Here is a 461,373-nt window from a genome sequence, read left to right on the forward strand (position 1 = left end):
CCGCGCTGCGCAGCACTTTCGCTCATGGCCCGTCCGATCCCTTCGGCCAGGTCTCCGTGTTTGTCGGAAGCAATCTCAATGACAAACCCGTCGTCTTCCCGCTTTTTCATCTATTCGGCGTGGCTGATCTGGCGAAAGTACTCCCGACGAAGCGCGGGCGGCAGCATCGGCAGCCATACCTCGCGGGCCAGCTCTCCATGCTCAAGCGCATAAACATAGATGGAGCCGGTCAGGGTTTTGACCTGATCGGAGCCATAAGTCAGGAGGATTTCTGCCTGGGAAAAGCATTGACGGAGGGCCTCCGGATCGGCTGAGGCCATGGCCTCCAGGGTAATATCCCGGAGGTGATGAAGAGAAGAAACAGGGCGGAAACCTTCGTGGGAAGCATTTCCGGAACAAGCAGTCGGAAACATACCAGGGTAATTTGTTGGTATCCGAAGGTTCTCCAAACCCGGGCCAGCGTGCCTGTATTTCGCAACTCCCTGTCGATCAAGGATATTCTTTTCAGGAAAAGAAAAAGATCCTTCCATTCTGAAAAACAGGTTTTCAAAACGGAAGGATTCATACTACTCTTTACGGGTACTGCGGCGGATGGTCCGCTCGATTTCGTCCCACTCCTCGTCCGGTACTGCCTCCAGGTTGCTGAACTGACCGGCGCCTTTCAGCCATTCTCCTCCGTCGATCGTAATATCCTGACCTGTAATGTAAGCGGAATAGTCCGACATGAGGTAGGCAGCCAGGTTGGCCAGCTCCTGGTGTTCGCCGACACGGCCAGCCGGTACCCGGGTTTCGGGCGACAGCAGTTTGGCTACCTGTTCGGGAAAGAGCCGGTCCCACGCGCCTTTCGTCGGAAATGGCCCCGGAGCAATGTTATTCAGCCGGATTTTATGCCGGGCCCATTCCACCGCCAGCGAGCGCGTCAGGATCCGGACGCCGGCTTTCGATACCGCTGAGGGCACCGTGTAACCCGTTCCGGTAAAGGCGTAACTGGTGATGATGCTGACGACCGTCCCCGGTTGCCCTTTTTCGATCCAGTACTTGCCGAGCGCCAGGGTAAAATTGACAGAGCCCTGCAGCACGATACCGATTACGGCCTCGAATGCCTTGTGGCTCAGCCGCTCGGTCGGGCTGATGAAGTTGCCGGCAGCGTTGTTAACGAGGCCGTCTACCTGTCCGAAACGTTCAAGGGCTTTGGCCAGGACGTTTTCGATTTCTTCGTATTTCCGGACATCGCATGGAACGGCGAGTACGGCCCCGCCTGTCTCCGCCGATAGCTCCGCTGCCGTGGCATCGATGACTTCCTGTCGGCGAGAACAGATGACAATGTTCGCCCCGAGGCGGAGAAATTCCCGGGACATGGATTTCCCGAGGCCGGTACCGCCGCCGGTCACGATGATGGTTTTGCCGTTCAGTGCCCCGTCACGGAGCATGGGTTCCTGGTAGATCATAGGGCTCCGTATTTTTCAGGAAGGTGAATTTCGGCAATCATGCAGCGCGCCGATCCGCCGCCGTTTCCTTCGATCATATGCAAATCGGTGTGGAGGATCTGGCAGTAATCGTCGAGCGTATCGACCTGCCGGGGCGTCAGGCTGTCGTAGGCCTGGGTTGACATGACCAGCAGCTGCTCGCCTCTTCCGTTGCGCAGTTGCAGCATGTTTCCGGCGAAGTGGCGGAGTTGCTCATGGGTAATTTCAACGATCTGGCGTCCGGACGTTTCCAGGGAACTGCGGACGATGAACCGCTCGTCGGGATCGGCTATCGCATCAAGGCAAACCACTGCAAAGAGGTCGCCGATGCACAGGAGTACGTTGGTATGGTAGATCGGCCGGCCCATTTCATCCGTCGCATGAAATTTCACCACTTCGTAGTTCATCTGAAGGGCGAAAGCGTCGAGCACGTCCTCGTTGGTGCGGGGCGAGAGGCACGCATAGGCGATTTTGTACTTGCGGTCGAGCACCATCGAGCCGGTTCCTTCCAGAAATTTTCCTTCTGTTTCGAAGGCGGAGAGGTCTATCCGGCGGTTGATGTAGAATTTTTGCTCGATGAGATTAAGGATATCCTCCCGGCGTTCGAGGCGGCGGTTTTCTGCCTGCATCGGGTAGGTAATCACCGTCCCGTTGAAGTGAAAGCTCACCCAGTTGTTCGGAAAGATGGAATCGGGGGTGTGCGGTTCGGGGGTATCTTCCACGACCAGCACGTCTACGCCGACGGCCTGGAGGAGGCGAACCATTTCGTCGAACTCGTCGAGGGCTTCGTCCTGTGCGTGTTCTTTCGTTTTATCGGCCATCTCCACGTCCTGAAAGGCATTGGAGGAAGCCGTCTGTTCATTGAATCCGAACCTCACCGGCCGGATCATGAGTACATGGGAGGTTGATTGGCTTCTCATAGGTATGTGTGCGAGGTCTTAGTTGTGATGAGAAAAACTGTTTTCAGTTTTCAGTTTTCAGTTTTCAGTTTTCAGTTTTCAGTTTTTTTCGCCATTAATAAACTGGTTTCCAAACAATTACTACACTTTTCACATTACTCTCCCAATCCCCAACCGAAAACAGAAAACTGTAAACCGAAAACTCTACTCCCGATGCAGCGGCATCGACATACAATGCGATCCGCCGCGGGCGCGGGACAGTTCGGCGCTGGGGAGCATGATAAAGGTATCGGTCAGGGTTTCGGGATCGGAAGTACCGGTTTCGAATTCGTTCAGGAGATCCGCCGCGCGTACCGTCCGGAAGCCTGCCTGCCGGAAGGCTTCGAGCGTTTTGTCGTTGCGGTCGTATCCGATGACGACTCCCTCCTTCAGGGCGAGCAGGTTGCAGGAGTCGGTCCACTGCTCCCGGGCGCCGTAGGGAAATTCGTTGTTGCCGGAATAGATAAACCGGACCTTGTCCCGGCGGCAGCCGAGGTCTTCGACGCTGATCTGGATGAGCAATTCCTCCAGGCTTTCGATTTCCTTCGGACGGTTTTCTCCCTTGAAAAACTGAACGATCTTGACTTCTTCGTCGGCCCGGGGCGGAATAAGCCCGCTCATGGTGGCATCGATCTGGTCGTCGGTATGGCGGCCGTTCCGGGCAAGCGAACCGAGCACCACCCAGACATCCTTCTTCACCTGGGTAAAAATGGTATCGAGGTGCATGTAGTCCCGCTTGAAGGGTATTTTGACGACGGTGATTTTGTCGACTACTTCCCGGTCAAACAGAATTTTGATGGTCTGTTGGGCGGCGAACACCGTTGTACGCTCCGAAACGCCGACCAGCAAGTGGTTCGGAGCTACCATCATGACGTCTCCGCCTTCGAGGGTCGTTTTGTTATAGTCTTTTTCGTTGTCCGGGAGGAGGAAATACAGCTCGTTGTCGGGCAGCTCGATGATTTTTCCCCGGATATCGGCAAAGACAGGGTGGTTGTAAAAAATATACTGGGCGAGAAGCGCTTCCCGGGTACGGGCCTGTTTGGCCGGCTTATTCAGTAGCAGGTGATTGTTGATCGTGATACCAATATCCCGCGTGAAAATGAAGTTCGGAACCGGCGCAAAGAGCATCTCCCCAGCCGGCGTAGTACCGGAGATGAGGGTCTTGGCAAGGTCTACCGGCGCGAGATCGCTCAGTTCGGACTGGGTAGTATACCATTCGTGTTCGACGGCGCAGATGGCAGCCACCAGCTTCGTCCGGACCAGCTCCTCTTCCAGAATATCCGCCAGCAGTTTCTGGAATTCAATAACCCGGGTGGAGTTGAAGTACAGCGGGTGGTCGGGCTTGTAAAACGAACGGGAGGTATCCGCGTCGATGGCAGCGATCTTTCCCCGGATCTTTTCCGGATCGAGGAAATACAGGAGGATCTTGACGTAATAATCGTACTCGTCCTTTCGCATGGTATCCAGGTGGACGATGTCTTCGAAGAGCCAATCCTGTGCTTTGGAGGGGACTACTTTCCCCAGACCGGAGTCCGGGCTGTGAATCAGAAGGCGTTTCAGGGTTCCAACTTCACTCGCTACAAAAATAGATTTCATACGGCACTAGTTTGCTGCAAGATAGGCGGATTCCCTTCAGCCGAAAAAATGAAAATCTCCTTAAAACAGCTAAAACCGGGCCTATTGTAGCTATTCGCAGAAAAATTTCCAATGGGGTACGAATGCCCTTCCCCGGGACGAACCAATCCCCTGAAAAGCAAGTTATCCACTCAAGAAAGGCATTGTTTGGCCTTTTCGCCCTACCTTTGCAGTTTGAAACACTTACTTTGACCAAGCAGCTATGCTTAAAATAGAAAACCTTCAGGCATCCATTGGTGAGAAGCAGATACTGAAAGGCATTAATCTGGAAGTGAAACCCGGTGAAGTTCACGCCATTATGGGTCCTAACGGCTCCGGCAAGAGTACGTTGGCATCGGTGCTGGCGGGTCGGCAAGACTACGAGATCACCGGCGGGAGCGTGGAGTTCGACGGGAAGGATCTCCTGGAAATGGCGCCGGAAGAGCGTGCAGCCGAAGGTATTTTCCTGGCATTTCAGTATCCGGTGGAAATTCCGGGGGTTTCGACGACCAACTTTTTAAAGACCGCCCTTAACGAAATCCGCAAATACCAGGGGCAGGAGCCGCTCGACGCGGTGAGCTTCCTGAAGCGGATGAAAGAGAAGATGAAACTGGTAAATATCGACCAGTCGCTGCTTTCGCGCTCCCTCAACGAAGGATTTTCCGGCGGTGAAAAGAAGCGGAACGAAGTCTTCCAGATGGCCATGCTGGAACCGAAACTCGGGATCCTGGATGAGACCGATTCCGGGCTCGACATCGATGCGCTCCGGATCGTGGCGGAAGGCGTGAATACCCTTCGCGACGGCCAGCGTTCGTTCATCGTCGTTACCCACTACCAGCGTCTGCTTGATTACATCGTACCTGATTTTGTGCACGTCCTCTACAAGGGCCGTATCGTCAAGTCCGGCACGAAAGAACTGGCACTCGAACTGGAAGAAAAAGGATACGACTGGATCAAGGCGGAAGTAGACGAACTCGTCTAGTTCCGACAGTATCCACGGCCAACAAGTGAACGAATGACTACTCCGATTGATTTTAAAGCCCAGCTGATTGCTGAGTTCCAGCTGAACGAAACCCGCCTTAACGGGGAGAGCCGCAGCCCGCTTCACCAGCGCCGGCGCCTGGCACTCACGCGGTTCGAGCAACTGGGATTTCCGACTATAAAGAACGAGGAATGGAAGTATTCGAACGTCAAAAACCTGATCAGTCAGCCGTTTAGCCTGACTCCTCCGGCGAGTGTGACGGCCGAAGACCTTTCTTCGCTTCAGATTCCGAACCTGACCGGGAATATTCTCTATTTCATCAACGGTCAGTTTCAGCCCCAGCTTTCGACGATTGTCTCTCCCGAGAGCGACGTCGTGATTCTGCCCTTCGCCGAAGCCGCGAAGCGGTTTCCGGAGGTCGTGGAAACGCATTTCGGCGCTTATGCTGACGATGAAAAGGATGCCTTCACTGCGCTCAATACGGCCTTTGCCCAGCACGGGGTGTTTATCTCCGTTCCGAAGGGCAAGGTCGTGGAAGAGCCGGTTGTCCTCCGGTTTATCGCCGACGCGCGCACCGAAAATGTAGCCGTACAGCCCCGCAACCTGATTCTCCTGGGCGAACGCGCCGAAATCAAGGTGGCGGAATCGTTCCGTACCCTCGGCGAGTTTACCTCCTTCACTAATATTGTGACGGAAGCTTCGCTCGGCGAAAATTCCCACCTCGAATACTACAAGGTGCAGGACGAAACCGAAAAAGCCTTCCACATCGGCACAACGCAGATTCACCATTCGCAATCGAGTCAGAGCTACGGTACGACCGTCACGATCAACGGAGGGTTTGTCCGCAACAACCTGAACCTGGTGATGGGCGGCGAGAACGTAGAGGCGCACCTCTACGGCCTATACCTGCCCAACGGACGGCAGCACATTGATAACCATACACTGGTGGACCACGCCCAACCCAACTCGTATTCAAACGAATTGTATAAGGGTATTCTGTTCGACCAGTCGACAGGCGTATTCAACGGCAAGATTTTTGTCCGGGAAGATGCCCAGAAAACCAACGCGTACCAGAGTTGCAAGAATGTACTGGCCTCCGGTGACGCGACCATGAATACGAAACCGCAGCTGGAAATCTATGCCGACGATGTAAAGTGCTCGCACGGTACAACGACCGGTCAGATGGACGAAGAAGCCCTCTTCTACCTCCAGTCCCGCGGGATTCCCAAAGACAAGGCACGGGCCCTGCTCATGCTGGCTTTCGCCGAAGACGTGGTTGAAAAAATCAAAATTCCGGCCATTCAGGAATACCTGGAATCGGCCATTACCCGGAAAGTAGGCGAAATCTGAGCCTGACTCCTTTCCCGGGACGAAGACCGAAACCCCACGTTTCGGTCTTTTTTATACACGAAAGATCCGGCCTTTGCGAAACTCTTTTGGCCGTTTCTGAATTTACCAGACTGACATAACCTCGGTTTTATGACGACAACTTCCGTGATTCCCTTCGATATCGAGCGCGTCCGGGCCGACTTCCCCATTCTGGATCAGGAGGTCAACGGGCGGAAACTGGTGTATTTCGACAACGCCGCCACCACGCAAAAACCTGTGTCGGTGATTGAAGCTATTCTGTCGTACTACCGGGGCTACAATGCCAACATCCACCGCGGGATTCATACCCTGGCGGAAAAGGCCACGGCCGATTTCGAAGCTTCCCGGAAAGCCGTCAAGGAATTTCTCAACGCCTCTTCCACCGAAGAAATCATCTTTACGTCCGGTACCACGATGGGCATCAACCTCGTGGCGCAGACCTACGGCCGCGCGTTTCTGGAAGCCGGCGATGAAATCATCATTTCCGGTCTTGAACACCACTCCAACATCGTGCCCTGGCAGATGATCGCCGGCGAAAAAGGGCTGGTTATCAAGGTCATTCCCGTCCTCGAAAACGGAGAACTTGACCTGGAAACGTATGAATCGCTGCTGTCGGAACGGACGAAGCTGGTCGCGTTTAACCACGCATCCAACTCGCTCGGAACCGTCAATCCGGTGAAATACATGATCGACAAGGCACATGAGGTCGGTGCGGTCGTGCTCGTAGACGGCGCACAGGCTTCCAGCCACATCGACATTGATGTACAGGCGCTTGATGTAGATTTCTACGCTTTCTCTGCGCATAAGCTCTACGGTCCGACGGGTATCGGAGCGTTATATGGCAAAAAAGCCCTGCTCGAAGCCATGCCTCCTTACATGGGTGGTGGTGAGATGATCCGGGAAGTAACGTTCGAGAAGACGACGTACAACGACCTTCCGTACAAATTCGAAGCCGGTACACCCAACATCGCGGATGTGGTAGCGCTGAAAGCTGCGCTGGACTACATCGCCAAGTGGGGCAAAAACAACATCGCTGCCTACGAAAATCACCTGTTGCAGTATGCTACAGATCAACTGACGCAGATCGATGGTCTCCGGGTCATCGGCCAGGCGAAAGAAAAAATCTCCGTGCTGTCGTTTGTACTCGACGGTATCCACCACCAGGACATCGGTATTATCCTCGATCAGCAGGGTATTGCCGTCCGGACGGGGCACCACTGCACCCAGCCGGTGATGGACCGTTTCGGGATTCTCGGCACGTCGCGCGCGTCGTTTGCCCTCTACAATACGACCGAAGAAATCGATAAATTAGTAGCCGGATTACACCGGGTAAAAAAACTCATGGCTTAGGCCGGGATTTTGCAGCTATGACCATCAACGAAGCCCAGAACGAAATCATCGAGGAGTTCGATCTTTTCGACGATTGGGAAGGGAAATACGAGTACATCATCGACCTCGGCAAGAAACTCGCTCCCCTGCCGGAAGCATACCGTGACGAGGATCACATCATCAAAGGCTGCCAGAGCCGCGTCTGGCTGCATGCCGAACTGAAAGACGGGAAAGTCGTGTTTCAGGCGGATTCCGACGCCATCATCGTCAAAGGTCTTATTTCGATGCTGGTACAGGTTTTGTCGGGACACCGGCCGGAGGAAATCGTGAATGCCGACCTGTACTTCATGGAAAAAGTAGGTCTGCAGCAACACCTGGCCCAGACCCGCGCCAACGGACTGGCCTCGATGGTCAAGCAGATGAAGGCATACGGACTGGCATTCAGTTCATTGGTCAAACAATAAAACGGACCGGACGGTCCTCTACTTCCCATGTCGGAGTCGGAACTGCGGGAAAAGGTTGTAAATGCGCTCAAGTCGGTATATGACCCGGAAATTCCGGTCGATATCTACGAGCTCGGGCTGATTTACGACATCAAGATTTTCCCGGTCAATAACGTGTATATTCTCATGACGCTGACGTCGCCCGCCTGCCCTTCCGCCGGAACCATTCCCGGAGAAGCCGAGCAGAAAGTGCGGGAAATCGAAGGCGTCGCCGATGTATCGGTTGAACTCACGTTCGACCCTCCCTACAGCCAGGACATGATGTCGGATGTAGCGAAGCTCGAATTAGGTTTTATGTAAGTAATCAAACTAACAACAAAGATATGTCCATGTACCCTGCCGAACTGGTGCTCCCGATGCGCCTCGACATCACTGACGGTGGTTTCCAGGAACTCCATACGCCGGAAGAAGTAGACAAGACGATGGAGATCGCCAAGGAAGGCACTACTCTCCTGTTTATCAACTCAGTATGCGGTTGCTCTGCCCGCACGGCCCGTCCGGGCGTCAAGTGGGCGGTACAGCATTCACAGTACAAGCCGGATCACCTCGTCACGGTTTTCGCCGGCGTAGACATGGAAGCTACAGCACGTGCGCGGGAATACACCCTGCCCTACCCCCCGAGTTCTCCGGCAGTAGCGCTCTTCAAAGACGGCGAACTGGTTCACTTCGTAGAACGTCACCATATTGAAGGTCGCCCGGCAGAAATCATCGCCCAGCACCTGGAAATGGTGTTTGACGAGTTCTGCGCTCCGGCTGAAGCGTAAGTATCCTCACGGCGGAAAGCGGCGCCGGTTTATCCGTACCGTATTTCATGCCGATCAACCCAGGCCCTCCCGAGTTCATCCCGGGAGGGCTTGCTTTTTGCAGGTATTTCTTATCTTCGCCGAATCCTTTTGACAAGGATCGCTTGTGACTGCATGGAAAAAATTCGCCACTTTTTCAATACCCTCTGGAAATACATCTGTTTTCCCTTCGTCTGGGTTTTTACCAAAGTCTGGAACCTGGTGCGGAAGCTGCTGGTCCGCCTGCTGGGAGACAAATACCTTTCCGCGGAAGCCAAAACAGCGGCTTTCTGGCATGACCGCATCCGGAACCCTTACTATTCCTTCAAAGAGAAACATCCCTGGCCCGGACGCATTGTCAGTGTTGTCGGAAAGATCGGACTGGCCGGGCTGATCTACTTTTTCATTCTCGAAACCAACTTCCTTTACCTCACCGGGGAAATGCCCAGCACCGAAGAGCTGGCCAACCCGGATCTGGCAGTAGCATCGGAGATTTATACGGCCGACGGCAAGCCGCTCGGCCGCTTCTTTACCGAAAACCGGACGCCCGTCCGTACGTTCGGCGAGCTGCCCAAACCGCTGGTTGACGCGCTTGTCGCGACGGAAGATTCCCGTTTTTACGACCACAACGGTATCGACTGGACGGCGATGGGCCGGGTATTTTTCGGTGTTATCACCGGAAGCCAACGGGGTGGTGGATCGACCATTACCCAGCAGGTAGCCAAAAATCTATTTAAGATCCGAAAGAAACAGGGTATTATCCGGAAGGGTATTCTGGGCTCGATTCCCTATTTCGGCTTCTTTGTTATCAAATCGAAGGAATGGCTCACGGCCATGAAACTGGAGCGGCAGTACTCAAAAGACGATATTCTGCTGATGTATTTCAACACGGTAGATTTTGGTTCTAATACCTATGGTATCCGCACCGCTTCCCGTGTGTATTTCGGCAAACAGCCGCAGGAACTGAATATCCAGGAGGGCGCCGTTCTGGTCGGTCTTCAGAAAGCGACAACCAGCTACAACCCGTTCCTCAATCCGGTCCGCTCGAAAGAACGCCGGAATGTTGTACTCGGGCAAATGGCGAAGTACGGCTACCTGAAGCCGAAAGAGGCGGATTCGCTCTCGCAGACGGACCTGGGCGTCCGGACAGACCGGGAAAAGGCCCTGCAGGAAGAAGAAGCCGTCGGCTACGAAGGGTATTTCAAGAAATACATTGCTGAAGTCGTGAACAAATGGGCAGAAGCGAACGACGAGCGCGTCGATTTGTATACCGACGGGTTGAAGATTTACACGACGATCGATTCGCGCCTGCAGACGGAAGCCGTTGGCGCTGTAGTTGAAACCATGCGCAAAACCCAGCGGGATTTCGGCAACCACTGGGGTAACCGCAACCCCTGGATCTACGAAAACGGGCAGGAAATACCGAATTTCGTTGATTCGGCAGCGAAACGCACCGAAGCGTACAAGGCATTGGCCAAGCGCTTTCCGAATCAGCCTGATTCCATCCAATATCACCTGAAGAAAATCAAGCGTACCTCCGGTTTCTTTACCTGGAACGACAAGGCCCGCAAGGAAGGCGATCCGCAGTTTGTCCAGAAAGAGCAGACGATGACGTCGTACGACTCCCTTTCGTACTACAAGAAACTGCTTCAGGCAGGTATGTTCTCCATGGATCCTAATACCGGCTATATCAAAGCCTGGGTGGGTGGTCTGGATTATTCTTTCTTCAAGTATGACCACGTCCGGCAGGCCAAACGCCAGCCCGGGTCTACGTTCAAACCGATTATGTATTGTGCGGCGATCGATGGTCCGCGTGACCTCAGCCCCTGCTATCAGGTTCGGGATCAGGCATTTACCAAACAATACGAAGAAGGAGGCGAGGTAAAGACATGGTCTCCTCAAAACGCCGAAGGCTACTTCACCGGCCGGAATATGACCCTGCGGGAAGCGATGGCCCGGTCTATCAACTCGGTAGCGGCGCAGGTTACGGACCTCGTCACGCCGGATACGGTTGTGTACTATGCCCATAAACTCGGCATCAAGAGCCGCGTGCAGGCTGTACCTTCTGTGGGATTGGGTTCGGAAGACGTTTCGCTGTATGAAATGGTGCAGGCCTATGCAACCTTCATCAATGGCGGGTTCAAAATGGAACCGCAGCTCGTAGTCCGGATTGAAGACCGTGACGGTGAAGTCATCGCCGATTTCACGGAAGATGCTGTGAAAAACCGTACGCAGGTGATCCGCCCGGAGTCGGCCTTCCTGCTCCGGAATATGCTCCAGGCGGGGGTTACAGGCGGCGGTACTTCGTCGCGCCTGCTGTGGGACTTCAACCCGAAGGGTGTCACCCGGCAGACGCTGTATGATTCTTTTGGTGGAAAAACCGGAACAACCTCCAACTACTCCGACGGCTGGTTTATGGGCGTCACCCGTGATCTGGTTACAGGCGTATGGGTCGGAGGCGATGACCGCAGTATTCACTTCAAGGGAAAACGCGGAGAAGGCGCCCAGACCGCCCTGCCGATATACAAGGACTTCATGCTCCGTATCCTCAACAAGGGATACTATACCCTCCAGCCTTTCCCGAGCGAGAAAGAGCTGAACCTGGTGATTTCGAAAGAGTACAAATCGTGTAGCCAGATCTGGTATGAACCGATCGAAAGCGACACGACCAACTACTTCGAAGGCGATTCGCTGGAAGACCTGTTTGCGCCGCCGATCATTGATCCTGCCGCGCCAGTCGACAGCAACGTAATCAACAATTGAGTTTCATGCCCGATCAACATAGCATTGCCGCCTGGTTTCAGGGGCTTCAGGATTCCATTTGCCAGGCACTGGAACAGGCCGACGGCTCGGCCACTTTCCGGGAAGATACCTGGGAACGTCCGGGCGGCGGGGGCGGGCGCTCCCGCGTGATCGCCAACGGCGCCGTACTGGAAAAAGGAGGCGTCGGTTTTTCAGCGGTTCACGGGGAGATTCATCCTCAGATGCGGGCTTCGCTGGGCGTGGAAGAGGGTACGTCCTTTTTTGCGACCGGTGTGTCTATTGTCCAGCACCCTGTCAGCCCGAAAGTTCCGATTATTCACATGAACGTGCGGTACTTCGAGCTTTCGAACGGTACCTGCTGGTTTGGCGGCGGCATAGACCTGACGCCGCATTATGTTGTTGACGAAGACGCACGCTGGTTTCATCAGCAGTTGAAAGAGGTATGCGACCGCTTTTCACCTGACTATTACCCCCGTTTCAAGAACTGGGCCGACGACTATTTCTTCTCGCCCCACCGGAACGAGACGCGCGGCGTAGGAGGTATCTTTTATGATCATCAGAAGCCTTCGGATGAAGCAGCTGCCGAACACCTCTGGGCGTTTACACAAGCCGTAGGCAGCTCTTTTGCCCCGATTTATACCGAGTTAATTGCCCGGCACAAGGACGAGCCGTATACGGAACAGGAGCGCGACTGGCAGCTTCTCCGCCGCGGCCGGTACGTAGAATTTAACCTGGTACACGACCGGGGTACGAAATTCGGCCTCGAAACCAATGGCCGGACGGAATCCATCCTCATGAGCCTTCCGCCCCTTGCCCGCTGGGAGTATGATCATCACCCGGCAGAAGGAAGTCCGGAGGAGCTGACACTTTCGAAACTTCATAAAGGCATTGCCTGGATCTAGGTATGTGGACCTGCCCGGTTTGTCAGCAGTCATTTGTCAGGGCTAATCAGACGCATTCGTGCAATGACCGCACGGTTGCCGACTTTCTCGCCGGAAAGTCGGCCCATACGCTGGCGCTTTACCACCACTTTCTGGAAGAATACGGGAAGATCGGAGACTTTGTCCTGCACCCGGCGAAGTCACGCATTTCACTCGCGCGGCAGGTGCGTTTTTGTTCGATTAACCAGCTGGGACGGGATTTTCTCCACGTCGTATTTACGTTCAAAGAACCTTATTACGACAACCTGTGCTTCATCAAAATAGGGCAGTTTCCGGGCAGCCAGCTGTTTAATCATCACTGTCGCCTCTATCGGCTGGAAGACCTTAACGAAGAGGTACTTTTCTACATGCGCAAAGCATATGAAGAGGCGGTACGCTAGTTTTGTTTCGACACATCTGCCGGTAGTTCATACAACAGCCAGTTTTTGTGGCGGATGTCTGTCGAATGTTGCTTCACGAGTTCGATGAATTTTTTGATACCCAGCGGTTCGTTGCCGTTTGGGTGAATCAGTACTACGCTTCCCTGCTTCGGCGCCTCCCCTTTCGCCAGCCAGGCATCGCTTCCCAACGGCAGCAGTCCGAGATCCAGTATACGGTCAAATACGGCTTTGTCCGAAATCAGTCCCGGGAAACGGAAAAAGATAGAGGGGAGTAAGCCCTTCTGCAACATCGCCTGTTCGTTGAGCAATACTTCCTGATTCAGATCAGTGCCCTTTTCGAGCAAAAAGTTGGCCGTCAGCGGCAATTTGGGATCGTACCGGTGATGGAAGGAGTGGTTGACCCAGGTAATCTCCAATAATCCTTTGGTTTGCAGGTTTTTCAGCCAGGCAAGGTCGTCGGCATGGGCCTGCATCCAGAGGCCGGTGATGGTAATCGTCACCGGTATGGGCCGTTCTTCCGGCCCGAAGGCGGCGATGAGTTCTTCAAAGAGCGAACGGGTGAGCGGTTTATGAGAAGGGCATAGATCCATCGTCAGGTGGAAGCCGCGCTCGGTCGTGTCGGCCCGTTCAATACCGGCGTCCTGCAGGGAGCCGTCCCGCTGGTATTCCTTCCGGAGTGCCTTTCCATATGGCGTCTGGGCGAGCCATGTTTCTTTTTCTCCCGGGGAGATGGCTCTCGCTTCGGTCAGAATGGATGTTTCCAGCGTCTGCACGTCAACGCCCCAATACAGACTCGTCGAACCTTCATTCCAGCTCCTGAGAATGAGCCGGTTACCGGATCGTCCGGAGAAAACGCGGTAATCCGTCAGTTGAGCGAATGAAGTAAGCGGAAGCAGTAAAAGCAGCAGAAGTCGTAACATGGGTCTTTGAAATGACCTCAAAGATACCCTTCTCAGGGCGAATTTGCCTTCTGTGTATTCTGTGAAGTCTGTGAGAATAAAAGAAATCTCTCACAGACTTCACAGAATACACAGACTTTTGCTCGCGAATCAGGCCTTCACGGCATGATCAGCCGGCAGGTTTTCTCCCTTTTCCCATAGCCGGCGGCTGGTCCAGTCGGCTGTGGGCGCCGACCAGAATACGTCCGTCGCTGCCAGTCCCAGCGGCAGGAAGGCTGTTGCCGTCAGGTACAAACTTCCGGTAGAGATATAACTTTCTCCCAGATCCGGCTGGTGTCCGGCCAGGCCGATGAGCAGCCAGCCGTTGGAATCGTAGTTCTTTTTGTCTTCGAGCGTCCGGCGCATGACAGCCGTCAGCGCGCCGCGTACCTGCGCAGGCTGAATATCGGCGGGTAGTTGTTTCAGGAAAGCCGTGTTCGCCAGGTGGTGAAAAGCGCCGGCGCGGTAGCAGATCGAGCGGCCAATAGGCGGATACGCACCATCCGGGCCGATGAGGCGCTCCTGAACGGCCGCATACCGGGGCGCGATTTTCTCCATGCGCGTCCGGAGGAAGTCATAGCTTCTGTCAGGAATCGCGCGAAGCATATCGACGATAAACGGCTGAATAACAAAGCTGTTGTAATAGTCCCAGTGAAACTCCGGGCCGTCGCCGAAAACGCCGTCGCCCTTGTACCACTGCTCATGCTGGCGAAGGGCATAGTCAACGCGCATCTTGTCGTATTCTTCCCCCACAGACGCAAAAAAAGCTTCGATCATTCCGCTGAATAACAGCCAGTTATTGAATCCGGGGCGGATGGTTCGGGTTTTGCGGAAAGCGGTCAATAACTCCTGCCGAACGTTGGCGTCAAGCGCTTTGTACAGCCTCGGGCAGCGGATCAGGCCCTGAGCGAGGAAGGCCGCGTCGACCAGCGGCTGACCGCCGTTATCGTAGTTGAGGTAGTCTTTGGCGTTGGGATTGACGGCATTGCCGAGGCCTTTGACCGCCAGTTGGAAATACCGCTGGCGAAGCGCTTTTTCATCACCGGAATCCAGTTGCAGCCACGGGCCAATACCGGCCAGCAGCCGGCCAACGGCTTCGAGGTGGGAATACTTGCGGCGGTCGGCCTCCTGTCCGGGTTTGGACTCCACCGGCATCCGGGCCTTCAGCTGATCGTCGGCGAGGGCCGTCAGTACCGGTTCAGCAATTTTGGAGAGCAGGGAAACCCAGTATTCCCGGTCATTCGCGCGGGGCTGGGCGAGCGCTTCAACAGGCCCGAGGCCGGCAAGCAACCCTACCCCACCCATTCCGCGAAGAAAGAAGCGACGTAGCATAGAAGTGTATTTTGGGAAGAAGACGATAGCCGGGGGGAGATACCCGCACTTGGATGGACCCGGATTTTTGCGGACCTTCCTGAAAACAACCGCTTCGCCATGAACACCGCCGCCTGGACCATCTTCACCAAACGCATACCCGTCAAAGCCGATATTCCCACGCTTTATCACGCCTGGACTACCCGCGAGGGGCTCGAGCGCTGGTTTTTGCGGGAAGCAGTATTTACCGCGCCGGACGGCCTCATCCGCCCGCATGCTGACTTTGCACAAGCGGGAGACGCCTACCTCTGGCGCTGGCACGGCTATGCCGATGATGTATTTGAAGCACGGGAAGTAACCGAAGCGAATGGTACAGACTTGTTTTCGTTCCGGTTCAGCGGCAACTGCCTCGTTACGGTACAACTGACGCCATACGATCAGCATACCCTCGTCGAAATTACACAACGGGAGATTCCTGAAGACAACAATCCCTCGACCAACCTGTATGTCGGCTGTGGAGAAGGCTGGACGTTTTACCTGGCCAACCTGAAGTCGATCTACGAAGGCGGTATTGACCTGAGAAACAGGGATATGCGACTGCAGGGGGTAGTGGTGAGTTCGTGAGGGGAGAATAATTGGCTGAGTAGCTGAGAGAGCGAGTATCTCTCTTCCACCGGCAAACAGCCAAACCATTTGAATACCAATGACTGTCTCGTAGCGGTGCAATGACGCAGGCCTTCCCCGGTGGTTGAGCCCCCGTCGAAACCGCCGGCAGCCGCCTTTTTCAACCCCACCGCTCCCGCCACGCTGGTTTCGACGTAGCTCAACCACCGGCTACGACGGTAAATGGCCAAACAATTCGAATAGCAAAGACGGTATTGTAGCGACGCATTGGCGTAGGCCTCCCCCCGGTGGTTAAGCCCCGTCGAAACCGCCGGCAGCCGCCTTTTTTCATCCCCACTGCCCCCACTACGCTGGCTTCGAAAGAGCCCGACTACGGCACCGCCAATCCCTCAGTCTCGAATACCAAATGCCAGACTATCGAGTGAACGGCTCTTAGGTCTTTTTGACTTTGAATTAAGTTCGACATTTCATCTATCTTTCTTATGTCCAGCGGTTATATGTATATCCTTGAATGCTCGGATGGGAGCTATTACGTGGGAAGTACCTGTCACCTGGAGAGGCGTTTAGCCCAGCATCAGAATGGAGAAGGGGCTAATTACACCAAAAGCCGTTTACCTGTTAAGCTGGTCTATTTTGAGGAGTTTCCTGATGTCGCGCAGGCTTTTTACCGGGAGAAACAGGTACAGGGATGGGGACGCAAAAAGCGGGAAGCATTAATTTGGGGAAGGCAAGATCAACTACCTGATCTTGCAAAAAAGTATTCATTGCGGGTGGAATCAACTCCACAAGACCAGACTCCCGGGACATAAAATTTTGCAAAGGCTGGTACTTCTCCCGCTGGTTAAGTCCCTCCAAAACCTTCGGCAGTTCTCTTTTTTCATCCTCACCACTCCCGCCACGCTGGTTTCGACGTAGCTCAACCACCGGCTATGACAGTAAACGGCCAAGCAATTCGAATAGTAATGGCTGTATTATAGCGGCGCATAAGCGTAGGTCTCCCCTGGTGGTTGAGCCCCGTCGAAACCGCCGGCAGCCGTCTTTTTTATCCCTACCTCTTCTCATACTTCCAATGCATCGACTTACCCTCTTCCAACTGCGCCAGGGCTTTTTCCTGTCGGCGGAGGCGGGTAGGTTCGGATTTGGCATCGGCGAACCAGTCGAGGTACTCTTTTTTGTGCGAGTAGCTCATTTTCTGGAAGTTATCGAAGGCATTTTCGCCGGTTTGGAGCAGATCAAGAAAATCGTCGGGAATGACAAGGGGTTTCTGTTCGGTGACGGGCTTTTCCCGCGTGAACTTTACCCCGCTGTCAATCAGCTCCATCGCATGGCGGATGTACCGGATCAGTACGTCGTCTGCCGGAAGATCCGCCAGCGTCCGGACCTTGCCGAGGCTACCCATCGCGGTATTTCCGCCGACGGGCGTCAGGATTTTCTCCGGGTCGTTCATATGTGCTCCCAGCCAGAACCCAAAGCCCAGGTGTTGCTTGAAGGCCGCCACCTGGCAGAGTATTTTGCCCTTGTAATCAAAACTCGGTACGCCCCATTTGATGGCTTCGGCTACGTCCGGGCAGGCTTCGTGCACGAGCTCGCGGAGATGCCCGAGAATGGGAACGGCATACGGCGCCGCTTTGTCAATGTAAACATCCACGCGGGGATCTGTCTTACCCATGGTGTTTTCGTTTGAGGATGAGCGCAGCGACCAACGAAACAACTACTCCCAGCGGAAATATTTCCATCAACGTAATACCGACCAGTCCATACCACGTATCATACCAGGAAAACATCATTTTCATCTGGTCTTTCATCGCCTGAATGTCTTCGGCACTCTTGCCGGTTTTCTGCATTTTCTCTACCGTCAGCTGTACATACTGCTGCGGAAAATCAGGATAGACATTTTTGTAAATGATGATCCAGGTGATCACATACAGCGCCGAAGCGATTGCGGAAATACCCAGTCCGATCAACAATCCCTCTTTGAATGTCACGCCGCCCCGTTCTCTTCTATAGCGTAAAATCGCGACAAAAATCATCGAGAAAGCCAACAGCATCGATGAATAGCCTATGACTTCCCCCCACTCCATGTGAAGTGTCGGATTGTTTTTCGCAAAAATCATCGAAACACTCATGAATGCCGAAACGATGACGCCGGCGAGGAGGCCAAAGGTGAGGATGTGTTTTTTCATCGCATGGGGTTAAGGGCATGGGGCATGGGAAGTTACGAAGGCCTATAAAAAACGCAAGGGGCGCAGGGCCGAAAAATCGACCCCGTGCCCCATGCCCTCTGCCCCCTGCCCTCTCACCACGAAAACTTCCACCCCGCCTTTCCCTTTGCGGAAGGGCGGGTCTGTTCCAGGATGATGCGGCGGATCGGTTTGTTGTTCCAGCCATAGTGAAAGGCCTGGTCATCCTGGGTATCCAGCGGTACCAGCTCCTCGCGAACCGACCAGTTCTTATGGTCATAGTGAAGATGTACCGGCTCATGGCCCTCGCCGCGGAAGGTGATTTTGCCGGGCAGAAGGTGTTCTATTTCGTCGACCGTCAGGAAAACCTGCTGCAGTGATCCGGGTTTGTCTTTCAGCTCATAGGCGTCGTCGACAAGGACCGCTTCGGCTTTCCGGTCGAGCGTCACGACACGGTTCCAGGTAACCAGACCGGCGCTATCCGCAAACGCCTTCGCGATGTTCATGGAGAGCGACGAGGCCAGCGGCGTTCGTTTATAGCTGACGTTCTGGGCTTCATATTTCCGGCCTTCTTTCTGTCCGAAACCATTGACAATGGGCAGGTTATGAAATTGTGAACGCGTAAACCACAGCTGATAGCGCCGCTTGGAAAAGGTATTAGCGGTGTACGTTCCCCGGCCGGCGTCGATGATAACAGGCCGGCCGTTTGCGTACAGGATAAAGTCACCGACATCGTTATGATTATGGCTTTCATCGTTATGCCCGCCGTGCGTAGCCAGGTAAAGACCTTTGGCCGACCGGGCCGTCATGACCTGCACATCCGGAAACCAGGCATCTTCCACCTCCCGGAACGGAGGCAGCGTCGATTCTTTCACGGGCTTGACGGTCAGCAGGTTCCATAATTGTCGCTGCCGCATAAACGAGTTGATCGCCCGCGGAATGCCGAATTGTCCAAACGCCCATGCACCAAAACGCGTCAGGGTATCATCCTTGACCTTTTGTCCATAGCGGAACAGCAGCAGGCCGTCCGGTTTCATCACTGGATCAGCATCGGCAAAATCCACAAAATACGGACCGGCGATATGCATTTTATAGACATATGACGCCATGTTTTTCACCAGCGGCTCGCTGAAGATATCCACTTTGCCGTTCGTGGCCGATTGCAGGGTTTCCAGCGCATCGAAGGCGCAGCCTCCCGCCGCAAACCAGTACATCGGTCCTTCATCGGTACCGCCATCATCCCCTAATCCGTTGAGATACAGGTCGAGGCCATTCATCGCGGCGTAGGCCATCTGGGCGCGGCGTTCTTCGTCTTTCTCCAGCAATAATCCCGCAGTCAGCCAGTTCGACATGATCCAGGGATTCCAGTTATTGACCTTGCTCTTCTTGCTGAGGTATCCGTAGCGATTGGGTACCTGAATGGGTTTGAAAATGCGCTGATCGGTCTCCACATAGATCCGCCGCCGGACCAGCGGCGATATCTTTTCGAGCTGCGGGCCGACGAGGTAATCCGTCAGCGCCAGTACCGCCGCCGTTTCCGCTGCAAAAAGGTCTACCGTTCGTTCTTCCACGTCAGGGAGACCGCTGCCCGCTTTCTGCGTACCGATATGCGCCGGAACGCCCCAGTAACTCTCTTCGCAGATCGACCAGATCCCATCGAGGATGTAGTCCAGAAAGCGGCCCTTGCCTTCGATGGCTTCGGCTATCGCGATATCAAGCAGGTCATGCCGCTTGTTGAAGGATACTTCCTCGTACCGGCTGCGGTTGGCTACCCGGACGTACTCAAGGGTCAGCGAGGCCGGCAGTGATGGAAACCCGCGGCGCGCGGCAGTCTCCGCCCGCAGGATCAGCGCACTTTTGAGGCTGTCGGTCAGGGCCGCCTGCCAGGCTTCGGGAGACGAGGGGAAGGGCTTCCACTGATCTCGCGGAATCAGGCTGCTGCGAAAGTCCGGCCAGGAATACCGTGTACCGAGCAGATTGCGGGACTTTACCTGCGCCGTGAGCGACACCGGCAGCAGCAGGAGGAGAAAAAGGTACTTCTTCATCATGCGTTTTATTTTTCCGGGAAAGTCAGTGAACTCCTGCCCAGGTCCCTGGACGTGGCCAGGGCGATTGTCCGTTCGCCCTTTTTGTTCACCGCACAATAGAAATGATAGACAATTCCCTTCTCGACCACTACACAGGGCTTGTGCGCATACTGATCATCATAGGATTCGGAGGGAGAAATCAGGTCGGGACCGGTCCAGTCCGTCCAGTGAACGAGGTCGTAGGAACAGGCAAAACGCTCAAACGCCCCGGGTTTCCAGAAGGCGCCGAAGTAAAACATCACATAGACGTCGCCTATTTTCGCCAGCCAGGCATCTCCCGAAATTCCGGTCTGATGATCGATGACAGGCGCCTGCCCGAAACGCTGCCAGTGGCGCATATCTTCGGACACCGCCATGGCAATTCGTTCTACATCGCCTTTTCCTTCTGTTGACGTCTTTCCTTTTGCGTTGTAATACATGACGAAACGGTAACCCGTTTTCCTGGCAGGATCTTCGACAACTGTGCTTTTGTAGATCGTGACGTTGTCGTACCAGCGGGCATCCTTGTCAGTCGGCAGCAACACCGGGCGTAGCTCACGGGTCCATTCTGCCGGTTCAATCAGTTTTTGGGAAGAAGCGATTCCGATACCGAGCATTCCTGCCTCATATCCCTGCGAAGCTCCGCCGAGGTACGATAACCAATACCTCCCGTCATACCGGCCGGCTTGGTAGCTGCCGCCCCAGCGCCAGTCCAGCAAGGCGAGGTACCCTGCTTTCTGATTGGCGTCCCAGGTATTCCGGGTATTGGAGAGAATACGTCCGAGGGTCTCCCAGGAAAGTAAATCGGCGCTTTCGGCCAGCCAGGTTTCATACCCTTTTCCGTCGAAAACGATGTAGGTCATGTACCATTTTCCGTCTTTCCGGAAGACGCTCGGGCTGTCGACCATTTTGCCGGCATCCGGCGGGACGACGACGCGGCCGTATTTGAACGGAGTACGGATCGTTCGGTAAATCCGCTGAAGGGTGCTGTCAGCAACAGTTGTCTGGGCAACGGCAGGCGTAGCAATGGCCAGCAGCGCGCAGCAAATCCATTTAAACATTTGGTTCAGAGGTCTGTCTTTCAACTGAATAACGGCATTTTCCAAAGATAGTACCCTTTTCATAACCGGATTATTTCGGGATGTCATTTCAAGAAACCCTCCGGCCGGAGACTTGTGTAAACGGTTTGGTATTCCCCGTTGTCCCGGCGAGTTTCCGGTATCCAACCTATCCTGAAACATGACGGAAGATTTTTTGTATTACGTCTGGAAATTCCAGCGGTATGACCGCACGGCACTCCGGACCGAAACCGGCGATTCCCTCGAAATTCTTCACCCCGGCCTGCGGCACGACCATGCCGGTCCCGATTTTCACGACGCCCGGCTGCGCATTGGCGGTATTGAATGGGCCGGCACGGTGGAAATTCACGTACGCGCCTCTGATTGGCAACGGCATCGCCATGACGCCGACGTCGCCTATAGCAATGTCATCCTGCACGTCGTCTGGGAGCTTGACCAGCCCGCGTACCGAAAAGACGGCACTCCCGTACCGGCGCTCATACTGGAACCCAGAACCGATACTACCTGGCTGGCTCGCTACCGGGAGTGGACCGAACAGGCCGACGAGCTGCCTTGCGGGAAGCAGTTCCGGCTGGCGACGGTGCTGACAATCAGAGGCATGCTCGACCGACTCCTCATCGAACGACTGGAACACAAAGCAGAAAAAGTAACCGGTATCCTGGCCAAAACGCAGAACGACTGGGAGGAAACGACCTGGCAGCTACTCGCCGGAGCCCTCGGGGCCCCCGTCAATCAGGAACCGATGGAGTGGCTGGCGAGGCTTCTGCCTGCCGGCCTCCTCCGGAAACTCACACCCCGGCAGGCAGAAGCGCTGCTCTTCGCTGCCTCGGGACTCTGTCCCGAAGAATTCACGGATATATATGCCGAAGAATTACGGGTAGAAGGCGCCTTTCTGCTGAAGAAATACGGTCTTTCGCCGTTACCCGCATCGGTCTGGAAGTTCATGCGGCTGCGCCCTCCGGCGTTTCCGACGAGGCGTATTGCTGAACTGGCGGCATTACTCGCCGTCAACAACCGCCTTTTTATACCCGGCGAAGACCTTTGTTTTTCGTTTGCGCTGCCGGACTACTGGACGAGCCACTACCGGTTCGGCAAGGCGGCGAAGAAGCCGGTGCCGTCTCCGGGTATCGGGCTCCCGCTTACGCTCATCATCAACGCCCTGACCCCGGCATGGACGGCCTATGCCCGGTATCGCGGGGATGAATCCCTGCTGGAGTCGGCTATCTCCCGCCTCGAGGCCCTGCCACCGGAAAATAACCGAATTACCCGTCTCTGGGAGACCTATGGACTTACCTGCGCAAACGCCGCCGATTCACAAGCGGCGCTGCACTGGTACCGGTTTTACTGTCAACAGAAAAGATGCCTGAGCTGCGGCGTAGGCGCGAATCTTCTCGGGCGGGCATATCAATGAAATCCGGATTTGGGAAGGGTCTCAAACAGCGTTTTGACTTCGGCCAGCCGGTTTTCGCCGTTCATCGCGAAGTACCAGAATACTTCCAGGTCTCCTTTGTGCATGGCCTGGTTCATGTCTCCGCTCTGGGTTTTGTGAGAAGCCTTGACCCAGTCGGCGACAATCATATAACTATGCTTATTTCCCTCTCCGAACGTATGCGAGCGGTCATATTCAAATACAGGTCCGGTAACCCGTGTTTCCGGATAGCCCTCCAATCCCGAAAAACGGAAGGTATAGCCCCTGTTTTCGGCTTGCCCGCCAAGCACAATCGGTTTTCGTGCGCCTTTATACCGTTGTGCGGCCCGAAGGGCACTCAGACTCGCGGCTTTATGGTGTGCGTGCTGGCCTTCGTGGGGAACCATGCAAAAAATGTAGTCATACTGGCCGCGGGCGAGGATTTCGTCAAGGCGGCGGTCGATTACAGCCGTATCCCAGCGTTTACCTGAGAGATATGGCTTTTCGTCCCGGTTATAGAAATCATCCAGTTGATCAAAGAAGAAGAAATTACTGATACCGAGAATTTCACCGGAAGCCATCATTTCTTTCTTACGTAAAAGCGGAAGTTTTTTGCGTCCGGTAGCTGAGTCCAGGAGATTCTGTCCGAAATAACTCGAAGCTACCATACCGTTGTAGCCACCGGAGGCGTCGGTCAGCAGCGCGAGATCAGCCGAGCCCTTCATCTCATGGGTAATTTTGAAGACGGTGACCGGAAACATGGTTTCATCATCCGGATGCGCAGTCACGATCAGTACTTTGGGCCCTTGCGCCCACGCCCAGCAGGGCAGCAGAAAGAGGAGAAGTAGACGTTTCATGGTGAATAGAAGCAGTGTATCAGGAAAATAAAGTAAAGACGCGGCATATCAGGTGCGAGGTCGCAGGCTGACAGGAATAACGAGCTTCAGCCCGGACCAGGTATCATCTACGGCGCAGACTTTCACGTCCACCAGACCGATCGCCAGCGCGGTATCGCGGATGAGGTTTTCAGAAATATCCGTCAGCACGCCCGAAGCCTTCTTCGGCCAGGAGACCCAGATCATACCGTTGGGGTGGATTTGTGCCTTCAGCTCCGGGAGCAGTTGCTCCAGTTCAGCCGCCCTGTCCGTAAAAAAATGAATGAAATCAACCGGGCCTGAATCAGGCCGGGAAGTACCTTCCGGAAAGTCCGCAAACAGGTCGAAATAATGCGCCGGAACGCCGATCAGGCGTAGGGTATTTCCGTGTTTGATACCCAGTTTCCGGGCAAGCGGGGTACTCGAATAACCGGCTGTTTTCATGCGTGCAAGGGGACAGGAAGTACGGCAATGTTACCTGAAATTCCGCGGAAAGAAAAAGACACAACTCGTTGATACCGAATCGACTATTGCCGCAAAATGCCCTTCCAGGGGGTATTTGAACGCACTTGGGGTAATGATTCATACAGGAAAGGGTAATATTCCCTCAAATTGCCTGTTTTCAAGCCCTGTGCATGCCGGTCTCCAACTTTTTAGCGGGCAGACTTGCGGATTGGAATTTTCTGGCTACTTTAGAGTGTTCCTTAAATGTAACATTATCGTGAAAAGTCCCTCGTTGCCGACTCTTCTGCCGAATCCACCCGTCTCGGGTTGAGAGAGGCTCTTTTCGCGAAGCCATTCTACTTCGTTCGCCCTATGATGGAACAACATGAATTCGACGATCATCTCCCCGAGGCTACCCGTGATTCTGTGCTGCGATTTGAAAAAATGCTGGAGAATCGGGAGAATTCGTTCTTCGATCTGGAAACATATGAACAAATCGTCGAACATTACCTGGAGGAGGGAAAACTAGAAGAAGCACTCAAAGCCTGCGAATACGGTTTAAGTCAGTATCCTTATTCCCTGGAACTGATGCTGAACCAGTCCCAGATTCTGGGCAATTTTCAGCGGTACGAAGAAGCGCTCGAATTGCTGGAAAAGGCATCCCTGTTCAATCCCCATGACCTGGATATTTTCTATCTCCGGAGCACGATTTTCGGGCTCATGGGCGATTATGAGCATGCAATTGAAATGCTCAAGGAAGTACTCGACTATGCGGAAGAAAAGGACGAGGTACATTACCACATCGGTATGGCTTACCAGCAATGGGGCAAGTTTGAAGAAGCGATTTTTCATTATCAGCAAGCCATCCAGTGCGACCTGAGTAATGAAAACGCGCTTTATGAGCTCGCCAACTGCCTCGATCAGCTCGGAAAGCTCGAGGAAAGCCTGCCGTATTACCTGGCGTTTACCGACCGGGATCCGTCGTCCTACAATGCCTGGTACAACCTCGGAATCGCCTATTCCAAACTCGAGCGGTTTGAGGAAGCGGCCGAGGCATATGAATATGCGACCTACCTGAAGAAAAACTTCGCGTCAGCATACTATAACCTGGGCAATACCTACATGAACCTCGATCGGTTCGAGGACGCGCAGGACGCCTACGAAAAGACGCTGAAAAACGAGGAGCCAACGCCGGAAACGCTCTGCTGCCTGGCTGCTGCCTTCGAAAAACAGATGAAGTACGAGGAGGCGATCAAGTACTACAAGGACGCGATCGCACTTGATCCGCTGTGGGACGAAGGCTGGTACGGCGTAGGCGTTTGCCTGTATGAATCAAACAAGTGGTTCCAGGCCCTGCACTTTCTCCGGAAAGCCCTGAATCTCAATAAGAAAAATCCGGACTACTGGCTGGCCGTGGCCGAAACCGAGCAGCGTATCGGTAATTCGGTTTCGTCGGAAGAGGCCTTCCGGGAAGGGGTAGAAGTCGCACCGGAAGATGTCGAAATCTGGGTTAAATGGTCCCTCCTCTATTACGAACAGGGAGAATTTGACCGGGCGTCGGATATCATCATGCAGGCGCTCGACGAATGCCCGGACGAGCCCGAGTTATACTATCACCTGACGGTATACCTGATTCATCTCGGCAAATTCAAGGAAGCCTTCCTGTACCTGGAAACCGCGCTGACGCTGAACTACGACATGCACCTGATGCTCTTCGATTATTTTACGAACCTGGAGACACAGAAAGCCCTCTATAAAATCATCGAGCAGTACAAGAAATAGGCAGATGCCGCAAACGGAAATCCGGGGTCACAAGCCCCGGATTTTTTTTGCCTCTTCCAGAACGGAAAGGAGCTGTGCCGTGGTGATTGACGTTCCGCAGCGGAAATGCCCTTCCGGGCACGCTTTCTTTCCGTGGATGCCGCAGGGCCGGCATTGCAGGTCCTCGGTCGTTTCAACAATTCGGGAAAAAGAAGCCTTCGGGCCGAAACCGAACGCCGGAACTGTTGAACAGAAAATGGCGCAGGTAGGCGCGTCAACCGACGAGCAGAGGTGCATGGGTGCTGAATCGTTGACATAATTCAGAACAGCGCCTTCCATCAGCTTCGCCGACTCAAGCAGGCTCAGTTTTCCGGCGACATTATGCGTTCTGCCGTCATTTTGCCGGATTCGCTCGCACAGTTCCGCGTCTCCGGGGCCACCCAGCAGGTACACGTCCAGTTCTGCCGGAAGCTGCTTCAGGAGTTCCGCCCAGGTATGCTCGGGAAGTTGCTTCGTAAACCAGACCGATGAAGGCGCCATGCAGACATAGGGTCGGGCTGGCTGAAAAGATAATTCCGGCGGGTACAAACGCGGCGGATATACTGTAGCATCTGTAAATGCAGCCACCAGATCAGTATTCCGTTCGATTTCATGGGGGCCGTCGAACCGGTGTATAACCTTCCTGTCAAACAGAAAACTAAGGGGATTTTTATCAAAACCGATGGTCGTTTCGGCACCGGAAAATGCCGTTAGAAACCCGGTCGTTGCATAGCGCTGCAGGTTGATGACGTAGGTATAGCGCGTCGCCCGGATCTTCCCCAGTAACTTCCGTAAGCTGGCATATTTGCCCTCTTTCTTGTCCCAGACAAGGGTTTCATGGAGAAAAGGGTGATTCCGGAGCAGGCCTTCGTTGCCGCGTCGTACCAGAAAATCAATCTGTGCCTCCGGAAAATGGACATGCAGTTTTTCAAGCAGGGAAGTCGCCAGAATCGCATCTCCGATAAAGGCGGTCTGAATGACCAGGATCTTCATGGGGCAAAGGTCGCAAAGAAAACCTTCCCGCCCAAGCGGCCTCAAGCGGGCAAACGACCCGGAATTCCCGCCGTTAACCGAAACGTTTTACCAATATTTGCCGTTGTTCCGTAAATTTGAGTTATTATCGGAAAATCCGTATTGTCCGTCCGACAGACCCCTTCGGCCGGTCTTCATGCACCGGACCGGACACTGAACTTTTCAATGGAAGATTACACCTTACACACGTTGCCGAATGGCATCCGGGTTGTACATAAGCAGCTTACCCACACGCAGATTGCTCACGTCGGAATTATGCTGGACATTGGTTCGCGGGATGAGCTGCCCCATCAGCAGGGACTTGCGCATTTCTGGGAACACATGGCTTTCAAAGGCACCGAAAAACGCAGCAACCTTCAGATTATCAATAAACTGGAGAACGTCGGTGGAGAGCTGAATGCCTATACCACGAAAGAGAAAATCTGTTTCCACGCCTCTGTCCTGAGCGAGCATTTCGAAAAGGCGATGGACCTGGTATCGGATATTACCTTTCATTCCGTTTTTCCGGAAAAACAGATTGAACGGGAGCGGAACGTTATTCTTGAAGAAATCGCCATGTATTACGACTCGCCGGAGGACGCCATTCAGGACGACTTCGACGAACTTGTTTTTGCCGGCCATCAGCTCGGCGCGAATATCCTCGGTACGCCGGAAAGCCTCCGGAATTACCGGAAAGAGCATTTTCTGGAATTTATCGGGCAGAATTTCGACACAGAGAAAATTGTCGTTTCCTCTGTCAGCAAGCTGCCGTTCAACAAAGTACTTGCCATCGCCGAGAAGTACCTGAAAGATATTCCGCGGGCATCGACGCAGCGGGTACGAACCCTGCCGAACGGCTATGCACCGATGGAGCAGGTTGTACGCCGACCGGTGACGCAGGCACAGGTAGCCTGGGGGCGGCGGGCATACGGCCTGTCGGAAGCGAAACGGTTGCCGTTTTTTGTGCTGACGAACCTGCTGGGCGGCCCGGGAATGAATTCCCGCCTGAACCTTTCCGTTCGGGAAAAGTACGGCCTGGTATATGGTATCGATGCGCAGTATACACCTTTTACAGACAGCGGATTTTTCGGCATTTTCTTCGGAACCGAACAGAAACAGCTCGGCAAAACCTTCTCGCTCATCCGGAAGGAGCTGAAAACGCTTCGTGACAAATCACTGACAACCAACCAGTTGCACATCACCAAACAACAACTGAAAGGCCAGCTGGCGATGTCTGAGGAAGGCAACATGAGCTATATGCTGATGATGGCGAAAAGCCTGCTGGATACGAACCGGATCGATTCCCTCGATTACCTGTTCCGGCAGATTGACGCGGTCACTTCTTCGCAACTGATTGAACTCGCCAACGAAATGTTTACCGAAGACCAGTTTTGCCAGCTTACCTTTTTGCCGGAAAACTGAGTACCTGCCGTCCTACTACCTCATGGATTTTTTACCCGAAGAAATAGAAATCTACTCGGAAGCACATACCAGCCCGGAAAATCCGTTATTACAGCGGCTGAACCGGGAGACGCACGTCCGGATCCTGCATCCCCGCATGTTGTCGGGGCATTTTCTGGGGCGCGTGCTGTCGATGATTTCCTGGATGGTGCGGCCGCTGCGCGTGCTTGAAATCGGGACCTATACCGGCTATTCGGCGCTTTGCCTGGCTGAAGGGCTGGCCGAAGGCGGTAAGGTTATTACGATTGATATCAACGAAGAACTCGAAGAATTTACCCGCCCTTTTCTGGAAGAAGCCGGAGGCCGGATCGACTACCGGATCGGAAATGCCAGGGAGATTATTCCGACCCTGACAGAGACATTCGACCTGGTGTTTATCGATGCCGACAAACCCAGCTACGACACCTATTATGACCTGGTGATGGAAAAACTCCGGCCCGGCGGATGGATTCTGGCTGACAACGTTCTATGGAGCGGGAAAGTGGCCGGATTGAACGGGAAAGTCGACCGGGACACGCGCCTGCTGATGGATTTTAACGACCGGATTCAGGCAGACGAGCGGGTAGAGAATGTTTTATTACCTATTCGCGACGGATTAATGGTGGTGCGAAAAAAATAATTGCCAATTTTACCTTTTCTGAATCCAGTTTTGGTTCAGAGCCTTTGGGTTAACCGAAGGTATCGTTAACCATTTCAACCATGATTAGAAGTTTCCTAACCCTGGCGTTCTGCTTTATTGTTAACGCGTATGCGTCTGCCCAGTTGTTTCAGGTTCCGGCCCGGGTGACGTTTGGGAATGTGGTGGTCAACATGAATACCGGGGCTCAGGACCTGGTTCAGACCGATGTCAACGCCCTTCTTTCCAACCGGAATACCCTCAACAGCCGGCTCGACAGAGCGGTGTTGTACTTCCCCATCGTCGAGAACATCCTGGCAGAAGAGAATGTCCCTGCGGATTTCAAGTACCTCGTCATGCAGGAGAGCGGCCTCGCTCCCGACGCCGTTTCCACTTCCAATGCCGTAGGTTTCTGGCAATTCAAGAAGGAAACCGCGCAGGAATTTGGCCTTCGGGTAGACGACGAAATCGATGAGCGCAAGAATATCCACGCCTCAACCCGCGCCGCAGCCCGCTACCTCAAAAAGAACAACGCGGTGACGCAAAACTGGGTTTCCACCCTCTACTCCTACTACCTCGGCCTGGGCGGTATTCGCAGCCTGGTTCCGACCGAATGGAGTACGGCGAAAGACATCAGCGTCACTGAAAAAACCGACCGGTACATCCTTCGCTGCCTGGCACACAAGCTGGTATACGAAAGCGAGCTGAAAGGCTACCGTACGGGTCAGACGCCTTTCTACGAATACAAAGCTGCCGGCGGCAAGACCTTTACCCAGGTAGCCGATCAGCTGGGTGTTGATGAAGTAGAGCTTCGTCGCTACAACCGCTGGGTAGGCGGTTCGAAAGTACCTCAGGATAAGGAGTATACCATGCTGGTGGTGGTGAGCAACAATCCTAACTCACCCGTGATTGCGTCAGCTGCGAATGGCCGGCCGACCGTCGTGCAGCCTACTGCTGCGAAGCCCGCTCCGTCGCGTCCGAAAGATCCTGAATTTCCGGTGTTGAAGCGCATTACGCCGACCGGCAAGAACCAGTCCAACGGTCCGATTTTCTACGAAATCAACGGCAAGAAGGGGATTCTTGCGCAGGAAGGCGACACGTATCAGACCATCGCCGACCGCGCCGATATCAAGTATTCCCGCTTCCTCTCCCGCAACGACATGTCTGAATCGGACGCCATCGTTGCCGGCAAAGTATACTACCTCCAGAAGAAGGCCCGCAAAGGAAATGTGCCTACGCACACGCTGCAGCATGGTGAATCGATCTGGGATGTCTCCCAGATGTACGGTATCCGGTTGCCTTTCCTGCTTCGCCTGAACCGTATTGCTTCTGCGTCGGAACCGCTGCAACCCGGACGGGTACTGAACCTGCAGAAACGTATTTCCTGCGACGTTGCGCCGGAAGTAGTGCCCCTGCCTGATCCGGAACCGGAAAAACCGGCTACGGAAGAGAAACCGGTTACCGATGTCGTAACGACGCAGCCGGCAACTACGACCGAGCCTGCCGCACCCGGCGATGTCAAGATAACGCCTTCCAATACGACTGCGCCGCAGAAAAGCTCAGGCCGTGTGGTACTCGTAGACGAAAACGGCAAGGTCGTTTCGGGTAATACGACACAACCGGCGACGCAGCCCGCTACCCGGCCGGCTGATAATCAGGCTGTCAATCGCCCGGCGGTGACGCCTCCGGCACGTACCGAACCGAGCCCGGCAGTAACCTATCCGGCGCGCCCCGCAGTTGAAAAGCCGAAGCCGGCGCCTGTGGAAGAAGTAGCTCCTTCGGGCGACGCGAATTCCTTCCATACCGTACAAGGCGGCGAAACGTTCTATTCCATTGCACGCAAATACCAGATGACGCCGGGTGAACTGCGGCGGCTGAACGGTTTCACCGATTATCCCAACGTGCGCATCGGTCAGCGTCTCCGCGTGATTGGCGGCATTTCTCCGGATGAAGTACCGATGACGGCCAAACAACCAACGGTAGCTCCGAAGCCGAATGTTACGGCGCCGGCTGAAACCAGCGGAGCATCCCAGTACACAGTAGGTCCCGGCGATACGTTCTACTCGATTGCCCGCAAGCATGGCATTTCGCCGGAAGAACTCCGCGATATCAATGGCCTGACAGACTTCCCCCGGGTGAAAGTAGGTGACAAGCTGATGGTGAAAGCCGGAGCAAAAGCGACGGAAACAAGCCGCCTGCCGTCGAACCGTGCTACGGGCGGCGTTACGACGCACATCATTCAGTCCGGTGAGACCCTCCACAGTATTTCCCGGAAATACGACGTGAAGGTCAAGGACATCATGGAGTGGAACAATATCTCCAGCGCCAACGCGATCCAGGCCGGTCAGAAGCTGAAGATCCGGAAGCCCTAGATTTAGGCTGATAGAAAAGTTACCTTTGCAGCGGAGCACAATGCTCCGCTGCTTTCTTTTTCAGGAATATGATACTTATCGACAATACCGTCATCTCGGATGATATCGCGGATCAATACTTCGTCTGCGATCTGATCAAGTGCAAGGGTGCATGTTGCGTGGAGGGGGACCTGGGCGCCCCGCTGACGGAAGATGAACTTCCGCTGCTCGAGGAAGTGTACGAACAGGTAAAACCCTATCTCTCCGAAATCGGAATCAAAACCATTGAAGAGCAGGGGAAATACGTGGAAGACTGGGAGGGAGATTACTCGACGCCTGTCATCGAAGGCCGGGAATGCGCTTATGCGATTTACGACAACAAGGGTATTCTGAAGTGCGGTATCGAGCAGGCCTACCTCGATGGCAAGATTTCCTGGAAAAAACCCCTCTCCTGCCACCTGTATCCGATCCGGGTCACGAAGTACGAGCAATACGACGCCCTCAATTACGACCGCTGGCATATCTGCTCGCCGGCCTGTGACCACGGCGCAGCCCTCAAAGTACCGCTCTACAAGTTTTTGAAAGAGCCGCTCATCCGCGCGTACGGAGAAAGCTGGTACGAGGAGCTTTGCCGGGAAATTGACGAAAACAATGGATAAAATTTCGTTTGAAGATGTGTATGCCGTCGTGCGTCTGATTCCAAAGGGACGCGTGACCAACTACGGCGCAATTGCCAAATACCTGTCTCTTAAAGGCGGCGCGCGCCTGGTTGGCTGGGCGATGGGGGCGCTCCCCGCCGGTTCGGACGTACCTGCTCACCGGGTGGTCAACAGCACCGGGGTACTGACAGCCAAAAATCAGTTTGGTGGCACCCGCATGCAGAACCTGCTGGAAGCCGAAGGCATCGAAGTCAAAAACGATAAAATCGTCGGATTCAGGAAGGTGTTTTGGAATCCGGAGGAGGAGCTGATGTGAGTTTTCAGTTTGCGGTTTTCAGTCGGGTACCATACCTATACCACAAGCCCTGGAGATATGTTCCAGCTTTTCGAACAAAAACTGAAAACCGCAAACTGAAAACACCAAACCGCTTTCTATACCGCAAAACTTTCCCCACACCCGCACGTCCGCGAGGCATTGGGATTGAAGAAGGTAAAGCCTTTGCCGTTGAGGCCGCCGGAATATTGCAGTTCGGTACCGGCGAGGTAGAGGATGGATTTCTTGTCGACCATGACCTTGACGCCTTTGTCTTCAAAGATCATGTCTCCTGCCTGCGGTTCGGAGGCGAAATTCAGATCGTACATCAAACCCGAGCAGCCGCCGCCTTTGACGGCGACGCGTACGCTGAAGTCTTCCGTCAGGCCATCCTGACGACGGAGTTCGATGATTTTATCTGCTGCTTCCTGTGATACGGTTACCATAGTTTATCGGGAAAAAGAAGGCCTTTCCTTCGGTTTTTCGTTTCTATTCTCAAAATTAACAGCGAATTGGGAACACTCCAACACCGGAATAGGTTTCCGGGAGACGCAATTTCGGGTTCCTCTATACGCTTATGCTCCGCATCGAACACATCGGTATCGCCGTCAAAGATCTTACCTCTTCGGAAGAGCTCTTCAGCAAGCTACTGAATGTCAACCCTTACAAGCAGGAAACGGTGGCATCCGAAGGGGTGACGACTTCTTTTTTCCAACAGGGAGAAAGCAAAATCGAGCTGCTGGAAGCCACGAACCCGGATAGCCCCATCGCCCGGTTTATCGCCAGCCGCGGCGAAGGTATTCACCACATTGCCTTTGAAACGGCCGACATCATCGCCGAAATGCAGCGGCTGAAAGACGAAGGCTTCATTCCGTTGCAGGAGCAGCCCCGCCGCGGCGCCGACCACAAATGGGTCGCGTTTTTCCATCCGAAAAGCACCAACGGCGTGCTGATCGAACTTTGCCAGACCATTCCTGAATAACCGATCTACGACATGCATTATTACGAGAGTATCATCGAAACCATCGGCAATACGCCGCTGGTCAAACTCAATAAAGTCACGAAGGGCATCCCCGGAACCATTCTGGCGAAGGTCGAGTACTTCAACCCCGGCAACTCGGTGAAAGACCGGATTGCCATTCGGATGATCGAAGACGCGGAAGCCGCCGGGATCCTCAAACCGGGCGGTACGATCATCGAAGGTACCTCCGGAAATACCGGGATGGGACTGGCCCTGGCCGCGGTCGCGAAGGGATACAAGTGCATTTTCACGATGGCTGACAAGCAATCCCAGGAGAAAATTGATATTCTGCGGGCTGTCGGAGCAGAGGTAGTGGTATGCCCGACGAACGTCGAACCCGATGATCCGAGAAGTTATTATTCGGTCGCCAAAAAGCTGAATCAGGATATTCCGAATTCGTTTTATCCGAATCAATATGATAACCTGTCGAATACCCAGGCACATTACGATACCACCGGTCCGGAAATCTGGACGCAGACCGGCGGGGAGATTACCCACTTTGCAGCCGGCGTGGGTACCGGCGGGACTATCTGCGGAACGGCCCGGTTTCTGAAAGAAAAGAATAGCGGCGTCGTCTCCGTCGGTATTGATACCTATGGTTCTGTCTTCAAGAAGTATAAAGAAACAGGCGAGTTTGATTCCAACGAAATCTACCCGTACCTGACGGAAGGTATCGGCGAAGACATTCTGCCGAAAAACGTGGATTTCTCCGTGATCGATCATTTCATTAAGGTGACGGATAAGGATGCGGCGATCATGGCGCGGCGACTGGCGCGTGAAGAAGGCCTGTTTGTAGGCTGGAGCTGCGGATCAGCGGTCTTCGGCGCGCTGGAGTATGCCCGGCAGCATTTGAAGGAAGACGACGTCATGGTTATCCTCCTCCCCGACCACGGCACGCGCTACCTCGCCAAGATTTACAACGACAACTGGATGAAAGACCACGGCTTCCTCGAAACGCGGTCGTTCGCCACGGCCCGGGACCTCATCCGGCTTCGTTACGGCAAGAGTCCACTCGTGACGCTTCAGGAGCAGGCCAAGGTCAACGAAGCGATCCGGCTGCTCAACCGGGACGGTATCAGCCAGATTCCGGTCGTGGATGAGACGGGGCATTTCACCGGTAGCATTACCGAATCGACAATTCTGTCGCTGCTGATTGAATCCCCTGAAATCCGGGATGTACCGGTGAAAGAAATTATGGAGAGGCCGTTCCGGTTTGTCGGAATCGGCGATACACTCGATACGCTCGCCTCGCTGATTGACCGGGAGAACAAGGCGCTCCTCGTCCGAGACGAAACCAACGCGGTACACATCATCACCCAGGCCGACTTACTTCTGGCCATGACAAATTAGGAAAAGGGAGGCTCCGGCCTCCCTTTTTCGTAAATGGTACCTGTAAAACGAATGCTGCCGGACATATTTGACTAATCAGAAAAGACCCGCAAAACGAACCGCTCCCGGAAGTGGCTGCCCCCATCGAAACCACTCTTCGAACTAGTTCCGGGCGCCCTCAACTGAAAACAAAAAACCGAAAACTGAAAACCCTCACCATCTATGAAACTTCTTCTACCTCTTTTCCTTTCTCCGCTCGCGGCGCTCGCCCAGCAGACCTTTGATCTTCTTCCCGGACGGCCCGTTTCGTACAACGGCCTTGATTACGGCTTCGAAATCCGCAACGAGCGAAAAAAGGAAGTCAAGGACGAGCAGTACGGCCGGTTTGAGATCACGGTGTTCGTCACGAATAAAAGCGGCTGCTCGCGCGTGCTGTTTCCGCGGCAGACGGCCTTTGGCGAGGAAATGCAGAATCAGCTCGCCACGTTCGATTGTCTAAACGCTACCGGCAAACGCCTGACGTCGAAAGGAACGACCCTGCTGGCGCAGTCGTTCTCTGTACCGTTTCGCCAGCAAATCAAGAACGCGGAAGGGAAGACCGTGACACAGGTAACCCAGGTTCCGGCGGGCCATCTCTTCCGGAACGGAGAAACCGTTGCAGAAAATCTCATCGTGATAGTGCCTGAGGGTGAGGCGCCCAGGCTCAAAGTACGGGTGCGGGACCTCCCCGATTTATAAAAATTTCGCCTCAGGGGTTGACAAACGGCCTCCAGACCATTACTTTTGCATTCACAATTGCAAAGAGGGTTGGCGGAGTGGTCGATCGCGGCAGTCTTGAAAACTGTTGACTGTAACAGGTCCGGGGGTTCGAATCCCTCACCCTCTGCGAAAAAGTTATCTTCGAAAGGAGATAACTTTTTTTGTTTTATAGTCTTTCTGAGAATTTAGTACGTTCTTTCCTGAGGCATTTCGGCCACATTTTAATTCCTTTTTTTTCGTTCGTTTTTTGATAAAATTCAGTTCACCCACATTGATGAAATCATTCTCGTTGGCCCTCGTCACCGTTGTATTGTCCTTTCTGTCGCTGTCAGCCCAATCTTTTAAAACGCAGGTTTTACTCTATGGCAATTCCGGTGATGTTTATTATAAAAACCCCGGCACTCCGGCAATTGCTGTAATCAAAGACAGCAGTGCACGTCATTTACGGGTGAAGAAGTTTACAAATCTTCAGGGCGGTAAGTTAAAACGATCTGTTTTCACTTGGGCGATTGATTACAACGACAGAATGTATTTCAATCTGGGTTATTCGACAGACCTTAATAACTGGATGGTATTTGTTCCATTTGATATTCAGGGTAAATATGCTGTCATTTTTATCGACGATAATTCGCCGGCTATCGTCAGACGCGGCGGATCCAATTATGCGATGGGTCTTGCGGGAGTACTGGCAAATGAATCAACCAAATGGGGCAAAGCCTGGATAGATCGGGAGGGTAAGAAAAGACGATTCCTGTTTATAGATACGGATGACATACAAGACTCTTTGACAGGGAATACAGCCAGTCACGGCAATTACCTGACCCGAAATCAGTTGAAAGAATTATGTGCCAAAAATGGCATTGAATTACCTGAAATGAAGATAAAAGACCTGCCGTTCGAAGAGGTAGTAGAACTTATCCATACGATGAATCGGAAAGCGCAGAAAGACTATCCTGTTAATTAAGAGGGCGTATTCGAAAAGGCCGTTCTTATTTGTAGAATCGTCTTGACCTCGATAGTTCTGGTTTAGGCATCAGGTAATATTATCACCGAATCACCTCTATCACATCCTTCTCAAACTTCCCCGTAGAATACGCCTGATACTCTACCCGCCAGCCAGCATAAGTATCCGAAAAAGCTTCGATATTGGACGTTTGTAAATAGACCCGAACCTGTTGTCCTATTTCTTCAATCCGGAAGAACCAGTTGCAACGTACGGTCGACGGGCCTTTCTCTTTTTTCAAATCCTTTCTGCGGGCAATCACAAAGAACGCATCCGGGTTCAGGAGTTTTCCGGACATGTCTTCCATCGTATACGAATACGTGAAATAGGCCCAGTCGGAAACAATCATACCGGACTGGTACTCCGATGCGCTGATTGCTACGCCTTTCTCCTTCAGGGTCTCCCGGATAATCCGGAATACGTCCTCCTTTGATTTAGATGAAGCGACTAAATACTTATGTGTGGAATAATCGCCTTTTAGCGGATGTACCCGGGAACAGGAAAACAACGACAGGCCAAGAAAAGCAAGGAATAAATACAAACGCATTACGGATGAAGGGAGAAATACCTGTTTACGAGCTGACAACAACTCAGCTATAAACAGGTTGCATTTAAGTCGAACGTTCTTCAATTTTCGGACAATATAAATTAAAAAATGGTAATTATTAAACACTATTACCTTTGTAATTTCTCAAAACTATTTACCCTTATTGGTACGTTTGTCCGGCATTCGTAGCTTCCCTCATTGATTTGACAGCTTCCGCTTTTTCCTGATTTCTATTCCCTGAAGCGATCGTCCAATTTCCTTACCCAACCTCAAAATCCATTCCCTCCCCCAACTTCCCCTCCTCTGTTTCTCGTAGGTACAATGCCCGGCAGGCTGCACGCAGGCAAGGCGGGTGTTCACTATTCCTCCTCAAAACAGATGAAAAAGATTGTGTTGTTCGGTGCGCTGCTGATCGCCGCCGGACTCTCCTCCTGCTCCAAGGATGATGCCGGTGGCTCGTCAACCGCCACGGGCAAAGCCAGTGTTTCTTTTCACCTGACGGACGCGCCCGGCGCCTATGACGCCGTCAACGTCGACATCCGGCAGGTGGTCGTCATCACTGACCAGGGTGAAACGACCCTGACCCCCGTCAAAGCAGGCGTTTACAACCTGCTGGAATTCAGCAACGGACTCGATGTACTTCTATGTCAGTACGACCTGCCCGCCGGGCATATTTCGCAGATGAGGCTGGTGCTGGGTAGTAACAATTCGGTCGTTGTCGACGGAAAGTCCTATCCCCTCAACACGCCGTCTGCCCAGCAAAGCGGTTTGAAGTTCAATTTTCATCAGGAACTCAAAGCCGACGCCTCCTATCATGTGTGGATTGATTTTGACGCCGGTAAGTCTGTCGTCAAAACCGGAAAGGATTCCTATAACCTCAAACCGACCGTCCGCGCCTATACGGAGCTAACCAACGGCAAAATCAAGGGCGTGGTATTGCCCCTGCTGGCACAGCCGATCGTATTTGCGATCAAGGGCTCGGATACCCTGTCGGCCATACCGGCGTCGGACGGGCATTTTGTATTTTCCGGACTGGCCGAGGGCAACTATTCCTTATGGTACAACGTCGCCGCCGGTTCGGGTTTCAGTGCGACGGTCAAAACGAATGTCGCCGTGTCCTTCGGTACCATCACGGACGTAGGAACGGTTACGCTGCTGCCTTGAATAGTTGCTTCGGGAATGCCCGCCGGTATTCCCGAAGCAATTCTTCCTTCTGCATCTAATTATTTTATAGGATGTACCCGACAGAAAGTACGCGCCGGGAAAACTACCATTTGGTAAATTATTACACAGATAAACAGCATTAACTATACTATTTCAGGGAGTTTGCTTCGTTTTTGTTATACCTTTGTTGTCCTTTCAGCAAATTCAACCGACCTGCTTTGCATAAAGTAGTGTTCTGCTCTTCAAAAACTATAGATTTTAGCTCTATCGGTTTAAACATTTTTACTTATAGACTAGTTATTACACTCGATTACCCGCCTTTTTAGAACATCCGCCGATTACTGTTCACCCTACGGAAACGTCCGGTCTGTTTAGCCGTTCGTTTCAGCGTTGTATAATGGATATGGAGACAACACATTCTCACGTCGGTCAAAACATCAAGCGAATTGCCAAAGTAAAAGGTATTTCCGTGGCGACGATTTCGGAACAGCTCAACATGACGCGCGGCGGCGTGTACGATATCTTCAAGCGTACCCGCATCACCGACGACGTGTTGCTGCACCGGCTGGCGCAAATCCTCGAAGTCACGGTCGACGACCTCCTGCGACATGGACCCATGCCGGCATCCGGCCATGAGGAAATCATGCTCCGCTTTGAACGGGCTTTCCGCGAATGGAAAAACGAAAACGAATTTCTCAAAGAGCAGATCAAGGAAAAAGACCTGGTGATCAAGACGCTCCTGGGAAAGTTTAAGGGCGCATCCTGAGGGACGTGCCCCGCTTATCCACTCCCGGCGGGTACCCGCGATTATTTTACCGCATCTTACGGAAATAGCGTCTGAACGACACCAGCTTTTTCCACTGTAATGGATGTCCAGCTTCCGGCTAAATTACCCGGAACGCTTTGCTGCCGGCTTACCTCCTCTCGCATAATTCCCTGCGACCGGCAGGCCGTTACTCCGCTTCTCTTTTCAACTACCTGTATGGTCCGCGGGACGCCTGCCTGAGCGGAGATGATTTGACCTTTTGGTTAGTCTTCCGTCCAAATTTTTCACGGATTAAAAAAAATCCCCGCTCCCGGCGACATTCTTTGCTAATTAGCTATATGTTTGCTAAGGTGATTATATCGGCGTAGTTTCTATGAATAACCCTAATTGTCCCCGGTGCGATTCCTCCCACGTGACCAAATCGGGCATCATCAAAGACCGCCAGCGGTACCATTGCAAAGACTGTCAGTACCATTTTACGGTAGACAAACTCGGAAAAGGCATCAGTACCTACTATGTCATCAAGGCACTTCAGCTTTACATTGAGGGTGTAAGTTACCGGGAAATCGAGCGCCTGCTCGGCGTCAGTCACGTATCGGTGATGAACTGGGTGAAGAAGTATCAGATCAAGTTACCGAAAAACTCCGAGTACCATCCTACCTATAAAATACTGAACCACAAAGAATTAGCTGATTATTTCGCCAATCGGGACAACCTGAAAAGCGCCGGTGTGATCGTCACCGAACTCGGTGACAAGTTCATGCTCATCAAGTGGGAACGGTTCAAAGACTAAGCTGCCGCCTGCCCATTCTACTACCTACCTATTCTTACTTAGCAAAACTATCCCGATTCCCTCCGGAATATAGCTGGCTGTTTTCGGTTGCTCTTATTTCCCTATAAATTACCGGTATAATCCAACACGCGGCCCCGATTACGGGCCGGCTGTCTTTTCCGTAAGAGCCCCTTATTCCACTTTTTCTCTAAACCTATGTCACACGTAACGGCCAGGCAGTCCGCCACTGACCGCTCCCGGGTGTTGTTTGGCGTGATCTCCGCGTCCTCCGTCGGCACCCTGATTGAATGGTATGACTTCTACATTTTCGGTAGTTTGTCTGCTATTATTTCCACTCAGTTTTTCCCGAAAGACAATCCCACGGCGGCGCTGTTGTCGGCGCTGGCGGTGTTTGCCGCGGGATTTATTGTCCGACCGTTCGGCGCACTGGTATTTGGTCGCCTCGGAGACATCGTCGGACGCAAATACACGTTTCTCGTAACCCTGGTCCTGATGGGCGGTTCTACCTTCCTCATCGGCCTGATTCCCGGGTACGAAACCTGGGGAATGGTTTCGCCGCTTCTTGTTCTTCTTCTTCGCCTGATCCAGGGCCTCGCGCTGGGCGGCGAGTACGGCGGAGCGGCGACATACGTGGCGGAATATGCGCCGGAAGGCCGTCGCGGGTACTTCACGAGCTGGATTCAAACCACCGCCACGCTCGGTCTTTTTGTTTCGCTTGCAGTAATCGTTGCGACCCGTAAAGTCGTGGGTACCAGTGATTTTGAGGCCTGGGGCTGGCGTATTCCTTTTCTCGCTTCCATTCTGCTCGTCGGCGTGTCGATTTTCATCCGGCTGCGGATGGAGGAATCGCCCCTGTTTTCGAAGCTGAAGTCCGAAGGAAAAGTCTCTAAAAATCCCCTGGCAGAGTCGTTCGGGAAGCGGGAAAACCTCAAAATGGTATTACTGGCGTTGCTGGGAGCAACGGCCGGACAGGGCGTCGTCTGGTATACCGGGCAGTTTTATGCGCTTTCCTTTATTCAGAAGGTAGGTCGCGTGGATTTTGAACAGTCCAGCGAAATCGTCGCCATTGCATTGGCTTTCGGAACAGGCTTCTTCATTTTCTTCGGCTGGCTGTCCGATAAAATCGGCCGGAAATCCATTATGCTCGCCGGGATGTTGCTGGGTGTGCTGACGTACCGGCCGATCTATACCCAGTTGTACCAGTTGTCGGATACTTCGCTGAAAACAGAGGAAACGTCGCTGCGGGAAATCCGGACACAGGAAGTACCCGGAAAGCCTTCCGTTCATACGACTGTCCATTACTATACCGACGGAACCCAGCTGCTGGAAACCCAAACCGGTACCGGCGAAAGCAAAAAGACCCTACTGCACGGTACCAAAGGGTATTGGCTGACGGTTTTTCTGATCTGGATTCAGGTATTGTATGTGACGATGGTATATGGACCAATTGCGGCGTTTCTGGTTGAATTGTTTCCGACCCGTATCCGGTATACCTCCATGTCGCTCCCCTATCACATTGGAAACGGTGTTTTCGGGGGATTGACGCCTTTCCTGGCCGTCGCCCTTGTCGAAAAAGCCACGCAGGCCGGTTCGGAAAAAGCATACCTTTCCGGACTCTGGTATCCGATTCTTGTGGCCGCCGTCAGTTTTGTCATCGGCCTGGTGTACCTCTCATCCAAACCCAAACCGCAGGAATAACATGAATGCAATCAAGAAAGCGCTCGGCATTGTCTGGATTCTGCTTGGCCTCTACATCGGATACGACCGGCTCGCAGACAGCCTTTCCAAAATAGCAAGCGACAAACCCGACGACCGTATTTTCGGCTGGGTAGTCCTCCTCGTCCTCACGCCTATCGTCGTTGGCGGTCTTGTCCTGTTCGGGTGGTATTCGTTGAGGGGGGAGTATGGGGAGGAGTGAGCGGTTTTCGGTTTTCGGTTTTCGGTTTTCGGTTTTCGGTTTTCGGTTAGGCAGTTTTTATTTCGGAATAGGGTTCCCGTCAGGCCTTTTTTTGCGGTCGTTTTTTCCGGGTAATGGCACTTCCGCCTTGTTCCTGTCTTAATTTTAGGATCATGATTCTTTAAAGAGACCGAGCCTACAACCGAAAACGAAAAACCGAAAACAGAAAACTCCACCGATGAACGAACGCCTCCGGGCCCAATACCTCCTGATTGTCAGCGTGCTGTTCGGGTTGATTCTGAATTTTCCGCTGCTGTCGCTCTTTAACCAGCCGGTGATCTGGCTGGGTATTCCGTTGTTGTACTGGTACCTGTTTGTGGTCTGGCTGGCGCTGGTCGGGCTGATGTACTGGTACTGGACCCGCAGAAACCATGAATAGCGGCTGGGTCGTGACGGTCTCGGTCATGTACCTGGGACTACTCTTTGGAATCGCATACTGGGCCGAGCGCAGCAAATCGGCGCTTCGGTGGGTTTCCAATCCGCTGGTGTATGCTCTTTCGATGGGGGTATACTGCTCGGCATGGGCCTATTATGGTTCAGTTGGACGGGCCATTACAAACGGCGTCGAGTTTCTGTCAACCTACCTCGGCCCAACTATTACGGCACCGCTCTGGTGGATCGTTCTCCGTAAAATCATCCGAATTTGTAAAGTACAGCGTATTGCAACGTTGTCAGATTTTGTCGCGTCCAGGTATGGCAAATCGGCTAATCTGGGGGCATTGGTGGCATTTTTCTGCCTCGTCGGCATTGTTCCTTATATCTCCCTTCAGTTAAAAGCCATCTCGACAAGCTTCGCCGTGCTCGCGCAGCTTCCGCGGCAGGAAGAACTCACCGGCAATCTTACCCTTTACCTGGCAATCGGGCTGGGGATCTTCGTCATTCTCTTCGGTACCCGGAAAATTGAGGCAACCGAGCAGCACGAGGGAATGGTCACGGCCATCGCGGCGGAGTCGCTGGTCAAAATGCTGGCCTTTTTGTTTGTCGGGATTTATGTGACATTCGGGGTATTCAACGGCTTCGGAGATATTTTCACGCAGGCGGCCACAAAACCGGCGCTGCGGAATCTCTTCGTCATCGACTCCGTCGGAGGGTATGGCTCCTGGTTTTGGCACCTGCTGCTTTCGGGCCTGAGCTTCCTGCTGCTGCCCCGGCAGTTTCAGGTCGCGGTGGTCGAGAATACCGACGAGCGCCATCTCAACCGGGCTATCTGGCAATTCCCGCTTTACATGCTGGTTATCAATGCGTTTGTCCTCCCGATTGCCTTCGGCGGGGCGTTGCTTTTTCAGCATCAGCAGGTCAATGCAGATAATTTCGTGCTCGCCATTCCCTTGTATTTTGAGCAGGAGTGGCTGGCATTGATTACGTACCTGGGCGGCTTTTCGGCGGCAACGGGCATGGTCATCGTCGAAACCATCGCGCTCAGTACCATGCTGAGTAACAGCGTATTGATGCCTTATGTACTGACGCGCCCTTCCCTGCGGCAGCGTATCGGCCCGAAACTCGGTCGCTTCCTTACACGTGCGCGGCGCATCAGTATTCTGCTCCTGTTACTGGCGGCGTACCTCTACTACTCCAAACTGGCCGGCAAGTACCCGCTGGTATCAATCGGTCAGGTGTCGTTCACCGCTGTTGCGCAGTTGGCTCCGGCGGTTCTCGGCGGTATTTTCTGGAAACAGGGAAACCGGTATGGGGCGACGGTCGGCCTGATTCTGGGCTTTGGCGTCTGGTTTTACACACTGGTATTGCCGATGCTCGCCGAAGCCGGGTTCTTCCCGCATTCGATCAATACCGACGGACCGTTCGGCTGGACACTCTTCCGCCCGCTTTCCCTTTTTGGTCTCCAGGGTTTCGACCGGATCTCGCATGCGTTGTTCTGGAGTTTGCTGGTGAACGTGCTGGCATATATTCTGTTGTCGATCCGTCTGCCGCAAACGTCCCTCGAACACAATCAGGCTATTCTTTTCGTCGATATTTTCAAGTATTCCGAAGTTATCGAAAGCTCGACGATCTGGCGGGGTACAGCTTACATTCCGGACTTGCAAAGTCTTTTGAATCAATTCTTTGAAAAAGAACGCGTTACCCAGATGCTGGAACGTTTCGCGGATGAAAACGAAATTGATCTGAAATGGCAGCGGGCGTCTCCCCAATTGGTGAATTACGCGGAAAACCTGCTGGCGGGTGTGGTCGGATCGGCATCGGCCCGTCTGATGGTGGCGTCCGTCACGCACGAGGAAAAAATTGCCGTGGAAGAAGTCGTTGAAATTCTCAAGGAGTCCCAGGAACTCATGCTGACCAACCGGCAGTTACGCCAGCATCAGGCGGAGCTGGAGCTGGCCACCAACCGGCTTCGGGAAGCGAATGAGCAAATGGTACGGACGGACCGGCTGAAGGACGACTTTTTATCGACCGTCACGCACGAACTCCGCACGCCGATCACGTCGATCAAGGCGCTGAGCGAGATTTTGCAGGACAACCCGGATCTCGACGGAGAGATGCGGGAACAGTTTTTGTCAACCATCATCCGGGAATCCGACCGGCTGACCCGTTTGATCAGTCAGGTGCTGGATCTGGAGAAGTATGAATCGGGTAAACACCTGCTTCATAAAGAGCCGGTCAACCTGTCGGAAGTAGTCCTGGAGGCCGTTGGTACCGTAATTCATCTGGCAGAAGAGAAAGACGTCCGGCTGGAAACGAAGGTCGAGAAAAACCTCCTGCTGGCGGCCGACCGCGACAAGCTCATGCAGGTAATGATCAACCTGCTGTCGAACGCCATCAAATACACCGAGTCGGGCAAGGGTCTGATCCGGGTAGAGGCACGGCGGGCAGACGGAAAGCTTGAAATACGCGTGGCAGATAATGGCCCGGGTATCGGGGAAGCGTTCCAGAAACTGATTTTTGATAAGTTCTATCAGGCCGAAAACCAGACTATCCGTAAGCCGAAAGGCAGCGGTCTGGGACTCGCGATTACGAAAAAAATCATAGAATTGCATTCAGGAAGCATCGGCGTCCAGAGCGAACCCGGTCAGGGAGCCCGCTTTACCGTGACACTGCCGGTGTAGCCTGTTTTCCTTCGGACCATGAAAGCATCACAAAAAATATTGATCGTTGACGATGAGCCGGGCATTGTGATGTCCCTTGAATTTCTCATGAAAAAGGAAGGGTATCAGGTGTACATCGCCCGGGACGGCGCCGAAGCCCTCGACATTATTCGTCAGGAGCACCCGGATCTCGTGGTGCTGGACGTGATGATGCCGAGTGTCGACGGCTACGAAGTCTGCCGGCAGGTCAAGGAAGACGAAACCCTCCGCCGTACCAAAGTCATCTTTCTGAGCGCCAAGAGCAAGGACACTGATATTGAAAAAGGGCTGTCACTCGGGGCCGACCTCTACCTGACCAAACCCTTTTCAACCCGTAACCTCATGGCCAAAGTTCAGGAGCTTACTGCCTGAGCTGCCGGGTTTATTTTAGCCAAAACTTTATCGGATTTATCCTGACAGTGCTATACATTTTTAGCGACAAAATCGCTGAATGGTGCGTAGCCATTGCCCGAATGCTTGTACTTTAGCTGCACCGTTCGGGTATTTTTCTTAGTCCCTCTAAAACGATTACGAGCAATGAGTAACATTCCCTTTCAGATTCAAAATTTCGAGCAGTATCAGCAGTACTATTCTCAATCCGTTGAAGATCCGGAAGGGTTCTGGGCTGATATTGCGTCGAATTTTTACTGGAGAAAGCCATGGAAAAAGACCCTTCAGTGGAACTTCACCGAGCCTGACGTCAAGTGGTTTGTCGGCGGGAAACTTAATATTACGGAAAACGCGCTCGATCGCCATCTGGCCGAGCGGGGCGACCAGACCGCCATCATCTGGGAACCCAATGATCCGAACGACGACGCCGTTCACATCACCTACCGCCAGTTGCACCAGCGCGTCTGCCGCTTCGCCAACGTACTCAAGAAGTATGGCGTCGTCAAGGGCGACCGCGTGTGTATCTACCTGCCGATGGTGCCGGAACTCGCGGTTGCGGTTCTGGCCTGCGCCCGGATCGGCGCGGTTCACTCCGTTGTTTTCGGGGGATTTTCGGCTCAGTCCATCGCTGACCGGATCAACGACGCACAGTGTAAAGTAGTCGTCACGTCCGACGGCGCCTACCGCGGAGCAAAGGAAATCCCGATGAAGGCCGTTGTCGACGACGCCCTCGTTATCTGCCCTTCTGTTGAAACGGTACTGGTTATGTCGCGTACGCGGACGCCGGTTTCGATGATCAAAGGCCGCGACCGCTGGCTCGAGCAGGAAGAAAAATACGTAACGGCTGAATGCCCGGCAGAAGAAATGGACGCCGAGGATATGCTGTTTATTCTGTATACGTCCGGTTCGACGGGCAAGCCCAAGGGCGTTGTCCATACCGTCGGCGGCTACATGGTGTATGCCTCCTATACCTTTGCCAATGTCTTCCAGTACCAGCCCGGCGAGATTCATTTCTGCACCGCCGATATCGGCTGGATTACAGGACACTCCTATATTGTTTACGGCCCGCTGTGCTGCGGCGCTACTTCTGTCATCTTTGAAGGCGTCCCGACGTATCCGGATGCCGGACGTCTCTGGGATATTACCGATCGTCACCGTATAAATATCCTGTATACCGCGCCGACGGCGATCCGCTCCCTCATGGGCTTCGGTCTGCAGTATGTGGAAGGAAAGGATCTTTCTTCACTGACAAAGCTCGGCTCCGTCGGCGAACCGATCAACGAAGAAGCCTGGCACTGGTTCAAAACCAATATCGGCAAGGACAAATGCCCCCTCGTCGATACCTGGTGGCAGACCGAAAACGGCGGTATCATGATCAGCCCGCTGGCCGGTATCACGCCGGAAAAACCGTCGTACGCGACGCTGCCGCTTCCGGGCGTGCAGCCGGTGCTGGTCGATGAAAACGGAAACGAAATCGAAGGCAACGGCGTCTCCGGAAACCTTTGCATCAAGTTCCCATGGCCGGGTATTCTCCGGACCACTTACGGCGACCACGAGCGCTGCCGCCAGACGTATTTCAGCACGTATCCGGGCAAGTATTTCACGGGCGACGGCTGTCTGCGCGACGAAGAAGGTTACTACCGCATCACGGGCCGCGTCGACGACGTCCTCAACGTCTCCGGCCACCGCATCGGTACTGCCGAAGTTGAAAATGCGATCAACATGCACCTCGGGGTCGTGGAAAGCGCCGTTGTCGGCTATCCCCACGACATCAAAGGACAGGGCATTTACGCCTATATCATCACGGAAGAGCCGCTGAACGATGCCGACCTGACCCGGAAGGACATCCTGGCGACGGTTTCCCGCATCATCGGTCCCATCGCCAAACCGGACAAGATCCAGTTTGTGGCGGGCCTGCCTAAAACCCGCTCAGGCAAAATCATGCGGCGTATCCTGCGGAAAATCGCCGAAGGGGATACCTCCAACCTGGGCGATACCTCTACCCTGCTCGATCCGGGCGTGGTGGATGAAATCAAGGCCGGAGCGCTGTAAGCGACTGACTATCTGACTAAAAAGACGCCCCGAAAGGCGTCTTTTTAGTTTTCAAGCGATACGGTACCCGCCTGCCGGGCCGGTATCGAGGTCATCTGCCGGGGATCTTTGCGGTAAGGTACTTTCACTGCCGACGAGACCGTTACCTGGCAATGCCCGAATTCTTCCGAGACGATTCCTTCCATTTGGAAAACGCCGCTGCCGGTCAGCGGATAGGCTTTGGCTACATCCGGAAAATGAACCGTGTCGAAAAATTCTCCGCTGTAATCCAGCCAGTATCCAAACCCCATTCGATCTCCGTTGCGAGTTGTGGTAGATTTTACGTGAACGAGGTAGCCAAGCAACGTAACCGGCTTTCCGATAAACTTGTCGAGATCCGTCGCCAGTACCAGCGGATACCGGAACTCAGACAGCTCGCCGATCAGCGAAAACGGCGGACAAAGCGGAAACCCAAGCAATTCCAGCTCGTCGTATGCATCTTCAAGGGGATCGTGGCTGAAAACGGGAAGTACCGGCAGGTCGTCTTCCATCCCGAAAAGCGGCTCAATGGCCGACGGTCGGTCGTTCCAACGCCAGTGCGCTTCCCAAAGCAGGCTTTTCTTGGATTGTCCGAAAGAACGGAAAGCGCCGATCCGGATCAGCAGCAGTAGCTGTTCCAGACCGATTGGCACCCGTCGGCAGAAATCATCGAAACTACGGAAAGGACCTTCTTTCTGCTGGCGGGTGATGGATGCAATCGTCTTTTTTTCAAGGGATTGCAGGTGAATCCACCCCAGCCAGATTGTCGTGCCCGAGATAGACGTCAGTTCACCGCTCCGGTTGATATCCGGCGCCTCGATCGCAGCGCCCCAGCGCCGGGCTTCGTGAACGTAAAATTCCGTCGAATAAAATCCTCCGAAATTGTTGATTACTCCCACCATAAACTCGAGCGGATAATAGGCCTTAAGATACAGGCTTTGGTAGCTCTCCACGGCATAGCTGGCGGAGTGTGCCTTGCTGAAACTGTACCCGCTGAAGCTCTCGATCTGCCGCCATACCTCCTGCCAGACAGCGTCCGGATAGCCCCGTTCCCGGCAATTATGGGCGAATACTTCTTCGATTCTCCGGAATTCCTTTCTGGATCGGTACTTCCCGCTCATACCCCGGCGAAGAATGTCCGCTTCGGCGAGGGTAAGCCCGGCGAAGTAATGCGCCACCTTGATGACGTCTTCCTGGTATACCATGATGCCATAGGTTTCCGCCATCAGCTGCTCCATGACCGGATGCGCATAGGTATAGCTGCCGGGCCGGTGATGCCGGAGGATATACTCCCGCATCATCCCACTGCTCGCCACGCCGGGACGGATAATACTACTTGCAGCGACAAGCGTAGGATAATTATCACAATTCAGCTTCCAGATGAGCTGCCGCATCGCCGGGGATTCGACATAAAAGCAGCCCATCGTTTCGTGACTGCGCAGCTGATCGCGGACTTTTTCGTCCACCAGAAAATCTTTGACCCGGTGGATATCAATTTCAATCTGCCGGTTTTCCCGGACGATCTCCACGGTATCCTTGATGTGGCCCAGCCCGCGCTGGCTCAGGATATCAAACTTGGCGAAACCCATGTCTTCCGCCGTATACATATCAAAATGGCAGATCGGGAAGCCTTTCGGCATGGTTTTCAGGCCGGTACAGGCGAACAACGGCTGATCGGAGATAAGGATACCTCCGGCATGGATCGACAATTGCCGGGGCTTGCCGTCCATCCGTTGCCCGATACGCAGAATGGTCGCGGTATAGCTGTCGGACGGCGGAGGTACATCCCAGCCATAACTCCGTTTTCGCACCAGGTCAACGAGTGCGTCAATTTCGCTTCGCGGTAGTCCGTACACTTTCCCCAATTCCCGGTACTGGCTCCGGTTCTGGAAGGTTACATAGGTGGCAAGCAGGCAAACGTGCTCGGGTCCGTGCCGGTGGAAGATGTATTCGATGATCTCATCCCGGTCGTCCCACGAAAAATCAATGTCAAAATCCGGAGGGCTGGTCCGTTCGGGATTGATAAACCGTTCGAAATACAAATCCAGCGCAATCGGGTCCACATCGGTAATTCCGATGCAGTAGGCAACTACTGAATTAGCTCCCGAACCACGCCCGATGTGGAAATATCCTTTGCTTTTGGCAAATCGGATGATGTCCTCCGTAATCAGAAAATAACTACAGAAACCCATTTCGCTGATTACTGTCAATTCTTTCCGAACCCGGCTACGGGCTTCTTCGTCGGCAGCGTCGTAGCGCCGCATAAAACCCTCCCAGGCAAGGGCAGCCAGGCGTGCTTCGTCGTCTGCCGCCGACGCGCCGAACACCTGCTTGTTCCGAACGGTACGCAGCGGCACATCGAACCGGCATTCTGCCAGCAGGCGGATCGTATTTTCCAGAATACCAGGCAGATTCGCGTATTTGGCTGCGAGCCGGTCGGGCGGAACCATCCAGTCGGTCGGGCTCGCCTGCGCCTCTTCCGGCAGCCGGGAAAGCAGGCAGTTTTTGTCAATGGCCCGGAGATGGCGGTGCAGTTCATAATCGTCCTGCGTCTGAAAACTTACTGACTGCAGGACGACCAGCCTGTCAGGCGAAACCCGCTGCCGGTAGTTCCAGAACCGGTTGATTTCCGACGGGCGGATGCCGATGTATTCGTGGGATTGAAGGACAGGGTTCCCGTCGAGATACCGCATGGGGTAAATCACTGCTACCTCCGAGAAATCGGGCGCGGAAACCGGAAACGGCGTACCGGCATGGTCGTGTTCAGTCAGGAAACGGGTTATTTCCGCGAAACCGGCCGGTGTTTTCGCCAGGCAGACATAGCAAAACTCGTCTCCGTTCCGGAAATCGACGCCGGCGACGGGCCGGATGACCCGTTTTTTTTCTTCACAGAGCCGTACCAGCTCAAAGACGGCGGACGTCGTATTGACATCCGTCACCACCAGCGTATCCAGCCCCAGCGCCTCCGCCCGGGCATAGAGGGCTGAAACCGGCAGGGTGCCGTACAGCAGCGAAAATTCGGTATGGTTGTTCAGGAAATACATAACCAGTTGCCGGTTTTGCGGGTCTGCGCGGCGACGGCAAGCGTCAGCGGCCGGCGTTCGTTCCGTTCCTCCGAAAACAGGCTGAAACCCAGCGCTTCCGGGTCCCAGCCGACGACATACTCGCGGTCATCAAGCAGAACGGTATCATACTCAAACAGCGGCTCGCCCGAGGCGTCGTTCGCACCTACCTGCCAGAGTACTTCCACGTCGGAGGAAGACTGGTATTTCCGGACTTCGCCGGTATGCATCTGAACGAGTACGAGGGTTTCGTCGAGCCAGAATGACTCGAACTCCCCTGTCGTACCCACCGCCGTAACGGTATGAAAATCAGCTCCGTCGAATACCTTGATCTGTGGGAGCGACTGTGCCAGGGTAGTCATGACCGAATCTGATCAAAGGAATAGGCCCGGCCTACCATGCGCTCGCCGTGCTTCAGGCGGATGCGGTCCATGGCATGGTAGAGCGGAACGACTTTGGACGATGCATCAAACAAGCCCAGCTGCTCCAGCCCGCGGACCAGTTTGCTGAACCGGATACCGACGAGGCGGATCAGCAGGCGGCGGTCATACAAACGGTCAAACAGATCAAGGACGTGACCAATCAGCTCCTGATCCGAGGTCGTCGGGGTAATCTGCAGCTGGCGGGTATGGGTATCGAAGTTGGAATACCGGATTTTGACGGTCACACAGCCGGTAGACGAATGTTCCTTCCGGAGGTCATACGCCAGGCCTTCCACCATGCGGGCAAGCAGCCGGCGGATCATGACGACGTCTGTCGTGTCTTTGTCGAAAGTAGTTTCCTTCGAATGCGACCGCTGCTCCCAGTGCTGGAGTACCGGCGTCGGATCGATCCCGTTGGCCCGTTCCCACAGCAGGATACCCGCTTTACCAAAGGTCTTTTCCAGGAGTTTTTTGGGCATATGCGCCAGCATCCCGACAGTCAGGATACCCATATTCCGCAATTTCTGGGCGGTTACCTCTCCCACCATCGGAATACGGGACACCGGCAGCGGGTTGAGAAAGGGTTGGACATCGTCGGTGCGGAGGTACAACTGTCCGTTAGGTTTGGCCTCTTCCGTCGCCATTTTGGAGACGACTTTCGCCGGCGAAATACCCATTGAGATCGCCAGCCGGGTTTCTTTCATCACCGACCGGCGGAGTTCGGACGCAAACTGCACCGCGCCGATAAACCGGTCCATCCCCGAAAGATCCAGGTAAAATTCATCAATAGACGTTTTCTCGACAATGGGCGCGCGGTCTTCCAGCATATCCGTCACCTCTTTGGACGCCCTGACATACGATTCAAAATCGCCCTTCAGCACGAGGGCTTCCGGACAGAGCTTCTTTGCCAGCTTCATCGGCATGGCCGAATGCACCCCAAACTTCCGCGTTTCATAGGAGCAGGCCGCAACCACCCCCCGATCGGACGCGCCGCCGATGAGGATAGGCTTGCCGTTCAGCTCCGGGAAATCCCGCCGCAACACGCTCACGAAGAACGTGTCCAGGTCCAAGTGAGCGATGATATTTTCCATGATTTTTATTCAATTTGTCCCGAATCCTTGCTAATTACGAGTTAAATATCCTGATTTTTTATTCAATATGCACTTATATTGATCATTCTTTTTTTACAGTGGCTGTATTTCTTGTCCAACGCGCTGATCCGCTTAGTTTTGTCTTCCGATCCTTTTCTCCTCCCGATGGAACAAACGGAAGCTACTATCCGGCGCCTCTACCCGCTTTCAGAGCAAGCCTTTGACCGCCTGGTTTCGGTGATGAAACCGGTGCGCTTTCCGAAGGGTGGCATGCTGTTTCAGGCGGGAAAAGTGGAGCGGGAGATTTATTTTCTGGAAGAGGGCATTGCCCGGGCCTATCAAAGCTGTGAAAAACAGGACATTACCTTCTGGTTTGGCACAGAGGGGGCTGTGATTCTTCCATTTGAGAGCTACCTGCGGGGGCATCCGGCTTACGAAACCGTAGAGGTACTGGAGCCGTCTCTCACCTACGCAGTGCGCATCGATGCACTGGAAAGACTCTTTGAAACAGACCTGGAGCTGGCCAACTGGGGCCGCAAGCTGGCCGAAAACGAACTGGTAAGCGCGGAGAAACGGTACCTGTCAGGGCAGTTCCGGACGGCGTCGGAACGGTACCTGGACCTGATCGAACAGCATCCTGAACTTCTGCAACGCGTGCCGCTGGGCTATATCGCGTCCTACCTGGGGGTTACTCAGGTGACGCTGAGCCGGATACGGGCGGGGATCCGGTAAGAATGGTCTGCTATTCCCGATACACCCGGTCCAGGATGAGTTTCTTTCCCAAAGAAGGTATTTCAACATAGCAATCTGCGGGAACAACACCCCTGCTGATCCATTGGGTGATGAGATTGAGTTTCTTATGATGCTTTTTTGCATAATCCGCAAGCGTAATCCATTCGCGAAGGTCCATCACTTTGCCCTCCGCTACGAGTATATCGCGTCCCTGCCGGATCAAAGCGTCTGAATCTGCCAGGAGTTTTTTCAGGTCTGTTTTTGCATCGATCATCGTCTTCTCTTTTTGATTAGCTGTCGTTTTCAAGCGCATGGAGCAGGGCGAGTAATGCGCTCAACCGATCCAGAAGCTGATCTGTTTCTTCATCCGTTAATTCCATCTCCTGCGCGTCGCGAAGGGCTTGCCTCACCATCGCAATTTGAAGACGGAGGGCGGCAATGTAGTCTCGGTGCTTCATAAACATCTCGTCATCAGACTACCGTACCGAATGTACGTAATGTAACGTTACATTACAATCTATTTTATTCCGGCAGGAAATCTGCATATAATCTTCGGGTACTCGTTTCCGATTCGGCAGCCAAACTAGCAGGCCTATTTTTCATTTGGAGAAATACCAACACAATGAGTTAACGGTTACCAGATTTGCCCGCTGTTGTCAATAACCTTCGTTTTTATCATTTGTAAAATACTCCCCGCTTCCTTCTCCGGACCTTTGTACCACATCACCAACACGCCCCGGAAGCGGGCGGATTTGCCATGAACTGGATCGTATTGATCATCGCCGGCCTGTTTGAGGTCGGGTTTACTTCCTGCCTCGGGAAAGCCCGGGAAACCACCGGTACTACCTCCGCACTCTGGATGGGCGGATTCTTTTTTTGCCTGACAGTCAGCATGTTTCTCCTCATGAAAGCGACGCAAACGCTGCCCCTGGGTACAGCCTATGCCGTCTGGACGGGTATCGGGGCGGTCGGAACGGTACTCGCCGGTATCTTCTTCTTTCAGGAACCTGTCGGCCTCTGGCGGATGGTCTTTCTCTTCACGCTGATCGGCTCCATCGTAGGCCTGAAACTCGTATCTCACTGATAGCCAACTTCCTGCTTTCAGCGGCTGCTTCCCGAGGGAGGCAGCCGCTTTTGTTTGGACCGTCTGTCCCTCCCCGCCGTCCGCCCAACCCGCCCAAATTCACCACACATCTGACAAAACCGCCTCTGCTCCTTTTCCTGCTTACAGGTATGCCTCCCGCCTCTACTTTTGATGCGTTTTTAATACGACGGGCTTTCCATCACCTTACATGAATCAACACCCTTACCATCTGAAACACGCCATGAAAAAATTTCTACTGATCTGCGTTGGTCTTTTATCGGTACAACTGGCTTCTGCCCAGTTTCCGATATCGACAGCGCCCCAGCGAAAGGCCATCCCCGGCACGGCGGATGACAACACGCCGAAAGGAAATTCCAAAATCACCGGCTTCGTGGTTGACTCTGCCATGACCAAGGCCGTTGAGTTCGCGAGCGTAGCGCTGGTCAGCAAAACCACCAACAAACCCGTAGACGGGGCTGTGGCCGACGACAAAGGCAAGTTTACCCTCAACAAAGTACTCGCCGGCGATTACAAGCTGCTCTTCACCTTTATCGGATACGAAAACAAAACGGTCGACGGTATCAAGGTTGAAAAGGGCAAAGACATCGACCTGGGTGTCGTCAAACTTTCGTCCAAAGCCAAAACGCTGGAAGAAGTAACCGTCACCGGCCAGAAAGACCTCATCGAAGAAAAAGTAGACCGCCTCGTCTACAACGCCGAAAAGGATATTACGGCCAAGGGCGGCGATGCCTCCGACGTACTCCGGAAGGTGCCGATGCTGTCGGTCGATCTCCAGGGTAACGTATCCCTCCGCGGAAGCAGCAATATCCGTGTATTGATCAACAATAAACCCAGTACGATCGTCGCCGGAAGCGTTGCCGATGCGCTCAAGCAGATCCCGGCAGACATGATCAAGAGCGTCGAGGTCATTACCTCTCCTTCAGCTAAGTATGACGCCGAAGGTTCAGGCGGGATCATCAACATCATTACCAAGAAGAATACCCTACAGGGTTTGAGCCTGAATGTAGACGCCGGCGTGGGCAACCGCGGCTCCAACCTTTCGCTCAACGGCAGCTACCGCAAGGGTAAGATGGGCTTCTCGCTGGGCGGTTTTGGCCGGGCGAACTACAACCTGAAGGTGGATGTCTTCAATGACCAGACCAATTTCGGCCCGAATGGCAACACCAGCCGTACCATCCAGAACGGTACCGGTAAAAACAGCGGGCAGTTCGGGAACTACAACCTGGGGTTTGACTATGATATGGCTAAAAACCAGTCGCTTACCGCCGGCGTACGCTACGGTGTCCGGAATATGCTGAATACGCAGGACTATGATATTCAGTCGTTTGTCAACGGCAATAAGACCGGTACGCTGTTCCGGGATATCGATACGAAAAACCTGTCGGGAACGGTAGACGTCAACGTCGACTACCTCCATACCTACAAAAAACCCCAGCAGGAATGGAGTATCTCGACCATGTACAGCCGGAACGACCTGACCAACAACTACGACGCCAACGACAAAAGCGCCGTGGATGCCATCCTGAACCGTCAGAAAAACATCAACCACAGCAACAACCAGGAAGCGACGCTGCAGACGGACTACCAGACGCCGATTCGGAAAAACCAGCTTATTGAGTTCGGCGCGAAAGGGATCATGCGGAAAGTATCCAGCAATTACGACTACCTCTACGCCAACGCCGGCGATCCGCTCACGCAGGATCCGAAGCAACCTTCCGGCGCGTTGGACTATGACCAGAACGTAGTCGGCGGGTATACCTCCTATACCTATACGACCAAATCCCGGTATACCCTGAAAGCCGGCGCCAGGTACGAGCATACCTCCATCAGCGCAAGTACCCGTGAGGGCGGCGAGATCCATATTCCGAATTACGGTAACCTGGTACCGAGTGTCAACCTGTCGAAAAGTATCAAGGGTACTATGCTGAAACTCGGGTATAACCGCCGCATCCAGCGTCCGGGTATCCAGCAGCTGAACCCGAACATCAACGCGGCTAACCCGCAGAATATCAGCATCGGTAATCCGCTGCTGCGCCCCGAACTGACCGACAACATCGAACTCGGCGCCAGCCGTACCATCAAGAAGTTCTTCCTGAATGCGACGTTCTTCGGCCGGAAAACCGACAACATGATTACGCAGGTGGTTCAATCGTCCGATACCCTCGCCGGCGGTCTGATTACGACCTACCAGAACATCGGCAGCGAGCACGCGCTGGGGAGCAACATCTTTGGAAACCTGGCCGTTTCGTCCAAGATCAACATCGGGATTTTCTCCAACTTCCTGTATTCGCAGCTGAAGGGCAAGGCGCCGATCGGTGGCGGTATTTCGCAGGATGTCAGCAACTCCGGCCTCAACGTCAGCGGCGGGTTCTTTACGCAGTTCACCTTCAAAAACGGCTGGGGTGCGCAGGGCTTTGCCTTCTTGCAGGGTTCGCAGGTACAGCTCCAGGGCCGTCGGGGCGGCTTCGGATTCTATTCGGCCGGCGTCAAGAAGGACTTCAAGAACAAGAAAGGCAGCATCGGTCTGGCCGGAGAGAACTTCCTGACGAAGAACTTCCATATGCATACCCAGAATTCGTCTCCGCAGTTTACACAGGTCAGCGATATCTATATCTTCATGCGGGGTGTACGTCTGACGTTCACCTACAAGATTGGAAAAATGACGATGGATGCGCCCCGGAAGAAGGGCAAGTCCGTCAATAACGACGACGTCAAAACCGGCGGCGACGGCATGAACCAGCAGCAGGGCGGCGGTACACCGAGCACGGGTACAGCACGGCCCCGGTAATTTCTATCCAATCCATGAAAAAGCGGCTGTCTCGAGGGTTCGAGACAGCCGCTTTCTTTTTTTTGTCTGTGTCTTCTGTGAAGTCTGTGAGAAAAATATTCGCATCAACCCGAAAATCATTTTCTCACAGACTTCACAGAAGACACAGACATTGGGGATTTGTCAGGCAGGTGTTACCGCCTTCAACTTCGCCAGGCCGGTTTTGGCCACCGCCAGCGCGTCCTGCGCCCAATAGGTTTTATTGAATACTTCGAGAGAAAGGACGATGGGATGATCTGCCTTCCGGATGGTTCGGAGGATGTCTTTGATCGGCGCGACGCCATCGCCCGGATACACCCGGTCGCCGTCTCCGATTTTATCCACCGGAATGGTACCCGGATAATCGTTGACATGAAAAATCTCAATGCCGGCGGTACCCGCCAGCGGCAGCGTCGCATTTCCGGAACCGCCTTTGTACAGGTGGTAGACATCCAGCAGGATCCGGGCCTGCGGCAGGCCGCTTTGCGCTGCTACGAAGAGCACCTCTCCCAGTTTGCTCAGATTTTTGGAGAAACCCCATAGTTCGAGCTGCGGGATTACGCCCGTCTGGATACCCAGTTCGAGGATGTGGTGGTAGCGGTCGGCGACTTCGTAGAGGTCCAGCCGTTCGCCGGTAGTCGCGCCGGCCGGAGGCGTGGCGATGCGCCGGCAGCCCGCGCCGTGGAGCAGTTCCATTTCCTGTTTCAGCTGTTCGACGCCCTTCGCGCGGGCGGCGGCATCCGGGACAATCCACGGCGCAAACCCGATGGCATTCTCGAGGGTAATGCCCAGGTCGCCGGCCAAACGGCGGGCGTCAGCCACTGAGTTTCCGCTTTTTACGTATTCCTGGAGGGTATCGACCCAGATTTCAACCGACCGGAAACCGGCCTTCGACGCCGTTTCGAGCTCCTTGCGGAAACCGAGCTTATGCCCGCGGAGGGTACTCATGTTGAGGCAATAGGTAAACGATCCGGAAGGAAGGGCGAGGGCCGGGATAGGCAATACGGCAGCTCCGGCGACTACCAACAGGTTTTTTAAGGCTTCCCTGCGTGTTGACATGGTGATCAGGTTTGGAGGTTTCCGTCCGGCCAGGGACGGCGAAAGGGCTTCATTTTCAAGCCATAAAGAAAATACAAAGCGGTCTGACGACCGCCGTTTGTAAATTTTTCTGTTTTTTTTTCGATATACGCAGACGGAATGGAAAAACTCTGCAGAATACTTTTACCTTTGTCACTTCCTGATGTACAGGAGTTTTTGTTTTATCTGTTCTTTTTTTTCACAATGCAAACAGGCACTGTAAAATTTTTCAACGAAACGAAAGGTTTTGGCTTTATTCTGGATGACGCTTCCGGGCAAGATATTTTCGTGCACGCGACGGGTCTGAGTTCAGCCACCATTCGGCAGGACGACCGTGTCTCGTTCGAGACCATCGAAGGTAAGCGTGGCTTGAACGCCGTTAACGTGAAGAAGATCTAATCTTCGCGTGCTGATAAAAGCACCCCGCTCTGTAGCAGACGCGGGGTGTTTTTGTTTTTGTAAGCGCCGTTATCTGTGGATACTTCTCCTCAGCGGGCTTCCGGAAACGTTCGTTCTTTCCTGCCGCCGGGCTACAGCCCCGCCGGAAGCACAAGTACACGGCTTAATGCCCGTAGCTGTCGGCATTTTTCGAAGGAAAGGCGTACTTTTACGAACAGAATTGTTTTCGAATGGTGTTCAGAAAAGTCTTTCTTTCGTTTTTTCTGCTCGTTGGAATCCTCCCTGCTTTCGCACAGGAACGCTACCTGACGGGAGTTGCCCAAAACGACTCCACGCATGCGCCTATCAACATGGCGACCGTGCGGAACCTTCGTACCCAGGACGTCACCCGCACCAATAAAACCGGAACTTTTCTGCTGCTCGCCAAACCCGGCGACAGAATCCGTATCAACTGCAACGGCTGCGAAGAAACAACAGCCCTGGTCGACTCTTCCGGCCGGGACCTGATCGTCAACATCAAACAGTTTACGTTCCTGACCGAAGGTACCACGCTCAACGAGGTGGAAGTAACCGGCAAATCCGAAGCCGAAATCAAAAACCAGATCGAAGCGGTATTGAAAGAACCGACGGCCAAGAAAAATATGTCGACCGGCCAGGTACTAGACATGGCGCAGTCCCCTATTTCCCTTCTCTACGAACTCTTCAGCAAACGCGCCAAAGGACTGCGGAAACTCGCAGTGTTTCAACAGGAAGACCGGAAACACAAACTCGCCGAAACCCGGTATAACGAGCAGTTTGTCCACCAGATTACCAAACTGGAAGGCCTGGAGCTGGAGCAGTTTATGCGCTTCTGCCCGATACCCGATGATTTCATCCTCCGATCTTCGGAGTATGATCTGATGCAAAAAGTCAAAGACTGTTACAAAAAATTTAAGGCTCGCCAGGGCAAATGAAATCGTTCTTCCCCTTTCTGATCTGTTTCTGCTTTTCCTTCTCCGTATTTGCTCAGGAAGACCCCAAGTTGGGTAGCTGGACCATTCTGACGGTTCAGAAAGTTGCCAACGCCAAGGGTTGGGGCGGATTCATGGAGCTGCAATCCCGCCAGAATCAGGTACTTAACAAGTTTTTTTACTATGAATTGAAAGGCGGCGTTCACTACGAACTGGGCAAAAACGTGACGGCGACCGTCGCCGGTGGCCGCTACCACACCTACAACCTGAACGACCTTAGCGACCTGCAGGTCGGCGAATGGCGGATCTGGGAGCAGCTGGTACTCAACCAGTTCCTCGACCGTATCAAATTTGAGCACCGGTATCGTATCGAACAGCGCTGGCTCAACGGCGACTACCGGAACCGCTTCCGCTACCGGCTCAATATGCTCATTCCCCTTAATACCCGGCAGTTCAAGCCCGGTACCTGGTTTATTTCTGCCTACGATGAGATTTTTCTCAATAACCAGACGCCGCACTTCGAACGGAATCGCTTCTACGTCGGCGCAGGGTATCAGATCAACAACAACTGGACGGTACAGGCCGGCGCCATCCGGCAATACAATTACCTCGGAACCGGCGCGTGGAATGCCAAGAATAACATCGTATTATCTGCCTTTTTCAAAATTCCGGGAAGTGTTGACCGCATCGTGATTCCGTCCAACGCCGATTGACGTTACCTTTGCGGGATGCGGTACATGATCGAACTGGCCTACAACGGCTCAGGATACAACGGCTGGCAACGGCAGCCGAACGCCGTTTCGGTGCAGGAAGAGTTGGAAAAAGGCCTCTCGCTTTTGTTACGGGAACCAATAAATCTCATCGGGTCCGGGCGGACCGACACCGGCGTTCATGCAGCCCAGCAATTTGCGCATTTTGACCGGGAAGCGCCGATTGAAGATATCCCCTTTCTCCTTTTCAAGCTCAACCACGTCCTGTCGCAGGGCATCGCCGTCTACCGGATTTTTCCGGTAGCAGATACGGTACACGCCCGTTTTACGGCAACCTCCCGCAAGTATGAATACCACATTGCCCGGAGAAAAACGCCTTTTCGTCCGGCTATGGTCTATCCGCTGGATATGCCGCTGGATATCGAAGCGATGAACGAAGCAGGGAAGATCCTTCTGCAGCACGAGGATTTCCAGAGTTTCAGCCTCGTCAAAACCCAGGTCAAAACGTTTCGCTGCCGGATTACGGAAGCACGGTGGGTAGAAGAAGGTACGGAGCTGGTGTTTCACGTCCGGGCAGACCGCTTCCTGCGGGGCATGGTCCGCGCGCTGGTAGGTACGTTGCTCGAAGTGGGCAGAAACCGGCTTTCTCTTGCCGAATTGGAAGAAATTATCCTTGCCAAAGACCGGCGGAAAGCCGGCAGAGCCGTACCGCCCGACGGCCTGTTTCTGATGGAAGTAACGTATCCCGAGAACGCTTTTTCACCACCCGTATGCGCGTCGTGATTGTCTTGCTGGCGGCCGGCCGCTCAGCCCGTATGGGCTTTCCCAAGCAATTGTGGAAATGGGAAGGGTGCACACTCATCCGCCGGATGGCGGAGACGGCACTGGCTGTCCGGTCGTCCGGCATCTCGGCAGAAACCGTCGTCATCACCGGAGCCGGTACGGAGGAAACGGGCGCGGAAGTCCGTGACCTCGCCGTCCGTATTCAGTATAACCCCGACTGGGAAGAAGGAATGGCTTCGTCTCTTCGCACGGCCACCGAAGTCGCCGGTGATGCCGACGCGCTGCTGGTACTCCTGACCGATCAGCCGGCTGTTTCGACGGGGCTGCTGGAAACATTGCTCGATACCTGGAAGCAACAGCCCGCTCAGCCCGTAGTATCTGATTATGGCGATGCCTGGGGGCCTCCGCTGGTTCTGCCCCTCTCCTTCCGAGACGACCTGCTGGCGCTGCGCGGCGATACCGGCGCCAAGGCTTTTCTCAAGGAGCATCCGGAACAACTGATACGGATTCCGTTCCCGCAGGGAAAATTGGACCTCGATACACCGGAAGACCTCATACGGCTTGGAAAAAGAGGCTTTGGTTTGTAATTTCGCTCGTACCTAGAAATAAGTCGCCTCAATAGGCCTATAGCATTCCGGGCGTTACCCGGCTATCCACCTGAATACCTGCTTTATTTCCTATCCTATCCCGTCGTTAGCTTATACCTGTGCTCTATCCAGGGGATTATTTCTACGTCATACGAACGATAAACATTCACTACTACCAAAATGACTAATGTACGATCGTCGCTTACCCGTGTTGGGGTATTTTACGACGGAAATTATTTCTTACACGTAAGCAACTACTACAACTATTTCCACGCCCGTAAAAGCCGGATCAGTGTTTCCGGATTGCATACGTTTATCAAGCATCTTATCGCGGAAGAGCAGAGCATCGATACCCGCTCCTGCCAGATCGTTGACGCCCACTATTTCCGCGGACGGCTCAATGCCATCGAAGCGAGCCAGCGTGGCAATATGTTGTTTTACGACCGGGTATTTGACGACCTGCTGATGGCCGAAGGCGTCACGACGCACTACCTGCCCGTCCGGACTTCGTTCAACAACAAGTACGAAAAAGGCATTGACGTATGGCTGGCACTGGAAGCGTATGAAATGGCGCTTCACAAAAAGTTCGACGTGCTTGTACTGATTGCTTCCGACGGTGATTTTGTTCCCCTCGTCCGGAAGCTCAATACCCTCGGCACGAAGGTGATGGTACTGAGCTGGGACTTTGAGTATACGACGGAAGACGGGCAGAAAATGGTCACGCGGACTTCGCAGGACCTGCTCGAGGAAGCCTCGTATTACGCTGATATGCAGAACATTATCGAAGACCGCTCCCGTCGGAATGACCCGCTGATCAACGGACTGTTCGTGATTCCTCCGGCTCCTCCGGCTGCTGCGCCGCGGGTGGAACGTGCCGCGCCGACCGGCCCCGCCACCGCGCCTCACGTCGAAAATACCGGTGAGCCCATCGCCAGCACTATCTATTCGCTCAAGAACGGATACGGATTCATCAAGTATCCGCCCAATAACCTCTTTTTCCACTATACCAGCCTCGTGGATACCGATTTCAACGAACTGCAGGAAGGAGATGAAGTGGAATTTGTGCTGTCACTCAACGACCGCGGTGATTATATCGCCAAAAATGTCCGGTTGCTCTGGGAAGAAGACGGCGAAGCGCCCCGCACGCCTGTTCCCGCTCTCGAAACAGATACCAATCAGGAATACAAGTTCTGATAAACGAAGAAAGGCGCCGGAAGGCGCCTTTCTTCGTTCAGGACCAATCTGATCAGATAATCTTGCGGATCAGGTCCTCCAGGGTCACGCCTTCTGCTTCTGCCTTGAAGTTCCGGACAATCCGGTGGCGCAGAATCGGCAGGGCGACAGCCTGTACATCTTCAATATCCGGGGAAAACTTCCCGTGAAAGAGCGCATTACATTTCGCAGCGAGAATCAGGTTTTGCGAAGCGCGCGGGCCTGCCCCCCACTCCAGAAACTCATTGGCTTCCTTCGCGGCCAGTTCCGAACCGGGACGCGTCTTGTGCACGAGGCGGACGGCATATTCCACCACATTATCCGCAATCGGTACCCGCCGCACCAGGTGCTGGAAGTACTGAATTTCTTCGCCGGATACCTGCTTCTGAACTTCGTAACGAATATCGGAAGTAGTGGCCTTCACAATTGTCAGCTCGTCGGCGAAGCGGGGATAGTCCAGCTGAATCATGAACATAAACCGGTCCAGCTGCGCTTCCGGCAGCGGGTAGGTACCTTCCTGTTCGATCGGGTTTTGGGTAGCCAGAACGAAGAACGGGCGGCTCAGGGAGTACTTCTGGCCGGCGATCGTCACCGCGTACTCCTGCATGGCTTCGAGCAGCGCCGATTGCGTCTTGGGCGGCGTCCGGTTGATTTCGTCTGCCAGGATAATATTGGCAAAAACGGGGCCTTTGATGAAACGGAAGTTACGGTCATTATCGAGCGTCTCCGAGCCCGTGATATCCGACGGCATCAGGTCAGGCGTAAACTGGATCCGGTTGAAGCTCAGGTCCAGCGCCCCGGCCATGGTTTGAATGAGAAGGGTCTTTGCGAGGCCCGGCACACCTACCAGAAGACAGTGCCCCTGGCAGAAAATGGCCGTCAGCAGGAGGCGGACTACCTCGTCCTGCCCGATCACAACCTTGGTAATTTCACTATGCAGTTTCTTATACGCTTCGTTCAGCGCTTCCACGCCTTCAACATCGGAAGAATAGACCATACGTACGAATAAAACAGGTTAGAAAAAAAGGGACTTCTTTCGAAGTCCCCGTCAAGATACTCATTGTTGTTCATACGCCGAGATGACATCGGCACATTCCGTTTTTAAATTCGGGTCCCGGACCTGAATAAAGACCTCCGACTTCGTCTTTTTAAACCACTTGTCGACCGCCGTATTCTTTTTCCGGTTGAGTGCCATCCGCTGGAGCTTCAGGTAGTCGTCGGTAAGGTTGGCAAAGTGAGGAGGGAATTTTGCTTTGTAGTAGAGAATCCGGACGCCGGTCTTGCCGTCGTTGGTCCGGTACGGCATCACTTGTGAAAACGTTCCGACCTTCATCGAATCAAGGGTGAAGTACAGACCGGGCTCCATGCTTTCATCCATGGCGAGATGAACCGAGCGGGACTCCGGATCCTGAATCCAGCCGCCTACGTCAGCTGTTGCTTTGTCTTCTGAATATTCTTTCGCCATTTTTTCGAAGCGGGCGCTGTCTGCCACCAGTTTCGAGCGAAGGCTGTCGAGGAAATGCGTCGGCTCGGTCAGGTCGAGACGGTTGTATTCCGGGCGAAGCAGGATGTGGCGGGCAGAGTAAATCTCACCCTTCATGTCTTCCAGCTTGATGAGGTGAAGGCCGTGCTCGCTTTCTACAGGCTCGGAGATTTCTCCGGGTTTGAGGCGATAGACCGCACCTTCGAATTCCGGAACCATCGTCCCGCGTTTGACATTGACGTACAAACCGCCGTTCTGGGCACTACCGATATCTTCCGAATACGTACTGGCGAGTTTGCCGAAATCCTCTCCGGCGAGCACGCGCTTTTTGAAATCGCCAAGGCGTTCGCGCAGCTTGTCTTTCTCGTCCCGCGTTACTTTGGCGAGGCGCACGATGTGTCCGACCTGCACTTCCGACGGGAAATACGGAAGGCTGTCTTTCGGAAACGAGTTAAAAAACCGGCGTACTTCGGAAGGCGTAATTTTGACTTCGCTGGTGATTTTCCGCTGCATTTCGCCGACGAGCAGGTTATTCTTGACGTCGGTACGAAGTTCGGCCTTCAGCTGTTCGATGCTCTTGGAAAACTGCTCGACGATGTTCTTTTCCGATCCGTACATCTGGATCATCTGGTCCATCCGTCCCTCCAGTTCGGAATCGACGTTCCGGTCTTCCACCGTCACCGAGTCAATCTCCGCCTTGGCAAGCATTACCTTATTGATAATCAAGCTATTGAGACACTGGCATTTGCTCGGAGCATTCTTCGGGTTGTCAGCCTGATACTGCAGGTACATTTGCTCCAGGTCAGAGCGAAGGATATAATGGTTGTCCACTTTTGCGACGACCCCGTCGATGATCTGCGGTTTTACCTGGGCATTGACCAGGAAAGGCAGGCACATCATCCACAACACCAGGAATCTTTTCATTTTTGATTTATTAAAACAACGCCAATTCGTCCGTTAAAGGGGGAAAGCGGTCCTATCTGCCATGCCGGAAGGCCTGATTACGGCGGACCAAACCATAAAATTACTTCAGTTTTTTCAATTCTTCTTCATTGACTGAGACCTTGAACCGGTTTTTCAGGTCGGTTACCCAGTTTTTCTCGAGGTACAGCTGGTATTCGTTGATGACCTGTCCGCGGGCTTCTGCCAGGGTTTTAACCCGTGCGGGGTCTACTTTCTGAATGTCCAGCAGGACGGTACGGCCGCCTTTTTCGAGGGTCTGTTTACCTACCTTCCAGGCGGCGGCGTCGATGTATTTGTTTTCCCCCTTCTGGAAGTATCCTTCCTGCAGGACGAGGGTATTGGGCTTCGCGCTGTTGAACTGGCGGACAACGTCCTGGCGGGCATTGGTCGACAGCATGAACGTTACCCGGCGGTTTTTGTCCTTGTCCGTCGGTGAAGCCGGCTTGAACTTGCTTTCATCAATTTCAATGATACGCACCGGCGAAATATTACCCTTTTTCACCAGATGACTTACGACACTTTTCAATCGGCCCGCCGAGCAGCTATCCGCTTCGGAGGCATCGGCATGTCCGCTGATTTCGACCTGATAATCCGCATTTTTACTGAGGATCACGATGAGGTCAAACAGCTTTTCCCGCTGGGCATCCGTCAGGCGCGTTTGGCCTTTCGGGAACGTCAGGTCGGCAAACTTCCGGTTGAGTACGTAGGGCTTTTTCGCCAGAATACGCTGAGCCTGATCGAGTACGGGGCGGCTTGCGGCGTCCAGTACTGTGGCAAAAACGCGGGGAGGCAACTGATATTGCAGTTTGTTCCGTTCGTAAAACTGGCGCTGGCCGGTGGTATCCTGAATCGATTTGGCCTGTACATTTTCTTCCAGCATCTGAAACAGCAGGATACCGTCGTGATACTCCTGAATCAGGCTCCGGAAATCTTCGTTCTTTTCCTCCAGATGCGCTTCCTCGTATTCCAGGTTACGTTCATCGGCATAAGCCGCATAGAGGTTCTGCATCAGTGCCTTCGGCGAGGCGCCGGCTTGCGGGCGCTGATTTTTCACGACATACCGGAAGAAATCTTCCACGCGGTAAACTTGATCCTTAATGCGGAACAGCAGTTGCCCGTTCAGGTTCGGATCGGGTACCGGCTGCCATTTTCCCTCAGCCAGTTGAGGTGTCGCCTTTTCCAGCGCCGCGCTCAGGGCAGTGGTATTTTCCTCGAATCCGTTTTCTTTCTTGATACGGCGCAGTACAGCCGATTTGCTGACATTGGAGCGGTCGTCAGACTGCACTTTGGTACGAAGATAACCCGCCATTTCCTCGTAATCCGGCGTCGGAATACGCTTGACCAGTTTCAGGATATGCCAGCCGTACTGGGTCTGAAACGGAGCGGAATAGGCGTTTTCTTTTTTCAGCGCGAACGCCGCTTCTTCAAAAGCCGGGAGCATTTTTCCGGTTCCGAAAGGCTGCATCACGCCGCCGGCGTTCCGGGTACTGCCGTCTTCCGAAAACTGCTTCACGACCTGATCGAAGGAAACGCCCCGCTGCAATTCGCCGTAGGCTTCTTCTATTTTGGTCTTGGCCGTCATTTTATCCGCCTCGGAGCTGTTGGGATCCACGCGAACAAACAAATGCGCAACCTGAATATTGCCCTGGCTGGTACGGCGATCGTTCACCCGGATGAGGTGATAGCCGAAGCGGGTACGCACCGGCAGGGAGATTTCCCCTTTCTTCGTTTTATAGGCAGTTGTTTCGAAGGGATAGACCATCTGAAGGGCTGTAAACCAGCCCAGTTGCCCGCCGTTTTGCGCAGCGTACGGGTCTTTCGAAAACTCTTTGGCGAGATCTTCGAACTTCTCCCCTTTAAGAAGACGGTCCCGGAGTCCCATTGCCTGGTTGTATACCCGAAGCGTATCGTCCGGAGAAGCGTTGGGAGCTACTTCGAGAAGGATATGCGACGCGTTGATTTCTTCTTTCAACCGGTCGTATGCCTCTTTGACGAGAGCTTCGGTCACCTGTTTGTCGGTCATGAACGACTGAGCCGAAACCTTGCGGTAGCCGGCCAGCTCTTCCCGGAAGGCGGCAGTCGTATCGATCCCCTGGCTTTCGCCGGCCAGTACTTTCAGTTTGTAGTTGATAAACAGCGGCAGGTAATCCCGCACGCCGGCCGATTCGTTGAGGCTGTCGGCACCTACCGGGTTTTTCCGGAAATGGTATAAAAACTCGCCTGCCGTTACTTTTTTAGGCCCAATGGTCATCAGCACAGGATCATCAGGTTTCTGGGCAAAGGCACTTGAAGCAATAAAAAATGAAAACGCAGCCCACCGAAGCGACTTATACATATCTGAATAGTTGGGATTCATCCGAGCTTAACCGATTTGCGAGCGGATTTATTGCTCAAAGATAGGGATTATGCATTTTTTCGAAAGCGGCTTTCCGGCGCTTACTCGACGGAGATACGGAATTTTACGTCATACCGGTAGCGATTGAACCGGGCCGACTTCTGGAAACGAACCGGTATGTTGACCGTTCCGCGCACCAGCTCCGAATCCCGGCGGTCGAGGTTCCAGGTACCAAGCACGTCATCCGGATCCAGTTTGTCCGAATGATCCAGCGCAATACCTGCCGCTTGCAGAGACATAACCAGGTAGCCGAGGGGGTTTGTCACTTCAGTCGCTTCGAGCAGGGCGGCCGCACTTCCCGCCATTCCGGTATATTTCCGGATCTGACCGACAAGCCGCTGCGCTTTGCTGTAGTCTTCTATCTCCATGAGTACGGCCGTTGCCACGATTTTCGACTCCGGCGGTACGACTACCTTCACCGGCTGAAAATCGGCAAAGCGGTCTCCCTTCCGCGTCTTCTGCACGCCCCAGGCCGCATGCGCGGTTGAAACCAGCTGGTTTTTACTGTTGAGTACGCTGACAGACCAGGCCATCATCAGCTCGTCGTACCGGGTCAGGCTTTCCTGGATGGAAACGGCATTCAGTTCGGTGGGCGCCAGAACCAGCACGCGGTCTCGGGGAGGCGCGACTTTGGCCGTCTTACAACCCGGGAGAAGGCCTGCCAGCAGAACACAGAACAACAGCTTTCTCATACTATTTCTTCGATCACGGAAGTACCTGCCTCGCCGCCCGTCCACTGCCAGCTTTCGTGGAGACGGATCAGGCCCGACGGCAGTCGTTCCGGTACAGACACACAACTACCGGAACGGATTTCTCCGCCGGTATTGACGTGTTGATAGTGCATCGTAATAACCCCTTCCGGCGAAACCCGGCCGATGATGTTTCCTTTCCGGATAGCGCCGCCGGCATACTCCGCCCACAGCAGATCCCCTTCCTGGAAGTACTGAAAGATGGTTTCTCCGCTTACTTCACCGGAATCGGAGTTGACGACGGCCCGAAACCGTCGTCTATGGTAGTCAAAGGCACTCATACGAGCGGCTCCTGTTGGCTGAGGCAGTGGAAGCTTCCCTGACCCCAGATAATTTCGTCTGCGAGCAGGGGGATAACCTTCCGTCCGGGGAAGGCCTGCTCCAGAATACCGATAGCGCGGTCGTCGTTCGGATTATTGAACACCGGAACAATTACCCCGGCGTTACAGATGAGGAAGTTGGCGTAGCTGCCCGGTGTACGGAAGTCATTGATATACACCGGCTTTGGCATCGGCAACTCAATGATATTGAGCTGTTTGCCGTTCAGCAACCGCATTTCTTTCAGCATCTGCAGGTTGGTCTGAAGGATGGTGTGGTTTTCGTCGGACGGGTCTTCTTCGACACAGGCGACGACGGTATCTTCGTTGACAAACCGGGTGGTATCGTCGATATGGCCATCGGTATCGTCTCCCACAATTCCGCCTTCTACCCAGAGTACCTGGTCCATTCCATAGAAATCACACAGGTACCGCTCGATCTGCGCCTGGTTGAGGTGCGGGTTGCGATTGGGATTCAGCAGGCAGGACTTCGACGTCAGCACGGTACCGGCGCCGTTGAATTCCACTGATCCGCCTTCCATGACGATACCCGGAGATACGTGCGGCAGGTTGAGGTATTGTGCGATGGCAACGGGCAGGAAATCATCGTCGCCGTACGGCGGATACTTCCCTCCCCAGGCATTGTATTCCCAGTTGACGATCATCCGCTCGCCGGTAGCGGGGTTGATCAGAAAAGCCGGGCCGTGGTCGCGGCACCAGGCGTCGTTGGTCGGGTTGATGACGATGCGAATACGATCGAGGTCCACTCCCGCTTCTGACAACCATTGCAATACCCTGGCTTTCAGCCGAATATCATTCACATTGAGGCAAACAAGCTCTCCTTCGGAAATCGCTTTGATAAACTGAAGGTACTGCGGGCGCATGCGGTCGAGCTTGTCATCCTGCCAGGAATGATCGTTATGGGGAAAGGTCAGCCAGGTCGCGCGGTGCGGGTGCCATTCAGGCGGAAAGAAAAAACCTTGTTCTTTGGGAGTCATGGTACGTCAATATCGGAATGCGGCGCGGGCGGCTTCGCCGCCCGCGCCGCAAAGATAGCACCCTCCGCCGGGAACTTCCGGTTGGCCCGCACCGGATTTTCCGTCCTTCTTTCGCTAACTTACCTCCCACTTTCCTCTATCCTCATGAAACGATACCTCCTCCTTCTGTCGGTGTGCTGCTGCTGTTGCACAGCCCTGGCACAGGCGCCGTGGCAGGCAGCGAACCGGTTTATCACCGCGCTGGATGCTTCGCAACGCGCCAAAGCAAGTTTTTCGTTTGACGACGCCGAGCGCTACAACTGGTTTTTCGTGCCGATCGACCGGAAAGGGCTTCCGCTCAAGGAACTGACGGCGGCGCAGCACCAGGCTGCGCTGGACCTTCTCCGGGCGTCGCTCAGCGAGGAGGGTTCACAGAAAGCCCTGGCTATTATTCAACTGGAAATCCTGTTGAAAGAACTGGAAAACCGAGGGCCGGACGATCATTACCGCGATCCGGGGAAGTACTATTTCAGTTTTTTCGGAACACCTGCCGCTGCCGGCGCCTGGGCCTGGCGAATCGAAGGGCACCATCTTTCTCTCCATTTCTCGTCGGTCAACGGGAAGGTCGTTTCCGGCACTCCTACCTTTTTCGGGTCCAATCCGGCACGGATTCCAAAGGGAGCCGATGAAGGAAAGATGATTCTCCAAGCAGAAGCTGAACTCGGCTTTCAGTTATTGGAATCGCTTACACCTGAACAGCAGAAAAAGGCAATTGTCTCCGATCGGGCGCCGCATGACATCCTGACCGGCAATTCCCGGAAAGCCTTGTTGCAAAAAGAAGAAGGTATTCTGTTTGCCGAACTGACGAAAGCGCAACAGCAGCTGTACCTCCGGCTTCTCGGGCAATATGTCCGGAATTACCCGCTGGGTTTTTCCCGGGAATTCATGGAGAAAATTGAAAAAGCCGGGCTCGATCACCTGCGGTTTGCCTGGGCCGGCGGCCGTAAATGGGGCGAAGGGCATTACTACCGCCTTCAAAACGCAGCGGTGCTGGTTGAATATGACTGCACGCAGAACAACGCCAACCATATTCATACCGTCGTCCGTGATCTCAGCAATGATTTCGGAGAAGATGTATTGCAAAAACACTACCGGCAGGAGCACCCGGGCCATTGATGCCTTATTTTTGCAGCATGCGTGACTCTGCTTTTCTGCAACAGCTTTTTGCCGGTGAACAGGTATTCCTGATTCCTGAACCTGATGACGTTTCTCCGGAAATTCCTGTACCGGCGGCTGCCGCTCCGGTAGTTGCTGCTGAACAGCCGGTAGAAGAGCCGGTTGCGGAGGCTCCTGTTGCCGCTCCTGTACCCGATCCGATTCCGGCGACGCCTGTCGCTGAGCCCCTGCCTGCGGCCTTCAGGCATCAGGTACTGATTCTGGTGGATAATCCGTCGGCGGAAGACCTGACCCTCCTCGAAAACATCCTCAAGGCTGTCAATCTTTCGCTGGATTCGGTGGAGTTGCTCGACCTGGCCAAGGTGGCAGGCCTGCGCTACAAGGAGTTGCTCAACGACCAGTATCTGCATCACCTGTTGTCGTTCGGCGTGCCGCTGAAGAAGGTCGGTCTTCAGATCTTTCTCATGCCGTATCAGGCCCGGCAGGTGGAAGGGGTTCAGTTTTTGCTCGTCGATCCGCTGCAGGATATCCAGGCTGATAAAGACAAGAAAAAAGCCCTCTGGAGGGTACTGAAGCAGTTGTTTACGATCTGATACGATTCTGACTATCAGGCGTTTTTTGTTATTTTTTCAATTTTCCACCTGTCTTGTACCGACGAAACCGCCCGTTTTTACGTTAGTATCGGGTGTCAGGACATTTATCGCCGCCTTTCCGTTGAAACACTTTATTCAGGCCTCCCGTCGCACGGCCTATTCACGAGCTTTCACCCGAATACAGCTTCCATCCTTCGAAACATTTCTACTTCACTAATCAGGCATTCATACCGTTTCCGGCCGGAAACAGCCAATGCCGCTTTGTCTTATTTACCAATACGAATCGGATGGAAAAAAACGAGCAACAGGACCCGGACTACCACCACGGCTATTCCAGCGGAATGGACCGGGCAAATCCCGAAATATACGAAGGTTACTTATCGAGCGTGGTTAGTTACGACCGCCTTCGTCACCTCATCACCGACTACCGGGAAGAGTTGAAGGAGGCCGACCAGGATTTCCGGCAAACGCGTGAAGAGCAGCTCCAGACGTATGGCGCCCTTCAGCAGCATGTCGGAAAACTGGACGCTATTCAGAAAGAAGTCGGCCGGCAGGACAGGCAGGTACAGGAGACCGAAGCCGAAATAGAAGAACTGGAAGACCGCTACCGCAAAGCTGCTCCCAAATACTCCCTTTTTGCCGGGTTGCTGTACTTCGTGGCGGGGCTTTCGTTTGTGGCCGGTGACCTGATTATTTCCCACGAAATCGTCGCCTATGCCCTCAATATCCGGAATACCACCGAAGCCTGGTTTTTTGCGGTAGGTCTGGCGATGGTATCGATTCTGCTGAAGCCGGTTTACGACCGGCTGATTGAAGGTCCGTATCTGCAGAATCAGGAGTCGAGCCGGAAACTATATGCCGTTTTCAAACTAACCCTGGCTGTTTTCTCGATACTGACGCTCTTTATTCTGGGCTGGTTCCGGTACGAAGCCTACCGGACTGACAAGCTCAAGCAAGCCATTACCCAGAACGTCAAAAACCTTCAGCTCCAGCAGTCCGACCCCAACTCCTCGGCTGCTATCCAGCAGGTAGAGAAGCAGCTCCAGCAGGTAGACGTCCTGAATCAGGGGCTGGTGACGAGCCCGTTTGCCCTCGCGTCGTTTGTACTGAGCGGCGTGCTGTTTGCCGTTGCCGGCGCCGTTTGTCTCGGGATTTCGTTCCCGGTACTACAAGGCTTCTGGTTCCGGTGGCTGCAGGCTGGTCCACGGCTGAAACGGCTGAAAAAGCTGCGTGCCGGTCAGTTGCAGGCCCTTTCTGAAACGGAGCAGGGCATGACCGAGCATCAGATCCGCAAGGAAACGCTTGAAAACAAACTCGAAACGCTGACGCCCCTCGCCGATCTCGACCAGCGGCGGAAAGACCTCCGGGAAATCATCCGCAAACTGGAAGAAGAATGCAAGGTGGCGGAAATCAACCGGCGTATCGCGGCTTTCAACGACGGTTTCTCCAAAGGCGAGCACGCCCGCAGCCAGATGGACGAAGACGAGTGGAAGCAGTCGCGGAACGGCATCAAAACCAACGGACATCATACCGAGCCGAAAGTCAACGGAGAGTCCCATTAATCAAAAAAGCCCGTCGGATTTCGACGGGCTTTTTGGTTGCTAGTTATTGCTGACCGTGTGGCTACCTTTCTCATAAGGAGTACCAAACCGGTAGTTGGCTGCTTTGTAAAGTTCTTCTTCCGGCAGGGATTTGAAGTACTCGTACGTGCGCCGGAGACCTTCTTCCCGGGCGATCTGCGGCTCCCATTTGAGAATCTCGCGGGCACGGGTGATATCCGGACGGCGCTGCTTCGGATCGTCCTGCGGCAGGGGCTTGAAGATCAGTTGCTGGGTAGTTCCCGTGAGCTTGATGATCTCTTCCCCGAACTGCTTGATGGTGATTTCAACGGGGTTACCGATGTTGACCGGCTCGGCATAGTCGCTCTTCAACAGGCGGTAAATACCTTCCACCAGGTCGTCTACATAGCAGAACGAGCGGGTTTGGGAACCGTCGCCGAATACCGTCAGGTCTTCTCCGCGAATCGCCTGACCGATAAATGCCGGCAGTACGCGGCCGTCGTTCAACCGCATCCGGGGACCATAGGTATTGAAGATCCGGACGATGCGGGTCTCGACGCCGTGGTAGCGGTGGTAGGCCATGGTAATGGCTTCCTGGAAACGCTTCGCTTCGTCATATACGCCGCGGGGACCGATCGGGTTGACGTGGCCCCAGTAGTCTTCCGTCTGCGGGTGAACCAGGGGATCGCCGTATACTTCCGACGTCGACGCTACCAGAATCCGGGCGCCTTTGGCTTTCGCCAGCCCCAGGCAGTTGTGCGTACCGAGGGACCCTACTTTCAGCGTCTGAATCGGGATTTTGAGGTAATCAATCGGGCTGGCCGGACTGGCAAAATGAAGGATATAGTCGAGGTCACCGGAAATATCGATGTACTTGGAGACATCGTGGTGGATGAATTCGAACGTCGGCAGGGAACGCAGGTGCTCGATATTCTTCAGGTCACCCGTGATCAGGTTATCCATCCCGATGACGTAGCAGCCCTCCTTGATAAACCGGTCACACAAATGGGATCCCAGAAAACCGGCCGCACCGGTGATTAAGACTCGTTTCATACAGAAAGTAGAAGATAAAGAATCAGCGGGGAAGTGCTCCCCGCTGACGTCTGTTAGTTTATTTTCTCACGACCGACAGAGATATAGGTATATCCCCGTTCGCGCATATCGTCGAGTTCGTAGACGTTCCGTCCGTCAAAGATCACTTTATTTTTCAGACGGGTTTCGATTTTTTCGAATTCCGGAGTACGGAATTGCGGCCATTCCGTCATGATCATCAGGGCGTCGGCGTCGACCAGGGCCGAGTAGGCATCCTTGGTGAATGTCACCTTCGGTCCGATATCGGAAAGGTTGGCCACGTTTTCCATCGCTTCCGGATCATAGGCTTTGACAGAAGCGCCACGGGCCAGCAGCTCACGGATGTTGTACAACGCGGGCGCTTCGCGGATATCATCGGTGTAAGGCTTGAAGGCCAGCCCCCATACCGCGATGGTTTTGCCTTTGAGGTCGCCCCCGAAATAACTTTCCACGTGCGGAATCAGCTTGGTCTTCTGGTCTTCGTTGACCGTCATCACCGACTTGAGAATGGCGAAGTCGTATGCGTAATCTTCTGACGTCTTGTGCAATGCCTGAACGTCTTTCGGGAAGCAGGAGCCACCGTACCCGATCCCTGCAAAGAGGAACCGCTTGCCGATCCGGCTGTCGGTCCCGATCCCGCGGCGGATATCGTCTACATTCGCGCCAACCCGCTCGCACAGGTTCGCGATTTCATTCATAAAGGTAATTTTCACGGCCAGGAACGCGTTGGCGGCATATTTGGTCATTTCTGCCGAACGTTCATCCATGAAAATAATGGGGTTCCCCTGACGGACCAGCGGCGCATAAAGCTTATTCATCATTGCGCGGGCCTTGTCGGAGCTCGTTCCGATGACGACGCGGTCCGGCTTCATGAAATCTTCCACCGCGACGCCCTCCCGGAGAAATTCCGGGTTGGAAATGACGTCGAAATCGACAGTTGCATTGGCTGCGATGGCTTCCCGGACTTTCTCAGCGGTTCCGACAGGTACCGTTGATTTGTCGATGACGACCGCATAATGCTTCAGCAGCGGTCCGAGGTCTTTGGCGACGCCGAGGATGTATTTCAGGTCGGCTGAACCGTCTTCGCCCGGAGGCGTCGGCAGGGCCAGGAAGATGACTTCGGCGCCTTCGATTCCTTCTGCCAGGGAGGTCGTGAATTGCAGGCGTCCTTCCGCGGAGTTACGCAGAAACAGCTCTTCCAGACCCGGTTCATAAATGGGAATAATCCCGCTTTTCATTTTCTCGACCTTGCGCGCGTCGATATCGATACAAGTGACCTGGTTGCCCGTTTCTGCAAAACAGGTCCCCGTTACCAGACCTACATAGCCCGTTCCTACTACGGCTAATTTCATATGTATGACAGTTCGTTGAACAGATTAAATCAACTGGGTGGATTTTGCACTTTCTAAATAAGTGGCACAAAAATAGAGTATTTCGGTAAATGCCGCCTTCCGGAGCCTGATTTTGACTAAACGGCCGCCAAAGAGCAGTTTGAGGTGGTTTTTGCGCCGTAATCACCGATACGTTCTGCCGGACGAAGCCTATTCCGACGGTAAACAGGTAGCGGGGCGTCTGCTTCGTCTTTCTCAAAAATTGAACTATTCCTTTTTCAGATAGTCTTATAATTTGTTTTATAGAGAAAAATACCCTCCTTTACGAAAACCGGTCGGTAAAACCGGCAGGTTCTCATTCATCAACAGCTGAAGAAATGCTTTTATCAACCGACACACAGGCCAACTGTGACCTGATTGCTGCCTCCGTCCGGGATTTCGCCGTTCGGAACATACAGCCACACGTACGGGAGTGGGACGACGCGCAGTTTTTCCCGAAAGACCTTTTTCATCGTCTCGGCGAACTGGGTGTGATGGGCGTGCTGGTACCGGAGCAATACGGCGGCGCCGGCTTCGGCTATGCCGAGTATGTGACGGCCATCGTCGAATTGTCGCGCGTGGACCCGTCTATCGGCTTATCCATGGCGGCGCATAACTCCCTCTGCACCAACCATATTCTGTTGTTCGGAAACGAATGGCAGAAGAATACGTTTCTCCCGAAACTCGCTTCCGGGGAATGGCTCGGCGCCTGGGGCCTGACTGAACCCAATACAGGATCAGACGCCGGTAACATGCGGACCGTCGCCATTCGGGACGGAGACCATTGGGTACTAAACGGCGCCAAGAACTTTATTACGCATGGAAAAAGCGGCGACGTCGCCGTTGTCATTGCGCGTACGGGTACGGCGGGCGACCGCCACCACTCCACTGCTTTTGTCGTCGAGCGGGATACGCCCGGCTTTTCCGGCGGACGCAAGGAAGACAAACTCGGCATGCGGGCGTCTGAAACGGCGGAAATGCTTTTTCAGGACTGCCGTATTCCGGATACGCATCGGCTCGGAGAAGTGGGCGAAGGCTTCGTTCAGTCGCTCAAGGTACTCGACGGCGGCCGCATTTCGATCGCAGCCCTCAGCCTCGGTACCGCGATCGGCGCATACGAGCATGCTCTCGCGTATGCCCAGCAGCGGGAGCAATTCGGAAAGAAGATCGCTGATTTTCAGGCTATAGGCTTCAAACTGGCAGATATGGCAACGGAAATCGAAGCAGCGCGCCTCCTTACCTTTCACGCCGCGGCGCTGAAAGATCAGAACCTTCCTGTCACCAAAGCATCGGCAATGGCGAAGCTATATGCATCGGAGGTGTCGGTGCGCGTTGCCAACGAAGCCGTGCAGATTTTCGGGGGATATGGTTTTACGAAAGACTACCCCGTTGAGAAATACTACCGCGACTGCAAGCTCTGCACCATCGGAGAAGGTACCAGCGAAATTCAGAAACTGGTGATTTCGAGGCAGATATTGAAATAGGCTGTAAGCAGTAGGCTGTAGGCTGTAGGCTGTAAGCTGTAAGCTATAGGCTTTAGAATATCGTCCCGATTTGTGTCGTGTACAGCCTATTGCCAGGAGCCTATAGCATACTGCCTACAGCTTATAGCCTCTTGCTTACTGCTTAAAGCCCTTTTCCCCGTATCTTTCCCCCCAAAAACCAAACGACCCGTGACCAACGAAGCGATCGTAGAATTGCTGGAGCTGACAGCCAAGCTGCTGGAGCTCCACGGAGAAAATGACTTCAAAATCCGCGGCTATTCGACGGCGGTTTTTAACCTCGATAAATCGACCGCCGACCTCTCCTCCCTTACCCTGGCGGAGCTGTCTTTGCAGCCGGGAGTGGGCAAGAGTATTGCCTCGAAAATAGACGAAATCCGGACGACAGGTACTTCGAAAGAACTCACCGAACTGCTTTCCAAAACACCGGAAGGTATTCTGGAGATGTTCCGGATTAAAGGCATCGGTCCGAAAAAGATCCGGGTTATCTGGCAGGAACTGGGTATCACGGATACCCGGGAGCTCATGCTGGCCTGCGAAAACGGCGAAATCGCCAAGCTCAAAGGTTTCGGCGAAAAAACGCAGGAGACCATTCGGACTAACCTGCTCTTCCTTCAGACCAACTCCTCCAAACTGCGTATGGACAAGGCCCAGGCGCTGGCGGAAGTGTTGTATGATACGCTCGAAAAGCAGTTTCAGGTGGAAATTACGGGAGATGTACGCCGAAAAATGGAGGTTGTTGACGAGATACAGCTTGTCGTCGGCGCCGAAGACCCCCTGGCTGTGCAGCGCTACCTCAATGCGCAGGACTTTCTTCAACAGGATGAAAAAGCCTCTACGCCGTTTACCTGGCGCGGGCGGTTTACCGATAAGCATATTCCGGTGGAAGTGACGGTCACACAACCGGCACTTTTTGCCAATCAGGTATTGATTCGCTCGGCATCGGAAGCTCACCTCAATCACGTCGTCGAGAATACGACATTGCTGCGTGTGGCGTCAAAAGAGCCGTTCGACAGCGAAGAGGCCATTTACGCGAAGCTGGGCCTGCCCTACCTTTCTCCTGAATTGCGGGAAGGCGGGGATGAGTTTGAACCGGAATCGCCGCGGCGGCGGCCCGACCTGATTACCTGGGAAGCCCTCCGCGGGACGGTCCATAACCACTCCACCTGGTCCGACGGCCAGCATACGCTCGAGCAAATGGCCCGGGCTGCCGCTGCCCTCGGACTGGAATACCTGGGTATCGCGGACCATTCCAAGACGGCTTTCTATGCACGCGGGCTTTCCGAAGAACAGATCCTCGACCAGCATAAGGAAATTGATCAGCTCAACCAGAAATTTGTAGCAGAAGGACTTAACTTCCGTATTTTCAGAGGAATAGAATCAGATATTTTGAGCGATGGATCGCTGGATTACCCGGACGATGTACTGGCCTCTTTCGAGTTTATCGTTGCCTCCGTACACTCCAACCTGACGATGACGGAAGAAAAAGCGATGCAGCGGCTGATCCGGGCTGTCGAAAATCCGTATACGACGATTCTCGGTCACCCGACCGGGCGCCTGCTCCTCTCGCGCCCCGGCTATCCGGTCAACCATACCTACCTGATCGACGCATGTGCAGCCAATGGCGTTGTGCTGGAGTTGAATGCCAGTCCATACCGGCTCGATGTCGACTGGCGCTGGATTCCCTATGCGCTCGAAAAAGGCGTTCTGATTTCCATCAATCCGGACGCCCACGAAATGGACGGATACCTCGATATGCACTACGGCGTAGCCGTGGCCCGCAAAGGCGGCCTGACCGTTCCGATGACGTTCAATGCCCTCGGCGCCGCTGATATGGACGCCTACCTCCGCCGCCGCAGAGGGCTTTGATTCAAAAAACTTCCTGCCTGCCCGCTCCGAAAAGGGGTGGGCAGGCATTTATTTTGCACCGCGAACGATCCGGATCCGATCCGGGTTGCTCCTGTACGGACCGGCAGAAAGCCGGTCATACTTCACTCCGAAAATGACCCGTAAAGTAAACGTCGGGCTGGTACAGATGTCGTGTTCGGCAGATGTACAGGCCAATTTCCGGAAAGCGGAAGCCGGCATCCGAGAGGCGGCTGCCAAAGGCGCGCAGATCGTCTGCCTGCAGGAACTCTTCACGTCCCTGTATTTCTGTGATGTCGAAGATCCGGCGAATTTTAACCTGGCGGAACCGATCCCGGGGCCGTCGACCGACCGCCTACAGACGCTTGCCGCCGAGCTGGGCGTCGTCATCGTCGCTTCCCTCTTTGAGAAGCGTGCTGCCGGTCTGTACCATAATACCACCGCCATCCTCGATGCCGACGGCTCGTATCTTGGCAAATACCGGAAAATGCATATTCCGGATGATCCGGGGTATTACGAAAAATACTATTTCACACCCGGGGACCTGGGTTACAAGGTTTTTGAAACAAAATACGCCAAAATCGGCGTGCTGATCTGCTGGGATCAGTGGTACCCGGAAGCATCGCGGATTACGGCGCTGATGGGCGCGGAAATCCTGTTTTACCCGACTGCGATCGGCTGGGATGTCAATGAGCCCGACGCGACGGTCAATCAGGAACAATACGATGCCTGGCAGACCATTCAGCGCAGCCATGCCGTAGCCAACGGCGTATACGTGGTTTCGGTGAACCGGGTAGGCCGCGAAGCCGACCAGCAGTTCTGGGGCGGGAGCTTCGTGGCGAAACCTCACGGAAGTCTGCTGTACCTGGCGCCTCATAACGAGGAAGTTGTTCATGTTCAGGAACTTGACATGGCGGTGTCCGACCATATCCGTACGACCTGGCCCTACTTCCGCGACCGGCGCATCGATTCTTATCAGCCGATTACCCGGCGGTTTATAGACGAATAACGAAGGCGGTTCAAACCGCCTTTTCTTTTTTCCTGTGAAGAATACCTTTATCCTGAACGGCCTGCTCTTTGCGGCACTGTGGGCCTCCGCTTCTTCTGCCGCCAAATTCGGGCTGCTTTCGGTTGAGCCGATGGTTTTGTTTGACATCCGCTTTTTCGGGGCCGGTACCCTCCTGCTCCTGTATGCCCTGCTGGTGGAACGGCAACGCCTGCCCCGGGACGGGGAGTGGAAGCAACTCCTGGTTTTCGGCCTGCTGAATACGACAATCTACCTCGGTTTTTTTGTTTTCGCGATGAAGCAGGTAGCCGCGGGAATAGGCAGTCTGGCGACGGCCACCAATCCCCTGCTGATCACGGTTATTTCCGCTTTCTGGACGCGAAAGAAAGTGGAAAAGGGCGAATGGCTCGCCATTGCGCTGGGTATGACCGGCGTGGCTATCGCAACTTATCCCCTGCTGCAAAACAGCTTTGCCACGCCGCAGGGACTGCTATTGCTCTTCCTGAGTATGGTTTCATATTCGGCGGCGACGATCTACTATTCCGAGATCGACTGGAAACTATCCCGCAGCAGTATCAACGGTTGGCAAAACGTGATAGCGGGTTTGATGAGTATTCCGCTGATCTGGCTCTTTCACAAGGAAGATAACCATTTTGACGCCCGCTTCTGGGGCGCGGAAATCTGGTTGATGATACCGGTGTCGGTTCTCGCCATCCAGGTATGGCTCAAGCTGTTGAAGACGGATGCTGTGCGGGCATCGCTTTTCCTGTTTTTATGCCCGGTTTTCGGATTTGCGTATGCGACGTTTTTGCTGGATGAACCGTTTACGTGGTATACCGTCGCCGGTACAGCCTTTGTATTGACGGGTTTGTGGATCGGGCAGCGGGTGAGGCGGGGGTAATCGGTAATCGGTTTTCAGTTTTCGGTTTATTGTTTTCAGTTGGAAGAGAGAGGGGTTTGTGATTTGGGGAGGTTTGTGATTTGCAGTAGGCGCAGCCTACTAATTAAAAAAGTGCGTAGCGGATGCTACGCACGGCGGGAGAGGGTTCAGGTAATACTATTTCGATAATAGAGACATAGGGGCTTGCCTGGTTGACAGGCTCAGTTTCTGTTGAGTTTAAGTGTTCAACTGTCCTTAGCGCTAAACCAGTCGTATTGGCCGCCGTGCGTAGCATCCGCTACGCACTTTTTTAATTAGTAGGCTGCGCCTACTGCAAATCACAAACCTCCCCAAATCACAAACCCCTCTCTCTTCCAACTGAAAACAATAAACCGAAAACTGAAAACCGATTACCGATTACCCCCGCTTCACCCGCTTCATCACCGTCGCAAACAATCCGTTGACTTCGGGTGAAATACGGAAATAAATCAGCAGCGTTGCGAAAACAAGCGTTACGACTGACCCGCGGAGGGCAATACCGAGTAAGTGCGTCCAGGTATCGTGCCCGAGGTCGGGAACGAGGAAAGAAGCGGCATAGGCGGCGAGGCCGACGCCTGCGGCCCGGAGTGTTTCGCCGCTGAAGGGAACAATGCGGAACTTCCACCAGACAAACGCCCCGCGGGCGATGCTGTAGGAGGTTATCGTGATCGCCGTCGCCATGGCCGCACCGGTAAACCCGAACGCCGGAATCAGCACGTGATTCAACGCGATATTGGCGACGCCAAGCAGCAGAACCAGCGCTGTCGACACTTTATAATACCGGGAATATCCCATGATTTCGCTTGACATTCCCCCCGACATATCCAGCAGGCTGGTGAGCGAAAACAGCAGGACAACCGTCGTACCTTCCCGGAAAACGTCACCCTTCGGCATCAGACCAAACAGGTCGCCGAGGCTCGTCCAGATTCCCACAAAAAGAAAAAGACCCGCCAGCAACTGGTGCAGCGCCACTTTGCGGTGCATGTTCTGGGTCGAAGCGTAGTCTTCCTGCATCAGGGACTGCGCTACCAGCGGTATGGCAATCTGTGTCAGGGATTTACGTGGTATCTCGATCATGGAGGCGATCAGGTAGGCAATGAAGAAAATCCCGGCTTCGCGCTGCCCCTGGTAGTGCCCGATCATGGATTGGTCCAGGTACTTGCACAACGAAGTACCGACAGCGCCAAGCGCCGCAACTCCGCCGAAGCGGATCATGTCTTTCAGGACCGGACGGACAAGATCCCACGAAATCGAAGCGAGATACAGCTTCCCCATCCCTGCCAGGTATACCAGCAACCCAAGACTGATGAGACCGTAGGACAGTACGTACAACGTCACAAACGTCTCAAAATCAATCCAGTGCAGGCCATAGGCGATGATAACGCCCATGTTGGCGAGTTTTACGACGACCTCCCGCAGTACGGCCGGAACGGCAATACGCTGGAGATTCCGGCAATAGGATTCCAGCACGCCCTGCAACAGGTTGAAGCCTGTCAGCCAGACAAGCAGAAAGTAGTTATCGACCAGTTCCGGCGACTTTTCCTGGTAATAGGCCGTAAACCAGGCCTTTCCCCCGAAATACACCGCCATATACAGCAGAAAATAAAAGCCTGTATAGAGCAGCAAAAACGTCAGAAAACCGTGGTGACGGGCCTCGTCGTCGCGAAAGCGGCTGAAATACCGGTCGGCGATGGACGGTCCCCCGAAATTGAAAATTGAATAAAACAGCAGCCCCATCATGAAGAGGGAGCGGGTAAGTCCCAGCTCGGCCTCTGTCAGGATTTTGGTAGCTACCCAGAGTTGATTGACGGAGCCGATGGCTACTCCGAAATACGTAACGAAGCTGGCCTTCAGGCTCTGGCGAATGACGATTCCCAAGGATACAAGAGTCTTAAACTTCCCACTCAAACGTAATCGCCTGCTCAATATCCGGATGGAGGCTGAGCGCTACCGGGCAGGTATGGGCGGCATGTTCGAGTTTTTTCTTTTCCTCGTCGGACAAGGGCTTGCCGGTCTTCATCGTCAGGGCTACTTCCACCCGGTTGATTTTACGGGGACTGGCCGCCATACCCTTCGTAATGTCGATGGTCGTACCGACCAGGTCAATTCCGTCCCGGCGCGCCACGATTCCCATGATCGTCATCATACACGACCCCAGGGCAGTAGCAACCAGATCGGTCGGGGAAAAGGCCTCTCCCCTGCCGTGGTTATCGACCGGCGCATCGGTAAGAATACGGGTACCGGATTGAAGATGAGTCGCTTCGGTGCGGAGCTCGCCGAGGTAGGAAATCTGTGCGGTTGCCATAGGCAGGTAACGGGGATAAGAGTACAGGCAGCAAAGGTACGCTGATTCCGGCTTGAACGGACGACACAGACGTCGCGATTCCTGAAATCCGGCCGGAAGCAGCGGAGTGAATCCCGGTGGAAACCGCAACTTTTTCTCCGCATTCGCGGTTAGCCGATTACCTTTGCGGTATTAACCTTGCGTTGGGAATCGTACGAAAACGATACTGGGATGATAGAACTACCCGTTGTGGCACCCTCCGGTGCGGCACCCTCCGGCGCGAATATGCCCGGATCTTCTACCCGTAAGCCTGATTGGCTGCGGGTTAAACTGCCGACAGGACCGGAATACCGGAATGTCCGGCAGATTGTCGACGAATACAAACTTCATACGATTTGTCAATCGGGTAACTGCCCGAACATGGGAGAATGCTGGGGCGCCGGAACGGCCACCTTCATGATCCTCGGAAATGTCTGTACACGTTCCTGCACGTTCTGCGCGGTGGCGACGGGCCGTCCGAACGAATACGATGCCGACGAACCCCGCCGGGTAGCCGAAGCGATTAAACTGATGGGCGTCAAGCACGCCGTTATTACTTCTGTCAACCGCGACGAACTGAAAGACCGCGGCGCTGAAATCTGGCATCAGACCGTGAAGCTGACGAAGGAGCTGAGCCCGTCTACCACCATCGAAACCCTGATTCCCGATACCAAGGGAAACTGGGCAGCCCTGGAAACGATGATCTCCGCCGGCCAGGAAGTAGTTTCACATAACATGGAAACGGTAGAGCGGCTGTACCGCCCGGTGCGTCCGCAGGCGAAGTATGCCCGCAGCCTGGAGCAGATCCGCCGGACGAAGGACTTCGGCAAGCGAACCAAAACCGGTATCATGCTCGGTCTCGGCGAAACGAAAGACGAAGTTTTTCTGGCGATGGACGACCTCGTAGAAAACGGGCTGGATATTCTGACGCTGGGCCAGTACCTTCAGCCGACGAAGATGCACCACGAAGTCATCGAGTGGATTCACCCCGATACCTTCGCGATGTACCGTGAAGAAGGAGAAAAGAGAGGAATCAAGTATGTGGAGGCGGGACCGCTGGTTCGATCCAGTTACCATGCCGAACGCCACGTGAACGTATAGCGTACCGAACCCCGCCCGAACGGCGGGGTCCTTTTTTAAACAAAAGACTTGTTTCAGGGGTTAAAACGATGCTGATTGCCTGTTAGTCATCAACCCGGAACACCGTTGCATTTCGATATCGTCATTACCGGCGGCGGCATGGCCGGGCTGAGTCTGGCGTGGCACCTGAGCCGCAGCCCGCTGCGTGATAAAAAAATCCTCCTCATCGACCGGGAGCCCAAAGACCGGAACGACCGCACCTGGGGTTTCTGGGAAGCGGGAGATGGTCCCTTCGAGTCTGTTCTCAGCCGGCAGTGGTCGTCCGTCTGGTTTCATGGTTCCGGCGGATTTTCCGCAAAGCTGGGACTCGGCCCCTATCGGTATAAACTTCTCCGGGGTATTGATTTCTACCGGTTTGTCCGGGCTGAACTCGCTGCCTGCCCTTCGGTGGAATACTGCTGTTCTCCGATTCTCTCCATTACATCTTCTGCTTCCGTTGCTACTGTTACGACGGAAAAGGGAGTATTTACGGCCGACTGGTGCTTTGATAGTACCCACCTTCTTCAAGCCGTTCGCGGCGGAGATATTTCGTCCCATTCGCAGAATCTTCTCCAGCATTTCAAGGGATGGGTAATCCGGACAAAAGAACCTGCTTTTGACACCGAAACGCCCGTCATGATGGACTTTCGTATTCCCCAGCAGGGAGAATGCCGGTTTGTTTACGTATTGCCTTACTCGGCCACGGAGGCGCTTATTGAGTTTACCCTGTTTACGGAGGCACTACTCGAAGAAAGCGCTTACCGGCAGGGACTGATGGACTACATCCGGAATTTTACCGGCATCCGGGAATTTGAGATCGTGGAAGAAGAGTTCGGCATTATCCCCATGACAGATGAGAAGACGTATGAGCAGCCTTCGCCCCGCGTTATCCGGATCGGCACAGCGGGCGGCTATACGCGGGCGAGCACCGGGTATACCTTCACCCGGACGCAGAAGCGCCTGCAGCAATTGGTAGCAAACCTGAGCCGAAATTGGGAGAAATCGCCCGTGGAAAAGCTCCCCGCTCCCATCCCGCTCCGTTTCCGGTTTTACGATCAGGTATTTTTAAATGTCTTTTTACAGAAAAGATATGCAGCGGCTCCGGTATTTACCGACCTCTACCGAAAAAACCCCGCCGAAAGAATCTTTCGTTTTCTGGACGAAGAAACCGGCTTTCCGGAGGACCTTCGGGTACTTTACTCCGTAGCCATTTGGCCGTTTACCGTTGCCGCCGGTGCGGTCCTCTTCCGAAACATCTCGGAAAAGTTCAAGCGATGACCTGCCGGATTTGGTGAATTTGGGGGGAATGTACAATTTTGCAGGAGTATCCAGAGGCTCCGGTAAGGGCACCAACCGAGTTTAGAACGCTACGGTGGTTTGACGATACGGGCTTTTCACCTGACAATCAGGATATTGAAAAGTCAAAACACGTTCGAAACCTTCCCACTTGCCCGGATTGCGAGAAATCGTTTATTCGTAATTCCCAACATCAATTTTTAAGGAAAATGCCTTATTTGTTCACTTCAGAATCTGTATCCGAAGGACATCCCGACAAAGTTGCCGATCAGATCTCAGACGCCCTTATCGATAATTTCCTGGCTTTCGATCCCCAGTCGAAAGTAGCGTGTGAAACCCTCGTCACAACCGGGCAGGTAATCCTGGCCGGGGAAGTCAAATCAAGCACCTATCTTGACGTTCAGAGCATTGCCCGCGAGGTTATCCGGAAAATCGGATATACCAAGTCGGAATATATGTTTGAAGCGCATTCCTGCGGTGTTCTTTCCGCTATTCACGAACAATCCGCCGATATCAACCAGGGTGTTGACCGGTCGAGCCCCGAAGAACAGGGCGCCGGCGACCAGGGTATGATGTTCGGGTATGCAACGAAGGAGACGGAAAATTACATGCCGCTCGCCCTCGACCTGGCACACAAAATCCTGAAAGAGCTGAGCGAAATCCGGAACTACGAAGCGGAACTCCTGCCCTACCTCCGTCCGGATGCGAAGTCGCAGGTAACCATCGAATACAGCGACGACAACGTTCCCCAGCGCATTGATACCATTGTCGTTTCCACACAGCACGATGATTTTGCTGCGGATGAAATCATGCTGGCGAAGATTCGTGAGGACATCGTCAACATTGTCATTCCCCGCGTCAAGGCCAAAGTGAAGCCTGAGCTTCAAAAGCTGTTTGACGGAACGATCACGTACCACATCAACCCGACCGGCAAATTTGTCATCGGTGGCCCGCACGGCGATACCGGTCTGACCGGACGCAAGATTATCGTCGATACCTACGGCGGCAAGGGCGCGCACGGCGGTGGTGCTTTCTCCGGAAAAGATCCCTCGAAAGTAGACCGCTCAGCTGCCTATGCCACGCGTCACATTGCCAAGAACCTGGTCGCTGCCGGCGTGGCAGACGAGATCCTGGTTCAGGTTTCCTACGCAATCGGCGTGGCAGAGCCCTGCGGCTTGTACGTCAATACGTACGGCACGTCGAAAGTTGGCCTGACGGATGGCGAAATCGCGCAGAAAGTAGGTCAGATCTTCGATATGCGCCCGTACTTCATCGAGCAACGCCTCAAGCTTCGTAACCCGATCTATTCGGAAACCGCTGCCTACGGACACATGGGCCGTGAGCACCAGGTGGTAACGAAGACGTTCCGCTCTCCGGACGGCGCCGTGGTCGAGAAGGAAGTAGAACTGTTCACCTGGGAGAAACTTGACTACGCAGACCGCGTGAAAGCGGCCTTTGGTCTCTGATCCTGACTTTCCCTGAAAAGGCTGCTCTGTTTGACAGAGCAGCTTTTTTGTTTCCGGCGATAAAATCTACGGGAGGGCCTTCTATCTTTAGCGGCATTGTTCAACCCGGATCAGATGGAAGAAGAGTCCCTTCGCCGCCTTCAGGACGAAGTAGAGCGGCTATCCCGCCAATTGACGGACGCCCAGCAGCAGCTGCAGGATGTTCGGCGGCAACTACATGCATTAGCCGGCCGGCCTTCCGGTGTACCAATACCACCTCCCGCGCCCGCGCCAAAGCCGGCGCCAATACCTCCGAGACCCATCGCCAAAGCCCCAACCGAAGCCTACATCGGTGGGAACTTGCTCAGCAAAGTTGGCATCGCCGCACTGGTCATTGGAATGGCCATTTTCGTCAAGTATGCGTTTGACAACGATCTGATAGGACCATGGGGCCGCTTGCTGATGGGCTGGGGAATAGGCTGTGGTCTGGTAGCCCTGGCACTCTTCCTGAAACCCCGCTACCTGACCTATAGCGCTGTACTGCTGAGCGGAGGCGTGGCTACGGTGTATTTTACGACATACGCTTCGTTTTATTTCTATCATTTCGTCCCGTCGCCGGTTGCATTTGCTGTCATGGTCGCGACGACCCTTGTCACTGTCTGGCTGGCTACCTTGTATGATGTGGAGTGGATTGGCCTTTTCGGGCTTGTCGGCGCCTATGCCGTACCTTTTCTGGTCGGCGGAAACGGCGCACCGTGGGGACTTTTCACCTACATGACGATTTTGAATACCGGCGTTCTGGTACTTTCATACCGAAAAGACTGGCGGAAAATGAACCTGTTTGCCTTTCTGGTGACGTGGACCATTTTCGTAGCCTTTGTGCTGGATAGCAGTCGGCCGGGGTACTTTTGGACCAGCCTGGTCTTTGGAAGCATCTTCTTTCTGATGCTGTATGCCGCCCTGCTCATTCACGACACAGCCGCAAACTCCCGGCAGGCCGTTCTGATCATTCTCAATGCGCTGGTATTTCTTGTCGCCGGGCGGATTGTCCTGAAAGAAAATCCGGATTGGATACTCTTTCTCGCCGCCAATGCGGGGATACATGCAGGCGTGGCCTGGTGGCTGCGAGTACGGAATCGTTCGTTGTCGCTCACGGCCTGGTCCCTTTGCATTGTCTCCGGAATTGTTCTGGAAGAGGCCGCTGTAGGCCCCTCATTCCTGCTCCTGACCGGCATGGCAGGAGCCTGGGCATTCTACCTGACCGGATTGCAGCGAAGCATGCTTTTTCTGGTACGCTGGGGTATCGTACTGGCAGTTCTTTCGGTGCTGGTACTGTTCCGTGATTTATCCCTGCAGGCGGTTGATCATCAGGTAACAGCCTATATGAATTCTGTTTTTGTCAAACGCTTCGTGGCACTGACGTTGCTGGGCGGTATGGTATGGGCAGGCTTTTATCGTTTTCACGACCGGCGTTCTGCTTCCTGGCTCGGCGCATTGCTGTTTCTGGCCGCCTATCCCGCCGGATGGATGGAATGCTACCTGCATGGTCTGGCCGGCTCTTCATCCTTTACCCTCTTCACAGGCACGTATCTCGGCATTTCACTGCTGTTGATTGCACGGGACGCAGGGCCGGTCTGGCGGGCGATCGGCCTGGTACTGAGCGTTGTACTCTGGCTGTATCTACTGGCTGATCAGCCGTTTAGCCATCTCCGAACCCTCCGACTGGCACATCCGGATACATCCGGTGCGCTCCGGTATGCGTTGTATGCGGCCGTTGCGCTGGCCACGGCCGGGTGTTTTCTGGTGATGCGAAAAGCCTCTTCACAGCGCGTCCGGCAGGCCGCCGTCTACCTTCCGCTGGCGGCTGCCTGGTACCTGGGCAGCGAAGAGCTCGTCTCGCTTTTTGTCGGGACAGACAAAACCGCTGCCGCCGATCACTACCAACAGGCGTATCACGCCGGATGGAGCGTATTGTGGGGTGTTTATTCGTTTGTGCTGGTGGGTATAGGCTTCGGACGGCAATGGAAGCCTTTCCGGCTGGCGGGAATCACTCTGTTTGGCATCGTGGTGGCCAAACTGCTGCTGTATGACCTGAGCGGGCTGTCTTCCGGCGGCAAGATTGTGGTCTTCCTGAGCGTGGGGGTATTGTTGCTGCTGGCGTCGTTTCTCTATCAGAAATTTCGCCTGCCAGAGGAGAAAAAGGAAGCAAATGACTGAGGCGCGGGCTTCGCCCGCGCCTCAGTTCCCTACCGGATAGGCCGGAACAGCCGGCTCCACCGAACCGTATGCCAGCTATCTCCTGGAACCGGGTCGAGTGACATCCACACAAACACCGCTTTTCCGACGACGTGGTCTTCCGGAACAAACCCCCAATACCGGGAGTCGTCGGAATTATGCCGGTTGTCCCCCATCATGAAATAATAATCCTGCGTAAAGGTGTAGGAAACGAGGTCTTTTCCATTGATTTTAAGCCGATTACCGGACACCTCGACGTCTTTCTGATGTTCGTACCGACGGATAACCGGACCGTAAACCGCCATTGTCCGCGCATTGACGGGAATAGTCATTCCTTTTTTGGGTACCAGCAGCGGGCCGAAGTTATCGCGGTTCCAGGCATATGCCGGAGTGCCGTAGATGCCCGGTTCCGCGCGACCGGGTTCTTCCGTCATCGGTTCGAGACGCTGTACCCAATCCTGGCTTTTCAGGTCGTCCGCCACTTCCCGCGTGGTCAAAATCTGATAGCCGATTTTGTGAACGGCTCCGGTCGAATCCTGCTCTTCCACCGGCTGCCAGTTGATAAACGGGCCTTCCTTGGAAGCAAAGTCATTCACAATACCGTATTTCCGGAAAAAGCGATCATCCAGTTCTTCCGTCGTACGCAGCAAATAACTGGTCTGCGCGCCGGCTGGAGGCGCCATCTCCTTTCCGTTTACGAAAACATGTTCGCGGCGAATCTCAACTACATCCCCCGGCGTGCCGATGCACCGTTTGATGAGGTACGTCCGGAGATCCATCGGGTAATCCGGTTCGCCGGGTTTCGGAGGAGGAAAGTTAAAGACGACAACATCTCCGGAACGAACATGCGTAAAGCCCGGCAGCCGGTAAGTCGGCAACTGGATCAGATCGGTGTAGGATGGAATATTCGTACCCCAGATTTTCTGGTGCGTCAGCGGAACCTGCAGGGGCGTCTGTGGTGTGCGGATTCCGTAATGTAGTTTGCTCACAAATAAAAAATCCCCCACCATAAGCGAATGCTCCATAGAGGGGGTCGGAATGGCAAATGCTTCCAGGGTCAGGAAACGAATGAGCGTCGCGGCTACAACCGCAAAAGCGAGGGAGTGAAACCACTCGCGAACGGGAGAGCGGCGGGTCTTTTTTCGACTGAACATAGGCTTGATCGCTTGGAATGATGCGTCCAAACTAGCCGGTAACCCGCCTGACTCCGAGGGCTTTTACACAGACGGCATCTTACTCATGTCCATGTGCAGGACGTTCCAGCGATGCCCGTCCGGATCTACAAAACCGCCTCCGTACATCCATCCCTGATCGGAAGGCTTTCCATAGACGGTGCCTCCGGCGGCTTCCGCTTTGCGGAGGACTTCATCCACTTCTTCCCGGCTGGAGGCGTCGAACGATATCAGTATTTCATTGCCTTTTGTTGTGTCCGCTACGGCATTGCCGCAGAATCCGGCAAAGGCCGCTTCTTCGAACAGCATCAGTACGATTCCCTTGTTACCGAGGAGAAGGCTGGCGGAATCGGGCCGGTCGCCGTAATGCGCATTAAACGTGAATCCAAGCGCGGAGAAAAACGCTTTCGCCCGCGCGACGTCTTTCACAGGGAGATTAATCCAGAAGTCAGTAGCAGCCATTGTATCAGAAAGAGAGAAGGTTCGGAACGAATATACAGCATATCTGCAATCCGTCTTTGCTCTCTTCAGGAAAGGGACGGGCGAATAGATCCTTCCTGCTGTCACCCAAATGCGCCGGAAAATCGACTCACCGTATTTAGCCTTTCTCCTCTGCTGTTTTTGGAGGCAGAATATAGATAAGATTCCCTACCTAAAATGACAAGATTTCCCCCCCTGGCGTCCGGATGCGTTTCCGATATTCGCTCTGTTTCGACCATTGCCCCCCGCTTTTGTGCAGTTACTCGAATGGCCGCGGCCTACATACCAAAAAATAAGTAGGTTTCCCATGCATTGTGATCCGCAAAGCTCACATGATTAACACAATTCGATTGTTCACTCTTAATTCTATCTCTTCATGCGATTTCTTTACCTCGCACTCGGCTGTCTCGCGCTGCCGCTGGTGGCATCTGCCCAATCCAAAATCAAAGATGGTACTGTTTCCGGCAGCGGGTCGCTGCCCAACAGTGCGGCAATCCTGGAATTAGAGAGCTCGAATAAAGGGCTTCTCTACCCGCGCGTCGCGCTGTCTTCCAACACAACGACCTGGTCTCTGACCGGCAGCCCGATCGCCGGCATGGCCGTTTACAATACCAATTCAGCGCTTTCAAGCGTCAATACGGCCTATCCTGCACTGGCGGGCGGTATTGGTATCTATTACTGGGACGGTACCGGCTGGGTGGGAACAAAACCTTCCGCCGGCGGCGACTTCTGGAGCCTTACCGGTAATGCCGGAACGGACCCGCTTGTCAATTTCCTCGGAACAACCGACACCAAACCCCTTCGTTTCAAAGCTGGCAACGTGTATTCCGGTTACATCGGTCTTTCTTCTTACCCCGGTGGCGGCAGCCAGGATCTGAACACGGCATTCGGCTATGGAGCAGGCGGCGACGTTGTCAACCGCATGACGACAACCGGCGCTTTCCGGAAAATGACCGCTGTCGGACATATGGCACTTGGCGGCGCAACGCTGGCTGCCGGAGCCAATCTGACAGAAAATACGGCCATCGGGTTTGAAGCCGGTAAGGCTCTTGCCGGAACGAGCCATCGGAACACGCTGGTCGGCTCGATTGCGGGCGGCGGAATAAGTCAGGGTACGTTGAATACCCTCGTCGGCCAGGCCGCGATGGCCAGTGCTACCGGAGGAGACGGAAACGTATTCGTCGGTCAGGGTACCGGCTCGGTTTCCACGGGACCATTCAGCAACAACACCTACATCGGTACCCAGGCAGGGCTAAACAGCGGCGGAAGCGGGAATATCCACATCGGGTACAATGCCGGTTATAATAACGCCGCCAGCAACCGGCTGATGATTGACAATTCCCAGACGAATACCCCGCTGATTGACGGCGATATGGCCAATCGCGTTCTGACTGTCAATAATTCCCTGGTAATACGCGGCTCGTTCACATCACCCATCAAGAGTGTTACGGCCGATTATACCCTGACGGAAACCGACTATACGGTCGTGTGTCGTCAAACGTCTGCGATCACCATCAGTTTGCCGGACCCCGCCACATGCGCCGGCCGGATGTACTATATCATTAATAACGGAACCGTTTCAGTCAACACCAACTATTCCTTTGAAGTAGCAACCGGTGTTACCCAGAACTTCATCCCGAGAGCATTGCAGGGAATCAGCAGTCCGAATCCCAATTTCGGACAGAAGTACCTGCTGCAAAGCGACGGGACACAATGGGTGCTGATTTCTTTGGGGTAGGAAGATCGGCGACCTCAAATCTGCTTTCCATTTGAGGCGATAATCCGTGTTTTTATGTGTGAAGGACGTTAAATCAACACAAATGATAACAGCTATAATTGGCATGCATCTCAGGCGGGATGTTCTGATGCTACTGTTTTTCCTGACGCCGGTAGTTGCGCTGGCCCAGGCGCCAGGCAGCACGACCGTCTATGGCGGACCGCTTCAGACGGTTTCGCTGTCGGCAGGATCTACCCTTGCCGACGCCGCCGAAACCCTGTACATCGGCCCGGGAACCTACGTTATCGACGGAACCTGGGAAATCTACAGTAAAAACGTCGTCATCGACCCGGCAGCAGTCATAACCGGCTCCGGAACGATTCATTTTTTCAATCCGTCCGCTGCGGGCGGAGCCGCCAGCCAGACGCTGGTGGACGGTAACACCGCCGCACCGATTGATGTAAACCTGGTACTCGATAATCCGGATGGCCTGCAATTGAAGGAAATACCTGTTTCACCGGACCTGACAGCCGCCGGATTCAGTGACAATCCGGCTGCGTCGACGCTGCAGGTGGGGAAAGACCTGCTCCTGGCAACGGACGGCGCGAATGTGTTTCTGGGAACCGGTACTGCCGGCGACCTGGCGTTTGACGCAGACGCGACGATCTCCGGTTACGGCGTCAACCGGATGGTAGTGACCAATAATTCCACGCTGAGCCACATGACGAAGGAAAACCTGGCTTCGGCGTTTGTTTTCCCGGTGGGCATTGCGGCCGGAGATTACACGCCGGCAACGGTAGCGCCGGCGTCTGCCACGACTATCCACGTAAGCGTACAGGACTATTCGGCCTCGCCTCCGGTTATTCCGGCTCCGGCCAAAGGCATGGCGCGGACGTGGCAAGTATTCGGCGATGCATCTGTTCCCGCCACGCTTACACTTCAGCACAATGTGGCGACGAATGGCAGCAGCTATACCGATGCCTCGGCTTTTGTGACGCAATACAACGGGAGCGGGTGGAGCAGCCCGGGCACAGTCGACTACGTCAGTCCGGGTATTCATACGCACACCGGATACTCGTTGCCATCGTCGGCGGACAATACCGCCTTTTTCTCGAAAACGAGCGACGCGGTCACGCCCCTGCCCGTGACGCTTGTAGCCTTCTCTGCGACGCCGGAAGGTCCTTCGGTAAAACTGGCCTGGCGTACCTCCCAGGAGTCCAACAGCGATTACTACGCCGTTCAGCATAGTCTGGATGCCCGTACCTGGCATACGCTCGGAACGATTCCGGCGGCCGGAGAAAGTCAGGGCTTCAGGCAGTATGGCTTCACGGATGGCGCACCGGCTAACGGTGTCAATTATTACCGGTTGCTGATGGTGGACAAAGACAGGACCGCCAAGTATTCTGACGTTCGTTCTGTCGAAATCCAGGTAGTCTCCGGCCTGAAGGTCTATCCGAATCCGGTGGTTGATCGGCTGTCTGTTACCTCCCCCAATTGGTCTGACGTACGGTCTGTCCGGGTGGTTTCGTTGCAGGGACAAGTGGTGTATGAGGACGGGCCTGTCACAGAAATTGGCGTCCGCCACCTTGCACCGGGCGTTTATGTCCTGCAGCTCGCGAGATCGGGCGGAGGAGTAGAGCAGAAAAAGTTTGTTATTGTACGATAGAGGAATCGGGCCGGCAAATGCCGGCCCGATTGGTTTTATGGAAATAGTAGTGTGTATTTGTCGGATTTTCGGGAAATCTGTTCTTCGTCGGTGAAATTACCTCCCAGAGAACGACCGATATCAGGCCTCTCTCCTCTTTTTCCCTCACCTCACAAACAAACAATAATTACACCGATGCCTTACCTGCCTGTAAGATACACCCAGGTAGTTTCCCGGAGAAGGATCATTCCAGTCCAGCCGGACGATATACATCCCTTTCCGGGGCGGGAAAAAGACCGCTTCTCCGTTTTTATCTGTTTCGAGCGCTTTCTCCCAGTTGTCGGGATTAAAAATCCGAAGGCGGGTGCCAGGTTCAACAGGCCGACTGTCGAGGTATGGCCGGATAACCCATAGGCGGTCACGGGACGCCAGCTCCAGATCGAGCCGCTGCTGCGCGCCGGAAATACCCATCCCTTTTCCAACCCGATAGCCGGTACACAGGTATTCGACCGGGCGGACATTGATGCCGCCCGTTGCCGACCGGTCCACGACCGGAAGCTCTTCGTTTATTCCCAGTATCCGGTAAAATCCATTTTTTTCAGGAGTAAACCAGCCTTCCAGGCATGCCCGCTCCGGCTTGAGCGGCAGCTCTTTCCGCTGCCCGCTGCCGTCGACGATCGTCACCCTGAACCCACGGAGATACAACGGGTCCGTTTCCCGCTTCCGAACGCCATACTCGTCGATTTCACCGTAACAGACCCGAACCCGGACGGGCTCATGCCGTTTTCCGGAACCCTGAATGTCGAACCAATAACCGTGTGCCAACCCCTTGAAAGGCGCCAGCAACAGGCACAATAGGCCTATACTTCTAAGAAGCTTCATGGAAAGAAACGCCGGTACCCGGCGGCAGTAATCTCCGCAAAACTAAACCATCCGGACCGAATGCCGCTTCTTTCCGCAGGCCTTACTCGCACCTGGAGTACGTCAGGTTGAAAACATTCCCCGTATTCCCGGAATGCACAAAACTGTTCAGACGCCCGGTGGCGTCAAAATCATAGGTATATTGCTGGGTAAAGGTGAAGGTCTTCCCATCTGCGGTCCACATTCGTACCCACTTATTGAGGAGGTGTTTCGACGTCAGCGGAACCCCGTAAAAGATCACCGACAGCATCACAAACTGCGCCTGCTGGCTTCCGGGCAGGCCATTCAGCCGGTGCAGCACGTAATCCAGTTTGAAGTTATTTATCTCTGTCTTTCCCTTCGCGTCCGTCACCTTTCCGGCAATATCAGTCGGGTCTCCGTTGGCGTCATAGGTATACTGATAACGGAGCGTAGTACCGTCGTCAGTGGTCAGCGTCGCATTCGTCAGCTGTCCCAGCGGATTGAAGGCGAACAGCGCTCCATCCAGTATAACACTCTGAATGACCGCATCTTTGTACACTGTTGAAATATCGCCGGATGGGTCGCTGAGCTTTCCCGCCGCGTCATAGGAATAGGCATGCGTCTGCGTCAGGCCGTCTTCCGTCGTCGTCAATCCGGTGATACGTAACTGCTCGTCCACATCGCAAATCAGGTCAAAATCCGTTTTCGTTGTCTTAATCTCTGTTGTCCGGCACAGGGAGCCGGTCACCGGCGGGTCGCTGTTCTTTTTGCAACCCGGAAGCAGCCCGATCAGCAGGAGTACTGCCGCACCTACGATACGTTTCGGAGCCATGAAATTTTACCGGTTTTTCGAACAAAACTTCATGAAAGTTACTCATTACCAGCACAATACAACTACCGTTCACGAACTGCCGGGCAACAAAAAAAGAGGCTCCTTCCGGAGCCTCCCTGTTATATGAGCGGATCGGCCTATGCGATCTCTTCCTCTTCTTCGACGATGACAGTAGCCTGCTTCGGGGCGGTTTTATCTTTTGCTTTTTCTTTGACGCGCTTCACCTGAGTCTTGGCTACATCGAGCGCCAGGTCGGTCGCTTCCTCGAACGTGGTTCCGCTTTCTTTGACGAAAATGGAACCGCCCGGGATATACAGTTTGATTTCGACGATTTTATTATGCACTTTACTCGACTCTCCTTTGTCCAGCTTCAGGTATACTTCTCCGCTGGTGATCCGATCATAGAACTGATCAAGCTTGTTGAGTTTGGCTTGCACAAAATCGAGCAGCTTGCTATCTGCATCGAAACGAACTGATTGCACTTGCAGTTTCATACGCACACTCATTTAAGGGTTCAACTTTCTCCTTTTCCTTCCAGTACCCACCCGGTCCGAAGCCTGTTCCACACACGGTTGAAACCCCTTCGTCCCGGGTCCGGCGACTGTTAGGAGAGGTGAACCTAGGCAGCCTTCGCCAAAAAGTCAAGGATAATGATCAATAAAATCGGGGCTTTCGGACAAACGGTTACCCACTTCCCGTTCTGGTCAGAAATCCGCCTGAAAGGAAAAAGAAAAGACCGGTTTCGTTGGGGAAACCGGTCTTTTTTTCTCTTATTGCGAGTTTTAAAAATATCAGCATACTGTCCTGATTATCAGACAGTAACCTTTTCTTAACTGCCAAATCCAATACGTTTCCGGCCGGCAGACTGCTGCTCCCGCAGCTCAGCCAGCTCCCGCTCAAACCCACCTGACAGGATCGGGAACCGCAGCCATGTTCTCGGATCCAGGTTGTGATCGTCAACGTGAAAACTCGGCGCGTACCGTTCCCGCTTCCACTGATTCCGGCTCCAGAGACGGAAAAAACGCTCGGTCCACGACAGCAGTTTTTCCCGGGAATACACCGACTCAAAATCCACTTCCAGTTTCCGGAGAACTTCCTTCGGCGGTTGCTTGTCCCGGAAGCCGTACGCCTCGATGGCGTTGAGTACTTCGTAGGGCATGAGGTCGTCTTCGTCGGTTTGCTTGCGGTCCGGCGGCCGTAGCTCGGCCGTTGGCTGCAGGTTGTTCATCGCGTGTAGTCCCTTGATCGTCAGGCCGCCTCCCAGGCCGGTTTCTTCCAGCCAACGGAGCCAGTGGCGCAGAAAGGTCTTGTCAATTCCGGCCAGCGGGGAGATACTGCCGGAGGTATCGCCGTCCATCGTTGCATACCCCACCGCCGCTTCCGACCGGTTGGAGGTCGCCAGTAACAGGCAGTTGTACACGTTCGTCAGCAGCCACGCGCCCGGGGCCCGTACCCGCGCCTGAATATTCTGCAGCGCGATGTCATCGGTATCCCAGCCGAGCTTCCGGCCGAGACCGTCTTCGATGAGCGACTTATACGTTTCCACCAAACCATTGATGTTGACATCGTGGAAATCGGCGTTGAGATCTTCCGCCAGGGACGTAGCCGAGTACTTGGTTTCGGCAGACGAATTTTCCGTTCCCTGCCAGATGCAGTGCAGCAGATGCCCGACGATTCCGCGGGCGTCTTTGGCCCCCTGAATCGCCGGAATATGGCTTAATTTCTGTTTAAATCCGTCGAGCCCGATGCTCTGAATACCCAGGTCTACCATGAGATAGACGAGCGCGGCGCAGGCCGACGAATCAGCCCCGCCCGACAGCGAAACCACAAAGCCCTGCGCCCGGCTTTTCCGCAGGTAGTCAAACAGCGCCAGGGATACTGCCCGGGCAAATTCTTCTTCTTTCAGGAACCCGTTTGCTTCCCAGGATTCCAGTTGATATACATGACGCTCCGGCGCCATATCCGGCCATTGGAAAGGCACGGGTACTTCGAGGGCTTCTGCCGCTTTCGGAAATGCCGCGCGGTTCTGTGCCTGCTCGACGCGACCCTTTTCAAGGTCTACCGTCGCTGTCAGTAAATAATGATCGGTGTAGCTGAATCGCGTGCCTGATACGAGCATTTCACCAGACTGCGCAATCATCGCGTCTCCGTCATAAATCGCCCGGCCGGCTTCGTTACCGAGGAGGTTGGTATAGACGTAGACACACCCGAACGCGCGACTACCGTCCTGCACAAAACGCTCCCGCGTGTGGCTTTTGTGGAAGCTGAAGTGACTGGCCGAGGGATTCAGGATAATATCCACGCCACGGGCATACAGGTCGCGACCGGGGCGGTTGGCAATCCAGGCATCCTCGCAGATTTCGAACCCGATCCGAACGCCGGCAACGTCGAAGACGAGGTCTCCGGCGGGATAATCCACACCGTTGATCCGCAACGTGGTCCGCTCTCCCGGCGCCCAGGCATGAAACCACCGGGTTTCGTAGTGAATGCCGTTGTTGGCCAGGTTTTTCTTCAGGACAAAACCCCGAATCTGCTTGTTGACGATGAAGCAGGAGGCGTTGTAGACTTTGTTATGGAGGACGACCGGCAATCCGACCGACACAGCCATGTCCGTCGTCAGGTGACGGACTTCTTCCAGTTGCGCGAGGGCCGTTTCCGCCACATACGGGGCAAAAAACATGTCCTCACAGCCATATCCCGACAGGCTCAGTTCCGGCAGGCAAAGAAGAGATACCCGTTTCTGCCGGGCTTCTTCGATGGCTTCGGTAATGGCCTGGAGGTTTCCTTTCCAGTCGAGGGGCGTGGTATTGACGACCCCCGCCGCGAGTTTGATCAGCTTCATAAATCCTTCGTTCGAAACATCGGTTGTTTTTCAACACACCGAAGACCCGACAAATTCCGTCAGTCGGGCGAATATACAGGATTTAGGCTGTCACGGAAGGATGGCGGCGAGTTTGGGCAGCTCGTCGGAGCCGATGTAGTCGAGGCCGATCTCCCGGAGTGTCCGGTAGCCGAGGTCCGTATTGGGCGTTCCCCAGACGCGGGTCTTTTGCCCGCGGGCATGCGCTTCCCGCACAAAATCAACGAGTTTCTGACGGATTTCCGGCGAGAGGGCCTCTTTTCCCGGCCAGTACTTCCCGAATTCCGTAAAACTGGCGCTCACCAAGGGTACGCGTTTCCGGGCTTCTGCGGGATAGGTAGTCGTAATGCGTCCGTCAAACGAAATAATCGGATCATACTTGCCGAAATCAGCCGGAGCGGGCATAGCGCCGCTGACAACTACGTGTACGTGTCTCAGCTCTTTGGCGTGTTCCAGAAGTTGTTTTTCGAGTATGGGCAGGGCAGCGGCGTCCTTCAGGTCTATCATCAGCTGAAGCTCCTTCTTTTTCGGATAGGGAAAGCCCTTGTTGTCGGCAATGTGCCTGAGAAGCGGCGTGAGGTAAAGGCTACGGAAGGTGCGCTCAGGGCGGATATCCTTGCGGTCATGCGCCACCATCAGCTCCCCTTCCTGCAGATACACATCGGCCTCAATTGATCCGAAACCGAGGTCCCAGGCAGCCTCAAACGGGCGAGCCTGCTCGTAGTCATTATGGGAATGCGCCTGCGGGCGATAGACAAATCCGGATTGGGCCAACAAGTGTCCCGAAACAAACAGGCAGGCAACAGCCAGACGAAGGAATTTCATAGAAGCGAGAGATTGCAGGCTGCAAAGAACGGGAATCCGGCGGGATGCTGCGCGGATAGGCAGCTTTAAGAAATCATGAAGTTCGCGCAGGCGCTATTCTGCCGCCGGTTCAACCCGCGGCAGAATACCACCCTGTTTTGCCGCGCTATTTCACCCGGACATACGTCTCCGTAATAATCCGGTCGATACCCAGTTCCTTGATCTGCTCCTTGCCCGTCTGTATCAGCGTATCATTCTGAATACGAACGGTAAACGTAAACGACTTGCCCTCCCACGGCCGGTAACTGCAGTAGTCGAGGTGTTCGGTGTACTGATCGCCCTCGAGCGTGTATGACCCGCCGCCTGCGGTAAAGGCCGCCGAGGTGGAGTCCTTACCGCCCTTTAAGTCGTGATCGAGGAAGGAAAAATGCGTGTCATTCAGCATTTTAAGCATTTTCTTACCCTCGTGGGTGTCGAGGGTTTCTTTGCCGTTTTCATTGGTTTTGGCGGAAACCAGTTGCCAGGTACCCTGGAGGCCGGAGTGCGACTGGCAGGCTGTCAGAAAAAGTCCTGACAGGAACAGAAGTGCAGTTTTGTTCATTGTGTGAATAAAGTAGCCGCTGAGCGGAGTCCTAAAAATAGTTAACAGGATACCATAATTTCCATTCGCCGTCTACATTTCCCCTGTTCGTCTGAAAACCTTTTTCCAATCCCATGAAACACCTTGTCCTGGCAATGGCTTCGAGCCTGTTCCTCTCCTCCTGTGTCTCCTACTCCCAGTACTTTCAGGTTTGCCGCACGTCGTTCGATCCGGAAATGAAACGTACCGGCGATGCCATCACATTCGAAGACGCCCACTGCATCGTTACCTATAATTTGTGGGACAAGGGCGGTAACATCGGTTTTGAATTTTACAATAAGACCGACCAGACCATTTTCCTGCGGATGGATGAGTCCTTCCTGATTGTAAACGGTATTGCCTATGATTACTTTCAAGGAAGGACGTTCGAGCATTCGTCCAACCGAGGCATTGCTCAGGGAGGACTGACTACTTCGTCGACTCCCACGGCCACCGGTTCTTCCGGAACCGCCTCGGGCTCGGCCAATCTTCGTACGTTCGGGCATTCGGTATCGTACCTGGAAGACCGCCTGATCGCCATTCCGTCCCGAACCGCCAAAATCATCTCGGAGTATCATGTGACCGATGCAGCGCTGCGGAACTGCGACCTGCCGGTGTACCCCGACCGGCGCGCGCCCGTAACGCTGCTTTTCACCCGGAAAAACAGCCCGCTCGTTTTTTCCAACCGCCTCTCCTATCATACGCCTGCGGCGCTGCCGGTGCAGATCGAGAATACGTTTTTTGTATCCGAAATCACCAATTTGGGTGAAGCGCAGGCGATGGAGTATGCACCCGCCGACGATTGCACGGAAAACCGTTCCTATACCCGGAAAATCGTGAAAGGTGCCGCGCCGGATAAGTTCTTCATTCCGTACCGGCCGGAAACCGGGTTGCCCTGATTGGTTGAAAAAACAGCGCCGGAGTGATAACTTCCGATCGGGCTCTGTTTTTCCTTTATACTTTGCATTGATTGGACGAAAGCCGGCATACTTAGGCTGATCCGGCGCCAACACTACCCAGCCAATTCACTGATAATCAATCCTATTTAAAATTTACTACAAAAAATAGACCGATCGGTTTGTTTTTTCAAAACCGATCGGTCTATTTTGTCTCACCATGACAAAAGCAGAACGCACCCGGCAGTTTATCATTGAGCAGTCCGCCCCGATCTTCAACAGGAAGGGAATGGCCGGGACGGCGGTCAGTGACCTGATGGAAGCGACGAAACTGGCCAAGGGCGGTATCTACGGAAACTTTGAGAGCAAGGAAGAGATCGGCGCCGAAGCGTTCTCCTACCTGAGCAAAGGCCTGTATGCCCGCCTTGAGAGCCTGGCTTCGCAAGACCGGCCCGCCCCTGCGCGGATGGCGGCCCTGGTCGGTTTTTACCGGACCGGGTCGACACCCGGCGGTTGCCCGCTCCTGAATTTCGGGATGGAAGCCGACGACACCAACCCCCTGATCCGTCAGCGGGTGGCCCGGCAGATCGAGGCAACCCAGGAACTATTCCGGCGCGTGCTTGAAGAGGGAAAACAGCGGGGAGAGTTCAGCGAATCGCTTGACCCTCAGTCTTTCTCCGTGAAAATGTTTGCCCTCATCGAAGGCGGTATCATGCTGGGATGTGTCCAGCAGGATGTCAGCCGGCTCCATCTGGTATTGGACTTACTGGAAGCGGAATTGCAGACGTACGTGGCTTCATAATTTTTTTACCCAAAAACAGACCGTTCGGTCTATTTTCTAAACTCGTCAAAGTCATGTCTACAGTAGCATTTATTACCGGAGGAAACCGCGGAATCGGGCTTGAAACCGCCCGTCAACTGGGAAAAGAAGGTGTTATCCCCGTCATTGGCTCGCGGGACGCAGAAGCGGGGCGGCAGGCTGTGGCCGAATTACAGGCCGAAGGTATTCCGGCGGATTTCATCGTCTTCGAAGCGTCGAGTACGGCCGACCGGGACGCGGCCTATGCCTATTTCAGTGACAAATACGGCCGCCTGGACGTCCTCGTCAACAACGCAGGGCTTGGCCTGGAAGGACAACCCGCAGAGTCTATCGGCCGGGCGGACGCCACCAGCGGCGTATCGGAAGAAACGCTCCGTCAGACCTTTGAAGCAAACTTTTTTGGCGTCGTCCTGTTGACTCAGAAACTGCTTCCCCTCCTGAAAAAATCACAAGCGGGCCGTATTGTCAACGTGTCGAGCGTGCTCGGGTCGCTGACACTCCACAGCGATCCGGAAGCGTCGATCTACCCGATCAAAATGTTTGCCTATGATACTTCCAAAACCGCGCTGAACGCCTTTACCGTGCACCTCGCCCACGAGCTGAAGGATACCACGATCAAGGTCAACTCCGCACACCCCGGCTGGGTTCAGACCCGCCTTGGAGGCAGCGTAGCTCCGCTGACGGAAGCCGACGGTGCGAAAACAAGCGTACAATTAGCGACGGTCGGCGCAGACGGCCCTACGGGTCAGTTGCACCACCTCGGCCAGGTACTTCCCTGGTAGCAAAAAAGGCAGGAAAATTTCCTGCCTTTTTTGTTTTTGAAGAGATGGATCAGGGCCGGAAGGTAATTTTCCGGTCGCCCGCCACTTTCACGATCGCCTCCTTATTCATCAGCTCGGGCCTGGCTTCTCCGCTGGCGAAGAGCTCGGCCTGGTCTTTGTAATGCTCACTGGAGACCACGCCCGACTGGCCCGTCGGCAAGCATCCCGTGCCGTTGAGCGGATCGGCAAAATCGACGATTCGCCGGAGCGCCGGCCCGTAAGTTACTTTGTACAGGCCTGTTGAGTCGATGTGAAAATCCAGGTTATTAATGGTTTCCCGTCCGCCCGGCACCGGGTACGGCCCGACGTTGAACAGGCGTCCGAGCAGGTCAGAAGCCACGGAAATGGGGTGTTTGTGTTCCAGCGTATGGACTTTTTCCCAGTTCCAGACTTTCCGGTCGGTTCCGAGCTGGGCTTCCAGATCTGCTACTGCTGCTTTGAAAGCCTCATTCAGAATCTGTTTGCGGGTTTCCTTCGCGGGGGTATGCACATTGTCCCACCACGGCGAGGCGTCGTTCCGGAGGAAAGAAGCCATATTCCGCTTGAAGCTGGTGGTATTGAGGAAGTTGGTTTCTCCCAGCTCATCCTGTATGGCCAGGCGGTAAATATGCCAGATCCATTTGTAGAAAAGAGTCGGTTCGGTACTGGCCAGCTCGTGTACACCCGACCACCGCGCGAGGAGCTCGGCGTCGGCGGAGGGTCGGTCAACCAGCGGAAGTATATCCTTCAGTATCAGGGGATACTCCGGATTCGTCACGTCGTTGATGACCTTGCGTACCTCCTGCGGCGTCCAGTCCTTTTTATCGGTAAAGATCAGTTGCTCGATCCGCCGGGCGCGGTCGCCGGGCACGTAGTACCCCGGCACCAGGCCGTTCCCCATATCAGCCGGCTGGTTATTGGCGGAATACAGCACGCCGCGCGGCGGGTTGAGTATCTGCGGGTTTTGGGAGAAATCATACCAGCCGACGGGGTCGTCATTTCCCGTCGATCCGTCGAGCATGACATAGGGCCGGACACCCGCCGGGCGTTTCGGCAAGCGGGCTACGGCCCACCACGCGATGTTTCCTTTGGTATCGCCCCACATGATATTCAGGCCGGGCGCGTGGATCTTCGCGGCCTGGGCAGCGGCTTCGGTCGCATCGGATGAATGCGCCAGTCCGTAAAAGGCTTCTGCCAGCCGGCTCGGAAATTTGTAATAGGTCCACCAAAGGGCGATGGGCTGCTGCCGGTGGTCTTTCAGCCCGTCGAAGACGTCATGAATCAGGATACCGTGGCGTGACTCCCGTACATCGAGCGCCACATCGCTTGAATCCTTGATATGGATGGTTTCCTTCCGGACCGAGAGGTTTTCCCAGTGATCTTTGAACCATACCTGCCCGGGGTTTTCGGGATTGGCTTTTTCCCGGTAAAAATCTACGTCGTCGTTTTCAAACATCGTCAGCCCCCAGCCTCCCTTGTCACTGTGACCGAGCGCGCCAAAGGGCGTACCAGCCAGAAAACTGCCGTAAAAATTGAATCCCGGAGCATTCAGGTGGGCTTCGTACCAGACGGATGGCTGTGCAAAACCAATGTGGGTATCATTCGAAAGAATCGGCTTGCCGGAGCGTGTTTTCTTTCCGGAAATCACCCAGCCGTTGGATCCGTGGTAGGGAGGATACGGCAGGTCCAGGGCCTGAAACCGGCCTGCTACCTGTGCCAATACGCCCGCTGCGCCTACTACCGCCGGGTCAGGCGTATGTTGGGTGGGAATCATGGGTTCGTCAACCGGCCAGTCGCCCGCCATGTCTTTCAGATACGCAGGCCCCCATTTTTCGGCGATGGTCGTAAACACCGCTTCCGACCGGAAGGCTTCCGCAAAACCATAGCCCATGTACCCCTGGATGATTTCGACGTCTTCAACGGTAAAAGGTGTTTTGGGAATCTTGGCCAGTTCAAAATCAAGCGGAGTTTCTCCGGTCGAGATATAGGCGTTGATACCTTTGACATACGCCTCCATCGCCTTCACAAACGGCGCCTGCGGTTGTTTGCGGTAAACCGAATCGATGGTTTGCCGGGCGTAGTGGCGGAAACTCAGGGTGCGGAAGAACCGGTCTGTAGGCAGCGCCTTCGCCCCGAATACTTCCGAAAGCCGTCCGTCTGCCAGGCGCCGCAACATTTCCATCTGAAACAGGCGGTCCTGCGCATGCACGTATCCGAAGGCATAAAAGAGATCTTCCTCGTTTTCGGCATATATATGCGGAACGCCGTAGTCGTCGTAATAGGCCTCTACCGGAGCTTTCAGGCCGGGAAGGGATAGCTCGTTCGACAGGTTCGGCGTCTTATTCCGGAAGAGAAAGAGCCAACCCGCGGCCACGGCAACGACAACCACTATCAGGAGGGTGAAGAGAATACGCTTAAGCCATTTCATGGGGGTGTGTTTTTAGCAGGATGCGCGGCCAATCTACAGATTCCCCCGTAAAAGAAAAACCCCCGGCGCGACCGCCGGGGGTTTCCTGTTACAATTGCTTTTTCACCTCGAAGGTCAGTCGCCGGCTGCCCGGCGCACCTGACTCCGATAATCCCTGAATGTCAACCTCGTAGGTCCCTTCCAGGTCGCCGGTGTAGAAGTTCAGCTGCTGCCGTCCGCCCGCCTCGGGTACCCAGTGCAGGAGATGGCGGAAGTCGGCGAGGCGGTTGTCCCGCTGCTCTTTCGCGTCGTACCGGGGCGCGTAAAATTCGCGGCGGTTTTGCACGCCTTCGTAGGAAGTCACCAGGCCCTCGGGCTGAAACCCGGCCACGTCTCCTTTATAGCTACGGAAGCTGACGATGCCGTCGAAGGTTAACGGGCCGAGGAAATACCGCGTATTCACCACGTCCAGTCTCCTGATTTTCAGAGGATCAATGGCGAGTAGCCTGTTAATATCCTGCACCGGTACGCCGTCGAGCAGTACCAGCGGCGGGCGGGTAAATTCATACTGCCCGCGGAAGACCATCAGGAAGGAAAACCGCCCTCGGTGGCGGCGCACATCCACTTCCGGGACATATTCCCGCATGACTTCCTCCAGAAGCGGAAACCGTGTATAATCATCCAGAAAATACGTTTTATCGGCGATGCCGTAAAAGGCCACGGTATCGGTCCGCTGGACAGGCGCATAGGGCTGGAAAAACGCGTTGAACGTCTGCATAGACAGGCTCCGCTCCAGCAGGGGGTCGGCCAGATTCTTGTCAAATACCATCGGAGGTACCTTGTCGTCGCTCCGCGCTTCCGCAAAGGGAGACTGAAGCTCAATCCGTTTCAGGGTATCTCCTGTTGCCGCTACGATTTCATTCGGCCCGGCGAAGTGCTTCATCGGGAAAAATACCTTCCCGTTTTTGTCACTCAGCGCCGTATACAGCCATACGTGCCGGCCCGGGGCAGCCAGAAAAGCGGGCTCGTCGGCGGCAGGGCGGCCGTCGGCCGTCAGTACTTTTCCAGTCACGACATGCTCGTCAATTTCGGGCAGGTAAGTAGGTTCAAACGGCTTGTCGTCCCACCGGAACCGGCTCCAGCCGTGCGTGAGCATGACCAGATCAGCGGCCGACTCCGGCGCGTCCAGGTAGTATGAAGACGCCTCTACGGTACCTTTCAGATCCGACCGCATCCAGAGATAACTGGCAATATCTTCACTTTCAGGCTGCTGCAGGGAATCCAGGCGATAGACCGCGACCGACAGGCTCGCCGAATCAGCGGCCAGGTCGAGCAGTACTTTGTCGCGGGTATTGTATACCTGTTTGTTGCTTTTGGCGTCGATAGTCAGGCGACGGCGCGGCTTGCGGAATATCAGGCGCTCGCAAACCGGCCGCTGCGCCGCATCAAAAAAGGTCAGGTGCGAAATACCCTCGCCCAATGCCGCGGCAGGAATCGATACCGCCGCTTTTCCGCCGGGAAACGACACCGGCTGCGCGTACCCAACCTTCCGGCGGGTATGGACGAGGAGATAGCCGTTGCGGTCGGCCGTCGACGTAATTTCTACCTGCGCGCTTCCGTTCTCTCCCGGTTGCAGCCGCAGCGCATATCCGTAGGTCTGCGTGGCCGGAAGGGGATATTCTCCGCGGCCGGCTATCACTGCCCGGTAGGTATCCCCGGCGACGGGCGTCAGGTCAAAGCTGCCGAGACCGAAGCGCTCGGTCCGGAAGCTGGCAACGGTTTCGTTGCGCTGGTTGACAACCGAGCCGGAAAGGTCCACGCCCTTGCCCCGCTCGTCAATACCCCGGAACGCCACCCGGCCCGGCAAACCGGCCACCAGGTTCCCTCCTTCCGGGAAGAAGGTCAGTTCCAGCTCCTTCTCCGGTGCGGTGGCCGGTACTTTGGTGAAGGTATTGGCGACCGTCACCGTCTTCGAAAAGAAAAACTCCGCTCCGAAATTCTTCATCCACTGGGTATAGGCCCGGAGGGTATAGTTTCCGGAAGCCAGGGCCGATGGGAGCAGCAGCATGCCATTGCCCCGGCCGTTGTGAAGGGCGATTTTGGCCTGCAGCACGGGAGTCTGCCCTTTGTCGAGCAGCTCAACATATGCTACCTTACTAATATCCAGTGGCTTATGATTCGTTCCGTCGACATAATACAGGCGAAACCAGATACTTTCTCCGACAACGTAAAACGTCCGGTCGGTATGGAGGTACATCTTTTCCGTCAGCGGCGCCTGCTGTTCCAGGCGCTGCCGCGGGTCCTGAGCCCGCAGCACAAACGGGGCGAGCAGTCCGATCAGGAATAAAAGGGGCTGTTTCATCGTCAGGGTGCGGTTAAAACCAGGAAGGTTTGGTCAGGGTCCCTCCCATCCGCCGGCAATCGGCGCAGACGGGAGGCACTATCAGATACCGGCTTGGCGGCGGCTCGTCAATCGTGCCGATAATCATCCCGGCGTCGTCAATCAGCGAACGTATGTCCATAAACTCGAGTGTATCCGGGGGCGACGGGCAGGACGGGAACGAACCCGGGTACCAGCTTTTGAAGTCAGCCGGCGTTACAGTGATCCGTTTCTTCTTTTCCGAAACCGCTGAGAAATACCCGAATACCAGTTCGTCTTTGTTATTGACGCTGTGGAAATTACCGGTGAGAACTGACGGCTGCGGGTCAAAAATCCCACCGGTCGTTTCAGTCGTTTTCGCCAGCTGGTCCCAGTACTCGTATGCATCCTGAGTCAGGGCATACTGGCGGACGAGCAGGCTGTACTTGACCAGCAGTTTGTTGCTGGCGTTGAGAATCGTCACGACGGGATAGTTCCGGATGACGTCGTCGGTGAGTTTCGCTGAGGTAGCGATCATGATGTTACCGGGAAGATCGGTCCGCCAGCAGGTCGTCAGGTTTTCAGCCCGGGGCTCAATCTTCCCGTTCTTCACGAGAATGTACGACCCGTACGCGCTCCGGAATTCATACGTTTCCTCTACTTTCCAGCGATAAAAACGGGTATTTCCGGTAGCGTCGTGCGTATTGACGACGAAGTTCATCTTCCCCTCCGACTGGTACATTCTCCAGGAAACGCTGTCGATATCCGGCGTCTGTTTGACCGGCACATATTCAGACGCATACCCCTTTCCACCGACATTGACAGTGAGCATGAAGTTTTCCGTCACCGGAAAACTCCTCGGCGCCAGGAAGTAATTGCCGCTGCCTTTGTCGGTGAAGGTATAGGTCGTGCCTTTGTCGCCCACGACGCGGACTACCGCGCCGGTTACGACCGTCGGCACGGTTTTATCCGACAGCCCCTGCGTACGGGACAGCGAGATATACGACGTATCTCCGCCGGTATTCAGAAACCCGTTGATGACGAGGTACTTCCCGTCCTTATTCGCATCCGACGGATTGAACGGGTCAATGCAGCCGGCCACGACGAGCGTCAGTATCAAAAATAGGACCCCGTATTTCATCAGAATTTAAAGTTGTAAGTGAGACTCGGGATAGGCTGTCCGAAGATCGACAGCTTGTATCCTTTGATACTGCCGTTTTCGGTGACGAAGAAGACCGAGTACGGGTTCTTCCGCCCGAGGAGGTTATAGACCGATATCGTCCAGGAGCTGTGCGCCAGCTTTCGTACCCGGTGATTGCCTTCAATATTCAGCCCGAAATCCATGCGGATATAATCGGGTATGCGTGCCTGGTTGCGTTCGGCATAGTACGTCCGGACAACACCATCCATATAGTACTTTCCGACCGGAGGCGTATAGGGTCTGCCCGTACTGTAGTTGAAATTCAGCGACAAACTGAACCGCCGGTTCACCCGGTAGTTGCCGATGAGGGAAAAATCATGCGGCTTGTCGTAGTTGGCCGGATAGTAGTTGCCGTTGTTCGGCGCGTCCGGCGACGACGGATCGTCTGCCTTCAGCAGCGTCCGGGCGTAGGTGTAGCTGGCCCAGCCGTTGAGTTTACCCGTCAGTTTCTTGAGCAGGATTTCGACGCCGTAGGCTTTACCCGTGGTCGAGATCACCGCCGTTTCGATCTGCTTGTTCAGGATGAGGGAATCTCCGCTTTTGTAATCGAGCACATGGCGGAGTTTTTTGTAGTATCCTTCGACAGACAACTCCACCGAACCCGACCGCAGCGTCTTGTACAAGCCGAGCGAAAACTGCTGGCCCTGCTGGGGTTTCAGGTAGGAATCGCTGAGTTTCCAGATATCCGTCGGCGAAATGGCCGCCGTATTCGACAGCATTTGCAGGTACTGCCGGGTTGTATTGAAACCGGCTTTGACGGAAAACGACGCCGAGGCCATGTACCGCAGCGACACCCGGTACTCCGGCCCGAGGTAGTTTTGAATAATCGCCCCGCTGCCATAGGTATCAAATTGCCGGATATACTTCTTTTCAATCGGCAGGCCTTCGGCATAGCGGGCTACGCTCCGCGGGCCGAGGTACTGGAAGAACGACACGCGAACACCGCCCGTCAGCGCCAGCTGCGGGTTGACGTCATACCGCTCCGAGAAATACACCGCACTTTCCACGCCCTGCTCCGGTTCAACAATCTCCGGTTTTACGAGCGACGCGCTTCCGCGCGGCCGAAACGTACCCGACTGGATTTTGTAGAGAGACGACGACAATCCCATGTCAAACGTATGCCGGTTGGTGGGAATGTAGCTCAGGTCGGCCTTGGCCTGGTACTGCCGGATCCGGAAGGCCAGGTCAAAGGCATTCTCCGGCATCTGTTCTCCCTGAATATCATAGCGGTAGCTGCTGTAGGAACCGGTAAACGTCCCGAAGAGCCTCGGGTTGAAAATACGCTTCCACTTCAGTGAGCCGAGTTCCGACTGGTACCGGTAAACGGTATCCGAGTTGAACTTGAACTGATCGGAGCTTTTGTACGCGCTGAGTGTCAGGCTGTTCCGCTGGTTGATTTCGTGGTTGATCTGAACGTTGACGTCGTAAAAGGACGCCCGGCTTTTGTTGTACCGCACGTCTGTCACCTGCTTGAGGAGCCAGTTGGAGTACGACGAGCGCCCGCTCACCATCACCGAGGTACGTTCCTTGATGATGGGTCCTTCGAGGGTCAGACGACCCGTCAGCAGACCGATCCCGCCCGAGCCCGAAAACTTCCGCTTGTTGCCTTCGCGGGTATTGATTTCGAGGACAGAGGACAGCCGCCCGCCCAGCCGCGCCGGCATATCGCTTTTATACAGTTCAATATCTTTGAGAATGTCCGGGTTAAACGCCGAAAAGAACCCGAACAGGTGAGATGGATTAAATACCGTCGCATCGTTAAACAGAATCAGGTTCTGGTCGGTCGATCCGCCCCGTACGTTCAGGCCGGTGCTGCTCTCCCCCGTGGTTTTAACGCCGGGAAGCGTCATCACAACCCGCAGGGCGTCGGTTTCCCCGAAGGCCGTCGGTACCTGTTTCATCGTTTTGAGCGTCACGCGGGAAACGCCCATCTGGTTGCTTTTCACGCTGGCGTCGAGGTCCGATTTCACGAGGATTTCTTTCAGGGCGACGACGTTCTCGATCAGGTCGATATTCAGTTTTCCGCTGGAATACAGCACAATCTGCCGGTGGGATTCCCGCATGCCGACGCTCCTGACCTTCAGCATGTGTTTGCCGCGCGGCAGGGTAAGCGTGTAGTAGCCGAGGGCGTCGGTCGACACGCCGATGGAAGGCTTCTCCAGAAAGACGGAGGCGCCGATAACCGGCTCACCCGTGACGATATTCCGGACGTATCCGTTGACCGTCGCCGTCCCTTCCCGGATCCGGAATGTTTTGATTCCGACATCATAGACCTTGTTTTCGGCGTTCGACAACAGCCGGGCGGCCATTTCCTGGTCCTGAAAAACATATCCGACAGAAGTATCCGCTTCCGCGGCCGGGTCGAAGATGCCTGTCGGCAGGCGCGTCACGATGGCGCGCTCGCGGGTGACAAATACCCGGTGCCGGGCGTCAATGGCATACCGCAGGTCGGTACCCCGGAAAAGGTCCCGCAGAAACGCTGCCAGCGGCTGGTCTTTTACTTCCCCGGAAATAAATACGCTGTCGGTATCGGCTTTGCGGTAGTAGAAATAGTAGTCGGACTGCGCCTCGATCTGCTTCACCCATTCCGAAAACTTCAGGTTCACAGCCGATCCGCTTACCGAACGGCCGTCGAACCGGTACTGCGCCGACGCCGGCCGGCAGCAGAAACACAGCAGGAAAAGAATCGGTATAAGTGCTTTCATCTAGATCTGGTCGTAGTGGGCGATAAGTTGGGTGAGGGCCTCTTCCCAGTTGTCCCGGAAAGGCAGCTTGCGCAGGTATTTCCGCAACTCCCGCTTTTTTTCCGGGAATGCCGCCCAGATCGCTTTCCGGTTTTTGACGGAGAGGTATTTGCCGTCCTTCCGGACGAAGTAGGAGTCTTTTTCAGTGTAGATGATGTTGACCCGCTGTTCGGAAAGGTCTTCCCGGCGTTCTTTCATCCGTTTGCAGTACAGCGGCGTTTTTCCTTCGTACAATACCTCGTAAAATCCGGGCCGGATGTCTTTTTCCAGCCGGACAAAACGGTGGGTACCGATGCGGAACGAACTGACGCCGATGCCGGGGAGAATCAGCCGCTGATAGCCGCTGGAATACCGGACAACGACCAGGTCCCGGTAAATGTCGTATACAAGGGGAACGTCGTTGTAAAGCCCGCCGTCGAAGGTCAGGGAAGCCGGCTGCCAGTCCATCGACTCAAAAAACTGGTGGCCGGTCGGACGGAATTCCATGACGGTGTATTCCCGCCCGTTGTAAAAAGCTGCTGAAGCGGCCGTCGCCTTTCGGTAGAGGTCTACGACGGGGCCTGCGGCAGGCGGTCCTGCGGCAGGATCGCCTGCCGCAGGCGGTCCCGGGTCCTGGGCGAACGCCTGTCCGGCCAGCAGGAGTATTCCCGCTGCCTGTAAGAGGTATCGTGGAGTCGGCATAGAGGTACAGTGATACGATCGGGTGTTCGGGTTTTCGACAACCAAGGTAGAACTTTATACTGCTATTTTGCCAATGCCAAAAAGGAATGCGATTGAAACAGCCTTTTCTGCGACGTTTTTTCGGATGATCCGACGGGTTACAGACACTATTCTATTCCGGAAGGTTGGAGACCGGCATGGCCGTTTTTTTGCCGCTTCTTTCCTGTTCTTCCTTCTTTTTTGTCACTCGTCGAAAAAATCGGATTTTCTGCCGGACCAGCTTCATTTTTGGGAAAGGAGTACCTGCCGGAGACCGTACTTTTCCGCGATTCTGTATCTTTCGGGTAAACATTTATTCCTGCTGCAATTCCATGCACCTGAACGTCACGCCGCCTGAAGGCCAACCGGTTTACGAAGGAGAGATCGCCTCTTACTGGTTTGAAGACGGCATACTTGTCTCTCTTTCAAAAAGTATCCGGCGGACGGTTCCGCTGATTGCCGGTAACGTCGCGTTTGTAAAAGAACTGACCGGAGGCAAACCCGTTCCCCTGCTGATTTACCTGAGCAAATCACCGGTACCGGACAAGGAAACCCGGGCGTTTTCAACCACCCAGCTTCCTGTTATTTACTCGGCGATGGCCATGGTTTCACCGCCGGGATTATCCCGGTTTATCATGAACCTGCTGTTCCGTTTTCAATCACCACCCATTCCGATGAAATCGTTCCCTGATGTGGACGAGGCGAAGGCATGGCTGCAACAGTTTAAATAGACTTTTCAACGACTTCAACCAATCTATTCCATGAATCTCCTCATCTCCCTCCTCGTCGGCGCGATAGCCGGATGGCTCGCCGACAAATTGTTTTCCCGCTTTTCCTTTTCCCTGATCGTGCAGTTGCTGCTCGGTATTGTGGGCGGCTGGGTGGGCGGCTGGCTCCTGGGCGACGACCTCGAAGTCGTCCTCGGCCTCCCTTCCATTCTCTCCCGCATCCTGACGGCTTTCCTCGGCGCGATCCTGATCCTGTTTATCGCCGGGCTGATCAAGGGAAAGGCGAAGTAGTACTTTTCGCAAAAGCAGAAAGAGGCGCTCCGGTTCGGAGCGCCTCTTTCTGCTTTGCGTTTTTCGGGGTTAGTCTCCATCGTAGGCGCGCTGGAGGGCCGCCATGTCAATTTTGTCCATTTGCAGCATAGCCTGCATCACCCGGCCGGAGCGGGATGGATCGGCATCGTATAACAGCTTGCCGAGCAGCGTCGGGATGATCTGCCAGGAAATACCGAAGGGATCGACCAGCCAGCCGCAGCGGTCTTTCCGGCCGCCGGCCGACAGCTTTTCCCAGAGTTCATCTACCTCCTCCTGGGTTTCGCAATTCACAAAGAAGGAAATGGCAGGCGTAAACCGGAACTGCGGCCCGGCGTTGAGGGCCATGAACTCCTGCCCTTCGATTTCAAAGGTTCCGGTCATGACCTGCCCGGCTTTTCCGGGAACATCGTCTCCGTACCGGTGTACGCTTTTGATATGCGCATTTTTGAAGACGGACAGGTAGAAGTTCATGGCTTCTTCGGCTTTGTCGTCGAACCAGAGAAAAGGCGTGATTTTTTGCATGGTTGTGTTTGCTTTGTTTGGATGAAGCAAACTTACCGGGAATGTTCTCACGCATAAATCCCTGATTCCGACAATAAAAGGGGTGATTTGCGCCTAGGCCTCTTCCTGCATTTCGGCGAGGTAACTCCAGAACCGCTGCGGGAGATTTTTCACCGCCAGGGAGCCTTGAAACGACCTATTTCCGAGATACGTCTGCCAGATCGCCGTGAAGGCTTCGGTACGCGCTCCGCCTTCTCCGGCCGGTTCCAGCCGAAACAGCTTCACTGACTTTTTATCGTAATACAGCCCGTAATTTCGGCGGATGTCGTAAATGATCCATGTATGATGTGCGTACCGGCCCGAGAAATGCCGGGCCAGCAGGGGCAGGACGTTGAACCGGGGATTGACTGTCGCATACAGTACCCCGTCTCCGCTTTGCTGAAAACGGACGTGCGCCTCGGTCTGGTGCATTTCGCGTTCGATGCGCGACGCAATCTGCCGCACATACAGGACGTCGTCGTGACTGTAGTTTTTCTCTGCACCGGGAACTTCACTGAATACGTACAGCGCATAGCCAAACAGGTGTACCGGGCTTTCGGATAATTCCGACAAAAACGTACAGCAAAAAGCTCTCCAGCCGGCGGCCGACAGGCGCTGCCGCAAACCCGACGCCACCCGTTGCGCTTTTTCGGCGTCCCGGCGGACCACGTGCACTTTTCCCGGAGCGCTTGTTCCGGTCTGAATCCGGATAGGCCCCGGATTCCGGGCATACCAGTCAAAAATCAGGGTCAGAAACCCTTCCAGACTTCCGTCAAACAGGTACGTTTCCATGGGTGACAACAGGAGAGGCGAAGCGCGGGGAGATTCTCCGGCAATTCTTCATTTGTCTAAGTATCTTAATCAATCCGATACAAATATCTACGATTTTTGATCAATAATTAGAACAAATGGCTGTAAAAATTATTCTACAGGTATATTTTGTCTCCGTTTTTCACTCATTCTTTCGCCCGACCGTTCCGCTGTTTTCGACCCATACAAACCGGTTGCGCATCCGCCGAAATACGAAATCTCCTCTGTATCAAGACCTGCCTCACGAAAGCGGCCTGTTACCTGCGATACCGACCCGAACCGCGACGTATACCGCCAGAGCATGCGGTACTCCGTCGGATTGCCGAGAAACAGCCAGCCGAGTACCGGGATTACCTTCCCCAGGTAAAATCCATAGAAAAACCGAAGCGCGGCATTATCGGGCCGGGATACCTCGATAAACGCAAACCGCCCCCCCGGCTTCAGAATCCGGCGTACTTCTCCCGCCAGCCGGTCCAGCTGTTCGGGACTGAAAGTTTTCAGGCCGAATGCGCAGGTCACGACATCGTAATAGCCGGACGGAAGACTACTCTCCAGCACATCCTCGTTCCGGAGCAGTATCTGCCCGCCAAACCGCCGGAGGTTTTTCTCCTCTGCCTTTTTGAGCATTTCATCCGAAAAATCAAGCGCGGTAAAACGGGCCTCCGGAAACCGGCGGCGAACGCCCTCCCAGGTCTCGCCCATCCCGGTCAGCAGGTCGATTACCTCCAGCGGGCCGCCCGTGGCAGGTATATGCCGGAGAAACTGCCGCCTCCAGCGCAGCGAAAAGCCGAAAGAGGTAATGTAGTTCATGCGTTCATAGGAACCGGACATCCGGTCGAAGAGCTCCCGGACGAACGCGGGCTGGTACATAGCATCCATAAAGGTCTGTCGGATTGGATCAGAAGCCTGCAAAATAGCATCGATCAGCCGGAAACAGTAATCCCCGGCCGTTTTGGCCGGGGATTACAAATCTGAGAATTACTGGACTACCGTAACTGCTTCACTACCACATTCTTAAACACCGCCTTCCCTCCTTTTCCGAAAAGCGATACCGGCTCTCCGGGTTTTTCGGGGAAGATGTGCTCCGTCAGGACCGCTTCTCCGCCGTTGAGGTAGATTTCCAGGAGAGAAGCATCCCGGACGACCCGCACCGATACCGGTCCTTTGCCTACCGGCGCGGCATCTGCGCTCGGGAAGGCTTTGTGAAACGACACGTTTCCGGAATGCCGGCGATCAAGCTCCACGCTGCCGCTCTTCACCCGGAGGATTGTTTCCTGCTCCCCGTTTTTGTCGAGTACCAGGCCGGCTTCTCCACCGGCAGGGTCTACCGTGAAGGAGATATCGAGCCTGTCGCCCGTAGCCTTCGGCAGCGCCTTTGTCTCATCCTTAAGGGAAACTGACGCCAGCTTCTCCACCGTTTCCTGCCGCACGCCCGTCAAAACCGGCTCCTGCACCAGCACCAAACCACCCGGGGTACGTTTGAGCGATACTTCGCGGGCGAGGGTCATGCTGCCGCGGAACGGGCTCGTCGGGACTTTCCCGGCGTACTCCCAGTTGAGTGCCCAACCCAGAATCAGGGGTTTCGGACGCGATTTGGGGCGGTGGTTGAATTCAATAGCTGCGTAAAAGTCCTTGCCCCAGTCGAGTACGTTGCCAAACGCCGGCGATCCGGGGTTCGGGTTATCCTTATCGGCCCGGAAGGTTTTTCCGTCAAACTCACCGACAAAATACTGCATTCCGACATACCCCGGCGTCCGGTGCCCGGACGATACCAGCAGTACCCATTTCTCTTTTCCCTTTTCGTTTGTGACAGGCGCCTTAAACAGCGCCGGGCACTCCCAGATCTTGGTTATGTCTCCCTGCGGCCCGAACTCGCCGGTTTTGTTCCATTTTTTCAGGTCGGGAGATTCATAAAAGTAAATCTGATGCTTGTCCGGCTTGGCGACGGCCATGACCCACTTCTTTTCCGGCTCGTACCACGAAACGTTCGGGTCCCGGAAGGTCGGGGTATTGAGCGTCAGGACGGGGTTACCGGAGTACTGCTGCCAGGTACGCCCCTTGTCGGCGCTGAAGGCCAGGTTCTGCTGCTGGAGGAGTTCTTCGCCCTTGGCGTGGATATGGCCGGTGTAGATGGCTACCAGGCAATCTTTTGTACCAGACGGGCACAGGCCGCTTTTATTCCCGGCATCGACGACGGCGCTGCCGGAAAATATCATCGTTTCGCTCTTTCCGTCGGGGTTCGGAAACTCGGGTAATGCCAGCGGCAGGTGCTCCCAGTGCGTCAGGTCTTTGCTGACGGCGTGCCCCCAGCTCATGTGTCCCCAGGTATCACCTAAGGGATTGTACTGGTAAAAGATGTGGTACTCGCCATCGAGATAGACCAGCCCGTTCGGGTCGTTGGTCCAGTTTTTCTCCGGAGCGAAGTGAAAAGACGGGCGGTACTTTTCCGCCGTCTGCGCCATCCCGGCCTGCGTAAGCAGGAGAAGGGCAGCAGCGAGGGGGAGTTTTTTCATGGGTTTGAGAGGGGTTTCTGGATGGAAGCGTTTTCAGTCTTCAGTCTTCAGTCTTCAGTTTTCGGTTTTCAGTTTTCGGTTTTCAGTTTACAGTCCGGCTAACTGAAAACTGTAAACCGAAAACCGAAAACTGCTTTTCAATATCCCGGATTCTGCTGATACAACCCCTTCGTAAACGTGATTTCGCGTTGGGGGATCGGGAGGTACTCATCGCGGCCGGCGGTGAAGCGTGCGCCGTTCAGGAATCCGTGCCGGGTTTTCTCCTTGTCAAGGTAGGCGTTGAGTGTTTCGGCTGCAATACCCCAGCGGACGAGGTCAAAAAACCGCGGTCCTTCCGTTGCGAACTCCAGCCGGCGCTCCCATTGCAGCGCCTTACGGGCATATGCCTGGGTCCAGCCGGTTGAGGTATAGGATTTGATGAGGTATTTCGACGGGTCCGTACCGTCGGCCTTTTTGGTCCGGCCGGTGCTGCCTGCCGCCCGCTCCCGCAGCTTGTTGATCAGCGGAAGCGCCAGGTCCTGCTGACCAAGCTCAATGTACGCCTCTGCCTGCCAGAGCAGTACGTCGGCATACCGGATGACGTCGATGTTTTTGGCCGTTCCCATAAACGGTCCCTGCTTTTTGTAGGCCGAGCTGGTAGCCAGCTGCTGGGATTTCATCGTCTGAAAGTATCCGTATACCCCCGGATCACGTACCCAGGCATTGCTGAAGGGCAGTGCCGCGTTGTACTTGTACGGATGGCCGTCGATTCCGATGGTATGGTCTACCCGGGGATCTACCGTCGCCGTTTTGAAGTCAATTTCTCCATTGTTAAAAGTATCGAACTTCGGCAGGCCGTTTGCATCCGTTCCGAACGCGTTCGCCAGGTTTTGCGACGGCTGGTGGAATCCGCAGCAACCGTACTGTGGCGCGCCGTGGGGGTAGTTCAGGCCGTCTTCGGTATTGACGCGGCCGAGCGTCGTACCGTCGTTGATCGAAAACTGGATGGCAAAAACGGACTCTTTTCCATTATCAAATTCCGGCAGGAAGTTCTGCGCAAAATCCGGGTGCAGGTCGTACTTGCCGGAGCTGATGACCTGTTGAGTCAGCGTCACGACTTCCTGAAGGCGGGTTTTGTTGATATTCACGACTTTATGCTTGTCGTCCTGCTCGTACGCTTGAAACAGGCGGGTTTTGGCGAGGTATGCCGCCGCTGAGAGCTTATTGGCCCGGCCAACCTGCGTCTGCGAAGCGGGCAGGTTATCCACCGCAAACTGAAAATCATCGCCGATTTTGTTCCAGAGCTGGTCGTTGCCGAGCTGCCGGTTGGACGTTGCCAGGATCTGGTCGTTCGTCAGCGTCTCATCTACATACGGAATCGCCCCGAAGAGCATTTTCAGCATGAAATGGGCATGCCCGCGCAGAAAGCGAAGCTCAGCCTGGCGGATTTTCTTATTGGGGAAGGCCGTCTCGGTCAGGTTGTTGATCGAGCGCAGGCCTACATTCGCCCGGGAAATAGCCTTGTAATAGTTTTCCCAGGTGTAGGGATGGTAAAACCCGCCACCCTGCTGCGGCTGCGTGAGGTTATACTGCTCGTAAAAGTTAATATCCTGCAAATCAGCAACGCCGCCGCCGCCCTTGTAGGCGTCGTCCGAGCGCACACTCCCGTACACCCACATGCTGGCGATGGGGCCGATCATGTCGCCGTTGCCGATACCGGCATAGGCGGCGGTGACGAGGGCTTCGGCGTTGGCGGCGGAAGTAACGTTGTCGGACGACAGCGTACCCTTCGGTTCATAGTCAAGAAAATTGCTGCACGAGGTCACGGTCAGGACGGCGGCCAGCGGAAGTAGCGTATGGAATATCTTTTTCATCGGTTCAGAATGAGACGTTTAAGCCAAAAGTGTAGGTACGCGGCACGGGGATGTCGTTGACATTGATCCGCTCGGGATCAGGCCCCTGGAACTTCCGCGCCTTCACCCAGAAGAGGTTTTCGGCCATGAGGTACAGGCGGAGGCTACCCAGCCCGAAGCGCTCGTTGAACACCTTCGGCACATTGAAGCCAAGCTGTACATTCCGGAGTTTGAAGTACGACGTGTTGACGTTGAAGTAGTCGGAAGTACGGGTTTCGTCGTTTCCGTCCGACAGCGTCAGGGCAGGTACTGCCGAGGTCGGGTTCTGCGCTGTCCAGGCCTTGAATACGCCCGGCCCGACGTTGTCTCTTCCCCGGATAAAATCATTGTAGAACGTGTAGGGATCAAAGCCCGTGCGGCCGGCAATACCCGATCCGAATACCGACAGATCAAAGTTTTTATAGCCGATGTCGATGCGGGCGCTGTACTCCAGGCCCGGGAGCGTTGTCCCGAAAAATTCCTGATCGAGGGAGTTGATGACGCCGTCGCCATTGAGGTCCCGGTACCGGATACGTCCCGGCGCTGCGCCTACCTGTTTGGCGTGGCCGTCTACTTCAGACTGATTCTGGAAGATGCCGTCTGTCCGGTACCCGAAGAGATCGAGTTGGGAATGGCCGATGATCGTCGTCACAGCATTACCCGCGAAGGCCGAACGTACTTCTTCCGGCAGTACCGTAATCTTGTCGCGGAAGCGGGCGAAGTTGGCAAAGAGGCTGTAGGTAAAGTCACCAACCGGCTTTCCATGATACCCGAGGGAAAGCTCAAAGCCTTTGTTCGTCTTCGTCGCACCGTTGACAAAACGCAGCTGCCCTTCACCCACCGCCGATGCTACCGGCGGCTTGATGAGGATATCCCGGGTCTGGCGGGTGAAGTAATCGAATGATCCATAGAGACTTCCGTTGAGGAAGGCGAAATCTACCCCGACGTTGAGTTCGTCTGTCGTTTCCCATTTCAACGCCGTATTGGAGCCCTGGGTCTGGACAAAGCCGGAGGGCAGCGTCCCGCTTTTCGAACCGTTCAGGTCATAGGCCGTACCTACGTTCCAGTATTGATCGAAGAAGGGATTATGCCCGTTGGTCACCTGCGACGCCAGCGTACCATACCGGGCTTCGAACAGACCGAAGCGGGCGAGGTCGCCAATATCCTGGTTACCAATCCGGCCGACACCGGCGCGTACTTTCAGGCTGCTGATAGCTTTTACGTTCGAAAGGAACGCTTCCTTATCCAGTCTCCAGCCGACCGACGCCGCCGGGAAAAAGCCGTACCGGTTCTGGTCCCCGAAGCGGGAAGACCCATCCCGGCGGAGTGTCAGCGCGGCCAGGTACCGGTCCGAGAAGGCATAGTCGACGCGGGCAAACTGGGAGAGCAGGCGGGAGCCAGTCGACGTACCCATGCTGCTCGCATTCCCCGACGCCGCGCTCAGCACGAAGTAGTCTTCCGACTGTACGGCAAAGTTTTCGCGGTACGAAACAACGTCGTCGAGGTTATCGCGGATGGCTTCCATCCCGGCCAGAAACTTGAACTGATGCTGGTTCAGGTTGAGGGCATACCGCAGGGTATTCGTCCACGTGAGGCTGAGGAACTTGTTGGTGGTCAGCGTCATGTTGTTGAGCGAACGCGCAATGAATCCTTCGGTAAACGACTGTTCGATGTTTTTGAAGGAATACCCGGCATTATCCATCCCGACAGACGTCCGGAGGACGAGGTCTTTCACCGGTTCAATCTCCGCATATACATTGCCGAACAGGAAGGTACGCTTCGTTTTGTCCCAGCGGTTGATGTACTGCATGTGAAGCGGGTTGTTCCGGTCGGAATACCCGGAGCCGAGCGGCCCGGCAAACTCCCCGGTTTTGGTGTAGACGGGGATCGTCGGGGCGAGGGTAATGGCCAGGCCGGGCGTCGGCGCGCCGCCGAGGTCGGTTGCGGCAGGCGTTTCCTTCGACGACGTCGCCTGGAGGTTCATACCGAACTTGAAACGACCGTCCCATTTGCTCAATTGCCCGTTTACGCGGCCGGTCATCCGCTCGTAGCCCGTATACTTCAGCATTCCCGAATTCCGGAGATAGCTGACGTTCACGGCAATAGAGGCATTTTTCGTGCCGCTGGAGATCGTCAGGTCGTTGTTGGTGACAATACCCCGCTGGTAAAGTTCCTTCTGCCAGTCAGTATCGCCGACGGGTACATTGGGATCTCCGCCGACGTACGGCTTCACCGTTACCTTGTTCAGGACCGGGTTGTTGTAGTCTTTGTTCCAGTCGAAATCATAAATCTCACCGTATCCCGAAGCCGGGTCTACCTTGTCGTTGACAGAGGCCTGCCACAGCGCCCGGCCGCGGTCGGCTGCGTTCAGCATCTTAAAGCGTTCCGGTTTTTCGGTTTGTGCGGAGATACTGGAGTTCAGCTGGACGGTTACTTTTCCGTCGGTGTTCCCGCCGTTTTTGGTGGTGACGATGATGACGCCGTTGGAAGCCCGCGCCCCGTAGATCGACGCCGAAGAGGCATCCTTCAATACCTGTACCGACTGTATGGTACTGGCATTCAGGCTCTGGAATACCTGGCTGCGCTTCGTCGGCACGCCGTCGATGACATACAGCGGGTCGTTATTCCCCAGGGTATTCGCCCCGCGAATGAGGATACGGCTGCTTTCTCCGGAGGCACTACCGGTTTTTTCGATGTATAACCCCGGCACCCGCCCCTGTAAAGCCTGCATGGGGTTACCGGAGGTCGTGTTTTTGATGGAGGCGACTTCTACCACGGCTACGGCTCCGGTCAGGTCTTCTTTCCGGGAAGTGGTATACCCGAGGACGACTACCTCCGCCAGCTGGCTACCGGCGACGAGGGCGATGGAGACGTTCGTTAACCCCGCAACGGCTACTTCCTGCGTCGTATACCCGATGTAGGAGACTTTGAGCGACTTTGCATTATCGGCAACACGGAGGGAGAATTTCCCCTGCGGGTCGGTGACAGTACCGGTGGTGGTACCGGTGACGACGATGCTGGCGCCGACGAGGGGTTCGTTCGTTTTCGAATCGAACACCGATCCGGTCAGCACCCGCTGGGCCACCGCCACCTGGACGGTCGTCCACAGGATAATCAGCGTAAATAGATACTTGTTCATAGGCGTTTACAGAAAGATTAGCGATAAAAGAGAGAATGGAGGGGCAAAGCAGTTCCTCCCGCACAGCAGGTGCGGTTAGTCAATCCGGTCAGGGAATGGGTTATCCGGCGGTCACAGTCATCAGTTTTCGGATGTCGGCGTCGGTGTATGAAGGCGTAGCTCCGCGCTGCGTCGCAACATAGGCGCCTGTCGCGCAGGCAATATCCAGCGCTTCTTTCGGGTCACGGTCGAGGTGGTACAGCAACGCCGCCAGGAAGGAATCTCCGGCGCCGATGGTATCCTGTACATCAACCGTCAGGCCGGGGCTTTCCCAAAACTGCCCGTTGTGCCAGAGGCAGGCGCCGTTTTCACCCCGGGTGACGCAGACGGTCCGTACACCGAAGCGGTCAGCCAGGTGGCGCATCGCGGTTTCCTCGTCGCCGGGATACTCATACCAGGAAGTCACCTCCGCCAGTTCATGGTGGTTCATCTTGACGATATCCGCGTGCTGAAGGAGGTATTCGACTATGCTCCGGGTATAATGCGGAGGCCGCAGGTTGATGTCGAATACCTTCCGGCGGGCATTATTCAGGAGGGCGTAAAGGGTTTCCCGGCTTTTCGGGCTGCGGGCGCCGAGGCTGCCGAAAAGGAAAAAATCGGCGGCGGCGACACGTTGGCTGAGGTCTTCGTCCCAGTGAATGTAATCCCAGGCCACCGGCTGGACGATCTGGTAGGTAACCTCGTTGCGGTCGCTTACGTTGGCTTTCACGACACCGGTCAGGTGTGTTTTGCCCCGCCGGATGGTTTCGTCCGGAATACCTTTTTCCCGGAGAAAATCCAGCAGCTCGATGCCCAGTTCGTCTTCCCCCACCCTGCTGATCAGCACGGCGTCGAATCCGCTCTGCCGGGCATGAAAGGCGACATTGAAGGGCGCTCCTCCGGCCTGGCGGCCCGAAGGAAGAATGTCCCAGAGAATTTCTCCAAAACAAACCATCGTCGGTTGTGAACTCATTTTCTAGTGAATGACAAGCGTTTTTTCAATCTGTTCGAGACTCGTCCCTTTGGTTTCGGGCATGACTTTCCAGACAAACAGCAGCTGGAGAAACATCATGACCGCGAAAAAGAGGAAGGTGTGGCCCCCGCCCAGTTTTTCGGCGAAATAAGGAAAGGTGAAAGCAATGACGGTGGCCATCAGCCAGTGGGTGAAGCTGCCGAGCGCCTGGCCTTTGGCACGGACGCTGTTCGGGAATATCTCCGAAATAAATACCCAGATAACCGCTCCCTGGGAGAAGGCGAAAAAGGCGATGTAGACAAAGAGGAAGACCGGTACGCCGTCGAACTGCTGGGTATAAAACGCCCGGGACACCAGGCCCAGCGTGGCAATGACGCCGAACGAGCCGATGAGCATGAGTGTCCGGCGGCCAAACCGGTCGATGACGTTCATCGCCAGCAGCGTAAACCCGAAGTTGACCAGGCCGATGCCGGCCGTCGACAGCAGCGAAGAGCTCTTACCCAGCCCGGCCATCTCGAAAATACGCGGGGCATAATAAATGATCGCGTTGATACCGGAAACCTGGTTGAAGAAGGCAAAAACGATCGCGAGAAAGACCGGAAAGCGGTTTTCTTTCGCCCACAGGTTTCCGGAAGAAACAGCGGACTGCAGGCGGGCGGATTGAATGGCGAGAATATCCTGATCCACGGTATCCGGGCTCACGACTGCCAGTACCGCCCGCGCGCCGGCTACGTCGCCGCGGTTGGTAATCAGCCAGCGGGGACTCTCCGGTACGCGGAAAAGCAGCAGGAAAAACAGCAGGGACGGCACCGCCTGTACGCCCAGCATCCAGCGCCAGGCGTTGTCTCCCAGGTTTTCAAAGAGGTAATTCGAGAGATAGGCGATCAGAATACCGAAGACTACGTTGAACTGGAAGAGGGCGACCATCTTTCCACGCGAACGTGCCGGAGAAATTTCAGAGATATACAGCGGCGCAGTAACCGACGAAGCCCCTACTCCCAGGCCTCCCAGAAAACGGAAAATGAGAAATGGAACCCAGGAAGGCGATACGGCAGCTCCGATCGATGACACGAGGTACAGCGCGGCGATGCCGAAGAGCGTATTCCGGCGGCCGAAGCGGTCTGACGGTATCCCACCCGTCAGCGCGCCGAGTACTGTACCGATCAGCGCGATGGAGACCGTCAGGCCGTGTTCGAATACATCGAGGTGCCAGAGCTGCTGGATGGCCCGTTCTGCGCCGGAAATAACCGCGGTATCAAACCCGAACAGAAACCCGCCGAGTGCAATGACAACAGACCAGAGGAAGACTTTTTTCATACAGGAATTTTTGACCAAAATTGGCCGTCTTCCTCCCGCTGATAGTTAAAGGAAATCTCAAAATAGTTAAACTTTGATGCATGCCGCCGCCGACCCGCCAAATCCCTCAGAAACAAGGTTTTTGTATTTTTTGAAGATACTTTTGACCTTTCGGTTCTTTCAGTTTTGTTACACGGTTTTCAGTTTTGTTACGTCTTCAGCGCTGCGCGTGCAAATTTTTAAACTCTGAGGGTGAAATGTTGTACTTCGCCTTGAAGGCCGTAGAGAAATACGTGGGCGACGAGAATCCTACCCGATAGGCTACCTCCGCGATGGTCACCGGTTCCGAAACCAGCAGATGCCGCGCCCGCGTCAGGCGGATGTTCTGGATAAAGTCTGTCACGCCGCAATCAAGGAGGGCTTTGACCTTGCGGTACAGCTGCACGCGGGAGAGCCCCATTTCCCGCGCGAGCTCGTCGACGCTCATGTCGGAGCGCTGCAGGTTTTTCTCTACGAGTTCAGTCAGGTCCTGGATGAATTTCCGGTCGGTTCGCTGGGTCACCGGCACGGACGTATCGATCGACAGTTCCCGCCGGAAATGTTCACGAACAAGCTCCCTGTTCTTCAGAAGCGTTTGCAGGCTTTCGAGCAGGAACGTCGGGTCAAAGGGTTTGGTCAGGTATAGATCGGCTCCTGTCCGAACCCCTTCGATCTGCTGGTCCGACGCCGAGCGGGCCGTCAGCAGTACCAGGGGAATGTGGGACGTGCGCCAGTCCTGTTTCAGGGCTTCGGCGATTTCCAGGCCGCTTCTGCCGGGGAGCATCACGTCCGATACAATCAGATCGGGTAATGTATCAATGGCCAGAGACAGGCCGCTTTCGCCGTCGGCTGCCTCGACTACCTGAAAACGGGCGCCGAGTTTCCGCGCCAGGAAAGAACGGAGTTCGTCGTTGTCCTCGATGAGGAGTACCGTCGCCGAACCTTCTGCCGATACCGGTAACGCCTCCTCCGGCTGCCGTTCTTCGTCCGTCCATTCCGCGACGGAAGCTGCCGGAAGCGCTTCGGCTTGATCGGGCAACAGCGCCGGCTTTCCGGCCGGCATGCTGATTTCAAACGTACTGCCTTTGCCCGGCGTACTGCGCACCGAAATAGACCCGTGGTGCAATTGAACCAGCTCCCTGGCAAGCGCCAGGCCAATGCCTGAACTCATCGGAGACGGGGTCTTTCCCTGGTAAAACCATTCAAAAATATGCCGCTGCTCCTCCTCTGAAATACCGGGGCCGGTATCTTCCACGCGCAGGCGGACGGAGTCTCCGGCGGGTTGTAGCACAACTGTAATCGTTCCCTGATCAGGCGTATACTTAAAGGCATTGGCAAGGAGGTTGAAAACGGCCTTGTCGAGCAGGTTGGCGTCGAACCACACCGGAATCCGGGCCTCCGACGGGAGAAACCGCAATTGAATACCCCGCTGCCGGGCGGTCTTTTCAAATGCCGGAATAATCTTGCGGATAAAGTCGACCAGGTCTTGCTCTGCAATGCGGACCGGCATTTTCCCGACTTCAATCTTCCGGAAATCCATCAGCTGGTTGATGAGCTTGAGAAGAAGGCGGGCATTTCGCCGGACCACCTCGAGGTCTTTCCGATGAGACGGCGCCAGGTCCGGCGCAGCGAGCAATTCATCCACCGGACCGAGAATCAGCGTCAGCGGCGTCCGGAGTTCGTGTGAGAAGTTCGTAAAAAAGCGAAGTTTGACTTCGGTAGATTCCCTTGCCTGATCGGCCATTTCGGCGATGCGGTTGCGTTGGGCGGAGATCTCCGCGTTCTGTTTTTCCAGGGTCCGGGAGAAACGGCGATTCTGACGGAGTGATCTATACGCAATCAACGCAAAAGCCAGCGCCGCCAGCAGAGACGCCCCGACAATGTACAGTACCGTTTGCTGGCTGGTGTACAGCCGGGTTTGCTCCTGGATTCGCTCCTGCTGCCGGTGGATGTCGTGTTGCTGGCTGACGATCTTCTCCGACTGCTGCTTCAGAATATGGACGTTGGTCGAATCAATGACGAGGGTGCCAAGTATGTTTTCCTTTTCATAAGGCTCTTTCCGGAGAATCTTCAGGGCGGTGCGAATGGCCTCTTCTCCGCCTGTGGGGTACAGCAGGGTACCTGCAAAGACGCCATCCTGCACAAACTGGATCCCGCCGCTGGCGCCCGAAAGCCCGTCGACCCCGACTATCTTCACCCGGTGCTCCAGTCCCAGTTCTTTGCAAACCAGGTACGCACCGAGCGCCATGCGGTCGTTGTGCGCAAAAATCAGGTCCGTTTCCGGGTGGGCTTTCAGGACGGCGGGCAGGCGGGGCATGACGTATTTGCGCTCCCAGTCGCCGTTGACCGTCGCCACCACCCGAATCCCCGGATAGGCTTTCAGTGCCGATACAAATGCCGAGTGCCGCTCGCTTGCCGCCGATGCCGAAGGCGTACCCGTGATTTCGAGTACATTTCCCTGTTTATGGAGCAACTCGCCAACATACTGCCCGGCCGTCCGGCCGATCTGGAGGTTATCGCCGCCGACATATGACGTATAGAGCTTGGAGTTGGTCCGCCTGTCGACAATAATAACCGGTATTCCCCTGTTGAAAACTTCTTCGACGAGCGGAGTGATGGGTTCGGCTTCGTTGGGGGATATGATGAGGAGGTCGATGCCTTCGTCCATCAACTCCCGTATCTGGCGGATCTGAAGCTGGCTGTCGTCGTGGGCGTCTTTCAGAATCAGGCGGACGCCGGGATGAAAGCTCAGTTCTTTTTCCATGCTTTCCTGCATGGCTTTCCGCCATTCGTCTCCGTTGGTACACTGGGCAAAGCCGATGGTATACTGCTTTTCATTCGGGCCGGGGGTACATCCCGCGAAAATTCCGATGAAAAAGGAAAGGAGGGCGACGTATTTCAACGAGGTATTGTCTAAGTGTTCTGTAAAAGTAGCGCTTCTTTTTTATTCCCCTCCGGGGGAAGAAGCAGCTTCATCCGCTCGGAAATACACACGCTGCCCGGCCGGTATTTCGCAAGCGGTTTTACGGCAGATTGAGGGCGGTTCGCTGTCGGATTCTTCCGGCTCCCCTTTCTTTTTTTGTCCGGCACCTCACTGACAGGATACGTTTGCATCGTCGGAACGCTGTCCGGCACAGGAAAAGTGAACAGCGCCGTCAACCTTCAACCTGCTATCATATCCCTCATTTTGTATCAGTCGCCATGTATCGTCTTCTTTTCTTCATCTGTCTTTCCGTCACTGCGGGAAACGCCCTCGCTCAGGGTGTCCCTCAGAGCCTCCCCTATCAGGGTATTGCCCGCAATGCTGCCGGGCAGCCGCTCGCCAATACGTCTATTACTGTCCGCCTGAGTATTCGCGATGCCCTTTCCGGCGGGAATACGCTGTACACCGAAACCAAAAGTGTCGCAACCAGCGGCTCCGGCCTGTATTCTCTGGTGATCCACGACGGCAGCGGCGCCTTTTCCGGTGACTGGAATTCCATCAACTGGGCAGCGGGCGCCCGGTTTCTGAAAACGGAAATAGACCCGGCCAATGGTTCGTCCTTTCTGGATTTCGGGACGGTTCAGTTGCAGAGCGTGCCGTATGCGCTGACGGCGGGGAAGGCTGTGGATCAGAAGCTATCAGAGCTGAAGGACGTCAGTACATCCGCTCTTCTCCCGGGAGACCGCCTCGAGTGGAGCGGATCCGGTTGGAAAAACGCAGCGAAAAGTCAGACATATTCCTTCGCCGGACCGATACCCTCCCTTTCCGGGAACAATTCGGTCTATGTATTTGCCGGCCCGGCGGCAACGCTCGCTGTCACTTCTTCCGACCAGGTAATAAAAGGCGGTGCAGTAGCTCCGCTCGGGTTTCAGACCGGGGCAAGTCCGGCTACGGTCCGGATCGGCATGGGTTACCAGCGAATCGATATTTCCGGGCAGCCCATCGTGAATTTCGTGGGAAGCAATTATGCCACCCACCGGCTGATTGCCGAACGACGTACCTACTCCGCGTTCGGATCGGTGACTGGTCTGGCACCGGGCACCTACAAAGTTGGTATGGTAGTACTGAACGGAGCCCCAGCCGTTGTCAGTGACAATGATTATGTCAACGGCTGGGTCACAGTAGAATAATCTTTCCACCACATCATTATGCAACGCTTCCTGTTTGGGTTTCTCCTGATCAGTCAGGGGCTCTTCGCCCAGGTACCTCAGCGAATTCCGTATCAGGGTATTGCCCGCAATGCTGCCGGGCAGCCCCTCGCCAATACAACGATTGCGATCCGCCTTCACGTCCGCGACGCCATTTCCGGTGGAAATACCCTCTATACAGAAACGAAAAGCGTCGGGACAACCGCGTCCGGTCTCTACTCCCTGGTTATTCATGACGGTACGGGAATGGTCACGGGCGACTGGAACGCCATCAACTGGGCAACCGGCGCCCGCTTTCTCAAAACCGAAATCGACCCGGCCAATGGCAATTCCTTCCTTGATTTCGGGACTGTTGAACTGCAAAGCGTACCCTACGCGTTCGTCGCCGATCAGGTCGTGAATCAGCGACTTGGCGGCCTGAAAGATGTCTCGGCTCCCGCTCCCGCTGTCGGTGATATCCTGCAATGGAACGGTACTGCCTGGACAAATGCGGCGAAAACGGCTTCCGGCGTCACCGCCGCGGGGTTCAGCGGTCACATACAGTCGATAGCCGGAAACAATTCGGTGTATGTATTTGCCGGACCCGCGGCTACGGTAACTGTTTCCGGCCCTAATCAGGTATTGGTCGGATCGGCAGAAGCGGTACTTGGTTTTCAGGCAGGTGCGTCTCCAGGCGCGGTGCGAATCGGAATCTGCTATCAGCGGATTGATATTCCCAACCAACCGGTAACCAATTTCGTCGGCCCTGATTACACGACGCATCGTGTTGTCAGTGAACGCCGGACCTACCCGGCCTCCGGCCACGTAACCGGCCTTCCCGCCGGGATGTATAAAATCGGGGTCGGTGTTCTCAATTCGACAAGCGCGATACTGGCTGATGTCGATTTTGTAAACGGCTATGTTCTCGTCCTTTAATCCATCCAACCCATGTTTCGGTATTTTCTGTTTTTCTTCGTGATCAGCAGCCGGATTTTTGCCCAGCAGGGGCCGGTCTCCGCCGCAGCGGGCACCCAGGCCGGCGGGTATCTGATCGAGTTTTCAGTGGGCGACGTCTTCGCGTCGACGGTGCAGAACGGGTCTTTCTCGAACACCGGCGGTATTCTTCAGCCTGAGGCTGTATCGGGTCCGTTGCCCGTCCGGTTACTATCGTTTTCCGTTTCGGCAGAAGGCTCCTCGGCTGTCCTTCTGCGCTGGCATACCGCCGAAGAAATCAATACGTCACATTTTGATGTCGAGCAGAGCGTGACCGGTCGTGCCTGGCGCGTTGCAGGCCGTGTCTATCCGACCGGCGGCCCGGCAAGGGGCGCTTCTTACGCATTCACGGATTTCGATCCGGCCGACGGTGTCAGTTATTACCGTCTGCGCATAGCCGACAATGACAATACCGCATCGTATAGCTCTATCCGTAGCATTGTAACCGACCGCCCCTCCGCGTGGGTGATGTATCCCAATCCGGCCGCGCACTATGTCCGCTTCGGTAAGCTGGCGGCGGTCCGGGCGATTTCGGTCCGGGATATGCAGGGACAGCTTCGTTACCGGTCGGCTCAGACAGGTGAAGTGGACGTTCATACCTGGCCCGCCGGACTTTATGCAGTGATCGTCGAGCACACCAACGGCTCGGTGGAAACCCGGAAACTGATGGTTGTCCGCTGACAGACATTTTACCATCTTTGTTTTTTCCCCATCCGCATGGTCAAACGGTTGTTGCTGCTTCTGACAGGAATACTGGGTCTGATACATTCGATTCAGGCGCGCATTCCCGAACCCCAGTTCAAACACCTGACACAGAAGCAGGGCCTCCCCGACATGAACATCCGGAGTTTTGCTCAGGACCAGTACGGATTTGTGTGGATCGGGACGTACAATGGACTTTGCCGGTTCGACGGCCGGAAAATTCGTTCCTATTTTCACAACCGGAACGATCCCTTTTCGCTGCCCGGCAACTACATCACCTCTCTTCATGCCGGTAACTCCGGGCGGCTGTGGATTGGCTGCGAGGAAACGCTGTGTCTTTTCGAGGAAAGGACGCAGCGTTTTCTCTCCTTCCGGCTCCCGGGCGGCGGGAAAATTTACGGCATTACCGAAGGCCCGGAAGGGATTCTCTGGCTGGCAACCGGCGGCGGGCTGGTTTCATTCCACCTCCGCGAACGCCGGTTTACCGTTCAGCCGCCGGTCGCCCAAAACCCGCTTGCCCGTCCGGTTGTCCAGATGGCGGCTGCCCCCGAAGGAACGCTGTACCTGGTCACACCCGACGGAATTGTGCTGTACAACATCATCACCCGCCGTATCAGGCTGTTCCGCCGGGAGTACCTTGCCGGAAACGATGACGACGAGGTACTGGCAATTGCACCCGACCGCGAAGGTAACCTCTGGTACGCTGCCGGAGACCAGGCATCCTTCATCGGAAAACTGGACCCGGTATCCGGAAAAATCCTTGAAAAACTGCCGCTGTACCGCTTTTTTGACACCCGTACAGACCATATCCGAAGCCTGCTCACCGACCGGCGGGGCCGTCTCTGGATCGCCGCCAACGTCGGAGGCCTGCTTTTCTATGATCCTCCCCGGCAGGAATACCGGCAGTTTACGCATGACCCTCTTGTGGAAGGCAGCCTGAGCGGAGCCGGTTCGGCCAGGCTCTTCGCCGACCATAACGACGGCATCTGGGTAGGTGCAGAACTATCCGGCGTCAGCTGGTGCTACCCCGACGAGCAGCCGTTTACCTTGTTTCAGGCCACGCAGGACCCCCGCACCAGCTTACCCTGGTTCTGGGGCCGGGCGGCGCTGGAAGACGAAAAGGGAAACCTATGGCTGGGTACCGGCAACGGACTCTCCGTCTGGAACGAAAAAAAAGGCTTTCTGCATCATTATGTAAAAGGGAATACCCCGCCCGGCTGGACCGATGTATTTTCGATCCGGTCACTTGCCAGGGGGTCTGACGGGGCGGTCTGGGTAGGACTGAGCGACCGCATCCACCGGTTTTCAGGAGGAAAGTGGCGTATTTACACCGAGAAGGATTCCCTGCGCGGTGCCTTCTGCTGGGCCCTTCTCACTACCCGGAAGGGAGATTTCTACGCCGGAACCAGGGAAGGCCTCCAGGTATACAACCCGCAGACGAACCGGTTCGACTCGTTTGACAAGGACCCGCTTTTCGGGCCATTTGCCCGAAAAAATGCCCGCGCCTTGTTCGAAAGCCGCGACGGGGGGCTGTGGATTGGATTCCGGGGCTTCGGCCTGGTCTATTGGCACCGGGAGCGGAAAATTCTCAGGCATTACCTCAAAGAGCTGCCCCATCCCCTCGTGACATCTCTGGCGGAAGACCGGAACGGGATTCTCTGGATCGCGACTATAGACGGGCTGGCGCGCTTCGACGGCGCTGCTTTCCGGCACTACAACCGGGAAGAGGGCTTTCCGTCCAATCAGTTTGCCGGATTATTGTTTGACAGGGATAACCGGCTGTGGACAGGTACCAGCGCCGGTCTTTGCTGCCTCGATACCGACCGGAAAACCGTTCATACCTTCACAACCGAAGACGGGCTGGCATCTGATACTTTCAATGATCAGTCGGCCTGTACCCTGCGCGACGGCCGGTTTTGTTATCCTTCCACCCGGGGCTTTGTGCTCTTTGACCCCGCGGAAGTGCTGGCGACCGAGCGGACGGCGGCCGTCAGAAGCTACCTGACGGGTTTTCAGGTATCCGGCCGGAATCATCCGCTGCCGGTCAATCCGGAGGCGGTACGGGAAATCACGCTGCGGCCGGATGAACATTTTTTTACATTCGAATGGGCCGCCTGCCAGTTCCGTCATCCCGACCAGAACCGGTACCTCTGCCAGTTGGCGGGGTTTGACGACCGGTGGATACAGGTGGAGCATCCCGCGGCAACGTATACAAACGTTCCGGGTGGAGACTATGTCTTTCGTTTCCGAACCTCTACCATCCCCGGAAAATGGAACGGACCCATCTCCGAAATTCAGGTTCATATTCAGATCGTATATTACCGTACGTGGTGGTTTCTGACCCTGTCGGCGTTGCTGCTGACAGGGCTGGGTTACCTGCTCTACCGGTACCGGATCCGTCAGGCATTGCATATTTCAGAACTTCAGACGCAGTCTGCCCGTCTCGAAAAAAATAACGCCCTCGTACGCTATCAAAACCTCGTCAACCAGCTCAACCCGCACTTTCTCTTCAACAGTCTGGCGGTGCTGGACAGCCTGATTTTCAAAGATCAAAAGCTCGCTTCCAGGAATCTGCGCCAGCTGACAAAGGTGTATCGTTACCTGATCGAAAACGACGGCGTGGAAGTTATCGACCTGGAAAAGGAAGTCCGGTTTACCCGGGATTTCATCGGGTTGCTTGCAACACGGTATGGCGACGGATTGCAGATTTCGGTAACCATTCCAGACGCGGCACTGCACCGGAAGATTGTCCCGGTGACATTGCAGAATCTCCTCGAAAACGCCATCAAACACAACACCACCGATCCGGAAAGTCCGCTGGTCATCCGGGTATTTGTTTCCGGAGACGACCTGGTGGTGCAAAACAACCTGCAGCGCCGCCCCCAGGTCAGTACCTCTAACGGAAAAGGTCTGGCAGACATGCAGGCGCTCTACCGGCACCTTTCCGGGCGGGAACTGCGGGTTGTTGAAGCGGGCGGTGTATTCTCCGTCCATATCCCTTTCATCGTATGAATGCCCTGATTGTCGAAGACGAAATACTGATTGCCGAGCAGATGCAGCGCATGTTGTACGACGTGGCGCCGCATGTTCGGGTGCTGGGCGTAGTTTCCAGTTTGAAGGCGCTCCAGCGCTGGCTTGTTCAGCATCCGGAACCGGACTTGATTTTCATGGACATACAGCTTTCAGACGGCCTGAGTTTCGCCATTTTCGAGCAGTTCCGACTCCGCTGTCCGGTCATTTTCACGACGGCGTATGACGAGTATGCGATCCGGGCGTTTCGCGCCAACGGCATCGACTATCTTCTCAAGCCGGTGGAGGAAGAAGACCTGATCCGTTCCCTGGAAAAGTTACGGCGGTTTTCGGGTTCATATGAGGGGCTGGTGCGCCAGATCCGGCAGGAGCCTGCTTTCCGGGAAAAATTCATTGTGCATCACCGGCAGTCAGCCGTACCTGTGAGTGTGCAGGATATTGCTGTATTTGAGCTCGATCAGCTCATTTATCTCCATAAGCGGGACGGGCAGCGGTATGTGATGGACCACCGTTCGCTGGAAGAGATCGAAGCCGAACTGAATCCGGTACAGTTTTTCCGGGCCAACCGCCGGCAGATTGTGAGCCTCGACGCCATCGAACGCTTCCGGACAGACCCTTCGGGCAGAGTTCTGCTGACTGTTGCACCGGTAGGGACAATCGAAATAAGCAAGGAAAAAGCCCCCGTTTTCCGAAAATGGATAAACCGATAGAGATCACTATTCAACCTATTATCTTTTTGCTACTTTTATTTATCAACTTTCTGTTTTAAAACCTATTATTCCTAAAAAATATTAAATACAGTTCCTCTTTTTTTTCTCCGCTACTTTTCTACCTTTGGGCAGTACGGCACAAAATTGAAGCAGGATAAGTGCCGGACCTCTATATACTGCTTCGTAAACCCATCCAAAACTATCGGACCAACCTTTACCTCATTCCGCCAATGAATGACGTTGTACTTGCCGAGATTCGTCTCGTCGCCTTTAACTATGCCCCCAGAGGCTGGGCGCTGTGTAACGGGCAGATCCTTTCAATTGCGCAAAATCAAGCCCTTTTTTCCCTTCTCGGGACGACATTCGGTGGCAACGGCGTAACCAACTTTGCCTTGCCGGATCTGCGGGGTCGCGGCCCTATGCACTGGGGTAATGGCCCGGGACTGTCTCCGGTCAATCTCGGACAGGTAGGCGGCACCACTTCAACCACGCTGCTCACCACGCAGATACCCTCCCATGTGCACATGGCGACAATCCATAATACGACCGGCGAGGTTATGGGTTCTGCCTTCGACGGGGATTCAACCAATCCGGACGGGAACTACTTCGCCATTGCCGCCAATACCCCCGACAAGATGTACGGTGCGGCGGCCAATGGAAAGATGAGTTTCAACGGAGAATTCCAGGCCGATGCCCAGGTAACCCTCAGTGGTGGAGGCTCCCAGCCCCACTCCAATATGATGCCATACCTCGGCATGACGTTTATCATTGCTCTTCAAGGAATTTACCCAAGCCGAAACTGATATGTATGGATACGTAGGCGAAATCAAGATGTTCGCCGGCAACTTCGCACCCCAGAATACCGCCCTGTGTAACGGACAAGTACTCCCCATCTCGCAGAACACCGCGCTGTTCTCGATCCTTGGGACATTCTACGGTGGAAACGGGGTAAGTACATTCCAGCTACCCAACCTCATGGGCCGTGTACCAATGGCGCAGGGCACCGGGCCCGGGCTTACCCCGCGGACCATCGGAGAGTCTGCGGGTTCGGAGACGGTCACGCTCCTATTGACCGAAATTCCGGCACATACGCACAACGGCACGGTGGTTTTCAGCAATCCGCAGCTCCGCTGTTACAACGGCGCCCCGACCAGCAAAACCGCCGAAGGAAATCTCCCCGCCAACTCCGCAAAAGGCGAGTTGTACAACGGCGCAGCGACATCCTCGATGGTAACCACCATCAACGTCAATCAGGGCTTTACGTCCGGTCCATCCGGTGGCGGTCAGCCGCATAACAACATGCAGCCGTATCTCGCGATCACGTTTGTCATCTGTATGCAAGGTGTTTTCCCCCCAAGAGGCTAATCAATCATGGATAATTACTTAGGAGAAATCAAGCTGTTTGCCGGGAATTTCCCCCCGCTGGGTTGGGCGTTTTGCAATGGAGCGCTCCTGTCGATTGCCGAGTACGATGCATTGTATAATCTCATCGGCACCACCTATGGCGGCGACGGAATCCAGACCTTCGGGCTACCCAACCTGCAGGGTCGTATTCCGATCGGCTGGGGAAGCGGGCCGGGTTTGCCGACCGTGGTGATCGGAGAATCGGCCGGAACGGAAGAAATTACGCTGACGACCAACCAAATGCCGAATCACACGCATGTCGCTCAGGTTCAGGCGAAAGGTTCCCTCGGAGTCGGAACGACTGCCACCTCCAATGCACCCGAAGGCTTCGCGCCAGCAGACGACTCCGGCAGCAACATGTATGCCAATGCCGCCCCCAACGGCGCCATGGGACCCGACGCGGTGGCGAGCACTTCGCCGACGGTCAGCGTCATGCCTGTCGGAGGATCGCAGCCGCATGACAACATGCAGCCCTATCTGGTCATCAGCTACATCATTGCGCTGTACGGCATTTATCCGTCGCCAAGCTAAATGAGGGTAGCGTTACTGAGCTCCTCGGCCGCCGGGATTCCGGTGTTGCAGTGGCTGGCCGGTCAGCAGGTACTCTCGGGACTCGGAGTGCTTGATCTTCCGGATAATGAAGACATTGTTTTTCCGGCCCGGGCCATCGGTATACCGGTCCGGCAGTTGACCGGCGCAGCTTTCGATGCCTCGCTCGAAGCCTGGATAAAAGAAGTACAGCCGGATATTGTGCTGGTCATCGGCTGCCCGTACCGGATCCCGGAACGCCTGCTCGACCAGCCCGTTCACGGATTCTATAACGTTCATTTCGGCGCGCTGCCGGTATATGGCGGCAGTACGCCGTTGTTCTGGCAGATTCGTCATCAGGAAAAAACGGGCGAGCTGACGATACACCGGATGAATGCACGGCTCGATAAAGGTCCGGTCGCCGTACGGTTGCCGCTGGCCATTGAGCCGGCTGACACCTACGGTCTGCTCATGTCTAGGTATGCCCTGCAAAGTGTGGAAGGCGTATACCGGTTACTGATCGGCCTGCAGCAAGGCACGCTGACGCTCGAACCACAGGCAGAGACAGCCGTTCGGTTTCATCCGCGACCGGCAGGCAGGGAGGTTTTCATCGATTGGGCCGGTATGAACGCCCGGCAGATTGAAGCCCTCGTACGCGCCTGCAATCCCTGGAACCGGGGCGCCATTGCCCGCCTGAAAGGCTGGTCGATCAAAATTGTCGAAGCCGCCGCCACCGTAGAACTTCCCGGAATACCTCCCGGAACACTTCGGTTTGAATCGGAAAATACCGTTTACGTATCCTGCGCAGAGCAGACCGCGCTTCGGATAGATATCGTTTACGCCCGGGAAGGGTATTTTTCCGGCCCGGCGATCGCCCGGTTCGGCATACGCTCCGGCGATCGATTCGACGCCCTTTAATCTACACAACCTGTTTATGAAACATTCCGCCCTCCTTTTTCTTCTCTTATTCTCCCTCACGGTCGATGCCCAGGTATCGTTCGTCAAGGACCTCGCCGCGGGCGCTTCCGGGAGTACAATCTCCCCCGGAATTGCCCAGATAGATGGCATTTTGTACTTCTCCGCAGACGACGGCAGCACCGGCAAGGAACTCTGGCGGAGCGACGGCTCCCGCGCAGGCACCTATGTGGTGAAAGACATCAACGCGGCCGGCGGTTCGGGTGCAGACAACCTGATCGTCGCCAATGGTAAACTGTATTTCACGGCTGACGATGGAACCGGCAAAGCCTTCTGGGTATCAGACGGTACCAACGCCGGGACTACCAAAATAGCCGGCGGTATTACGGTCGTATCCGGATCCGGCAGGGTGGCGTTGGTCGGCACCACCATTTTCTTCGCCGGCGTTGGCGGAGGAGATACCGAACTATATAAACTCGACACCGGATCGAATACGGTCTCCCTGGTAAAAAACATCAATTCCGGTGGAAACTCCGGCCCGACATCGCTTTACAACTTCAACGGAACACTCGTATTCGGCGCTACGGACGGCATCTCCGGCGTTGAACTATGGAAAAGCGACGGTACCGCGGGAAATACGGTACAGATCAAGGATATCCGCAGTGGTACCTCCGGCAGTACGCCGCTGAACTTTATCGCATACAACGGCAAAGTTTATTTCACGGCGACGGACGGCTCAACAGGCTTCGAGCTATGGGTCAGCGACCTTACCAGCGGCGGAACCACCCAGGTGAAAGACATTCGCCCCGGTAGCACCAGCAGTACTCCCCAGCGGTTTATCGTTTATAACAACCTCCTCTATTTCGCCGCCAACGATGGCGGCGGCAATAAACTCTGGCAGACAGACGGTACCGGCGGCAACACGGTCAAGGTAGCGACGTCTCCGGACGATCCTAAGAATTTTGTCGTCTTCAATAGCCAGCTGTTCTTTCAGGGCAGCAGCACCGGAGACGCCGAATTCTGGAAGCTGAACGCCGGTGCCTGCTCGCTCGTGAAAGACCTTGACGGAGCGTCTTCCAGTACGCCTTCCAACCTGATGGTGGCGGGTAATTTTCTTTATTTCAATGCCACCATCGGCACCACTGACACGAAGCTGTACCGCTCGGACGGCACCACCGCCGGAACCGTTGTGGTCGAGGAACTAAGCGCCGGCGATGACGCGACGGTACTCCTCGGGGTCGTCAACAACTCTCTTTACCTCGTCGGCGACAATGGTTCCACCGGCACCGAACTATACGCCGTGCTGGCCCCTGCCCTCCCGCCGAACGGTACGCTGGCGCTGAACGATGGCAATTCGGCCGTTGGCAACGGTACCGAGAGCGGCTGGAGCTTTTACATGTACAAGAGCAATATCGTTTTTTCGGTGAAATGGGGAGCGAGTACATCAGCAAAAAATATTGCCAATATCAGCCTGGTACAAGGCTCCATGACGTCCAAAACCAATGCGACGGCCAACGCCACCTACGCCATGGGCAGGTACTGGAACGTGGACGTAGGCGGTACGGCCCTGACGGAAAACGCCGGTCTGCGGTTTTACTATGATCCCGCTGAAAAAACGGCCGCAGTGAATGCCGCCCAGTCATTCGCGACGACCAACAGCGTTCCCTTCGCGCCTTTCAAGTGGTTCAAAACCATCGGTGCGGCCTATGACCCGGCGACGGACGTCACGGCTGGCGGCGTCAACGGACCTATCACGGAACTGGCCGGTACGGAGTCATCCATCAGTGGTTCCCTATCCGTAGTGGAATTCAGCGGAATACCAAGCTTCTCCGGCGGCTCCGGGGCAGCCGGCGCCGGTGTAGCTTCTCCCCTGCCGGTTGAACTGCTGTTTTTCAAAGCCGAACTCGCCACCAATAACCAGGTACGCCTGAGCTGGGCGACTGCCCGGGAATGGAATTCCTCTCACTACATCGTTGAGCGCAGCCGGGATCTGCAGACCTATGCGAAAATCGGTATGCTCGACGCCAAAGGACTCACTTCAACGCGTCAGGATTACTACCTCATCGACCAAAACCCACCGCTCGGAACCAGCTACTACCGCCTTCGCCAGGTGGATCGCGACGGCAAAGAGCAACTCTACAAGCCGGTATCGATTGTACTGACGGAATCCGGACTGCCGCTGGCGGTATACCCGAACCCGTCGAAAGGGCAATTCAGTATCCGGGTAGATGACGCCGACATCAGCCGGGTGACGATCCAGAATACCTCCGGACAAACCTGGGCGGTACCCTTCCGAAAAGCCGGTGCGCAAGTACTTGAAAGCAAGGAAAAACTACCGCCGGGAACCTACCTCATCGAGGTCAAAAACGGAATAACCTCGGTCGTACACAAGCTGCTGGTTCAGGAATAAACAAAGAAGCGCCGGGAGTCCGGCGCTTCTTTGTTATTAAGCTATTTTCCCGGAATACGCCGTTATTTTCTCCTTAAGCTCAGTATTTCGGCCTCCAGAACCGTCTTTGTATTAAAATTCGGAAGAATGCCGGCTTCACCTCCGGAATCAGAAACCTTCTTTGCAAATTTGCGTATCGAATTCTGTTTTCATCTCTAAACCCCGTTTTTACCATGAGAGTATCGCTCTGGCAACGCCTGGTTGTTCTGTTCGTTGCGTTGCTGCCGGCTCTGGCTTGGGGGCAGGTTCCCGAAAACCCGCTCAAGGGCCAAAAAGTACTGGTCTTTTCCAAGACGGCGGCTTTCCGCCACAGCTCCATTCCCCAGGGTATCCGTTGCGTGGAAGCGCTGGGCCGGAAGTATGGCTTCTCGGTCGACGCCACCGAAAACTCCGACCGTTTTACCGACGCCAACCTCCGCCAATACAAGGTGGTTGTCTTTCTGAGTACCACCGGCGACGTCCTCAACGACAGCCAGCAGGCCGCCTTTGAGCGCTATATCCAGGCCGGCGGCGGCTATGTGGGTATCCATGCCGCAGCCGATACCGAGTACGACTGGCCGTGGTACGGCAAGTTTGTCGGTGGCTGGTTCCTCAGCCACCCGGGCAACCCGAACGTCCGGACCGGCAACATGACGGTTCGCGATAAAAACCACCCCGCTACCCAGGATCTCCCTGCGACATTCCAGCGGACGGATGAATTTTACGACTACAAGCACTTCAACCCCGATGTAAAGGTGTTGATCACGGTGGACGAAAACTCCTACGGCGGCGCCAAAATGAACGCCGGGGATAACCACCCCATGGCCTGGTACCATGAGTACGACGGCGGGCGGGTTTTCTACACCGCTTATGGCCATACCGATGAGACATTCATGGAGCCCCTCTTCCTGCAACACCTCTGGGGAGGCCTCCGCTGGGCAGCCGACGGCCCGGCGCTGGACTACAAAAAGGCCCATACCAAAGCCGCTCCGGAAGAAAACCGTTTCTCCCGCACAACGCTCGACGAAAAGCTTTATGAGCCGACCGAACTGGCCGTGCGTGACGGAAAGGTATTCTACATCCACCGCCGCGGGGAAATCAAGTACTACAATCCGAAAAATACCCAGAAGGTGAAATCACTGGGTAATGTCGACGTCTTCAATACGTTCGAATACGGCCTCATGGGGCTGAACCTGGACCCTCAGTTTGAGAAAAACAACTGGATGTACCTGTTCTACTCGCCGTCCGTCGGGAAGTATGGCGCCGATACGGCCAATCGCCTGGTGCGGGTGAAATTCGATCCCTCGAAAGAAGAAATCGACTGGAAATCAGAGCAGGTACTTCTTCGTGTGCCGGTAAAACGCGACGGCTGCTGCCACACCGGCGGCTCGATTGAATGGGACAAGGCCGGTAACCTTTACCTGTCTACCGGAGACGACACCAACCCGTTCGCGTCTGACGGATACTCGCCGTCTGACGGTCGCCCCGACCGCCGGGGCTGGGATGCCCGCGCGACATCCTCCAACACCAACGACCTGAGAGGTAAAATCCTGCGTATCAAGCCCAACGAAGACGGAACCCCGGGGTACAGCATTCCCGCCGGAAACCTCTTCAAGCCGGGTACCGACAAGGCACGCCCTGAAATTTACGTCATGGGCAACCGGAATCCGTACCGGATTTCGGTAGACAAACACACCGGCTTCCTGTACTGGGGCGAAGTAGGCCCGGACGCCGGCGAAAACCGGGAAGGTCGCGGTCCGCGCGGGCACGACGAAGTCAACCAGGCCCGCCAGGCCGGATATTTCGGCTGGCCGCTGTTTGTGGCCGACAACCGCGCCTACAACCAGTATGATTTCGAGAAAAAGGAATCAGGTCCGAAATGGGATGCCGCCAAACCGATCAACGACTCGCCGCACAATACCGGTATGCGCGAGCTGCCTCCGGCACAAAAAGCCTTTATTTATTATCCCTATGCGGATTCTCCGGAATTCGGAGCGATTGTCGGCAAGGGCGGTCGCAATGCCATGGCCGGCCCGGTTTTCTATGCGGAAGACTATGATTCTCAGTCGAAAGTAGGCTTCCCGGACTTTTACCAGGGCAAGTTCTTCGCGTACGACTGGATCCGGGATTACATCAACATCGTGACGATGAAGCCGAACGGTGACCTCCAGAGCATGGAGCGGTTCCTGCCGAGCTGGAAGTTCTCTCACCCGATCGACATGCAGTTTGACCGTGACGGATCACTCTACGTCCTCGAATACGGTCCCAACTGGTTTGCTCAGAACGACGAAGCCCGCCTGACGCGGATTACTTACAACGCCGGTAACCGTCCTCCGGTAGCCGTTGCCTCAGCCGACAAAACGGCCGGAGCCGGCCCCCTCAAGGTAGTTCTGTCTGCCAAAGGGTCGCTCGACCACGACGGAGACGCCCTGAAATACGAGTGGACGGTAGCCGGGAAGAAATTCCCGACGGCAACTGCTGCTTATACCTTCACCAAACCGGGCATCTACAAGCCGGTACTGAAAGTTACCGACGCCGCCGGCAATACCTCAACCGCAACGGTTGAAATCAAGGTCGGAAACGGTGTTCCGCAGGTAGACCTGGCGATCAAGGGCAACAAGACGTTCTATTTCGACGGACAGCCCGTATCGTACGAAGTCAAGGTAAACGACAAGGAAGACGGCTCGCTGGCGACGAAAAAGATCGCCGAAGAAGACGTCATGGTTAACATCAATTTCCTCGAAGGATTTGACAAGACCATCATCGCGCAGGGGCACCAGCTGAATACCAGCTTCTCGAACGGCAAGCGCCTCATCGAGCTGAGCGATTGCAAAGCCTGCCATGCGATCGACAAGAAATCCATCGGTCCTGCTTACCGCGACGTTGCGAAGAAGTATAAAGGCAAAAACGTAGAATCTACGCTGGTGGACAAGGTCATCAAAGGCGGCGGCGGTGTCTGGGGAGAACAGGCGATGAGCGCCCACCCGACCCTCTCGAAATCCGATGCCGGTGAAATGGTCCGCTTCATCCTGAGCCTCGGCGATGAGAAGAAGATGAGCCAGCCGGTTAAGGGCGACTACGTTACGAAAGACAACGGCAAGAACGGCACCTACATTTTTGCCGCCAGCTACACCGACAAAGGAAACGGAACGACCGGCCCCCAGACCACTCAGAAAGTCGTAACGCTCCGCAGCCCGAAGGTACCCGCGCTGAGCAATGACGGTGCGAAGTTTGTATCGTCCATTAAGTCAAACGAGCTGAAGAAAGACGTTGCTATCGCTACGGCCAACGGCAGCTACGTGTCCTTCAAAGGCCTCGATCTGACAGGTATTTCGGCGATCAGCTTCTCGGCCTGGTCGAAAGAAGGCAGAACGACAGGCGGTACGATCGAAGTACGGCTGGGTTCTCCGGCCGGCAAGGTCATCGGTCAGGTAGCCGTACCGGCGACCAGCACCGACAAGGTTACTACCAGCCTGGCTCCGGCCGGTCCGGGTTTGCAGGACGTGTACTTCGTCTTCACCAATCCGGCGCTGAAGGACGGACAGGCGCTCTTCACCCTCGATACCATCGAATTTGAGAAGGGAAGCAAATAATCTCCTGTGCTTCAGTACTGAAAGCCCGCCGGTTTGGCGGGCTTTTTGCATTCTCTCCGGTTAGGTCCGGCATGCATCCCGTTGATTTTCCGGCGGCAGTTATTCAAAGGTTCAGCGTATTTCCGCGGTGTGGTGTACTTTTGTTGCCCCGGTTAACTGACCTTCAATGACTTACTCGGAAATACTGCAGAAACTGCTGGACAAAGACGCCATTCCTCCGGAAACGGCGGATGCGCTCCGGAACTACGAAAAAGCGAAACCTTTTTCAGTACACTGGGAGCTGCGTTTTCTTCTCTACCTCGGGGTAACGCTGCTCAGCGGCGGCCTGGGGGTATTGATTTACCAGCACTACGATGTCATTGGGCCCGGAGTCGTTGCCGGGTTAATTGCGCTGCTGATGGCGGGCTGCTTTGCCTGGGTCTGGTGGAAACGCCTTCCCTATGCCAACACCCTGACGGAGCATGCCTCTCCCCTGCCCGATTTTCTGCTGCTGCTGGGCTGTTTGTTGTTTCTGACACTCGGCGGATACCTGCAATACACCTATAACCTGTTCGGTACCCGGTTTGGGCTGATGGCGATTATTCCGGCGTTGGTATTCTTTCCGCTGGCGTACCGTTTTGACCATCGCGGGGTACTTTCCATGGCGCTGACCGCGCTGGCTTCCTGGGTAGGCGTAGCCGCAACACCGCTGACGGTACTGACCCAAAACGACTTTTCCCAGCCCTATTTTCTGATCCGGGCGCTGGGATATGCGGGGGTCGTCATCGCCGGCGCCTGGTGGCTCGACCGGCAGGGCATCAAAAAGCACTTCACCTTTACCTATTTCCTCCTGGCCGGAAACCTGGCCTTTGTGGCGGCGCTGGCCGGCTGGTTCGGGCATTCTGCGCCGGTGGTGTACCTGCTGATACTGATCGGACTGTGCTACCTGTCTTTCCGCTACGCCCGTCAGGCGCATTCCTTCGCCTTTCTGCTGATGGCGCTGGTATATGGGTATATCGCGCTGTCGTACCTGTTTTTTACCGTTTTTCCGGAAGACGTGCTGATCGGTTTCGGTATGCTCTATTTCATGGCGACGTGCGGCTTCATTGTCCTTTTCCTTTTCCGGTATAAAGCCTGGCTGGGCATTAAACAACATGAAAAAAGCGTATAACGAAGCCTGGATTGAAGCCCTCGCCATCCGGAAAAAAGCCCGTGGCTGGGTGCGCGCCGGCCTGCTTACTCCTGCACAGGAGGCCCATATCCGCGAACTGTTTCCCGAGTCGTTTTACCGGGCAAATGTCTGGGTACGCATCGCCTTGTTTTTGTTTACCCTGCTGCTTAATGGCTGCAGTACGACCTTCGTCAGCATGTTTTTCATGCCGGCGCTGGAAAACACACTGTGGGGAGCCGGTTTGCTCGGTATGGCTTACGGAACCGGATTTTTCTTTTTGCTGAATCTGCTCATCCGGGAGCGACGTTTGTACCATTCCGGTATCGACGACGCGTTGCTGTATTCGGCCGTCTCAGCTTTTTGTGGAGGGTTATTCGTAACCTTTTCTTCCGTTTTCCGGGAAGAGTTTGTTGCCTATGCGGCCATCGCATTGCCAGTACTCGTCTGGGCAGCTGTCCGCTATGCCAGCACGGTGGTAACCCTGGCGACGTTGCTGGATGTATATGCCATTGCGGGGTTACTGGCATTCCGTTTTCCGGCCGGTAAATTGTTACTGCCGTTTATCGGATTATTTCTTTCTGCCGGAATCCTTTTGGCTTCGCGAAGTATGCGGAGAAAGAGCGGTATTTACTGGACATCCTGCCTCGATGTATCGGAATCCCTGGCGCTTGCATTCGGGTACCTGAGCATCAATTATTTCGTTGTCCGTGAAGGAAATGCGCTGATTCAGGGAACGGAAGGACCGGTTCCGTTTGGTATCCTTTTCTGGATACTGACGGGGATCATACCTCTTGCCTGTATTTTTTCCGGTATCCGTAGCCGGAACCGTATTCTGCTCGTCGCGGGGCTATTGACGCTACTGCTTTCGGTGTATACTTTTCAGTTTTATTATCAGCCGGTTTCGTATCCGCTTTTCTCGGTCATCGGAGGATTGATTCTGCTATCCGGCGCGATTGCCTGCATTCGTTTTCTGCGTTCCCGACAGACCGGATTTACATTTGAAAAAGACGGTTCAGGCGAGGGAGGTATCCGCCTCGAAGCGTTGGTTGTCGCAGAGCAGGCAAGTATCCCTTCCACGCAGACGGATACATTCGGAGGCGGCACATTCGGAGGCGGGGGTGCGGGAGATCAGTATTAGTCGTTCACACTGTCTGTCAGCTTATTAACAAGCCAAAAACCGGCAGTTCACATACTTTTCTTTTGTTAATATTCCGGGTTGATACTACTTTTATACCTGCTGCATTACCCGCATCTGTTGTGAATCTTCTTCCGGTCGTCAAACCCCGCCCGACGCCCTTGCAGGCGTTGTGTTTTTCAAACTCGTTCTGATGGAGGTGAAGCTTGCAGATCCCGTCCGCCACGGCGGATAATGGCGCGCTTATTTTCCTTTCAATAGTTAACCTCCACAGCGCATGAAAAACCTGCTTACATTGATTTTACTGTCTGTTTCTGCTTCCGTATCGGCTCAGGTAGGAATCGGAACAACAACGCCCGACGCCAGCGCTCAACTGGAAATAATATCCACCGGAAAAGGCGTTTTGATTCCGCGGATGACCGAAGCCGAACGTCCGGCCAATCCTGCTACCGGGCTGCTTATTTTTCAGACCGACGGCGATACCGGCTTTTACTATTACACCGGAAGTGACTGGGATAAGCTTGTTCCAAAAAACGAAACGAAGAAGACAACCATAGCGTCAAATGCGGCGGGTTCACTAACGTCCAGTCTGAATCAGCCCTATTATCCTTCTTATTCCAGCGTTGATGCAACGGCTGATTTTTCGGTCAGCGGTTCCTCCATCACGACGGAAAAAGACGGCGTTTATGTCATCGCATATTCCTTTACGGCCGCATCCTGGTCTTCTCCCCGCGCAGTTACGGCAACGCTCACCATTGACGGCGCGCCTGTCGCCAGTACTGCCTCTTCCAATGTGCTGAGTAACAGCCAGACCAAATACTTTTCCGGTTCACTTACGGCCGCTTTATCTACCGGTAATGTCCTTTCCCTGCAGATCGGTACATTGCTGCCCATTTCCGGCGTGGGTCTCAGCAATATCAAAGTCTCGCTGATCCGGCTGGATTGAATCCGGTTTGTTTTCCGGAATTCTGCTAATCCAACTGACTGTCAGCGTTCCGGATGTTAAAGTTTAGGCCATTTTCTTTTGTTAATCCGTTCGGAGGTGTAGTTTTACGATTACCTCTATAAACCGCACCTTTCTATGAAAATTAGTTCCGTCGCCGATTGTCTTCCCGCGCCTCCGGGAGCTTCTGTTTTTGCTTATGGTTTCGGATTTTTCTGTTCGTGAAAGCGGCGGTTTTTGGGTTTGTTTCCCCCTTTCAACTTTAAAATCCGCACTTGATGAAGCAACTTTTTACTGTACTATTTCTGAGTATAACCGCTCCGGTTTTCGCCCAGGTGGGCGTTGGAACAACAACGCCTCATCCCAGTGCGCAACTGGAAGTACAATCCACCGAAAAAGGGTTTCTGATTCCCCGGATGGCCCAGGCACAACGTCCCGCCGATGCTGCCGAAGGACTCATGATTTACCAGACAGACGGTGATAAGGGATTTTATTATTTCAACGGAACCACCTGGGACAAACTGGTGCCGAAATCGGAAGCACCCACAACCACGGTCTCGGATCTTCCGTCTGCTTACGTGACGCTTCTTCCCGGTTTGCCTTTCGCAGTGTCAACAGGCGTGTTGACTCCGATGGGAGTGGACCTGATGACATCTAGTCCATCTGAGGCCATTGTCGTAAGAGGAGGTAATTACCTTATTTTCTACACATTCAATTATCCATCTATTCCGGTTGCCGCATCAGTCACTGCGCAGATTGCGGTCAATGATACGCCGGCTTCGGAAGTCGTCAAAAACGTCACTCCATTCGGCACGACTTCGTTTAGCGGCTCCCTGGTTGCTTCGCTGGTTCCGGGCGACCGGGTAAAGCTGCAACTCGTTACGGCGTTATTCGTGCCGTCGGGCCTCATAACCAATATCAAGATCTCGTACATCCGCCTTAATTAAGCCTTCTGTTCAATGAAAAAGCTACACGTATCTGCACTTCTGCTCCTGCTTGGTCCGATCGCCACCGAAGCTCAGGTTACCATCGGCAGCGGAGGAATGTTCATTTCCTCCGGAACCACGCTCAGCCTCGATCAGCTTTCCCTGACGCCGAGCTCGGATTACACCCTGGCCAATACCACGCTCACCACCAGCCCGACAGCTATTACCGGCCTGCCGAGCTCCAGCATCAACCGGGTATACTCCTTCTCGCCCGCTATTTCCGGATTTGCCGGAACGGTAGGATTCAATTTCCTCGACAGCGAACTCAACGGAAACACCAAGCCCGATCTGGCGATTGCCTATCAAAGTGCTGATGCAGGGCCCTATACCGTGACGTCGCCGGCGAATGTCTCCGGTAATTTTGTCAGCCAGCTGTTTGCCTCGCCGACAGCCTTCCGGCAAATCACTGCGACCAATGTTACGTCGGCACTGCCGGTTTCCCTGATGGCGTTCAACGTCAAAGCAGAGGGCGGGAAAGCCCGTATCGAATGGGTAACAGCCTCCGAGAAAAACAACGATTTCTTCCGCATCGAACGCTCGGCAGATGCCGCGAACTTCGCGCTTCTCGCTCAGGTAAAAGGAAAAGGAACGACCAATATCCGGCAGAATTACTACACCTATGACGACAGCCCGGAAAAAGGCGTGACGTATTATCGCCTGTCGCAGTTCGACTTCGACGGCGCCAAAAAAGACTACGGTGTCAAAGCCATTGTCTTCTCCGAAGGCTCACTGAAAGTCGTCGCGTTCCCGAACCCGTCGGCCAAAGAAGTCTTCCTGCTCCTGCCTGACACCCGTGCCGTATCGGTCCGGATGGTGGACATGACCGGTAAGGATATTTATTCCGAAAAACTTCCTGCCGGGCAGCTTAAACACCAACTGAACGTACCGGCGGGACTTCCCTCCGGGTCCTACCTGATCAAGGTGCAGGGCGAAAATATCTCTCAGAGCATTCGCATCGCGCTGATGCCCTAACCGTCGTCCTCTTCATGAAAAAAGTCGCCGCCATAACGATTTTCAGTATTCTTTCTACAACAGCATTCGCCCAGGTTGGCATCGGGACTACCACTCCCGATGCCAGTGCGCAGCTCGAAATCAAAGCGACTGACAAGGGAATGCTCGTACCCCGTATTCTCCAGGCCAACCGCCCTGCCGCTCCGGCAACGGGCCTGCTGATTTACCAGACGGACGGAACGCCGGGGTTCTATTTTAACGCCGGAACACCCGGCGCACCTAACTGGACATACCTCGGAGCGACGGGGCCACAGGGAGCAACAGGACCACAAGGAGCAACAGGAGCAACAGGACCCGTTGGTCCTGTCGGTCCAATCGGTCCCGCTGGTCCTCAAGGCCCGGCAGGACCGGCAGGTACGGGATCGCTTCAGGTACTGGCTACTCATGGCAATACACAGACGCTGGCCGCCTCGGCTTCGACAACGGTTGTCTGGCTTACACCCTCTGTGGAAGTGAATAATCAGTTTAATGAAAGTACTGGAACCTTCACCGCCGCCGCAGCAGGCACATACCTGATCAACGCGACTGTTACGACTACAGGTGGAAATACAGGTGTCCTGGGTATCTTCAAAGGATCTGGCCTGGTTGTTACCGGAGGAACGGCAGGTTCCACCTCCAACCTCGACGCCGCCTATCCGTTGCGAAGCGCCGCAGTTACCGGTGTCGTCGTATTGAATGCAGGTGAATCTGTGACCATCCGCGCCGCTCAAAACGCGGGCGCCGCGACTACGGATGGCAAAGGCAGTCAACTCTCCATTATCAAGCTATAGACGTATACCCAATCCGACTCCTTCATTAAGAAGCCATTAAATCAGTCCGAATTTGTTAACAATGCGTTAACTTCGGACTGATTTTTCATTTTGAGGCCTTTACTGGAAGATGAGTATCTGGAGTACGATCAGGACGTCCCTGACGAAGGACAACCTGTATTGGCGGACAGCGAAGCGACTGTTTTGGATTATGTTGCTTTTTTCGCTCTTCCGTCTCTTGTTTTATGCGTTTAACGCTTCGCTATACCCCGACCTGACGCTTGCCACTTACCTGCGCCTGGCTCTGGGCGGATTGAAATTTGACACGACGGCAGTCCTGTACACCAACCTGTTGTACCTGTTTCTGATACTCGTCCCGTTTCAATTCCGGTATAATCCTGGTTATCAGAAAGCGCTCCGCATTCTTTTTTTCGTCACCAACGCTGTCGCGCTGGCGTTTGTCTGTATCGACATCGGGTATTTCCCCTTTGTGAAGCACCGGGCGACTGCGACCATTTTCGGGGAATTCTCGAATGAAATGGGCCGGGCGACGGACTTCTTCAAGGTCTTTTTCCTTGATTTCTGGTACCTGGTGCTACTGTGGGCAGCGGGCGTACTGTTCATTGTATGGTCGTATGGAAAGCCCGTCTCCAAACCTCGTAAGCTTCTGCCCAACGGGTATTATCACGTGGGCGGCCTGCTGGTGATGGCCTTTTGTGCCGCGTTTATTGTAGCCGGTTTGCGGGGTGGATTCGGCGAAAGCGTTCGCCCGATTACCCTGCAAAATGCCGGAGACTATACCAACAAGCCCATGGAGCTGGCGCTGGTATTGAATACGCCGTTCTCCATCTACAAAACGTTCGAAACACGGCAGCTGGAGGTAGAGCATTACTTCGACAATGCCGACCTCGAAAAACGCTACTCCCCGGTGCATTACCCTGCTCCGGCAGAACCGTTTCAGCCGCTCAACGTCGTGACGCTGGTAGTCGAAAGCATGGGGCAGGAATTTATCGGCGCGCTCAACAAAGACCTCGACGGCGGAAAGTACAAAGGCTATACGCCCTTCCTCGATTCCCTTGTGAGTGTGAGCCGGACGGCGAAATGGACGTTTGCCAACGGCGACCGCTCGATTGCCGGCCTTCCGTCGGTGGTAGCCAGTATTCCGCTGGTACAGGATCCGTTTGTGACGTCGCTCTACTCCGGCAATACCGTTCATTCGCTTGCCTGGCACCTGCGCCGGAAAGGATACCACACGGCGTTTTTCCACGGCGCGCCCAACGGATCAATGGGTTTCTGGGCCTTCCTGAACCTGGCCGGCTATCAGGAATACTATGGCAAGGACGAGTTCAACAACAACGCCGAGTACGATGGTATCTGGGGTATCTGGGACGAACCCTTCCTCCAGTACATGGCCAATAAGATCGGTACCTTCAAGGAGCCATTCCTCGCCACGGTCTTTACCCTGACCTCCCATCACCCTTTTCAGGTTCCGGCGAAGTACGAAGGGAAATTTCCGGAAGGGCCGCGGCCGATCTACAAATGTATCGGATATACCGATCACGCCCTGCGGGAATTTTTCCGGAATGCCTCGCAACAGCCCTGGTACAAGAATACCCTGTTTGTGCTGACAGCCGATCATACCAACGGCGCCCATCACCCGGAGTACAAGACTGATCTGGGCTTTTTCCGCGTGCCTATCCTCTTCTACCGGCCCGGTTCAGACCTGCGGGGGTATGATACCGATCGGATTATTCAGCAGATTGACGTCATGCCGACTGTCCTCAACTACCTGCATTACGACGAGCCCTACTTTGCCTTCGGGAAAGATGCGTTTGCTACTGACGGGAAAAACTGGGCGTTTCAGTACGTCGGGCAATCTTATCAATACGTGCAGGACGACTATGTATTGCGGTATGAACCCGGCAAACCGGCCATGCTCTTCAATTACCGGAAAGATATTCTGCTGAAAAACAACCTCGGCGGACAGCATCTGCCCGCCGAGAAGGAAATGACCGATCAGTTGAAAGCCTTTGTCCAGCAATATGCTGAGCGGATGGTCCGGAATGAGTTGACCGTCCCGGTGCCGCAAACGGCTCAGACCTTGACAACTACGCCGCGACGGTAAAGCACATACACCACGCCGAACCAGAACAGCAGGTACAGCAGCGCCCAACTAAGCGACGCTGCGCGCGGATCGGCAAAAAGCGGCGCCAGCTGGTGCTTGTACAGAAACGATTGCAGGCTGATTTCCTTCGAGGGATCGGCCGGATCACCGACCTTAATCGCTGTCAGCACGCGGGGTACGATTCCCGAAAAGAAAAATACGATCATGGGATTGACGCCGAACATGACAAACGGCTTCGTCCAGGCCTTCCAGCCTTTTACGTCGATAAGGTAGTACAGAACCGCCAGGCTGACAACTCCCCATCCGGCGGCATACAGCACGTATGAGCTGGTCCAAAGCGATTTATTGATCGGGAAAACCTGTCCCCACAGCCAGCCGGCGATGATACCTCCTGCCCCCGCGAGGAGCAGGTTTACAGCCTTTGCCTGCGCCGGTACCGGCCGCTGAAGCAGCCAGCCGGTCAGCAGGCCCGCAATGCCGGTTGCAATAGCCGGGAGGGTACTCAGGATACCTTCCGGGTCCCAGGTTTTGGCCGAAGCCCATAAGTGCCCCGGCAGCAGCAGGTTATCGACCCAGCCCGCGAGGTTCGTGCCTTTTTCGAGATTGGCCGGTCCGAATCCGGGAACCGGCACCAGCGTCATCAAACCCCAGTACAGCAGAAGCAGGCCTGCGGCAATAATCGCCTGGGTACGTGGCGTCGTATTAAGATACAGAAAGGAAATCACCGCATAGACTACCGCGATACGCTGCAAAACGCCCGGAATCCGGACAGTGGAGTAGTCTTCAAATCCGCCGAAAGCCAGCACGATCATCCCCAGAAAAATCCCGGAAACCACATACAGCTGCTTCTTCCGATCGTATTCCGTAAAGAGCGCAGCCGAGACAACAGCCGTAATCAGCAGTCGTACGCCGAGCAGCGGCAGGCCTTCCAGCGATCCGATATGGATTTTGGAGAAGAAGAATAAAAACCAGCCGAGGGTGAAAATCCGGAGGGTACGGATGAGGATTTTCTGACGGACTTCCGGTGTGTTTTTCCGGGTCGGCATTGCCAGCACGGCGGAGATTCCTACGATCAGCAGAAATGTCGGAAACACGAGGTCGGTGGGCGTACAACCATGCCACTCGGCATGCAGAAAAGGCGGAAAGACATTTCCCCAGTCACCCGGATTGTTGACGACAGTCATGAGCATGATGGTCAGGCCGCGCAGGACATCCAGGGAAATGAGACGGTTCTTCATGTGTTCAGAGGGATCGGCGTTGAGTTTCCTGCAAAAATGGGAAAGGTTTTGGTTTCTTTTGACAGGAATATCGGATTAATCCGGCATTTTCCGGCGATTACCTGCAAAAATTCGCTGCTTTTGTTTCTCACAGAAAGCGCAGAAATCACAGAATTTAAGTGGTTGAACGGGATATATGCGTTCCCGACGCCTGCCCGTTCTGTGATTTCTGTGTTTTCTGTGAGCTCAAAAACGAACGAAACCGCACATTCTCCTTACCTTTTGGAGTCAACGCGTTCCTACCATTCACTTCACTGCATGAAAAAAGAGTTACTCTCCGGTCTTTTACTGCTGGCGGGAGCTGCTCAGGCTCAGAACCTGACAGGCTTCACCCCCGCCCGGCAGGCTTCCCAGCTGAAACTTGAAACGGAATTCCGGAAGGCCCAGTCGCCCGCCGTGTACCGCAAACACCTCGAAGCGCTGACCAGCGCGCCGCACGTTGCCGGGTCTCCGGAAAACGAACGTGTCCGGGACTACATCGCCGAAACCATGCGGAAAGCCGGCTGGCAGGTCGACATCTACCCGCATGACATTTACCTGCCGAAAGGGCCGGGGGATGTTGCGGTTGAAATCGTCCAGCCCTTACGCCAGCCGCTCAATATCCGGGAGTATATTTTTCCGGAAGACAAGTACTCGCTCGATAAGCGGCTCATGCCCGGCTGGAATGCCTATTCCGGCTCCGGAGACATAACCGCCGAAGTCGTTTACGCAAACTATGGCCGGAAGGAAGATTTCGAGAAGCTGAAACAGCTCGGTATCTCAGTACAGGGCAAAATCGTGCTGGCGCGGTACGGCGGAAATTTCCGCGGATACAAGGCCCAGCATGCACAGGCCGCCGGCGCAGCAGGGGTAATCATCTACACCGACCCTGCCGACAACGGCTATACCAAGGGCTTTACCTTTCCGGAAGGACCGCAGCCGAGCGAAAGCGTTATCCAGCGGGGATCGCTCCTGACAGTCAACTATACCGGCGATCCGCTGACGCCGTTTGAACCAGCGCTGCCGGTAGACGGAAAAGTGAAGGTTAAACGGCTGGACCCGAAAGACGTTGCGCTGCATAAAATTCCCGTTACCGCGCTTCCCTATGGCTCCGCCGTGGATATTCTGAAGCAGATGACGGGCAAACAGGCAGTGCCGGCCGGCTGGCAGGGCGGTCTTCCGTTTGCCTACCGGCTCGATGGCGGACAAGGCCTGAAAGTACGGTTGAAAGTACAGCAGGAAATGGCCATCACGCGTATTTACGAAGTAGTCGGCACGCTTGCGGGTAGTGAATTTCCGGATGAATGGATCATCGCCGGCTGCCACTACGACGCCTGGGCCTACGGCTCTACCGACCCAAACAGCGGCACAGCGATGCTTCTCGGTTTGACAGAATCGCTGGGCAAACTGGCGAAAAACGGTCAGCGGCCCCGCCGTACCATCAAGGTTGCGCACTGGGACGCGGAGGAATTCGGCGTCATCGGCTCGGCAGAATGGGCTGAGCAATTCCGCGATGAACTGACCCAGAAAGCTGTCGCCTACATGAATTTCGACGCGGCGGTTTCCGGCCGGGCCTTTGGGGCAAGCGCCTCGCCGTCGCTCAAAAAACTGATTATTGAATCAACCCAGGCGGTCGACTACCCCGATTCCAACCGGACGCTGTACCAGCAATGGATGGGCCAGACCACACCCCGGCAGTCGAGCACAGTGGGAGTAGCTTCGTCAGCGCCGGCGGTAGCCGCCCAGGAGCCTTCGATCGGTAATCTCGGTGGCGGATCTGACCACATCGGCCCGTACATGCACGTGGGCGTACCGTCGCTGAGCGCGGGCGTCGGCGGACCGACCTTGTACCACTCTACCTACGACGACCTCTTCTTCTACCACAAATTTGTGGACTCCACGTACAAAATGGGTCCGATGGTCGAGCAGCTCGTCGGAACGATGTCGTTGCGTCTGGCCAATGCCGACCTGCTCCCGTATGATCTCAGCCGGTACGCACACGACCTCGCCGTTCACATCAAGGCGGCAGAAAAAGCAATCAAAGCCTATGCCCCCTCCTATTCGGCGGAAGGCCTGCTCACAGCGGTTGCCGACCTGAAGAAAAGTGCCGAAGCAGCGGAAGCGGCACGGCAGTCTTTCCTCGCTAACGGTCAGGGCGCCAAAGCCGCCGAGCTGAACAAGATCATGCTGCAACTGGAGCAATCGTTCATCGATAAAAAGGGAATGGCCTTCGGTTCGTGGTACCGGTCGCTATACGCCTCGTCTGATCCATACAGCGGCTATGCGTCGTGGATGCTGCCGGGGCTGCTGTATGAAGCTTCGATCCGGTCGACGGCCAACCTGCCCGACCTCGAAAAGCGGTATCTCGCGGCCATCCGCTCCCTTTCCGGCAAGCTCGATCTCTTTGTGAAAAATATACAGGGCAGCGGCGCCGGCGCAGTTGGCGGAAGCCGGTAATACCCCTGTTTTCCCTGAAAAGACACGGATTCCTGCCTGGAATTCGTGTCTTTTCTGCTTTCAAACGTATTGACACACCGGTCCTTTTTATACGTAACGACTTTTTCCGGTGAAAAGCGCCTGTGATGTCCCTGAAAAAGCGTAGTTTGGCATACAACCTATCCCGTCCATCTGTATGTTCCGCCTCCTCCCTGTTGTCCTCGTCCTACTCCTGTCCGGCACCCTTTTCGCGCAGGAAACCCGCCGCCCTGTTTCCGTCTCGGTTGGGTATGGCCTGATTACCGCACCGCAAATCATTGAGAGCGTCACCGACATTCTCGGCACCGCGCTCACCGGCGGGAATGTCCGGTACGAGGATGGTACCTTTTCCGGCGCCATCGTCGCCAATATCAAAATCCCGACCCGCAGCCGGGTGACATTCGGGGCAGACGTTGCCTATGAATCCTTCAAAAAAGATGTTTACAGTACTTCCTCCGGCGCGAAACTCGGCACCAGCGAAGGACGGTACGTCAGTGTGATACCCCGGGCGGATTTCTACTGGCTCGACAAGCGGGCTGCCCGGCTTTATTCCGGCGTGGCCGTCGGCGCGTCGTTTGCTTCGCAGAAATATGAGTCCGACAAAGCCAATTCACTGCTCCTTGCTTTCAACCTCGTACCTATCGGGGTCGAACTCGGCACGACACTTTCGGTTTTCGGAGAAGCGGCCTTCGGCTATAACGGCCTGATCCATGCAGGTCTCCGGCTACGGTTGTAGCATATCGTCGGAAAACCATCCCGATTGTCATTCTTTTTTTACATATCCTCAACGTTTCGGGTTCTCACCGCGTACTGTCTGAAAAAACCAGACGAAGAGACGCCGTGAGAACCTTTTTTTCACTCCTGATCGTAGCAGGCCTGTGGTGGTCCGTGTCTTCCTGCAAAAAAGACAGCGAGGTCACGCCGCCGCAAACCAACCAGAACCCCACCATCAATCAGTGGATCTACGAGCAGATGTCCTCCTATTACCTTTGGGAGGATAAAATGCCCAAGCAGGCTGCGACCAATACCTCCCTCAATCCGGAAGATTACTTTTCTTCCCTGCTCTACACGTACAGTGCCACGACCAATCCCCAGGGCGATCGCTTTTCCTTTCTTTCGGATGACGCCACCGCGCTCGAAGGCGAGCTCAACGGCGAGTCTGTCACGACAGGTATGCAATTCCGGCTTTTCTACCGTGATAACGGCAATACTTCCATCGCCGGCCAGGTACTGTATGTCCTGAAGGGCTCTCCCGCCGATCTGGCCGGTTTCAAGCGGGGCGATCTCTTCACACGCGTCAATGGGCAGGCGTTGACGGCGTCTAACTATTCATCCCTGCTTTTCGGAACCGCGACGGCGTTTACGTTCACCCTGGGTACTGTCACCGGTAATTCCATTGACGATTCGTCGGTTACCCGGTCTGTCACGGCGAAGTCCTTTCAGGAAGATCCCGTTTTCCTCGATTCAGTCTACACAGTGAATAGCAAAAAAATCGGCTACCTGGTTTATAACCAATTCATTTCCAGCCCAAACAGCAACAATACTTCAGGCGAGTATGACAACCACCTACGGACTATTTTCGGGAAATTCAAGTCGGCCGGAGTCAGCCAGCTCATCCTGGACCTGCGGTACAACCCGGGGGGCTCCGGCACGACGGCCATCAACCTCGCCAGCCTGATCGTCAAGTATACCGGCACCAAGCAGGTTTTCTATAAGGAAGAGTACAACAGCGCATTAAATCAGTATATCCAGTCGCGCTACGGTACTGACTCCTTTAACTCCTACTTCGCTCAGGAGGGAAACAATATCGGCAATCAGCTGAGCAAGGTCACCATTCTGACATCGGGCTGGACCGCCTCTGCCAGCGAGCTGATTATCAATGGATTGAAGCCTTATATGACCGTCAACCTGATCGGGGAAACCACCTATGGCAAGAACGTGGGGTCCACTACCCTGACCGACGATACCGGCAAGATCAAGTATGCGCTCCAGCCCATTATTGTGAAGGTGTACAACAGTGTCGGACAGTCGGACTACACCGCCGGCTTCCTGCCGAATATCGTTGTTTCAGAGCCCCTGATGCTTCAGGCATTGGGCAGTACGGCCGAGCCTATGCTGAAAACGGCCCTGCTGGGCGCGGTTATGGGCGGGCGGGCAGAAGCGGGCCCCTCTACGGTCGGTTCATCACTCGAGCGGAAAGGCATATTCGGCAAACTGATCATGACAGAGAAAAATACGCTGCTGAAGACCTTTTCGAAAGAAAAAACAGCGAAAAATATAAACTAACTAACGAGTTTTTGTACTGTTCGATGTTTTTGCAAAATCAGGTAGTCTGAAAATCCGGCAACCTCGTATATCTCGGCGTACCCAGGAACACGAATCAGTTTCACCTAAGTTATACTCGCGTGCTTTGTTTATCCGCCAGAACAAAGAGAGCGGCTTCCTAAGAAGCCGCTCTCTGTCGTTTATAAGCTGGTAATCAGTTCAGTACTACTACTTCCGGGGTAGCCGTGTCGGCCGGTTTCCCTTTGTCATCCGGGAAGACAAACTTGATCGGATTCGCTACCTGCTCGGGCAACAACGCCAGCTCGAGTACTTCTTCCACGCGGCTGACATAATGGAACGTCAGGTCGCTGATATAGGCCGGCGTGATCTCTTCTACGTCCTTGCGGTTTTTGTAACAGAGGATTACTTCCCTGATGCCGGCGCGCTTCGCCGCGAGGATTTTTTCCTTGATACCTCCAACCGGCAATACTTTCCCGCGGAGCGTCACCTCGCCCGTCATTGCCAGTTTGGATTTGACCTTGCGCTGGGTAAAGGCAGAGGCCATCGACGTGACCATCGTGATCCCGGCAGACGGTCCGTCTTTCGGTACCGCGCCGGCCGGCACGTGAACGTGCAGGTTGTAGTATTCAAAAAGCCGGTGGTCGATTCCGAGTTCGTCCGCATGTGCCTTCAGGTAGCTCAGCGCCGTGATCGCCGATTCCTTCATGACTTCGCCCAACTGGCCCGACAGCGTCAGGGTACCCCGGCCGCGGTTCATGCTGGATTCGACGAAGAGGATTTCCCCGCCTACGCTCGTCCACGCCAGACCGGTAACTACGCCGGCTGAATCGTTATTATCGTATTCGTCTTTATCAAAATACTCGGCGCCAAGCAACTTCACTACGTCATCCGGGCGCAGGTTCTTCGGATACTCCTCTTCCAGGGCAATGGCCTTGGTAATTTTCCGGACCAGCGTTCCGATCTTCTGTTCGAGGGAACGGACGCCCGACTCCCGGGTATAGCCTTCGATTACTTTCTGAATCGCAGCGTCACTGAAAGTCAGCATTTTGGCATCCAGACCATGTTCCTGCTTCTGCTTCGGAATGAGGTATTTTTTCGCGATCTGGACCTTCTCTTCCATCGTGTACCCGGTCAGCTCGATGATCTCCATGCGGTCGCGCAGGGCCGGCTGAATCGGTTCAAGGGAGTTGGCCGTCGCGATGAACAGTACCTTCGAGAGATCGAATTCGACTTCGAGGTAGTTGTCCTGAAAGCTGCTGTTTTGCTCCGGATCGAGTACTTCGAGCAAGGCGGACGACGGATCTCCCCTGAAATCGCTGGAAACCTTGTCGATCTCATCCAGGATAAACACCGGATTGGACGACTTGGCCTTGCGGATATTCTGGATAATCTTCCCGGGCATCGCGCCGATATAGGTTTTCCGGTGCCCGCGGATCTCGGACTCGTCGTGCACACCGCCCAGCGCCATCCGGACATACTTCCGGCCGAGCGCCTTGGCAATCGACTTGCCCAGCGACGTCTTTCCGACGCCCGGAGGGCCGTACAGGCAAAGAATCGGCGCTTTCAGGTTACCCTTCATCTTCAATACCGCGAGGTATTCGATGATGCGCTCCTTGATTTTTTCGAGACCGAAGTGATCCTGGTCCAGAATCTTCTGCGCTTTCTTGAGGTCAAAAAAGTCTTTCGTGTATTCGTTCCAGGGCAGGTCTACCATCAGTTCCAGGTAGTTCATGCCGATGGGATATTCCGGAGACATCGGGTTGGTCCGCCGGAGCTTCGAAATTTCCTTCTGAAACTGCTCGTTGACGTCCTTGTTCCACTTTTTCTGCGCGGCACGGGCCTGCAGGGCGTCGATTTCCTGCTCGGGCGAGTCAATACCCAGTTCTTCCTGCAATACCTTGATCTGCTGGCGGATGTAGTAATCGCGCTGCTGCTGATCGATTTCGCTGCTGGCTTTCGACTGAATCTCCCGCTTCATTTCGAGCAACTGAATATCCTTCATCATCAGTTCGAGGAGCTTCGTTGCCTGCTCTTCCGACTGGAAGGTTTCGAGCAGGGCCTGCTTTTCGGGCTGATCGGCGTTGGTATTGGCCGAAAGAAAGTGAATCAGGAAATTGTTTGACTCGATGTTGTCGAGCGCAATCTGCGCTTCCCGCGGAATCTCGGGATTGAGGTTGAGCGTTTTGTGTGCGGCGTCCCGGAGCGACTGAATAAGGGCCTTTGCCTCGCGGTTCGGTTTCACCGGGAAATTATCGTCGACATACGACACACGCGCCTGAAAATGAGGATCTTCCTTCAGGAATTCGTGAATCTGAAAACGCTTCTTACCCTGTACGATGATGGTGACATTTCCGTCCGGAAGGACAATCATCTTCAGGATATGGGCGAGCGTTCCGACGCGGTACAGGTCTTCGGCGGTAGGCTCCTCCTTTTGCGGATTGGCCATCGCTACTACGCCTACTACCTTGTTTTTGGATTTATACTGCTTTTTGACCAGGCGAATCGACTTCTGACGTCCGACCGTCACCGGAATGACCATTCCCGGAAACAGAACAATGTTCCGGATCGGAAGAATGGGCAGCTCGTCGGTGTAGGCGGCCGGGTCGTCGTTGTCGTCGAAGTCCCCCGGTGACAACGGGATCATCTCCATGTTGTCAAAGTCGGACATTTCCACCAGACGCAGGTCGCTAAGCAAGGGATTCTTCTTCTTCTTATTCATATAGACAAACCTGTCATGTTGGCAGGCAAAACAATCGATCGTGAAACGAAGCTATTCAAAACATCGGGGCTGGTATAGGGTGAAAGGACCGTGCCACCCTCGTTTCGTAGCAAAAGATAGACAAGATTCCGGACATCCGGCCGGGAATTGGCGGCCGTAAGATAAAAAAAGCTGCCGGGGGCGCCGGCAGCTTTTTTGGTTTTAAAACCGGTTTTATTCCACGTAGTCGAGGTCCTTACCAAATGTTTCCTCTACACTCCAGTTCGACAAAAACGCGAGGGCCAGGCAGACCAGCCCTACCGTCAGCGCCGAGCCGATCAATCCCAGCGAAGGAATAAACGACTTGAAAACCAGGCTGATAGGGATAACGGCTCCCCGTACAAAATTCGGAATAGTGGTTGTAACCGTCGCCCGGAGGTTGGTCCCGAACTGTTCCGACGACATCGTCACGAACATGGCCCAGTAACCGGCAAAAAAACCAAGGGCGAAACACAGCCAGTAAAATTCGAGCGCCGATAATCCACTGGACGTCAGGTAGAAAATGACCAGCGCCGTTGAAATCGTCAGGTACAGGTAAATCGCTTTTTTCCGGCTTTGTACCCACTGACTGAAAAGCCCTACTGCAATATCGCCGAGGGAAAGCCCGGCATAGAGATAGGCGATGGTAAGATTGGGTCGTACACCCGTGACACCCAGGGCTTTTACCAGTTCCGGCGCCGAAAGTACCAGCACCGATATCACGTACCAGATCGGAATACCAATCAGGATACAGGCCAGGTATTTGCGGAAACGATCGCCCCGCGTAAACAGACTCAGGAAATCTCCTTTCGAAACCGACGCCTTTTCGGTGCGCTCGAACATGGTCGACTCATACGTCCCGATCCGCAGCGTCAGCAAAGCGAGGCCAAGACCTCCGCCGATGAAATACAGTACCCGCCAATTCGGAATCCACTCCGGCAGCAAAGCGGCAAACACCGCTCCGGACGCGCCAAAACCGGCTACGATCAGGGTTCCGTACCCGCGTTTTTCTTTCGGCAGCGTTTCGTTGACGAGGGTGATCCCCGCGCCAAGCTCGCCTGCCAGCCCTATTCCGGCAATAAACCGGAGTGCCGCGTAAGTAGTCAGGTCGTTGATGAATCCGTTGATTCCGTTGGCCAGGGAATAGAGCAGAATAGACCCGAAAAGCACGGATTTGCGGCCTTTTTTATCTCCCAGGATTCCCCAGACGATTCCTCCGATGAGCATCCCCGCCATCTGCCAGTTAAACAGGTTCGTGCCCGTCGCCAGTAACTGGTCTTCGGGTACGCCCAGCTCCCGGAGACTGGGATTTCGGATGACGCCGAAGAGGATGAGATCGTATACGTCGACGAAGTAGCCGAGCGCTGCTACCATCACCAGCATATTGGCAGACTGGGGAGCCTGCAGGGAAACCGATTTTGACATAATTTATAAGGGGGATGTTCAAAAAACGGCCCAAATTACGTCGGTAGCTTCTCAGATGCAATCCAAAGGAGATTTCTCTTTTCGCCAAAAACAGAATCCGTTCTTTGGCAATCACCCCATATTACGCCGGGAAATATCGAAGTATCCCGCCACATTCAGAACGATGAAATAGCCGATGGCGATCCATTCATGCCGGGCAGGAATCGGCGCTTTGGCGTCTTTGACCGATAAGAGCGTATAGGAATACGGAAACCAGTCGATATATGCCCAGTTGGCCTGCAATGCCAGCCCGGACAGCACCATTCCGACCAGTGCCATGCCGATCGGCAGAATGATGTTACGCAGCCGGCTGGCCAGCCAGAAGTGTATCCCGGAAAGGCCGAGCGTAGCCAGGTAGGTTTTGCCGATCATTTTCCAGAAGAGCAGGAGATCAGGCGTGGTTCTGCCGAAACCATAGCGCTCGTCTACCAGAGACAATATCCACCCGTTTGTCAGAACCAGCACCCCGAAAAGTGCGAAGTGAAACAGGATAAGCGCCTGTACGCCAATCAGTTTCCCCGTCCATACCGACCATTTGGGAAACGGCTGCGTGAATACGTACTTCCAGGTATTGGACCGGTGCTCGGTATTGACCACCAGGCTATTGATGAGTACGACGTAGAACGGCAGGAACAGGACGATTTCAATTCCCCACGCTCTGCCGAAGAAGATATCCCAGGCCGTATTTTTCAGTCCGGGCGGGATGAAATTCTGCGTGTTTTTCCAGAGATACGCGATCAGCATCAGGGTCGGAACGAAGGCCGCTCCCGCTACGGACAGCCAGAACGCCGCGGTTTTTCTGTTTTTCAGAAATTCAATCCGGACAGACTGGGGCAGATAGGCAAGTTGCATAATACGTAGGGTTTGACGGAGATGAAACTAGTTCGCCACCCCGTCAAACCCCACTAAAACTACATGAGCAGTCGCTCAGCCGGATGAATACCCCCGCTACCAGAAAAATGTCATCGTCACCCTTCCGAAAAACGGGCTGCCTGCGGTAAAGTGAATTTCGTCGACCGGCGCGGTTTCATTCTTCAGCCTGCTTTCGGTGGCAAACTGCGTTTCTTTCCACCGTGTATTGAACAGGTTATTGACGCTCAGCCCGATAACGTAGCGGGGCCGGGTATAGTTAACCTGCATATCTGTCACAAAGTACCCTTTCGCGACGATGCTATTGTCCTCGTTTGCCGGCCGGTCTCCCATGTACCGGTACCGGACCGACCCGTTTAAACCCTTTCCGGCATAATACGTCAGGCCGCCCGCGCTCGTCAGCAACGGCGCCAGGGGCAGGTATGGCGCGGCTTCTTCGCCCACCGCCCGCGGCCGGGCCCAGTTGACGTCCAGATCCGCATATAGTTGCCGGCCCAGCTGATACCGGGCTGTCAGATCAAGCCCGAGGCGGCGGGATTTAACCGAAGGCTCCACTACCCCTTCGTCTCCGACATACACAAACTCCTGCGCCATCCCCAGGTACCAGAAGGCAGTTTGTACCAGCAGCTTTGGCGCCGGTTTCCAGATAACGCCCAGGTCCGAACCATAGGCGGGCGGTAGTACCTGTCGTCCGTTTTGAGGTACCACCACCCGGGTATCGTTGGAATGAAAGCCTTTTCCGGTGTTGAGGTACACCTGAACGCGGTCACTCGCGGTGTAGTACAGGCTGAGTTTCGGGGAAACGATGCCCGCCGTAACCGATTGATACGGACCGGTTTGCAGGCGGTCCCGGTAGCCATTCCGAAAAAAATCGAACCGCAGGCCGGCGTTCAGCCGCCAGCGCTCCCCGAGTTGGAGCTGCTCGTCGACATAGGCGCCGGCATTCAGCTCGTTGATATCGCCGTACTGTTTCCGTTCCAGCGTTTCTACCCGGTCTTTGGTATGGGATAACTCCGAACCGCCGGTCAGGTCCTGACGGTATTGCACGCCGATCGTTGTTTCGCTGCGGTGCCCGCCCGGGTACGCCACCAGGGTATAGCTGCCGTTGTACCCGAAGAGATCGCGGGCTTCTTTCTGGCGGATCTGGTCGCCGTTGACCGGGTCGTTGAGGAAAAACGTAAAGTTCGAATACAACTCAAACAGGTACCGGGAGTAGAAAAACTGGTTTCGCAGCAGACCGCCGCGGGCTGTCTGGGTGAGCAACTGGGCATTTACATTGGTCCGGGAGGTTTCACCTCCTTCCCGGTCGTCGATCGCACCAAAAAACGAGATCAGTCCTTCGGCAACCGCCCGGTCGGGAATCTGGCCGGAGTGGTTCCATTTCGAATAAAAGTGAGAACCGGTGAGAGACAACGTCGTTTTCGGGGAAAGCTGCCCGTTGTATTTCACCAGCCCGTTGAACCGCTTGAAATGCTGGGGTGAGTCGAAGTAGCTGTCAGAATAATTGAATTCGGAGGCGGCATAAAGTGACTGGCCTTTTTCCTTCATCGTCTCTCCCAGGAGGTTCACGGCAGCAAACGCCCGCCAGGTATTAAACTGGCCGACTTCAACCTTGCCGATGTTGCGTTCGAGGCGCTCCTTCGTCCGGAAATCGACCCAACCCGCGGTCGTAAAATTGCCTTTGTCAGCGAAATACGGCCCTTTTTTGAAGTGAACGTTTTCGATGAGTTCGGGAATGACAAAGTGTAGATCGGCGTAGCCCTGCCCGTGCGCGTGGGAGACCATGTTGACAGGCATGCCGTCGACCGTCAGCCGGATATCCGTGCCGTGATCCAGGTCAAAACCGCGCAGAAAAATCTGCTCGGCCTTTCCTCCGCCGGCGTGCTGACCGATAAACAGGCCCGGGACCATGCGGAGTACTTCCTGTGAATTATTGACAGGCCGCAGGCCAATGTCGATCGCGTTGATCAGCTGCTGGTCGTGCGCATTGGCCGAAAAAACCTTCACTTCTTCCAGTGTTACGACGCCGGGACGCAGGTAAACCGAGAGCGAGGTCGTTTCTCCGTCAACAATGGTAATTTTCTCCGTCGACGTCTGGTAGCCGACAAAGGAAACCGTGACTTCATACGCCCCGGGATCGAGACGCCTGAATTTGAAGGCTCCGGCTTCGTTGGTACTTATGCCCGGGACAACCGCAGGCAGCGTCACAACCGCTCCTGCCAGCGGCTTGCGGGTCTGGGCATCGTAAACCACTCCCTGAAGCGTACCCTGATGGGCCAGCGCAGGGAGTACCATCCACCCGACAAGCAGAAATGTAAACAGGTATTTCATGCACCAAAATTCGGCTTTCCGAAGCGCACGGTGTTTACCCAAAACGGGACAATAAAAGCTGGGAATCCGGTATTTCATCCGCCGAAAATAGACAGGGTATCACTCCTGAAGTACAGGAATGTGACCAATCGGGCTATTTTGAGGGTCAACTTACCGGGTCATTTCGAGGAACATTTCTTCCAGATCGGAGTGATGAACGCGCAGTTCGTATACGTCCAGACCGGCTTCCACCAGCCGGCGGTTGATGCTCGCTACCTCTTCCCGGTTCTGGAACGGTACCGTCAGCGCTTCGCCGTCGCGGTATTTCAGTCCGTAAATAGCGTGGAGAACACCGGCAGCCGCCTGGTTGTCGCTTGTCTGGAAATGAAGATGGCGGGTACCGGCCTGCGCTTCCTGCAATTCGGCCAGGCTGCCCTGAAAACGAAGACTCCCCAGGTGGATAATGCCGACATGGGTACACATCCGCTCTACTTCGCTCAACAAGTGGCTGGAAACGAAGATCGTCGTTCCCCACTCCCGGCTCAGCTGGCGGACCAGCTCCCGCATTTCGATGATACCCGTCGGGTCGAGGCCATTGGTCGGCTCATCGAGAATGACGAGCTCAGGGCGGTGCAGCAGTGCCATGGCAAGACCCAGCCGCTGCTTCATACCCAGGGAATATTCTTTGGCGTTTTTGCCTGCGGCGTGGGTGAGACCGACCATCTCCAGTACTTCCGGAATCCGGGAGGCCGGGGTACGGGTATACCGCCGCGCGATTTCGAGGTTCTGCCGGCCCGACAAATGCAGGTACAGGGAAGGTTGCTCGATCAGCGCGCCCGTCCGCTGAAAAATCGACGTCCGATTGGTGGAAAGGTCTTCTCCAAACAATTCAACCGAACCATCCGTAGGCTGTAACAGTCCGAGAATCAAACGGATGGACGTGGTTTTCCCGGCGCCGTTCGGCCCGAGGAAGCCATAGATCGTACCCGGCTCCACCGAGAGGTTCAGTTGGCGGACAACGGGCTGGTCTTTCCGGAAAGAAAATGTCAGGTCTCGGGTCTGCAGGATCGGCATGGCTGTTACGGTTTGGATGTTCCGAAATAAGGACAAACCGCAACAGCCCCGTTTTCATTTGGGGTGAAAGGTCGAAAAAGCCGGTCTGGTGGCTACACCCGCGACATGATGAAGGAACGCTGCGCGTCGAGTTTCAGGAAAATAAACAAGAGGATCGTAAACGACCACAAGCCGGACCCCCCGTAACTGAAGAACGGCAGGGGAATTCCGATGACGGGCATCAGCCCGATCGTCATTCCGATATTCACCAGAAAGTGAAAGAAAAAGACGGATACGACACCATACCCATAGATCCGGGCGAAGCGGGTCCGCTGCCGTTCCGCCAGAAAAACCAGCCGCAGGATCAGCGACAGCAGTAGCCCAATCACCACAAGGCTCCCGAAGAAACCATGCTCCTCTCCCACCGTACAGAAGATGAAGTCTGTACTCTGTTCCGGAACGAAGTCAAATTTTGTCTGGGTACCCTGTAGAAAACCCTTTCCGAAGATCCCGCCGGAACCGATGGCAATTTTGGATTGAATGACGTTCCAGCCTGCGCCGCGCTTGTGGCTGTTGGGATCAATCAGTACCTCAATCCGTGAGCGCTGGTGCGGTTCGAGGACGTCATTGATGAAAAAATCCGCAGCCAGTACCATTCCGACACACCCGGCATACACCAGCCCGACGGCCACGAATGTTCGTCGCGTTCGCTGATACCGGGGCAGGAAAAAGATGACGATACCGGCAACGACGGCCAGGCCAATCGCAATTTTCAGGGTATCAACGGTCTGGGAAAGAATCAGCAGGGTCGCCGCGACGATGACGATCGACGGGAAAATACCCGGCAGCCCTTCCCGGTACAGCATCAGCATCAGGCCCACGAGTACCAGCGCCTGCCCCGTCTCGGACGACACCCGGATCAGTACCATCGGAATGAGGATGAAGATCGCGACATTGAGCTGGTCTTTGAAGCGGGCCATATTGGTGCCGGGCGTGCTGAGGTACTTCGCGATGGCCAGGATAGTCGCCATCTTCGCCACCTCCGCCGGCTGGAAGCCCACCGGGCCGATCTTGAACCAGGAATGGGACCCTTTGATATCCGCCCCCAGAAAGAGGACCGCCACCAGCAGAAATATCACAAAGCCGTATATAAAAAACCCGAAGGTTTCCCAAAAACGGTAGTCGATCACCAGAATGGCAATGATAAGCAGGACCGAAAGCCCCATCCAAACCAGCTGTTTACCGGAATTGGTGTCGAAATTAAAGATACTGATGGGCTGCTCCGGGTTGTAGACGGCCGCATAGATATTGAGCCAGCCGATCACCACACAGGCGATGTACAGGCTCACCGTCAGCCAGTCGATACGGTTCAGAATACTGTTATTGCGGGATGCCAATGTCTCGGAAGTTTCAGGGTTTCGTATGGGAAACGAGCGGGCCGGTTACCTTTTTCGCGGCAACGAGCGGCTTCTGCTGTTTCGTCGTATCCGGCTTCGGTTTGCTGTTCGGCGCGTTGGGCAGGCGAAGCAGGTACTTGGCCTTCATTTCCGCTTCCGCAGCCTTATTGGTGGTATACCCTTTCAGGTACCGCTCCGCAACCAGCATCGAGATCGGTGCAGCGGTAACGCCACCCCAGCGACCGTAGTCGACCACCGTCGCAATCGCAATCTTCGGATTATTCCGCGGCGCGAAGCAGATGAAAACGGAGTTATCATCCTGCCCTTTTTTGTTCTGGGACGTCCCGGTCTTTCCGCAGGCTTCGATATCCCGGACGACGTACCGCGCCGGTACCGTCACCGGGCTGTTGATGGCGTCGTACATCGCCGAAATCAGCGTTTCAAAGTGGCGCTGCTCAATATCGACGGAATGTTTCACCTTGAATTCCGGCAGCGGTTCCCCTTTCGGACTTCCGATGGCCCGGACAATGTGCGGCGGAATATACCACCCGCGGTTGGCGATGATCGCCGCGACGTTGGCCAGTTTGAGTGGCGTGACGAGCAGCTCACCCTCTCCGATACCAACCGAATAGATATTGGAAAACTTCCAGGAATACTCGCCTTTATTTCGCTTGTTGTAGTATTCTACATCAGGCAACAGTCCTTTCTTTTCGTAGGGAAGATCCACGCCGAGCTTCTGGCCGATGCCAAATTTGGCTACACGTTCGCTCCATTTCTGAAGACCTACCTTAGACGCCTTAAAGGGATCGCGCTCGTCGTTGTGGTAGATGATTCTCCGGAATACGTGGTAAAAATACGGGTTGCAGGAACGCTGGATGGCGGTATGAAGATCGCTCGAGCTACGTCCGCAGTGGCAGTTCATCCGGATGCCGGAGTGACCGAGTACGGTACCCGGGGTAATCGCTCCTTCTTCCAGGCCGACTACGGTTTCGACGGTCTTGAACGTCGACCCCGGCCGGTACAACCCCTGCAACGCTCTGTTCAACAACAGGTTATACGGATTGAGCGCCAGGCGGGCATAGTTTTTCGAATAGTTTCTTCCGGCCAGAAGCTTGGGATCGTAGGAAGGGGACGATACCATCGCCAGAATTTCTCCTGTAGCCGGATCAATCGCCACCATACTCCCCGATTTGTTGACAAAAAGGCTGTCGGCATACTGCTGAAGGTCCAGGTCGATCGAGGTATACAGGTTCTTGCCCGCTACCGGGGAAACGTCCATTTCGCCGCCTTTCCACGGGCCTTTTACCACGCCGTGCACATCCTTCATGATGTACTTGACACCGCGTCTTCCCCGTAAGATATCTTCGTAAAACCGTTCCAGCCCGCTTTTTCCGATGTAGTCGCCCTGCCGGTAGTAATCCTCCCCGGCCTCCTCCTGCTCTTCCAGCTGCTTGGGACTGACCTCTGCGACGTACCCCAGGGTATTCGCCATCGCAGTCGTGTTATACGTCCGGAAAGCGTTGGTTTCGAAGGTAAAGCCGGGATAATCAACCATGGCATCCTGCACGCGGGCGAAGTCCTCGACGGACAACTGCCGCATAAACAGCGACGGCTTGAACTTGGAATACGTCCGGGCGATGGTAAACATGCTGTCAAACTGAAACTTCGACAGCCCCAGCAGGTTACACAGGCGAAGCGTGTCCTGAATTTTGACCTTTTTCGGCGTGACGTAAATATCGTAAGTAGGCGTATTGTAGACGATGAGCTGACCCTTCCGGTCGTAGATCTGACCGCGATACGGAATCTGGACAACCTGTTCGATCGCGTTGTCGACAGCCGCCTCCGAGTATCCCTCGTCAATAACCTGTAGGTAGAACAACTTAGCGAGGTAGATAATGGCCACCAGCACCACTACTCCCTGTATGATTCGCTTTTTAACTTCTTGCATATTTCCCCGACAATCCCTCTAAATCAGACCATTTTCCACACAAAATTTGACCTTTTTTGAGGATTTGACAAGCCCGATCCCCAATCTTCATAAAATTTTATTTGGCACCGCCGGCGAGGCTTTCGGTAAGGGTAACGGACAGCCGGGCAAGTATATTTTACGCGACGAAACCACCCAAGCAAACCGCCCGGCGCCCCCCGAAAGAAGCTTCGGGAGGCGCCGGGCGGCAGTTAGTCTGGTATCCTGTCAGAGCGGGATATTCCCGTGCTTGCGCCGGGGACGGGTATCTACTTTGTTTTCCAGCATCGCAAACCCGCGGATGAGTTTTTCACGGGTTTCTTCCGGAAGGATGACTTCGTCGATATACCCGCGAAACGCCGCCCGGTAAGGATTGGCGAATTTTTCGGTGTAATCGGCGACTTTCTCTGCCAGCGCTGCTTCAGGGTCTTCTGCCGCGGCAATTTCGCGCTTGAAGATGATTTCGGATGCTCCCTTCGCACCCATGACGGCGATTTCGGCAGACGGCCAGGCATAGTTCATGTCCGCGCCGATGTGCTTGGAATTCATCACGTCATAAGCACCGCCGTACGCCTTCCGGGTAATGACGGTGATACGCGGCACGGTCGCCTCGCAAAACGCATACAGCAGTTTCGCGCCGTTTTTGATGATACCGTTCCATTCCTGGTCCGTTCCCGGCAGAAAACCCGGCACATCTTCAAACACAAGCAATGGAATATTGAAGCAATCACAGAAGCGGACAAACCGGGCCGCTTTTTCACTGGCTTTGATATCGAGAACACCTGCCAGTACCGCCGGCTGGTTCGCCACAATACCGATGCTGCGGCCTGCGAGCCGGGCAAACCCAACGACAATATTCTCTCCGAAATTCTTATGTACTTCGAAGAACGTTCCTTCGTCGGCGACGGCTTCGATCACTTCCTTGATATCATACGGCTGGTTTGCGTTTTCGGGAATGAGGGTATTGAGGGCCGGACGTTTTTCGTTTCCGGCTTCATAGGGTACGCGGGGAGCTTCCTCTTCACAATTTTGCGGGACGTAGCTCAGCAGTTGCTTCAGGTACTGAATGGCTACTACCTCGTTTTCGCAGGAAAAATGCGCTACGCCGGATTTATGGCTGTGGGTACTCGCCCCGCCGAGCTCCTCGAAAGTTACTTCTTCGTTGGTGACGGTTTTGACGACATTCGGACCGGTTACAAACATATAACTGGTATTCTCCACCATCAGGATAAAATCCGTAATCGCCGGAGAATAAACCGCGCCGCCCGCGCAGGGGCCCATCACCGCTGAAAACTGTGGAACAACGCCGGATGCCAGCGTATTCCGGTAAAAGATATCGGCATACCCTGCCAGCGAAACCACCCCTTCCTGAATACGCGCTCCGCCGGAATCGTTCAGGCCGATCAGCGGCGCACCGTTTTTCAGGGCCAGGTCCATCAGCCGGCATATTTTCTCGGCGTGCGTTTCGCTGAGTGCGCCACCGAAGACGGTAAAATCCTGCGCGAAAACATAGACCAGCCGTCCGGCAACGGTCCCGTAACCTGTCACAACGCCATCTCCGAGGTAGTGTTCGCGGTCGAGACCGAAGTCGCGGCTCCGGTGCATGACAAATTTTCCGATCTCTTCGAAACTGCCTTCGTCCATCAGCAACCCGATTCGTTCGCGGGCCGTCAGTTTGCCTTTCTGATGTTGATTTTCAATGCGTTTCGCACCTCCACCCTGTTCGGCTTCAGCATTCTTCCGGGCCAGCTCGGCAAACTTTTCTGCAATCGTACTCACGGATGGTATTCGGATTTGAGGATTTGAGGAGTTGAGAACACTTTTTTCTATCCGCAAAGTACATAATAGACCAGTTAAGTTGGGTGTCAGAGGAAAATTAGTGTTTTCTTGTGACCCTATTGACCGAAAACAGGATGGCAAAGAACCTGGAAGCCTTAACGCCCCGCCAGATCGTGGCGGAGCTGGACAAATACATCATCGGCCAGCAGGAAGCGAAGAAAAATGTGGCGATATCCCTGCGTAACCGCTGGCGGCGCATGAACGCCCCGGCAGAAATGCAACGGGAAATCATGCCCAACAATATCCTCCTGATCGGCCCTACCGGTTGCGGAAAAACCGAAATCGCCCGACGCCTGGCCCAACTGGCCGACGCGCCCTTTACCAAAGTCGAAGCTTCCAAGTTTACCGAAGTAGGTTACGTAGGCCGGGATGTGGAGAGCATGGTTCGCGACCTCGTCGAACAGGCCGTACACATGGTACGCGCCGCCAAAAAGGAATCTGTGAAGGAGCGCGCCGCGCAGGCCGTGGAAGATGCTATCCTGGACGCCCTGATTCCGGCTGTGCGCCAGCCGACCGGGTTCCAACCTTCTCAGGAACCCAACGAATCCACGTCCGACGCGGAGCTGAACGAGCGTACGCGGGAGCGCTTCCGGGAAAAAATCCGGAACGGAGAGATCGACGCGCGCAAAATCGAAATCGACGTCCAGCAAAGCGCCGCTCCCAACATCGGCGTGATGGGCGGACCCATCGACGACAGCTCCATGATGAACATTCAGGAAATGCTGTCTGGCATGATGCCCAAACAACGCAAAAAGCGTAAAGTCACCATCGGCGAAGCCAAACGCATCCTGCTGGAAGAAGAGGCGTCGAAGCTCATCGACATGGACGAGGTCAAGGAAGAAGCGATCCGGAAGGCAGAAAACCTCGGCATGATCTTTATTGACGAAATCGACAAGGTAGCGGCCAAAAGCGGCGGCTCCGGGCCGGACGTCTCCCGGGAAGGCGTGCAGCGGGACTTGCTTCCGATTGTGGAAGGATCTACTGTCAACACCAAGTACGGCGTCATCCAGACCGATCATATTCTGTTCATCGCAGCAGGCGCTTTTCACGTCGCCAAACCCAGCGATCTCATTCCGGAATTGCAGGGACGTTTTCCGATCCGTGTTGAGCTGCAGCCCCTTACCCGGGCAGATTTTGTCCGGATCCTGCGTGAGCCGAAAAACGCCCTGACCCGGCAGTACGAAGCAATGCTGGCAGCAGAAGGTGTCGAATTATCTTTCAATGACGAGGCGCTCGAAGCCCTGGCCGACGTCGCTTTCCGCCTCAATACTGAAGTGGAAAACATCGGCGCACGTCGTCTGCAAACCGTTGTCAGTCAGCTGTTGAATGACGTCTTGTTTGACATTCCCGACGCCATCGGACCGAATGCCCACGTCGTGGTGACGAAAGAACTCGTCGAGAACCGGTTGGCAGGTCTCGTTCAAAACCGCGACCTTAGCCAGTATATTCTGTAACCTGCATGATTGTTTTCGGTGTTATCCTCATTCTCGTCGGCGCGATCGCTTTCCTGGTCGGATGGACGATTCTCCAAAAGCGCAGAAAATGGCTCCGTACCACAGGTCGGGCAGCCGGCCTGGTCGGCGAAGGCCAGCTCCGCTACGAAGTCGGAGAGAAAACCTATGCCCTGAAAATCACCCGGACAAACCTCGAAGGCCGCCGGATTCCGGTGCGCTACGCCCTGGCGAATCCCGGTCAGGCCCGTCCTGACTCGCCGACGGCCGTCTGGCTGACGCCGGTATTCTTCCTTCTGCTCGGCAGCGGGTTGATGCTGGTTGGCGTCGGGTTGATCAACGGCTGATTTTTGCCGAGATAAAAAAACCTCCGGAAGCGATTTCCGGAGGTTTTTTTATAGTTGGCAGATGCCTAGCCTTTCCGGCGGAAGAGTCCTCTGAACAAGCCGCCGCGTTCTTCCGGGTAGCATTTCAGGTTCGATTCCGGCGCTTTCCGGAAGATGGGTATCATCGCCCCGAAATAAAACTCCATTCCTTTCGGGTTGCCGATATTGAACGTTGGCAACACATTGTCCGAGCCGATGTAAAAGATACCGGCCCGGGCGCCGATGCCCAGCGTGGGCCGGGTATAATTGTCAGCCAGTGAAACCGGTACCGTCACGTCGAGCCATTTGGATTCATAGCGCAGGGAAGCGGCCACGACTGACGGCATCGTAAACGCCGGCTGGCTGTTTGACGCGAAGCTATGGATCAGCGTGGCGTTGGCATACCAATTGTCCTGCAGGTGGTAGTCGATACTCGCCTGGAAACTCTTCGGCATGGAGACGCGGAAGACGTTGACGCGATCAGCTTCGGAGGCGCCGAGGGTTTCGTTGAGCGCCAGTACGAAACTATCACTTCCCTGGAGGTTGCCGAAGTTGTTCTCGTCGATCAGGCGGTTTTGCCGGGTCAGGCGGTAGGCATTCTGGTAGGTCGGATTTTTATAGGTCATCCTGCCTATATCCAGCAGGGAAACGCTGATTCGATAGAGGTATTTGTTGCGGCTGGCGTCGCGCCGGACCGCGCCTCTCTCCCGGTAGGAATATTTACGGACATCCGGCCGGTATTCATACACCAAACCGATATCGGCGCCCCAGCCTGAACCGGGAGCGGCATTGCCGAGCAGCCAGGCCGGCGTAGGCCGGAAGTCCTGAAAACCGCCGTCTCCCGTGATCCCGTATTGCGCCGAAACGTTTTTCAGCAGGACGTTTCCCCGGGTAGGGTCGTCGGGGTCCGGAACATAGCTATAATCGATGCCGGTACCGTGCAGGTGGCCCTGATGGAGGCCGACGTATCGTTTGACCGTCACCCCCGCTTTCCAGAATTCTTCCTCATTATCAAGCAGTACGCGCGCATATGTCGCCGAAAACTCCGCGACGCCGTTCGTGTTGGCGTGGAGCTGCGTGCCGAAATCTTCCGGCATAATGCGGGTATCATTGGTGGTACCGTTTCGGAGAAGGCGGGCGACAGACTCCGTGGTACGGGTAACGGCCGCGCCTACCCGCAGGCGGGAGTTGACCGAGATCGCGTTTTTATCGTTGAGTGTAACCAGTACGCCGGGGCCGATAATCTGCCCGCCGGCGCGGGCGTGCTTGGCGTGCCCGTTGAGTTTTTCGCGGAGGTATTCCTGGTCGTTGAAGACAATGCCTTTCCGGGGGCCGCGGTATTCCGATGACACGGAGTTGGTCATCATGCTGAACATGGAATACGGCGCTTCCCAGACGAGGTAGTTGTTATAGAGATAGGATTCAAAACCGGCCAGGTGGACCTGCACCTTCATGCGGGAGTCGGCAGCCAGCGCCGGGTTCAGGTAAACGCCGTGAACGCCGGCATAGTTACTGCTGCTCTGCCCCATCAGGTACTGCGCTTCCGCAGGACAGGCCAATCCCTCCAGAAAAATAGAAATACAGACAAAAGCTCTCTTCATGCACAGGTCCCTGCGGATACTATGGATACAATAGACAAAGGTGAAATGTCGCGGAAAGCGGGTTGCAATTTACGGTATTTCCGGCAGGAACTGTACGCCGGAGCCTCAATAGCCAACCTTAAGAAAGTACACAGAGATGTACGTAATTACTCAGAAAACGGAGGTGATTCTTATTAAATTACTATGAAGTCTTCGATTTTTCAAGTTCAGGAAGAGAATAGAGCGAAAGAAGATGTAAATTTGCAGCCGGTTACTTATTCTCCTATTGAAAATTTTCGAAATCCCATTTGAAACAAAATAATTTAAACACTGGCTTGACCACACATATGAAGCGTATCGCAATTTTTACCTCCGGAGGGGATGCTCCTGGCATGAATGCCTGCATCCGGGCCGTAGTACGGGGAGCCATGTATCACAAGGTGGAAGTGTTCGGCATCCGGCGGGGGTATAGCGGCATGATCGAAGGCGACATTCATCCGATGACATCCCGCGATGTCTCCAACATCATACAGCGCGGAGGAACCATTCTCAAATCCGCACGTTCCCGCCGATTCACGACACCCGAAGGCCGCCAGCAGGCCTATGAAAACCTGAAGGCACTCGGTATTGAAGGATTGGTCGCCATCGGCGGTAACGGTACCTTCACCGGCGCGGATATCTTCTTCAACGAATTCAAGATTCCGACTGTCGGCGCACCCGGCACCATCGATAACGACCTTTACGGTACCGATTTTACGATCGGATATGACACGGCTGTCAACACCGCGCTCGACGCCATTGACAAAATCCGTGATACGGCTGACTCGCACGACCGGATCTTCTTTATCGAAGTAATGGGCCGCGATTCGGGTTATATCGCTATTCAGTCAGGTATCGGCGGCGGCGCTGAGTTTGTCGTCGTACCCGAAAACGCTTCCGAACCGGTTTCTGCCGTGATCAAAACCCTCAAGCAGGGCTTCGTGAAGAAGAAATCCTCTTCGATCGTTGTCGTGGCGGAAGGCGAAAAAGAAGGTCGCGCAACGGAAATCGCCGAAAAGATCAAGAAGACAATCGATGTGGAAGTGGATATCCGGGTAACCACCCTCGGCCACGTGCAGCGCGGTGGCGCTCCGACGGCTCAGGACCGCATCCTGGCCAGCCGCCTCGGCCTCGGCGCACTCGAAGGGCTGCTCCGCGGACAGAAGAACGTCATGGTCGGTATCATCAACAACCGCCTGACGTACACGCCGTTTATCGAATGTATTACCAAGGATAAGCCCATTTCGGACGACCTGCTCCGGATGGTGCACATCCTTTCCTGATTTCGTGCCGGGTTATTCTCCACCGGAAGGTGTCTTGTCACCGTCCGGTGGAATGCTGTTGCCCGGCTACACGTATCCTGCCAGGCGGTATACCAGGTATCCCAGGATTTCACGGGCTATGATATAGGATTCGTGAAATGTCTGTTCGTGAGGCATGAGAACCTGATCGACAGTCAGCTCGGGATCGGTTGAGAAGAAATCTGCCGGATACGGCCGCACCTCTATTCCCTCTTTCCGGAAACAACCGACGGCACGGCGCATGTGAAATGCCGAAGTCACCAGCAGAACCTTCCGATACGGTGTACGGGTCAGTACCTGTTTGGTAAAGAGCGCATTTTCATGGGTATTGCGGGACCGGCCCTCCAGCAGAATGTCTTCCGGCGGCACACCTGAAATCCGCAGTAAATCCGCCAGTGCACGCCCTTCATACAGCGAATCCGCCTGGGTACTGACGAGCCCTGAGCCACCCGAAATCAGGATTTTCCGGACTTTCCCTTCTTTGTAGAGCAAGAGGGGTTGCAGAATCCGATCGACAGTTTTGCTGTAATACGTCTTGTCTCCCCGCTTTTCGACGGTCCCGCCGGTTAGTACTACTGCGACGTCAAATACTTCTCCCTGTCTCAATACCACCGGTTGATATTCCCATACACGCGCCAGCTCGTTCACCAGAAACGGATTGCTGCAGGCGAACAACCAGACAGCCGTAAAAACGACCGCACGCTGCTTTCGCCGCGGCGACCTGGTCCATAAGGCATATATCAGGCCGTAGAACGCGATTGTCACCGGCATCAACAGGTAGAAAAACAGCTTCGAGAGAACAAAAAACATAGCGTACGGGCGTTTAAAAAGGAACCGGCCCCGGTGGCGAAGTTGCTCAACAATTTTCAATGTAACCACTACCTTTGGCGGCATAACCCGATTTACCCTATGCGTTTCTTACTTTTTGCCATTCTTCTGACTGTTTCCGGATCGGCTTTTGCCCAGACCGGCTACCGGATCGCCGCTCAGGTCCGCGGCCTGCGCGACAGTACCTGCTACCTCGCCTACTACACCGGCCTTGGAAAAGGACAGTTTTTCGTGCAGGACACCGCCAAAGCCGATGCACAGGGTACTATTATTTTCGAAGGAAAAAAGAAGCTCGACGAAGGGCTTTACGTCATTTCTATCGCTCAATGGAGATTGTTTGACGTGGTTGTAGATGCCGATCAGCACTTTGAACTGGTGACAGACGTGGAAAGTGTGCGGGACGGTAATCCGCCCCGTCGAATGAAAGTCACCGGCTCGAAGGAAAACGAACTGTTTTACAGCTTTAATCAGCAAATGCAAAACCGGTTCGACCAGGCCAAAGCCCTCAGCGAAGAGCAGAAAGCGCATCCCGATCCGGCAAAAGCGGAAAAACTGAAAGCACTGCAAAAGGAAATGGGCGAATTCCGCAAGCAGTTTATCAAAACCAATACCGGCTCCCTCACCGCGAAGTTTTTCCAGGCTGCCGCCGAGCCCGAAATCCCGCCCGCCCCGCTCCTGCCCAATGGCCGGCCGGATTCGACCTTTTCGTTCCGGTATTACAAGCAGCATTACCTCGACGGGCTTGACCTGACGGACGATCGGCTGCTCCGCACTCCCTTTATCCAGCAAAAACTGGACTATTACTTCGAAAACCTTGTCTATCAGGTTCCGGATTCTCTTACGAAGGAAGCGGACCGCTGGATGGCCAAAGCAAAAGGACGCGACATGCGGCGCTTCATCGCCTACCGCATCACCAGTACCTATGAACAATCGAAGCTGGTCGGCGTGGAAGGTATGTTTGTACACATGGGCGAGAAGTACTACCTCGGCGAGCCGGCATTGTGGGATACCAGTACCGTTTCCAATTTCCGCCAGCGTATCGCTGTCATGAAGCCGCTGCTCGTCGGAAAGGTCATTCCGAACATGTACCAGACCGATACAACCGGCAAAGAGCTGACGCTGCATGACCTTCCCGCGACTTATACCGTCCTGCTTATTTATTCAGACGATTGCGGGCACTGCCGCGACGCCATGCCGCACATCAAAACATTTTACCAGAAATACAAAAGCCGGGGCGTCCGTATCTTCGCCACCGACCTGCGCCGCTCGAAAGAAGACTGGCTCAAATTTATCCGGGAGTTTGGTATTCAGGAATTTACGAACGGAATAGATATTCACAAGGACGCTAACGGCAAGACGGTTTACTACACCGATTACCTGAAGACGTTTGATGCGCAGTCTACCCCGACGATTTACATTCTCGACAAAGACAAGAAGATCGTCGCCCGCAAAATACCTGCCGAAGAACTGGACCGGTATTTCGCCTTCCTTCTGGAGCAACAGGCGAAGAAAGGAAAGTCGTGAAAAGCCTGTAACGCAAAAGCGGCTGCCCCGGTAAGAGGCAGCCGCTTTTGCGTTACAGGCTTTTCAGGTATGCGATACTTTGCGGTACCTGTTTCTGGATATTGGGACTTTCGTCTTCGATGTAGTAATGCTTCACGCCGGCTTTGCGGGCGGCTTTCAGGATCGTCGGGAGGTCAAGCTGCCCGGTACCAAGCGCGACGTCGTTTTCCACCGGCGTACCACCCGAGAGGTTTCCCGTGACTCCTTTCCGGAGATCTTTGAGGTGCATGAGCTGGAAACGCTTTCCGTACTTGTTGAGCAGTTTGGCGGGATCATGTCCGGGGAAGAACGTCCAGAGAATATCCATCTCAAAACTGACGTCTTCGGGACGGGTTTTCTGAACGAGGTAGTCGAACAGGGTACCGTCTCCATGTGGTTCAAACTCATACCCGTGGTTGTGGTAGCAAAACGTAAGGCCGTACTGTTCACGGAGAATCTTCCCGACACGGTTAAAGTCTTCGACTGTTTTATCGGCCATTGCAAGCGTAAACGGGCCGCTGTGGGGAATCCACGCTACCCGGACAAACTGTGCTCCCAGTTCTTTGGCGATACCGGCGATTTCAGCGGTCTTTTCCATCAGATCGGCGTAGTTGGTGCCGTAAGAAGAGCATTTCATACCGCGGGCATCCAGCGCAGCACGGATATCAGTCGCCTTCCGGCCAAACAGGTTGGAAAACTCCATGTCGGTAATACCGAACGCCTTGATGGTATCCAGGGTAGCGGCCACGTCTTTCTGAAAGCTGTGGCGATACGTATACGAAACCATACCCGGCTTTTCGGGAAACAGAGGCTTTTTGCTTTGTGCGGAGACGGGCGAACCGATTCCGGCAACGAGAAGCGATGCGGCGAGTAGATGTCGAATCATGAGCAAGGAGGTAATTACCAATGGGACGACAACCGGCGGCGCTTTCCCTCAACCGGCTAGCGCATTTTCGTGCGTTTGACGAGGTAAGCCGAGAGTACCTGATCCAGGCCCCGGGCGATATCCGCTTCGATGAAGTCGATTTTGTACTGGTTGCATTTCATCCGCAATTCGTAGTAAAACTTCCGGATGGCCTGCTGGTACTGTTCCTTCACCTGTCCCGGCTGCACACGGAGTTTTTCGCCCGTTTCGAGATCGATAAACTCGTAGGGACGGTCTTCGAAAGCAAACTCCTCTTCCGTTCTGCGATCCGTCACGTGGAAAAGCAGTACTTCATGCCGGTTGTGCTTGAGATGCTGCAGGGCGGAAAACAGCCGGTCGGCCTGCTCGATATCATCAAACATATCTGAAAAAATGATCACCAGCGAGCGCCGGTGAATCTGCTCGGCGATCTGGTGAATGACGTCCGCTACAGCCGTTTTCCGGTTCGGTACCGGGTGATCGAGCAGGTGCTGAAGTTGCAGGAAGATTTTATGAATATGAGACGGCGTCGACCGGATCGGCGTCTGTACTTCGATATCTTCCGAAAAGGTCGTCAGCGCCACGGCATCGCGCTGCCGCTGGAGCAAGTGTGCGAGCGCGGCGGCGGCGAGGATACTGAAGACGATCTTGCCACGGGTCTTTTCGGGGTAGTACATCGAAGACGAGGTATCGACGAGGAGGTGGCAGCGCAGGTTGGTTTCTTCCTCGTACCGTTTGGTATACAGGCGGTCGGTTTTGGCAAAAACCTTCCAATCGACGTGCCGGGTACTCTCACCGGTATTATACAAGCGGTGTTCGGCAAATTCCACCGAAAATCCGTGAAAAGGCGATTTATGCAAACCGGTGATGAAACCTTCGACAAGCTGCCGGGCCAGAAATTCGATGTTGCCGTATTCACGGACTTTATCCAGTTCGAGGAGCATAGGTGTTGGCTTTCGGCGGTCGGTTGTTAGCTATCGGCTTTAGGCTGTAAGCGATAGGCTTTAGGCAGACCACGGCCGACCGGCGTTTCCTGAGGATAAAACAAATGATTTTTTCGTAGAAAAGAAGGCTGATCACCGGTGGGTTTACGCGGGAGACTGAAAGTCGTCTGCTTTACGTCGCAGCGTATGCGCTCCCAAAAAAGAATTGGAAGAAAAAAAGAAGATGGAGGATGATGGCAAAATGTGTCAGCGCATTGACTACCAGACGCTTTTCTCTCCCCAATCCTAAAGCCTATCGCTTACAGCCTAAAGCCGATAGCTGACAACCGCCCGCCGCCCGCCAACAAAAAACCGCAACCTGTCGAAAGCTAGCAGGAACTGAACCAGTTATTCCTGCACCACTGTTCACAGATTGCGGTGATAAAAACACTGCTGCTGAAACATGTAAATGGTACACGATGTGTACCTCCCTCAAACTTAATCTACTCGTTGTGCTGCCATGTCCGCCCGTGCGGTAATCGTGGAGGCTTCCTCGAGGAGATATTCATCGGGCCGGACTAGTACTATTCCATTCAGGCCGATAACCCGAATCTGTACTTTGGCGACACCAGCCAGGGTCATCCCCAATTTTTTAGCGGCGTCAAAGGAAAGATCAACGTCTCTGTTCTTTCCGAATGGCCCACGGTCAATCACTCTGACGATGGTTTTACGGCCATTTTTGAGATTCGTCACTTCCAGCATGGAACCGAACGGAAGCGTCTTATGCGCGCAGGTACCGTTCTTGAGTCGTTCGCCGCTGGCCGTGATTTTGCCAAAGTATTTCTTTCCGTAGAAAGTTGCATGACCGAGGTACGACTTTCCGAGGGGTTTCTTCACCTGCGGGTACTTGTCGTAATACACTTTGTAGTGTGCCTGGCCAATGCATGGGAAAATACTCAGGCTCAGTAGCGAAATGGCTACCGCTCTACGTGTCCATACATTCATAGGCAGTTCGTTTTGCGGTTCAAAGAACAATAACGATATGCTTCAGCAGCGGTAGGAGCACTCGGCAAAAATGCCTGGAACTGAGTAGAGTTCGGCTACAAACGTAAGACATGATTTCTAAACCGCCAAGCGCTCCGCGGTTTCGTCCTATTCTTCCGTACTTATGTACTACGACATGAGCGCTTTTTTTGCCCGTGGTTACTTTTTTTAACCTAGCTTTCAGGCATATTAAATTCGGATAAACGTCCGTTTTGCAGTCGATTTTGTGGCTTTTGTTCCCCAATCACCTGCAAAATAAGTGCCATATTTTTCCCGATTGTTTTGCGACGAAACGCTTTCTTTCTATTTTTACGAGCGACTCAAACCATAAACTTCCAACATTGTGGCTGAAAAAGAACGAGAAGAGCTCTACTCGAAACGTGTAAAGGCTGGGAAGCGGACCTATTTCTTCGACGTGAAATCCACCCGTGCCAACGATTACTACATTACCATCACTGAAAGTCGTCGGTATCCTCAGGGAGATGGGTTTGCGTACGAAAAACACAAGATGTTCCTCTACAAGGAAGATTTTGACAAGTTCGTGGATGCACTGAAAAATGCCGTTGACCACGTGAAGACGGAACTGATGCCCGAATTTGATTTCTCTCAATTCGCAGCCCGTGAGGAAGAAGACGAATACCGCAGTGATCTGAAATGGGAATAATCTACCTCTCCTTTTGACTGAATGATCTGACACTTACACGGAATAGTGGAGAAAGCCTTTGCAGCGCGAAGGCTTTTTTGTTTGTACCTTTGTGGCCTCGTTCGGGAAGCTGCTGCCGGCAGCGCCCGGCTATCCTCCAAATTTGATTGTTCCTTTATGAGTTTGCAATGCGGAATCGTAGGCCTGCCCAATGTCGGAAAGTCTACGCTGTTCAGTGCCATATCGAGTGCCAAGGCCGAAGCGGCCAACTATCCTTTCTGCACCATCGAGCCGAACGTCGGCGTCGTCGAAGTACCCGATGATCGTCTCCGCGTACTCGAACGCCTGGTGAATCCCCAGCGCATTATCCCGACCATCATCGAGTTTGTCGACATCGCCGGCCTCGTCAAAGGCGCCAGCCAGGGCGCCGGTCTCGGTAACAAATTCCTTGCCAACATCCGGGAAGTAGACGCCGTGATCCACGTCGTACGCTGCTTCGAGGACGACAACATCGTCCACGTCGAAGGCCGTGTCAATCCCGTCTCTGATAAAGAAATCATCGACTACGAGCTTCAGCTGAAGGACCTCGAATCAGTCGACAAAAAACTCCAGCGGATCGAAAAGGCGGCCCGCACCAGCGGCGATGCCAAAGCCAAGGCCGAAGTGGAAGTACTCCACCGGTACAAGAAAGTACTCGAACAGGGTAAATCAGCCCGGACGGTCGACGTCAGCGACGAAGAGCGTCTCGCTGTGGCTGACCTTCACCTGCTTACGATCAAGCCGGTTGTCTACGTCGCGAATGTCGACGAAACCAGCCTGGCTGCCGGCACCAACGAGTATGTCGAACAGCTCCGTGCCGCCGCCGCTGAGGAAGGCGCCGAAGTAATCGTCATCTGCGCAGCTATTGAAGCGCAGATCGCCGAAATCGAAGACCTCGACGAGCGCGCCATGTTCCTCGAAGAATACGGCCTCACAGAGTCCGGTCTCAGCAAGCTCATCCGCGCTTCCTACGGACTTCTCAACCTGATTACCTATTTCACGGCCGGGGAGAAGGAAGTACGTGCCTGGACCATCCGCCGGGGCTGGAAAGCGCCGCAGGCAGCAGGTGTGATTCACTCCGATTTCGAACGGGGTTTCATCCGTGCCGAAGTCATCAAGCTGGCCGATTACGACCAGTACAAGACCGAAGCGGCGATCAAGGACGCCGGTAAAATGGCTGTGGAAGGAAAAGAATACATCGTGCAGGACGGAGACATCATGCACTTCCGTTTCAACGTCTGATTGTTTCGGACCATAAAAAAAGCCCCGGCCATCACCGGGGCTTTTTTTATGCCTAATTGTGTAGTACCTGGTAACCGACGAGCTGGTCAGCCCGGCTTCCGGGCGACCGGTGGTATACAAAAATTTCATATGTATTCCGGGTCAGGGAGTAGCTTCCTTCTATTTCGGCGTCGTTGGAGATTTTTCCGGCAGCGTCCGGAACGGTATAGGTGTAATTGTAAACGCCCTGTTTGACCAGAATGGTCGCCTGGTACCCTTCCGCAGCAGCGTCATAGTGCATCTGATTCGCTCCCGTCCGTTCGAAGAAGTTAAAAGCACCGAGTACATACGGCGTCCGCTTGTCATCCCGCTCCGGCATTTTTAGGGTGAAGGTGACGGGGAAATAGTCCGGATCACCAAAATCATCCCGCGTGGAAATAGCGAACTGCCCGTCGAGATCCTCCGTCTGCATATAGGTTTTTCCGGCCTGGGGATCGTCCGGATACAATGTCACGGCATTGAAACCGGGCTGCGACTCCAGCCGGGCTACCCCTACCCCTTTTGCGAGCCGGCTCCGGATATCGAAAATCCGGAACTCGGCGCCGCCCGGGAACATGTTTTCGTTGTTGAAAAAACGGTACTCAACGGTCCGGTCAAATTCGCTCAGCATGTAGGGTTTCAATCCGGCTACCTGGCGGTCCCACCGGAAGTTCTGCCGAAGGACCACATACAGGTCCTGCCGGGGATTGAGCACCGGATAGCTTCCATATTTCAGGCTGAAATCGACCTGCTGATGGGTATTCCGCCGGGAAACGTCCTGTGCGAAACTGACGCGCCCGCCAGCCGAAATCTGCGGATCATATACCATAAACCGCCGCGAGAAGACTACGTCCGTTTCCCGCCGCCCTTTGTATACAACCAGCAGGTAATTACCGCTGAGCTTCACGCGGGGCAGTTCCAGGGAATAATGCGAATAGCCGACTTTCGTACCCTGCGCGATGCGGACGTCGTAAATAGGAAACTCGTTAAAGTCCGGGAGGAATTCGACGTCGTTGAGAGCCGACTTCTGCCAGTCGGCATTGCAATGAATAATCTTCGCCTTAAACGAGGGCTGTTCGCGCCCGAGCCAGTCGAACTCCGTCCGCAGCGTACCGCCGCCTGCCAGGTTGAGTATAGGCGGCTGAAGCGTACCGTTTGCATTGGCGCCACCGGTTGTCGGATACAGCAGCGGGCTTTTCAGCGCTTCGTCGTATATAAAATCCTCGAAGATCAGGCCTGCTGGCTTCCGGTTCTCGATCGCCTGGGCAATCAGGTGATTGACGAGAAAGATCAGGCCGACGGCCATCAGAAGGGAGGTGAAAAATTTCATTGCTTGGTCCTTGTTCGGGGTAAATATACAAAAGGCACCGGGTCGCGGCAGGCGCGCCCGGTGCCTTTCCCAAAACGGGATTTGCGGTTAGTTGTTTTCCAGGGATTCCAGTTCCAGCATTTTCTCTTCCCAGGAGTCGTTGACGCGGCTCAGCTCCTGCCGGACGGCGTCGTAGCTTTTCTGGTGATCGGCAAAAGAGACCTGATTTCCGTAAACGGCCGGGTCTGCCAGCTTTTCTTCTGCGGCTTTTTTCTTCGCCTCGAGTTCTTCGACCTTCGCTTCGAGTTCGCCTACTTCCTGCTGGAGTTTTTTCAGCTTTTGCTGGCGTTGCTTCTTTTCGGCGTCTGACTCGTTCACAACAGGCTTCGGCGCGGCCGCTTTCGGAGCAGCCACCGGCGCCGGTTCGACACCGGCTTTGCGCGCGGCTTCGCGGTCCTGCTGCCAGATGACATACTCGTCGTATGTTCCGGGATATTCCTTGATCTGTTCGTCTTCGATATACCAGATCTTATTCGCTACTTCCGAGACAAAGTACCGGTCGTGCGACACGATGACATAGGTTCCTTCATACTGCTGAAGCGCCTGGATGAGGATGTTCACCGAAACCATGTCAAGGTGGTTGGTGGGCTCATCCAGCAGCAGAAAGTTCGCCTCGGAAAGGAGCATCTTGGCCAGGGCCACGCGGGATTTTTCCCCTCCGGAGAGTACCTTGATTTTCTTGAAAACGTCATCGTTGGAAAACAGGAAGCACCCGAGGATACTCCGCAGCTGGGCTTCCGTTTTATTCGATCCCATCTGACGGAGTTCGTCGAGAATGGTATTTTCGACGTCAAGCGCTTCCAGCTGGTGCTGGGCATAAAAAGCGAAGGCAACGTTGTGGCCGGTTGTCCGCTTTCCTTCAACCGGCTCTGTTCCGGCGATGATGCGGAGCATAGTCGATTTCCCCTTTCCGTTGGCGCCGATGAGCGCGACTTTATCGCCGCGACCGACGTAGGCATCGGTATGCGTCAGAATCCGTTTGTCTCCGTAAGCCTTGGAGGTATCTTCCAGTTGGAAAATATGCTTCCCGGGCTGGGTAGCGAGGGTAAATTTGAAGTTGACGCGGGCGGTTTCATCAATGACCTCGTCGACAAAATCCATCTTCTCCAGTGCCTTGACCCGACTTTGCACCTGGCGCGACTTGCTGGCCTTGGCCTTGAACCGCTCGATAAAGCGCTCGGTCTGCCGGATTTTAGCCTGCTGGTTCTCGTAGGCCCCGCGCTGGATTTCGTTGCGAAGGGCTTTTTCCTCGATGAAGAAGGAATAGTTGCCGGGGTAGTAATTGAGCTTGCCGCCGGTTACTTCAACAATGGCGTTGACGCAGTTGTCGAGGAAGTACCGGTCGTGCGAGACAATTATGACCGCGCCTTCGTAGTTGCGGACATAGCTTTCCACCCACTCGATACTCGGAAGGTCAAGGTGGTTGGTAGGCTCATCAAGCAGCAGCAGGCTGGGGCGCTGAAGCAGGAGTTTGGCGAGCATGACGCGCATACGCCATCCTCCGGAGAACAGCTTGAGGGGCGTTTGCAGGTCGGCAGTTTTAAACCCGAGCCCTTCAAGGATCTCTTCTGCTTTGGACTGAACGGTATAGCCGTCGAGCGCTTCGAACTCTTCCTGGTACTTGGCCAGCTGGTCGATGAGCTCGTCGCGGTAGTTGGTCTCCATTTCGTGGAGTACCTCGTCGATCTTCTTTTGCAGGACCATTTCCCGCTCGAACGCCTGGAGGGCGACGGTCAGAATTGACTCCTCTGACTCATAGCTGAGCAGGTCCTGGTTGAGGAACCCGATGGTGCAATCGCCGGACTTGGAAATACTGCCTTCGTCGGGCGTATACTCGCCGACAATCAGCCGGAGCAGGGTCGATTTCCCGGTACCGTTCGCGCCGATGAGGCCGATCCGGTCCTTGGGTTTGATATGGAGGGAGGCCTCGTCGTAGAGGGCGCGGCTCCCGAAATAGAAACTCAGGTTCGAAATGGAAAGCATACAAATGGAGGGGATGGCGAACGGGCCTTTTCCCAATGAAAGGCGAAATTACGACAGATCGGGGATAAGTCACAGTTGAGGTGCATATCCGGGCGGCTGATCCGTAAAAACTTCCGGACAGGTTGCAAAAATCCGTACGTATGCTTAAAATCGTTCCTATAACCCACTTTCGACAAATACCTACCCCTCTTTTTTTGTCAGGCAGGTATCTGAGGAAGCGCGCTTTCCAACAGGAAAAACTACAATCAAACCTCCTTTTCAGAACAAAATTCCACTGAAAGTATTATTTTCAGAACGTCCTTCTGGCATTCCACTAATTCCCCAAAGTCATTTTTAAATTATTTTGATAACCTAATTCATTGATTGCGTCCGCAATTTCTAACTATGTTTGTGTTAACCGTGAATCCTTAATCATAACCAAATGCGAAAACTATTACATCTCAGCTTCCTTCTGGCAGCTCTGTTCACCGGGTTTTCTGTTTACGCCCAGGACAGATTTGTGACAGGAAAAGTCACTTCATCGGATGACGGCACGCCGCTGATCGGCGTGAGCGTGCAAGTCAAAGGAACCAGCGCCGGGGTCAACACCGATGCCAATGGCAATTACCGCATTGCCGTTCCCAACAATGCCACCCTTGTCTATTCCTTCGTGGGAATGCAGAAACAGGAGGTGGTCGTGGGTGTTCAGACGGTTATCAACGTCGAGCTTTCTTCGGACGCGAAGGAACTCTCGGAAGTAGTGGTTACCGGATACGGCCAGCAGATCAAGCGGGACGTCACCGGTAATATCGCCAAAATCAAATCGTCGGAAATCTCGAATGTTCCGGTTACCAGCATCGAATCGGCTCTCCAGGGCCGGGCGGCCGGCGTCCAGATCAACGCCGGCAGCGGGAAACTCGGCCAGGCCATCCAGGTACGGGTGCGGGGCGCGTCTTCCCTGAGTGCGAGCAGCCAGCCGCTGTACGTGGTAGACGGCGTACCGGTTACGTCGGCTGATCAGTCGAGCTTCGGCGGAGCGACCAACCCGATGGCCGACATCAACTTCAACGACGTAGAGTCGGTCGAAATCCTGAAAGACGCTTCTGCTGCAGCCATTTACGGTTCACGGGCAGCAAACGGCGTCGTTCTGATCACGACCAAACGCGGTACGGCGGGTAAGACCAACGTTTCCTTTAACTACCAGGTAGGCGTCAGCAATCCGAGCCGGAAGGTACCCTTCCTCAACGGAAAGCAGTATGTGGATTTTTACCGGATGGCTGCGGCTAACCGCGACCGTCGTCTCGGCGACGATCCGAGCGATCCGAACTCCTACTCTGCCTACATGGAATCGTTCTTCGAAATCTATTCGCTCGGAACGTTCAACAAAGGCGTTAACGACGCGCTCAACAACGGCACGGATTTCACAAAACTCCTCCAGTCTTCGAACAACATTACGGTTCAGACCGACTGGCAGGATCAGATTTTCAACAAGAATGCCGGTTCACAGCAGGCGGACCTGACGTTCTCCGGCGGAAATGAAAAAACTTCGTTCTTTATTTCCGGTCAGTACCTCGGCCAGACCGGTACGATCATCGGCAATAGTTTCGAGCGTTTCTCGGGACGGATCAACCTGGATCACAAAGTATCCAATGTCCTTTCCATTGGGGCGAGCATGAACCTCGCGCGGACATTCAACAAGCGCCTGTCGGGAGATAACTCGTTCTCCAACCCGCTCCAGGCTTCTGCATTGACGCCGCTGACACCGGCAATTGACCCCGAAACCGGCCTGCCTGTCGGTACCCTTCCAGGCAACGGCGGTCTGCCGCTGTATTACAACCCGGTGATCAACAAGGCCAACGCCCGTCAGAGCCAGGCTGTTGTCCGGAACCTGACCAACGTGTACGCGCAAATCAACATCCTGCCGTACCTGCGTTTCCGTTCCGAACTCGGGATCGACCTCCTTTCACAGCAGGAAGAGCGGTACTTCAACTCGAAGACGTACCGGGTAACCGGCCTGACGAAGGGCAGCGGCGACAACCTGTTCACCGGCGTAGCCAACTACAGCACGAACAACTACTTCAATTTTGACAAGACGTTCGCCGGCCTGCACGCTCTGGGCGCGACGCTCGGGATGTCGTATCAGAATTCCCAGACACGCGCCAACTCGGTATCCGGGATCAACTTCCCGTCAGATGCCTACCGGATGATGGCCAACGCCGGTACGATTTCAGCGGGTAGCTCGGAAGAAACCAATTTCCGGTTCCTCTCCTACTTCCTGCGTGCGAACTACAAGTTCAATGATCGTTACCTGTTGTCTGTGAGCGGACGGATCGATGGTTCTTCCCGTTTCGGTAAGGACTCGAAATACGGTTTCTTCCCGGCGGCTTCTGCCGGCTGGGTACTTTCCGAAGAAAGCTTCCTGAAAAACAGTACCTTCCTGAGCTTCCTGAAACTGCGCGGCAGCTACGGCCTGACAGGTAACGCCGAAATCGGAAACTTCCCTGCGCTCGGCCTGTATACATCTGCCAATTACGCCGGAAACGGCGGGCAGGCGCCGTCGCAGCTTGCCAACCCGAACCTGAAGTGGGAAACAACGGCACAGACAGATATCGGAATCGACTTCGGTTTCTTTAACAACCGCATCAACGGGGAAGTCGATTATTACATCAAGAAGACGTCTGACCTTCTCCTGAATGTCAACGTACCGGCAACATCCGGCTTCCTGACCCAGACGCGCAACGTCGGTAACCTGGAAAACAAGGGCTTTGAACTGGTCATCAACTCCCAGAACATCGTCGGCGCGTTCCAGTGGACTACTAGCCTCAACCTGGCAACCAACCAGAACAAGGTAACGAACATCCAGGGACAGATCATTGAAACCGGTATTCAGAGCATGAGCCGCGCAGTGGAAGGCCAGCCGATTGCCACCTTCTTCGGGCGGGAATATGCCGGGGTGGATCCTGCCACGGGAGATGCCCTGTTCTACAAAAACACGACTAACGCGGATGGCACAATCGACCGTTCGACGACGAACGTGTATTCCCAGGCTCAACGGGTTGTTCTTGGCAAGGGTATTCCGACGCTGACGGGAGGTATCACCAACACGTTCTCCTACAAAGGCATCGACCTGAGTATCTTCTTCAACGGTGTTTCCGGAAACAAGATCAACTTCTACGGTGTGGGTCAGTACTCTTCCGCAAACGGTATCTATGAAGATAACCAGACGGCTGATCAGCTGAAAGCCTGGACGTCGACCAATACCAAAACGAACGTACCGGAAGCCCGTTTGTATGCTTCGAATGGCAACCAGGCATCCAGCCGCTACCTGCAGGATGGTTCTTACCTCCGCCTGAGAACGGTAACGCTCGGGTATAACCTGCCGAAGGCCCTCGTCAGCCGCTGGAAGCTCAGCGGCGTCCGGATCTATGTTACCGGACAAAACCTGGCGACATTCACCAATTACAAGGGATGGGATCCGGAAGTCAACTCCGATGACTTCACGTCGAGCGTAGCGCAGGGGTATGACTTCTATACGCCTCCGCAACCGAAAACGCTGCTGGCCGGTATCAACCTGAAGTTCTGATCCCTTTCCATTTAACTGAAAGACATTCTCTTATGAAACAATATTTCATTCGCCAAGTCGCTGTTTCCCTCGTCGCCGGAGTGACCCTCTGGGGGTGCGGAAACCAGCTCAATGTGGATCCGGTGCAGTCTGTACCGGAAGACAAGGCCCTTCAGACTGCCAGCGACGTGAAAGGCGCGCTGGTAGGCTGCTACGACGGCTTTGGCAGCAACAACTTCGCCAGCGGCGCGATTCAGTACACACCGGACCTGCTCGCTGACGACGGCGAAATCCGGTTCAACGGTACCTTCGCAACCCTGCTGCAGTACTACCAGAAGGCGATGCTTGCCAACAATACGCAGGTTCGGGATACCTGGACTTCGGCCTACAGCACGATCAACCGCGTCAATAACGTACTGGAAAACCTGTCGAAACTGGATACGGATGCCGAACGCGCCGCTGCCGAGGGAGAGGCTCTCTTCCTGCGCGGGACGATCTACTTCAATCTGGTTCGCCTGTTTGCCCGGACGTGGGGAGACGGGGACAATACCGTTAACCCGGGTGTGCCGCTGGTATTGAAGTCGACCAAAGCGCCGATTACGTCGGAGTATTCGATTCCCAGAAACACCGTTGCCCAGGTGTATACGCAGGTTATCGCTGATTTGACGAAAGCGGAAACCGATCTGAAAAATGGTAAGCTGACGACCGACGGTGTCACGGCAGAAGGAGCCGCAGCGATTCTCTCCCGGGTATACCTGGCGCAGGGCGAATACGCGAAAGCCCGCGATGCTGCCGATCGCGTGATTCAGTCAGGTCGTTATGCTCTGGAAATCGAATTCGGAAATGTGTTCAACGATTACGTCAACCGCAAGGGCGTACCGAGCCGCGAAGCCATCTTCTCTTCCCTCATTACGATCCAGGACGGAACGAATGATCTCCTGACGTACTATGGCGCCAGTGATTACGGCGGTCGCGGCGATATCCGCGTTCAATCCAAGCACCTGGCTCAGTACGAGCAGGGAGACATCCGCGGTGACTTCTTCTACCAGGGAAGCAATGGTCAGGTTTACACCCAGAAATACATCGACCAGTTCTCGAACGTGACGCAGGTCCGTCTGGCTGAAATGTACCTGACCCGTGCAGAGGGCAACCTCCTGGCCGGTACGCAGGTAGGCGATACGCCGCTGAACGATGTCAACCTGATCCGGGAACGTGCCGGGCTGGCGCCGCTGAAAACGGCCGACCGGACCGCCATCCTCAAGGAGCGGAAACTGGAACTGATGTTTGAAGGCGAGCTTCTCCACGATCTTCGCCGGACCAAGCGGAATATCAGCAGTTCGGTTGCCTACAACGCCCCGAACTTGATCCTGCCGATTCCGCAACGGGAGATTGACGTAAACAAATTACTGGTGCAAAATCAAGGCTATTAGTACCAGTAATTAATAAAATCGGTACAGCCGATTAATAAAAAAGGAAAGGTCCCGGATTGAATTTCCGGGACCTTTCCTTTTTATTTGTCCTGCTTTTAAGGGTCTTCGGATCCTCCCACCACCGTTCCGGATCTATGCAGTATTGGTTGACCTTACGGGCCAACCTGTATTTTTTGTTTCCACAGTCAGCGAAAACCGCTGCTGTATCATGACCCGGCTGTCTGTCTTCCCATGGAGGGAATTCGTCACTTTCAACGCGGATAGTTTCCCATACGTACGTGAAAATATTAGGCATTTCTGCATTTTATCATGACTCGGCTGCCGCTCTTATCGATTCCGGTGAGATCGTTGCCGCTGCCCAGGAAGAACGCTTCACCCGCAAAAAACATGATCCCGGATTTCCGGCCAACGCCGTCAAATTCTGCCTGGAATATGGCGGAATCGGGATCAATGACCTGGACGCTATCGTTTTCTACGATAAACCCCTGCTGAAGTTTGAGCGCCTTCTTGATACTTACTACGCCTTCGCTCCGAAGGGTATCCGGTCGTTCATTACGGCCATGCCCGTCTGGATCAAGGAGAAAATGTTCCTCAAGCGCCTGATCAACGAAGAGCTGGTCAAGCTGGGCTACGACAAGAAGAAAGCGGTGAAGATGCTCTTCCCCGAACACCACCTGTCACACGCCGCCAGCGCCTACTACCCGTCGCGGTTTGACAAAGCCGCCATTCTGACGGTCGACGGCGTAGGCGAATGGGCCACTGCTTCGATATGCCTGGGAGAAGGAAAGGATATCAGTATTCTCAAAGAACTTCGCTTCCCCCACTCGCTTGGTCTCCTGTATTCTGCCTTTACGTATTTCCTCGGCTTCCGGGTAAACTCCGGCGAATACAAGCTGATGGGACTGGCGCCGTATGGAAACCCGGACTCCCCGGACATCAAACGGTACGAGGAAATCATCCTGAAAGAACTTGTCGACCTCAAGGAAGACGGCTCCGTATGGCTCAATCAGGAGTATTTTGATTACGCCACCGGCCTGAAGATGGTGAATGAAGCCAAATGGGAGGCTCTGTTCGGGTTCAAAACCCGCAGGCCGGAAGATCCGCTGGAAGCTGTTCACTGCAACCTCGGGCTCGCGATTCAGCAGGTGACGGAGGAAGCCGTCATCCGCATGGCCCGCGAGGCAAAAAAACTGACCGGCGCAGACTACCTCTGCATGGCCGGGGGTGTCGCGCTCAACTGTGTAGCCAACGGAAAACTGCAAAAAGCAGGTATTTTCAAAGATATCTTCATCCAGCCCGCTGCCGGTGACGCCGGCGGGGCACTCGGCGCGGCTCTGGCTGCCTACCATATTTTTGCGGGCAAGGAACGCAAGGCCACGACACTCGCCGACTCGATGAAAGGCTCTTACCTCGGCCCCACATTTTCCGATCTGGAAGTGGAACTGATGGCGAAGAAATACAAAGGCGTTTACACGCATTTCGATGACCTGAAGAGCCTGTGCGATGAATCAGCGCGCCTGCTGGCGGAAGGGAACGTCGTCGGATGGGTACAGGGACGCATGGAATTCGGCCCCCGCGCCCTCGGCGGCCGCAGTATTCTCGGCGATCCACGGAACGCTGAAATGCAGAAGAAACTGAACCTGAAGATCAAATACCGGGAATCATTCCGTCCGTTTGCCCCCTCGGTACTGGCGGAAAACTGCGCGGATTACTTCGATTACGACGGTATCTCCCCCTACATGCTGCTGGTACATCCGGTAGCAGAGAGTCGCCGGATGCCGGTACCTGCCAACTACAACGACCTGGATCTCCGGGAAAAGCTGTATTTCCAGCGGTCTGACCTGCCTTCCATTACGCACATTGACTACTCGGCCCGGATTCAGACGGTTCACAAGGAAACAAACCCCCGGTATTGGGAGTTAATCCATTCGTTCCGGAATCTGACCGGGTACGGCGTCATCGTCAATACCAGTTTCAACGTACGGGGTGAGCCGATTGTCTGTACCCCGAACGACGCCTACCGCTGCTTTATGCGGACGGAAATGGACTACCTCGTGGTCGGTAATTTCCTGTTCGACAAAAAGAAACAGCCCGAATGGATGGAAAAAGATAACTGGAAGGAAGAATTCGTACTCGACTGAGGCGGCAAACCCACACAGCAATGATGTCAAAACTGGTGACGAGCCTCGTCCGTTTTATTTTACTGGGAGTTGTATTCGTGTTTCTGTTCTATCCGGAACGGTTTCACGTGTCGTTCTCCTACCCCGGCGCGCCGCAGGCCGACAACCTGGCGATCCGGATAACCAAGACGTTTTTCTGGCTGCTGGTCAGCCTCGAGATTCTCCGGGTTTTCTATTACGGCGTCGTCAAGTCGAAGGCGAAGGGCCTGCTGGCCAATGTCGTGACGCTGGCGATTCCCCTCGTTCTGGTGCTTATTCTGCTGGAAATCGTTTTCATGTACGTGCCGCAAAGCCATGAGGGGGTTCTTTCCAAAGCTTCCCAGATCTGGTGGTACAAGTACTGGAAACCCATTAATCAATTGGGATACCGGGATAAAGAAATTTCGTCTGATACAACGAAAAAGACGGTTTTAGTCATCGGCGACTCGTTCTCAGCCGGTCATGGGCTGAAATCAGTCGATGAACGTTTTTCCGACCGGCTTGAAAAGCAACTTGGCCCCGGGTATATCGTTTACAACCTCGGCGTTTCAGGTTCGGATACCCGTGACGAAGCGAAGCGCCTCCGGGCGTTTCCGGTAAAACCCGATGTCATTGTCCTTCAGTACTTTCCGAATGACATTGAACGGGTAGGCCGGGAGAAAAACGTACCGCTCGTCGGCGCTGAGCCCTATGCCGACCTCCACGGCCCGCTGACGACCCTCGTGAAGCATTTTTACCTGCCGAATTTTATATACTGGCAGTTGCCGCATACGTCGTTCAATACTTTTGAGGATTTCGTAAAGAAGTCCTATACCACGCCGGATGTCCTGAATGCGCACCTGAATGACCTTTCAGACATCGTCGCCTACCGTGACAGTACCGGTGCACGTATGTATACCGTCTTTATTCCTTTCCTCTTTCACCTGGAGAAAAGCAACGGGTATACGAAGCCCGTGGCCGACTGGCTTCAGCAGAAAGGCGTTCACGTCGTAGACGTCACGGAAGGAATCCGGTCAATCCCCGACAAAGAGCGGGTAGTGGGCAAAAATGACGGCCACGCCAGTGCCAGCGTCAACGCCGCCATCGCCGACCGTCTGGCTCAGGAAATGAAAAAAACGAACCATTAATCTTGCAACAACATGGATTTTCTTACAGACTTGTTCGCCTTTATGAAAGAACGGAAGAAATGGTGGCTTGCCCCCGTTATCATCGTTCTCCTCCTCATTGGTATTCTCATTGTCATTGGCGGCGGCTCAGCTGTAGCGCCTTTCATCTACACGCTGTTCTAGTCGCATGGCTGCTGAAGAAAAAGTAAAAGCCCAGTTGGTGATTGTCACAGGGCTACTGGTAATGTATTTCGTGTTCAAGTCGGTTTACCTGCTGTATGCGGCGACGGCCGTCGGCCTGATCAGTCTGGCGATTCCGTTCCTCGGCGATCTCCTCGTCAAGGGATGGTTCAAGCTGGCAGAAGTACTCGGGATGATCAACGGACGCATTCTGCTCTCCCTGATCTTCTTTGTGGTGTTGTTTCCGATTGCCCTCCTGTACCGGATGGGCAAGAAGAATCCGCTCGCCTTGAAGCGGGAGCCCGGCGAGTCGGCCTTTGCCACACGAAACCACCTGTATACGGCTAAAGACCTTGAAAACGTCTGGTAACTGATTCAGGTAAAAAGACAAAACACCTCCGGAAGCAACGTTCTTTCCGGAGGTGTTTTGTCTTTTATCTGTTTGCGTTGCGTCTGCGGTATGTTCCTGCTTATACTAAGGGCACATCCAGACGGAATTTCTCCTGATATAGTTGCCAGCTTTGAGGGTAATAACACCCTTTGCCAAGTGGAAATGAGTGCCGCCCCGGGGAATTTGTGCAAAGTTTATCAGATACTCCGGATCCTGAGCGGCATAGATTACCATTGTATTTTGCGTATTGAATGGGTTAATCCATCCGGACATAAACACGTACCCGTCGCCTGAGTATTTCTTTCCGACTACCAGTTCTGTCTGCTTGACAACCACCGGAAGCTGCGTAATTACTTGTTGCAGCAACCTGTTTCCCTGGAGGGTACCGATAACAAATAAGTGATATCGTGACAAATCCATACCTGTTGCAACTGTATCTGTAACGAAGGCGGCAGAAGGGAAAAAATGCTTCTGATGTTCTTTTACTTTTTGAATCAGACTGCTATGTGCGGGAGCATTTTCCTCTTTTGAAGAAACGATAAACAGTACATTCTTTTTTCCATAGATATCCCCTAGAGACGGCAGATTCGCAACGTCAGGTCGCCGCATATTATCCCTTTTTTGTTGAAGAAACGCTATCTGTTCAGGTGTGATTTGCTGGAATGAACGGACAATAACGGGCATAAATGACCGGAGCGTCGGGTATTCCATTCGTTTGGATTCGTATTCCCTGAGGGCGCTTAACAGAGGTGGCAGGTAGATCCAGTCATTGCCCAGCAAATTTCTTTCATAGGTTAGTTCCGCATAATTTTCTCCGCTCCTTTCGGCCGCCAGTCTGCACATTACTGCATTAACAAGGTATTCCCAAAGAATGACTTTCCATTCGTGGTAGGCCTGTGAGGCCATTTGAGACCTGACCGGATTCCATAGCTGAATGCAGCGATTGAACGCAGTCATGTTTTCTTCAATCAGCTGATTGGCAAACGCGTGTCCGAATTCGTGCCAGATTAGTCCGTCGAGTTCAGCCAGGCTAAATGTCGGCAGATTGGCATAGCTGCCTGTAGGCGCAATGATCGCATACAGCTCCCTTCCTTCTGCTGTCTCCAAGCGAGGGCCGAAATTTCCAAATCCCAGAAAATTCAAGATTACATTGAACTTCAGTGTTTTGCTATTCTTTTCGCCGTAGTAGCGGAGTAATCGCTGCTTCTCATCACCTTCCCTATTAAACAGCAAATCAGAAAGTGAGCGGTCGTAAAAGTCTGCGTTTTCGTTGAAAAAATGGGAGAAACCTGTTTCCAGCGAAAATTTTCTCACTAAAAGACGGAGAGAGTCCATTAGCGGCTCCTTTTCATAAGGATTGGACATATCCCGGCGCCAATTCAAATCCGGGGTTACGGAGAGCATATACCATACAGGCGCATCAATCGAGGTAAATAGTTTGCCCTGTGGCCCATACTTCCTGATGAACTGAATTACCGGATGGTGGTTGTATTTCCCAAACCTGTTTACGATCTCCAGTTTATAGTTAAGATCGACGTGATTGATTTCCGGATTCCCGGCAACGAGCATAATCACATTCCAAAGCTCAATCCGCGGATCTATACTATAGTTTATACCATTTTTTTCTTTGCAGAATACTTTCAATCCTGGCGTATTTGATTTTGATTCACTCGAAAAAAAGAGAATCAAAAGAAAGGCAGGAAGCCAACATTGGCGTAGTAATTGTTTGTTCATTGCGGTAAAGGTTGACCTGAAACAAGAGATTAGACCCTGCTTATTTGCACGGCTCAAGTCAAATTTATCGCTGTCGTTTAATTTCTGACGGTCCTGTGACGAACGTACCGGTTTATGGGTTATATGTCTGGATTTTTTATTTCAAAGTCGATTCCGTACAACCGGAAAGAGCTCCGAAACTGAATCGCTACTTCTTATTTACCTCGCCGCCAATACCAGCTCCATCATCTTCTCCAGTTCCCCCGCCTGTTTTCGGGTATGTTCGTACCCGATGCGGAAGATTTCCCGGGATTTCTTCAGGTCAAATACATTGTAGTTTTCCAGCTCAGGCGGTTCCAGGAAGCAGTTAAAACGGGCGATCTTGCTGCGGCTGGCTCTGGCTGTTGCCAGGTACAGACTTCGCATCAGGACCGACTTCATGGATGTCGCCGGGGCATCGGAAGCGCCGACCGGATTGCAGTGGCAACCAATGAGTACATCGCATTGCAGGGCTTCCAGGGGCTCGTATGGCATGTGATTGACAACTCCCCCGTCGATCAGCTGACGTCCGTCGTGCCACACAGGCTCAAAGATACCGGGCAGGCAGCATGACGCCAGAATCGGGCGGGTCAGCGGGCCGGAAGCGAAGAATACCTCGTCTCCCGTCCGAATGTCCGTCGCATTGACGGTCAGCGGCAACGCCAGGTCTTCAAACGTCTGCGGCAGGTGCTGCTGCAGGAGATCGTCGACCCTGTCGAGCTTGAGAAAACCCAACCGGCTGAATGCCAGCTTGAGGTAGCTCTTGTAATTACTTTGTTCGATCCGGTCATAGGCATCCTCGGGATCTACTTTGGCCGCAATAAAGGCCCCGACAATCGCTCCGGCGCTGACGCCTGATACCGCGTCGGCATAGATACCCATCTCGTTCAGCGCTTTCATCACCCCCAGGTGGGCAAACCCGCGCACGGCACCGCCGGAAAAAACTATTCCTGTTTTCATTGTATACTGACTGGTTATGGTACTCCCTGTATCGGAATACAACGGCAAAACGTCAGGTCAGGTTGGGAAAAAAGTCAAAAAGCCCCGCCGGAGCAGGGCTTTCAGTCCGTTTTGGCGGAAAATCAGTACTCCAGAGTCGCCGGGAGAGACTTGGCCTGTTCAATGATATCGGATACAAGCTCCTGCGAAATCGGACGGGTAGTCAATTGCAGAGCGGTATTCACTTCCGCGAGCTTCGCGAAGAGATTCTCAGCATTTCTTCTGGCAAGTTCCTTCACGGTGTCTACGCCTGCGTTTTCGAGGAGGTCCGAATACACCCCGGCAATACCGTGGAGGCGGGAAAGATCCGCGCGATTGGCAATTTCCAGTACCAGATCCAGTTCGATACCCAGATCCGATGCGAGCGACTTCCGGTCGGCCGGAGTCTTCGATGCTTCCAGGTAATCCAGGTTGTTGGAGATGCCTTTGGCTTTCAATTTTTCGGCAATTTCATCCGAAACACCTTTAAGTTCTTTGACTGAAACAGTGCTTGCCATAACGACAGTGAGGTTTTAATGATAAAACAGTGGGTAGATTTTCCCCGGCCGAAATCTACATATTTTCGGGAAACCGGCGGCAGGAATCAAAAAAATCTATTTCCGTGATGCGGGCTTCCCCAGCGGCAAAGTCAGGCCGGCATACAGGTCCATGCCCTTCGGCGCGATCCGGCTCCCGGAGCCGAACAGGCCGATCAGGTTATCCGTCCCCGCAAACGCCGGCCCTAGCCGAACGGCTACGCCGGGAGACAGCGTCTGAAAAATCCAGTGGACCGGCAATGCAATCTCCAGGCCTTTTCCAAACTCCCACCGGGGCGTGACGGTCAGCATCGTCGGCTGACGCATGGAGATGGCGTTCGCCGCCCTCAGGTCCCGGATGTACGTCGCGCCAAGGTAAAACATATCCCCCATCCGGATGTCTGCCTGAAGATTCAGGGCAGTCGGCAGGCCGCTCGTGAAGCGCGTTTTCGCTTCAGAGGGTTGCAGTTCCATTTTCGCTTCAATAAACCGGACCAGTTCATCGCTTCCGGTGATTCCGTCAAACTCCTCCTGCCGGATGGTCCGGTTTTCCCGCTGAACGTTGTACCCGCGGATCTGTTCCTTGTCCTCGTACCGGACCGCTCCGAGATCCAGGACAGACGCCGACAACCGCAGGGTATAATCGCCGTCTTCTTCGGGCTGGTATTCATACGAAATACCCAGATCCGCTCCCCAGCCCGATCCCGGCATCTTGCTGCCGAGGAATTTCCGGAGATTCAGCCCGCCACGGGTTGCTTCCTGATCGGTATAGCCGAAATCCAGGTCCATTTTGTCCAGCACAAACAAGCCGCGACCGGGGCGGTCGGGATCTTCGACGACACGGTAGCTGAGTCCTCTGTTCCGGATATGCGCTGAATAAAACCCGACAAGCTTCTTGATTGTAAAACCCGCCTTCCAGACGTGAGGCCCCTGCCGGCTCAGGGTACCGGCGTAGGTCAGCGCGATTTCTCCGTAGGCATTACCGTTTACCGTAAACGCATTGTCGACGTTGGTTACGTTCCACAACGCCGCCAGGTCAAACCCCTGCCGGATCAGTGAAAGGAGGTTCTCGGACAGGCCAAAACCCTGTACAGCGGCCCGCATCCGAGTCGTGATAGCCAGGCTGTTTCCCTGCCCCAGGTCAAACAGCGCTCCCGGACCGCGTACTTCCGCCCAGCCGGTAATGTTTTTGGATTTTCCGTTGAGGTTTTCGCGGAAGTATTCCGGCTCAAAGGCAGGACCACCGTCGGAATTGAGGTATTTATCCGGTACTCCCCCGAAAACGAGGCGGCTGAGCCGGTATGGACCGGCCCAATCGGCATAATTATTATAGATGTTGGCATTTCCGGCAAGCAGGTTCAGCTGCACCCTGTACGGGGAGCCGGCAATCAGCGCCGGGTTGGAATAGACCTGGTGGATACCTGCATACCGGCTGGCGGCGAGTCCGGCAAAATTCTGGGCGTCAGTACACGCCGGCCAGAAGCTGCCGAGTAAAAGGGCCAGACGAAAGTGTTTCATGTTCGGGAAGGTTTGCCCGAAGAAAACTCGATTTCAACGGAAATAGTATAACCGGTTACTCAATGGCGCAAAAAAAGGACTCTCACCGGCGTGAAAGTCCTTTGATACTATTGCCTTACGACGGCTTACTTCGCAGGTTTCGTGAAGAGCTTGTCGTCAACGGGGCCGTTTACAACCACTTTATTGATGGTGATGACCATGCTGCCTCCGCCCATCGGAGCGGATGTTTCCATGGTATGGGCAAACTGGATGCCGTCAACCGGCTTGTAGTCCGAGAACGCCATTTCCTGGGAAGTTTCCTGGCCATTCATGTTGACGTTGGCAACCTGCTTCGACAACAGGTAGGTATCCGCGTCGATGAAGTAATCGATAGCGTTTCCTTCTGTGGTGATTTTCAGGTGATAGACATCTTTCTTGTCCAGTTTTTCCTTTCCGACGAGCGCTACGGTGCTGCCTTTTTCCTTGTAGTTAAACAGGGGGCCGGCAGGGTCCATCTGGCGCTTGGAAGACTTGATCTGGTCAGCCGGCAGGTCTTCAGGCTCGCCGGTACCGCCCATCATCGCGGGGCGGATCATCCAGCCTTTGTCACCGTCTACTGCCGTGATCATGTCGTTCCCCATGACGGAGATTTCCATGCGCATACCGCGACCGGAGACAATGATTTGTTTCATCGGAATATCCATGCCCTGCATGCTCATCGAGTTTTCTACAACCAGGGTCTTAATATTCTTAAGCTTGTCGGCTCCGCCGCGGGCAGCAATATGCTTGTCAATGATTTCGTCGACAGTCTGAGCCTGAGCGCTGAGAGTCACGACCAAGGCTACCGAGGAAGCCCAAAAACGAAGTGTGTTCATGGTTAAGATTAGTTTGTAAAAGGCTTTTCGCTGGTTAAAAGTAGTGTTCTCTAATCAGAAAACCGGTTTTTTTAGACCAAAGGCCGGTGAAAGGGTTAAGTGGAAAAACAACAGGATCGGGCGAAAGAGCTCCCTTTCAGCGTCGTCCTGCTGCTAAATACGCACTAATTTTTGACAAAAGCGGCGCAGCGGAGCGGCTAATCTGTTGCCATTCAGACCGGGTACCTGCCCGGCGAAACCGCTCCTCCAGGTCTGTCAGCTGCCGGTGATAGGTTTCCAGCGTAGCGGACTTTTTCCCCGCGTTCCGGAGCATACTTTGCTCCTTCTCCACGTCTTCCCGCAACATCCGGACTTTCCCTGTCCAGTCTTCGCGCTCGAGGTTCGCCTGCGCGGCCTCGTCGCGATGTGCTTTCGGATTCGGTTTCAGAATCCGGAGCGAATCCGGAATCGCCGGCGGCATACGGTAGACCCGTGTCGTATCAGGCAGGCTATCCCGGTAGACGACCCTCCGGCGAATGGTAAGGCTGTCGCCCGGAACCGCTTCCCGGACAACTACCTTCGTTTTCAGTTTGAGTTTAACCGTATCGGGTACGGTTTCGCGCACTTGCCCGGATGCTGTGGCAGCAATCAGCAGACAGAGTATCAGCAGAGGTTTCATCAGCGCATGAGTGACGCAAATACTTCATCGAGTTTCGACGCGGTCCGGACGGTGATACCAAACTGGCTCGTATCCAGACCTTTTCCGTTGTACCGGGAAATCCAGATTTCCCTGAAACCCAGTTTCTCGGCTTCTGCTATCCGGTTTTCGATCCGGTTGACGGCGCGGATTTCCCCTCCCAACCCCACTTCCGCCGCAAAACAGACTGAATCCGGCACGGGAATATCCTCGTAGGAAGAGACGATTGAGGCGCAGACCGCCAGGTCAATCGCCGGGTCTTCCACTTTCAACCCTCCCGCGATGTTCAGAAATACGTCCTGCGCACCGAGCCGGAAGCCTCCCCGCTTTTCGAGTACGGCCAGCAGCATATTGAGGCGCTTGGCGTCGAACCCCGTACTGCTCCGCTGAGGGGTACCATACGTTGCAATCGATACAAGTGACTGTATTTCAATCAAAAGCGGCCTGTTCCCCTCCAGCGTCGCGCCGATGGTAATACCGCTCAGGGATTCATCCCGCTGCGAAATCAGAATTTCGGACGGGTTGCTCACCTGGCGCAGACCGGTACCATTCATTTCGTAAATACCGAGTTCGGAGGTACTGCCGAAGCGGTTTTTTGTCGTCCGCAGAATCCGGTACGTCATATGCCGATCGCCTTCGAACTGCAGGACGGTATCCACCATATGCTCCAAAACTTTCGGGCCAGCGAGACTGCCGTCCTTCGTAATATGCCCGATCATGAAGACCGGCGTACCGGACTCCTTCGCGAATTTCATCAGTTCTGCCGTACATTCGCGTACCTGGGACACGCTCCCGGCGCCGGATTCGATATGGCCGGATTGAAGGGTCTGAATGGAATCGATGACCAGCATATCCGGTTCAAACAGTTCAATCTGTTTGAAAATTGTTTGCGTAGATGTTTCGGTGAGAATGAAACAATCCGAAGAGGTATCACCCAGTCGTTCTGCACGCATTTTGATCTGCTGGTCCGACTCCTCGCCAGACACATACAGGACCCGCGTACCCGGTAAACTCAGGGCGATCTGAAGCATCAGGGTCGATTTACCGATCCCCGGCTCCCCGCCGATCAGCACGAGAGAACCCGGAACGATACCTCCTCCCAATACCCGGTTGAGTTCGGCATCGGGGGTCAGCAGGCGGGGCTGGTCTTGGTACTTGATTTCGGAAATCGCGCGCGGCCGCGGGGATGTCGCCGGACCGGCGGGTTTCCACCGGCCGCGTTCCGGTTCGCTTTTCTGCACTACCTCCTCGACGAAGGTATTCCACTCTCCGCAGCTCGGGCAACGGCCCAGCCATTTGGGAGCCTGGTACCCGCAGTTCTGACAGAAGTAGGACGTTTTGAGTTTTGCCATGAAGAATGAGATGTTCCGTTTCCGGAAACCGGCTTAAAGCTACGGCAAAGGCGGGAAGTAGAAAAGGCGGGCGGCTTTCGGCGGTCAGCTATTGGCTTTAAGCTGTAGGCAATAGGCTTTAGGCAGCTGGTAATCGCTTTCGGTTATTGCTTGCCGGTTCGAGATGCCGAATACTATTATCGTTTATTTATTACGAGCTCTTTTCTTCCTACATATAACGAAAGCTCAGGTCCAACAGCCGATAGCCTAAAGCCTACTGCCTACAGCTTAAAGCCAATAGCTGACCGCCGAAAGCTGACAGCCAACAAAATAATCCTTCCCCGGTACAGCGTTTTAGATCCGACTTCAACATTTTATCTTTTCGACCATGAAAAAGTGCCTTGTCCTGATGGGCATCCTGTGGGCCACCGCCATTTCAACGTATGCACAGCGTAATGTTCCGTTCTTCCAGCTCGGAATCAAAGGCGGAACAAACCTTTCCCAACTGAAAACGGGAGACTTTCTGGCCAACGGCCAGTACAACGGCCAGACGCTCCGGGAAAACCTGGAGCAAAGCTGGGCGACGCGGGCCGGTTTTGTCGGAGGCATCTACATGCGGTTCGGTCGCCGGATTTTCATTCAGCCCGAAGTACTCTACTCCGGCAAAGGCGGCTCCTACACGGTTCAGGTACTGGATGACCAGGGCAACCCGGTCGGAAGTCCGCAACAGGTAAAGGTCAAAACCGAAAACATCGACGTACCGGTGCTACTGGGCCTCCGGCTCGGACCGCTCCGGCTCAATGCCGGGCCGGTCGCTTCGTTTGTCATCAATACCAATGAGAGCATCAAGGAAGCGATTACGAAATACACCAACGAAGACTGGCACGATACCTTCAACCAGGCCACCTGGGGGTACCAGCTGGGCGGCGGAGTAGATATCGGAAAGTTCAATATCGACGTACGCTACGAAAACAGCGTGTCAAACCTCCGCTTTGTACAAATCGATACGCCAAACGGGGAAAATCCCTTCCGGCAGAAGACCAAGAACTGGCAGGTGACACTCGGTATGCGCCTGTTTTAAGAACGCTCTTTCCCGAACAACAAGAAACGCCCGGCCAGCAGCCGGGCGTTTTCCTACATTCACCTAACCACTAAGAGAATCTCAAACTAAAAAGTAATGGCATTGCGGTAGCTCTGAAACTTCCGCATCACAAGATCAAACTCCTGCTTGCGGCGGCGCGCTACCCCGACGATTTTCCCGTTCTTCATCCACACACTGTCTTCTCCCTTGACATCGTAGCGAACGACGTGCTGAAGATTGATCAGGTAAGACTTATGTACCCGGAAAAAGGTATGTTTCTCACCCAGCAGCTTTTCGTAATCACGGAGTGTTTTGGACACCATGATCCGACGGCCATTGGTACAATAAAAAAGCGTGTAATTTCCGTCACCCTCGATCATTACAATCTCTTCAAAAGGGAGGAAATGCATTTGACGGTCAAATACCGGAAGTGTCCCGGCGGGAATGTTCCACCTGCCGGTGGTTGCAACGAAAGAAGGCGACGGACTTAACATAGTATTGAAGGTTGAAGATGTTACGATATCTTGTTTGGACAATACAAAGGTGCGTGTTGAGGAGGCTATGCTGCTAGCGCCTTTTTCCCTCATTTCGACGATTACGTATTTTTACGTATTAGTCGGGGAAATGCCGGGGAGCGGTAACAGCTGGCCGGAAGCTGTAGGCTGTAAGCTATAGGCTGTAAGCTGTAGGCTGTAGGCAGTTGGACGGTCAGCCCCGCTTAAAGCCTACAGCTTACAGCTTAAAGCCTACAAAAACCCTCACCGCTGCCCGCCGTTTGCCTCAATCCCCTATTTTTGCAACATGATAGAGCAAGTACAGGATATTCGCCGGCGTATCGGGGAGTATACCATCGAGACGAAGGAGCAGCTGGAAGACTTCCGGCTGAACTATATAGGCAAAAAGGGCGTCGTCGCCGGGTTGTTCGACTTACTGAAAACCGTTCCGGCCGAAGACCGCCGGGCCATGGGTCAGGAGCTCAACGGTCTCAAGGATCTCGCTCAGCAAAAGTTTCAGGAAGCCCAGGAAAAGCTAGAAGCGGCCGGTGGTTCCCGGATCGAGCCGGAGACAGACCTCACCCTGCCGGTAATACCGAACGAAACCGGCTCCCTGCACCCGTTGTCGCTGGTTCGCCAGCGGATCATCGAGATTTTCGAACGCCTTGGATTTAATATTTCAGACGGCCCGGAAATCGAGGAAGACTGGTACAACTTCACGGCCCTCAACTTCCCGGAAAACCACCCGGCCCGGGAAATGCAGGATACTTTCTTCATCGAAAAACACGGCCCCGGCAAGGATATTCTCCTCCGGACGCATACCTCCGGCGTGCAGGTCCGCCTGATGGAATCCCAGAAGCCGCCCCTGCGCAGCATCATGCCGGGCCGCGTATACCGCAATGAGGCGATCTCGGCCCGCGCGCACTGTTTCTTTCATCAGATTGAAGGTCTGTATGTCGACGAAAACGTCAGCTTCAAAGACCTGAAAGACACGCTCTACCAGTTTGCAAAGGAGCTCTTCGGACCGGAAGTACAGGTGCGGTTCCGCCCCTCCTACTTCCCCTTCACCGAGCCCAGCGCCGAAATGGATATTTCCTGTGAAATGCACCGGGAAGGCGGCTGCCGGATCTGCGGCGGCAGCCAGAACCAGTGCAAGGGTACCGGCTGGGTGGAAATCCTGGGATCGGGCATGGTGGATCCGAACGTTCTCGAAAACTGCGGCATCGATTCCAAAAAATACACCGGCTTCGCCTTCGGAATGGGTATTGAGCGGATTGCCAACCTGAAATACCGGGTGCGTGATCTCCGCCTCTATTCGGAAAATGACGTGCGATTCCTGCGCCAGTTTGAGGGAGCGTGATTGCTTCCTTCGTTATTAAATGGGCTGTCTTTTGAAGAAGACAGCCCGTTTTATTTATTTTCTGTGTAGTCTGTGTAGTCTGTGTGTATTTTTTTTTCTCACAGACGCCACAGACTACACAGAAAAGATCAATCCCCCTCTTCCAGTTCGAAGATCGCCTCCACCGGCTTTTCAAAATACCGGGCGATTTTCAGCGCGAGAACTGCTGAAGGCACGTATTTATTCGCTTCCATTGCGTTGATGGTCTGTCGGGAGACCTGCACGGCCTCCGCGAGCGTCGCCTGGGTAATGTCCCGGATCGCGCGCTCGACTCGGATGGTATTCTTCATAAGGCTTCTTTTCGCTCCCAGCGCGGTTGTACGTACAAAATCCAGTTAAACCGGATGATAAAGAAAAGCAGCGGCGTGAACATGTTGTACACCAGGACGGAGAGATAACTTCCTCCATAGACCAGAACAGTCGCCAGCACCACATACAAAACATTGATCAGAACACCCCACTGAAGCGACTCCAGGCGGATTTGTGAGATCCGCTCATCTTCTACCTTTTCCTTCGAAAAAGCGATCAATACCAGCCCCGCACTCAGGAAGGTGACGATCAATTCAGGCAGTATGTTGTGGGTAAACGGGCCGCCCCGCCCTTCCTGCAAAAAATCAGCCCCGATAAACCAACCCGGCAGATTAACGTTGAGCCAGGGTAAATACTGAGCAAAATCGTCGATAAACATCGTGCAAAAACCCAATGCAAGAGCCGGTATCGTTAAGATCCAGCCCCATTTCTTGCAGCTATTCGGAAAAAGAAAACGGGATTTCATGGTTTGTTTTTGTTTGGAGGTTCCGGTATGATCCGCTGGCCAGGCGTCCATTCCGCAAGTATAACGGACTAAAAGTAAAGTATATTTTACATTATGACAAATAAATAAGACATATCTAGCTTTAAGCTATATGCAGTAGGCTTTAGGCATCGGGCTGCCGAGTCGTACGGGGAGGCAAAGCAGAAAACGACCGTTGAAGCCAACGGTCGCAGGGATCAGGTGTATTGCTTGAATCGGAAGACAAACGTACTTCCTGTTCGGAGCTTACTACCGGCGGCTGCCGGCTATACCATGGAGAAAAAGCAGAAAAGTATAACGAAACTGACTTGATTACTGCGATAGGATGTCCGCTGCCTATAGCTTACAGCCCACCGCTTAAAGCTCATAGCCACGCCCTACCGTCCCGGCAAAAAATCCAACACCCCGATCACCCGGCGGACACCGGTGAAGCGTCGCTGGTAGTAGGCCTCGGCGTGAAGCCAGTCGAACCGGACGCCGCCGTTGTGAGCAGAATGTATGAACCGGATTTTGCCGTCTTTTACTTCGGAGACAATGCCGACATGGCCGATGCGGCTGGCACGGGAATTACTTCCCTTGAAGAAGATGAGATCTCCCGGACGGGCGTCCCGGGTATCCACTGCGTGGCCCAATACCCCCATGGAGGCGCTGGAATGCGGGAGCAGCATGCCGAACTTCTGAAAACAGAACCGGACAAAACCGCTGCAATCGAAGCCTCCACGCGAGGTTCCGCCGGAGCGGTACCGGATATGAAGGTGTTTTTCGGCGAAATCCAATACGTCTCCCGAAACGGATTCGAGTGTCGTCGCGCGAACTGTGTCAACTGCGGCCCGTTGGGCAAAAGATACATTCAGGAAACAGAAGAAAACCCCTGTTAGAAGAACTTTTCTCAGCATAAAAATCGGTTAGTTGGCACCCGGAGGTCCCTAAAAGTAGACACCGATACCCGGAAATAAAAATGCCCGCTTGTTGCAAAAGCGGGCATTCAGGGGGTGATTCCGACGAAACTACTCGAGTATTACTTGACTATTGTCTTTGCAGAAGAACAGATTCTCAGCCGGTTACAGAATCAGTTCACGCCGGGTATCTTTTTTTATTTTTTTGGCGAAACAGACACTAAGATCATCGCCTTCGTACCTGCCGTAATTCGGAATCCGGTCGTATCCGACCTTTTCATACAGCGCGATCGCTTCCGGCTGGCGGACGCCTGTTTCCAGGACTACCCAATCGTATCCGGCGGCTTCGGCAGCGGATTCCAGGCCGACCATAATCTCCCGGGAAACTCCCCGTCGCCGGTATTGCTCCGGCACAAACATCCGCTTGATTTCGGCTACGCCTTCTCTGAACGGACGCAGGGCACCACAACCGACCGCTTCTCCGTCTGCCTTGCGGGCAATTACAAAAGCGGCGCCGGGCTGATCGGCTTCGGTGGGATCATAAGGCGTCGCGCCGAATTCGGGGTAGCGGCGGTTGAGCTCAGCAACCGCTCCGGCAAGGAGCCGGGCCGCGTCGTCCGAGTGGGACGACTCCGGCCGGGCAGTAATTCCTTCCATTTCCTACAGCTTTTCGAATACACGCTCCGCCGATACTGCATAGCCGATTTTGGCTTTCAGGTCAGCGATGGCGACGCGCTCCTGTTCGGTGGAGTCGCGGTGACGGATCGTCACGGTATTGTCTTCCAGTGTCTGGTAATCCACAGCGATGCAGTACGGCGTACCGATCAGATCCTGACGGGTATAGCGCTTTCCGATCGCGTCTTTTTCTTCGTAGAAGACGTTGAAGTCGAATTTGAGGCTGTTGTAGATCTCCCGTGCTTTTTCCGGCAGACCGTCCTTCTTCGTCAGCGGAAGAATCGCCGCCTTGATCGGAGCGACGGCCGGGTGCAGCTTCAGGTAAGTACGGGTCTTGCCGTCTTCGGCCGTTTCTTCGGTGTATGCGTTGCAGAATACCGCCAGGAAAAGGCGATCTGCACCGACAGACGTTTCAACGACATACGGAATGTAATTGCCATAGGGCTTGCCGTTTTCGTCGAGGTCGTTATCGAAATACTGTTGTTTCTTTTTGGACAGCTCCTGGTGCGCTTTGAGGTCAAAGTCGGTCCGGGAGTGGATACCTTCAATTTCACGGAATCCGAACGGAAACTGAAACTCGATATCTACCGCGGCGTTGGCATAGTGAGCCAGCTTGTCGTGTGGTTTCAGGCGCAGTTTTTCAGCCGGAATACCCACGGCCTGGTGGAAACGGAGACGGGCGTTCTTCCAGGTCTCGTACCATTCCATTTCGGTGCCGGGGCGGCAGAAAAATTGCATTTCCATCTGTTCGAACTCCCGCATGCGGAAGGTAAACTGGCGGGCAACGATTTCGTTCCGGAAGGCCTTCCCGATCTGGGCAATACCGAAGGGAATTCTCATCCGGCCGGTCTTCTGAACATTGAGGAAGTTGACAAAAATACCTTGTGCCGTTTCGGGACGAAGGTAGATCAGGCTGGCGTCGTCCGAAACGGCTCCGACCTGCGTCGAAAACATGAGGTTAAACTGGCGTACTTCCGTCCAGTTGTCAGTTCCGGAAACCGGGCATACGATGCCTTCTTCGATGATGAGTTCGCGTACGCCGGTGAGGTCGCCGGCGTCGAGCAGGCGGCCCATCTGGTGGAGCAGCGCCGCGCCGCGCTCCGGGTGGCCGTTTGCCGAGTATTCTTCTGCCTTGGCTTCCAGCAACTGGTCGGCACGGTAGCGTTTTTTCGAATCCTTGTTGTCGATCATCGGATCGTTGAAGGAATCAACGTGACCGGAAGCCTTCCAGGTAAGCGGGTGCATGAAGATGGCGGCATCGATACCTACAACGTTGTCGTTGAGCATCGTCATGGCCTTCCACCACAGCGTTTTGAGGTTATTTTTCAGTTCAACGCCGTACTGACCATAGTCGTACACGGCCTGAAGTCCGTCGTAAATTTCAGAAGAGGGGAAAACGAAGCCGTACTCCTTGGCGTGGGCGATGATGTCCTTGAGCGAGCCAGCAACTTCTTTTTGTTCGGCCATATGTAGAAAATTCGAAATTCCGGATTTAATAAAAACGCAATCGGGGGGCAAAGATAGCGTAATGCCGTAAAAAGCCGAGGAAACCCGTGTCGCAAACCGTTTTAAAGTACCGATCTTCTGTAAATTTATCCGGCAATGCCTAAGGGTATCTACCTTTGCAACCCTGTCTTATCCGGGTATCCGTTCTGTCCTGTTTTATCCGGATAATTTTCCATTTTTGCGGCCATGCCTCCGTTGTCACCCCCGATACCCGATCACGTTCTCTGGGACCGCTTCCGGAACGGGGACCGTATGGCATTCGAGGAAATCGTCAGCGGGCATTACAAAAGCCTGTTTCGCTTTGGCAGCCGCTATACGCGGGACAAGGCCCTGCTCGAAGACTGCCTCCACGATCTTTTCGTGTATTTATGGGAAAAGCGGCGGACCGTCAACAGCACGGATTCCATCCGCCGGTACCTGCTCACGGCGTTCCGGAATAAAATTCTCCTCGAACTCGACCGCATCCGGAAACGCGGGTGGACCGACGAAGAGGCCGTCACCGGAACCGCATTCGAAGAAGATACCAGCCATTTTGCGCACGACGACGATGCTTCCCCTAAACTCGAACTGCTGATCGGACGGCTGCCCGCCCGCCAGCAGGAAGCTATTTACCTCCGCTACTACGAAGGCATGGACGTCAGTCAGATTGCCGGTATCATGGATATCAGTACCCAGTCCGTCTCCAATCACCTGCACAAGGCGCTTCTTACGCTGCGTCAGTATGCGCGGCAATTCAGCCTCTGGATATCGCTGGCGGCACTTCCCCTCTTTTCCTTCCTGGCCTGACAGCCATTTTTCCGGATTTTTTTTTCAACGGCGAAGGGTAGATTTCCCTTTCCGGCTAATTATTCCTGTAGAACCCCAACTATAGGCTTTTTCAATGAAAACTTTTGATCTTTTCGAGGACTATCTTCGGGACGATTCGTTTCGTCGCTGGGCAACCGATCAGGGTACCTATGAAGATATCCGCTTCTGGGAAGCCTATGTGGCGGAGCATCCGGCGGGTGAATGGCAAAAAGCCCGGGAAATCCTGCTGACGCTTGAAGCGCAAACCCTTTCACCGACGGATCAGGAAGTAGATCAGGGGGTTTCCCGCATTCTCGAAGATACGCGTCCGGCGCTCCGGAAATGGTACCGCCGCCCGGCAGGTATCGCTGCGGCGGTGGCTGTTATGCTTTTGGGCGCTTTCTGGTTTTTCCGGACAGAAACAGCGGTACCTGCTCTCACGGCCGTCGCGCCGACAGACATTGTGGTACGGGCCGGAAGTACCCGCCAACTAGTTCTGCTTCCGGACGGCAGTTCGGTCGACCTCCAGCCGCAAAGCAGCCTGACCTATGCCGCGACCTTCTCTACCGATTCACTCCGGAAGGTATCGTTAACGGGTGAAGCGTTTTTTGAAGTCGCCAAGAACCCGCAGAAGCCGTTTTTCGTCTATACCGCCAGTCTGGTTACCAAAGTAGTGGGAACCAGCTTTACGGTCCGCTCGCGTCAGGGTGATGCGCGGGTGATGGTCAAAACGGGTAAGGTATCCGTCTTCCGACCCAGAGAAGCCTCAGCACAGGAAAAGAATACGCAACTGACGGGACTCGTCCTCCTGCCCGACCAGCAGGTTATCCTCCGGAATAATGAATTGACGCGGTCACTCTCGGTGCCGGTTTCCCTCAAAAATCCGGTTCATCAGCAGCATTTCGAATTCAGCAACGCCCCGGTGAGCGACGTATTTGCGACGCTGGAAAAGGCCTATGGCGTGAAAATCCAGTATGATCCGGTGCGGATGAAAAACTGCTACCTCACGGCTTCGCTGGACGATGAGCCGCTGACAGAGAAACTAAACCTGATCTGCCAGACGCTGGACGCCAGTTTCGTCCAGCAAACGACGACCCGGATTGCGGTCGATAGTAAAGGCTGTGATTGATTATCCTAACTGCTAACTCCTGCTCTTGTCCTCTATGAAGAAACCAACGTGACCACTTGCGCGGCCGTAACGGCCGCAAAAAAAGAGCCGGCGATGTTCCCGCATCACCGACTCTGAAGTATTCCCCCTTTGCGATCGTCGAAAAGCAAATCCAAACCGGATGAAGGGGAATTTTTTGCCGTCTAGAAACCGACAAAATCTCTCAAATCTATGAGAAAAGGACTACAGTTCCATTCTGTTTTGCTAAGAATCATGCGATTCAGCGCCTACCAAATTCTACTGATACTCGCCTTTACTACCCTGACGTACGCGTACGACGTATCCGGGCAGGAACTGCTCGATCGCCGGATCAGTGTGCAGTTGTCGGGCGTGACGCCCGAACAGGCGCTGCTGCAGGTTTCCCGCGCGACGGGCATTCCGTTTATGTACAATCCCCGGATTTTCCGGAAAGACATGCTGCCTTCGCTGGAATTCCGGGAAGAGCGGCTTTCCGATGTCCTTGACGCCATCCTGAAACAGGAGGCCGTCCGGTATGAAGTAGCCGGTAAACGGGTGATTCTCAAGCGCAGTCCCGAAAAGATCCCGCAGCCTGTTTCGATTCCTATTCCCCTTCGGGCAGAGAAGCCGGCCCGGCTGATTTCCGGCGATGTCCTGGACGACAAGGGCGCAGGCATACCCGGCGCGACGGTCCGGCTGAAAGACAACGCCGCCGTTGGTACGACCACGAATGCCGAGGGGCATTTCACCCTTACCGTTCCGGATGGGCCGGGAACCTTGCTGGTCTCCTCGGTCGGGTACCAGCCGAAGGAAGTACCGATCGGCAGCCAAACCGTACTCCGGATTACGCTGGATTCGGATACGAAAGCACTGACGGAGGTAGTCGTAGTCGGGTACGGACAACAATCCCGCCGGGAAGTAACCGGCTCTGTCGCGAAAATTCCCATGGCACAGACCGAGAACCTTCCGAATACCAATATCTCCCAGGCACTGCGCGGACGCGTTGCCGGGGTGCAGTTCACCGATTCCGGCCGGCCGGGACAGGGCGGCTCCATCATGGTACGGGGCCGGCGGTCGATCACCGCCAATAACGACCCGCTGATCGTACTCGACGGTATCTTTTTCAACGGCAGTCTGGCGGATATCAACCCCAACGACATCGAGTCGATGGAAATCCTCAAAGACGCCTCAGCAGCAGCCATTTACGGCTCCCGCGCAGCTAACGGGGTTATTCTCATCACCTCAAAGCGGGGAAAAAGCGACAAACCGACCATCCGTGTCAACAGCTTTTATGGCTTCTCGAACTGGAGCAACCGCGTCAAACTGCTGACGCCGGAACGCTACATCCAGAAGACGCTCGATTACCGGGCGCAGAACGGGCAGGACGCCGATCCTTCCCAGATCAACATGTACCTGCAAAACACGGAAGTGGAAAATTACAAAGCAGGGCGGACGATTGATCCCTGGGACGTTGTCTCACAAAAAGCCGGTATGCAGTCGTATGACCTGAGCATCGCCGGTCAGTCCGGACGGACGAACTACCTGGTATCCGGGGCCTTTGTCGACGAGCAGGGCCTCATCTACATGGACAAAGCCAAGCGGATTACCCTGCGCAGCAACCTCGAAAACAAGGTTGCCGACTGGCTGACCGTAGGGCTCAACGCCACTTTTGCCCAGCGGGATCTCTCCGGCGTGGACGTGGCGATGAACTGGGCTTCTCAGCTCAGCCCGTTTGCGAAGATGTGGTATGACGATGCGCAAACGGACCCGGTGCGCTTCCCGCAGGACGTGCAACTGGTTCCGAACCCGCTGTTCAATTCCCTTCGCCGGTCCAATTCGGAAGTATACAACAACCTCTTCAGCAATTTTTACGCGAAAGTAGACCTGCCCTTTCTCAAAGGCCTGAGCTATCGGGTCAACTACTCGCCGAACTACCGCTGGAATCACAACTACCTGTTTGAGCCTGCCTACCAGCGCAACGGGGATAATATCCTTTCCAATGCCAGCAAGTACAATACCGAAGTATTTGACTGGGTACTCGAAAACATCGCGACGTATCAGAAACAACTGAATGAAAATCATTCGTTTGACGTGACGCTGCTGTACGGCCGCAACCATAGCCAGTCGGAATCGACGACGGCGACGGCCTCCAACTTCTTCAACGGCGCCAACGGCTGGAATAACCTCGGCCTGGCGCAGGTACAGCAGACTACGTCGGGCGCTTCGATGGTCGACGGGGTATCTTCCATGCTCCGCCTCAACTACCGCTTCCGGGACCGTTACCTGCTGACACTCACCGCGCGGCGGGACGGCAGCTCGGTATTCGGGGCGAATAATAAATATGCAACGTTTCCGTCGGCGGCATTGGCCTGGATCGCGTCGGACGAGCCTTTCCTGAAAACCATCAGTGCGATTGACATGCTGAAAGTACGGCTGTCGTACGGATCGGTCGGCAACCAGGCGATTTCCCCGTACCAATCCCTAAGCCGCTCAGGTACAGCACAGTATGTTTTCGGAGACGGCAGTCCTACCTATACCGGCACCTACCCTTCGGGCATGGCCAATACGGATCTGAAATGGGAGACGACTACTTCGGCGAATGCTGCGATCGACTTCGACCTGTTTAAAGGGCGTATCGGCGGTACAATCGAGTACTATTCCATGAATACCAAAAACCTGCTGCTCAACCGGAGTATCCCGACGCCGAACGGCTTTTCGACGGTCATTACCAACCTCGGGGCGACGAGCAACCGGGGTATGGAATTCACCCTCAATACCCTCAATATCAAGCAGGGACCCTGGGAATGGAGCAGTAACCTGGTGTTTTCGGTCAACAAAAATAAGATCGTCCATATCTACCGCCGCGATACCAATGGAGACGGTCGGGAAGACGATGACCTGGGCAACCGCTGGTTTATCGGCCAACCGATCCGGGTGGCCTATGACTACAAAATCGACGGCGTATACCAGGAGGGCGACCAGCTTCCGACGGGGTACAAACCCGGCTTCTACCGGCTGAAAGACATCAACGGAGACGGTAAAATCACCACCGACGACCGGGCAGTACTCGGGCAGACCGACGATCCGCAATACCGCTGGGGCTTTACCAATACCCTGAAATACAAGCAGTTTACGCTATCAGTCTTTGTCAACTCCCTCTCCGGCTGGATCGCGAATTACAGCCAGATGATCCCGAGTAACAACTTTCCGGGAAGCGCCGCCAACTTCCCCGACAACGGTTGGTGGACGGCGGAAAACAAGTCCAATAAAATGTCTTCGCTGGTGTATACCAATCCATATGGCCACGGGTATTACGTGAGCCGGAATTTTGTGCGGATCCAGGACATCGCGCTGTCGTATGAATTTCCGCAGAAGCTTGTCAAGTCATGGAAAATGAGCAACCTGCGGGCGTTTGTCAGCGGGAAAAACCTGCTCACGTTTACGGATTGGCCGGGTTTTGATCCGGAAAGCGGCTCAACAGCCAGCGGATTTCCCATGCCACGCTCCTTCACCGGCGGCCTCAACATCAGCTTTTGATCTTCACGACCATGAAAAACTTCCGATATCTCCTGTTTTTTCTGCTTCTGACGTCCTGCAAAGACAGCGTACTGGACGAAAAACCGCTCGCGTTTCTTAACCCGGATGTAGTGCTGGTAGACAAGGCCGGGTTTGAAACCGCCATTACGGGCCTGCATTCGGCCGCCCGGGACGAGCTGTTTGGTACCGATACCGAGAACCTCCACGCGATGAACATCGGCACGGATGCCTATCAGTCGGGTGCGGTTTCGACCTTGCTGCGGGATTATAACATTTCATTGACGCCGACTTTGTTTTCGGTCGATTACTGGTGGGAATGGGCGTACCTGAAGATGATTCCCCGCGCCAATATCGTCATCGAATATGCCGACAAGCCGGCCGCCAAATGGGCCAGTGATGCGGAAAAGAATGCCATTGTCGCCGAAGCGCGTTTCTTCCGGGCCTATACCTATAACATCTTAGTGAATCTGTACGGAGACGTGCCGCTGGTCGACAAAGTTCAGACGACACCGAAGACCGACTACACCCGCGCGCCGCGGAAGGATCTGCTCGACTTTGCGCGCCAGGACCTGGAATTCGCTTCGCAATGGCTGCCGAAGACACCCGCCGCTCCCGGCCGGATTACCAAAGCCGCCGCTGATCACGTACTTACAGAGATATACCTGGCGCTGGGCGATAATGACAAGGCTATTCAGTCGGCCACGGCGGTCATCGGCGATGGCATTCACAAACTGATGACCGAACGGTTTGGCAGCAAGACGGGGCTACCGGGCGACGTATTTTCCGATCTCTTCCGGGACAAAAACCAGAACCTGGCTGCCAATACCGAAACCATCTGGGCCATTCAGTTTGAATACCAGACGCCAGGGGGCGTCGCCTATTCCAACGCCACCAACCCGACGGCCTTCGGCGGCAACAGCAGCATGCGCGCCTGGGGTGCCGCCTACCACAACATCAAGGACCCCGACGGAAAATCGGGGATGGTGGTGTGCGACAGCCTCGGACGACCGGTTGGCTGGGTAATGGGCACACCTTACGCCTCTTACGACGTATGGAAGGAAGATTGGAACGACATGCGGAATTCACAATACAACATGCGCCGTAATTTTTACTACAATAACCCTACTTCGGCTTATTTTCTGAAGAAGGTAGATCCCGTCGCGGCGAAGATCGATACCCTCAATTCGGGCTGGTACTATCCCTATACCCGCAAACTGGAAGGCGATCCGCTGGCAGGGAATACCGCCGGGCGGACCTTCGTCGATTTCTACAAAATCCGGCTGGCCGAAACATACCTGCTCCGAGCCGAAGCCTATATCCGGAAAGGAGATGCGCAGAAAGCCGCAGACGACCTGAACGTACTCCGTGCCCGCGCCAGGGCCAAACCGGTGACGGCGGCTAAAGCGACGCTCGATTATATCCTCGACGAACGCGTCCGCGAACTGATCATGGAAGAACCCCGGCGGCGGACGCTCGTCCGGTTCGGATACCTGGCGGGGAGCAATGTGCTGGTCGACCGGGTGAAGAAATACAACCCCAAAACCGGTACCGCCATCGACGCGAAACACGAGCTGTTCCCTATTCCCCAGAAATTCATCGACGCCAACCTGGACGTCAAGATTTCCCAGAATCCGGGGTATTGATCCAGTAAACAGATGGCGCGGGCCGAAGGCCCGCGCCATCTGTCCCAACCGCTTTTTCCAACTTCTCATGCGCCGTCTTTTACTGCTGTTACTCCTTCCGCTCGGAGCCTTCTCACAGGATTCACTCCGGATTTTGTCGCCAAACGGCAAACTGCAATTCCGCTTTTCCCTGCTTCCGGGTGGCATCCCGTCGTACGACATTACGGAAAACGGCCAGGCCGTCATTCTTCCGTCCAGGCTGGGCCTGGCAGATAATACCAACCTGCCCTCCGGCCGGTCCTGGGACAAGAACCTGCAGGTAATCCGCACCGCCCGCCGCGAAGTCAGTACGACCTGGAAACCCGTCTGGGGTGAACGTTCCGAAATACCCGATCGCTACCGGGAACTGACCGTAACACTGCGCCATGCCGACCGGGACCGCGGTACGTTTCAGGTCGTTGCCCGGGCGTATGACGAGGGCGTCGCATTCCGGTATTTCTTCCCGGAAGAAGGCCGTACGCAGATACTCGACCTCGGCGCGGAGCTGACGGAATTCCACTTGCCGGAAGGTACCGAAGGCTACTGGACGGAGCGTGCCCAGACGTCCTACCGGAAGCGTCCCCTCGAAAACTGGGAGCGGGATGCGGAAATGCCGCTGACCCTCCGGCTGCCGGACAATCGCTGGGCCTGCATCGCCCAGGCCGAGCAGACCAACTACCCCCGCGCCCGCCTGAAAACCGTCGGAAAAAACCGGCTGACGACGCAGCTGTTCGGCGAAGTCACCGAGACCTCTCCCTGGGCGCTGCCCTGGCGGGTAGTGCTCACCGGCGAAAAACCGGGCGACATACTCGAACATAACTACCTGATCCTGAACCTCAACCCTCCGAACGAACTGAAAGAAACCGCCTGGATACAACCGGGAAAAGTCATGCGGGAGGTGACGCTGTCGACCAGCGGCGCGAAGAAACTTGTCGACTTCGCCGTCGAACAAAACATTGAATACATTCACTTTGATGCGGGCTGGTACGGACATGAATACGATGCGGCATCTGACGCCACGAAGGTAAACGTAGACCCGCGCCGGAACCCGAAAAACGACCTGGACCTGCCCGCAGTAATCGCCTACGCGAAAGCAAAGGGAAAGAAAGTTATTCTCTACGTGAATCACCGTGCCTTGGAGCGGCAGCTCGATGACATCCTCCCGCTCTACCACCAATGGGGCGTTGCCGGTATCAAATTCGGATTCGTGCATACCGGTTCGCACCACTGGACCCGCTGGCTGCACGACGCCATCCGGAAAGCCGCCCGGTACAACATGGTACTGGATATTCACGATGAATTCCGCCCCTCCGGTTTTTCCCGTACCTATCCGAACCTGCTCACACAGGAAGGTATCCGGGGTAACGAGGAGTTTCCGGATGCGACCCATAATACCGTCCTGCCCTTCACGCGGTTTATAGCCGGCGCGGCGGATTATACCTTCTGTTTCAACGAAAAACGACTAAAAAACACGAAGGCGCACCAGCTGGCTATCTCCGTAATCTACTTCAGTCCACTGCAATACCTCTACTGGTACGGGAAGCCGGAGGATTATCCCAATCGGAAAGAAGTCGAATTCTGGAAAGACCTGCCGACGGTCTGGGACGATACCCGCGTGCTGGCAGGTACGCCCGAAGAGTTTGTGACCGTGGCCCGGCGGAAAGGCGCAAACTGGTGGATCGGCCTGATTACCAATACCTCCGCCCGCAAGCAAATCATCGGTTTCGGTTTTCTTCCGAAAGGAAAAACATACCGCGCCGTGATTCACGAAGACGACGGAAACGGCAGTATCCGCCAGCGTACCGAAACCGTGACGGCGTCCGGCTCGCTGACTTTTGACCTGGCTCCGTCCGGAGGAGTAGCCCTGCGCCTGGAGGCCCGGTAGTTTATTTTTTCAGGGAATCGAGTAATTCGAGTTCGTTTTTGATTTTGGCGGGACCGTGACGAACGTCCTTCCCGATGTCCAGTACTTCTTCTTTTCCGGTTTGAAACGCCGGCCAGACGGGCAGCCCCTTTCCATTGGGGTTGCCCGTTTTCACGAAATTGACCCAATAAGCGGACATCATTTCTTCCATTTGCCGGTCTTTCGGCGTCCAGGGGCGGTTCCAGCGGTTCAGGTTATGAAAGGCGTAGGGTACTTCAGACGTATGAAAAGCGCCGAGTTCTTCCTGCTCCGGCGAGCCTGCCGGAACGTGTCCGAACGAGTACACATATACCGGCTGACTACCCGTTTTGACCTGAAGCTTCGCCCAGGTATAGTCCTGAGACGCAAACAGCGTATCCCGGAAGATTCTTGCCTGACTCTGTTTCGCTTCCGGATCCGTATTTCCCGGAAATACCGCCAGAAACGCCGGAGCTTTCGCGCCGTAGCGGGTACGGGCGTATGCCTGATACTCGTCTGCTGTTTTGACTTTGGACAGCCACGCCAGGCTGCCGTCGCCTTCCGTCCAGCCGGTGAGCAGGGTGACGTCGTTCTGACGGCCCTGTGAAAAGATAGCGGGCAGATCGGCCGGAAGTACCTCTCCGTCAATCACGGGGCGCGGCCGGCCGCGGTATTTCTTCAGCAGCTGGTCTGCCGGGAGTTGCCGCAACGCTTTTACCGACGATACGCCAAGCGAGGCAACATACGCCTGCCCTTCTTTCTCGGCATTGGCCAGCAGGTACTCCGGCGCCGGGCGGAACAGGGACCCGCTCTCGCCGATTGCCTGCCGGAAAAGACCTTTCGCCAGCGGAGAAGCCATGAGGGTACTGACACTGAACGATCCGGCCGACTGTCCGGCAATGGTTACCCGAGCCGGGTCGCCGCCGAAAGCAGCGATATTGCGCTGTACCCATTGCAGTGCAGCGAGCTGGTCGAGCATGCCGTAATTACCCGAGGAGCCTTCCTCCGCCGTCAGTTCGGGATGGGCCAGAAAACCGAATACGCCAACGCGGTAGTTGATCGTGACGACGACAATACCCCGCTTGGCCAGTTCCGTTCCGTCATAAATCGGCACCGATCCTGAACCGCTCGTAAACCCGCCGCCGTATATCCAGACGAGGACCGGCTTTCGTGACCGGACGTCGCTGGTCCAGACATTGAGATACAGGCAATCTTCGCCTATGGGGTCGGGTGGAATCAGAAATTCCATCGTATAGGCCGAAAACGGCACGGGAGCGGATTGCATCGGGCTTGCGGAAAAGCGGTCTGCCTTCCGGACGCCGTCCCACAGCTGGACGGGTTGAGGTGGCCGCCAGCGCCGGTCGCCCGTAGGCGGCGCAGCAAACGGAATACCTTTGAAAACCACAGGAGCGGCGCCGGTACCGGAGACCAGCCCTCCTTCGGTTCGGACCACCGTCTGCGCCTGAGCGAAAGAAGTCAGGAGCAACAGAGCCAGGATGCGTTTCATGGGTTCAGCCGATTAAGTGGAGGAAAGATACGCCTTTTTCCGGACAGCCTCGTTTTTGTGTTTTTGGCAATCAAATCCTATTTTCTTTATTAGAATTTCATTAGAACAGGCAAAATCACAACCATTTCCCCAAAAATTGAGTTACTTTTTTACAAACAAATCATCCGGCAACCAATCTCCCCGGAAAACCGATTGCTTTATGGAGTTATACTACACCTTTTCTGTTCTCATTGTGCTGTCGGCGGTGTTCGCGTACCTGAACCTCCGCTTTCTGAAACTTCCGGCAACGATCGGTATAATGGTCATCGCCATGGTCGCATCGGTCTTCCTCGTCGCCGCAGGTAAATACAATCCGGGCTTATTTGAGCACGCCGTCGGGTTTCTCGGCCGGGTCAACCTGGAAGAAATCCTGATGGGAGCCATGCTCAACTTCCTGCTTTTTGCCGGGGCGATTCATATTCACATGGACGACCTCAAAGAGCAAAAACGTTTTGTCATTGTGTTCTCGACGGTGAGTGTGCTGCTGTCGACCTTCGCCGTCGGCGCCATGCTCTATTATGCCCTTCAGTGGCTTGGAATGGACATTCCGCTGATCCAGTGTCTCGTCTTCGGAGCGCTGATTTCACCGACCGACCCGATTGCGGTACTGGGTATCCTGAAGGCGGCGGGCGTACCGAAGTCGCTCGAAACCAAGATCGCCGGCGAGTCGCTTTTCAACGACGGCGTCGCGGTAGTCGTCTTCGTCACCCTCCTCGAAATGGCCCGCCAGAGTACCACGCATATTTCACTCAGTGCCGTATCGGTTCTTCTGGCGAAAGAAGCGCTGGGCGGTCTGGCCGTCGGGCTGCTGCTTGGTTTCGCAGGTTCCAGAGCGATGAAGGTCATCGACGACTACAAAGTTGCTGTCCTGATTACCCTTGCCATCGTCATGGGCGGGTACCTCCTCTCCCAGGCCATGCATATTTCCGGCCCGCTCACAATGGTTGCGGCGGGTCTGGTGGTCGGCAACTACGGAAAAGCCCGTGCGATGTCGGAAGTGACCCAGGACTACCTTGAGAAATTCTGGGAGCTGATTGATGAAATCATGAATGCCTGTCTCTTCCTGCTGATCGGATTCGAACTGCTGCTGATTCCGGATCTGGGACGGTACTGGCAGATCGGTCTGCTGGCAATTGCCATCGTGCTGCTCGCCAGGTACTTGTCGATAAAGGGTCCGGCGGTATTGATTCCGTTCCGGGAAAAACTGGACCGTAAGTCCATCGTTATCCTGGTATGGGGCGGCCTGCGCGGTGGAGTATCGGTAGCGCTGGCGCTGTCGATCGACGAGGCGCTGAACAAGAATCTCTTTCTGGCCATCACCTACTTCGTCGTTGTATTCTCTCTTATTGTGCAGGGATTGACGGTAGGCCGCCTCACCCGCGCCGAACCTGCCATCCCATAAATGAGGGATTGCCTCCCTCCCGGCACCTGCTCAACTTTACTCCCCCGGACCACCTCCGGGGGATTTTTTTGTTCAACCTTCTTCTGCGAAACAATGAAACTTCAGCTTACGCTCGATGTATTCAGCGGACGACCAAACCCGACGCTGACGCTGGAAGGCCGCGAAGCCGCCGATTTTCTCCGGCGGGCCGAACCGACCGGAAAGCTTTCTGCCCGAAAAGAAGAACTCCCCTTCCGGCTCGGGTACCGCGGCATTATCGTCGAACAACTCGACGAGCCCGCTGCCGGTTTCCCGGCACTTTTTACCCTGACGCCGGAGCGGATATACAGCGAGGAACTAACGGCCGAAGCATCCGATAAGGGAGCTGAGTCGTTTCTGCTCGACCGGCTCTCCGGCTTCCGGAATACGCGGGGGCTGGGGCGTGGTTTCCGGGATTTTTTGCGGGATGATATGGCAGCCAGACGAAAGGAATTCGAAACCATCGGTCACCGCGTCTTTGATCCGCCGATCCTCGAAATACTGCAACCCTGCAGCTGCGCGCCGCTTTATGAGCCCGCCTGGTGGAACGTACCCACTATTCAGCCCCGCAATAATTGCTACAACTATGCCACCAACTACCGCTCCGACAGCTATGCTCAGCCCGGGCGCGCCGCCGGAGCGATGTATACCAACTATACCAGCTGCGTCGTTCCGGCGGGGCAGCGTAGTGTGCGGGACGGCGCGATAGCCGATTGCCTCATCGATACCCCCAATGCCAATAACGTCTGCCCGAAAGATGGTCACCTGGTGGCGCTCGTTATCGCTCCCGGGCCTGCATTCAAGGATTTTCACTGGTACCGGAAGGGCAAAAACGGACGATGGTCACACAAGCCGGGCGGCGGCGCCGTCACTCACCTCGACAATTCGGGCGCCGTCATTACCGATCCCCGAACGGCCAACCGGGGGTACTACACGCAATTTTGTACCTTCATGAAGGTCATGCACGGACATATCAAAATCAACTGATTTGAAAAAAGGAAAGGTTACCCTGCTGGTCTTCTCCGGCCGGCCCGATCCGGTCTGGATACTAGGACGTCTGACGGAAAAGGCCCTCGAACACTACTGGCAAACCCTTGATGCGGCGCCGGGTATGCCCGAACCCGCTCCGGACGGCCTGGGATACCGGGGTTTTCTGGTGGAAACCGGCGACGATACCTGGTTTGTTTTCCGCGGAATGGTATCCCGCCATACCGCCGGCGGAAAGACCGTCCGGGCGGACCATACCCGGGAAGTAGAGCGTACCCTCCTGTTGTCAGCCCCTGCCGAGTGGCAGGAGCTGACACGGGAGCTGCTCCGAACCGAACTGGGAGAATAAAAACGAAGGCCGGAGTAACCGGCCTTCGACTCAGAATGTAGCTTCTTTCAGTTCTTCGAGGAAGGGCTGCTGCCGGAGGCGCTTGCCCGTCGCCGCGAAAATCGCGTTGGCAACACTCCCGCCCGTGGGTGGTAGTGCCGGTTCTCCCAGGCCCGTTGGATCGATGCCGTTATCGACGAAATGGACCTCTACTTCCGGAATTTCATTCATCCGGATGAGGCGGTAAGTATTGAAGTTCTTTTGCTCCGGCGCTCCGTCCCGGAAGGTCAGGTTGCCGAACATCGCGTGGCCAAAGCCGTCTACCACGCTGCCGATGACCTGCTGGCGGGCGCCGCTTTGATTGACCACTACCCCGCAATCCACCGCAGCAACTACCTTTTTCAGCGAAGGGCCTTCCTTGGTAGCGACCACTTCCGCAACCTGCGCCACGTAGGAATTGTGGGAAAAATACACGCTGAAACCCTGCCCTTTTTTCTTACCCCAACCCGATTTTTCGGCGGCCAGCTGGATAACGGCCTTCATCCGGTCGATGTCATATTTGATCGCGCCAACCGGTTTGGCTTTGGCTTTTTCCAGCAAATCGAGCCGGAAACGCACCGGGTCCTTTCCTGCCGCAGCCGCTACTTCATCGAGAAAAGCCTGCTCGGCAAAAGCGAGAAAATTCGTAATCGGCGCGCGCCACGGCCCGGTCGTAATCGGGGATTTCTGGTCGACGCTGTCGATCAGCAGGTTATCTACCGCACCGGAAGGAAAGTTATCCTCGCGGGTAGAGTTTCCGACATTGAATCCGGCGCCGCGCAGGCGATAGCCGACGAGGTTATTGCCGGCATCAAGCGCGGCTTCAAAACGGTAGCGAACCGCCGGACGGTAGCTGCCGCCGGTCATATCGTCTTCGCGCGTCCAGATTACTTTGACGGGCGCCTTGATGAGGCTCGATAGCTCGGCGGCTTCCAGCACGTAGTCGGCTTTCAGCCGTCGTCCAAAACCTCCGCCCATGCGGGTCAGGGTTACGGTAACCTTTTCCGGCGGGATTCCGAGAAGTTTGGCGGTCTCGTTCCGGGCCAGCTCTGGTGTCTGCGTCGAACCGACCAGCTCCACGCCATCCGGGCGGACGTGCGCAAAGAAGTTCATCGGCTCCAGCGGATTATGCGGAAGGAATGGGCACTGGTACTCGGCCCGGACGACCTTCGCCGCAGTCCGGAACGCCGCGTCGGGGTCGCCGTCCTTGCGGCGGACTGTCGCCTCCGGGCTGTCAAGCAGCGTTTTCAGGATCCGGTTGTGATCGGCTGTACTTTCCAGCGGCGCTTCCTTTTCGTATTCAATTTTGACGGCTTCCCGGGCCTTTTTGACCTGCCAGGTAGATTTTCCGACGATGGCGACGTTGTTTTTAAACGTCACTACGTCGACAATACCGGGCATCGCCTTCGCCGCCGCCGCATCTACCGATTTGATTTTCAACCCAAAAGCCGCCGGTCGCTGTATCATCGCGAACAGCATTCCTTCCCGGTAAAAATCAATCCCGAAAAGCGGTTTTCCAGTCAGAATAGCCGGATTATCAATGTTTTTGACCTGTTGCCGGATAAGGCGAAAATCTTTCCGGTCTTTCAACGGTACTTCTGCCGGAACCGGCAGGCGGGCCGCTTCGTCCGCCAATTCTCCGTAGCTCAGCTTCTTTGAATTGTGCCGGACAAAACCGTTTTCGGTCGTGCATTCCGACGCCGGAACCTGCCAGCGTTTGGCAGCGGCATCGATCAGCATACGCCGGGCCGTCGCGCCGGCCTTCCGCAGCCGCTGCCAGGAGTGACGGATCGACCCGCTGCCTCCTGCTACCTGGCGTTCAAAATTTTTCGTATCGAGTGCGGCCTGGATCACGCGGACCTGCTTCCAATCTACGTCCAGCTCCTCCGCCACGATCATCGGAAAGGAGGTTTTGATCCCCTGCCCCACTTCGGGATTGGGTGACAAAATCGACACCACGCCGTCTGCCGCGATGGACAGGTATGCGTTGAAGGCGCCCGGCGCCCCCGCAAGCGCTTCGGCTTCGGACCAGGAAAAGCCCAGCATGAGGCCTCCGCCCGCGGAAGCCATTACTTTCAGAAAAGTACGTCTGTTGGCAGTCATGTCGGTTACTTTTTCGGTCGTGAAGCAGCCAGGTGAATAGCCTCCCGTATGCGGTGGTAAGTACCACAGCGGCAGAGGTTTCCGGACATAGCGGTTTCGATTTCGGCGTCGGTAGGCTTCGGATTTTTCCGGAGAAAAGCAGCGGCCGTCATGATCTGGCCTGCCTGGCAGTAGCCGCACTGCGGCACGTCGGCTTCGTCCCAGGCTTTCTGGACGGGATGATCTCCCTGTACAGAAAGTCCCTCGATAGTCGTAATCCGGGCGTTCGTTACAGCCGATACCGGCAGGACGCAGGAGCGGGTTGCTTCCCCGTTGACGTGTACCGTACAGGCTCCGCACATGGCCATCCCGCATCCGAATTTGGTCCCGGTCAGCCCGAGATGGTCGCGTAGCACCCAGAGGAGGGGCGTATCCGGATCGGCTTCGGTCTGGTACGTCCGCTCGTTGATTTTCAGCTTGATAAGAGACATCGTCTTGTTGCTTTCGCGGCTGCCGGGAGGCGGGCCGCAGAGAGGTTGCAGCGTTGTTTCAGTCAAGTTAGCCGATCGGCCTATCCCCTCCAAACAAACCGAGATCACCACCGGGGATTCGTCGACATCACGAAACGAAGTCTTCCCGCATGGGTGAAAATACGTCTACCAGTATCCCTTCTTCCAGGCATACGGCGCCGTGAACGGCCGAGGGCGGAATGAAATACACATCTCCTTCCCGCAATACCTGCTTTTCTTCTCCGACGGTTATCTCAAATGCACCTTTGGCCACATAGCTGATCTGCCGGTGTACATGGTGGTGCAGGGCGCCGATACCTCCGGCATCAAAGGCAACTACAACCAGCATTACGTGGTCATCGTAGCTGAGAATTTTGCGGCGCAGCCCTCCGCCCAGCTCCTCCCAGGGAACTTCTTCAGAATGGGTAAACAATCGTTCGCGTGCGTTCATGAGCTATTATGGCAGGTTATCGGGTATCTGATCGACGGCATTCCGTTCCTGCCTCCCTGCAAAAAAGCGAAACAAACGCCGGTCCGGATAGCAGACCGGCGTTTTCCTTATACCACCCGGCGTTCGTTTTCGGCAATCGGTGCGTCGTTGATGCTGGCGTAGCGTCTGGCCATCTGCCCGATTTCGTTGAATTCCCATAGTTCGTTGCCATAGCTCCGGTACCATTGTCCTCCCGCATCGTGCCATTCGTATTCGAAACGGACGGCGATGCGGTTGCCGTCAAAACTCCAGAGCTCTTTTTTGAGGCGATAGTCCAGCTCCTTTTCCCACTTGCGGGTCAGGAAAGCCTGTACTTCCTCCCTCCCGTTGACAAACTCCGTCCGGTTGCGCCATTCGGTATCCGGCGTGTACGCCAGACTGACCCGTTTCGGATCCCGGCTATTCCAGGCTTCTTCGGCAAGTTTGACTTTCAGTAATGCCGTCTCCTGTGTGAAAGGAGGAAACGGAGGCCGTTGTTCAGCCAGTACAGCGTCCCACATGGTGTCGCCACACTCTTCGTTCACAAACGGAACATCTTCCGGATAGTCGCTCATGGTTGTTTTGTTTGAATTTAATTTTACCGAACGATCGGTAAATATGTACGTTAAAAAAATTTACTACTGCTTCAACAGTGACCGGATGTCTTCCAGCGTCTGTTCAAATAATTCAGGCTGATGAAAGATCTGCGACAGTATCAGTACACCCTGGATGCGGACGACTGCGTCTTTGCCGAGCTGCTCCGCAACTTTTTGCTCCAGGCCTGCGTCAACGGCGAGCCGGGCGAATCCGTCCATCCATTCCCGGAACTGCGCAGCAATCGCCTCTTCAAACAGCGGAGCCGCAGTACCATGCGAAAGCGCGCGGTAGACGCAGGCAACGGTGCCGCCGTGATAGAGGTCCCGGATATTTCCAAAGACGGTATCCAGCTTTGTTTCAAGGGGTTGCGAAGTCTGAACGACCTCCGTCAGATACGTTTTCGTCCACACAGCCAGGTGGTCCAGTACTGCCTGGGCCATTGCCTGCTTGCCTTCCGGAAACCGGTGGTAAAGACTCGCTTTCTTCAATCCCGTCGCCGCCGCCAGCTCCGTCATACTCGCTCCATCGTACCCCAACGTGCGGAATACAGTGAGAAGACGATCGATGAGGATGTCGGGGTGGATTTTGGGGTTTGCCATTGGAGGTTTAGGGTTTAGGGTTTAGGGTTTAGGGTTTAGGGTTTAGGGTTTAGGGTTTAGGGAAAGACTCATATTGTCCGATCAACCCTAAACTTCAAACCCTAAACTCTAAACTTATTTTCCGAACGATCGGTAAACAACCAAAAGTTCCCTATTCCATCACTTTTTTAACGCCGGAAGTATCGGTATCGAGCAGGCGGACGTCGGTCTGGCCGGATTTTCGGAGCAACAAGCCGGTGCCGGGGCGGCATCCGATGCGTTCGAGTACGATCTTCCGGCTGTCACGGACAAACAGCACCGGTCCTTTTTCCGTGAATAAGTCTACGTCTTTCAGGATGAGACCGGTCGCATCGGTACACAACAGCCCTTTCCGGCTTTCGATAACGGATTGGGCGATCTGAATGTCTTCGACGTGCATTTCGGGCAGCCCGCGTACGAGAATCCCCGTCTCAGCGCCTTTGCAATGAACATTCTGCACCCGGAAATGCCGGAAACGGGGTGTCCCCTCGTCCACCGGACGGGCCTCTGACGGCGGAAGGTCCTCACTCTTTCCGGACGCCGGTACAGGGTCTTTGGCCTGGTAATACATATCGAACAGAATGGCTTCTCCCGGAATATTCGTCATTTGAACGCCGCTGACGTACACATCCTCGACTACTCCTCCCCGGCCTCTTGCTGTTTTGAACCGCAGGCCTACATCCGTACCAAGAAAAGTACAGTTCGAAACAAACAGGTTACGGGCTCCGCCGGACATCTCGCTGCCAACGACAAATCCGCCGTGGCCGTGAAAAACGGTACATCCGTTGACAAGGACGTCTTCCGTCGGAATACCGCGTCTGCGGCCTTCGGCGTCACGGCCGGATTTGATACAGATGGCATCGTCGCCGACGTCAAATGTACTGTTTTCGATCAGTGCATGCCGGCAGGATTCCAGGTCGACTCCGTCTCCGTTTTGCGCATACCAGGGATTCCTGACCGTGACATGCCGAAGCGTAATATCCTCACACAGAAGCGGGTGCAAGCACCAGGCGGGCGAGTTTTGTACCGTAATCCCTTCGAGCAATACGTCACGGCATTGCACCAGACTTACCATATTCGGGCGGAGAAAATCCCGGATAGCGGCTGATTTCGTCTGATCATAACCGGTTGCGAGACTGACCGCTCCTTTGATCCGCGAGCCCTGGAGGGATTGTTCGGAAGGATACCAGGTATCGCCGTCGGTCACACCACCAGAGGCTACCAATTTCGCCCAGGCCGACGCAGTTAGTTTCTCCTTTTTGACCGGGCGCCATACTTCGCCGCCGCCGTCGAGCGTACCGCCTCCCGTAATAGCAATACCTACAGCGTTCCGGGCGCTCAGCGGCGCCTGGCAGCGGATGGCATCGAGACCTTCCCAGGAAGTTACGACAAGCGGGTAATCCTCCCGGTTCTGGCTGAAACGCAGCAGCGCTCCCGTTTTTACATGGAGATTGACGCCGCTTTTCAAGGTCAGCGGGCCCGTCAGCCAGAGACCTTCGGGAATCAGTACGGTACCGCCTCCCGCTGCCGAGCAGGCGTCTATACTTTTCTGTATTGCGCTGGTATTCAGGAACTGGCCATCGGGTTTTGCCCCATAGGCTGTGATGCGAAAGGTATCTTTCCGGAAAACGGGTTGGTACACCACCGGTAACTCGTCGGCTGCTTTGCCGTCGAACGCAGTTTTCCGGACGAATGCGGCAAGAGGTAGTTGCTGTCTCCGCCAGTCAGCCACCACGAGTCCGGCTATTTTTCGCGCTCCATAGGCGGAAAAGTGAGTATCGTCAGCAATGCCTTTCGGGCGCGAAGCATACGTACCAGGCTGAAAAGCCAGGTACAACCGCCGGGATTTTTCGGGACCGGCCTGCCGAACCATGTCGCGGCTGAGCGCTTCCAGGTCAATCAGGGGGACGCCTGTTTCTCCGGCAACCTCTTTCACGACTGTCGGGTAATCGCCGTGCGTATCGGACCAGGCGCCTCCGGCGTCAAACCGCCTTCTTACTACCGGCGTCAGGAGTACCGGTTTCGCGCCTTTCGCCTGCGTTTCCCGTATAAAGCGGAGCAGATTCCGGCGGTAGTCGGTCTGCGGCGCGGCATACCTGGTGGAGTCCTCTTTCTTCTCATCGTTATGACCGAACTGGATCAGGACCCAGTCGCCCGCTTTGAGTTCGCCAAGCACCGTCGTCCAGCGGCCTTCACGCAGAAAGCTTTTGGTACTGCGACCGTTAACTGCGTGGTTGCGGACGGCGACGCCATCTGAAAGCAAGCCGGGTAATGCCTGTCCCCAGCCCCGTTCCGGGTCCGATGCATCGGGTTTGTCGGCCATGGTGGAATCACCGATGAGAAAGATCGTTGGACGGACGTCCGCAGAACGGAAGGCACAAAGGGTAAGGGCGAGTAAGAACAGTTTTTTCATGCAATCAGGCTTCGTCGGAAGAAAGACGAAATCCGGATGACCTGTCCCTCGATCGTGTCAAACCGGCGCTATCATCCTGCCTGCAACAACAAAAAGCATCGATGTCACCAACACCGATGCTTTTAATAGACTAGTTTGAAGCTAAGCCGCCAACTCTGCTTCAAAGCTTATCTCTTTTCATTTCACCTAAAGAGACAGTTAAAATTACAAAAAATCATACAATAAATAGTTATCGTACTACATGCCGAAAAGTAACCCGTTTTCTGCCACCTCCTGATGTTCTGAGGGTTGCAAAAAACGGGCTATATTTTTTCTGACAAAAATCGTGTCAATTGCCGTAGAATAAATTCCACAACTTGTAGAATTCTTCTCTACGCCCAATAAAAATAAGCTAATTGTAATTATATTTTATCCCTCAATAATGGAATTCTATCCCATTTAGCGGACAGCTACGCAACACCAAAAATCCGCGCCATACCCGACCATAGCCGTTACCACAACCGTTTCAACCCCGGAAACTGGTCGAAACCGGGATCAGGAGAGATCACTGTGCAGGAGGCAGCCAGGGCCTGAGCCGCCAGCCAGTGACAGACCGGGCGAACAGGCTGCTTACTGTCAGGCAGTTGCCGGTATTTTTCCAATGAAGCGGCATCCATCGGGAGCAGCTGCAGGTGAAAATGGCTCATGACAGCCTGCATGAATTCACCAATGCTGCACCGGATCGCGAAGTCGCCCTTCTTCATTTTTTCCGCCAGCTCCAGCCACGAGCATTCACTGACAAAACAGATAATACCGGGTTCGTTGATGGCAACGACGGCAGTTTGCGACAAGCGGTATGCATCACGGATGAGGTAATCGAGCGTAGGCGTATCCAGCAGAATACGGGAAGGCCAGCGTTTCGGTACCTTCGAAAACCGCTCGACAGGCGGCAATCCCTGCCACAGGCCGGGGACTACCTTTTCAATCAGCTCTTTGGGAAGCTTTTTACGGGAAGACTTGGCTTCGGGCCGACGGGGCACTACCTGCCCCGCTGCCGTGTGGACAATTTCTGGCATCATGGAATAGCGGGTATCTGCAACCGGCACGCCCGGTCAAACCTGACCGACCTGTCTGTACCCGGCTTTTTCCACTGCTGCCTCCGGCGTTTGTGTCAAAAACCCGGATACAATGTCCGGATTATTGACACAAACATACACGGAAAATCCGATATTAACTAAAAAAGAAAGACAAATGATTCAAAAAATTAGACATCAGGACGGAAAATCCGCTTCGAAGTACCCTGCAAACTTCCATAACTCCTTGATGTCCTCCCGGCGGACCGGATACGGCGCAAACCGCTCGTTGAGTGACTTCAGCACCAGCACATCTTTCTCGACGAGGTAATTGAAGACTTTCTTCAGCACTACCCCTTCATCGAGCGTGACCACCAGGCAGATCGTTCCGTTCTTGACACCTTCCCAGTTCTCGATGTATTCGCCGAAAACCACGGCGCCCTCTTTCAGCGGGGGCATGGACTCGCCTTCATAGGGAAAAGCCCGGTACTTCCGGTCGCGGGCCAGAAACGGCAGGTTAAACGCCGGCAACTGCCCGATATATTCCAGATCGCCAAAGCCCTCGGCGTAACCACCCATGGCTTTGACGGGTACAAACTCGACATTGTCACGGTTACGTACGTCGACCGTCGTCGCCAAAACCCGCAATTCCGGCACTTTCGGTAACTGAACCGGTTCGCGGCTCAAATCTTTCCGAAGCAGCTCATCCACTGTCACCTGAAAGAAATCCGCTACTTTGACCAGATCCCCGTATTTCGGCTCGGCACGCGCCGACTCGTATGCAGCCCAGGTCGACTTCTTCAATCCCAGCTCATCCGCCAGCCGCTGCTGGGAAATTCTTCCCTCCAGACGACCCCTCAGGTACACGAGGTTACGTGAAAAAAAACCGTTATGATTGCTCTCTTCCGTGGTGTTTTTATCCATAATTTTTAATCAATGCTGGACCTTCTTGAACAAAGATAACGGAATTTCCTTTCCCCGAGCAAGAAATACAGTCAAAATATCCGGAAGCCATCCTGTGCCGTCACGGCTTGCCGCTAATACGCCGCCAGGACCGCCGAAAGGCAATAATTAACGGTTTGTTAACGCGCCGCTTCGCGCGCATTCTTACTTTTGCGTCATCAAAAGTTTATAAATACTAAACATTCTGGTTTCGTATTCCGCTATGAGTGAAAAAACATACGATTTTGTTGTGATCGGCGGGGGAATTCTCGGCACCTTTCATGCCTATCATGCCGCCCGGCTGGGCCTGTCTGTCCTGTTGCTGGAAAAAGATTACCGTCCCGTTCAGGCAACGGTCCGGAATTTCGGGCAGGTAGTACCGTCCGGAATGGCTGGCAAATGGTTTGACTACGGCCTGCGCAGCCTTCATTTTTACAAGGAAATGCAGGCGTCATTCGACTTATCAGCCCGCGCGAACGGTTCCGTCTATATTGCGTCAGACGAAGACGAAGCCCGGCTCCTGCATGAAGTAAAGGCATCGTTTGATGCCCGCGGGTATGCTTCTGAGCAGCTCACGAAAGGCGAAACCCTTCGCCGCTACCCGTCTGTACGGCCGGAATATGCCCGGGAAGCACTCTTTTTCCCGGACGAAATCTCCGTTGAACCCCATCTTCTTATCAACCGTATCCACGCCTATCTCCGCGAGCGCTATCCCAACCTGACACAGCGGTTTGGCACGGCGGCGGTTGGCTGCGAACCTGCCGGCGCCGGCGCGCAGGTAACGCTTGCGGGTGGCGAGCGGATTTCTGCCGGGAAGGTGTTGGTTTGCGGCGGAGGGGAATTCGGCCTGCTGTTTCCGGAAGTCTTCCGGACCAGCGGTATCATCGTCAGCAAACTGCAGATGATGCGCATCGCGGCGCCTGCCGGATTATCCCTCCCCGGCAATATCCTCACCGGTCTGACCATCCGTCGGTATGAATCGTTCGAAACCTGCCCATCCTACCCGTCTCTTCAAACGCCGGAACACCTCCGTGAACTGAAAGATCAGGGTATTCATATTCTGTTCAAGCAGGCGACGGACGGCTCCATTATCCTCGGCGACTCCCATTCCTACGCCGGTATCGGCGAAGTGGAAAACCTTGGTTTTCAGTCGGATGCCTATATCAATGAGTTAATGTTCCGGGAAGCGGAACGCATCGTCGGGTTCCCGGTCCGTAACCTGATCGAATGCTGGTCGGGCTACTACCCCCAGCACGCCGACGGCATCTTCGAATACGACGTCGACAGCCATATCCACATCCGTACCGCCATCGGCGGCAAAGGCATGACTGCCAGCGGCGGGTATGCGGAAGAGGTGGTGAGGGGGTGGTTTGGGGGAGAGAGTTTAGGGTTTAGGGTTTAGGGTTTAGGGTTTAGGGTTTAGGGTTTAGAGTTTGAAGTTTAGAGTTTTGTTGGAGAGCGACTCTCAGTCAGTCTCCTTTCCCATCCAAACCCTAAATCCCAAACTCTAAACTTCAAACTCTAAACAATCAACTACCTCAACGTCAACCCCACCCCTCCCGATACCCACCTGCCGGGCTGCTGGACAAAGCCATGCTCGTAGTAGGTCTGGTTGAGGAGGTTGGTGCAGTCGAGAAAGAGGCGGTAGGCCGGTCGTGACCAGGATACGCGGGCGTCGACCAGGTGGATTGTCGCATAGGGCTGCGGAGGCGTCGTGGCATCCCACTGGTAGTCGCCCTCCCGCTTTTTCAGCGTATACCAGGTATCCAGGCTCAGGCTTTTGGCAAGGCGGAACGTCAGCCCTACGCTGGCCTTGTGCCGCAGGTAGTTGAGGGTGTAGAACGACTGAAAATTCGTCTGTTTTTTGTCGGCCCAGATATACGCATAGTTAGCCGATACCCGCTGCAGCCAATGGGCATCACGGCCGGTCAGCGTCGCTACGTTCAGTACATAAGATACTTCTGCCCCCAAGGTATTCAGGTCCCGGATGTTTTCCATGCGGGGTACTGTAAATTCCGGGCGCTTGATTTTGTCGATGGCTACGCTTGTTTGCCGGTAGAAGACGGAGACAGTCGCCTGCACCGCGCCGGTAAACCGCTTCGCGCCCAGTTCATAGCTCCAGGCTTTCTCGGGTTTGATATTCGGATCGGCAACGACCGTCGAGGAGTTCAGGTACATCTCCGTAAACGTCGGGTACCGTACCGAACGGTTGACGCTTCCATACACGGCCAGTTTTTCACTCACCGAATACGATACATCCAGCCCGGGGTACCATTCGTTGCCGAACTGGGAGTTCATGTTGAAAAGCGTTCCGACGGCCAGCGTCACCCGGTCCCACTTTTTCAGCTGTTCCAGGTACCAGTTGACATTGTCGCGGTCTTTTCCGAAGGTGTAAAAATTACCGAAGAAACCCGGCACTTCCTTTTTGCGGGAAAGGCTGTCGCCCAGGCGGTTACTGATGATACTCTCCCGTCTCCACTCGGCTCCGAAGGAGGTTACGCCGAGGTTGCTCGTCCATTTGTTCCGCCATTCAATGTCCCAGACGTTGGTCTGGTGAAAGTTGATGGCAGATGGTTTTGTTTCCCGGTAATTATCAAAATCATACATATCATAATGCCGCCGCCAGGAGCCGGTGAGGCTCGACACAAAGGCACCTGAAAACTGCTGATCTACCCGTGCTACAACGTAATTCTGCCGTACCTGTTCATACTGATTGTAGTATTTCGGGTGATAAAAATTGGACGCTCCGAACTGGTTGTCCATCCAGCCGCCCTGCAGGTCGATCGTGGTCCGGTGCAGGTTCAGTGTGGTATGCCCGTAGAGGTTGTGGCGGTCAAAGGCAGTGTTTTTTGCATAGCCGTCGCTGTGGATTTTCTCAACGGCCAGTAATGTCGACTGGTTTTTGGTAGCTACACTCGCCGCCGCGCCCAGCTGATAGAGTCCGTACTGCCCGCCGGCAGCGTTGACTTTCACCTGCGTAGGCTGGTTTTTCTTCGTGATGATGTTGATCACGCCCGAAAAAGCACTTGGCCCGAACACGCGCGACGCGCCGCCCTGCAGTACTTCGATCCGCTCGATCAGATCCAGCGGAAACGGCAGATTGAGGGTATGGTGGCCGGTTTGGGGATCGTTCATTTTGACGCCGTCGACGAGAATCAGCGTCTGGTCAAAATTGCCGCCGCGGATGCTGATATCCGCCTGAACGCCAAGCGGTGCACGGGAGCGTACATCCACGTTGAGCGCATACTGAAGGATCCCGTCGAGGGTTTTGACCGGCGCTTTTTCAATGTCTTTTGACGTGATGACGGTGACATTCCGGCCGGTTTTGCGGATATCCGTCGGTTGCAGACTGGCAGTGACGGTCACTTCCGACAGCGTGCGGGTACTGTCCTGGGCCTGACTGATAACCGGAAGAAGAAATATAACGCTAATAAATATACGTTTCATGTATTGATGGGAATCGGATAGCCGGGTATCCGCTTTGGGGCGCGGAAACCGGCGTCATCCATGAAAAAAAGGGAATAGCTTTCCGGGGAACGACAGGGCGCCGTTCCGGAAAAAACAGTTGAAAAGACTCAGAAAGCAGGCTCTTCTTCTCCCGCAAACAAATGAACAATAGCCTGGTAATCCAGTTTTCCGCTGTCCATACGGGGAAGATCCCGGCATTCCAGTATCCGCCGCGGCTGCTTGGCCTGCGGCAGGGAATGCAGGAGGTGGTCCTTCAGCTGACGGTGGTACCCGGAAGAGCGTTCTCCGGGATAGGTACAGCTGAAAGCCAGACAAATATCATGCGACAGGTCGTCGCGCAGCAAGCCTACCGCAGCAACATCCCGGATAAAGGACAGTTCCCGCGCGCAGGACTCGATTTCTTCGGCAAAAACATTCAGCCCCCGGCGGTTAAACATCCGTCCGCCGCGTCCGAGCAGAATCAGGCGGCCGTCTTCGATCAACCCCAGGTCAAAAACCGTATTGACACCCCGATAATCCGGTGATACATAAGGACTTTCAACAAGAATCTGTTGATCTGACAGCGTAATGGTTACGCCCGGAAACGCTTTGCCAACGGTATATCCGTATTGCAGGATATCGTCGTTTTGCTGGTAGCTCACGTGCCCGAGTTCGGCGGCGCCGTAGTATTCGGTCAGCAAAGCATTCGGGCAGGTCTCCCGAAGCTGCCGCGCTGTAACGATGTCGAGCTTCTCACCGGCGCTGACGAGGGAGCGCATCTGCTCCAGGGTACCCGTCTTTCCTGACCACAGCCGGTAGTGCGACGGCACCATGAACACCGACGTAATCCGCTCCTCGCGCATGCGGAGTGTCCATCCGGCGGCAGATTTCAGCGAGGCCATGACGACGGTTCCTCCCAGCCACAGCACGTGCAGGGCAGCGTTGAGGTTTGCCGAATAGCTCAGCGCATCGAGGATGAACAGGCGGTCATCTGTATCGAGGCCGAAAATATCCGACTGATGCGGAAACGCCGACACCCAGCTCTGGTAGTCTTTCCAGATGACCTTAGGCGTACCTTCCGTTCCGGAGCTGAGCACACCGAGAAAGCGGTCTGACAGCAGACCCGTTTTCCATTCCGGCTCAGTATCAGATGGTTGCAGTACTGTTTCGTCGGTCAGGGAAAAGGCGCTGAACAGGCCGGTCAGCGCGGAGCAATCCGTAGCTGACAATTGCCGGGAGCCGAATAGCGTCGCTTTTCCAGCCGCCATCAATGCCAGCAGGTCGAGCAGGGCTTCCTGCGGGTCCTTGCGGATAAGCAGTACGTTGGTCTCCCGGATACCGGCTGATATAGCTGCCGCGCGTCGCCGCACCTCTTCCACCAGCGCGCCATACGACAGCCGGCTGTCGCCATAGACGACAGCTTCTTTCTCAGGGTATTTCCCTGCCGTATGGAGGATTTTCTGCAGAATCACGGTTTCAGTTGTTCGATCAACAGAGCGGCGCCAAGTCCGCCGGCTACTCCCGCTGCCACGAGTCCCAGGCGACTGCCGGTATGCTTCAGGGCGAGCGTCAGATGGAGGGTATTGAGAAGGCCGGAAGCCCCGAACGGGTGCCCGTAGGCCAAATTGCCCCCAAATATATTCACTTTTTCGGGCGAAATGCCCCAATGCTTCAAAAACGCGAGGGGTTTGACAGCAAACGATTCGTTGATTTCGAACAGGTCTATGGTCGAAACGGAAATACCCGTCTGGCGGAGAAGCTTTTCCGTTGCCCAGATCACGCCCAGCGGCGCGAGGCCCGGAGGACCGCCTGCTACGGCCGAAGCGACAATCCGGAACGACGGCTGTATGCCGGTCTGCTCGCAGAAGGCTTCGTTGCCCAGCCAGTATACCCCGGCGCCGTCGTGCAGGTGTGCCGTATTGGTATGATCGATGAGGGACGACGTCTGAGTAGCAGCCAGTTGTTCAAGGGAGAGTCCGGGCCGGACGGCCTGGTCTGCCGTCTTTCCGTTAACAGGATGAATAATTGTTTCGATTATTTCCCGGCTGCTACCAGCCCGCTCGTGGCTGCGTATGGTCCAGGCCATCATATCGGCCTTGGACACCCCGAATTGTCCGGCGGCGCGGGCTGCAGCTTCTGTCAGTTCGTCGGGCCCGGCGGAAGAGGGTACGAACGACGCTTTGGTAAAGTACGTCGCCTCGTCCACAAACCGAAAGTCCCTTGGGTGGTACTGCCGTTTCGGCGCAAGGCTATTGCTTTCCATGCCGCCGGCGAGGACGGCTGTCGACAATCCGCTCTTCAGCTGGGCTTCTGCCGCGATCAGGGTACGCAGGCCGGCGCCGCATTGCATATCCAGTGTGGTACCAGGCAGTTCTTCCGGAAATCCGGCTTCCAGCAGGGCATAGCGGGCCATGTTGCCGCCGGTACCGAGGGCAACGCCGGCGAGTACCTCGTCGACCGGCCAGTCGGGATGCCTGTGCCGAAGTTCCCGTAACAGGGCTGCGAAGAGGTGTTCGGGAATAATGTCCCGGTAGTAGCCGTTGGCTTTTCCGACGGGTGTACGGAGTCCTTCCAGAAGATAAGCGTTGGGCATTGGCAAAAGGATCAGTCGGCAAAGGACGATCTTTTTTTCTTCGCCCGCCAGTATTTCACATCATCCACGATCCTGTCCAGGAATATCGCCGTGCCGATACTCCAGAAAAACCCGTCGTAATCAGTCCGGGGAGTATTGCGAAAAATGGTCTTCCTGTAGCCCACAAGGCCGTTGAGGCCAAACCACCGCAGCGGCCGGATACCAAACAGCGGCGGAACCTTATAGCTCGCTGATAGGCCCGCACCGACCGGTATAAAGCCGCGCTTGCTGGTGCGGACGTTCTCGCCCGATGCTTCGTCGAATACTTCCAATGTAGAGCGTCCGTACCCCGCTTCGGTGACAATACTCATTTCCCAGGTTTCCCGCCGGATCAGAAAAGGTTCGTAGTAGACCGTCCCGAACCAGAGGTGATCTTCGAGGCGGTGGATGGGATTGCCGGAGTGATCGACCCGGTTTCCGTCGTACCGGTGGGTCAGAAAGTAGCCGCCGATGCCTAGTTTGTATTTGTCGTTGATGAGCAGTCCGCCGCGGTAGCCCCAGATATTCACCGAATTTCCCTTGATAAACGAAAAGCGCTGGTCAAAATCGGTCGTTGGCTTCAGGCGGGTCTTTCGGGTACCGGTCGAGTCCGTCTCGAAAAAACCGCTGGCGTGCAGGGAGACCAACATACCGAAACCGATCAGAAAAGCCTTTCGCATGGGGAAAATTCATCATTTGGGGGTTGGACACGTCACGAAAGTATTCGCTTAATTTCAAACCAAAACCCGTGCCATTATCCTCGCATTTTTCCCGGAGCCGGGTAGTTCCGGCACTATGACGCCCCGGCGAGTACGCAGAGGTCTTACCGCCCTGAACTCAGCAAGGTATTACGGGCTTCTTCCACGAGGGGAAAGAGAAGATTCATTTTCTGCGTGGCTTCGTCGACCAGCGGTTCGAGAGACCCAATGTCCATGCCGTCGCGGTTGGCCATTTCCTGCAGGCGGATAAACAGGGGTACGATGTGATCGGCGCCGATCATCTGAGCGGGCGATTTGAGGGCGTGGGCGATTTTCCCGACTTCCGGAACATCCAGCTGCTCGATCGCCTTTCGGAATTTCTGCAACTGCCGCGGCGATTCTTCCAGGTATACCGACAGCAGATCCGCCATGGCTTCCTCGTCTCCGCCTGTCACCTCGTGGAGGTAATCCAGTTTGAGTGCCGGAACTTCTTCGGCTGGCTGACTGGCGGTACTGACCACAATTCCCGGCGTGGTTATCTGCAGTTGCCGGCGAACGATCCGATACAAATCCGCCATCTGAAACGGCTTCGAAACAAAGTCGTTCATCCCTACTTTCAGGCAGTGTTCGCGCTCGCCGACCAGCGCGTGCGCCGTCATAGCTACGATGGGGATATTCAGCTTGAGGGTATTCCGGATTTCCCGCGTGGTTTCGTACCCGTCCATCACCGGCATCTGAATATCCATCAAAATCAGGTCGTACCGGTTTTCAGCGAGTTTTTCGAGCGCTTTTACTCCGTTTTCAGCGATGTCGGAAGAATAGCCCATGCGACCGAGGACGGCCGTCGCGAGCTTCTGGTTCATCGGATTGTCTTCAACAACGAGTACCGAAATCGACTGGTGGCCGTCGAACGACGAAATCAGCGGCAGCAATTCTTCCGTTTTATCCAGCTCAGATACTTCATACGGAATATCCACCACAAACCGGGAACCGGCTCCGGGGGTACTTTCCACCGAAATCCTTCCGCCCAGCATTTCCACAAGTGAGTGAACAATGTTGAGCCCCAGTCCGGAACCGCCGTACTGACGGGTCGTGAAAGTACTCTCCTGGCGGAACCGCTCGAAAATATGCGGGAGTACTTCGGAAGGAATACCGATGCCGGTATCCTTCACTTCCAGGCGCACCCACATGTGCTTGCCGGCCTGCTGGATCTGGTGGATGGAAATATCTATCCTTCCCTTTTCCGTAAACTTGACGGCGTTGGAGGCGAGGTTGAGCAGGATCTGGGTAAGACGCGTCGGGTCACCCAGTACTACTTCCGGCAACCCCGGATCGAGTTGTACGTTCAGTATCAGTTGCTTGTCGAGTACCGACGGCTGCAGCATAATCCGGATCGACTGTACCAGGGAGTTGATACTGAATGGAATATGCTCAAACTGAAGCATCCCGGCCTCTATTTTGGAGATATCGAGGATGTCGTTGACGATCGTCAGCAGGTTCCGGCTGGCGGTATTGACGGCTTTGAGGTACTCTGCCTGCTCGGGGTTCAGCGGGGAGGTTTCGAGTAATGTCGTAAAACCGATGATGGAGTTGAGCGGTGTCCGGATTTCGTGGCTCATGTTCGCCAGGAAGTTCTCTTTCATGCGCGCTACTTTCTCAGCCATTTCCTTCGCTTCCTGCAGGCGGGTATGCGATTGCAGGCGATCAGTGATGTCTACGCTGACCAGTACGACGTGCAGGAGCTTGCCATCCGGATCGAAAATAGGGTGAGCGGAATTGAGAAACAGGCTTCGCTTGCCATTGAGGCGAACCTCCATATCGTCGACCTGGGAAGATATCCCCTGCAAAGCCTTCGCATACGGACGGTCTTCCACCGGATACAGCTCGCCGGTCGGAAAGCGGTACACCGGAAACGCCTTTATCTGTTCGGAGTAGGTAGTCGGCGTATTGTCGAGCAGTGTCCGGACGCCCTGATTGGTGTAAAAGACATTGCCCTGGGCGTCATATACTGTAATGGCAGCCGGTACGGCGTCGAGTACCTCCTTCAACCTGAACTCGTTCTCTTTCAGCTCTTTATACAGCCGCTTCCGGGTACGGAGCAGGCGCAGCAGAAGGCTTACGGCAATGAGGACAACGACAATTGCGACGAGCGTTCCGAGGATAATACTCAGGACGGCTTCGTTGGCGGATGTTTCACTTTCCTCCACCCGCTGGGTCAGCAGGGTTTCTTCGCTGTCCTGAATCTCTAATAAAAGAGTACGGAGGGCGTATGTTTTGTCGAGATAAACGCGCCCGGAGTCCAGGCGGGGCGTCCCTCCGGCGATTTCATTGCGGACGAACAGTTCCTTTCCCAGCGCCAGCTTTTCTTCCAGCAAGTCGTGAAAACGGAAAAACCGCTGACGCTGCAACGGACTTTTGACGAAGTCTTTCAGGTCGGCCGACTGAGCGCGGAGCTCCTTGGCATTGCGGTTGAAATCTGCGAGAAAATAGGGATTCTGGCTCAGGAGGTGCCCGCGAAGGTCGTTGTCAATATGCGTGAGCCGCGTATCGATCTGTTCTGTTTTCTCGAGAATAACCCGCGTATGGTTGATCCAGTTGTTGGTCGTAACGAGCCGGCGTATGGTCGTGTAGCCGTTCAGGCCGGTCAGGATTTCAACAAAAATCCCACCGATCAGCAGCACCAGAATCCATACTTTCGTTCGCATGTCCGTTCGGGTTGAGAGGTTATAAGCCCACAAGGGCGAGAAGGGACGGCAACTGAACCGGCTTCAGCAGGGTACCGGTGATGACCCCGGAATCCCGTACAAAAGGGGGCACATCGTCTCCTGACATCAGGTAAATCGGCACCGCCGGATCAAAGGCACGGATTTGCTGCGCGGCTTCGAAACCATCGAGGTCAGGCATCTGGTAATCCATCAGAATAAACCGGAAAGAATGCTCCCGGGCAAACGCCACGGCATCCTGCCCGCCGTCGGCCGTTTCTACTTCGGCCTGAGCGCGGGTGAGCAGTTTTTTGAGGATCTGAAGGTTCAGCCGGTTGTCGTCGACAAGCAGCACACGAAATTCATTCAGATCAGGGACATGGTCAGGTGAGGACATGCTCATGTGGCGGCATAAACGCTAGTCCGCAATATACGAACAACTACCCGGTTACGCCAACGACCTGATCGGGCGCATACGCCGGGGTTCTTGCGAATTGATAGTCAAGTAACAGAAAAATCGCGGGCTTTGCCAACCTTTTTCCCGCGGGCGATTCCGCTTCATGCGGGGCTGCTTATCAAATAACTATACCAGACCGGCCCGGTGCTCAGCAGGAAGGCGACCGGCAGGCTGTCTTCCCGAAAAGGCTGTTTCCTTTTCTATCAATTGTCAATAAAAAAAGCCTTCGGCAGGGCGTTGCCGAAGGCTTTCAAAGGGAACGGTTACGATCCGTTTTACCACATCACCCAGGTATCCTTGCTGCCGCCACCCTGGGAGGAGTTTACGACGAGCGATCCCTTCCGGAGGGCTACGCGGGTGAGTCCGCCGGGAATCACATTGATGCCGTCGCCGTAGAGGATATACGGGCGCAGGTCAACGTGCCGGCCTTCAATGGCTCCGTCCATCAGGCAGGGCACGCGGGACAGGCTGATGGTCGGCTGCGCGATGTAATTCCGGGGATTTTCGCGGATTTTCCGCCGGAAGAGTTCATGATCGGCTTTGGTTGCTTTCGGACCGATGAGCATGCCGTATCCGCCGGCTTCGTTGGCTTCCTTGACGACGAGGTTTTCGATATTATCGAGTACATATTTCCGGTCCTCTTCTTCCCGGCAGATGTACGTCCGGACGTTGGGAATGATCGGCTCTTCGTCGAGGTAATACTTGATGATCCGGGGAACATAGGCATAGATAACCTTGTCGTCGGCTACCCCCGTACCTGGCGCGTTGGCCAGGGCTACGCGCCCTTTTTTGTATACATCAAAAATACCGGGGATACCGATAAGGGAGTCCGGATTAAACGCCTGTGGGTCGAGGAAGGTATCGTCGATCCGGCGGTAGATCACGTCGACAATCTGGAAGCCTTTGGTCGTCCGCATTTTGACGTACCCGTCGTGCACCACCAGGTCCCGGGTATCCACCAGCTCCACCCCCATCTGCTGGGCGAGGTAGGAATGTTCGAAATAGGCCGAGTTGTAGATACCCGGCGTGAGTACGCAGACGGTCGGGTCGGGCCGGCCGGCGATAAACTGCAGCATTTCGAGCAGGCGGCTGGGGTAATCAGACACCGGCCGGATATCGGTACGGGCAAATACTTCCGGGAAAGTCTGCTTGAGTAACTCCCTGTTTTCCAGCATATATGACACGCCGGAGGGACAGCGCAGGTTGTCTTCCAGTACCATGTACTGCCCGTCGTCGCCCTTGATCAGGTCTGTTCCGGTAATATGGCACCAGATCCCTTTCGGCGGCTTCAGGCCGATGCAGGGCTTGAGAAAACATTTCGAGGATTCGATCAGGTCGCGGGGGACGACGCCGTCGTTGAGAATATGCTGGTCGTTGTAAACGTCGTCAATAAACATATTGATCGCCGTAATCCGCTGGATCAATCCCTTTTCCAGCTTGCTCCAGTCGGCGCTCGGGATGATTCTCGGGATAATATCTACCGGCATGATCCGCTCGGTACCTTCGTTTTCGGAGTACACGTTGAAGGTAATGCCCATGGCCATCAACGCCCGTTCGGCAGCCTGGTGCCGGCGGGTCATCTCTTCGTACGAAAGCTGCTCGCTCCGCTGCTTGAACGCCTCGTAGCCGAGACGCACGTTTCCGTTGGCATCGAACATCTCGTCGTAAAATCCCTCCGTCTGGTAATTGGAATAAGAAAACTGCATAAAGGCTACCGGATAAATTTCTCAGGAAAACAGACCATATCCACTATAAAAACAAGATGGATTCGGGAAAATAACAAACACTATTAGGCAATACAAGAAAATACCCGAATAATATTCCGACACCTATTCTCCAAAGACAGGCCGTCTAATGGCCTTTTTCAAACTGAAGGGCCGCGGAATTGACGCTGTAGCGCGGTTTGCCGGGTACGTCGGTATACAAGTGCCCGAGGTGCGCGCCGCAACGGCTGCAGACCAGTTCGGTCCGGTTCATGCCATAGCTGGTATCCTTGATTTCTTCGATGTTCCGGCCGCTTACCGGGCGACTGAAACTCGGCCAGCCGGTACCCGAATCGAACTTGGCATCGGAATGAAACAGCTCGTTGCCGCAGCATACGCAACGGTACATGCCTTTTTCCTTGTTGTTGAGGTACTTACCGGCAAACGCCCGCTCGGTTCCTTTCTGCCGCGTGACGTAGTATTGCTCTGGGGTGAGTATCCGCTTCCATTCGGCATCCGTCTTCTCAACGGGATAGCGCTTTCCGCCGTCCTGAGCGAAAACCGCCATCGCCGGGAGCGACAGAAGCAAGGTGCCTGACAGACACCGGAGAAGATCACGTCGTTTCATGTTCAATCGTTGGAAACGGAATGTACGGAAAAAGGCCGTTTCCCGTACCTGCTTTTACTTTTTTTAACGGGCCATACGCGCCAGCATTCCTTCCTTCATTGCCCAGGTGGATACCCGTATTTTCGACAAGCCGTATTTGCGTAACAGAAAGGCAATCAGACAGGTACCTACTACAATCATACCGGCGCGGTAGCTTTTCATACCGGGTATCTGCAGGCGCTCGTCGAACGTGGAGGTCAGTACCTGTTCATACGACTGCGCAAAGGAGTCGGCGCTCAGGTCGAACGATACCTGTGCAGGGTCGGGCAGGTTTCCGTGGGTCCGGGCGTACTCCATGTCGACGAGGGTTTCAAAGGAACCGGCGCAGCCGATCAGCTCAACGGGCTCATACTGGTGCACGGCGTTTGTCAGCGGAACAAGCTGCTGTTCGAGGTATTCGTTGAGCTTGCCGACGGAATCCGGGAGAATGGGATCGGTCCGGTGAAAACGGTCCATGAGCCGCTGCCCGCCGATTTCGAAGCTCTGCTTCCAGAACAGTTTTTCGCGGTTGGCGAGGATGAATTCGACGCTGCCGCCACCGATATCGACAATGAGGGAGGTCTTGTCTGTCAGCGGCAGACCCGCCCGTACGCCTTCAAAAATCAGACCGGCTTCTTCTTCTCCGGGAACGATGACCACGGGAATTTTCGTCTCGTTTTCGATCCGGCGGCAGAACTCTTCCCGGTTGGCGGCATTCCGGACAGCGCTGGTGCCCAGTGCCAGGATATCATCGGGGCCGATCTGGTACTGATCGGTAATTTCCCGGAACGAACGGAGAACGGCAATGGCCCGTTCGATGCCTTCCGGCGAAATGATTCCCCGGGAGATACCGCCCTCTCCGATCCGGGCCGGCTGGCTCGAATCGTGGAGAATGGCAAAGGCCTGTCCGCCGGTTTCGGCAATGAGCAATTGGAAAGTATTTGTTCCGAGGTCGATAATGGCGATACGCTTCATGCAGTTCCTGATCGCCGGGCCTGAAGCACCGGCATTTGAAAGTCAGCGGGTTAGAAAATCCCTTCCCGCGCGAGGAGAATTATCCGTCAAAGTTGGAAACAAAAGTCTTGAAATTCCGAACCCATTCCCTATATTTGCATTCCTGTTTTGGAGTTGTACTTATCAAACTGCCGAATAACTATCATGATTATCGTTCAGGTTAAAGAAAACGAAAGCATTGACAAGGCCCTCAAACGTTTCAAGAAGAAATTCGAAAAAACGGGTGTTATGCGTGAGCTTCGTTCACGTATGGCGTTCCAGAAGCCTTCAGTGACTCGTCGTACCCAGGTCATCAAGGCGGCTTACCGCCAGAAGATGCAGGAAAGCGCACAACAGTAGTCTAACTGTCTCGATAGCTTTGACAGCCATCCTTTTGTCGGGGATGGCTTTTTCTGCTTATGGCTGTAGACTATTAGCAATAGGCTTTAGGCAGTGCGCTGCAGGCCTGCTGTTCTCCGTAATAGGCTTTTCTTCATCTAGAAGCTTATGGCTGCAGGCGTTAAGCAATAGGCTGTAAGCAGTGCGTTACAGGCCTGCTATTCTGCGGGGAGAGTTTTTTCATTATTCAAAAGCCTGTTGCTCCAACTCACCTCAAACCACGAATAAACCCACCGCTCCGCAGGATCACGCGCATCTGCTCTCCAGGCCCCAAAGCTTAAAGCCTATCGCCTACAGCTTACAGCCTAAAAATACAGATACTAGGCTGTAAGCAGTGCGCTACAGGCCTGCTATTCTGCGGGGAGACTTTCATTATTCAAAAGCCTGTTGCTCCAACTCACCTCAAACCACGAATAAACCCACCGCTCCGCAGGATCACGCGCATCTGCTCTCCAGGCCCCAAAGCTTAAAGCCTATCGCCTACAGCTTACAGCCTAAAAATACAGATACTAGGCTGTAAGCAGTGCGCTACAGGCCTGCTATTCTGCGGGGAGACTTTCATTATTCAAAAGCCTGTTGCTACAACTCACCTCAAACCACGAATAAACCCACCGCTCCGCAGGATCACGCGCATCTGCTCTCCAGGCCCCAAAGCTTAAAGCCTAAAGCCTATCGCCTACAGCCTAAAAATACAGATACAACGTCACCCCGCACACCAAAAACCCCAGCACGAAACCCGCCAGAATCTGCCCGGGAGTATGCGCGTTGAGGCGGAGGCGGGCGCTCATGAGCAGGCCGGCGAGGAGAATCACCACCAGCAGGGGTTCCAGGAGCGTTGTGACGCCGAGGCGGACCGTCAGGGCCAGCAGACCGCCGACAATCCCGCCCATCCCGGTGGCATGCGCCGAAATCTGCCAGTAGAGGCTGACAAACGCGACACAGGAGATGGAAAACGTGACGCTGGCCATCACCACCGTGAGCTGCGGCAGCAGGCTGAGGTACCGGAACGATGCAAACGAGAAGACCGTATACAGCAATACCACCACGAGGTACGGAATCCGGCGATCAGCCAGGTTTTCCATCGTGAGGCTGCGGATCAGGCGGAATTTATGCAGGATAAAAAGCAGGTACGCCGGAATCAGAAACGTAAAAAAGAACACGAGCAGCAGCAATCCGCCTTTAAAGCTCAGTTTCAGTCCGAAAAAATCGATCGATTGCTGTGCGTTGAACACCTCGAGATTCGAAATGGCGACGGGAGCGGCGAAAAAAATGATTCCGAAAAACAACGTAGGAACCAATAACGGATGCAGCAGGTACGACAGCAGTCGGGCGATACTCGTGTTCAACGCAGTCAGGGCTTTGGTAGTGACGAACGCAAAGGTAGGGTTTAATCCGGTTGACGGAAGACCTCCCCGGCAGACTTTGTTCGACCCCTTCCGAACGATAAACTTCCCCTGCTAACTCGCCGATTTATTTTCAGGAGTACGCCGAAGCTCCTAATTTTGCAACCCAGTTCATCAGTCCGGACGGCCGGGAGGCCGTTCTTCACCGAAGTTCACATGAAATACCAAATCAAAGACTACCTCCGTCACCACGGATTTGTGGGACAAACCATTACGGTTCAGGCCTGGGTGCGAACCAAACGTGAGAGCAAAAGCGTCAGCTTCATTGCCCTTAATGATGGCTCTACCCTGAATAATCTCCAGGCCGTGGTGGATGCAGGTGTCGTTGCCGAGGATATTCTCAAGCTGGTGACGACCGGTTCCTGCATTGCCGCTACCGGCGAGCTCATCGAATCACAGGGGACCGGCCAGTCGGTCGAACTCAAAGTGACGGCCCTGGAAGTATACGGCACCGCTGATCCCGATGCCTACCCCCTGCAACCCAAGCGGCACTCCCTCGAATTCCTCCGGGAAATTGCCCACCTGCGCCCGCGGACGAACACCTTCTCGGCGATCTTCCGGGTACGGCATACGCTTGGCTACGCCGTTCACAAGTACTTCAACGACAACGGGTTCTTTTACTGGAACTCCCCCATCATCACGGGGTCTGACGCCGAAGGCGCCGGAGAAATGTTCCGCGTGACGACGCTCGACCCGAAAAACCCGCCGCTGAAGGAAGACGGTTCGGTCGACTACAAAGAAGACTTTTTCGCCCGTGAAACCAACCTGACCGTTTCCGGCCAGCTGGAAGGCGAGCTCGCAGCGCTCGCCCTGGGCAAGATTTATACGTTCGGACCGACGTTCCGGGCCGAAAACTCCAACACAACCCGGCACCTGGCCGAGTTCTGGATGATCGAGCCGGAAATGGCGTTCTTCGACCTGATCGATAACATGGATCTCGCCGAAGACTTTGTCAAGTATGTCATCCGGTATGCGGTCGAAAATTGCGGCGACGACCTGGCCTTCCTCGAAAAACGCCTTCTCGAAGAAGAAAAGAACAAGCCGCAGAACGAACGCAGCCCGATGCCGCTGCTGGAGAAACTCCAGTTTGTACTCGACAACGACTTCGAACGCGTCACCTATACCCAGGCCATTGAAGTCCTCCTCCAGTCGAAACCGCACAAGGAAAAGAAATTCCAGTATCCGGTGGAATGGGGTATCGACCTGCAGAGCGAACACGAGCGCTACCTCGTTGAGAAGCATTTCAAAAAGCCGGTGATCCTCACCCACTACCCCCGGGCGATCAAGGCGTTCTACATGAAGGAAGAAACCGAGCAGGTCAACGAGAAAGGCCCGACCGTCCGTGCGATGGACGTGCTTTTCCCCGGTATCGGCGAAATCATCGGCGGCAGCCAGCGGGAAGACAACCTCGACAAACTCGTTGCCCGGATGAAGGAAGTAGGTATCGAACCTGAAAGCATGGACTGGTTCCTCGATACCCGCCGCTTCGGATCGGCTCCGCACTCCGGCTTCGGTCTCGGCTTCGAGCGCCTTATCCTGTTCGTAACCGGCATGGGCAACATCCGCGACGTGATTCCTTTCCCGCGTTTTCCTAAATCTGCGGAGTTTTAGAGCAGAGGGCGTGGGGCAAAGGGCATGGGGTGAAACTCCGTGCCCTTTGCTTTTTTTGCAGGGGGCAAGGGGCAGAGGGCATGGGGTGGCTACCCTCTGCCCCATGCCCTATGCCTTCTGCCCCACCACCCCGAACTTCCTCCCGCCCCACTGCGTAACGCCGGAGAAGAGCTTGTCTTCCCAGGTATGGTACAGGAGTTCGAAGGGCTGGTTATTCGTGGGTGAGAACGGAATGGACAAAGACAGCACATGCTGCTGGGCCTGATTCACCAGGCCGGATACGGATAACGTCCGCCCGTCGGACGCCCGGTAAGTACCCGTCACAAACAGCAATCCGAACACACCGGACGAGATATTCGAAAGGGTGAGTACGCCCTGCCAGCCGTCGTGGTTCATGTGCCATTGCCCCAGCCATTCGCTGCGGCTGAAGGTATTCGAAGGCTGGTGCGGGAACGTATCCCGGTTGAGGACAACACCAAACGGTATATTATTCCAGAACGTCTTTCCGGCACCCAGCCTCGGCGCCCAGGAGAAATTGTAGGTATCGAAGCGCTGGCCGACAAACAGGGTCCCCGGCACAACTCTTCCCTCGTGGTCGGCTACATAGCAGACCATACCCTGCCCGTTATCAACGAAGTACCCGTTTACGTCAAACTTCTTGCCGTCGCGGTAATAGTTGCCGAGTTTGGTCGGCGCATTCGGATCTGTGTTATGGAAGGAGGTAAACCGCCGGATGGTGAGACTTCCCCGCCAGCCGTCGTGGTCCATTTTCCAGTTTCCGATCCATTTGGATTTCAGGTCGGGAGCAGCCTGAATATCATCCACATCCGTGATGTAAAAACCGGTAAACCACTGGCCGGATACCCGGGTAATGTAATCGTACGTCAATTGCAGGTACTGATTACCACCCCATGAGTTTTTGACGAGAAACGTCTGATTATCCCGGTCAAAGCCAATGATCAATACCACGTGCCCACCTCCTCCCGCACCTGCCGGATCGAATTCATAGACATTGCGTGTGGCATTATACTTCCATTTGTAAACGTCTATGTCGATCACTACTTCGTGGTTATTGAGCAGGACGTTTTCGATGTTCTGCGCGGTAACCGTCGGCAGCACACCCCACGATTTTACCCGGTAGCGGCACTGGTGACGGGCTTCCTGGGGAATATTGCGGAAGTCGAATTCGAATGTATCCAGTTGTTCCTGCGTGGATTCCCAGTCGAGATTACCTGCCGCCGGAAGCTGCGTTTTCAGGGCGTCCAGGTCGGGCTGATCGAGGTAGGGAGCGAAGCGCTCTTCGCAGACCGGCAGCCGGGTCATCGTTTCGACGATCCCCGCATTCCCCTGCGCGCCCCAATAGGAGCTGTTGTTCTCGTGCCGGACCGCGCTGGTGACGTAATCCGGGTAAAGCTCCACGCACTTCGCCATGTGAAACAGGTACTGTTCCGACAGATCGAGCGAGACGCCGTACTTCCGCTTATAGGCCGCCTCCAGGGCGGCAATACCGGCAAACGCCCAGCAGCTGCCCCGGCCACGCTGGTCCCGGATCGGTGTCTGGTACGCTTCGAGCGAGTATCGTGTCCGGGGAAAAACCGGAAACGGAATCGGCTTTGCGAACTTTCCCACCCGCTTTTTGAGCAGTTTCAGATCTTTTTCCAGCTGCAAAACGGGCGAGATGACGAACTCCCGTCCTTCGGGAGAAAACGCCTTTCGGGGCGAGGTGAGGAATTCTGGTTTGACAGGCATGGCTGGTTCTTTTTGAAACAAAGGAATGGCGCCTGCCCACGCCGGTAAATCCCCATTTTTGGGGACATCTCTTCCAATTTTATACCTGTTCTAAAGAATATAGCCCCGGTAGATTAGTTTTGCAGCGTACTAATCGGTTTTCGTTTTGCTTCCATCGCTGCTCATCTGCCTTGCCCTGACCCTCGCCAGCGTTGTCGTGGGTGTTTATGCCGAGCGAAAACTGTCCGGCTTTATACAGGACCGGATGGGCCCCACCGAAGTAGGTCCGTACGGATTGCTGCAGTTGGGCGCCGACCTCATCAAACTGCTGCAGAAGGAAGACATTATTCCGTATCTGGCTGATCGTAAGCTCTTTCTGATCGCGCCGGGCCTGATTTTTACAGCAGTTTTTCTGGGCTATGCAGTGATACCGCTCGGTCCGGACTGGATTGGGTCGGCCACGTCATTGGGCGTTTTCTGGCTGATGGCCATTGTCTCCCTCGACGTCATTGGTATTCTGATGGCCGGATGGGCCTCCAACAACAAGTACTCCCTGCTGGGCGCAATGCGCTCGGTGGCACAGATTGTCAGCTATGAAGTGCCCCTGGGGCTGGTTGTGCTCTGCGTCGCGATGCTGAATCAAAGTCTTGACCTTCAGGAGATCAGCTTCGGGCAGGGTATCTACACGCCGCATCCGGTGTATTTCTTCGGGATCAAGAGCTGGGGCCTGGACGTCACCGCGGCGGGCGGTTTCCTGAGCTGGAATATCTTCCGGATGCCGCTGTTTTTTGTTGCTTTTATTATTTATTTCATCGCTTCCCTGGCGGAGTGTAACCGCGCGCCGTTTGACCTTCCCGAGGCCGAATCCGAGCTCGTCGGCGGTTTCCATACCGAATACTCCGGCTTCCGCTGGGCGCTGGTATTCCTGAGCGAGTATGCAATGATGCTGCTGGTGAGTATGCTGGGCGTGGTACTCTTTCTCGGAAGCTGGAATACGCCGCTGCCCAATATCGGGCCGGTACGGCTGGCCGACTGGACCTCCGGCGCGCCCGGAACCATCCTCGGTGGTATCACCGGCCTGGCATGGCTGCTCATCAAATCGGCGGTACTGGTCTTTGTACAGATGTGGGTACGCTGGACATACCCCCGCCTCCGCGTCGATCAGCTCATGTACCTGGGCTGGAAAGTACTGACACCGGCGGCACTGCTCCTGGTCTTTCTGACGGGAATCTGGCGGTTGTGGATGGTATAGGGCGATAAATACCTGCGATTGGGATAGCTGTTACCGTCTGCTAATTTTTTCCCGGCGAACCTTCCGAGGTTCTTCTGTTTGCGTATCTTAACCAAAAATTCCATCCCGATTTTCATGAAACGTTCGCTTTCTCTCGTGCTGATGCTGGGTCTCTATGCGTGTGGTTCGGGAATTGCCTGTGGCTGCTTCGAACCCGGGCTGGAAACCGGAAGGTACCTCTTCCGCAATTTTCTGACTGATCCGGTAAGTCAGGTATACTCCTCGCGGATTACTGTTCTTTCAGGCAATAAGTTTGTTGCCGAAGGTGCCGGTAAAAAAGCGAGCGGCGACCTGCTCAACGCCGGCGGCTCTGTCGCTTTTCTCAATCCGGCTTACTCAGGGACGGAACCCGATTCGGCCGGTCAGCAGTTCAATACACGGTACTTCAGGCAACTGACCGCCGTCAAACAGTACAACGTCCGCGGCGATACCCTCATCCTCTTCGAAACTGCTCTGCCCGGACCGGGAATGGTCTTTATCAAAGAATAGCCATTTGCGCCACCTATACATTGATCAGCGGAATTGATTTTTCTGATCCGGGAGTGCCGTCTACCTTTGTACCGCCTGAAGGGCATTGTTTTTCTGCCCGGAAACATTTCCGACATTTAGGAGTTTGTGCAGTATACCCGAAAGGGCACCCGCACACATTTAAAGCTATGCAAGCCAATCAGAGCCGTAAAACCGGCGTTTTACTGGTCAATCTCGGTACGCCTGACAGTCCGGAAGTACCCGATGTCCGGAAATACCTCCGCGAGTTCCTCATGGACGAGCGGGTCATCGATATTCCTTTTCCCAATCGCTGGGCACTCGTCAACCTGATCATCGCGCCGTTTCGTGCGCCCAAGTCCGCCAAAGTTTACAAGGAGCTATGGGAAGAACGCGGATCACCCCTGAAGTTTTACGGGGAAGACATTGAAAAGATGTTGCAGGCGCATTTGGGCGACCGCTATTTCGTAAAACTGGCCATGCGGTACCAGAATCCCGGTATTCCGGAAGGGCTGGCGGCTTTTCAAAAGGCGGGGCTTTCGAAAATTGTCGTCGTACCCTTCTTCCCGCAGTACGCGTCGGCAACAACCGGCTCCGTTTACCAGAAAGTCATGGACGTGGTTTCCGGCTGGCAGACTATCCCCGAAATCACGTTTACCAATACCTTTTTTGACCACCCGAAGTTTGTCGAGCATTTTGCTACCGCCGCCCGTAAATACATCGCCGAGCGCCCGTACGACTACTTCCTTTTCAGCTACCACGGCGTGCCGGAACGGCAAATCCGCAAGGGTGACGTATCCGGGCATACGTGCCAGTTCGGTGCCTGCTGCGAAACGCTCCGCGCCGATAACCGGCTGTGCTACCGGGCACAGTGTTTTGAAACGACCCGCCTGCTTGCCCGCGAGCTGGGCCTGAAGGAAGGCACCTACAGCACTGCTTTCCAGAGCCGGCTCGGAAAAGATCCCTGGATTCAACCCTATACCGAAGACATGGTCAAAAAGCTGGCGGCGGAGGGGAAGAAAAACGTACTTGCTTTCAGCCCGGCTTTCGTCGCCGACTGCCTCGAAACGACCATCGAAGTAGGCGAGGAATATAAAGAGGTTTTTGAAGCCAACGGCGGCAGTCACTGGCAGTTGGTGGAAAGCCTCAACAACAGCCCGCTTTACGTTGAACTGCTCGCCGACCTCATTCACCAGCGGGAATCCTGAGCAGATGGAACGACCTGTATACCTCGACTACAACGCTACTACGCCCGTAGACCCGCGCGTACTGGAAGCGATGTTACCCTGGTTTACAGATCAGTTCGGCAACGCGGCCAGCAGCCACCACCTATTCGGGTGGGAAGCGGCCGCCGCGGTCGAAGAAGCCCGGCGGCAGGTTGCGCACCGGATCGGCGCGCATGAAAAGGAGCTGCTTTTCACGAGTGGCGCAACGGAGTCCAATAACCTGGCTATCAAAGGGTTATTCGAATCTTCTCCCGATAAAAAACACCTGATTACCGTTCGCACCGAGCACAAGGCCTTGCTCGACGTAGCCGCCTGGCTCGAAACACGCGGCGTTTCTGTCACCTACCTCGAAACAGATACGGAAGGCCGCATCACAGCCGATCAGGTCGCCGGCGCCCTGCGACCGGATACCCTGGCGGTTTCTGTGATGTGGGCCAATAACGAAACCGGCGTACTTCAGCCGGTCGGCGAAATCGGGGCACTATGCCGGAAGGCCGGGGTCTGGTTTCACACCGATGCCACCCAGGCGGTCGGGAAAGTGCCCGTCTATGTCCCGGCAGCGCACATTGACCTGCTGAGCTTTTCCGCACACAAACTATACGGCCCGAAAGGTATCGGAGCGCTTTATGTCCGGAAAGGTACGCCGCTCGCCCTTCAGATGCATGGCGGCGGACACGAGCGCGGGCGCCGTTCCGGAACGCTCAACGTCCCGGGTATTGTCGGCTTTGGTAAAGCCTGCGAGCTGGCCGATCCGGACCTCTCAGCGCTGGCTCTGCTGCGCGACGAGCTCGAACGGGGAATCCTCTCCGCCGTACCGGGTACTCGTGTAAATGGCTCAGTGAAGTACCGGCTGGCCAATGTGAGTAACCTTTCTTTTCCGGATGTCGACGGAGAAGAGCTTCTCCTGCAACTTTCCCGCATTGCCGTTTCAAATGGGTCGGCGTGTACTTCGGCCTCCGTTCTGCCCTCACACGTACTCAAGGCCATGGGTATCAGCGACGAACGCGCGCATGCATCCATTCGTTTCAGCCTCGGGCGGTTTACCACGCCGGAAGATATCCGCTTTACCCTCCGGTATGTGGCCGGTATCGTGGCTGATCTGCGGCGCAGCTCCTGACCGCGAAAAGCCCTCCCGGACGCTGTTATCTCGGAAAATCTCCGTAAATCCGCATCGGAATCTACCGCGCCGTACCGGCGCATTCTTCCCCCATGGAATACTTTGAACTGTTCGACGAACGGAACCTGCCGCGGTGGCAGCAAAAACCGCGGCCGGAGGTTCACCGTGACGGCGACTGGCACCGCAGCTCGTGCGTATGGGTCCTGAACGAAAAGCGTGAGCTGCTCGTCAACCACCGGCATCCGGATAAGGACGTTTTCGCAGACCTCTGGGATGTCAGTATTGCCGGGCATCTCAGCCCGGGTGAGAACTTCCGGGAATCGGCGCTCCGGGAGGTGCAGGAAGAGCTCGGCTACCGGCCGCTGTCGTCGGAGCTGGTTTTTATCGACGTCTGGCGAATGGATGGGTTTGACATACAGACCCGCTTGTATGACCGGGAATTTGCCGGCGTATTCTGCTGGAAAACAGATCTGCCTCTTTCGGCGTTTATCCCGCAGGAAGACGAGATTTCTGAGCTGCGGTACCTGCCGCTGGAGCAGGTAAGAAAAGAACTGCAGCACCCGGGAACAGGTCTCGCCTATATTCCGATGGAAACCGTTTTTCTCGACATATTGGAACGCATAGCCGCGATGGAATGAAAACCGATGAAACTGTTTCGGTCATACGCCTCGGGGAGGGCCGTCGCCGGGAAGAGGACGACTACCTCGCGCCCGAAGAGCCCCTCGAAATAATACTGGTCTGGCCAACGTCCGGCGGATGGGAACAGGTACCCTTGACCCTGACCATGCGCACGCCCGGAGACGACGCCGACCTGGTACGCGGACTGTTACTGACCGAAGGGCTTGTGCGTTCGTCGGACGACATCCGGCATATCCGTGTCAATCCCTATGTCAATCAGGCACATGCGGAGCTGGCCGGTCCTGTGACGGTACCACACCGGCACTTCTTCACCAGCGCGGCCTGCGGCGTATGCGGGAAAACCGGCGCCGACGCCCTGCTCACCCGCGTACCCGGGCCGCTTCCCCCGCCGGTCCCCGTACTCGACACCGAAATACTCTTCTCTTTGCCGGAAAAACTCCGGAGTGCACAACCGGCCTTTGATCGTACCGGCGGGCTGCATGCCGCCGCTCTGTTTGACCTCGACGGGCAACTACTTGCCGTTCGGGAAGACGTCGGCCGGCATAATGCCGTTGATAAAGTACTCGGCGCCTGTGCGGACCGGTTTCCGATGCATGAGACTGTATTACTCCTCAGCGGGCGCGTCGGTTTCGAACTGGTTCAGAAAGCCGCGATGGCCGGTATTCCGGTCGTAGCGGCAGTCAGCGCACCATCCAGCCTGGCCGTCGAAACGGCGTCAGCCTGCGGCATTACCCTTGTCGGATTTTTGCGTGGCCGCCACGCCAATGTATACTCTTTTCCTGAGCGAATACGATGAATGCTACCCTTGCCCAACCGCCGGCTACGCATACGGGCCTGCGACTGACCGTTCCGGAAACAGCTGCCGTCGGATTTCCGGCCCTGTTTTCCGCTCTTTCCCAGATGAATCACTACATGCACTGGGCCGACGCGGTCAAAGCCTCGCTGAAAATGAACCAGAAAGGCGGGTTCGACTGCTCCGGATGCGCCTGGCCGGACCCGGACGGGCACCGCTCTTCTCTCGGAGAATATTGCGAAAACGGCATCAAGGCGCTCGCGGAAGAAGCTACCTACCTGCGTGTGACGCCGGCTTTTTTCAAAGAGCATGCGGTGGAAACGCTGGGTACCTGGAGCGATTTCGAACTCGGAAAAGCCGGGCGGTTGACAGACCCTATGGTACTCCGGCCGGGTAGTACGCATTATGAACCGATACGCTGGGAAGAAGCCTATGCCCTCATTGCCGGTGAACTCAACGCGCTCGATTCACCGGACGAAGCGGCTTTTTATACGTCCGGCCGGACAGGCAATGAAGCGGCATTTCTGTATCAGTTGTTTGTGCGGGAATTCGGAACGAATAACCTGCCTGACTGCTCCAACCTATGCCACGAGTCCACGAGTGTGGCGCTCGCCGAAACCCTGGGCATCGGCAAGGGATCGGTGACGCTCCATGATCTGTATGATGCGGAAGTCATCCTCGTCATCGGTCAAAACCCCGGCACCAATCATCCCCGCATGCTTTCGGCGCTGGAAAAGTGCCGGGAGAACGGAGGTAAAATTGTCAGTATCAATCCGTTGCCGGAAACCGGCCTGATCCGCTTCGTCAATCCCCAGCGGCCTTTCAAACTGCTCATGGGCGGTACCGAGCTGGAAACGCTGTTTCTGCAGGTGCGGATCAACGGAGACGCTCCCCTGCTCAAGGCGGTGATGCTTCTTCTCCTGGAAGCGGAAGAACGGAACCCCGGCGCGGTCTTCGACCTGGATTTTATCCGGGATCAGACAACAGGTATAGAAGCCTTTCTGGCTGATTTGAGAAAGCAGGATTTTGCGGCGCTTGTCCACGATTCCGGCGTTCCGGAGGCGAAAATCCGGGAACTTGCAAACCTGCTGATTCCGGCTCAGCGCATCATCATCTGCTGGGCGATGGGCGTGACACAGCACCGCAATTCCGTCGATATCATCCGGGATATTGTCAACCTTCTGCTGCTCAAGGGTTCGATCGGAAAGCCGGGGGCAGGCACCTGCCCGGTTCGCGGCCATTCCAACGTGCAGGGCGACCGCACGATGGGTATCTGGGAGCGTCCGCCGGTTGCTTTTCTGGATAGCCTGAAGGCAGTTTTCGGTTTCGAGCCGCCGCGTGATCACGGCTATACGGTCACCGAAGCCATTCAGGCTATGCACGAAGGGAAAGTCAAAACACTGATTGGATTAGGAGGTAATTTCCTGTCCGCCAGCCCGGATACCGAATTTACCGCCGAGGCGCTCCGGCGTTGCCGGCTCACGGTCCATATTTCCACCAAACTCAACCGCAGTCACCTCATACATGGGCATACGGCACTGATCCTGCCGGCGTTGGCGCGGTCAGACCGCGACTTTCACGGAGGCGAAGAGCAGTTTGTCAGTACCGAAAATTCGACCGGCGTGGTACAAAGCTCGAAAGGTGTACTGGCGCCGCCGTCGGCACAGTTGCGAAGCGAAGTATCAATTGTAACCGGCATTGCGCGGGAAGTACTCAAGGGACGGACAGTTGTGGACTGGGATCAGCTCGCTGCCCACAACGATCATGTCCGGGAGAAAATAGAAGCGACGATTCCCGGTTTTGACCGGTACAACGAACGGGTACGCCAGCCTGGCGGCTTCTACCTTCCCAACGGCGCCCGGAATGCTGAATTCCGTACAAAAACCGGCAAAGCCCTCTTTACCATTGGTCGATACGAGCCTATCCGGACACAGCCCGGCGAGCTCCTGATGATGACCATCCGGAGTCATGATCAGTACAACACAACGATTTACGGGCTGGACGACCGCTACCGGGGCATTCACCACGAACGCCGGGTTGTCCTGATGAACGCTGAGGATATCGCCGAACAGGAACTGACCGCTGGTCAGCCCGTCACCCTTTTCAGCGACTACGAAGGTGAAAGACGGGAGGCGAAGTCGTTTCTCGTTGTCAGCTATCCTATTCCGAAAGGATGTTGCGCAACGTACTACCCGGAGACGAATGTGCTGATTCCGGTGTGGCACCGGTCGGAAGACAGCAAATGCCCCGCATCAAAATCCGTACTCGTCCGCGTTGAAAAAGAGCGATAACCGCAGGCTCTTTTTTACCTCATTCCGGCACATTTTTTCAAACAAGAGGCAAAACTGTCCAAAAATTTCTACATTTAACCCTATTCCGTTCACTAGACAGTAGCTGCCTGATGCATACCCCACCTACCTTTCCGGTTGCGCCGGACGAAGCCGCTATGCCTCCGGTCCTGGGACTGACAGGCAGAACGTTTCTCCGGAGTCCACAGCCCTGCGCTTTGCTCTGGGGTACGGAAGGGTGGTTTATTCCTAATGCCGCCTTTGCCCGGCTGTTTGCGCTGTCTCCCGGAGAGACGTATCGCCGGGAAGTTACCCTCCCTCTTTCCTGGAACCTCGTACTTGATTCATCTTCGTCCGGTAACGCAACCGTCGCGACGGAAGAAGGTTTGTGCAGTATTACCGTGACTGTTGTTTTCGGAGAAGACGACCGGGAAGAAGGCCGGCTCCTTCAGCTTGGGCCTCCTGTACAACGGGATGAACAGGAACGGGAATTGAACAGGCTTACCCGCGAGCTGGATGAACTGCTCGCTACCCGGAACCGGGAATGGGCTGAACTCAACGACACCTGCCAGCGAATGCGGCATTACCAGGAACAATTTGCTGCCCTGGCCTCACACGATCTCCACGAGCCCCTGCGCAAGATCAAGTCCTTCAGCGAAGTACTCCGGAAACAATATATTCCGGCCTCGGATATGTATGCGCAAAATGTAGTCTCGCGCCTGCGGGGAGCCGTTCAGCGGATGCAGCAGTTGCTGGATGATCTCAGCACCTTCTCCGAGCTGGCCTTTCGGCCGGAATCGCTCCGGCGGCTGGCGCTGACCGACTTCGTCCGGGAAATTGTTCAGTCAGATACCTTCCGTGAGTATGACATCGCCGTTGAACCCCTGCCGGAAATCGACGCCGATCCGGCACAAATGAGCCAGTTATTCGGGCAACTGCTCCGGAATGCGGTCAAGTTTACCCGGCCCGGAGAGGCACCCCGGGTCCGGATATCGGGAAAAGTATGGGAGGAAAAACGGCAGGTGCCGGAACAGCCCGCCCGGTGGGTGGCGCTTCAGGTGGAAGACGAAGGCATTGGTTTCGGGGAAGAAGACCGCGAACGGATCTTTCAGTTATTTCAGCGGCTTCACGGGCGCGAGCAATATCCGGGATCGGGAATCGGGCTTGCCGTTTGCCGGCGCATTGCCGACCTGCACGGCGGAAGCATTGAAGCGCGCGGTATTCCGGAAAAAGGATCGGTTTTTACGGTATACCTGCCATCGGTCAGTTAGTGACGCCGGAGGCGACCGGCGTCAAATCTTCCAGCTCCTCTTCCGTAAACAACCGCGAGCGGATCAGAAATCGTACTCCCAGCGGAATTTCTGCTGAAAAACTCGCCCCGCGCCCGGGTACTACGTCGAGTGTCAGCTGGGTATGTTTCCAGTATTCAAACTGAAAGTCGCTCATCCAGAACCGGCAACCGTGTACCGTACCAAGCAGCACGTCGTGGCTGCCGATGCGGAAATCACTGACCGGGAAACACATGGGCGACGAGCCGTCGCAGCACCCTCCGCTCTGGTGAAAGAGTAATTCACCGTGCTCGGCCCTGAGCCTGTCAATGATGGCTTTCGCCTCGTCTGTCACTAATACGCGTTGTACCATCGTGTTACGATAAGAAAGCGGGACGGCGAAACGCCGCCCCGCTGTTGTGCACCTTACTCAAACTTACTCACTGTAAATCAGCCTAAAAGAAACCTAACTTTTTCTTGTCGTACGAGATCAGCATGTTCTTGTTCTGCCGGTAGTGCGCCAGCATCATCTTGTGCGTCTCGCGGCCGAATCCGGACTTCTTGTACCCGCCGAACGGCGCATGCGCCGGGTAGGCATGGTAGCAGTTGACCCACACGCGACCGGCCTGAATAGCCCGGGGTACGGTATAGAGCTCGTGCGCGTCGCGCGTCCAGACACCGGCGCCGAGGCCATAGAGTGTATCGTTGGCAATGGCGATGGCTTCTTCCGTTGTTTTGAACGTCGTCACCGACAATACCGGTCCGAAGATTTCTTCCTGGAAGATCCGCATTTTGTTATGCCCCTTCAGGATCGTCGGCTGGATGTAATAGCCGTTTTCAAGGCCGCTGTTCTGGTGGAAAGCCGCGCCGCCGCAGAGTACCTGCGCGCCTTCCTGCTTCCCGATATCGATGTAGGAAAGAATCTTTTCGTACTGATCGCGAGAGGCCTGGGCTCCCATCATCGTCTCCATGCTGAGCGGGTCGCCGAGCTTGATGGCGCGGGTACGGGCGAGTACTTTGTCGATGAATTTTTCGTAGATCGACTCGTGCACGAGCAACCGCGACGGACACGTACAGATTTCACCCTGATTGAGAGCAAAAAGCACAGCGCCTTCGATCGTCTTGTCAAGGAAATCGTCGTCTTCGTCCATCACACTCGGGAAGATGATATTGGGAGACTTTCCGCCCAGTTCCATCGTCGCCGGAATGAGGTTTTCGGCGGTATACTGGAGGATGAGGCGACCGGTCGTGGTTTCTCCGGTGAAGGCTACCTTAGCCACCCGGTTCGATGAGGCGAGCGGTTTGCCGGCTTCCAGTCCGAAGCCGTTGACGACGTTGAGTACCCCATCCGGAAGCAGGTCTCCGACCAGTTCCATCAATACGAGGATACTGGCAGGCGTCTGTTCGGCGGGTTTTACCACTACGGTACAGCCTGCCGCAAGCGCCGGCGCGATTTTCCAGGCGGCCATCAGCAGGGGGAAGTTCCAGGGAATGATCTGCCCTACTACGCCGATCGGCTCGTGGATATTGAGCGATACGGTGTTTTCATCCAGCTCTGCTACTGAACTTTCTTCCGCCCGAATGACACCGGCATAGTAGCGGAAGTGGTCGATTACGAGCGGAATATCCGCAAACGTCGTTTCCCGAAGTGCCTTCCCGTTTTCGATGGTCTCCACCCGGGCGAGGTAATCGAGGTTCTGCTCGATCCGGTCGGCAATTTTCAGCAGTACGTTGCTCCGGGCGGCAGCGGCGGTTTTCGACCAGGCAGGAAAAGCGGCGTGCGCGGCGTCCAGGGCGAGGTCGACGTCAGCGGCGGTCGACCGCGCCACCTGGCAAAACGGCTTTCCGTCTATCGGAGAGATATTTTCGAAGTATTGTCCGTTGACAGGGGCGACCCACTTGCCTCCGATGTAGTTGTCGTAGCGTTCTTTAAAAGAGGGGCGTTTCTCCTTGGCGGGAGCTGCAAGCGTTGCTTCCATAATCATCAATCGTTTACGAGGTTTACGGAAGCAAAGTTCGAGACCGGATGGCCTCGCTATTAGAATGATCCTATCAAAGAATGGATCGATCCTATCATTCGCCGAGCATATGTACCGCGGCGGTATGCCGGTATTGCAGCGGCGTTGCCTGGGTCTGACGCTTGAAGAGCTTGAGAAAGTGATTGAGGTTATTGAACCCGCAGGCTACGCTGATATCGCCGACACTCCGCGTAGTGGTTTTCAGTAACTTCTGAGCCAGCAGAATACGCTGCTGGTTGATGTATTCCACCGGAGACATCCCCAGCTGGGCTTTGAACTGCCGGTAAAAATTCGGCTCGCTCATGCAGGCCTTGTCGGCCAGCTGCCGGATGTTGAAGTTGAGATGGAGATTCTGCTGTATATACTGAGCGATAAAAGCCAGCCGGTTCGAAGACGCGTATCGCACCGCATTATCCAGCAGCAACTGCCGGGCCTGGGTCTGTACCATCCGTACCGTCAATTCCTTGATAATCAGATCAGCAAAGAAATCTTTCGCAGGATTATTCTCCGTAAAAACAGCGACAAGCCGGTTGAGCAGGCCGTTGACGGCCGACGAATTATTGAAATAAAAACTATGGTCGGAAAGCTTCCAGCCCGTCGGCGAATCGATCAGCGGAACAGCGTCGTTGAGTTCTCCCGTCATCTGAACGATCTTCTCCTGCGACATGGCAAGGGCCAGGCACTGGGTAGGGCTCTCTTCCGTCGCATCCGGAAAATCAATGCGCATGGTCTGGTCTCCCGGTACCAGAACTGATTCGCCCGGGAGGTAGTTAAACGCCGGCGTCTCGTCGAGGTGCATGACCTTCCGGCCGCGGATCATGCTGGTCAGGACCGGATTATGGAACGTCAGCTCTACCGATTCGGCATGGGAATGCGTTTCGTAAATATTCAGCTCCGCGGTTTCGATGGTGTAGGCCGTTCTGTTCTCGACCACCTGCTCCAGCTTGCGGTTCTTGAGATGATTCCGGATATCGAGCGAGCCATTCATAGTCATTCCGATCAGGGCTAATACAGTACGATACTAACAAAAAGTTACAATTTTTTATTGGACGGGACTAAGAATAAAACAAATTGTTAGAGGAATGTCTCCGTTTTCAGCGACAGACTTGTTCTTTTCATCGAACTCCGTTTCATCCCCGGCGGAAACGAGGCATTTTTGAGTTTCTGTTCGCTGTTCCCTCGAAACCATCATGAAACCCCTTGTTGCCGCCCTTGTATTCCTTCCTGTTCTGACCTATGGCCAGGCGGACAGCCTCCGGACCCGAAACCTGGACCCGGTCGAAGTCAATGCTACCCGCCTGCATACCGCCGAAAACCGAAGCGCCTTTGCCGTGTCGGTGCTCGGTCAGCACCGCCTTCAGGTCGGGCAGCCTCAGCTTTCGCTGTATGACGCCATGGGCGCTGTACCGGGCGTATTCGCCCAAAATCCGGATAATTTTGCGCAGGACCTCCGTATTTCCATCCGGGGTTTCGGCGCGCGGTCCTCTTTCGGAATACGCGGGCTGAAAATCCTGCTCGATGGCATTCCGGAATCCACGCCCGACGGGCAGGCGAAAGTCAATAACTTCGACGTCGGCAGTCTCGGGCAGCTCGAAGTCATCCGTGGCGCCGCGTCCGCTCTGTACGGAAATGCCTCGGGCGGTATTCTCTCTTTTACGACTGAAACACCCGCCGGGCCGTTTGCCGAAGCGCAGTTCGTCGCCGGCAGCTATGGTTTCCGGCGGTACCAGGTGAAGGCCGGGCAGCGTTGGAAACGCTCCTCCCTCCTCCTCAATGCCGCACACAATGAGCAAAGCGGCTACCGGGATAATGCCTCGGTGAGCAACTGGCTCGTGAACCTTAAATACCAGTATGACCTCAGTGCTACCGGAAAACTGACGTTTCTCTACAACCTGTCCAACGGTTCGGCGAATGATCCGGGCGGACTTACCCTCCAGCAGGTCGGCGAAAACCGCCGTATGGCCCGGCCCCAGAATGTTCAGTTTCAGGCTTTTTCAGGCGCGACCCAGCACCGTACGGCGCTGTTATATGATCAGTCCGCCGGAAAAAAACACCAGTTTCAGGCCCGCATTTTCTGGATGCGACGGGATTTCGACAACCGGCTTGCCTTCCAGGCGGGCGGGACGGTCGGGTTTATCCGCCATTTCACCGGCGGCGGCCTCAGTTACCAGTACACCGATCAGTTGGGCGCCGTCAGCTACCGCCTGAAAACCGGCGTCGACATCGAAAACCAGCAGGACGACCGCACCCGGTACGACAACCTCCAGGGCAAACAAGGTAGTCTGTCCCTCTCTCAGCTGGAAACCTTCCGGACTATCGGCACCTACCTGCTGCAGGAAGTAGGATTGACAAAAAACCTGCTGGCGACCGTCGGTACACGCTTTGACATCATCCGGATTACTGCCGACGACCGTTTTCTGTCCGACGGAGATCAATCCGGCAAACGCTCCTACAACCGCTTCAGCCCGACGCTCGGCCTCAACTGGGAGTTCCGCCCCCGCCGCAGCCTGTATGCTAATTTTTCGACCAATTTTGAAACCCCGGCCCTCACCGAGCTGGGGAATAATCCGTCCAACCTTGGTGGCTTCAACCCGGAGCTTGGCCCCATGCGCGCGCGCAGCGTGGAAGTGGGTACGCGGGGTACCTTTCACCGGGTAAAACTGGACGTAGCGTTGTTTCACGTCCGGGTAGAAGGCGAAATTGTGCCGTATCAACTGGTCGATTTTCCCGGAAGAACCTTTTACCGGAACGCGGGCAACTCCCGCCGGAACGGGGTTGAAATAGGCGTGACCACCGAAGTCACCCGCGGCCTTTCCCTTTTCCTCAATTATACCTATTCCGACTTCAAGTACCTGGCATACAGTACTATAGAAGGCTCGTTTGACGGTAAACGTCTCCCGGGCATTCCCCGTCATTTTGTCTATGGTGAAGCACGGTACTTCCTCCCCGGTGGCTTTTACGGGATCATACAGGCCAGGTATACCGGTGATTTTTATGCAAACGACGCCAATACCGTTCCGACGAACGCGTATACGGCCGTCAACCTGCGGACAGGCTACCAGCTCAAGCTGAAGGGCTTTACGCTCGAACCTTTTGCCGGTATCAACAACCTGACCGATGCTGCCTACTTCGCCAACGTCCAGATCAATGCGGCAGGCGGGCGGTATTTTGAACCTGCCGCCGGACGCACGTATTTTGGCGGCCTGAAACTGCGTTTGTAACGGCATGAAAGAAATCCGAACCATTCTGGAGCGCTACGCCCAACTCGATTTTACGCAGACAAAAGCGGCGCTGGCAACGGTTGTGCGGGTCGAGGGAAGTTCCTACCGGCGGGTAGGCGCGCGGATGCTCGTCACCGAAGACGGGCAATGGGTGGGCGGCATTTCCGGCGGATGCCTCGAAGGCGACGCCCTCAAACGGGCCCGGCTGGCCATGGCCAGCGGTGTCCCGGCATTGGTGACGTATGATACCACCGACGACGACCCCTATCAGATCGGCGTCGGGCTGGGCTGTAACGGGATTATCGACGTATTACTTGCCCCGCTGTCTCCGGACGATGCACAAAACGCTGTCCGTCAGTTGGAAATGCTACCCGGCCGGCGCGAAAGTACGGTCGTTCTGACCGTTGTCCGGGGAGGAGCGTTGACGGGTCGGGTATTTTTATTTTCGGACGAAGCATCCTTCCGGGAGACCTTTCCACGCGCGGATTTGTCGGATACCCTCGTCGAGCATATTCATCAGCACCTGCAAAGCGGTCGTTCCGGAATCGCCGAAGCGGGTGATCTCTCCGTTTTGCTGGAAGTAGTCCCCCCGCCTATTCACCTGTTTATCCACGGCGGAAATTACGATATCTTCCCGCTGGTACGGCTGGCCAGGGAAATCGGCTGGCTGACCACTGTATTCTGCAATACCCTCAAAATCAATCAGGTAATCTTTGATTGGGCGGATGAAGTTGTTGCGAAAGATACCATCAGGCCGGTCGACGCACATACCGCCGTCCTGCTCATGGCGCATGATTTTGAGACGGACTTCCGGAATTTCGACCGGTACCGTCGCGAGGCGCTGCCCTACATCGGGCTGCTGGGACCGCGGAAACGGTTTGAGAAAATCATCAGCCGGTTGGCGGAAAACGGGGAGAAAATAGCCGACGAAAGCCATATCTACAGCCCAGTCGGCCTCGACACCGGCGCTTCTACCCCCGAAGAAATAGCGGTGGCCATTCTCGCCGAAATCCGCTCCGTCTTCTCCGGGCGGGGAGGCGGGTTACTGCGGAAACGCGTCGGACCGATTTACGGGGAAGATTACGCCGCTGCCACTCGGGAATAGCAAACTGACGCCGCCTCTTCGCATAACTACTGCTTAGGTTTCCGCGCCTCTTCTCCTCAGAGCGGGCAGACACGCTGTTTCCTTTCCGGATGGTCTGTGTCGAAAGCCCGGTAAATCTGGCTTCATTATCGCGGCCAATTATTATCCGTTATCTTTGTAACTTTTCCCCTACCCACGTATTTATTGTTGAATGATTTCAGATCAGAATGGAGCCTAAGAAATACGCGTACATTGATAGTTTGAGAGGTATTGCGATTTTGCTCGTGGTGTTGGTACATACCGGACAGCATGGTGCCCAGTTGCAGTTTATTCCCGGCCGGATCGCCGAGTTTATCCAGAATGGGAAGTACGGCGTGCAGCTTTTTTTCCTGGTCAGTGCCTACACGCTGATGTTATCGGAGAAAAGCAGGCGCGGGGAGGCGGACCACCTGACGAAGTTCCTCGTGCGCCGGATTTTCCGGGTAGCGCCGATGTATTACCTGGCGGTGTTGTACTACACGATCTGGCGGGTAAACGGGTTTCACTTCAGCAGTTTTGACTGGCATCGTTTTCCGACAGCGCTGACGCTCTCCAATCTGTTTTTTGTGCACGGATTCCAGCCTGAATGGATCAATTCCCTGGTTCCGGGGGGCTGGTCTATTGCGGTCGAAATGACATTTTACTGCCTTCTGCCCCTGCTCATTCCCCGGATAAAAAACCTGGATCAGAGCATTATCCTGCTGCTGATTTCACTGCTGATCATGTCGGTAGCGAAGCATTTTGCCCCACCCCGCTTTCCTTTGTTCAGCTACTATTATTTCCCGAATCAATTTCCGGTATTCTGCCTCGGAATTGTGGCCTATTTCGTTACCACGACGAAGGAATCTATCCACGCTCCGGCATTGTTTTGCCTGGCTGCACTGGCATTTACATTCAACTATACGTTTATCCCCCAGCACCTGATTCACAGTATCGCCTTCTTCCTGCTGCTACTGGCGGTGAGAAAGTATCCTGTCGGACTTCTGGTTAATCCTGCTCTGACGTACCTTGGAAAGATAAGCTTCAGCATTTACCTGCTGCATTTTATTGTTCTCCAATGGATGGGGACGTTTGGTTTCATGGATTTTCTCCCGGTGACCGGTACCTCATCCGCCCTGCTTAATTTTGCATTGAGGTATGCGGTAGTGCTGGGTATATCGGTCGTTATCGCTTCTCTGACCTACCGGTTTGTAGAAGCCCGATTCCAGCAAACAGGCAGGAACATTCTCCGGAAAATGAACGAAAAAGCACTGGCTTAGGCCAAAGCAAAAGGGCCTCCGGAGCATTCCGGAGGCCCTTTTGCTTCAGCGGAAAAAACTCAGTATCCCAATGCCGGCGCCAGCCACTTTTCCGCTTCTTCGATTGTCATGCCTTTCCGGCGGGCGTAGTCTTCCACCTGGTCCTTCTGGATTTTTCCGACTGTGAAATACCGGCTGTCCGGGTGGCTGAAGTACCAGCCGCTCACGGAGCTTGCCGGGTACATGGCATAGCTTTCGGTCAGCTCAATCCCGATTTGCTCGGCGTGCAGCAGGTCAAACAGCTTTCGCTTTTCCGTGTGCTCGGGGCAGGCCGGGTAGCCGGGTGCCGGGCGGATGCCCTGGTATTTTTCTTCGATAAGCGACTGATTATCCAGCGATTCGCCCGCGGCATAGCCCCAGAATTCCCTCCGGACACGCTCGTGCATGAGTTCTGCAAACGCTTCCGCGAGGCGGTCGGCGATGGCTTTCACCATGATGCTGCCGTAATCGTCGAGGTCTCTGTCGTATTTCTCCAGCAGCTGCTCGACGCCGATACCGGCCGTCACCGCGAACCCTCCGATGTAATCAGGGTGTGCCGACTCCAGCGGGGCAATAAAATCAGCCAGGGAATAATTCGGCAGGTTCGCCGCTTTCAGGCTTTGCTGGCGGAGCTGGTTGAGTACGGTGAGCGTCGGCGCAGTCAGGACGTCTTCTTCTTTTGTCTGCCGGCTGATGCGGTATTCCACATGGGTATGCGACCCGTGTCGTTCGCAGGCAACTTCCTTCGAAACTTCCTCAAACGGATGCAGGATAATATCGTCTTCGTGGCTGTTTGCCGGCCAGAATCCGATAACTGCTCTCGCTTTGAGGGACTTATCGTGAATAATCTCCAGCAGGAGGTTATTAGCATCTTCGTACAATTTCCGGGCTTCGCTGCCGACTACCTTGTCTTCCAGGATCATCGGGTACTTGCCATGCAGCTGCCAGGTCTGGAAGAACGGCGTCCAGTCGATGTACCGGGCGATTTCAGCCAGCGGATAGTCGTCAAACACCCGGGTACCGAGGAATGTCGGTTTGGGTGCGCGGAAGTCTGTCCAGTCGATCCTGACTTTGTTTTCCCGGGCGGTCTGAATGCTGACGAAGTTTTTGTCAGACTTGCGTTTGGCGTGATCGTCCCGCAGTTTGGCGTACTCGCGCTTGATTTCCGTAAGCACATCGGCCTGCGACTGCTCGCTTTGCGTCAGGCGGCCGGCAACGGGTACCGAGCGCGACGCGTCGAGTACGTGAATAACCGGTCCCGAATACTGGGGATCAATCTTGACAGCGGTGTGAATACGGGAGGTCGTCGCGCCGCCGATCAGCAGCGGAATCCGGAAGCCCTGCCGCTCCATTTCCTTCGCTACGCCAACCATCTCATCGAGGCTCGGCGTAATCAGACCGGAAAGGCCGATGATATCGACATTGTGCGCACGGGCTTCTTCGAGGATTCTCTCCGTCGGCACCATTACGCCCAGGTCGATGATTTCGTAGTTGTTACAGCCGAGTACGACGCCGACGATGTTCTTGCCGATGTCGTGTACGTCGCCTTTCACCGTCGCCATCAGAATTCTCCCGGCAGATGATCCGGCGGATTTTTCGGCTTCGATGAAGGGTTGCAGGTAAGCTACGGCCTTTTTCATGACCCGCGCTGATTTCACAACCTGGGGAAGGAACATCTTGCCTTCGCCAAACAGATCGCCGACAATGCTCATGCCGTCCATCAGCGGGCCTTCAATGACTTCGATAGGTCTGGCAAACTGCTGTCGGCATTCCTCGACGTCTTCGTCGATAAAATCGGCTATACCTTTCACCAGCGAATGTGCCAGGCGCTGATTGACAGGGAGCAGCCGCCACGAATTATCCGGGCCGCTGTCGGTCTTGCCTTTGGATTTGACAGTTTCGGCGAAGGTCACCAGGCGCTCGGTAGCGTCCGGGCGGCGGTTCAGCAGCACGTCTTCCACCAGTTCGAGGAAATCCTTCGGGATATCGTCGTAAATGGTAATCTGGCCGGCGTTGACAATACCCATGTCCATTCCCGCACGGATGGCGTGGTAGAGGAAAGCCGAGTGTATGGCTTCCCGAACCGGCTCATTCCCCCGGAAACTGAACGACACGTTGGATACCCCGCCTGATACCTTGGCATGCGGCAGGTTTTCCTTGATCCAGCGGGTGGCGTTGATGAAATCGACCGCGTAGTTATTGTGCTCCTCAATACCCGTTGCGACGGTGAGGATATTCGGGTCAAAAATGATGTCTTCTGCCGGGAAACCTACTTCGTCGACCAGAATCCGGTAAGCCCGGCTGCAGATTTCGATGCGGCGTTCGTAGTTGTCGGCCTGTCCGTTCTCGTCAAACGCCATGACTACCGCCGCCGCGCCATACCGCTTGACGGTCCGGGCGTATTCCTTGAACTTCTCTTCTCCTTCCTTAAGCGAAATGGAGTTGACAATTGCCTTTCCCTGTACGCACTTCAGGCCGGCCTCGATCACTTCCCACTTCGAGGAGTCGATCATGATGGGCACCCGGGCGATATCCGGCTCAGAAGCCAGCAGGTTGAGGAAGAGCGTCATCATCGCCACGCCGTCGATCATCCCTTCGTCCATGTTGACGTCGATGACCTGCGCGCCGGTTTCTACTTGCTCACGGGCGATGCTGAGGGCCTCCTCGAATTTGCTTTCCCGGATCAGGCGGGCGAATTTCTTCGATCCGGTGACGTTGCACCGCTCGCCGATATTGAGGAAGAGGACTTTTTCTTTCGTGACTTCAATCGGCTCCAGCCCGGAAAGCTTCAACACCGGTTCTTCTTCAGGGAGAACGCGCGGCGCACGCTGCCCTGCCAGTTCGGCAATCCGCCGGATGTGTGCGGGCGTTGTTCCGCAGCAGCCGCCGATGATATTGATGAGGCCGTCTTTCAGGAAGCCGTCGATCGTCGCGCCCATTTGCTCGGGCGTTTCGTCGTACTCGCCCATTTCGTTGGGCAGGCCGGCATTTGGGTGCGCGGAGGTGAAAAACGGCGCCTTGTTGGCGAGCGTCTGCACATACGGGCGCATCAGATCCGCGCCGAGGGCACAGTTAATCCCTACCGACAGCAGCGGCAGGTGCGAAACCGACGTCAGGAACGCTTCCGTCGTCTGGCCGGAAAGCGTCCGGCCCGAAGCATCGGTAATCGTTCCCGACACCATGATCGGGATTTCGAATTTCGTCGCTGCCGGAATATGCGCCGGCCAGGGATTTTTGCCTTCGGTGACATCCTGCAGGTAGCGGTCAATCGCAAACAGGGCTGCCTTGGCGTTGAGGGTATCGAAAATGGTTTCGACCAGCAGAATGTCGCTGCCGCCTTCTACCAGTGCTTTCGCCTGCTCATAATAAGCATCGACCAGCTGATCGAACGTAATCGCCCGGTAACCGGGGTTATTGACGTCAGGGGAAAGGCTGGCTGTCCGGTTTGTCGGTCCCATCGACCCGGCTACATAGCGGGGCCGGTCGGGGTTCTGCCGGGTAAACTCATCTGTCACCTCCCGCGCGATACGGGCCGATTCATAATTGAGTTCATACACGAGCTCCTCCATACCGTAATCGGCCATGGCGATCCAGGTTCCTGAAAACGAGTTCGTTTCGAGGATATCGGCGCCGGCGTCGAGGTACTCGGCATGGATGGCTTTGATGATGTCCGGGCGGGTCAGGACCAGCAGGTCGTTGTTGCCCTTGAGCGGATGGGGCCAGTCGGCAAAGCGGGCGCCCCGGTAGTCTTCTTCTTCCAGCTTGTAGCGCTGGATCATGGTACCCATCGCGCCGTCGAGGACGAGGATACGGTGGGGAAGAAGGGTTCGGATGTCAGGTTTTTGAATCGTAGTCGTCGTCATGTTTACGCGAAACGATGCCGGATTGGAGTCGGCGTTGTGTCCTTGGATAAAGGGGAAATAAACATACAGGCAAAAAGGTTCGACCTTGGTAGCTGAACATACAAAGGTAGTAGTTTTTCCGGGAGGGATTGCGTCCGTCTGCTACCCAATCAGGTTGAGGGTACTTTCCAGCCCCATCCCGCGTGATCCTTTGATGAGGATATGCGTGTGCTCCATCGGGTGATCCTGCAGCCAGACATGCAGGCCGAACTTGTCCGGGAAGTAGTAGGCCCGCGGCAGGTACTTCAGCGCATTTTGCATCAGCGGACCGGCCAGGAGCACGTAATCGAAGTGCAGCGTGGAGATCAGGCGACCCATTTCGGCATGCTCTTCGGGACCTTCCTCTCCCAGTTCGAACATATCGCCGAGAATGACCATTTTCTTACCGGCCTCGAGGGCATCGAAATTCCGGAGGGCTGCGCCCATCGAGCTGGGATTGGCATTATAGGCATCCAGCCATACCGTATTGGTTCCTTTCTGAAGAATCTGGGAACGGTTATTTTCGGCTACGTACCCCGCAAGGGCAGCATGAATAGCTTCCCCGGAAACGCCAAAATAGGTACCCAGCGTCATCGCCGCCCGCATATTGATGAAGTTATAGTCGCCCATGAGGTGCGTCGTCACTTCCTTTCCATCTGCTTCATACCGGATATTCGGATTGGTAGCCAGCAGGCGGGCGTCGCTGCGGTAGGGATGTACCTTCCCGGTATCGGCTCCCCGTTCGGCAAGCATGTCCGACAGGGTTTCGTCTTCCGCATGCACAAAAATCTCCCCGCCGGTACGAACGAGGAAATCGTACAATTCCCCCTCTCCTTTCCGGACGCCTTCCAGTCCGCCGAAACCTTCCAGGTGCGATTTTCCGATATTGGTAATCAGACCGTGGCTCGGCTCGCAGATGTCGACCAGCTCCTGAATATCTCCCTGCCGGTTGGCGCCCAGTTCGATGACGGCCAGTTCGGTATCTTCCCGGACCGACAGTACTGTCAGCGGTACCCCGATGTAATTATTGTAGTTTCCCTGTGTCGCGAATACCTTGTATTTCTGAGACAATACGCGGTAAACCAGCTCTTTGGTCGTAGTTTTTCCGTTCGATCCGCCAATACCAATGACAGGTATCGAAAGCGTGCGACGGTGATACAGCGCAAGTTCCTGCAAGGCGTGCAGTACGTTTTCCACCAGGAGGCAGCGTTCGTCAACCACATACGCCGGATCGTCCATCACGACAAACGACGCACCCGCTTCCAGGGCCTTTGCCGCGAAGGTATTGGCATCGAAGCTGGCGCCTTTCAAGGCAAAAAACAGTGCGCCCGGCTCAATTTTACGCGTATCGATTGAGACACTGCGGCAAGTCAGGTATTTTTGGTGGAGTTCGGAGACGGAAATCATACGGGGAAAATATCAAACGCCCGATTCAAACTACCGGGTCGTTTTCTGACGTTGTGAATCTGATCCGACAAAGATGCGATGAAAAAACTTTATCTGCTGGGATGGATGGCGCTCTTGTGCGGGAAGCTCTCCGCGCAGTCCTTCTCCTTCCGCTTCGATACCACCGCCCGGGTCAGCGTCAACGGACGTGTGCTGACCAATGCCTGGGCCGGCGGGCTCAATGCGCCGCAATTTTCCAGAATGCACCTCAATGCCGACGCCATCGAAGACCTCGTCGTTTTTGACCGCACCGCCGCAAAACTCTACACCTTCGTTGCCACCCCGTCGGGTACTTCCTACAAATGGACATACTCGCCTGAATACCAGACGTATTTTCCGCTTATCGACAGCTGGATGCTGCTCCGGGACTACGACGGAGACGGTCGCAAAGACCTTTTTGCCCGGACGCCGGCCGGTGTGCGGGTATTTCACAACGAAACCGTTGCGGGCGGACCGCCGATCTGGGTGAAAGTAGCCGACCCTCTCTATACCCAGGGCTTTTCGGGCCAGGTGAATATGCAGGTGCCGTCGACCGACATACCGGGCATTGCCGATCTGGATGGCGACGGCGACCTCGATTTTGTCATTTTCGATTCTTCCGGAAACTTCGCCGAATACCACCAGAATCAAAGCGTTGAGACATCGGGAAAAGCCGGTCTTGTTTTCAAGAAAATCGGCTACTGCTGGGGAAATTTCATCAAGGAATTTTACGGAGATGCCTGTTTCAACATCGACTGCGACTCGGGCGAGAGCAACTGCCCCGCCCGTACCTCCTCGGTTCCCGGCGGGCGGCCGCTGCACGCTGGTAATACCCTGCTGCTCTGGGACCTAAATGGCGACGGCCTCCAGGATGTACTCTTCAGCTACATCGAAGCTTCCAACGTAGCCCTGATGTACAATGAAGGAACGAAGCAGAAAGCCCGCTTCACCAAAGCCGACTACCTGTTCCCAGCCATCCAACCCGTTGACATTCACCTATTTCCGGCGATATTCAGTGAAGACGTGACGTTCGACGGCAAACCGGATTTTCTCGCCGCACCCAATGTCTATTCCAACGATGCCCTCAAAACCAATGACTTCCGGGCAACCGCCTGGCTGTATGAAAACACCGGCACGACGGCCAAACCCGAGCTGACTTTCCGGAAAACCAACTTTTTGCAGGACGAGATGGTCGATCTCGGGGAAAACACCACTACCGCGCTGGCTGATATCGACGGAGACGGCGACATGGACCTCCTCGCCGGTTACGCAGGCATCCGGAATGCGACCGACTACCGCGCGGGAATTGCCCTCTTCCGTAATACCGGCAACGCCGCTGCCGCCCGTTTTGAGCGGGATACGCTGGATTTTATGGGTTTGACAGCCGCTATCCTCACGAAAGAAAAACAGCTCATCACCGACGTCCGGGTATTTGTCGCCGATGTGTCGGGAGACGGCGTACCCGACGTAGGCTTCGCTGCCGAAACTCCGGCAGGAACCATCCTCCGATACCTGCCCAACAAAGGGGTCAAAGGCGGGCCTTTTCAATTGGTTACGGGTGAACTGACGTCGCTGCCCCTGCCGGCAGGCTTCCGGTACGGCGATATTCCGCTGTATATTGACCTCGACAGGGACGGCAAAATTGACCTGCTTCGCGGCACGTATTATGGAGGCGTCCAGTACTACCGGAATACCGGCTCCAATGCGCAGCCGGTGTACCAACTGATGACCGACAGCTTCGGCGGCCTGGCTGATAACTTCCAGAACCGGGGGTTTTCGCTGCTGGCGACAGACCTCAACGGCGACGAACGTGCCGACCTCGTCGCTGCCTATTCTGACGGATCGCTGAAGATTTTCGACGACTTTCAATCGCAGCCGTCGACGGGCTTCGTCTCCGATACGGCGATCGTTGCACGGCCGGCGGGCAGTATTTCCGACTGGCAGATCAGTACGGTTCCGGGCTTCAGCGCGGGTGACCTCGACGGCGACGGCCTCCCCGAACTCATTACCGGCACGGGTACCGGGGGCTTCCACCTCCTTAAAAACTACTCGAAAAAGCGGGATCCGGAACCGGGAAATGAAGACTTCAGCGTCGGCCCGAATCCGACACGCGGGCTCGTGACAGTCCGTACCAAATCTGCTGCTGAAATCGCGCTCTACTCCCTGACCGGGCAACTGCTGGGTAGCGCCAGGAGCGTCAGTAATACCGAGTATGAGCTGAATCTGAGCGCCCTGCCGGCGGGCGTTTACCTGGTCCGGACACAAAGTGCATCCCTGGGTATCCGGGTCCGGAAGATCGTCCGTTACTGAAAGGAAAAACCCGAACGGTAAGGCAGAACCTGAGAAATACCTCTATTTTTACCGCCTGAAATCTGCATCTGCATGTTAAACTATATTGTCTGGGACGTAAATCCCGAGATTTTTCACATCGGAAGTTTCTCGGTCCGCTGGTATGGATTACTCTTCGCGCTTGGCTTTCTGATCGGGCAGCGGATCATGGTCCATGTCTTCAAATCAGAGGGGTTGAAGGAAGATTGGGTAGATAGCCTGACGCTGTATATGGTGGTGGCGACGGTCGTTGGCGCGCGCGTCGGACACTATGTTTTTTACGAGTATCCCCTCTTCATTGCCGATCCCTGGCGCTGGTTCAAGGAAATGCTGCTGCCGCCCTATGCCGGGCTCGCCAGTCACGGTGCTGCCATCGGTATTTTCACGGGTCTGTATCTTTTTGCCCGTTCCAAACGCATTCGCTTTTTCTGGATCGCCGACCGCGTGGCGATTACCATCGCGCTGGGTGGGTGCTTCATCCGCCTCGGCAATCTGATGAACTCCGAAATCGTTGGAAAAGCTACGGATGTTCCCTGGGCGTTTCTTTTCGCGAACAATACAGAGTTTTCGCAGGTACCCCGCCACCCGGCGCAGCTATATGAAGCGCTGTCCTGCCTGGTGCTGGCGCTCCTGCTGTTCTTTATCTGGAAGAAATACAAAACTGCACTTCCGCAGGGTATTCTGACCGGCTTTTTTATGGTGTACGTCTTTACGCTGCGGTTTTTCTACGAATTTCTCAAAGAAAACCAGGTAACCTTCGAAGACCAGATGCCGTACAACCTCGGTCAGCTCCTGAGCATACCAGCGGTGATTTTCGGTCTCATCGGAATCTGGTGGGCGCTGAACCGGAAGGAAACGCGGATTTTTACGGGAAACAATTCCCATCCGAAAGAGCATTCTCTCTAAGATACTCCCAATCACAAAAAAGCCGCTTCACGTACGTGAAGCGGCTTTTTTTATTTCCCCTCTGCCCCATGCCCTCCGCCCCATGCAAAAAAAAGACAGCCAGAAGGGCTGCCTTTTTCTCCATTTTCTGTTGTACTTGACTTACTTAATAATTCTCCAGTTGAAAGGATATTTGTAGTATTCTCCGTTGTTTGCTTTGATACCGGCTATGATATTGAAAATTACCTGTACCGCCCAGAATACCGGAGCCAGCAACCCGCCGATACCGCAGGTCACTACGGCTACGGCGATGATGACGATATTCAGCAGGATAGTAAAATTGAGCGCCTCCTTCCCGTGGTAATCTACAAAAGCTGATTTGTCCTTGTTGATGAGCCATACGACGAGGGGTCCGACAAATCCGAAGATGATCCCACTCAGGTGGGCAAGCATCCCCCACATGCGGGCGTCGGAATCACTGAGTTGTTGTTCGGGGGGAATTGGTGGAATGTTCTGATTTTCCATGAGTTAAGGTTTGGTATGAACGACGGTTGACGGGGCAATTCTATGGATTTTCCCCCGCAAGGCCAAATCCCCGTTCTTATTTTGCCGATTAATTCACAAACGGCGTTTTTGGCCGATTATCCGGTGTTTTCAGTGTTTGATTTCGCCGGAATCCTTACGAAGAAACAGAATCCTTTTATCCGTTTGACAACATGGAAACTTCGTTCATGGAACAGGCCGTGCGCCTGTCATTCGAAGGACAGCGGGCAGGTCTCGGCGGACCTTTCGGCGCAGTAGTGGTGAAAGACGGGCGTATTGTCGGCCGGGGGCATAATCAGGTAACCTCTACCAACGATCCGACCGCCCACGCCGAGGTAGTCGCCATCCGGGATGCCTGTCGTAACCTCGGCACATTTCAACTGACCGGGTGTGAGATTTATACCTCCTGTGAGCCCTGCCCGATGTGCCTCGGCGCTATCTTCTGGGCGCGCCCGGACGCTGTCTACTATGCTTGTACCCACGCCGATGCGAGCGATGCGGGGTTCGACGACTCCTTTATCTACGAACAGGTAGCCGTGTCCCCCGAAAAAAGAACGCTGAAAATGGTTCACCTGCCCTGGCCGGAAGCCAGAGAGGCCTTTGAAGAGTGGAAGCGCTCAGGCGGAAAAACCGACTACTGACCGCTATTCGAAGTTATTCCGCCCCAGCTTCTGCCGCGCCATGAGCAGTGCGCCCATTGGCACGGCGTCTTCCCGCAGTTGCGCCAGCGCGACCCTCGGCAGTGGTTGAAACGCTTTCATGACGTAGGCGGCGAGCCGGGTTTCTACTTCCTGGCGCAGGGTTTCTCCGCAGAGCGAAAGGCCGCCACCGAGAACCAGAATCTCCGGATGGAACAGGTGTACCACGTGTGACAGCCCAAACGCAATGTTCTCAGCCGTATCGGTCAGAATGGTCGTGGCAATCGGGTCTTTTTCCGCGACCGCCGGAACCAGAAACCGGGCTTCCTTGTCGCCGGTAACCAACCCCGCCAGCGCACAGTCGGGATGCTGGGCAATGGTTTCGCGGATGCGGGCGTCGACTGCCCAACCGGATGCGACGGACTCGAGCGTCGTTCCCGAACGATCCATCAGCAAATGACCAACCTCCGACTCCCCCGGCCGGGCGCCGTGGTAAATCGCACCCTCCTGAATCAGGCCGCCGCCAACTCCGCTGCCAAGCGTGATGTAAAAGACCGTTTCGAAGTTTTTACCGGAGCCGATCAGGGCTTCACCCAGGGCTGCGACATTGGCGTCGTTTTCGACGCTGACGGGACAGCGTGCGAGGTCTTCCAGCCAGTCCGCCAGATCAAACCCACCCCAGCCGTCCACCTGATGCGACTGAATGATTTGTCCGCGCTCCCAGTCAACAGGCCCGCCAAACCCTACCCCTACCGCCGAAAATCGGTAGGCGTTCTGCAATTCGCGGATACTGGCTTCCACGCGGCTTCGGATTGCTTCTCCCGAGCGGTCAGGGGTAACATCCATGCGGATTTCTTCCAGTACCTGATTGGTTTCGTCGCCGACAAAAAGCTGGAGTTTGGTACCTCCTATTTCTATTCCCAGAAAATACTTCATAGATAAAGACAGACAGTCAAATGTTACCGGCTGCAACGGGCCGACAATACTTCTTCATAATCCTCGTACCCGGGAAAATACACCCCGTTGAGGGCAATGATCCTGTTGAGGGGTATCCTCACACCGAGCGCCGTTTCGACAAACTCACCTTCTTCTGACTTCGCGATGCGCTTTAGCGGAGACGGAGAGGATTTATATTCCCGGTATTCATTGAAATAGTCAAGGATGACTTTCTGCCCGATCGACTGCCGGAGCAGATCGACATAGCCTTGTGCGAGTGTTTCAAACGTTTCCATGATGAAAATCGATTACAGTCTGCAGAAAGCAGTAAAAAAGGGTGCTACCCTATTTCAGGGTCTGATAGGGCTGATAATCAAAGGGTACCGCATCTGCCAGTTTGTCGTTTGCGAAGCTGCCGGATACCAGTACGTCCAGTGCGGGAAAAAACTGCCCGTTCGGCTGAATGCGTACCGCCTGACCGAGCATCTCCAGAATACTGGTTTGCGGCTTCCGGACCACATTCTGACGCGAGTACATCACCGTTTCGAGTTCTTTCCGGTACAATACCTGGATCGCGCCGCTGAAACGGGTCACGCTTTCAGCCGGCGTAGATAAGCGGGTATGCAGGAGGTCTGCTTCGTTCAACCGGTCCTCCGAAACAAAATAGCGCGCATACTTCGGGAACTCCGCCTTCGACCATTTTTTCGAATCCATAATCATAGCGTTAAGCGGAGAATCGCCGGGGTCCGCCATGCGGTGTACCTCGTAGCCTTCGGCATCGAGATGCTGCGCTTTCAGACTGCGGAAGAAATGGACGAGAGAGCCGTAATAGGCCCGGTCCCGGTTTTTGTGCCAGTTTTCAGTCGTTTCCGCGCTTTGAGAAGATAGTTCTTCAAAAACCGGATAGCCGACATACGACACATACTGCTGTTTTTCGCTGTAGGCAAACACCTCCAGCTGGTATTTGATCTGATAGCCCAGTGCTTCGTTCCGGATGAGTAGCGGCTCGCGCGCGCCGACATTCAGCCATTGCTTCGTCGAATCTTCCAGTATCCAGATCACATCGGGATTGAGAATTTCGGTTTGCCGCGCGTTCGGGCCGGTTCCCAGAAACTGTGCCTTGAATACTTCCAGGTGCTGCCTCCAGAACTTGTCTTTCCGGGATTTGATCTTTACCTCCGCGAGGTTGTCTGCCACGGGTTGCAGGCTGATGAGCAGGGCCTGAGCCGAATCGGTACGGATCGGCCGGGTCTGGGTCTGAAACCCGACATAGGAAACAACCAGCTCCTGCGTACCCGCCGGTACCTGTGTGAGGGTAAACTCTCCCTTGTCGTTGGTCACGGTGCCACGCGTGGTATTCGACAGAAATACGTTGGCAAACGGCAGCGGCTGTTTGTCTCCGGCGCCGATCACCCGTCCGGATACCGTATGCTGTGCCAGGGCGCCGGCTTGCCAAACCACAGAAAGGAATACGATCTGAAGCAGTTTCATGGCGGCAAAGTGCGTATTTTTGCGTCATGTACCAAGCGCTCATTCGACCGATCCTTTTCCGATTTGATCCGGAATCTGTTCACCATTTCACGTTCAACTTTCTCAAAATCAGTCTGAAGCTGCCATTTGCCCGGTCTATTACCCGGCATTTTTTTTCCGTCAGCCACCCCTCGCTGGAGCGGGAGGTATTCGGATTACGGTTTCCCAATCCGGTCGGACTGGCCGCAGGTTTTGACAAAAACGCCGAACTGGTAGACGAACTGGCCTGCCTCGGCTTCGGCTTCATCGAAATCGGTACCGTTACGCCCAGGCCTCAGCCGGGCAACGAGCAGCCGCGGTTGTTCCGCCTGCCTGCCGACAAAGGACTCATCAACCGGATGGGTTTCAATAACAAGGGTGCAGGACCCGCGGCGGCGCGCCTGCGGCAGCGCAAGTCCGGTGTGCTGATCGGTGGAAACATCGGCAAAAACAAGGTCACGCCGAATGAAAACGCCGCCGACGACTACCTGGCCTGTTTTCACGATTTGAAAGATACGGTCGACTATTTCGTCGTCAACGTCAGTTCTCCCAATACCCCGAACCTGCGGGCGCTGCAGGAAAAAGAGCCTTTGACGCAACTATTGCTGCGGCTTCAGCAGGAAAACCTGCGTCAGGCGGCTCCCAAACCTATTCTGTTGAAAATCGCCCCGGACCTGACAGACAGTCAGCTCGATGACATCGTGGATATCGTGCGTGAAACCGGTATCGCCGGCGTCATTGCCACCAATACCACTATTTCCCGGGAAAACCTGCATACTCCGAAAAGCCGGATCGACGCCATCGGCGCCGGCGGATTATCGGGTAAACCGGTGACGAGCCGGTCTACCGAAGTTATCCGCTACCTGCATCAGAAATCCGGCGGTGCGTTTCCCATTATCGGAGTAGGCGGTATTCATTCTCCGGAAGACGCCCTGGAGAAACTGAAGGCCGGCGCAAGTCTGATACAAGTGTATACTGGGTTTATCTACGAAGGTCCGGCGCAGGCCAGGCGTATCTGCCGATACCTGATTGACAATCAGCAATAAGTAAATTATTTTCCCGCCGATTGTGCTACCCGGGAGTTTACTTTTGTAAATTTCCGGGGTATCTTTATTCCGGCTCTCTTGGCTCAGTTGCTTTATCTGGTATCGTATTCATGGCAAAAAAGGTAGAACCTTCCAAACAATCTTCGCGTAAATCTGCCGGAAATTCGTCCAGAGGCCTGAAGACGACCCTGTTCGGTCCCAGCTCCAAACTGGTTGTCGGCGGCCTGACGTTATTATTATCCGTCCTGTTACTCTTTGCATTCTTTTCGTACCTGATTTCGGGAGAAGCCGACCAGAGCGTGGTCGGATCGGCCTTTAACGCACCCCTGCACGATTCCGGCAGTAAGGTGCAGAACTGGCTGGGTGTAACAGGTGCTGTGATTGCGCATTTCTTTATTTTCCGCTGGTTCGGGATCGGCGCATTTCTGCTGCTTCCCCTCCTGTTTGTGACGGGCGTGAAGCTGACGTTCGCGCGGGAAATCATGCCGTTGAAACGCCTGACGTATCAGGTGCTCTTCTACATGTTCTGGCTCAGTTCGTTGTTCGGATTTCTGGTCATGTGGACCGATTCCAAAGCAAACCTGAGTACATTGAGCGGCGGTATCGGCCTGTTTATCAACCAGTTTCTTTACAACCTCGTCGGCTGGGGCTCTATTGCCATTATCGCCGCGGCGCTCTTTGTTTTTGTTATTTATTTCTATCGGGTCGATTCGCTCGAACACGTAGCGGAGAAAGTCGAAGGGATGAAGGTCCCGCGCCCGAGTATCGGCAATCCGCTGAAAAATCTTTTCCGGGAACTGGAGGAAGAAGAGGAGCCCGAACCCGAAAAACCGGCCCCGCCGGTAAAAACCGAAACACCGAAACCCGCGAAACGGGTAGTTCCTGTTATCATAGAAGAGGACCTTCCGGAAGAGGAGGAGGAAGAAATCCTTCCCGAAGAAACCGATCAGGAGCTGGAAGAAGTCAGCCGCCTCACCGAAGATGCCCGTCAGGTACTCGCCCGGCCGGTTCCGAGGCCGGTAGAGCCGGCATATGAGCCGGTTGTTTTTGAGATGCCTGTTGTTCCGGCCAAACCGTCACGTACCGCCGCCAAAGCCGAACCGGATTTTATCATCGAAACGGCGCCGCCGGAAGAAACGCGGAAACCGGATCCGGAACTCGATCCGGAAGATCGCCTGCAGGCCCTCGGATTGTATGACCCGACGCTGGACCTGGCCCGGTACCAATTTCCTTCCATCGACTTATTAAAGGAATATCCGGCCGATAAAGCGCAGGTCACCGAGGAAGAGCTCAAGTCGAAAAAGGACACCATCGTCCGGACGCTGAGCGACTACGGTATTTCGATTGCCAGTATTAAGGCAACTCCCGGGCCGACGGTTACGCTCTACGAAATCGTTCCGTCTGCCGGCGTCAAAATCTCCCGGATCAAATCCCTGGAAGACGATATCGCGCTCTCGCTCGCCGCACTGGGTATCCGCATCATCGCGCCCATGCCCGGGAAAGGTACTATCGGGATCGAGGTTCCGAACAAAAACCGTGAAATGGTCAGTATCCGGACGGTGATTTCGAGCGATAAATTCCAGAAATCCGGCGCAGAATTGCCCGTGGTACTCGGCAAGACGATCTCGAATGAAATCTTCGTCACCGACCTGGCCAAAATGCCTCACCTCCTCATCGCCGGGGCAACCGGGCAGGGGAAATCAGTCGGCATGAACGTGATCCTGGCATCGCTGCTTTACAAAAAGCACCCGGCGCAGCTCAAGTTTGTACTGGTCGATCCGAAGAAGGTAGAGCTCAGCCTTTTCAGCAAGATCGAGCGGCATTTCCTGGCAAAACTGCCCGGCACCGACGATGCCATTATCACCGACACCAAAAAGGTTATCTACACGCTCAATTCGCTTTGCGTGGAAATGGATTCCCGGTATGAATTGCTGAAGAATGGCGGTTGCCGGAACCTGAAGGAATACAACCAGAAGTTTGTTGAGCGCCGGCTCAACCCGGAAAAAGGCCACCGGTTCCTGCCGTACATCGTGCTGGTTATTGACGAGCTGGCCGATCTGATGATGACGGCCGGAAAGGAAGTCGAAACGCCGATAGCGCGGTTGGCGCAGCTGGCGCGCGCCATTGGTATTCACCTGATTGTGGCGACGCAGCGGCCTTCTGTTGACATTATCACGGGTAAAATCAAAGCCAACTTCCCCGCTCGTCTGTCGTTCCGGGTAACGCAGAAAGTTGACTCCCGGACAATTCTCGATACAAGCGGCGCCGACCAGCTCGTCGGGCAGGGAGATATGCTCTTTTTGCAGGGTTCCGACATGACCCGCCTCCAGTGTGCCTTTGTGGATACGCCGGAAGTGGACGCCATCTGTGATTACATTGGCGAGCAGCAGGGATACCCCGACGCCTACCTCCTGCCCGAGTTTGAAGGCGACGAGGCCGGTAATGAGGAAAAAGATGTGGATCTGGGTCAGCTCGATCCGATGTTTAAGGATGCCGCCCGTCTGATCGTGATTCACCAGCAAGGTTCTACTTCCCTGATTCAGCGGAAGATGAAGCTGGGCTATAACCGTGCCGGGCGTATCATGGACCAGCTGGAAGCGACGGGGATCGTCGGGCCGTTTGAAGGTTCGAAAGCCCGGGAGGTACTGGTTCAGAGCGAAGAGCGGCTCGATGAGATATTCAGGGAGTTGCGGCTCTGAGAAGAAATATATCCGTTTTTGATTGTGCCGGCTTTTGCGCCGGCACAATTGTTTAAGGACCTTTCCGTATTCACATTTTTTAACCAGGCTCCATTAAACCCGCCTCCGTAAAAAGTATCTTTGTGGCGGTTATTCAACGAAATACAGCATGAACATTCGCGTTGCGGTTATTTTTAATCTATTGATTTTCAGTTTTTTCTCCTCGAATGCGCAGGACAAACGCGCCAGCGCCATTCTGGATGCCATGAGCAAAAAATATAAGTCCCTGCAGTCTTTCAGCGCGCTGTTTACCTACGGCGCCGACGGCAATTCGAGCTACAAGGGAGACATCACCACCAAGTCCGGAAAGTACCGCCTGAAACTGGCCGGTCAGGAAGTATACAACGACGGCAAAACGGTTGCTACCTATGTGAAGGAAACGAACGAGGTAAACCTGTCGAACTACGAACCCGGCGAAGGCGACTTCAACCCGGCCAAGATCTATACGATTTACAAAAAGGGATATAAGTATTCCCTGGCGGAGGAGACGAAAGACGGAAATGCCGTCATCGAGCTGGTACCTCAAAACAAGGCGGCGAAAATTGCCAAAGTACGGATTACCGTCGGCAAGAAAGACAGCGCTATCAAGAGCTGGCAGATTACGGAGAAATCGGGCAATAAGCAGAGCTTCCGCATCGACCGGTTTACGCCGAACGTCGCCGTCGCTGATAATTTCTTTACGTTCGACAAAAGCAAATACCCGGGCGTGGAAGTAGTCGACCTCCGGGATTAATGAGTTAACGGCAAACAAAAAAAGCTGTCTCCAATGAAGGGGGACAGCTTTTTTTGTTTGTATACCTTCCAAAAAAAAATTCTGTGTATTCCGTGCTTTCTGTGAGAAATCAAAAAACGGTTTCTCACAGAAAGCACAGAATGCACAGAAAGAAATTTCTTCTGAATTAAGCCGTTACCGCCAGCAATTGCTCGAGCAGGATCCGGCCGTCGGTATTACCGAGGAGGGGATCAGAAGCCCGTTCAGGGTGTGGCATGAGGCCGAATACGTTACGGCCTGCGTTGCAGATACCGGCGATATTGTCGAGGCTTCCGTTCGGGTTGGCGGCCTCGGTTACCTGACCATCGGCGTCACAGTACCGGAACAGGACCTGATCGTTGTCAATGATCTGTTTCAACGTGGCTTCGTCGGTAAAATAGCGGCCTTCCGCGTGCGCAACGGGAACTTTGTAAGCGCGGGTAAGGTCGAGATCTCCGGTAAAGAGCGAGTGGTTGGTCGCTGCACGGAGGTACACGTTCTTGCTGTTGAATTTCTGGTGATCGTTGCGCAGGAGAACACCGGGCAGCAGGCCGGCTTCAACCAGCACCTGGAATCCGTTGCAGATACCCAGTACGTACCCACCGGCATTGGCGTGCTCGATGACTTTGTCCATAATGGGCGAGAACCGGGCGATAGCGCCGCTTCTCAGGTAGTCGCCATAACTGAAACCACCGGGAATGATGAGAAAATCACATCCTTCGAGGTTGGTCGATTTGTGCCAGAGTTTGACGATCTCCTGACCCAAGATATGTCTGAATACGTGAACGGTATCGTCGTCACAATTCGAACCGGGGAAGACTACTACGCCGAATTTCATTGAATAGTGTGAAAAGCCCTTTAAAGGTGCAAAAATACACATTCGCCCGCAGGCTTTCGAATCTGACGGTCTTTATTTCGGGCAGGAAGACTGAAAAGTTCAGATTTTCAGCAATTTACGGACCAGCTCTACAATCTCGGCCGGATTGACCGGTTTCTCGCAGTATCCGTCTACACCGAGCTCAAATGCCTGACGCAGATAGGGTTCCTGTCCCATGGACGTCAGGATCACTACCGGAATAGTCGGGTCGATCCGCTGCTTGACGTGGGCGAGAATTTCAAGACCAGTATAAAAAGGCATCATCAGATCGGTCAGGACAATGTCAGGTCGCCGCGTTGCCAGTACATCCAGGGCCTCTTTCCCGTTTTGCGCTGACACAACGTCGAATCCTTCCTTTTGCAAGCGGTAGGTAAGCATTTTGAGCGTTAAACTTTCATCCTCCGCAACCAGAATTGTCGTATTACTTGGGTTGTACATAAATTACCGGGTTAGAACAGAACGCGGCGGGGTACCATGATCCTATAAAATCAATCAGAGGCGAACAGGAAAGGATATTTTTGAACGAGGCGGGAAAGGAACGATTACATAGCTGCCAGCGACGCAGCGGTATCTCTCCGCAAGTTATCGCTTTTCCCGTAATTCTGTCAAAATTTTGAGTCTTTGCCCGGAAACACTTCCTAATCCTCTTATTTTGTCGCTGATGTTTTCCCGTCACGAACCGACTGAGCATGTTTATCCTGTCTGTCAGAAATAAGTTTATCATCGGATTTTCCGTCGGCCTTCTCCTGCTCATAGGTGTCGGCACGCTTACCTACCTAACGTTCCGGCGGCAGGCCGCGGATTCAGACTGGGTCAGCCATACGTATCAAACGGTGGGCGATCTGGAGAACATCCGGATTACCGTCCAGCGGATGCAGGTCGCGCAGCGGGACCGGCGGATCAACCCCGACAATCACTACGCCTCCTCCGACTATACCCATGCGCGCCAGGAACTGGTGCCGGTCATGACCCATCTGAAAGGGCTCATTGTCGACAACCTCGCCCAGACGCAGCGGCTTTCCCGCGTGAACGAATTGCTGGACGATCTCTACCTGTTCTGGGGAAAGCCTGAGCATGGTACGCACAGCATGGCGGTACTCGCTGAAGAATCGAAACGGCTGAAAGCGGTTCAGTCTCTCCTTTTCCAGATGACGGATATCGAAAAGATTCTGCTCATTAACCGGGAAAAGGAACGACAGCTCTCCCTTACGCAGGCATCGGTCACGATTTTCGTCGGCATGGGCCTGACACTCGCCATTGCAATTCTCCTGATCTACCTCGTTTTGAACGAGCTTACCCAACGGCAAAAGGCCCAGAAGGAGCTCAAACAACGGCTTCGGGAGCTTTCCCAGGCCAATCAGGCATCCGAACGGCAGAACGAATTGCTGGCCGGTGCCTCCCGGATCAACAATGCCCTTCAGGGACAGCACAGTATCGAAGAACTCGGCACCGATATCATCCGCGAGCTGCTTAACCTGCTCCAGATTCCGGCGGGCGTCTTTTACGTCGCGGAGGAAGAGCGCCTTATCAAAAAGGGCGCCATCGGCCTGACGCAGGGAGATTCCGTTTCCTGGGCATTTGGAGAAGGCCTCGTCGGCCGCGCTGCCGTACGCAAGGAACTTCTGGTGGTCAGCGACGTTCCGGCCGACTACTGGAAGCTGCGTTCGGGCGCCGGAGAAGCCCTGCCGGGGCAGGCTGCCTTTTTGCCCCTTTTGATCGACAAGGAAGTAATCGGGTTGCTGGAGCTGGTATCCTTCGGACCCTTCCGGGACGAACAACTGGACCTCCTCCGGGCCGTCAGCCATAATATTTCCCTGGCCCTGGAAACAGCTGCCGCCCAGGAAATAAACACCCGCCTCCTGACGCGCGTCCGCGAGCACCAGGCCGCGCTGGAACGGCAGCAGGAGACGCTCCAGCAGACGAACGAAGAGCTTATCCGCCAGGCCGAAGTTCTTCAGGCCTCCGAGGAGGAACTGAAAGTCCAGGAAGAAGAACTCCGCCAGGTCAATGCCGAACTCGAAGAGCGCAACGAAGCCATGGAATCGGCGCGGCAGGCCCTTATCGCCAAGGCGCGTGAACTGGAAGTCACCAGCAAGTATAAATCGGAGTTTCTCGCCAATATGTCGCACGAACTCCGAACGCCGCTCAACAGCGTGCTCATTCTCGCCCGGATGCTCGCCGATAACCGGACGGGCAACCTGACCGAAAAGCAGATTGAGCATGCCAAAGTTATTTTCAAATCAGGGAACGACCTGCTCGACCTCATCAACGATATCCTCGACCTCTCGAAGATCGAAGCCGGCAAAATTGAGCTCCAGATCGAGCGCATTTCTACCCGTACGCTCGTGACAGATATGGAAGAGCTGTTTGCAGTAGTCGGAGATGAAAAAGGCATCGAATTCCGGACGGTAATTGAAAGCGGCTCGCCGGCGATGCTGTCGACCGATTACCACCGTGTCGAACAAATTCTCAAGAACCTCCTCTCAAACGCCTTCAAGTTTACGCCGAAAGGCGGTACTATTTCGTTGACGGTGAGCCCGGAAGAAGACCGCATCCGCCTGGCTGTCCGCGATACCGGGATTGGCATTCCTCCCGAAAAGCAGCGCATTATTTTCGATGCTTTCCGCCAGGCAGACGGGTCTACCAACCGCAAGTTCGGCGGTACGGGTCTCGGACTCGCTATCAGCCGGGAGCTGGCTATTCTGCTCGGCGGCGAAATTCGCCTGGAAAGCGCCGAAGGCGACGGCAGTACCTTCAGCCTGCTGCTTCCGACGTCTGCGGAAGAGTTCGTCGTTGTGGAAGAAGAGCCCGTCCTGAAAACCAGAGAGCCTCAACCCGAGCCTGCCCCTGCCGAGGACGGCAAGCGAACCCTTCTGATCATTGAAGACGATCCGGTCTTCGCCGGCGTACTTAAAGACTTGACGGAGCTGCGCGGCTACCAGGCCATCGTGGCGCTCGACGGGGAAAAGGGCCTGGAATATGCGCGCCTCTACAAGCCGGTCGCGATGCTGCTTGACATTCAGCTTCCCGGCATCAGCGGGTGGGACGTGCTCAAAGTCCTCAAAAAAGATCCCGACCTCAAACACATTCCTGTCCATATTATCTCCGGTTCGGACGAGCCCAGAAATTCGCTGAACGGCGCGGTTACCTTCCTCAAAAAGCCGGTTTCGCAGCAAGCGCTGGATGAAGCCTTCCGCCTCATTGGCGAGGACTCTCCCCTGCCGATGAAAAAGGTACTCGTCCTCGTGGGCGACTACCTGCGCGACAGCTCCCTCAAAAACTGGCTGGCAGAGCGGGATCTGGAAATCCAGCTCCGGTATGTTTCGACGTTCCAGCAACTGGCAGAAGCATTGCCCGGAGATACGTACGACTGCATCCTGATCGACGAAGGCAGCGACGCCGAGTATGTTGCCGCAGGCCTCGAAGATCTGCGCTCGGCACTGGCTTCCCGGCCGGTCCCGGTTATTCTCTTCCTGAATCATGACCTGACGCCCAACGATGAAATCCAGCTGAAGAAAGTAACGGACGTTATCATCCGGAATTCGCAGCTGGCCAAAGACCGCCTGCTCGACGAAATGGAGCTGTTCCTTTTCAAAATCGAGAACAAGCCGGCCACGCCGCTGCCACAGGCCGAAATGCCGCAGAAAGACCTCAAAGGGAAGAAAGTACTGGTCGTGGACGACGACATGCGCAATGTCTTTGCGCTCTCCACGTTGCTGGAAGAGCAGGAAATGGAGGTTGTCACGGCCGGAGACGGTCGCGAAGCCCTCGATTTGCTGAGCGCCAACCCGGATACCGATATCATTTTGATGGACATCATGATGCCGGAAATGGACGGATATGAGGCCATGCGGCGTATCCGTTCCGACGTCCGTCATTTTCAGCTTCCGATCATCGCCCTGACGGCAAAAGCCATGCAGGGAGACCGTGAAAAATGCATCGAAGCGGGCGCTTCCGATTATATTACCAAACCGGTCGACAGCCGGCAGCTGTTCTCCCTCATGCGGGTGTGGTTGTCTCAGGTATGACGCGGTAGTGTTAACCCACCGGATGGAATGAACGATACATCTGATATAACGCCCGAGGAGCTGGACGATCTTATCCAGCTTATCAAAGGACATTACGGATACGATTTCGGCGATTATTCGCGGGCGTCCCTGACACGGAGAGTCCGCCAGTGTATGGAAAAAGCGAAGATTCCGACGGTATACGACCTCCGGTTTCACCTGCTCAACGAAACGTCCTTTTTTGCCTGGTTTCTTCAGTCGCTGACGGTCAACGTCACGGAAATGTTCCGTGACCCGGCTTTCTACCGAAACCTCCGGGAAACGGTGATTCCGCGGCTTGCCTCCTATCCGCTCATCAAGATATGGCATGCCGGCTGCGCCACGGGCGAAGAGGTTTTTTCCATGGCCATTCTCCTGAAAGAAGAAGGACTCCTGGAACGAACGCGTATCTATGCAACGGATATCAATCCGGCAAACCTCGAAAAAGCGCGGAAAGGAACCGTTCCGCTGTCAGCGATGAAAGAATACACCGCCAATTACATCCGCTCCGGCGGAAAGGCGGAGTTTTCATCCTATTACGAAGCCCGGTACGACGAAGTAGTGATGGACCCGGCCCTGCTGGAGCGGGTACTGTTTTCCCAGCATAACCTGGTGACAGATCAGGTTTTCAACGAATTTCAGCTGATATGCTGTCGTAATGTGTTGATTTACTTTAACAAAGACCTGCAAAACCGGGTCCTGAAGTTGTTTTATGACAGCCTGGTACCGTTCGGGTATCTGGCGCTGGGGATGAAAGAATCCCTTTTGTTTATGGATGTCCGGTCGCAGTTCGAGGCCGTCAGTGAGTCCGTCAAAGTATTCAGAAGAAAAGCGTAACGCAGTGGCAGACAAGATACCCCAAACGGATTTGGTAGTAATCGGCGGCTCGGCCGGGTGTGTGCCGGTCATCATTGACCTGCTCGACGCGCTGCCGCCCTCCTTCCCTTTTGCGGTGGTACTCGTGATTCACCGGCAAAAGTCCGTTCCCAGTGAAATGGACAAAGTATTGGGATCCAATAGCCACGTCCGGGTAATCGAGCCGAACGACAAGGATTTTATCCTGCCGGGGCGGGTGTACCTCGCCCCGCAGAACTATCACCTGCTGATCGAACAGGACCGCTCGTTCAGCCTTGACTATTCCGAACCGATCCATTACAGCCGCCCGTCGATCGATCCGACGTTTGAAAGCGCCGCCGATGTTTTCGGACGCCGTTGTACGGGTATTCTCCTCAGCGGAGCCAACCGCGACGGGGCCGACGGCCTCGCCAGTATCCTCCAGTCCGGCGGGACGGCGATTGTCCAGAACCCCGCCACGTGTGATTTTCCCGCCATGCCCCAGGCCGGCCTCGAAGCCGCACCAGAGGCGCTGATTCTGGCTCCCGCCGAAATTGCATCATTTATTTCTCCCGAAAAGCCATGAATGAACCCTTCGTGATTCTCCTGGTCGACGACCGCGAAGAGAACCTGCTGTCGCTCGAAGAAATGCTGACCCAGGAGGGTCGTTCTTTCCTCCGGGCCCTATCCGGCAACGAAGCCCTGAAGCTGGTCCTGAAAAATCCGCATATCGGGCTGATTCTGCTCGACGTTCAGATGCCGGATATGGATGGATTCGAAGTCGCCAAAATCCTGAAATCCAACCCCAGGACGAAGGATATCTCCATTATTTTCGTCACTGCCATCAACAAGGAGCAGCAATACGTTCTCAAAGGTTTTGACGAAGGCGCCGTGGATTACCTGCAAAAACCGCTGGATATCCGGGTGACGCAGGCAAAAGTGCTTGTCTTCGAGCAGCTTCACCGCTACCAGGCCCGCCTCAAAACCACGGCCGAAGCGCTCAAACGGACCAACAAACAGCTGGAAAACTTCGTCTACATGGTGGCGCACGACCTGAAGTCGCCTCTAAACGGCATTTTCAGTATGCTGTCCATGATCGAAATGCGCGGGCAGGACGGAGACCTCGCTTCGGAAGAATTGCAGGAGTACCTCGATCTGGCAAAAAAGGCTTCTTTCCACCTTTCCGGCATGATTTCTGAAATCCTGGACTATTCCCGCAAGAGCCTGGCCGAACAGACGGTCGAGGAAGTGGATGTCCAGGAAATGGTCTCGCAGATTTTTCAGTTGCTCTTCCCGCCGAAGCATATCCGGACGGTGATCAACAACGAAATGCCGCGCTTCCGGACCCGCAAGCTGAAACTCCAGCAGGTATTCCAGAACCTGATCAGCAACGCGATCAAATACAACGACAAAGCCGGAGGCCTTGTCGAGGTCGGCTATGAAGACCCGGGCGGTGATTTTTACCGCTATTATGTGCGGGACAACGGTCCCGGCGTCAGCATGGAAGACCGCGAAGCGCTGTTCAAGCTCTTTGCCGTGACCGAAACGCCCAGCCGGACCGAAAACAAAACCGGCGTCGGGCTGAACATCATCAAAATCCTCGTCGAAGAACAAGGCGGCAAAATCTGGGTGGAATCTACCCCCGGCGAAGGCAGTACCTTCTATTTTGAGTGGAGAAAGTAGTCGTCTATCTGCCGGAGGTGATGACGCAGGTGGCGGACATAGTCTTCCGCCAGAAACGCCAGCGTTACCGGCTCCTGCCCGCCAACGGCAACGCGATGCGCCAGCGTTGCCGGCGACAGTCCCCCGATAATCCTGGCGATATGCCGCTGATACAGCGCCCAGAAGGCAATCAGTTCGGACCAGTCAGCAGATTGGTACTGCTGGATAAATACCCAGTCGTCCTGTAAATACCCGGGAAAAGCCAGCTCCGGCGTCTGCGCCCCGCGCACGAAACGCTGGGTATTGTTGGCCGCGGAGTCGATCAGGTGTCCGATGATTTCCTTGACAGACCACCGTCCAGGTCCGGGTTGAAACGCGGCCTGTTCTGCGGATAGTTGGCGGAGCCGGGGTTCGTAGGCTTCCACGAGCAGGAGCAGTTCCTGTTGCATCAGTCTTTATAGGATAGTTGACGGGTGACGACGTAGTATTTCTCCGCCGCGACGCGGAAACGCCCTCCGTCAGGCTTGCGGAGGGTAACAGTCTGCCATTCTTTTGTAGGCTGAAGGCGCTGGAAAGTACGCCCTTCATCGAAGGTTACTTCTACCGGCATATCGAACCCCTGAGCGGCAACGGCCCACCGGAAGCTGAGCTTGTACCGGCGTGGATTTTCGACGGCTTTGAACTCCAGAATAGGCGGCGCAGCCCGAAAGAGGTACTGATTGAAAAAGGGCGTACAGTCGACGCCCAGCCGCTGATTGAGGTACCGGACTACGTCCTCTGTCCCGACCTGCTGGTAGCGGTACGTAGTCGCCAGGCCCTTCAGCGTCCCGAACCAGCGCTCGTCGTCATCGACCACATTTCGCAGCGTATGCAGCATCCAGGCGCCTTTGAATGCGATATCGGTATCTTTCGGAGGTGTATTTTCCAGGCTGGCGATCGGGTACTCGCCAATGATTTTACGCTGTTGCTCGCGCAGGTACTGCCCGGCCACCGCATATCCATACCGGCACTCGAGGTACAGCGACTCGAGGTAGGTTGCAAACGATTCTTCAATCCACTTGTCCGATGTCATCTTCCCCGAAAGACTCAGTCCGAAGTAACTCCGGGCCATTTCGTGTATCAGCAATTGGTCAAAACCATACATCGGCACGTTCCGGTAAAAATTCCCGTAGGCAATACCTCCGGGAAACGCCCGTCCGAGGTATGGCATTTCGACCAGTGTAAAGCTTTCACGGCCAAACGGATACCGGCCCAGGTACTTTTCGCAGCAACCCAGCATCTCTTTTACCTGCTGGAAATGCGCTTTCGCCTTTTCAGCCTGATAAGGAAGGACATAGTAATCGAGCGGGATTTTGACCCCGTTTTCCGCCGAATAGCTATCCCGGATGCGGGTATAGTCGCCGACATGCACAGAAAGGGCATTCGCGGCCATCGGATACCGTACCGACCATTCATATTCCCGGAAACCATCCGCCCGTTTCGGTGAAAGATGGCGGAGTGTACCTGCAGCGACGGCCGTCAGCCCCTCCGGAACTGCGATCCGTACGCGGACGGAATCGGCCTTGTCTGACGGATGATCTTTACAGGGCCACCATCGGCTGGCGCCGGTTTCGGAAGCGAGAAATGTTATCCAGGGTTTGCCCGTGAGGTTTTCACGCCAGTCGGCCCCGCCGTCAGCCTCCGCCGGTTCCCGCGGAGTACCGTGGTAATCGACGCGGATGGTAGCCGTTTGCCCTTCCGTCAGGTGCAGGTCGATCAGCAGTGCGTCTTTTTCCCGCGTGAACGGCAGCGGGCGGCCGTTGCGCGTGATACGCGAGGCGGTTAACTCCGCCGACAGGTCCAGCTGCATCCGGGAAAAGCCTCGGACAGCGCGCACACTAATGACATTATAGCCCTCGATCGTTCGGGTCGACGGGATGACTTTTATCGCGAGATCATAGCTGGTAACATCATAGCAGCTCCGGACGGCGGCAAGCTCTCCGGTATCAGCAACCTGTCCGGAACAATGCGCTGCCATCAGCAGAATCGCAATCAGCCATGTGAAATGTTTGAATACCATCGGTTAACACATTCGGTCAGACCCGCCGGGCAGATCATTCCGGGAGAAGAAAGCAACGGGAATCAGCCGCAAGGTAACGGCCATTCGGGCCAAAAAAAAGCCGGTTCCGAGGATGGAACCGGCTTTTCAGCTATTCAGGAGAGAAAATTAATAGCGATACAGATCCGATTTGAACGGACCTTCGACGGTTACGCCGATGTATTCAGCCTGGTCCTGATCGAGTTTTTCGAGCTTGGCGCCGATGTGGTCGAGGTGCAGGGCAGCTACTTTTTCGTCGAGGTGCTTCGGAAGCACGTATACCTTCTTCTCGTACTTATCGGCATTGGTCCAGAGTTCAATCTGTGCCAGCGTCTGGTTGGAGAAGGAGTTGGACATAACGAAAGACGGGTGGCCCATCGCAACGCCGAGGTTTACGAGGCGGCCTTCCGCGAGGACGATGATTTCCTTGCCGTCGATCTCGTACAGGTCTACCTGCGGCTTGATTTGTGACTTGGTTGAACCGTAGTTCTTGTTCAGCCACGCCATGTCGATTTCGTTGTCGAAGTGACCGATGTTACACACCACAGCCTTGTCTTTCATGGCTTTGAAGTGGCGGTCCTTCACGATGTTGATGTTACCGGTAGCCGTTACGAAGATGTTCGCGCGGGAAGCGGCGTCATCCATCGTCACTACTTCATAACCGTCCATCGCAGCCTGCAGGGCGCAAATGGGGTCGATTTCAGTTACCAGTACCCGGCAACCGGCGCCGCGGAGGGATTCGGCCGAGCCTTTTCCTACGTCACCGTAACCGGCAACAACCGCCACCTTACCGGCGAGCATGAGATCGGTACCGCGACGAATGGCGTCGACGAGGGATTCCTTGCAACCGTATTTGTTATCGAATTTCGACTTGGTAACCGAGTCGTTGACGTTGATGGCAGGGAGGTGAAGCGTACCTTTCCGCTGGCGTTCGTAGAGACGGTGTACGCCGGTGGTGGTTTCTTCGGAAAGACCGCGGATGCCGCCGATCAGTTCAGGGTATTCGTCGAAGACCATGTTGGTAAGGTCGCCGCCGTCATCCAGAATCATGTTGAGGGGCTGACGCTCCGGTCCGAAGAAGAGGGTCTGTTCAATGCACCAGTTGAATTCTTCTTCGTTCATTCCTTTCCAGGCATACACCGGAATACCGGCAGCAGCGATAGCCGCCGCGGCGTGGTCCTGGGTAGAAAAGATATTGCAGGAAGACCAGGTCACGTCTGCACCAAGCTCCACGAGGGTTTCGATGAGAACGGCCGTCTGGATCGTCATGTGCAGACACCCGGCGACACGCGCACCGGCCAGGGGTTTTTGCGGACCATATTCTTTCCGGATCGACATAAGGCCGGGCATTTCAGCCTCTGCCAGCCGGATTTCCTTGCGGCCCCACTCGGCCAGGGAGATGTCTTTTACTTTGTACGGGATGTACGTCTGCGTCGCTTCCATAAATGTATCGAAGACCTAACAATAAAAAATGATAGATGGGTTTGGTTATCGGCTCTTTTCAACTGTCTAAAAATAGCCAGACAATCAGTTAATTACTTGACTTTCCGAGACTCTTGGGAGGATCGGAGAAACTAATTTTCGTACAAAACTAGCGGGAAGAAGCGGGCTTTCCAAAGCCATTTCCTAATATTGGAGGTTGTTTACCGGAGAAGGCGGACGCCGACGTGGGATGACCGGAGCTGTAAGCAATAGGCTGTCGGCTGTCCCGTCTGAACGCGCGCCGATACCTAAGGTTTCTTTCGCCGGGCCCGTCGCCCGTCTTCAAACCCGATACTACTTTGTTACGGAATGACCGGCTTAATGCCTATAGCGTACTGCTTATGGCCTTTTGCCATTCCAACAACCTGTTACTTTACATGGCACAACCTTCCTTTGTCTCTCAGCCCGTTGCGCAGGTAATTCATACGGACATATACCAGTTGGGAGACCGCCTGGTGCTTGAGGACGTCAATTTTTCGATTCAGAAAGGCGAGTTCGTATACCTCATCGGGCGGACCGGAAGCGGCAAAAGCTCCCTGCTGAAAACGCTCTATGCGGATCTTTCCCTAAAAAAAGGCTCGGTACAGGTAGCCGGATACGAACTGAATTCCATTCGCCGGTCGGATGTTCCCTATCTCCGCCGGAAACTGGGTATTGTTTTCCAGGACTTCCAGTTGTTTATGGACCGGAACATTACCCAAAACCTGGAGTTTGTACTTCGGGCTACAGGCTGGACCGATCCCATGAAAATGAAAACGCGGATTGCGGAAGTATTGATCCGGGTAGGCCTGAGCGGGTCTTTGCAAAAGATGCCGCACCAATTGTCCGGAGGCGAGCAACAGCGGGTTGTAATCGCCCGGGCCCTGCTCAACGAGCCGGAGATCCTGCTGGCGGACGAACCCACCGGAAACCTGGACCCTGAAGTTTCCGAAGAAATCATGCGGCTATTCCTGCAGATCAATAAATCCGGCATGGCGGTGCTGATGGCTACCCACGATTTCGATCTTATCCGGAAGTTTCCCCAGCGGGTACTCCGCTGTGAAAACAGCAAGGTGGTGGAAGTGACGACGCCGGTGTGAGGCTGTAAGCGATAGGCTTTAGGCTATAAGCAAAAAAGGCTGTACGTGAGAGACACCCTCCAACGTACAGCCTTTTTTGCTTATAGCTTATTGCATACAGCGTAAAGCCTTATATCCTGCCCCTCACCTAACACCAAAGAACCCACGCTTGCGGATACTCAGGAAACCACCGATGGTGTCGTCGTACATGTCTCCCTTGTCATAGGCTACAGCGCCGGTAATTTCGCTTCCGCCCAGCCAGGGTACTTTCACGCCTACGCGCAGCATGGTCGACAGCTGGCTCAGCGTGGTCAATGCGCCATCCGGCTCGCTGACCCGGTACGGGTGATCGTAGGTACCGAGGTTATTGCTATAGGAAGCCCGTATTTCCCAGGTGGTTCGCTTCTTGTACCTCCCCTGAAGTGCAACGTTGAAAACTTGTACCCGGTTGTTCGGAAACGAATTCCATCCGCGTCGGACACCGTTTTTCAGATCTGCATCCGGTTGCACGAAAGGCGTGCCGATTGATTTGCCGAAGTACTTCCAGCCATCCTGGTACTGGCTATGATTGAAGTAGTTATCCCTTCCTCGCTGAGCCGGATCATTGATATCCAGGCGGAAAGTACTCCCACCCTGGTCGCGTGTACTCAGGTACTCCGCTGTAACCCGAAGCAGGTGAAAATCCGTTGCCTGCTGAATTTTGTTCATGTAGCGAACGCCCGATAGTCCGTCATCGACGTTGATCAGGTAAAAAAGAGACCCATCGTCGAACATACTCTGACGATAGAAGAATACGTCAAAATCACAGTGTTTCCACTGCAGGCCCATATCAATTGTACCAAGGTGATTACCGATCCGGTTGACATCAATCGAGATAAAGTCATCTATCGGGTACCCGGCATACCGACCCATGCTTTTTCCAGAAACCACTCCCCAATAAGCGAAAGCCGAACTGTTAAAATAACCATGCTTCGAAAGTATGCCCGGATCATCTTTCAACGATGGCGCATATCCGCCCCACTGAACAAAGTGATTAAATCCACCGTGCAGAATAATCGGCCAACTGTCTTTCCCGAACCGCAGGTAAAGTCCTTTTGAGTGCAACCATACGTTTTTGGCGAAGGTACCTTCGTTTTCAAACCAACCGTGGGTAAAATAGCCTTTAACCTTTAAAATATTCCCGATAAATGGCACGCGAATGAAATCGGATGTTCCCAACCGTATCTGCGGAATGGGCAACGCATTTCCGGACCAGGCAAGAGACCCCATTCCGGTCAGTGTGTCTGAAAGGCCGTAATACTCCCGTTTACGCCCTCCGTACAATTCCCACTTTTTGTAATTGAGTCGTAAGTACCCTTCCGTCAGAATACCCTTCACTTCCGGATTGGCTGATTGCACGATCCCTTCCACGGCACCGTCGAGTACCCATTTATTGCTATTACGTGATAACGGCAAATGGTAGTAGGCTCCTCCGGAAATCATTCCCGGCTGGGGTTTCGTCGGTATCGCTCCGTATTGATTGGTGTAAAGCCAGAAAGGCGTGCGATCCGAAGAAGATATCCCCGTACTGGCAAGTTGAACAAAATAGGTTCCGTAGGCTCCCCGCTGAAGGGTTGAATCAACTGACTGCCCTTTGGCAAACCAACTGATTCCCGCAAACAACAAAGCCGTGAAGGTAAAACAACGCATGTATCAATGGGTGGTAGAAGAATAGCAAATAAGCTGGACTAACAGACCAGCTTATTCACAATTGCAAATTAGATATTTTATTCGTTCAGAAAGAAATGATCTGACGGAATTGCGTTGTTTCCCGTTGTTTGTCTTTCCGAAACTACTTCGCTTTCAGCTGAACCACCGGAACAATTACCTCTTCCAATGACACGCCTCCATGCTGAAAGGTATCCTTGTAGTAATTGACGTAATAGTTGTAATTATTCGGATAGGCAAAAAAGTAATCTTCCAGTGTAAACACATACGCCGAAGACACATTGTATTTCGGAAGACCAAAGGCTTCCGGGCGGCGGCAGACCAGCACGTGATCTTCGTCGAAATTCAGGTTTTTTCCCTGCTTGTAGCGAAGGTTGGTATTTACCGATCGATCACCGATAATACGCACCGGTTTTTGTACCCGGATCATGCCGTGATCGGTGGTAATGACTACCCGGCCGCCCTTCTCGGCGATTTTCTTCAGGAAATCAAGGAGAGGCGAGTGCTGGAACCAGGAGTTGGTCAGGCTTCGGTATCCCGATTCATCCGGCGCAAGTTCCTTGATCATCGCGGAGTCTGTCCGCGCATGAGAAAGCATATCAACGAAATTGTATACTACCGCGATCAGGTCGTTTGTCGCGATGTTGTTGAAGTTCTCAACCAGGTTCTTTCCCTGGTTGATATTCAGGATTTTGTGGTAAGACATCTTGATATTCCCAAGGCGGCTTTTCTGAAGCTGCATCTGCAGGAATTCCTCCTCGTGGACATTGAGCCCTTCTTCCTCGTTTTTCTGATCTCCCTCAATGTCGTGAACCCACAACCGCGGATACTGCCGCTCGATTTCCGCCGGCAGCAATCCCGAGAAAATGGAATTCCGGGCAAAGGAGGTCGTCGTAGGCAGAATGGAGTAGTAATGACTTTCTTCTTCCACCGAAAAATAATCCGTCAGCGTCCGTTCAATCACCTTCCACTGGTCAAACCGAAGGTTATCAATCAGGATGAAAAACAGGGGATTACCCTGCTGCAAATGCGGGAATACCTTCTTTCTCAGCAACATATGAGAAAGAATGGGCTTGTCAGCCTTCGGCTCGTTGATCCAGTCCTCGTAGCTTTCTTCAATGAACTTGCAGAAATTGGCGTTGGCCTCTGACTTCTGCATGTTCATGACTTCTTCCATGCTCTTGTTGGGCGTCGCGTCGATTTCCAGCTCCCAGTAAATGAGTTTTTTGTAGATATCCGCCCATTCTTCGTGTCCGATGCGGTCCTGATACTGCATCGACAACTGCCTGAATTCCTGCTGGTAGCTCAGGTTGGTCTTTTCTTCGACGAGGCGTCTGGAATCCAGAATCTTCCGGACCGAAAGCAATATCTGATTCGGATTGAGCGGCTTGATGAGATAATCGGCGATTTTGGAGCCGATCGCGCCTTCCATGATGTGCTCTTCTTCCGACTTGGTGATCATCACCACCGGCAGATTGGGCCATTGCTGCTTGAGCTGGGCGAGCGTTTCGAGGCCGGTAAGCCCGGGCATCATTTCGTCCAGAAAAACAAGGTCGAACGTATTGTTTTCGAGTTGTTCCAGGGCGTCGGCCCCCGAGTTGACAGGGGTGACATCGTACCCTTTCTGTCCAAGGAAAAGAATATACGGTTTGAGAAGATCTATTTCGTCGTCAGCCCAAAGGATCGAGTATTTTTGCATAGTCAGTTGAAATAAAAACAAAAGAAGCGGAGATTCTCCGACTGGCAAACAGCAGCTAACCTGCTCTTTTTCAAACAATTCACCCGAAATAAAGCGAGTAGTTTCCGCTTTCGGCACGGGCGGATTGCCACCGGTCTCCAATATAGGTAACGACGGCCAACGCCGCAGATTGTCAAGTCAAAATTTTGTTCCACTTTCCGTTTCCGATGCTCCGGTTCACGTTCGGCCTTCCGATTTTTCACATTTTCCCCGACCCGGCAGAGCCGCTTCTGGGTGTCGAACTCCGTGACAAAGAGCAGCATTACGCCGGTTTTCAGGTCGTATCACCAGCGGACATTGAAGCGCCCGATACGCCTCTTCCGGCCCGGTTCGACCTCCCCTGGTGGTCGCATCCGTTAGGAATTTTTAACGGAATACTCCTCGCCCATCTGTTCGGCGATCCGGGCATTCCGGCGCCGACGGCATTACAAGCCTACCGGATTTCCGACGGTTCTCTTGCCTGGGAACGACCCGGCCTCGTTTGGCTACGGACAGACGGAAGTACCGTCACGACCCGGAATGACCGTTTTGAAGAACAAACGATCGGGCTGTTTTCGGGCGAACCGGCTCAGCCACAGGCCGCTGCCGGACAATCAGTAGCCCCCGCTCATTTTCCGGAAGGCCATCCGGAACTGTATTCCCTTCACCGCCTGGTCCGGCTGTGTACCGGCCAGCAGGCAGTAGGCCCGGTCGACTACCTTGAAATACCCGGCCTCATTGTGATTTCTTTTTACTTTTACGCATCAGAAAAGCTAAAAAACAGCTTACTTGTCGTTAACCACTCGGGAGAGGTGGTGCTGCACGAAGAGTTGTCGGCCGCCTCGGGTTCCGGGTATTCCACCTTTCTGTATTGGAGGGATTCCCTCATTTTTGTTCAAGATCAAGTTCATCTCTGCTGCTATGCGGTATCGTAATGTTTGGCTGGCCGGAATTGCCTCGCTGGTAGCCATGGAAGTTTCAGCAAACGGCTTTCCTGTCGATTCGGTCGGTATGGACCGGAAGGGAGGCCAACCCGTTATTGTTTTCAAAGTCACCCCCGGACAGACGCTTTACAGCTTGCTGAAGCGGTATAATGTAACGATGGACGAATTCAAGGCTGTGAATCCCGGCTTTTCCGGTAACCTGCGCTCGGAAGAAGTCGTCTACATTCCCCGAAACGGCTACAAAGGCCCCATTACGCCTCCGGCGAAATCCGGCCAGGCGGCCAATACCCATAAAGTCGAGCCCGGTCAGACGCTTTTCAGCATTGCCCGCAAGTACGATATCGGCACCGCCGATCTGAAGAAATGGAATAACCTTCCGTCGGACGGGACCGTCCAGGCCGGCCAGGTTCTCTACCTGAGTGACCCGGGGCCGCGCGTCGCCGAAGCGCCGAAAAAACCGGAGCCGAAGCCCGCCGAACCCATCGCCAGAAACGAACCGAAAAAAGCCGAACCGAAGCCGGAAGAGCCCAAAAAAGCGGAGGAACCCAAAAAGGAAGAAGAACACCGGAAAAACGACACCACCAAGGCCAAAGCAGAAGAAGCGCCGAAGCCCGTTTTACCCGCAAAACCTGAATCGGAACCGCTTCCGCCCGCCAACAGGACTGAAAACGAGCCTGTTCCCAATGCCGGCGCCGGCGCCCGAAAGGTCGTGGAGTTGGGTCTCTGCGAACTCATCGATGCGCAGGACCGTACCGGAAAATACCTCGCCCTGCACCGTACCGCACCCGTCGGGACGATGCTGACGATCCGCAATGAAGCCAATAACCAGAGCGTTGTCGTGAAAGTAATCGGCAAGCTGCCCGATACCGGGATGGCTGACCGCGTCATCGTCCGCCTTTCCGCCCGCGCCTTCGAGCGCCTCATGCCGACGGATCGCCGTATCCGTGCGGAGGTTAGTTACCTGGCAGCGGAGCAGTAGTGAGGGACGTGGTAGGCTGTAGGCAATAGGCTTTAGGCAATAGGCTGTAGGCAATAGGCTGTAGGCTTTAAGCCGCGTAACCGGCTCGTTTTTTTGCAATAGCTTAAAGCTTATAGCCTACCGCCTATAGCTCCTGAGCAGGCTGTAGGCTTTAGCCGCGTAAACGGCTCCTTATCTTTTACAATAGCTTAAAGCTTATAGCCTACCGCCTATAGCTCCTGAGCAGGCTTTGAGCCGCGTAACCGGCTCCTTTCTCTTACAATAGCTTAAAGCTTATAGCCTACAGCCTATAGCTCCTGAGCAGGCTTTAGCCGCGTAACCGGCTCCTTATCCTTTACAATAGCTTAAAGCTTATAGCCTACCGCCTATAGCTCCTGAGCAGGCTTTAAGCCGCGTAACCGGCTCCTTTCGTTTACAATAGCTTAAAGCTTATAGCCTAATGCTTATAGCTCACTGTATATAGCTTACAAAGTCGTACATTTGCAACCAGGGGAACCTTTTCCGAAAAAAAAGGTTCCCCTGACAAATAACTCACTGTTATGGGACGACTGCCTGACCGTTCGCGCTACGTTACGACCGGCGCCATCATCTTTAACATTATCTTCATTCTCGCCTACCCGATTATTGCGCTGTTTTACCTGACGTTCAATATTCTGGTATGGATTCTCTCGATTCCTTCGCGAATCTGGGCATTTGTGGCGCGGAAAATCCGCTCCTGATTATTCCAGCATTTGCAGGACGTCCGGATAGGTTTTCTGAAACCGGGCGTATTCCTCTTCGATCGGCGGGAATTCCTCTTCGAACGTACTGAAATTCCCTACCTTGGTTTTCAGCTCCAGGGTTTTCACGGTTTCATGCAGGCGATGAATACCCAGCGTGCCCGCATTTCCTTTGAGGGTGTGGAGGTTGGACTCTACCGTTTGCAGGTCCCGGCTTTCGTAAGCTTCTTTCGCAGCCCGGATCTGTTCTTCCGCTTCCTGTTCAAATTCCGCAAAAACCTGTTCGACCATTTCCTTACCCGCCAGGCCGGCCAGTTGCCTGACTACGCCCAGGTCGTAAAGGTCTTCGATTCCGGCGGGCGCGGCAACAGGTTCCGGTACTTCCGGCGTCACCTCCAGTACCTCCTTCACGCGCTTCGCCGCGAGGCGATCTACCCATTCTTTTACTTTCAGGACCAGGATTTCGGCGCGGATGGGTTTTGAGACGTAATCGTTCATCCCCTGACTCAGAAACCGCTCCCGATCCTCTTTCATCGAATACGCCGTCATCGCCAATACCGGCGGCAGCGCTTCTCCAAATTGCGCACGGAGCGCGTGAGTCGTTTCCAGCCCGTCCATATCCGGCATCTGAATATCCATCAGAACCAGGTCAAACAACTGACTGCCATCGGGATCCCCGCCGTTCCGGGCGAAGGCATCCTCCATCAGGCTGATTGCCTTCCGGCCTGAATCAGCGGTAGTTACCTCACAACCGGCCTTAATCAGAATTTCGCTGGCTACTTTCCGGTTGACAGCGTTGTCGTCGACCAATAAGATCAACGGCCGCTCGGCCGACAGGTACCCCGCGATCTGGAATTCATCCGCGTACTTTTTCTCCTGCAGCGGAGCAATCATGGTTTCCTTCAGTTCGACTGTGAACCAGAAGGTACTACCCCTTCCTACTTCCGACTCCACGCCCATTTCTCCGCGCATCAACCGGGATAGCTCCCGTGAAATGGCCAGTCCGAGGCCGGTACCGCCGAACGACTTCCGGGTGGTATTGTCCAGTTGCTGAAACGCGCCGAAGAGTTGCTTCAGGCCTTCCGGCGGAATACCGATTCCGCTGTCTTCTACTTCTACCCGGATCCGATGCCACTTGCCGTGCACGGAGAGGTTTTGCACCAGTACCCTGACGCTTCCTCCTTCGGTAAACTTCAACGCGTTGGACGTCAGGTTGGAAAGTATCTGCAGCAGACGGGTTTCATCGGCGATGATGTATTTCGGCAGATTTTCACCCAGCTCGTATGTCAGCGTATTGTGGCGGTTGCGGGCCGTTTGACTGAAAAGACTGATGAGCTTGTCGAATACGCTCCGGAATTCAAACGGGGCTTCGTGCAGCACCATTTTTCCGGCTTCGATTTTCGACAGGTCCAGAATATCGTTGAGGATATTGAGCAGGGTTTCGGACGAACGTTTGATGGTATGAACGTACTCCTTCTGCTCCTGATCGAGCGCGGTACTGCCGAGAAGATCGATCATCCCGATGACGCCGTTCATCGGCGTCCGGATTTCGTGAGACATGTTGGCGAGGAAGCGTTCCTTCACCTTCAGGGAGCGTTCAGCTTCCTCCTTCGCCTTCAGCAGTTCACGCGCGGATCGCTTCAGCGGGGTAATGTCCCGGGCAATGCCTGCGACTTCCTCGATGCTTCCGTCGGCCAGCAAAATAGGGTTCAGGTATACCTCAAACCAGATTTCGTCGCCGTGCCGGAGGTGTTCCATGTGGACTTCAAACGACTCCGCTTTCCCGCGGAAGGCCGTTTTGTATTTGTCCTCCATCACCTTCCGGTTCGCCGCATCCATGAGTTTCCAGGCAAATTGATCGGTCGATACATTGACCTGGGGAGGCATAGACAACTGTTGCTGGATCAGGTTCAGGTAGTTGTCGTTGAACGAGGTAAGCTGCAGCCGGCGGTTGACCGTCCACATCAGGTGACTCGACGATTCGAAGATGGCGTGCAGACGGGCCGTCTGTTTCCCCAGCTCCGCCTCCGCCTGCTTCCGCTCGATGGCGACTGCTACCTGCCCGGAGACGAATTCGAGCAGTTCCAGGTCCCGGATATCGAACTTATTGGTCCGCTCGTAGGATTTAACGCCGATGATCCCCGTAATCCGGTCGCCGATCCGCAGCGGCACGCACAGCATGACCTTCGGAATCTGTCCGTAGATATACAAAATACGCTGCCGGGCCAGCTCCTGAATTTCAGACTCGGTCAGCATCAGCGGCCGGTTGGCTACAATCGCATATTCCGTCAGGCCGTTTCCAAGTTTCCGTTTGGTGAAGCGGAGGTTTCCCTTGAAGTACTCATCGACATAGTACGGAAAATACAGGTAGCTCTTCGACGGCTCATACAGAGCAATGAAGAAGTTTTTGGTATCAATGACCTTCCCCAGCTCCACGTGAATGAAGTGGTAGAGGTCGTCCAGGCTGCGGGTCGACAGCGTCGAGTTGGCAATCTGGTAATACAGATTCTGAGCGTTTTCCGCCCGGTTGCGCGCCGTCGAATCGTGAAAAATACACCGGAAAAGAATGGGCGCTCCCTGCTCGTCATACCGGCAGCTGACGGACCCGGTAAGGTATACCCGCCGGCCGTCCTTTCTCCGGTAAACCGCCTCAAAATCAGGTATCTGCTCTCCGTTTTTCACCCGGTCAAACCGGGCGAGCGTTTCCTCCATGAACTCCGGATGAATGACATCCTGGAGCGTCATCTGGTTCAGTTCTGCCGAGCGGTAACCGATAGCATCCTTCCAGGCCTTGTTGACATACAGGAACCGGCCCTGCAGGTCGACCATCTGGATAAGGTCTGTGGTATTCCGGATGAGGTCCTGAAGTTCGGAGGAGGCTGAATTGAGGGGCAGCCCCGGAGAGGTCTGCCGAAGAGTGGGTACGGATTCTGTCACTTTTGTCATGTACAATACTGGATACGCTCTAGAATAACCAGAGCTGGCCTACGCCCGAATACCGCTGCTCGTGCTGGAGCAGCCACCTCTTCCGCCATATCTCCCAGGCGTATCCGACAGGACGCCCGTCGGAACCGATTACCCGGTGGCAGGGCACGATCAGGGCGATGTGGTTCTTCGCATTGGCCGCTGCCACCGCGCGGGTAGCTTTTTCATCGCCCGTTTCCCGGGCAAGGGCTATGTAGGAAATGGTCCCGGCATAGGGCAGGTTCCGCAGCTGCTGCCAGACTTTCTGCTGAAAGGCTGTGCCTTCGAGCGACAGCGGCAGATCAAACGCTTTCCGCTTTCCCGCAAAATACTCATTCAGCTGAAACTGAACGTCTCCCAGCAAGGGATGAAATACCTGCTTTCCCCGTTCGGAAACAAACCGGCTTGAAGTCAGTTTCTCCGATGTAGCCCTGAGCTCCATCCAGCCCAGCGGCGATTCATAGTAGGATACGTAAGGCGGAGTTTCCATCCCTGGAAAAGATTATCACGGCTGATTTTCGCTAAAACTACAAAAAATCAAGGTAATTTTGGCAGAAGTCCCTGCGGACCCGCACCCCGTTTTCTCCTGCCTCCCCGTTTCGTTTTCTCCCCTGCCCCCGGGCAGGTTGCAGCTTCCGGACAGAGCCGGAAAACCAGGGTCCCTTTTGAATAGTGATGGAATGAAAGTCAAAGCAAAAAAACACCTAGGACAGCATTTTCTACGGGACCTGCATGCCTGCGAACGGATCGCCGACCTCCTGTCGGGTTTCGGCGATTACCGGTATGTACTCGAGATCGGGCCCGGCATGGGCGTGCTGACCCAGTTTCTGCTCCGGAAACCTGAATACGAAGTTCACGTTGTTGAAATCGATACCGAGTCTGTCGCCTACCTGAAGGAGCATTATCCCGATCTGACACCCCGCATTCACGGGCGAGATTTTCTCCGCTGGGACCTGTCGGATTTTGCGCCGGGCGAACGTTTCGCTGTCATCGGCAATTTCCCGTATAATATCTCCAGCCAGATCTTTTTCAAGATTCTGGAACACCGCGACCGGATTCCGGAAGTAGGTTGTATGCTCCAGAAGGAAGTAGCCCAGCGGATCGCGTCGCCTCCCGGCGGAAAGGAGTACGGTATCCTGAGCGTACTGCTCCAGGCCTTTTACGACATCAAGTACCAGTTTACCGTACCTCCGGGTGCATTCGACCCGCCGCCGAAGGTACAGTCGGGCGTGATCCGGCTTCAGCGCAACGCGACGGAGCGACTGGACTGCGACGAAAAACTCTTCTTTCAGGTCGTCAAAACCGCCTTCAACCAACGGCGGAAAACCCTCCGCAACGCGCTCAAGCCCCTGGGCGTGGTCATTGAACACCCCCTGCTCGACCTGCGTGCCGAGCGACTGGGCGTCGCGGAGTTTGTCGAACTGACCCGTCTCATTCAGAAAAACAGAGCTTCCGAGGAAGGAAATGGCGTTTGAGCTGACGAAAGAATACGTCGAAAAACTCGCCCTGGCCGCGGAAAACCGGGATACGGAAACCGTTCGGACCGACCTGAGCGAGCTTTTCGCTGCTGATATTTCGGTTGTCCTCAAAGAACTGGACGGACCGCAGGCACACTATGTCCTGACCCAGCTGGATACCGAAAAAGGAGCCGAGGTACTGGCGGAATACGAGCCCGACGACCGCCGGGAGCTTCTCCGGTACTTTGATTCCGGGGAAATCGCCCGGTACGTCAATATTCTGGACTCGGACGATGCCGTGGACCTGCTCAAAGAACAACCCATCCGCATCCGCGAGGAAGTAATTGCCCTGGTCGAAGACCGGGAGCAGGCCCGCTTCATCCTCGACCTCCTTCCCTATGAACCGGATACTGCCGGCGGGCTGATGCAGAAAGAGCTCGTCCGGATCAATGTCCGCCAGACTGTCACGGAATGCGTAGAAGAAATCCGGCGCCAGGCGCAGGACGTGGAGAAAGTATATACCGTGTATGTCATTGACGACGACGAAACCCTCCTCGGTATCGTCTCGCTGAAAGACATTATCCTGGCTAAACGCGGCAGCCGGATCGAACAGGTTTATAACCAGGATGTTATTTACGCATCGACCTACGACCCGGCCGAAAACGTCGCCGAGCTCATGCGCCGGTATGACCTGGATGCCCTTCCCGTCGTCAATGTACAGAAGCGCCTGCTCGGCCAGATCACGATTGACGACGTCGTCGATGTCATCACGGAACAGGCACAGGAAGATATTGCTGCCATTACCGGGGTATCCGAGGAAGTAGAGGAAGACGACTCCGTCTGGAAAATCACCCGCTCCCGCCTGCCCTGGCTCGGAATCGGTATGATCGGCAGCCTGATGGCGGCCAAGTTCCTCGGCATATTCGAGCATGACCTGCTGCTGATGGTTCCGGCGCTGGCGCTGTTTATTCCGATCATCGGGTCTACAGGCGGTAATGTGGGTATACAGTCCTCTTCCTTCATGGTGCAGATTCTGAGCGATAAATCCGGCATCAGCGGAGGTGAGCTCTGGCCCCGGATGCTGAAAATCCTGTCGGTATCGGTGCTGAAGGGCCTGCTGATTGCTGTTTTTGTTTTCCTGGTAACCTTTCTCCTGCTGGCGCACCCGCTCAAGCTGGCGATGGTCGTCTCGATTTCCCTGCTGGGTGTCGTGCTGCTCTCTTCGTTTACGGGTACGGTGACGCCTATTCTGCTGGATCGCTTCGGCGTGAATCCTTCCGTCGCGTCAGGACCTTTCATCACGACTGCCAACGACTTTCTCGGGTACAGCGTCTATTTCGGGATTGCTGACTTGCTTTACCATCTGTAAAATGATTGCTGTGATTCAACGGGTGACGGAAGCGTCCGTTACCATCGACGGAACCGTTCGCGGCGCGATCGGAACCGGATTTCTGATTCTCCTCGGGGTCACCCACGCCGACGGGCGCGAGGATCTTGAATGGCTCGCTAAAAAAATCGTGAATCTCCGGATTTTCGGTGACGACGAAGGGAAGATGAACCTCGACCTGAAAGCTGTTGACGGAGACATCCTGCTCGTCAGCCAGTTTACCCTCCATGCCAGTACCAAAAAAGGCAACCGGCCGAGCTACATCGATGCCGCGCGGCCGGAAGTAGCCATACCGCTTTACGAAGCGATGATTGCCGAACTGGCAAAAGAACTCGGCAAGCCAATTCAAACGGGTGAATTCGGAGCGGATATGAAAGTCCGCCTCCTCAACGATGGCCCCGTGACTATACTCATTGACTCCAAAAACCGGATATGACACTCGAAGCAGCCCAGCAGACCGTCGATACCTGGATCAAAACCGTCGGCGTGCGCTATTTCAACGAACTGACGAATACGGCTATCCTCATGGAAGAGGTCGGAGAAGTAGCCCGTATCATGGCCCGGCGGTATGGTGAACAATCCGAAAAGGAATCGGACAAGGGAAAAGACCTCGGAGACGAGCTGGCTGACGTCCTCTGGATTGTCCTTTGCCTGGCCAATCAGACCGGCGTAAACCTCACGGAAGCCTTCGCCCGGAACCTGGAAAAGAAAACCGGGCGCGATGCGACACGCCACCTGAATAATCCTAAATTGCAGTCCGGAGACGAATAAGCTTGCATTTTTCAGGGTATTTTGCCCGTGAATGCCGTCTTAGGAGAAAAACCGGCTGCGTCCCGCACCGACCGGGAAAGGATCCGGGAGCCGGAAGAGCAGTATCCCGGCCGATCAACAGTGCAGGACAATCTCTGACATTTTTCGGGGCGGATCTATTGATTTTAGCTGTTAATTCGCCTTTATTTTCAATTCGAAACCAATTTTACGCCAATGGCCTTCAAACGCGTCCTTATTGCCGAAGACAGCTCTGTCATTCAAAACCTGGCCAAAAAAATTCTTGAGTTCCAAAATTTCGAGATCACGTCGGTGAAAAACGGCGAGCAGGTTCTGCAACTCCTCGAAAAGGAATCGTTTGATATCATCCTCCTGGACATCAACATGCCCGTCATGGACGGCATGGAGTGCGCCCGTCAGGTACGCAAGCTGGCAGACCCCGCAAAAGCGAAGACCCCGATCGTCGCCATCACGGGAAATGCCCGCAACTACTCACCCGACGAATTCAAGTCGGCCGGTTTTGACGATATCCTCATCAAGCCGCTCAATTTCGACGCCCTCGTGGCCAAAGTCCGCGAATTCACCGGCGGCGAAGAGTAGTTCCAGCCTTTGATTTTTCAGTAGCGGAAGCGAACTCTCCGGGGTTCGCTTCCCGTTGTTCGGGTATGACGATTACCATCCTCGGTACGGGTACTTCTCAGGGCGTTCCGGTCATCGGCTGCGATTGCGATGTCTGCCGTTCGCTGGATTTCCGGGACAAGCGCCTGCGGGTTTCCGTCCACGTCGAATCAGAAGGCCGGAGCCTGGTCATTGATACCGGTCCCGACTTCCGGACCCAGGCACTGCGCGAGCGTATCCGTCACCTGGATGCCGTCCTCTTCACCCACGCACACAAGGACCATACCGCCGGCCTGGACGATGTCCGTCCCTTCAACTTCCGGCAGAATACGGATATTCCACTGTATGGACAGGCTGCCGTTCTCGAACAGATTCGTGTGGAGTTCGCCTATGCGTTTGCCGAGCATAAGTACCCGGGTATTCCCCGGCTGGAACTCAACCCAATCGGTAATGAGGTTTTTTCCATCCTCGGACTGGATATTCTGCCCGTGGAAGTCATGCATCACCGGCTACCGGTATTCGGGTACCGCATTGGCGACTTCGTCTATATTACCGATGCCAACTTTATCCCCCCGGCTGAGCTTGAAAAAATCCGGGGCTGCAAAATACTCGTTCTCAATGCCTTACAGCGCGGACCGAAGCATATCTCTCATTTTACCCTTCCGGAGGCCCTTGAAGTCATCGACCAGATACGGCCGGAGGCGGCGTACCTGACGCACATCAGCCACAAAATGGGCCTCCATCAGGAGGTAGAAGCCAGCCTGCCGCCGGGCGTATACCTGGCGTACGACGGGCTGCGGTTTTCCCTGTAATCCTTCTTTTTATGACGAATGAACTGATTCCGACGGCTGCGCTCTTCGACATGGACGGAGTCATCGTCGATAACATGGCCTACCACGAAGTAGCCTGGCAGGCGTTCTGTGACGCGCACGGCATTCCGTTCAGCCGGGAGACTTACTATTCGCAACTCAACGGAAAAAATGCCCTGGATTCCTTTACGTTTCTCCTCGGACGAACGCCTTCACCGGAAGAACTGAAAACCCTGACCGACGAAAAGGAAGAGTTGTACCGGAAGAATTACGGGCCGTTTCTGGTCCCGGCCGACGGCCTCGTCGGATTCCTGCATATGCTCCGGGACCGCGGGGTTAAAACGGCCGTCGCCACCTCCGCTCCCATCGAAAACGTCCTTTTTACGATTGACGGAACGGGTATCCGCTCGCTTTTTGATGTTGTCGTAGACGCATCCATGGTCACGAACGGCAAGCCCGCACCGGATATCTACCTCAAGGCAGCGGAGCTGGTCGGCGTACAGCACGATCGCTGCGTCGTCTTTGAAGATGCATTATTGGGTATTCAGGCCGGAAAAGCGGCAGGTATGAAAGTAGTTGGGATCGCTACCAGCCATACTCCGGAAGAACTTGCACCATTAACCGACGGCGTCATGCACGACTTCCGGGAAATCGACTGGGAGCATTTTGAAGGCCTGCTGGCGTAGGGACGTTTGAAAAAGTTTAGGGTTTAGTGTTTGGAGTTATGGGTATCCCAACTCTAAACACTAAACCCTAAACTTTTTCAAACTCTCCTCTAAAGCGTCGCGACAACTTCTTTGATATCCTGGATAATCTTCTTGGCCAGGTTTTCGGCTTTCGTCATGAAGTCTGACTCGGAATAAATGCGGATAATCGGCTCCGTATTCGACTTCCGGAGGTGTACCCATTCGTTGCCGAATTCGATCTTGACACCGTCTTCCGTATTGATCGGCTGCCGGGCATAGCGGCTCTGGATTTTCTCCAGAACGAGGTCTACGTTCAGTTCCGGCGTCAGCTCGATCTTATTCTTCGAAATGTAGTAGTTCGGGTAGGTACGACGCAGGGCCGTAATGGATTTGCCAAATTTGGCCAGGTGCGTCAGGAACAGGGCGATACCCACGAGGGCGTCGCGTCCGTAGTGCAATTCGGGGTAGATGATACCGCCGTTGCCTTCACCGCCGATGACGGCGCCGACCTCCTTCATTTTCGTTACCACGTTAACTTCTCCAACGGGCGCCGAGAAATGCGATCCGCCAGCCTTCAGGGTCACGTCGCGCAGGGCGATGGTCGACGACAGGTTCGAAACCGTATTACCCGGCGTATGGCGCAGAATGTAATCGGCCACGGCCACCAGGGTATATTCTTCGCCGAACGTCTCTCCGTCTTCACAAACAAGAGCGAGGCGGTCTACGTCAGGGTCTACGACAATGCCAAGGTCGTGCTTGCCGTTGCGGAGTTCTTTGCGGATATCCGTGAGGTGTTCCGGCAGGGGTTCGGGGTTGTGCGCAAACAGGCCTGTGGGCTCGCAGTGCAGGCGTACGATCTTCCGGACGCCGAGGGCTTCGAGCAGCATCGGCACGGCAATACCGCCGGACGAGTTAACAGCGTCGACAACGATGCTGAAGTCGGCCGATTGCACCGCAATCTTGTCTACCAGCGGCAGTGCCAGGATCGCGTCAATGTGTTTGCGGAGATAGGTATCGTCTTCCCGGTAGCTGCCGAGTTTTTTGACGTCCACAAACGAAAAGTCTTCCGCCTCCGCCAGGGCCAGCACGGCTGCTCCTTCCGAAGCCGAGATAAATTCTCCCTTAGCGTTGAGGAGTTTCAGTGCATTCCATTGAATAGGGTTGTGACTTGCGGTGAGGATGATCCCGCCCGCAGCATTTTCAAGAGGTACGGCGATTTCGACGGTTGGCGTCGTCGAAAGACCCAGATCCACCACATCCAGTCCAAGGCCCTGCAGGGTTGCCGAAACCAGGCGAACAGCCATTTCTCCCGATAAACGGGCGTCCCGACCGATCACAATTTTCTGGTTTTCAGGTGAATTCCGCTTGAGCCAGGTACCGAAAGCGGCAGAGAACTTCACAATGTCCACCGGCGTCAGGGCTTCACCTACGTTCCCGCCAATGGTTCCCCGTATCCCGGAGATAGATTTAATCAACGTCACGATGCGCGCAAGTTTGAGGAAGAATTGCAGGGGTTACCCGGCAAAAGTAATAAAATATTCTGTTGTTCCTAGTCCTTAAAATGGATGGAGTAAATCAACCGGTCCTGTCCCTCCGCTTTGTCCTTTTTACTTATCTTGCGGAAAAGATCGGCCCTCAAAAATGAGACAATTTTTCATTATACTGATACGAATTTATCAGGGCGCTTTGTCTCCCTATTTGGGAAATTCCTGCCGGTATACGCCCACCTGCTCCCAATACGCCGTTCAGGCCATCGATAAATACGGCCCCTGGAAAGGGAGCTGGCTGGCGCTCCGCCGGATTTCCCGCTGCCACCCCTGGGGCGGTCACGGGTATGATCCTGTTCCCTGATTTTTTTCCTTTTCCTGCTGCTTTCTTGTTTAAGAAAATATCTCCGTAGATATTTGCGTAATCAATTACGTAATTATTTAGATGGATATCCTCGCACAACTCGGACCGCTTGCGTTTGTCAGCCGGATGCGCCGGCTCGGCGATCAGATCAATACCCAGGCGGCGAATGTCTACCGGCAGTATGGTCTGGATTTTGATCCCAAATGCTTCCCCGTTTTCTGGTCGCTTGCGGAAGTCGGCCCGATGGCTGTCACGGAACTGGCCGAGCAGCTCGGGTTTTCCCATCCTGCCATTATTCAGATCGCGAAACAGCTGGAAACGGAAGGCCTGATCCGGTCTGAAAAATCCGATACGGACAAGCGCAAACGTATTCTCCGCCTTTCCGAAAAAGGAGAGCAACTATTACCGGAATTCCGGAAGGTATGGGAATACATCCGGTCGGTCAACGAAACGATGATTGCCGGTCGCCGGCATAACCTCCTCTGGGCCATCGAAGAGATCGAGAGCTATCTCGCCGAATGCGACTATACCACCCGCTTCAGCGACTACCTGAAAGACCGGCAACTGGAAGAAGTGGAGATTGTGGATTATCGTCCGGAATGGGCGCACCGCTTCCGGGAATTGAACCTGGAGTGGATCAGCCGGTATTTTACCGTCGAAGAGCACGACCTCGAACAGCTCGATCATCCCGAAAAAATACGGGCAGACGGCGGCGCAGTCCTCTTTGCCCGGTACCGGGGTGAGATCGTCGGTACGGTGGCGCTCGTCGCCGATCAGCCGGGTATCTATGAAATGGCAAAGATGGCTGTCTCACCGGCCGTTCAGGGCAAGCAAATCGGCAAGAAACTGGGCTTCGCCCTGCTGGACAAGGCCCGTTCGCTCGGCGCCCGGCAGGTATGGCTGGAATCGAATACCGCCCTCACGCCGGCGCTGGAACTGTACCGGAAACTGGGTTTTTACAAAGTGGAAATGAGCCCGTCCCCCTATCAGCGGGCCAACATCAAAATGTGCTACGATTTATGATCATCCGACTTGCTACCGAAACCGACCTCCCGGCGTTGCTGCGCCTCGTGGAGCGGGTAGTGCCTGTCATGCGGGCATCCGGTAACCTGCAGTGGGACGCAGGCTACCCCAACGCCGGTGTCTTTCTCGCCGATATTCAGCAACAGCAGTTATGGGTAGCGGAAGCCGACGGAGAGGTCGCCGGCGTAGCTGCCCTGACCACGCAGCAGGACGAAGAATATGCCCAGTTGGGCTGGGATCTGACGGAACAGGCCATCGTCACCCACCGGCTGGCGGTAGATCCCGGATTTCAGGGCCGCGGCATTGCAAGACGGCTACTGGAAAAGGCAGAAGAAATCGCGCTGGAACGAGGTATCTCCGTTCTCCGCGTCGATACCAACACGGAAAACAAGGCTACGCAACAGCTTTTTCCGCGGATGGGCTACCAGCCGGCAGGCGAACTAACCCTGCATTTCCGGCCGGGACTGCGTTTCCTGGGTTACGAAAAAAGGCTGTCGTCCGGAGGAAGTGCAGAATAGGTTTTGATTCCCTGAAGAAAATACGCGCGTAAAATACTGCGTCCATACAACGGAATAACTGTGCCGTTTTCACGCAGCGGAGCCAGCGCGCGGCGCTTCCGGCGCCAGCCTGCCCAGCGGGCATAGAAAGCAAAATGCGCCCGTGCTACCGCCCAGCAGTGCTTCGGAAAGCCCGAAACGAGGAAGTAAATACCGGCGACGCCATCCAGTACCAGGCGAAGGAATATCACACCTGCCAGGCGGTTGTCGGGCAGGTTTTTGTATAACATCGCGAGGCTGTTGTGAAAGTTCAGGAAGGTTTTCCTCGGACTTTGGTAATCGAGTGTACCGCCTCCGACGTGGTAAACGACAGAATCTCCCGAAGCCCATACTTCCAGTCCTGCCAGGTGAAACCGCCAGCACAGGTCGATTTCTTCCATATGCGCGAAGAAATCGCCGTCAAATCCGCCGAGCTGGTGATAGGCTTCGGACCGCACAATCATACACGCGCCGCTCGCCCAGAAGCATCTGATCGGCGGCGTATTGTACTGCCCTTTGTCTTCTTCGCGGGTATCGAACAAGCGTCCGCGGGTAAACGGATACCCGAGCACGTCGAGAAATCCGCCGACACCTCCGGCGTGTTCGAAGTAGTTCTGCCGGTTGTAGTCAAGGATTTTGGGCTGTACAGCGGCAATGACCGGGTTCGATTCGATGAGGTCAAGCAGCGGCGTCAGCCACCCCTCCGTTACTTCAATATCCGAATTGAGCAGGCAGTAATACGTCGCGTTTACTTCCTTCAGCGCTTCGTTGTAGCCCTGCGCATACCCGTGATTGAGCGGGAAATGGATTTGCCGGATTTCCGGATAATACTGATGAAGAAAATCGACGGAATCGTCCGTCGAATCATTGTCAGCCACATACACCGGGTACCCGTGCGAATGCTTCAGCACTGAAGGCAGAAATTTCTCGAGGTACTTTTTCCCGTTGTAATTGAGGATGACGATGGCAAGCGTATGCATATAATAGATTGGAACAACGGCTCTGCGTGTCCAATTCCGTCTAGAATAGGGTGAGTATATTACCGACCGAACAGGCCTTCCATTCCGGGAATATTCGGCAGCAGGCCGTCTGTCGCCTGACGCAGGTGCTCGGCGGCTTTGGCTTCCACGGCCTCAAGCGCTTTGTTGGTTGCGGCGACGATCAGGTCACGCAGCATCTCGGTATCTTCGGGTTTGACCAGATCAGGGTCGATTTCCAGGCTGACCAGCTGCTTACGGCCGTTTACGGTGGCCTTGACGAGGCCGGCGCCGGCTTCTGCCGTTTCCGTGAGCGTATGCAGTGATTCCTGGGCTTCTTTCATGCGGGCCTGAAGCTCCTTCACCTTGCCCATCATGCCTAACATATCGAACATTTTCGTGGCTTTTGAGAGTGATGTATGTGCGGTTCCGGCTCGGAACGGGCATAAAGCACCTGTTCCTTCGCCCGTATTCCGGCGGGCAAAGGTAGCCAATTACGCGTGAAAAACGGGTTAACAACGCAAAAAGAGCTTAGCGAATGAGGCGAAAGACACCCCGCTTGGTAAAGGAATCTCCGGACGTACTCTCCACGTCAAGCCGGTAGGCGTAGTTGCCCTGCGGAGCGTCCTTGCCGTTTACCCTGCCGTTCCAGCCGTCGCTGAGTTTCTGGGTAGATATGTTGAAATCGTGCGAGGAGTAGATCGGATTTCCCCAGCTGTCAAAAACCGTCAGCTTCATTTTCGCGACGTTCAGGACGGTAGGCTGAAAGACATCGTGCGTGTTGTCTCCGTTTGGCGTGAACGCATCCGGAACATACACCTTCATGACTTCCCGGAGTTCGACAACGTTCGACCAGCTGATCTGCCCCGATACCGATGATGCCTCCACGCGGAACCGCGCATCCGCAGGCAGGGAAGTACCAATCGCCGAAAGATCTACCTGGCGTCCCAGCCCGATATCCTGGGCAAAGATTACATTCCCGTTTCCGTCCAATACCTGGATAATGTAACGGTCAATGTCTTCCAGAAACGGGCTCGAGGCTGTCCACGTCAGCGCGCTTCCGCTCTGCCGCAGGAATATCGTACAAACAGACCCTGATGCTTCGGAAGTATTCCCGCATTGGTTCCGGTAAACCATCTGGTAGCAATACGACCGGGATGTTGGCTCAGCCGTGCCGTCGAGGTACGGCTGCTTCGTAATATTGTCTTCTATCTCGGAAAACCCGCCGCCGTTATCAGCGCGGCTGATCTGAACCAGACGGGCGCGTTGACCGGCCGGTATCTCCCAATCGTACTGCACCTTCGCGTCGACGACGGATACATAAGAAGACGTCACGGCTTCCGGCTTGTCAGTACCGGTGTTACCCGGAACACAGATTTCCTGCGACAGCGAGTTCATGCTCCCGATCTTCGCCGTTACCCGGTAGCAATACTCCGTCCCGCAGGCTACGCTGGTATCCGTATAGGTAGTGGTACCGATCGCCGTAATCGGGGGAATGGTCGTTCCGCCATTGGTAACGGTATAGGATTCAAACCCTCCGCCGGACGGATAGGCTGTCCATTTCAGCGTGTTTTTCTTGTTGGCAGACGATACCGTCAGCGGAACCGAGCAGATCTCCTGGGATTGAATCGGCGTGGCGCAGAGGCTTTTCGCGCGGACGACGAAGCAGTATTGTTTGGTATTGTCCAGGTCTGTCAGTGTCAGGGAAGAGGTATTATCTCCCGAAGAGACGCCCGTTCCGACATACGTACCACCTGGCTCTTTCCGAAAAATTTCCTGTTCAACACCCTGCGGTCCGACGAACTGCAGCGAGGCCGTAGTAGGGCCGGTCAGCACCAGTTGGGTAATCGACGGAGGGCCGGTAACACCCGGATTGGTTTCGCCCTGCAGGGGAAGCAGTGAACCAATGGGATTGGAACTGCAGCTGCCATCGGAATTCTGCCCCGTGATGGTGACCTCCTTCATTCCCGGGTAATTGGTATAGGTATGGGTGATGGTTGCCGGAAGCGCCGTTTGGTTAACGGAGGTGGTGCCTCCGTCAGCCCAGTCGATCACCATCACATCATAGCTGTTCCGGCTGCTTTTCGGGATATAGACGATGGCTTCTCCCGGCTTGCAGACGGCCATGGTAAACTCGGGTTCGGGCCGGGGTTTCACTTCTACGGTCTGGCAGGAATACAACCCGCCGTTTCCGCCACTGGTCGCTCCGGTCAGAATCAGCGCATAGGTTCCGGGGGCATTATAGGTGTGAGACGTGATTCGCTCCTTTCCGGGAGGCTCAGAGGTGCGTAAGTCGAACGTATCCGATTTGAATTCATAATAAAACCCCGAGAGCGATCCGTTTCCGGCCAGATCCTCCACATACAGCAGCTGACCCTGGCATACTTTCAGCACATCCGTCGATGTCCCTGTAATGACTTTCTGGCTGGCGTTGGGGTTGCCTACTCTGATACCAAGCTTTCCCGTCTGTTGCGTACCCAGCACATGGCTCGGGCACTGGGCCCAGCCATTCAACGCAATTCCGACGAACAGTATCAGGAGACGTAGGTTCATATGACGTACGATAACGGGTCAAATTTGAAGGAATCCTGCCATCAATCCAAAATAGGGCAGTAGTTTTGGCGGACAGACCGGCAGCGAAACCTATCGCCGCCGGAACGTGTTATCCCGGAAACTTAACGGAATCACACGTCCCTCATATATACGGCGCAAAAGAAAGTAGCGTCAGTAACTGGTGACTCTTATGGAAGAAAGTCCGATCCGGCTCGATCGTATCGAAGATGCGATCGAAGATATCAAGGCCGGAAAACTGATTATCGTCGTGGACGACGAGGACCGCGAGAACGAAGGCGATATGATCTGTGCCTCAGAGCTTATCACGCCGGAAATCATCAATTTCATGACCAAGGAGGCACGTGGGCTGATCTGTACCTCCCTGACCGAAAAACGGTGTGACGAGCTCCGCCTCAACATGATGGTGGGCCAGAATACCTCCAACCATGAAACGGCGTTTACGGTGTCTGTTGACTTGCTTGGAAACGGTTGTACGACGGGTATTTCCGCTACCGACCGCGCCAAAACGATCCTGGCACTGGTTGATTCTGAAACCCGCCCGGAAGACCTCGGCCGCCCCGGACATATTTTTCCCCTGAAAGCCCGCACGGAAGGCGTCCTGCGCCGTCCCGGACATACCGAAGCCGCTATGGATTTTGCTATCCTGGCCGGTCTTCAGCCTTCGGGCACCATGGTGGAAGTCCTCAGCGACGATGGTACCATGGCCCGGCTGCCGGAACTCCGGCAGATCGCCGACCGGTTCGGCATGAAACTCGTCAGCATCAAGGACCTGATTGCTTACCGCCTGCGGACCGAATCCCTCATCAAAAGAGAAATAGGTGTTGATATGCCGACCCAGTGGGGAGATTTTAGTCTTATCGCGTATACACAGGTCGCGACGGGAGATACACACCTCGCCCTCGTCAAGGGAGAGTGGGCGCCGGGCGAACCCGTCCTGACCCGCGTTCACAGCTCCTGCGTCACCGGAGATATCTTCGGTTCCTGCCGCTGCGATTGCGGGGGGCAGCTTCACCGGGCGATGACAATGGTTGAAGAAGCCGGAAAGGGCGTCGTCCTCTATATGTTTCAGGAAGGACGCGGCATCGGGCTGCTCAATAAACTCAAAGCCTACAAGCTGCAGGAAATGGGTCGCGATACGGTGGAAGCCAACCTGGAACTGGGTTTCAAAATGGACGAACGGGATTACGGCGTGGGCGCACAAATCCTCCGGGATCTCGGCGTTTCCAAGCTCCGCCTCATGTCCAACAATCCGAAAAAACGGAATGCTCTGGCCGGATATGGTCTCGAAATCACGGAGACCGTCCCCATCGAAATTCCTTCCAATCCGCACAACGAGCGGTACCTGGCGACCAAGCGGGATAAAATGGGTCACTTACTTCAAGGGTTAAAGCCTGTCTAAGGTTAACCTATTACGAAGAAGGTCCCGTCAACAGCGGGACCTTTTTTTGCTCCTACCCTTCCCTACGCCGCTGATCATCAGACTTCAACCCGAAAATAATTTTGCAAGAGGCGTTGGAAAACCCCGGCAAAGCCGGCACATTTGTTGTATTAATTCAATAAAAAATTGAAATTAATACATATTCAAAACGAATATTATTGGTTCAAAAATGCCTTCCGGCAGGGATTATTCTTCGATTCCATCCTCCTTTAAGCGATTTGCCATGAAAACCTTTATCTGCGTGAAATTTTCTTTGGCTTTCCTGTTTCTTTTGGCTGTTTCGGCGGCTTCCGGCGGACCCGTTTCCGATGGGTGGCATTCGGGCAAAGTAGAACTGCAAACCGGCGAGTGGCTGACCGGCGAGCTGCACTTCAAGCCCGAGCTCGGTCTGCTTGAATTCAGCATGGACGGCGTCCTGTCGACATTGTCCGCGCAGAAGGTCGCTTCCTTCTACTACTTCGAGCCTGAAAGCAATCGTGTCAGGAACTTCATCGTCGAGCAATCTGAAGAAAGCGGCCGGCTGGTACCGTCGTTTTTTGAGGTATTGGTCGACGGCCGCATCCGCCTTCTCGGCAAAGAGCAGCCTCAGCGGCTTTCCTGGCACCACAGCGCAAAAGAACCCGCGCGGATGACCTATTTCTTTCAGACTCCCGACGGCGCCATCGAAAAGTACCGCGGGCGCCTGCATCAGATTTATGCCGTATTGACCGATCGCCGGGACGAGGTATCATTTTTTGTCCGGCGGATCAACTGGTATCAACTGGAAGAAAAACCGGTCGTTGAGTTGTTCCGCTACTGCAATGCGCTGTAGGTAACGGAGCGGAAGGTACCGGGCTTCTCGTATATTCTTTCACGAACAAAAAAACACCACAGCTCAACGCTGTGGTGTTTCGATAAAACGATTCGTTTCCGTCAGGGTTTCGGACGGGCTTCTTCTTTCCGGACAACCGTCGTAAACTTCGAAATAGCAGAAGCACCGAACCATCCGAGTGCCCTGGGGCCATCAGCACGAACATTGTTGAGGTTCGTCTGTACGTTCGCCGGAGCTGTTGCAAACAACCCCTGATTGCCAGCTTCTGCCTTGATCGCATTCAGAAAGTAAAATGCCGCCTGATTGATGCTGTATAATTCTACGCGGATGGTGTCCTTTTCGCTGAAGAGTTTATTGACGTTGATCGACTGGCGGATCGGGCGGATGAATATCAGGCCGTCAGTAGCAGCGCCGGCGCTGAACCCGGCATCGTAGGCCGTGGTAATATCCAGACCGCTGTTGTCATAACGAACGCCATTCTTAAACGTCTTAACCCAGTAGCAGTCGCCTGCACCAGTCAGATCACGTCCAAAAAATTCAGCAACGTACCCTTCCTTGGGGCCTTTGTCGGGGGCAATGGTGGGCTTGTCGTAGTAATACGTGATAGAATCCAGCGGTGGCACCCGCTTGATTTCAGTCAGCGCCTCGTATGATTCGTTGGCATAGCCAACCTTCAGGGTATACTTGCCACCGAGGCGACCGATCTTTTCACTGCCGGCGGGGCGCCAGTAGTAGTTTCCGTCGCCTTTTTCGTCCACAAAAGGATATACTTTTCCGAGGTCGTCGGTTACGGAGACGGTTGCTCCCGTTGCCGGTTTCGCGGCAGTATTATTGAAGTAATTCTGGGAAAGCGTCAGCCGAACGCGCTGAGCGCCGGGTTGATCGGAAATCCAGCCGTCGACCACGAGGCGTATCGGACCGGTTTCTGTCTTCAGGTCGATGACTTCCTGGCATGAAGTCAGCCCTGCTACTGCGAAAAGAAAAAGAATAAGGCGTTTCATGGCTAAAATTTGAAGTTATAGGTAATCGATGGGATGAGAGAACCGATGACGGAGAAGCGCACGGCTTCGGTCACGAGGGGATTGTCCTCGTTCTGGCGGGTAAAGACCGAGAACGGGTTCTTCCGGGCATACACGTTGTAAATGGAGTATACCCATTCCGCATCTCCTTTTCCGAACAGCTTCTTTTTGGCTTTGACGGTGACAGCCAGGTCCAGGCGGTGGTACCACGGAATCCGGCTGCCGTTCCGGCTGTCGTTGTCGTTATTACCGATGATGATGTTGTCGAATTCGTACCGGCTGGTCGGGTAAGTAGCCGGCGTACCGGACGACGCCGCAAAATTAGCCGAGAGCGTTACGCGCTTGTTGAGCTGGTAAATTCCGACGGCTGTCAGGTTATGGGTTTTGTCGAAACGGGCGGCAAACCAATCGTTGTTATTGATACCGTTGACTTTGCGCTCGGTTCTCGACAGCGTATAGCTGATCCAACCCGTCAGGTCACCCTCGTTCTTCTTCACGAAAAACTCGGCGCCATAGGCCCGACCGATTCCATACAGCAGGTCGCCTTCGAGGTATCGGTTCAGCAGCAGATCCGAGCGGCGAACATAGTCGATCTGGTTATCCATCTTCTTGTAATACCCTTCCACGCTGAATTCGTAGGCATTGTCCTTGAAGTTCTGGAACCAGCCCAGCGCTACCTGGTCAGCAATTTCCGGCTTGATGTTATAAGACGACAGGGTCCATACGTCAAGCGGAGACGATGCCGCGGTATTCGACAGCAGGTGGAGGTACTGCGCCATCCGGTTGTAGCTGACTTTGACAGACGCGCGCGGACCTACGTCTACTTTGGCTGAAAAACGAGGCTCCCAGTTGCCATAGTCTTTGATGACACCCTTTTCGACACGGCGGCCGGGCAGGTTCGGCTCCTGGCGATCGCCGGGAACTACCGTCGTATAGTCGATCACGTCGCCGGGGCCGAGTGAACGGAAGTACGAGTAGCGGAGGCCATACTGCAACGTTACGCCGCTTCCGATTTTCTGTTCATTGGCCACATACAGGGCTGATTCGTCGCCATTACGCCCTTCGAGGCTGATATCCGTGCGTTGCCCGGCAGAAACACCATATGCTTTGCCCGGGTCGGAGATATAGCGGATGTATTGTCCGCCGAAGGTCAGCTGATTATTCGGCGTCAGGAAGTAGGTGAAATCTGCCTTTCCGCTGCCGCTTTTGATCTCGGAATCCCACTTGAAGGAATCCCGGGGGTTGTTGTTGGTACCAAGGGAATAGGTATACCGGGAATAGTAGGTCGTCAGGTTAAGGAAGAGCCGGTTGTTAAAGACGTGGTTCCAGCGGGCCGAAAGGGTCGCATTCCCCCAGTTGAAGCCGAATTCCTTGCTGCCGAAATTATCCCGACCGAAGTATCCCGATACGTACACGGTGTTTTTGTCGTTGAAATGGACGTTTCCTTTCGCCGTCAGGTCATAGAAATTGAAGATGGCCCCCTTGAGGTCACCGGAAAGGAACGGTTTGGCGAGGATGTCGGCATATGACCGCCGGCCGGCCACAATAAAGGATCCTTTGCCTTTGAATAAGGGACGCTCATAGGTCAGACGACTGAAAATCAGGCCCAGCCCACCGTCGATTTGCTGCTTTTTGGCGTTTCCTTCTTTCATCCGTACGTCGAGGATCGATGAAATCCGTCCGCCATAATTTGCCGGAATGCCGCCTTTCACGAGCTTGACATCTTTCACGGCATCGGGATTGAAGACCGAGAAGAACCCGAAAAGGTGGGAAGAATTGTACACCGGGGCTTCGTCGAGGAGGATGAGGTTTTGCCCGACATCGCCGCCCCGTACGTTGAAGCCGGAAGCGCCTTCGCCGACGGTCGACACGCCCGGCAGCAGTTGAATACTGCGAACGAGGTCGACTTCACCGAGCAGCGCCGGCATCTGGCGAATCGTCTTGATGTCGATTTTGTTAACCGACATTTCCACAGACTTGACATTCTCGTCGTCACGCCGGGTAGACACGACGACGTCCTGGAGTTGGACGCCCTCTTCTTTCAGTTCGAGGTTGAGCTTGGCGTCCTGGGTCGACAGGTCCACTTCCCTTTCCACCCGCTGATAGCCCACGTAGGTAAACACGGCGGTGTATTTGCCTTTGGGAAGCGTAATGGAATAGAAGCCGTAGTTGTTGGTTGTTACGCCGGTGGCCTTCTCTTTGATGAAGACCGAAACGCCGATCAGGCCTTCTCCGTTGGCGGCGTCCTTGACGTAGCCGGAGACAGTTGTTTTTTCAGGAGATTGTCCGAGGGATGCGAAGGCCAGAAGGCATCCGAGTATCCAGATGGGTAAGAAAGGTTTCATAAATTAACGTCGAACCGTTCATGGCTCTGAAACGGGGTGACTTTTTCAGGATAGTGAAAAATTGACACGCAAAGATGTTCGATAAATGGATCAATGGCCCGTTTTTGGGACAACCGGGCCAAAGCGGAGACAACCGGCAAACAAAAAACCCCCGGTCGGTGACCGGGGGTTTTTTCAATTCCTTACTTGGATGTCGTAAAGTAGAGCCTCAGTTTGACCTGATAATCGTCGTTAAAACTATTTCCGAGGGCTACTCTGGAAAAGTTCAGCGTCGTGGACGTTGCTACGTTCATCAGAAGAGGTTTGGCCTCCACCTGGCCTTTCATGAGTTGCTGCATGTAGGCCGTCAGCGCAAACGTATAGTTGTTCCGGAATTCGATTCCATCTACAAACGCATAGCTTCCTGAAACAGCAGTGGCGCCTCCCGGAGTAGTCGGTACGACGTTCGTGATTTCGTTGTTCTGATTGAGCTGGTACAGCGTCAGGGTAGATGGAGGGGGAGCGTTGTCCTTCGTCGTCGATCGGATAGGCGTAAAAACCAGTTCCGCGCGATTTACACCCACAAAATAATCCGAACCCTTAATCATATCGAAATACGGAAACTCCAGTCGCGTCCGCAACTGCCCGCCTGTCATAATGAAAGATCGATTACCCGTCAGGGTACTGTTGACATAGTCGGATGGCAACACCAGCTTAGCCATTGGCGTACCGGTGTAATTACTGACGATGTTGGACAAGTGCGGCCCGGTCAGCTTGATATCCAGCGATTCCGCTTTCGAATCAACCAGGTTTTCGTGGTAATACAGCTTGATCGCAGCGTTGTCTGAGATCGTATTCAGGCCGACAATCAGGTTCCGGATTGTGGTCATACGGAGCGCAAACCCCGGAATGATCTCGTGAATGTCGTCATCGTCGGTAATGGTTCTGTTCCGGAAGCCGTCAAACAAGGTCTGTCCAAGGGTTGCCGGAAGCCGGAGCCGGAGGTTACCCCATTCCCTGCGATGAGGCGGAATGGTTTTCTCCAGAATCGGCTTTGAATTATAGGCAAACGACTTGTTATTGTAATAAACATCCGACTCAATTACCTCATTCAGCTGGTGAATCGCCAGTTTGACATTTTCCAGCGTATCTCCGTATGCATACCGGAAAGGCATCTGAAAAACAAGGGAGTCAAATGTAACTTCACCAATAAGGTCTGCCAGGGAATTCGAGGGAAAAAGGGGAGTGATATAGCCGGTAAAATCCTGTGCTCCGGTGTTGACATCCCGCCAGCGGCCGACGTATACGTTGCTGTCAGCCGAAGTGACAAACGTATCCAGCACAGCTACCGTGGACGTCTTGACAGTAAAGGTATCGACGAGGACGATGTTCAGGTTATTTCCCGGAACAATCTTATCCCCCAGCGTCAAGTCACCCTTCTGGCAACCACCCAGCCAGTATATCCCGGTCGTTATCAGGCATAACGAAAGCCAGGTTTTCCAATTCTTCATCGATAATAAGATTGAGAAATGGGAGCGGATGAACTCCACTCCCATCGACGATTAGCCTTAAGGTGCTTGCGCTGCCTCCGGAATACCCAGCTCTCGAAGTTCCTCTACAGAAATTTCCGGTGGGTTGTTACTTTCTTCGAGCTTTTTGATCATCAATTCGCCGGTCTTCCGCGCGCCCTCTTCGGAGCTGAATCCCCGTTTTCCGGGGATTGTCGGAATAATAGGCTGATAGATAAACGGACGCCCTCTCTGAGCGATCTCAAAACCCCAGCCGTCAGGCGTCTGAAACACCTGTAACCGGAACCTGGGTTCAAACCGCCCGCTTTTCCAGAGATATCCCGCTACCGCTGCGATCAAAACCAGCAGCACCAAGACAACTTTCTTCTTCGACATGGATCAGTCAGCCTTTACGCGCACTTTCTTCGGCTCGAATTTCCAGTTGTCATCGAAACGGATCGATCCGGAAGTCCCGGTCGTAACATATCCTGCCTCTTCGCCGTTTTCGTCCTTCAGCGAGAAGCTGATGGCGCCGGTACGGGGAGTCGTGGGGATGTATTTAAATGTGTTGGAGCTGATGTCCTGAACATCCGTCCAGAGCTTGGTCTGAGGATCGAATGACCAAAGGTGGGTGTTTCCGTCACCGAAAGCCAGGTAACCAAGTCCGTTGACGACGAACGTCACAGCGTTATTCCGGACAATAGATCCGCGCTGATCAGACGTAAAGTCCAGTTCCTGCGTCCATTTGTCGGCGGTGGGATCGTAAGACCACCAGTCCGTTTGCTTGATACCGTTGTTTTCACCGCAGCCTACGTAAGCGATGTTGTTGATAACCATGGAGATGGCATAACGACGCTTCGGTCCTCTGAAGTTGGCGGCCAGCGTCCAGGCCTTCTTCGTCGGAGAGTAGGAATACATATCATTCAGGTAGTTCCCATCGTAACCTGTACCGACAAAACCGGCGGTCGGCGTAGAGAACGAAACTGCCGAATAACGTGCGCCACCCGGGAAATCCGCGATAGCTGTCCATTTGTTGGTAGCGGGATCGTACTCAAAAAAATCTGCTAGCCGGCTGGAAGCGTTACCGCTTGTTGAACCCAGTCCGATATATCCTTTGCCCCCTGCAGAGAACCCTGATCCTGCTGCACGTGCCGCTCCGGGGTATTCAGCCAGCAGCGTCCAGGTATCCTTCACGGGATCATATGACCAAAAGTCCTTCCGGCGGTTGTTGTCGCTGTCGAGACCTGTTCCCAGGTATCCTTTGTTATCGATCTGAAAACCGGCAGCCTGCGAACGGCCGGGGCCTGTAAGGTCAGCCTTGCGGACCCAGTTACCCAGGACATCGTCCTCGTTAGATTTGCAAGAAAAACCGATCACAGCAAGTCCCGCGATCATCATCCAGGAACGGTTCGCGCTCCGGAGCCCTTTGGTAATACTACGCACAGAGGAGGGGTTTGAAAAAAGAGACATAACAGAAAAGTCAGACCGTTTCATGAAAAAGTTTCGCGCGGTATGATGAAAAATTTGGATTTGAGAGTCGTTTTTGAACCCGTTACCTCCCCGTCTGACGGCATTCGGAACCGGCCGGCACTGCCTGCCGCTGTTTTCCAAAATGCCTTCCGGCGGAAAGAAACACGCACTATATACTGATAATGAGAAACTTACCTTCGAGCAAAATCTCCTTTCCCCAGGACACCTTTCCCCAAACAAAAGGCAAAAGTAGGTTTATGTTCGCAGGAAATAAAACCGCCGGTCAAAAAGGTATGCAGGGCGACTGTCTTCCCCGGAAAGGAAGTATCCTCCCGTTCCGGACCGCGGCCTGCTTTTTCCTGATTTCGGGAGGGGTTTCCACCTGACCCAAGCCTACGAGGAGGAAAACGTAAATCAGGACCCGCTTCGTGTGTTTCGCGTTGGATTCCGTTTCATTATTCCCCTTTTCCCACTTTCAGAATCTCGTAAATCTGCGGGAGGTACTGCTCGCTGACGGGTACACTTACTCCTGCCACCATTACCCGGAGCTTCCGGATGGCCTCCACCCGGTCGGTTGCAATGATATAGGAGCGGTGTACACGCAGAAACGCCGGCGCGGGCAGTTTTTCCTCCAGGTTTTTGAGCGTCATGCGGGTAATCACCGGGCGCGCATGGACAGACGTATGGATCTTGACGTAGTCTTTCAACCCCTCGATAAAGAGGATAGTATTTGTCTGAATTTTGACGAGGGAATAATCGGCGTGGACAAAGAAATGGTCTTCCGGCGCCTCCGCCGTCCGGCTGAAATACGCCTTCGCTTTCTCCGTCGCCTGAATAAAACGCGTCATCGGCACAGGCTTCAGCAGGTAGTCCAGCACATTCAGGTTGAATCCTTCGAGCGCATACTGCTCGTAGGCCGTGACAAAAATAACCTGCGGGCGCTGCGTCAGGGAATGGAGAAACTGCGTGCCCGTCAACCCCGGCATCTGTATGTCGAGAAACAACAGGTCCACCTGCTCCCGGTTGAGCACCTCAAGCGCCTCAAGGGCGTCCTCGCAGGTCGCGATGAGCTCCAGGTAGGGAACCTTCCCGATATTGTCGGCCAGCAGGGCCAGCGCCAATGGTTCGTCGTCGACAGCGACACAACGGATTTTGTTCATTTCAACACAAGGGTTAATTGGACGTCAAACCAGCCGTCTGCCTCCTGGACTTCCAGGTGATGTTCCGGGTAAAGCATATTCAGCCGGCGCTGCACATTTTTCAGCCCGATACCGGACCGGTGATCTTTGGGTTCGTCTACATGTGATGAAACCTTATTCCGGACCGAGAAAAACAGGGTATCTTCCTGTACCGACAGGTGAATGACGATCATCGGTTGCTGAATCAGGCCTATTCCGTGCTTGAAGGCGTTTTCCACAAACGGAATCAGGAGCATGGGTTCTATGTATTGATTTCCGTCTGCTCCGCCGGTGTCAAACCCGACGTGGACTTTCTTGCCGAGCCGCAGAATCTGCAGATCCACGTAGCTTTTCAGGTAGGCGACTTCCTGGCGAATGGGTACGCGGTCTTCGTCCGATTCATATAACATATACCGCAACAGTTCTGCGAGCTGAATGGTAGCAGGTTCCACGGATTCCGGTTTGAACCGGGCCAGTGACACAATGCTATTGAGAATATTGAACAAAAAATGCGGACTGATCTGCGAGCGTAAAAAGCTCAGCTCCGATTTCAGCCGCTCGTTTTCCCGCTCCTTTTCCTGCTGCCTCCGGTGGTGAAAATCATTGAGAACCTTATACGTGGTACTCAGGGCATAGATAAACATCACCGGGAAAATCGTTCCCATCACAAACCGGACGTTGGTCCAGTCAGCCGGCACCGCCTGTGTCCGGATACCCAGCGAAAGGGCAATCGTCAACAGTACCACACCCGCCACCGCAGCCAGATACACGCCTACTCCCTTCTTTTCCAGCAATTTCGGAATCAGAACCCGGGTATTCAGGTAAAAAAACAGCACCGAAAGCAGGTTCAGGGCGACCATGTACTTCGGATCAGGCGGTACGTGTACGCTTGCCGGCGGTTTGGGTGGTTCCGGCCGGATCAACAACGGCCAGGCAACAAACGCAATCCAGAAGATGCTTTGCAACAGCATCCGCCAGGTACCGGAAAGGCGCAGGGAAAGCGGAGACGTCATCCTTGACTAAACTCAGGAATTTTGTTCAAAAGTGCCTAAGTTCCGGAAAAGGATACAGAAAAGCCCTCTCTGGCGATGAGGGCTTCTGATTTTTCGACGGAGATACCTGTAAAAAAGACGGAAATGTTACCACCTCCAGCGGAATCCACCCTGAATTCCGATCCAGGATACAGACCCGGGATCGCCCCACCATAAATGAGTGCGCCAGGGATTCGGAATCCGGTTGAAATAATCGGCGACAAACTCCGTCGTATTGGTTTCGTCGTGCGGGTAGTAATTCCAGGTAGGACTGATGGACAGCGAGCCATGTTTCCCCCATTGATACTCCACTCCTACCGCCGCTTTGACGTGGTCGGAACCGTATCGGAATTTTCCCTGGCTGACAGAAAGAGAGATCAGCTCCGTATTCAGCCACCACTTCCGGCTCAGCTTCCAGGAGCGGCCGACGCCGTATCCCAAACGCCAGATCGGCCGGTCGAACCAGGGGTCAACCCCGGCCATCAGGATGTTGTAAAACCCGCGCTGCCCTGTCCGGAAGGCCAGGTTGAGCGGAACCTGCTCATCCGCAGATACTTCCACCTGGTGATACCCTCCGTGATTGACATAACTGAAGATACCGATCGGCAGTCCGCCCGAGGAATCTGCATAGTTGAAAACAGCCAGTTGCCCGCCGCGCGTCACTTTTCCGGCAATATTCGCAAACCCGGCGATCTGCCAGCCACTTTGCGTACCGTCTGTGATATTGGCAAAGCCCGCCAGCTGCGCACCCCGCTGCTGACCGACGGTCACGTTGGCAAATCCGGCTACTTCCACGCCATCATTCCTACCCAGTACCACGTTGGCAAAACCGGCTGCTACCATCCCTCTGTTGCGCTGGAACGTGAGGTTGGCAAATCCCGCCAGCTGAAAGCCGTTCATGCTTCCGCCGGTCAGGTTCGCAAACCCGGCTACTTGGAGGCCCCGGACATTGCTGCCGGTGATGTTGGTGAAACCGGCGACCTGTACGCTCTCGGCGCTGCGAAGCGATACATTGGCAAAACCGGCTACGCGCGGACCGATGACGGTCTGGAGGTTACTGTTCAGAAAACCAGCCACCTGTACCCCCCGGGCTACGCCGAAGTTCTGGTTGAAGAAGCCGGCAACCTGCACGCCTGATACCGAATCGAGTACCCAGTTTCCGAAACCGGCGATCTGCACGCCCGTTACTTTTCCGCGGACGAGGTTGGCGACGCCCCCGATTTCCAGGCGGCGAACACCCGCCGAATAGCCCGCCACAAGGTTCAGGGAGAAATTATTGGTAACAATACCGCTCAGCGCATGGTTGGTACCGATATACGGAAAGAGCGATAACTGGAACGCCCGATGCAGGGAGTCCCCGGCGAGGTTAAGTACGTGCACACGCGCCTCTTCCGGCACAAATACCTGCACGACAGGGAGTTGATCAAAAGCAACCCGCAGGGAGTCCGTTCCCCGGCTGCGAAGCCGGGAGATGCTGATCTGGTTGCCGTCGGGCGTGAGCGGAATATCCCGGAAATCATCTTCCTGCAATTCCAGACGCATCATAGAAGGCATATACTGACGCTTCAATATCCGTACATCGATCCGCTGCCGCGCCGGTATCTTAATGCGGTAAAATCCATAGGAATTAGTCGTCGTCGAAACCAGACTCTTCCGGTCGTAAATACTGACCTGAGGCAGTCGCTCGCCGGTTTCAGCATCCACTACATAGCCGCTTACGAACAGGTTTTGCGGTAATTCTTCTTCTTCGATCTTATTCTTAACCAGGATGACGTACTCCTCCTTCGATTTGAACTTCATCGTGTTTTTGAATACCTGATAGAGTACCTCGCGGACGCTCTTGCCGGATACGACGAGGTCTACACGCCGGTTCGATTCAATCAGCGATGCGTTGTAGGAAAACGAGAATCCTCCCTGCTGGGCAATGGCGTCGAGTACGTCCGGCAGGCGGGTATTCGTCAGCCGGAGCGTGATACGCCGCTCCAGCGGAGGTACTGACTGAGCCAGCAACGGTCCGGCAAAGAACAAAAGAAGCACTGCGCAGGTCGCCCTGCGAAACATAAAAACAAGCATATTCATTTGATTTTCAGGCGCAGAAGAAACTATTCCGATCCATCGCACCCATCCCCGTCGATTTCGACGGTTCCGTCGTCCTTTTTCGTAATCGTGATACCCCGTACCACCAGGCTTTCCCGCAATAATCCCAGCACATAGTCCAGCGGTTTGTCTTCGATGGTGACGGTCCACAGGCAGTTTTCAATTTTCCGGGACTTCAGAACAACCGGTACGCCATAGTAATCGGTAAGCGTTTCCGCCACTTTCTTCAGCGGATCGGCGTTAAAGAGCAGAATGCGTGAGCGGTACGACAGCATATTGAGGTCCGGCGCCGGCAACCGCCGGATCGTATCCTCTCCGGTCTGCCATACGGCCCGTTCGGACGGGCGTAGCACAACGGCTTTCTTTCCGGCGCTGAACTCCACGCGACCTGTCTCGACCACTACGTCAACATTGTCCTTTCCTTCCCGAACGTTGAAAGAAGTACCGAGTACCCGCACGGTCGTCCGCTCCGTCTTGACGAGAAAGGGCTTTTCGGGATTTTTTTCCACTTCGAAGAACCCTTCACCATGCAGGGATACCTCGCGGGAGGTTGCGGCAAACTGTTCAGGGTACTCCAGGGAAGAATGCCGGTTGAGCGTCACTTTGGAACCGTCCGGGAGCGCAAACGTCCGTGGTGCGTCGCCCGAGCGCATGACCAGCATGAGCGTTTCGGGCGCGGCCTGGCGCGTCAGCAGCCAGAACATACCGGCCAGCACGGCCACACAGGCAGCAGCGGCAGCGGGCCACCAGGAGCGCTTCGGCAACGGACGTATTTCCGGCTTTTTCTCCATGCCTTTCCGCACGTTCTGCCAGGCCAGGTCTACGTTCACCGTGGGTTGAGGGCGTACCGCGGCCGACCGCTCCCAGACCATCCTCAACCGGTCCAGCTCGGCTTCGTTGGCGGGAGAGGCTTCGAGCCAGTCCAGCACACGCTCTGCTTCAGCCGGGGTGGTCTCGCCCGCTAAAAACTTCGATAGCAATTCCTCATTCACCGTGTACAGGTCCTTTCAGATCTCTTAAGTCGTTAGATTTCAATCAATATACTGCTCGATCAGCAGCCAGAAGAGCGGACTGACCATCAGGGCGGGCAGAAAATCAGCCAGCTCTCCGCGCAGTATTTTCAGCGCCTTCCCGATCTGATTTTCAACAGTTTTCGGGGAAATACCCAGGATATCGGCGATCTCCTGGTACTTCAGCTCTTCGAACCGGCTCATCTCGAAAATCCGGCGGCATTGCTCGGGCAACTGCCGGATCGCATCGGCCAGCTTCTTTTCCAGGTCAGACTGATACAAGCCGTCGTCGGCACGTGCATGGTCGTTCTGGTAAAAAAACTGCTGATGATCTGCGTATTCCTGACGGATTTTGTAGTGTTTCAGGCGGTTGAGGCTATGATTATGCACAGCCCGGTACAGGTAGGCTTTAAGCGAAAATTCGATATAAAGGTCCTCCCGTTGTTCCCAGATCTTTACAAAAGTCTGCTGAACAATTTCTTCCGCTTCGTCATAATCCTGCAAAATACCGTTCGCGTAGCGGCACAATGCCTCGTAGTGTTTCCGGAACAGGGTCTCGAAAGCACGCTCGTCGCCCTGTCGCAGGGCCTCCAGGGTTGCAGGTTCAGAATACACGCGGACGGGATTCAATGTGGGTGCGCAAACTATCATTTTTCCGTCGTTCTTTCCTGAGACCCTTGACGAACGGTTTACCCCCACGGAGGGATGGATTTTTTTTCAGATTGAAGGCGATCATAAGGCAATGGGATAAGCGGCTTGGGACAATCGGTTGAAAATCAATCAATTCAAAAACAGGAGCCGGCCATGTCTTTCCGGCCGTATTCTGCAATAGTGACACGCAGACCCCGTCCGGCGTTGTATTCCATACGGGGCGTTTAGCCGGAGGACAACCTCCGGCTAAACGAAAAGCAGCGCAGCCGGCGTTTACCGGCTGCTTCAAAAAATATCAGGCTTTGTGATAGGCCTTGAGAACCGGCTCGCGCAGGATGCGGCCGGCGCCCACCGTCACAAACTCAATGATCTCTGCCAGTTCGGCCGGATTTACCCATTTGGAGAAGTCGGCGTCCGGCATTTCTTTCCGGTTGAGCGGGGTATCAATGGTACTGGGTGCGACGACGGTCGATACCACGTTGTGATCCTTTCCGGCTGCATTCAGGATATCCGAAAGCGAAAACAACAGGGATTTCGACAGGGCATAGGCTACCATGTGCTGACCGGCAGCGGGCATCACAGCCGGACGCGAACCGATCAGGACAATACGACCGCCGTTTTCCTGGCGGAGCATCTGCTCAAACACCGGACGGACGACCTGGTAGGCGGTCTGAAAATTGAGGCGGAACTGTTCTTCCACAGCAGCAAAATCCGTATCGGCAATCGACCCCATCGCAAATCCGCCCACCAGCAGTACTGCCGCATCGATACCGCCTTTTGAGGCAACGGTATCGGCTACGAGGCGCTGGCAGCCTGCCTCGTCGAGCAGGTCGAGCGTGTACCCTTCCAGGTTTGGCCGGGGATCGATGGCATGACCGGGACCTACGGTGGCGACTACCGTATGGCCTTTTTCGAGGAAGCGTTCGATGACGGCGCGGCCGAGGCCACCGGTACCGCCGGTAATGAGAATGACAGACATGGTCGTAAACGGTTGAAACCGCCGGCGGAGTCCGCCGGCGGTCGATAGCAAGTATGGTCTTTCTTTAGCTGTTGAGCCAGTTCCGGAACGATTCAGCCCGTTCGCGGCTCACCAGGATTTCCTCATCGGCCGGACGCTGCCGGAGCCAGACACGGATGCGTCCGTTAAAATACGGTTCCATCCGCTCGATCGCGCTCAGCGAACTGATGTATTTTCGGTTCAGCCGGAAATAGTGCCGGGGGTCCAGCTGTTTTTCCAGCTCATCGAGCGTATCGTCGGCGATGAATTTCTTCCCGCCGGACGTATACAGCAGCACTACTTTGTCTTCGGCAAAAAGATATTGAATATCAGCCGTTTCCACTACTTCCAACCGACTTCCCTGCTTCAGCAGAAAGCGGCTTTTGTAGGAGACCGGGCGCACGCCGAAAGCCTCCAGCATGCGCACAAACTGGTCTGACGAAGGCTGGTGCCCGCGGGAGCGGAACTTGGCAAACGCAGCCTGCAGCTCCTCCTGCTCAATGGGCTTCAGCAGGTAATCAATGCTGTTGACCTTGAAGGCACGGAGCGCGTATTCGTCGTAGGCTGTGGTAAAAATAACCGGCGCGGAGACCTCTATCTGTTGAAAAATCTCAAAACTGAGGCCATCGGCCAGTTGCACATCCATCAGGATCAGGTCCGGTTCGGGCTCTGACTTCAGCCAGCGCACCGCCGCCCGGACACTTTCGGGCTTTGCTACAATCTTCGCCTCCGGTGCTATTTCCTTCACCAGCGTTTCGAGTCGCTTCGCCGCCAGGGGCTCGTCTTCCACCAATAGTACATTCATACACACGATTAGCTAGGCTGCCGAGGGCAGCAGAGGTATTTTGACAATAAATTCTCCGTTTTCTTCCGTGACTATGACCCGGCGGTCGGTCAGCAGGCGGTAGCGGTGTTCCATATTCCGCAGACCGATGCCGGTGGAATCGGTCTGTAGGCGGCTTTTCAACTGAATCGGATTGCGGACAATGAGCGCGCCTTCCCCCGCCTCGATGCGGATCATCAGCGGGCGTTCGCCCGAGCACTCGTTATGCTTGATGGCATTTTCCACCAGCGTCAGCAGGCTTTGGGTGACAATATGCTGGGAATGGAGCTCAGCCGGAATGTTCGTTTCATACCGGAGATTTTCCCCGAAACGCATCTGGTGAATAAACAGGTACGATTCGGCAATGCGAAGCTCCGTTGCCAGGTCCATTGTATTCCGGTCGGTATGCTGAAGGTTATAGCGGAATACCTTTGACAGCCGCTCTACCAGTCGCACGGCATTGTTGGGGTCTTCCGGAATCAGCGCGCTCAGAATATTCAGCGAGTTGAAGAGGAAGTGCGGATTAACCTGGTTTTTCAGGGTTTCAAATTCCGCCTTCAGCACCGCGCGCTTCAGCTCCTCTTCCATCACCAGCAGCGCCCGCCAGCGTTCGATAAACGAGCGCAGGGAGAAGATGGCAATAACGGCCGAGCTGATAATCGCAAACAAACTGATATTCAGGAAGTAATCCTGAAATGTAAACGTCACGTTCAGTACCCATCCGATCAGGTACATAAGGAGCAGCCCCACCAGCGCCGCCACAAACCCACCGTAGAGGATCATGGAAGCGATGAGCTTGTTCGGACTGAGCAGCTCCGCCTTCCGGGAAAGTACCATCGAAAGGGATTTCGACAGTAGCCGGTATAGCACGTCGCCGGCTGCGGCGACGGACAGGATAATGAACAGGCGCGTCGTCATGTTCAGCGGGCTTTCCACTTTCATCAGCACGAATACCAGCAGCGCAAAGATGACGGAGGCCGCGATAAACCGGCGTACGGAGCGGCCGCGGTTATTTTTTTGAATTTCTGCCATGTTTGCCTTTTTTCCCTGAAACAGAACTTGCAGCCGTTGCTTCGGACTCGACGATGGCGTCGCCCCGGTACCGGATCGAGCTCGCCGCCGTCGCATAGGCTTTGAGCAGTTTCTGCACACAAACTTTTGCATGGCTGGCGCCGGTGGCTTCGACCTCGGCGTTTTCAGCGACACAGTTATACCCTTCGATGGAAGATGCGCCGGTCGCTTCCACATTCAGAAATTCGACCTCTCCTTCCAGCTTCATGTGCGAGGCACCTACCGCCTGCGCCTCCAGGTGCCGGGCTTTTCCCCGCCAGGTGAGACTGGAAGCGCCGGTCGCATCGAGACGAATCCGGTCCGAATTATAGAAGCCCGTCGCCTTCGCGAGGCAGCCGCCGGTACAGGTGATAGCCCGTAGTTCCGGCATGGTAATCGTCACGTGGACCCCCAGTGAGCGGAACCTCGGGACGCCTTTTCGGGAGATATACAGGGTTCTTCCTTCTTTGGAAAACGACAACCGTCCGACATGCCGGCGGTTTCCGCGGACGGATACGCTGTAGGTGGTGCCGGCGGTGACGAGTATCTGGATCCCGTAGTTCACATCCACCGAATCAAAATCAGTAAAAGAAAAATCAGCGTCCTGCTCTTCCGACTGTGCCGGAGAAGTAGACTGCCATCCGGCCGTCATGAACAGCGACACCATCCCGACCGTCAGCAGGGTAAAGGTCAGAAAGTGAGCGACATCAGGACTGGTTCCCGACAGGTTTTGGCATCCTGTCAGGAAGAGGACAAGGCCTCCTAGTAATATCCGCGGCATGTGATATCCGAGTAGTTTCGATGCAAAATAGGCCGGCGCCGGCGCCGGTCGCCAGTATTTTCTGAAGAACCCTCCTAATTTACCGATGAAGTGTTACAAGCCCCAAATGAAAAACGGCTGCCTTTACAGGGCAGCCGTTTGCGTGGTATAGGTGAAAAACAGGTTAATCCCGGGAAATGGTACTGCCGCCGGTTGCGCGGAGCGATGTTCTGGGATTACCGCGGTACCGGAGTTTACTCGCGCCAGACGCGTCGGCATCCAGGTACTCGGAGATCGTGGTACGGGCGTCGCTGGCGCCGGAGAGATCGAAATCTCCTTCATACGAAGGGTAGTCAAACGCACGCAGGACAGACGCTCCCGACAAATCTGCATTCAGCCGGTCGGTATACCCTTCGAGCTCCAGGCGGCTGGCGCCCGACAGGTGGACGTCCGTTCGTTTCGCGCTTCCGAAAAACCGCATTTCAGAAGCGCCGGAAAGCGTGACAATCAGTCTGTCTCCTTTTTCGAAGTCGGTTACGTCCGCTTTGACCGCTCCCGAAAAATCGACGCTGCGCAGGACGGGCATGGTCACATCAATGTCCATCGGGTACTTCCGGTTGCGGTTTCCGTGTTGAAAACGGATCTTCAGAATACCGTCTTCCCGGCGGACGGACAGATCGGCGATGTCCGGCCGGTGCCCGCGGGCAGAAATACGGAAAGTATTCCCCTGATAAACATTTACGCGGAACGCGTGTCCCATTTCAAGGCCGTCGAAATTGGTCAAACCAAATTCGGCGACGCTCTCGTCATACGGCCCGGCGTCCTCCCAGCGGTCGCAGGAAGTAGCACCGAGCAATACACTTAAAAACAGAATACAGGGAAGGAAAAAACTCTTTTTCATGGCTTTGCAGGAAAGGTTGACGACTAAATTCACCCGTTTCCGGGCGTATTCCGAAACCGTTTCGGATGAGTTGCGGCATTTCTGTTCCGGACGGTCTTTGCGGGGACAACTGAAACAGGCGTATCCCCCACGACCGGGAAAGATTTTTTTCAAAACCTTCAGATCTTCGCGGGAATAAGGCCGCAAATCAGGGTCGGGCCTTACCTTCGCCTTTTTAGCCAACCAACATGCGCAACTTTACCTTCTTCATCCTGTTTTTAGTACTGCCCGGCTGGGCCTCTGCCCAGTGGGAATCGGTGTACAGCAGCTATCCGTTCAACCCGATCGCCATTAATCCGGCCAATACCGGCAGCCGCGACGTGACGAGCATGACTCTTATGACGCGGCGGCGATCCGTCCTTTTCCGGAATACCTATAGCTCTCCTCTTTTTACGATTGACTCTCCTGTTGGTGAAAAATGGGCGCTCGGTTTTCAGGCTTTCAAGGATAACTACTCCGTCGCAGGTGTCGGATTTTACGGCAGTGCAGCTTACCGGCACCGGTTTTCGGAGACCGTTGTACTGGCCGTCGGCGCACAAATCGGTGTTACACAAGTACTTCCACCCAACACGATCTATGGCAATAATGTCTTTCCGTTTAGTGCAGGGCTGGGTATTCAGTACCGATCGTCGCGCTATTCGGTCGGTCTTTCGGCCCAGAATCTCGTCGGAGGTACCGACTACTACGAAAATGTCCGACCGGTTTTCCTGACGGGCGCCTACCTGTTTGACCTGTCGGAAGATGTGAAACTCAAAGCCGCCGCCCAGGCGCGCGGGCAGCAGGTAGCTTCGTCTTTCCGGACTCACCTCGACCTCAACGCGACGCTCTGGTACCGGCAGTTGGGCGTCGGCTTCTGGTACCAGAATACGTTGAAAACACTCGGCGGGCGGGATGGTATGCTTGCTACTGTCGAATTACAGCTCGGCGACAAATTCCGTGTGGGCGGGAGCTATGACTTCAACGCCAAAACGGAAGCCAGTACCGGCCTCAATTCATCGGAAAGTACCCTCTGGCAGTTGTTTTTACGGTTTGAATTTGACCGGGGTACCGGCAAAGTCGGGCAGATGCGCTACTTCTGACGGGCGCACGTCCCGGCTTTTGGCGGGTGGATCGCAACCCCGCACCGGCGCATGCGGAGATTCCGTACCTTTCAGCGGTAGTAGACCTGTTTCCTCAACTTTTACACAAAAGCTTTTATGAAACTACTGATCGGAGTAGCTGCGGCCGGAGCGCTGGCCTGGATGACTTCCGGACAGGATCCTGTCCCCTTGAAATTACCCTCCGGATTTACCGCCACCGTCGTGAACGAAGGCGTAGGCAAGGCCCGCCACATCGTCGTGGATGCGTCCGGCACCATCTTTGTCAAGCTTTCCAAGCTGGAAAAAGGCAAAGGCCTCGCTATTCTCCGGGATACTGACAAGGACGGCAAAGCCGAAACCGTTTCCTATGCAACGGGCTATGCCGGTACCGGTATCGCCATCTGGAAAGACTGGCTGTATGATTCGTCGGATTCATCGGTATACCGCTACCCGCTGAAAAACGGCGCGATTGACGAGTCGAAGCGGGAGACGATCGTCACCGGACTGACCTTTCAGCGTGAACACGGGTCGAAATCCATCACGCTCGACGATGCCGGACACCTGTACGTCAACTTCGGCGCGCCTTCAAACGCCTGCCAGGAACGCAACCGCCAGCTTGGCAGCAAGGGCATGGAGCCATGCCCTATCCTGGAATGGTACGGCGGTATCTGGCAGTTTGACGGAGCAAAGAAAAACCAGAAACAGGCCGACGGCGTCCGCTTCGCAACAGGTATCCGGAATGCTGTGGCGCTTGACTGGAACCCGGCCTCCAAACAATTGTATGCCCTCCAGCACGGTCGCGACGACCTCCATCGCCTCTATCCCAGCCTGTATACCGACGAGCAGAATGCCGAGCTTCCCGGCGAAGAATTTCTGCTTGTGAAGAAAGGCTCGGACTTTGGCTGGCCATACTGCTACTACGACTGGCAGACCTCGAAGAAAGTACTCGCCCCGGAATACGGCGGCGACGGAGGCAGGAAAGTCGGCATCTGCGAAGGCAAAGACCTGCCGCTGCTGTCGTTCCCGGGTCACTGGGCGCCGAACGACCTGCTGTTTTATACCGGCAACCAGTTTCCGGCCCGCTACAAAAACGGGGCGTTTATCTGCTTCCACGGCTCGTGGAACCGTTCTCCGCTGCAACAGCGGGGGTATCTCGTCGCTTTTATTCCGATGGGAAAAGACGGGAAGCCTTCAGGCAAGTATGAAATCTTCGCTGACAATTTCGCCGGCGGCGAGATCATGAGCCCGGGCGATGCCCAGGCCCGTCCGGTCGGACTGGCCCAGGGCGCGGATGGTGCGCTATATATCAGCGATTCCATTAACGGAAAAATCTGGAAAATCACCTCCCGTAAGTAAACCAAACGCCTGCGCGGGGCTTCGCCCGCGCAGGCGTTTTTCAACGAGCGCCATGAAATTAATTGCTGCCGGCTTTGCCCTGCTACTGGGCATGGGCTTTTTCTCTCCTGATAATCAGACTTCTTTCATACCATCCGGCACAGCAGCTGCCGACTCGGGCAAGCAGTTGTACACGACCTATTGCCTCTCCTGCCACCAGGCAAGCGGCAAAGGCGTTCCGAGTCTGAATCCGCCGCTGGCGGGGTCGAGCTGGGTGACGGGCGACAAACAACGCCTCATTCGTGTCGTATTAAACGGGCTGGAAGGCGAGGATATCGACGGGGAGACATATAACAACGTCATGCCCGGTCATGATTTTCTGACAGACCAGCAACTTTCCGAGGTATTGACCTACATCCGTTCCTCCTTCGGCAACAAAGCCGACGCGGTTACTGCCGCCGAGGTGAAAGCCGTGCGCTCCGCCGGGAAATAGCTATTTGATGATTTCGAGCTGGAGTCGGGTTTCCTCGATATCCAGCTCCCATTCTATCTTCCGCAGGACTTCTTCGCTCGCCTGCCCCTGTTTGTGGAGCTGTTTGATCAGTTCCCGCTCTACTTCAATCAGCTCGAGCTGCACATGTGACAACCGGTTGAATACCGCCAGCGCCGGATTGGTATCTTTTTCCTGCGGATTACGTAGCGGTAATTCTGTGTGTTGTAGTCGCTCGAACCGGTTCTGGTAGTTGGTACGGACGGTATCTTTCGTTGCTTCGTCCAGATCAAGTAGTTTTTCTTCTATATGGACCATCGCTGCGCCGAGCACTTTGGTGCGGACTTCGTATTCTTCTGCGAGAATGGAGTGCTTTGGTAATTTCAGCTTGCGGATAACCGCCGGAAGCGTCAGGCCCTGGGCTACAAGCGTCACGATAATCACGCAAAACGTCAGGAAAATGATCAGGTTACGGTTCGGAAACGTCTCGCCCGACGGCAACGTCAGCGGAATCGAAAGGGCAATTGCCATCGACACGACTCCCCGCATACCCGACCAGCCGAATATGATCAGATTTCGCCGATCGTATTCTTCCCGCGTACGAATCTTCGACGATAACCACCTCGGAATCAGCGCAGCCGGGAATACCCAGATGAAGCGTACGGCAATCACCACCAGGCTGACCAGCAAACCATAACCCAGCAACGTCGGAATACCAACCGAACCGACCGATTCCAGGTCCGGGATAACCATTTTCATCTGTAGGCCTAATAAGATGAAGATCAGACCATTCAGAATAAAAATAACGACTTCCCAAACCGAATTCGCCTGAATCCGCGACTCTGTCGTAAACATATCCGCCGAACGGAAAGACAGATACAGGCCCGTCGTCACGACCGACAATACCCCCGACGCGTGAAAATGCTCCGCAATCAGGTAGGAGGCGTACGGCGTCAGAAACGTCAGCGTAACTTCCACCAGCGGCTCGCAGATGAAATTCTTGTGAATCAGGTACAACACATACCCGACGGCCATCCCGACCCCCACTCCTACGACCACTACTTCCAAAAACTGAAAACCGGCTTCCCACAGCTCAAACGACCCCGTCAGAATAGCCGCCAGGGCATATTTGTAAACGATCAGGCCGCTGGCATCGTTGACCAGGCTTTCCCCTTCCAGAATGGAAATCAGCCGCGGGTGAATCCCGAGACCTTTCGTGACCGACGTAGCCGCAACGGCATCCGGCGGGGAAACAATCGCTCCCAGCAGAAACGCTTCCGCCCAGGTAATCCCCGGAATAAAGGTATGCGCCGCCCAACCGACACAAAGGGTTGTAAAAATCACCAGCCCTACGGCCGCCAGGGTAATCGACCGGATATTGGTCTTGAACTCGTGCCAGCTCGCCTTCCACGCCGCTTCATACAGCAAAGGCGGCAGGAAGACGAAAAAGACTACTTCCGGCTTCAGAATTACGACGGGCAGGTTGGGAATCAGGCTGATAACCAACCCCACCAGTACCAGCGCGATCGGAAACGGAAAGCGGGTACGGTTACTGAGCACCGCCAGGAACGTCACTCCGAATAGGAGCAACACAATGATCTCTATGTTTTCCACCTGTATTTATTGGGGCGTAAAGCCGATGTTGTAAAAGAAGAAGGCCCATTTGTCGGCCTGTTCGTCGATAATCTTGGAAGTCGGTTTTCCGGCTCCGTGGCCTGCAGAAGTCTCGATCCGGATCAGTACCGGATTCGATCCTTTGTGAACGCGCTGCAACTCCGCCGCAAACTTGAAGCTATGCGCCGGAACGACGCGGTCGTCGTGATCGGCTGTGGTAATCAGCGTAGCCGGGTAGGAAGTACCCTCCTTCAGCCGATGCAGGGGCGAATACCCGTAGAGATTGGCAAAACTCTCTTTCGACTGCTCGCTTGAACCATACTCGACTACCCAGCCCCAACCCACAGTAAACTTATGGAACCGTAACATATCAAGTACGCCCACAGCCGGAAAAGCAACCTTCATCAGATCAGGGCGTTGCGTCATGACAGCGCCGACCAGCAGGCCGCCGTTTGATCCGCCGGAAATCGCCAGCCGGTCTCTGGAGGTATACTTTTCCTTTTCGAGGTATTCGGCGACAGCAATAAAATCATCAAATACATTTTGCTTTTTTCCCAACATACCAGCTTTGTGCCACTCTTCGCCGTACTCGCCCCCGCCCCGGAGGTTTGCCTGGGCATAGATACCGCCGTTTTCGAGGAGTATCAGGTTGCTGGTACTGAACGCCGGCGTCAGGCTGATGTTGAATCCGCCATAGGCATAGAGAAGCGTCGGCGCGGTTCCATCCAGTTTCAGGCCTTTTTTATAGGTCAGGAAGACGGGTACTTTCGTGCCGTCTTTGGAGGGAACAAATACCTGTTTGGTTTCGTAGGCGGCAGGATCAAACTTGACTTCCGGACTTCTGAACAGCGTTGATTTTCCGGAAGCGATGTCATACCGGAAAATCGCGGAAGGGTAAACGAAAGACGTAAACGAGTAAAACAACTGCTTGTCATCCCGGTTGCCGCCCCACCCCGCCGAAGTACCCAGGCCGGGGAGTTCAATTTTCCGTTCCTGTTTCCCCGATGCAAAGTCGTATTGAAAAACCTGGGTCGTCACGTCTTTCAGGTAGGTGGCGAATACCTTACCGCCTGCCGTACCTGTTCCCTCAAGTTTTTCGGGTTTTTCGGGGACAAAGTCCGTCATCGCGCCCGTTTTCGGGTCTGCAAGCGATAATTTATAGTTCGGAGCGCCCTGGTTGTGGTGAACGAGCAGTTTTCCCTCCCGGTTATCCACCACCGAGTAGTTGTGTTTGAAGCCTTCGAAGACGCGCGTGAAGGTCTTGTCGCCCGAGGCCAGGTCCTTTACCCAGATTTCGGTGCCGTCGGTCCCTTCTGAGCTGTTGATAATCAGAAAACGTTCGTCTTCCGTCGTCTGCGCAAAGAAATACCGGAGGGGATGGGCTTTGTCTTCAAACACCAGCTCATCCGCCGATTGAGGCGTACCCAGGACGTGGTAATAAATTTTATGGAAGCGGTTCGCAGCAGAAAGCTCCTGCCCTTTGCCGGGCTCATCATACCGGCTGTAGTAAAACCCGTTTTTATGCCAGGCCGCGCCGGAAAACTTCAGCCATTTCAGGTTGTCAGACAGTTTTTTCCGGGTCGCGACTTCCATCACCTCCATCTCCTGCCAGTCGGAACCGGCCCGGTTTACGCCGATTGCGGCATAGCGGTGATCATTGGAAAAACCGGAAAATCCCGCTGTTACTGTACCGTCTTTCGACAGTCCGTTCGGATCAAGAAATACCTCGGGTTTTCCATCTAAGCCTTTTTGAAAATAGATAACGGCCTGATTCTGAAGACCATCATTCTTGCTGAAGAAATAGTACTCGCCAATCCGGAACGGAGACCCGTACTTGGGATAATTCCATATTTCTTCGAGGCGCTTCCGGATCTGATCCCGGAACGGAATACGGGATAAATAACCCTGGGTTACTTTGTTTTCTTCCGTTACCCAGGCTTTGGTAGCGGCGGAGGTATCGTTTTCCAGCCAGCGGTATGGGTCCGGGACTTTCGTCCCGAAATACTCGTCAGCCACAGTCGTATCGCGGTACGTCTGCGGATAGGTAATCGGTTCATTCATAGAGGATTTCTTTTCCTGGCAGGCAACGAGGCCTATCAACGCCATAGCAGGTAGCAGGCAGCGATTCATCAGTGGATAGATTGTAAGACGGAAACCTGTTTTCTACCGAAAATTAGGGGTTTCCGGACAATCTCCAACAGTCGCAGCTAGATCCCTGCCAATGCGCGGGCCACTTCTTTCTGGAACAACCGGCCAACCGGCAACTCGGTTCCGCTTATTTCCAGGTGCGTTGGCGTATAGGCCGTTACTTTGTCGATCGCTACGATAAACGACCGGTGAATGCGGATAAACTGGCGGCCCGGGAGGGTACTTTCCAGTGAACTGATGGCCTGTTTGACGACAATCGGCTTCCCCTGTACCAGCACAATCCGGACATAGTCTTTCAGGCTTTCGATATAGAGAATATCCCGGACGAATACCTTGACCATGCGTCGGTCGGCCCGGAAATACAGAAAAGCATCCGAAACCGGCTGCTCGCGTTCGGGTGCAGGAGGCGGAACCGGCGTGTCGACCACCTTCGCGATCGCCTTCAGAAAACGGTCAAAGGCAATGGGTTTGAGGAGGTAGTCGACGACGTTGAGGTCAAACCCGTCGAGCGCATACTCCCGGTGAGCGGTCGTAAAGATGACTTTCGGCGGCTGCGGCAGGCTGCGGAGAAAATCGGTTCCCAGCAGTTTGGGCATTTGAATATCGAGAAACAGCAGGTCTACCTGCCGGTTCTGCAGAAAACGGAAGGCTTCAACGGCGTTGGCGCATTTTCCGACGATTTCGAAACCGTCAATTCCGTCGAGATATGATTCTATTACGTCCAGGGCCGGGGGCTCGTCGTCCACCAGCAGGCAACGGATGGGTATCATGCTAACCGAAGGGTCATGGCTACAAGAAAAGTTTCCTCTTCCCGGATCATTTTCAGTTCATAGGCGCCGGGATAGAGCAGGTCCAGCCGCTTCCGGACGTTGACGAGTCCGATACCTCCCGGGGACTGCGCCGCATAGGTCGGATCGTGACTGTTGATCAGACGGAAGTTCAGCGTTTTTTCTTCCACGGCCAGGTCAAGGCTGATCCATGCCTGGTCCAGTTGCTGGCTGGTTCCGTGCTTGAACGCGTTTTCCACGAATGGAACCAGCAGCAGCGGCGCGATGAAACAGTCCCCGAAGTTACCGGAAAAGGTTTGAGAAACATCCAGCCGGCGGCCGTACCGAAGCTGCTCCAGCTCTACATAATCTTTCAGGAAAGCCACTTCTTTCTCCAGAAGAACCGTCGGCGCATTGCATTCATACAGGATGTAACGCAGCAGAGAAGACAGTTTGAGTACCACTTGCGGCGATTCCGGCGAGCTTTTCAGCGTCAGTGAATACAGGTTATTGAGGGTATTAAAAAGGAAATGCGGGTGAATCTGGGATTTAAGCAGTTGCAGCTCAGCACTGAGCTTCTCCTGCTGAATGGACGCCGTGAGTTCCTGCTGGCGAAACAGGTTCTTCATGATGACAATCGCTGCCAGAAAACCGCCGACCGTCATACCACCCCGCACACCCGCCAGCATGCCATACCACAGATTACCCGAGCGGGCCGGAAATCCGATGGTGAGCCGGAACGGCCGCGCAAATACCTGACCTACGCAAAAGGCACAAAAGGCCTGCAACACCATGATAAACAGAAACCCGACCACAAACCACCCGAACTGCCGCGTATAAAAAAACCTGGGAATGAGCCAGTAAGCCAGCAGATAGGCAAAAACAGCGTGCGAAAAGACGGTGAAAAGCAGGGTTTCGAAGAGCGTGACAGTGACGACATCACCCCAGCTTCCGTCTCCCGAGCGCGCGTTGACCGGCAGGTAGATCAGGACAGAGAAAATAATCCATCCCAGCCAGAAAATCCCGTGGCGCCACAGGCGAATCCGCGGATTCCTCGAAAAGATAAAATCATAACTGAAGATACGAACCATCCGGAGGGGCCATTTTCCGCCTAAAAGTACCAAAAACGGGTACGAATGTTTGCGGAAAGAACGGTTTTGTCGACTAACGGTATGCGATCGTCGCCGAACAGCTTTTTCCGCCGACGAATGCCGCTGACAACGAAAGCAGGCACGTGTATCGATGCGCGACTCCTGCCTGGCGAATTTCCCGTAAAAGCCTGGTTAACAGAAGTATGTTTACACCGGCGTCAGACAAAAGGCGCCAAAAACTTCTTACAAGCCATGAAAAATTTAGTCGTCGTCGTACTTCTGCTTGCCGGCATTCAGACCGGGGCAGCCGCCCAGTCTTCCCGCCCGTCGGGATACTGGGTCACCGAAAGCAATCCGGGGCAGAAAACTGCTACCACCGTCCGCTTCTACACGGAAGAACATCTGCTGATTTACGAAGAGAAAGTAGACAAAGTCCGGCTCAATATCGAGCGCAAGCGCGTCGTCAAGCGGCTGAACAAGGCGCTCCGGCTCGCGCTGAACGACTGGACGATGAAAAAACAACAAAATGAGCCGCACTATGTAGCGGCCCTGTTCAAGTAGTTAATTTCCTCATCATAAGTCCAAACGGCCCCGTTTCTGACGGGGCTGTTTTGTTCAGGAGGAAACCTTCCGGCGGGTTTCTCTCCGGCTCGCCGAAGCGGTCAGAAAGAATGTTGTGTAGCAATGCCGGCAGCGGTAATACTTTTCGGGCAGGAAAGGCACCAACTTCTTGACGAATGCCGGTCGGCCGATACGTTCAAGGTGAATAGATGTCGCACATTTCTTGCACTCATGGCTGCTCTGCACCCGGGAAACAGCCCAGATCACGAGGCAGACATAAGCAAAAGCAAGCGCAACTCCGAGAATAATAAATATACCAGTCATAAAGCAGGGTAAATACGTTCTGTTGGCGTAACAAGCGGATCGTTGACGTACATACGTGATTGCCTGCATGAAAGTTGCCGGAATCGGATAAAATCAATAAAAAACGCGACGAAATCCCGAAGGACCCCGTCGCGTCATTCCGTCAGAGACAAAATTAATACTTCCAGCGCACAAATGCTTCCATCGCTTCGTATTCGGCAAGACCCAGCTTGTTGTACAGGTCGGCCGTTGCCTGGTTCCGTTCTTCCGCGCGTTGCCAGAACTCCCGGGAGTCGGTTCCCTGGTACACCACGCCGTCTTTTTGAGACTGGTGTTTGAAGATTCCCTGACGCTTTTTCATTACCTGATCCGGCGACATCGGAACCGCCATTTCGATCAGGTCAATCGCCCATTCATCCCAGGCGCCCTTGTAGAGCCATACCCAGCATTCTTTCATGAAATCTTCGTTTTTCAGACGACGAACGGCTTCCATCACGGCATCAAGGCAAACCTTGTGCGTTCCGTGCGGATCGGCGAGATCGCCGGCGGCATAGATCTGGTGCGGCTTGATTTCGCGGATCAGGTCCATCGTAATCTGAATATCTTCTTCGCCGAGAGGCTTCTTCGCTACTTTACCGGTTTCGTAGAACGGCATGTTCATGAAGTGCGCATTAGCGACACCGTTGCCGACAAACCGGCAGGTAGCCTTTGCTTCACCTCTCCGGATGATCCCTTTTACCTGACGTACTTCGGGGGTATCCATGTCGGAATCCTTTTTGGTACGGAGGAAATCGGCTGCTTCGCGGAAGATCCGCTCCGCGTCCGGGCTGTCGATACCGAAATTCTGGTTGTAATCGACCACGAAGTCGATGAAACGCAGGGCTTCGTCGTCCGCCACGGCAATGTTTCCGGAGGTCTGATAGCCTACGTGGACATCGTGTCCCTGGTCTACCAGACGCTGGAAAGTACCGCCCATGGAGATAATGTCATCGTCCGGGTGCGGGCTGAAAATCAGGCAGCGTTTGTGAGCCGGCTCGGCACGTTCCGGGCGATTGGTATCGTCCGAATTGGGCTTTCCGCCCGGCCAGCCGGTAATGGTATGCTGAAGCTGGTTGAATACGTCGATGTTCAGGTCGTACGCCTGCCCTACCTGCGCGAGCAGGTCCGAGAGACCGTTATCGTTGTAATCCCGGTTGGTCAGCTTGAGGATCGGCTTATTGAGCGACAGGGCCAGGCTGGTCACTGCCTTCTTGATCATCGTGCGGTCCCAGACCACTTCTTCCACGAGCCAGGGTGTTTTCCGGCGGGTAAGCTCGGAAGCAGCCGATTCGTCGAGAACGAACTGAACATTGGCATGTCCCTGGAGGTAGGTAGCCGGTACGCGGTCGGTCACCGGACCTTCAATCGCTTCGTGGATGATTTTGGCTTTATGTTCGCCCCATGCCAGCAGAACAACCCGCTTGGCTTTCATCACCTGATTGATGCCCAGGGTAATGGCTTTTTTGGGAACGTTTGCCAGGCCGCCGAAATCCAGCGCCGCGTCGATCCGCGTGGTCAAATCCAGCGTCATCAGGCGGGTTTTTGAATTCACGTGCGAGCCGGGTTCGTTGAAACCGATGTGTCCGTTCCGTCCGATCCCGAGGAGCTGGAAGTCCAGGCCGCCGAGTTCGTCGATCCGCTGCTCATACTCCTGGCAGAACGCCGCTACCTGGGAAGGAGCCAGCGTGCCGTCAGGCAGGAAGTAATTCGCTTTCGGAATATCAATATGATCGAACAGTTGTTCCTTCATGAAGCGCATATAGCTTTGCAGCGCATCAGGCTTCATCGGGTAGTATTCGTCAAGATTGAAGGAAATCACGTTGTAGAAACTGAGCCGCTCTTCCCGGTGAATGCGAATCAGCTCCGCGTAAACTTTCTTGGGCGAGGAGCCGGTCGCCAAACCCAGTACCGCCGGTTTCCCCTGCAGCTGTTTCGACCGGATAATTTCTGCAATTTCCCGGGCTACTGCTGCCGAGGCTTCGTTGGAATCGGCGTAGATCTGCGTCGGAATCCGTTCGAAGGCGATTGGTTGATTCAGCGTAGGAGCCGCTAACAATGTATCCGTTTCGGAGAGCATGTCTTTGAATGTAGGCTTAGTTTAACAATGCAAAAGTAGAAGTTTTCCAGCACAAGAACTGGCAAGAAACACAACAAATGCGATATTTTTTAAAAAAATTTATTAACTTATTTTTGCGCAAAACCCTGCAATGGAGTCCCCAAAAATGATTCTGCTGTGTGTGCAAACGATTTAACGGCTCCGAAAATGCGTTTTTATGCCGGAATAGATACCTGTCGACCCATCCGATCCGACTACTCCTCCGGCCATTTTATTTCTGATACGATGACGTCTCCTGCTTCCGCTTCCGGCTGGCTCTTCGAATTACTCGAATCCAAGATCTCCCAATACAACCAACCCGGCTTCATTCCCCATGATCCCGTGAGTATCCCGCACCTTTTTACCCGGCAGCAGGATATTGAAATCATGGGCTTCTGGGCGGCCGTTCTGGCCTGGGGACAGCGCAAGACCATCATTGCCAAATGCCATGAACTGATCCGGTTGATGGACGGCGCGCCCTATGATTTTGTCCGAAACCACCAGCCGTCAGATCTCAAGCCATTTCTGTCCTTCAAACACAGGACGTTCAACGATACCGACACCCTGTATTTTCTGCATTTCTTTCAGCATTTCTACCGCGAACATGCGTCGCTGGAAGAAGCTTTTGTACCCGACGGCGACTTCCACCTGCATACGCTGACGGCAGAACGGGCCCTGGTCCGTTTCCATGAAGTTTTTTTCAGCCTTGAAGACGCTCCCGCCCGCACGCGCAAGCACATCGCCACACCCGCCCGCAAATCTTCCTGCAAGCGGCTGAATATGTTCCTGCGCTGGATGGTCCGGAAAGACGACGCCGGCGTGGATTTCGGTATCTGGAACCGGCTGAAGATGGCAGAGCTGGTCTGTCCCTGCGACGTACACGTCGAACGCGTCGCACGGAAACTCGGCCTCCTCCACCGGCCGCAAACCGACTGGCTCGCGGCGATGGAACTGACGGAAAACCTGCGGCAGTTTGACCCCGCCGATCCGGTCAAATATGACTTTGCCCTTTTCGGCCTCGGCGTGGAAGGAGAAATGTAGGAATCAGAAGCCCATTTCGTTCAGAGCCGCTTTGGCTTTCCCGTCGACCGAATTTTTGTATTCGTGTTTTTTATACGTAATGGCTTTCTCGAAATACTGGCGGGCATGGGCCTTGTCGTTCCGGGCCTGGTAAAGATAGCCGAGCTGAAGGCAGGAAGACGGCGCAAAATGCCAGTGCTGGCCCTCTCCGAGCTGAATAGCCCGTTCGTAGGCTGCGATGGCCTCCGGCACCTCGTCTGTCCGGTGGTAGATGCGGCCTTTGCGGTAGTTGTATTCGGCCTTTTCTTCCGGTTCTGTGAAAGATGCTTCGGTATAGGGCTTCAATAAGGCCAGTGCCGGTTCATAGTACCCCCCGTCGCTGGCAAAGCGGCTCCGGAGCAGTACTTTCCGCGTCGGGCTCAGGGATTTATAGGGTTTCGAAACCGCTTTTAACGCGGCTTTGTCGGCTTCGACCGACTCCTCCCCGATCGTTTTTACACGGTCATAGGCAGCGCGGGCATGCGCTTCATCCCCGAGAAATTCATAGCAGAGATACTGCCGGTAGTACGTGTCTTTGAGAAAATTACCGGAGGTATGTACTTTCAGAAACTGCTGGTAGGCATTCAGGGCCGCCTGATACTGGCCTTTCTGAACGAGAATTTCGGCTTTGTGGTAGTCGAAAAACGGGATAGTCAGGTATTCCGGCGACGAAGGGTGATTCTGGGCGATGGCCAGCGCCGCATCTCCATACCCTTCTTTCATCAGCAGGGAATTGCCAAAAAACTGAATGAGGAGGTTATCGGCGTGTGTACTAACAAACTTCTGAAAATCAGTCATTTCACGGCCGTTCATTTTCAGAACATACCCTTGCATGAGGTATTCCATCAGCTGCGCTTCATCCCGGAACAGGGCTTCTTTCGCCGCTACCTGCCGCAACTCGCCCAGGCCCTGCTGGATATTCCCGCGAAGCCCCAGTAGCTTGGTCACCCAGCGGTAATTTTCCGGCGCCGATCCGATCAGGATATGCATCATCCCCAGCGCTTTGTGGTTATAGGTAAAGCCCGGAAATTTTTTTGCGTTTTCTTCCAGCAGCTTGTAGGCTTTGATTACGTCCCAGGCGCCGGGTACTTCCTTCCCGAATTTGATCTTGATAAATGCCCAGTGGAGCTTGATCTCAGCCCGCAGGCATCGGTTCCACGGAGAATCTTCATCCATATCCTCCAGCTGATCGAGCCGCTCCTCTCCTTTTTTCTGAATGGCTTCGTAGCTGCGGCGGTCTTCCGTCAGCAGCAGGTACAGCATATCTGCATAGTCGTCGAGGTAGTTCGCTACACCGTTCCGGCCGAGTTCCGGGGCCAGCAGTTGCTTGCCTTTGTTCAGGCGCAGGCGGATGATTTCGCCGTAGGCCTGCTGCATACGGGGCGTCCATTCAAAATCAGCCGCGAAGGTGGTGAGCGGCAATAGCCAGAGAAGGAGGATTTTTTTCATCGGGGGAGAAGGAAAAAAGAAAACCCGCCGGAAATCCGACGGGTCTGTTCAATCTGATTGGTGTCACTCTACTTTCTTACCGCCGGGCAGTAGTAGCAACCGTCACGGGAGCATCCTCCACGTCAGCCAGAATACGGCCGCAGTGTTCACAGATGATGATCTTTTTCTTCTCACGGATATCTGCCTGGCGCTGGGGAGGCACCACGTTGAAGCAACCGCTGCAGGCGGCGCGACGAACCGTTACCACGGCGAGACCATTGGAAGAATTGCCACGGATGCGCTCGTAAGCGATGCGCAGGCGCTCTTCTACCTTCAGGGCCTGCTTTTCGCGGGCGTCGATGAGTTTTTTCTCATCTTCCTGGCTCTCACCCATGATGACGTCGAGCTCTTTCCGCTTGGCGTCGAGATCTTTCCGGCGCTCTTCGAGCAGCTGGAGGGTATGCTTGATTTCTTCTTCTTTCAGGCGAACCTTCTCGCTTGCCTCGGCCGTACGCTTGTCCGCCAGCTTCATTTCCAGTTCCTGGAATTCGATTTCCTTGTTGATGGCGTCGAATTCGCGGTTGTTCCGGACGTTATTCTGCTGCTCTTTGTACTTGGCAATCAGCTTTTCAGCATCACGCTTGGCCTGGCGATACCCGTGGATTTCAGAATCCAGGGTGTCGATTGTATCCCGATGACGCTTGATACGGGTCTCGAACCCGACGATGTCGTCCTCAAGATCCCGAACTTCTTCGGGCAAATCCCCGCGGATCTTTTTGATTTCATCCAGCTGGGAATCTATGGCTTGTAATTGGAGGAGAAAATCGAGTTTTTGAGCTACCGTTGCTTCCATGTATGTGGAGTTTCTTATTTTCAGTCCCAAGCCCGGAATGTGCCCTCAGCCGCCGGGAACCGGCTTTTCTGCTTCACACTCTGACACCGGCTATGCGTAGTACCGAACCGGGTTCGTTTGAACTTTGGACAAAAGTGTCGCAAAATTAGGGAATTTTTTCTTCAGAATCTCTTCCAGGAGTTCTTTCGTGAAAACTTCGCTTTCGTAATGGCCGATGTCACAGATCATTAAACGCCCTTCGGCGTCAAAAAACTCGTGATATTTGAAATCCGCAGTGACGAAAACGTCCGCTCCCTGCCGCAGCGCATTTCCCAGCAGGAAGCTCCCGGAACCGCCGCAGATAGCCACCCGGCGTACTTCTTTGCCGGTAAAAGGCGTATGGCGGATGACGTTCAGCCCCATCCGTTCCTTCAGACAGGCCAGCCAGGCTGCTTCGCTCATCGGCTCCGGCAGTTCGGCAATGGCGCCTGATCCTACCTCCTGGTGCTCGTTCTCCAACAGGTGCAGGTAATGCGCGATTTCTTCATAGGGGTGCGCCTCCCGCAGCGCCCGGAGTACCTTCCCTTCGAGGTGCGCCGGAAAAATCACTTCTACCCGGTGCTCGGGTACTTCCTCGGCCCGGCCCGCCTGACCGATAAACGGCTGCGCGGAATCCGACGGCGTAAACGTACCGGTGCCGGCAGAGCGGAAGGAGCAATTCCGGTACTCGCCGATCTGCCCGGCGCCCGCAGCAAACAGGGCGTCGAGTACTGCCTGACTATGCGTTTCGGGGACAAATACCGTGAGCTTTTCGAGCAGTTGTCTTTTGGGAGATAATATCCGGATATTCTCCAGGCCCAGTTTCTCCGCGATTTTCCAGTTAACTCCTCCCTTTACTGCATCCAGGTTGGTGTGAATGGCATAGAGGGCGATGTCCTGCCTGATTGCTGCCAGAACGGTGCGCTCGACGTAGTTTTTGCCGTTAAGCTTCTTCAATCCCCGGAAAACAATCGGATGGTGCGCAATAATGAGGTTGCAGCCCAGTTCGGCGGCTTCGCGGACGACGTCCTCGGTGCAGTCCAGCGTCAGTAATGCTTTCGTCACCACGGTCGACGGGTCTCCGACGATCAACCCCGCATTGTCATAGCTTTCCTGATAGGCCGGCGGCGCCAGTTGCTCCAGATAGCCGGTCACTTCCTGTATGGTCAGCATAGGTTATGAAAACTGGTAACGCTCCGCCATAATCGCCAGGTGGTGCTTCTCATGGCCGGAAAGAATGTAAATAAATGCCCGTGCCGACAGGGCGCTTCCATTCGCGGACCCAACGCGGGACAACTCCTTATCCGTCAGCATCCGGAAAAGAACCAGGCTCGCAGCACGTGTGGCCTGGTAATAAGCCAGAAGATCTTCCAGCGGAACGGCCGAAAAGTCCGCCGCTTCCATATAGGCATTTTCATCAAAACCAGGCAGGTTCTGCGCTTCTCCCCGCGCAATACACAGCGCCCGGTAGGCAAAAATCCGCTCGGTATCGACCATATGTCCCAGCAGCTCGCGCAGCGTCCATTTACCTTCTGCGTACCGGTAGTCGGCCCGTTCAGGCTGATTCTGATACCGGCGGAGAAGATCTTCGGACTGCGTTTCGAGTTGACGGAGGATCTCTTCTTCACCGGTCAACCCGATATACCGGGCAAAAAAGGATTCTGCGGGGTAGTCGACGCCGGGGACGGGCCTTTCAATACGTTTGCTCATACCTGCAAATGTAAAAAATCAACCCCATTCCCGCCGGAACGCTGGTTTTTTCTTCCCAAGGCTGCCGGATCCTTCGCCATTTTACCCCTTTTGGTTCTCCTTTTCCGGCAAAAAACGGCGGCGAACGGTCTGAAAATTTTGGCAAAACGGAATTCCGGCAAAATCCGGCGTGACAAAAAACCGGCATTTTGTTCCAATCAGGGGCCGAATCTCTCTGATCACCGAAAATTACCGACAAACGCCCCTCTGGCGCTATAATTTTGAACCACAATCAGCCGGACAAGTGGCGGCTTGAAAGGCTGATGCACAGAATACCAGAGATTAGTCCATGGCGGTGGAGCTGATCTCACTAAGTTGAACCCCTCTCTTCCCTTGGATGAGAGGGGTTTCTTTTTTCTGATCTTCCCGCCTTGACCCGCTGCATAGGGGCTGCCCCTTTCTCCCCCGTCTTTTAGTCAGATCGTCTCCGGAAACAGGGTATTCCTCTGTGACAGAAATACCTTCCACTTGATTGATTATCACCGTTTTACTACCTGATACACATGACTTCTTTCCATCGTCTGGCAGGATTGACCGCGCTGGTAGCCGTCAGTTTCTGCCACCCTTCGGCGGGCCAGCGAAACGAGACAAAGGCCACGGATTCGGACACGCCGCTCCACCTCCTGCAGCCTGACTATCCTGTACCGTATGGCAAGGTTTCTCCTGAGAAAACGACCGAGCTGCTTCAGCGCATTCATCGCTACCTCGATCAGGTCACGCCGCCCCAGCTGATCGACAAACGTACCGGCGCGGCTATTACTGACTTCAGCAAGGCAGACGAAAACGCCGTCTTCGCCAAAAGCGACTTCCGGCTCAACAGCTACGAATGGGGCGTAACCTACGCCGCGATGTTGCTGGCTTCGGAAGCAACGGGCGATCCCCGGTACAAAAAATATACGGACGACCGCCTCGGGTTCCTCGCTCAGGTAGCGGCACCGGCGCTGAAGTCGCCGGGTGGCCCGCTTCCCGGCGCAATGAAATCGTACCTGAAACCGCATGCGCTCGACGACGGCGGAGCGCTCACCGCCGCCATGATCAAAACGCTCCGTGCCGGAAACTCCGCGCCGCTGCGCCCGCTGATCGATCATTTTCTCGATTACATCCGGACAAAAGAATACAAACTCGCCGACGGGACGCTTGCCCGGAACCGGCCCCAGCCGAATACCCTCTGGCTCGACGACCTGTTTATGGGCGTTCCTGCCCTCGCCCAGATGGGAAAACTTACCGGAGATTCGAAGTATTACGATGAAGCCTGCAAGCAAGTCTTACAATTCTCCGAGCGTATGTTCGACAAACAAAAAGGACTGTACCTGCACGGGTGGGTAGAAGGCATGTCGGTGCATCCGGTCTTTCACTGGGGCCGCGCCAACGGCTGGGCGTTGCTGACGAAAGTGGAACTGCTTGACGTATTGCCTGAAAACCACCCGCAGCGCGCGCGCATCCTCTCCTTACTCCGGGCGCATATCCAGGGATTGACGGCAGTTCAGTCGGGATCCGGATTCTGGCATCAGCTACTCGACCGCAACGATTCCTACCTTGAGACGTCGGCTACCGCGATCTATGCCTATGGTATCGCACGGGCGATCAACAACGGCTGGATCGACGGGAAGGCTCACGCGCCGGCCTGTCTGCTCGCCTGGAACGCTGTCACGACCAAAATCACCGAAAAAGGCCAGGTAGAAGGTACCTGCGTCGGTACGGGCATGGGCTTTGATCCCGCTTTCTATTACCACAGGCCCATCAGTCCGTTCGCTGCGCACGGCTATGGCCCGGTATTACTCGCCGGCGCGGAAGTACTCCGTTTGCTCAATAAGCATGCCTTCGAAATCAACGACAGTTCCGTTCAGATGACTTCCAGGTAACATTTTCTGCCCCTGAACCGGCGGCCGTTTTCCGTCGGTTCAGGTCCATTGAGCGAGCGGTACCCAACCCGAAGCTGGGCAGAGCGAAATTTGCCGAGTATTCGTTTCCGACTCGCAGTTATGAAGTTTATCCAGACGCTGAAAAACTATTTCGGCTTTTCCACCTCCGAATCCAGAGGGTTTGTGGTACTCGTCACGCTCCTGATTCTGTTTCTGGCATTTCCGTTTTTATTCGATCTTTACCCGGACTCCATCGCGGACACCCGGCAGCGGGATCAAAAGACGCTTGACACGCTCCTCGCTCGCATGGAGGTGAAAAACAGGTCTGCCAGCAGCCGGCACGAAGAGTACGAAGAACGCCCCCGGCAGCAGAAAGGGCGCCTTGTCCCGTTTGACCCGAACCGGATCACCGGAAAGCAGTGGGAAGACCTGGGCGTGCCGCACTGGCTGGCCGAGCGCATCCTGAAGTACCGGGCTCATGGCGGTGTATTCCGCGAAAAGGAGGACTTGAAGCGTATCTATGATTTTCCGGAGGAAACGTACCTCCGCCTGGAGCCGTTTATCGGCTTACATGAAACGCCCACTTCCGGGAAACAAACCTCCTTTGCGCCCGTCGATCTCAATGAGGCAGATACGCTGGCACTGCAAAAACTGCCGGGCATCGGCCCGAAACTCGCCGGCCGGATTATCAAATTCCGGGAATCCCTCGGCGGCTTTCACTCTCCGGTGCAGTTGTACGAGGTATGGGGACTGGATTCGATGCTGGTGAAGCAATTACAGGCACAGGTAACGGTGACCGGACAGGACCGGCTCCGGAAAATTCCGATCAACGAAGTCGCCTATCTCAAACATCCGTATGTGCGGCCGTCGATTGCACGGGCTATTCTTTCCTACCGGGAGCAGCACGGGCCCTTTCAATCGGTTGAAGACCTGAAGAATATACGGCTTCTGGACGAAGAAACCCGGCTCAAACTGGAACCATACCTGGCCTTCCGGTAACAAAAAAAGGAGGCTTCTCAGCCTCCTTTCCCATTTGCCTATGCCCATCAGAAGTTGGGTTTCAGCAGGTATTTTGAGTAAAACCGCTCGATGACTTCCACGGCTTCGTCCGCCGTATCAACAAGACTAATCAGGTTCAGGTCGTTCGGATTGATGTAATGGGCATCGTCACACATGGTATTCCGGATCCACTCGATCAGCCCCGACCAATAGGATTTACCTACCAGCACGATCGGGAAACGCCCTATCTTCTGGGTTTGGATCAGCGTCAGCGATTCAAACAGTTCATCCATCGTTCCGAAACCACCGGGCAGTACGATGAATCCCTGGGCATACTTCACAAACATGACCTTCCGCACAAAGAAGAAATCGAAATTGATATTCTTATCGGGGTCAATGTAAATGTTCGGGTACTGCTCGTGGGGCAGCTTGATATTCAGACCGACAGACTTACCGCCATTCTGTTTGGCGCCTTTGTTACCGGCTTCCATGATACCCGGTCCACCGCCCGTAATAACACCGTAACCGTATTTCACCAGTTTCGCGGCGATCTCCTCCGCCATTTTGTAGTGTGCGTGGTCAGGTTTCGTCCGCGCAGAGCCAAAAATGGAGACGCACGGCCCTATTTTCGCCATTCGGTCGAAGCCCTCTACAAACTCGGCCATTACCTTGAATACGACCCATGAGTCGGCGCTCTTGATTTCGGCCCAGTCTTTATTTTCGAACGCTTCGCGAATCCGGGCTTCGTCTTCCTGGACGGCCGGGTTCATGAGCGATACATCGGTAAGCGGACGAATATTTTCTTGAGATTGCGGGACAGGGGGGAGTCCCGTCGGCTTGATTCCTTTGTCAGACATACTTGTATTCGGTTTACTGGAACAATTCCCGCTCCTTGCAAAGGTTTTGAGAGAAGGCCCGTATTTTTGCAAATCGGGAAAGACTAGAACGCTTTCGCGAGCCGAAATGTTGCAGTTTTTACGTAAACTTTCCAAGTATATCCGATGAAAATCGCCGTAGGATCCGACCATGCAGGGTTCGAATACAAAAAACGCCTGGCCGACTTTCTAAGCCAGGCCGGACACGAAGTCATTGATTTCGGGGCTTATTCCACTGATTCTGCGGACTATCCCGATTTTGCTCACCCGGTCGCTTCTGCCGTTGAAACCGGCGAAGCGGAATTCGGCGTCCTCTGCTGCGGTAGCGGCCAGGGCGTGACGATTACGGCCAATAAGCACCAGGGCGCCCGCGCGGCCCTGATCTGGCAGCGGGACCTGGCCGAGCTGGCGCGTCAGCACAACAACGCCAACATCATCTGCATCCCCGCCCGGTTTATCGCCTATGAACTGGCGCAAACCTGCGTGGAGACGTTCCTGGCTACCCGCTTTGACGGCGGCCGCCATGCGCTGCGCGTTGCCAAAATGGGTTGCTGATGCTGAATCAATTGCATTAAAAAAGGAGTGGCCGAAACCACTCCTTTTTCTGTTATACCTTTCTGAAAATACCCTTGCCGATCTCCTGATACTTCCGGCCAAGCGCTGGTATGCGTTTAAATAGCTTGGGAACGAGGTTTTGCCGGTCGATGATGTACTCCGGTAAGTCCTGCTCAAAATTGCGGAGAATATTGATCACGTTTCCGTAACGATCCAGGTTTTCCAGGTCGTACCGGGCCAGGTTCCAGTTCAGGTACGGCGTTGCCGGGTAGTTGTCGAGGTACTCTCCCATCGACGCGCCTACTACGAGTACCCGCTTTTCCCTGATTTCTGCCGGAAGCTGTACGGGTTTGACAGTCAGTCCCTCCAGTTTGACGACGGAATTGGAAAAAGCCGGCATCAATGTCAGGTAAAAAATCAGTCCGGAGCCGATCGCATAAATCATCAGGGAAACTTCCTGAATCCACCGCTTCCGGGAATACAACTCGAAGAAATACGCTCCGAAAAAAGCAAGCGCCGGGCTGAACAGTACAAACTGCATCGGCGCCAGGAAAGTCATCAACCCGATCGACAACAGCGCCGCTCCAACATACAACGCCATGACCTGCTGCACGCGCGACTGGAAATTGGTATACCGTCCGTACTTAATCAGCTTGAGAAAACCAAGTACGGCAAACAGGGCGGGAAGCAGCAGTACGGCGATCAGCGTTTGGAAATCATTCAGATCGTATTGCCGTATCTGGAAAATCATCGCCAGGAAATTCCGGCTGAACGCTTCGTATCGTCCATCCAAAAAGAAATACAGGTTGGCAATGATAATCGGAAACAGAAACCCGAGGATATTCATCACGTGCTGCCGGAAGCTGGCCCCGCTATACAGCAGCAACGCCAGTACTGCCCAGAGAATGAAGCAGATACACGGCGGATAAAACAGGGTTGCAATGCCAATGTAAAAGCCTACTTCCAGCAATTCATCCTTCATACCTTCGCGGTCGAGCTGTTTGAGCAGCGTACCGAGCGCCAGCAGCAGGAAGGTCGTCGCCATCAACGCCGGCGAAAGCGTCGTGCAGTCAAACGACAGGTTGAGCACAATCAAGTAGATAAATCCGGGAATATAGTTCCGCTCGGCATAGACATTCTGCCGGCTCATGATCACGTTGAAATACAGGATCTGAAACGCAGCGACGCCGTATGCGAGCAAATGGTAGGCGCTACCGGACCGTCCGAATATCCAGTGAATGGCGGAATAGGTGGCCGCCGACAGCGGCGCCGTGCTGTCCCAGATGCCGTCATACAACCCGAAGCCCTTGCTGAGCTGTTCGCCGAGCAGCATCCATTGCAGTTCGGGAATAAGCAGAGGCGTATTGCCGGTCAGTACAGGAATACGGACCAGAAAAAGAATCACCAGCAGAACGAGCAGCTGGTAGGCTGCGTTGACCCGGAAAAAACTAAGCAATGTCGTCCTCGATTCGCCGGAAACGGGTCGGAAGAAAGCGGCAGCTTCCCCCGGCCGGCCGGTCCGTTTAGCACACGTTGAGAAATCAAAATTAGCCAGACAAAACCGAATCGCCCGCAAACTGCCTTAACTTGACAGGGAAAATTCGGATATTTGCCTGCCGATCGTTGGAGAGCCGGGGTTTTCCCCAGAGATGTTTTAATTATGGAATCGAAAAGACAACAAAAATTTGCCCGCCAGATCCAGAAAGACCTGGGAGAAATCTTCCAGAAGGAGATGCGGAGCAACTTCGGCGAGGCGTTCATTACGGTGACCGACGTCAAGGTCAGTCCGGATCTGGGTATCGCCCGGGCGTACCTGAGTTTCCTGCTCGTAGATAACAAGCAGGCGCTTCTCACCCAGATACAGGAAAAGACCAAGGCCATCCGGCAGATTCTGGCCAATAAAATCCGGAATCAGGTACGGATTATTCCGGAATTGCAGTTTTTCATCGACGATACCTCGGAGTACGCTGCGAAGATGGACGCCCTGTTTGCGGGGCTGGTCATTCCGCCCGCCGAGCCGGAAGACAAAAACGAATAGTCTCCCGCCCGGAACCTCGACCGTTCCGGGCTTCTTTTTTCAAGACGCATGACGCTGCCACTGCTTATCGCGCGCCGGTATTTCCTTTCCCGCAAAAAGACATCCTTCATCAATATCATCGCCCTGATTTCCATGCTGGGCGTCTGCGTGGGGACAATGGCCCTGGTGATCGTTCTGTCTGTTTTCAACGGCCTGGAAGATTTTAACCGCTCGCTTTTTAAAACCTTTGACGCTGACCTGCGGATTACTCCGGTAAAGGGAAAGACCTTCGCCGTCACCGCTGCTCTGCTTTCTTCCGTTCAAAAAACGGCCGGTGTTGCGTCGGTTACACAGGTGTATGAAGATCAGGCGCTGGTACGGTATGCCAACGACCGCTCGGCCGTGGTGACCATCAAAGCGATGGACGATAACCTCCGCTCCCGCCCCGAGATCGATACGGCGCTGGTAGCCGGCCGGATGGAATTGCAGCATGGCGCGGTGAACTATGCCGTTCTGGGTTATGGTGTAGCGCGAACCGTCGGTATCAATCCGGAAGACCCCGTGACGCCCCTCGAAATCTGGTATCCCCGGCGCGGTGTTCAATTAGCCAACGCGACACAGGACGCGTTTAATCAGGCTACTATCCAGCCGGGCGGCGTGTTCAGTATTGAGCAGAGTTTCGACGATCATTATGTTTTCGTACCCCTGCGTTTCGCCGAGTCGCTTTTTGATACAGGCAACCGGCGCTCGGCGCTGGAGGTACAGGTGCGAAACGGCACGGACGTCGAAACGGTGCAATCCCGGCTCCGGGATCAACTGGGCGAAACGTTTCGGGTACAGAATCAGGACGAGCAGCATGCCGGCCTGTTCCGTGCCATTCAGATCGAAAAACTATTTGTTTTCGTGACGTTGATTTTCATCGTCGCCATTGCGTCCTTCAATATCTTCTTTTCGCTGACGATGCTCACGATTGAGAAAAAGGAAGACGTAGCCACGCTTTTTGCCATGGGGGCCTGGCCCGGACTAATCCGCCGGATTTTCCTGGCGGAAGGCGCGCTGGTCGCATTTTCCGGCGCATTTGTCGGACTGATCGCCGGCGTAGCCATCTGCTGGCTGCAGCAGCAGTATGGCATGGTGAAGATGAACCTGGCGGACTCTCTTGTTGATGCCTATCCGGTCCGGATGAAAGTATCTGATCTTGCAGGCGTTGTCACGGCCCTGATTCTCATCACATTAGCTGCGTCCTGGATTCCGGCCAGCCGGGCAGCCCGCCAGGCCGACTGAATCAGACGATGACGAAGGATACCTCCTTGATTCCGTAATACGTCACCGAGTTGTCTTCTTTTTGAATAGCCAGGCGTCCGTTGTCGGCGATGCCGGCGATCATGCCGTTGAAAACATGCCCACTTTCATCCCGGAACGGGTGCCATTCCTGATACCGGAAGAGCCGGTTCAGGTAGCTCCGCTTCTGTCCGGCGTCTCCGCCGTTACGCAGCTGCAGGTAGCGACCCTCCAGGTGCATGCAGAGGTTATGGAGCATAGGCTCCAGGAGGTATTCTTTTCCGGTGACGGTCCGGACCGACGAGGCTGTCGGCGGAAGGCCTGCCAATTGATTGATATTCAATCCTATACCAACAACGGCGCTTGCCATATAGGCGCCGGAAAGGGTATTTTCGATGAGGATACCGCCCAGTTTGCGGTCGCCGAAATACAGGTCGTTCGGCCATTTCACTGAAATGCCTTCCGGCAGGTAGCCCGACAGGAAATCGGCCACCGCCAGTGACACCGCAATACTCAGGCGAAACTGGTCTTCCACGCGCAGAAAAGACGGGCGGAGAACGACCGACACCGTCAGATTTTCACCGGGATGTGTTTCCCAGCGGTTGCCCCGCTGCCCGCGCCCGGCGGTCTGGTCATCCGTGATTACAACGACCCCTTCTTCACCCAGATAGTCTGCCGCTACATCGTTGGTAGAGTGACAAGATGGCAGGTATATTATTTTTTGACCGATAAATACGGTCTCCGGATAGGATTTGTACAATTATTTTTAGTTTTAGGGAGCAAAGTTGCGAAACTAACGTTACCATAAGTGTGGTCCGAAGTGAAAGCAGGAATTTTCCGCGAACTTCGCATCCGAAATTACTCTTCGATTCATCATGCCGGGTCTGGGATCGGAAGCCCCCGGCCGCTGATGTAACTTTCATGTACGAATGATTAAAACCGCTCGCGTAAAGCAAAATGACATCCCGGCAGACGAAATCTGCCAACTTGTGGTGAAGGGCATGCAGGAGAAAAAAGCCCAAAACATCGTTGTTCTGAATCTCAAAGGCGTCAAAAACGCCATCGCTGATTACTTTGTCATCTGTTCAGGGAAATCGGATACGCAGATTGATGCGATCGCCGATTCCGTTGACGAGGAAGTCTTCAAGGAAACGCAGGTCAATCCGTGGCATCGGGAGGGTAAAAACCAGAAGGAATGGGTCCTGATCGATTACGTAGACGTTGTGGCACATGTCTTTAAGCAGGAAAGAAGAGATTTCTACCGGCTTGAGGAATTGTGGGGCGACGCGGAGTTTACGTATATCGAAGACGAAGCCTGAGCCATTCACCCCGATTTTTTAGCCATTCGACCCAAGCTAAATCATCTTACGAAACCATTCATTCAATATTTGGCTTTACCTGCCACTACACACCGGTTGGTAAGCCCGGCTTCTTCTTCCCGGAGACCGGCAAGCCAAGCAAGAAAGACAAAAAATGGCTGAAGAAACGTCGAATAAACCCAAATTACCCAAGCCCCCCAGACGCCCCGGTTTTCAGGGCTGGCTGGTGGCCGGCCTGGTGATTGCGATCATCGCCATCATGGTGGTCAGTAAGAGCAGTGCCGTTCAGAAAATCAAGTCGAAGCAATTCTTCGAAATGGCGGCCAAGAAGGAGATTGCGCAGACGGTCGTGGTCAACGACAAACTTGTTGAAGTCACGCTTACCCGGGAAGCCCTTCAGAAACCTGAATACCGGGGTCTGACGAGCGACCGCCCGTATTTTTCGGTAACAACGGGTCCGCATTTCGCCTTCCCGATTCCGTCGACCGAGATTTTCAACGAAGATGTCAAAGAGTTTAACAAGGCTCACCCAGAGGCGCAGATCGACTACTCGGTCGACGAACGTACCGGGCTGCTGGAATTCTTCTCCGGATGGGGCTTTCTCATCCTGATCGTCATCACGATGTACTTCATGATGAGCCGGATGGCTGGCGGCGCCGGTCCCGGCGGTCAGATTTTCAACATCGGCCGTTCCCGCGCTACCCTGTTTGATGCCGAAAACAAAGTCAAAATTACGTTTGACGACGTAGCCGGCCTTGACGAAGCGAAGGAAGAAATCAAGGAAATCGTCGAATTTCTCAAGCAACCGAAGAAGTTTACCGATCTCGGCGGCAAGATTCCGAAAGGCGCTCTCCTCATCGGCCCTCCGGGTACGGGTAAAACCCTCCTGGCCAAGGCCGTTGCCGGCGAAGCAGGCGTTCCGTTCTTCTCGCTGTCCGGTTCCGATTTCGTGGAAATGTTCGTAGGGGTAGGCGCCGCGCGCGTCCGTGACCTCTTCAAGCAAGCGAAGGAAAAAGCCCCCTGTATCATCTTTATCGATGAAATTGACGCTGTCGGCCGCTCACGCGGACGAGGAGCGATGCCGGGAGCGAACGACGAACGCGAAAACACGCTTAACTCCCTGCTGGTGGAGATGGACGGTTTCGCAACGGACTCTGGTATTATCATCCTCGCGGCCACCAATCGCCCCGACGTACTGGACTCTGCATTGATGCGCCCGGGACGTTTTGACCGTCAGATTTCGATTGACAAGCCCGACATCATCGGCCGTGAAGCCATCTTCAAGGTACACATGTCGAACCTGAAGCTCGCTCCGGACGTGGAAGCCAAGAAACTCGCTGCCCAAACCCCCGGGTTCGCCGGCGCCGAGATCATGAACGTCTGCAACGAAGCGGCGCTTATTGCCGCCCGGAAAAACAAGCATGCCATTGACATGCAGGATTTCCAGGATGCGATGGACCGGGTAATCGGCGGGATGGAGAAGAAGAACAAAATCATCTCTCCGCACGAAAAGAAAATTGTAGCCTACCACGAAGCAGGTCACGCTGTAGCCGGCTGGTTCCTCGAACACGCCGATCCGCTGGTAAAGGTTACAATCGTACCCCGCGGCGTAGCGGCTCTGGGATATGCCCAATACCTGCCGAAGGAGCAGTTCCTGTACCGTACCGAACAACTCATGGACGAAATGTGCATGACGCTTGGTGGCCGGGCAGCGGAAGAAGTCGTCTTCGGAAAGATTTCTACCGGTGCCCTGAGCGACCTGGAACGGGTAACGAAGCTGGCCTACTCCATCGTGACAGTCTACGGGATGAACGAAAAGCTCGGAAACGTCTCGTTTTATGACTCCAAAGGCGGAAACGAATACAGCTTTAACAAGCCGTATTCCGAAGAAACCTCCCGGATCATCGACGAAGAAGTTCGCAGTTTGATCGACCAGGCTTATGTACGAACAAAGGCTCTTTTGACCGAAAAGCTGGCATCGCTCGAAATCATCGCGCAGCAGTTGCTCAAAAAAGAGGTACTGTTCCAGTCTGATCTGGAAGAACTGATCGGCAAGCGGCCGTTTGAGCAGGAAACGTCTTATCAGGCATACATGAATGCCAAAAACGGCAAGGAATCGGCTCCGGAAACACCTGAAATCGTTCCTCCGGTAAGCGATAAAACAGACGCCACGGCAGTCGCCCAGGCGGTTATTACGGAAACCGTTGTTGCACAGGCGGAAGCGCCTGCTGCGGACGAAGATCTCTCCGCTCCGAAGCAAAGCACAGCCGAGTAAGCGGCCTTACTGAATACAAAAAAACTCCGGTCAGCCGACCGGAGTTTTTTTGTTTCCGCCTCTCCTATCCGGCCCCACACCGCGTTATGGCCCAAACCTTCTATCTTTGCGCCTCCATTGACTGATTCGCTTCGTGACTTCTATTCAGCTCCTTCCCGGCAAAAAGATCTTCTTCGCTTCCGATTTTCATTTGGGCAGTGCGCCTGCTGACCGCAGCCGCGAGCGGGAACGCATGCTGGTACGGTGGCTCGACAGCATTAAAAGCGAAGCGCAGGTGCTTTTTCTGGTGGGAGATATCTTCGACTTCTGGCACGAATACAAGGAGGCGGTTCCGAAAGGCTATGTTCGCTTTCTCGGCAAGCTGGCTGAACTGAAAGACAGTGGCGTGAATATTCAGGCCTTTACCGGCAATCACGATCTCTGGATGCGGGACTATTTCCCGGCCGAGCTGGGTATTCCCGTTCATTTCAAGCCGATTGAGTTTGACGTAATCTCCGCCGCCGACGGTACTACCCACCGGTTCATGCTCGGGCACGGCGATGGCCTCGGACCGGGCGACTGGGCCTACAAAAACGTCCTGAAGCCTATCTTCACAAACCCTTTCCTGCAGTTTCTCTTCCGCTGGCTGCATCCGGATATCGGAATCGCTTTTGCGCATCGCTGGGCGCGGCATACGCGTGCGTCCAAATCCGGGAAACCCCATGAATTCTTCCATAGCGACGACATGGAATGGATCTTTCAGTACTGCCGGGAAGTGGAGCAAACCAGCCACCACGACTTTTATATCTTCGGTCACCGGCACCTGCTGCTGGATATGACCGTCTCTGCTACCAGCCGGTATATCAATATCGGAGAGTGGCTTTTTACCCGCTCCTATGGTACATTTGACGGGAAGGAATTCGAACTTCACCTTTTCGAAAACGATCCGAAATACCTGATTCCCGCTAATCGTATGACGAACTAGTATTTCTGTGAAGTCTGTGTATTCTGTGAGAAGAAAAATTAAGCTCACAGAATACACAGACTTCACAGAAAAGCAGCATTCAAACAGAAGAGGGCTGTCCCGATATTGGGAGACAGCCCTCTTCTTTTGCATAGTATCTTCTTAATTAATTTCCTCCCTGGTTCACACGACCGGCTTCGCTTTCAAGACCGGTAGAGCGGCGGCGGGCAGCCTGGATTTTCGAGTTTCCGAAGCGGTAACTGAAGGTCAGGTTTGCGACGCGGTTTTCCCAGCGGGACTTGATCTGGAGGTCGATATTTGAGAACTGCATCGTTCCACGGAAGTACTGCGTCCAGAAGATGTCACGAACACTCAGCTTCAGGCTGGCTTTCTTTTGCCAGAATTGCTTCTGCACGCCGAGGGTCATCTGCCACATCGGCTTGCCGACGAGCGTTCCTTCGAGGAATCCGCTGGTATAGAATCCGCTGACTTCGGCCGACCAGTCCTTCGGCAGCGTAATCTGGTTCTGGCTGTTGAGCAGGACAGACGTCAGGTGGCCGTCAAACGGCTCTCCGTTCAGTACGCCGTTGTACCGGTTCCGCAGCACGTTCACATAGTTGATGCTCATCAGCCACTTTGTGATTTTGATCGGAGCGGAAACCGAGATGCCAAGGTTTTCGCGGAACCCGAGGTTGTCTTTTGTCTGGTAGGTCGTCCGGGCATCGTCGTCCTGACGCAATACGTCCGTAATGACGCTGTTTGTACGGCTGTAGTTGATCGTCGTCGTGATCATATTTGCCCAGGTATGGTTTGCTTCCAGCGAGTGGGTAAACTGCGGGCGCAGGTACGGGTTACCGAGGTTAAAGGTATACGGGTCAAGGAAGAACAGGAAGGGGTTCAGATCCTGGTAGTTGGGCCGGTCGATCCGGTAGCTGTAGGAGAAACCAACCGAGTTCTTCTTGTTCAGTTCGTGACGGATAAACACGCTCGGGAACAGGTTGAGGTAATCCCGGCGGAACGATGAATCCGACGTCACCTGATCTCCCCGCATAATCGTCTGCTCGCCGCGGAGGCCGAGCTGTACCCCTGTCTTTTTAAACTGTTTGCTGAAATTGAGGTACAGGGCATTGATATTTTCCTTGTAGACGAATTCGTTGGTCCGGCCGGGATCAGGCGTCGTTACTTCGCCCTGACGGATGGAAAAACGCATGTCGTTACCGGTTGTGACATAGGCCGTCTTCGCTCCCATTTCCAGTTTGACGGTTTTCGACAGCGGGTGGGTATAGTCTACCTTGGCCGTGTAGATATCCACAATTCCCTTGGTATTCCCAAGATCCAGGCGGGGGCCTTCGATAATCGTCCCCTTGGGATCATACGTTGCGATGTTGTAGCGCTGATCGGTACGGTTGTCGTAACGGGCATAGTCGAGGTCAGCGGTAATTTCCTTTCCTGTCGAGTCGATGGTATGCTTGACGTTGAAATTGGCCGTCAGGTTTTTCCAGGTATTGGTAAAATCCTGGAGGGTCTGCGTCCGCTTTTCCAGCGTTGTCATACCCTTGTAGATATTGGTGTTGTTGTCGCCCAGGTTGTTCCACTCGCCCAGGTTTCCGTTCAGAATGACGCCCAGGGTAGTTTTTTTCGAGACGAAGTAATCGGCGCCCAACTTCAGGGAATGGTTGAAGTTCCGGGAAATATTCGTGGCATACTGATCAAAGAAGGCGGTTGTAGCGCCGTTTTCGAAGAATTTCCGGGTGATCGCCTGCTCGCGCCAGTTTTTCCGGTTTCCGTACGAATAATTCGTGTACACGTTCCACTTGTTCTGGCGGAAGTTCAGGTTCAGGCTGCCGTTTCCTTTGGGGTTTTTCCCGTAGCCGGCGCCAACGGACACTGAGCCGTTCAGCCCCATGTTCTGGTTTTTCTTCGTGCGGATGTTGATAATCCCGGCGTTTCCGGCAGCGTCGTATTTAGCCGACGGATTCGTCATGATTTCAATCTTTTCCAGCTGATTGGCCTGCATATTCTTGAGCAGGTTGGCCAGGTCTTCGTTGGAAAGGTAGGTCGGTTTGCCGTCGATCATCACCCGCACCTGGCTTTTGCCTTTGAGAGAGATGTTGCCGTCTTTGTCGACCGTAACACCCGGCGAACGTTCCAGTACCTCCAGTGCCGAATTTCCGGCGGCAACGATGCTGTTTTCGACGTTGACGACCGTTTTATCGATTTGTTGTTCGATGAAAGGCTTGGCAGCAGCTACCGTGACTTCTTTCAGGTTCTGGGAAGCGGCTTCCATCACCAGCGCGGCCAGTTTCACGGAAGGAGATTCTGCATTGAGGACAAAAGCCGGGGTTACTTTCTTCTTGAATCCGACTTGTGTCGTGGAGACAATGTACCGGCCGGCCGCGAGGTTTTCTACTTCAAACTGGCCGGAAGCATCAGCGACGGCGCCTTTGGCAAGCGTGGAGTCGGCAGCGTTCAGAACCATCACAGTCGCAAATTCAACGGATTTACCCGCTTCATCGACGATTTTCCCGGTGACCGTTCCCCGGAAGGCTTGCTGTGCCCATAGCGACGTGGTACAGCAAATTAAAATGGCAAGGGCAGTAATAATAGTTTTCATGGCTCTACCAGAAAGATTGACAGTGTTACTCGTTGATGGTACAAAGATGTATGCGGTTTATGGTACCATGCAATACAAGCTACTATAAAAAGCCAAATAACGTGATGAACGGTTGATACGGCTGGGCGGCTTGCAGTGAGTGCAGGACGACGGAAAGATGCGCAGGACGCGGCCGGTGTTGCAGGTCCGGGTTGAATGGCCGAATACGCAGGATGGGCTGTCGAAAACAGGGATGGGCAGTAAAAAAGCCCCGCGTTCCGGCGAGGCTGCTTATTCTTTCTCTTTTTCGGGGCGGCGGCGGGGTCGTTCGACCGACAGCTGGAGCTTACTCGGGTCGTCGATTACCTCCCGCGCATCTTTCAGGAAACGCATCACCTTGGCAAATCCGCTTTTGGGCTTTTCGCGCACAACAGTATCCGCGTCCAGCTGGGTTGTCAGCTTGAAACGAACGCGGGGCTTGCTTTGGGCGGAAGCAGTAAGTGTGATGCCGGTCAGGAAGAAAAACAACAGTAATCGTTTGATCATCTGGTACGGGATTGGCCGCTTTTACAAACATACAGGAGCCGCGCCAAAAAAGCTCTTTCTTTGGCATATTTTAACATAGACCGAAAAAACAGGCATAAAAAAAGACCGCTGCAGCGGTCTTTTTTGTCAAATTCCTTTCCGGAAGAATTATCCGACAAACTTGGCGGCATCTTCCAGGAACTTCTTCAGACCGCTGTCCGTAAGCGGGTGATTCAGCAGCTGAAGAATAACAGACAGCGGCAGGGTAGCCACGTCTGCTCCGATTTCAGCACACTTCAGGATGTGAACCGGGTGACGGATCGACGCCGCGAGCACCTGGGTATGGAAGCCGTAGTTTTCGTAAATTCCAACAATAGACTCGATCAGTTCCAGACCATCGTAAGAGATGTCGTCCAGACGGCCGAGGAACGGAGAAACGTACGTAGCGCCTGCTTTGGCAGCCAGCAAAGCCTGACCTGCCGAGAATACGAGCGTACAGTTGGTTTTGATTTCCTTTTCGGAGAAGTATTTGAGGGCTTTGACGCCGTCCTTGATCATCGGAACTTTCACGACGATTTTCTCATCGATTTCGGCGAGCTCCTCTCCTTCTTTGATGATACCCTTGAAATCTGTGCTGATAACCTCGGCACTAACGTCTCCGTCGACAATCTCGCAGATCGCCTTGTAGTGTTTCAGGATATTTTCTTTTCCTTTTATGCCGACTTTAGCCATCAGGGAGGGGTTGGTCGTTACACCATCCAGAACACCCAGCTCGTGGGCTTCCCGAATCTCGTCGAGATTTGCCGTGTCAATGAAAAATTTCATGATGCGTTGTTTTGATAGTTTCAACTGGAGTACTACCCGCGAAGCGGGCCAGACCGTCCTACAAATAGAACGAATTATTCTCAGGTTACCCTATGCGCCGGGCAGGCGGGCGGAAAAAAATTACGTCGCAAAACTACGGGAGTTTTTCATACTCCTTTACCACTTGGTCTTTGGATTTTCCCATCGTCTCGCGGAATACCGGAGATACACGGAGAATCAGCCTGAAAAACTGTTAATTTCGTCGGAATATTCTCCATTTCATCTCCCTCTACCCCCGGTTTGAAGAGGATTCATTTTCCTCCGCTACCGTCAATTGCGTACCTATGAAATCGTCTGGCCTCGTTCGCTGGTTCCTGGTTCTCGCCATCGTCGGCGGCATCGGGTATCTCGTTTACGGCAAACTGAACCGAACTGAAAAGAAAAAAGCAGCGGCCGGAGAAAAAGGCGGCGGCGGGCCCAAGTCCCTCACCGTAGACGCCTACGTGGCCAGCACGCAAAAACTAAGCAACAGCCTGGAAACAAGCGGAACACTTCAGAGCAACGAAGAGCTTTCCCTGCAACCCGAAATCAACGGACGCGTCATCCGGATTTTCTTCAAGGAAGGCCAGCCCGTCGCGAAAGGTACGGTACTCGTCAAGCTCTTCGACGCCGATCTCGCTGCCCAGGTTTTGAAAATCAAAACAAACCGGCAGCTGGCGCAGCGCTCCCTCGAACGTCTTCAGTACCTGCTCTCCCGCGATGGCGTCAGCCAGCAGGAAGTGGATGTTGCCAAGGCACAGGTGGAAGCCTTCGACGCCGACCTGGCCGTCGCCCAGGCCCAGTTGCAAAAGACCGAAATCAGGGCGCCGTTTAACGGCCGGATCGGTCTCCGGTATGTCAGCGAAGGCGCCATCGTCTCCCCTACCACGGTTATCGCCAGTTTTCAGCAGACGAATCCGCTGAAAGTTGACTTTTCCATTCCGGAAAAATATACAGACGCTGTTCGCGTGGGCGACGCCGTGTCGTTTACCGTGGCGAGTGACCGCAACGACTACAAAGGCAGCGTATACGCCATCGAACCGAAGATCGACCTCGCCACCCGCACCATCAAAATGCGGGCGCTGGTACCCAATGCGCAGAACCTCCTGCACCCGGGTCAGTTTGCCAAGGTCAAGCTTCGCCTGAATGAAATTCCCGAAGCCCTGATGATTCCGTCGCAGGCGGTGATTCCGGGTACGAAAGACAAGAAAGTAGTCCTTTCCAAACAGGGTAAAGCCTCGTTCGTGGTGGTCGAAACCGGCACCCGGAACGAAACGCAGGTCCAGATCCTGTCCGGTGTGTCTCCCGGAGACACCGTGATTATCAGCGGTATGATGCAGATTAAACCTGACATCGATCTGAAAATCAGAAGCGTCAAGAAGTAAGTAGTAATCGAACGAGGTAAAACAGGACTGACTATGAGTTTGCCATCGCTGTCCCTCAGCCGTCCGGTACTGGCGATTGTGATGAACATCATCATCGTGCTATTCGGCTATGTGGGATTTACCTTCCTCGGCGTCCGGGATTTTCCGGCTATCGACCCGCCGATCATCAACGTCCGGACGAGTTACGCCGGCGCCAACGCCGATATCATCGAGTCCCAGATCACCGAGCCACTGGAAAAGGCTATCAACGGGATCGCTGGGGTTCGGTCCATCTCTTCTACTTCCAGTCAGGGGACCAGCAATATCACGGTCGAATTCAACCTGGAAGCCGACCTGGAAGCGGCAACGAACGACGTCCGCGACAAGGTATCCCAGGCTCAGCGCCAGCTGCCCAATGACCTGGACGCTCCACCGGTTGTGAGCAAGGCCGACGCCAACTCCGACGCCATCATCACGATGACGGTACAGAGTTCGACGCGGAATATTCTCCAACTGAATGACTATGGCACAAACGTACTCCAGGAACGCCTGCAGACGATCCCCGGCGTAAGCTCAATCCAGATATGGGGCGAGAAAAAATATGCCATGCGTCTCTGGCTCGATCCGGCGAAACTATCGGCATATAATATCACGGCGGTAGACGTGCTGAACGCGCTCAATACCGAGAACGTCGAGCTCCCGTCCGGAAAAATCGCCGGCCATGCGACGGAGCTTACCATCCGGACATTCGGGCGACTGACAACGGAAGAAGAGTTCAACAATATTATCCTCCGGAATACGAACGGACAGGTCGTACGCCTGTCTGACGTCGGCGAAGCGGTACTCGGTCCCGAGAACGAAGAAACCCAGATGAAGGGCAATGGTATACCGATGATTGGTCTCGGGATTATTCCACAACCGGGGTCGAACTATGTTGCCATTGCCGACGAATTTTACCATCGTCTGGATGCCATTAAGAAGGATCTTCCGAAAGATATCCACCTGGATATTGCGCTCGACAATACCCGCTTTATCAAGAAATCAATTACGGAAGTAGAAGAAACCCTCATCATCTCCCTGGTGCTGGTGGTGATCATCATCTACCTCTTTTTCCGGGACTGGGCGATTGCCTTCCGTCCGCTGATCGATATTCCCGTATCGCTCGTCGGAGCGTTTTTCATCATGTACATCTTCGGGTTTACGATCAATATCCTGACGATGCTGGCGATCGTACTCGCGACGGGGCTTGTGGTGGATGACGGGATTGTCGTCACCGAAAACATCTTCAAAAAGCTCGAAGCGGGTATGCCGCGGATGAAGGCTGCGAAGGAAGGTTCGGAAGAGATTTTCTTCGCCGTTATCTCGACGTCCATTACCCTGGCGTTCGTATTCCTGCCGATTATCTTCCTGCAGGGGTTTGTTGGACGGTTGTTCCGGGAATTCGGGATTGTCGTTGCCGGCGCCGTTTTGATTTCCGCCTTCGTATCCCTGACCCTGACGCCGGTACTCAACGTATTGATGTCCCGGAAGCAACACAAGAACTCCTGGTTTTACGACAAGACGGAGCCTTTCTTCCGCTGGATGGAGGAAGGTTACCACCAGACGCTCAGCAGTTTCATGCGGGTGAAATGGCTGGCCTGGGTACTGATTGCGGGGTGTTTCGGGCTGACATACGTGCTGTACAACAATATCCAGGCGGAGCTTGCCCCGCTGGAGGACCGCAGCCAGTTCCGGGTATCGATTACCGCGCCGGAAGGTACTGCCTACGATTACATGGACGATTACGTCAACCGGATGGGTCAGTTCGTCATTGATTCCGTACCGGAAAAACGGGTCGTACTGACGATGGTAGCACCCGGATTTTCCGGTGCAGGCGCGGTCAACTCCGGGTTCGTACGGATTGGTCTCAAGGAGCCGACCGAGCGGAAACGCAGCCAGCAGCAGATCGTCGAAATGATTAACAAAAACATGAAGAACTTCCCGGAAGGAAAGGCCTTCGCGATTCAGGAGCAAACCATCGCGGTAAACCGTCGCGGCGGGCTTCCGGTCTCTTTTGTCATTCAGCACAACGACTTTGAAAAGCTGAAGGCAATGTTGCCGAAGTTCCTGGAAGAAGCGTCGCAGCAGCCTTCGCTTCAGGGTGTTGACGTAGACCTTAAGTTCAACAAGCCGGAGCTCCGCATCGAAATCGACCGGGCGAAGGCCAGCGAACTGGGCGTGTCGGTCGCCGATATTTCGGAAACCCTCCAGCTGGCCTACAGTAACCGGCGCTATGGGTACTTTACGATGAACGGCAAGCAGTATCAGGTCATGGGAGAAGTATTCCGGAAAGACCGCTCACAGCCTGTTGACCTCAAAACGCTGTATGTCCGTAACAGTCGCGGGGAGTCCATTCAACTGGACAACCTGGTGAATATCAACGAGTCGACTACGCCGCCTCAGTTGTATCACTACAACCGCTATAAATCGGCGACGATTTCGGCCGGTCTGGCGCCGGGTATGACGATCGCCGATGGGATCAAGGGCATGGAGGCCGTCGCTCAGAAACTGAAACTGACCGAACTGGGCTTTGCAACGGCACTTTCCGGCTCCTCTCGGGATTATGCGGAAAGTTCGTCCAATACGTCCTTTGCCTTTATTCTGGCGCTGGCGCTGATTTACCTCATCCTGGCCGCGCAGTTCGAAAGCTTCCTCGACCCGATCATCATCATGATTACGGTGCCGCTGGCACTCGCGGGGGCGCTTTTGTCGCTCTGGTTGTTTGATCAGACGATGAATATCTTCTCGCAGATCGGGATGATTATGCTCGTCGGTCTGGTGACGAAAAACGGGATTCTGATCGTGGAATTTGCCAACGAACAGCGGAAGGAAGGCCTGAGCAAGGTAGATGCAGCCATTGAGGCAGCAACGATGCGCCTTCGCCCGATTCTGATGACGAGCCTTGCAATGGCTCTCGGTGCATTGCCGATTGCCATGTCTCTCGGTGCCGCGGCCACCAGCCGGATCCCGCTGGGAATTGTGATCGTCGGCGGGATTATGTTCTCCCTGATGCTGACGCTGTACGTAATCCCCGCGGTTTACGCCCTGATGTCCCGGCGGAAAGACGCTGTCAAGGCGAAACAAAACGGGAAAGAAGCGGAAGCAGCGATGACGCTGGTGTAGTTTGTAAGTTATAAAATCAAAAGCGCCGTTTCGTTGGGACGAAACGGCGCTTTTTTGCGGATAGGCAGACCCCGAAGGGGTCGAATGCTATTAACCCGGGGCGGCAGCCCCGGGTAGGGACGCATACACCCGGATACGTATGAAACCCCGGGTTATACCCGGGGTTAATGGGATTAGACCCCTTCGGGGTCATGATGAAGGCAATCCTTCTAAGCCACTGGAAGCGTCATCCCCAGCAACGAAGCGGTATAATCTCCCACGACGCCGTCAGCGGCATTGTCAAAGTGTTTTCGCTGAAACTGCTCGAGCGCCCGGAACGTCTTCGGACCGAGGCCTCCGTCCACCTTTCCGTTGTAAAACCTCTGATCGATCAGCTTTTGCTGAAGTACCTTTACCTCGTCCCCGCTTGATCCGAAACGCAAACGAACGGGAAAAGGAGTATTCTTTCCTTCGGCCACGGACCAGACTATATTTCCCGGTAACATAAAATAAGGAAAGATGGATTGTATGGCCTTCCGGTCATATCCGTTTTTCCGAAAGTCATGCCAGGGGCCTATGTCTTCCGGGCGGTTGGTTTTATTGATGTTACTCGGCATTCCGACGACTACCTGACACCCTGCCGATTCCATTTCCGTGCGGAAATTGGTATCAGCTGTCATGCAATAACCGGCGTGGATGTTGTCGGCCTGGTTGGAAATATCGATGCGGTCGGTATCGTCGAACGTAAGGTTGTCGGATGTCCTCCGGGCCGGGTGGTCAGCGGTCTGGATAAAAGCCGCATGCCCGTTTTTATTGGGGTCGGATTTCTTGTGAAACCCCACGGTATAGTCGAGATACAGGCCCGGAATCATCTGATTACATCCCGCGCCCCCGTTGGTAACCGCCGTCTGAATATGTTTGCGATGCGGGACGGTACTGCCGGGAAAAACGGCAACTTTCTGCTCCGCCGGCAGCCACTGCCCCATCACGCAGCGGGGTGTGAGGTAATTGACGTCCTGCAGGGTAATTTCCTGGCTGTCGGCAAATTCAGTGGATTCGAACGAAGGCAGGGCACCACGAATACCGAAGAAGACAATATCTGCGCCGGGAGGCAGTGAAAAGCGATTAATGGCGATCAACCGTTCCAATACGGAATGGTTGATCGCAAACGAAGGCGACAGGGGCATAAGCTATCGAAAGGACGGTAGTACCAGTTAGCTAACTTACAGTCTCCGTTCAACCTTTCCCAGGACCTGTCGCAAAAATTAGTGAACGGCTAGTTATCTCCGAAAAACTCCTCCGCGCTACTGATTTCGTTCTCCTCTTTCGGATAGACCACGCAGGGAAAGCCGAACAGGCATTTGTCCTTGATCATGGTCGCAACCTCGGTCGGCACATACTGCTCCCAGCCTTCGCCGCCCGATTTGATCATATCCAATACCTGATCGGAGAGGATATTGAGGTTCTTTTTGTTGAACGTCCGGATATCCTCAATTTTATTATTGGTAATCAGGTAGTTAAACAAATCCCGCAGGTGAAACGGCAGCTGGAATTTGAAGCAGTTCGCCAGGGAGCCGTCCGGCTTCAGGGCCGGATAGACATAGAGCTTTACCTTTCGGCTGAAGAGGGTCGCAAAGGCCTCCAGAATACCACCCGGCAGGTTGGCATAATGCTGCTCATCGAAGATGAATTCCAGGTTCGGAATACCCATGATAAGCCCGATTTTCAGCTTGGTCAGCTTGGCGAGGTACGACACAAGCTTGTAATACTCGGTATAGTTCGAGACCATCACGGTCAGGCCCAGTTTGCCGAGGATATCGACCCGGTCGAGGAAGTCCTTCTCATTGATATCGTCTCCGTCCCGCAGGTTCTGAAGGGTCAGCTCGGTGAGTACGACTACCTTTTCCGGATCTACTTCCGGGTCTTCCAGAAACTGGGCGACGCCGTTTTGCAGCATATCCTGATGAACCAGCGCAAACGGCCGGAAACGGCCGCGAATAACAGCAATGTGCTTTTTGTAAAGCGTATCCGCGGGCTGTAGATTCTGCCCGTTGGGACCGAAAAGTGCTGCGTTGGTAAACCCGTGCTTGACGAGGTAGAGGCTCATCAGGCGGTTATCCACTACCCTGAAATCAGGCCCGCCAAACCGGATCATGTCGATTTCGATGCGGTCGGTCGACAGATCATCCATCAGCGACCGGAGCAGCAGCTCCGGCGTCTGGTGCAGGTAATAGCACCCGTACATCAGGTTGACCCCGATGATACCCAGCGCCTGTTGCTGGAGAATGGTGTCGTTGTCGAGCATCCGGACGTGGATAACGACATCGTTCGGCTCTGTCCGCGGTGACAACTGGAAACGGAGACCTATCCAGCCGTGGGATTCGTTCGTTTTGTGGTAATTAAGCGCGACGACCGTATTAGCGAACGAAAAAAAACAGGTTTCTCCTCCCCGTTTTTCGTCCAGACGCTCAATGAGCAGGTCGTATTCATGCCGGAGCATTTTTTCGAGACGGGACTCTACCACGTAGCGTCCGCTCTCTTCCGGTCCGTAAATGGCGTTGGAGAACGTCATGTCGTAAGCCGACATGGTCTTGGCAATCGTACCCGAAGCACCCCCTGATTTGAAAAAATTGGCCGCGACGTCCTGTCCTGCTCCAATTTCCGCAAACGAACCATAGATCCGTTTATCCAAATTGATTTTCAGGGCTTTTTGCTTGGTACCGAGGTATTCGTACGTTGATGATGGCATGGTAGAAAGAACCGGAAACGCCGGCCGGACTCCCGATAAACCGGAAACCTGGAGGACGCCTGAGGTCACTGGTTTCAGCGGGTCAAAGGTAGCCCCTGGCAGACCTATATGTCAACAATACGATGGGTTTCTTGCTAAATGTACGATAGTTCGGAGAGGATTGCAAGGAGATTCAGGGGTGGAGGATGTACTCGTTACCCTCGTTCTGGTCCCTGGCTATAATGGCCGAGAGGACGCTGTATACCTCGATATACCTCAACCGAAAGCCGGCAGATCCTCCAGCTGCATCCGTATTCCATCCGGACTTACCGAAAAGACAAAATGATTCAGTCCGTTTGTCAGCACAAGGTACGGCGCCCGGATCACGTGGTTGTACCGTTCAGCCTGCTCCAGTACAGCGTTGGTAATCTGCACTTCGGGGGCTTTGCATTCTACGAGTAAAAACGGCGCACCGTCCCGGTCATACATCACCAGGTCGCTCCGCCGCCCCATGCGGTTGACGCTGAGCCCGCCCTCGCTCCGGAGCAGCGCGCGCGGGTATCCGAAGGTATCCGTCAACAGTCGGGCAAAATGCTGACGTACCCATTCTTCCGGCGTCAGTACCAGCCATTTACGCCTCAGTTCGCAAAATATCTTTCCTTCTTTTACCTGAAAGGAAAAGGGTGGAAAGTTGAGCATTACCCGTTCCATGCAACCTCTTTATCCGGCAAATAAACCGCGCAGCAGGTGCGGCGGTTCCGGCAATTTTTCGTAATTTTGCTAAATTTTACACTTTCTTAACGCCTCGTTCTGCTCCTTTTGGCGTTCTTGTCAACCGCAGCGGAACACCCCTGAAACGAGATGAAAACAAAAGAAGAAATCGTCACCAACTGGCTCCCCCGCTACACGGGTACCCCCCTTGAAGAATTCCGGCCGTACATCCTGCTGACTAACTTTCACAACTACGTGGAGATGTTCGCACAACAGTACGGTGTTGAAATCCGCGGCGTTGGAAAGGCCATGCAAACAGCCTCTGCCGGCCATATTACCATCATCAATTTCGGAATGGGCAGTCCGGTAGCCGCTACGGTTATGGACCTGTTGACCGCTATTCAACCCAAAGCAGTGCTGTTCCTCGGCAAGTGCGGCGGCCTCAAGAAGCATACGCAGCTCGGAGACCTCGTACTTCCCATCGCAGCCATCCGCGGCGAAGGAACGAGTAACGACTACATGCCTCCCGAAATTCCGGCGCTTCCCTCCTTCCGCCTCCAGCGTTCGGTATCGTCCATGATTGTTAAAAACGGCCTGGACTACTGGACCGGCACCGTCTACACCACCAACCGCCGGGTATGGGAGCACGACGAGCAGTTCAAGGAATACCTCCGTACTACCCGGGCCATGGCGATCGACATGGAAACGGCCACTATCTTCGCGGTCGGCTTTGTCAATCAGATTCCGCACGGCGCATTGCTGCTGGTATCCGACAACCCGATGATTCCCGAGGGCGTTAAAACAGAAGAGAGTGACAAGAAAGTCACGTCGTCCTTCGTCGAAAAACACCTTCAGATCGGTATCGAATCCCTGGAAGAACTCGCGCAGTCCGGCGAATCCGTCAAGCACCTCCGCTTCGAGTAAGGTTCCTGCAGGCAGCTACTTACAGTACTGCTTGCGGGCCGTTCCCGCCATTTTATACCCCATTTCTGTGGCCTTTGACAGGTCGGCGCAGCCATTTTCCGCGTCTCCCTGGCTGATCCGGATCAGCCCCCTGACGTAGTAAGCCTCTGTTTTCCGTGGATTGAAACGCAGGGTATTCGTGCAATCCTGCATGGCGCCCGCCTGGTCATTGGCGGCCGACCGGGCCAGCGCCCGGTTGAAATACGCATCCGAAAACGACGGATTCAATTCAATAGCCTGGGAGAAATCGAGAATGGCCTGGCGGTCTTCCCCGAGTTTCGCCCGGTCCAAACCACGGATGTAGTAAGCTTCCGCCCGTTCTTTGGAAAGCTCGGGTACCCGGTCCGAATCAGCAACGCCGTTCAGGAGGTTATCCAGTACTGCTTTCGAAATCGGGCCGGTGAAGGTCGGTTTCTCTTCGAGGAAATTCTCCTTACTGATTGCCTGGTTGAGGTCGGCCATGCTTTCCCGCGGGGCGCCGCTGCGCATCTTCACAATCCCGCGCCCGTATAAGGCCGATATGTTTTCCGGATCGAGCGAAAGCGCCTTGTCAAAATCCGTCATGGCGCCTTTGTAGTCGTATGTCTGAAACCGGCAGAAACCGCGCTGGCAATAGGCGTCAACGTCTTCGGCATTCCGCTCGATCGTCCGGCCGTAATCTTCGATCGCTTCCTTGAAACGACCGAGTTTGGTATGGGTGTAGGCTCTGGCTGAATAGATCTGCGATTTTCCGGGACTCAGCTCCGCAACGCGCGTCAGGTCCTTCAGCGCGGATTCATAGTCGCCCAGCTTGTTCCGGCACATCCCTCTTGCAAAAAATGCCTGGCTGTTTTCGGGATCCAGCTCCAGGGTATTCGACAGATCCTGAATCGCCAGCTGGTAGTATTCCAGCTTGCTCCGGATCAGCCCCCGGTTGAGATAGGCTCTGGGGTCTGTCGCATCGAGCTCGATGGCTTTGTTGAAATCCTGAATAGCACTTTTATAGTCCTCCTGCTTGTACCGCGCGTCCCCGCGGGCGAGGATGGCATCGTAGTAGTCGGCTTTGATCTGGAGAGAACGTTCGTAGTCCTGAATCGCTCCGGGGTAGTCTTTCAGAAACGCCTTGCAAAGCCCCCGGTTGTAATAAGCCTGTGGATTTTCCGGCGACATGGTAATGACCTGGCTGAACTCCTTCAACGCGCCCTGGTAGTCGTTCGCTTTGCTTTTTTGTAATCCACGGCTGAAGAATTCCGCCGGCGTCTGCGCGGAGGAAGTCGAACTCAACAACAGCAGCAATCCTAAAAAGTAAACAGTTCCTCTCATGAAAGACATTCAAATACGCTCCTGAACTCGCTGATAATCAACCGCCTTATTTCCTCAATTTACGGCTATTCCTGCAAAAATCCTGCTACTTTCCATATGGAAACACCCTGCAAAGGAAGTAAAAACGCTTCACATAGCCGTTGTTTTGCCAGTGAAGCGCAGGACGGAAAAGCGAAACGGAAAATCAGATCAGCTGCCCGACGCCGAAAAGGATAACAAAGAGCAGCGTCGAAATGGCCATCCGGGACAAAAACGGATCGATTTCCTCGGGCCGCGTACCCCGCTGAACGCCGCTGGCGATTTTATAAAACAACGGCAACGTCAGCAGAAACAGGGCGCCGCCCCATTTCGGCCCTTCGATGACGACATATGACGCGGCGCATACCAACCCGGTAATGAGCAGCAGCCAGTGATACGTTTTGGCTTTTGCTGCTCCCAGACGGACCGGTACCGAATTCTTGCCATTCCGCCGGTCGTTATCTATATCCCGGATATTATTGATATTCAGCACACCTACGGCAAACAGCCCGCAACTAGTAGCCGGCAGCAGCAGGGTCCAGTCGAGCGTGCGGGTATGCAGGTAGCAGGTACCGATGACGCCTACCCAGCCGAAAAAGATCAGTACCGACAAATCACCGAGGCCGGCATAGCCATAGGGCCGGCGGCCAACGGTATACGTGATCGCTGCGATGATGCAGAGAATACCGAGACCGAGGAAGGTAAGAAACTCGGACATACCGCCACCATCCAGCGCGATGTACAGCAGCCCTATACCCGACGCCAGCGTCAGTACCGAAAACAGGATGATGGCATTGCGCATCTGCACCCGGGTAATCGCGCCGGTTTGCACCGCCCGCTTGGCTACCTTCCGGTCGTCGTTATCCAGTCCCGAAACACTGTCGCCATAGTCATTGGCGAAGTTGGACAGAACTTGCAGGAAGACCGTTGTCAGTACCGCCAGAGCGAACACCGGCCAGCGGAAACCATCCCGGGCGGCAGCGAGAAAACTACCCATCAGGATACAGGAAAGCGAAAGGGGCAAAGTACGGGGGCGTGCGGCCAGGAGCCAGGAGCGCATAGGAAAACGGAGCTAAGAAGCCTTATAAACAGCTGTTGACCGGCAAAGGTACCGGTCAACAGCGTTTTACGAAAATTCTTTTTATTTCAGGGACTCGAGGAATTCGGGGCTGTCGGGCTTCACTTTGGAAGCAAAGAAGTGCGTCAGTTCGCCTTTTTCGTTGACGATATACTTGCAGAAGTTCCACGTCGGGACTTTGTCGTTCCAGCCGTTGAGGTCCGGCGTAGACAGCCATTTGTACAGCGGAGACTGTCCTTCACCCTTCGTAACGACTTTGGCAAACATCGGGAAGGTTACGCCGTAATTCTTCTGGCAGAAAGCGCCGATTTCTTCTTCCGAACCGGGCTCCTGACCGCCGAAATCATTGGAGGGAAAACCCAGTACAACCACCTTGGCTTTGTTGGCTTCGTAGAATTTCTCCCAGTCCGCATATTGGGGCGTGTAGCCGCATTTGGAAGCCGTATTGAGGATGATCACCTTTTTCCCTTTGTACTGGGAAAGATCGACGACCTTTCCGTCGAGCGACTTCATCTTAAAATCGTAGAGGTTCTGTTTGGCGGCGGCGGCGTTTTCGGGCCGTACGGCGACTTCGTTCTTGTCGGCGAACAGACCGGTCAACAAGGTTCCAAGCATAAGCAGAATTTTTACCATAACGGTTGAGCAGTTAGAGGATCTAAACGATAGTCATTCCGACTGCAATATACAACCCGTTCATCAGCCAAAACATTCCGGCGCCGGGACGTTTAATCGAATCTTTAACTTTCTTTCTTCCTACCTTTGCTTTCTTTTCCGCAATACTCCGCGCATGGCGAATCCCAAATACGATAACAAAGAAAACTCCCGGTTTCCGGTCAGGGAAGCTACTGAACTGGCAACGTTTCTGCTTGCCCAGTTTCCGGCCAAAAACCGAAACAATATCAAGTCCCTTCTCCGCAACAAGCAGGTGTTTGTCGGCGGAAAGATTGTTTTTCAGTACAATCACCCCCTCCAGCCGGGCGATGAGGTGACGGTTCGCTGGAACCGCCTGCCCGACGCCCAGCAATACCCCGGCATTCAGATTGTCTTTGAAGATGAGCACCTGATCGTAATCGAGAAGGCGGACGGCGTGCTGTCCATCGCGACTGAAAAAGAGAAACGGAACACCGCGTACAGCATTCTCAGTGAACACGTCAAGAAACAGCACGCGGATAACAAGATTTTCATTATTCACCGGCTCGACCGCGAAACGTCCGGGCTGATGATGTTTGCCAAAAGCGAGGAAATCCAGAAAAAAGTACAGGAAAGCTGGCAATCCACTACCAAGGAGCGGGTTTACCTGGCTGTTATTCAGGGACAACTGGCACAGCCCGACGGCGTCATTTCTTCTTACCTCGTCGAAAGCCCCAAATCGATGATGGTGTATTCGTCCCAGAATCCGAAAAACGGGCAGAAGGCGGTTACCTATTACGAAACGCTGAAAACCAGCAAAGGCTTTTCTCTTCTGAAAGTCCGCCTCGAAACCGGCCGGAAAAACCAGGTCCGGGTACACATGCAGTCGATCGGGCATCCGCTCGTCGGCGACAAAAAATACGGCTCCGAGATCAATCCGCTCCGGCGGCTGGGCCTGCATGCCTGGATTCTGGCCTTTCAGCACCCGGTGACGGGCGAGGCGCTGCATTTCGAAACGTCAATCCCCGGCAAATTTGCCGCGCTGTTTGGCGGTAAGAAAACAGACGGTCAAACGAAGAGCGCCGGCCGGCCCGGCGCATCACGCTCCGCAGCCAACCGGCGCTCCTCTCATTGATACTTGCTACATACGTTCCGGAACGGTGACGCCGAGAAGCCCCATGGCTCTCCGGATCACCTCCGCGACTTTTTGCGACAGGGCTACCCGGAACTGCTTCAGGGCCGGGTCTTCCTCCGCAAAAATCGGTACCTCGCTGAAGAACTGGCTGTAGGTCTTGGCCAGGTCGTAGGCATACTGCGCGATCAGGGAAGGGCTGTATTGTGCGGCGGCGTCTTCTACCCGCAGCGGGAACTGGCTTAGCGTAAAGATCAGGTCTCGCTCAGCCGGCTGCAGGGCAGCGGAAGCCGGTGCGGCAGGTTCGACGCCCAGCTGCGCAGCTTTCCGGAGAATGGAGCAGATACGCGCGTGGTTGTATTGGATATACGGACCGGTATTACCCTGAAAATCAACACTTTCTTGCGGATTAAAGAGCATACGCTTCTTCGGATCCACTTTCAGGAGGAAGTACTTCAGCGCGCCCATTGCCAGGTTATGGTACAGCGCGTCGGCTTCTTCTGTGGTAAACCCGTCGATTTTGCCGAGCTCACGGGTCATGGCCTCGGCGGTTTCCTTCATTTCCTGCATGAGGTCGTCGGCGTCGACAACGGTACCTTCCCGGGATTTCATCTTGCCTGACGGCAGATCGACCATCCCGTAGCTGAGGTGGTACAATCCGGCGGCATAGGGCCGGCCGAGTTTCTGCATGATCAGGAAGAGTACCTTGAAGTGGTAATCCTGCTCATTCCCAACGACATATACCGATTTTTGCATCGGAAAATCGTGCGCTTTCAGATCGGCCAGACCGAGATCCTGGGTCATGTATACGGACGTACCGTTGGAGCGGAGGACGAGTTTCTCGTCAAGGCCGTCGGCCGTCAGGTCAATCCATACCGAGTTGTCCGGCCGACGGTAGAATACCCCTTTCTCCAGCCCTTCCTCGATGATATCCTTCCCCAGCAGGTAGGTGTCTGATTCGTAATAAATCTTGTCGAAGTTGACACCCATCCGGCGATAGGTTTCGTCAAAACCGGCGTACACCCAGTTGTTCATGGTATTCCAGAGCGCCAATACTTCAGGGTCGCCCTGCTCCCACTGAATGAGCATCGCTTCGGCTTCCTTCATCAGGGGCGCTTCCTTTTCGGCTTTTTCCTTCTCCATGCCGGCAGCGACGAGCTCGCTGACCTGCTCTTTATAAGCCTTGTCGAACGCGACGTAGTACTTTCCGGCGAGGTGGTCGCCTTTGATACCGCTGGATTCGGGTGTTTCTCCATGCCCGAACAGGCGGTATGCAAGCATGGATTTGCAGATGTGAATACCGCGGTTGTTGATCACGTTGGTCTTCATCACCTCATACCCGCTCATTTTCAGGATTTCCGCGACAGAATAGCCGAGGAAATTATTCCGGAGGTGTCCGAGGTGAAGGGGTTTGTTCGTATTGGGCGACGAATACTCAACCATTACCTTGACGTCCTTCGCCGCACCCTGACCGAACTGTTCATCGTTCAGAATACCGGCAAACAGTTCCAGCCAGATTTCATCGGCAATACTCAGGTTGAGAAAGCCCTGCACGACGTTGAAGGCGGAGACCGCCGGAACATGCGCCGTCAGGTATTCACCGAGCTTCGTACCGATTTCAACCGGGCTCTTTTTCAGTTGTTTGGCGTAGGGAAAGCAAACGAACGTATAAAAACCTTCGAACTCTTTTTTGGTCGGCTGAAGGAGGAGCTCAGCCGGAGAGATTTCAATACCGAACTCCTGCTGGAGCGCGGCGGCCAGTCCGGCCTGTATCTGTTCCGTAAGATTCATAGACAACGAATAATCGGCAAAAGTACGGGTTTTCGGTGGTAGGTGGAGGGTTTTCGGTTTGGGGTTTTCAGTTTTCAGCCGCAATTCGCCCGGAAATGCATGGCATCGCTCCCTATACCTGGTACGGCAGCCGCGGGCTACCTGCGGAGACCGGTTTTCACGGGCCGGGCCCATAAAACAGAGAAGCTTGCTATACTTCCACTCTCAAAGTCTATATACTATTTGTTAAAAATTGTTACATATTCGCCGAAATATACCCAATCTATTACCTTGTTTCTATTCGCAATCATCCAACCCAATCGCATGAAAAAGCCCTTACTCTCCACGTTATTCGTGCTTGCCTCTTTGGCTGCATCGGCCCAGATTTCTTCGGGTACCCGCCTGCGGGAAGTCAGCGGCGTGTTCGATCATCAGTTGTTTTTTTACAAGGGCGGCTACCGGACTGCACAGATCAACGTCATACCCCGGTTTACCTGGGGAAAAGCGGTGAAAGACAACACCTTCCGCGGTTGGTACCTGGCTCCGGGTGTCATTTTTTTTGATCAGGGAGCAGGGCGCGACGGCCGCGAAACGTATTGGACACCTTCCCTGTCAGGAGGGTACTTCAGCCGGCGGTACCTGCGGGTAGCCGACGGCCTCCACGTCTTCGGGCAGGGGCAAATCGGAGGAACAGCGGCGGTCTTGCTGGGTTCGAAGGCATCCAACCCTGCGGAACAGTTGTATCAGTTGTCTGCGTCGGCATCTGTAGGCGTTACGTACCTGACGAAGACCAACTGGGGACTGACTTTTGGAGCAGGTCTCGTCAACCTCTCGCTCGACTACCAGCGTCTTCCCCACAACACCGCCAATACCACGCTGCGGCTCAACGGCAGCCTCAGCGCCTCTTCGCTCAGCGTAGGCGTAACCCGTTTTATCGGAGGCGACCAGGCGCCGACAAGCGTATTCACGCCGAAGAATGAAAGTATTTACCAGACCGGGCAGCGATTCCTGGGTGGCGACGTTAACGTAGCTGCTCCTTTCGACAACAGCGCCACTTCGGCTTCCGTCGGCTTTTCCCGGATGAAATTCAAAACGTCCCGTACGGCTACAGGTTATCGGGTCCTGGCGCGTTTTAATGTCCTGGATCAGAGCCTCGGATCAAACATTGCCCGCACACGCCGCTGGGGAGTCGGTTTCGCGCTTGCCAGGGAAAATTACCTGCCTTTGGGATCGAAACTTTCTTTATTCGCGCAAACTCAGCTGATTTTCGGGTACTACGGAGAAAGTCAGAAAGTGCCGACCAGGAATAACGTAGAGTCGCATGGTATTTCTTTCCTCCCCACCCTTTCTCCGGGTATACAGTATCAGGTATCTGATAGATGGGCAATCGCTGCGACCGTTGGCCAGCTTTTGCTTGGAGAAGCAAGTGTCGAGTTGCGTAAACAATACCTGCAGGGAGAAATCAATTCGAATACATTCATCCCTACCGCCTCTTTCTCCCCCACTTACCGAATTACGAACTCCGGCGTTTCGCTCCGGTATTTCCCGGGCAGGTAGTCAATCCCGTGTTTTCAGCCCTGTTTTCCGGCATTTTCCGGAAGACGGGGCTGGTGTTTTTACGACGTTGCGGCATAGGTTTTCCAACGCTGCCGGATATGAAGTTGTTTTTTACTGGTCAGGCTGCCTATTTTGTGCGGGACAACCTGAACCGCATGAAATACTTTCTCCCCCTTCTGACCTTCTTTTTGACTGCCGCGTCGCTGTCGGCGCAAACGTTGCAGGGCAACCGGTTTCACAGTCTTTCCGGCAACCTGTCCATCGCCCTGAATACCACAGAGTCGAGCCTGACGCCTCAATCAAAGTACCAGACCTATAACCTCGGCCTGCAATACGTCCGCGGGAAATTCATCCGCGATAATCTGGCGCAGGGTTTTGGAATTGATCTCGGCGTGGGGCATATCCGCATTCCGGCGACGGATTATTCGATGATGTCACCCTCGGTATCAGGCTATTACCTCATTCGCAAGTACATTGCTCCGTCGGAACGGGTGCGGGTCTTCGGTCAACTCAAGGCCGGGCTTACCTACAATCCTCAGCTATACGACGGAAAAATCGAAACCAATATTTTCGGCGCCAGCGGAACGGCGGCGCTCGGCCTGACCTATTTCTACCGGAAAAACTGGGCGCTCGAAGCCCTGGCAAACGTCGCAAGCCTGTCTGTCACCCACTCCCGGCAACAGGGAGAAAAGGTATCGACCGACGCAGATCTCTCGGGTACGTTTGGCCTGAGCGGATTCCAGATCGGCGTTGCGAAATACTTCGGCTCTTCGTCTTCCTCGTTCGAAGCGCCGCCGAAACAGTCTCTTTACGTCATCGGTCAGCCGTATGTAGCCGCTGACCTGACCGGCTACATCCGCTCGAATGTGACGGATAACAAGGGCTTTTCGCTTGGTGTAACCGCCGCAAGGTTCACCAGCCCGTCGCTGGCGCTGGGTATCGGCGTGTATGGTAACTACGGCAATTCGGAAGATTTCAACAGCGTGAAGTACAGCAACTGGGGTGCGAGTGTCCGCCCCTACGCGGAGCATTACTGGCCGGTGTCGGGAAAATGGACCGTGTGGGTCAATGGCGGCGCATCGCTGGGCTATTCGCAAAACAAGCAGGAAGCGGCGTCGGGAACGACGTTCAACCGGACAACCAGCACCACTTTCTCGCTCAATCCCAACGTCCGGCCGGGTATTCAGTACCAGCTGACACCGCAATGGGCCATTGCCGCAATGGTCGGTATCCTGGATTTCAAAGGCTTCTCGGCGAAGATCGAAGAAGGAACGACGCAGACGTCCTCCACCAAAACCACTACGTACGACATTACCATTACCCCGACCTATACCCTGGGCAATTCAGGCTTGTCGCTCCGGTATTTTCCGGGAAGGTAATACGAAAAACGGGGGCCGAGCCCCCGTTTTTCATACTCCCAGATTCGTCCGGAAGAGCTTGATGGCGATGGCAAGCAGGATAACCCCGAAAATTTTTTCCAGAATACCCGTCCCCGCCGCACCGATCTTTTTCTCAATCCACTGCGACGATTTCAGCACCAGAAAAATCAGCCCGAGGTTGACAAGAATACCCATCAGGATATTGATTTCGTCGTACTGGGCTTTGAGCGAAAGGATGGTCGTCATGGTACCCGCCCCTGCGATAATCGGAAATGCCAGGGGTACGATCGACGCGGCCTTCGGTTGTATATCCGTGTTTTTGAAGATATTCCGGCCGAGGGTCATCTCAAGACCGATGAGGAAGATGATCAGGGCGCCGGCCACGGCAAACGACTGCACATCTACCCCGAACAGGCTCAGAATCGACTTTCCGATGTAGAGAAAGGCGATCATGATTCCTCCGGCGACGAGCGTCGTCGTTGCAGCATGGATATCTCCTGTTTTCTTCCGGATATCGAGGACAATCGGTATCGCCCCCAGGATGTCGATTACGGAAAAGAGAACCAGCGTCACAGACAAAACTTCTTTCAGGTCAAAATGCATCAGGCAAAGGCGGTTATCAGTCGATAAAGTTCAGTAAAATCAGTATCCTGCAAAGCAGGAAAATTCGCAATGCGGAAGGTGGATTCCTTCCAGTTGCCGTACCCGTTTCCAACCAGCACGCCACGTTCGGCGGCAAATTGCTTCCAGTCGCGGATACGATTGGTATCTCCGGCAATCGTCAACACCGTATCCGACCGCACGGCTGCCGACGGCGTCAGCAGCTGCCAGTCGGGCTGCTGACCAAAGAAATGGTACAGCTCCCGGGCCCGCAGCCGGATCTTCGTGTCTGTTTCCGTGATGACGGGTACTGTTTCCAATACCCGTTTCAGCAGGTACATTCCGAGTACATTGGGCGTATATGGCGTCTGGAATTTCCGAAAGTTTTCGTCGATAAACACCAGACTATTGTAATGATTCCGCTCATTCAGCTCCTGTGCCCGGGCGATAGCGGCGGGAGAACAGATGAGAACGGCCATTCCGGCCGGCAATCCGAAGCATTTCTGCACAGAGGCATACCAGATATCGCCGAGCGACCAGTCGAAGGCGATACCGGCCATCGACGACGTCGCATCCACAGCAATCAATCCCGGTACCTGCTCCCGCAGCTGCCGGAGTACCGGCATGGATACCTGAGTACCGTTGGAGGTTTCGTTCTGCGTGATGCAGAGTACATCCGTCGCCAGTTCCTGCAACGCCAGTTCTCCTTCCGGCGAAAACGGAACTTCGGTTACCTCTACTCCCAGTTTCCGGGCATATTCTGCCCATTTCTGGCCGAACGCACCATTGTACGCGTGGACGGCGGATTTCCGGACAAGGGACTGCGCGATGATTTCCCAGCATTCCGTGGCCGAGGAGACAAAGGCGATATGATAGTCTGCCGGTACCAGCAGCTTTTCCCGCAGTAATCCAAACGTTGCTTCCACCAGCTCCATCGCCGGCGCACTGCGGTGGTTGACGCTGAGAATACCCGAGTCGTACGCATCCGTCAGAAACGTCCGTACCTGCGGGTATACCTGCGAGGGCCCGGGATAAAAAGAAATAGTCATGGGTCTATCAGGTATTCTGCTCCGACAACCGGAGACTTCCTGAAAAAGTGCCTATGCGAGCAGCGCCCGTACCGCCAGTTCATATCCTTTCAGTCCCAGGCCGACGAGGATACCCGCCGCTTTGGCGCTGATGTAGCTATGATGCCGGTACGGCTCCCGGGCATGTACGTTGGAAATATGCACTTCAATGACCGGAGTTTTGATACCGGAAATGGCGTCTCCTATCGCAATGCTTGTATGCGTATAGGCTCCGGCGTTCAAAACAATCCCATCCCAGGAGAACCCGACTTCGTGTAATTTATCGAGGATAGCCCCTTCGTGATTGGATTGGAAATAGGTCAGTTCAGCTTCCGGAAAGAGCGGTTTGAGGGTCTCGAAATAGTCTTCAAACGTCTGGGAGCCATATATTTCGGGCTCGCGCCGCCCCAGGAGATTCAGGTTGGGGCCGTTGAGGATAAGGATGCGCTTCACCGGTCTGTCGGGTTTCAGGTTAATTGGAGTGAACGATTCAGGTTTGTACTTTTGATCGTTAAAGGTAATCCAATGCACTGGCAAAGCTATCTGAAAAACTTCAAATCTTATCTGACGCTGGAGCGTTCGCTGTCGGGTCATTCGGTCGAAGCCTACCTCCACGACGTCCAGAAGCTGGTGCAATACCTCGAACTCTCCGGCCAGCCGAATGTGACGCCGGAAACGGTCACCGACGTCCATCTGCTTGACTTTCTCTATTACCTCGGCGAACTCGGCATCGCCGCCAGTTCGCAGGCGCGGGTACTCTCGGGACTGAAGTCTTTCTTCCGTTTTCTGATGCTGGAACAGGCGATCGGCCAGGACCCTGCCGCCCTGATCGAGTCGCCCCGCCTGGGCCGTAAACTGCCGGATACGCTGAGTTTTCCGGAAGTGGAACAGCTCCTCGCCGGAATCGACCTCTCCACGCCGGAGGGGACCCGTAACCGGGCTATTCTGGAAGTTCTCTATGGCTGCGGTCTGCGGGTATCGGAGCTGACAGATCTCAAAGTCAGCGAATTATATTTCGACATTGGCTTTATCCGGGTATTCGGGAAAGGCGGCAAAACACGGCTGATTCCCATCGGCCGCGACGCCATCAAATACACCCAGATTTACGTTGAGGAAATCCGCCGCCATCAGACCATCCAGAAAGGCTCGGAAGATATCCTGTTTCTCAATCGCCGGGGAAAGCAGCTCACCCGTACCATGATCTTCCTGATTATCAAAGACCTGGCCGCCAAAATACGGCTGCAGAAGAACATCTCGCCGCACACCTTCCGACACAGCTTCGCCACGCACCTGATTGAAGGCGGGGCTGACCTCCGCGCCGTGCAGGAAATGCTCGGCCATGAATCCATCACCACCACCGAAATCTATACCCACCTCGACCGGGATTACCTGAAGTCGGTGATGGTGGAGTTTCATCCGAGGGGGAAGGGGAGGTAGTTTCGGTCTTCAGTTTTCGGTTTTCGGTTTTGCATCACAGCCGTGTTTCGGAGGCCAATTATTTGATCGAAAACAACTAAAGGCCCGGAATGGAATCTCTCCAGTCCGGGCCCAACAGAAAACTGTAAACCGAGAATCACCGCCTACCCCCGCTTCGTCATCTCAAACAAATTCGTCGCCTGCTCCCCTAGGAAGCCGTCGAACCAGGCGCCCTGGTATTCGCCGCGCTCGGCAAGTTCGTAGTAGGCATAGCTCCAGTCGAGGGTACCCGTGCTGCCGTCGGCCTCGGTAACCGCGCAGGGTTCGTCAATCGCCTGGGTAGACGACTGGCGCAGCTTGCTGCCCGGCTCTCCTTCAATATGGGGTTTCATCGGCACGCCGGCCGCCGCGAGTCCGGCGACGGTCGCTTCGATATCCGGCCATTCCGGCACATTCTGGTAGTTGATGTACGCGGTGAAGTGGTTGACGGAATTGCCGTGCAGCAAGGTCCAGGCAGCAAACTGCGAAACCTGATTGATGGCAAGAACCGCCTCCCGCCCAGGGGGCGACCACGGCCGGGCAAAGAACCGGAACAACGCTTCGGCCAGTCCTTCTGCCTTTTCGGCCGGAAGGGCGCCGTTGGCTTTCAGCTCGGACAGTCGTTCGCGGATTTCCGGAGAAAGCAGGTCGGCGGCATCTGCCACCGCTTCGTTAATCAACTGCTGCGTATCTTCCGGCAGTTCGCTCACTTCGAGCTGGGTGACAAAGAATTTGGGAAAAAGGCGCTCCGTCGGATGCTGGTAGTGCCAGGAATTCAGGTGTTTGGACGGAAACGCATACGGGCTTATCTTCTCATACCCAAGGCATTCGAGCAGGTATCCGATGGCTTCGAAGCCCGGCGTCTGCTGCCCGGTACGCGTATGAAAGGTACGGAAGGCACAGTGGTCGTTGACAACCGTTCCGCCCTTTTCGGTAACGAGACGAACGTATTCATGTGCGTAACTGACCCGTTCGACGTAATTTTGCCAGAGCAAATCAAGCAATTGACTGGTGATCGTTTGTTGAGAAAGCATAGTATTCGCCGTTTTCGGTGAATGAAAGAAATGGGTATCACCAAATGTAGAAGGATTTTCAGATAACGGGAAGTACCGGCCGGCCGACTTCCCGAGTGGTAACAGATATGGAAAGTGAAAGCGGTTTTCCCGAACTTCAGGAGTTGTTGGCGCGTCCCGAAAGTGTGACGCTGGAATTCAAACGGGAGGCAGAGTCGCCCATACCGATAGCCAAAATTTTGTCTGCCTTTGCCAATACCTCCGGCGGGTGGTTGGTACTGGGCATAGCGGACGACAAAAGCCTCCGCGGCATCGCCTCTGAAAAAGACACTATGCAGGTACTCGAAGCGGCTTCGGATCACCTCATTGAGCCGCCCCTGCTGGTCCGTTTCAAGACTATTGTCGAACACGAGCGGACGATCCTTCTCGTCCGGGTAGACGAAAGTCCGGAAAAGCCGCACAAGGCGCGGAATAACCGGGGAGACTGGGTTACCTATGTCCGGACAAAAGACAAGTCGGTACCTGCCGGCCCGGCAGCCGGCAAGTGGCTTCGTCAGGAGCAGCCTGCCGACGACGACCTGGTACAGAGCTACCCCGTTCGCCGTCTGCTCGAATACCTTCAAAAAAATGAGCGAATTACCGCGAGGCAATTCGCTCAACTGGTCAACATGTCCGAATACCGGGCATCGAAACTGCTTCAGCTACTGAGTCGGCAGGGTACCCTCCTGCAACTGGAAAACCAGCGGCCGAAGGGCTATGTGTTGCGAAAGGCTCCTATTTGAGGGAGCTTTTCAGCTGCTTGACGTGGTTCAGGTGCTCTTGTACTTTTCCCGAAACATCGGTCGCAAAGTTCTTCAGATCGGGATCTTTGGCATCCTGAGCGGCCTTATTGAAGAGTTTGAGGTCTTCTTCGTGGTCGTCGACCATCAGGTTGATGTACTTCTTGTCAAATTCCTTTCCGGAGAGTTTGCTGAGTTCATCGAAATGCTTCTGGCCGCTTTCGTCCAGCCGGCCCGGAAGGATGATACTCTTTGCGTCGGCGATAGCCTTCAGCTTGTCGTTCGCCTGGGTATGGTCCTTCTCCATCATGGCGCCAAATTCTTTGACTTTGGCGGAGGCTGACTTTTGCTGAGCCAGTTTTCCCAGTTCTACTTCGAGCAATCCGCCCGCAGATGCCTTCATGGCAAAGTCGGCGTCGTTCTGGTCTACCGTCGCCAGTGTGTCATTGGCCTCGCTGGCGGCGTCGGTGGCCGCTTCGGCCTGCTCAGCGTTTTCTTTTTCGCTCTTGGTTCGTTCGTTGCACGCCTGGAAGGCCAGTGCAGATGCAGCAATCAGGAGGAGCATGCTTACTTTTTTCATAGTCGGTGATTTGTTGGCTTCAGACTGGGGAGAAAAAAATCCCGTTCCTCCGGAGAAACAAACCGGCTTCCGCCGCTGTCGTCCTCGAAAAAGGACGGAAACAGAGGAAAAAGTACCGCAAAAAACCCCAGAAACGAGAAGAAGCTGCTCCTGATATCCGGGCAGCTTCTTCCTCTTTTTCTGTGTATTCTGTGCTTTCTGTGAGAAAAAACCAGCTCACAGAAAGCACAGAATACACAGAAGATTAATTCCTCGGCGGTTTCCCTCCCGTCAATAACCCCTGCATCCGTTCCAAGGTCTTTTTCTCACCGCAAAGGCTCAGAAAGGCCTCCCGTTCCAGATCCAGCAGGTATTGCTCCGACACATGCTGCGGATAGCTCAGATCGCCGCCAGAAATTACATAGGCAAGCTTTCTGGCGATTTTCCGGTCGTGGTCCGAGATATACCCTGCCAGCCGCATCTGCGCGATACCGGCTTCAAACAGCGCGATACCCGCCTTTCCCTGTACCTTGATATCCGAACGGGGCTGCGGCTGGGTGTACCCGGCTTCTGCCAGCTCAATGACCGACTCCTTTGCTTCCGCGATCAGGCGGGAGCGGTTGAGGACGATCTTGTCGCCGCGGCGGAGGTAGTTCATTTCAAACGCTTCCTGCGCGGAGGAGGATACCTTCGCCGTGGCGATATTCATGAACGCATTTTGCAGGATATTCAGCTCCGGATCGCCGGTCTGGTACAGATCCGAGCAGCGCGCCGCCAGTTCCTTTGTACCACCTCCGGCCGGTATCACCCCTACGCCTACTTCCACCAGCCCGATGTATGTTTCCGCTGCCGCCACGACGCGGTCGGCATGCAGGGAAATCTCGCACCCGCCGCCCAAAGCCAAAGTATGCGGCGCCACGACCACCGGCACAGACGAGTACCGCACCCGCGTCATGGTTTTCTGGAACTGGGCGATCATCATATTGACCTCGTCCCATTCCTGCTGGATGCTGTACATGAACAACATCGCCAGGTTGGCTCCTGCTGAGAACGCTTCGTGCGAGTCGTTTCCGATCACCAGGCCGCGGTAGTTTTGCTCCGCCAGCGAGATGGCCTTGTGTACCCCTTCGATGACGTTCGGGCCGAACGTATTCATCTTTGAACGGAATTCCAGACCGAGTACACCGTCGCCGAGATCAAAGACCGTGGCTTCCGGGTTACTCCATACTTCATTGGTTTTCCGAAGGTTATCCAGGATAATGAAGGATTCCTGACCGGGAATAGTCTTATAACTTTTCGAGGGCAAGTCGTAAAAGAGACGGCGGCCGTTTTCCACTTTGTAGAAACCGCCGATGCCCGACGCCGCCAGGTCATACACCCACTGGGCCGGCTTTTTACCAAGGCCTTCGATGAGCTCGATACCTGCCTGAAGCCCGATGATATCCCAGGTTTCGAAGAGGCCGAGCTGCCAGCCGAATCCGGCTTTGATGGCTTCGTCGATCCGGAACAGCTCGTCGGAAATCTCGGGAATGCGGTAGGTTACATACCGGAATACATCCCCGAAAGTCTGCCGGTAAAACGCGCCGGCGGTCGATTTATCTGCCAGCGCTACGGCAAACCGTTCTTTCAGCGCCGGTATCTTCTTCAGCTTGTCGATTACCTCCAGCTTTTGCTTCTGGGAAGGCTTGTACTCGAACGTTTTCAGGTCCAGCGCGAGGATAACCGACTTGCCGTTTTCATCTTTGATCTTTTTGTAAAAACCCTGGCCGGTTTTGTCTCCCAGCCATTTGTTCTCCATCAGTTTGTTGATGGACGACGGGAGTAGAAACGCATCCCGGGATTCATCGTCCGTAAGCGACTGATACAGGTTATTCGCTACGTGAACGGTCGTATCCAACCCGACTACGTCCGACAGACGGAACGTTCCGGATTTCGGCCGGCCGACGATATCGGAAGTCAGTTTATCTACTTCCTCGACGGTCATACCCAGCTCTTCCGTTGCCCGGATGCTCTGTACCATCGCATAGATACCCACGCGGTTGGCGATAAACGCCGGCGTATCCTTGCAGAGTACGGTGGATTTGCCGAGGTATAGATCTCCGTAATGCAGCAGGAAATCAATTACCTCCGGGCTCGTCTCGGGCGTCGGAATAATTTCCAGCAGGCGCAGGTACCGGGGCGGGTTGAAGAAGTGCGTTCCGCAGAAATGCTTCCGGAAGTCCTCGCTGCGGCCCTCGGCCATGAGGTGAATCGGAATGCCGGAGGTATTGGAGCTGATGAGCGTACCGGGTTTCCGGAGCGCGTCAACTTTTTCGAAGATCGATTTTTTGATGTCCAGCCGCTCCACTACTACCTCGATGATCCAGTCGTAATCCTTGATTTTCGCGAGATCGTCATCGAAGTTTCCGAGTGTGATCCGGTCGGCAAAAGCCTTGCTGAACAACGGAGCGGGGTTGGCTTTGAGGGTATTCTGAAAGGATTCGGTGACAATCCGGTTGCGGACTGCCTTCGATTCCAGCGTCAGGCCTTTGGCCGTTTCAGCGGCCGTCGGCTCCTTCGGAACGATGTCAAGGAGCAGTACCTGGCAACCGATATTGGCGAAATGGCAGGCGATCCGGGAGCCCATGATGCCGGATCCCAGTACGGCCACTTTTTTGACGGTTCTATTCATTGTCGAGGTTTTTATGAGTTGATGCGAGAGAGGTTCAGCGGTTGGTTTTACGGTTTTTCCAGGTCAGGACATCCCGCAGGCGGCGGACGGTCGACTGATGGCCGAGAACATGCTCCATATCCGACAGCTCAATTTTGAGCGCTTCGATGGAAATCGTGATTTCGTACACTGAAATAGCCAGTGCACCGGCCTGCATAAACAGCGCCGTTCCGAAGACCCATCCGGCCATCGACTGGTATTCCAGGTAAATAAAAATCATACATAAGATACTCAGGAACAGACTACTGACACCGAGAAACTGCATATTCCGGATAAGCCTCACCCGAAACTGCAGGGAGCGTATCTGCTCAATAAGAACAATATTATTGAGCGACTTGGGGTTGGTCCGGTACTCGGCATGGAGATCCCGGATGACCTTGGCGGTCGCCGTAAACCGGTTCGTAAATCCCAGCAGGAGCAGGGAGGCGGTCGAAAACAACAAAGCGGGTGTTGACAGCGTCAACTCAATCGTTGCCATGCAATCAAAAGTCAGGAGCTGCCGGCTGAGACCGCCGGACAGCGTCGTTATTCAGCCCGGAGGCTTGCGTTTTCAGCGTCGACGAGACGCTGTATTTCTTTCATTACGTCAAAAAACACCTGGAGCTTCTCCTCGCCTACCCGCTGGTAGATGATGTCGTTGAACTCGAGAACCCCCTGCCGGGCAAAATCACGCTTTTTCTTTCCTTCCTCGGTCAGAAAAACGTTGACAACCCGCTTGTCCGTCCGGTCGGTTTCACGCCGTATCCACCCCTTCTCTTCCAGGGTTTTGAGCATACGGGTGAGCGACCGCGGCTCAAGCCCCAGCAGCGGAGCGATTTTGGTGGCCGGAGTCCCGTTTTTGTCGATGTTCAGCAGCACATAACCGACTGCCATGCTCATGTCCGCCTTCGAGGCGTTCGAGTTGTACATCCGGCTGATGGCATACCAGGCTGTCTTGATGTGGTAATCAACGGTCTTTTCGGCTTTCATACTGGTCGTAAAAGGGGAAATCGTATGCCTTTCATACCAAAGGTGTCACAAAACAAATTATTATGCAAGCATACCGTTAAAACCCTCGGCCGGTTTTCAGGCGAAATATGGATCAGGTCGACCGGAAGGCCTTTTCCATTTTTTCACGGTCAAATTCCCGCTCATTATTTGCGATCCAGACCGTCGCGACGCCGTTGCCGATGATGTTGGTAATCGCCCGCGCTTCCGACATAAAGCGGTCGACCCCGAGCAGCAGCGCGAGGCCTTCGACGGGGATTACCTTAACCGCCGTCAGCGTGGAGGCAAGTACCACAAACCCGCTGCCGGTGACGCCCGCGGCGCCTTTGGACGTGACCATCAGGATACCGATGATCGTCAGAATCTGCTCCCAGGACAGGTGTACCTGAAAGACCTGAGCCAGAAAGATCGTCGCCATCGACAGGTAGATGGTCGTTCCGTCGAGGTTGAAGGAATACCCCGCCGGCACGACCAGCCCGACTACCGGTTTGGAGCAGCCCATCCGCTCGAGTTTTTCCATCACCGATGGCAGCGCGGCCTCGGAGGACGACGTACCGAGTACGATCAGCAGTTCTTCTTTGATGTACTTCAGGAATTTCCAGATGCTGATCCGGTAATGCCGGAGAATCAGCCCGAGTACGCCGAAGACGAAACACCCCATCGTCAGGTATACCGTCACCATGAGCTTGCCCAGGGGCAGCAGGGTATGTATACCGTATTTGCCGATGGTATAGGCCATCCCGCCAAAAGCACCGATGGGCGCCAGCATCATAACGGTATGCAGACCTTTGAAGACGTATTTGGAGATCAGCGTGAGGGCTTCGATGATTTTCTGACGGCCGGAATAGTTCCCCAGTACCGTACCCAGGACGATCGCCACGAGGAGTACCTGCAGCGTGACGTTGTCGCCGAAGAACTTCCACCAGCTGAAACTCTCGGCGCCTTTCGTGAATTTGGAGATATCTCCCTGCCCTTCTACCTGCCGGGTCACGACGCCGTCGCCGGGGCGGATAATATTGGCAATCACGATACCGATGACGAGGGCTACCGTCGTCACGATCTCAAAGTAGATCAGGGCTTTTGCGCCAACTTTTCCGACCTTTTTGAGATTCCCCATGCTGACGATACCCAGGGTAATCGTCAGGAAAATAATCGGGTTGATAAACAGCTTGACGGTACTGATGAAGATTCCGCTCAGGAATTCGCTCAGCGTCACGCCGAGGCTCAGCTCCTGCCCGAAAAACCGGCCTTTGAGCGGGGTTTCCATCACTTTCAGCAAAGCTATCTGCGGAAAGAAATGGCCGGTCAGAATCCCGAGTGTAATGGCGGTAAGTACCCAGAAGGTCAGGTTTCCCAGTAATTTTCGAAAGGTCATAGAGAGAGGTATGGTGTGTGAATGTACGGTTTTTCAAAAGGGAACCGGAAATTAAGCCCTTTTCGCGGAAGACATGAACCCAATTCGTCCGATACCGTGTATTTTTGAGGTTTGGACCCTATTGAACAGATGATTCACACCTTCACCCGTATCGGCCTGGCAATGCTGATCGGATTTTCAGCCCACGGACAGATACAGCAACTCAGTGCTACGATGGTTTCCCGGACGGCCCGCAAAGGGCAGGTCGCACAGGTGAAAGCCGAATTAACGTATGGCTCGGACGGAAAAATGGTTACCTACTTTTCTGCCCCGTTCAAGCAATACCTTCTTAATAATACACGGGGCGAAGTGAGCATTTACGATCCGGAAAAGAACACGGTCATGCTCCAGAACAACTATGCCTACGGCACGGAAACCTCCCAGCTTTATTTTTTCCTCCGGAATAAGAAAGAAGACCTGGGGCTCCGGCAGATGGGCTTTACCTCCAAAGATATCCGGTTTGAAAACGGCCTTACGATTACGCGGTGGACTGCCCCCAGCCGCCTTTGGAAGGTCATCAAGGAAGTTGAGCTCGTACACAAAGGGGCTAATCCGGTATACATGAAGTATGTCGGGGCGAAAGGACAGGTAGTCAAAAAAGTATTCTTCTACCAGTACCAGAACCTGAAGGGAACCGATTTTCCGTCGTCTATTACACAGATCGATTTCGTGACGCCCGGCGACTCCATTCTGTCGAAAACATCGTACGAAAACTTCCGGCTCAACGAAGCTGCCAATCTCAAATTGCTTCAGTTTTCCGTTCCCGCCAATGCCAAAGTATCCCGCTAGCCTCCTGCTCGGGCTCCTGCTGATGGCTTCCGGCGCGCGGGCGCAGGACGTCCTGGCTGATCTGGCGCTGGCGGAGCAAAGCCATGCGGTTGTCTCGGACACTGCTCCCCCAAAGAAGCTGAAGCCCATTCTCCGGTATAATCCGTTTTACTGGGCTGCCAACGGCACATTGACCTTTTACCAGACGGTCATTTCTCCCCAGATTTCGGCTGACTGCCTCTTTGAGCTCTCCTGTTCGCGGTTCAGCCGGGAAGCAATCCGCCGTTTCGGACTCATCAAGGGTGTAGCGCTGTCGGCTGATCGTATCTCGCGGTGCAACCGGCTCAGCGCCACCAGCCTCGACCCCGTCCGGGCGAATGCAGCGGGAAAGTCGATCGACACGCCTGACATGTACCAGAAAACGCCGGATCGATGAGGCGGTTTCTGTTTATGTTGCTGCTGCTGGCCGGTCAGGCTGCGGCGCAGCAGGTCGATTCTACCGGCCACCCCGCACTCCTCGGCTGGCATACCGCACCACCCGAAACGGATACAACTTTTTTGCGGTATTTGTTTGACCGCCAGCTTTTTTCAGACCTGCTGACGGAAACCCGTTATCAGCGGACGCGTGACCCCGGGAGTATTACGCCTGCCTTCCTGCACTATGAAGGAATGGCCTATTATTTCCGGAAACAACTGGATTCGGCTGCCCGGACGCTCGCCGGCATCCCCGATTACTCGGTTTATGGCAGCCAGGCGAGGTTGTATGGCGCGTTTTCGCTCGCCTATCTCCGGAAAACAGCGGATGCCCGGTCCACCCTTGCCGCGTGGCAACCCAAAGACAGCCTGTTTCAGTCCGTTAAAAACCTGGAACTGGCGGGTATCGCATTACTCGACCGGGATCTGAATGCCTTTGACGCCGCTCAAAAACAGTTTACAGGCTCCTTTTACGCGATCAGCCAGCAGGAAGCAAACCTGGAATCATACCGTCAGGCCATTGTTCGCCAGAAAAACAAAAAACCGTGGAAGGCGGCTGTACTGTCGGCCGTAGTACCCGGACTCGGGAAAATATACGCCCGGAAGCCGGGACAGGGCGTCGCTTCATTCCTGCAATGCCTGGTAACGGGCCTCCAGGCATATGAAGGACTGCGGAAAGACGGGCCCGGCAGCGCGCGTTTTCTCATATTCGGCAGCCTTTTTTCGGTGTTTTATGCCGGAAATATCTGGGGTAGCGCCTTTGCCGTCCAGATTAAGAAAAAAGAATTCAACGATCGTGTCAATGAGCAGATTTTGTTTGACCTGCATATTCCTTTGCGTACTGTTTTCCGCTGACGCGCAGAACGCCCGCTGGCAGGAGGCGGCTCTCGGATACGAACGGGGAGCTTACCTGGCGGAGAAACACGGCGATCCCGGCGTCGCCCGGGATATGCTTTTCCGGAAACATCAGGTACTGAAATCCGCCGGTCAGTGGAACGAAGCCTATCAGACCATCAAACGGATACCGGTCGAAGAGACCGGGCCAGACTCGGTTCAGTTCGCGATCCGGTATGAAAAGGCGCTCATGGCCTACCTGAACGGGGTATACGACGATGCCTACCTGCAAATCGGGCAATGCCGGTATTCGGTGAAAGATTCAATACTGACAAGCCGTTTGGACTGGCTGGAAATCCTGACATTATGCGAGCTGGAGCGATGGCCGGAAGCGCAGGCAAAAGCCAGCGCCTACCTCCTCAGCCGCCGGTTGCCCGATCAATCGAAGGAATGGTTCCGGCGTATTCCCCGGAAGCGGTCCGAACGCAAAGCGGAATACCTTTCTGCTTTTTTCCCCGGTGTGGGGTTGATGTATGCAGGGTCTTTACGGGAGGGTATTACGTCCACGGTATTGCAGGCCGGTTGCCTGGCATTCGGTGTCTTTACTATCCTCGACGGCTACTACCTCTCCGGCTTTCTCACCGGCGGCGGTCTCTTTCAGGCATTTTATTTCGGAGGAATCAACCGGTCCGCCCGGATAGCTGCCGAAACGAACCGCAAGAACAAAAATACCTTCAATCGCTCGATCAGAGGCAGGGTTCTTGAAACCGAACGGTCTTCCACAAAAAAAGAACCCTGAAGGCCAATCACCATCAGGGTTCTTTTTACCGGATATGCCGCCGGATTAGTTGGCCCACATAAAGAACTTCTTGTTATTGATATACGGCTCGAGCGTCTTGTCAGGCTCTACCAGAACAATCAACAGGGTAATCCAGTCAATCAGGTTCACGATACCCAAACCACCGCAAGTCAGGATATAACCGACGATAACGCCGCCGGCAGTACCCAGGTATGCGCGGTGAATCCCGAGCCATCCGAGAAACCAGCTCAGTACAAACGCACCGGCTTCGCTCTTTTCGGCGAGGACCGCTTTGCTTTGGGGAGCGGCGACGGAGAGTGCATTATCCATCATCGCGGTAGCTTCTACCGGAGCGGCAGCGCTCAGCGCAGCTTCCACTGCCTGGTCATCCACAAAGTATTCATTGGTTTCAGCATAGGAAACAGACCGGCTGACCACCATCAGGGCGATGGCGAAAAAGAAGGTGAAGAGTTTTTTCATGTGTGATGTAACGATTTGTTAGATTGGCACCCCAAAACAAGGCTCTCCTTCCCGAAAAACCAAATCACCTTCTTATCATTTGGCACAAAAAAAAACCGCAATCCGGATGAATTGCGGTTTTTTCGTCATGAGTATTTGACTGTTCTTACCACCAGGACAGCTCCAGACCGAGACCGTAGATAGTCAGGATCCAGCCGGCAAGCCAGGCGAGGTAAGCAATGATCCAGAGACCGGATGACCAAACGACAGCAGCACCGATGATCGAGAGCAGCAGAGCTACCACGAGAAGGATCACACCGGCACGCAGGTATTTGTTCCACTCCTTGAAGGGCTTCTTGCCTTGTGCTTTGGCTTTTTCAGCCTTGGCAATCTGCTTGTTCACTTTCTTCACGACCAGCTTTTCCATTCCGGTCAGCTTCTTTCCTTCGCGGGCAACGACCTGCATCTGGCCTTGCTCGTTCTTCTGGAAAGAAATCTTATTCATCAGTTTCGCAGCTCTTTTGTTGACAACGACTGACTTCTTTGCAGAAGCCACCGCCACCGGAGCTTCCTCAGTCTTGGCGGGCTGTGAAACGACAGCTTCCACCAGTGAGGGTTGCGGAGCAGCTACCTCTGCCGCCTGGGCGGGAGCAGCTACTTCCTGCGAAGGCTGAGCGACTTTCGCTTTCGCCACGTGCTCAACCGGCTGAATAGAAGATTTCTGGAACGTAGCGTATTGAGTACGCTGGCAGGAAGAGAGTGAAAGGGCCATCAAACCGACAGCCGAGAGAAGTACATGCAGTTTTTTCATGCGGACTTACATTTAACTAGGTTGAACTGAGATCGCATAATTAGGTATTTTCCATACACTTTGCAATCACGCTTACAAAATTATTTAAGCGTCCTGTATCTCCCGGCACCGTTTAATAAGTCCCACTTCCCGTTTAATCAGCGGAATAAAAAAGGGGATTTCCTGCGCGGAAAACCCCTTTTTTTAATACACATTAATAAGTACCTCAGGCTTCCATCGCCAGCTTGAACTCTGACGTCTGGTGAAAACGGATATCCGGGTTGTTCTGGATGTTCATGCGGAGCATCCAGTCCGACTCCGCCAGAAATACCGGATGTTCATCTTTGTCATACCCGATCTGCGTGCCCTTCAGGCGGATGTATTCCTGCAGCTTGGCGGGGTTGTCGGACGTGATCCAGCACGCTTTTGAAATCGGCATGCTGTCAAACCGGCATTTCGCCCCGTACTCGTGCTCCAGGCGGTACTGGATGACTTCAAACTGAAGATCCCCTACTGTACCGACTACCTTCCGGTTTCCGGGCTGAATGAGGAATAACTGCGCCACGCCTTCGTCGGTCAGCTGCTGAATACCTTTCTCCAGCTGCTTGGATTTCAGCGGGTCCATGTTGATCAGTTCCTTGAAAATTTCCGGCGAAAAGCTCGGAATACCCTGGAAGAAGAAGTCTTCCCCTTCCGTGAGCGTATCGCCGATTTTGAAGTTTCCGGTGTCGTACAGACCGACTACGTCGCCCGGAAAGGCTTCATCGATGACGTCTTTCGACTGTGCCATGAAGTTGTACGGGTTCGAGAACCGCACATCCTTGTCGAGCCGCACGTGGTGGTAAAACTTATTCCGCTCGAAAATCCCCGAACATACCCGTAAAAACGCAATCCGGTCGCGGTGCTTGGGGTCGAGGTTGGCGTGAATCTTGAAGACAAATCCGCTGAATTTCTTATCCGTCGGAATGATCACGCGCACATCCGTCGGCCGCGGCAGCGTCGCCGGCGCAATGTCACAAAATGTATCGAGCAGTTCCTGCACCCCGAAGTTGTTGACGGCAGAACCGAAGAAAACCGGCGCCACGTCGGCATCGAGGTACGCCTGGCGATCAAATTCGTCGTATACGCCTTCGATCAGCTCGACGTCCTCCCGCAACTGGTTGGCATCCCGCTCGCCCACCTGCTTGTCGAGCTCGGGCGAGTTCAGGTCGTCAATCGCGACGATATCCCGCTCGATCCTCGTCTTATTCACACTGAACAGGTTCAGTGACTTGTCATACAGGTTATATACCCCTTTGAAGTTCTGTCCGATGTTGATCGGCCAGGTCAGGGGGCGTACTTTAATCATCAGCTTCTGCTCCAGTTCGTCGAGCAGGTCGAAGGGATTCTGCCCTTCGCGGTCCATTTTATTAATGAAGATGATGACGGGCGTCTTCCGCATCCGGCAAACTTCCATGAGCCGCTCGGTCTGCTCCTCGACGCCTTTTACGCAGTCGATGACGAGGATGACGGAGTCGACCGCTGTCAGCGTCCGGTACGTATCTTCGGCAAAGTCCTTGTGACCCGGCGTATCGAGGATGTTGATTTTCAGGTCGTGGTACTCGAACGTCATGACCGAGGTCGCTACGGAAATACCCCGCTGCTTTTCGATCTCCATAAAGTCAGAGGTAGCTGACTTCTTGATTTTGTTCGATTTGACCGCTCCGGCTGTCTGGATAGCCCCTCCGAAGAGCAGGAGCTTTTCGGTCAGGGTCGTTTTCCCGGCATCCGGGTGGGAAATAATGCCGAAGGTCCGGCGCTTGGCAATCTCTTGTTCAATCGTGCTCATAATCAAAACGTTAGCCGCAGACAGCTAAGCGTCAGCAGGGGCTGGGCCCGTTGGTGCCGGTCACAGGAGCCGGGACGTTAAAAACGAAAAACGGCCCGGAAGGAGCCGTCTTGCAAAAATAGCCAAATAATCCCGTTTCGCGAGAAAAGCGTTCGGGAGAGGTTTGAAAATATACCGTTTTTTGTGGAAAAATCGTACGTTTGGTTTCCTACGAAGTTCTTACGCAATGACTAAAACTCTGTATCTCGTCCGCCATGCGGAAGCCGAAAAACCAGCCGGCGGGGCTTACGACTTCCAGCGGGTACTGACCTCCCAGGGACTGATCGACGCCGCCCGGATGGGTCGCCTTCTCGCCGGAAAAGACGTTAAACCCGCCGTTTTGATAAGCAGCCCCGCCGAGCGCACGACCATGACGGCCCAGGTATTGGCTGAGCAGCTGCATATCGATTTCCACCAGACCGTCTTCCTGGAAAAACTCTACGAAGGCGCTCCGCGTCATTACCTTTCCGCTATCAATGAACTGCCTGAAACGGCTTCGTCGGCGATGATCGTCGGCCACAATCCCAGCATCACGTACCTCGCCGAATACCTCTGCCACGAAATCCTTGGCAACATGCCTACCGCCGCTGTGGTAGCGATCGAGTTTGCCAACCTGAAGTGGGCCGAAGTATCCAACCGGACCGGCAAAATGATATTCTACGATTCTCCGGAAAAACTGGCCGGGTTCGACCTGCCCTGAACCATACGTAACAATAAAACAAGCGCCCCGTCCGGTCCGGACGGGGCGTTGCTGTTTCAGTTAAGGGAATGAATAGCTGCCTAAAGCTAGTCGATTCTTTTTACTTTTCACGAACAGACAAACAATATTTCCGTGTTTGCTGCGTTTGCCGACATTTTCGGGCTGCTCTTCTTTCTTTTCGCCGGCAAAAACGGACCCGATGCCGGGTTCTTCTACCTTTGTCGGAATTAAGTCAGTAACGAAAATGACGCGTCAGAAAAAACTCTTTGTGATTGGGTTTGTGCTTTTCCTGCTCCTGGTCATCGGTATGACGATCGATATGGCGCGGCGGACGACCGCTCCCTGGAACAAGAAAAAGACGATTGACCGGGTTCTCCCGATCACGCCCGACAGTACCCGCAAGTAATTAAACGTACCTCATCATGCAAACTATCCTCTCCCGGCTTGGCATTGTTTCCGACAATGCCGGCACCAGCACGGGCCTCTCCTGCTGGCATTCTGAAACGAAACGGCTGACGTCGGTATCGCCGGTCGACGGCCAACCCATCGCCTCTGTCACCACGACTACCCCGGAAGATTACGAGCGGGTCGTTCAGACAGCCGAAAAGGCATTCCGTACCTGGCGGAACTGGCCGGCGCCCCGCCGCGGCGAGGTAGTGCGGCAGATCGGCGAGGCCCTCCGCGCCCGCAAAACGGACCTGGGTACGCTCGTCAGCTACGAAATGGGCAAAAGCCTTCAGGAAGGTTTGGGAGAGGTACAGGAAATGATTGACATCTGTGACTTTGCCGTCGGGCTCAGTCGCCAGCTATACGGACTCACCATCGCAAGCGAGCGCCCCGCCCACCGGATGATGGAGCAGTGGCATCCCCTGGGAATCGTCGGCGTGATTTCGGCTTTCAACTTTCCCGTTGCCGTCTGGTCCTGGAATGCCATGCTCGCCTGGGTATGCGGAGACGTCGTCATCTGGAAGCCTTCCGAAAAAACGCCGCTGTCTGCTCTTGCCTGCCAGTACCTGGCTGCCGATGTATTCAAACGCAATGACGTACCCGAAGGCGTCTCTTCCCTGATCACCGGTACGGCAGAAGCCGGCCAGTGGTTATCGGCCGATCCGCGTGTTCCGCTGGTATCCGCCACCGGTTCGACCCGTATGGGAAAGGCCGTCGCCCAGGCCGTCGCAGGCCGTCTCGGCAAGTCTATCCTCGAACTCGGCGGTAACAATGCGATCATTGTTTCGGAGCACGCCGACCTATCGCTGGCGATTCCGGGTATCGTCTTCGGCGCCGCCGGAACAGCCGGCCAGCGGTGTACCACAACCCGGCGGGTGATTGTGCATCATTCCCGGTATGAAGAGCTGAAATCCGTGCTCGCATCGGCCTATGCACAGCTCCGGGTGGGCAATCCGCTGGAAGAAGGCGTGCACGTAGGTCCGTTGATCGACGAAGCTGCCGTTTCGGCCTATGAAGCCGCGGTGCAGCAGGTACGTTCTGCCGGTGGAACGTTTGTCGTGGAGCCCGAAGTACTTCGCGATTACCCTTCTGCCTGCTATGTCCGGCCATGTATCGCTGAAGCCGAAAACCACTGGCCGGTAGTTCAGCAGGAGACCTTCGCTCCCATTCTCTATCTCATCCGGTATACGGCGCTGGAAGAAGCCATTGACCTTCAGAACGCTGTGCCGCAGGGCCTGTCGTCTTCCATCTTTACGCATCACCTGCGGGAAGCGGAACTGTTCCTTTCGGCGGCCGGGTCCGACTGCGGCATTGCCAATGTCAACATCGGCACATCAGGCGCGGAAATAGGCGGCGCTTTCGGCGGTGAAAAAGAAACCGGCGGCGGTCGCGAATCCGGCTCCGACGCCTGGAAAGCCTACATGCGCCGCCAGACCAATACGGTTAATTACTCGACGCAGCTGCCGCTGGCGCAGGGGATACAGTTTGGGGTTTAGGTAGTTTAGGGTTTAGAGTTTAGGGTTGGGAGGCGCGTCCATCAACTCTAAACTTTCAACCCTAAACTCTAAACTGCCCTCACCAAATCCTCGCCCTCACCTCATTCCCCCGATACATTTTATCGCCGGGTTTGACGCCGAAGGCTTCGTAGAAGGGTTCGAAGTTGGAGAGCGGGCCGTTGGTCCGGAATTCGCCGGGTGAGTGGGGATCGGTGTTAATGCGCAGACGCAGGGCTTCGTCGCGGGTTTTGGTCCGCCAGATCTGGGCGAAGGCCAGGAAAAACCGCTGATCCGGCGTAAATCCGTCGATTTTCTTCGCTGACTTACCTTCTGCCGTGTATGTTTTGAAGGCGGAATACGCAATCGAGAGCCCTCCAAGATCGGCCAGGTTTTCTCCAAGCGTCAGCTGCCCTTTTACGTGGACGTTGTCCAGGACGGTAAATCCGTCAAACTGGTCGACTACCAGCTGCGCCCGCTGCTTAAACTGATCGGCGTCTTCTTTTTTCCACCAGTTTTTGAGCATGCCCATGTAGTTAAACTGACGGCCCTGGTCGTCGAACCCGTGGGTCATTTCATGGCCGATCACCGCGCCGATAGCTCCGTAGTTGAAGGCGTCGTCGGCCGTCGGGTCAAAGAACGGCCATTGCAGAATACCTGCCGGGAAGGCAATTTCATTCCGGACGGGGCTGTAATATGCGTTGACCGTCGGAGGCGTCATACCCCATTCCGTTTTGTCAACCGGCTTGCCGAGGCGGGAGATCATTTCTTCATACCGCCATTTGCTGAGTGCCTTGATATTTCCGAAGTAATCGTCCCGGCGAATGGCCACGCCGTCGTACGTTTTCCATTTCGTCGGATAACCGATTTTGGGCGTGAAGGAATGAAGTTTCTTCAACGCCTCGGCCTTGGTTTCTTCCGTCATCCACTCCAGCCCTTTGATTCGGGTTTCGAATACCTTCTGAAGATTGGCGACGAGTTCGTCCATCCGTTTTTTGGATTCCGGCTTGAAGTATTTTGCGACATACAGCTGACCGAGGAGGTCGCCCAGCATCCCGTCGGTTTGGGAAGAAAGGCGTTTCCAGCGTTCCTGTTGTACCTTTTGCCCGTTGAGCGTCTTTCCTACGTATTCAAAACTGGCATTCACGAACGGGCTGCTGAGGCTGGCTGCTGCACCGCTGATAACGGAAAACTTCATTTTCGCCTTCAGCGTCTCAATGTTCTCGGCGGGAAGCAGGGTATTGAGGTACTCGTAGTACTTTGGCTGGCCGACGATGACCGTATCCGTCTTCAGGCGCAGTTTGCGGAGGACACCTGCAAGATCCAGGTTCGGTACTTTGGCGGAGAAGTCTGCCGTTCCGAACTTGTTGTATTGCGCGACGGGGTTCCGCATCTCGATGCGCCCCATATGGGAGGCGGCGATTTTGGTTTCCAGCGCGATGATCTCGTCAGCAAGACGCTCTGCATCAGCAATTTCCGTCAACTTAAACAAGGTAACTATGTATTGCCGGTACGCGTTTTTTACCTTGAGCGTCGCCTCGTCGGACTTGGTGTAGTAGTCTTTTTCGGGGAGGCCGGTACCGGTTTGCCGCATACTGACGATGTTGACGTCCGGGTTTTTGGCGTCTGCGCCTACACCGATTCCGAGAAAGGTCCCGCCGCCTTCCAGCGGGTGCTCGGCCGAGTACGCGAGTAGTTCCTTGTAATCCCTGATCTGATCAATCCGGGCCAGAATGGGCTTGATCGGGTCGTAGCCGCGTTTTTCAATGGCCACCGTATCCATACCCGACGCGTAGAAATCGCCTACCCGCTGCTCAACGCTGCCGGCAGGAGCTTTGGACGACGCCGCGGCCTCCAACAGGGCATGCAGGTTTTTGCTGTTGGTATCGCGGAGGATGTTAAACGAGCCCCAGGCGGTTTCGGATGCCGGTATTTCGGTTTCTTTCAGCCAGGTACCGTTGGCATACCGGAAAAAATCCTCACGCGGACTGACGGATTTGTCCATGCCCGAGAGATCCAGGCCTTTGCTTCGTTTGGGATCGTCGAACGGCCTGCCGGTAAAGGCGGCGGTCACTACCGCGGCCGTTCCCAGCAGGAGGAAGCTGCTTTTTTTCATGCGTTTGTTGACTGGTTAATGGAAATCCAACGCCTGAAATTCCGCAATCTTTTTCCTCAAAAAGCGGATTTGCGACTAGCGGAGTGAATGTATAGAGGTAACGTGGCCGTCAGGCACATTCCTGCTCATGGGCGACCTCTGGATACCCATTACCTGCGAGCTAAATTATAATACACTAACAATCAGAGCAATAAAAAAAACAGACCTAAATAAAAGACTCTATATCGCTCAAGAGCCTACACAGCTATCAGGCAGCAGTTATTTCAGGCTGAGTATATTCGCTGAGAGGTTCAGTCCTTAAGGAGTCTTTTTTGGCCGTCATTGATTTTTGTAGTAAGTTCGCCTGACAGTTTACAGCCTTTTCAAACGAATTTTAGTACGCTTCTTTATCTTCAATCGCGCAATTTTATAATTTCCGAAAAGTATGCAGAGTTTATACAGGCTTATCAAGAATTATGGCATAGTCGGTATCTTTATCTTCTTTAAGCTAAAACTCAGACTCTCCCGAAGCATTTCCGTCCCTGGAGTTTCTCATCCGATCAGACTTAGAGTTGGTACCAGTGATGCACCCGTCTTCACTCAGGTATTTATAGATCAAGATTACAGCATTGATCTTCCATTTGACGCCCGAAATATCATTGACGCTGGAGCCAACGTAGGTCTGGCCGCAGTCTATTTTGCCAACAAATACCCGAAGGCAACTATCGTCTCCATTGAGCCCGAAAAATCTAATTTTAATATCCTGCAAAAGAATGTTGCACCTTATCCCAATGTAAAACCCGTTATGAAGGCGCTTTCAAATGAGCAGGAAGTCCTGACCGTTGAAGACCTTGGTTACGGGAATTGGGGATTCGTCACGTCGAGGGCGGGCGAAAAGACAACCGAAAGCGCCATCGTCGTGGAAACCATAACCATCCCTCAGCTCATGCGGGATTTCGGGTTTGACCACATCGACATTGCCAAAATCGACATCGAAGGATACGAGAAGGAGTTGTTTGAATCTCGCTATGAAGAATGGGTGCCGAAAACAAAATGCCTCATCGTAGAATTGCATGACCGCATGAAAAAGGGTACTTCTACCAGTCTTTTCAAGTGCATCAGTCAATATAATTTTTCATTGACACTGAGTGGTGAAAACCTGGTTTTCGTTAACGACGATTTGTAAATCCCCGCATCCCGTGTTTGCGAATGACTCTCTGTAAAATGGCTACAGAAATTTTTTGATCTTCTGAAAAACCGATGATCCGACGCGAATCATCGGTTTTTCTTTTCGGACTGTTCCCTAAAAAAACTCAAAATAACCTGATACCGGCCTGACTATTACCTGGCTGAACGGGTATCCAGTGCCGATTGACTTCCTGACGCTCAATCGCTACCTTTGATCGTCCTCTCTATCGAAAAAACATCATGGCGCTCACCAAACTGACGGTCAACGGGAAGGTTTATTCCGTAGACGTCGATCCCAACATGCCGCTCCTTTGGGCGATCCGGGATGTCATCGGACTTAAAGGCACCAAGTTCGGCTGCGGAATGGCCCAGTGCGGAGCCTGTACCGTACACCTCAACGGGACGCCTGTCCGCTCCTGCTCGACGCCCGTTTCGGTCGTCAAGACCCAGAAAATCACAACCATCGAAGGCATCGGTACTCCCGATCACCTCCACGCGGTACAGCAGGCCTGGATCGAAGAGCAGGTACCGCAGTGCGGATACTGCCAGTCGGGACAGATCATGAGCGCTGTGGCACTGCTCAAACAGAAGCCCAACCCCAGCGACGAAGACATCGACACCTACATGCAGGGCAATATCTGCCGCTGCGGCACGTACCAGCGCATACGCTCGGCGATTCACAAGGCTTCGGGCCTGTTACAGGAAAAGAAACCGGTCAAAACCACTCCGGCGCCCGTCGGGAAATAAGCACGCACGATGAAACCTCAACACACAAGCCGGCGCGGCTTTCTCAAAGCCGGAGGTTCGGCCGGAGCGTTGCTGGCCCTGGGCTTTTCGCTGCCCGCCCAAGCCGGGGACGTTGTCCTTCATAAAATCGAAAAAACGGCGCTCGGGCTCGAACTGAGTCCCTATATCCTGATCGACGATACCGGCAAGATCACGCTGCTCAACCCCCGCCCCGACATGGGCCAGGGTACATACCAGTCCATGCCGGCACTCATCGCCGAGGAGCTGGAAGTATCGTTCGATCAGATACATATCATTCAAACCAACGGCCAGGGCAAGTATGGCGCACAGTTGTCGGGCGGTAGTTCTTCCGTTCGTACCCGCTGGATTCCGATGCGGAAAGCCGGCGCCGCCGTACGGGAAATGCTCATCCAGGCCGCTGCCAATAAGTGGAAGGTACCGGTAGCCGAATGCTTTGCCGAGAATGCTAAAGTCATTCACCGGCCGAGTGGAAAGTCCTTTCCCTATGCGGAGCTGGTGGAAGAAGCATCCCGCCTCGAAATCCCGAAAGAGCCTAAACTGAAGGATCCCAAAGATTTCAAACTGCTCGGAAAAAACATTCCCAAACCCGATGTACCGCTGAAAGTAACCGGCCGGGCGCAGTTCGGAATCGACGTGGAAGTACCGGGTATGCTGTACGCCAGTATTGAACGGAGTCCGTCGATTCACGGAAAAGTAATTTCATTTGACGACGCCGCCGCCCTGAAAGTACCCGGCGTAAAGAAAGTACTGAAGGCCGAACGCGCCATGCCACACCTGACGGTAGAGACCGTTGCCGTAGTTGCCACCAACTACTGGGCGGCTATGGAAGGGCGGCGCAAGCTGAAGGTACAGTGGGAAAAGAAGGATCCGACTTACCTCGCTACCGATACCTATTCGGCCCGGCTGAAAGAGCTCGCCGGTAAGGAATCCAGTGATTTTGCAGGAAACAAAGGCGATTTTGCCGCCGCCTATGCCGGCGCTGCCAGGAAAATCCAGGCTTCCTACGAAACTCCCTTTGCGGCTCACGCAGCGATGGAACCAGTGAATGCCACGGCCTGGTTTAAGGGCGACAGCCTCGAAATATGGGCGCCAACCCAGGGACCCGACGGTACTATTTCGGAACTGGCCCGCTACCTGAACCTCAAGCCGGAGCAGGTGAAAGTTAATGTCACGTTTCTGGGCGGCGCATTCGGGCGGAAAGCTTACCTCGATTTTGTAAAAGAAGCGGCGTTTTTGTCGAAGGCCGTGGGCGCGCCTGTCAAACTGCTCTGGACGCGGGAAGACGACATGACCCAGGGTCCCTATCGCCCTGCCATGCTCAGCGTACTCGAAGGCGGGATCGACGCGCAAGGCAAAATCACGGCCTTTCACCATAAAATTATCACGGAATCCATTCAGGAACAGGTCTTTAAAGCCGACCTGAAAGGCAAGGCCGACGGATGGACGGAAGAAGGCATTGGCGAGAAAGACAGCCCTATCGAAGTGCCCAATATCCGCCGGAGCTACCTCAAGGCGCGTACGGATCTGCCTATTGTGTGGTGGCGTTCGGTGTATGCGTCGACCAACGTTTTCGGACATGAGTCGTTTATTGACGAACTGGCGCATGCCGCCGGCCGGGACCCGCTGGACCTTCGACTGGAGCTCTTCAAAGATTCTCCGCGGTTTGTGAAGGTACTGGAAACGCTGGCCGAAAAATCCGGTTACCGGCAAAAGCGCCCCGCCGGAAAGGCCATGGGTATTGCCATCGCCCGGTCATTCAGTACGATCTGCGCGCATGCGTTTACGGTAGCAAAAACGAAGGACGGCGTCAAAATTGAAAAGGTAGTTTCGGTCATTGACTGCGGTATGGTTGTCAACCCTGACAACGTACGGGCACAGACGGAAAGCAACGTTGTCTACGGCCTGACCGCAGCGCTGAAAGGCCCGATTACCTATGCCGACGGCGCCATTCAGCAAAGTAATTTCCATAACTATCCGGTTCTGCGCCTGCCCGAAATGCCAAAGGTAGAAGTACATATCATTGACAATCAGGAGGCTCCGGGAGGCGTGGGCGAGCCGGGCCTGCCGCCCATCGCACCGGCACTGGCGAATGCACTGTTCAACCTCACAGGGAAACGGGTGCGGAAGCTGCCGATGGAGTTGAATGGGTAGTTTAGAGTTTAGAGTTTAGAGTTTAGAGTTTAGAGTTTAGAGTTTAGAGTTTAGAGTTTAGAGTTTAGAGTTTAGAGTTTAGAGGGCGACCTGGGCTCAACTACTTGACCCTTAGTCTGTTCGTTAATATTTTTCAAAAAAGGGAGAGCCTCGCTGGCAGCGAGGCTCTCCCTTTTAACTCTAAACTCAAAACTCTAAACCCTAAACTGAAAACCCCTAAACATCAAACCGATCCGCATTCATCACCTTCACCCATGCCGCGACGAAGTCCCGGATGAATTTTTCGCCTGCGTCGGCGCTGGCGTATACTTCGGCCAGGGCGCGGAGTTCGGAGTTGGAGCCGAAGATCAGGTCGGCGCGGGTGGCAGTCCACTTCAGTTCGCCGGTTTTCCGGTCATGACCTTCAAAGATCTGCTTGTGTTCTGAAACGGCCTTCCAGACGGTGCTCATGTCGAGCAGGTTGACGAAAAAGTCGTTCGTCAGCACCTGCGGTCGGGTGGTGAATACACCGTGCTTCGAACCGTCATAGTTGGTGTCCAGGGCACGCATCCCGCCGATGAGCACTGTCAGTTCGGGCGCACTCAGGGTCAGCAGCTGAGCCTTGTCGATGAGGAGTTCCTCGGTCGATACGCTGTAGCGGGCCTTCAGGTAGTTCCGGAAGCCATCTGCCGCGGGTTCGAGTACGGCGAAGGATTCGACATCGGTCTGTTCCTGCGACGCATCTGCCCGTCCGGGTGTAAAGGGTACCGTCACGGCATAACCGGCATCTTTCGCCGCCTTTTCTACCGCCGCGCTGCCTGCCAGTACGATCAGGTCGGCGAGGGAAACTTTCTTCCCGGTCGATTGCGTACTGTTGAACTCGTTTTGAATGCTTTCAAGGGTCTCGAGGACGGTCGAAAGCTGTGAAGGGTTATTCACCTCCCAGTACCGCTGCGGGGTGAGGCGGATGCGGGCGCCATTGGCGCCGCCGCGCTTGTCTGAACCGCGGAAGGTGGAAGCAGACGCCCAGGCCGTCGAAACCAGTTGGGATACCGTCAGTCCGGACGCCAGGATGTTGGTCTTCAGCGCCGCGATATCGGTTTCATCGATGAGGGCGTAATCCACGGCCGGAATCGGGTCCTGCCAGATGAGTTCTTCCTGCGGTACTTCCGGGCCCAGGTAGCGGGCACGCGGACCCATATCCCGGTGCGTCAGCTTGAACCAGGCACGGGCGAAAGCGTCGGCAAAGGCGTCCGGGTTTTCGTAGAAACGACGGGAGATTTTTTCGTATGCCGGGTCAAATTTCAGGGCCAGGTCGGTCGTAAGCATACGCGGCTCCTGGCGCTTGTCTGCATCAAACGCGTGGGGAACAGAACCTGCACCTGCGCCATGTTTCGGTTTCCATTGATGTGCGCCTGCCGGGCTGGTGGTCAGTTCCCAATCGTATCCGAAGAGGTTCCAGAAGAAGTTGTTGCTCCACCGGGTCGGGGTGCTGGTCCATGTCACTTCGAGACCGCTGGTGATGGCATCCGCGCCGACACCGGTACCGAAGCTATTCCGCCAGCCGAGCCCCTGCTCCTCGATATCAGCGCCTTCCGGGTCAGGACCGACGTGCGAAGCGGGAGCTGCACCGTGCGTTTTGCCGAAGGTATGTCCACCGGCGATGAGGGCTACGGTTTCTTCGTCGTCCATCGCCATCCGCTTGAAGGTTTCGCGAATGTCGCGGGCAGCGGCAATCGGATCGGGGTTACCGTTGGGACCTTCGGGGTTCACATAGATAAGCCCCATCTGAACGGCTGCCAGCGGATTTTCGAGGTCGCGGTCGCCCGAGTAGCGGTTGTCGCCGAGCCAGGTCGTCTCCGAGCCCCAGTATACATCGGTTTCAGGTTCCCAGACGTCTTCGCGACCACCGGCAAAGCCGAAAGTTTTGAAGCCCATGGATTCCAGCGCGACGTTACCGGTGAGAATCAGGAGGTCAGCCCAGGAGATTTTCTTCCCGTATTTGGCTTTAATCGGCCACAACAGGCGGCGGGCCTTGTCGAGGCTCACGTTATCGGGCCAGCTGTTGAGGGGAGCGAAGCGCTGCTGTCCGGCGCCGGCGCCACCGCGGCCGTCGCCCGTCCGGTATGTACCAGCACTGTGCCAGGCCATCCGGATAAACAGGGGGCCGTAGTGACCGAAGTCGGCCGGCCACCACTCCTGCGAATCGGTCATCAGGTCGTGAAGGTCTTTCTTCACTGCCTCCAGATCGAGACTGTTAAATTCTTTGGCATAGTCAAAATCGCCACCCATCGGGTTAGACTGGGGGGCATGCTGACGAAGGATATTCAATTTCAACTGATTCGGCCACCAATCATGGTTTTGGGTTCCGTTGCCGCCGACACTGGTCTTCTGGGCAGCTCCGTGAAACGGGCATTTGCTGATATCGCCTGACTTGTTCTCCATGTTTTTTTGTGTATTAGTTTAGTTTCGAACCAGTCGCGGAAAAGGGGGAATAGACCGCCCGATACGCGGCGTCGTTGTTGTTTGACACTGCAATGATAGAGGACCGGATTTCATCAATCAAATTGATTTAATCTATAACACTATCAATAAAATCTATAATATCTTCGGAATTCGCGGATGAGCTCTTCAGCTTTGCTTATGAGGAGCCTCAGGAGCATGGAAACGGCCTTTCCACCGAAACTATCCTGCCCCGGCAGGGAGAAAATAGCCTTCTGCCCGCCGCCGCGGGTATATTGCAGGAGCGGCGGAATATCCCTTCGGGAGCTTCCGCCTTTCTACCCATCTTTACGATATGAAATACGCATTGCTCGCCCTTTTGACGTACGTCGGTACGTTTTGCCACGCCCAGCAGCGGCAGGCCGTTCTCGTCGATGAGTTTATCTACGACAAAGCTCCGTTTCCGTCCTGCCACGCTTCTACTCTCGCCGAAACGCCCGGCGGACTCGTCGCGGCCTGGTTTGGCGGCACCCATGAAAACAACCCGGATGTGGGTATCTGGTTTTCAGAGCTGGTGAAAGGAAAATGGACGGCCCCGCGGGAAGTTGCCAACGGCGTACAGGCCGACGGCAAGCGTTTTGCTTCCTGGAACCCGGTGCTGTTTCAAATGCCGAAAAAAGGTAACCTGCTGTTGTTCTATAAAGTAGGGCCGAGCCCGTCGACCTGGTGGGGTATGCTCATCCGTTCGGCAGACGGCGGAAAGACCTGGTCGAAGCCCGAGCGCCTCCCCGAAGGCATTTACGGCCCGATCAAAAACAAACCTGAACTGCTGAAAGACGGCACGCTCATCTGTCCGACCAGCTCGGAAGACCACGGCTGGCGCGTGCACTTTGAATACACCAAAGACGAAGGAAAAACCTGGACGCGCTCGGAAGCCATCAACGACGGAAAGGAATTTTCCGCCATCCAGCCTTCTGTTCTCTTTCTGAAGGACGGTCGCCTGCAAATCCTCTGCCGCAGTAAAAACAACGCCATTCTGGAAGCCTTCTCCTCCGATCAGGGCAAAACCTGGACCGCGCTCACCAAAACCCAGCTGCCCAACCCTAACTCCGGTACCGACGCGGTGACGCTGAAGGATGGTCGCCAGGCACTCGTTTACAACCATACCAAAAAAGCCGGAGGTACCTGGGGCAAGGAGCGTACGCCGCTGAACCTGGCGATTTCTCCCGACGGGCAGAAATGGTATACCGCCGCCGTCCTCGAAAAAGAACCCGGCGAGTACTCCTACCCGGCGATTATCCAGACAAAAGACGGGCTCATTCACCTCACTTATACCTGGAAACGCGAGAAGATCAAGCACGTGGTCGTCGACCCGAAAAAAGCCGACCTCCTCGAAATCCGGGACGGTATCTGGCCGGAGAAGTAGCTCCGCCGGACACCTCGTTTCATGTCCGCAAACGTACAGAGCATTGTACGTTTGCGGACATTTTATTTTCAAGATCCTATTGATTATCAGTACCTTACTTATCCAGTTATCCGTATGGCATACCTTTCTAAACAGGGTATCACGCGCACAACCGGTTTCCCTATGTTTCGTAACTACCTGAAAATCGCCTTCCGTAATCTTCTGAAAAACAGGGGATACAGTTTCATCAACATCCTCGGGCTGGCTGTAGGGCTGGCGTCGAGTATCCTCATTTTGCTGTGGGTAGTCGATGAATTCAGCTACGACCAGTTTCACCCGAAGAAAGAACGGATCTACCGTGTTCTCCGGAATTTCAAGGAATCGGAAGGGAAAGTCTGGACGTCGAGTTCTCAGGGCGGATTACTGGGCAACTACCTGCGGAAGTCTATCCCCGAAATCAAATACGTAGCGATGACCGGCTGGGAATCGCCGATGCCGCTGGCGACGGGAAACAAAGCCATGAAAAAGGCGGTCCTCTCTGTGGAGCCCGACTTCGTGAATATTTTCGGATTCAAGACCGTAAAGGGTTCTTTTCAAGCGGCCTTCCGGGACACAAAATCCATCCTGCTGACGGAATCCGCGGCCCGCGCCTACTTTGGGGAAAAAGACCCGATCAACCAGATCATCCGGTTCAACGGCCAGCATGATCTGAAAGTCGCGGCGGTGATCCAGGACTACCCCAAAAATTCCCGCTTTACCTTTGAAGCGCTGGTACCCTTTCGCCTCTACGATGCTCTCGGCTGGAACTACCTCGGCTGGAGTGCCAATAACTATCAGATTTATACGGAGTTACATCCAAATGCCGACCTTGCCGCTGTCAACGCCAAGGTGGGTAAAATCTATGCAACGCAATCGAAGGACTACAACGGCGAGGCTTTTCTCTATCCGCTCCTGAAATCCCGCTTGTATGGCCGCTTTGAAAACGGCGTTCCGTCGGGCGGCCGGATTGAAAACGTCCGGATGTTCGGCATCATCGCGGCGTTTGTGCTGCTGATAGCCTGCATCAATTTCATGAACCTGAGCACAGCACGCAGCGAAAAACGTGCGCGGGAAGTCGGCATCCGCAAGACCTCCGGCGCGATGCGTGGCGGTCTGATCATCCAGTTTCTGGGGGAATCGCTGTTTCTGGCGCTGGCAGGGCTGATTGTGGCCGTGGGGTTGGTGGAATTTGCACTTCCTTCCTTCAATCAGCTCATAGGCAAGGAGTTGCAGATTGATTTTGGAAATCCGCTGTATTGGGCAGCGGGGTTACTCGTCGTGACCGTAACGGGCATCCTGGCGGGCAGCTACCCGGCCTTTTACCTGTCGGCCTTCAATCCTGTGACCGTACTGAAGGGTACCATGCAGGCCGGCAAGGCAGGCTCCCTGCCCCGGAAGGTATTGGTCATTCTGCAATTTACGTTTTCGATATCCCTGATAATCAGCACACTGCTTGTCTACCAACAGATACAATACGCCAAAAACCGGCCCCTCGGCTACGACCAGGAAAACCTGATGTACTTCGCCATGGAAGGAGACGCTCCCAACCACTGGCAAACGCTGCGGAGCGAGATCCTGGCCTCCGGCGTGGCGGAGAACGCGTACTGTACCAGCTCGCTGCCCGGCGGCGAATCCGGGTCGAACGGCTGGGGATTCGGCTGGAAGGGCCAGAAACCCGGACAATACAACCAGGTATTCGAGTTCATGCGGGTGAGCTATGACTTCCTGAAAACGACCGGTGTGAAACTGGCCGCCGGACGGGATTTCTCTCCGGCTACGCCCGGCGATACGTCCCGTGCGGTGATCATCAACGAGTCGGCGGCGAAAGTACTGGGCTTCAAAGATCCGCTCGGCGAAACCATCAGCCGGGGCGAGGGCAAGTACCTGGAGAAGTACACCATCGTCGGCGTCGTCAAAAACTTTGCGTTCGGTTCTCCCTATGAAACAATGGTGCCGATGATGGTTAATCTGTCGGTACAGGGCGGAAATATGAGCAATATGGTCGTTCGACTGAAGCCGCAGGTGGCTACTGCGGCGTCGGTGGAATCCATTCAGAAACTTTATCAGAAGTACGCGAAGGACGTGCCGTTCGACTACCACTTCATTGATACCGACTTTGAAAAACGGTTCGAAGCGGAAGCGCTGCTGGGCTCACTCGCGATGCTGTTCGGATCGCTGGCGGTGTTTATTTCCTGCCTCGGGCTGTTTGGACTGGCTTCGTACATGGCCGAGCAGCGGCGGAAGGAAATCGGCGTCCGGAAAGTACTCGGCGCCAGTGTGGTAAACCTGTGGGGATTACTGTCGCAGGACTTCGTAAAACTGGTTGCGATCTCGTTCCTGATTGCCTCTCCCCTGGCCTATTATTTCATGCAGCAATGGCTGGAGAAGTTTCCGCTGCACATCGATATCGGATGGATGGTATTTGTTCTCGCCGGCCTCCTGGCCCTGGCCGTTACGCTCCTGACCATCAGCTACCAGGCGTTACGCGCCGCGATGGCTGATCCGGTGAGAAGTTTGAAGACGGAATAGGCATGGGGCAGGGGTGTACGCTGCTGTCACGAAAGAAGACCATTCGTCGAAGAAACAAATACCTCGAAATCAATTATTTACACAATCAGGAACCGGCCTCCGGCGCTTACTGCCTAAAGCTTACTGCTTAGTGCATACAGCCCCCCAAAGCCATATCCTCTGCTACTCGCCATGCTCCGTAACTACCTGAAAATCGCCTTGCGGAACCTTCTCCGGCAGAAAGGATTCGCCTTTATCAACATCACCGGCCTGAGCATCGGGCTGGCGTGCTGCATGCTGATCCTGCTGTATACGAAGGATGAAATTTCGTACGACGCTTTTCATGAGAAGAAGGATCAGCTCTACCGCGTGACCTGCCGTATCCAGGGCAAGGAAGGGCGGAACGAGCTATATGGCATCGCGGCGATGATCGAGGGACCGTCTTTCAAGCAGGATATTCCCGAAGTCGAATCGTATACGCGGGTGCAGGAGCGGGATTTCATCCTCCGCAAGGGCCGCGAAACCTTCAACGAAAAAGCTTCCTGGGCAGACGCCAACTTCTTCAGCGTCTTTTCCTTTCCGCTGGTATCCGGAGACCCGAAGTCTGCCCTGAAAGACATTCATTCCGTGGTGTTGACGGAAGAAACGGCGCAAAAGTACTTCGGCACCACCGCCGCTATCGGAAAATCGCTTGAGTTTGAGATCAATAACAAGTTCGAAACCTTCGTGGTCTCAGGCATTGCCAAACGTTCACCCCAAAACTCATCCATTAAATTTGATATACTTCTTCCGTTCAACTACCTCGTCGAGAAGGAGTATGACGACAACTGGCTATGGCTCTCCTACCCGACGTACCTCGTCATGCACAAGGGAGCCGACGTGCAGGCCGTTTCCCGGAAAATGACGCAGATCTACAACCGGAAAGCCCGGAATCAGGTCGCTGAAGCCAGCAAACACGGATTTGCGGCGAAATTTATCTGGGGCGTCCAGCCGTTTCTGGAAATGCACCTCGACCCGACCGTCGAGCATACGCCCGAAGTCAGCAATCCGATTTATTCCTATATCCTGATCTGCATCGCGGTCTTTGTGCTGCTGATTGCATGTATCAATTTCGTGAACCTCACGGTATCACAGTCGCTCCGCCGGGGCCGGGAAATTGGTATCCGGAAGGTCGTCGGCGGGCAGCGCCGGCAGTTGATTTTCCAGTTTCTCGGAGAATCCTTCCTATTGACATTTTGCGCCTTTCTCTTCGCCGTTCTGCTCACGGAGGCGGCCCTGCCGTTTTTCAATGAACTGGCCAACAAGCAGCTATCCCTCAGCTACTTGCTTGATTTTCAATTAGTAGGAAGCTTTATCCTGCTGTTCCTGGGAACGGGCTTCGCCGCGGGCTTCTATCCGGCGCTGGTACTCTCCGGCTTCGATCCGATGAAGACGCTGTACAACCGTTTTCAGTTTTCAGGAAAAAACTACCTGTCAAAGAGCCTGGTAGTGTTGCAGTTTTCGCTTGCTACTTTCCTCATTATCACTACGTTGTTTGTCTACTCGCAGTTTCATTTTCTGACGACAAAGGACCTGGGCTACAACGACAAGAACCTGATCTCGCTCCACGTCGGGCAGGATCGGAACATGCCGCTCATGGCGACTTTCAGCGAGCAATTCCGGAAAGCGCCGGGTGTGGTGAGCGTGGCGCCGGCACTGGGTGGCGACTGGGGTACTGTTTCCAAAGCCAACGGAGTAGATATCGACATCGCTTTCAGGCATATCGACGAGCACTACTTCCCCACCCTGGGCATTCAACTGAAGGCAGGCCGGAATTTTTCGCCGGACTTCCCCGCTGATTCCACTCATTCTGTCATCGTCAACGAAGCCTATATCAAAAAAGCCGGCTGGAAAGACAGCGGCGTCGGTCATACCGTCGATTTCCTGAACGGGAGCGAGCAGAAACTGACGATCGTCGGCGTCGTGAAAGACTACCACTACGGATCACTCAAGGAAGAAATCGGGCCGATGCTCTTCACAGCCGACCCGCACATGCCCTTCGGCCGGTTTTACCTGCGGGTACAGCCGGAGAAAATTCCACAGGCGTTGCGGTCGGTCGAGGCTACGTACCGCAAGCTCGACCCTTTCCGGCCGTTCCAGTACAAGTTTGAGGAAGACATCAACCGCCGCAATTACGAAACCGAGGCAAAGTGGAAGCAGATTATATCGTTCGCGGCGGTGCTGACGATTTTCATCTCCTGCATCGGGTTGTTCGGGCTCGTCAGCCTGTCTATCCAGCGGCGGACCAAGGAGATCGGTATCCGGAAGGTACTCGGCGCCTCCGTCTGGCAGGTATCGACGCTGCTGTCCCGGAATTTCCTGTACCTGGTACTCATCGCCTTTGTCGTAGCTATTCCGGCTGCCTGGTACGCCACACAGCGCTGGCTGGAAAACTTCGCTTACCGGATCGATATCGACTGGAAAGTTTTTGCGGCGTCGGCGTTGCTGACGACAGCCATTGCTATCGTGACCGTCGGGTTCAATACCTTCCGGACGGCTCTGATGAACCCGGCCAACTCGCTCAAAACCGAATAACATGCTTCGGAACTACCTCATCACAGCCTACCGCACACTGCTGCGGAACAAAGGGTACGCCTTCCTGAATATTGCCGGGCTGGCGCTTGGCCTGACGGGTAGTCTGCTCATTTTTCAGGTCATCAAGTTCCATTTGTCGTTCGATACCTACCATACCCGGGCGGGTCGTACGTACCAGATGCTGTCGCACTTTCTGACCGGCGGTGACGGCCAGCCTACCGATGCCGTCACACCGCCGCTCGGTGCCGCGCTACGGGCCGACTTTCCCTTCCTCGAAGCGGTGACAACGGTACTGGGGCAGCGCGACCGGCTCATTACCATCGAACGAAACGGCAGTCAGCAGAAATTCAACGAGGAGCGGGCCGTCTGCTATACCGACACCGGATACTTCCGGGTATTCGACTACCAGTGGCTGAGCGGAAACGCAAATACGGCGCTGCAACGGCCGAATACCGTCGTCCTGACCCGGAAACTGGCTGAGAAGTACTTCGGAACCACCGACGTACTCGGCCGGGCCATCCGGATGAATAATGACCTGGACCTGACCGTTACCGGGGTTCTGGAAAACATTCCGGATAATACCGACCGGCGTCACGAGTTTTTTATTTCCTGGGCGACGCTCGACCGGTACAACAATCCCCGCAGTATCGGCGGGCCTGGTACCAAAGAATGGGGATGGACGAGCTCCCGCGTTGCCTGTTTCGTTGTCGCGAAAGATCCTGCCGATATGACCCGGTTGAGCAGGGCCATGCCCTCCTTCCGCCGGAAGTACCTCGGCGACGATGCGAAGGACATCAACTACCTTTCTGTTCCGTACAGCAAAGTCCACTTCGACAAACAATACCACGGCGTCATCAGCAAAACGCAGCTGTATGTACTCGGCCTGGTAGGTCTTTTCCTGATTGTGACGGCCTGTATCAACTTCGTCAACCTGGCTACCGCGCAGGCGCTGAAGCGCTCACGGGAAATCGGGGTACGGAAAGTGGTCGGAGGTACCCGTCCGCAGTTATTCGGGCAGTTTCTCGCGGAAACCGCCGTCATTACGTTTTTGTCGATCATCCTCGCAGTAGGTTTTACCGAGCTGGTACTCGACCCGCTCAATACCTATCTCAGCTCCCGCGCCAACTTCAACCTGATGGGCGGTACCTTCTGGGACTTTCCGATGATTCTCTTTCTCACCGCGGTATTTGTGGTGGTGACGCTGCTGTCGGGCGCCTATCCCGGGCTGGTACTCACCGGATTCCGGCCGGTTTCGGCATTGAAAGGCAAAATCAGCACGCAGCAGATTGGCGGGATGCCCGTCCGCCGGGGGTTGGTCGTGATGCAGTTTGTCATCACGCAGGTATTGCTCATCAGCGCGATTGTCGTCACCCGGCAAATGAACTTCTTCCGGAATTCGGATCTGGGCTATACGGCTTCGTCGGTCGTTATGCTGCCCGTTCCGGACCGGTCCGTGAGCCTTTCCCTGATCCGCAACGAACTTTCCAGGGTGCCGGGCGTAGAATCCGTGACACTATGTACACATGCGCCGACGGCCAGTATGCTCAATCAGACCAGCAGCCATCGTTTCGGAAACCGCACCGAAGATGAAAAGTGGGAAGTAGCGGTAAAACCGGCGGATGCCCGGTACCTGTCGACCTTCCGTATTTCCCTCCTTGCCGGCCGGAATTTTCCGGACACGGACTCGCTCCGGGGATACCTCGTCAACGAAACCTATGTCCGGAAGCTCGGCCTGAAACCTGCCGATGTAATCGGTCAGCGCTTCCGGCTCTGGGGAGAAAGCGCGCCGATTTACGGGGTGGTGAAGGATTTCCATAACCAGTCGCTCGACAACCCGATTGAACCGGTGGTCATTTATGCCAGTCCGTCTGAATTCACGTCGGCGGCCTTGCGGGTAAAAACCGGACAGCTCACTGAAACCCTGGCTTCGGCGCAGGCGGCCTGGGAGAAGCTCTTTCCTGAATACCTCTACCGGCAGACCTTCCTCGACGATCAGATTGCACAACTCTATGAAACGGAAGACCTGATCCTGCAACTGGTACGGCTCTTCACGGGTCTGGCGGTGCTGATCGGTTGCGTCGGGCTGTACGGTCTGGTCAGCTTCATGGCGGCGCAGAAAACCAAGGAAATCGGCGTGCGGAAAGTACTGGGCGCCAGCCTTTGGCAGATTCTCGGCCTCTTTGGCGGGGAGTTTCTGCGGCTGATGCTGCTGGCCTTTGTCGTCGCGGCGCCGCTGGGCGGGTGGGCCATGTCGGCCTGGCTGAGCGAGTTTACCTTCCGGATTCCGATGGAATGGAGCGTCTTTGCCGTTTCGGTGTCACTGACAGGTACCATCGTCGTGCTGACGGTTGGCTGGAAAGCCTTTCAGGCGGCCAGTCTCAACCCGGCCAAAAGTCTCAAAACCGAGTAACTACGAACAGTTATGAAACATGTACTGATTGCGCTGTCGCTGCTCAGCCTTCCGGCGCTGGCACAAAAGCGATCGAATCTTTCGTCCTCCATTTCGGACGACGGAAAAACACTTCACATTGATATTCACGGTACGGTAGACGGGCGGGAAATCCGGTACGATCATACGCATGCCGTTGAAGGTCTTTCGTCTGACGAGAAACACAAGCTCGTCAGCGATGCCTATACTTCTCTCGGACTGGAGCCTCCGGCCAAACCGAAGCCGCCTGTTCCGCCGTCACCTCCGTCACCGCCCATTCCGCCGGCGGGACCGTTGTCTCCGCCTTCTCCGCCGACGCCGCCTTCCGGGCCTCCTGCGCCTCCTGTGCCTCCCGTACCCGCGTATGAGATACCCCGTGACGCCTCGCTGCTGATTGATGAAGACAGCCGTGAAATGCGCGTCACCATCGAGCGAACGACCAACGGAAAGCGGAAAGTGCTTCAGAAGACGTTTGATATCCGCGGAAAATCAGATGCCGAAAAACGCCGGCTGATCGAATCGTTCGGCAAGGAATTTGATAAAAACTGAAGGAAAATTCCTTCCTGACGCCTGCTCTGGTCACAACCGACCGGAGCGGGCTTTTTTGTTTGCGGGCGAATCCTTGCCCGCAAACGCGGAGATCACGTAACTTTCAGGCGAAAAGCGATGCCGGTCCGGGCGAGTCTCATCGGATGCGCTTCTGTCCCACCCGCCCCATGAGCGATTCCTTCGGGAGCGTTTTCTCCGAACATTGATGGTAGAAGAGGAAGTGATTTGGCAGCATTTTCGCGAAGGCGACAGGCAGGCTTTTGCCCGGCTGTACGAACGTTACTTCCCTATTCTGTACGGGTACGGTTTTCGGCTTTCCGGAGACGAAGAAGTGGTGAAAGATGCGATTCAGACGCTTTTTGTGGAATTGTGGAAAAGCCGGGCCGGGCTTTCAACTACTTCCTCCGTCAAATTTTACCTGTTCCGGGTACTTCGCCGGAAGATCCACGAGCAGACCCGGCGGGTTACGCTTGCGCTGCCGGAAGATTACCACCTGGAGTTTGACTATTCCCCCGAAACCGATATGATTCAGCGGGAGCGGCTTTCGCTTCGCCGCGAAAAACTGGAGCAGGCATTGCGCCAGCTCCATCCCCGCCAGAAAGAGGCGTTGTCGCTTCTCTACCTCGAAGGGCTTTCCTACCCCGAAATCGCCGGAATCATGGATATCAAGGTCCGTACGGTTTATAACCTGGTCCATACCGCGTTGCAGGTACTCCGGACCACGATGCCGGCGGCGCTTCGCCTGCTGGCGCTGCTTTCCCTGAACCGCTGGTGAAGGTCTTCCGGAAAAATTTCAAAAAAATCTGCTGATCCGCTGGTAAAACGGCGGCGCCGGTCCCATTGTACAAAAAACAGCGTGCAATGGACTACTCCCGTTTTACGGCGGAGCAACTGGCGACCGATCCCTTTTTTGTCCGGTGGGTCCGGAAAGAAGACGACGAAACAAGGCTTTTCTGGAACGACTGGCTGAAGCGTCATCCCGAACGGCGTGAGGAAGCCGAGCTGGCCCGTGCGCTCGTGCTCACCTGGCGGCCGAAGCCCGTCCTGCCTCCACCCGGAGCGGCCGAGACGGTTTGGGCCGGTATCCAGCGGGATACAGCACCCGATATCCGCCGGTTCCGGTGGAAAACGGCGGCCGGCTGGGCCGCGGTCCTTGCCGGAGCCGGCATCGGCCTTTACTTCTTCCTGACAGAATCGGCTGAGATTCAACAGAAAACCCTTGCCGGTCAGACGCGCGTCGTGGAGCTGCCCGACCACTCCCAGGTTGTGCTGAGCGGAAACTCGTCCATCGCGTATGACCGGGACTGGGACGGGGAAGCGCCCCGGAAAGTCCGCCTCAAAGGCCAGGCGTTCTTCTCCGTCGTCCACCAGGCCGATCACCGGAAGTTCATTGTCGAAACCGACGACCACTACCAGGTGGAAGTACTGGGAACGACGTTTACGGTAGCCGAGCGGAACCACAACCTGCAGGTCGTCCTCAACACCGGCAAAGTACGGCTGCGTCAGCCGGGCGGGCGACCGGCCCTCCTGATGAAACCCGGAGAGCGCATTGAAGTCCGGAATCAGTCGGTTGTTTCCCGGAAGAACGTCAATCCGGTAACATACAGCGACTGGAAAGACCGGCGCTTTGCGTTCGATAACGCCTCGCTGGGCGATGTCACGGAAATGCTCGAGTACACGTATGGCTATGACATCGTCTTCGCCGATTCGACGCTGAAGGAGAAGAAAATCACCGTTCACCTGCAGGATCCGGATCCTGATGTACTTCTCAACGTCCTCGCACAGACGCACGATCTGAAAATAGACCGCCTTGAAAACAGGATCTACATCCGTCCCTGAAAACGCACCATCTCAATTACTTTCCTTCATGAACCTTTATCTACCTGTTCAGCGATCTGCGCGGCTTCTGCGGTGCGGACTCCTGCTATCCGGATGCCTGCTCGGCCCGCTGCCGGCGTACCCGCAGCCGATGGTTGCCTCCCGCCAGGCGATTCCGCCTTCCCCGAAATCCGTTTCGGTCGGCCAGGCGCTGCGCATCCTGGAAAAACGCTTTGACGTCACGTTTGGATATGCGCCGTCGACCGTCGAAAACCGGTATGCCGTCAACCGGCTCTGGAACGATGCCGACGCGCTCAGCGAAGCCCTCGACGCGTTGCTCGGACCTATTGACCTGACCTGGCAACCGGTCCGGAAAGATGTATTTGTCATCAAGCCCGTCGCCCGTCCCGAAAAAACAGTACTTCCTGCCGCACAGGACCGGACCATTCGGGGACGTGTAAAGGACGAAAACGGCGAAGGTATTCCCGGCGCCAGCGTGCAGCTCAAGGGTACTACTACCGGTACAGTGTCCGATAATACCGGGGCCTTTTCGCTTTCGGTACCTGAGGCCGACGGCACGCTCGTGATCTCCTTCGTCGGCTATGCCACGCAGGAAATTGCCCTTGCCGGCCGTACTTCTGTCGACGTCATCCTGAAACCCGATGTACAGGCGTTGAAGGAAGTGATGGTAGTCGGGTACGGTACCCAGGAGAAAAAGGACGTCACCGGCGCAGTCGCCGAAATCAAAGGCTCTGATATTCAAAACCTCCCGTCGGGCGGAGCGCAGCAGGCCCTGCAGGGACGGGCAGCAGGCGTCAACGTCATCCGCAACGGCGGCGCGCCGGGTAATGCCGGTTCTATCCAGATACGCGGCCTCGGTACGGTCAACGGCGCGGACCCGCTGGTGGTGATTGACGGCGTACCTTCGGGCACAATGAACGACGTCAACCCGAACGATATTGAATCCATTGACGTACTGAAAGACGCCTCTGCGTCCGCTATTTACGGTACCCGTGCCGCAAACGGCGTGGTCATCATTACGACGAAGCGGGGGAAATTTGACCATCCGATCAATGTGTCGGTCAACGGATATGCCGGGGTTTCCAACCGGATCAAAACCCTTCCGGTACTGGATGCGCCGACCTATACCGCCATCAAGCAGGAAGCCTATACCAATGACGGGCTGGAAGTACCGGATATCTGGAAAGACAAGGCCTATCAGACCCAGAAGACGAACTGGCAGGATGCGCTTTTCCGGCAGGGATCAACGGTCAACTACGATGTATCACTCCGCGGTGGCGGGAAGTACTCTTCCTTCTCGATTTCCGGCGGGTATTACGGGGAAGACGGGATCATCGGGAAATCCTACTACCGCCGCTATAACTTCCGGGTCAATTCCGACCACAAAATCGGCTCCAGACTGAAAATCGGGCAGAACTTCCAGTTCACCAATACGCACGACAACGCACCGAATACCACGTCGTCCCAGACCGGCCTGCTGTGGAGCGCCATTCGCTTCCACCCCGGCCTCCCGATCCGGAACGCAGACGGCTCCTACAGCTCCACGCAGGGACTGGGCGCTTTCGGCGACATCAACAACCCGATCTACACCGTTGATAATCAGGATCAAGACTTTGCCCGAAATCGCTTTCTGGGAAACCTGACGGGAGAATTCGAGATACTTCCCGGCCTGAAAGCCCGGGCCAACCTGGCACTGGACGCAACGTTCTCTGAAAACCGGACCTTTGAAGTGAAGGTCACCGACCAGTTCCGGACATCTTCTTTCAACCAGCTGACGCTGGTGCACGACAAGTACTGGTCGATGCTTCAGGAGTATTTCCTTTCCTACGACCGCCGCTTCGGCAAGCATTCCGTGAGCGTGGTAGGCGGGTATACGGCACAAACGTTCAACGATCTGAATGCTACCCAGCGCGGCCGGGATTTTGCCAGCGAAGACCCGAGCCTCCGGTATTTGCAGTATGCGGGATCGATCGTATCGGTAGCAGGTCAGGACGGCGGGCGTTCCTACGATGCCCTGGCCTCCTGGTTCGGACGGCTGAACTACGGTTTCCGGGATCGCTATCTGCTGACGGCCACGCTCCGGGCGGATGGCTCGTCGAAATTCGCGCCGGGTCGTCGCTGGGGATATTTCCCGGCCTTTTCAGTAGGCTGGCGCGTATCGGAAGAGCCTTTCTTCCAATCCATTCAACCCGTCGTCAACTCCCTGAAACTCACCGCCGGCTGGGGGCAGCTGGGTAATCAGAATGTCGGGTCGTTCCAGTATCTCGCGCTGATCAATACCAACTACCGGTATGCCTTCGGCGGAGGGAATGTGCTGGGCTCGGCTCAGAGCCGCCTTGCGAATACGAACATCGGCTGGGAAACGGCGGAGATGTCGAATTTCGGCCTGGAATCTTCCTTTTTCAATCACCGGCTGACGTTCGCGGCGACTTACTTCATCAAAGATACCCGGAACATGCTGCTCGCGCCGCCGTCGCTCGGTACCATCGGATCAGCAGCTATTCCCGACCAGAACGTCGGGCAGATGCGTAACCAGGGCCTCGAACTGGAGCTGGGCTACCGGAAAACGAGCGGCGATTTCACCTGGCATGTCGGCGCAAACGCCACGTTGATCCGGAATGAAGTCACCCGTCTCGCTACTGCCGGCGGCTTCCTCGCAGGCCCGCTGTATGGCCGCGGAACGCAGGAAGTAACCCGCACCTACCAGGGTCATCCGTACGGTACGTTTTACGGCTACCGGACCAGCGGCCTCTACCAAACGCAGGCGCAGATCGATTCCGACCCGAATATTGCCAAAGACACCCGCCGGGATCAGGGCCAGATCCGACCGGGGGATGTACGGTTTGTGGATCTGAACGGAGACGGCCTCATCGACGACAAGGACCGGACAATCCTGGGCAGCCCGCAGCCCAAAATCACCTATGGTCTCAACGCCGGGGTGACATACAAGCAGTTTGACCTTTCGCTGTTCTTTGTCGGTGTGGGAGGCGTGTCCATTTACAACGCCGACCGCATGCAGGGCCTGGACGCGAGCTATTCCTTCAACCTGTACCAGGACGCGACGCAGCGCTGGCACGGCGAAAATACCAGCAATACGGTTCCGCGGGTAAGCATCGATAATCCGAACCGCAACTTCCGTCCGTCCGATCTGTTCGTAGAGCGTGGCGACTTCCTGCGCCTCAAAAACCTGGTAGTGGGCTACAACCTGCCGAAAGACCTCGCCGGAAAACTGAAACTCTCGAACGCGCGGATTTACGTGACCGGCCAGAACGTCTTCACCCTGACGAAGTACTCCGGCCTCAACCCCGAGCTTGGCTACGTCAGCGGCAACCGGAACAACGGCGAATACATACAGCCGAACGTGGACTATGCCCAGTACCCCCTGGCCCGCACCTGGACCGCCGGTCTGTCGCTCACCTTCTGATCCTTTCCCCGACATGAAAAAGATACTGCTCAGCCTTCTTTGCCTCGGACTGGCGACCGGCTGCCAAAAAGACCTCCTCAACTCAACGCCGTACGGGCAGCTTACCTCGTCGCAGTACTGGCGGAACGGCAACGACGTCGTCGCGGCTGCCAACGCCTTGTATACGCCTCTGCTGTCGGAAGACGGATTCGTACATACCGAATGGGCGTTTGACAATTGTTCGGACGACATGAACCGGGCCGGCGACCATGCCGATGAAGGTCCGCTCGAACAGTTTACCTTCGACGCTTCGAACTCGAAGCTGCTGCTGACCTGGTCGACCAAATACGAAGTCATCTCCCGGGCAAATGCCCTCCTCCTCAACGCGCCGAAGGTGCAGATGGACAAGGCGCTTCAGGACCGTTCCCTGGGCGAGGCTTATTTCCTCCGGGGCTTTGTCTATTGGCGCTTGTCGCTGATTTACGGGGAAGTACCCCTGCTGCTGGAAGCTGACGCGCTGGCCAGCAATTACAACAAACCGAAGGCGTCTGTCGCTGATATCCGGAATCAGATCGAAGCCGACTGGAAAAAGGCGGCGGAGCTACTTCCGGCAACGTATGACGAAGCCAACCAGGGTCGCGTCAGCCAGGGAACAGCCTATGGATTCCTGGCCAAACTGTATGTGTATCAGGAAAAATGGGACCAGGCGATTGAGGCCGGTCGCAAGGTAACGGAAAACCAGGCTTACCGCCTCGCCGCCGATTTCGGCGATAATTTCCGGGTAGCCACGGAGCATAATCCTGAGATTCTCTTCGGACTGGAGTTTTCGACGGGCTGGACGGAAGACAACTGGTCGACCTACTACCATACCCCGCAGGCGTTTGGCGGCTGGGGTTTCCACGAGCCGATTCAGGACCTGGTGGATGAATTCGAAACCGGCGATCCGCGGCTCGCGCTGTCCATTTTCAGGCCGGGCGATCAGGTTGACCGCGGTGCGCAGGGTATCACGACCTTCACCAAAACGATGACGCGGGTCACGGGTTTTGCCTTCCGGAAATACACCAATTTCACGGCGTCGGGCGACATGGACCAGAACCTGAACGCGCCGCTCCTCCGTTCGGCGGACGTTTACCTGCTGGTATCGGAAGCCAAAATACGTTCCGGCAAAAACGGCGACGCCGAACTGAACGCCGTCCGGAAGCGCGCCGGGCTGTCAGCCAAAACCAATGCGACCATGAAAGACATCATGCACGAGCGCCGGGTGGAGCTGGCCGGTGAAAACGAACGGCATCAGGACCTGATGCGCTGGGACAAGGCGCAGCTGATCGACCTCGTCGCCCACTACAAAAAGGACCGCGGGCCGTATAAACCGGGGCGTACGTTTGTCCGGCCGAAGCACTACTACTTCCCGCTGCCGCAACGGCAGATCGACCTCAGCAACGGGGTATTGATTCAGAACAGTAACTATTGACAGAAAGAAAAAGCGGCTCCGGAGTAGTTCCGGAGCCGCTTTTCTAAGAGGTATTTCTCGTTGAAAAGCTACTTATTCTCCTCGAAATAAACCCGAACGGTATCGTTTATCTTTTGCGTTTCTTCCTGAATAGTTACCTGAATTTCTTTATCCTTCAGCTTAAAGCCAATGCTGTTTTTATTGATTTTTGTCAGCGTATTAAAATCAACAATGAATTCATCCGGTGCTTTCCAGTACCCTCTGAATGCATAGATGTGTTTGGAAAAAGGATCTGTAAAATACCGATAGGCGGTTCCGACAGGCAAGGGATAATCAACCTTCTTTCCGGATGGGTCTGTAACGCGGAAAACCATATCCTTACCAGTCACTGTAAGGAACCGGGCCGTTGAAATATTCAGGCTGTTCTTTTCAAAAATCAACTGCCGGTTGAACAGTATCTTCTCCTGATTGGCTGCTGTATTCTTCACAGGCAGTATACTTTCCACTTTTTTGGCAAAGGCAATCGCTTTTTGCAGGCTATCGGCAGCAGGCCGGTTTTCAGGGAGGGCATTCCGGTGAATGGAACGTCCGATGATGTCGTCGATTCCTCCTTTTTCATCCCAGTTGTACCCGCCGCCGGTAGCGACAACGATGGCGTTGTACAGCCTGTCGACATGAATGCGTTGTCCACCCCGGCCGACGGCATTAAACGAATGCGCGTTATCAACCCAGAATCCGTACCCATAGCCCTCGTCTCCGTCCAGCGGAATGTGAATGGAAGTTGCTTTTCGGATATAGGTTTCCGAAATAACGCGGGTGCCGTTCCATACGCCGTCATTCAACAACAGGCGCCCTATTCTGGCCATGTCGCGGGGTTTGAGAGCGAGGTCGCCCCATCCATAGTTAATGCCTTTGTCGTTTTTCGTCCAGTAGAAATGCGTAATATCCAGGGGTTTAAACAGGTATTTGTCCGCGAATTTTTCGGGGACCTGTTTGGTAGCGCGGAACAAAATTTCAGCAAGGAGGTAGTAGTTACAACTACAATAGGAAAACTTCTTTCCCGGAGTTGAGATGCTGGGAATATGGAAAATAAACGCCGGCCAGTCGGATACCTTGAAAAGCTGAGCGAATAGCGCGTCCTCATTATTCGATCTGCAATCCAGGCCGGAACTCATCGTTAATAAGTCTTTTATCGTGAGGGTTTCGAAGTTCGGACTATAGGATTTAATCTCCGGAAAGTATTTCCGGACCAATTCATTTTCGTCCCGGATAAATCCCTTGTCAATAGCGATACCGATCAGCAGGGAAGTTACGGATTTTGTGCACGACGCGATGTCGTGCTGCATGCCGCGATGTCGTGCTGCATGCCGCGGGCATAGGGATAGAAACAGGCGTCAAACAGGACTTTATCATCCCGGATAATCATCAGGCTGTGGATATTTACCTGCTGATTTCTGACGTAGGGGAAAAGTTCGAGCAGTACCGGAGACGAAAACCCTCCTTTCTCCGGATTACCTGTCTGAAACGCATGAAAATGGTTCTTTTGTGACTGCGAAAAAGCAGGCCCAGCAAAGCCCAAAACCAGGAATAGCAACAGTTTTTGTATCATCGAATAAGAATGCGGGAGAAAACCGGCGGTGTTTTCAGAGATTCCATACCGGCATACAAAACCTGGTGCATCCCCGACCGGCAGAACCAAAGTACGTAAATTTCCGGCACCCGGCCTGCAGAGAGATTCAGGTCATTCCGGGCATTCGAAAGCCGTTTTCGGGCATTCTTTTTATTTTCGGGGCAGATTCCGGATACCATCCATGACCACTCCCCACACCGAACCGAGGGAACTCCTCACTCCCAGGCAATTTATCATCCTGTCTATTGCTACTTTCGGGCTATATGACCTGTGGTGGATCTTCAAAAGCTGGCGTTTTTTCCGGGACAGGGAGCAGTCGTCCATCCACTCGGCCATGCGGGCGATGTTCAGCGTCTTTTACCTGATTCCGCTGCTGAAACGGATCCGGACTTTTGCGGCGGAAACCGGCTATTCAACGCGTTTTTCGCCGTGGGGAATCTACCTGGCGACTTTTCTCCTGAACTTGCCGTCGGTGCTGCCGGAACCGCTCTCGTATCTCTCCGTCTTTTCGTGCCTTCCGCTCTTACCCGCGCTGAACGCCCTGAATTTCGCTATTCTTCAGACGGAGGGAGATCAGGCCGTTGTTCAGACGTCGTACAACCGGCGGCAGCGGTTGCTGCTCATTGCCGGCGGTTTCGTCTGGCTGGTGGGTATCCTGGCGGTTATCGGTCAGCTGATGATGGCGGCTGCGCCCAGAGAAGCTCTCCCACCGTATCAGGGTTAATGACGCCCCGGTCATCTTTGAAGTAAAACTGGTGCAGGCGATAGGTAGCCGGCGGGAAATCGTTTTTCCGAAGAAGAACATTCAGGGTATATCCCGGGCGGGTGGCCCGGCCGCTGTCCAGAAACCGCAGAACGCCGTTCCGCATGTGCAGGGCCGGCAGCAAAAACGTATCACGTTCCGACGTCATCGCAATCGCATACCCTTCTCCCTTTTCCTGTATCGCCGGAGCCTCCTCGTTCCGGAGAGAGACCGCGTAAACGACCCCGTTGTCGAGCAGATCAACGCGAAGGTCCTGGCAGGGCGTGAAACCGGCAGCCGACTCGAGGCGGTTCCGGTAAGCTTTAACGAGGAGCGGAGGAGCAGGAAGCAGCGCTTTATTCTGCTCCTTCCCGAAAAAGGAATGGTAGTAGTTTTCGTAGAAGGAAGTTGCCTGGTAAATGACCCATTTCCCCCTGTTGAGGTAATTGGTATATCCGATATCGAGGATCGCGCGCTGATTCAGGAGAATGGGATAGATGCTGCATTGCCAGACCAGCCAGAAGGCGGCTGTAAATGCGAGCGAACCGCCGAGCAGCCACGCACGCCAGGAGCTGTTGCGTGTCAGACAGGCGAGCGCGAAAAAGCCGTTTGCAATCGCCGCCACCGAGTAGGTATAGTACCGGCTTTTGAAGACCACGAAAGAGGCTTCGCCGGCGCTTCGCCCGAAGGTGATGAAGGCATAGGTCATCAACAGAAACAATGAAGTGCCGGCAATGGCAGCAGCGATACGGTCGGGCTCTCCGGCGGCAGAGCGGCGCAAAGCCATGCGGAATACCAGCAGATAAAGGATCAACAGCATGATTCCTACGTATATGGCCGGGTTGCGTGCGGAAAATGCGACCCCGCCGTCGGAAAAATCAAGGAGGGAACGCTCGATCAGCACGGCTCCGCCCGGACCTGCCACCAGGTTCACAGACTTGGCCCAGAAGCTGTCAAAAACCGTGGACAGGGATCGTCCGGAATGCGTCTCTCCCAGGCGTACTCCGGCCAGGTAGAGGCTGATTGAAAAGAGCAGTCCGGCCAGCCACACAGGAAGAAACCTCCGTTCCTGATTTATCAGAAGAATAAGAACGCCCGTCGGCCACACCGCCATGCCGTTCCCCGACGAAAATGTACAGATGAAAGCGGTCACCAGCGCGGCTGCCACGTACCCGCCGGACAGCTTCCGCGAAAGCAGAAAAACCGTCAGAAAACAAAGAAACACGACTGAAAAATGCTGTAGAGCAGCCATTGTCCAGTAAGCGGTCTGGTAGCTGGCGCCGGATAGCAGTACACCCGTTATAACCACGCCCCACCAGGGTGAAAGCCCGGTCCTGTTCAGCCATTTCCAGTAAATCAGCAGGACGCCTGTCCACAGCAGAGCAGCGCTCAGGCAGAAAAACGGAAGGGGTACCGTTTCGGAAAAAAGCTGGCCAATAAAGACAATCAGGCTCAGCGCCAACAGACGGTGCTCTACGTAGTTGTTCGAGAAAAGAACAAGCGCCTTTTCGCCCGGTGTGATTTCTTCGGAGAGACGGCGCCAATACTCATAAATGGCCGGCAAATCATCTCCAAATGGAACAGGCGATGAAAAAAAATAAACAAAAAACAAAAAGATAGCAGTAATTCCCAAACTCACGAACCACGCCGCACGCTGCTCCCCGATTGCGGAAGCAAGAACTTTACTCAGATTCATAAAGCTATTCGTTTCTAAGGGGGTTAATCCGGACCTGAACGCATTCAGAATTAATCGTAAATGTATTATTTCCGGAGTTTTATCCCGCTTTCATTTCTTAATAATTATCAATATATTTTTCACTATCATCTCATCTGTTATCATACTTCAATTTACGAAAAGGTTATCCCCGTGGTTTACCGTTCCGTCAATGCTTCCGGCGCCTACACCGGCTTTCAATCTGCAGATGCCCCGTGTTCGAATCCGAACGGATTATTGTCCGGTTTCGAACAGACGGCTTCTTTAAGAATACTCACAATCAGTCAGTTATAAAATCAGACTTTCAGCGGCATAACTTTAGCGGGTAGTCTGTCCGATCAACTGCTTCCGTTATGCTGCGCAATTATTTTCTGGTTGCTTACCGTACCCTCCTCCGCTACAAGGCCTATACGACTTTGAACGTCCTGGGACTTTCACTCGGGCTTACCTGCGGTATTCTGATCTTTCAGGTACTGAAGTTTCAGCTGAGTTACGACGGCTACCACTCCCGCAAGGACCGGATTTACCGGGTAATGACCGATTTTTATTCGGACGGCGTCGGTCACTCGGGAGGCGTCCCCACTCCCATGGGTCAGGCCCTGCGGAACGACTTCGCCTTTCTCGAAAAAATCAGCATGATCTTCGATCAGCATGATATTCTGGTAACCATACCGGACGACAAGGGGCGGGCCGTCCGGAAATTCAACGAGGAGCAGCTGATCTCCTATGCCGAGCCGGATTTGTTCGAAATCCTCGATTACCAATGGCAGGCCGGTAATCCGCGCCTGTCGCTCACGCAGCCGAACACCGCCGTCATCACCCGGAAACTTGCGCAGAAGTATTTCGGCGATGCAGATCCGGTCGGCAAGCGACTCAGAATCAGCAATGATCTGGATGTCAAAATCACCGGCGTCCTCGGCGACATCCCGGACAATACCGACCGCCGCACCGAACTGTTTATCTCCTGGGCTACCCTGAAGAATTACAAGGGCGCAGGCGGAGCAGGCATGGATAACTGGGGTGGCGTCAATTCAAGCATGCACTGCTTTGTTCTCACACGGGACGGCACGGGCGAAGCGACCGCAGCCAAAGCCATGACCGGCTTCATCAAAAAATACCACCCGCGGGACGCCAAAGAATGGGGGCACCCGTTTATCCCCCTTTCGCAGATACACTTCGCCACCGACTACGACGGAACGATGAGCAAGCGCCAGTTGTACGCCCTCGGCGTCATCGGTTTGTTCCTTATCCTGACGGCCTGCATCAACTTCGTCAACCTCGCTACGGCGCAAGCCCTGAAACGCTCCCGGGAAGTCGGCGTCCGGAAAGTCATCGGCGGAACGAAACCGCAGCTGTTCTGGCAGTTCATTGCCGAAACCGGCCTGATTACCGTATTGTCGGTTGTCCTGGCGATCCTGCTTGCGGAGATAACGCTGCCTTCGCTCAACAGCTGGGTGTATGAAACGGCGGGTCTCAACCTCTTCGGCAATCTCCGGCTGCTGTCGGACGGCCCGATGGCGCTCTTCCTGCTGGCCTTGCTCGCGCTGGTTACCCTGCTGGTAGGGTCGTATCCAGGTCTGGTGCTGGCCGGGTTCCAGCCCGTCGCCGCACTGAAAGGCAAGATCAGTACCCAGCAGGTAGGCGGCATGTCTATCCGCCGGAGCCTGGTGGTGTTGCAGTTTGTGCTGACACAGTTGTTGATTATCGGCAGTATTGTCGTGACCCGGCAGATGGAGTTTTTCCGGGGAAAAGACATCGGCTACGACCCTTCGGCTGTAGTGTTGCTCAACATCCCTACTTCCGACAAGGCTACGGAAGCCCTCCGCTATCGTTTTTCGCAGGTTCCGGGCGTAGAAAAAGTATCCTTCAGCTCTTTCGCTCCGACGAGCCAGAGTAACAATAACACCAGCCACCGGTTCGACACCCGTCAGGAAGACGAGAAATGGTCGGTCAATACCAAACCGGGCGACAGCCATTACCTCGAAACGTATGGGTTGAAACTTGTCGCCGGAAAGAATATAGCCGAATCCGATACGACCCGCGGATTCCTCGTCAACGAAACCTATGTACGGCGCCTCGGCGGCAAACTGAAACCTGCGGATGTAGTCGGCCGTACGCTTGAGGTCTGGGACCGCCGGTACCCGATTGTCGGCGTTATGAAGGACTGGAATAACCTGTCACTTCACAACGAAATTCAGCCTATTGCGGTCTTCGCCGACCGGGGCCGGTACCACACCGCCGGTATCAAAGTCAATACCGCTCATCTGAACGAAACGCTGGCCGGTATCGAGCGCGTCTGGAACGAAACCTATCCGGATCACCTCTACAACCGTACCTTTCTGGACGAGCGGATCGCCAATGCCTATCAAACGGAAAACCTGATTCTGCAACTGATCCGGGCGTTTTCCGGCATTGCCATCGTGATCGGTTGCCTGGGCCTGTACGGCCTGGTGAGCTTCATGGCGGCGCAGAAAACGAAGGAAATCGGTGTGCGGAAGGTACTCGGCGCGACGGTCCCCCAGATTCTGGCGCTTTTCGGCCGGGAATTCGGCAAGCTCATTCTCCTCGCCTTCGTCGTAGCGGCGCCGGCCGGCTGGTGGGTCATGTCGCAGTGGCTCGAAGACTATACCTACCGGATTCCGATCGGCTGGCCGGTATTCGCCGTGGCGATTGTGACGACAACCATCATCGCCGCCATTACCGTCGGCTGGCAGTCCTTCCGGGCCGCCACCGCCAATCCCGCAAGCAGTCTTAAAAGCGAATAAACAGCACAAGGGCAGGGGGCTGATACCCCCTGCCCCCTGCCCTCTGCCCCATGCTCAAAAACTACATTCTCGTCGCCTGGCGGACCCTGCTCCGCTACAAGGGATATACCCTGCTCAACACGCTGGGGCTGACCCTGGGCCTGACCTGCTGCCTATTGATCTTTCAGGTCGTCAATTTTCACACGAGCTTCGAAAAGCACCATTCAAAGGCGGGGCGGGTCGTGGAAGTTGTCACGGAAACGAATACCGAAAACGGCATCCGGCGGTCTCCGGGCGTACCGGCTCCGATCGGAAAGGCGCTGCGCTCCGACTATGCCTTCCTCGAAAAGGTATCCATGATCATGGGCGTTGGAAACCGGCTGCTGACGGTACCTGATCAAAAGGGCCGCGCCATCCGGAAGTTCAAGGAGGAAAATGCGATCTGCTTCACCGAGCCCGACTATTTCGACATCCTGGACTATCAGTGGGTCCACGGCTCCGCGCGCAGCCTGGCGCAACCGAATACCGTTGTCCTGACGCAGAAAATGGCGGAAAAGTACTTTGGAAGCGACGACCCCCGAGGGAAATTTCTCAAGCTGGACAACGCCATCGACCTGAAAGTCACCGGCGTCGTCGCCGATATTCCCGAAAATACCAACCGCCGGAACGAAGTATTCATTTCCTGGGCTTCGATGCCGAAGGAATGGGACGGCATTACGGTGGACAACTGGGGATGGACGAACTCCACGACCAACTGCCTGCTTCTGTTCCGGAATACAGCCGACATCGCGCTGATGAACAAGCTCATGCCGGCTTTCCGCAAAAAATACGTAGGCGAGCTATGGAAAGAAGGTGCATACCCGCTGATTCCGCTGCTGGAATTGCATACCAACCCGGACTTCGGCGGGGGTAGTAATACCATGCTGTATGTGCTGGCTTCGATCGGCGTTTTCCTGCTGCTGACGGCCTGTATCAACTTTGTAAACCTGGCGACGGCGCAGGCGCTGCGGCGTTCGAAGGAAGTCGGCGTGCGGAAGGTCATCGGCGGCACGCGCAGCCAGCTCCTCGGGCAGTTTCTGGCCGAAACGGCCTTGATTACCGTTCTTTCCGCCGCATTGGCAGTAGGTCTGGCCGAGATTTTATTGCCGGCTTTCAACAACCTGATGAAGGAACAGAACGGGATGAATTTCACGGGTACTTTCCGGTTTTTCTCTGACCCTTCGCTATGGGCATTTACGCTCGCGCTGATCGTGGCGGTGACGCTGTTTGCCGGCGCGTATCCGGGCTTCATCCTTGCCGGTTTCCAGCCTGTCGCCGCGTTGAAAGGGAAGATCACTACGCAGCAGGTAGGCGGCCTGTCGGTCCGGAGAAGCCTGGTCGTGATACAGTTCGTCATCACACAGGTACTGCTGATCAGTACGCTGGTCGTCACGCAGCAAATGGGTTTCTACCGGAGCAAAGATATCGGCTATGACCCGTCGGCGGTACTCATCGTGCCCGTTCCGTCTCCGAAAGACGCGCCGCTGCAAACGCTTCGCAACCGGTTCGGCCAGGTTCCGGGAGTAGAGTCGGTGTCGTTCTGTTTTGCACCGCCAACCTCCGGGATGAATGCCACAAGTACCTTCCGATTCGGGTCGCGCCCGGAAAACGAAAACTGGGGCGTCAACGTCAAACCGGCTGATCATCAATACATTTCGACCTATGGCCTGAAGCTGGTTGCGGGCCGGAATCTGTCAGAAAGCGATACAACGAACGGCTATGTCGTCAATGAAACCTTCGTCAAAAAAATCGGGCAGAAAGTCCCGGATATTGTCGGCCAGAACCTGGAAGTATGGGGAACGGCCGCGCCGATTGTAGGCGTTGTCCGCGACTTCAACAACCAGTCTCTCCGCCAGGAAATCAATCCGCTGGCGATTTTCTCGAACCGGGAATTTGAGCGGACGGCCAACATCCGGGTGAATACGGCCGACCTGCCGAAGACCATTGCCGGTATTGAAAAAATCTGGAACGAGACCTTCCCCGAGCATTTGTTTGAACAAAGTTTTCTGGACGAGCGGATTGCCCGCCTTTACAAGCAGGAGTCGCTGATGCTGCAGGCCATCCGGCTGTTCTCGTTCATTGCGATTTTCATCGGCTGCCTTGGCCTGTATGGCCTCGTCAGTTTCATGGCGGCGCAGAAAACCAAGGAAATCGGCGTCCGGAAAGTACTCGGCGCGAGTGTGACGCAGATTCTCGGCCTTTTCGGAATGGAATTCGGAAAGCTGATTTTCTTCGCCTTCGTCGTAGCCGCTCCGCTGGCCTGGTGGGGCATGTCGAAATGGCTGGAAGAATATACATACCGTATTTCGATCGGCTGGACGGTCTTTGCGATGGCAATCGGCGTGACGGTTCTCATCGCGGGTATGACCGTCGGCTGGCAGTCTTTCCGGGCGGCCACCACCAACCCGACCAATAGTCTCAAAAGTGAATAAACGGCGTGGAGCCCCGTGCTCCATGCCCGCTGGCCATGCTCAAAAGCTATACCCTCCTCGCCCTCCGGAACCTGTGGAAAAACAAGGTTTCGTCGTTCGTCAACCTCGCCGGGCTGACGGCAGGACTCACCTGCTGCCTCCTGATCGGGTTGTACCTGCAATACGAACTGCGGTTTGACCGGTTTCAGCCGAAGGGCGACCGGATCGCGCGGGTAGTGATGGCCTACAAGTTTGACGGGAGCACGCAGGTAGAAAAGGTACCGGTGACGAGCACGAAAGTGGCGCCGGTTTTTCGCCGGACTTTTCCCGAAGTCGAAGCGGCAGTACGGATGACGGCCAATGACCTGGTGGTTCTCCGCCGGGGAAATGACCTGGTTTCTGAACCACATTTTCTGTATACCGATTCAACCTTTTTTCAGGTTTTTGAAGCCGATTTTGTCGCCGGAAATCCGGCAAAAGCCCTGAACGGTCCGTACAAGGTAGTCCTCACCGAATCATCTGCCCGGAAGTATTTCGGAACGATGAATCCGGTGGGAAAGCTCCTGCAAACCGGGAAGGATACCATTCAGTATGAGGTAACGGGGGTAGTCCGCGATTACCCGCCGACCTCCCAGATCCGTTTCGATTTTCTGGCGTCCTTTTCCACCCTGCACGCCAACCAGGAGGAGAGCTATTTCAACGCCAATTTCATCACGTATCTGCTCTTGAAAGATAAGAATGCCTTCGGCCCGCTGGAAGCCAAGATCAATCCCTTCATGAAGAAGGAAATGGCCGGCTCGGGGGCAAGTATTTCCTATTCATTGGAGCCTTTCGGAGACATTCACCTGCATTCTCCATACGACGCGTTCGTCCCCAATACCCATATCGATTACCTGTATATCCTTGCGGGAGTCGCGCTGCTGATCCTCGCGATTGTCGGCTTCACGTACATCAACCTGAGTACGGCCCGGTCGGTAGAGCGCGCCCGCGAAGTAGGCGTCCGGAAGGTCATCGGCGCAGGGAATAACCAGCTTTTCTGGCAGTTTATCGGAGAATCAGGCGTGATCTGCCTGGTAGCGATGCTGTTGAGCCTCGACCTGGTTACGCTGCTGCTGCCGTGGTTCAATAACCTGGCCGACAAGTCGCTTTCTGCCAGAGACTTGCTGTCAGCGCCCTTTCTACTGTTCAGCCTGGGTATCACGCTGGTCGTCAGCCTGCTGGCCGGCAGCTACCCGGCACTGGTACTGACCGGATTCCAGCCCGTGAAGGTACTCAAGGGTACGTTCCGGCATACGGGCTCCGGGCGGCGGGTGCAGCAGTCGCTCATTGTGTTTCAGTTCGCGATTACGCTGTTTCTGATCGTCGCGACGCTCGTCATCCGCAGTCAGCTACAGTTGATCCGCAGTAAAAACCTCGGGTACGACCGCGAGCATGTCGTCGAAATCCTCGTTGATCACCGCGCGCTGACCAACCTGAATACCCTCAAGCAGGAGCTGAAAACGAATCCGAACGTTCTTCATGTCTCCCGTTGCGTAGCCACGCCAGTGGACATCTACAGCGGCTATAACATGCGGACGGCCACGATGCCGGAAAACGAACAGATACCTGTCATCGGCAATCCGGTAGACGAAGAATACCTTCAGACGTCCGGCATTCAGCTTGTCGCCGGAAGCAACTTCAGTCAGCAGGATATCCGCGACGTCGATTTTCCGGAGTGGGGTGACCGGAAATATCACTTCATCCTGAACGAAAGTGCCGCCCGGCAGCTCGGCTGGACGCCTGCAGAAGCGATCGGCAAGCGGATGTTTCTCGACAATCTCCGGCCGGGTATCGTCCGGGGCGTCGTAAAGGATTTCCACTTTCAGTCGCTCCACGAGCCGATCCGTTCCCTGGTACTGTCTCCCGAAATACGGGGGCGCCGGCTATTGGTCCGGCTCAGCGGACACCAGCTGCCCGAAACCCTGGCCTTCCTCCAGCGGAAATGGAAACAGGTAGTTCCGACGATGCCTTTTGAGTATAAATTTCTGGACGACAAGTACAACGGTATCTACCGCGCCGAGCTGCAACTGGGTGATGTGATGAGCGTTTTCACGACCCTGTCGCTGGTACTGGCCTGCCTCGGTTTGTTCGGACTGACGTCCTACATTGTGCAGCAGCGTATCAAGGAAATCGGTATCCGGAAGGTACTCGGCGCATCGGTTTCGGGGATCGTCGTGTTGATTTCCGGTGGATTTGTCCGCCTGGTACTGATTGCCCTGGCCATTGCGTTTCCGCTGGCCTGGTTCGCGGCTGACCACTGGCTCAGCGGCTTTGCCTATCATGTCCGGATTGCCTGGTGGATATTCGCCGCCGCCGGCGCCGGTACACTGGGAGTAACCTTGCTGACGGTAGGCTTCCAGGCTGTGAAAGCTGCCTGGATGAATCCTGTCAAAAGTCTCAAAAGTGAATAGCAACCGCAGGATTTATGCTCGCCAATCATCTTCGTATCGCCTTCCGGAACCTGCTGAAAAACAAGGTGTTTTCACTGGTTAACTTACTGGGACTGACCGTTGGCCTGTCAGCGTCCTGGATGATTGGCCTGTATGTGGCAGATGAGTTGCGCTATGACCGGTACCACGCCAACGCCGACCGGATTTTCCGGGTGGTACACGAAGCGTCGTGGGATGGCGGGCATCTCAACCTGGCCGTCACGTCCGCGCCGTTTGCACCAGCTCTGAAACAGGACTACGCCGATGTGGAAGAGGCGGTCCGGATGGTGCCCGAAGGCGGGGGTACGCTCAAGGCGGGCAACCGCGAGCTTCGTGCCGATGATATCTATTTTGCCGACGCAAATGTTTTCCGGGTTTTCACCTATCCGTTCCTGGCGGGAGATCCGAAAACGGCGCTGACCCGTCCGGAGGCCATCGTCCTTTCGCGTACCCTGGCCGAAAAGCTGTTTGGGTCACCGGAAAAAGCGCTCCATCAGACGGTTTACTTTTCGAATCATTTCGGAAACCTCGTCACCGGCGTCATGGAAGACGTCCCGACGCATTCTCACCTGAACTTCAGCGCATTACGCTCACTACCCGCCGGATATACCAACAACTGGCAGAGTTTTGGCCTGTATACCTACCTGCTGCTCCGGTCCGGCTCCGACCCGACCGTCGTTGAAAAGAAACTGGCCCGCTTTTTTCCCGATCACCTGCAGAAAGAAATGGGCGAAGTCCGGTATCAGCTGAGCCTGCAACCACTGCCGTCGATTCACCTGCATTCGCACCGGGACTACGAAGCGGGAGCCAATGGCGACCTGCGGTATGTCATCGTTTTTTCCCTGATTGCCGGACTGATAGTACTCGTCGCGGCGATCAATTACATGAACTTGTCCACCGCGCGGGCTGCCCTGCGCGTGCGGGAAGTCGGCGTCCGGAAGGCCATCGGCTCCGGACGGGGGCAACTGGCCGGTCTCTTCCTGACCGAATCCGTACTGCTGACTGTGCTGGCGGCCGTTGCCGGTATTTTCCTGACCGAACTGCTGCTTCCCTTTTTCAATACTTTTTCGGGGAAAGATCTCTCGCTGTGGCGTTTCGGTCCGGTTTGGACCGCCGGTTCGATGCTCCTGCTCTGCCTCCTCACCGGCTTGCTGGCCGGCAGTTACCCGGCCGTTTTTCTCTCCGGTCTGCGGCCTATTCCGGCCCTGAAGGGACAACTCGGGCGCCAGGCAACGGCCTGGCGGCTACGGAAGGTACTCGTCACCGGGCAGTTCGTCGTGACGATTGTGATGCTCATCGGCTCGGCAGTAATTTTCCGGCAAATGCAGTTTACGTCCCGGAAAGACCTGGGGTTCAACCGGGAGCAGGTATTGTCCTTCCATATTCCGGGCATGGAGGTCCGGAAGCGGATGCCGCAGCTCAAAGAGCAGCTTCTTCGCAGCCCCTGGGTACAGGCGGCGTCTGCGGCGAGCAATCCTATCGGCAATAACAACATCGGTACCAAGGGTTTTCATTTTGAGGTAAACGGGAAGATCGCCGAGTCGAGCATCATCGCCCAGCGCTTCGAAGTGGATGAAGATTTTCTTCCGACGATGGAGATATCCCTGATAGCCGGCCGGAACTTCGACAAAAAGCGAAAGACGGATATTTTCGAATCGGTGCTGGTCAACGAAGCTCTCGTCCGCCAGCTCGGCTGGAAAGATCCCGTGGGCAAGCAGGTTGAATTCCGGACCGGCGCCAACAACGAAATCCAGGCCCGCTCGCGGGTAGCAGGCGTCGTAAAGGATTTCCATATCTACTCGCTCCAGCACAAGATCGAGCCGCTGGTTTTGCAGTTACCGTTTGATTTTCAGCAGGATAACGTCTATGTCCGCATCCGGCCCGAACACGCCGAAGCCGCGCTGAAAGACATCGGGCGGATCTACCGGCAGTTTGATCCGGAGAATGCCTTCGATTACCAGTTTCTGGACGAGAATTTCGCCAGGCAGTATGCCGGCGAAATCCGCCAGGGAAATCTGCTGCTGGCCTTTACCGGCCTGACCATCTTCATCGCCTGCCTGGGTCTTTTCGGATTGGTTACGTTCCTGGCCGAACAGCGGACCAAGGAAATCGGCATCCGCAAGGTACTGGGCGCCGGAGTACCGGCCCTGGTCGGTCTTCTTTCCAGGGATCTGCTGGTACTGGTCGGATTGGCCGCGCTGCTGGCGTTCCCCATCTCCTGGCTGCTGATGAACCGCTGGCTCGAAGGATTTGCCTACCGCGTCGGGATGGACTGGTGGCTCTTCGCCGGAGCCGGACTGACAGCCGGTATCCTCGCCCTGCTGACCATCGGCACACAAGCATACCGGGCCGCGACGGCTAACCCCGTTAAAAGCCTGAAAAACGAATAAGCGGACCTTCCGTCCCTGATACGCCTATGTTTCGCAACTACCTCAAAATCACCGTCCGCGGCCTGATTCGCAACCGGATTTATTCAGTGATCAATATCGGCGGTCTGGCGGTCGGCATGGCCGTCGCGATGCTGATTGGCCTGTGGATATTTGACGAGCTTTCGTATAACAAGGCCTTTCCGAATTACCCGCGCATCGCCCGGGTGATGCAGCACCAGACGTTCAACGGAAGCATCGTTTCCCAGTCGGCGGTACCGTATGTTATCGGCGACGAGCTGCGGGCCCGTTTCGGCAGCGACTTCAGGTATGTCATCATGTCGTCGTGGAACGGCCCGCATATCCTGTCTGCCGGCGACCGCGCCCTTTCGCAGAACGGCAGCTACCTCGAGCCGGATGCGCCCCGCATGCTCAGCCTGGAAATCCTTCGCGGTACTTCCGGCGGGCTCCGCGAACCGCATTCGATCCTGCTGTCGGAGTCGGCAGCCGAAGCATTATTCGGCAAAGCCGACCCGCTGAACAAGCGATTGCGTATTGATAATCAGTACGATGTACGGGTAACGGGCGTCTATAAAGACCTGCCGGCCCGCTCCGACTTCCGGGGGTTACAGTTCATCGCGCCCTGGAAACTGTTTATCGATAATGAAAAATGGAGCGAAAAAGAAACCAATCCCTGGCGGAACAACTCCTTCCAGGCCTTCGTGCAGATTGCCGATAGGGCTGATATGGAGCAGGTATCCGCGAAAATCCGGGATGTAAAGGCGCGGCGGGTATCCAGGGATGACGCGGCCTTCAAACCCGAAGTTTTTCTGCACCCCATGCGTAAATGGCATCTCTACGAAGAGTTCCGCGAGGGCCTCAACACCGGCGGGCAGATCACGTTTGTGCGGCTGTTCGGCATTATCGGCCTCTTTGTACTGCTTCTGGCCTGTATCAACTTCATGAACCTGAGTACGGCGCGGTCTGAAAAGCGTGCGCGCGAAATCGGTATCCGGAAGGCCGTCGGTTCGATCCGGGCCCAATTGATCCGGCAGTTTCTGACAGAGTCGCTGTTCATCTCCGTTGTGGCTTTCGCGCTGGCGGTGTTGCTTGTTGAACTGTCGCTTCCGTGGTTCAATGACCTTTCCCGAAAGAATATTTCACTTGAATGGACCAATCCGGTATTCTGGGGTATTGCCTTCGTATTTACCGTCGTTACCGGTCTGGTCGCGGGAAGCTACCCGGCTTTTTTCCTCTCGTCTTTTGAGCCGGTGAGTATCCTGAAGGGAACGTTCCGCGTAGGCCGCAGCGGCTCGCTGCCCCGAAAAGCCCTCGTCGTCCTGCAATTCACGGTTTCGATCACGCTTATCATCGGTACGTTGGTGGTTTTCAGGCAGGTACATTTCGCGCGGGACCGATCGCTGGGGTACAGCCAGGACAACCTTGTCGGGATGCGCATCCAGACACCCGGGCTGGTGAAACACTACAACATGCTGCGGAACGAGGTACTGGCGAGCGGCGGGGCTATCGACATGGCGCAATCCTCCAGTCCGACAACAGGCCTCTGGGCGGTTAACAACGGGTACGAATGGAAAGGAAAAGCGCCGGATGTCCAGGGAAACCTCGGAACCGTAGCGGTCAGCCATGATTTCGGGAAGACGGTCGGGTTTCAGTTTGTCGCCGGGCGGGACTTTTCCCGCGCCTATGCGACGGATTCCACCGGTATTATCCTGAATGAATCAGCGGTGAAATTCATGGGATTGAAAAACCCGATCGGCGAGGTTGTGAAGGCCGACGGCAAGCCGTTTCACGTCATCGGCGTGGTGAAAGACCTGGTGATGGGCTCGCCGTACCATGCGCCGTTCCGGACGGTATTTATGCTTGACTACGACTGGGCGGCTATCCTGCACGTCAAACTGAACCCGCGGCAGTCGCCGGCAGCCTCCCTGGCGGCACTGGAAAAAGTATTCAAGCGACTGAATCCGGGGATGCCCTTTGACTACTGGTTTGTGAGTGACGACTATGCGCTGCGTTTTGTGGAAATGGAGCGTATCGGGCGACTGGCGACCGTTTTCGCCGTTCTGGCCGTGCTCATATCCTGCCTCGGGCTGTTCGGGCTGGCTTCTTTCCTGGCCGAACAGCGGGTAAAGGAGGTTGGTATCCGGAAGGTACTCGGCGCGTCGGTGCTGCAATTGTGGAAGTTGCTGTCGACCGACTTTGTTATCCTGACCCTGCTTTCCACTGCCCTGGCCGCGCCGCTGGCCGGGTATCTGATGTCTTCCTGGCTGGAAACGTTCGACTACCGGACGGGTATTCCCTGGTGGATCTATGCCGCGACGGGCGCCGGAGCCCTCACGGTTACGTTCCTGACAGTCAGCTATCAGGCCTTCCGCGCCGCCCGCATGAATCCTGCAAAAACCCTCAAAACAGAATAACGTATGAAGTATGGGGCTACCCTCCCCATGCTCCATGCCCCCTGCCCTATGCTCCTCTCCTACCTTCATCTCTCGATCCGTACGCTGCTGCGCTACCGCAGCTATGCGTTGCTCAACCTGCTGGGCCTGACGATGGGCCTGGTCTGCGGAATTCTTATCTTTTTGCTGATCCGGTTTCAGGTACGGTTCGACCGGTACCATTCCCGCATCGACCGGATTTATCAGGTGACGACGGTGCTGACAGCCGACGGCGCCCAGTATGACCCGGGTACCCACCAGCCTGTCGGCAACGCCCTCCGGAATGACTATGCTTTTCTGGAACAGGTGGCGACGGTGGAAGGAAAGAAAAACGTACTCATCACTGCGCCTGCCGGCAAGTTCAACGAAGAGCAGACGGTCTGCTTCAGCGAGCCGTCGTACTTCCGGATTTTCGACTATGGCTGGCGTAGCGGCACGCCGGAAACGGCTCTGTCACAGCCTAATACGGTAGTAATGACCCGGCGGATGGCCGAAAAATTCTTCGGAACAGCCGACCCGCGCGGCCAGCGGCTGCGGCTCAACAACGACCTGGACCTTCAGGTAACGGGCGTTCTCGAAAATATTCCGGACTATACCGACCGGCGGCATGAGGTATTTATCTCCTACGCCACACTCGCCAATCACCGCGGATATGTCAGCGGCGGGTACGACAACTGGCAGGGATTCAGTTCCCGGTCCAACTGCTTCGTGCTCCTGCGCGAGGGTACTTCGCCTGCCACCCTGGAAGCGGCGATGCCGGCATTTTCCCGGAAGTACCACAAAACGGCCACCATCGGCCACCCGCTGGTTCCTTTCCGGGAGATGCACTTTTCAGAGCGGTATGGCAGGGGCATACACCAGGGGCAACTCTGGGCGCTGGGTCTGGTCGGGTTGTTTCTGGTGCTGACAGCCGTAATCAACTTTGTCAACCTCGCGACTGCCCAGGCACTCCGGCGGGCGAAGGAAGTCGGCGTGCGCAAGGTAGTCGGCGGAACCCGGCTGCAACTTTTCTGGCAGTTTATTACGGAAACGGCGGTACTCACGGGCTGCTCGGCTGTTACGGCCGTGCTGTTGACGGAACTGATATTACCCTTTCTGCAACGGTGGAGCAGCCATTTGCGGTTGCCGTTTCCGCTCTTCGGAACGGAAAATCCGCTGGCGGATGGACTTTTCTGGGTATTTCTGGGAGGAATCGCGACGGTTGTCACCTTTCTGGCCGGATCGTATCCGGGTCTGGTGCTCGCCGGATTCCGGCCGGTACAGGCACTGAAGGGCCGGATTTCCGGTCGTGAAGTAGGTGGTATGCCCGTCCGCCGAAGCCTGGTATTTGCCCAGTTCATCCTGACACAACTGCTGATTATCAGCACGCTCGTCGTCATACGTCAGATGCACTACTTCCGGACGGCATCTGTCGGTTTTGACACGTCGGCGATTCGTGTGCTGAATATTCCGGACCCCGTCAATGCACCCATCGAGCGGCTGCGCAATCAACTGGCGCGCATTCCGGGCGTAGAGCAGGTTTCGTTTTGCGGGTACCCGCCGGCGTCGACTTTCAACAGTAATTCGGGGCACCGGTTCAACAACCGCCCGGAAGAGGAAAGCTGGTCGGCCAATATGAAACCGGTCGACGCGGCCTACCTGACCACATTCGGCCTGAAGCTCGTGGCCGGGAAACCCTTTCCGGCAGCCGATTCGATCCGCGGATTTCTGGTAAATGAAACGTATGTACGCCGCCTGGGCTTTCGCCCGGCCGACGTCATCGGCAAAAACCTCGAAGCATGGGGTAAACAGGCGCCGATTTATGGGGTAGTAAAAGACTGGTCGAACCTGTCGTCCAAATCGGAAGCACAGCCGGTCGTGTTGTTTTCAGAAGCGAAAAGTTACTACTCTTGCTGCCTGAAACTGAGTCCGCAGCACCTGTCCGGAAGCATCGCGGCAGTAGACCGGCTCTGGAACGAGACCTTCCCCGATTACCTCCTGCTGCCGTATTTTGTAGACGAGCAACTGGCCGTTTTTCTAATTACGGAAGAGATTATCCTGGCGTGTACGGAGGTATTCGCGATCATCGCGATCATCATCGGCTGCCTCGGGCTATACGGCCTGGTAGGTTTTATGGCAACGCAAAAGACGAAAGAAATCGGGGTACGGAAGGTACTGGGCGCCAGTGTCGGGCAGATACTGCTGCTTTTCGGGCGGGAATTTGCCCTGCTGATCGGGGCGGCATTCGCGATCGCGGCGCCGCTGGCCGGCTGGTTGATGTCGGAGTGGCTGAAAGGCTATGCACACCGGGTGCCGGTGGGGCCGGGTTTGTACCTGCTGGCGATTGGGACGACGGTCGTGATCACAGCGCTGACAGTGGGCTACCAGTCTGTGCGGGCTGCGCGGGCGAATCCGGTGAGGAGTTTGAAGTCGGAGTGAGGGACGGGGCTGTCAGGAGGTAACCGGGCTGTCAGGGGGTAACCCCGGGCTGTCGCCCGGGGTTACCGGGGTTTGACCCCTTCGGGGTCGGGCGGGTTGAGGAGTCCCCTATGCGCCATGCCCTATGCCCCATGCCCAAATTGTCCGAATCCGGACGATGCTTGTCCGCATGCGGACATAAGCACAAGCAATACTTACTGATTACCAACAATTTAACCTCCGGACCTATCGCCGGGCACGGCTTTTCTGGCCTGTCCGGCGAATGTTTTTCCGGTTGGAACTTCCTTCCCCCAAAGAAATCAATCCTGTTCCGGCAAAATCCTTCTGAAAAAAGTGGTGATCTGCCGGAATACATGCAACAATTCCGGCCCGAAAAGCATCTTTCAGACCACAAACACGATCGTTCTCATGCTCCGGAATTACCTGAAAGTGGCCCTCCGGGCCCTCCTCAAGAATAAGGCGTATTCGTTTATCAACATTGTCGGTCTGGCGACGGGCATGGCCGTTACTATGCTGATCGGCCTGTGGATCTGGGACGAACTGACCTTCGACCGGTACCACAAAAACTACGACCGCATCGCGCAGGTCATGCTCCACCAGACATGGGACGGTCACAAGGGCACCCAGACCGCCGTACCCGTACCGCTTCACAAAGAACTGAAAGCCAAGTATTCCGACTTCAAGTACGTCGTTCCGAGTTCCTGGAACTTCGAGCATATTCTTTCCTACAAAGACAAAAAATTCCGCAAGCGGGGAAGTTACATGGGTCCGGATGCGCCGGATATGCTCTCGCTCAACATGCTGAAGGGCACCGGGAAAGGGTTGCTGGATCCACACTCGATTCTGCTGAGCGAGTCGGTGGCCAAAGCCCTTTTCGGAGACGAAGACCCGATCAACAAAGTCATCCGGACCGACAACAAAACAGAAGTCAAAGTCACCGGCGTGTACGAAGACCTCCCAGCCAATTCCGAACTGGCTGAGCTGTCGCATATTATGCCCTGGAACCTCTACGTGATCGTCGAGTCCTGGGTAAAAAACAGCGAAACGGAGTGGCATAATAACTCCTTCCAAACGTTTGCGATGCTGCAGCCGCAGGCGGATTTTGACCAGGTATCGGCCAAGATCAAGAACGTCGTCCTCAACCACGATCCCAAAGACCAGGCCAAACCGGAGGTATTCCTCCATCCGATGGCCAAATGGCACCTGTATTCCGAATTCAAGGAGGGCGTCATCACCGGCGGGCGTGTCGAATTTGTGTGGCTGTTTGGTATTATCGGTGGCTTTGTGCTGCTGCTGGCGTGCATCAACTTCATGAACCTCAGTACGGCCCGGTCTGAAAAACGGGCGCGGGAAGTGGGCGTCCGAAAAGCCATCGGGTCGCTTCGCCAACAACTCATCAGTCAGTTTCTGAGCGAATCGATTCTGGTGACGCTGTTTGCCTTCGTCCTTTCCATCTTTTTGGTGGAAGCCTGCCTGCCCTGGTTCAACGAGCTTTCCGCAAAGAAACTCACCCTGCCCTGGCAGAATCCTGTTTTCTGGATCATCGGCCTGAGTTTCACACTGTTTACGGGTTTCCTGGCGGGTAGCTATCCGGCCTTTTACCTGTCGTCCTTCGAACCGGTGAAAGTACTGAAAGGTACCTTCCGGGTAGGCCGGTATGCGTCGCTGCCGCGGAAAGTCCTTGTTGTACTGCAATTTACGGTTTCGGTAACGCTGATTATCGGGACGATAGCCGTTTTCCGTCAGATCCAATTTGCGAAGGAACGTCCCATCGGTTACACCCGCGACGGCCTCGTCCAGATCGACATGAACACGGAAGAGATTTCGAAAAACTACGAAGCCTTCAAGACGGAGTTGCTCGGCAGCGGCGTGGTAGCGAGCGTAGCCAAGTCGTCCGGACCGATTACGGACCTGTGGTCCAACCAGGTCGGGTTCGACTGGAAAGGCAAAGATCCCAACAAGCAGGCGCTCTTCGGCGTAGTAGCCGTCAGTGCTGATTTTGGTAAGACGATGGGGCTTCAGTTTGTACAGGGCCGGGACTTTTCCGCGTCGTTTGCGACGGATTCTGCGGGGCTCGTCGTCAACGAAGCGGCGGCGGCGTATATCGGTAAGAAAAACCTCGTCGGCGAAACCATCAAATGGAACGGGAAGGACTATACCGTCCTCGGAATCATCAAAAACGTCGTGATGAATTCCCCCTACAAACCGGTGGATCCGACTATTCTGACCTTCCGTCCGGGCTGGTCGAACGTCATCACGATGCGTATTGAGCCGTCGGTCAGTACTTCCCGGGCGCTGGCCAAAATCGAAGAGATTTACAAGAAACACGATCCCGGCGCGCCGTTTGAATACAAGTTTTCGAGCGAGGAATACGGGAGGAAATTTGCTTCCGAAGAGCGCGTAGGCAAGCTGGCTACCTTCTTCGCCATTCTGGCCATATTTATTTCCTGTCTCGGGTTGTTCGGACTGGCCTCGTTTGTCGCCGAGCAGCGCATCAAGGAAATCGGCGTACGGAAAGTACTCGGCGCGTCAGTCTTCAATCTGTGGGGCCTATTGTCCAAAGATTTTGTGATGCTCGTGCTGGTATCCCTCCTCTTCTCCATTCCGATAGCCTGGTATGCGATGAGCAGGTGGCTCGAACGGTACGAGTACCATTCGTCGCTCAACTGGTGGATTTTTGCCGCGGCCGGCGCCGGCGCGCTCGCCATTACCCTGGCGACGGTCAGCTACCAGGCCATCAGTGCGGCGATGATGAATCCCGTAAAAAGCCTGAAAACCGAATAGCGGACTATGCTTCGTAACTATATCCTGCTCGCCTGGCGGAACCTCCTCAAGCACAGGGGCTATTCGCTGATCAACATCGCCGGTTTGTCGATTGGCATGACCGTGGCCCTGCTGATCGGCCTGTGGGTATACGACGAACTGACATTCAACCAATACCACGACCGGTACGACCGCATCGCGCGGGTCATGCAGCACCAGACGATCAACGGCGAAGTATCCGCTGAGCGGCCCATTCCCTTTCCACTCGGAAACGAGCTTCAGACGGCGCATGGCAGTGACTTCCGGCATGTGGTAATGGCTTCGTGGATGGGCGGGCATATCCTCGCCAACGGAGCCGACAAACTATCCCGGACCGGTATCTTCATGGACACCGGCGCGCCGGAGCTACTCGGCCTCCGGATGCGGTATGGTACGCGTACCGGGCTGGCTGATCCGCACTCCATTCTCCTGTCAGAGTCGGCTGCGCGGGCATTATATGGCGGGCAAAATCCGCTGGGTAAGCGGCTTTCCATCGATAATGCGCTGGACGTACGGGTGACGGGTGTGTACGAAGACCTTCCCGTTCAGTCCGATTTTCACCAGATGACGTTTCTGGCTCCCTGGTCGCTTTACGTGGAGTCAGAAGCTTGGATCAAACGCGCCAGAGACCGGCAGCAGTGGGCGAATAATTCGTTTCAGCTTTTTGTCGAGCTGGCCGACGGCGCCGACCTCGCTGCCGTCAATAAACGCATCCGCGACGCGAAGTACCGGCATGTAACGGGTGAAGAACGGAAATACAAGGCGGAGATTTTTCTGCATCCGATGGCCGACTGGCACCTGCGCAGTCACTGGGACAAAATCGGCGCCCAGGCAGGCGGGCCGGTTGAGTATGTCTGGCTGTTTGCCGTCATCGGGGTATTTGTCCTGTTGCTGGCCTGCATCAACTTCATGAACCTCAGTACTGCCCGCTCCGAACGCCGCGCGCGGGAGGTGGGCGTGCGCAAGGCCATGGGCTCGGCGCGCGGGCAGCTTATCGGGCAGTTTTTCAGCGAATCCCTGCTGGTCTCTTTTCTTGCACTGGCGGTGGCTATCCTCCTGGCCGAACTCAGCCTTCCATGGTTTAACATCATTGCCGGTAAGCAGATTACGTTTCCGTGGGGCGCCCCGCTTCTCTGGGTATCCCTGGGCTCGTTTGCTGCCATCACCGGTCTGCTGGCGGGCAGTTATCCCGCCCTCTACCTGTCGTCGTTTCAGCCGGTAAAAGTCCTGAAGGGAACGTTCCGGGCGGGTCAGCTGGCGACACTGCCCCGGCAGGCGCTCGTCGTCATTCAGTTTTCGGTTTCGATTGCCTTGATTATCGGCACGGCGGTGGTTTACAGGCAGATTCTGCATACGAAAAACCGGCCGGTCGGATACAGCCGCGACGGCATCGTTCTGCTCGAAATGAAGTCCAATGATTTCTATGGAAAGATGGACGTCTTACGCAACGAACTGAAATCCGCCGGTTTAATTGAAGAAATCGCGGAGTCGTCGAGCCCGCTGACCGAAGTCTGGGCCACTAACGTCGGTTTCAGCTGGCCGGGAAAGGACCCGTCTCTCGACGCCGAATTCGGAACAATCTGGATCACACCGGAATACGGCAAACTCGTCCGTTGGGAAATGGCCGCCGGCCGGGATTTCCGGCGGGATCTGGCGACCGATTCCTCCGGTATCCTTCTCAACGAAGCCGCCGCGAAGTACATGGGACTCAAAGATCCGGTGGGGAAAACGGTCCGGTGGTCGAGCGGCAGCCGCTTCAAAGACTTTACGGTCGTCGGCGTCGTGAAAAACCTGCTGATGGAATCGCCGTATGCGGCGGTACGGCCGGCGGTTTATTTCCGGGACGACAGCAATGTCAACTGGATGATGCTCCGGCTCAATCCGCGGAAACCGGCATCGGAAAGTCTGGCAGGAATTGAACGGGTTTTCCGGAAGGTGATTCCGGCAGCGCCGTTTGAATACGAATTCGCCGATCGTATGTACGGTCAGAAGTTTGCCGCCGAAGAGCGGATCGGCACGCTGGCGGCGGTGTTTGCCGGTTTGGCCGTGTTTATTTCCTGTCTCGGGTTGCTGGGACTGGCGTCGTTCGTAGCCGAGCAGCGAACCAAGGAAATCGGTATCCGGAAGGTACTGGGTGCGTCGATCGTCAATCTTTGGGGACTGCTCTCGAGGGATTTCGCCGGCCTGGTCGTTCTGTCCTTTTTCCTCGCGGTGCTTCCTGCGTGGTATGCCATGACCCGCTGGCTCGGTCAGTACGAATACCGGGCGGGCCTGCCGTGGTGGATTTTTGCGGCAGTCGGCCTGGGCGCGGTAATCCTCACATTGCTGACGGTCAGCATACAATCCATACGCGCGGCGTCGGTCAATCCGGTTAAAAGTCTCAAAGCGGAATAGTATCGGCAGGCAGGTTGCAAAAGGCCGGCCGCTCCCTATCAAACCAACGATAACCCAGTGACAGCGGACCTTGTCAGCCGATTTTGCCCCAGGCCCCCTGCCCTCTGCTTCTTAAGCCTATGATTCGCAACTACTTCAAAATCGCCTATCGCAATCTGCTGAAAAACAAGGCGTATTCGCTGATCAATATTTCGGGCCTGGCCGTAGGGATGGCCGTCGCCATTCTGATCGGGTTGTGGATTTACGACGAGTTGTCGTACGACCGCTACCACGAAAGCTATGACCGGGTAGCGCGGGTGATGCAGCACCAGACCGCTAATGGCGAAACGGGTTCCCAGTTTTCGATTCCGTTTCCGCTTGGAAAAGAACTGCAGACGACCTACGGTACGTCGTTCAAGTATGTCGCGATGTCGTCCTGGGTAGGCGGGCATATCCTGAGTACCGGGGACCGGAAGCTATCCAAAACGGGGGTATACATGGACATTGACGCCCCGCATATTTTCACCCTGAAAATGAAATACGGCACGCGGAACGGCCTCCGGGACCCGCACTCGATTCTCCTTTCCGAGTCGGCGGCGAAGGCCTTTTTCGGCGATGCCAATCCCCTGGAAAAACGCCTAAAAATCGATAACAAGCTGGATGTCAAGGTAACCGGGGTATTCGAAGACCTTCCGCATAATACCGATTTCCGGGAGCTGGAATTCATCGCGCCGTGGCTGCTCTATGTCGAGTCGGAAGACTGGATAAAACGTGCCCGCGACCGCGGTCAGTGGGGTAATAATTCCTTCCAGCTCTTCGCGCAGATTGCGGATAATACGGACTTTGAAACAGTCGGAAAGCGCATCAAACTGGCCAAATACAACCGCGTCGACAAAGACGAAAAGAAATACAAGGCTGAGATTTTTCTGCACCCGCTGTCGCGCTGGCGCCTCTACTCCCACTGGGACAAGCAGGGCAATCAGACCGGCGGGCAGATTGAATACGTGTGGCTGTTTGCCATTATCGGCGTGTTTGTGCTGCTGCTGGCATGTATCAACTTCATGAACCTCAGCACCGCGCGGTCAGAGAAACGGGCGCGGGAGGTCGGTATCCGCAAGGCGATCGGCTCCCTCCGCAGTCAGTTGATCGGGCAGTTTTTTAGTGAATCACTGCTGGTCGTCCTCATTGCGATGGCGCTATCGATTCTGTTGGTGGAACTGAGTCTTCCCTGGTTCAATGAGATCGCCGGTAAGAAAATGTCGGTACTCTGGAGCAATCCGGTATTCTGGGGCATCGTAGTCTCCTTTGCCTTCCTGACGGGACTGCTCGCCGGGAGCTATCCGGCGCTGTATCTGTCATCTTTCCAGCCGGTGAGTGTACTGAAAGGGACCTTCCGGGCCGGCAGGTACGCGTCTGTACCCCGGAAAGTGCTGGTTACCTTGCAGTTTACTGTTTCGGTGACGCTGATTATCGGAACGCTGATCGTCTACCGGCAGATTCAGCATACCAAAAACCGCCCGGTCGGCTATAGCCGCGAGGGCCTGGTGATGATGCAGATGAAGTCTCCCGACTTCTACGGGAAGTTTGATGTTCTTCGAAATGAGTGGAAAAATACCGGAGCTGTTGTCGAAATGGCCGAATCGTCCAGTCCTGTGACCGGGCTCTGGTCAAGCAACGGCGGTTTCGAATGGCAGGGCAAAGATCCTAATCTCGACGCCGAGTTTGCGACCGTCTGGGTGACGCCGGAATTCGGCAAGCTGGTCAACTGGCACGTTCTCAAAGGCCGGGATTTCTCGCGGCAGCGGGCTACGGACTCGCTCTCGGTTATCATCAACCAGTCGGGCGTCAAGTTCGCCAGTCTCAAAGATCCTGTCGGTACAGTACTGAAATGGGACGGTAAAAACTACACCATCATCGGCGTCGTGCAGGACCTGATTCAGGAATCTCCGTACCATCCGGTCAGTCCCGGAGTGTACTTCATGGATTCCAATAACGTCAACTGGATTAACCTGAAGCTCAACCCGGCACAAAGCGCTTCGGCGTCTCTGGCAAAAATCGAAAGCGTTTTCAAGCGTCTGGTACCTACTGCCCCGTTTGATTATCAGTTTGTGGATCAGGTTTTCGGGGAAAAATTCGCTGCTGAAGAGCGGGTCGGAAAACTGGCGGCCTTCTTTGCCAGCCTGGCTATCTTTATTTCCTGCCTTGGATTATTCGGCCTCGCCTCCTTCATGGCCGAGCAGCGTACCAAGGAAATCGGTATCCGGAAAGTACTCGGCGCTTCGGTATTAAACCTGTGGGGACTGCTGTCGAAAGATTTTGTCGGCCTTGTCGTACTCTCCTGCGCCATCGCCGTGCCCCTGGCCTGGTATGGCATGGCCAACTGGCTGGAAAAATACGAGTACCGAACCGATATTACCTGGTGGGTATTCCTCCTGGCGGCGGTAGGTGCGCTGACCATTACACTCCTGACCGTGAGCTACCAGGCCGTCCGCGCCGCGATGATGAATCCGGTGAGGAGTTTGAAGGCTGAGTAGCTATAGGCTATAAGCCGTAGGCTGTAAGCAATAGGCTGTAGGAAAAATGAGTCTTTCTACTGCTTACAGCTTATAGCCTACAGCTTAAAGCCATTTTCACGATAAATCAGTCACCCGAAACCAAACGCAGCGGCCATCCGGCAGACGCCATGCCCTCTGCTCCACAACCTATGCTCCTCACCTACCTCAAAATATCCCTTCGAACGCTCCTGAAAAGCAAGGGGTACTCGCTGATCAACCTGTCGGGATTGGCGGTGGGGATGGCGGTTGCCATACTCATCGGGCTCTGGATTTACGACGAACTATCCTATGACCGGACGGCGGAAAACTACCCTCGCGTGGCCCGGGTGATGCAGCACCAGACGGCCAACGGGGAAGTATTCTCGCAATATGCCATTCCGGCGCCGCTGGAAAATGAACTGAAAACGACCTATGGTTCGTCTTTCCGGTATGTGGCGCTGGCGTCGTGGATCGGCGGGCATTTTCTGAATTCGGGCGACCGGCAGCTCAGCCGCGACGGCCTCTACATGGGTGTCGATGCGCCGCATCTGCTCGCTCTGAAGATGCACTATGGCACCCGCGACGGTCTGAAAGATCCGCACTCCATTCTCCTGTCGCGTTCTACTTCCGTGGCACTTTTCGGGGAAGGAAACCCGGTCGGGCGTCGCCTCCAGATCGACAACAAGCAGGAGGCGACGGTTACCGGTGTTTACGAAGATCTTCCTTATAATTCCGAACTCCGCGACGCGCTGTTCATCGCGCCGTGGGAGCTGCTGGTACTCTCCGACCCCTTCGTCCGCTTCGCCCACGAAACCCGGCAGTGGGGGTATAATTCATTCCAGCTTTTCGTACAAATCGCTGATAATACGGATTTTGCGACGGTCGACAACCGAATTCGATTCTCCAAATACCGCCGGGTTCTTCCCGAAGACCGAAAGTACAAGGCGGAGATTTTCCTGCATCCCATGTCGCGATGGCACCTGTATTCCCACTGGGACAAAGAGGGTAATCAGACCGGCGGGCAGATCGAGTATGTCTGGTTATTTGCGTTGATCGGGGTATTCGTGCTCCTGCTCGCCTGTATTAACTTCATGAACCTCAGCACGGCACGCTCTGAAAAACGGGCGCGGGAAGTAGGTATCCGCAAGGCGATCGGATCGCTCCGCAGCCAGTTGATCGGTCAGTTTTTCGGCGAATCGCTGCTGGTGGTTTTCGCCGCTCTTCTGGCAGCTGTGCTGCTGGTAGAGCTGGGTCTTCCGTGGTTCAATGACATCGCCGGAAAAAGAATGACAGTACTGTGGCTGAATCCTGTATTCTGGCTGCTGCTGGTTTCGTTCGCGGGACTGACCGCCCTCCTCGCCGGTAGTTATCCGGCGCTATACCTGTCGTCTTTTCAGCCCGTTCAGGTATTGAAGGGCACGTTCAGGGCCGGGCGCTATGCTTCTGTACCCAGAAAGGTATTGGTGACGATCCAATTCACTGTTTCGGTTACCCTCATCATCGGTACGATGATCGTCTACAGGCAGATTCAGTATACCAAAAACCGGCCGGTCGGGTATAGCCGCGACGGCCTGGTGATGGTCCAGATGAAATCTCCGGACTTTCATCAGAAATACGACGTCCTGAAAAACCAACTGACAACCAGCGGCCTCATCGCCGGTATTTCGCAAAGTTCCGGTCCGGTGACGGGCGTCTGGTCGAGCAACGGCGGGTTTGACTGGCAGGGAAAAGACCCGGCCCTCGACGCCGAATTTGCAACCAACTGGGTGACGGAAGGGTTTGGAGAGCTCGTTGGCTGGCATATTCTCCAGGGCCGGGATTTCGATCCCCGGCTGGCGACCGACTCCGTTTCGGTTCTCATCAACGAATCCGGCGTGCGGTTTGCCGGTTTGAAAAATCCCGTCGGAACCATCCTCAAGTGGGAAGGCCGGGAATACCCCATCATCGGTGTGGTACAGGACCTTATTCAGGACTCCCCGTACAAACCGGTACGCCCGGGCCTGTTTTTCCGGAATCCGAAAGAGGTCAGCTGGATGGTACTGAAACTGAACCCGTCGCTGCCCGTATCCGACGCGATCGCGCGCATGGAACGGATTTTCAGGCAGGTCATTCCTGCCGCGCCGTTCGACTACCAGTTTGTAGATGATGCGTTCGCAAAGAAGTTCGCCGACGAAGAGCGTATCGGCAAACTCGCGGCCTTCTTCGCCAGCCTGGCCATTTTCATTTCCTGCCTCGGGCTATTCGGCCTGGCCTCTTTCACGGCCGAGCAGCGGACCAAGGAAATCGGCATCCGGAAAGTACTCGGCGCGTCGGTGTTGAACCTCTGGGGATTGCTGTCGAAAGATTTCGTCGGGCTTGTCATTCTCTCCTGCTCCATCGCCGTACCCCTGGCCTGGTACGGAATGGCCAACTGGCTGCAGAAGTACGAGTACCGCACCGATATCGCCTGGTGGGTATTTGCCCTCGCAGCCATTGGCGCATTGGCCATTACTCTCCTGACTGTCAGCTACCAGGCCGTCCGCGCGGCGATGATGAATCCGGTGAAGACACTGAAGGCTGAGTAGAGCAGGGGGCATGGGGCAGAGGGCATGGGGTGGATACACGGGACCCTGTGCTTAATGCTTATAGCCTACAGCTTAAAGCCATTTTTCACAACAAACCCATTACCCAAAACCAAACGCAGCAGCCATCCGGCAGCCCCCCTGCCCCCTGCCCCATGCTCCCTGCCTCTCCGTTATGCTTCGAAACTACTTCCACATCGCTATCCGCAACCTCAAGCGGAATCCGCTTTACAGCCTGCTTAACATCGGCGGACTGGCCGCCGGGCTCGCCGTCAGTATCCTGATCGGCCTGTATGTGGCACACGAATACAGTTTTGACCGGTTCCATCCCGAGGCGGAGCGGATTTTCAAGACATTGGGACGGGCGCAGTTCGGCGAGCAGACCATCCAGACCACGGCCATGTCGGCACAGTTCGGATACCGGACCAAACAGGCGCTGCCGCAGCAGGTCGAAAACTATGTCCGTATCCGCAATGCGCCGCGGGCTGTCCTCCAAACCGACGCCTCATTTCATTCGTTTGAGGATAAGCTGGCTTTCGCCGACGAATCTGTCTTCAAGGTTTTTCATTTTCCGCTGGCGAAAGGAAAGCCCTCGCTTTCCCGGCCGAATACCGTCGTTCTTTCTGAAAAACTGGCCTCCAAATACTTCGGGAAAACGGATCCTGTCGGGAAAACCCTCACCCTCGACGGCCACATCCCCCTTGAAATAACCGGAGTGATGGAGAATATTCCCTCCCGCTCAACTCTTCAGTACGACGCGCTGATTTCTTTCGATACCCAGAAAAACCTGGGGGACGAAGGCCTCACCCAGCAACTGACGAATACCCGGGTACAATTCGGGTCGTTTGAAACGTACTTCTTACTTCGTTCGGGCGAAGCGAAAACCGCCGTTGAACGTGCCATTCAGCGCCTGCAACAACGCGAAGAGGGCGAACGCCGTGAAAAGCCGGATACCTTCACGCTCGAAAAACTGACCGACCTGCACCTCAACGGCAGTATGCAGGACCACAGCCAGCAATACCACCGCCTGTTTCTGGGTATTGCGGTCGCGATACTCCTCCTGGCGCTCATCAACTACATGAACCTCACCACGGCCCGTGCCACGCGACGGGCGCGGGAGGTAGGTGTGCGCAAGGCGCTCGGCGGGTTGCGATCCGACCTGATTGCGCAGTTTTACACCGAATCCGCGCTGATGACGCTGCTGGCGTTCGGCCTGAGCCTGCTGCTCGTCGAAGGGCTGCGTCCGGTGTTTTTCGGATTGCTGGAACTGCCGATCGACGATACCTTTTCCCGCCAGCCCCTCTTCTGGAGCGGGATTATCGGTCTGGCAGTGATAACGGCCCTGCTGGCCGGCAGTTATCCGGCCCTGCTTCTCTCCGGATTCATGCCGGCGAAAGTACTGAAGGGCAGTTTCCTGAAGACAGAAGGCAACCGCGTCCGGCAGTCGCTGACGGTCTTTCAGTTTGCGATTTCGGTCGGATTGATTGTTTGTACCCTTGTCGTCAAACAACAACTGGATTTTCTGCGGAAGCAGTCCCCGGGCATTGAACGCAGCGGCGTCGTCGTTGTGCCGCTGCCGGAATCCCTGGCGCCACGTTACATCAGTTTCCGGAACGAGCTGCGGCAGCAACCTGGTATTCAGGAGCTTTCTGTAGCAAGCTGGCCGCTGTACAAGTCAGGCGTAAACGCCTATTTCGTCAAAACGAAGAAAAACAAGGAGGTCTTTTTCTGGACGACAGCTGTAGACGAAGCCTTTTTCAGCACCCTGAATGTACCCTGGAAAATCCGGCCGGCGGCTACCCGGACGACCGCCTACCCGCTCGTCATCAACGAATCTGCAGTATCCCAACTGGACCTCAACCGGCAGGCGGTCGGCGAAAAAGTAGACCTCGCCGGGCATTTGCAGGAAGTAACGGGCGTCGTGGCAGATTTTCACCTGTTTTCGGGGAAAGGAAAAATGGGCGGACTGGGTATGCAGGTGGTGCCGGATACCTCGCGGGCGCTCGTCGCGCAGGGCGGGTGCCTGTACCTGAAGCTGCGACCGGACGCGGATGTACCGCGGACGCTGGCGGCAGTCGGCCGGGTATTCGCCCGTCACGAAAAGACCAATCCCTTCGAGTACTACTTCCTCGACGAAGCCTATGACGCCCTCTACAAAGCGGAATCCAAGCTCAGTTCCATGCTGGCAGTATTTACCGGTATAGCTATTCTGATTGCATGCCTCGGGCTTTTCGGGCTGGCGGCGTTTTCGGTGGAGACCAGAAGAAAGGAAATCGGTATCCGGAAGGTACTTGGCGCCGGTGTATCGGGTATTCTTTTCCTGCTTTCGCGGGATTTCCTCCGTCTGGTACTGATTTCCAATCTATTAGCCTTTCCGGTGGCGTGGTACTTCCTCGACAGCTGGATCAAGGACTACGCCGTTCGCATTCCCATTGGCTGGGTATGGTTTGCGGTGTCCGGGTTGCTGGCCCTGACCGTGGCCCTGCTGACGGTCGGCGCGCAGGCACTTCGGGCTGCACAGGCGGATCCGGTGAGGAGTTTGAGGGCGGAGTGAGGTCGTGGCGGAATAGCCGGTGGTTGAGCCCCGTCGAAACCGGCGTGGCGAGTCTGTTTTGAATGAAAAAGGGACGGCT

373 protein-coding genes and 1 tRNA gene (1 of these 374 running past the window's edge) are annotated in these 461,373 nt (G+C 54.8%); 194 read left to right on the forward strand and 180 right to left on the reverse strand.

Annotated features, from left to right (window positions below; all coding sequences use genetic code 11):
* The 5 genes from BLR09_RS05215 to BLR09_RS05235 all read right to left on the reverse strand — a co-directional run.
* Positions 1 to 110, reverse strand: the start of a protein-coding gene (locus tag BLR09_RS05215) for a GNAT family N-acetyltransferase (RefSeq protein ID WP_093198698.1). Its footprint begins 439 nt before the window's first position; 110 of the gene's 549 nt are visible here — the first part of the coding sequence; it begins with the start codon at positions 108 to 110; the stop codon falls past the left edge of the window.
* Positions 111 to 413, reverse strand: a complete 303-nt coding sequence (locus BLR09_RS05220; protein WP_093198700.1) for a DUF7674 family protein — start codon at positions 411 to 413, stop codon at positions 111 to 113. It abuts the gene before it with no gap.
* Between the two features lie 153 nt (positions 414 to 566).
* Positions 567 to 1,448 (reverse strand): SDR family oxidoreductase, encoded by an 882-nt coding sequence (locus BLR09_RS05225; RefSeq protein WP_245689870.1) that lies wholly within the window; start codon positions 1,446 to 1,448, stop codon positions 567 to 569.
* The gene (ctlX, locus tag BLR09_RS05230; RefSeq protein ID WP_093198702.1) at positions 1,445 to 2,386 is read right to left on the reverse strand and encodes a citrulline utilization hydrolase CtlX; all 942 of its coding nucleotides are present in this window, start codon (positions 2,384 to 2,386) and stop codon (positions 1,445 to 1,447) included. Before ctlX ends, BLR09_RS05225 begins: the two co-directional genes overlap by 4 nt.
* A 183-nt stretch (positions 2,387 to 2,569) precedes the next feature.
* Positions 2,570 to 4,000: an arginine deiminase family protein gene (locus tag BLR09_RS05235; RefSeq protein WP_093198704.1), complete on the reverse strand. Its 1,431-nt coding sequence runs from the start codon at positions 3,998 to 4,000 to the stop codon at positions 2,570 to 2,572.
* A gap of 241 nt (positions 4,001 to 4,241) precedes the next feature.
* On the opposite strand from BLR09_RS05235, the gene sufC reads away from it, so the two are divergent.
* From sufC to BLR09_RS05280, 9 genes are all read left to right on the forward strand, one after another.
* A complete protein-coding gene (gene sufC, locus BLR09_RS05240) occupies positions 4,242 to 5,000 on the forward strand; it encodes a Fe-S cluster assembly ATPase SufC (RefSeq protein WP_093198707.1) in 759 nt (252 codons plus the stop codon).
* 33 nt (positions 5,001 to 5,033) lie between these two features.
* Positions 5,034 to 6,350: a Fe-S cluster assembly protein SufD gene (sufD, locus tag BLR09_RS05245; RefSeq protein WP_093198710.1), complete on the forward strand. Its 1,317-nt coding sequence runs from the start codon at positions 5,034 to 5,036 to the stop codon at positions 6,348 to 6,350.
* A gap of 129 nt (positions 6,351 to 6,479) precedes the next feature.
* Positions 6,480 to 7,718, forward strand: a complete 1,239-nt coding sequence (locus BLR09_RS05250) for a cysteine desulfurase (protein ID WP_093198712.1) — start codon at positions 6,480 to 6,482, stop codon at positions 7,716 to 7,718.
* A gap of 17 nt (positions 7,719 to 7,735) precedes the next feature.
* Complete coding sequence (locus BLR09_RS05255; protein WP_093198714.1) at positions 7,736 to 8,161, forward strand: SufE family protein; 426 nt, start codon at positions 7,736 to 7,738, stop codon at positions 8,159 to 8,161.
* Between the two features lie 27 nt (positions 8,162 to 8,188).
* On the forward strand, positions 8,189 to 8,500 hold the full coding sequence (locus tag BLR09_RS05260) for an SUF system Fe-S cluster assembly protein (protein ID WP_093198716.1): 312 nt from the start codon (positions 8,189 to 8,191) through the stop codon (positions 8,498 to 8,500).
* A 29-nt stretch (positions 8,501 to 8,529) separates the two neighbouring features.
* Positions 8,530 to 8,964, forward strand: a complete 435-nt coding sequence (locus tag BLR09_RS05265; RefSeq protein WP_093199667.1) for a BrxA/BrxB family bacilliredoxin — start codon at positions 8,530 to 8,532, stop codon at positions 8,962 to 8,964.
* Between the two features lie 153 nt (positions 8,965 to 9,117).
* Positions 9,118 to 11,745, forward strand: coding sequence for a penicillin-binding protein 1A (locus tag BLR09_RS05270; protein ID WP_093198719.1), 2,628 nt, complete (start codon positions 9,118 to 9,120; stop codon positions 11,743 to 11,745).
* A gap of 5 nt (positions 11,746 to 11,750) precedes the next feature.
* Positions 11,751 to 12,647: an oxygen-dependent coproporphyrinogen oxidase gene (gene hemF, locus BLR09_RS05275; RefSeq protein ID WP_093198721.1), complete on the forward strand. Its 897-nt coding sequence runs from the start codon at positions 11,751 to 11,753 to the stop codon at positions 12,645 to 12,647.
* Positions 12,648 to 12,649: 2 nt separating this feature from the next.
* Complete coding sequence (locus tag BLR09_RS05280) at positions 12,650 to 13,066, forward strand: DUF5655 domain-containing protein (RefSeq protein ID WP_176785461.1); 417 nt, start codon at positions 12,650 to 12,652, stop codon at positions 13,064 to 13,066.
* Here the strand turns inward: BLR09_RS05280 and BLR09_RS05285 are convergent.
* Positions 13,063 to 13,986 carry a polysaccharide deacetylase family protein gene (locus BLR09_RS05285; protein WP_093198723.1) on the reverse strand — a complete coding sequence of 308 codons (924 nt, stop codon included), beginning with the start codon at positions 13,984 to 13,986 and terminating at the stop codon, positions 13,063 to 13,065. The genes BLR09_RS05280 and BLR09_RS05285 overlap by 4 nt on opposite strands.
* 129 nt (positions 13,987 to 14,115) lie before the next feature.
* Entirely contained in the window at positions 14,116 to 15,336 is a 1,221-nt protein-coding gene (locus tag BLR09_RS05290; RefSeq protein WP_176785462.1) for a DUF2264 domain-containing protein, read from the reverse strand.
* 99 nt (positions 15,337 to 15,435) lie between these two features.
* Here BLR09_RS05290 and BLR09_RS05295 point away from each other — a divergent pair, with 99 nt between their 5' ends.
* Positions 15,436 to 15,939: an SRPBCC family protein gene (locus BLR09_RS05295; RefSeq protein ID WP_093198728.1), complete on the forward strand. Its 504-nt coding sequence runs from the start codon at positions 15,436 to 15,438 to the stop codon at positions 15,937 to 15,939.
* Positions 15,940 to 16,436: 497 nt separating this feature from the next.
* On the forward strand, positions 16,437 to 16,748 hold the full coding sequence (locus BLR09_RS05300) for a GIY-YIG nuclease family protein (RefSeq protein ID WP_093199668.1): 312 nt from the start codon (positions 16,437 to 16,439) through the stop codon (positions 16,746 to 16,748).
* Positions 16,749 to 16,987: 239 nt separating this feature from the next.
* Here the strand turns inward: BLR09_RS05300 and BLR09_RS05305 are convergent, their stop codons facing one another.
* The 4 genes from BLR09_RS05305 to BLR09_RS05320 form a co-directional block, all read right to left on the reverse strand.
* Complete coding sequence (locus tag BLR09_RS05305) at positions 16,988 to 17,608, reverse strand: YdeI/OmpD-associated family protein (protein WP_093198732.1); 621 nt, start codon at positions 17,606 to 17,608, stop codon at positions 16,988 to 16,990.
* Positions 17,601 to 18,122 carry a DUF4199 domain-containing protein gene (locus tag BLR09_RS05310; RefSeq protein WP_093198735.1) on the reverse strand — a complete coding sequence of 174 codons (522 nt, stop codon included), beginning with the start codon at positions 18,120 to 18,122 and terminating at the stop codon, positions 17,601 to 17,603. Before BLR09_RS05310 ends, BLR09_RS05305 begins: the two co-directional genes overlap by 8 nt.
* Before the next feature lie 113 nt (positions 18,123 to 18,235).
* Entirely contained in the window at positions 18,236 to 20,167 is a 1,932-nt protein-coding gene (locus tag BLR09_RS05315; protein ID WP_093198737.1) for a heparinase II/III domain-containing protein, read from the reverse strand.
* 5 nt (positions 20,168 to 20,172) lie between these two features.
* Positions 20,173 to 21,246: a glycoside hydrolase family protein gene (locus tag BLR09_RS05320; RefSeq protein ID WP_093198740.1), complete on the reverse strand. Its 1,074-nt coding sequence runs from the start codon at positions 21,244 to 21,246 to the stop codon at positions 20,173 to 20,175.
* Between the two features lie 178 nt (positions 21,247 to 21,424).
* Between BLR09_RS05320 and BLR09_RS05325 the strand changes: the two genes are divergently transcribed.
* Complete coding sequence (locus BLR09_RS05325; protein ID WP_093198742.1) at positions 21,425 to 22,675, forward strand: DUF2851 family protein; 1,251 nt, start codon at positions 21,425 to 21,427, stop codon at positions 22,673 to 22,675.
* Here BLR09_RS05325 and BLR09_RS05330 read toward each other — a convergent pair.
* Positions 22,669 to 23,529 carry a PIG-L family deacetylase gene (locus tag BLR09_RS05330; RefSeq protein WP_093198745.1) on the reverse strand — a complete coding sequence of 287 codons (861 nt, stop codon included), beginning with the start codon at positions 23,527 to 23,529 and terminating at the stop codon, positions 22,669 to 22,671. The two genes, BLR09_RS05325 and BLR09_RS05330, sit on opposite strands and share 7 nt — an antisense overlap.
* Positions 23,530 to 23,577: 48 nt before the next feature.
* On the reverse strand, positions 23,578 to 23,991 hold the full coding sequence (locus BLR09_RS05335; protein WP_093198747.1) for a DUF3052 family protein: 414 nt from the start codon (positions 23,989 to 23,991) through the stop codon (positions 23,578 to 23,580).
* Between the two features lie 372 nt (positions 23,992 to 24,363).
* On the opposite strand from BLR09_RS05335, the gene BLR09_RS05340 reads away from it, so the two are divergent.
* The gene (locus BLR09_RS05340) at positions 24,364 to 25,773 is read left to right on the forward strand and encodes a tetratricopeptide repeat protein (protein ID WP_317039194.1); all 1,410 of its coding nucleotides are present in this window, start codon (positions 24,364 to 24,366) and stop codon (positions 25,771 to 25,773) included.
* Positions 25,774 to 25,800: 27 nt separating this feature from the next.
* Here the strand turns inward: BLR09_RS05340 and BLR09_RS05345 are convergent, their stop codons facing one another.
* Entirely contained in the window at positions 25,801 to 26,784 is a 984-nt protein-coding gene (locus tag BLR09_RS05345) for a glycosyltransferase family 9 protein (RefSeq protein ID WP_093198750.1), read from the reverse strand.
* A 204-nt stretch (positions 26,785 to 26,988) separates the two neighbouring features.
* Between BLR09_RS05345 and BLR09_RS05350 the strand changes: the two genes are divergently transcribed.
* The 5 genes from BLR09_RS05350 (at position 26,989) to BLR09_RS05370 (ending at position 32,205) form a co-directional block, all read left to right on the forward strand.
* Entirely contained in the window at positions 26,989 to 28,224 is a 1,236-nt protein-coding gene (locus tag BLR09_RS05350; protein WP_093198752.1) for a M16 family metallopeptidase, read from the forward strand.
* Between the two features lie 22 nt (positions 28,225 to 28,246).
* Positions 28,247 to 28,882, forward strand: a complete 636-nt coding sequence (locus tag BLR09_RS05355) for an O-methyltransferase (RefSeq protein ID WP_093198755.1) — start codon at positions 28,247 to 28,249, stop codon at positions 28,880 to 28,882.
* An 80-nt stretch (positions 28,883 to 28,962) separates the two neighbouring features.
* Positions 28,963 to 31,251 (forward strand): LysM peptidoglycan-binding domain-containing protein, encoded by a 2,289-nt coding sequence (locus tag BLR09_RS05360; RefSeq protein ID WP_093198758.1) that lies wholly within the window; start codon positions 28,963 to 28,965, stop codon positions 31,249 to 31,251.
* A gap of 68 nt (positions 31,252 to 31,319) precedes the next feature.
* The gene (locus BLR09_RS05365) at positions 31,320 to 31,889 is read left to right on the forward strand and encodes a DUF3109 family protein (RefSeq protein WP_093198760.1); all 570 of its coding nucleotides are present in this window, start codon (positions 31,320 to 31,322) and stop codon (positions 31,887 to 31,889) included.
* The gene (locus BLR09_RS05370; RefSeq protein WP_093198762.1) at positions 31,882 to 32,205 is read left to right on the forward strand and encodes an MGMT family protein; all 324 of its coding nucleotides are present in this window, start codon (positions 31,882 to 31,884) and stop codon (positions 32,203 to 32,205) included. The genes BLR09_RS05365 and BLR09_RS05370 overlap by 8 nt, the downstream gene beginning before the upstream one ends.
* Before the next feature lie 116 nt (positions 32,206 to 32,321).
* Here BLR09_RS05370 and BLR09_RS05375 read toward each other — a convergent pair whose 3' ends face one another.
* A complete protein-coding gene (locus BLR09_RS05375) occupies positions 32,322 to 32,648 on the reverse strand; it encodes a HesB/IscA family protein (protein WP_093198765.1) in 327 nt (108 codons plus the stop codon).
* A gap of 131 nt (positions 32,649 to 32,779) precedes the next feature.
* On the opposite strand from BLR09_RS05375, the gene mce reads away from it, so the two are divergent.
* From mce to BLR09_RS05400, 5 genes are all read left to right on the forward strand, one after another.
* Positions 32,780 to 33,184, forward strand: a complete 405-nt coding sequence (gene mce / locus BLR09_RS05380; protein WP_093198768.1) for a methylmalonyl-CoA epimerase — start codon at positions 32,780 to 32,782, stop codon at positions 33,182 to 33,184.
* A 12-nt stretch (positions 33,185 to 33,196) separates the two neighbouring features.
* Positions 33,197 to 34,573: a cystathionine beta-synthase gene (locus tag BLR09_RS05385; RefSeq protein WP_093198770.1), complete on the forward strand. Its 1,377-nt coding sequence runs from the start codon at positions 33,197 to 33,199 to the stop codon at positions 34,571 to 34,573.
* Between the two features lie 201 nt (positions 34,574 to 34,774).
* Complete coding sequence (locus BLR09_RS05390) at positions 34,775 to 35,290, forward strand: ABC transporter permease (protein WP_093198773.1); 516 nt, start codon at positions 34,775 to 34,777, stop codon at positions 35,288 to 35,290.
* A 63-nt stretch (positions 35,291 to 35,353) separates the two neighbouring features.
* A tRNA-Ser gene (locus BLR09_RS05395) sits at positions 35,354 to 35,438 on the forward strand.
* A gap of 147 nt (positions 35,439 to 35,585) precedes the next feature.
* Positions 35,586 to 36,275, forward strand: coding sequence for a hypothetical protein (locus BLR09_RS05400; protein ID WP_093198775.1), 690 nt, complete (start codon positions 35,586 to 35,588; stop codon positions 36,273 to 36,275).
* Positions 36,276 to 36,357: 82 nt separating this feature from the next.
* Here BLR09_RS05400 and BLR09_RS05405 read toward each other — a convergent pair whose 3' ends face one another.
* Positions 36,358 to 36,861, reverse strand: a complete 504-nt coding sequence (locus BLR09_RS05405) for a hypothetical protein (protein ID WP_093198778.1) — start codon at positions 36,859 to 36,861, stop codon at positions 36,358 to 36,360.
* 378 nt (positions 36,862 to 37,239) lie between these two features.
* On the opposite strand from BLR09_RS05405, the gene BLR09_RS05410 reads away from it, so the two are divergent.
* The 9 genes from BLR09_RS05410 (at position 37,240) to acs (ending at position 47,060) form a co-directional block, all read left to right on the forward strand.
* The gene (locus tag BLR09_RS05410; RefSeq protein ID WP_176785463.1) at positions 37,240 to 38,025 is read left to right on the forward strand and encodes a DUF4382 domain-containing protein; all 786 of its coding nucleotides are present in this window, start codon (positions 37,240 to 37,242) and stop codon (positions 38,023 to 38,025) included.
* Between the two features lie 403 nt (positions 38,026 to 38,428).
* Positions 38,429 to 38,791 carry a helix-turn-helix domain-containing protein gene (locus tag BLR09_RS05415; protein WP_176785464.1) on the forward strand — a complete coding sequence of 121 codons (363 nt, stop codon included), beginning with the start codon at positions 38,429 to 38,431 and terminating at the stop codon, positions 38,789 to 38,791.
* 373 nt (positions 38,792 to 39,164) lie between these two features.
* Positions 39,165 to 39,584 carry an IS1/IS1595 family N-terminal zinc-binding domain-containing protein gene (locus tag BLR09_RS05420; protein WP_143011027.1) on the forward strand — a complete coding sequence of 140 codons (420 nt, stop codon included), beginning with the start codon at positions 39,165 to 39,167 and terminating at the stop codon, positions 39,582 to 39,584.
* A 195-nt stretch (positions 39,585 to 39,779) separates the two neighbouring features.
* Entirely contained in the window at positions 39,780 to 41,282 is a 1,503-nt protein-coding gene (locus tag BLR09_RS05425; protein WP_093198788.1) for an MFS transporter, read from the forward strand.
* A gap of 1 nt (position 41,283) precedes the next feature.
* Complete coding sequence (locus tag BLR09_RS05430; RefSeq protein ID WP_093198790.1) at positions 41,284 to 41,502, forward strand: DUF6814 family protein; 219 nt, start codon at positions 41,284 to 41,286, stop codon at positions 41,500 to 41,502.
* A gap of 217 nt (positions 41,503 to 41,719) precedes the next feature.
* Complete coding sequence (locus BLR09_RS05435) at positions 41,720 to 41,920, forward strand: hypothetical protein (RefSeq protein WP_093198793.1); 201 nt, start codon at positions 41,720 to 41,722, stop codon at positions 41,918 to 41,920.
* Positions 41,913 to 44,600 carry a sensor histidine kinase gene (locus tag BLR09_RS05440; protein ID WP_093198795.1) on the forward strand — a complete coding sequence of 896 codons (2,688 nt, stop codon included), beginning with the start codon at positions 41,913 to 41,915 and terminating at the stop codon, positions 44,598 to 44,600. The genes BLR09_RS05435 and BLR09_RS05440 overlap by 8 nt, the downstream gene beginning before the upstream one ends.
* Positions 44,601 to 44,618: 18 nt before the next feature.
* Positions 44,619 to 44,990 carry a response regulator transcription factor gene (locus BLR09_RS05445; protein ID WP_093198798.1) on the forward strand — a complete coding sequence of 124 codons (372 nt, stop codon included), beginning with the start codon at positions 44,619 to 44,621 and terminating at the stop codon, positions 44,988 to 44,990.
* Positions 44,991 to 45,155: 165 nt separating this feature from the next.
* Positions 45,156 to 47,060: an acetate--CoA ligase gene (gene acs / locus BLR09_RS05450; RefSeq protein ID WP_093198800.1), complete on the forward strand. Its 1,905-nt coding sequence runs from the start codon at positions 45,156 to 45,158 to the stop codon at positions 47,058 to 47,060.
* A 44-nt stretch (positions 47,061 to 47,104) separates the two neighbouring features.
* On the opposite strand, the gene BLR09_RS05455 is transcribed toward acs, so the two are convergent.
* Genes BLR09_RS05455 through dinB form a run of 3 tightly spaced genes read right to left on the reverse strand, consistent with a single transcriptional unit; the run spans position 47,105 to position 51,653 of the window.
* The gene (locus tag BLR09_RS05455) at positions 47,105 to 50,122 is read right to left on the reverse strand and encodes a DNA polymerase III subunit alpha (RefSeq protein ID WP_093198802.1); all 3,018 of its coding nucleotides are present in this window, start codon (positions 50,120 to 50,122) and stop codon (positions 47,105 to 47,107) included.
* Positions 50,110 to 50,502 carry a hypothetical protein gene (locus tag BLR09_RS05460; RefSeq protein WP_093198804.1) on the reverse strand — a complete coding sequence of 131 codons (393 nt, stop codon included), beginning with the start codon at positions 50,500 to 50,502 and terminating at the stop codon, positions 50,110 to 50,112. The genes BLR09_RS05455 and BLR09_RS05460 overlap by 13 nt, the downstream gene beginning before the upstream one ends.
* Positions 50,499 to 51,653: a DNA polymerase IV gene (dinB, locus tag BLR09_RS05465; RefSeq protein ID WP_093198806.1), complete on the reverse strand. Its 1,155-nt coding sequence runs from the start codon at positions 51,651 to 51,653 to the stop codon at positions 50,499 to 50,501. Before dinB ends, BLR09_RS05460 begins: the two co-directional genes overlap by 4 nt.
* A gap of 165 nt (positions 51,654 to 51,818) precedes the next feature.
* Between dinB and BLR09_RS05470 the strand changes: the two genes are divergently transcribed.
* The gene (locus BLR09_RS05470) at positions 51,819 to 52,385 is read left to right on the forward strand and encodes a Crp/Fnr family transcriptional regulator (RefSeq protein ID WP_093199671.1); all 567 of its coding nucleotides are present in this window, start codon (positions 51,819 to 51,821) and stop codon (positions 52,383 to 52,385) included.
* Positions 52,386 to 52,395: 10 nt separating this feature from the next.
* Here the strand turns inward: BLR09_RS05470 and BLR09_RS05475 are convergent, their stop codons facing one another.
* Together BLR09_RS05475 and BLR09_RS25455 are read right to left on the reverse strand one after the other, a co-directional pair.
* Positions 52,396 to 52,698 carry a hypothetical protein gene (locus BLR09_RS05475; protein WP_093198809.1) on the reverse strand — a complete coding sequence of 101 codons (303 nt, stop codon included), beginning with the start codon at positions 52,696 to 52,698 and terminating at the stop codon, positions 52,396 to 52,398.
* The gene (locus tag BLR09_RS25455) at positions 52,676 to 52,843 is read right to left on the reverse strand and encodes a hypothetical protein (protein WP_176785465.1); all 168 of its coding nucleotides are present in this window, start codon (positions 52,841 to 52,843) and stop codon (positions 52,676 to 52,678) included. Before BLR09_RS25455 ends, BLR09_RS05475 begins: the two co-directional genes overlap by 23 nt.
* 299 nt (positions 52,844 to 53,142) lie before the next feature.
* Between BLR09_RS25455 and BLR09_RS05480 the strand changes: the two genes are divergently transcribed.
* Entirely contained in the window at positions 53,143 to 53,469 is a 327-nt protein-coding gene (locus BLR09_RS05480) for a DMT family transporter (protein WP_093198810.1), read from the forward strand.
* A 241-nt stretch (positions 53,470 to 53,710) separates the two neighbouring features.
* The gene (locus BLR09_RS05485) at positions 53,711 to 56,278 is read left to right on the forward strand and encodes a TonB-dependent receptor (protein WP_093199674.1); all 2,568 of its coding nucleotides are present in this window, start codon (positions 53,711 to 53,713) and stop codon (positions 56,276 to 56,278) included.
* 162 nt (positions 56,279 to 56,440) lie between these two features.
* Here BLR09_RS05485 and BLR09_RS05490 read toward each other — a convergent pair whose 3' ends face one another.
* Entirely contained in the window at positions 56,441 to 57,355 is a 915-nt protein-coding gene (locus tag BLR09_RS05490; RefSeq protein WP_093198813.1) for a sugar phosphate isomerase/epimerase family protein, read from the reverse strand.
* Positions 57,356 to 57,577: 222 nt separating this feature from the next.
* Here BLR09_RS05490 and BLR09_RS05495 point away from each other — a divergent pair, with 222 nt between their 5' ends.
* From BLR09_RS05495 to BLR09_RS05520, 6 genes are all read left to right on the forward strand, one after another.
* On the forward strand, positions 57,578 to 57,772 hold the full coding sequence (locus BLR09_RS05495; protein ID WP_093199677.1) for a cold-shock protein: 195 nt from the start codon (positions 57,578 to 57,580) through the stop codon (positions 57,770 to 57,772).
* Positions 57,773 to 58,002: 230 nt separating this feature from the next.
* Positions 58,003 to 58,725 (forward strand): hypothetical protein, encoded by a 723-nt coding sequence (locus tag BLR09_RS05500; protein ID WP_093198814.1) that lies wholly within the window; start codon positions 58,003 to 58,005, stop codon positions 58,723 to 58,725.
* Positions 58,722 to 59,435, forward strand: coding sequence for a DUF2490 domain-containing protein (locus BLR09_RS05505; RefSeq protein WP_093198817.1), 714 nt, complete (start codon positions 58,722 to 58,724; stop codon positions 59,433 to 59,435). The genes BLR09_RS05500 and BLR09_RS05505 overlap by 4 nt, the downstream gene beginning before the upstream one ends.
* A gap of 15 nt (positions 59,436 to 59,450) precedes the next feature.
* Positions 59,451 to 60,215: a tRNA pseudouridine(38-40) synthase TruA gene (truA, locus tag BLR09_RS05510; RefSeq protein WP_093198819.1), complete on the forward strand. Its 765-nt coding sequence runs from the start codon at positions 59,451 to 59,453 to the stop codon at positions 60,213 to 60,215.
* On the forward strand, positions 60,203 to 60,802 hold the full coding sequence (locus BLR09_RS05515; RefSeq protein ID WP_093198821.1) for a nucleotidyltransferase family protein: 600 nt from the start codon (positions 60,203 to 60,205) through the stop codon (positions 60,800 to 60,802). The genes truA and BLR09_RS05515 overlap by 13 nt, the downstream gene beginning before the upstream one ends.
* Positions 60,803 to 60,982: 180 nt before the next feature.
* Positions 60,983 to 61,996 (forward strand): NYN domain-containing protein, encoded by a 1,014-nt coding sequence (locus BLR09_RS05520; RefSeq protein ID WP_093198824.1) that lies wholly within the window; start codon positions 60,983 to 60,985, stop codon positions 61,994 to 61,996.
* A 52-nt stretch (positions 61,997 to 62,048) separates the two neighbouring features.
* Here the strand turns inward: BLR09_RS05520 and BLR09_RS05525 are convergent, their stop codons facing one another.
* From BLR09_RS05525 to BLR09_RS05550, 6 genes are all read right to left on the reverse strand, one after another.
* Positions 62,049 to 63,011 (reverse strand): AAA family ATPase, encoded by a 963-nt coding sequence (locus BLR09_RS05525; RefSeq protein WP_093198826.1) that lies wholly within the window; start codon positions 63,009 to 63,011, stop codon positions 62,049 to 62,051.
* 60 nt (positions 63,012 to 63,071) lie between these two features.
* Positions 63,072 to 64,421, reverse strand: a complete 1,350-nt coding sequence (locus BLR09_RS05530) for a peptidylprolyl isomerase (RefSeq protein WP_093198829.1) — start codon at positions 64,419 to 64,421, stop codon at positions 63,072 to 63,074.
* Between the two features lie 100 nt (positions 64,422 to 64,521).
* Entirely contained in the window at positions 64,522 to 66,711 is a 2,190-nt protein-coding gene (locus BLR09_RS05535; protein WP_218126612.1) for a peptidylprolyl isomerase, read from the reverse strand.
* 185 nt (positions 66,712 to 66,896) lie between these two features.
* Positions 66,897 to 67,547, reverse strand: a complete 651-nt coding sequence (locus BLR09_RS05540; RefSeq protein ID WP_093198834.1) for a putative periplasmic lipoprotein — start codon at positions 67,545 to 67,547, stop codon at positions 66,897 to 66,899.
* The gene (locus BLR09_RS05545) at positions 67,544 to 67,885 is read right to left on the reverse strand and encodes an avidin-fold protein (RefSeq protein ID WP_093198837.1); all 342 of its coding nucleotides are present in this window, start codon (positions 67,883 to 67,885) and stop codon (positions 67,544 to 67,546) included. Before BLR09_RS05545 ends, BLR09_RS05540 begins: the two co-directional genes overlap by 4 nt.
* Complete coding sequence (locus BLR09_RS05550; protein ID WP_093198840.1) at positions 67,882 to 68,919, reverse strand: agmatine deiminase family protein; 1,038 nt, start codon at positions 68,917 to 68,919, stop codon at positions 67,882 to 67,884. The genes BLR09_RS05545 and BLR09_RS05550 overlap by 4 nt, the downstream gene beginning before the upstream one ends.
* A gap of 144 nt (positions 68,920 to 69,063) precedes the next feature.
* Here BLR09_RS05550 and BLR09_RS05555 point away from each other — a divergent pair, with 144 nt between their 5' ends.
* The 3 genes from BLR09_RS05555 (at position 69,064) to BLR09_RS05565 (ending at position 72,229) form a co-directional block, all read left to right on the forward strand.
* Positions 69,064 to 70,074 (forward strand): DUF3500 domain-containing protein, encoded by a 1,011-nt coding sequence (locus tag BLR09_RS05555; protein ID WP_093198842.1) that lies wholly within the window; start codon positions 69,064 to 69,066, stop codon positions 70,072 to 70,074.
* A gap of 17 nt (positions 70,075 to 70,091) precedes the next feature.
* The gene (locus BLR09_RS05560) at positions 70,092 to 70,667 is read left to right on the forward strand and encodes a DNA polymerase III subunit psi (RefSeq protein ID WP_093198845.1); all 576 of its coding nucleotides are present in this window, start codon (positions 70,092 to 70,094) and stop codon (positions 70,665 to 70,667) included.
* 287 nt (positions 70,668 to 70,954) lie between these two features.
* Entirely contained in the window at positions 70,955 to 72,229 is a 1,275-nt protein-coding gene (locus tag BLR09_RS05565; RefSeq protein WP_093198847.1) for a hypothetical protein, read from the forward strand.
* Between the two features lie 39 nt (positions 72,230 to 72,268).
* Here the strand turns inward: BLR09_RS05565 and BLR09_RS05570 are convergent, their stop codons facing one another.
* On the reverse strand, positions 72,269 to 73,279 hold the full coding sequence (locus BLR09_RS05570; RefSeq protein ID WP_093198849.1) for a UDP-glucuronic acid decarboxylase family protein: 1,011 nt from the start codon (positions 73,277 to 73,279) through the stop codon (positions 72,269 to 72,271).
* Positions 73,280 to 73,332: 53 nt separating this feature from the next.
* The gene (locus BLR09_RS05575; protein ID WP_093198853.1) at positions 73,333 to 74,649 is read right to left on the reverse strand and encodes a UDP-glucose dehydrogenase family protein; all 1,317 of its coding nucleotides are present in this window, start codon (positions 74,647 to 74,649) and stop codon (positions 73,333 to 73,335) included.
* 356 nt (positions 74,650 to 75,005) lie between these two features.
* On the opposite strand from BLR09_RS05575, the gene BLR09_RS05580 reads away from it, so the two are divergent.
* The 4 genes from BLR09_RS05580 (at position 75,006) to BLR09_RS05595 (ending at position 79,942) form a co-directional block, all read left to right on the forward strand.
* Positions 75,006 to 76,151: an acyl-CoA dehydrogenase family protein gene (locus BLR09_RS05580; RefSeq protein WP_093198856.1), complete on the forward strand. Its 1,146-nt coding sequence runs from the start codon at positions 75,006 to 75,008 to the stop codon at positions 76,149 to 76,151.
* Between the two features lie 189 nt (positions 76,152 to 76,340).
* Positions 76,341 to 78,038, forward strand: a complete 1,698-nt coding sequence (locus BLR09_RS05585) for a helix-hairpin-helix domain-containing protein (RefSeq protein ID WP_093198859.1) — start codon at positions 76,341 to 76,343, stop codon at positions 78,036 to 78,038.
* Positions 78,039 to 78,171: 133 nt separating this feature from the next.
* Positions 78,172 to 79,044, forward strand: coding sequence for a carbon-nitrogen hydrolase (locus BLR09_RS05590; RefSeq protein WP_093199678.1), 873 nt, complete (start codon positions 78,172 to 78,174; stop codon positions 79,042 to 79,044).
* A gap of 34 nt (positions 79,045 to 79,078) precedes the next feature.
* Positions 79,079 to 79,942, forward strand: a complete 864-nt coding sequence (locus tag BLR09_RS05595) for a DMT family transporter (RefSeq protein ID WP_093198863.1) — start codon at positions 79,079 to 79,081, stop codon at positions 79,940 to 79,942.
* A gap of 396 nt (positions 79,943 to 80,338) precedes the next feature.
* Here BLR09_RS05595 and BLR09_RS05600 read toward each other — a convergent pair whose 3' ends face one another.
* Both BLR09_RS05600 and BLR09_RS05605 read right to left on the reverse strand, forming a co-directional pair.
* Positions 80,339 to 81,838, reverse strand: coding sequence for an oligosaccharide flippase family protein (locus tag BLR09_RS05600; protein WP_093198865.1), 1,500 nt, complete (start codon positions 81,836 to 81,838; stop codon positions 80,339 to 80,341).
* A gap of 13 nt (positions 81,839 to 81,851) precedes the next feature.
* Positions 81,852 to 82,265: an OsmC family protein gene (locus BLR09_RS05605; protein WP_093198868.1), complete on the reverse strand. Its 414-nt coding sequence runs from the start codon at positions 82,263 to 82,265 to the stop codon at positions 81,852 to 81,854.
* A 210-nt stretch (positions 82,266 to 82,475) separates the two neighbouring features.
* On the opposite strand from BLR09_RS05605, the gene lipA reads away from it, so the two are divergent.
* The 4 genes from lipA to BLR09_RS05625 all read left to right on the forward strand — a co-directional run bounded on the left by lipA (position 82,476) and on the right by BLR09_RS05625 (position 88,360).
* A complete protein-coding gene (gene lipA / locus BLR09_RS05610; protein WP_176785467.1) occupies positions 82,476 to 83,384 on the forward strand; it encodes a lipoyl synthase in 909 nt (302 codons plus the stop codon).
* Positions 83,385 to 83,489: 105 nt separating this feature from the next.
* Positions 83,490 to 84,680: a lycopene cyclase family protein gene (locus BLR09_RS05615; protein ID WP_245689871.1), complete on the forward strand. Its 1,191-nt coding sequence runs from the start codon at positions 83,490 to 83,492 to the stop codon at positions 84,678 to 84,680.
* Positions 84,681 to 84,907: 227 nt separating this feature from the next.
* Positions 84,908 to 86,164 carry a methionine adenosyltransferase gene (gene metK, locus BLR09_RS05620; protein ID WP_093198870.1) on the forward strand — a complete coding sequence of 419 codons (1,257 nt, stop codon included), beginning with the start codon at positions 84,908 to 84,910 and terminating at the stop codon, positions 86,162 to 86,164.
* 114 nt (positions 86,165 to 86,278) lie between these two features.
* Positions 86,279 to 88,360: a DUF2339 domain-containing protein gene (locus BLR09_RS05625; protein ID WP_143011030.1), complete on the forward strand. Its 2,082-nt coding sequence runs from the start codon at positions 86,279 to 86,281 to the stop codon at positions 88,358 to 88,360.
* Positions 88,361 to 88,389: 29 nt separating this feature from the next.
* Here BLR09_RS05625 and lepB read toward each other — a convergent pair whose 3' ends face one another.
* Complete coding sequence (lepB, locus tag BLR09_RS05630) at positions 88,390 to 89,532, reverse strand: signal peptidase I (RefSeq protein ID WP_093198876.1); 1,143 nt, start codon at positions 89,530 to 89,532, stop codon at positions 88,390 to 88,392.
* 63 nt (positions 89,533 to 89,595) lie between these two features.
* A complete protein-coding gene (locus tag BLR09_RS05635; protein ID WP_093198878.1) occupies positions 89,596 to 90,012 on the reverse strand; it encodes a VOC family protein in 417 nt (138 codons plus the stop codon).
* 394 nt (positions 90,013 to 90,406) lie between these two features.
* Here BLR09_RS05635 and BLR09_RS05640 point away from each other — a divergent pair, with 394 nt between their 5' ends.
* Together BLR09_RS05640 and BLR09_RS05645 are read left to right on the forward strand one after the other, a co-directional pair.
* On the forward strand, positions 90,407 to 91,768 hold the full coding sequence (locus BLR09_RS05640; protein WP_093198881.1) for a hypothetical protein: 1,362 nt from the start codon (positions 90,407 to 90,409) through the stop codon (positions 91,766 to 91,768).
* A gap of 127 nt (positions 91,769 to 91,895) precedes the next feature.
* Complete coding sequence (locus tag BLR09_RS05645; RefSeq protein ID WP_176785468.1) at positions 91,896 to 93,413, forward strand: T9SS type A sorting domain-containing protein; 1,518 nt, start codon at positions 91,896 to 91,898, stop codon at positions 93,411 to 93,413.
* A 144-nt stretch (positions 93,414 to 93,557) separates the two neighbouring features.
* Here BLR09_RS05645 and BLR09_RS05650 read toward each other — a convergent pair whose 3' ends face one another.
* The 6 genes from BLR09_RS05650 to BLR09_RS05675 form a co-directional block, all read right to left on the reverse strand.
* On the reverse strand, positions 93,558 to 94,274 hold the full coding sequence (locus BLR09_RS05650; RefSeq protein WP_143011031.1) for a hypothetical protein: 717 nt from the start codon (positions 94,272 to 94,274) through the stop codon (positions 93,558 to 93,560).
* An 82-nt stretch (positions 94,275 to 94,356) separates the two neighbouring features.
* Positions 94,357 to 95,106, reverse strand: a complete 750-nt coding sequence (locus BLR09_RS05655; protein ID WP_093198890.1) for a hypothetical protein — start codon at positions 95,104 to 95,106, stop codon at positions 94,357 to 94,359.
* Positions 95,107 to 95,243: 137 nt separating this feature from the next.
* Positions 95,244 to 95,600 carry a ribosome hibernation-promoting factor, HPF/YfiA family gene (gene hpf / locus BLR09_RS05660; RefSeq protein ID WP_093198892.1) on the reverse strand — a complete coding sequence of 119 codons (357 nt, stop codon included), beginning with the start codon at positions 95,598 to 95,600 and terminating at the stop codon, positions 95,244 to 95,246.
* Between the two features lie 335 nt (positions 95,601 to 95,935).
* A complete protein-coding gene (nadE, locus tag BLR09_RS05665) occupies positions 95,936 to 97,948 on the reverse strand; it encodes an NAD(+) synthase (protein WP_093198895.1) in 2,013 nt (670 codons plus the stop codon).
* Positions 97,949 to 98,038: 90 nt separating this feature from the next.
* Positions 98,039 to 98,791 (reverse strand): PI-PLC domain-containing protein, encoded by a 753-nt coding sequence (locus BLR09_RS05670; protein WP_093198898.1) that lies wholly within the window; start codon positions 98,789 to 98,791, stop codon positions 98,039 to 98,041.
* A 145-nt stretch (positions 98,792 to 98,936) separates the two neighbouring features.
* Positions 98,937 to 99,371 (reverse strand): lipocalin-like domain-containing protein, encoded by a 435-nt coding sequence (locus tag BLR09_RS05675; RefSeq protein WP_093198900.1) that lies wholly within the window; start codon positions 99,369 to 99,371, stop codon positions 98,937 to 98,939.
* Between the two features lie 113 nt (positions 99,372 to 99,484).
* On the opposite strand from BLR09_RS05675, the gene BLR09_RS05680 reads away from it, so the two are divergent.
* The 3 genes from BLR09_RS05680 (at position 99,485) to BLR09_RS05690 (ending at position 101,887) form a co-directional block, all read left to right on the forward strand.
* Positions 99,485 to 100,288, forward strand: a complete 804-nt coding sequence (locus BLR09_RS05680; protein WP_093198902.1) for a hypothetical protein — start codon at positions 99,485 to 99,487, stop codon at positions 100,286 to 100,288.
* Between the two features lie 217 nt (positions 100,289 to 100,505).
* Positions 100,506 to 101,087, forward strand: a complete 582-nt coding sequence (locus BLR09_RS05685; protein WP_093198905.1) for a TetR/AcrR family transcriptional regulator — start codon at positions 100,506 to 100,508, stop codon at positions 101,085 to 101,087.
* 53 nt (positions 101,088 to 101,140) lie between these two features.
* Positions 101,141 to 101,887, forward strand: a complete 747-nt coding sequence (locus BLR09_RS05690) for an SDR family NAD(P)-dependent oxidoreductase (protein ID WP_093198907.1) — start codon at positions 101,141 to 101,143, stop codon at positions 101,885 to 101,887.
* Between the two features lie 49 nt (positions 101,888 to 101,936).
* On the opposite strand, the gene BLR09_RS05695 is transcribed toward BLR09_RS05690, so the two are convergent.
* The 5 genes from BLR09_RS05695 to BLR09_RS05715 all read right to left on the reverse strand — a co-directional run bounded on the left by BLR09_RS05695 (position 101,937) and on the right by BLR09_RS05715 (position 111,297).
* On the reverse strand, positions 101,937 to 104,333 hold the full coding sequence (locus tag BLR09_RS05695; RefSeq protein ID WP_093198910.1) for a penicillin acylase family protein: 2,397 nt from the start codon (positions 104,331 to 104,333) through the stop codon (positions 101,937 to 101,939).
* An 88-nt stretch (positions 104,334 to 104,421) separates the two neighbouring features.
* On the reverse strand, positions 104,422 to 106,674 hold the full coding sequence (locus BLR09_RS05700; RefSeq protein ID WP_093198911.1) for a hypothetical protein: 2,253 nt from the start codon (positions 106,672 to 106,674) through the stop codon (positions 104,422 to 104,424).
* Between the two features lie 13 nt (positions 106,675 to 106,687).
* Positions 106,688 to 107,812, reverse strand: coding sequence for a DUF4249 domain-containing protein (locus BLR09_RS05705; protein WP_093198913.1), 1,125 nt, complete (start codon positions 107,810 to 107,812; stop codon positions 106,688 to 106,690).
* Entirely contained in the window at positions 107,812 to 110,577 is a 2,766-nt protein-coding gene (locus tag BLR09_RS05710; protein ID WP_093198915.1) for a TonB-dependent receptor, read from the reverse strand. Before BLR09_RS05710 ends, BLR09_RS05705 begins: the two co-directional genes overlap by 1 nt.
* On the reverse strand, positions 110,578 to 111,297 hold the full coding sequence (locus BLR09_RS05715; protein WP_143011032.1) for a hypothetical protein: 720 nt from the start codon (positions 111,295 to 111,297) through the stop codon (positions 110,578 to 110,580).
* Positions 111,298 to 111,647: 350 nt separating this feature from the next.
* Between BLR09_RS05715 and BLR09_RS05720 the strand changes: the two genes are divergently transcribed.
* Together BLR09_RS05720 and BLR09_RS05725 are read left to right on the forward strand one after the other, a co-directional pair.
* Positions 111,648 to 112,046, forward strand: coding sequence for a SpoIIAA family protein (locus BLR09_RS05720; protein ID WP_093198919.1), 399 nt, complete (start codon positions 111,648 to 111,650; stop codon positions 112,044 to 112,046).
* A 30-nt stretch (positions 112,047 to 112,076) separates the two neighbouring features.
* Entirely contained in the window at positions 112,077 to 112,334 is a 258-nt protein-coding gene (locus tag BLR09_RS05725; protein ID WP_093198922.1) for a GlsB/YeaQ/YmgE family stress response membrane protein, read from the forward strand.
* 69 nt (positions 112,335 to 112,403) lie between these two features.
* Here BLR09_RS05725 and BLR09_RS05730 read toward each other — a convergent pair whose 3' ends face one another.
* The 9 genes from BLR09_RS05730 to BLR09_RS05770 all read right to left on the reverse strand — a co-directional run bounded on the left by BLR09_RS05730 (position 112,404) and on the right by BLR09_RS05770 (position 126,456).
* Complete coding sequence (locus BLR09_RS05730; protein WP_093198923.1) at positions 112,404 to 112,877, reverse strand: VOC family protein; 474 nt, start codon at positions 112,875 to 112,877, stop codon at positions 112,404 to 112,406.
* Positions 112,878 to 112,970: 93 nt separating this feature from the next.
* A complete protein-coding gene (locus BLR09_RS05735) occupies positions 112,971 to 113,687 on the reverse strand; it encodes a TIGR03915 family putative DNA repair protein (RefSeq protein ID WP_093198926.1) in 717 nt (238 codons plus the stop codon).
* A gap of 129 nt (positions 113,688 to 113,816) precedes the next feature.
* Positions 113,817 to 114,584 (reverse strand): class I SAM-dependent methyltransferase, encoded by a 768-nt coding sequence (locus BLR09_RS05740; RefSeq protein ID WP_093198929.1) that lies wholly within the window; start codon positions 114,582 to 114,584, stop codon positions 113,817 to 113,819.
* 107 nt (positions 114,585 to 114,691) lie between these two features.
* The gene (locus BLR09_RS05745; protein ID WP_093198931.1) at positions 114,692 to 116,218 is read right to left on the reverse strand and encodes a glycoside hydrolase family 32 protein; all 1,527 of its coding nucleotides are present in this window, start codon (positions 116,216 to 116,218) and stop codon (positions 114,692 to 114,694) included.
* Between the two features lie 137 nt (positions 116,219 to 116,355).
* Complete coding sequence (locus tag BLR09_RS05750) at positions 116,356 to 118,071, reverse strand: RagB/SusD family nutrient uptake outer membrane protein (protein ID WP_093198934.1); 1,716 nt, start codon at positions 118,069 to 118,071, stop codon at positions 116,356 to 116,358.
* 4 nt (positions 118,072 to 118,075) lie between these two features.
* Positions 118,076 to 121,228, reverse strand: a complete 3,153-nt coding sequence (locus BLR09_RS05755; RefSeq protein WP_093198936.1) for a SusC/RagA family TonB-linked outer membrane protein — start codon at positions 121,226 to 121,228, stop codon at positions 118,076 to 118,078.
* 100 nt (positions 121,229 to 121,328) lie between these two features.
* Complete coding sequence (locus tag BLR09_RS05760; protein WP_093198939.1) at positions 121,329 to 122,219, reverse strand: carbohydrate kinase family protein; 891 nt, start codon at positions 122,217 to 122,219, stop codon at positions 121,329 to 121,331.
* Positions 122,220 to 122,222: 3 nt separating this feature from the next.
* On the reverse strand, positions 122,223 to 123,536 hold the full coding sequence (locus tag BLR09_RS05765) for a sugar porter family MFS transporter (RefSeq protein ID WP_093198942.1): 1,314 nt from the start codon (positions 123,534 to 123,536) through the stop codon (positions 122,223 to 122,225).
* Between the two features lie 196 nt (positions 123,537 to 123,732).
* Positions 123,733 to 126,456 carry a substrate-binding domain-containing protein gene (locus tag BLR09_RS05770; RefSeq protein WP_093198945.1) on the reverse strand — a complete coding sequence of 908 codons (2,724 nt, stop codon included), beginning with the start codon at positions 126,454 to 126,456 and terminating at the stop codon, positions 123,733 to 123,735.
* 299 nt (positions 126,457 to 126,755) lie between these two features.
* On the opposite strand from BLR09_RS05770, the gene BLR09_RS05780 reads away from it, so the two are divergent.
* The 18 genes from BLR09_RS05780 (at position 126,756) to BLR09_RS05865 (ending at position 150,066) form a co-directional block, all read left to right on the forward strand.
* Positions 126,756 to 127,667 carry a hypothetical protein gene (locus BLR09_RS05780; protein WP_093198951.1) on the forward strand — a complete coding sequence of 304 codons (912 nt, stop codon included), beginning with the start codon at positions 126,756 to 126,758 and terminating at the stop codon, positions 127,665 to 127,667.
* Positions 127,668 to 127,685: 18 nt separating this feature from the next.
* On the forward strand, positions 127,686 to 128,600 hold the full coding sequence (locus tag BLR09_RS05785; protein ID WP_093198954.1) for a hypothetical protein: 915 nt from the start codon (positions 127,686 to 127,688) through the stop codon (positions 128,598 to 128,600).
* Between the two features lie 12 nt (positions 128,601 to 128,612).
* Positions 128,613 to 129,338, forward strand: a complete 726-nt coding sequence (locus BLR09_RS05790; RefSeq protein WP_093198956.1) for a T9SS type A sorting domain-containing protein — start codon at positions 128,613 to 128,615, stop codon at positions 129,336 to 129,338.
* Positions 129,339 to 129,374: 36 nt separating this feature from the next.
* Positions 129,375 to 132,371 (forward strand): sensor histidine kinase, encoded by a 2,997-nt coding sequence (locus BLR09_RS05795; RefSeq protein WP_093198959.1) that lies wholly within the window; start codon positions 129,375 to 129,377, stop codon positions 132,369 to 132,371.
* A complete protein-coding gene (locus tag BLR09_RS05800) occupies positions 132,368 to 133,099 on the forward strand; it encodes a LytR/AlgR family response regulator transcription factor (RefSeq protein ID WP_093198962.1) in 732 nt (243 codons plus the stop codon). Before BLR09_RS05795 ends, BLR09_RS05800 begins: the two co-directional genes overlap by 4 nt.
* Before the next feature lie 230 nt (positions 133,100 to 133,329).
* Positions 133,330 to 133,902 carry a phage tail protein gene (locus BLR09_RS05805; protein WP_093198964.1) on the forward strand — a complete coding sequence of 191 codons (573 nt, stop codon included), beginning with the start codon at positions 133,330 to 133,332 and terminating at the stop codon, positions 133,900 to 133,902.
* Position 133,903: 1 nt separating this feature from the next.
* Entirely contained in the window at positions 133,904 to 134,464 is a 561-nt protein-coding gene (locus BLR09_RS05810) for a phage tail protein (RefSeq protein ID WP_093198967.1), read from the forward strand.
* A 6-nt stretch (positions 134,465 to 134,470) separates the two neighbouring features.
* Positions 134,471 to 135,034 carry a phage tail protein gene (locus BLR09_RS05815; protein WP_093198971.1) on the forward strand — a complete coding sequence of 188 codons (564 nt, stop codon included), beginning with the start codon at positions 134,471 to 134,473 and terminating at the stop codon, positions 135,032 to 135,034.
* Positions 135,035 to 135,949: a methionyl-tRNA formyltransferase gene (locus tag BLR09_RS05820; protein WP_093198974.1), complete on the forward strand. Its 915-nt coding sequence runs from the start codon at positions 135,035 to 135,037 to the stop codon at positions 135,947 to 135,949. It begins immediately after the preceding gene.
* A gap of 16 nt (positions 135,950 to 135,965) precedes the next feature.
* Entirely contained in the window at positions 135,966 to 138,356 is a 2,391-nt protein-coding gene (locus tag BLR09_RS05825) for an ELWxxDGT repeat protein (RefSeq protein ID WP_093198977.1), read from the forward strand.
* A 212-nt stretch (positions 138,357 to 138,568) separates the two neighbouring features.
* Complete coding sequence (locus tag BLR09_RS05830; RefSeq protein WP_093198980.1) at positions 138,569 to 141,967, forward strand: ThuA domain-containing protein; 3,399 nt, start codon at positions 138,569 to 138,571, stop codon at positions 141,965 to 141,967.
* A 166-nt stretch (positions 141,968 to 142,133) separates the two neighbouring features.
* On the forward strand, positions 142,134 to 143,117 hold the full coding sequence (locus BLR09_RS05835) for a DUF2157 domain-containing protein (protein ID WP_093198982.1): 984 nt from the start codon (positions 142,134 to 142,136) through the stop codon (positions 143,115 to 143,117).
* Positions 143,101 to 144,255: a hypothetical protein gene (locus BLR09_RS05840; protein ID WP_093198985.1), complete on the forward strand. Its 1,155-nt coding sequence runs from the start codon at positions 143,101 to 143,103 to the stop codon at positions 144,253 to 144,255. The genes BLR09_RS05835 and BLR09_RS05840 overlap by 17 nt, the downstream gene beginning before the upstream one ends.
* Positions 144,256 to 144,529: 274 nt before the next feature.
* Positions 144,530 to 145,198 carry a hypothetical protein gene (locus tag BLR09_RS05845; RefSeq protein ID WP_093198988.1) on the forward strand — a complete coding sequence of 223 codons (669 nt, stop codon included), beginning with the start codon at positions 144,530 to 144,532 and terminating at the stop codon, positions 145,196 to 145,198.
* Between the two features lie 275 nt (positions 145,199 to 145,473).
* Positions 145,474 to 146,142, forward strand: coding sequence for a hypothetical protein (locus tag BLR09_RS05850; protein ID WP_093198991.1), 669 nt, complete (start codon positions 145,474 to 145,476; stop codon positions 146,140 to 146,142).
* Positions 146,143 to 146,154: 12 nt separating this feature from the next.
* On the forward strand, positions 146,155 to 147,153 hold the full coding sequence (locus tag BLR09_RS05855) for a T9SS type A sorting domain-containing protein (RefSeq protein ID WP_093198993.1): 999 nt from the start codon (positions 146,155 to 146,157) through the stop codon (positions 147,151 to 147,153).
* Positions 147,154 to 147,167: 14 nt separating this feature from the next.
* Positions 147,168 to 147,962, forward strand: coding sequence for a C1q-like domain-containing protein (locus tag BLR09_RS25855; RefSeq protein WP_176785469.1), 795 nt, complete (start codon positions 147,168 to 147,170; stop codon positions 147,960 to 147,962).
* A 109-nt stretch (positions 147,963 to 148,071) separates the two neighbouring features.
* Positions 148,072 to 150,066 carry an LTA synthase family protein gene (locus BLR09_RS05865; RefSeq protein ID WP_093198996.1) on the forward strand — a complete coding sequence of 665 codons (1,995 nt, stop codon included), beginning with the start codon at positions 148,072 to 148,074 and terminating at the stop codon, positions 150,064 to 150,066.
* Here BLR09_RS05865 and BLR09_RS05870 read toward each other — a convergent pair.
* Positions 150,036 to 151,304: an acyltransferase family protein gene (locus tag BLR09_RS05870; RefSeq protein WP_093198999.1), complete on the reverse strand. Its 1,269-nt coding sequence runs from the start codon at positions 151,302 to 151,304 to the stop codon at positions 150,036 to 150,038. The two genes, BLR09_RS05865 and BLR09_RS05870, sit on opposite strands and share 31 nt — an antisense overlap.
* 297 nt (positions 151,305 to 151,601) lie before the next feature.
* Here BLR09_RS05870 and BLR09_RS05875 point away from each other — a divergent pair, with 297 nt between their 5' ends.
* From BLR09_RS05875 to BLR09_RS05885, 3 genes are all read left to right on the forward strand, one after another.
* Complete coding sequence (locus tag BLR09_RS05875) at positions 151,602 to 153,779, forward strand: M28 family peptidase (protein ID WP_093199688.1); 2,178 nt, start codon at positions 151,602 to 151,604, stop codon at positions 153,777 to 153,779.
* 175 nt (positions 153,780 to 153,954) lie between these two features.
* A complete protein-coding gene (locus BLR09_RS05880; RefSeq protein ID WP_093199002.1) occupies positions 153,955 to 154,533 on the forward strand; it encodes a hypothetical protein in 579 nt (192 codons plus the stop codon).
* A 104-nt stretch (positions 154,534 to 154,637) separates the two neighbouring features.
* A complete protein-coding gene (locus BLR09_RS05885) occupies positions 154,638 to 156,083 on the forward strand; it encodes a S41 family peptidase (protein WP_143011033.1) in 1,446 nt (481 codons plus the stop codon).
* A 193-nt stretch (positions 156,084 to 156,276) separates the two neighbouring features.
* On the opposite strand, the gene lon is transcribed toward BLR09_RS05885, so the two are convergent.
* The 8 genes from lon to BLR09_RS05925 form a co-directional block, all read right to left on the reverse strand.
* Positions 156,277 to 158,802 (reverse strand): endopeptidase La, encoded by a 2,526-nt coding sequence (lon, locus tag BLR09_RS05890; RefSeq protein ID WP_176785470.1) that lies wholly within the window; start codon positions 158,800 to 158,802, stop codon positions 156,277 to 156,279.
* A 213-nt stretch (positions 158,803 to 159,015) separates the two neighbouring features.
* Positions 159,016 to 160,245 (reverse strand): MFS transporter, encoded by a 1,230-nt coding sequence (locus BLR09_RS05895; RefSeq protein ID WP_093199008.1) that lies wholly within the window; start codon positions 160,243 to 160,245, stop codon positions 159,016 to 159,018.
* A gap of 111 nt (positions 160,246 to 160,356) precedes the next feature.
* Entirely contained in the window at positions 160,357 to 161,136 is a 780-nt protein-coding gene (locus BLR09_RS05900; protein ID WP_093199011.1) for an ABC transporter permease, read from the reverse strand.
* 96 nt (positions 161,137 to 161,232) lie between these two features.
* Positions 161,233 to 163,485, reverse strand: a complete 2,253-nt coding sequence (locus tag BLR09_RS05905) for a TonB-dependent receptor (RefSeq protein ID WP_093199695.1) — start codon at positions 163,483 to 163,485, stop codon at positions 161,233 to 161,235.
* Between the two features lie 150 nt (positions 163,486 to 163,635).
* Complete coding sequence (locus tag BLR09_RS05910; protein ID WP_093199014.1) at positions 163,636 to 164,538, reverse strand: ABC transporter ATP-binding protein; 903 nt, start codon at positions 164,536 to 164,538, stop codon at positions 163,636 to 163,638.
* 92 nt (positions 164,539 to 164,630) lie between these two features.
* The gene (gene rodA, locus BLR09_RS05915) at positions 164,631 to 165,914 is read right to left on the reverse strand and encodes a rod shape-determining protein RodA (RefSeq protein WP_245689872.1); all 1,284 of its coding nucleotides are present in this window, start codon (positions 165,912 to 165,914) and stop codon (positions 164,631 to 164,633) included.
* Positions 165,915 to 165,927: 13 nt separating this feature from the next.
* Positions 165,928 to 167,862, reverse strand: a complete 1,935-nt coding sequence (gene mrdA, locus BLR09_RS05920) for a penicillin-binding protein 2 (protein ID WP_093199017.1) — start codon at positions 167,860 to 167,862, stop codon at positions 165,928 to 165,930.
* Positions 167,863 to 168,108: 246 nt separating this feature from the next.
* The gene (locus BLR09_RS05925; protein WP_093199020.1) at positions 168,109 to 169,659 is read right to left on the reverse strand and encodes an acyl-CoA carboxylase subunit beta; all 1,551 of its coding nucleotides are present in this window, start codon (positions 169,657 to 169,659) and stop codon (positions 168,109 to 168,111) included.
* A 134-nt stretch (positions 169,660 to 169,793) separates the two neighbouring features.
* Here BLR09_RS05925 and hslU point away from each other — a divergent pair, with 134 nt between their 5' ends.
* Both hslU and BLR09_RS05935 read left to right on the forward strand, forming a co-directional pair.
* Positions 169,794 to 171,173, forward strand: coding sequence for an ATP-dependent protease ATPase subunit HslU (gene hslU / locus BLR09_RS05930; RefSeq protein WP_093199023.1), 1,380 nt, complete (start codon positions 169,794 to 169,796; stop codon positions 171,171 to 171,173).
* Positions 171,174 to 171,178: 5 nt separating this feature from the next.
* Entirely contained in the window at positions 171,179 to 171,517 is a 339-nt protein-coding gene (locus BLR09_RS05935; RefSeq protein WP_093199026.1) for a DUF3592 domain-containing protein, read from the forward strand.
* Positions 171,518 to 171,582: 65 nt separating this feature from the next.
* Here BLR09_RS05935 and BLR09_RS05940 read toward each other — a convergent pair whose 3' ends face one another.
* Positions 171,583 to 173,136, reverse strand: coding sequence for a DUF5723 family protein (locus BLR09_RS05940; protein ID WP_093199029.1), 1,554 nt, complete (start codon positions 173,134 to 173,136; stop codon positions 171,583 to 171,585).
* A 326-nt stretch (positions 173,137 to 173,462) separates the two neighbouring features.
* Between BLR09_RS05940 and pfkA the strand changes: the two genes are divergently transcribed.
* Complete coding sequence (gene pfkA / locus BLR09_RS05945) at positions 173,463 to 174,437, forward strand: 6-phosphofructokinase (RefSeq protein WP_093199031.1); 975 nt, start codon at positions 173,463 to 173,465, stop codon at positions 174,435 to 174,437.
* A gap of 66 nt (positions 174,438 to 174,503) precedes the next feature.
* Here the strand turns inward: pfkA and BLR09_RS05950 are convergent, their stop codons facing one another.
* The gene (locus BLR09_RS05950) at positions 174,504 to 175,265 is read right to left on the reverse strand and encodes a YdcF family protein (RefSeq protein WP_176785471.1); all 762 of its coding nucleotides are present in this window, start codon (positions 175,263 to 175,265) and stop codon (positions 174,504 to 174,506) included.
* A gap of 99 nt (positions 175,266 to 175,364) precedes the next feature.
* Between BLR09_RS05950 and BLR09_RS05955 the strand changes: the two genes are divergently transcribed.
* A complete protein-coding gene (locus tag BLR09_RS05955) occupies positions 175,365 to 176,807 on the forward strand; it encodes a redoxin domain-containing protein (RefSeq protein WP_093199036.1) in 1,443 nt (480 codons plus the stop codon).
* 52 nt (positions 176,808 to 176,859) lie between these two features.
* Here the strand turns inward: BLR09_RS05955 and BLR09_RS05960 are convergent, their stop codons facing one another.
* The 3 genes from BLR09_RS05960 to BLR09_RS05970 all read right to left on the reverse strand — a co-directional run bounded on the left by BLR09_RS05960 (position 176,860) and on the right by BLR09_RS05970 (position 179,657).
* The gene (locus BLR09_RS05960) at positions 176,860 to 177,711 is read right to left on the reverse strand and encodes a sugar phosphate isomerase/epimerase family protein (protein WP_093199039.1); all 852 of its coding nucleotides are present in this window, start codon (positions 177,709 to 177,711) and stop codon (positions 176,860 to 176,862) included.
* Positions 177,712 to 177,767: 56 nt separating this feature from the next.
* On the reverse strand, positions 177,768 to 178,673 hold the full coding sequence (locus tag BLR09_RS05965; RefSeq protein WP_093199042.1) for a DUF58 domain-containing protein: 906 nt from the start codon (positions 178,671 to 178,673) through the stop codon (positions 177,768 to 177,770).
* 477 nt (positions 178,674 to 179,150) lie between these two features.
* The gene (locus tag BLR09_RS05970) at positions 179,151 to 179,657 is read right to left on the reverse strand and encodes a septal ring lytic transglycosylase RlpA family protein (protein ID WP_093199046.1); all 507 of its coding nucleotides are present in this window, start codon (positions 179,655 to 179,657) and stop codon (positions 179,151 to 179,153) included.
* A gap of 382 nt (positions 179,658 to 180,039) precedes the next feature.
* Here BLR09_RS05970 and BLR09_RS05975 point away from each other — a divergent pair, with 382 nt between their 5' ends.
* Together BLR09_RS05975 and ychF are read left to right on the forward strand one after the other, a co-directional pair.
* Positions 180,040 to 180,360 (forward strand): DUF3276 family protein, encoded by a 321-nt coding sequence (locus tag BLR09_RS05975; protein ID WP_093199049.1) that lies wholly within the window; start codon positions 180,040 to 180,042, stop codon positions 180,358 to 180,360.
* A gap of 156 nt (positions 180,361 to 180,516) precedes the next feature.
* The gene (ychF, locus tag BLR09_RS05980; protein ID WP_093199051.1) at positions 180,517 to 181,620 is read left to right on the forward strand and encodes a redox-regulated ATPase YchF; all 1,104 of its coding nucleotides are present in this window, start codon (positions 180,517 to 180,519) and stop codon (positions 181,618 to 181,620) included.
* A gap of 52 nt (positions 181,621 to 181,672) precedes the next feature.
* Here ychF and BLR09_RS05985 read toward each other — a convergent pair whose 3' ends face one another.
* Positions 181,673 to 182,968 carry a type IX secretion system plug protein gene (locus tag BLR09_RS05985; RefSeq protein WP_093199054.1) on the reverse strand — a complete coding sequence of 432 codons (1,296 nt, stop codon included), beginning with the start codon at positions 182,966 to 182,968 and terminating at the stop codon, positions 181,673 to 181,675.
* An 87-nt stretch (positions 182,969 to 183,055) separates the two neighbouring features.
* Positions 183,056 to 184,990, reverse strand: coding sequence for an ABC-F family ATP-binding cassette domain-containing protein (locus tag BLR09_RS05990; protein WP_093199057.1), 1,935 nt, complete (start codon positions 184,988 to 184,990; stop codon positions 183,056 to 183,058).
* 421 nt (positions 184,991 to 185,411) lie between these two features.
* Between BLR09_RS05990 and BLR09_RS05995 the strand changes: the two genes are divergently transcribed.
* From BLR09_RS05995 to BLR09_RS06015, 6 genes are all read left to right on the forward strand, one after another.
* Positions 185,412 to 188,552, forward strand: a complete 3,141-nt coding sequence (locus BLR09_RS05995; protein WP_093199061.1) for a SusC/RagA family TonB-linked outer membrane protein — start codon at positions 185,412 to 185,414, stop codon at positions 188,550 to 188,552.
* Between the two features lie 32 nt (positions 188,553 to 188,584).
* A complete protein-coding gene (locus tag BLR09_RS06000; RefSeq protein WP_093199063.1) occupies positions 188,585 to 189,961 on the forward strand; it encodes a RagB/SusD family nutrient uptake outer membrane protein in 1,377 nt (458 codons plus the stop codon).
* A 278-nt stretch (positions 189,962 to 190,239) separates the two neighbouring features.
* Positions 190,240 to 192,102, forward strand: a complete 1,863-nt coding sequence (locus tag BLR09_RS06005) for a carbamoyltransferase family protein (RefSeq protein WP_093199066.1) — start codon at positions 190,240 to 190,242, stop codon at positions 192,100 to 192,102.
* A 20-nt stretch (positions 192,103 to 192,122) separates the two neighbouring features.
* Positions 192,123 to 193,247: an SGNH/GDSL hydrolase family protein gene (locus BLR09_RS06010; protein ID WP_093199068.1), complete on the forward strand. Its 1,125-nt coding sequence runs from the start codon at positions 192,123 to 192,125 to the stop codon at positions 193,245 to 193,247.
* 12 nt (positions 193,248 to 193,259) lie between these two features.
* Positions 193,260 to 193,409 (forward strand): DUF5989 family protein, encoded by a 150-nt coding sequence (locus BLR09_RS25465; RefSeq protein ID WP_171036524.1) that lies wholly within the window; start codon positions 193,260 to 193,262, stop codon positions 193,407 to 193,409.
* Between the two features lie 4 nt (positions 193,410 to 193,413).
* Positions 193,414 to 193,776 (forward strand): SxtJ family membrane protein, encoded by a 363-nt coding sequence (locus BLR09_RS06015; RefSeq protein WP_093199071.1) that lies wholly within the window; start codon positions 193,414 to 193,416, stop codon positions 193,774 to 193,776.
* Between the two features lie 105 nt (positions 193,777 to 193,881).
* Here BLR09_RS06015 and BLR09_RS06020 read toward each other — a convergent pair whose 3' ends face one another.
* The 7 genes from BLR09_RS06020 to radA all read right to left on the reverse strand — a co-directional run bounded on the left by BLR09_RS06020 (position 193,882) and on the right by radA (position 201,463).
* A complete protein-coding gene (locus tag BLR09_RS06020) occupies positions 193,882 to 195,531 on the reverse strand; it encodes a DUF4932 domain-containing protein (protein WP_093199073.1) in 1,650 nt (549 codons plus the stop codon).
* A 198-nt stretch (positions 195,532 to 195,729) separates the two neighbouring features.
* A complete protein-coding gene (locus tag BLR09_RS06025) occupies positions 195,730 to 196,509 on the reverse strand; it encodes a patatin-like phospholipase family protein (protein ID WP_093199076.1) in 780 nt (259 codons plus the stop codon).
* Between the two features lie 122 nt (positions 196,510 to 196,631).
* Complete coding sequence (locus BLR09_RS06030; protein WP_093199079.1) at positions 196,632 to 197,045, reverse strand: DUF4332 domain-containing protein; 414 nt, start codon at positions 197,043 to 197,045, stop codon at positions 196,632 to 196,634.
* Between the two features lie 96 nt (positions 197,046 to 197,141).
* Positions 197,142 to 198,581 carry a DUF5723 family protein gene (locus BLR09_RS06035; RefSeq protein ID WP_093199081.1) on the reverse strand — a complete coding sequence of 480 codons (1,440 nt, stop codon included), beginning with the start codon at positions 198,579 to 198,581 and terminating at the stop codon, positions 197,142 to 197,144.
* Between the two features lie 125 nt (positions 198,582 to 198,706).
* Positions 198,707 to 199,435, reverse strand: coding sequence for an outer membrane lipoprotein-sorting protein (locus BLR09_RS06040; protein ID WP_093199084.1), 729 nt, complete (start codon positions 199,433 to 199,435; stop codon positions 198,707 to 198,709).
* 136 nt (positions 199,436 to 199,571) lie between these two features.
* Positions 199,572 to 200,093, reverse strand: a complete 522-nt coding sequence (locus BLR09_RS06045) for a hypothetical protein (RefSeq protein ID WP_093199087.1) — start codon at positions 200,091 to 200,093, stop codon at positions 199,572 to 199,574.
* Positions 200,093 to 201,463, reverse strand: a complete 1,371-nt coding sequence (gene radA / locus BLR09_RS06050) for a DNA repair protein RadA (RefSeq protein ID WP_093199089.1) — start codon at positions 201,461 to 201,463, stop codon at positions 200,093 to 200,095. The genes BLR09_RS06045 and radA overlap by 1 nt, the downstream gene beginning before the upstream one ends.
* A 367-nt stretch (positions 201,464 to 201,830) precedes the next feature.
* Here radA and BLR09_RS06055 point away from each other — a divergent pair, with 367 nt between their 5' ends.
* Positions 201,831 to 202,523, forward strand: a complete 693-nt coding sequence (locus BLR09_RS06055) for a porin family protein (RefSeq protein ID WP_093199092.1) — start codon at positions 201,831 to 201,833, stop codon at positions 202,521 to 202,523.
* 86 nt (positions 202,524 to 202,609) lie between these two features.
* Here BLR09_RS06055 and BLR09_RS25470 read toward each other — a convergent pair whose 3' ends face one another.
* Positions 202,610 to 203,017 carry a LytR/AlgR family response regulator transcription factor gene (locus BLR09_RS25470; RefSeq protein WP_218126615.1) on the reverse strand — a complete coding sequence of 136 codons (408 nt, stop codon included), beginning with the start codon at positions 203,015 to 203,017 and terminating at the stop codon, positions 202,610 to 202,612.
* A 307-nt stretch (positions 203,018 to 203,324) separates the two neighbouring features.
* On the opposite strand from BLR09_RS25470, the gene pheS reads away from it, so the two are divergent.
* Positions 203,325 to 204,377 carry a phenylalanine--tRNA ligase subunit alpha gene (pheS, locus tag BLR09_RS06065; protein WP_093199098.1) on the forward strand — a complete coding sequence of 351 codons (1,053 nt, stop codon included), beginning with the start codon at positions 203,325 to 203,327 and terminating at the stop codon, positions 204,375 to 204,377.
* Between the two features lie 128 nt (positions 204,378 to 204,505).
* On the opposite strand, the gene BLR09_RS06070 is transcribed toward pheS, so the two are convergent.
* The 5 genes from BLR09_RS06070 to BLR09_RS06090 all read right to left on the reverse strand — a co-directional run bounded on the left by BLR09_RS06070 (position 204,506) and on the right by BLR09_RS06090 (position 208,247).
* A complete protein-coding gene (locus BLR09_RS06070) occupies positions 204,506 to 204,706 on the reverse strand; it encodes a helix-turn-helix transcriptional regulator (protein ID WP_093199100.1) in 201 nt (66 codons plus the stop codon).
* Positions 204,703 to 205,191: a hypothetical protein gene (locus tag BLR09_RS06075; RefSeq protein ID WP_143011034.1), complete on the reverse strand. Its 489-nt coding sequence runs from the start codon at positions 205,189 to 205,191 to the stop codon at positions 204,703 to 204,705. The genes BLR09_RS06070 and BLR09_RS06075 overlap by 4 nt, the downstream gene beginning before the upstream one ends.
* A 395-nt stretch (positions 205,192 to 205,586) precedes the next feature.
* Positions 205,587 to 206,105, reverse strand: coding sequence for a C40 family peptidase (locus tag BLR09_RS06080; protein WP_093199103.1), 519 nt, complete (start codon positions 206,103 to 206,105; stop codon positions 205,587 to 205,589).
* A 165-nt stretch (positions 206,106 to 206,270) separates the two neighbouring features.
* On the reverse strand, positions 206,271 to 206,762 hold the full coding sequence (locus BLR09_RS06085) for a GNAT family N-acetyltransferase (RefSeq protein ID WP_093199106.1): 492 nt from the start codon (positions 206,760 to 206,762) through the stop codon (positions 206,271 to 206,273).
* Between the two features lie 3 nt (positions 206,763 to 206,765).
* The gene (locus BLR09_RS06090; RefSeq protein ID WP_093199108.1) at positions 206,766 to 208,247 is read right to left on the reverse strand and encodes a glycine--tRNA ligase; all 1,482 of its coding nucleotides are present in this window, start codon (positions 208,245 to 208,247) and stop codon (positions 206,766 to 206,768) included.
* A 291-nt stretch (positions 208,248 to 208,538) separates the two neighbouring features.
* Between BLR09_RS06090 and BLR09_RS06095 the strand changes: the two genes are divergently transcribed.
* The 5 genes from BLR09_RS06095 to BLR09_RS06115 all read left to right on the forward strand — a co-directional run bounded on the left by BLR09_RS06095 (position 208,539) and on the right by BLR09_RS06115 (position 217,281).
* Positions 208,539 to 209,072, forward strand: a complete 534-nt coding sequence (locus tag BLR09_RS06095; RefSeq protein ID WP_245689873.1) for an RNA polymerase sigma factor — start codon at positions 208,539 to 208,541, stop codon at positions 209,070 to 209,072.
* A gap of 94 nt (positions 209,073 to 209,166) precedes the next feature.
* Positions 209,167 to 210,201, forward strand: coding sequence for a FecR family protein (locus BLR09_RS06100; RefSeq protein WP_093199114.1), 1,035 nt, complete (start codon positions 209,167 to 209,169; stop codon positions 210,199 to 210,201).
* A 210-nt stretch (positions 210,202 to 210,411) separates the two neighbouring features.
* Complete coding sequence (locus BLR09_RS06105) at positions 210,412 to 213,735, forward strand: SusC/RagA family TonB-linked outer membrane protein (RefSeq protein WP_245689874.1); 3,324 nt, start codon at positions 210,412 to 210,414, stop codon at positions 213,733 to 213,735.
* Positions 213,736 to 213,746: 11 nt separating this feature from the next.
* Entirely contained in the window at positions 213,747 to 215,378 is a 1,632-nt protein-coding gene (locus tag BLR09_RS06110) for a RagB/SusD family nutrient uptake outer membrane protein (RefSeq protein WP_093199121.1), read from the forward strand.
* Between the two features lie 67 nt (positions 215,379 to 215,445).
* On the forward strand, positions 215,446 to 217,281 hold the full coding sequence (locus BLR09_RS06115) for a glycoside hydrolase family 97 protein (RefSeq protein WP_093199124.1): 1,836 nt from the start codon (positions 215,446 to 215,448) through the stop codon (positions 217,279 to 217,281).
* A 1-nt stretch (position 217,282) separates the two neighbouring features.
* On the opposite strand, the gene BLR09_RS06120 is transcribed toward BLR09_RS06115, so the two are convergent.
* Positions 217,283 to 218,785 (reverse strand): carboxylesterase/lipase family protein, encoded by a 1,503-nt coding sequence (locus tag BLR09_RS06120; protein WP_093199126.1) that lies wholly within the window; start codon positions 218,783 to 218,785, stop codon positions 217,283 to 217,285.
* A 199-nt stretch (positions 218,786 to 218,984) separates the two neighbouring features.
* Between BLR09_RS06120 and BLR09_RS06125 the strand changes: the two genes are divergently transcribed.
* From BLR09_RS06125 to BLR09_RS06135, 3 genes are all read left to right on the forward strand, one after another.
* Complete coding sequence (locus BLR09_RS06125) at positions 218,985 to 220,226, forward strand: cation:proton antiporter (protein WP_093199701.1); 1,242 nt, start codon at positions 218,985 to 218,987, stop codon at positions 220,224 to 220,226.
* 93 nt (positions 220,227 to 220,319) lie between these two features.
* Positions 220,320 to 221,231: a hypothetical protein gene (locus tag BLR09_RS06130; RefSeq protein WP_093199129.1), complete on the forward strand. Its 912-nt coding sequence runs from the start codon at positions 220,320 to 220,322 to the stop codon at positions 221,229 to 221,231.
* Position 221,232: 1 nt separating this feature from the next.
* The gene (locus BLR09_RS06135) at positions 221,233 to 221,580 is read left to right on the forward strand and encodes a hypothetical protein (RefSeq protein WP_093199131.1); all 348 of its coding nucleotides are present in this window, start codon (positions 221,233 to 221,235) and stop codon (positions 221,578 to 221,580) included.
* A 30-nt stretch (positions 221,581 to 221,610) separates the two neighbouring features.
* Here the strand turns inward: BLR09_RS06135 and BLR09_RS06140 are convergent, their stop codons facing one another.
* The 8 genes from BLR09_RS06140 to BLR09_RS06175 all read right to left on the reverse strand — a co-directional run bounded on the left by BLR09_RS06140 (position 221,611) and on the right by BLR09_RS06175 (position 230,261).
* Positions 221,611 to 223,701, reverse strand: coding sequence for a xanthine dehydrogenase family protein molybdopterin-binding subunit (locus BLR09_RS06140; RefSeq protein WP_093199134.1), 2,091 nt, complete (start codon positions 223,699 to 223,701; stop codon positions 221,611 to 221,613).
* A 5-nt stretch (positions 223,702 to 223,706) separates the two neighbouring features.
* Entirely contained in the window at positions 223,707 to 224,171 is a 465-nt protein-coding gene (locus tag BLR09_RS06145; RefSeq protein ID WP_093199704.1) for a (2Fe-2S)-binding protein, read from the reverse strand.
* Positions 224,172 to 224,298: 127 nt separating this feature from the next.
* Positions 224,299 to 224,640, reverse strand: coding sequence for a cupin domain-containing protein (locus BLR09_RS06150; protein WP_093199135.1), 342 nt, complete (start codon positions 224,638 to 224,640; stop codon positions 224,299 to 224,301).
* 107 nt (positions 224,641 to 224,747) lie between these two features.
* The gene (locus BLR09_RS06155; protein WP_449441353.1) at positions 224,748 to 225,233 is read right to left on the reverse strand and encodes a nuclear transport factor 2 family protein; all 486 of its coding nucleotides are present in this window, start codon (positions 225,231 to 225,233) and stop codon (positions 224,748 to 224,750) included.
* 63 nt (positions 225,234 to 225,296) lie between these two features.
* Positions 225,297 to 225,854 (reverse strand): TetR/AcrR family transcriptional regulator, encoded by a 558-nt coding sequence (locus BLR09_RS06160; RefSeq protein WP_093199137.1) that lies wholly within the window; start codon positions 225,852 to 225,854, stop codon positions 225,297 to 225,299.
* A gap of 151 nt (positions 225,855 to 226,005) precedes the next feature.
* Positions 226,006 to 228,285, reverse strand: a complete 2,280-nt coding sequence (locus BLR09_RS06165; protein ID WP_093199138.1) for a glycosyl hydrolase family 28 protein — start codon at positions 228,283 to 228,285, stop codon at positions 226,006 to 226,008.
* A 491-nt stretch (positions 228,286 to 228,776) separates the two neighbouring features.
* Positions 228,777 to 229,343: a type II toxin-antitoxin system VapC family toxin gene (locus tag BLR09_RS06170; protein ID WP_143011035.1), complete on the reverse strand. Its 567-nt coding sequence runs from the start codon at positions 229,341 to 229,343 to the stop codon at positions 228,777 to 228,779.
* A gap of 192 nt (positions 229,344 to 229,535) precedes the next feature.
* Positions 229,536 to 230,261 (reverse strand): XRE family transcriptional regulator, encoded by a 726-nt coding sequence (locus BLR09_RS06175; protein WP_093199143.1) that lies wholly within the window; start codon positions 230,259 to 230,261, stop codon positions 229,536 to 229,538.
* Positions 230,262 to 230,502: 241 nt separating this feature from the next.
* Here BLR09_RS06175 and BLR09_RS06180 point away from each other — a divergent pair, with 241 nt between their 5' ends.
* Positions 230,503 to 231,681 (forward strand): TIGR03364 family FAD-dependent oxidoreductase, encoded by a 1,179-nt coding sequence (locus BLR09_RS06180; RefSeq protein WP_093199146.1) that lies wholly within the window; start codon positions 230,503 to 230,505, stop codon positions 231,679 to 231,681.
* Positions 231,682 to 231,812: 131 nt separating this feature from the next.
* Here BLR09_RS06180 and BLR09_RS06185 read toward each other — a convergent pair whose 3' ends face one another.
* The 9 genes from BLR09_RS06185 to BLR09_RS06225 form a co-directional block, all read right to left on the reverse strand.
* A complete protein-coding gene (locus BLR09_RS06185) occupies positions 231,813 to 233,726 on the reverse strand; it encodes a TonB-dependent receptor plug domain-containing protein (RefSeq protein ID WP_093199149.1) in 1,914 nt (637 codons plus the stop codon).
* Positions 233,727 to 233,854: 128 nt separating this feature from the next.
* Positions 233,855 to 235,198: an AMP-binding protein gene (locus BLR09_RS06190; RefSeq protein WP_093199151.1), complete on the reverse strand. Its 1,344-nt coding sequence runs from the start codon at positions 235,196 to 235,198 to the stop codon at positions 233,855 to 233,857.
* Positions 235,195 to 236,319, reverse strand: a complete 1,125-nt coding sequence (locus BLR09_RS06195; RefSeq protein WP_093199154.1) for a thiolase family protein — start codon at positions 236,317 to 236,319, stop codon at positions 235,195 to 235,197. The genes BLR09_RS06190 and BLR09_RS06195 overlap by 4 nt, the downstream gene beginning before the upstream one ends.
* A gap of 11 nt (positions 236,320 to 236,330) precedes the next feature.
* Positions 236,331 to 237,017 (reverse strand): hypothetical protein, encoded by a 687-nt coding sequence (locus tag BLR09_RS06200; RefSeq protein WP_093199156.1) that lies wholly within the window; start codon positions 237,015 to 237,017, stop codon positions 236,331 to 236,333.
* A gap of 143 nt (positions 237,018 to 237,160) precedes the next feature.
* On the reverse strand, positions 237,161 to 239,740 hold the full coding sequence (locus tag BLR09_RS06205) for an ATP-binding protein (protein WP_093199159.1): 2,580 nt from the start codon (positions 239,738 to 239,740) through the stop codon (positions 237,161 to 237,163).
* Between the two features lie 19 nt (positions 239,741 to 239,759).
* Entirely contained in the window at positions 239,760 to 240,134 is a 375-nt protein-coding gene (locus BLR09_RS06210) for a response regulator (protein WP_176785473.1), read from the reverse strand.
* A gap of 335 nt (positions 240,135 to 240,469) precedes the next feature.
* Positions 240,470 to 241,900 carry a circularly permuted type 2 ATP-grasp protein gene (locus tag BLR09_RS06215; protein WP_093199164.1) on the reverse strand — a complete coding sequence of 477 codons (1,431 nt, stop codon included), beginning with the start codon at positions 241,898 to 241,900 and terminating at the stop codon, positions 240,470 to 240,472.
* A 145-nt stretch (positions 241,901 to 242,045) separates the two neighbouring features.
* Positions 242,046 to 242,525, reverse strand: a complete 480-nt coding sequence (msrB, locus tag BLR09_RS06220) for a peptide-methionine (R)-S-oxide reductase MsrB (RefSeq protein WP_093199165.1) — start codon at positions 242,523 to 242,525, stop codon at positions 242,046 to 242,048.
* A gap of 63 nt (positions 242,526 to 242,588) precedes the next feature.
* Positions 242,589 to 243,518 (reverse strand): Ppx/GppA phosphatase family protein, encoded by a 930-nt coding sequence (locus tag BLR09_RS06225; protein ID WP_093199167.1) that lies wholly within the window; start codon positions 243,516 to 243,518, stop codon positions 242,589 to 242,591.
* Between the two features lie 183 nt (positions 243,519 to 243,701).
* On the opposite strand from BLR09_RS06225, the gene rpsU reads away from it, so the two are divergent.
* Positions 243,702 to 243,896, forward strand: coding sequence for a 30S ribosomal protein S21 (gene rpsU, locus BLR09_RS06230; protein ID WP_093199169.1), 195 nt, complete (start codon positions 243,702 to 243,704; stop codon positions 243,894 to 243,896).
* A 722-nt stretch (positions 243,897 to 244,618) separates the two neighbouring features.
* On the opposite strand, the gene BLR09_RS06235 is transcribed toward rpsU, so the two are convergent.
* Positions 244,619 to 245,281, reverse strand: coding sequence for a phosphatase PAP2 family protein (locus BLR09_RS06235; RefSeq protein ID WP_093199172.1), 663 nt, complete (start codon positions 245,279 to 245,281; stop codon positions 244,619 to 244,621).
* A 213-nt stretch (positions 245,282 to 245,494) separates the two neighbouring features.
* Between BLR09_RS06235 and asnS the strand changes: the two genes are divergently transcribed.
* On the forward strand, positions 245,495 to 246,949 hold the full coding sequence (gene asnS / locus BLR09_RS06240) for an asparagine--tRNA ligase (RefSeq protein WP_093199175.1): 1,455 nt from the start codon (positions 245,495 to 245,497) through the stop codon (positions 246,947 to 246,949).
* 108 nt (positions 246,950 to 247,057) lie between these two features.
* Here asnS and BLR09_RS06245 read toward each other — a convergent pair whose 3' ends face one another.
* Complete coding sequence (locus BLR09_RS06245; RefSeq protein ID WP_093199178.1) at positions 247,058 to 248,698, reverse strand: C1 family peptidase; 1,641 nt, start codon at positions 248,696 to 248,698, stop codon at positions 247,058 to 247,060.
* 145 nt (positions 248,699 to 248,843) lie between these two features.
* On the opposite strand from BLR09_RS06245, the gene BLR09_RS06250 reads away from it, so the two are divergent.
* The 8 genes from BLR09_RS06250 (at position 248,844) to BLR09_RS06285 (ending at position 257,788) form a co-directional block, all read left to right on the forward strand.
* Entirely contained in the window at positions 248,844 to 249,929 is a 1,086-nt protein-coding gene (locus tag BLR09_RS06250) for a complex I subunit 1/NuoH family protein (protein WP_093199180.1), read from the forward strand.
* Positions 249,930 to 250,043: 114 nt separating this feature from the next.
* Positions 250,044 to 250,457 (forward strand): hypothetical protein, encoded by a 414-nt coding sequence (locus BLR09_RS06255; RefSeq protein ID WP_143011036.1) that lies wholly within the window; start codon positions 250,044 to 250,046, stop codon positions 250,455 to 250,457.
* Positions 250,458 to 250,624: 167 nt separating this feature from the next.
* Positions 250,625 to 251,662 (forward strand): ferrochelatase, encoded by a 1,038-nt coding sequence (gene hemH / locus BLR09_RS06260; protein WP_093199184.1) that lies wholly within the window; start codon positions 250,625 to 250,627, stop codon positions 251,660 to 251,662.
* A gap of 4 nt (positions 251,663 to 251,666) precedes the next feature.
* The gene (locus BLR09_RS06265) at positions 251,667 to 252,797 is read left to right on the forward strand and encodes a cysteine desulfurase family protein (protein ID WP_093199186.1); all 1,131 of its coding nucleotides are present in this window, start codon (positions 251,667 to 251,669) and stop codon (positions 252,795 to 252,797) included.
* Positions 252,798 to 252,889: 92 nt separating this feature from the next.
* The gene (locus tag BLR09_RS06270; protein WP_093199188.1) at positions 252,890 to 253,435 is read left to right on the forward strand and encodes an NUDIX hydrolase; all 546 of its coding nucleotides are present in this window, start codon (positions 252,890 to 252,892) and stop codon (positions 253,433 to 253,435) included.
* The gene (gene fdhD / locus BLR09_RS06275; RefSeq protein WP_093199191.1) at positions 253,432 to 254,232 is read left to right on the forward strand and encodes a formate dehydrogenase accessory sulfurtransferase FdhD; all 801 of its coding nucleotides are present in this window, start codon (positions 253,432 to 253,434) and stop codon (positions 254,230 to 254,232) included. Before BLR09_RS06270 ends, fdhD begins: the two co-directional genes overlap by 4 nt.
* Positions 254,229 to 256,520 carry an FdhF/YdeP family oxidoreductase gene (locus tag BLR09_RS06280; RefSeq protein ID WP_093199193.1) on the forward strand — a complete coding sequence of 764 codons (2,292 nt, stop codon included), beginning with the start codon at positions 254,229 to 254,231 and terminating at the stop codon, positions 256,518 to 256,520. Before fdhD ends, BLR09_RS06280 begins: the two co-directional genes overlap by 4 nt.
* A gap of 110 nt (positions 256,521 to 256,630) precedes the next feature.
* Positions 256,631 to 257,788 (forward strand): sensor histidine kinase, encoded by a 1,158-nt coding sequence (locus BLR09_RS06285; protein ID WP_093199195.1) that lies wholly within the window; start codon positions 256,631 to 256,633, stop codon positions 257,786 to 257,788.
* On the opposite strand, the gene BLR09_RS06290 is transcribed toward BLR09_RS06285, so the two are convergent.
* From BLR09_RS06290 to BLR09_RS06300, 3 genes are all read right to left on the reverse strand, one after another.
* Positions 257,781 to 258,158 carry a DUF779 domain-containing protein gene (locus BLR09_RS06290; RefSeq protein ID WP_093199198.1) on the reverse strand — a complete coding sequence of 126 codons (378 nt, stop codon included), beginning with the start codon at positions 258,156 to 258,158 and terminating at the stop codon, positions 257,781 to 257,783. The genes BLR09_RS06285 and BLR09_RS06290 overlap by 8 nt on opposite strands.
* Before the next feature lie 82 nt (positions 258,159 to 258,240).
* A complete protein-coding gene (locus BLR09_RS06295; RefSeq protein ID WP_093199711.1) occupies positions 258,241 to 259,764 on the reverse strand; it encodes an aldehyde dehydrogenase family protein in 1,524 nt (507 codons plus the stop codon).
* A 94-nt stretch (positions 259,765 to 259,858) separates the two neighbouring features.
* Positions 259,859 to 260,791 carry an AraC family transcriptional regulator gene (locus BLR09_RS06300; RefSeq protein WP_245689875.1) on the reverse strand — a complete coding sequence of 311 codons (933 nt, stop codon included), beginning with the start codon at positions 260,789 to 260,791 and terminating at the stop codon, positions 259,859 to 259,861.
* A 202-nt stretch (positions 260,792 to 260,993) separates the two neighbouring features.
* Here BLR09_RS06300 and BLR09_RS06305 point away from each other — a divergent pair, with 202 nt between their 5' ends.
* From BLR09_RS06305 to BLR09_RS06315, 3 genes are all read left to right on the forward strand, one after another.
* Positions 260,994 to 263,024 (forward strand): TonB-dependent receptor family protein, encoded by a 2,031-nt coding sequence (locus tag BLR09_RS06305; protein ID WP_093199202.1) that lies wholly within the window; start codon positions 260,994 to 260,996, stop codon positions 263,022 to 263,024.
* A gap of 4 nt (positions 263,025 to 263,028) precedes the next feature.
* Positions 263,029 to 264,129 (forward strand): XdhC family protein, encoded by a 1,101-nt coding sequence (locus BLR09_RS06310; RefSeq protein ID WP_093199204.1) that lies wholly within the window; start codon positions 263,029 to 263,031, stop codon positions 264,127 to 264,129.
* Between the two features lie 206 nt (positions 264,130 to 264,335).
* Positions 264,336 to 265,406 carry an acyltransferase family protein gene (locus BLR09_RS06315; RefSeq protein WP_093199207.1) on the forward strand — a complete coding sequence of 357 codons (1,071 nt, stop codon included), beginning with the start codon at positions 264,336 to 264,338 and terminating at the stop codon, positions 265,404 to 265,406.
* Between the two features lie 59 nt (positions 265,407 to 265,465).
* Here BLR09_RS06315 and metH read toward each other — a convergent pair whose 3' ends face one another.
* Both metH and BLR09_RS06325 read right to left on the reverse strand, forming a co-directional pair.
* A complete protein-coding gene (gene metH / locus BLR09_RS06320) occupies positions 265,466 to 269,287 on the reverse strand; it encodes a methionine synthase (protein ID WP_093199209.1) in 3,822 nt (1,273 codons plus the stop codon).
* Between the two features lie 141 nt (positions 269,288 to 269,428).
* The gene (locus tag BLR09_RS06325) at positions 269,429 to 270,712 is read right to left on the reverse strand and encodes a UDP-N-acetylmuramoyl-tripeptide--D-alanyl-D-alanine ligase (protein WP_093199211.1); all 1,284 of its coding nucleotides are present in this window, start codon (positions 270,710 to 270,712) and stop codon (positions 269,429 to 269,431) included.
* Positions 270,713 to 270,790: 78 nt separating this feature from the next.
* Between BLR09_RS06325 and BLR09_RS06330 the strand changes: the two genes are divergently transcribed.
* Both BLR09_RS06330 and lgt read left to right on the forward strand, forming a co-directional pair.
* Positions 270,791 to 273,040, forward strand: coding sequence for an FG-GAP-like repeat-containing protein (locus tag BLR09_RS06330; protein ID WP_093199212.1), 2,250 nt, complete (start codon positions 270,791 to 270,793; stop codon positions 273,038 to 273,040).
* A gap of 72 nt (positions 273,041 to 273,112) precedes the next feature.
* Complete coding sequence (gene lgt / locus BLR09_RS06335; protein ID WP_093199214.1) at positions 273,113 to 273,964, forward strand: prolipoprotein diacylglyceryl transferase; 852 nt, start codon at positions 273,113 to 273,115, stop codon at positions 273,962 to 273,964.
* A gap of 141 nt (positions 273,965 to 274,105) precedes the next feature.
* Here the strand turns inward: lgt and BLR09_RS06340 are convergent, their stop codons facing one another.
* Positions 274,106 to 274,468, reverse strand: coding sequence for a DUF4870 domain-containing protein (locus BLR09_RS06340; protein ID WP_093199215.1), 363 nt, complete (start codon positions 274,466 to 274,468; stop codon positions 274,106 to 274,108).
* A gap of 191 nt (positions 274,469 to 274,659) precedes the next feature.
* On the opposite strand from BLR09_RS06340, the gene BLR09_RS06345 reads away from it, so the two are divergent.
* Positions 274,660 to 275,127, forward strand: coding sequence for a nucleoside deaminase (locus BLR09_RS06345; protein WP_093199218.1), 468 nt, complete (start codon positions 274,660 to 274,662; stop codon positions 275,125 to 275,127).
* A 3-nt stretch (positions 275,128 to 275,130) separates the two neighbouring features.
* On the opposite strand, the gene BLR09_RS06350 is transcribed toward BLR09_RS06345, so the two are convergent.
* From BLR09_RS06350 to BLR09_RS06360, 3 genes are read right to left on the reverse strand one after another with little or no spacing between them, the layout of a single operon-like run.
* Entirely contained in the window at positions 275,131 to 276,060 is a 930-nt protein-coding gene (locus BLR09_RS06350; protein ID WP_093199220.1) for an ROK family protein, read from the reverse strand.
* A 23-nt stretch (positions 276,061 to 276,083) separates the two neighbouring features.
* Positions 276,084 to 276,356 (reverse strand): hypothetical protein, encoded by a 273-nt coding sequence (locus BLR09_RS06355; protein WP_093199223.1) that lies wholly within the window; start codon positions 276,354 to 276,356, stop codon positions 276,084 to 276,086.
* Positions 276,357 to 276,405: 49 nt separating this feature from the next.
* The gene (locus tag BLR09_RS06360) at positions 276,406 to 277,551 is read right to left on the reverse strand and encodes a carboxypeptidase-like regulatory domain-containing protein (RefSeq protein ID WP_093199225.1); all 1,146 of its coding nucleotides are present in this window, start codon (positions 277,549 to 277,551) and stop codon (positions 276,406 to 276,408) included.
* Between the two features lie 26 nt (positions 277,552 to 277,577).
* Here BLR09_RS06360 and BLR09_RS06365 point away from each other — a divergent pair, with 26 nt between their 5' ends.
* The 3 genes from BLR09_RS06365 (at position 277,578) to BLR09_RS06375 (ending at position 282,086) form a co-directional block, all read left to right on the forward strand.
* Positions 277,578 to 278,615 carry a quinone-dependent dihydroorotate dehydrogenase gene (locus BLR09_RS06365; RefSeq protein WP_093199227.1) on the forward strand — a complete coding sequence of 346 codons (1,038 nt, stop codon included), beginning with the start codon at positions 277,578 to 277,580 and terminating at the stop codon, positions 278,613 to 278,615.
* Positions 278,616 to 278,725: 110 nt separating this feature from the next.
* Positions 278,726 to 281,314 (forward strand): FtsK/SpoIIIE family DNA translocase, encoded by a 2,589-nt coding sequence (locus tag BLR09_RS06370; RefSeq protein ID WP_093199230.1) that lies wholly within the window; start codon positions 278,726 to 278,728, stop codon positions 281,312 to 281,314.
* Positions 281,315 to 281,462: 148 nt separating this feature from the next.
* Complete coding sequence (locus BLR09_RS06375; protein WP_093199232.1) at positions 281,463 to 282,086, forward strand: outer membrane lipoprotein periplasmic chaperone LolA1; 624 nt, start codon at positions 281,463 to 281,465, stop codon at positions 282,084 to 282,086.
* A gap of 166 nt (positions 282,087 to 282,252) precedes the next feature.
* On the opposite strand, the gene purQ is transcribed toward BLR09_RS06375, so the two are convergent.
* Both purQ and BLR09_RS06385 read right to left on the reverse strand, forming a co-directional pair.
* Positions 282,253 to 282,942: a phosphoribosylformylglycinamidine synthase subunit PurQ gene (purQ, locus tag BLR09_RS06380; RefSeq protein WP_093199235.1), complete on the reverse strand. Its 690-nt coding sequence runs from the start codon at positions 282,940 to 282,942 to the stop codon at positions 282,253 to 282,255.
* A gap of 99 nt (positions 282,943 to 283,041) precedes the next feature.
* Positions 283,042 to 283,419, reverse strand: coding sequence for a response regulator transcription factor (locus BLR09_RS06385; RefSeq protein ID WP_093199238.1), 378 nt, complete (start codon positions 283,417 to 283,419; stop codon positions 283,042 to 283,044).
* A gap of 251 nt (positions 283,420 to 283,670) precedes the next feature.
* On the opposite strand from BLR09_RS06385, the gene BLR09_RS06390 reads away from it, so the two are divergent.
* From BLR09_RS06390 to BLR09_RS06405, 4 genes are read left to right on the forward strand one after another with little or no spacing between them, the layout of a single operon-like run.
* Positions 283,671 to 287,009 carry a response regulator gene (locus BLR09_RS06390; RefSeq protein WP_093199239.1) on the forward strand — a complete coding sequence of 1,113 codons (3,339 nt, stop codon included), beginning with the start codon at positions 283,671 to 283,673 and terminating at the stop codon, positions 287,007 to 287,009.
* 27 nt (positions 287,010 to 287,036) lie between these two features.
* Positions 287,037 to 287,864 (forward strand): CheR family methyltransferase, encoded by an 828-nt coding sequence (locus tag BLR09_RS06395; protein WP_093199242.1) that lies wholly within the window; start codon positions 287,037 to 287,039, stop codon positions 287,862 to 287,864.
* A 4-nt stretch (positions 287,865 to 287,868) separates the two neighbouring features.
* Positions 287,869 to 288,447 (forward strand): chemotaxis protein CheB, encoded by a 579-nt coding sequence (locus tag BLR09_RS06400; RefSeq protein WP_245689876.1) that lies wholly within the window; start codon positions 287,869 to 287,871, stop codon positions 288,445 to 288,447.
* Positions 288,444 to 289,544: a sensor histidine kinase gene (locus tag BLR09_RS06405; protein ID WP_093199244.1), complete on the forward strand. Its 1,101-nt coding sequence runs from the start codon at positions 288,444 to 288,446 to the stop codon at positions 289,542 to 289,544. The genes BLR09_RS06400 and BLR09_RS06405 overlap by 4 nt, the downstream gene beginning before the upstream one ends.
* Here the strand turns inward: BLR09_RS06405 and BLR09_RS06410 are convergent.
* From BLR09_RS06410 to ahcY, 3 genes are all read right to left on the reverse strand, one after another.
* Entirely contained in the window at positions 289,523 to 289,972 is a 450-nt protein-coding gene (locus BLR09_RS06410) for a DinB family protein (protein ID WP_093199246.1), read from the reverse strand. The genes BLR09_RS06405 and BLR09_RS06410 overlap by 22 nt on opposite strands.
* On the reverse strand, positions 289,972 to 291,582 hold the full coding sequence (locus BLR09_RS06415; protein ID WP_093199249.1) for a M1 family metallopeptidase: 1,611 nt from the start codon (positions 291,580 to 291,582) through the stop codon (positions 289,972 to 289,974). The genes BLR09_RS06410 and BLR09_RS06415 overlap by 1 nt, the downstream gene beginning before the upstream one ends.
* Positions 291,583 to 291,729: 147 nt before the next feature.
* Positions 291,730 to 293,043, reverse strand: coding sequence for an adenosylhomocysteinase (gene ahcY / locus BLR09_RS06420; RefSeq protein ID WP_093199251.1), 1,314 nt, complete (start codon positions 293,041 to 293,043; stop codon positions 291,730 to 291,732).
* A gap of 416 nt (positions 293,044 to 293,459) precedes the next feature.
* Here ahcY and BLR09_RS06425 point away from each other — a divergent pair, with 416 nt between their 5' ends.
* Positions 293,460 to 294,161, forward strand: coding sequence for a cell division ATP-binding protein FtsE (locus BLR09_RS06425; protein ID WP_093199253.1), 702 nt, complete (start codon positions 293,460 to 293,462; stop codon positions 294,159 to 294,161).
* A gap of 123 nt (positions 294,162 to 294,284) precedes the next feature.
* Here BLR09_RS06425 and BLR09_RS06430 read toward each other — a convergent pair whose 3' ends face one another.
* Both BLR09_RS06430 and porX read right to left on the reverse strand, forming a co-directional pair.
* Positions 294,285 to 295,829 carry a capsule assembly Wzi family protein gene (locus tag BLR09_RS06430; protein WP_093199256.1) on the reverse strand — a complete coding sequence of 515 codons (1,545 nt, stop codon included), beginning with the start codon at positions 295,827 to 295,829 and terminating at the stop codon, positions 294,285 to 294,287.
* 142 nt (positions 295,830 to 295,971) lie between these two features.
* Positions 295,972 to 297,546, reverse strand: a complete 1,575-nt coding sequence (gene porX, locus BLR09_RS06435) for a T9SS response regulator signal transducer PorX (protein ID WP_093199257.1) — start codon at positions 297,544 to 297,546, stop codon at positions 295,972 to 295,974.
* Between the two features lie 206 nt (positions 297,547 to 297,752).
* Between porX and BLR09_RS06440 the strand changes: the two genes are divergently transcribed.
* The 3 genes from BLR09_RS06440 to BLR09_RS06450 all read left to right on the forward strand — a co-directional run bounded on the left by BLR09_RS06440 (position 297,753) and on the right by BLR09_RS06450 (position 300,206).
* A complete protein-coding gene (locus BLR09_RS06440) occupies positions 297,753 to 298,499 on the forward strand; it encodes a hypothetical protein (protein WP_093199259.1) in 747 nt (248 codons plus the stop codon).
* Positions 298,486 to 299,487, forward strand: coding sequence for a LysM peptidoglycan-binding domain-containing protein (locus BLR09_RS06445; RefSeq protein ID WP_093199262.1), 1,002 nt, complete (start codon positions 298,486 to 298,488; stop codon positions 299,485 to 299,487). Before BLR09_RS06440 ends, BLR09_RS06445 begins: the two co-directional genes overlap by 14 nt.
* A 539-nt stretch (positions 299,488 to 300,026) precedes the next feature.
* Entirely contained in the window at positions 300,027 to 300,206 is a 180-nt protein-coding gene (locus BLR09_RS06450) for a hypothetical protein (RefSeq protein WP_093199264.1), read from the forward strand.
* Here the strand turns inward: BLR09_RS06450 and BLR09_RS06455 are convergent, their stop codons facing one another.
* Entirely contained in the window at positions 300,207 to 303,152 is a 2,946-nt protein-coding gene (locus BLR09_RS06455; RefSeq protein ID WP_093199267.1) for a PAS domain S-box protein, read from the reverse strand.
* Between the two features lie 19 nt (positions 303,153 to 303,171).
* Positions 303,172 to 303,660, reverse strand: coding sequence for a methylated-DNA--[protein]-cysteine S-methyltransferase (locus tag BLR09_RS06460; protein WP_093199270.1), 489 nt, complete (start codon positions 303,658 to 303,660; stop codon positions 303,172 to 303,174).
* A 190-nt stretch (positions 303,661 to 303,850) separates the two neighbouring features.
* Here BLR09_RS06460 and rsmA point away from each other — a divergent pair, with 190 nt between their 5' ends.
* The 7 genes from rsmA to BLR09_RS06495 all read left to right on the forward strand — a co-directional run bounded on the left by rsmA (position 303,851) and on the right by BLR09_RS06495 (position 308,895).
* Positions 303,851 to 304,645 carry a 16S rRNA (adenine(1518)-N(6)/adenine(1519)-N(6))-dimethyltransferase RsmA gene (gene rsmA, locus BLR09_RS06465; protein WP_093199273.1) on the forward strand — a complete coding sequence of 265 codons (795 nt, stop codon included), beginning with the start codon at positions 303,851 to 303,853 and terminating at the stop codon, positions 304,643 to 304,645.
* On the forward strand, positions 304,635 to 305,996 hold the full coding sequence (mgtE, locus tag BLR09_RS06470; RefSeq protein WP_093199276.1) for a magnesium transporter: 1,362 nt from the start codon (positions 304,635 to 304,637) through the stop codon (positions 305,994 to 305,996). Before rsmA ends, mgtE begins: the two co-directional genes overlap by 11 nt.
* A gap of 1 nt (position 305,997) precedes the next feature.
* Positions 305,998 to 306,450 (forward strand): D-aminoacyl-tRNA deacylase, encoded by a 453-nt coding sequence (gene dtd / locus BLR09_RS06475; protein WP_093199278.1) that lies wholly within the window; start codon positions 305,998 to 306,000, stop codon positions 306,448 to 306,450.
* Positions 306,447 to 306,785: a nucleotide pyrophosphohydrolase gene (locus BLR09_RS06480; RefSeq protein WP_093199280.1), complete on the forward strand. Its 339-nt coding sequence runs from the start codon at positions 306,447 to 306,449 to the stop codon at positions 306,783 to 306,785. The genes dtd and BLR09_RS06480 overlap by 4 nt, the downstream gene beginning before the upstream one ends.
* Before the next feature lie 213 nt (positions 306,786 to 306,998).
* Positions 306,999 to 307,382, forward strand: a complete 384-nt coding sequence (locus BLR09_RS06485; protein WP_093199284.1) for a response regulator — start codon at positions 306,999 to 307,001, stop codon at positions 307,380 to 307,382.
* 65 nt (positions 307,383 to 307,447) lie between these two features.
* A complete protein-coding gene (locus BLR09_RS06490) occupies positions 307,448 to 308,212 on the forward strand; it encodes an MBL fold metallo-hydrolase (RefSeq protein WP_093199287.1) in 765 nt (254 codons plus the stop codon).
* An 11-nt stretch (positions 308,213 to 308,223) separates the two neighbouring features.
* A complete protein-coding gene (locus BLR09_RS06495) occupies positions 308,224 to 308,895 on the forward strand; it encodes an HAD family hydrolase (RefSeq protein ID WP_093199290.1) in 672 nt (223 codons plus the stop codon).
* Between the two features lie 89 nt (positions 308,896 to 308,984).
* On the opposite strand, the gene glmM is transcribed toward BLR09_RS06495, so the two are convergent.
* Positions 308,985 to 310,376, reverse strand: a complete 1,392-nt coding sequence (glmM, locus tag BLR09_RS06500) for a phosphoglucosamine mutase (protein ID WP_093199293.1) — start codon at positions 310,374 to 310,376, stop codon at positions 308,985 to 308,987.
* 160 nt (positions 310,377 to 310,536) lie between these two features.
* On the opposite strand from glmM, the gene yidD (BLR09_RS06505) reads away from it, so the two are divergent.
* The 3 genes from yidD (BLR09_RS06505) (at position 310,537) to BLR09_RS06515 (ending at position 312,287) form a co-directional block, all read left to right on the forward strand.
* Positions 310,537 to 310,746, forward strand: a complete 210-nt coding sequence (yidD, locus tag BLR09_RS06505) for a membrane protein insertion efficiency factor YidD (RefSeq protein WP_093199296.1) — start codon at positions 310,537 to 310,539, stop codon at positions 310,744 to 310,746.
* An 81-nt stretch (positions 310,747 to 310,827) separates the two neighbouring features.
* The gene (locus BLR09_RS06510) at positions 310,828 to 311,769 is read left to right on the forward strand and encodes a bifunctional helix-turn-helix transcriptional regulator/GNAT family N-acetyltransferase (protein ID WP_093199299.1); all 942 of its coding nucleotides are present in this window, start codon (positions 310,828 to 310,830) and stop codon (positions 311,767 to 311,769) included.
* Positions 311,766 to 312,287: a GNAT family N-acetyltransferase gene (locus BLR09_RS06515; RefSeq protein WP_093199301.1), complete on the forward strand. Its 522-nt coding sequence runs from the start codon at positions 311,766 to 311,768 to the stop codon at positions 312,285 to 312,287. Before BLR09_RS06510 ends, BLR09_RS06515 begins: the two co-directional genes overlap by 4 nt.
* On the opposite strand, the gene BLR09_RS06520 is transcribed toward BLR09_RS06515, so the two are convergent.
* The 3 genes from BLR09_RS06520 to BLR09_RS06530 form a co-directional block, all read right to left on the reverse strand.
* Complete coding sequence (locus BLR09_RS06520; protein ID WP_093199304.1) at positions 312,248 to 313,285, reverse strand: glycosyltransferase family 2 protein; 1,038 nt, start codon at positions 313,283 to 313,285, stop codon at positions 312,248 to 312,250. The two genes, BLR09_RS06515 and BLR09_RS06520, sit on opposite strands and share 40 nt — an antisense overlap.
* 59 nt (positions 313,286 to 313,344) lie before the next feature.
* Complete coding sequence (locus BLR09_RS06525; protein WP_093199717.1) at positions 313,345 to 313,677, reverse strand: YbaB/EbfC family nucleoid-associated protein; 333 nt, start codon at positions 313,675 to 313,677, stop codon at positions 313,345 to 313,347.
* A 136-nt stretch (positions 313,678 to 313,813) separates the two neighbouring features.
* Positions 313,814 to 315,835, reverse strand: coding sequence for a T9SS type B sorting domain-containing protein (locus BLR09_RS06530; RefSeq protein WP_093199306.1), 2,022 nt, complete (start codon positions 315,833 to 315,835; stop codon positions 313,814 to 313,816).
* A 190-nt stretch (positions 315,836 to 316,025) separates the two neighbouring features.
* Here BLR09_RS06530 and BLR09_RS06535 point away from each other — a divergent pair, with 190 nt between their 5' ends.
* Both BLR09_RS06535 and BLR09_RS06540 read left to right on the forward strand, forming a co-directional pair.
* A complete protein-coding gene (locus tag BLR09_RS06535) occupies positions 316,026 to 317,255 on the forward strand; it encodes a bifunctional 3,4-dihydroxy-2-butanone-4-phosphate synthase/GTP cyclohydrolase II (RefSeq protein WP_093199309.1) in 1,230 nt (409 codons plus the stop codon).
* 280 nt (positions 317,256 to 317,535) lie between these two features.
* Entirely contained in the window at positions 317,536 to 318,105 is a 570-nt protein-coding gene (locus BLR09_RS06540) for a hypothetical protein (protein WP_143011037.1), read from the forward strand.
* A 101-nt stretch (positions 318,106 to 318,206) separates the two neighbouring features.
* Here BLR09_RS06540 and BLR09_RS06545 read toward each other — a convergent pair whose 3' ends face one another.
* The 15 genes from BLR09_RS06545 to BLR09_RS06615 form a co-directional block, all read right to left on the reverse strand.
* Positions 318,207 to 319,106, reverse strand: a complete 900-nt coding sequence (locus BLR09_RS06545; RefSeq protein WP_093199313.1) for a DUF4249 domain-containing protein — start codon at positions 319,104 to 319,106, stop codon at positions 318,207 to 318,209.
* A 2-nt stretch (positions 319,107 to 319,108) separates the two neighbouring features.
* Positions 319,109 to 321,469, reverse strand: coding sequence for a TonB-dependent receptor (locus BLR09_RS06550; RefSeq protein ID WP_093199314.1), 2,361 nt, complete (start codon positions 321,467 to 321,469; stop codon positions 319,109 to 319,111).
* 182 nt (positions 321,470 to 321,651) lie between these two features.
* The gene (locus tag BLR09_RS06555) at positions 321,652 to 322,959 is read right to left on the reverse strand and encodes a DUF4270 family protein (RefSeq protein ID WP_093199317.1); all 1,308 of its coding nucleotides are present in this window, start codon (positions 322,957 to 322,959) and stop codon (positions 321,652 to 321,654) included.
* Positions 322,960 to 323,016: 57 nt separating this feature from the next.
* On the reverse strand, positions 323,017 to 323,352 hold the full coding sequence (locus BLR09_RS06560; RefSeq protein ID WP_093199319.1) for a DUF4907 domain-containing protein: 336 nt from the start codon (positions 323,350 to 323,352) through the stop codon (positions 323,017 to 323,019).
* A gap of 3 nt (positions 323,353 to 323,355) precedes the next feature.
* On the reverse strand, positions 323,356 to 324,399 hold the full coding sequence (locus tag BLR09_RS06565) for a Kelch repeat-containing protein (RefSeq protein ID WP_245689877.1): 1,044 nt from the start codon (positions 324,397 to 324,399) through the stop codon (positions 323,356 to 323,358).
* A gap of 482 nt (positions 324,400 to 324,881) precedes the next feature.
* On the reverse strand, positions 324,882 to 325,586 hold the full coding sequence (locus tag BLR09_RS06570) for a LytR/AlgR family response regulator transcription factor (protein WP_093199321.1): 705 nt from the start codon (positions 325,584 to 325,586) through the stop codon (positions 324,882 to 324,884).
* A complete protein-coding gene (locus tag BLR09_RS06575; protein ID WP_093199323.1) occupies positions 325,583 to 326,617 on the reverse strand; it encodes a sensor histidine kinase in 1,035 nt (344 codons plus the stop codon). The genes BLR09_RS06570 and BLR09_RS06575 overlap by 4 nt, the downstream gene beginning before the upstream one ends.
* A 126-nt stretch (positions 326,618 to 326,743) precedes the next feature.
* Positions 326,744 to 328,714, reverse strand: coding sequence for a carboxypeptidase-like regulatory domain-containing protein (locus BLR09_RS06580; RefSeq protein WP_143011038.1), 1,971 nt, complete (start codon positions 328,712 to 328,714; stop codon positions 326,744 to 326,746).
* 23 nt (positions 328,715 to 328,737) lie between these two features.
* Entirely contained in the window at positions 328,738 to 329,724 is a 987-nt protein-coding gene (locus tag BLR09_RS06585; RefSeq protein ID WP_143011039.1) for a FecR family protein, read from the reverse strand.
* A gap of 39 nt (positions 329,725 to 329,763) precedes the next feature.
* Entirely contained in the window at positions 329,764 to 330,357 is a 594-nt protein-coding gene (locus tag BLR09_RS06590; RefSeq protein WP_245689878.1) for an RNA polymerase sigma-70 factor, read from the reverse strand.
* Positions 330,358 to 330,688: 331 nt separating this feature from the next.
* On the reverse strand, positions 330,689 to 331,372 hold the full coding sequence (locus BLR09_RS06595) for an SDR family NAD(P)-dependent oxidoreductase (protein ID WP_143011040.1): 684 nt from the start codon (positions 331,370 to 331,372) through the stop codon (positions 330,689 to 330,691).
* A gap of 64 nt (positions 331,373 to 331,436) precedes the next feature.
* Complete coding sequence (locus BLR09_RS06600) at positions 331,437 to 332,195, reverse strand: LytR/AlgR family response regulator transcription factor (RefSeq protein WP_093199334.1); 759 nt, start codon at positions 332,193 to 332,195, stop codon at positions 331,437 to 331,439.
* Positions 332,196 to 332,207: 12 nt separating this feature from the next.
* The gene (locus BLR09_RS06605; RefSeq protein WP_176785475.1) at positions 332,208 to 333,245 is read right to left on the reverse strand and encodes a sensor histidine kinase; all 1,038 of its coding nucleotides are present in this window, start codon (positions 333,243 to 333,245) and stop codon (positions 332,208 to 332,210) included.
* Positions 333,223 to 334,044, reverse strand: a complete 822-nt coding sequence (locus tag BLR09_RS06610) for a head GIN domain-containing protein (RefSeq protein ID WP_093199339.1) — start codon at positions 334,042 to 334,044, stop codon at positions 333,223 to 333,225. Before BLR09_RS06610 ends, BLR09_RS06605 begins: the two co-directional genes overlap by 23 nt.
* 163 nt (positions 334,045 to 334,207) lie before the next feature.
* Positions 334,208 to 334,924, reverse strand: coding sequence for a head GIN domain-containing protein (locus BLR09_RS06615; RefSeq protein ID WP_143011041.1), 717 nt, complete (start codon positions 334,922 to 334,924; stop codon positions 334,208 to 334,210).
* 227 nt (positions 334,925 to 335,151) lie between these two features.
* On the opposite strand from BLR09_RS06615, the gene BLR09_RS06620 reads away from it, so the two are divergent.
* The 3 genes from BLR09_RS06620 to BLR09_RS06630 all read left to right on the forward strand — a co-directional run bounded on the left by BLR09_RS06620 (position 335,152) and on the right by BLR09_RS06630 (position 337,870).
* Positions 335,152 to 336,042, forward strand: coding sequence for a PorP/SprF family type IX secretion system membrane protein (locus tag BLR09_RS06620; RefSeq protein ID WP_093199345.1), 891 nt, complete (start codon positions 335,152 to 335,154; stop codon positions 336,040 to 336,042).
* A gap of 117 nt (positions 336,043 to 336,159) precedes the next feature.
* Complete coding sequence (locus tag BLR09_RS06625; RefSeq protein WP_093199348.1) at positions 336,160 to 337,398, forward strand: PQQ-dependent sugar dehydrogenase; 1,239 nt, start codon at positions 336,160 to 336,162, stop codon at positions 337,396 to 337,398.
* 52 nt (positions 337,399 to 337,450) lie between these two features.
* The gene (locus BLR09_RS06630; RefSeq protein ID WP_093199351.1) at positions 337,451 to 337,870 is read left to right on the forward strand and encodes a c-type cytochrome; all 420 of its coding nucleotides are present in this window, start codon (positions 337,451 to 337,453) and stop codon (positions 337,868 to 337,870) included.
* Here BLR09_RS06630 and BLR09_RS06635 read toward each other — a convergent pair whose 3' ends face one another.
* The 4 genes from BLR09_RS06635 to BLR09_RS06650 form a co-directional block, all read right to left on the reverse strand.
* Entirely contained in the window at positions 337,871 to 339,460 is a 1,590-nt protein-coding gene (locus BLR09_RS06635; RefSeq protein WP_218126616.1) for a Na+/H+ antiporter, read from the reverse strand.
* A 27-nt stretch (positions 339,461 to 339,487) separates the two neighbouring features.
* Positions 339,488 to 341,611, reverse strand: coding sequence for a prolyl oligopeptidase family serine peptidase (locus tag BLR09_RS06640; protein WP_093199357.1), 2,124 nt, complete (start codon positions 341,609 to 341,611; stop codon positions 339,488 to 339,490).
* Positions 341,612 to 341,688: 77 nt separating this feature from the next.
* Entirely contained in the window at positions 341,689 to 342,399 is a 711-nt protein-coding gene (locus BLR09_RS06645; RefSeq protein WP_176785476.1) for a LytR/AlgR family response regulator transcription factor, read from the reverse strand.
* A complete protein-coding gene (locus BLR09_RS06650; protein WP_093199359.1) occupies positions 342,396 to 343,487 on the reverse strand; it encodes a sensor histidine kinase in 1,092 nt (363 codons plus the stop codon). Before BLR09_RS06650 ends, BLR09_RS06645 begins: the two co-directional genes overlap by 4 nt.
* Positions 343,488 to 343,739: 252 nt before the next feature.
* Here BLR09_RS06650 and BLR09_RS06655 point away from each other — a divergent pair, with 252 nt between their 5' ends.
* Complete coding sequence (locus BLR09_RS06655) at positions 343,740 to 344,048, forward strand: hypothetical protein (RefSeq protein ID WP_143011042.1); 309 nt, start codon at positions 343,740 to 343,742, stop codon at positions 344,046 to 344,048.
* A gap of 54 nt (positions 344,049 to 344,102) precedes the next feature.
* On the opposite strand, the gene BLR09_RS06660 is transcribed toward BLR09_RS06655, so the two are convergent.
* Together BLR09_RS06660 and nagB are read right to left on the reverse strand one after the other, a co-directional pair.
* On the reverse strand, positions 344,103 to 344,372 hold the full coding sequence (locus BLR09_RS06660; RefSeq protein ID WP_093199365.1) for a hypothetical protein: 270 nt from the start codon (positions 344,370 to 344,372) through the stop codon (positions 344,103 to 344,105).
* Positions 344,373 to 344,526: 154 nt separating this feature from the next.
* Positions 344,527 to 346,467, reverse strand: a complete 1,941-nt coding sequence (gene nagB, locus BLR09_RS06665) for a glucosamine-6-phosphate deaminase (protein WP_093199367.1) — start codon at positions 346,465 to 346,467, stop codon at positions 344,527 to 344,529.
* A gap of 264 nt (positions 346,468 to 346,731) precedes the next feature.
* On the opposite strand from nagB, the gene BLR09_RS06670 reads away from it, so the two are divergent.
* Positions 346,732 to 347,526, forward strand: a complete 795-nt coding sequence (locus BLR09_RS06670) for a TIGR02757 family protein (RefSeq protein ID WP_093199369.1) — start codon at positions 346,732 to 346,734, stop codon at positions 347,524 to 347,526.
* A 3-nt stretch (positions 347,527 to 347,529) separates the two neighbouring features.
* Here the strand turns inward: BLR09_RS06670 and BLR09_RS06675 are convergent, their stop codons facing one another.
* From BLR09_RS06675 to BLR09_RS06690, 4 genes are all read right to left on the reverse strand, one after another.
* The gene (locus tag BLR09_RS06675; protein ID WP_093199372.1) at positions 347,530 to 348,993 is read right to left on the reverse strand and encodes a tetratricopeptide repeat protein; all 1,464 of its coding nucleotides are present in this window, start codon (positions 348,991 to 348,993) and stop codon (positions 347,530 to 347,532) included.
* Between the two features lie 76 nt (positions 348,994 to 349,069).
* On the reverse strand, positions 349,070 to 349,825 hold the full coding sequence (locus tag BLR09_RS06680; RefSeq protein WP_093199373.1) for a zinc ribbon domain-containing protein: 756 nt from the start codon (positions 349,823 to 349,825) through the stop codon (positions 349,070 to 349,072).
* A 90-nt stretch (positions 349,826 to 349,915) separates the two neighbouring features.
* Entirely contained in the window at positions 349,916 to 351,016 is a 1,101-nt protein-coding gene (locus tag BLR09_RS06685; RefSeq protein ID WP_093199375.1) for a Nif3-like dinuclear metal center hexameric protein, read from the reverse strand.
* Positions 351,017 to 351,019: 3 nt separating this feature from the next.
* A complete protein-coding gene (locus BLR09_RS06690) occupies positions 351,020 to 351,553 on the reverse strand; it encodes a DinB family protein (protein WP_093199377.1) in 534 nt (177 codons plus the stop codon).
* A 542-nt stretch (positions 351,554 to 352,095) separates the two neighbouring features.
* Between BLR09_RS06690 and BLR09_RS06695 the strand changes: the two genes are divergently transcribed.
* Positions 352,096 to 353,454, forward strand: a complete 1,359-nt coding sequence (locus BLR09_RS06695) for a glycoside hydrolase family 88/105 protein (protein WP_093199378.1) — start codon at positions 352,096 to 352,098, stop codon at positions 353,452 to 353,454.
* 120 nt (positions 353,455 to 353,574) lie between these two features.
* The gene (locus BLR09_RS06700; protein ID WP_093199380.1) at positions 353,575 to 354,453 is read left to right on the forward strand and encodes a ComEA family DNA-binding protein; all 879 of its coding nucleotides are present in this window, start codon (positions 353,575 to 353,577) and stop codon (positions 354,451 to 354,453) included.
* Positions 354,454 to 354,500: 47 nt separating this feature from the next.
* Here the strand turns inward: BLR09_RS06700 and BLR09_RS06705 are convergent, their stop codons facing one another.
* Positions 354,501 to 355,223, reverse strand: coding sequence for an LOG family protein (locus BLR09_RS06705; protein WP_093199725.1), 723 nt, complete (start codon positions 355,221 to 355,223; stop codon positions 354,501 to 354,503).
* Between the two features lie 231 nt (positions 355,224 to 355,454).
* Between BLR09_RS06705 and rpiB the strand changes: the two genes are divergently transcribed.
* Positions 355,455 to 355,883 carry a ribose 5-phosphate isomerase B gene (rpiB, locus tag BLR09_RS06710; RefSeq protein WP_093199383.1) on the forward strand — a complete coding sequence of 143 codons (429 nt, stop codon included), beginning with the start codon at positions 355,455 to 355,457 and terminating at the stop codon, positions 355,881 to 355,883.
* Between the two features lie 52 nt (positions 355,884 to 355,935).
* Here rpiB and BLR09_RS06715 read toward each other — a convergent pair whose 3' ends face one another.
* Positions 355,936 to 357,339, reverse strand: a complete 1,404-nt coding sequence (locus BLR09_RS06715) for a DUF6427 family protein (RefSeq protein ID WP_093199387.1) — start codon at positions 357,337 to 357,339, stop codon at positions 355,936 to 355,938.
* A gap of 204 nt (positions 357,340 to 357,543) precedes the next feature.
* Here BLR09_RS06715 and rbfA point away from each other — a divergent pair, with 204 nt between their 5' ends.
* The gene (rbfA, locus tag BLR09_RS06720; RefSeq protein WP_093199389.1) at positions 357,544 to 357,921 is read left to right on the forward strand and encodes a 30S ribosome-binding factor RbfA; all 378 of its coding nucleotides are present in this window, start codon (positions 357,544 to 357,546) and stop codon (positions 357,919 to 357,921) included.
* Positions 357,922 to 357,969: 48 nt separating this feature from the next.
* The gene (locus tag BLR09_RS06725; RefSeq protein WP_093199392.1) at positions 357,970 to 359,184 is read left to right on the forward strand and encodes an ABC transporter permease; all 1,215 of its coding nucleotides are present in this window, start codon (positions 357,970 to 357,972) and stop codon (positions 359,182 to 359,184) included.
* A gap of 1 nt (position 359,185) precedes the next feature.
* On the opposite strand, the gene BLR09_RS06730 is transcribed toward BLR09_RS06725, so the two are convergent.
* On the reverse strand, positions 359,186 to 359,941 hold the full coding sequence (locus BLR09_RS06730; protein ID WP_093199394.1) for a biotin--[acetyl-CoA-carboxylase] ligase: 756 nt from the start codon (positions 359,939 to 359,941) through the stop codon (positions 359,186 to 359,188).
* Positions 359,942 to 360,110: 169 nt separating this feature from the next.
* Between BLR09_RS06730 and rsfS the strand changes: the two genes are divergently transcribed.
* The 3 genes from rsfS to BLR09_RS06745 all read left to right on the forward strand — a co-directional run bounded on the left by rsfS (position 360,111) and on the right by BLR09_RS06745 (position 363,739).
* The gene (gene rsfS, locus BLR09_RS06735; RefSeq protein WP_093199398.1) at positions 360,111 to 360,500 is read left to right on the forward strand and encodes a ribosome silencing factor; all 390 of its coding nucleotides are present in this window, start codon (positions 360,111 to 360,113) and stop codon (positions 360,498 to 360,500) included.
* A gap of 154 nt (positions 360,501 to 360,654) precedes the next feature.
* Positions 360,655 to 362,775 carry an ATP-dependent zinc metalloprotease FtsH gene (gene ftsH, locus BLR09_RS06740; RefSeq protein WP_093199401.1) on the forward strand — a complete coding sequence of 707 codons (2,121 nt, stop codon included), beginning with the start codon at positions 360,655 to 360,657 and terminating at the stop codon, positions 362,773 to 362,775.
* A 133-nt stretch (positions 362,776 to 362,908) separates the two neighbouring features.
* Positions 362,909 to 363,739 carry a UDP-2,3-diacylglucosamine diphosphatase gene (locus BLR09_RS06745; protein ID WP_317039200.1) on the forward strand — a complete coding sequence of 277 codons (831 nt, stop codon included), beginning with the start codon at positions 362,909 to 362,911 and terminating at the stop codon, positions 363,737 to 363,739.
* Positions 363,740 to 363,884: 145 nt separating this feature from the next.
* Here the strand turns inward: BLR09_RS06745 and BLR09_RS06750 are convergent, their stop codons facing one another.
* The 3 genes from BLR09_RS06750 to fsa form a co-directional block, all read right to left on the reverse strand.
* Positions 363,885 to 366,332 carry a TonB-dependent receptor domain-containing protein gene (locus tag BLR09_RS06750; RefSeq protein ID WP_093199406.1) on the reverse strand — a complete coding sequence of 816 codons (2,448 nt, stop codon included), beginning with the start codon at positions 366,330 to 366,332 and terminating at the stop codon, positions 363,885 to 363,887.
* Positions 366,333 to 366,602: 270 nt separating this feature from the next.
* Positions 366,603 to 366,857 (reverse strand): hypothetical protein, encoded by a 255-nt coding sequence (locus BLR09_RS06755; RefSeq protein WP_093199408.1) that lies wholly within the window; start codon positions 366,855 to 366,857, stop codon positions 366,603 to 366,605.
* Between the two features lie 147 nt (positions 366,858 to 367,004).
* On the reverse strand, positions 367,005 to 367,661 hold the full coding sequence (gene fsa / locus BLR09_RS06760) for a fructose-6-phosphate aldolase (RefSeq protein WP_093199411.1): 657 nt from the start codon (positions 367,659 to 367,661) through the stop codon (positions 367,005 to 367,007).
* 323 nt (positions 367,662 to 367,984) lie between these two features.
* On the opposite strand from fsa, the gene BLR09_RS06765 reads away from it, so the two are divergent.
* Positions 367,985 to 369,064 (forward strand): efflux RND transporter periplasmic adaptor subunit, encoded by a 1,080-nt coding sequence (locus BLR09_RS06765; protein WP_093199414.1) that lies wholly within the window; start codon positions 367,985 to 367,987, stop codon positions 369,062 to 369,064.
* 33 nt (positions 369,065 to 369,097) lie between these two features.
* Positions 369,098 to 372,205, forward strand: a complete 3,108-nt coding sequence (locus tag BLR09_RS06770; protein WP_093199416.1) for an efflux RND transporter permease subunit — start codon at positions 369,098 to 369,100, stop codon at positions 372,203 to 372,205.
* A 209-nt stretch (positions 372,206 to 372,414) separates the two neighbouring features.
* Here the strand turns inward: BLR09_RS06770 and BLR09_RS06775 are convergent, their stop codons facing one another.
* The 3 genes from BLR09_RS06775 to BLR09_RS06785 all read right to left on the reverse strand — a co-directional run bounded on the left by BLR09_RS06775 (position 372,415) and on the right by BLR09_RS06785 (position 375,623).
* Complete coding sequence (locus BLR09_RS06775; RefSeq protein ID WP_093199418.1) at positions 372,415 to 373,371, reverse strand: peptidoglycan-binding domain-containing protein; 957 nt, start codon at positions 373,369 to 373,371, stop codon at positions 372,415 to 372,417.
* Positions 373,372 to 373,460: 89 nt separating this feature from the next.
* Positions 373,461 to 374,933, reverse strand: a complete 1,473-nt coding sequence (locus BLR09_RS06780) for a nicotinate-nucleotide adenylyltransferase (protein ID WP_093199727.1) — start codon at positions 374,931 to 374,933, stop codon at positions 373,461 to 373,463.
* 255 nt (positions 374,934 to 375,188) lie between these two features.
* Positions 375,189 to 375,623 carry a type I restriction enzyme HsdR N-terminal domain-containing protein gene (locus BLR09_RS06785; RefSeq protein ID WP_093199421.1) on the reverse strand — a complete coding sequence of 145 codons (435 nt, stop codon included), beginning with the start codon at positions 375,621 to 375,623 and terminating at the stop codon, positions 375,189 to 375,191.
* Positions 375,624 to 375,773: 150 nt separating this feature from the next.
* On the opposite strand from BLR09_RS06785, the gene BLR09_RS06790 reads away from it, so the two are divergent.
* A complete protein-coding gene (locus BLR09_RS06790) occupies positions 375,774 to 376,547 on the forward strand; it encodes an AMP nucleosidase (RefSeq protein WP_093199423.1) in 774 nt (257 codons plus the stop codon).
* 15 nt (positions 376,548 to 376,562) lie between these two features.
* Here BLR09_RS06790 and BLR09_RS06795 read toward each other — a convergent pair whose 3' ends face one another.
* From BLR09_RS06795 to BLR09_RS06805, 3 genes are all read right to left on the reverse strand, one after another.
* A complete protein-coding gene (locus BLR09_RS06795) occupies positions 376,563 to 377,888 on the reverse strand; it encodes a tetratricopeptide repeat protein (protein WP_176785478.1) in 1,326 nt (441 codons plus the stop codon).
* Positions 377,889 to 378,072: 184 nt separating this feature from the next.
* Positions 378,073 to 378,966 carry a 1,4-dihydroxy-2-naphthoate polyprenyltransferase gene (locus BLR09_RS06800; RefSeq protein WP_093199428.1) on the reverse strand — a complete coding sequence of 298 codons (894 nt, stop codon included), beginning with the start codon at positions 378,964 to 378,966 and terminating at the stop codon, positions 378,073 to 378,075.
* Between the two features lie 81 nt (positions 378,967 to 379,047).
* A complete protein-coding gene (locus BLR09_RS06805; protein WP_245689879.1) occupies positions 379,048 to 379,617 on the reverse strand; it encodes a glutathione peroxidase in 570 nt (189 codons plus the stop codon).
* A gap of 154 nt (positions 379,618 to 379,771) precedes the next feature.
* Between BLR09_RS06805 and BLR09_RS06810 the strand changes: the two genes are divergently transcribed.
* Positions 379,772 to 380,749, forward strand: a complete 978-nt coding sequence (locus tag BLR09_RS06810) for an RluA family pseudouridine synthase (RefSeq protein WP_093199431.1) — start codon at positions 379,772 to 379,774, stop codon at positions 380,747 to 380,749.
* A gap of 6 nt (positions 380,750 to 380,755) precedes the next feature.
* Here BLR09_RS06810 and argS read toward each other — a convergent pair whose 3' ends face one another.
* Positions 380,756 to 382,537 (reverse strand): arginine--tRNA ligase, encoded by a 1,782-nt coding sequence (gene argS, locus BLR09_RS06815; RefSeq protein WP_093199732.1) that lies wholly within the window; start codon positions 382,535 to 382,537, stop codon positions 380,756 to 380,758.
* A gap of 303 nt (positions 382,538 to 382,840) precedes the next feature.
* On the opposite strand from argS, the gene BLR09_RS06820 reads away from it, so the two are divergent.
* Together BLR09_RS06820 and BLR09_RS06825 are read left to right on the forward strand one after the other, a co-directional pair.
* The gene (locus tag BLR09_RS06820; protein WP_093199434.1) at positions 382,841 to 384,073 is read left to right on the forward strand and encodes a hypothetical protein; all 1,233 of its coding nucleotides are present in this window, start codon (positions 382,841 to 382,843) and stop codon (positions 384,071 to 384,073) included.
* Positions 384,074 to 384,228: 155 nt separating this feature from the next.
* Complete coding sequence (locus tag BLR09_RS06825; protein ID WP_143011043.1) at positions 384,229 to 385,452, forward strand: hypothetical protein; 1,224 nt, start codon at positions 384,229 to 384,231, stop codon at positions 385,450 to 385,452.
* Between the two features lie 30 nt (positions 385,453 to 385,482).
* Here the strand turns inward: BLR09_RS06825 and BLR09_RS06830 are convergent, their stop codons facing one another.
* Genes BLR09_RS06830 through aroQ form a run of 3 tightly spaced genes read right to left on the reverse strand, consistent with a single transcriptional unit; the run spans position 385,483 to position 387,572 of the window.
* A complete protein-coding gene (locus tag BLR09_RS06830) occupies positions 385,483 to 386,055 on the reverse strand; it encodes a MarC family protein (RefSeq protein WP_093199439.1) in 573 nt (190 codons plus the stop codon).
* Positions 386,055 to 387,101 (reverse strand): aminotransferase class V-fold PLP-dependent enzyme, encoded by a 1,047-nt coding sequence (locus BLR09_RS06835; RefSeq protein ID WP_093199441.1) that lies wholly within the window; start codon positions 387,099 to 387,101, stop codon positions 386,055 to 386,057. Before BLR09_RS06835 ends, BLR09_RS06830 begins: the two co-directional genes overlap by 1 nt.
* Before the next feature lie 51 nt (positions 387,102 to 387,152).
* A complete protein-coding gene (gene aroQ, locus BLR09_RS06840; RefSeq protein WP_218126617.1) occupies positions 387,153 to 387,572 on the reverse strand; it encodes a type II 3-dehydroquinate dehydratase in 420 nt (139 codons plus the stop codon).
* 72 nt (positions 387,573 to 387,644) lie between these two features.
* Between aroQ and xerD the strand changes: the two genes are divergently transcribed.
* Positions 387,645 to 388,556, forward strand: coding sequence for a site-specific tyrosine recombinase XerD (gene xerD / locus BLR09_RS06845; RefSeq protein ID WP_093199446.1), 912 nt, complete (start codon positions 387,645 to 387,647; stop codon positions 388,554 to 388,556).
* Positions 388,557 to 388,699: 143 nt separating this feature from the next.
* On the opposite strand, the gene BLR09_RS06850 is transcribed toward xerD, so the two are convergent.
* Positions 388,700 to 389,608: a DUF1338 domain-containing protein gene (locus BLR09_RS06850; protein ID WP_093199448.1), complete on the reverse strand. Its 909-nt coding sequence runs from the start codon at positions 389,606 to 389,608 to the stop codon at positions 388,700 to 388,702.
* A gap of 107 nt (positions 389,609 to 389,715) precedes the next feature.
* Between BLR09_RS06850 and BLR09_RS06855 the strand changes: the two genes are divergently transcribed.
* Complete coding sequence (locus tag BLR09_RS06855) at positions 389,716 to 390,369, forward strand: AlbA family DNA-binding domain-containing protein (protein WP_093199450.1); 654 nt, start codon at positions 389,716 to 389,718, stop codon at positions 390,367 to 390,369.
* Here the strand turns inward: BLR09_RS06855 and BLR09_RS06860 are convergent.
* The 5 genes from BLR09_RS06860 to BLR09_RS06885 all read right to left on the reverse strand — a co-directional run bounded on the left by BLR09_RS06860 (position 390,362) and on the right by BLR09_RS06885 (position 395,997).
* On the reverse strand, positions 390,362 to 390,946 hold the full coding sequence (locus BLR09_RS06860; RefSeq protein ID WP_093199452.1) for a DUF4142 domain-containing protein: 585 nt from the start codon (positions 390,944 to 390,946) through the stop codon (positions 390,362 to 390,364). The two genes, BLR09_RS06855 and BLR09_RS06860, sit on opposite strands and share 8 nt — an antisense overlap.
* A gap of 244 nt (positions 390,947 to 391,190) precedes the next feature.
* The gene (locus BLR09_RS06870) at positions 391,191 to 393,596 is read right to left on the reverse strand and encodes a 3-hydroxyacyl-CoA dehydrogenase/enoyl-CoA hydratase family protein (protein ID WP_093199457.1); all 2,406 of its coding nucleotides are present in this window, start codon (positions 393,594 to 393,596) and stop codon (positions 391,191 to 391,193) included.
* Between the two features lie 34 nt (positions 393,597 to 393,630).
* Complete coding sequence (locus tag BLR09_RS06875) at positions 393,631 to 394,113, reverse strand: DUF2721 domain-containing protein (RefSeq protein ID WP_245689880.1); 483 nt, start codon at positions 394,111 to 394,113, stop codon at positions 393,631 to 393,633.
* 47 nt (positions 394,114 to 394,160) lie between these two features.
* Positions 394,161 to 394,604, reverse strand: a complete 444-nt coding sequence (locus tag BLR09_RS06880) for a MarR family winged helix-turn-helix transcriptional regulator (protein ID WP_093199460.1) — start codon at positions 394,602 to 394,604, stop codon at positions 394,161 to 394,163.
* Between the two features lie 112 nt (positions 394,605 to 394,716).
* Positions 394,717 to 395,997, reverse strand: coding sequence for a cation:dicarboxylate symporter family transporter (locus tag BLR09_RS06885; RefSeq protein WP_093199462.1), 1,281 nt, complete (start codon positions 395,995 to 395,997; stop codon positions 394,717 to 394,719).
* A gap of 129 nt (positions 395,998 to 396,126) precedes the next feature.
* Here BLR09_RS06885 and BLR09_RS06890 point away from each other — a divergent pair, with 129 nt between their 5' ends.
* The 4 genes from BLR09_RS06890 to BLR09_RS06905 are packed head-to-tail and all read left to right on the forward strand — an operon-like array spanning position 396,127 to position 398,911.
* Positions 396,127 to 396,825 carry a hypothetical protein gene (locus BLR09_RS06890; RefSeq protein WP_093199465.1) on the forward strand — a complete coding sequence of 233 codons (699 nt, stop codon included), beginning with the start codon at positions 396,127 to 396,129 and terminating at the stop codon, positions 396,823 to 396,825.
* Positions 396,806 to 397,240 carry a membrane protein insertion efficiency factor YidD gene (yidD, locus tag BLR09_RS06895; RefSeq protein WP_093199467.1) on the forward strand — a complete coding sequence of 145 codons (435 nt, stop codon included), beginning with the start codon at positions 396,806 to 396,808 and terminating at the stop codon, positions 397,238 to 397,240. Before BLR09_RS06890 ends, yidD (BLR09_RS06895) begins: the two co-directional genes overlap by 20 nt.
* Positions 397,237 to 398,133 carry a hypothetical protein gene (locus tag BLR09_RS06900; RefSeq protein ID WP_143011044.1) on the forward strand — a complete coding sequence of 299 codons (897 nt, stop codon included), beginning with the start codon at positions 397,237 to 397,239 and terminating at the stop codon, positions 398,131 to 398,133. The genes yidD (BLR09_RS06895) and BLR09_RS06900 overlap by 4 nt, the downstream gene beginning before the upstream one ends.
* Positions 398,096 to 398,911 carry a hypothetical protein gene (locus tag BLR09_RS06905; RefSeq protein WP_093199473.1) on the forward strand — a complete coding sequence of 272 codons (816 nt, stop codon included), beginning with the start codon at positions 398,096 to 398,098 and terminating at the stop codon, positions 398,909 to 398,911. Before BLR09_RS06900 ends, BLR09_RS06905 begins: the two co-directional genes overlap by 38 nt.
* A 45-nt stretch (positions 398,912 to 398,956) precedes the next feature.
* Here BLR09_RS06905 and BLR09_RS06910 read toward each other — a convergent pair whose 3' ends face one another.
* The 3 genes from BLR09_RS06910 to BLR09_RS06920 all read right to left on the reverse strand — a co-directional run bounded on the left by BLR09_RS06910 (position 398,957) and on the right by BLR09_RS06920 (position 401,988).
* Entirely contained in the window at positions 398,957 to 399,391 is a 435-nt protein-coding gene (locus BLR09_RS06910; protein WP_218126618.1) for a TM2 domain-containing protein, read from the reverse strand.
* A 145-nt stretch (positions 399,392 to 399,536) separates the two neighbouring features.
* Positions 399,537 to 400,181 carry a hypothetical protein gene (locus tag BLR09_RS06915; RefSeq protein ID WP_093199475.1) on the reverse strand — a complete coding sequence of 215 codons (645 nt, stop codon included), beginning with the start codon at positions 400,179 to 400,181 and terminating at the stop codon, positions 399,537 to 399,539.
* Between the two features lie 205 nt (positions 400,182 to 400,386).
* Positions 400,387 to 401,988, reverse strand: a complete 1,602-nt coding sequence (locus tag BLR09_RS06920; protein WP_176785479.1) for a peptide chain release factor 3 — start codon at positions 401,986 to 401,988, stop codon at positions 400,387 to 400,389.
* Between the two features lie 226 nt (positions 401,989 to 402,214).
* Between BLR09_RS06920 and BLR09_RS06925 the strand changes: the two genes are divergently transcribed.
* The 3 genes from BLR09_RS06925 (at position 402,215) to amaB (ending at position 404,670) form a co-directional block, all read left to right on the forward strand.
* Entirely contained in the window at positions 402,215 to 402,727 is a 513-nt protein-coding gene (locus BLR09_RS06925) for a SixA phosphatase family protein (RefSeq protein ID WP_093199478.1), read from the forward strand.
* Positions 402,728 to 402,971: 244 nt separating this feature from the next.
* The gene (locus BLR09_RS25475) at positions 402,972 to 403,133 is read left to right on the forward strand and encodes a hypothetical protein (protein WP_176785480.1); all 162 of its coding nucleotides are present in this window, start codon (positions 402,972 to 402,974) and stop codon (positions 403,131 to 403,133) included.
* 16 nt (positions 403,134 to 403,149) lie between these two features.
* Positions 403,150 to 404,670 carry an L-piperidine-6-carboxylate dehydrogenase gene (gene amaB / locus BLR09_RS06935; RefSeq protein WP_093199483.1) on the forward strand — a complete coding sequence of 507 codons (1,521 nt, stop codon included), beginning with the start codon at positions 403,150 to 403,152 and terminating at the stop codon, positions 404,668 to 404,670.
* Positions 404,671 to 404,749: 79 nt separating this feature from the next.
* Here the strand turns inward: amaB and BLR09_RS06940 are convergent, their stop codons facing one another.
* A complete protein-coding gene (locus BLR09_RS06940) occupies positions 404,750 to 406,783 on the reverse strand; it encodes a M13 family metallopeptidase (protein ID WP_093199486.1) in 2,034 nt (677 codons plus the stop codon).
* A 424-nt stretch (positions 406,784 to 407,207) separates the two neighbouring features.
* On the opposite strand from BLR09_RS06940, the gene BLR09_RS06945 reads away from it, so the two are divergent.
* The 3 genes from BLR09_RS06945 (at position 407,208) to BLR09_RS06955 (ending at position 410,869) form a co-directional block, all read left to right on the forward strand.
* Positions 407,208 to 407,948: an FkbM family methyltransferase gene (locus BLR09_RS06945; RefSeq protein ID WP_093199491.1), complete on the forward strand. Its 741-nt coding sequence runs from the start codon at positions 407,208 to 407,210 to the stop codon at positions 407,946 to 407,948.
* 242 nt (positions 407,949 to 408,190) lie between these two features.
* The gene (locus tag BLR09_RS06950) at positions 408,191 to 408,697 is read left to right on the forward strand and encodes a (2Fe-2S)-binding protein (RefSeq protein WP_093199494.1); all 507 of its coding nucleotides are present in this window, start codon (positions 408,191 to 408,193) and stop codon (positions 408,695 to 408,697) included.
* A 9-nt stretch (positions 408,698 to 408,706) separates the two neighbouring features.
* The gene (locus tag BLR09_RS06955; protein WP_093199496.1) at positions 408,707 to 410,869 is read left to right on the forward strand and encodes a xanthine dehydrogenase family protein molybdopterin-binding subunit; all 2,163 of its coding nucleotides are present in this window, start codon (positions 408,707 to 408,709) and stop codon (positions 410,867 to 410,869) included.
* A 216-nt stretch (positions 410,870 to 411,085) separates the two neighbouring features.
* Here BLR09_RS06955 and katG read toward each other — a convergent pair whose 3' ends face one another.
* Positions 411,086 to 413,293 carry a catalase/peroxidase HPI gene (katG, locus tag BLR09_RS06960; RefSeq protein WP_093199499.1) on the reverse strand — a complete coding sequence of 736 codons (2,208 nt, stop codon included), beginning with the start codon at positions 413,291 to 413,293 and terminating at the stop codon, positions 411,086 to 411,088.
* A 352-nt stretch (positions 413,294 to 413,645) separates the two neighbouring features.
* On the opposite strand from katG, the gene BLR09_RS06965 reads away from it, so the two are divergent.
* From BLR09_RS06965 to BLR09_RS07005, 9 genes are all read left to right on the forward strand, one after another.
* A complete protein-coding gene (locus BLR09_RS06965; RefSeq protein ID WP_093199502.1) occupies positions 413,646 to 414,716 on the forward strand; it encodes a sialidase family protein in 1,071 nt (356 codons plus the stop codon).
* Between the two features lie 114 nt (positions 414,717 to 414,830).
* Positions 414,831 to 417,263, forward strand: coding sequence for an ABC transporter permease (locus BLR09_RS06970; RefSeq protein WP_176785481.1), 2,433 nt, complete (start codon positions 414,831 to 414,833; stop codon positions 417,261 to 417,263).
* 171 nt (positions 417,264 to 417,434) lie between these two features.
* Positions 417,435 to 419,816 carry an ABC transporter permease gene (locus BLR09_RS06975; RefSeq protein ID WP_093199507.1) on the forward strand — a complete coding sequence of 794 codons (2,382 nt, stop codon included), beginning with the start codon at positions 417,435 to 417,437 and terminating at the stop codon, positions 419,814 to 419,816.
* Position 419,817: 1 nt separating this feature from the next.
* Complete coding sequence (locus BLR09_RS06980; protein WP_093199509.1) at positions 419,818 to 422,226, forward strand: ABC transporter permease; 2,409 nt, start codon at positions 419,818 to 419,820, stop codon at positions 422,224 to 422,226.
* 12 nt (positions 422,227 to 422,238) lie between these two features.
* Positions 422,239 to 422,793, forward strand: coding sequence for a hypothetical protein (locus BLR09_RS25280; RefSeq protein WP_143011045.1), 555 nt, complete (start codon positions 422,239 to 422,241; stop codon positions 422,791 to 422,793).
* A 205-nt stretch (positions 422,794 to 422,998) separates the two neighbouring features.
* Complete coding sequence (locus BLR09_RS06990; RefSeq protein ID WP_093199514.1) at positions 422,999 to 423,568, forward strand: RNA polymerase sigma factor; 570 nt, start codon at positions 422,999 to 423,001, stop codon at positions 423,566 to 423,568.
* 86 nt (positions 423,569 to 423,654) lie between these two features.
* Positions 423,655 to 424,632 (forward strand): FecR domain-containing protein, encoded by a 978-nt coding sequence (locus tag BLR09_RS06995; protein WP_093199517.1) that lies wholly within the window; start codon positions 423,655 to 423,657, stop codon positions 424,630 to 424,632.
* A gap of 28 nt (positions 424,633 to 424,660) precedes the next feature.
* On the forward strand, positions 424,661 to 428,056 hold the full coding sequence (locus BLR09_RS07000; protein ID WP_093199519.1) for a SusC/RagA family TonB-linked outer membrane protein: 3,396 nt from the start codon (positions 424,661 to 424,663) through the stop codon (positions 428,054 to 428,056).
* A 13-nt stretch (positions 428,057 to 428,069) separates the two neighbouring features.
* Positions 428,070 to 429,506: a RagB/SusD family nutrient uptake outer membrane protein gene (locus BLR09_RS07005; RefSeq protein WP_093199522.1), complete on the forward strand. Its 1,437-nt coding sequence runs from the start codon at positions 428,070 to 428,072 to the stop codon at positions 429,504 to 429,506.
* A gap of 68 nt (positions 429,507 to 429,574) precedes the next feature.
* Here the strand turns inward: BLR09_RS07005 and BLR09_RS07010 are convergent, their stop codons facing one another.
* On the reverse strand, positions 429,575 to 430,831 hold the full coding sequence (locus tag BLR09_RS07010) for a serine hydrolase domain-containing protein (protein ID WP_093199525.1): 1,257 nt from the start codon (positions 430,829 to 430,831) through the stop codon (positions 429,575 to 429,577).
* On the reverse strand, positions 430,795 to 431,094 hold the full coding sequence (locus BLR09_RS07015; protein WP_093199527.1) for a hypothetical protein: 300 nt from the start codon (positions 431,092 to 431,094) through the stop codon (positions 430,795 to 430,797). The genes BLR09_RS07010 and BLR09_RS07015 overlap by 37 nt, the downstream gene beginning before the upstream one ends.
* Positions 431,095 to 431,296: 202 nt before the next feature.
* Between BLR09_RS07015 and BLR09_RS07025 the strand changes: the two genes are divergently transcribed.
* Positions 431,297 to 431,839 carry a hypothetical protein gene (locus tag BLR09_RS07025; RefSeq protein ID WP_093199532.1) on the forward strand — a complete coding sequence of 181 codons (543 nt, stop codon included), beginning with the start codon at positions 431,297 to 431,299 and terminating at the stop codon, positions 431,837 to 431,839.
* Here BLR09_RS07025 and BLR09_RS07030 read toward each other — a convergent pair.
* Complete coding sequence (locus tag BLR09_RS07030) at positions 431,778 to 433,553, reverse strand: hypothetical protein (protein ID WP_143011046.1); 1,776 nt, start codon at positions 433,551 to 433,553, stop codon at positions 431,778 to 431,780. The two genes, BLR09_RS07025 and BLR09_RS07030, sit on opposite strands and share 62 nt — an antisense overlap.
* Positions 433,554 to 433,924: 371 nt before the next feature.
* On the opposite strand from BLR09_RS07030, the gene BLR09_RS07035 reads away from it, so the two are divergent.
* From BLR09_RS07035 to BLR09_RS07085, 11 genes are all read left to right on the forward strand, one after another.
* A complete protein-coding gene (locus BLR09_RS07035) occupies positions 433,925 to 436,336 on the forward strand; it encodes an ABC transporter permease (RefSeq protein WP_093199537.1) in 2,412 nt (803 codons plus the stop codon).
* A gap of 50 nt (positions 436,337 to 436,386) precedes the next feature.
* Positions 436,387 to 438,786, forward strand: a complete 2,400-nt coding sequence (locus tag BLR09_RS07040; protein ID WP_093199539.1) for an ABC transporter permease — start codon at positions 436,387 to 436,389, stop codon at positions 438,784 to 438,786.
* Positions 438,787 to 438,791: 5 nt separating this feature from the next.
* On the forward strand, positions 438,792 to 441,215 hold the full coding sequence (locus BLR09_RS07045) for an ABC transporter permease (protein ID WP_176785482.1): 2,424 nt from the start codon (positions 438,792 to 438,794) through the stop codon (positions 441,213 to 441,215).
* 14 nt (positions 441,216 to 441,229) lie between these two features.
* Positions 441,230 to 443,623, forward strand: a complete 2,394-nt coding sequence (locus tag BLR09_RS07050; RefSeq protein ID WP_093199546.1) for an ABC transporter permease — start codon at positions 441,230 to 441,232, stop codon at positions 443,621 to 443,623.
* Between the two features lie 26 nt (positions 443,624 to 443,649).
* Positions 443,650 to 446,034 carry an ABC transporter permease gene (locus BLR09_RS07055; protein ID WP_093199550.1) on the forward strand — a complete coding sequence of 795 codons (2,385 nt, stop codon included), beginning with the start codon at positions 443,650 to 443,652 and terminating at the stop codon, positions 446,032 to 446,034.
* A gap of 48 nt (positions 446,035 to 446,082) precedes the next feature.
* Positions 446,083 to 448,470, forward strand: coding sequence for an ABC transporter permease (locus BLR09_RS07060; protein ID WP_218126620.1), 2,388 nt, complete (start codon positions 446,083 to 446,085; stop codon positions 448,468 to 448,470).
* A 408-nt stretch (positions 448,471 to 448,878) separates the two neighbouring features.
* Positions 448,879 to 451,254: an ABC transporter permease gene (locus BLR09_RS07065; RefSeq protein WP_093199744.1), complete on the forward strand. Its 2,376-nt coding sequence runs from the start codon at positions 448,879 to 448,881 to the stop codon at positions 451,252 to 451,254.
* 6 nt (positions 451,255 to 451,260) lie between these two features.
* The gene (locus BLR09_RS07070) at positions 451,261 to 453,666 is read left to right on the forward strand and encodes an ABC transporter permease (protein ID WP_093199556.1); all 2,406 of its coding nucleotides are present in this window, start codon (positions 451,261 to 451,263) and stop codon (positions 453,664 to 453,666) included.
* Positions 453,667 to 453,785: 119 nt separating this feature from the next.
* Positions 453,786 to 456,179, forward strand: coding sequence for an ABC transporter permease (locus tag BLR09_RS07075; RefSeq protein WP_093199559.1), 2,394 nt, complete (start codon positions 453,786 to 453,788; stop codon positions 456,177 to 456,179).
* A 170-nt stretch (positions 456,180 to 456,349) separates the two neighbouring features.
* Positions 456,350 to 458,743 carry an ABC transporter permease gene (locus BLR09_RS07080; RefSeq protein ID WP_093199561.1) on the forward strand — a complete coding sequence of 798 codons (2,394 nt, stop codon included), beginning with the start codon at positions 456,350 to 456,352 and terminating at the stop codon, positions 458,741 to 458,743.
* A gap of 172 nt (positions 458,744 to 458,915) precedes the next feature.
* Positions 458,916 to 461,294, forward strand: a complete 2,379-nt coding sequence (locus tag BLR09_RS07085) for an ABC transporter permease (RefSeq protein WP_093199563.1) — start codon at positions 458,916 to 458,918, stop codon at positions 461,292 to 461,294.
* The last annotated feature ends 79 nt before the right edge of the window (positions 461,295 to 461,373 follow it).

Origin of the sequence: Siphonobacter aquaeclarae (genome assembly GCF_900103285.1) — a bacterium.
Lineage (GTDB): Bacteria > Bacteroidota > Bacteroidia > Cytophagales > Spirosomataceae > Siphonobacter > Siphonobacter aquaeclarae.

Excerpts from the sequence above, each read along its gene's own strand:
- BLR09_RS05220 (WP_093198700.1), bottom strand. The coding sequence starts at position 413 with ATGTTTCCGACTGCTTGTTCCGGAAATGCTTCCCACGAAGGTTTCCGC.
- BLR09_RS05225 (WP_245689870.1), bottom strand. The coding sequence starts at position 1,448 with ATGATCTACCAGGAACCCATGCTCCGTGACGGGGCACTGAACGGCAAA.
- ctlX (WP_093198702.1), bottom strand. The coding sequence starts at position 2,386 with ATGAGAAGCCAATCAACCTCCCATGTACTCATGATCCGGCCGGTGAGG.
- BLR09_RS05235 (WP_093198704.1), bottom strand. The coding sequence starts at position 4,000 with ATGAAATCTATTTTTGTAGCGAGTGAAGTTGGAACCCTGAAACGCCTT.
- sufC (WP_093198707.1), top strand. The coding sequence starts at position 4,242 with ATGCTTAAAATAGAAAACCTTCAGGCATCCATTGGTGAGAAGCAGATA.
- sufD (WP_093198710.1), top strand. The coding sequence starts at position 5,034 with ATGACTACTCCGATTGATTTTAAAGCCCAGCTGATTGCTGAGTTCCAG.
- BLR09_RS05250 (WP_093198712.1), top strand. The coding sequence starts at position 6,480 with ATGACGACAACTTCCGTGATTCCCTTCGATATCGAGCGCGTCCGGGCC.
- BLR09_RS05255 (WP_093198714.1), top strand. The coding sequence starts at position 7,736 with ATGACCATCAACGAAGCCCAGAACGAAATCATCGAGGAGTTCGATCTT.
- BLR09_RS05260 (WP_093198716.1), top strand. The coding sequence starts at position 8,189 with ATGTCGGAGTCGGAACTGCGGGAAAAGGTTGTAAATGCGCTCAAGTCG.
- BLR09_RS05265 (WP_093199667.1), top strand. The coding sequence starts at position 8,530 with ATGTACCCTGCCGAACTGGTGCTCCCGATGCGCCTCGACATCACTGAC.
- BLR09_RS05270 (WP_093198719.1), top strand. The coding sequence starts at position 9,118 with ATGGAAAAAATTCGCCACTTTTTCAATACCCTCTGGAAATACATCTGT.
- hemF (WP_093198721.1), top strand. The coding sequence starts at position 11,751 with ATGCCCGATCAACATAGCATTGCCGCCTGGTTTCAGGGGCTTCAGGAT.
- BLR09_RS05280 (WP_176785461.1), top strand. The coding sequence starts at position 12,650 with ATGTGGACCTGCCCGGTTTGTCAGCAGTCATTTGTCAGGGCTAATCAG.
- BLR09_RS05285 (WP_093198723.1), bottom strand. The coding sequence starts at position 13,986 with ATGTTACGACTTCTGCTGCTTTTACTGCTTCCGCTTACTTCATTCGCT.
- BLR09_RS05290 (WP_176785462.1), bottom strand. The coding sequence starts at position 15,336 with ATGCTACGTCGCTTCTTTCTTCGCGGAATGGGTGGGGTAGGGTTGCTT.
- BLR09_RS05295 (WP_093198728.1), top strand. The coding sequence starts at position 15,436 with ATGAACACCGCCGCCTGGACCATCTTCACCAAACGCATACCCGTCAAA.
- BLR09_RS05300 (WP_093199668.1), top strand. The coding sequence starts at position 16,437 with ATGTATATCCTTGAATGCTCGGATGGGAGCTATTACGTGGGAAGTACC.
- BLR09_RS05305 (WP_093198732.1), bottom strand. The coding sequence starts at position 17,608 with ATGGGTAAGACAGATCCCCGCGTGGATGTTTACATTGACAAAGCGGCG.
- BLR09_RS05310 (WP_093198735.1), bottom strand. The coding sequence starts at position 18,122 with ATGAAAAAACACATCCTCACCTTTGGCCTCCTCGCCGGCGTCATCGTT.
- BLR09_RS05315 (WP_093198737.1), bottom strand. The coding sequence starts at position 20,167 with ATGATGAAGAAGTACCTTTTTCTCCTCCTGCTGCTGCCGGTGTCGCTC.
- BLR09_RS05320 (WP_093198740.1), bottom strand. The coding sequence starts at position 21,246 with ATGTTTAAATGGATTTGCTGCGCGCTGCTGGCCATTGCTACGCCTGCC.
- BLR09_RS05325 (WP_093198742.1), top strand. The coding sequence starts at position 21,425 with ATGACGGAAGATTTTTTGTATTACGTCTGGAAATTCCAGCGGTATGAC.
- BLR09_RS05330 (WP_093198745.1), bottom strand. The coding sequence starts at position 23,529 with ATGAAACGTCTACTTCTCCTCTTTCTGCTGCCCTGCTGGGCGTGGGCG.
- BLR09_RS05335 (WP_093198747.1), bottom strand. The coding sequence starts at position 23,991 with ATGAAAACAGCCGGTTATTCGAGTACCCCGCTTGCCCGGAAACTGGGT.
- BLR09_RS05340 (WP_317039194.1), top strand. The coding sequence starts at position 24,364 with ATGATGGAACAACATGAATTCGACGATCATCTCCCCGAGGCTACCCGT.
- BLR09_RS05345 (WP_093198750.1), bottom strand. The coding sequence starts at position 26,784 with ATGAAGATCCTGGTCATTCAGACCGCCTTTATCGGAGATGCGATTCTG.
- BLR09_RS05350 (WP_093198752.1), top strand. The coding sequence starts at position 26,989 with ATGGAAGATTACACCTTACACACGTTGCCGAATGGCATCCGGGTTGTA.
- BLR09_RS05355 (WP_093198755.1), top strand. The coding sequence starts at position 28,247 with ATGGATTTTTTACCCGAAGAAATAGAAATCTACTCGGAAGCACATACC.
- BLR09_RS05360 (WP_093198758.1), top strand. The coding sequence starts at position 28,963 with ATGATTAGAAGTTTCCTAACCCTGGCGTTCTGCTTTATTGTTAACGCG.
- BLR09_RS05365 (WP_093198760.1), top strand. The coding sequence starts at position 31,320 with ATGATACTTATCGACAATACCGTCATCTCGGATGATATCGCGGATCAA.
- BLR09_RS05370 (WP_093198762.1), top strand. The coding sequence starts at position 31,882 with ATGGATAAAATTTCGTTTGAAGATGTGTATGCCGTCGTGCGTCTGATT.
- BLR09_RS05375 (WP_093198765.1), bottom strand. The coding sequence starts at position 32,648 with ATGGTAACCGTATCACAGGAAGCAGCAGATAAAATCATCGAACTCCGT.
- mce (WP_093198768.1), top strand. The coding sequence starts at position 32,780 with ATGCTCCGCATCGAACACATCGGTATCGCCGTCAAAGATCTTACCTCT.
- BLR09_RS05385 (WP_093198770.1), top strand. The coding sequence starts at position 33,197 with ATGCATTATTACGAGAGTATCATCGAAACCATCGGCAATACGCCGCTG.
- BLR09_RS05390 (WP_093198773.1), top strand. The coding sequence starts at position 34,775 with ATGAAACTTCTTCTACCTCTTTTCCTTTCTCCGCTCGCGGCGCTCGCC.
- BLR09_RS05400 (WP_093198775.1), top strand. The coding sequence starts at position 35,586 with ATGAAATCATTCTCGTTGGCCCTCGTCACCGTTGTATTGTCCTTTCTG.
- BLR09_RS05405 (WP_093198778.1), bottom strand. The coding sequence starts at position 36,861 with ATGCGTTTGTATTTATTCCTTGCTTTTCTTGGCCTGTCGTTGTTTTCC.
- BLR09_RS05410 (WP_176785463.1), top strand. The coding sequence starts at position 37,240 with ATGAAAAAGATTGTGTTGTTCGGTGCGCTGCTGATCGCCGCCGGACTC.
- BLR09_RS05415 (WP_176785464.1), top strand. The coding sequence starts at position 38,429 with ATGGAGACAACACATTCTCACGTCGGTCAAAACATCAAGCGAATTGCC.
- BLR09_RS05420 (WP_143011027.1), top strand. The coding sequence starts at position 39,165 with ATGAATAACCCTAATTGTCCCCGGTGCGATTCCTCCCACGTGACCAAA.
- BLR09_RS05425 (WP_093198788.1), top strand. The coding sequence starts at position 39,780 with ATGTCACACGTAACGGCCAGGCAGTCCGCCACTGACCGCTCCCGGGTG.
- BLR09_RS05430 (WP_093198790.1), top strand. The coding sequence starts at position 41,284 with ATGAATGCAATCAAGAAAGCGCTCGGCATTGTCTGGATTCTGCTTGGC.
- BLR09_RS05435 (WP_093198793.1), top strand. The coding sequence starts at position 41,720 with ATGAACGAACGCCTCCGGGCCCAATACCTCCTGATTGTCAGCGTGCTG.
- BLR09_RS05440 (WP_093198795.1), top strand. The coding sequence starts at position 41,913 with ATGAATAGCGGCTGGGTCGTGACGGTCTCGGTCATGTACCTGGGACTA.
- BLR09_RS05445 (WP_093198798.1), top strand. The coding sequence starts at position 44,619 with ATGAAAGCATCACAAAAAATATTGATCGTTGACGATGAGCCGGGCATT.
- acs (WP_093198800.1), top strand. The coding sequence starts at position 45,156 with ATGAGTAACATTCCCTTTCAGATTCAAAATTTCGAGCAGTATCAGCAG.
- BLR09_RS05455 (WP_093198802.1), bottom strand. The coding sequence starts at position 50,122 with ATGTATTTCCTGAACAACCATACCGAATTTTCGCTGCTGTACGGCACC.
- BLR09_RS05460 (WP_093198804.1), bottom strand. The coding sequence starts at position 50,502 with ATGACTACCCTGGCACAGTCGCTCCCACAGATCAAGGTATTCGACGGA.
- dinB (WP_093198806.1), bottom strand. The coding sequence starts at position 51,653 with ATGGAAAATATCATCGCTCACTTGGACCTGGACACGTTCTTCGTGAGC.
- BLR09_RS05470 (WP_093199671.1), top strand. The coding sequence starts at position 51,819 with ATGGAACAAACGGAAGCTACTATCCGGCGCCTCTACCCGCTTTCAGAG.
- BLR09_RS05475 (WP_093198809.1), bottom strand. The coding sequence starts at position 52,698 with ATGCGCTTGAAAACGACAGCTAATCAAAAAGAGAAGACGATGATCGAT.
- BLR09_RS25455 (WP_176785465.1), bottom strand. The coding sequence starts at position 52,843 with ATGAAGCACCGAGACTACATTGCCGCCCTCCGTCTTCAAATTGCGATG.
- BLR09_RS05480 (WP_093198810.1), top strand. The coding sequence starts at position 53,143 with ATGAACTGGATCGTATTGATCATCGCCGGCCTGTTTGAGGTCGGGTTT.
- BLR09_RS05485 (WP_093199674.1), top strand. The coding sequence starts at position 53,711 with ATGAAAAAATTTCTACTGATCTGCGTTGGTCTTTTATCGGTACAACTG.
- BLR09_RS05490 (WP_093198813.1), bottom strand. The coding sequence starts at position 57,355 with ATGTCAACACGCAGGGAAGCCTTAAAAAACCTGTTGGTAGTCGCCGGA.
- BLR09_RS05495 (WP_093199677.1), top strand. The coding sequence starts at position 57,578 with ATGCAAACAGGCACTGTAAAATTTTTCAACGAAACGAAAGGTTTTGGC.
- BLR09_RS05500 (WP_093198814.1), top strand. The coding sequence starts at position 58,003 with ATGGTGTTCAGAAAAGTCTTTCTTTCGTTTTTTCTGCTCGTTGGAATC.
- BLR09_RS05505 (WP_093198817.1), top strand. The coding sequence starts at position 58,722 with ATGAAATCGTTCTTCCCCTTTCTGATCTGTTTCTGCTTTTCCTTCTCC.
- truA (WP_093198819.1), top strand. The coding sequence starts at position 59,451 with ATGCGGTACATGATCGAACTGGCCTACAACGGCTCAGGATACAACGGC.
- BLR09_RS05515 (WP_093198821.1), top strand. The coding sequence starts at position 60,203 with ATGCGCGTCGTGATTGTCTTGCTGGCGGCCGGCCGCTCAGCCCGTATG.
- BLR09_RS05520 (WP_093198824.1), top strand. The coding sequence starts at position 60,983 with ATGACTAATGTACGATCGTCGCTTACCCGTGTTGGGGTATTTTACGAC.
- BLR09_RS05525 (WP_093198826.1), bottom strand. The coding sequence starts at position 63,011 with ATGGTCTATTCTTCCGATGTTGAAGGCGTGGAAGCGCTGAACGAAGCG.
- BLR09_RS05530 (WP_093198829.1), bottom strand. The coding sequence starts at position 64,421 with ATGAAAAGATTCCTGGTGTTGTGGATGATGTGCCTGCCTTTCCTGGTC.
- BLR09_RS05535 (WP_218126612.1), bottom strand. The coding sequence starts at position 66,711 with ATGACCATTGGGCCTAAAAAAGTAACGGCAGGCGAGTTTTTATACCAT.
- BLR09_RS05540 (WP_093198834.1), bottom strand. The coding sequence starts at position 67,547 with ATGAGAAAGCTGTTGTTCTGTGTTCTGCTGGCAGGCCTTCTCCCGGGT.
- BLR09_RS05545 (WP_093198837.1), bottom strand. The coding sequence starts at position 67,885 with ATGAGTGCCTTTGACTACCATAGACGACGGTTTCGGGCCGTCGTCAAC.
- BLR09_RS05550 (WP_093198840.1), bottom strand. The coding sequence starts at position 68,919 with ATGACTCCCAAAGAACAAGGTTTTTTCTTTCCGCCTGAATGGCACCCG.
- BLR09_RS05555 (WP_093198842.1), top strand. The coding sequence starts at position 69,064 with ATGAAACGATACCTCCTCCTTCTGTCGGTGTGCTGCTGCTGTTGCACA.
- BLR09_RS05560 (WP_093198845.1), top strand. The coding sequence starts at position 70,092 with ATGCGTGACTCTGCTTTTCTGCAACAGCTTTTTGCCGGTGAACAGGTA.
- BLR09_RS05565 (WP_093198847.1), top strand. The coding sequence starts at position 70,955 with ATGGAAAAAAACGAGCAACAGGACCCGGACTACCACCACGGCTATTCC.
- BLR09_RS05570 (WP_093198849.1), bottom strand. The coding sequence starts at position 73,279 with ATGAAACGAGTCTTAATCACCGGTGCGGCCGGTTTTCTGGGATCCCAT.
- BLR09_RS05575 (WP_093198853.1), bottom strand. The coding sequence starts at position 74,649 with ATGAAATTAGCCGTAGTAGGAACGGGCTATGTAGGTCTGGTAACGGGG.
- BLR09_RS05580 (WP_093198856.1), top strand. The coding sequence starts at position 75,006 with ATGCTTTTATCAACCGACACACAGGCCAACTGTGACCTGATTGCTGCC.
- BLR09_RS05590 (WP_093199678.1), top strand. The coding sequence starts at position 78,172 with ATGACCCGTAAAGTAAACGTCGGGCTGGTACAGATGTCGTGTTCGGCA.
- BLR09_RS05605 (WP_093198868.1), bottom strand. The coding sequence starts at position 82,265 with ATGGCAACCGCACAGATTTCCTACCTCGGCGAGCTCCGCACCGAAGCG.
- lipA (WP_176785467.1), top strand. The coding sequence starts at position 82,476 with ATGATAGAACTACCCGTTGTGGCACCCTCCGGTGCGGCACCCTCCGGC.
- metK (WP_093198870.1), top strand. The coding sequence starts at position 84,908 with ATGCCTTATTTGTTCACTTCAGAATCTGTATCCGAAGGACATCCCGAC.
- BLR09_RS05625 (WP_143011030.1), top strand. The coding sequence starts at position 86,279 with ATGGAAGAAGAGTCCCTTCGCCGCCTTCAGGACGAAGTAGAGCGGCTA.
- lepB (WP_093198876.1), bottom strand. The coding sequence starts at position 89,532 with ATGTTCAGTCGAAAAAAGACCCGCCGCTCTCCCGTTCGCGAGTGGTTT.
- BLR09_RS05635 (WP_093198878.1), bottom strand. The coding sequence starts at position 90,012 with ATGGCTGCTACTGACTTCTGGATTAATCTCCCTGTGAAAGACGTCGCG.
- BLR09_RS05640 (WP_093198881.1), top strand. The coding sequence starts at position 90,407 with ATGCGATTTCTTTACCTCGCACTCGGCTGTCTCGCGCTGCCGCTGGTG.
- BLR09_RS05645 (WP_176785468.1), top strand. The coding sequence starts at position 91,896 with ATGCTACTGTTTTTCCTGACGCCGGTAGTTGCGCTGGCCCAGGCGCCA.
- BLR09_RS05650 (WP_143011031.1), bottom strand. The coding sequence starts at position 94,274 with ATGAAGCTTCTTAGAAGTATAGGCCTATTGTGCCTGTTGCTGGCGCCT.
- BLR09_RS05655 (WP_093198890.1), bottom strand. The coding sequence starts at position 95,106 with ATGGCTCCGAAACGTATCGTAGGTGCGGCAGTACTCCTGCTGATCGGG.
- hpf (WP_093198892.1), bottom strand. The coding sequence starts at position 95,600 with ATGAAACTGCAAGTGCAATCAGTTCGTTTCGATGCAGATAGCAAGCTG.
- nadE (WP_093198895.1), bottom strand. The coding sequence starts at position 97,948 with ATGAAGCTGATCAAACTCGCGGCGGGGGTCGTCAATACCACGCCCCTC.
- BLR09_RS05670 (WP_093198898.1), bottom strand. The coding sequence starts at position 98,791 with ATGAAATTCCTTCGTCTGGCTGTTGCCTGCCTGTTTGTTTCGGGACAC.
- BLR09_RS05675 (WP_093198900.1), bottom strand. The coding sequence starts at position 99,371 with ATGAACAAAACTGCACTTCTGTTCCTGTCAGGACTTTTTCTGACAGCC.
- BLR09_RS05680 (WP_093198902.1), top strand. The coding sequence starts at position 99,485 with ATGAAACACCTTGTCCTGGCAATGGCTTCGAGCCTGTTCCTCTCCTCC.
- BLR09_RS05685 (WP_093198905.1), top strand. The coding sequence starts at position 100,506 with ATGACAAAAGCAGAACGCACCCGGCAGTTTATCATTGAGCAGTCCGCC.
- BLR09_RS05690 (WP_093198907.1), top strand. The coding sequence starts at position 101,141 with ATGTCTACAGTAGCATTTATTACCGGAGGAAACCGCGGAATCGGGCTT.
- BLR09_RS05695 (WP_093198910.1), bottom strand. The coding sequence starts at position 104,333 with ATGAAATGGCTTAAGCGTATTCTCTTCACCCTCCTGATAGTGGTTGTC.
- BLR09_RS05700 (WP_093198911.1), bottom strand. The coding sequence starts at position 106,674 with ATGAAACAGCCCCTTTTATTCCTGATCGGACTGCTCGCCCCGTTTGTG.
- BLR09_RS05705 (WP_093198913.1), bottom strand. The coding sequence starts at position 107,812 with ATGAAATACGGGGTCCTATTTTTGATACTGACGCTCGTCGTGGCCGGC.
- BLR09_RS05710 (WP_093198915.1), bottom strand. The coding sequence starts at position 110,577 with ATGAAAGCACTTATACCGATTCTTTTCCTGCTGTGTTTCTGCTGCCGG.
- BLR09_RS05715 (WP_143011032.1), bottom strand. The coding sequence starts at position 111,297 with ATGCCGACTCCACGATACCTCTTACAGGCAGCGGGAATACTCCTGCTG.
- BLR09_RS05720 (WP_093198919.1), top strand. The coding sequence starts at position 111,648 with ATGCACCTGAACGTCACGCCGCCTGAAGGCCAACCGGTTTACGAAGGA.
- BLR09_RS05725 (WP_093198922.1), top strand. The coding sequence starts at position 112,077 with ATGAATCTCCTCATCTCCCTCCTCGTCGGCGCGATAGCCGGATGGCTC.
- BLR09_RS05730 (WP_093198923.1), bottom strand. The coding sequence starts at position 112,877 with ATGCAAAAAATCACGCCTTTTCTCTGGTTCGACGACAAAGCCGAAGAA.
- BLR09_RS05735 (WP_093198926.1), bottom strand. The coding sequence starts at position 113,687 with ATGGAAACGTACCTGTTTGACGGAAGTCTGGAAGGGTTTCTGACCCTG.
- BLR09_RS05740 (WP_093198929.1), bottom strand. The coding sequence starts at position 114,584 with ATGGATGCTATGTACCAGCCCGCGTTCGTCCGGGAGCTCTTCGACCGG.
- BLR09_RS05745 (WP_093198931.1), bottom strand. The coding sequence starts at position 116,218 with ATGAAAAAACTCCCCCTCGCTGCTGCCCTTCTCCTGCTTACGCAGGCC.
- BLR09_RS05750 (WP_093198934.1), bottom strand. The coding sequence starts at position 118,071 with ATGAAAAAGATATTCCATACGCTACTTCCGCTGGCCGCCGTCCTGACC.
- BLR09_RS05755 (WP_093198936.1), bottom strand. The coding sequence starts at position 121,228 with ATGAACAAGTATCTATTTACGCTGATTATCCTGTGGACGACCGTCCAG.
- BLR09_RS05760 (WP_093198939.1), bottom strand. The coding sequence starts at position 122,219 with ATGAGTTCACAACCGACGATGGTTTGTTTTGGAGAAATTCTCTGGGAC.
- BLR09_RS05765 (WP_093198942.1), bottom strand. The coding sequence starts at position 123,536 with ATGAAAAAAGTCTTCCTCTGGTCTGTTGTCATTGCACTCGGCGGGTTT.
- BLR09_RS05780 (WP_093198951.1), top strand. The coding sequence starts at position 126,756 with ATGTATCGTCTTCTTTTCTTCATCTGTCTTTCCGTCACTGCGGGAAAC.
- BLR09_RS05785 (WP_093198954.1), top strand. The coding sequence starts at position 127,686 with ATGCAACGCTTCCTGTTTGGGTTTCTCCTGATCAGTCAGGGGCTCTTC.
- BLR09_RS05790 (WP_093198956.1), top strand. The coding sequence starts at position 128,613 with ATGTTTCGGTATTTTCTGTTTTTCTTCGTGATCAGCAGCCGGATTTTT.
- BLR09_RS05795 (WP_093198959.1), top strand. The coding sequence starts at position 129,375 with ATGGTCAAACGGTTGTTGCTGCTTCTGACAGGAATACTGGGTCTGATA.
- BLR09_RS05800 (WP_093198962.1), top strand. The coding sequence starts at position 132,368 with ATGAATGCCCTGATTGTCGAAGACGAAATACTGATTGCCGAGCAGATG.
- BLR09_RS05805 (WP_093198964.1), top strand. The coding sequence starts at position 133,330 with ATGAATGACGTTGTACTTGCCGAGATTCGTCTCGTCGCCTTTAACTAT.
- BLR09_RS05810 (WP_093198967.1), top strand. The coding sequence starts at position 133,904 with ATGTATGGATACGTAGGCGAAATCAAGATGTTCGCCGGCAACTTCGCA.
- BLR09_RS05815 (WP_093198971.1), top strand. The coding sequence starts at position 134,471 with ATGGATAATTACTTAGGAGAAATCAAGCTGTTTGCCGGGAATTTCCCC.
- BLR09_RS05820 (WP_093198974.1), top strand. The coding sequence starts at position 135,035 with ATGAGGGTAGCGTTACTGAGCTCCTCGGCCGCCGGGATTCCGGTGTTG.
- BLR09_RS05825 (WP_093198977.1), top strand. The coding sequence starts at position 135,966 with ATGAAACATTCCGCCCTCCTTTTTCTTCTCTTATTCTCCCTCACGGTC.
- BLR09_RS05830 (WP_093198980.1), top strand. The coding sequence starts at position 138,569 with ATGAGAGTATCGCTCTGGCAACGCCTGGTTGTTCTGTTCGTTGCGTTG.
- BLR09_RS05835 (WP_093198982.1), top strand. The coding sequence starts at position 142,134 with ATGACTTACTCGGAAATACTGCAGAAACTGCTGGACAAAGACGCCATT.
- BLR09_RS05840 (WP_093198985.1), top strand. The coding sequence starts at position 143,101 with ATGAAAAAAGCGTATAACGAAGCCTGGATTGAAGCCCTCGCCATCCGG.
- BLR09_RS05845 (WP_093198988.1), top strand. The coding sequence starts at position 144,530 with ATGAAAAACCTGCTTACATTGATTTTACTGTCTGTTTCTGCTTCCGTA.
- BLR09_RS05850 (WP_093198991.1), top strand. The coding sequence starts at position 145,474 with ATGAAGCAACTTTTTACTGTACTATTTCTGAGTATAACCGCTCCGGTT.
- BLR09_RS05855 (WP_093198993.1), top strand. The coding sequence starts at position 146,155 with ATGAAAAAGCTACACGTATCTGCACTTCTGCTCCTGCTTGGTCCGATC.
- BLR09_RS25855 (WP_176785469.1), top strand. The coding sequence starts at position 147,168 with ATGAAAAAAGTCGCCGCCATAACGATTTTCAGTATTCTTTCTACAACA.
- BLR09_RS05865 (WP_093198996.1), top strand. The coding sequence starts at position 148,072 with ATGAGTATCTGGAGTACGATCAGGACGTCCCTGACGAAGGACAACCTG.
- BLR09_RS05870 (WP_093198999.1), bottom strand. The coding sequence starts at position 151,304 with ATGAAGAACCGTCTCATTTCCCTGGATGTCCTGCGCGGCCTGACCATC.
- BLR09_RS05875 (WP_093199688.1), top strand. The coding sequence starts at position 151,602 with ATGAAAAAAGAGTTACTCTCCGGTCTTTTACTGCTGGCGGGAGCTGCT.
- BLR09_RS05880 (WP_093199002.1), top strand. The coding sequence starts at position 153,955 with ATGTTCCGCCTCCTCCCTGTTGTCCTCGTCCTACTCCTGTCCGGCACC.
- lon (WP_176785470.1), bottom strand. The coding sequence starts at position 158,802 with ATGAATAAGAAGAAGAAGAATCCCTTGCTTAGCGACCTGCGTCTGGTG.
- BLR09_RS05895 (WP_093199008.1), bottom strand. The coding sequence starts at position 160,245 with ATGTCAAAATCGGTTTCCCTGCAGGCTCCCCAGTCTGCCAATATGCTG.
- BLR09_RS05900 (WP_093199011.1), bottom strand. The coding sequence starts at position 161,136 with ATGCAACTTGCCTATCTGCCCCAGTCTGTCCGGATTGAATTTCTGAAA.
- BLR09_RS05905 (WP_093199695.1), bottom strand. The coding sequence starts at position 163,485 with ATGAAATACCTGTTTACATTTCTGCTTGTCGGGTGGATGGTACTCCCT.
- BLR09_RS05910 (WP_093199014.1), bottom strand. The coding sequence starts at position 164,538 with ATGCCGATCCTGCAGACCCGAGACCTGACATTTTCTTTCCGGAAAGAC.
- mrdA (WP_093199017.1), bottom strand. The coding sequence starts at position 167,862 with ATGCAAGAAGTTAAAAAGCGAATCATACAGGGAGTAGTGGTGCTGGTG.
- hslU (WP_093199023.1), top strand. The coding sequence starts at position 169,794 with ATGGCAAAGAACCTGGAAGCCTTAACGCCCCGCCAGATCGTGGCGGAG.
- BLR09_RS05935 (WP_093199026.1), top strand. The coding sequence starts at position 171,179 with ATGATTGTTTTCGGTGTTATCCTCATTCTCGTCGGCGCGATCGCTTTC.
- BLR09_RS05940 (WP_093199029.1), bottom strand. The coding sequence starts at position 173,136 with ATGAAGAGAGCTTTTGTCTGTATTTCTATTTTTCTGGAGGGATTGGCC.
- pfkA (WP_093199031.1), top strand. The coding sequence starts at position 173,463 with ATGAAGCGTATCGCAATTTTTACCTCCGGAGGGGATGCTCCTGGCATG.
- BLR09_RS05950 (WP_176785471.1), bottom strand. The coding sequence starts at position 175,265 with ATGTTTTTTGTTCTCTCGAAGCTGTTTTTCTACCTGTTGATGCCGGTG.
- BLR09_RS05955 (WP_093199036.1), top strand. The coding sequence starts at position 175,365 with ATGCGTTTCTTACTTTTTGCCATTCTTCTGACTGTTTCCGGATCGGCT.
- BLR09_RS05960 (WP_093199039.1), bottom strand. The coding sequence starts at position 177,711 with ATGATTCGACATCTACTCGCCGCATCGCTTCTCGTTGCCGGAATCGGT.
- BLR09_RS05965 (WP_093199042.1), bottom strand. The coding sequence starts at position 178,673 with ATGCTCCTCGAACTGGATAAAGTCCGTGAATACGGCAACATCGAATTT.
- BLR09_RS05970 (WP_093199046.1), bottom strand. The coding sequence starts at position 179,657 with ATGAATGTATGGACACGTAGAGCGGTAGCCATTTCGCTACTGAGCCTG.
- ychF (WP_093199051.1), top strand. The coding sequence starts at position 180,517 with ATGAGTTTGCAATGCGGAATCGTAGGCCTGCCCAATGTCGGAAAGTCT.
- BLR09_RS05985 (WP_093199054.1), bottom strand. The coding sequence starts at position 182,968 with ATGAAATTTTTCACCTCCCTTCTGATGGCCGTCGGCCTGATCTTTCTC.
- BLR09_RS05990 (WP_093199057.1), bottom strand. The coding sequence starts at position 184,990 with ATGCTTTCCATTTCGAACCTGAGTTTCTATTTCGGGAGCCGCGCCCTC.
- BLR09_RS05995 (WP_093199061.1), top strand. The coding sequence starts at position 185,412 with ATGCGAAAACTATTACATCTCAGCTTCCTTCTGGCAGCTCTGTTCACC.
- BLR09_RS06000 (WP_093199063.1), top strand. The coding sequence starts at position 188,585 with ATGAAACAATATTTCATTCGCCAAGTCGCTGTTTCCCTCGTCGCCGGA.
- BLR09_RS06010 (WP_093199068.1), top strand. The coding sequence starts at position 192,123 with ATGATGTCAAAACTGGTGACGAGCCTCGTCCGTTTTATTTTACTGGGA.
- BLR09_RS25465 (WP_171036524.1), top strand. The coding sequence starts at position 193,260 with ATGGATTTTCTTACAGACTTGTTCGCCTTTATGAAAGAACGGAAGAAA.
- BLR09_RS06015 (WP_093199071.1), top strand. The coding sequence starts at position 193,414 with ATGGCTGCTGAAGAAAAAGTAAAAGCCCAGTTGGTGATTGTCACAGGG.
- BLR09_RS06020 (WP_093199073.1), bottom strand. The coding sequence starts at position 195,531 with ATGAACAAACAATTACTACGCCAATGTTGGCTTCCTGCCTTTCTTTTG.
- BLR09_RS06025 (WP_093199076.1), bottom strand. The coding sequence starts at position 196,509 with ATGAAAACAGGAATAGTTTTTTCCGGCGGTGCCGTGCGCGGGTTTGCC.
- BLR09_RS06030 (WP_093199079.1), bottom strand. The coding sequence starts at position 197,045 with ATGGCAAGCACTGTTTCAGTCAAAGAACTTAAAGGTGTTTCGGATGAA.
- BLR09_RS06035 (WP_093199081.1), bottom strand. The coding sequence starts at position 198,581 with ATGAAACACTTTCGTCTGGCCCTTTTACTCGGCAGCTTCTGGCCGGCG.
- BLR09_RS06040 (WP_093199084.1), bottom strand. The coding sequence starts at position 199,435 with ATGAACACACTTCGTTTTTGGGCTTCCTCGGTAGCCTTGGTCGTGACT.
- BLR09_RS06045 (WP_093199087.1), bottom strand. The coding sequence starts at position 200,093 with ATGAAACCTCTGCTGATACTCTGTCTGCTGATTGCTGCCACAGCATCC.
- radA (WP_093199089.1), bottom strand. The coding sequence starts at position 201,463 with ATGGCAAAACTCAAAACGTCCTACTTCTGTCAGAACTGCGGGTACCAG.
- BLR09_RS06055 (WP_093199092.1), top strand. The coding sequence starts at position 201,831 with ATGAAAAAGTGCCTTGTCCTGATGGGCATCCTGTGGGCCACCGCCATT.
- BLR09_RS25470 (WP_218126615.1), bottom strand. The coding sequence starts at position 203,017 with ATGTTAAGTCCGTCGCCTTCTTTCGTTGCAACCACCGGCAGGTGGAAC.
- pheS (WP_093199098.1), top strand. The coding sequence starts at position 203,325 with ATGATAGAGCAAGTACAGGATATTCGCCGGCGTATCGGGGAGTATACC.
- BLR09_RS06070 (WP_093199100.1), bottom strand. The coding sequence starts at position 204,706 with ATGAAGAATACCATCCGAGTCGAGCGCGCGATCCGGGACATTACCCAG.
- BLR09_RS06075 (WP_143011034.1), bottom strand. The coding sequence starts at position 205,191 with ATGAAATCCCGTTTTCTTTTTCCGAATAGCTGCAAGAAATGGGGCTGG.
- BLR09_RS06080 (WP_093199103.1), bottom strand. The coding sequence starts at position 206,105 with ATGCTGAGAAAAGTTCTTCTAACAGGGGTTTTCTTCTGTTTCCTGAAT.
- BLR09_RS06085 (WP_093199106.1), bottom strand. The coding sequence starts at position 206,762 with ATGGAAGGAATTACTGCCCGGCCGGAGTCGTCCCACTCGGACGACGCG.
- BLR09_RS06090 (WP_093199108.1), bottom strand. The coding sequence starts at position 208,247 with ATGGCCGAACAAAAAGAAGTTGCTGGCTCGCTCAAGGACATCATCGCC.
- BLR09_RS06095 (WP_245689873.1), top strand. The coding sequence starts at position 208,539 with ATGGCATTCGAGGAAATCGTCAGCGGGCATTACAAAAGCCTGTTTCGC.
- BLR09_RS06100 (WP_093199114.1), top strand. The coding sequence starts at position 209,167 with ATGAAAACTTTTGATCTTTTCGAGGACTATCTTCGGGACGATTCGTTT.
- BLR09_RS06105 (WP_245689874.1), top strand. The coding sequence starts at position 210,412 with ATGAGAAAAGGACTACAGTTCCATTCTGTTTTGCTAAGAATCATGCGA.
- BLR09_RS06110 (WP_093199121.1), top strand. The coding sequence starts at position 213,747 with ATGAAAAACTTCCGATATCTCCTGTTTTTTCTGCTTCTGACGTCCTGC.
- BLR09_RS06115 (WP_093199124.1), top strand. The coding sequence starts at position 215,446 with ATGCGCCGTCTTTTACTGCTGTTACTCCTTCCGCTCGGAGCCTTCTCA.
- BLR09_RS06120 (WP_093199126.1), bottom strand. The coding sequence starts at position 218,785 with ATGAAACGCATCCTGGCTCTGTTGCTCCTGACTTCTTTCGCTCAGGCG.
- BLR09_RS06125 (WP_093199701.1), top strand. The coding sequence starts at position 218,985 with ATGGAGTTATACTACACCTTTTCTGTTCTCATTGTGCTGTCGGCGGTG.
- BLR09_RS06130 (WP_093199129.1), top strand. The coding sequence starts at position 220,320 with ATGAAACTTCAGCTTACGCTCGATGTATTCAGCGGACGACCAAACCCG.
- BLR09_RS06140 (WP_093199134.1), bottom strand. The coding sequence starts at position 223,701 with ATGACTGCCAACAGACGTACTTTTCTGAAAGTAATGGCTTCCGCGGGC.
- BLR09_RS06145 (WP_093199704.1), bottom strand. The coding sequence starts at position 224,171 with ATGTCTCTTATCAAGCTGAAAATCAACGAGCGGACGTACCAGACCGAA.
- BLR09_RS06150 (WP_093199135.1), bottom strand. The coding sequence starts at position 224,640 with ATGAACGCACGCGAACGATTGTTTACCCATTCTGAAGAAGTTCCCTGG.
- BLR09_RS06155 (WP_449441353.1), bottom strand. The coding sequence starts at position 225,233 with ATGAGCGACTATCCGGAAGATGTTCCGTTTGTGAACGAAGAGTGTGGC.
- BLR09_RS06160 (WP_093199137.1), bottom strand. The coding sequence starts at position 225,854 with ATGGCAAACCCCAAAATCCACCCCGACATCCTCATCGATCGTCTTCTC.
- BLR09_RS06165 (WP_093199138.1), bottom strand. The coding sequence starts at position 228,285 with ATGAAAAAACTGTTCTTACTCGCCCTTACCCTTTGTGCCTTCCGTTCT.
- BLR09_RS06170 (WP_143011035.1), bottom strand. The coding sequence starts at position 229,343 with ATGATGCCAGAAATTGTCCACACGGCAGCGGGGCAGGTAGTGCCCCGT.
- BLR09_RS06175 (WP_093199143.1), bottom strand. The coding sequence starts at position 230,261 with ATGGATAAAAACACCACGGAAGAGAGCAATCATAACGGTTTTTTTTCA.
- BLR09_RS06180 (WP_093199146.1), top strand. The coding sequence starts at position 230,503 with ATGAGTGAAAAAACATACGATTTTGTTGTGATCGGCGGGGGAATTCTC.
- BLR09_RS06185 (WP_093199149.1), bottom strand. The coding sequence starts at position 233,726 with ATGAAACGTATATTTATTAGCGTTATATTTCTTCTTCCGGTTATCAGT.
- BLR09_RS06195 (WP_093199154.1), bottom strand. The coding sequence starts at position 236,319 with ATGCCCAACGCTTATCTTCTGGAAGGACTCCGTACACCCGTCGGAAAA.
- BLR09_RS06200 (WP_093199156.1), bottom strand. The coding sequence starts at position 237,017 with ATGCGAAAGGCTTTTCTGATCGGTTTCGGTATGTTGGTCTCCCTGCAC.
- BLR09_RS06205 (WP_093199159.1), bottom strand. The coding sequence starts at position 239,740 with ATGCGAACGAAAGTATGGATTCTGGTGCTGCTGATCGGTGGGATTTTT.
- BLR09_RS06210 (WP_176785473.1), bottom strand. The coding sequence starts at position 240,134 with ATGTCCTCACCTGACCATGTCCCTGATCTGAATGAATTTCGTGTGCTG.
- BLR09_RS06215 (WP_093199164.1), bottom strand. The coding sequence starts at position 241,900 with ATGCAGTTTTCTTATTCCAATTACCAGACGGAGGGATTTTACGACGAG.
- msrB (WP_093199165.1), bottom strand. The coding sequence starts at position 242,525 with ATGAAACGACGTGATCTTCTCCGGTGTCTGTCAGGCACCTTGCTTCTG.
- BLR09_RS06225 (WP_093199167.1), bottom strand. The coding sequence starts at position 243,518 with ATGAAGCGTATCGCCATTATCGACCTCGGAACAAATACTTTCCAATTG.
- rpsU (WP_093199169.1), top strand. The coding sequence starts at position 243,702 with ATGATTATCGTTCAGGTTAAAGAAAACGAAAGCATTGACAAGGCCCTC.
- asnS (WP_093199175.1), top strand. The coding sequence starts at position 245,495 with ATGAAATACCAAATCAAAGACTACCTCCGTCACCACGGATTTGTGGGA.
- BLR09_RS06245 (WP_093199178.1), bottom strand. The coding sequence starts at position 248,698 with ATGCCTGTCAAACCAGAATTCCTCACCTCGCCCCGAAAGGCGTTTTCT.
- BLR09_RS06255 (WP_143011036.1), top strand. The coding sequence starts at position 250,044 with ATGAAACGTTCGCTTTCTCTCGTGCTGATGCTGGGTCTCTATGCGTGT.
- hemH (WP_093199184.1), top strand. The coding sequence starts at position 250,625 with ATGCAAGCCAATCAGAGCCGTAAAACCGGCGTTTTACTGGTCAATCTC.
- BLR09_RS06265 (WP_093199186.1), top strand. The coding sequence starts at position 251,667 with ATGGAACGACCTGTATACCTCGACTACAACGCTACTACGCCCGTAGAC.
- BLR09_RS06270 (WP_093199188.1), top strand. The coding sequence starts at position 252,890 with ATGGAATACTTTGAACTGTTCGACGAACGGAACCTGCCGCGGTGGCAG.
- fdhD (WP_093199191.1), top strand. The coding sequence starts at position 253,432 with ATGAAAACCGATGAAACTGTTTCGGTCATACGCCTCGGGGAGGGCCGT.
- BLR09_RS06280 (WP_093199193.1), top strand. The coding sequence starts at position 254,229 with ATGAATGCTACCCTTGCCCAACCGCCGGCTACGCATACGGGCCTGCGA.
- BLR09_RS06285 (WP_093199195.1), top strand. The coding sequence starts at position 256,631 with ATGCATACCCCACCTACCTTTCCGGTTGCGCCGGACGAAGCCGCTATG.
- BLR09_RS06290 (WP_093199198.1), bottom strand. The coding sequence starts at position 258,158 with ATGGTACAACGCGTATTAGTGACAGACGAGGCGAAAGCCATCATTGAC.
- BLR09_RS06295 (WP_093199711.1), bottom strand. The coding sequence starts at position 259,764 with ATGGAAGCAACGCTTGCAGCTCCCGCCAAGGAGAAACGCCCCTCTTTT.
- BLR09_RS06300 (WP_245689875.1), bottom strand. The coding sequence starts at position 260,791 with ATGAATGGCTCGCTCGATATCCGGAATCATCTCAAGAACCGCAAGCTG.
- BLR09_RS06305 (WP_093199202.1), top strand. The coding sequence starts at position 260,994 with ATGAAACCCCTTGTTGCCGCCCTTGTATTCCTTCCTGTTCTGACCTAT.
- BLR09_RS06310 (WP_093199204.1), top strand. The coding sequence starts at position 263,029 with ATGAAAGAAATCCGAACCATTCTGGAGCGCTACGCCCAACTCGATTTT.
- BLR09_RS06315 (WP_093199207.1), top strand. The coding sequence starts at position 264,336 with ATGGAGCCTAAGAAATACGCGTACATTGATAGTTTGAGAGGTATTGCG.
- metH (WP_093199209.1), bottom strand. The coding sequence starts at position 269,287 with ATGACGACGACTACGATTCAAAAACCTGACATCCGAACCCTTCTTCCC.
- BLR09_RS06325 (WP_093199211.1), bottom strand. The coding sequence starts at position 270,712 with ATGATTTCCGTCTCCGAACTCCACCAAAAATACCTGACTTGCCGCAGT.
- BLR09_RS06330 (WP_093199212.1), top strand. The coding sequence starts at position 270,791 with ATGAAAAAACTTTATCTGCTGGGATGGATGGCGCTCTTGTGCGGGAAG.
- lgt (WP_093199214.1), top strand. The coding sequence starts at position 273,113 with ATGTTAAACTATATTGTCTGGGACGTAAATCCCGAGATTTTTCACATC.
- BLR09_RS06340 (WP_093199215.1), bottom strand. The coding sequence starts at position 274,468 with ATGGAAAATCAGAACATTCCACCAATTCCCCCCGAACAACAACTCAGT.
- BLR09_RS06345 (WP_093199218.1), top strand. The coding sequence starts at position 274,660 with ATGGAAACTTCGTTCATGGAACAGGCCGTGCGCCTGTCATTCGAAGGA.
- BLR09_RS06350 (WP_093199220.1), bottom strand. The coding sequence starts at position 276,060 with ATGAAGTATTTTCTGGGAATAGAAATAGGAGGTACCAAACTCCAGCTT.
- BLR09_RS06355 (WP_093199223.1), bottom strand. The coding sequence starts at position 276,356 with ATGGAAACGTTTGAAACACTCGCACAAGGCTATGTCGATCTGCTCCGG.
- BLR09_RS06360 (WP_093199225.1), bottom strand. The coding sequence starts at position 277,551 with ATGAAACTGCTTCAGATCGTATTCCTTTCTGTGGTTTGGCAAGCCGGC.
- BLR09_RS06365 (WP_093199227.1), top strand. The coding sequence starts at position 277,578 with ATGTACCAAGCGCTCATTCGACCGATCCTTTTCCGATTTGATCCGGAA.
- BLR09_RS06370 (WP_093199230.1), top strand. The coding sequence starts at position 278,726 with ATGGCAAAAAAGGTAGAACCTTCCAAACAATCTTCGCGTAAATCTGCC.
- BLR09_RS06375 (WP_093199232.1), top strand. The coding sequence starts at position 281,463 with ATGAACATTCGCGTTGCGGTTATTTTTAATCTATTGATTTTCAGTTTT.
- purQ (WP_093199235.1), bottom strand. The coding sequence starts at position 282,942 with ATGAAATTCGGCGTAGTAGTCTTCCCCGGTTCGAATTGTGACGACGAT.
- BLR09_RS06385 (WP_093199238.1), bottom strand. The coding sequence starts at position 283,419 with ATGTACAACCCAAGTAATACGACAATTCTGGTTGCGGAGGATGAAAGT.
- BLR09_RS06390 (WP_093199239.1), top strand. The coding sequence starts at position 283,671 with ATGTTTATCCTGTCTGTCAGAAATAAGTTTATCATCGGATTTTCCGTC.
- BLR09_RS06395 (WP_093199242.1), top strand. The coding sequence starts at position 287,037 with ATGAACGATACATCTGATATAACGCCCGAGGAGCTGGACGATCTTATC.
- BLR09_RS06405 (WP_093199244.1), top strand. The coding sequence starts at position 288,444 with ATGAATGAACCCTTCGTGATTCTCCTGGTCGACGACCGCGAAGAGAAC.
- BLR09_RS06410 (WP_093199246.1), bottom strand. The coding sequence starts at position 289,972 with ATGCAACAGGAACTGCTCCTGCTCGTGGAAGCCTACGAACCCCGGCTC.
- BLR09_RS06415 (WP_093199249.1), bottom strand. The coding sequence starts at position 291,582 with ATGGTATTCAAACATTTCACATGGCTGATTGCGATTCTGCTGATGGCA.
- ahcY (WP_093199251.1), bottom strand. The coding sequence starts at position 293,043 with ATGGAAGCGACGCAGACGTACATCCCGTACAAAGTAAAAGACATCTCC.
- BLR09_RS06425 (WP_093199253.1), top strand. The coding sequence starts at position 293,460 with ATGGCACAACCTTCCTTTGTCTCTCAGCCCGTTGCGCAGGTAATTCAT.
- BLR09_RS06430 (WP_093199256.1), bottom strand. The coding sequence starts at position 295,829 with ATGCGTTGTTTTACCTTCACGGCTTTGTTGTTTGCGGGAATCAGTTGG.
- porX (WP_093199257.1), bottom strand. The coding sequence starts at position 297,546 with ATGCAAAAATACTCGATCCTTTGGGCTGACGACGAAATAGATCTTCTC.
- BLR09_RS06440 (WP_093199259.1), top strand. The coding sequence starts at position 297,753 with ATGCTCCGGTTCACGTTCGGCCTTCCGATTTTTCACATTTTCCCCGAC.
- BLR09_RS06445 (WP_093199262.1), top strand. The coding sequence starts at position 298,486 with ATGCGGTATCGTAATGTTTGGCTGGCCGGAATTGCCTCGCTGGTAGCC.
- BLR09_RS06450 (WP_093199264.1), top strand. The coding sequence starts at position 300,027 with ATGGGACGACTGCCTGACCGTTCGCGCTACGTTACGACCGGCGCCATC.
- BLR09_RS06455 (WP_093199267.1), bottom strand. The coding sequence starts at position 303,152 with ATGACAAAAGTGACAGAATCCGTACCCACTCTTCGGCAGACCTCTCCG.
- BLR09_RS06460 (WP_093199270.1), bottom strand. The coding sequence starts at position 303,660 with ATGGAAACTCCGCCTTACGTATCCTACTATGAATCGCCGCTGGGCTGG.
- rsmA (WP_093199273.1), top strand. The coding sequence starts at position 303,851 with ATGAAAGTCAAAGCAAAAAAACACCTAGGACAGCATTTTCTACGGGAC.
- mgtE (WP_093199276.1), top strand. The coding sequence starts at position 304,635 with ATGGCGTTTGAGCTGACGAAAGAATACGTCGAAAAACTCGCCCTGGCC.
- dtd (WP_093199278.1), top strand. The coding sequence starts at position 305,998 with ATGATTGCTGTGATTCAACGGGTGACGGAAGCGTCCGTTACCATCGAC.
- BLR09_RS06480 (WP_093199280.1), top strand. The coding sequence starts at position 306,447 with ATGACACTCGAAGCAGCCCAGCAGACCGTCGATACCTGGATCAAAACC.
- BLR09_RS06485 (WP_093199284.1), top strand. The coding sequence starts at position 306,999 with ATGGCCTTCAAACGCGTCCTTATTGCCGAAGACAGCTCTGTCATTCAA.
- BLR09_RS06490 (WP_093199287.1), top strand. The coding sequence starts at position 307,448 with ATGACGATTACCATCCTCGGTACGGGTACTTCTCAGGGCGTTCCGGTC.
- BLR09_RS06495 (WP_093199290.1), top strand. The coding sequence starts at position 308,224 with ATGACGAATGAACTGATTCCGACGGCTGCGCTCTTCGACATGGACGGA.
- yidD (WP_093199296.1), top strand. The coding sequence starts at position 310,537 with ATGAGACAATTTTTCATTATACTGATACGAATTTATCAGGGCGCTTTG.
- BLR09_RS06510 (WP_093199299.1), top strand. The coding sequence starts at position 310,828 with ATGGATATCCTCGCACAACTCGGACCGCTTGCGTTTGTCAGCCGGATG.
- BLR09_RS06515 (WP_093199301.1), top strand. The coding sequence starts at position 311,766 with ATGATCATCCGACTTGCTACCGAAACCGACCTCCCGGCGTTGCTGCGC.
- BLR09_RS06520 (WP_093199304.1), bottom strand. The coding sequence starts at position 313,285 with ATGCATACGCTTGCCATCGTCATCCTCAATTACAACGGGAAAAAGTAC.
- BLR09_RS06525 (WP_093199717.1), bottom strand. The coding sequence starts at position 313,677 with ATGTTCGATATGTTAGGCATGATGGGCAAGGTGAAGGAGCTTCAGGCC.
- BLR09_RS06530 (WP_093199306.1), bottom strand. The coding sequence starts at position 315,835 with ATGAACCTACGTCTCCTGATACTGTTCGTCGGAATTGCGTTGAATGGC.
- BLR09_RS06535 (WP_093199309.1), top strand. The coding sequence starts at position 316,026 with ATGGAAGAAAGTCCGATCCGGCTCGATCGTATCGAAGATGCGATCGAA.
- BLR09_RS06545 (WP_093199313.1), bottom strand. The coding sequence starts at position 319,106 with ATGAAACGCCTTATTCTTTTTCTTTTCGCAGTAGCAGGGCTGACTTCA.
- BLR09_RS06550 (WP_093199314.1), bottom strand. The coding sequence starts at position 321,469 with ATGAAACCTTTCTTACCCATCTGGATACTCGGATGCCTTCTGGCCTTC.
- BLR09_RS06555 (WP_093199317.1), bottom strand. The coding sequence starts at position 322,959 with ATGAAGAATTGGAAAACCTGGCTTTCGTTATGCCTGATAACGACCGGG.
- BLR09_RS06560 (WP_093199319.1), bottom strand. The coding sequence starts at position 323,352 with ATGTCGAAGAAGAAAGTTGTCTTGGTGCTGCTGGTTTTGATCGCAGCG.
- BLR09_RS06570 (WP_093199321.1), bottom strand. The coding sequence starts at position 325,586 with ATGAACAAAATCCGTTGTGTCGCTGTCGACGACGAACCATTGGCGCTG.
- BLR09_RS06575 (WP_093199323.1), bottom strand. The coding sequence starts at position 326,617 with ATGACGTCTCCGCTTTCCCTGCGCCTTTCCGGTACCTGGCGGATGCTG.
- BLR09_RS06580 (WP_143011038.1), bottom strand. The coding sequence starts at position 328,714 with ATGAATATGCTTGTTTTTATGTTTCGCAGGGCGACCTGCGCAGTGCTT.
- BLR09_RS06595 (WP_143011040.1), bottom strand. The coding sequence starts at position 331,372 with ATGTCTGTCATTCTCATTACCGGCGGTACCGGTGGCCTCGGCCGCGCC.
- BLR09_RS06600 (WP_093199334.1), bottom strand. The coding sequence starts at position 332,195 with ATGAATGTACTATTGGTGGAAGACGAGCCCCTGGCGGCGAAGCGACTC.
- BLR09_RS06605 (WP_176785475.1), bottom strand. The coding sequence starts at position 333,245 with ATGGCAGAAATTCAAAAAAATAACCGCGGCCGCTCCGTACGCCGGTTT.
- BLR09_RS06610 (WP_093199339.1), bottom strand. The coding sequence starts at position 334,044 with ATGCCGCGGATATTACTAGGAGGCCTTGTCCTCTTCCTGACAGGATGC.
- BLR09_RS06615 (WP_143011041.1), bottom strand. The coding sequence starts at position 334,924 with ATGAAAAAGAGTTTTTTCCTTCCCTGTATTCTGTTTTTAAGTGTATTG.
- BLR09_RS06620 (WP_093199345.1), top strand. The coding sequence starts at position 335,152 with ATGCGCAACTTTACCTTCTTCATCCTGTTTTTAGTACTGCCCGGCTGG.
- BLR09_RS06625 (WP_093199348.1), top strand. The coding sequence starts at position 336,160 with ATGAAACTACTGATCGGAGTAGCTGCGGCCGGAGCGCTGGCCTGGATG.
- BLR09_RS06630 (WP_093199351.1), top strand. The coding sequence starts at position 337,451 with ATGAAATTAATTGCTGCCGGCTTTGCCCTGCTACTGGGCATGGGCTTT.
- BLR09_RS06640 (WP_093199357.1), bottom strand. The coding sequence starts at position 341,611 with ATGAATCGCTGCCTGCTACCTGCTATGGCGTTGATAGGCCTCGTTGCC.
- BLR09_RS06645 (WP_176785476.1), bottom strand. The coding sequence starts at position 342,399 with ATGATACCCATCCGTTGCCTGCTGGTGGACGACGAGCCCCCGGCCCTG.
- BLR09_RS06650 (WP_093199359.1), bottom strand. The coding sequence starts at position 343,487 with ATGGTTCGTATCTTCAGTTATGATTTTATCTTTTCGAGGAATCCGCGG.
- BLR09_RS06655 (WP_143011042.1), top strand. The coding sequence starts at position 343,740 with ATGAAAAATTTAGTCGTCGTCGTACTTCTGCTTGCCGGCATTCAGACC.
- BLR09_RS06660 (WP_093199365.1), bottom strand. The coding sequence starts at position 344,372 with ATGACTGGTATATTTATTATTCTCGGAGTTGCGCTTGCTTTTGCTTAT.
- nagB (WP_093199367.1), bottom strand. The coding sequence starts at position 346,467 with ATGCTCTCCGAAACGGATACATTGTTAGCGGCTCCTACGCTGAATCAA.
- BLR09_RS06670 (WP_093199369.1), top strand. The coding sequence starts at position 346,732 with ATGACGTCTCCTGCTTCCGCTTCCGGCTGGCTCTTCGAATTACTCGAA.
- BLR09_RS06675 (WP_093199372.1), bottom strand. The coding sequence starts at position 348,993 with ATGAAAAAAATCCTCCTTCTCTGGCTATTGCCGCTCACCACCTTCGCG.
- BLR09_RS06680 (WP_093199373.1), bottom strand. The coding sequence starts at position 349,825 with ATGGAAGCAACGGTAGCTCAAAAACTCGATTTTCTCCTCCAATTACAA.
- BLR09_RS06685 (WP_093199375.1), bottom strand. The coding sequence starts at position 351,016 with ATGCTGACCATACAGGAAGTGACCGGCTATCTGGAGCAACTGGCGCCG.
- BLR09_RS06690 (WP_093199377.1), bottom strand. The coding sequence starts at position 351,553 with ATGAGCAAACGTATTGAAAGGCCCGTCCCCGGCGTCGACTACCCCGCA.
- BLR09_RS06695 (WP_093199378.1), top strand. The coding sequence starts at position 352,096 with ATGACTTCTTTCCATCGTCTGGCAGGATTGACCGCGCTGGTAGCCGTC.
- BLR09_RS06700 (WP_093199380.1), top strand. The coding sequence starts at position 353,575 with ATGAAGTTTATCCAGACGCTGAAAAACTATTTCGGCTTTTCCACCTCC.
- BLR09_RS06705 (WP_093199725.1), bottom strand. The coding sequence starts at position 355,223 with ATGAACCCGGCCGTCCAGGAAGACGAAGCCCGGATTCGCGAAGCGTTC.
- rpiB (WP_093199383.1), top strand. The coding sequence starts at position 355,455 with ATGAAAATCGCCGTAGGATCCGACCATGCAGGGTTCGAATACAAAAAA.
- rbfA (WP_093199389.1), top strand. The coding sequence starts at position 357,544 with ATGGAATCGAAAAGACAACAAAAATTTGCCCGCCAGATCCAGAAAGAC.
- BLR09_RS06725 (WP_093199392.1), top strand. The coding sequence starts at position 357,970 with ATGACGCTGCCACTGCTTATCGCGCGCCGGTATTTCCTTTCCCGCAAA.
- rsfS (WP_093199398.1), top strand. The coding sequence starts at position 360,111 with ATGATTAAAACCGCTCGCGTAAAGCAAAATGACATCCCGGCAGACGAA.
- ftsH (WP_093199401.1), top strand. The coding sequence starts at position 360,655 with ATGGCTGAAGAAACGTCGAATAAACCCAAATTACCCAAGCCCCCCAGA.
- BLR09_RS06750 (WP_093199406.1), bottom strand. The coding sequence starts at position 366,332 with ATGAAAACTATTATTACTGCCCTTGCCATTTTAATTTGCTGTACCACG.
- BLR09_RS06755 (WP_093199408.1), bottom strand. The coding sequence starts at position 366,857 with ATGATCAAACGATTACTGTTGTTTTTCTTCCTGACCGGCATCACACTT.
- fsa (WP_093199411.1), bottom strand. The coding sequence starts at position 367,661 with ATGAAATTTTTCATTGACACGGCAAATCTCGACGAGATTCGGGAAGCC.
- BLR09_RS06765 (WP_093199414.1), top strand. The coding sequence starts at position 367,985 with ATGAAATCGTCTGGCCTCGTTCGCTGGTTCCTGGTTCTCGCCATCGTC.
- BLR09_RS06770 (WP_093199416.1), top strand. The coding sequence starts at position 369,098 with ATGAGTTTGCCATCGCTGTCCCTCAGCCGTCCGGTACTGGCGATTGTG.
- BLR09_RS06775 (WP_093199418.1), bottom strand. The coding sequence starts at position 373,371 with ATGCCCCTGTCGCCTTCGTTTGCGATCAACCATTCCGTATTGGAACGG.
- BLR09_RS06780 (WP_093199727.1), bottom strand. The coding sequence starts at position 374,933 with ATGCCATCATCAACGTACGAATACCTCGGTACCAAGCAAAAAGCCCTG.
- BLR09_RS06785 (WP_093199421.1), bottom strand. The coding sequence starts at position 375,623 with ATGGAACGGGTAATGCTCAACTTTCCACCCTTTTCCTTTCAGGTAAAA.
- BLR09_RS06790 (WP_093199423.1), top strand. The coding sequence starts at position 375,774 with ATGAAAACAAAAGAAGAAATCGTCACCAACTGGCTCCCCCGCTACACG.
- BLR09_RS06795 (WP_176785478.1), bottom strand. The coding sequence starts at position 377,888 with ATGAGAGGAACTGTTTACTTTTTAGGATTGCTGCTGTTGTTGAGTTCG.
- BLR09_RS06800 (WP_093199428.1), bottom strand. The coding sequence starts at position 378,966 with ATGCGCTCCTGGCTCCTGGCCGCACGCCCCCGTACTTTGCCCCTTTCG.
- BLR09_RS06805 (WP_245689879.1), bottom strand. The coding sequence starts at position 379,617 with ATGGTAAAAATTCTGCTTATGCTTGGAACCTTGTTGACCGGTCTGTTC.
- BLR09_RS06810 (WP_093199431.1), top strand. The coding sequence starts at position 379,772 with ATGGCGAATCCCAAATACGATAACAAAGAAAACTCCCGGTTTCCGGTC.
- argS (WP_093199732.1), bottom strand. The coding sequence starts at position 382,537 with ATGAATCTTACGGAACAGATACAGGCCGGACTGGCCGCCGCGCTCCAG.
- BLR09_RS06820 (WP_093199434.1), top strand. The coding sequence starts at position 382,841 with ATGAAAAAGCCCTTACTCTCCACGTTATTCGTGCTTGCCTCTTTGGCT.
- BLR09_RS06825 (WP_143011043.1), top strand. The coding sequence starts at position 384,229 with ATGAAATACTTTCTCCCCCTTCTGACCTTCTTTTTGACTGCCGCGTCG.
- BLR09_RS06830 (WP_093199439.1), bottom strand. The coding sequence starts at position 386,055 with ATGCATTTTGACCTGAAAGAAGTTTTGTCTGTGACGCTGGTTCTCTTT.
- BLR09_RS06835 (WP_093199441.1), bottom strand. The coding sequence starts at position 387,101 with ATGACTATTTCTTTTTATCCCGGGCCCTCGCAGGTATACCCGCAGGTA.
- xerD (WP_093199446.1), top strand. The coding sequence starts at position 387,645 with ATGCACTGGCAAAGCTATCTGAAAAACTTCAAATCTTATCTGACGCTG.
- BLR09_RS06850 (WP_093199448.1), bottom strand. The coding sequence starts at position 389,608 with ATGCTTTCTCAACAAACGATCACCAGTCAATTGCTTGATTTGCTCTGG.
- BLR09_RS06855 (WP_093199450.1), top strand. The coding sequence starts at position 389,716 with ATGGAAAGTGAAAGCGGTTTTCCCGAACTTCAGGAGTTGTTGGCGCGT.
- BLR09_RS06860 (WP_093199452.1), bottom strand. The coding sequence starts at position 390,946 with ATGAAAAAAGTAAGCATGCTCCTCCTGATTGCTGCATCTGCACTGGCC.
- BLR09_RS06870 (WP_093199457.1), bottom strand. The coding sequence starts at position 393,596 with ATGAATAGAACCGTCAAAAAAGTGGCCGTACTGGGATCCGGCATCATG.
- BLR09_RS06875 (WP_245689880.1), bottom strand. The coding sequence starts at position 394,113 with ATGGCAACGATTGAGTTGACGCTGTCAACACCCGCTTTGTTGTTTTCG.
- BLR09_RS06880 (WP_093199460.1), bottom strand. The coding sequence starts at position 394,604 with ATGAAAGCCGAAAAGACCGTTGATTACCACATCAAGACAGCCTGGTAT.
- BLR09_RS06885 (WP_093199462.1), bottom strand. The coding sequence starts at position 395,997 with ATGACCTTTCGAAAATTACTGGGAAACCTGACCTTCTGGGTACTTACC.
- BLR09_RS06890 (WP_093199465.1), top strand. The coding sequence starts at position 396,127 with ATGATTCACACCTTCACCCGTATCGGCCTGGCAATGCTGATCGGATTT.
- yidD (WP_093199467.1), top strand. The coding sequence starts at position 396,806 with ATGCCAAAGTATCCCGCTAGCCTCCTGCTCGGGCTCCTGCTGATGGCT.
- BLR09_RS06900 (WP_143011044.1), top strand. The coding sequence starts at position 397,237 with ATGAGGCGGTTTCTGTTTATGTTGCTGCTGCTGGCCGGTCAGGCTGCG.
- BLR09_RS06910 (WP_218126618.1), bottom strand. The coding sequence starts at position 399,391 with ATGAAAAAACTCTTCACCTTCTTTTTCGCCATCGCCCTGATGGTGGTC.
- BLR09_RS06915 (WP_093199475.1), bottom strand. The coding sequence starts at position 400,181 with ATGAAAAAACTGCATGTACTTCTCTCGGCTGTCGGTTTGATGGCCCTT.
- BLR09_RS06920 (WP_176785479.1), bottom strand. The coding sequence starts at position 401,988 with ATGAGCACGATTGAACAAGAGATTGCCAAGCGCCGGACCTTCGGCATT.
- BLR09_RS06925 (WP_093199478.1), top strand. The coding sequence starts at position 402,215 with ATGACTAAAACTCTGTATCTCGTCCGCCATGCGGAAGCCGAAAAACCA.
- BLR09_RS25475 (WP_176785480.1), top strand. The coding sequence starts at position 402,972 with ATGACGCGTCAGAAAAAACTCTTTGTGATTGGGTTTGTGCTTTTCCTG.
- amaB (WP_093199483.1), top strand. The coding sequence starts at position 403,150 with ATGCAAACTATCCTCTCCCGGCTTGGCATTGTTTCCGACAATGCCGGC.
- BLR09_RS06940 (WP_093199486.1), bottom strand. The coding sequence starts at position 406,783 with ATGAAAAAAAGCAGCTTCCTCCTGCTGGGAACGGCCGCGGTAGTGACC.
- BLR09_RS06945 (WP_093199491.1), top strand. The coding sequence starts at position 407,208 with ATGCAGAGTTTATACAGGCTTATCAAGAATTATGGCATAGTCGGTATC.
- BLR09_RS06950 (WP_093199494.1), top strand. The coding sequence starts at position 408,191 with ATGGCGCTCACCAAACTGACGGTCAACGGGAAGGTTTATTCCGTAGAC.
- BLR09_RS06955 (WP_093199496.1), top strand. The coding sequence starts at position 408,707 with ATGAAACCTCAACACACAAGCCGGCGCGGCTTTCTCAAAGCCGGAGGT.
- katG (WP_093199499.1), bottom strand. The coding sequence starts at position 413,293 with ATGGAGAACAAGTCAGGCGATATCAGCAAATGCCCGTTTCACGGAGCT.
- BLR09_RS06965 (WP_093199502.1), top strand. The coding sequence starts at position 413,646 with ATGAAATACGCATTGCTCGCCCTTTTGACGTACGTCGGTACGTTTTGC.
- BLR09_RS06970 (WP_176785481.1), top strand. The coding sequence starts at position 414,831 with ATGGCATACCTTTCTAAACAGGGTATCACGCGCACAACCGGTTTCCCT.
- BLR09_RS06975 (WP_093199507.1), top strand. The coding sequence starts at position 417,435 with ATGCTCCGTAACTACCTGAAAATCGCCTTGCGGAACCTTCTCCGGCAG.
- BLR09_RS06980 (WP_093199509.1), top strand. The coding sequence starts at position 419,818 with ATGCTTCGGAACTACCTCATCACAGCCTACCGCACACTGCTGCGGAAC.
- BLR09_RS25280 (WP_143011045.1), top strand. The coding sequence starts at position 422,239 with ATGAAACATGTACTGATTGCGCTGTCGCTGCTCAGCCTTCCGGCGCTG.
- BLR09_RS06990 (WP_093199514.1), top strand. The coding sequence starts at position 422,999 with ATGGTAGAAGAGGAAGTGATTTGGCAGCATTTTCGCGAAGGCGACAGG.
- BLR09_RS06995 (WP_093199517.1), top strand. The coding sequence starts at position 423,655 with ATGGACTACTCCCGTTTTACGGCGGAGCAACTGGCGACCGATCCCTTT.
- BLR09_RS07000 (WP_093199519.1), top strand. The coding sequence starts at position 424,661 with ATGAACCTTTATCTACCTGTTCAGCGATCTGCGCGGCTTCTGCGGTGC.
- BLR09_RS07005 (WP_093199522.1), top strand. The coding sequence starts at position 428,070 with ATGAAAAAGATACTGCTCAGCCTTCTTTGCCTCGGACTGGCGACCGGC.
- BLR09_RS07010 (WP_093199525.1), bottom strand. The coding sequence starts at position 430,831 with ATGCAGCACGACATCGCGTCGTGCACAAAATCCGTAACTTCCCTGCTG.
- BLR09_RS07015 (WP_093199527.1), bottom strand. The coding sequence starts at position 431,094 with ATGATACAAAAACTGTTGCTATTCCTGGTTTTGGGCTTTGCTGGGCCT.
- BLR09_RS07025 (WP_093199532.1), top strand. The coding sequence starts at position 431,297 with ATGACCACTCCCCACACCGAACCGAGGGAACTCCTCACTCCCAGGCAA.
- BLR09_RS07030 (WP_143011046.1), bottom strand. The coding sequence starts at position 433,553 with ATGAATCTGAGTAAAGTTCTTGCTTCCGCAATCGGGGAGCAGCGTGCG.
- BLR09_RS07035 (WP_093199537.1), top strand. The coding sequence starts at position 433,925 with ATGCTGCGCAATTATTTTCTGGTTGCTTACCGTACCCTCCTCCGCTAC.
- BLR09_RS07040 (WP_093199539.1), top strand. The coding sequence starts at position 436,387 with ATGCTCAAAAACTACATTCTCGTCGCCTGGCGGACCCTGCTCCGCTAC.
- BLR09_RS07050 (WP_093199546.1), top strand. The coding sequence starts at position 441,230 with ATGCTCGCCAATCATCTTCGTATCGCCTTCCGGAACCTGCTGAAAAAC.
- BLR09_RS07055 (WP_093199550.1), top strand. The coding sequence starts at position 443,650 with ATGTTTCGCAACTACCTCAAAATCACCGTCCGCGGCCTGATTCGCAAC.
- BLR09_RS07060 (WP_218126620.1), top strand. The coding sequence starts at position 446,083 with ATGCTCCTCTCCTACCTTCATCTCTCGATCCGTACGCTGCTGCGCTAC.
- BLR09_RS07065 (WP_093199744.1), top strand. The coding sequence starts at position 448,879 with ATGCTCCGGAATTACCTGAAAGTGGCCCTCCGGGCCCTCCTCAAGAAT.
- BLR09_RS07070 (WP_093199556.1), top strand. The coding sequence starts at position 451,261 with ATGCTTCGTAACTATATCCTGCTCGCCTGGCGGAACCTCCTCAAGCAC.
- BLR09_RS07075 (WP_093199559.1), top strand. The coding sequence starts at position 453,786 with ATGATTCGCAACTACTTCAAAATCGCCTATCGCAATCTGCTGAAAAAC.
- BLR09_RS07080 (WP_093199561.1), top strand. The coding sequence starts at position 456,350 with ATGCTCCTCACCTACCTCAAAATATCCCTTCGAACGCTCCTGAAAAGC.
- BLR09_RS07085 (WP_093199563.1), top strand. The coding sequence starts at position 458,916 with ATGCTTCGAAACTACTTCCACATCGCTATCCGCAACCTCAAGCGGAAT.